At 70.8% G+C, this 461,373-nt stretch carries 378 protein-coding genes, 8 tRNA genes, 17 pseudogenes and 1 riboswitch (2 of these 404 cut by a window edge); of the genes and pseudogenes, 228 read left to right on the top strand and 175 right to left on the bottom strand.

Translation table 11 applies throughout. The features are described from left to right. Positions 1-2, bottom strand: a 2-nt sliver of a protein-coding gene (locus tag ACLLJJ_RS11995) for a hypothetical protein (protein ID WP_434589820.1). The gene continues 283 nt to the left of window position 1, outside the view; a 2-nt sliver of its 285-nt coding sequence is all that appears in the window; the start codon is cut by the window's left edge — 2 of its three bases fall inside, at positions 1-2; its stop codon lies beyond the left edge, outside the window. Between the two features lie 75 nt (positions 3-77). Beyond that, a pseudogene (locus tag ACLLJJ_RS11990) lies at positions 78-961 on the bottom strand (DUF4429 domain-containing protein). Between the two features lie 178 nt (positions 962-1,139). On the opposite strand from ACLLJJ_RS11990, the gene ACLLJJ_RS11985 reads away from it, so the two are divergent. Continuing rightward, complete coding sequence (locus tag ACLLJJ_RS11985) at positions 1,140-2,717, top strand: beta-N-acetylhexosaminidase (RefSeq protein ID WP_434589817.1); 1,578 nt, start codon at positions 1,140-1,142, stop codon at positions 2,715-2,717. Positions 2,718-2,776: 59 nt separating this feature from the next. Here the strand turns inward: ACLLJJ_RS11985 and ACLLJJ_RS11980 are convergent, their stop codons facing one another. The 7 genes and pseudogenes from ACLLJJ_RS11980 to ACLLJJ_RS11950 all read right to left on the bottom strand — a co-directional run bounded on the left by ACLLJJ_RS11980 (position 2,777) and on the right by ACLLJJ_RS11950 (position 10,255). Further along, complete coding sequence (locus tag ACLLJJ_RS11980; RefSeq protein ID WP_434589814.1) at positions 2,777-3,334, bottom strand: GNAT family N-acetyltransferase; 558 nt, start codon at positions 3,332-3,334, stop codon at positions 2,777-2,779. Further along, on the bottom strand, positions 3,331-5,088 hold the full coding sequence (locus ACLLJJ_RS11975; RefSeq protein WP_434589812.1) for an IucA/IucC family protein: 1,758 nt from the start codon (positions 5,086-5,088) through the stop codon (positions 3,331-3,333). The genes ACLLJJ_RS11980 and ACLLJJ_RS11975 overlap by 4 nt, the downstream gene beginning before the upstream one ends. A gap of 47 nt (positions 5,089-5,135) precedes the next feature. After that, positions 5,136-6,578: a lysine N(6)-hydroxylase/L-ornithine N(5)-oxygenase family protein gene (locus ACLLJJ_RS11970; protein ID WP_434589810.1), complete on the bottom strand. Its 1,443-nt coding sequence runs from the start codon at positions 6,576-6,578 to the stop codon at positions 5,136-5,138. Further along, positions 6,575-8,134: a pyridoxal phosphate-dependent decarboxylase family protein gene (locus ACLLJJ_RS11965; RefSeq protein WP_434589807.1), complete on the bottom strand. Its 1,560-nt coding sequence runs from the start codon at positions 8,132-8,134 to the stop codon at positions 6,575-6,577. Before ACLLJJ_RS11965 ends, ACLLJJ_RS11970 begins: the two co-directional genes overlap by 4 nt. Continuing rightward, positions 8,118-8,293: pseudogene (locus ACLLJJ_RS11960) on the bottom strand (pyridoxal-dependent decarboxylase); the annotation flags it as partial. The pseudogene ACLLJJ_RS11960 and the gene ACLLJJ_RS11965, both read right to left, overlap by 17 nt. A 20-nt stretch (positions 8,294-8,313) precedes the next feature. Beyond that, a complete protein-coding gene (locus tag ACLLJJ_RS11955; protein WP_434589804.1) occupies positions 8,314-9,168 on the bottom strand; it encodes a siderophore-interacting protein in 855 nt (284 codons plus the stop codon). A 43-nt stretch (positions 9,169-9,211) separates the two neighbouring features. After that, positions 9,212-10,255, bottom strand: coding sequence for an ABC transporter substrate-binding protein (locus tag ACLLJJ_RS11950; protein WP_434589801.1), 1,044 nt, complete (start codon positions 10,253-10,255; stop codon positions 9,212-9,214). Between the two features lie 573 nt (positions 10,256-10,828). Between ACLLJJ_RS11950 and ACLLJJ_RS11945 the strand changes: the two genes are divergently transcribed. From ACLLJJ_RS11945 to ACLLJJ_RS11935, 3 genes are read left to right on the top strand one after another with little or no spacing between them, the layout of a single operon-like run. Further along, on the top strand, positions 10,829-11,662 hold the full coding sequence (locus ACLLJJ_RS11945) for a transporter substrate-binding domain-containing protein (RefSeq protein WP_434589798.1): 834 nt from the start codon (positions 10,829-10,831) through the stop codon (positions 11,660-11,662). A gap of 38 nt (positions 11,663-11,700) precedes the next feature. Then, the gene (locus ACLLJJ_RS11940; RefSeq protein WP_434600384.1) at positions 11,701-12,489 is read left to right on the top strand and encodes an amino acid ABC transporter permease; all 789 of its coding nucleotides are present in this window, start codon (positions 11,701-11,703) and stop codon (positions 12,487-12,489) included. A gap of 7 nt (positions 12,490-12,496) precedes the next feature. Continuing rightward, complete coding sequence (locus tag ACLLJJ_RS11935) at positions 12,497-13,288, top strand: amino acid ABC transporter ATP-binding protein (protein ID WP_434589795.1); 792 nt, start codon at positions 12,497-12,499, stop codon at positions 13,286-13,288. A gap of 166 nt (positions 13,289-13,454) precedes the next feature. Here ACLLJJ_RS11935 and ACLLJJ_RS11930 read toward each other — a convergent pair whose 3' ends face one another. From ACLLJJ_RS11930 to ACLLJJ_RS11915, 4 genes are read right to left on the bottom strand one after another with little or no spacing between them, the layout of a single operon-like run. Then, positions 13,455-14,615, bottom strand: coding sequence for an acyl-CoA dehydrogenase family protein (locus ACLLJJ_RS11930; RefSeq protein ID WP_434589793.1), 1,161 nt, complete (start codon positions 14,613-14,615; stop codon positions 13,455-13,457). A 6-nt stretch (positions 14,616-14,621) separates the two neighbouring features. Beyond that, positions 14,622-15,551, bottom strand: a complete 930-nt coding sequence (locus ACLLJJ_RS11925) for a hydroxymethylglutaryl-CoA lyase (protein ID WP_434589791.1) — start codon at positions 15,549-15,551, stop codon at positions 14,622-14,624. Next, on the bottom strand, positions 15,548-17,581 hold the full coding sequence (locus ACLLJJ_RS11920) for an acetyl/propionyl/methylcrotonyl-CoA carboxylase subunit alpha (RefSeq protein WP_434600383.1): 2,034 nt from the start codon (positions 17,579-17,581) through the stop codon (positions 15,548-15,550). The genes ACLLJJ_RS11925 and ACLLJJ_RS11920 overlap by 4 nt, the downstream gene beginning before the upstream one ends. A 13-nt stretch (positions 17,582-17,594) precedes the next feature. Next, a complete protein-coding gene (locus ACLLJJ_RS11915; protein WP_434589788.1) occupies positions 17,595-19,211 on the bottom strand; it encodes a carboxyl transferase domain-containing protein in 1,617 nt (538 codons plus the stop codon). Positions 19,212-19,423: 212 nt separating this feature from the next. On the opposite strand from ACLLJJ_RS11915, the gene ACLLJJ_RS11910 reads away from it, so the two are divergent. Beyond that, a complete protein-coding gene (locus ACLLJJ_RS11910; protein ID WP_434589785.1) occupies positions 19,424-20,029 on the top strand; it encodes an SACE_7040 family transcriptional regulator in 606 nt (201 codons plus the stop codon). Positions 20,030-20,042: 13 nt separating this feature from the next. Here the strand turns inward: ACLLJJ_RS11910 and ACLLJJ_RS11905 are convergent. Beyond that, positions 20,043-20,840 (bottom strand): annotated as a pseudogene (locus tag ACLLJJ_RS11905) (hypothetical protein); the annotation flags it as partial. A 44-nt stretch (positions 20,841-20,884) separates the two neighbouring features. Here ACLLJJ_RS11905 and ACLLJJ_RS11900 point away from each other — a divergent pair. Further along, positions 20,885-22,045, top strand: a complete 1,161-nt coding sequence (locus tag ACLLJJ_RS11900) for an IS4 family transposase (RefSeq protein ID WP_185297178.1) — start codon at positions 20,885-20,887, stop codon at positions 22,043-22,045. 459 nt (positions 22,046-22,504) lie between these two features. Here the strand turns inward: ACLLJJ_RS11900 and ACLLJJ_RS11895 are convergent, their stop codons facing one another. After that, positions 22,505-23,158: a hypothetical protein gene (locus ACLLJJ_RS11895; RefSeq protein ID WP_434589783.1), complete on the bottom strand. Its 654-nt coding sequence runs from the start codon at positions 23,156-23,158 to the stop codon at positions 22,505-22,507. Between the two features lie 352 nt (positions 23,159-23,510). Between ACLLJJ_RS11895 and ACLLJJ_RS11890 the strand changes: the two genes are divergently transcribed. Together ACLLJJ_RS11890 and ACLLJJ_RS11885 are read left to right on the top strand one after the other, a co-directional pair. Continuing rightward, positions 23,511-28,181 carry a DUF6531 domain-containing protein gene (locus ACLLJJ_RS11890; protein ID WP_434589780.1) on the top strand — a complete coding sequence of 1,557 codons (4,671 nt, stop codon included), beginning with the start codon at positions 23,511-23,513 and terminating at the stop codon, positions 28,179-28,181. Positions 28,182-28,208: 27 nt separating this feature from the next. Further along, entirely contained in the window at positions 28,209-28,754 is a 546-nt protein-coding gene (locus tag ACLLJJ_RS11885) for an SMI1/KNR4 family protein (RefSeq protein WP_434589777.1), read from the top strand. Positions 28,755-28,954: 200 nt separating this feature from the next. On the opposite strand, the pseudogene ACLLJJ_RS11880 reads toward ACLLJJ_RS11885, so the two are convergent. Further along, a pseudogene (locus ACLLJJ_RS11880) lies at positions 28,955-29,373 on the bottom strand (Scr1 family TA system antitoxin-like transcriptional regulator). Between the two features lie 334 nt (positions 29,374-29,707). Here ACLLJJ_RS11880 and ACLLJJ_RS11875 point away from each other — a divergent pair. Then, positions 29,708-30,487: a phosphatase gene (locus tag ACLLJJ_RS11875; protein WP_434589774.1), complete on the top strand. Its 780-nt coding sequence runs from the start codon at positions 29,708-29,710 to the stop codon at positions 30,485-30,487. Here ACLLJJ_RS11875 and ACLLJJ_RS11870 read toward each other — a convergent pair. From ACLLJJ_RS11870 to ACLLJJ_RS11860, 3 genes are all read right to left on the bottom strand, one after another. Then, positions 30,457-31,434, bottom strand: a complete 978-nt coding sequence (locus ACLLJJ_RS11870) for a cation diffusion facilitator family transporter (RefSeq protein WP_434589772.1) — start codon at positions 31,432-31,434, stop codon at positions 30,457-30,459. The two genes, ACLLJJ_RS11875 and ACLLJJ_RS11870, sit on opposite strands and share 31 nt — an antisense overlap. A gap of 61 nt (positions 31,435-31,495) precedes the next feature. After that, entirely contained in the window at positions 31,496-32,377 is an 882-nt protein-coding gene (locus ACLLJJ_RS11865) for an acyl-CoA thioesterase (protein WP_434589770.1), read from the bottom strand. A gap of 46 nt (positions 32,378-32,423) precedes the next feature. Beyond that, positions 32,424-33,581, bottom strand: coding sequence for an acyl-CoA dehydrogenase family protein (locus tag ACLLJJ_RS11860; RefSeq protein WP_434589767.1), 1,158 nt, complete (start codon positions 33,579-33,581; stop codon positions 32,424-32,426). A gap of 179 nt (positions 33,582-33,760) precedes the next feature. On the opposite strand from ACLLJJ_RS11860, the gene ACLLJJ_RS11855 reads away from it, so the two are divergent. From ACLLJJ_RS11855 to ACLLJJ_RS11840, 4 genes are all read left to right on the top strand, one after another. Then, positions 33,761-35,059, top strand: coding sequence for an AAA family ATPase (locus tag ACLLJJ_RS11855; protein ID WP_434589765.1), 1,299 nt, complete (start codon positions 33,761-33,763; stop codon positions 35,057-35,059). A gap of 4 nt (positions 35,060-35,063) precedes the next feature. Further along, positions 35,064-35,726, top strand: a complete 663-nt coding sequence (locus ACLLJJ_RS11850; protein ID WP_434589762.1) for an RloB family protein — start codon at positions 35,064-35,066, stop codon at positions 35,724-35,726. Between the two features lie 91 nt (positions 35,727-35,817). Next, on the top strand, positions 35,818-38,421 hold the full coding sequence (locus ACLLJJ_RS11845; RefSeq protein WP_434589760.1) for an N-6 DNA methylase: 2,604 nt from the start codon (positions 35,818-35,820) through the stop codon (positions 38,419-38,421). Further along, a complete protein-coding gene (locus ACLLJJ_RS11840; RefSeq protein WP_434589758.1) occupies positions 38,411-39,607 on the top strand; it encodes a restriction endonuclease subunit S in 1,197 nt (398 codons plus the stop codon). The genes ACLLJJ_RS11845 and ACLLJJ_RS11840 overlap by 11 nt, the downstream gene beginning before the upstream one ends. 71 nt (positions 39,608-39,678) lie before the next feature. Here ACLLJJ_RS11840 and ACLLJJ_RS11835 read toward each other — a convergent pair whose 3' ends face one another. Both ACLLJJ_RS11835 and ACLLJJ_RS11830 read right to left on the bottom strand, forming a co-directional pair. Continuing rightward, positions 39,679-39,900, bottom strand: coding sequence for a DUF397 domain-containing protein (locus ACLLJJ_RS11835; RefSeq protein WP_434589755.1), 222 nt, complete (start codon positions 39,898-39,900; stop codon positions 39,679-39,681). Further along, positions 39,893-40,687 carry a helix-turn-helix domain-containing protein gene (locus ACLLJJ_RS11830; protein ID WP_434589752.1) on the bottom strand — a complete coding sequence of 265 codons (795 nt, stop codon included), beginning with the start codon at positions 40,685-40,687 and terminating at the stop codon, positions 39,893-39,895. Before ACLLJJ_RS11830 ends, ACLLJJ_RS11835 begins: the two co-directional genes overlap by 8 nt. 154 nt (positions 40,688-40,841) lie before the next feature. Here ACLLJJ_RS11830 and ACLLJJ_RS11825 point away from each other — a divergent pair, with 154 nt between their 5' ends. The 4 genes from ACLLJJ_RS11825 to ACLLJJ_RS11810 all read left to right on the top strand — a co-directional run bounded on the left by ACLLJJ_RS11825 (position 40,842) and on the right by ACLLJJ_RS11810 (position 46,040). Continuing rightward, complete coding sequence (locus ACLLJJ_RS11825) at positions 40,842-41,162, top strand: hypothetical protein (RefSeq protein ID WP_434589750.1); 321 nt, start codon at positions 40,842-40,844, stop codon at positions 41,160-41,162. Next, entirely contained in the window at positions 41,162-41,539 is a 378-nt protein-coding gene (locus ACLLJJ_RS11820; RefSeq protein ID WP_434600382.1) for a hypothetical protein, read from the top strand. The genes ACLLJJ_RS11825 and ACLLJJ_RS11820 overlap by 1 nt, the downstream gene beginning before the upstream one ends. 107 nt (positions 41,540-41,646) lie before the next feature. Beyond that, a complete protein-coding gene (locus ACLLJJ_RS11815) occupies positions 41,647-45,243 on the top strand; it encodes a type I restriction endonuclease subunit R (protein WP_434589747.1) in 3,597 nt (1,198 codons plus the stop codon). Between the two features lie 5 nt (positions 45,244-45,248). Then, positions 45,249-46,040: a M48 family metallopeptidase gene (locus tag ACLLJJ_RS11810; RefSeq protein ID WP_434589745.1), complete on the top strand. Its 792-nt coding sequence runs from the start codon at positions 45,249-45,251 to the stop codon at positions 46,038-46,040. Here ACLLJJ_RS11810 and ACLLJJ_RS11805 read toward each other — a convergent pair. Next, positions 46,037-47,692: a PucR family transcriptional regulator ligand-binding domain-containing protein gene (locus ACLLJJ_RS11805; RefSeq protein ID WP_434589742.1), complete on the bottom strand. Its 1,656-nt coding sequence runs from the start codon at positions 47,690-47,692 to the stop codon at positions 46,037-46,039. The two genes, ACLLJJ_RS11810 and ACLLJJ_RS11805, sit on opposite strands and share 4 nt — an antisense overlap. A 206-nt stretch (positions 47,693-47,898) precedes the next feature. Here ACLLJJ_RS11805 and ACLLJJ_RS11800 point away from each other — a divergent pair, with 206 nt between their 5' ends. The 7 genes from ACLLJJ_RS11800 to ACLLJJ_RS11770 all read left to right on the top strand — a co-directional run bounded on the left by ACLLJJ_RS11800 (position 47,899) and on the right by ACLLJJ_RS11770 (position 59,094). Next, positions 47,899-49,374, top strand: a complete 1,476-nt coding sequence (locus tag ACLLJJ_RS11800; RefSeq protein ID WP_434589739.1) for a sodium:solute symporter — start codon at positions 47,899-47,901, stop codon at positions 49,372-49,374. 42 nt (positions 49,375-49,416) lie between these two features. Next, a complete protein-coding gene (speB, locus tag ACLLJJ_RS11795) occupies positions 49,417-50,394 on the top strand; it encodes an agmatinase (RefSeq protein ID WP_434589737.1) in 978 nt (325 codons plus the stop codon). After that, positions 50,391-52,076 carry a thiamine pyrophosphate-binding protein gene (locus ACLLJJ_RS11790; protein ID WP_434589734.1) on the top strand — a complete coding sequence of 562 codons (1,686 nt, stop codon included), beginning with the start codon at positions 50,391-50,393 and terminating at the stop codon, positions 52,074-52,076. The genes speB and ACLLJJ_RS11790 overlap by 4 nt, the downstream gene beginning before the upstream one ends. Positions 52,077-52,239: 163 nt before the next feature. Beyond that, positions 52,240-53,157, top strand: a complete 918-nt coding sequence (locus ACLLJJ_RS11785) for a serine hydrolase (RefSeq protein WP_434589731.1) — start codon at positions 52,240-52,242, stop codon at positions 53,155-53,157. A 122-nt stretch (positions 53,158-53,279) separates the two neighbouring features. Next, positions 53,280-57,011 carry an ABC transporter ATP-binding protein gene (locus tag ACLLJJ_RS11780; RefSeq protein ID WP_434589728.1) on the top strand — a complete coding sequence of 1,244 codons (3,732 nt, stop codon included), beginning with the start codon at positions 53,280-53,282 and terminating at the stop codon, positions 57,009-57,011. Between the two features lie 143 nt (positions 57,012-57,154). After that, positions 57,155-57,532: a hypothetical protein gene (locus ACLLJJ_RS11775; RefSeq protein ID WP_434589726.1), complete on the top strand. Its 378-nt coding sequence runs from the start codon at positions 57,155-57,157 to the stop codon at positions 57,530-57,532. A 137-nt stretch (positions 57,533-57,669) separates the two neighbouring features. Then, positions 57,670-59,094: a S28 family serine protease gene (locus ACLLJJ_RS11770; protein ID WP_434589723.1), complete on the top strand. Its 1,425-nt coding sequence runs from the start codon at positions 57,670-57,672 to the stop codon at positions 59,092-59,094. Positions 59,095-59,137: 43 nt separating this feature from the next. On the opposite strand, the gene ACLLJJ_RS11765 is transcribed toward ACLLJJ_RS11770, so the two are convergent. From ACLLJJ_RS11765 to ACLLJJ_RS11755, 3 genes are all read right to left on the bottom strand, one after another. Continuing rightward, the gene (locus ACLLJJ_RS11765; protein ID WP_434589721.1) at positions 59,138-59,752 is read right to left on the bottom strand and encodes a hypothetical protein; all 615 of its coding nucleotides are present in this window, start codon (positions 59,750-59,752) and stop codon (positions 59,138-59,140) included. A 207-nt stretch (positions 59,753-59,959) separates the two neighbouring features. Continuing rightward, positions 59,960-61,780, bottom strand: coding sequence for a glycoside hydrolase family 3 protein (locus tag ACLLJJ_RS11760; RefSeq protein WP_434589718.1), 1,821 nt, complete (start codon positions 61,778-61,780; stop codon positions 59,960-59,962). A gap of 397 nt (positions 61,781-62,177) precedes the next feature. Beyond that, on the bottom strand, positions 62,178-63,134 hold the full coding sequence (locus ACLLJJ_RS11755) for a LysR family transcriptional regulator (protein ID WP_434589715.1): 957 nt from the start codon (positions 63,132-63,134) through the stop codon (positions 62,178-62,180). Positions 63,135-63,225: 91 nt separating this feature from the next. Between ACLLJJ_RS11755 and ACLLJJ_RS11750 the strand changes: the two genes are divergently transcribed. Beyond that, entirely contained in the window at positions 63,226-64,155 is a 930-nt protein-coding gene (locus tag ACLLJJ_RS11750; RefSeq protein ID WP_434589712.1) for an EamA family transporter, read from the top strand. Between the two features lie 17 nt (positions 64,156-64,172). On the opposite strand, the gene ACLLJJ_RS11745 is transcribed toward ACLLJJ_RS11750, so the two are convergent. Next, complete coding sequence (locus ACLLJJ_RS11745; RefSeq protein ID WP_434589709.1) at positions 64,173-64,985, bottom strand: sugar phosphate isomerase/epimerase family protein; 813 nt, start codon at positions 64,983-64,985, stop codon at positions 64,173-64,175. Next, positions 64,982-65,917 carry a bifunctional helix-turn-helix transcriptional regulator/GNAT family N-acetyltransferase gene (locus ACLLJJ_RS11740; protein ID WP_434589708.1) on the bottom strand — a complete coding sequence of 312 codons (936 nt, stop codon included), beginning with the start codon at positions 65,915-65,917 and terminating at the stop codon, positions 64,982-64,984. The genes ACLLJJ_RS11745 and ACLLJJ_RS11740 overlap by 4 nt, the downstream gene beginning before the upstream one ends. Positions 65,918-66,053: 136 nt before the next feature. Here ACLLJJ_RS11740 and ACLLJJ_RS11735 point away from each other — a divergent pair, with 136 nt between their 5' ends. Beyond that, positions 66,054-66,914: an ABC transporter substrate-binding protein gene (locus ACLLJJ_RS11735; protein ID WP_434589706.1), complete on the top strand. Its 861-nt coding sequence runs from the start codon at positions 66,054-66,056 to the stop codon at positions 66,912-66,914. 46 nt (positions 66,915-66,960) lie between these two features. Here ACLLJJ_RS11735 and ACLLJJ_RS11730 read toward each other — a convergent pair whose 3' ends face one another. Further along, positions 66,961-68,031 carry a LacI family DNA-binding transcriptional regulator gene (locus tag ACLLJJ_RS11730; RefSeq protein WP_434589703.1) on the bottom strand — a complete coding sequence of 357 codons (1,071 nt, stop codon included), beginning with the start codon at positions 68,029-68,031 and terminating at the stop codon, positions 66,961-66,963. A gap of 95 nt (positions 68,032-68,126) precedes the next feature. On the opposite strand from ACLLJJ_RS11730, the gene ACLLJJ_RS11725 reads away from it, so the two are divergent. The 3 genes from ACLLJJ_RS11725 to ACLLJJ_RS11715 are packed head-to-tail and all read left to right on the top strand — an operon-like array spanning position 68,127 to position 71,258. Continuing rightward, a complete protein-coding gene (locus tag ACLLJJ_RS11725; protein ID WP_434589700.1) occupies positions 68,127-69,278 on the top strand; it encodes a Gfo/Idh/MocA family protein in 1,152 nt (383 codons plus the stop codon). After that, entirely contained in the window at positions 69,275-70,438 is a 1,164-nt protein-coding gene (locus ACLLJJ_RS11720) for a dihydrodipicolinate synthase family protein (protein WP_434589697.1), read from the top strand. Before ACLLJJ_RS11725 ends, ACLLJJ_RS11720 begins: the two co-directional genes overlap by 4 nt. Further along, positions 70,431-71,258 carry a sugar phosphate isomerase/epimerase family protein gene (locus tag ACLLJJ_RS11715; protein WP_434589694.1) on the top strand — a complete coding sequence of 276 codons (828 nt, stop codon included), beginning with the start codon at positions 70,431-70,433 and terminating at the stop codon, positions 71,256-71,258. Before ACLLJJ_RS11720 ends, ACLLJJ_RS11715 begins: the two co-directional genes overlap by 8 nt. A gap of 281 nt (positions 71,259-71,539) precedes the next feature. Here the strand turns inward: ACLLJJ_RS11715 and ACLLJJ_RS11710 are convergent, their stop codons facing one another. The 3 genes from ACLLJJ_RS11710 to ACLLJJ_RS11700 form a co-directional block, all read right to left on the bottom strand. Next, complete coding sequence (locus ACLLJJ_RS11710; protein ID WP_434589692.1) at positions 71,540-72,061, bottom strand: DUF937 domain-containing protein; 522 nt, start codon at positions 72,059-72,061, stop codon at positions 71,540-71,542. A 364-nt stretch (positions 72,062-72,425) separates the two neighbouring features. Further along, positions 72,426-72,656 (bottom strand): DUF397 domain-containing protein, encoded by a 231-nt coding sequence (locus ACLLJJ_RS11705; protein WP_434589690.1) that lies wholly within the window; start codon positions 72,654-72,656, stop codon positions 72,426-72,428. Then, positions 72,643-73,467, bottom strand: coding sequence for a helix-turn-helix domain-containing protein (locus ACLLJJ_RS11700; RefSeq protein WP_434589687.1), 825 nt, complete (start codon positions 73,465-73,467; stop codon positions 72,643-72,645). Before ACLLJJ_RS11700 ends, ACLLJJ_RS11705 begins: the two co-directional genes overlap by 14 nt. A gap of 511 nt (positions 73,468-73,978) precedes the next feature. Here ACLLJJ_RS11700 and ACLLJJ_RS11695 point away from each other — a divergent pair. The 3 genes from ACLLJJ_RS11695 (at position 73,979) to ACLLJJ_RS11685 (ending at position 78,246) form a co-directional block, all read left to right on the top strand. Further along, positions 73,979-74,335, top strand: a complete 357-nt coding sequence (locus ACLLJJ_RS11695) for a hypothetical protein (protein WP_434589685.1) — start codon at positions 73,979-73,981, stop codon at positions 74,333-74,335. Between the two features lie 198 nt (positions 74,336-74,533). Beyond that, positions 74,534-76,774: an SF1B family DNA helicase RecD2 gene (gene recD2, locus ACLLJJ_RS11690; protein ID WP_434589682.1), complete on the top strand. Its 2,241-nt coding sequence runs from the start codon at positions 74,534-74,536 to the stop codon at positions 76,772-76,774. A gap of 182 nt (positions 76,775-76,956) precedes the next feature. Beyond that, a complete protein-coding gene (locus ACLLJJ_RS11685) occupies positions 76,957-78,246 on the top strand; it encodes a citrate synthase (protein WP_434589679.1) in 1,290 nt (429 codons plus the stop codon). A 435-nt stretch (positions 78,247-78,681) separates the two neighbouring features. Here the strand turns inward: ACLLJJ_RS11685 and ACLLJJ_RS11680 are convergent, their stop codons facing one another. After that, the gene (locus ACLLJJ_RS11680; protein ID WP_434600381.1) at positions 78,682-80,862 is read right to left on the bottom strand and encodes a heavy metal translocating P-type ATPase; all 2,181 of its coding nucleotides are present in this window, start codon (positions 80,860-80,862) and stop codon (positions 78,682-78,684) included. 127 nt (positions 80,863-80,989) lie between these two features. Beyond that, positions 80,990-81,307: a heavy-metal-associated domain-containing protein gene (locus ACLLJJ_RS11675; protein WP_434589676.1), complete on the bottom strand. Its 318-nt coding sequence runs from the start codon at positions 81,305-81,307 to the stop codon at positions 80,990-80,992. Positions 81,308-81,500: 193 nt separating this feature from the next. Between ACLLJJ_RS11675 and ACLLJJ_RS11670 the strand changes: the two genes are divergently transcribed. After that, positions 81,501-82,715 carry a cation:proton antiporter gene (locus ACLLJJ_RS11670; protein WP_434589674.1) on the top strand — a complete coding sequence of 405 codons (1,215 nt, stop codon included), beginning with the start codon at positions 81,501-81,503 and terminating at the stop codon, positions 82,713-82,715. A 58-nt stretch (positions 82,716-82,773) separates the two neighbouring features. Here the strand turns inward: ACLLJJ_RS11670 and ACLLJJ_RS11665 are convergent, their stop codons facing one another. Further along, complete coding sequence (locus ACLLJJ_RS11665; RefSeq protein ID WP_434589671.1) at positions 82,774-82,971, bottom strand: helix-turn-helix transcriptional regulator; 198 nt, start codon at positions 82,969-82,971, stop codon at positions 82,774-82,776. Positions 82,972-83,207: 236 nt separating this feature from the next. Next, complete coding sequence (locus ACLLJJ_RS11660) at positions 83,208-84,134, bottom strand: sugar phosphate isomerase/epimerase family protein (protein ID WP_434589669.1); 927 nt, start codon at positions 84,132-84,134, stop codon at positions 83,208-83,210. Between the two features lie 125 nt (positions 84,135-84,259). Here ACLLJJ_RS11660 and ACLLJJ_RS11655 point away from each other — a divergent pair, with 125 nt between their 5' ends. From ACLLJJ_RS11655 to ACLLJJ_RS11630, 6 genes are all read left to right on the top strand, one after another. Then, entirely contained in the window at positions 84,260-85,579 is a 1,320-nt protein-coding gene (locus ACLLJJ_RS11655) for a PfkB family carbohydrate kinase (RefSeq protein WP_434589667.1), read from the top strand. A gap of 14 nt (positions 85,580-85,593) precedes the next feature. Further along, positions 85,594-86,460, top strand: a complete 867-nt coding sequence (locus ACLLJJ_RS11650; protein ID WP_434600380.1) for a Cgl0159 family (beta/alpha)8-fold protein — start codon at positions 85,594-85,596, stop codon at positions 86,458-86,460. Between the two features lie 75 nt (positions 86,461-86,535). Continuing rightward, a complete protein-coding gene (iolB, locus tag ACLLJJ_RS11645) occupies positions 86,536-87,444 on the top strand; it encodes a 5-deoxy-glucuronate isomerase (RefSeq protein WP_434600379.1) in 909 nt (302 codons plus the stop codon). Then, entirely contained in the window at positions 87,441-89,363 is a 1,923-nt protein-coding gene (iolD, locus tag ACLLJJ_RS11640; protein WP_434589665.1) for a 3D-(3,5/4)-trihydroxycyclohexane-1,2-dione acylhydrolase (decyclizing), read from the top strand. The genes iolB and iolD overlap by 4 nt, the downstream gene beginning before the upstream one ends. A gap of 31 nt (positions 89,364-89,394) precedes the next feature. Next, positions 89,395-90,894: a CoA-acylating methylmalonate-semialdehyde dehydrogenase gene (locus ACLLJJ_RS11635; RefSeq protein WP_434589663.1), complete on the top strand. Its 1,500-nt coding sequence runs from the start codon at positions 89,395-89,397 to the stop codon at positions 90,892-90,894. A 239-nt stretch (positions 90,895-91,133) separates the two neighbouring features. Then, positions 91,134-92,618, top strand: a complete 1,485-nt coding sequence (locus ACLLJJ_RS11630; protein ID WP_434589660.1) for a NucA/NucB deoxyribonuclease domain-containing protein — start codon at positions 91,134-91,136, stop codon at positions 92,616-92,618. A gap of 66 nt (positions 92,619-92,684) precedes the next feature. Here ACLLJJ_RS11630 and ACLLJJ_RS11625 read toward each other — a convergent pair whose 3' ends face one another. Continuing rightward, positions 92,685-93,131, bottom strand: a complete 447-nt coding sequence (locus ACLLJJ_RS11625) for a hypothetical protein (protein WP_434589658.1) — start codon at positions 93,129-93,131, stop codon at positions 92,685-92,687. A 39-nt stretch (positions 93,132-93,170) separates the two neighbouring features. Continuing rightward, positions 93,171-93,494 (bottom strand): hypothetical protein, encoded by a 324-nt coding sequence (locus tag ACLLJJ_RS11620; protein ID WP_434589655.1) that lies wholly within the window; start codon positions 93,492-93,494, stop codon positions 93,171-93,173. Between the two features lie 57 nt (positions 93,495-93,551). Here ACLLJJ_RS11620 and ACLLJJ_RS11615 point away from each other — a divergent pair, with 57 nt between their 5' ends. From ACLLJJ_RS11615 to ACLLJJ_RS11605, 3 genes are read left to right on the top strand one after another with little or no spacing between them, the layout of a single operon-like run. Further along, the gene (locus tag ACLLJJ_RS11615; RefSeq protein ID WP_434589653.1) at positions 93,552-94,040 is read left to right on the top strand and encodes a GNAT family N-acetyltransferase; all 489 of its coding nucleotides are present in this window, start codon (positions 93,552-93,554) and stop codon (positions 94,038-94,040) included. Beyond that, positions 94,040-94,633 carry a DUF4291 domain-containing protein gene (locus tag ACLLJJ_RS11610; protein WP_434589650.1) on the top strand — a complete coding sequence of 198 codons (594 nt, stop codon included), beginning with the start codon at positions 94,040-94,042 and terminating at the stop codon, positions 94,631-94,633. Before ACLLJJ_RS11615 ends, ACLLJJ_RS11610 begins: the two co-directional genes overlap by 1 nt. Positions 94,634-94,650: 17 nt before the next feature. Then, positions 94,651-95,076, top strand: coding sequence for a RidA family protein (locus tag ACLLJJ_RS11605; RefSeq protein ID WP_434600378.1), 426 nt, complete (start codon positions 94,651-94,653; stop codon positions 95,074-95,076). A gap of 564 nt (positions 95,077-95,640) precedes the next feature. Here ACLLJJ_RS11605 and ACLLJJ_RS11600 read toward each other — a convergent pair. Both ACLLJJ_RS11600 and ACLLJJ_RS11595 read right to left on the bottom strand, forming a co-directional pair. After that, on the bottom strand, positions 95,641-96,012 hold the full coding sequence (locus tag ACLLJJ_RS11600; protein WP_434589648.1) for a hypothetical protein: 372 nt from the start codon (positions 96,010-96,012) through the stop codon (positions 95,641-95,643). A gap of 71 nt (positions 96,013-96,083) precedes the next feature. Next, positions 96,084-96,536 (bottom strand): GNAT family N-acetyltransferase, encoded by a 453-nt coding sequence (locus ACLLJJ_RS11595; protein WP_434589645.1) that lies wholly within the window; start codon positions 96,534-96,536, stop codon positions 96,084-96,086. Between the two features lie 140 nt (positions 96,537-96,676). Between ACLLJJ_RS11595 and ACLLJJ_RS11590 the strand changes: the two genes are divergently transcribed. The 5 genes from ACLLJJ_RS11590 (at position 96,677) to ACLLJJ_RS11570 (ending at position 104,254) form a co-directional block, all read left to right on the top strand. Further along, complete coding sequence (locus ACLLJJ_RS11590) at positions 96,677-99,325, top strand: alpha/beta fold hydrolase (RefSeq protein ID WP_434589642.1); 2,649 nt, start codon at positions 96,677-96,679, stop codon at positions 99,323-99,325. Further along, on the top strand, positions 99,322-100,206 hold the full coding sequence (locus tag ACLLJJ_RS11585; protein WP_434589639.1) for an ABC transporter permease: 885 nt from the start codon (positions 99,322-99,324) through the stop codon (positions 100,204-100,206). Before ACLLJJ_RS11590 ends, ACLLJJ_RS11585 begins: the two co-directional genes overlap by 4 nt. A gap of 134 nt (positions 100,207-100,340) precedes the next feature. Then, complete coding sequence (locus ACLLJJ_RS11580; protein WP_434589636.1) at positions 100,341-102,032, top strand: vWA domain-containing protein; 1,692 nt, start codon at positions 100,341-100,343, stop codon at positions 102,030-102,032. 129 nt (positions 102,033-102,161) lie between these two features. Beyond that, a complete protein-coding gene (locus tag ACLLJJ_RS11575) occupies positions 102,162-102,626 on the top strand; it encodes a DUF1772 domain-containing protein (protein WP_434589635.1) in 465 nt (154 codons plus the stop codon). A gap of 155 nt (positions 102,627-102,781) precedes the next feature. Next, a complete protein-coding gene (locus ACLLJJ_RS11570) occupies positions 102,782-104,254 on the top strand; it encodes an FG-GAP-like repeat-containing protein (protein ID WP_434589633.1) in 1,473 nt (490 codons plus the stop codon). A gap of 173 nt (positions 104,255-104,427) precedes the next feature. On the opposite strand, the pseudogene ACLLJJ_RS11565 reads toward ACLLJJ_RS11570, so the two are convergent. From ACLLJJ_RS11565 to ACLLJJ_RS11555, 3 genes and pseudogenes are all read right to left on the bottom strand, one after another. Next, a pseudogene (locus ACLLJJ_RS11565) lies at positions 104,428-105,012 on the bottom strand (class F sortase); the annotation flags it as partial. Between the two features lie 31 nt (positions 105,013-105,043). Then, positions 105,044-105,589, bottom strand: a complete 546-nt coding sequence (locus ACLLJJ_RS11560) for a hypothetical protein (protein ID WP_434589630.1) — start codon at positions 105,587-105,589, stop codon at positions 105,044-105,046. Positions 105,590-105,766: 177 nt separating this feature from the next. Continuing rightward, positions 105,767-105,842 (bottom strand) — tRNA-Arg (locus ACLLJJ_RS11555). 317 nt (positions 105,843-106,159) lie between these two features. Between ACLLJJ_RS11555 and ACLLJJ_RS11550 the strand changes: the two genes are divergently transcribed. The 7 genes from ACLLJJ_RS11550 to ACLLJJ_RS11520 all read left to right on the top strand — a co-directional run bounded on the left by ACLLJJ_RS11550 (position 106,160) and on the right by ACLLJJ_RS11520 (position 115,069). Further along, a complete protein-coding gene (locus ACLLJJ_RS11550) occupies positions 106,160-107,764 on the top strand; it encodes a dynamin family protein (protein WP_434589628.1) in 1,605 nt (534 codons plus the stop codon). 5 nt (positions 107,765-107,769) lie between these two features. Beyond that, positions 107,770-109,590, top strand: coding sequence for a GTP-binding protein (locus ACLLJJ_RS11545; RefSeq protein ID WP_434589625.1), 1,821 nt, complete (start codon positions 107,770-107,772; stop codon positions 109,588-109,590). Positions 109,591-109,787: 197 nt separating this feature from the next. Next, positions 109,788-110,189 (top strand): single-stranded DNA-binding protein, encoded by a 402-nt coding sequence (locus tag ACLLJJ_RS11540; protein WP_434589622.1) that lies wholly within the window; start codon positions 109,788-109,790, stop codon positions 110,187-110,189. A 423-nt stretch (positions 110,190-110,612) separates the two neighbouring features. Next, complete coding sequence (locus ACLLJJ_RS11535) at positions 110,613-112,028, top strand: Cys-Gln thioester bond-forming surface protein (RefSeq protein WP_434589620.1); 1,416 nt, start codon at positions 110,613-110,615, stop codon at positions 112,026-112,028. Positions 112,029-112,256: 228 nt separating this feature from the next. Continuing rightward, positions 112,257-113,921: an energy-dependent translational throttle protein EttA gene (gene ettA / locus ACLLJJ_RS11530; RefSeq protein WP_434589617.1), complete on the top strand. Its 1,665-nt coding sequence runs from the start codon at positions 112,257-112,259 to the stop codon at positions 113,919-113,921. Between the two features lie 6 nt (positions 113,922-113,927). Then, entirely contained in the window at positions 113,928-114,362 is a 435-nt protein-coding gene (locus tag ACLLJJ_RS11525) for an acyl-CoA thioesterase (protein WP_434589615.1), read from the top strand. Continuing rightward, on the top strand, positions 114,359-115,069 hold the full coding sequence (locus ACLLJJ_RS11520; protein WP_434589612.1) for a hypothetical protein: 711 nt from the start codon (positions 114,359-114,361) through the stop codon (positions 115,067-115,069). Before ACLLJJ_RS11525 ends, ACLLJJ_RS11520 begins: the two co-directional genes overlap by 4 nt. A 138-nt stretch (positions 115,070-115,207) precedes the next feature. On the opposite strand, the gene ACLLJJ_RS11515 is transcribed toward ACLLJJ_RS11520, so the two are convergent. Next, positions 115,208-115,612 carry a globin gene (locus ACLLJJ_RS11515; RefSeq protein ID WP_434589609.1) on the bottom strand — a complete coding sequence of 135 codons (405 nt, stop codon included), beginning with the start codon at positions 115,610-115,612 and terminating at the stop codon, positions 115,208-115,210. Between the two features lie 108 nt (positions 115,613-115,720). Between ACLLJJ_RS11515 and ACLLJJ_RS11510 the strand changes: the two genes are divergently transcribed. Beyond that, positions 115,721-116,683: a methyltransferase domain-containing protein gene (locus tag ACLLJJ_RS11510; RefSeq protein ID WP_434589606.1), complete on the top strand. Its 963-nt coding sequence runs from the start codon at positions 115,721-115,723 to the stop codon at positions 116,681-116,683. Between the two features lie 82 nt (positions 116,684-116,765). Here ACLLJJ_RS11510 and ACLLJJ_RS11505 read toward each other — a convergent pair whose 3' ends face one another. The 14 genes from ACLLJJ_RS11505 to ACLLJJ_RS11440 form a co-directional block, all read right to left on the bottom strand. Continuing rightward, the gene (locus ACLLJJ_RS11505) at positions 116,766-117,944 is read right to left on the bottom strand and encodes an FHA domain-containing protein (RefSeq protein ID WP_434589603.1); all 1,179 of its coding nucleotides are present in this window, start codon (positions 117,942-117,944) and stop codon (positions 116,766-116,768) included. Positions 117,945-118,026: 82 nt separating this feature from the next. Continuing rightward, positions 118,027-119,385, bottom strand: a complete 1,359-nt coding sequence (locus ACLLJJ_RS11500) for a vWA domain-containing protein (protein ID WP_434589601.1) — start codon at positions 119,383-119,385, stop codon at positions 118,027-118,029. A 93-nt stretch (positions 119,386-119,478) separates the two neighbouring features. Next, entirely contained in the window at positions 119,479-120,762 is a 1,284-nt protein-coding gene (locus ACLLJJ_RS11495; RefSeq protein WP_434589598.1) for a PP2C family protein-serine/threonine phosphatase, read from the bottom strand. 2 nt (positions 120,763-120,764) lie between these two features. Continuing rightward, positions 120,765-123,626, bottom strand: coding sequence for a tetratricopeptide repeat protein (locus ACLLJJ_RS11490; protein WP_434589595.1), 2,862 nt, complete (start codon positions 123,624-123,626; stop codon positions 120,765-120,767). Beyond that, positions 123,623-124,972: a hypothetical protein gene (locus ACLLJJ_RS11485; RefSeq protein ID WP_434589592.1), complete on the bottom strand. Its 1,350-nt coding sequence runs from the start codon at positions 124,970-124,972 to the stop codon at positions 123,623-123,625. Before ACLLJJ_RS11485 ends, ACLLJJ_RS11490 begins: the two co-directional genes overlap by 4 nt. A gap of 72 nt (positions 124,973-125,044) precedes the next feature. Next, the gene (locus ACLLJJ_RS11480) at positions 125,045-126,046 is read right to left on the bottom strand and encodes a glutamate ABC transporter substrate-binding protein (RefSeq protein ID WP_434589589.1); all 1,002 of its coding nucleotides are present in this window, start codon (positions 126,044-126,046) and stop codon (positions 125,045-125,047) included. Between the two features lie 20 nt (positions 126,047-126,066). Continuing rightward, entirely contained in the window at positions 126,067-127,440 is a 1,374-nt protein-coding gene (locus tag ACLLJJ_RS11475; RefSeq protein ID WP_434589587.1) for a hypothetical protein, read from the bottom strand. Between the two features lie 291 nt (positions 127,441-127,731). Then, positions 127,732-128,712, bottom strand: coding sequence for an N-acetylglucosamine kinase (locus ACLLJJ_RS11470; RefSeq protein WP_434589584.1), 981 nt, complete (start codon positions 128,710-128,712; stop codon positions 127,732-127,734). Further along, positions 128,703-129,968, bottom strand: coding sequence for a 6-phospho-beta-glucosidase (locus tag ACLLJJ_RS11465; protein ID WP_434589582.1), 1,266 nt, complete (start codon positions 129,966-129,968; stop codon positions 128,703-128,705). Before ACLLJJ_RS11465 ends, ACLLJJ_RS11470 begins: the two co-directional genes overlap by 10 nt. A gap of 8 nt (positions 129,969-129,976) precedes the next feature. After that, positions 129,977-130,888, bottom strand: coding sequence for a carbohydrate ABC transporter permease (locus ACLLJJ_RS11460; RefSeq protein ID WP_434589579.1), 912 nt, complete (start codon positions 130,886-130,888; stop codon positions 129,977-129,979). Between the two features lie 5 nt (positions 130,889-130,893). Further along, the gene (locus ACLLJJ_RS11455; protein ID WP_434589577.1) at positions 130,894-131,883 is read right to left on the bottom strand and encodes a carbohydrate ABC transporter permease; all 990 of its coding nucleotides are present in this window, start codon (positions 131,881-131,883) and stop codon (positions 130,894-130,896) included. Positions 131,884-131,891: 8 nt separating this feature from the next. Beyond that, positions 131,892-133,226, bottom strand: coding sequence for an ABC transporter substrate-binding protein (locus tag ACLLJJ_RS11450; protein ID WP_434589574.1), 1,335 nt, complete (start codon positions 133,224-133,226; stop codon positions 131,892-131,894). Between the two features lie 77 nt (positions 133,227-133,303). After that, positions 133,304-134,533 carry an ROK family protein gene (locus ACLLJJ_RS11445; protein WP_434589571.1) on the bottom strand — a complete coding sequence of 410 codons (1,230 nt, stop codon included), beginning with the start codon at positions 134,531-134,533 and terminating at the stop codon, positions 133,304-133,306. Positions 134,534-134,722: 189 nt separating this feature from the next. Further along, positions 134,723-135,781 carry a mechanosensitive ion channel family protein gene (locus ACLLJJ_RS11440; RefSeq protein WP_434589568.1) on the bottom strand — a complete coding sequence of 353 codons (1,059 nt, stop codon included), beginning with the start codon at positions 135,779-135,781 and terminating at the stop codon, positions 134,723-134,725. Between the two features lie 269 nt (positions 135,782-136,050). Here ACLLJJ_RS11440 and ACLLJJ_RS11435 point away from each other — a divergent pair, with 269 nt between their 5' ends. Beyond that, the gene (locus ACLLJJ_RS11435; RefSeq protein ID WP_434589566.1) at positions 136,051-136,587 is read left to right on the top strand and encodes an HNH endonuclease; all 537 of its coding nucleotides are present in this window, start codon (positions 136,051-136,053) and stop codon (positions 136,585-136,587) included. Between the two features lie 77 nt (positions 136,588-136,664). Here the strand turns inward: ACLLJJ_RS11435 and ACLLJJ_RS11430 are convergent, their stop codons facing one another. Next, the gene (locus tag ACLLJJ_RS11430) at positions 136,665-139,700 is read right to left on the bottom strand and encodes a beta-N-acetylglucosaminidase domain-containing protein (protein ID WP_434589563.1); all 3,036 of its coding nucleotides are present in this window, start codon (positions 139,698-139,700) and stop codon (positions 136,665-136,667) included. A 142-nt stretch (positions 139,701-139,842) separates the two neighbouring features. On the opposite strand from ACLLJJ_RS11430, the gene ACLLJJ_RS11425 reads away from it, so the two are divergent. The 3 genes from ACLLJJ_RS11425 to ACLLJJ_RS11415 all read left to right on the top strand — a co-directional run bounded on the left by ACLLJJ_RS11425 (position 139,843) and on the right by ACLLJJ_RS11415 (position 142,811). Further along, positions 139,843-140,118 (top strand): hypothetical protein, encoded by a 276-nt coding sequence (locus ACLLJJ_RS11425; protein WP_434600377.1) that lies wholly within the window; start codon positions 139,843-139,845, stop codon positions 140,116-140,118. Beyond that, positions 140,119-142,509: a 4-alpha-glucanotransferase gene (gene malQ, locus ACLLJJ_RS11420; RefSeq protein ID WP_434589560.1), complete on the top strand. Its 2,391-nt coding sequence runs from the start codon at positions 140,119-140,121 to the stop codon at positions 142,507-142,509. It begins immediately after the preceding gene. A gap of 71 nt (positions 142,510-142,580) precedes the next feature. Continuing rightward, positions 142,581-142,811 carry a hypothetical protein gene (locus ACLLJJ_RS11415; RefSeq protein WP_434589557.1) on the top strand — a complete coding sequence of 77 codons (231 nt, stop codon included), beginning with the start codon at positions 142,581-142,583 and terminating at the stop codon, positions 142,809-142,811. A gap of 64 nt (positions 142,812-142,875) precedes the next feature. Here ACLLJJ_RS11415 and ACLLJJ_RS11410 read toward each other — a convergent pair whose 3' ends face one another. Beyond that, entirely contained in the window at positions 142,876-143,373 is a 498-nt protein-coding gene (locus ACLLJJ_RS11410) for a MarR family winged helix-turn-helix transcriptional regulator (RefSeq protein WP_434589554.1), read from the bottom strand. 122 nt (positions 143,374-143,495) lie between these two features. Here ACLLJJ_RS11410 and ACLLJJ_RS11405 point away from each other — a divergent pair, with 122 nt between their 5' ends. The 5 genes from ACLLJJ_RS11405 to alc all read left to right on the top strand — a co-directional run bounded on the left by ACLLJJ_RS11405 (position 143,496) and on the right by alc (position 147,841). After that, the gene (locus ACLLJJ_RS11405; protein WP_434589551.1) at positions 143,496-144,419 is read left to right on the top strand and encodes an EamA family transporter; all 924 of its coding nucleotides are present in this window, start codon (positions 143,496-143,498) and stop codon (positions 144,417-144,419) included. Positions 144,420-144,534: 115 nt separating this feature from the next. Further along, on the top strand, positions 144,535-145,413 hold the full coding sequence (locus ACLLJJ_RS11400) for a DMT family transporter (RefSeq protein WP_434589549.1): 879 nt from the start codon (positions 144,535-144,537) through the stop codon (positions 145,411-145,413). Between the two features lie 106 nt (positions 145,414-145,519). Next, positions 145,520-145,684 carry a hypothetical protein gene (locus ACLLJJ_RS11395; RefSeq protein WP_434589546.1) on the top strand — a complete coding sequence of 55 codons (165 nt, stop codon included), beginning with the start codon at positions 145,520-145,522 and terminating at the stop codon, positions 145,682-145,684. A 35-nt stretch (positions 145,685-145,719) separates the two neighbouring features. After that, entirely contained in the window at positions 145,720-146,631 is a 912-nt protein-coding gene (locus ACLLJJ_RS11390; RefSeq protein ID WP_434589544.1) for a LysR family transcriptional regulator, read from the top strand. Positions 146,632-146,707: 76 nt separating this feature from the next. Continuing rightward, positions 146,708-147,841 carry an allantoicase gene (gene alc, locus ACLLJJ_RS11385; RefSeq protein ID WP_434589541.1) on the top strand — a complete coding sequence of 378 codons (1,134 nt, stop codon included), beginning with the start codon at positions 146,708-146,710 and terminating at the stop codon, positions 147,839-147,841. A 199-nt stretch (positions 147,842-148,040) separates the two neighbouring features. On the opposite strand, the gene pepN (ACLLJJ_RS11380) is transcribed toward alc, so the two are convergent. Beyond that, positions 148,041-150,611, bottom strand: a complete 2,571-nt coding sequence (pepN, locus tag ACLLJJ_RS11380) for an aminopeptidase N (protein ID WP_434589539.1) — start codon at positions 150,609-150,611, stop codon at positions 148,041-148,043. Positions 150,612-150,769: 158 nt separating this feature from the next. Here pepN (ACLLJJ_RS11380) and ACLLJJ_RS11375 point away from each other — a divergent pair, with 158 nt between their 5' ends. Continuing rightward, on the top strand, positions 150,770-151,267 hold the full coding sequence (locus ACLLJJ_RS11375; RefSeq protein WP_434589536.1) for a DUF1203 domain-containing protein: 498 nt from the start codon (positions 150,770-150,772) through the stop codon (positions 151,265-151,267). Between the two features lie 6 nt (positions 151,268-151,273). On the opposite strand, the gene ACLLJJ_RS11370 is transcribed toward ACLLJJ_RS11375, so the two are convergent. Further along, the gene (locus ACLLJJ_RS11370) at positions 151,274-152,146 is read right to left on the bottom strand and encodes a LysR family transcriptional regulator (RefSeq protein ID WP_434589533.1); all 873 of its coding nucleotides are present in this window, start codon (positions 152,144-152,146) and stop codon (positions 151,274-151,276) included. 91 nt (positions 152,147-152,237) lie between these two features. Here ACLLJJ_RS11370 and ACLLJJ_RS11365 point away from each other — a divergent pair, with 91 nt between their 5' ends. Further along, complete coding sequence (locus ACLLJJ_RS11365) at positions 152,238-153,452, top strand: MFS transporter (protein ID WP_434589531.1); 1,215 nt, start codon at positions 152,238-152,240, stop codon at positions 153,450-153,452. On the opposite strand, the gene ACLLJJ_RS11360 is transcribed toward ACLLJJ_RS11365, so the two are convergent. Continuing rightward, positions 153,442-154,470, bottom strand: a complete 1,029-nt coding sequence (locus ACLLJJ_RS11360; RefSeq protein WP_434589528.1) for an aspartate-semialdehyde dehydrogenase — start codon at positions 154,468-154,470, stop codon at positions 153,442-153,444. The genes ACLLJJ_RS11365 and ACLLJJ_RS11360 overlap by 11 nt on opposite strands. A 140-nt stretch (positions 154,471-154,610) precedes the next feature. On the opposite strand from ACLLJJ_RS11360, the gene ACLLJJ_RS11355 reads away from it, so the two are divergent. After that, positions 154,611-155,312 carry a nitroreductase family protein gene (locus ACLLJJ_RS11355; protein WP_434589526.1) on the top strand — a complete coding sequence of 234 codons (702 nt, stop codon included), beginning with the start codon at positions 154,611-154,613 and terminating at the stop codon, positions 155,310-155,312. Between the two features lie 84 nt (positions 155,313-155,396). Here the strand turns inward: ACLLJJ_RS11355 and ACLLJJ_RS11350 are convergent, their stop codons facing one another. Next, positions 155,397-158,705: a S8 family serine peptidase gene (locus ACLLJJ_RS11350; protein ID WP_434589523.1), complete on the bottom strand. Its 3,309-nt coding sequence runs from the start codon at positions 158,703-158,705 to the stop codon at positions 155,397-155,399. 196 nt (positions 158,706-158,901) lie between these two features. Between ACLLJJ_RS11350 and ACLLJJ_RS11345 the strand changes: the two genes are divergently transcribed. Both ACLLJJ_RS11345 and ACLLJJ_RS11340 read left to right on the top strand, forming a co-directional pair. Then, on the top strand, positions 158,902-159,354 hold the full coding sequence (locus tag ACLLJJ_RS11345; protein ID WP_434589520.1) for an NUDIX hydrolase: 453 nt from the start codon (positions 158,902-158,904) through the stop codon (positions 159,352-159,354). Positions 159,355-159,808: 454 nt separating this feature from the next. Beyond that, entirely contained in the window at positions 159,809-161,503 is a 1,695-nt protein-coding gene (locus ACLLJJ_RS11340; RefSeq protein WP_434589517.1) for a TIGR03767 family metallophosphoesterase, read from the top strand. 15 nt (positions 161,504-161,518) lie between these two features. On the opposite strand, the gene ACLLJJ_RS11335 is transcribed toward ACLLJJ_RS11340, so the two are convergent. Together ACLLJJ_RS11335 and pepN (ACLLJJ_RS11330) are read right to left on the bottom strand one after the other, a co-directional pair. Then, complete coding sequence (locus tag ACLLJJ_RS11335) at positions 161,519-162,568, bottom strand: hypothetical protein (protein ID WP_434589514.1); 1,050 nt, start codon at positions 162,566-162,568, stop codon at positions 161,519-161,521. Positions 162,569-162,775: 207 nt separating this feature from the next. Beyond that, the gene (gene pepN / locus ACLLJJ_RS11330) at positions 162,776-165,394 is read right to left on the bottom strand and encodes an aminopeptidase N (RefSeq protein WP_434589511.1); all 2,619 of its coding nucleotides are present in this window, start codon (positions 165,392-165,394) and stop codon (positions 162,776-162,778) included. A gap of 154 nt (positions 165,395-165,548) precedes the next feature. Between pepN (ACLLJJ_RS11330) and ACLLJJ_RS11325 the strand changes: the two genes are divergently transcribed. Continuing rightward, positions 165,549-166,202 (top strand): DsbA family oxidoreductase, encoded by a 654-nt coding sequence (locus tag ACLLJJ_RS11325; protein WP_434589508.1) that lies wholly within the window; start codon positions 165,549-165,551, stop codon positions 166,200-166,202. A gap of 132 nt (positions 166,203-166,334) precedes the next feature. Here the strand turns inward: ACLLJJ_RS11325 and ACLLJJ_RS11320 are convergent, their stop codons facing one another. The 10 genes from ACLLJJ_RS11320 to ACLLJJ_RS11275 form a co-directional block, all read right to left on the bottom strand. After that, positions 166,335-166,976, bottom strand: a complete 642-nt coding sequence (locus tag ACLLJJ_RS11320; protein ID WP_434589506.1) for a superoxide dismutase — start codon at positions 166,974-166,976, stop codon at positions 166,335-166,337. Positions 166,977-167,062: 86 nt separating this feature from the next. Next, positions 167,063-168,151, bottom strand: coding sequence for a glycerophosphodiester phosphodiesterase family protein (locus ACLLJJ_RS11315; RefSeq protein ID WP_434589504.1), 1,089 nt, complete (start codon positions 168,149-168,151; stop codon positions 167,063-167,065). 243 nt (positions 168,152-168,394) lie between these two features. Continuing rightward, a complete protein-coding gene (locus tag ACLLJJ_RS11310; RefSeq protein ID WP_434589501.1) occupies positions 168,395-169,831 on the bottom strand; it encodes an FGGY family carbohydrate kinase in 1,437 nt (478 codons plus the stop codon). 70 nt (positions 169,832-169,901) lie between these two features. Continuing rightward, positions 169,902-170,912 carry a 2-hydroxyacid dehydrogenase gene (locus ACLLJJ_RS11305; RefSeq protein WP_434589498.1) on the bottom strand — a complete coding sequence of 337 codons (1,011 nt, stop codon included), beginning with the start codon at positions 170,910-170,912 and terminating at the stop codon, positions 169,902-169,904. Then, positions 170,909-172,000 carry an ABC transporter ATP-binding protein gene (locus ACLLJJ_RS11300; protein WP_434589495.1) on the bottom strand — a complete coding sequence of 364 codons (1,092 nt, stop codon included), beginning with the start codon at positions 171,998-172,000 and terminating at the stop codon, positions 170,909-170,911. The genes ACLLJJ_RS11305 and ACLLJJ_RS11300 overlap by 4 nt, the downstream gene beginning before the upstream one ends. Beyond that, a complete protein-coding gene (locus ACLLJJ_RS11295) occupies positions 171,978-172,793 on the bottom strand; it encodes a DeoR/GlpR family DNA-binding transcription regulator (RefSeq protein WP_434589493.1) in 816 nt (271 codons plus the stop codon). The genes ACLLJJ_RS11300 and ACLLJJ_RS11295 overlap by 23 nt, the downstream gene beginning before the upstream one ends. Then, the gene (locus ACLLJJ_RS11290) at positions 172,790-173,908 is read right to left on the bottom strand and encodes an ABC transporter ATP-binding protein (protein WP_434589491.1); all 1,119 of its coding nucleotides are present in this window, start codon (positions 173,906-173,908) and stop codon (positions 172,790-172,792) included. Before ACLLJJ_RS11290 ends, ACLLJJ_RS11295 begins: the two co-directional genes overlap by 4 nt. Beyond that, on the bottom strand, positions 173,908-174,810 hold the full coding sequence (locus tag ACLLJJ_RS11285; protein WP_434589488.1) for a carbohydrate ABC transporter permease: 903 nt from the start codon (positions 174,808-174,810) through the stop codon (positions 173,908-173,910). Before ACLLJJ_RS11285 ends, ACLLJJ_RS11290 begins: the two co-directional genes overlap by 1 nt. An 85-nt stretch (positions 174,811-174,895) precedes the next feature. After that, positions 174,896-175,855 carry a carbohydrate ABC transporter permease gene (locus ACLLJJ_RS11280; RefSeq protein WP_434589486.1) on the bottom strand — a complete coding sequence of 320 codons (960 nt, stop codon included), beginning with the start codon at positions 175,853-175,855 and terminating at the stop codon, positions 174,896-174,898. A 6-nt stretch (positions 175,856-175,861) separates the two neighbouring features. After that, positions 175,862-177,283 carry an ABC transporter substrate-binding protein gene (locus ACLLJJ_RS11275; RefSeq protein ID WP_434589483.1) on the bottom strand — a complete coding sequence of 474 codons (1,422 nt, stop codon included), beginning with the start codon at positions 177,281-177,283 and terminating at the stop codon, positions 175,862-175,864. A gap of 176 nt (positions 177,284-177,459) precedes the next feature. Between ACLLJJ_RS11275 and ACLLJJ_RS11270 the strand changes: the two genes are divergently transcribed. Next, on the top strand, positions 177,460-178,902 hold the full coding sequence (locus ACLLJJ_RS11270; RefSeq protein WP_434589480.1) for an FGGY-family carbohydrate kinase: 1,443 nt from the start codon (positions 177,460-177,462) through the stop codon (positions 178,900-178,902). Between the two features lie 6 nt (positions 178,903-178,908). Here the strand turns inward: ACLLJJ_RS11270 and ACLLJJ_RS11265 are convergent, their stop codons facing one another. Further along, positions 178,909-180,351 (bottom strand): amino acid permease, encoded by a 1,443-nt coding sequence (locus ACLLJJ_RS11265; RefSeq protein ID WP_434589477.1) that lies wholly within the window; start codon positions 180,349-180,351, stop codon positions 178,909-178,911. Positions 180,352-180,468: 117 nt separating this feature from the next. Further along, a complete protein-coding gene (locus ACLLJJ_RS11260; RefSeq protein ID WP_434600376.1) occupies positions 180,469-181,875 on the bottom strand; it encodes an amino acid permease in 1,407 nt (468 codons plus the stop codon). A 285-nt stretch (positions 181,876-182,160) separates the two neighbouring features. Here ACLLJJ_RS11260 and ACLLJJ_RS11255 point away from each other — a divergent pair, with 285 nt between their 5' ends. After that, on the top strand, positions 182,161-182,763 hold the full coding sequence (locus tag ACLLJJ_RS11255) for a biotin transporter BioY (RefSeq protein ID WP_434589475.1): 603 nt from the start codon (positions 182,161-182,163) through the stop codon (positions 182,761-182,763). Positions 182,764-182,835: 72 nt separating this feature from the next. On the opposite strand, the gene ACLLJJ_RS11250 is transcribed toward ACLLJJ_RS11255, so the two are convergent. Next, entirely contained in the window at positions 182,836-183,549 is a 714-nt protein-coding gene (locus tag ACLLJJ_RS11250) for an LPXTG cell wall anchor domain-containing protein (protein WP_434589472.1), read from the bottom strand. Between the two features lie 593 nt (positions 183,550-184,142). On the opposite strand from ACLLJJ_RS11250, the gene ACLLJJ_RS11245 reads away from it, so the two are divergent. Further along, the gene (locus ACLLJJ_RS11245; RefSeq protein ID WP_434589470.1) at positions 184,143-184,733 is read left to right on the top strand and encodes a hypothetical protein; all 591 of its coding nucleotides are present in this window, start codon (positions 184,143-184,145) and stop codon (positions 184,731-184,733) included. Here the strand turns inward: ACLLJJ_RS11245 and ACLLJJ_RS11240 are convergent. Further along, positions 184,697-186,190, bottom strand: coding sequence for an amino acid permease (locus ACLLJJ_RS11240; RefSeq protein ID WP_434589469.1), 1,494 nt, complete (start codon positions 186,188-186,190; stop codon positions 184,697-184,699). The genes ACLLJJ_RS11245 and ACLLJJ_RS11240 overlap by 37 nt on opposite strands. A 158-nt stretch (positions 186,191-186,348) precedes the next feature. Here ACLLJJ_RS11240 and ACLLJJ_RS11235 point away from each other — a divergent pair, with 158 nt between their 5' ends. Continuing rightward, positions 186,349-186,837: a ribose-5-phosphate isomerase gene (locus tag ACLLJJ_RS11235; RefSeq protein ID WP_434589467.1), complete on the top strand. Its 489-nt coding sequence runs from the start codon at positions 186,349-186,351 to the stop codon at positions 186,835-186,837. A gap of 75 nt (positions 186,838-186,912) precedes the next feature. Continuing rightward, complete coding sequence (locus ACLLJJ_RS11230; RefSeq protein ID WP_434589465.1) at positions 186,913-187,722, top strand: Fpg/Nei family DNA glycosylase; 810 nt, start codon at positions 186,913-186,915, stop codon at positions 187,720-187,722. Positions 187,723-187,732: 10 nt separating this feature from the next. Here ACLLJJ_RS11230 and ACLLJJ_RS11225 read toward each other — a convergent pair whose 3' ends face one another. Further along, complete coding sequence (locus tag ACLLJJ_RS11225) at positions 187,733-188,965, bottom strand: GNAT family N-acetyltransferase (RefSeq protein ID WP_434589463.1); 1,233 nt, start codon at positions 188,963-188,965, stop codon at positions 187,733-187,735. 106 nt (positions 188,966-189,071) lie between these two features. Here ACLLJJ_RS11225 and ACLLJJ_RS11220 point away from each other — a divergent pair, with 106 nt between their 5' ends. Beyond that, a complete protein-coding gene (locus ACLLJJ_RS11220; RefSeq protein ID WP_434589461.1) occupies positions 189,072-190,217 on the top strand; it encodes a PP2C family protein-serine/threonine phosphatase in 1,146 nt (381 codons plus the stop codon). Between the two features lie 11 nt (positions 190,218-190,228). Here ACLLJJ_RS11220 and ACLLJJ_RS11215 read toward each other — a convergent pair whose 3' ends face one another. Further along, positions 190,229-191,359 (bottom strand): FAD-dependent monooxygenase, encoded by a 1,131-nt coding sequence (locus tag ACLLJJ_RS11215; RefSeq protein WP_434589460.1) that lies wholly within the window; start codon positions 191,357-191,359, stop codon positions 190,229-190,231. A 154-nt stretch (positions 191,360-191,513) separates the two neighbouring features. Here ACLLJJ_RS11215 and ACLLJJ_RS11210 point away from each other — a divergent pair, with 154 nt between their 5' ends. Next, positions 191,514-192,452, top strand: coding sequence for a TetR/AcrR family transcriptional regulator C-terminal domain-containing protein (locus ACLLJJ_RS11210; RefSeq protein ID WP_434589459.1), 939 nt, complete (start codon positions 191,514-191,516; stop codon positions 192,450-192,452). Between the two features lie 197 nt (positions 192,453-192,649). On the opposite strand, the gene ACLLJJ_RS11205 is transcribed toward ACLLJJ_RS11210, so the two are convergent. Beyond that, positions 192,650-192,931, bottom strand: coding sequence for a hypothetical protein (locus ACLLJJ_RS11205; protein ID WP_434589457.1), 282 nt, complete (start codon positions 192,929-192,931; stop codon positions 192,650-192,652). Between the two features lie 74 nt (positions 192,932-193,005). On the opposite strand from ACLLJJ_RS11205, the pseudogene ACLLJJ_RS11200 reads away from it, so the two are divergent. The 4 genes and pseudogenes from ACLLJJ_RS11200 to ACLLJJ_RS11185 form a co-directional block, all read left to right on the top strand. Then, positions 193,006-193,404: pseudogene (locus ACLLJJ_RS11200) on the top strand (ABC transporter permease); the annotation flags it as partial. Continuing rightward, entirely contained in the window at positions 193,401-193,793 is a 393-nt protein-coding gene (locus ACLLJJ_RS11195; RefSeq protein WP_434589456.1) for a hypothetical protein, read from the top strand. The pseudogene ACLLJJ_RS11200 and the gene ACLLJJ_RS11195, both read left to right, overlap by 4 nt. Further along, a complete protein-coding gene (locus tag ACLLJJ_RS11190; RefSeq protein WP_434589454.1) occupies positions 193,747-194,154 on the top strand; it encodes an ABC transporter permease in 408 nt (135 codons plus the stop codon). Before ACLLJJ_RS11195 ends, ACLLJJ_RS11190 begins: the two co-directional genes overlap by 47 nt. A gap of 10 nt (positions 194,155-194,164) precedes the next feature. Then, positions 194,165-194,638: an HD domain-containing protein gene (locus tag ACLLJJ_RS11185; protein WP_434589452.1), complete on the top strand. Its 474-nt coding sequence runs from the start codon at positions 194,165-194,167 to the stop codon at positions 194,636-194,638. Here ACLLJJ_RS11185 and ACLLJJ_RS11180 read toward each other — a convergent pair. Then, a complete protein-coding gene (locus tag ACLLJJ_RS11180) occupies positions 194,622-195,848 on the bottom strand; it encodes an acyltransferase family protein (RefSeq protein WP_434589450.1) in 1,227 nt (408 codons plus the stop codon). The two genes, ACLLJJ_RS11185 and ACLLJJ_RS11180, sit on opposite strands and share 17 nt — an antisense overlap. A gap of 517 nt (positions 195,849-196,365) precedes the next feature. Here ACLLJJ_RS11180 and ACLLJJ_RS11175 point away from each other — a divergent pair. Further along, entirely contained in the window at positions 196,366-196,560 is a 195-nt protein-coding gene (locus tag ACLLJJ_RS11175) for a hypothetical protein (protein ID WP_434589448.1), read from the top strand. A 129-nt stretch (positions 196,561-196,689) separates the two neighbouring features. On the opposite strand, the gene ACLLJJ_RS11170 is transcribed toward ACLLJJ_RS11175, so the two are convergent. After that, positions 196,690-196,763 (bottom strand) — tRNA-Gly (locus ACLLJJ_RS11170). Between the two features lie 162 nt (positions 196,764-196,925). On the opposite strand from ACLLJJ_RS11170, the gene ACLLJJ_RS11165 reads away from it, so the two are divergent. From ACLLJJ_RS11165 to clpX, 5 genes are all read left to right on the top strand, one after another. Next, positions 196,926-197,002: transfer RNA gene (locus ACLLJJ_RS11165), tRNA-Pro, on the top strand. 195 nt (positions 197,003-197,197) lie between these two features. Then, positions 197,198-198,613, top strand: a complete 1,416-nt coding sequence (gene tig, locus ACLLJJ_RS11160) for a trigger factor (protein WP_434589446.1) — start codon at positions 197,198-197,200, stop codon at positions 198,611-198,613. 241 nt (positions 198,614-198,854) lie between these two features. After that, complete coding sequence (locus ACLLJJ_RS11155; protein ID WP_434600375.1) at positions 198,855-199,460, top strand: ATP-dependent Clp protease proteolytic subunit; 606 nt, start codon at positions 198,855-198,857, stop codon at positions 199,458-199,460. Between the two features lie 43 nt (positions 199,461-199,503). After that, positions 199,504-200,178 (top strand): ATP-dependent Clp protease proteolytic subunit, encoded by a 675-nt coding sequence (locus ACLLJJ_RS11150; protein WP_347118253.1) that lies wholly within the window; start codon positions 199,504-199,506, stop codon positions 200,176-200,178. Positions 200,179-200,323: 145 nt separating this feature from the next. After that, positions 200,324-201,607 (top strand): ATP-dependent Clp protease ATP-binding subunit ClpX, encoded by a 1,284-nt coding sequence (clpX, locus tag ACLLJJ_RS11145; RefSeq protein ID WP_283519414.1) that lies wholly within the window; start codon positions 200,324-200,326, stop codon positions 201,605-201,607. An 82-nt stretch (positions 201,608-201,689) separates the two neighbouring features. Here the strand turns inward: clpX and ACLLJJ_RS11140 are convergent, their stop codons facing one another. Continuing rightward, on the bottom strand, positions 201,690-202,490 hold the full coding sequence (locus ACLLJJ_RS11140; RefSeq protein ID WP_434589444.1) for a hypothetical protein: 801 nt from the start codon (positions 202,488-202,490) through the stop codon (positions 201,690-201,692). Between the two features lie 136 nt (positions 202,491-202,626). On the opposite strand from ACLLJJ_RS11140, the gene ACLLJJ_RS11135 reads away from it, so the two are divergent. After that, positions 202,627-205,251: a valine--tRNA ligase gene (locus tag ACLLJJ_RS11135; protein ID WP_434589442.1), complete on the top strand. Its 2,625-nt coding sequence runs from the start codon at positions 202,627-202,629 to the stop codon at positions 205,249-205,251. Between the two features lie 138 nt (positions 205,252-205,389). After that, entirely contained in the window at positions 205,390-206,547 is a 1,158-nt protein-coding gene (locus tag ACLLJJ_RS11130; RefSeq protein WP_434589440.1) for a sensor histidine kinase, read from the top strand. A 245-nt stretch (positions 206,548-206,792) separates the two neighbouring features. Here the strand turns inward: ACLLJJ_RS11130 and ACLLJJ_RS11125 are convergent, their stop codons facing one another. Further along, the gene (locus ACLLJJ_RS11125) at positions 206,793-207,812 is read right to left on the bottom strand and encodes a rod shape-determining protein (protein WP_434589438.1); all 1,020 of its coding nucleotides are present in this window, start codon (positions 207,810-207,812) and stop codon (positions 206,793-206,795) included. A 131-nt stretch (positions 207,813-207,943) separates the two neighbouring features. Between ACLLJJ_RS11125 and folC the strand changes: the two genes are divergently transcribed. The 13 genes from folC to ACLLJJ_RS11060 all read left to right on the top strand — a co-directional run bounded on the left by folC (position 207,944) and on the right by ACLLJJ_RS11060 (position 227,006). After that, complete coding sequence (gene folC / locus ACLLJJ_RS11120; RefSeq protein WP_434589436.1) at positions 207,944-209,470, top strand: bifunctional tetrahydrofolate synthase/dihydrofolate synthase; 1,527 nt, start codon at positions 207,944-207,946, stop codon at positions 209,468-209,470. Between the two features lie 6 nt (positions 209,471-209,476). Beyond that, a complete protein-coding gene (locus ACLLJJ_RS11115; RefSeq protein WP_434589434.1) occupies positions 209,477-209,839 on the top strand; it encodes a DUF4233 domain-containing protein in 363 nt (120 codons plus the stop codon). 248 nt (positions 209,840-210,087) lie between these two features. Next, the gene (gene ndk / locus ACLLJJ_RS11110; protein WP_347118259.1) at positions 210,088-210,501 is read left to right on the top strand and encodes a nucleoside-diphosphate kinase; all 414 of its coding nucleotides are present in this window, start codon (positions 210,088-210,090) and stop codon (positions 210,499-210,501) included. A 288-nt stretch (positions 210,502-210,789) separates the two neighbouring features. Continuing rightward, positions 210,790-211,809, top strand: coding sequence for a rod shape-determining protein (locus tag ACLLJJ_RS11105; RefSeq protein WP_283519406.1), 1,020 nt, complete (start codon positions 210,790-210,792; stop codon positions 211,807-211,809). 100 nt (positions 211,810-211,909) lie between these two features. Continuing rightward, the gene (gene mreC / locus ACLLJJ_RS11100; protein WP_434589432.1) at positions 211,910-212,845 is read left to right on the top strand and encodes a rod shape-determining protein MreC; all 936 of its coding nucleotides are present in this window, start codon (positions 211,910-211,912) and stop codon (positions 212,843-212,845) included. Between the two features lie 12 nt (positions 212,846-212,857). Continuing rightward, complete coding sequence (gene mreD, locus ACLLJJ_RS11095; RefSeq protein WP_434589430.1) at positions 212,858-213,523, top strand: rod shape-determining protein MreD; 666 nt, start codon at positions 212,858-212,860, stop codon at positions 213,521-213,523. A gap of 115 nt (positions 213,524-213,638) precedes the next feature. Further along, the gene (gene mrdA, locus ACLLJJ_RS11090; RefSeq protein ID WP_434589428.1) at positions 213,639-215,801 is read left to right on the top strand and encodes a penicillin-binding protein 2; all 2,163 of its coding nucleotides are present in this window, start codon (positions 213,639-213,641) and stop codon (positions 215,799-215,801) included. Further along, positions 215,801-217,003 (top strand): rod shape-determining protein RodA, encoded by a 1,203-nt coding sequence (gene rodA / locus ACLLJJ_RS11085; protein ID WP_434589427.1) that lies wholly within the window; start codon positions 215,801-215,803, stop codon positions 217,001-217,003. The genes mrdA and rodA overlap by 1 nt, the downstream gene beginning before the upstream one ends. 51 nt (positions 217,004-217,054) lie before the next feature. Further along, a complete protein-coding gene (locus tag ACLLJJ_RS11080) occupies positions 217,055-218,638 on the top strand; it encodes a CHAD domain-containing protein (RefSeq protein ID WP_434589425.1) in 1,584 nt (527 codons plus the stop codon). 48 nt (positions 218,639-218,686) lie between these two features. Then, on the top strand, positions 218,687-220,609 hold the full coding sequence (locus ACLLJJ_RS11075) for a TIGR03960 family B12-binding radical SAM protein (RefSeq protein WP_434589423.1): 1,923 nt from the start codon (positions 218,687-218,689) through the stop codon (positions 220,607-220,609). A 131-nt stretch (positions 220,610-220,740) separates the two neighbouring features. Next, a complete protein-coding gene (locus ACLLJJ_RS11070) occupies positions 220,741-221,787 on the top strand; it encodes a hypothetical protein (RefSeq protein WP_434589421.1) in 1,047 nt (348 codons plus the stop codon). 126 nt (positions 221,788-221,913) lie between these two features. Beyond that, a complete protein-coding gene (locus tag ACLLJJ_RS11065) occupies positions 221,914-222,696 on the top strand; it encodes a TIGR03936 family radical SAM-associated protein (protein WP_434589419.1) in 783 nt (260 codons plus the stop codon). A gap of 233 nt (positions 222,697-222,929) precedes the next feature. Next, positions 222,930-227,006: an Rne/Rng family ribonuclease gene (locus ACLLJJ_RS11060; RefSeq protein WP_434589417.1), complete on the top strand. Its 4,077-nt coding sequence runs from the start codon at positions 222,930-222,932 to the stop codon at positions 227,004-227,006. Positions 227,007-227,367: 361 nt separating this feature from the next. On the opposite strand, the gene ACLLJJ_RS11055 is transcribed toward ACLLJJ_RS11060, so the two are convergent. Next, entirely contained in the window at positions 227,368-229,371 is a 2,004-nt protein-coding gene (locus tag ACLLJJ_RS11055; RefSeq protein ID WP_434589415.1) for a glycosyltransferase, read from the bottom strand. Positions 229,372-229,749: 378 nt separating this feature from the next. Here ACLLJJ_RS11055 and rplU point away from each other — a divergent pair, with 378 nt between their 5' ends. The 12 genes from rplU (at position 229,750) to ACLLJJ_RS10995 (ending at position 243,252) form a co-directional block, all read left to right on the top strand. Further along, the gene (gene rplU, locus ACLLJJ_RS11050; protein WP_347118272.1) at positions 229,750-230,070 is read left to right on the top strand and encodes a 50S ribosomal protein L21; all 321 of its coding nucleotides are present in this window, start codon (positions 229,750-229,752) and stop codon (positions 230,068-230,070) included. Between the two features lie 14 nt (positions 230,071-230,084). Next, on the top strand, positions 230,085-230,342 hold the full coding sequence (gene rpmA / locus ACLLJJ_RS11045) for a 50S ribosomal protein L27 (protein WP_283519395.1): 258 nt from the start codon (positions 230,085-230,087) through the stop codon (positions 230,340-230,342). Between the two features lie 134 nt (positions 230,343-230,476). Continuing rightward, on the top strand, positions 230,477-231,910 hold the full coding sequence (gene obgE / locus ACLLJJ_RS11040; protein ID WP_434589412.1) for a GTPase ObgE: 1,434 nt from the start codon (positions 230,477-230,479) through the stop codon (positions 231,908-231,910). 103 nt (positions 231,911-232,013) lie between these two features. Next, a complete protein-coding gene (locus ACLLJJ_RS11035; RefSeq protein ID WP_434589410.1) occupies positions 232,014-232,451 on the top strand; it encodes an integrin alpha in 438 nt (145 codons plus the stop codon). 291 nt (positions 232,452-232,742) lie between these two features. After that, entirely contained in the window at positions 232,743-234,242 is a 1,500-nt protein-coding gene (locus tag ACLLJJ_RS11030) for a bifunctional cytidylyltransferase/SDR family oxidoreductase (RefSeq protein ID WP_283522617.1), read from the top strand. Positions 234,243-234,377: 135 nt separating this feature from the next. Beyond that, on the top strand, positions 234,378-236,507 hold the full coding sequence (locus ACLLJJ_RS11025) for a hypothetical protein (RefSeq protein ID WP_434589408.1): 2,130 nt from the start codon (positions 234,378-234,380) through the stop codon (positions 236,505-236,507). A gap of 154 nt (positions 236,508-236,661) precedes the next feature. Further along, positions 236,662-237,924, top strand: a complete 1,263-nt coding sequence (locus tag ACLLJJ_RS11020) for a glycosyltransferase family 2 protein (protein WP_434589407.1) — start codon at positions 236,662-236,664, stop codon at positions 237,922-237,924. Positions 237,925-238,101: 177 nt separating this feature from the next. Next, the gene (proB, locus tag ACLLJJ_RS11015; RefSeq protein WP_434589405.1) at positions 238,102-239,229 is read left to right on the top strand and encodes a glutamate 5-kinase; all 1,128 of its coding nucleotides are present in this window, start codon (positions 238,102-238,104) and stop codon (positions 239,227-239,229) included. Positions 239,230-239,367: 138 nt separating this feature from the next. Then, on the top strand, positions 239,368-239,853 hold the full coding sequence (locus ACLLJJ_RS11010; RefSeq protein WP_434589403.1) for a hypothetical protein: 486 nt from the start codon (positions 239,368-239,370) through the stop codon (positions 239,851-239,853). A gap of 172 nt (positions 239,854-240,025) precedes the next feature. Further along, positions 240,026-241,318, top strand: a complete 1,293-nt coding sequence (locus tag ACLLJJ_RS11005) for a glutamate-5-semialdehyde dehydrogenase (protein ID WP_434589401.1) — start codon at positions 240,026-240,028, stop codon at positions 241,316-241,318. 106 nt (positions 241,319-241,424) lie between these two features. Continuing rightward, complete coding sequence (locus ACLLJJ_RS11000) at positions 241,425-242,021, top strand: hypothetical protein (protein WP_434589399.1); 597 nt, start codon at positions 241,425-241,427, stop codon at positions 242,019-242,021. Between the two features lie 115 nt (positions 242,022-242,136). Then, positions 242,137-243,252 carry a hypothetical protein gene (locus ACLLJJ_RS10995; RefSeq protein ID WP_434589397.1) on the top strand — a complete coding sequence of 372 codons (1,116 nt, stop codon included), beginning with the start codon at positions 242,137-242,139 and terminating at the stop codon, positions 243,250-243,252. Here the strand turns inward: ACLLJJ_RS10995 and ACLLJJ_RS10990 are convergent. Beyond that, a complete protein-coding gene (locus ACLLJJ_RS10990) occupies positions 243,249-244,334 on the bottom strand; it encodes a M48 family metallopeptidase (RefSeq protein WP_434589395.1) in 1,086 nt (361 codons plus the stop codon). The genes ACLLJJ_RS10995 and ACLLJJ_RS10990 overlap by 4 nt on opposite strands. 209 nt (positions 244,335-244,543) lie before the next feature. Here ACLLJJ_RS10990 and ACLLJJ_RS10985 point away from each other — a divergent pair, with 209 nt between their 5' ends. From ACLLJJ_RS10985 to ACLLJJ_RS10960, 6 genes are all read left to right on the top strand, one after another. After that, positions 244,544-244,711: a hypothetical protein gene (locus tag ACLLJJ_RS10985; RefSeq protein WP_434589393.1), complete on the top strand. Its 168-nt coding sequence runs from the start codon at positions 244,544-244,546 to the stop codon at positions 244,709-244,711. A 38-nt stretch (positions 244,712-244,749) separates the two neighbouring features. Further along, positions 244,750-245,364, top strand: a complete 615-nt coding sequence (gene nadD, locus ACLLJJ_RS10980) for a nicotinate-nucleotide adenylyltransferase (RefSeq protein WP_434589391.1) — start codon at positions 244,750-244,752, stop codon at positions 245,362-245,364. Between the two features lie 52 nt (positions 245,365-245,416). Next, entirely contained in the window at positions 245,417-247,093 is a 1,677-nt protein-coding gene (locus ACLLJJ_RS10975; RefSeq protein ID WP_434589389.1) for an LCP family protein, read from the top strand. A 100-nt stretch (positions 247,094-247,193) separates the two neighbouring features. Next, a complete protein-coding gene (gene rsfS, locus ACLLJJ_RS10970; RefSeq protein WP_283522629.1) occupies positions 247,194-247,637 on the top strand; it encodes a ribosome silencing factor in 444 nt (147 codons plus the stop codon). Positions 247,638-247,648: 11 nt separating this feature from the next. Next, entirely contained in the window at positions 247,649-248,296 is a 648-nt protein-coding gene (locus tag ACLLJJ_RS10965) for a histidine phosphatase family protein (RefSeq protein ID WP_434600374.1), read from the top strand. Positions 248,297-248,370: 74 nt separating this feature from the next. Further along, positions 248,371-248,443, top strand: a tRNA-Ala gene (locus ACLLJJ_RS10960). A 22-nt stretch (positions 248,444-248,465) separates the two neighbouring features. Here the strand turns inward: ACLLJJ_RS10960 and ACLLJJ_RS10955 are convergent. Further along, positions 248,466-248,825, bottom strand: a pseudogene (locus ACLLJJ_RS10955) (transcriptional regulator); the annotation flags it as partial. Here ACLLJJ_RS10955 and ACLLJJ_RS10950 point away from each other — a divergent pair. Next, positions 248,825-249,778: pseudogene (locus ACLLJJ_RS10950) on the top strand (MFS transporter); the annotation flags it as partial. The pseudogenes ACLLJJ_RS10955 and ACLLJJ_RS10950 sit on opposite strands and share 1 nt — an antisense overlap. Positions 249,779-250,026: 248 nt before the next feature. Beyond that, positions 250,027-250,260, top strand: coding sequence for a hypothetical protein (locus ACLLJJ_RS10945; RefSeq protein WP_214918286.1), 234 nt, complete (start codon positions 250,027-250,029; stop codon positions 250,258-250,260). Here ACLLJJ_RS10945 and ACLLJJ_RS10940 read toward each other — a convergent pair. Further along, entirely contained in the window at positions 250,229-251,431 is a 1,203-nt protein-coding gene (locus tag ACLLJJ_RS10940; protein ID WP_434600373.1) for a glycosyltransferase 87 family protein, read from the bottom strand. The two genes, ACLLJJ_RS10945 and ACLLJJ_RS10940, sit on opposite strands and share 32 nt — an antisense overlap. 157 nt (positions 251,432-251,588) lie before the next feature. Here ACLLJJ_RS10940 and ACLLJJ_RS10935 point away from each other — a divergent pair. Further along, positions 251,589-251,661, top strand: a tRNA-Ala gene (locus tag ACLLJJ_RS10935). A gap of 74 nt (positions 251,662-251,735) precedes the next feature. Here ACLLJJ_RS10935 and ACLLJJ_RS10930 read toward each other — a convergent pair. Both ACLLJJ_RS10930 and ACLLJJ_RS10925 read right to left on the bottom strand, forming a co-directional pair. Then, positions 251,736-253,322: an NADH-ubiquinone oxidoreductase-F iron-sulfur binding region domain-containing protein gene (locus ACLLJJ_RS10930; protein WP_434589387.1), complete on the bottom strand. Its 1,587-nt coding sequence runs from the start codon at positions 253,320-253,322 to the stop codon at positions 251,736-251,738. Beyond that, positions 253,319-254,605: a hypothetical protein gene (locus ACLLJJ_RS10925; RefSeq protein WP_434589385.1), complete on the bottom strand. Its 1,287-nt coding sequence runs from the start codon at positions 254,603-254,605 to the stop codon at positions 253,319-253,321. Before ACLLJJ_RS10925 ends, ACLLJJ_RS10930 begins: the two co-directional genes overlap by 4 nt. Positions 254,606-255,139: 534 nt before the next feature. On the opposite strand from ACLLJJ_RS10925, the gene leuS reads away from it, so the two are divergent. The 5 genes from leuS to ACLLJJ_RS10900 all read left to right on the top strand — a co-directional run bounded on the left by leuS (position 255,140) and on the right by ACLLJJ_RS10900 (position 264,233). After that, positions 255,140-258,016, top strand: coding sequence for a leucine--tRNA ligase (gene leuS / locus ACLLJJ_RS10920; protein ID WP_434589383.1), 2,877 nt, complete (start codon positions 255,140-255,142; stop codon positions 258,014-258,016). Between the two features lie 163 nt (positions 258,017-258,179). Further along, entirely contained in the window at positions 258,180-258,968 is a 789-nt protein-coding gene (locus ACLLJJ_RS10915) for a hypothetical protein (RefSeq protein WP_434589381.1), read from the top strand. A gap of 327 nt (positions 258,969-259,295) precedes the next feature. After that, positions 259,296-260,141, top strand: coding sequence for a DegV family protein (locus ACLLJJ_RS10910; RefSeq protein WP_434589379.1), 846 nt, complete (start codon positions 259,296-259,298; stop codon positions 260,139-260,141). Positions 260,142-261,024: 883 nt separating this feature from the next. After that, positions 261,025-261,720, top strand: coding sequence for a helix-hairpin-helix domain-containing protein (locus tag ACLLJJ_RS10905; RefSeq protein ID WP_434589377.1), 696 nt, complete (start codon positions 261,025-261,027; stop codon positions 261,718-261,720). After that, entirely contained in the window at positions 261,717-264,233 is a 2,517-nt protein-coding gene (locus tag ACLLJJ_RS10900; protein WP_434589375.1) for a ComEC/Rec2 family competence protein, read from the top strand. Before ACLLJJ_RS10905 ends, ACLLJJ_RS10900 begins: the two co-directional genes overlap by 4 nt. Before the next feature lie 147 nt (positions 264,234-264,380). Here ACLLJJ_RS10900 and ACLLJJ_RS10895 read toward each other — a convergent pair whose 3' ends face one another. Continuing rightward, positions 264,381-264,626, bottom strand: coding sequence for a hypothetical protein (locus ACLLJJ_RS10895; RefSeq protein ID WP_434589373.1), 246 nt, complete (start codon positions 264,624-264,626; stop codon positions 264,381-264,383). A gap of 122 nt (positions 264,627-264,748) precedes the next feature. On the opposite strand from ACLLJJ_RS10895, the gene holA reads away from it, so the two are divergent. Continuing rightward, positions 264,749-265,732, top strand: a complete 984-nt coding sequence (gene holA, locus ACLLJJ_RS10890; RefSeq protein ID WP_434589371.1) for a DNA polymerase III subunit delta — start codon at positions 264,749-264,751, stop codon at positions 265,730-265,732. A 389-nt stretch (positions 265,733-266,121) separates the two neighbouring features. Here the strand turns inward: holA and rpsT are convergent, their stop codons facing one another. Then, a complete protein-coding gene (gene rpsT, locus ACLLJJ_RS10885; RefSeq protein ID WP_283520375.1) occupies positions 266,122-266,388 on the bottom strand; it encodes a 30S ribosomal protein S20 in 267 nt (88 codons plus the stop codon). A gap of 215 nt (positions 266,389-266,603) precedes the next feature. On the opposite strand from rpsT, the gene lepA reads away from it, so the two are divergent. Together lepA and ACLLJJ_RS10875 are read left to right on the top strand one after the other, a co-directional pair. Further along, positions 266,604-268,478: a translation elongation factor 4 gene (gene lepA / locus ACLLJJ_RS10880; RefSeq protein ID WP_434589368.1), complete on the top strand. Its 1,875-nt coding sequence runs from the start codon at positions 266,604-266,606 to the stop codon at positions 268,476-268,478. Positions 268,479-268,784: 306 nt separating this feature from the next. Then, entirely contained in the window at positions 268,785-270,674 is a 1,890-nt protein-coding gene (locus ACLLJJ_RS10875) for an AMP-dependent synthetase/ligase (RefSeq protein ID WP_434589366.1), read from the top strand. Positions 270,675-270,843: 169 nt separating this feature from the next. On the opposite strand, the pseudogene ACLLJJ_RS10870 reads toward ACLLJJ_RS10875, so the two are convergent. Together ACLLJJ_RS10870 and ACLLJJ_RS10865 are read right to left on the bottom strand one after the other, a co-directional pair. Beyond that, a pseudogene (locus tag ACLLJJ_RS10870) lies at positions 270,844-271,272 on the bottom strand (response regulator); the annotation flags it as partial. Further along, positions 271,272-271,916: pseudogene (locus ACLLJJ_RS10865) on the bottom strand (HAMP domain-containing protein); the annotation flags it as partial. The pseudogenes ACLLJJ_RS10870 and ACLLJJ_RS10865, both read right to left, overlap by 1 nt. Before the next feature lie 145 nt (positions 271,917-272,061). On the opposite strand from ACLLJJ_RS10865, the gene ACLLJJ_RS10860 reads away from it, so the two are divergent. Further along, the gene (locus tag ACLLJJ_RS10860) at positions 272,062-274,005 is read left to right on the top strand and encodes a SpoIIE family protein phosphatase (protein ID WP_434589364.1); all 1,944 of its coding nucleotides are present in this window, start codon (positions 272,062-272,064) and stop codon (positions 274,003-274,005) included. A gap of 67 nt (positions 274,006-274,072) precedes the next feature. Beyond that, positions 274,073-275,305: a radical SAM family heme chaperone HemW gene (gene hemW, locus ACLLJJ_RS10855; protein ID WP_434589362.1), complete on the top strand. Its 1,233-nt coding sequence runs from the start codon at positions 274,073-274,075 to the stop codon at positions 275,303-275,305. A 250-nt stretch (positions 275,306-275,555) separates the two neighbouring features. Here hemW and ACLLJJ_RS10850 read toward each other — a convergent pair whose 3' ends face one another. Both ACLLJJ_RS10850 and ACLLJJ_RS10845 read right to left on the bottom strand, forming a co-directional pair. Continuing rightward, entirely contained in the window at positions 275,556-276,389 is an 834-nt protein-coding gene (locus tag ACLLJJ_RS10850; protein WP_434589360.1) for a DUF3097 domain-containing protein, read from the bottom strand. Positions 276,390-276,427: 38 nt separating this feature from the next. Continuing rightward, a complete protein-coding gene (locus ACLLJJ_RS10845; protein ID WP_434589358.1) occupies positions 276,428-277,150 on the bottom strand; it encodes an MBL fold metallo-hydrolase in 723 nt (240 codons plus the stop codon). A gap of 185 nt (positions 277,151-277,335) precedes the next feature. Here ACLLJJ_RS10845 and hrcA point away from each other — a divergent pair, with 185 nt between their 5' ends. From hrcA to ACLLJJ_RS10760, 17 genes are all read left to right on the top strand, one after another. Beyond that, positions 277,336-278,352, top strand: a complete 1,017-nt coding sequence (gene hrcA, locus ACLLJJ_RS10840) for a heat-inducible transcriptional repressor HrcA (protein WP_434589356.1) — start codon at positions 277,336-277,338, stop codon at positions 278,350-278,352. Beyond that, entirely contained in the window at positions 278,353-279,486 is a 1,134-nt protein-coding gene (dnaJ, locus tag ACLLJJ_RS10835) for a molecular chaperone DnaJ (protein WP_283520367.1), read from the top strand. It begins immediately after the preceding gene. A gap of 157 nt (positions 279,487-279,643) precedes the next feature. Then, on the top strand, positions 279,644-280,744 hold the full coding sequence (locus ACLLJJ_RS10830; RefSeq protein WP_434589354.1) for a nitronate monooxygenase: 1,101 nt from the start codon (positions 279,644-279,646) through the stop codon (positions 280,742-280,744). Further along, complete coding sequence (locus ACLLJJ_RS10825; RefSeq protein WP_434589352.1) at positions 280,741-281,490, top strand: 16S rRNA (uracil(1498)-N(3))-methyltransferase; 750 nt, start codon at positions 280,741-280,743, stop codon at positions 281,488-281,490. Before ACLLJJ_RS10830 ends, ACLLJJ_RS10825 begins: the two co-directional genes overlap by 4 nt. 58 nt (positions 281,491-281,548) lie before the next feature. Then, a complete protein-coding gene (locus tag ACLLJJ_RS10820; protein ID WP_434589351.1) occupies positions 281,549-281,941 on the top strand; it encodes a VOC family protein in 393 nt (130 codons plus the stop codon). 92 nt (positions 281,942-282,033) lie between these two features. Beyond that, a complete protein-coding gene (locus ACLLJJ_RS10815; RefSeq protein ID WP_434589349.1) occupies positions 282,034-282,624 on the top strand; it encodes a hypothetical protein in 591 nt (196 codons plus the stop codon). 156 nt (positions 282,625-282,780) lie between these two features. After that, entirely contained in the window at positions 282,781-285,102 is a 2,322-nt protein-coding gene (locus ACLLJJ_RS10810; protein ID WP_434589347.1) for an ATP-binding protein, read from the top strand. A gap of 79 nt (positions 285,103-285,181) precedes the next feature. Continuing rightward, complete coding sequence (locus ACLLJJ_RS10805; protein ID WP_434589345.1) at positions 285,182-286,135, top strand: ATP-binding protein; 954 nt, start codon at positions 285,182-285,184, stop codon at positions 286,133-286,135. A 117-nt stretch (positions 286,136-286,252) separates the two neighbouring features. Beyond that, positions 286,253-286,612: a histidine triad nucleotide-binding protein gene (locus ACLLJJ_RS10800; RefSeq protein WP_434589343.1), complete on the top strand. Its 360-nt coding sequence runs from the start codon at positions 286,253-286,255 to the stop codon at positions 286,610-286,612. Between the two features lie 10 nt (positions 286,613-286,622). Beyond that, on the top strand, positions 286,623-287,531 hold the full coding sequence (locus ACLLJJ_RS10795; protein WP_434589341.1) for a ribonuclease Z: 909 nt from the start codon (positions 286,623-286,625) through the stop codon (positions 287,529-287,531). A gap of 42 nt (positions 287,532-287,573) precedes the next feature. Beyond that, the gene (locus ACLLJJ_RS10790) at positions 287,574-288,563 is read left to right on the top strand and encodes an adenosine deaminase (protein WP_434589339.1); all 990 of its coding nucleotides are present in this window, start codon (positions 287,574-287,576) and stop codon (positions 288,561-288,563) included. A 120-nt stretch (positions 288,564-288,683) separates the two neighbouring features. After that, a complete protein-coding gene (locus tag ACLLJJ_RS10785) occupies positions 288,684-289,985 on the top strand; it encodes a glucarate dehydratase family protein (RefSeq protein WP_434589337.1) in 1,302 nt (433 codons plus the stop codon). A gap of 123 nt (positions 289,986-290,108) precedes the next feature. After that, complete coding sequence (locus ACLLJJ_RS10780) at positions 290,109-291,242, top strand: carbohydrate kinase family protein (protein ID WP_434589336.1); 1,134 nt, start codon at positions 290,109-290,111, stop codon at positions 291,240-291,242. 153 nt (positions 291,243-291,395) lie between these two features. Beyond that, positions 291,396-293,543 (top strand): PhoH family protein, encoded by a 2,148-nt coding sequence (locus ACLLJJ_RS10775; protein ID WP_434589334.1) that lies wholly within the window; start codon positions 291,396-291,398, stop codon positions 293,541-293,543. Positions 293,544-293,555: 12 nt separating this feature from the next. After that, on the top strand, positions 293,556-294,053 hold the full coding sequence (gene ybeY / locus ACLLJJ_RS10770) for an rRNA maturation RNase YbeY (RefSeq protein WP_434589332.1): 498 nt from the start codon (positions 293,556-293,558) through the stop codon (positions 294,051-294,053). Then, complete coding sequence (locus ACLLJJ_RS10765) at positions 294,050-295,336, top strand: hemolysin family protein (protein WP_434589330.1); 1,287 nt, start codon at positions 294,050-294,052, stop codon at positions 295,334-295,336. Before ybeY ends, ACLLJJ_RS10765 begins: the two co-directional genes overlap by 4 nt. Then, positions 295,333-295,686 carry an MmcQ/YjbR family DNA-binding protein gene (locus ACLLJJ_RS10760; protein WP_434589328.1) on the top strand — a complete coding sequence of 118 codons (354 nt, stop codon included), beginning with the start codon at positions 295,333-295,335 and terminating at the stop codon, positions 295,684-295,686. The genes ACLLJJ_RS10765 and ACLLJJ_RS10760 overlap by 4 nt, the downstream gene beginning before the upstream one ends. 10 nt (positions 295,687-295,696) lie before the next feature. Here the strand turns inward: ACLLJJ_RS10760 and ACLLJJ_RS10755 are convergent, their stop codons facing one another. Continuing rightward, entirely contained in the window at positions 295,697-297,115 is a 1,419-nt protein-coding gene (locus ACLLJJ_RS10755) for an MFS transporter (protein WP_434589326.1), read from the bottom strand. A 91-nt stretch (positions 297,116-297,206) separates the two neighbouring features. On the opposite strand from ACLLJJ_RS10755, the gene ACLLJJ_RS10750 reads away from it, so the two are divergent. The 4 genes from ACLLJJ_RS10750 (at position 297,207) to ACLLJJ_RS10735 (ending at position 300,377) form a co-directional block, all read left to right on the top strand. Continuing rightward, positions 297,207-298,121 carry a helix-turn-helix transcriptional regulator gene (locus ACLLJJ_RS10750; protein ID WP_434589324.1) on the top strand — a complete coding sequence of 305 codons (915 nt, stop codon included), beginning with the start codon at positions 297,207-297,209 and terminating at the stop codon, positions 298,119-298,121. Between the two features lie 26 nt (positions 298,122-298,147). Further along, entirely contained in the window at positions 298,148-298,504 is a 357-nt protein-coding gene (locus tag ACLLJJ_RS10745; RefSeq protein WP_434589322.1) for a cytidine deaminase, read from the top strand. A gap of 425 nt (positions 298,505-298,929) precedes the next feature. After that, positions 298,930-299,880: a GTPase Era gene (gene era / locus ACLLJJ_RS10740; RefSeq protein WP_434589320.1), complete on the top strand. Its 951-nt coding sequence runs from the start codon at positions 298,930-298,932 to the stop codon at positions 299,878-299,880. 47 nt (positions 299,881-299,927) lie between these two features. Continuing rightward, complete coding sequence (locus tag ACLLJJ_RS10735; RefSeq protein WP_434589318.1) at positions 299,928-300,377, top strand: DUF4279 domain-containing protein; 450 nt, start codon at positions 299,928-299,930, stop codon at positions 300,375-300,377. 46 nt (positions 300,378-300,423) lie between these two features. Here the strand turns inward: ACLLJJ_RS10735 and ACLLJJ_RS10730 are convergent, their stop codons facing one another. From ACLLJJ_RS10730 to ACLLJJ_RS10720, 3 genes are read right to left on the bottom strand one after another with little or no spacing between them, the layout of a single operon-like run. Then, on the bottom strand, positions 300,424-301,260 hold the full coding sequence (locus tag ACLLJJ_RS10730; RefSeq protein ID WP_434589316.1) for a GNAT family N-acetyltransferase: 837 nt from the start codon (positions 301,258-301,260) through the stop codon (positions 300,424-300,426). A gap of 29 nt (positions 301,261-301,289) precedes the next feature. Continuing rightward, positions 301,290-301,556 (bottom strand): protealysin inhibitor emfourin, encoded by a 267-nt coding sequence (locus ACLLJJ_RS10725; RefSeq protein WP_434589314.1) that lies wholly within the window; start codon positions 301,554-301,556, stop codon positions 301,290-301,292. A 25-nt stretch (positions 301,557-301,581) separates the two neighbouring features. Then, positions 301,582-302,643 carry a M4 family metallopeptidase gene (locus ACLLJJ_RS10720; protein ID WP_434589312.1) on the bottom strand — a complete coding sequence of 354 codons (1,062 nt, stop codon included), beginning with the start codon at positions 302,641-302,643 and terminating at the stop codon, positions 301,582-301,584. Between the two features lie 292 nt (positions 302,644-302,935). Here ACLLJJ_RS10720 and leuA point away from each other — a divergent pair, with 292 nt between their 5' ends. The 5 genes from leuA to ACLLJJ_RS10695 all read left to right on the top strand — a co-directional run bounded on the left by leuA (position 302,936) and on the right by ACLLJJ_RS10695 (position 309,732). Beyond that, a complete protein-coding gene (gene leuA / locus ACLLJJ_RS10715) occupies positions 302,936-304,702 on the top strand; it encodes a 2-isopropylmalate synthase (protein ID WP_434589310.1) in 1,767 nt (588 codons plus the stop codon). A gap of 237 nt (positions 304,703-304,939) precedes the next feature. After that, entirely contained in the window at positions 304,940-305,605 is a 666-nt protein-coding gene (locus ACLLJJ_RS10710) for a TerB family tellurite resistance protein (RefSeq protein WP_434600372.1), read from the top strand. 146 nt (positions 305,606-305,751) lie between these two features. Continuing rightward, positions 305,752-307,839: an MMPL family transporter gene (locus ACLLJJ_RS10705; RefSeq protein WP_434589308.1), complete on the top strand. Its 2,088-nt coding sequence runs from the start codon at positions 305,752-305,754 to the stop codon at positions 307,837-307,839. A gap of 4 nt (positions 307,840-307,843) precedes the next feature. Next, positions 307,844-309,064 (top strand): sensor histidine kinase, encoded by a 1,221-nt coding sequence (locus ACLLJJ_RS10700; RefSeq protein ID WP_434589306.1) that lies wholly within the window; start codon positions 307,844-307,846, stop codon positions 309,062-309,064. Between the two features lie 56 nt (positions 309,065-309,120). After that, complete coding sequence (locus ACLLJJ_RS10695) at positions 309,121-309,732, top strand: response regulator (RefSeq protein ID WP_434600371.1); 612 nt, start codon at positions 309,121-309,123, stop codon at positions 309,730-309,732. 9 nt (positions 309,733-309,741) lie between these two features. On the opposite strand, the gene ACLLJJ_RS10690 is transcribed toward ACLLJJ_RS10695, so the two are convergent. Next, positions 309,742-311,109, bottom strand: coding sequence for an FAD-dependent oxidoreductase (locus tag ACLLJJ_RS10690; protein ID WP_434589304.1), 1,368 nt, complete (start codon positions 311,107-311,109; stop codon positions 309,742-309,744). A gap of 245 nt (positions 311,110-311,354) precedes the next feature. Between ACLLJJ_RS10690 and recO the strand changes: the two genes are divergently transcribed. Both recO and ACLLJJ_RS10680 read left to right on the top strand, forming a co-directional pair. Then, positions 311,355-312,101, top strand: coding sequence for a DNA repair protein RecO (gene recO / locus ACLLJJ_RS10685; protein WP_434589302.1), 747 nt, complete (start codon positions 311,355-311,357; stop codon positions 312,099-312,101). A gap of 52 nt (positions 312,102-312,153) precedes the next feature. Beyond that, positions 312,154-313,005: an isoprenyl transferase gene (locus ACLLJJ_RS10680; protein WP_434589300.1), complete on the top strand. Its 852-nt coding sequence runs from the start codon at positions 312,154-312,156 to the stop codon at positions 313,003-313,005. Between the two features lie 76 nt (positions 313,006-313,081). Here the strand turns inward: ACLLJJ_RS10680 and ACLLJJ_RS10675 are convergent, their stop codons facing one another. From ACLLJJ_RS10675 to ACLLJJ_RS10660, 4 genes are read right to left on the bottom strand one after another with little or no spacing between them, the layout of a single operon-like run. Then, the gene (locus ACLLJJ_RS10675) at positions 313,082-313,552 is read right to left on the bottom strand and encodes a Fur family transcriptional regulator (protein WP_434589298.1); all 471 of its coding nucleotides are present in this window, start codon (positions 313,550-313,552) and stop codon (positions 313,082-313,084) included. Between the two features lie 26 nt (positions 313,553-313,578). Beyond that, the gene (locus ACLLJJ_RS10670) at positions 313,579-314,508 is read right to left on the bottom strand and encodes a metal ABC transporter permease (protein ID WP_434589296.1); all 930 of its coding nucleotides are present in this window, start codon (positions 314,506-314,508) and stop codon (positions 313,579-313,581) included. Between the two features lie 2 nt (positions 314,509-314,510). After that, positions 314,511-315,284: a metal ABC transporter ATP-binding protein gene (locus ACLLJJ_RS10665; RefSeq protein ID WP_434589294.1), complete on the bottom strand. Its 774-nt coding sequence runs from the start codon at positions 315,282-315,284 to the stop codon at positions 314,511-314,513. 50 nt (positions 315,285-315,334) lie between these two features. Then, a complete protein-coding gene (locus ACLLJJ_RS10660; protein WP_434589292.1) occupies positions 315,335-316,297 on the bottom strand; it encodes a metal ABC transporter substrate-binding protein in 963 nt (320 codons plus the stop codon). Positions 316,298-316,509: 212 nt separating this feature from the next. Here ACLLJJ_RS10660 and ACLLJJ_RS10655 point away from each other — a divergent pair, with 212 nt between their 5' ends. The 3 genes from ACLLJJ_RS10655 (at position 316,510) to ACLLJJ_RS10645 (ending at position 318,662) form a co-directional block, all read left to right on the top strand. After that, a complete protein-coding gene (locus ACLLJJ_RS10655; protein ID WP_283520338.1) occupies positions 316,510-317,895 on the top strand; it encodes a glycine--tRNA ligase in 1,386 nt (461 codons plus the stop codon). A 106-nt stretch (positions 317,896-318,001) separates the two neighbouring features. Then, the gene (locus ACLLJJ_RS10650; RefSeq protein ID WP_434589289.1) at positions 318,002-318,214 is read left to right on the top strand and encodes a hypothetical protein; all 213 of its coding nucleotides are present in this window, start codon (positions 318,002-318,004) and stop codon (positions 318,212-318,214) included. A 205-nt stretch (positions 318,215-318,419) separates the two neighbouring features. Then, positions 318,420-318,662 (top strand): DUF6243 family protein, encoded by a 243-nt coding sequence (locus tag ACLLJJ_RS10645; protein WP_434589288.1) that lies wholly within the window; start codon positions 318,420-318,422, stop codon positions 318,660-318,662. Between the two features lie 41 nt (positions 318,663-318,703). Here ACLLJJ_RS10645 and ACLLJJ_RS10640 read toward each other — a convergent pair whose 3' ends face one another. After that, the gene (locus ACLLJJ_RS10640) at positions 318,704-320,224 is read right to left on the bottom strand and encodes an MFS transporter (protein ID WP_434589286.1); all 1,521 of its coding nucleotides are present in this window, start codon (positions 320,222-320,224) and stop codon (positions 318,704-318,706) included. Positions 320,225-320,308: 84 nt separating this feature from the next. Here ACLLJJ_RS10640 and dusB point away from each other — a divergent pair, with 84 nt between their 5' ends. From dusB to ACLLJJ_RS10625, 3 genes are all read left to right on the top strand, one after another. Beyond that, on the top strand, positions 320,309-321,436 hold the full coding sequence (gene dusB / locus ACLLJJ_RS10635) for a tRNA dihydrouridine synthase DusB (protein WP_434589284.1): 1,128 nt from the start codon (positions 320,309-320,311) through the stop codon (positions 321,434-321,436). A 411-nt stretch (positions 321,437-321,847) separates the two neighbouring features. Continuing rightward, on the top strand, positions 321,848-324,565 hold the full coding sequence (ppdK, locus tag ACLLJJ_RS10630) for a pyruvate, phosphate dikinase (protein ID WP_434589282.1): 2,718 nt from the start codon (positions 321,848-321,850) through the stop codon (positions 324,563-324,565). A gap of 800 nt (positions 324,566-325,365) precedes the next feature. Next, the gene (locus ACLLJJ_RS10625) at positions 325,366-326,424 is read left to right on the top strand and encodes an ArsR/SmtB family transcription factor (RefSeq protein ID WP_434589280.1); all 1,059 of its coding nucleotides are present in this window, start codon (positions 325,366-325,368) and stop codon (positions 326,422-326,424) included. Here the strand turns inward: ACLLJJ_RS10625 and ACLLJJ_RS10620 are convergent. The 10 genes from ACLLJJ_RS10620 to ACLLJJ_RS10575 form a co-directional block, all read right to left on the bottom strand. After that, the gene (locus ACLLJJ_RS10620; protein ID WP_434589278.1) at positions 326,394-327,551 is read right to left on the bottom strand and encodes an alkaline phosphatase PhoX; all 1,158 of its coding nucleotides are present in this window, start codon (positions 327,549-327,551) and stop codon (positions 326,394-326,396) included. The genes ACLLJJ_RS10625 and ACLLJJ_RS10620 overlap by 31 nt on opposite strands. Before the next feature lie 116 nt (positions 327,552-327,667). Continuing rightward, the gene (locus ACLLJJ_RS10615; protein WP_434589276.1) at positions 327,668-328,504 is read right to left on the bottom strand and encodes a carbohydrate ABC transporter permease; all 837 of its coding nucleotides are present in this window, start codon (positions 328,502-328,504) and stop codon (positions 327,668-327,670) included. Between the two features lie 4 nt (positions 328,505-328,508). Continuing rightward, entirely contained in the window at positions 328,509-329,426 is a 918-nt protein-coding gene (locus ACLLJJ_RS10610; protein WP_434589274.1) for a carbohydrate ABC transporter permease, read from the bottom strand. Continuing rightward, positions 329,423-330,694 carry an ABC transporter substrate-binding protein gene (locus ACLLJJ_RS10605; protein WP_434589272.1) on the bottom strand — a complete coding sequence of 424 codons (1,272 nt, stop codon included), beginning with the start codon at positions 330,692-330,694 and terminating at the stop codon, positions 329,423-329,425. Before ACLLJJ_RS10605 ends, ACLLJJ_RS10610 begins: the two co-directional genes overlap by 4 nt. Before the next feature lie 132 nt (positions 330,695-330,826). Next, positions 330,827-332,002 carry a bifunctional 3-oxoadipate enol-lactonase/4-carboxymuconolactone decarboxylase PcaDC gene (gene pcaDC, locus ACLLJJ_RS10600; RefSeq protein ID WP_434589270.1) on the bottom strand — a complete coding sequence of 392 codons (1,176 nt, stop codon included), beginning with the start codon at positions 332,000-332,002 and terminating at the stop codon, positions 330,827-330,829. Beyond that, positions 331,995-333,458 (bottom strand): 3-carboxy-cis,cis-muconate cycloisomerase, encoded by a 1,464-nt coding sequence (gene pcaB / locus ACLLJJ_RS10595; RefSeq protein ID WP_434589268.1) that lies wholly within the window; start codon positions 333,456-333,458, stop codon positions 331,995-331,997. The genes pcaDC and pcaB overlap by 8 nt, the downstream gene beginning before the upstream one ends. Continuing rightward, the gene (gene pcaG, locus ACLLJJ_RS10590) at positions 333,445-333,975 is read right to left on the bottom strand and encodes a protocatechuate 3,4-dioxygenase subunit alpha (RefSeq protein ID WP_434589266.1); all 531 of its coding nucleotides are present in this window, start codon (positions 333,973-333,975) and stop codon (positions 333,445-333,447) included. The genes pcaB and pcaG overlap by 14 nt, the downstream gene beginning before the upstream one ends. After that, positions 333,972-334,679, bottom strand: coding sequence for a protocatechuate 3,4-dioxygenase subunit beta (pcaH, locus tag ACLLJJ_RS10585; protein WP_434600370.1), 708 nt, complete (start codon positions 334,677-334,679; stop codon positions 333,972-333,974). Before pcaH ends, pcaG begins: the two co-directional genes overlap by 4 nt. Before the next feature lie 125 nt (positions 334,680-334,804). Then, the gene (locus tag ACLLJJ_RS10580) at positions 334,805-335,584 is read right to left on the bottom strand and encodes a CoA-transferase subunit beta (RefSeq protein ID WP_434589264.1); all 780 of its coding nucleotides are present in this window, start codon (positions 335,582-335,584) and stop codon (positions 334,805-334,807) included. Next, positions 335,581-336,408, bottom strand: coding sequence for a CoA transferase subunit A (locus tag ACLLJJ_RS10575; RefSeq protein WP_434589262.1), 828 nt, complete (start codon positions 336,406-336,408; stop codon positions 335,581-335,583). The genes ACLLJJ_RS10580 and ACLLJJ_RS10575 overlap by 4 nt, the downstream gene beginning before the upstream one ends. A 123-nt stretch (positions 336,409-336,531) precedes the next feature. Between ACLLJJ_RS10575 and ACLLJJ_RS10570 the strand changes: the two genes are divergently transcribed. Beyond that, positions 336,532-336,969 carry a MarR family winged helix-turn-helix transcriptional regulator gene (locus tag ACLLJJ_RS10570; RefSeq protein WP_434589260.1) on the top strand — a complete coding sequence of 146 codons (438 nt, stop codon included), beginning with the start codon at positions 336,532-336,534 and terminating at the stop codon, positions 336,967-336,969. Between the two features lie 28 nt (positions 336,970-336,997). On the opposite strand, the gene ACLLJJ_RS10565 is transcribed toward ACLLJJ_RS10570, so the two are convergent. The 6 genes from ACLLJJ_RS10565 to ACLLJJ_RS10540 all read right to left on the bottom strand — a co-directional run bounded on the left by ACLLJJ_RS10565 (position 336,998) and on the right by ACLLJJ_RS10540 (position 343,827). Continuing rightward, a complete protein-coding gene (locus ACLLJJ_RS10565; protein WP_434589258.1) occupies positions 336,998-337,939 on the bottom strand; it encodes an oxidoreductase in 942 nt (313 codons plus the stop codon). 27 nt (positions 337,940-337,966) lie between these two features. After that, positions 337,967-338,737, bottom strand: a complete 771-nt coding sequence (locus ACLLJJ_RS10560; protein ID WP_434589256.1) for an SDR family NAD(P)-dependent oxidoreductase — start codon at positions 338,735-338,737, stop codon at positions 337,967-337,969. 152 nt (positions 338,738-338,889) lie between these two features. Next, entirely contained in the window at positions 338,890-339,483 is a 594-nt protein-coding gene (locus ACLLJJ_RS10555) for a TetR/AcrR family transcriptional regulator (protein ID WP_434589254.1), read from the bottom strand. A 33-nt stretch (positions 339,484-339,516) separates the two neighbouring features. Continuing rightward, positions 339,517-339,879, bottom strand: coding sequence for a nitrite reductase small subunit NirD (nirD, locus tag ACLLJJ_RS10550; RefSeq protein ID WP_434600369.1), 363 nt, complete (start codon positions 339,877-339,879; stop codon positions 339,517-339,519). A 71-nt stretch (positions 339,880-339,950) separates the two neighbouring features. Beyond that, entirely contained in the window at positions 339,951-342,506 is a 2,556-nt protein-coding gene (nirB, locus tag ACLLJJ_RS10545; RefSeq protein WP_434589252.1) for a nitrite reductase large subunit NirB, read from the bottom strand. Between the two features lies 1 nt (position 342,507). Continuing rightward, entirely contained in the window at positions 342,508-343,827 is a 1,320-nt protein-coding gene (locus ACLLJJ_RS10540) for an NAD(P)/FAD-dependent oxidoreductase (protein WP_434589250.1), read from the bottom strand. A 423-nt stretch (positions 343,828-344,250) separates the two neighbouring features. Between ACLLJJ_RS10540 and ACLLJJ_RS10535 the strand changes: the two genes are divergently transcribed. The 5 genes from ACLLJJ_RS10535 to ACLLJJ_RS10515 all read left to right on the top strand — a co-directional run bounded on the left by ACLLJJ_RS10535 (position 344,251) and on the right by ACLLJJ_RS10515 (position 348,566). Further along, the gene (locus ACLLJJ_RS10535; RefSeq protein WP_434589249.1) at positions 344,251-344,817 is read left to right on the top strand and encodes a hypothetical protein; all 567 of its coding nucleotides are present in this window, start codon (positions 344,251-344,253) and stop codon (positions 344,815-344,817) included. Between the two features lie 33 nt (positions 344,818-344,850). Continuing rightward, a complete protein-coding gene (locus ACLLJJ_RS10530; protein WP_434589247.1) occupies positions 344,851-345,183 on the top strand; it encodes a sensor domain-containing protein in 333 nt (110 codons plus the stop codon). Then, positions 345,156-346,106 carry a sensor histidine kinase gene (locus ACLLJJ_RS10525; RefSeq protein ID WP_434589245.1) on the top strand — a complete coding sequence of 317 codons (951 nt, stop codon included), beginning with the start codon at positions 345,156-345,158 and terminating at the stop codon, positions 346,104-346,106. The genes ACLLJJ_RS10530 and ACLLJJ_RS10525 overlap by 28 nt, the downstream gene beginning before the upstream one ends. A gap of 23 nt (positions 346,107-346,129) precedes the next feature. Continuing rightward, positions 346,130-346,780: a LuxR C-terminal-related transcriptional regulator gene (locus ACLLJJ_RS10520; protein ID WP_434600368.1), complete on the top strand. Its 651-nt coding sequence runs from the start codon at positions 346,130-346,132 to the stop codon at positions 346,778-346,780. Positions 346,781-346,913: 133 nt separating this feature from the next. Further along, on the top strand, positions 346,914-348,566 hold the full coding sequence (locus ACLLJJ_RS10515; protein ID WP_434589243.1) for a ferredoxin reductase family protein: 1,653 nt from the start codon (positions 346,914-346,916) through the stop codon (positions 348,564-348,566). 227 nt (positions 348,567-348,793) lie between these two features. Here ACLLJJ_RS10515 and ACLLJJ_RS10510 read toward each other — a convergent pair whose 3' ends face one another. Continuing rightward, positions 348,794-349,141 carry a DoxX family protein gene (locus ACLLJJ_RS10510; RefSeq protein ID WP_434589241.1) on the bottom strand — a complete coding sequence of 116 codons (348 nt, stop codon included), beginning with the start codon at positions 349,139-349,141 and terminating at the stop codon, positions 348,794-348,796. 89 nt (positions 349,142-349,230) lie between these two features. Between ACLLJJ_RS10510 and ACLLJJ_RS10505 the strand changes: the two genes are divergently transcribed. After that, positions 349,231-349,677, top strand: a complete 447-nt coding sequence (locus ACLLJJ_RS10505) for a MarR family winged helix-turn-helix transcriptional regulator (RefSeq protein ID WP_434589239.1) — start codon at positions 349,231-349,233, stop codon at positions 349,675-349,677. A 62-nt stretch (positions 349,678-349,739) separates the two neighbouring features. Next, complete coding sequence (locus ACLLJJ_RS10500; protein ID WP_434589237.1) at positions 349,740-350,525, top strand: sulfite exporter TauE/SafE family protein; 786 nt, start codon at positions 349,740-349,742, stop codon at positions 350,523-350,525. Positions 350,526-350,568: 43 nt separating this feature from the next. Here the strand turns inward: ACLLJJ_RS10500 and ACLLJJ_RS10495 are convergent, their stop codons facing one another. The 4 genes from ACLLJJ_RS10495 to ACLLJJ_RS10480 all read right to left on the bottom strand — a co-directional run bounded on the left by ACLLJJ_RS10495 (position 350,569) and on the right by ACLLJJ_RS10480 (position 353,336). After that, positions 350,569-351,198 (bottom strand): class F sortase, encoded by a 630-nt coding sequence (locus ACLLJJ_RS10495; protein WP_434589235.1) that lies wholly within the window; start codon positions 351,196-351,198, stop codon positions 350,569-350,571. Positions 351,199-351,326: 128 nt separating this feature from the next. Then, positions 351,327-351,860 carry a hypothetical protein gene (locus ACLLJJ_RS10490; RefSeq protein WP_434589233.1) on the bottom strand — a complete coding sequence of 178 codons (534 nt, stop codon included), beginning with the start codon at positions 351,858-351,860 and terminating at the stop codon, positions 351,327-351,329. 493 nt (positions 351,861-352,353) lie between these two features. Beyond that, the gene (locus ACLLJJ_RS10485) at positions 352,354-353,148 is read right to left on the bottom strand and encodes an aminotransferase class IV family protein (RefSeq protein ID WP_434589231.1); all 795 of its coding nucleotides are present in this window, start codon (positions 353,146-353,148) and stop codon (positions 352,354-352,356) included. A 20-nt stretch (positions 353,149-353,168) separates the two neighbouring features. After that, positions 353,169-353,336 carry a hypothetical protein gene (locus tag ACLLJJ_RS10480; protein ID WP_434589229.1) on the bottom strand — a complete coding sequence of 56 codons (168 nt, stop codon included), beginning with the start codon at positions 353,334-353,336 and terminating at the stop codon, positions 353,169-353,171. Positions 353,337-353,443: 107 nt separating this feature from the next. On the opposite strand from ACLLJJ_RS10480, the gene ACLLJJ_RS10475 reads away from it, so the two are divergent. Further along, positions 353,444-354,055 (top strand): NADPH-dependent FMN reductase, encoded by a 612-nt coding sequence (locus ACLLJJ_RS10475; RefSeq protein ID WP_434589227.1) that lies wholly within the window; start codon positions 353,444-353,446, stop codon positions 354,053-354,055. An 88-nt stretch (positions 354,056-354,143) separates the two neighbouring features. On the opposite strand, the gene ACLLJJ_RS10470 is transcribed toward ACLLJJ_RS10475, so the two are convergent. Further along, positions 354,144-355,526, bottom strand: coding sequence for an MFS transporter (locus ACLLJJ_RS10470; RefSeq protein WP_434589226.1), 1,383 nt, complete (start codon positions 355,524-355,526; stop codon positions 354,144-354,146). 37 nt (positions 355,527-355,563) lie between these two features. Continuing rightward, complete coding sequence (locus tag ACLLJJ_RS10465) at positions 355,564-356,148, bottom strand: isochorismatase family cysteine hydrolase (RefSeq protein ID WP_434589224.1); 585 nt, start codon at positions 356,146-356,148, stop codon at positions 355,564-355,566. A 314-nt stretch (positions 356,149-356,462) separates the two neighbouring features. Here ACLLJJ_RS10465 and ACLLJJ_RS10460 point away from each other — a divergent pair, with 314 nt between their 5' ends. Then, positions 356,463-358,409 (top strand): FAD/NAD(P)-binding protein, encoded by a 1,947-nt coding sequence (locus ACLLJJ_RS10460; RefSeq protein ID WP_434589222.1) that lies wholly within the window; start codon positions 356,463-356,465, stop codon positions 358,407-358,409. 101 nt (positions 358,410-358,510) lie between these two features. Here ACLLJJ_RS10460 and ACLLJJ_RS10455 read toward each other — a convergent pair. The 3 genes and pseudogenes from ACLLJJ_RS10455 to leuC form a co-directional block, all read right to left on the bottom strand. Beyond that, positions 358,511-359,359 (bottom strand): annotated as a pseudogene (locus ACLLJJ_RS10455) (LysR family transcriptional regulator); the annotation flags it as partial. Between the two features lie 60 nt (positions 359,360-359,419). Beyond that, on the bottom strand, positions 359,420-360,028 hold the full coding sequence (gene leuD, locus ACLLJJ_RS10450; RefSeq protein WP_434589220.1) for a 3-isopropylmalate dehydratase small subunit: 609 nt from the start codon (positions 360,026-360,028) through the stop codon (positions 359,420-359,422). 25 nt (positions 360,029-360,053) lie between these two features. After that, positions 360,054-361,454 (bottom strand): 3-isopropylmalate dehydratase large subunit, encoded by a 1,401-nt coding sequence (gene leuC / locus ACLLJJ_RS10445; protein WP_434589218.1) that lies wholly within the window; start codon positions 361,452-361,454, stop codon positions 360,054-360,056. A gap of 225 nt (positions 361,455-361,679) precedes the next feature. On the opposite strand from leuC, the gene ACLLJJ_RS10440 reads away from it, so the two are divergent. Then, positions 361,680-362,444 (top strand): LuxR C-terminal-related transcriptional regulator, encoded by a 765-nt coding sequence (locus tag ACLLJJ_RS10440; RefSeq protein WP_434589216.1) that lies wholly within the window; start codon positions 361,680-361,682, stop codon positions 362,442-362,444. A 100-nt stretch (positions 362,445-362,544) separates the two neighbouring features. Here ACLLJJ_RS10440 and ACLLJJ_RS10435 read toward each other — a convergent pair whose 3' ends face one another. Further along, positions 362,545-363,552 carry a TauD/TfdA family dioxygenase gene (locus tag ACLLJJ_RS10435; RefSeq protein ID WP_434589214.1) on the bottom strand — a complete coding sequence of 336 codons (1,008 nt, stop codon included), beginning with the start codon at positions 363,550-363,552 and terminating at the stop codon, positions 362,545-362,547. 427 nt (positions 363,553-363,979) lie between these two features. Here ACLLJJ_RS10435 and ACLLJJ_RS10430 point away from each other — a divergent pair, with 427 nt between their 5' ends. From ACLLJJ_RS10430 to ACLLJJ_RS10390, 9 genes are all read left to right on the top strand, one after another. Beyond that, positions 363,980-365,572, top strand: coding sequence for an FAD-binding oxidoreductase (locus ACLLJJ_RS10430; protein WP_434589212.1), 1,593 nt, complete (start codon positions 363,980-363,982; stop codon positions 365,570-365,572). 66 nt (positions 365,573-365,638) lie between these two features. After that, the gene (locus ACLLJJ_RS10425; RefSeq protein ID WP_434589210.1) at positions 365,639-366,298 is read left to right on the top strand and encodes an NAD(P)-dependent oxidoreductase; all 660 of its coding nucleotides are present in this window, start codon (positions 365,639-365,641) and stop codon (positions 366,296-366,298) included. 63 nt (positions 366,299-366,361) lie between these two features. Beyond that, positions 366,362-367,567: a pyridoxal phosphate-dependent aminotransferase gene (locus ACLLJJ_RS10420; RefSeq protein WP_434589208.1), complete on the top strand. Its 1,206-nt coding sequence runs from the start codon at positions 366,362-366,364 to the stop codon at positions 367,565-367,567. Positions 367,568-367,596: 29 nt separating this feature from the next. Continuing rightward, the gene (locus ACLLJJ_RS10415; RefSeq protein ID WP_434589206.1) at positions 367,597-368,778 is read left to right on the top strand and encodes a LeuA family protein; all 1,182 of its coding nucleotides are present in this window, start codon (positions 367,597-367,599) and stop codon (positions 368,776-368,778) included. Positions 368,779-368,882: 104 nt separating this feature from the next. Beyond that, on the top strand, positions 368,883-369,200 hold the full coding sequence (locus tag ACLLJJ_RS10410) for a chorismate mutase (protein ID WP_434589204.1): 318 nt from the start codon (positions 368,883-368,885) through the stop codon (positions 369,198-369,200). Between the two features lie 7 nt (positions 369,201-369,207). Beyond that, a complete protein-coding gene (pheA, locus tag ACLLJJ_RS10405) occupies positions 369,208-370,068 on the top strand; it encodes a prephenate dehydratase (RefSeq protein WP_434589202.1) in 861 nt (286 codons plus the stop codon). 237 nt (positions 370,069-370,305) lie between these two features. Continuing rightward, entirely contained in the window at positions 370,306-371,640 is a 1,335-nt protein-coding gene (locus tag ACLLJJ_RS10400; protein WP_434589200.1) for a class II 3-deoxy-7-phosphoheptulonate synthase, read from the top strand. Further along, the gene (locus ACLLJJ_RS10395) at positions 371,637-372,899 is read left to right on the top strand and encodes a hypothetical protein (protein WP_434589198.1); all 1,263 of its coding nucleotides are present in this window, start codon (positions 371,637-371,639) and stop codon (positions 372,897-372,899) included. The genes ACLLJJ_RS10400 and ACLLJJ_RS10395 overlap by 4 nt, the downstream gene beginning before the upstream one ends. Before the next feature lie 367 nt (positions 372,900-373,266). Next, on the top strand, positions 373,267-373,752 hold the full coding sequence (locus tag ACLLJJ_RS10390; protein WP_434589196.1) for a gamma-glutamylcyclotransferase family protein: 486 nt from the start codon (positions 373,267-373,269) through the stop codon (positions 373,750-373,752). Here ACLLJJ_RS10390 and ACLLJJ_RS10385 read toward each other — a convergent pair. Then, a complete protein-coding gene (locus tag ACLLJJ_RS10385) occupies positions 373,715-375,940 on the bottom strand; it encodes a molybdopterin oxidoreductase family protein (protein WP_434589194.1) in 2,226 nt (741 codons plus the stop codon). The genes ACLLJJ_RS10390 and ACLLJJ_RS10385 overlap by 38 nt on opposite strands. 128 nt (positions 375,941-376,068) lie before the next feature. Then, entirely contained in the window at positions 376,069-376,806 is a 738-nt protein-coding gene (locus ACLLJJ_RS10380; protein WP_434589192.1) for a SanA/YdcF family protein, read from the bottom strand. A gap of 34 nt (positions 376,807-376,840) precedes the next feature. On the opposite strand from ACLLJJ_RS10380, the gene ACLLJJ_RS10375 reads away from it, so the two are divergent. From ACLLJJ_RS10375 to ACLLJJ_RS10365, 3 genes are all read left to right on the top strand, one after another. Then, a complete protein-coding gene (locus ACLLJJ_RS10375; RefSeq protein ID WP_434589190.1) occupies positions 376,841-377,482 on the top strand; it encodes a GNAT family N-acetyltransferase in 642 nt (213 codons plus the stop codon). Positions 377,483-377,759: 277 nt separating this feature from the next. Further along, on the top strand, positions 377,760-378,629 hold the full coding sequence (locus ACLLJJ_RS10370; RefSeq protein ID WP_434589188.1) for a sirohydrochlorin chelatase: 870 nt from the start codon (positions 377,760-377,762) through the stop codon (positions 378,627-378,629). Between the two features lie 150 nt (positions 378,630-378,779). After that, entirely contained in the window at positions 378,780-380,084 is a 1,305-nt protein-coding gene (locus ACLLJJ_RS10365) for a deoxyguanosinetriphosphate triphosphohydrolase (RefSeq protein WP_434589186.1), read from the top strand. On the opposite strand, the gene ACLLJJ_RS10360 is transcribed toward ACLLJJ_RS10365, so the two are convergent. Then, complete coding sequence (locus ACLLJJ_RS10360) at positions 380,056-381,069, bottom strand: ArsR/SmtB family transcription factor (protein WP_434589184.1); 1,014 nt, start codon at positions 381,067-381,069, stop codon at positions 380,056-380,058. The two genes, ACLLJJ_RS10365 and ACLLJJ_RS10360, sit on opposite strands and share 29 nt — an antisense overlap. 434 nt (positions 381,070-381,503) lie before the next feature. Between ACLLJJ_RS10360 and ACLLJJ_RS10355 the strand changes: the two genes are divergently transcribed. From ACLLJJ_RS10355 to ACLLJJ_RS10345, 3 genes and pseudogenes are all read left to right on the top strand, one after another. Then, positions 381,504-382,766, top strand: coding sequence for an NAD(P)/FAD-dependent oxidoreductase (locus ACLLJJ_RS10355; RefSeq protein WP_434589182.1), 1,263 nt, complete (start codon positions 381,504-381,506; stop codon positions 382,764-382,766). A gap of 46 nt (positions 382,767-382,812) precedes the next feature. Beyond that, positions 382,813-384,723, top strand: a complete 1,911-nt coding sequence (gene dnaG / locus ACLLJJ_RS10350) for a DNA primase (protein ID WP_434589181.1) — start codon at positions 382,813-382,815, stop codon at positions 384,721-384,723. A gap of 126 nt (positions 384,724-384,849) precedes the next feature. Next, positions 384,850-386,126: pseudogene (locus tag ACLLJJ_RS10345) on the top strand (RNA polymerase sigma factor). Between the two features lie 90 nt (positions 386,127-386,216). On the opposite strand, the gene ACLLJJ_RS10340 reads toward ACLLJJ_RS10345, so the two are convergent. The 4 genes from ACLLJJ_RS10340 to ACLLJJ_RS10325 all read right to left on the bottom strand — a co-directional run bounded on the left by ACLLJJ_RS10340 (position 386,217) and on the right by ACLLJJ_RS10325 (position 391,908). After that, positions 386,217-388,139: an ABC transporter ATP-binding protein gene (locus tag ACLLJJ_RS10340; RefSeq protein ID WP_434589179.1), complete on the bottom strand. Its 1,923-nt coding sequence runs from the start codon at positions 388,137-388,139 to the stop codon at positions 386,217-386,219. Next, positions 388,136-389,869, bottom strand: a complete 1,734-nt coding sequence (locus ACLLJJ_RS10335; protein WP_434589177.1) for an ABC transporter ATP-binding protein — start codon at positions 389,867-389,869, stop codon at positions 388,136-388,138. Before ACLLJJ_RS10335 ends, ACLLJJ_RS10340 begins: the two co-directional genes overlap by 4 nt. A gap of 177 nt (positions 389,870-390,046) precedes the next feature. Beyond that, complete coding sequence (locus ACLLJJ_RS10330) at positions 390,047-391,483, bottom strand: FGGY family carbohydrate kinase (protein WP_434589175.1); 1,437 nt, start codon at positions 391,481-391,483, stop codon at positions 390,047-390,049. 122 nt (positions 391,484-391,605) lie between these two features. After that, positions 391,606-391,908 carry a YtxH domain-containing protein gene (locus tag ACLLJJ_RS10325; RefSeq protein ID WP_434589174.1) on the bottom strand — a complete coding sequence of 101 codons (303 nt, stop codon included), beginning with the start codon at positions 391,906-391,908 and terminating at the stop codon, positions 391,606-391,608. Between the two features lie 213 nt (positions 391,909-392,121). Between ACLLJJ_RS10325 and ACLLJJ_RS10320 the strand changes: the two genes are divergently transcribed. The 3 genes from ACLLJJ_RS10320 (at position 392,122) to ACLLJJ_RS10310 (ending at position 392,513) form a co-directional block, all read left to right on the top strand. Beyond that, positions 392,122-392,194: transfer RNA gene (locus ACLLJJ_RS10320), tRNA-Asn, on the top strand. 5 nt (positions 392,195-392,199) lie between these two features. After that, positions 392,200-392,272 (top strand) — tRNA-Asn (locus ACLLJJ_RS10315). 167 nt (positions 392,273-392,439) lie between these two features. After that, positions 392,440-392,513, top strand: a tRNA-Ile gene (locus tag ACLLJJ_RS10310). Positions 392,514-393,130: 617 nt separating this feature from the next. Here the strand turns inward: ACLLJJ_RS10310 and ACLLJJ_RS10305 are convergent. Continuing rightward, on the bottom strand, positions 393,131-394,018 hold the full coding sequence (locus ACLLJJ_RS10305; protein WP_434589172.1) for a recombinase family protein: 888 nt from the start codon (positions 394,016-394,018) through the stop codon (positions 393,131-393,133). A 244-nt stretch (positions 394,019-394,262) separates the two neighbouring features. Next, on the bottom strand, positions 394,263-394,829 hold the full coding sequence (locus ACLLJJ_RS10300; protein ID WP_434589170.1) for a rhodanese-like domain-containing protein: 567 nt from the start codon (positions 394,827-394,829) through the stop codon (positions 394,263-394,265). Positions 394,830-394,920: 91 nt separating this feature from the next. Here ACLLJJ_RS10300 and ACLLJJ_RS10295 point away from each other — a divergent pair, with 91 nt between their 5' ends. Then, the gene (locus ACLLJJ_RS10295; RefSeq protein WP_283518517.1) at positions 394,921-395,199 is read left to right on the top strand and encodes a metal-sensitive transcriptional regulator; all 279 of its coding nucleotides are present in this window, start codon (positions 394,921-394,923) and stop codon (positions 395,197-395,199) included. 26 nt (positions 395,200-395,225) lie between these two features. Here the strand turns inward: ACLLJJ_RS10295 and ACLLJJ_RS10290 are convergent, their stop codons facing one another. Genes ACLLJJ_RS10290 through ACLLJJ_RS10280 form a run of 3 tightly spaced genes read right to left on the bottom strand, consistent with a single transcriptional unit; the run spans position 395,226 to position 397,729 of the window. After that, entirely contained in the window at positions 395,226-395,969 is a 744-nt protein-coding gene (locus ACLLJJ_RS10290; RefSeq protein WP_434589168.1) for a sulfite exporter TauE/SafE family protein, read from the bottom strand. Next, positions 395,966-396,331: a rhodanese-like domain-containing protein gene (locus ACLLJJ_RS10285; RefSeq protein WP_434589166.1), complete on the bottom strand. Its 366-nt coding sequence runs from the start codon at positions 396,329-396,331 to the stop codon at positions 395,966-395,968. Before ACLLJJ_RS10285 ends, ACLLJJ_RS10290 begins: the two co-directional genes overlap by 4 nt. A gap of 33 nt (positions 396,332-396,364) precedes the next feature. Beyond that, positions 396,365-397,729: a rhodanese-like domain-containing protein gene (locus tag ACLLJJ_RS10280; protein WP_434589164.1), complete on the bottom strand. Its 1,365-nt coding sequence runs from the start codon at positions 397,727-397,729 to the stop codon at positions 396,365-396,367. Between the two features lie 161 nt (positions 397,730-397,890). Between ACLLJJ_RS10280 and ACLLJJ_RS10275 the strand changes: the two genes are divergently transcribed. Next, the gene (locus ACLLJJ_RS10275; protein WP_283518562.1) at positions 397,891-398,289 is read left to right on the top strand and encodes a DUF302 domain-containing protein; all 399 of its coding nucleotides are present in this window, start codon (positions 397,891-397,893) and stop codon (positions 398,287-398,289) included. 152 nt (positions 398,290-398,441) lie between these two features. Continuing rightward, positions 398,442-399,110, top strand: a complete 669-nt coding sequence (locus tag ACLLJJ_RS10270; RefSeq protein WP_434589162.1) for a class I SAM-dependent methyltransferase — start codon at positions 398,442-398,444, stop codon at positions 399,108-399,110. A gap of 152 nt (positions 399,111-399,262) precedes the next feature. Here ACLLJJ_RS10270 and ACLLJJ_RS10265 read toward each other — a convergent pair. Beyond that, a pseudogene (locus ACLLJJ_RS10265) lies at positions 399,263-399,616 on the bottom strand (DUF4158 domain-containing protein); the annotation flags it as partial. Positions 399,617-400,054: 438 nt separating this feature from the next. On the opposite strand from ACLLJJ_RS10265, the gene ACLLJJ_RS10260 reads away from it, so the two are divergent. Together ACLLJJ_RS10260 and ACLLJJ_RS10255 are read left to right on the top strand one after the other, a co-directional pair. Further along, positions 400,055-400,288, top strand: a complete 234-nt coding sequence (locus ACLLJJ_RS10260; RefSeq protein ID WP_434600367.1) for a type II toxin-antitoxin system VapB family antitoxin — start codon at positions 400,055-400,057, stop codon at positions 400,286-400,288. After that, positions 400,285-400,719 carry a PIN domain-containing protein gene (locus ACLLJJ_RS10255; protein ID WP_434589161.1) on the top strand — a complete coding sequence of 145 codons (435 nt, stop codon included), beginning with the start codon at positions 400,285-400,287 and terminating at the stop codon, positions 400,717-400,719. Before ACLLJJ_RS10260 ends, ACLLJJ_RS10255 begins: the two co-directional genes overlap by 4 nt. On the opposite strand, the gene ACLLJJ_RS10250 is transcribed toward ACLLJJ_RS10255, so the two are convergent. The 4 genes from ACLLJJ_RS10250 to ACLLJJ_RS10235 all read right to left on the bottom strand — a co-directional run bounded on the left by ACLLJJ_RS10250 (position 400,700) and on the right by ACLLJJ_RS10235 (position 405,689). Then, positions 400,700-401,968: an IS256 family transposase gene (locus ACLLJJ_RS10250; protein ID WP_434600248.1), complete on the bottom strand. Its 1,269-nt coding sequence runs from the start codon at positions 401,966-401,968 to the stop codon at positions 400,700-400,702. The two genes, ACLLJJ_RS10255 and ACLLJJ_RS10250, sit on opposite strands and share 20 nt — an antisense overlap. A 248-nt stretch (positions 401,969-402,216) precedes the next feature. After that, entirely contained in the window at positions 402,217-402,693 is a 477-nt protein-coding gene (locus tag ACLLJJ_RS10245) for a poly-gamma-glutamate hydrolase family protein (protein ID WP_434589159.1), read from the bottom strand. Between the two features lie 283 nt (positions 402,694-402,976). Continuing rightward, the gene (locus ACLLJJ_RS10240; protein ID WP_434589158.1) at positions 402,977-404,143 is read right to left on the bottom strand and encodes a hypothetical protein; all 1,167 of its coding nucleotides are present in this window, start codon (positions 404,141-404,143) and stop codon (positions 402,977-402,979) included. 184 nt (positions 404,144-404,327) lie between these two features. Further along, positions 404,328-405,689 carry a hypothetical protein gene (locus ACLLJJ_RS10235; protein WP_434589156.1) on the bottom strand — a complete coding sequence of 454 codons (1,362 nt, stop codon included), beginning with the start codon at positions 405,687-405,689 and terminating at the stop codon, positions 404,328-404,330. Between the two features lie 325 nt (positions 405,690-406,014). Here ACLLJJ_RS10235 and ACLLJJ_RS10230 point away from each other — a divergent pair, with 325 nt between their 5' ends. Genes ACLLJJ_RS10230 through ACLLJJ_RS10200 form a run of 7 tightly spaced genes read left to right on the top strand, consistent with a single transcriptional unit; the run spans position 406,015 to position 413,623 of the window. Beyond that, the gene (locus ACLLJJ_RS10230; RefSeq protein ID WP_434589154.1) at positions 406,015-406,887 is read left to right on the top strand and encodes an acyltransferase domain-containing protein; all 873 of its coding nucleotides are present in this window, start codon (positions 406,015-406,017) and stop codon (positions 406,885-406,887) included. Between the two features lie 54 nt (positions 406,888-406,941). Further along, on the top strand, positions 406,942-408,897 hold the full coding sequence (locus ACLLJJ_RS10225; RefSeq protein ID WP_434589152.1) for an acyl-CoA dehydrogenase family protein: 1,956 nt from the start codon (positions 406,942-406,944) through the stop codon (positions 408,895-408,897). After that, positions 408,894-410,132: a 3-oxoacyl-ACP synthase III family protein gene (locus ACLLJJ_RS10220; protein ID WP_434589150.1), complete on the top strand. Its 1,239-nt coding sequence runs from the start codon at positions 408,894-408,896 to the stop codon at positions 410,130-410,132. The genes ACLLJJ_RS10225 and ACLLJJ_RS10220 overlap by 4 nt, the downstream gene beginning before the upstream one ends. Further along, positions 410,129-410,980 carry an SDR family NAD(P)-dependent oxidoreductase gene (locus ACLLJJ_RS10215; RefSeq protein ID WP_434589148.1) on the top strand — a complete coding sequence of 284 codons (852 nt, stop codon included), beginning with the start codon at positions 410,129-410,131 and terminating at the stop codon, positions 410,978-410,980. The genes ACLLJJ_RS10220 and ACLLJJ_RS10215 overlap by 4 nt, the downstream gene beginning before the upstream one ends. Before the next feature lie 38 nt (positions 410,981-411,018). Further along, positions 411,019-412,143, top strand: coding sequence for a beta-ketoacyl-ACP synthase III (locus tag ACLLJJ_RS10210; RefSeq protein WP_434589146.1), 1,125 nt, complete (start codon positions 411,019-411,021; stop codon positions 412,141-412,143). Further along, complete coding sequence (locus ACLLJJ_RS10205) at positions 412,116-412,385, top strand: acyl carrier protein (RefSeq protein ID WP_434589144.1); 270 nt, start codon at positions 412,116-412,118, stop codon at positions 412,383-412,385. Before ACLLJJ_RS10210 ends, ACLLJJ_RS10205 begins: the two co-directional genes overlap by 28 nt. Next, on the top strand, positions 412,382-413,623 hold the full coding sequence (locus ACLLJJ_RS10200) for a beta-ketoacyl-[acyl-carrier-protein] synthase family protein (RefSeq protein WP_434589142.1): 1,242 nt from the start codon (positions 412,382-412,384) through the stop codon (positions 413,621-413,623). Before ACLLJJ_RS10205 ends, ACLLJJ_RS10200 begins: the two co-directional genes overlap by 4 nt. Positions 413,624-414,405: 782 nt before the next feature. On the opposite strand, the pseudogene ACLLJJ_RS10195 reads toward ACLLJJ_RS10200, so the two are convergent. Beyond that, positions 414,406-415,221: pseudogene (locus ACLLJJ_RS10195) on the bottom strand (chitinase C-terminal domain-containing protein); the annotation flags it as partial. Between the two features lie 668 nt (positions 415,222-415,889). Further along, a riboswitch (FMN riboswitch) is annotated at positions 415,890-416,009 on the top strand. Continuing rightward, a complete protein-coding gene (locus tag ACLLJJ_RS10190; RefSeq protein ID WP_434589141.1) occupies positions 415,981-416,112 on the bottom strand; it encodes a hypothetical protein in 132 nt (43 codons plus the stop codon). (Overlaps the previous riboswitch by 29 nt.) Before the next feature lie 130 nt (positions 416,113-416,242). Here ACLLJJ_RS10190 and ACLLJJ_RS10185 point away from each other — a divergent pair. After that, positions 416,243-416,473, top strand: a pseudogene (locus tag ACLLJJ_RS10185) (transposase); the annotation flags it as partial. A 907-nt stretch (positions 416,474-417,380) separates the two neighbouring features. Here the strand turns inward: ACLLJJ_RS10185 and ACLLJJ_RS10180 are convergent. Then, the gene (locus ACLLJJ_RS10180) at positions 417,381-418,082 is read right to left on the bottom strand and encodes a FadR/GntR family transcriptional regulator (RefSeq protein WP_434600366.1); all 702 of its coding nucleotides are present in this window, start codon (positions 418,080-418,082) and stop codon (positions 417,381-417,383) included. A 197-nt stretch (positions 418,083-418,279) separates the two neighbouring features. Between ACLLJJ_RS10180 and ACLLJJ_RS10175 the strand changes: the two genes are divergently transcribed. From ACLLJJ_RS10175 to ACLLJJ_RS10120, 12 genes are read left to right on the top strand one after another with little or no spacing between them, the layout of a single operon-like run. Further along, on the top strand, positions 418,280-419,344 hold the full coding sequence (locus ACLLJJ_RS10175) for a sugar ABC transporter substrate-binding protein (RefSeq protein ID WP_434589139.1): 1,065 nt from the start codon (positions 418,280-418,282) through the stop codon (positions 419,342-419,344). After that, entirely contained in the window at positions 419,341-420,879 is a 1,539-nt protein-coding gene (locus tag ACLLJJ_RS10170; protein WP_434589137.1) for a sugar ABC transporter ATP-binding protein, read from the top strand. Before ACLLJJ_RS10175 ends, ACLLJJ_RS10170 begins: the two co-directional genes overlap by 4 nt. Continuing rightward, on the top strand, positions 420,872-421,936 hold the full coding sequence (locus ACLLJJ_RS10165; protein WP_434589135.1) for an ABC transporter permease: 1,065 nt from the start codon (positions 420,872-420,874) through the stop codon (positions 421,934-421,936). Before ACLLJJ_RS10170 ends, ACLLJJ_RS10165 begins: the two co-directional genes overlap by 8 nt. A 27-nt stretch (positions 421,937-421,963) precedes the next feature. Further along, complete coding sequence (locus ACLLJJ_RS10160; protein ID WP_434589133.1) at positions 421,964-422,818, top strand: fumarylacetoacetate hydrolase family protein; 855 nt, start codon at positions 421,964-421,966, stop codon at positions 422,816-422,818. Positions 422,819-422,832: 14 nt separating this feature from the next. Next, entirely contained in the window at positions 422,833-424,248 is a 1,416-nt protein-coding gene (locus tag ACLLJJ_RS10155) for an enolase C-terminal domain-like protein (RefSeq protein WP_434589131.1), read from the top strand. Further along, the gene (locus tag ACLLJJ_RS10150; RefSeq protein ID WP_434589129.1) at positions 424,245-425,057 is read left to right on the top strand and encodes an SDR family NAD(P)-dependent oxidoreductase; all 813 of its coding nucleotides are present in this window, start codon (positions 424,245-424,247) and stop codon (positions 425,055-425,057) included. Before ACLLJJ_RS10155 ends, ACLLJJ_RS10150 begins: the two co-directional genes overlap by 4 nt. Continuing rightward, complete coding sequence (locus tag ACLLJJ_RS10145; protein WP_434589127.1) at positions 425,054-426,181, top strand: aldo/keto reductase; 1,128 nt, start codon at positions 425,054-425,056, stop codon at positions 426,179-426,181. The genes ACLLJJ_RS10150 and ACLLJJ_RS10145 overlap by 4 nt, the downstream gene beginning before the upstream one ends. Next, positions 426,178-426,921, top strand: a complete 744-nt coding sequence (locus ACLLJJ_RS10140) for a (Fe-S)-binding protein (protein ID WP_434589125.1) — start codon at positions 426,178-426,180, stop codon at positions 426,919-426,921. The genes ACLLJJ_RS10145 and ACLLJJ_RS10140 overlap by 4 nt, the downstream gene beginning before the upstream one ends. Beyond that, positions 426,921-428,390: a LutB/LldF family L-lactate oxidation iron-sulfur protein gene (locus ACLLJJ_RS10135; protein WP_434589123.1), complete on the top strand. Its 1,470-nt coding sequence runs from the start codon at positions 426,921-426,923 to the stop codon at positions 428,388-428,390. Before ACLLJJ_RS10140 ends, ACLLJJ_RS10135 begins: the two co-directional genes overlap by 1 nt. After that, positions 428,387-429,049 (top strand): LutC/YkgG family protein, encoded by a 663-nt coding sequence (locus ACLLJJ_RS10130; RefSeq protein WP_434589121.1) that lies wholly within the window; start codon positions 428,387-428,389, stop codon positions 429,047-429,049. The genes ACLLJJ_RS10135 and ACLLJJ_RS10130 overlap by 4 nt, the downstream gene beginning before the upstream one ends. Beyond that, positions 429,046-429,357 carry an L-rhamnose mutarotase gene (locus ACLLJJ_RS10125; protein ID WP_434589119.1) on the top strand — a complete coding sequence of 104 codons (312 nt, stop codon included), beginning with the start codon at positions 429,046-429,048 and terminating at the stop codon, positions 429,355-429,357. Before ACLLJJ_RS10130 ends, ACLLJJ_RS10125 begins: the two co-directional genes overlap by 4 nt. Positions 429,358-429,365: 8 nt before the next feature. After that, positions 429,366-430,235 carry an amidohydrolase family protein gene (locus ACLLJJ_RS10120; protein ID WP_434589117.1) on the top strand — a complete coding sequence of 290 codons (870 nt, stop codon included), beginning with the start codon at positions 429,366-429,368 and terminating at the stop codon, positions 430,233-430,235. 181 nt (positions 430,236-430,416) lie between these two features. Here the strand turns inward: ACLLJJ_RS10120 and ACLLJJ_RS10115 are convergent, their stop codons facing one another. The 6 genes from ACLLJJ_RS10115 to ACLLJJ_RS10090 all read right to left on the bottom strand — a co-directional run bounded on the left by ACLLJJ_RS10115 (position 430,417) and on the right by ACLLJJ_RS10090 (position 437,083). Further along, positions 430,417-431,808: a carboxyl transferase domain-containing protein gene (locus ACLLJJ_RS10115; protein ID WP_434589115.1), complete on the bottom strand. Its 1,392-nt coding sequence runs from the start codon at positions 431,806-431,808 to the stop codon at positions 430,417-430,419. Further along, complete coding sequence (locus ACLLJJ_RS10110; protein ID WP_434589114.1) at positions 431,801-433,255, bottom strand: acyl-CoA synthetase; 1,455 nt, start codon at positions 433,253-433,255, stop codon at positions 431,801-431,803. Before ACLLJJ_RS10110 ends, ACLLJJ_RS10115 begins: the two co-directional genes overlap by 8 nt. A gap of 51 nt (positions 433,256-433,306) precedes the next feature. Beyond that, positions 433,307-433,465, bottom strand: coding sequence for a hypothetical protein (locus tag ACLLJJ_RS10105; RefSeq protein ID WP_434589112.1), 159 nt, complete (start codon positions 433,463-433,465; stop codon positions 433,307-433,309). A 101-nt stretch (positions 433,466-433,566) separates the two neighbouring features. Next, positions 433,567-435,138 carry a sensor histidine kinase gene (locus tag ACLLJJ_RS10100; RefSeq protein ID WP_434589110.1) on the bottom strand — a complete coding sequence of 524 codons (1,572 nt, stop codon included), beginning with the start codon at positions 435,136-435,138 and terminating at the stop codon, positions 433,567-433,569. A gap of 38 nt (positions 435,139-435,176) precedes the next feature. Further along, positions 435,177-436,214 (bottom strand): rod shape-determining protein, encoded by a 1,038-nt coding sequence (locus tag ACLLJJ_RS10095; protein WP_434589108.1) that lies wholly within the window; start codon positions 436,212-436,214, stop codon positions 435,177-435,179. Between the two features lie 305 nt (positions 436,215-436,519). Beyond that, entirely contained in the window at positions 436,520-437,083 is a 564-nt protein-coding gene (locus ACLLJJ_RS10090; RefSeq protein ID WP_434589106.1) for a hypothetical protein, read from the bottom strand. A gap of 112 nt (positions 437,084-437,195) precedes the next feature. On the opposite strand from ACLLJJ_RS10090, the gene ACLLJJ_RS10085 reads away from it, so the two are divergent. Next, positions 437,196-437,936 carry an SCO2400 family protein gene (locus tag ACLLJJ_RS10085; RefSeq protein WP_434589104.1) on the top strand — a complete coding sequence of 247 codons (741 nt, stop codon included), beginning with the start codon at positions 437,196-437,198 and terminating at the stop codon, positions 437,934-437,936. Positions 437,937-437,985: 49 nt separating this feature from the next. Here the strand turns inward: ACLLJJ_RS10085 and ACLLJJ_RS10080 are convergent, their stop codons facing one another. Beyond that, positions 437,986-438,411 carry a MarR family winged helix-turn-helix transcriptional regulator gene (locus ACLLJJ_RS10080; protein WP_434589102.1) on the bottom strand — a complete coding sequence of 142 codons (426 nt, stop codon included), beginning with the start codon at positions 438,409-438,411 and terminating at the stop codon, positions 437,986-437,988. 92 nt (positions 438,412-438,503) lie between these two features. Here ACLLJJ_RS10080 and ACLLJJ_RS10075 point away from each other — a divergent pair, with 92 nt between their 5' ends. The 4 genes from ACLLJJ_RS10075 (at position 438,504) to ACLLJJ_RS10060 (ending at position 441,862) form a co-directional block, all read left to right on the top strand. Next, a complete protein-coding gene (locus tag ACLLJJ_RS10075) occupies positions 438,504-439,523 on the top strand; it encodes an NADP-dependent oxidoreductase (RefSeq protein WP_434589100.1) in 1,020 nt (339 codons plus the stop codon). 68 nt (positions 439,524-439,591) lie between these two features. Beyond that, the gene (locus ACLLJJ_RS10070) at positions 439,592-440,020 is read left to right on the top strand and encodes an organic hydroperoxide resistance protein (RefSeq protein ID WP_434589099.1); all 429 of its coding nucleotides are present in this window, start codon (positions 439,592-439,594) and stop codon (positions 440,018-440,020) included. A 220-nt stretch (positions 440,021-440,240) separates the two neighbouring features. Then, positions 440,241-441,011, top strand: a complete 771-nt coding sequence (locus tag ACLLJJ_RS10065; RefSeq protein WP_434589097.1) for an IclR family transcriptional regulator — start codon at positions 440,241-440,243, stop codon at positions 441,009-441,011. Then, positions 441,008-441,862 carry an SMP-30/gluconolactonase/LRE family protein gene (locus tag ACLLJJ_RS10060; RefSeq protein WP_434589095.1) on the top strand — a complete coding sequence of 285 codons (855 nt, stop codon included), beginning with the start codon at positions 441,008-441,010 and terminating at the stop codon, positions 441,860-441,862. The genes ACLLJJ_RS10065 and ACLLJJ_RS10060 overlap by 4 nt, the downstream gene beginning before the upstream one ends. Positions 441,863-441,932: 70 nt before the next feature. Here the strand turns inward: ACLLJJ_RS10060 and ACLLJJ_RS10055 are convergent, their stop codons facing one another. The 8 genes and pseudogenes from ACLLJJ_RS10055 to ACLLJJ_RS10020 form a co-directional block, all read right to left on the bottom strand. Further along, the gene (locus ACLLJJ_RS10055; protein ID WP_434589093.1) at positions 441,933-443,090 is read right to left on the bottom strand and encodes a serine hydrolase domain-containing protein; all 1,158 of its coding nucleotides are present in this window, start codon (positions 443,088-443,090) and stop codon (positions 441,933-441,935) included. 86 nt (positions 443,091-443,176) lie between these two features. After that, a complete protein-coding gene (locus tag ACLLJJ_RS10050) occupies positions 443,177-445,705 on the bottom strand; it encodes a M14 family zinc carboxypeptidase (RefSeq protein WP_434589091.1) in 2,529 nt (842 codons plus the stop codon). A 186-nt stretch (positions 445,706-445,891) separates the two neighbouring features. Further along, positions 445,892-447,127 carry a multiple monosaccharide ABC transporter permease gene (gene mmsB, locus ACLLJJ_RS10045; RefSeq protein WP_434589089.1) on the bottom strand — a complete coding sequence of 412 codons (1,236 nt, stop codon included), beginning with the start codon at positions 447,125-447,127 and terminating at the stop codon, positions 445,892-445,894. A 5-nt stretch (positions 447,128-447,132) separates the two neighbouring features. Continuing rightward, a complete protein-coding gene (gene mmsA / locus ACLLJJ_RS10040; RefSeq protein WP_434600365.1) occupies positions 447,133-448,653 on the bottom strand; it encodes a multiple monosaccharide ABC transporter ATP-binding protein in 1,521 nt (506 codons plus the stop codon). 38 nt (positions 448,654-448,691) lie between these two features. Further along, a complete protein-coding gene (gene chvE, locus ACLLJJ_RS10035) occupies positions 448,692-449,795 on the bottom strand; it encodes a multiple monosaccharide ABC transporter substrate-binding protein (protein ID WP_434589087.1) in 1,104 nt (367 codons plus the stop codon). Between the two features lie 5 nt (positions 449,796-449,800). Beyond that, the gene (locus ACLLJJ_RS10030; RefSeq protein WP_434589085.1) at positions 449,801-450,772 is read right to left on the bottom strand and encodes a hypothetical protein; all 972 of its coding nucleotides are present in this window, start codon (positions 450,770-450,772) and stop codon (positions 449,801-449,803) included. Positions 450,773-450,864: 92 nt separating this feature from the next. Further along, entirely contained in the window at positions 450,865-451,896 is a 1,032-nt protein-coding gene (locus ACLLJJ_RS10025; protein WP_434589083.1) for a zinc-dependent alcohol dehydrogenase, read from the bottom strand. Further along, positions 451,893-453,041: pseudogene (locus tag ACLLJJ_RS10020) on the bottom strand (mandelate racemase/muconate lactonizing enzyme family protein). The gene ACLLJJ_RS10025 and the pseudogene ACLLJJ_RS10020 overlap by 4 nt, the downstream one beginning before the upstream one ends. A gap of 304 nt (positions 453,042-453,345) precedes the next feature. Here ACLLJJ_RS10020 and ACLLJJ_RS10015 point away from each other — a divergent pair. Continuing rightward, a complete protein-coding gene (locus ACLLJJ_RS10015) occupies positions 453,346-454,131 on the top strand; it encodes an EI24 domain-containing protein (protein WP_434589081.1) in 786 nt (261 codons plus the stop codon). On the opposite strand, the gene ACLLJJ_RS10010 is transcribed toward ACLLJJ_RS10015, so the two are convergent. The 3 genes from ACLLJJ_RS10010 to ACLLJJ_RS10000 form a co-directional block, all read right to left on the bottom strand. Continuing rightward, the gene (locus ACLLJJ_RS10010; RefSeq protein WP_434589079.1) at positions 454,121-454,843 is read right to left on the bottom strand and encodes a carbon-nitrogen hydrolase family protein; all 723 of its coding nucleotides are present in this window, start codon (positions 454,841-454,843) and stop codon (positions 454,121-454,123) included. The genes ACLLJJ_RS10015 and ACLLJJ_RS10010 overlap by 11 nt on opposite strands. A gap of 175 nt (positions 454,844-455,018) precedes the next feature. Next, positions 455,019-456,296: a pyroglutamyl peptidase gene (locus tag ACLLJJ_RS10005; RefSeq protein ID WP_434589077.1), complete on the bottom strand. Its 1,278-nt coding sequence runs from the start codon at positions 456,294-456,296 to the stop codon at positions 455,019-455,021. 93 nt (positions 456,297-456,389) lie between these two features. Then, on the bottom strand, positions 456,390-456,986 hold the full coding sequence (locus tag ACLLJJ_RS10000) for a TetR/AcrR family transcriptional regulator (RefSeq protein WP_434589076.1): 597 nt from the start codon (positions 456,984-456,986) through the stop codon (positions 456,390-456,392). 157 nt (positions 456,987-457,143) lie between these two features. Here ACLLJJ_RS10000 and ACLLJJ_RS09995 point away from each other — a divergent pair, with 157 nt between their 5' ends. Further along, positions 457,144-459,663, top strand: coding sequence for a beta-glucosidase (locus tag ACLLJJ_RS09995; protein WP_434589075.1), 2,520 nt, complete (start codon positions 457,144-457,146; stop codon positions 459,661-459,663). Positions 459,664-459,737: 74 nt separating this feature from the next. Here the strand turns inward: ACLLJJ_RS09995 and ACLLJJ_RS09990 are convergent. Then, positions 459,738-460,423 (bottom strand): annotated as a pseudogene (locus ACLLJJ_RS09990) (aldose epimerase family protein). 68 nt (positions 460,424-460,491) lie between these two features. Beyond that, positions 460,492-461,373: the 3' portion of an SGNH/GDSL hydrolase family protein gene (locus ACLLJJ_RS09985; RefSeq protein ID WP_434589074.1), read on the bottom strand. Its footprint extends 36 nt past the window's final position; 882 of the gene's 918 nt are visible here — the last part of the coding sequence; its start codon lies beyond the right edge, outside the window; it ends in the stop codon at positions 460,492-460,494.

Genomic DNA, 461,373 nt, shown 5'->3' with positions numbered 1-461,373 from the left:
ACCCGTCGATACTGCTGTTTCGGCGAGGCTTTAGCAAGAATCCTGCCCGCAATCGGGCAGGATTGTGCCGTACTGGCTCAGAGGCGCTTCAGAACGGCCTGTTTCGCCGTGCTGAACTCATCGTCCGTGAGAAGCCCGGCCTGATACAGCTCCCCGAGCTGACGCAGCCTGCGCAGCAGCGCGTCATGGTCCTCGCCGGCGGCCTGTGGCGCGGGGTCGGCCTTCGTCAGGGCCGGCGGCGCCGCCTCGGGGATTTCGGCCGGCGGGTGCGGCTTGCGCACCAGCACCGCGGCGGCGACCAGCACCGCCGAGTACTCCTTCTTGGACAGCCCCCACAGATCCAGTGCGTACGGGTCGTACTTGGCCGGGGCGGTGGCCACGCCCTTGTGCGGGACGAAGATCAGATGGCCGTTCTCCAGACCGATGGCCGGAATCCAGCGCACCGCGGACACCTCCGACAGGGGGAGGGTGGTCGCCCCCGCCGCGGTCTTGGAGTCCTCGGCCTTCCAGTTCCAGGTGAGGCGGACACGGTCGCCGTCGATGGAGGCTGTGCCGTCCCCGCCACCGCCCGGCACCGGCACCGAGGGGCCGGGCAGCAGGAAGTGGTCGACCGGGTCGGCGGGCACCTGCTCGATCAGCAGCGCGTTGCGCACCTCGTCGACGAAGTACTCGGCCACACCCGTGCGGTCCTGCTCCACGGCGAGGCGGTAGGGGTCGGCGCTGTCCGGGAGCCGGCCGTCGGCCGCCAGCAGCAGCGGGCACGCGCCCTCGCGCAGCCGCAGCCTCGCCCGCCGCCCTTGCGGCCCGGTTCGAAGGCTATGCCCGCCAAGGCCGCGAGCGGGACGGCGAGTTCGCCCAGGGACTGGCGTACGGGATGCACCCGGCTGCCGCGGCCCGGCACGATCCGCACCGTGTCCCCGTCGAAGGACCATGTCCCGTCTTTCTGGATGATTTCCGCCATGGCGGGGATTCTCGCACCCGAGACCGGGGATCCTCCCTCCTGAGGGCGAGAAGTGGTCTACACCCTTGACCCGAAGTGGGGCGCACGGTACCCATGGTGACCGTTCGCCTGCATCGCGCCACAGTTGCGCAGCCCCTTGAAGGGACCGCTTGTGAGACACCGCAGATCGATTCCCCGCATGCTCGCTCCGCTGCTGCTCGTTGTCGCGGCCGGGGCCACGAGCATCGCGGCCGGCCCCGCCACCGCCCAACCAGCGGCGAAGCCCAGACCGTTGGGCCAAGTGGTCCCCGCGCCCGCCTCCGTTTCCGAGGGCGGGCCTTCGTATGCCCTCTCGGACAAGACCCGGATCCGGGTCGACGACGACTCGAACGAGGCGCACCGGATCGGCGCGTATCTGGCGGACGTCCTGCGTCCGTCCACCGGATACGCGCTGCCGGTCACCAACCGGGACGCCAAGGACGGCATCCGCCTCCGGCTCAGCTCCGACCGCTCGTTGGGCGCCGAGGGCTACCGGCTGCAGTCCGGGCGGTACGGGGTCACCATCACCGCGGCCAGGGCCGCCGGTCTCTTCCACGGCGTCCAGACGCTCCGTCAGCTGCTGCCCGCGGCGGTCGAGAAGGACACCAGGCAGCAGGGGCCCTGGAAGGTGGTCGGCGGCACCATCGAGGACGTACCGCGCTACGGCTACCGGGGTGCGATGCTCGACGTCTCGCGGCACTTCTTCACGGTGGATCAGGTCAAGCGCTATATCGACCAGATGGCCCTCTACAAGATCAATAAGTTGCATCTGCATCTGTCCGACGACCAGGGCTGGCGGATCGCCATCGAATCCTGGCCACGGCTCGCGACGTACGGCGGCTCGACCCAGGTGGGTGGCGGCCCCGGCGGCTACTACTCGAAGGCCGACTACAAGGAGATCGTGCGGCACGCGTCCTCGCGCTATCTGGAGGTCGTCCCCGAGATCGACCTGCCGGGCCACACCAACGCCGCACTGGCCTCGTACGCCGAGCTGAACTGCGACGGGATCGCGCCGCCGCTCTACACGGGCACGGAAGTGGGCTTCAGCTCGCTGTGTGTGCCCAAGGCCGTCACGTACAGGTTCCTGGACGACGTGGTGCGGGAGCTCGCCGCGCTGACCCCGGGCAAGTACCTCCACATCGGTGGCGACGAGGCGCACTCCACCAGCCATGAGGACTATGTGACCTTCATGGACAGGGCGCAGGCCATCGTCGGCAAGTACGGCAAGAAGGTCATGGGCTGGCACCAGCTGGCCGGCGCCAGGCCGGTCGAGGGCGCCGTCGCCCAGTACTGGGGCTACGACGCGACCTCGGCGGCGGAGAAGGCGAAGGTCGTCGACGCGGCGAAGGAGGGCACCAAGCTGGTGCTCTCGCCGGCCGACCGCGCCTACCTCGACATGAAGTACAACAAGGACACGCCGCTGGGCCTGAGTTGGGCGGGACTTGTCGAGGTGCAGCGGTCCTACGATTGGAACCCGCAGACGTATCTCCCCGGTGTGCCGGACGGATCCGTCCTCGGGGTCGAGGCGCCGCTGTGGTCGGAGACCCTTTCGACCAACGACCACATCGAGTTCATGGCGTTCCCGCGGCTGCCCGGCATCGCCGAGCTCGGCTGGTCGCCCACGGCGACGCACGACTGGGACGCGTACAAGGTGCGGCTGGGGGCGCAGGGTCCCCGGCTGGCCGCCCTCGGCATCGACTTCTACCGGTCGTCGCAGGTGCCCTGGGCCGCGCGGTGAGGTGAGCGGTGGCGGGTCGGGGACGCCCGGCGGGGCTGTTCCCCGGCCCGCCCCGCCCGTCACACGGTGCGCTCGCGGACCATCAGCGCGGCCCGCTTGTCGGCCAGGTCGATCTCCCGCACCTTGCGGAACCCCGCCCGCTCGAAGACACGCACCGAACGCACATTGCGCACGTCGGGCTCGGCGACCACCCGCCGCGCGTCCGGCAGGCTCGTCAGCTGCCAGCCGGAGACCGCCCGCAGCAGGTCGGCGCCGAGCCCACGGCCCCGGACGTCGGAGGGGCCGAGCAGCAGATGCACCCCCGCGTCGTGCGGGACCGCGTCGTAGCGGCCGCTCAGCAGTGGGTCGAGATCCGCGCGGTACAGCTCCCAGTAGCTCATCGGTGTGCCGTCGAGGCATCCGATGTACGGCGTGGAGTAGCTGCTGGCGAGCTGCCCGCGCAGATACTCCCCGATCTTCTCCGCCGGCTCGGCCGTCTCCCAGAAGCGGGCGACCTGCGGGTCGTTCATCCAGGCGTGCACCGTCGCCAGGTCGGCGTCCGGGTCGACGGCCCGCAGGGTGAACATCCCGTCCTCCAGGTCGGCCAGGGTCACCGGGAGGTCCTGAGTAGTGGTCACTGATGTACCTCCGCGAGGGGGTTGACGATGTCGACGTAGACCGACTGGGCCTCCAGCGGGCCCGTCAGCTCATCCATGCCCCGCACCCGCGTCAGCAGATTCGCCTTGCAACTCAGGGTGGGCGAGGTGCGCAGGACGCCGGCGAGCCGGAGCCGGTCGCCGTGCTCCGCGGCGAGCTTGCCGAGCGCCGCGTCGGCGCGCCGCAGCAGGGCCCACTCGTCGGCGAGACCCTCGGACCCCAGGGCGCCGACCAGGCCGAGCAGGTTGTTGATGCCGATGTAGTAGACGAGCCGCTCGTCGATGACCTCGTCGGCGACGTACGTCCCCAGGTCGCGGCCCACGCCGGGGACCCAGGGGTAGAGCGCGGCGGAGCGGGTGGGGGAGAAGTAGTAGCCCTGGTTGTCGCGGTAACGGCCGCCCGCCGGCATGCCCTCGTCGTCGAGCACGACCAGGGTGTTCTGGTGGTGCGCCTCCAGGCCCAGGCCGTACGTCGCGTACAGCCACAGCGCCGGGGTGACGACCGCCTCCAGGTAGCGCCCGAACCACTCCTCGGCCACCTCGGCGACCGGGCGCCCGGTGCGTCCCGCGACCGTGTGCACGAGGTCCGCGAGCCGGGAGCGGCCCGTCGGCAGGTCGGGGCGCACGGACACAAGTCCCGCCACGCAGACGGCGTTTGTGCTGTCGGCGCCGCCGGGGAACGGATTGTCGCGTACGACGACGTCCAGGCCGGTGGCCGAGCCGTCGGCGGCGTCCACCCCGATCCACGCGGGATCGCGCACGATCTCGAAGCCCGGGTGCGCGGCGCGCAGCGCCTCGCCGAGGCCCGCGGTGAGCAGCCGGTCGATCGCGGTGCCGCGCTCCAGCTCGATCCGCAGGTTCTCACGGCGGGAGTTGGTGATGTGCAGGCCGAGGGAGAACTTCAGCATGACCGGTGCGTCGGCACGGTACACGGTCCGCACCGAGGAGGTCGGCGACCAGTGGGGGCCCGCCGGGCCGAGGTCGTGCAGCAGCCCCGCGGCGAGCAGCGCCCGCACCCCGGGGCGGCTGACGACGTCCTTGGCCTGCCAGGGGTGGGCGGGCACCAGGACGGTGCCCGCCGGCGCGGTCAGGTCACCGGCGAGCTCGGCCATCAGGTCCTGCGCGCTGCGGCCGAGAGCCGAGTCGGCGCTGAGGACGGAGGGGTCGGCGGCGAACCAGTGCAGCGGGAAGGCGCCACGCAACTCGGGTGAGTAGGCGCGTAGTTCGGCGTCGGTGACGCCCTCGCGGCTCTTGGGCGTCGGGTGCAGCGGGTGGCCGCAGATCAGCGCCTGTTCGCCGGCCAGGAAGGGTGTGGTGCCCTCGGGGTCCTGCGGGGCGTCGGTGCGGGCCCGGACGAAGTCGGCGACGCGGCGCGTGGAGTCGCTGACACGGCCGGTCAGGTCGGCGACGGCGGCGGGGTCGGCGGCCGTCGTCTCGACGGCGATGAGCGCGGCGAGCGCGGGGGCTGCGAGCGGAGTGCCGACTCCGGCGACACGGGCCTGGCCGAAACGGTGCCAGCCGACGGCCGACCAGTACACGACCGGGACTTCGACGGCGGTGCCGGTCGCGGGCAGCTCCAGCTTCAGGACGCCGTCCACCGGCCGCGGCACGCCGGTCTCGCGCACCCAGCAGCGCAGCAGGCTCTCGGCGGCGGCTCCATCGGCGATGGAGTCCGCGGCCGGCCGGCCCGGGGGCAGCGGAACAGTCGGATGCCGGTGGTTCGGCGGCGGGCTCATGACGGATCCCTTTCTGATGGAAAGCCGGGAGTTGATGCTGACAAGGCCTACCTGGTGTGCAGGCCCTCGTTCCGGGACCCGCCGCCCGCCGGTGACGCCCTGCCCGCCGCGGGGCGGGACGTCGGCGCGGCGGGCGGGGCCGCGGCGCCGCCGAGGCCGAAGGTGGTGAAGGCGGTACGCGAAGGAAGCGCGTAGGCGCCGCCCCCGGTCAGGGCGTTGAGGACGACGGCCGAGCGCCAGGCGGCCAGGCCCAGGTCCGGGGCGCCGACCCCGTGGGTGTGCCGCTCCGCATTCTGCACGAACACCGACCCGCCCACCTTGTCGTCGAGCACGAGCCGGTGGTCCGCGTCGATCTCGGGCCGCCCCGCCTCATCGCGCGACAGGTGCGGCAGCAGCGGCTCGATCACCCCTTCCATCGGACGCTCGGCGTAACCGGTGGCCAGCACCACCGCGTCCGTCATCAGCCGCGCCCGGGTCTCCTGCTGGGCGTGGGTCACGCTCAGCTCGATCCGGCCGTCCGCGGCGCGCCGCGCGGAGCGCACGGCCACCCCGGGGGTGAGCGCGGCGTCGGGCCACCGGCTGCCCAGCGTGCGCCGGTACAGCTCGTCGTGGATCTCGCCGAGCGTGTCGCCACTGACCCCCTTGTACAGCTGCCACTGCTGCGGCAGCAGCCGGTCGCGCACCGGCTCCGACAGGCCGTGGAAGTAGCGCGTGTAATCGGGCGTGAACTGCTCCAGGCCCAGCTTGCTGTACTCCATCGGCGCGAACGCCGGGGTCCGCGTCAGCCAGGTCAGCCCCTCGCCGCCCTCGGGCCGGTGGCGCAGCAGATCGAGGAACACCTCGGCGCCCGACTGCCCGGACCCGATCACCGTGACATGGTCGGCGGCCAGCAACCGCGCGCGCCGGTCCAGGTATTCGGCGGAGTGCCAGACCGGGGCGGCCGGGTCGTGGGTGAGGGCCCGCAGCGGATCGGGGATCTTCGGCGCCGTACCGACACCGAGCACCAGGTTGCGCGCGAAGCGGCGGCCGACGCCCTCGGCGCCGCCGTCCGCGTCGAGAAGGGTGAAGTCCACCTCGAACGCCTCGCGTCCGGCGTCCCAGCGGACCGTGTCCACCTGGTGGCCGAAGCGGCAGGACGGCAGCTGCTCACTGGCCCAGCGGCAGTACGCGTCGTACTCCGCGCGGTCCATGTGGAAGCGCTCGGCGAAGTAGAAGGGGAAGAGCCGCTCCCGGATCCGGATGTAGTTCAGGAACGACCACGGGCTGGTCGGGTCCACCAGGCTCACCAGGTCGGCGAGGAAGGGGACTTGAAGTGTGGCGCCCTCGATGAGCAGCCCCGCGTGCCAGTGGAAGGCGGGGCGCTGTTCCAGGAACGCGGTGCTCAGCTCCGGTACGCCGTCGGCGAGCGCGGCCAGCGAGAGGTTGAAGGGCCCGATGCCCACACCGAGCAGGTCGAGGATCTTTTCGTCGTCGGCGGTGGGGGCGTTCATCCGGTGGCTCCAGGGAGGTGGGGGGAAGGGGCGCGGTTCGCCGCGCAGTCGGCGACCAGCTTGAGCAGCCCGGTGAGATCCGCGGGATGGAACACCGGGTGCAGCAGCGTGGCCTTCAGCCACAACTTCCGCTGCCCGTCCCCGTCGACGGCCACCGCGCGACCGAGGACCGCCCGTCCCTCTTCGAGCAGTCGGCGCCGGACGGCCGCGACGAGCCCGTCGCCCGCGGCGGTCGGCAGCCGGTCGGCGGCGACCGGGCGGAACAGCACGGTGCTGATGCCCAGTGCGCCGGGGCGCAACCGCAGCTCGGGCTGCGCGGTGACCGCCGAGGCGAACCCCTGCGCGGTGTCGACGCAGTGCTCGACCAGCGCGCCCAGGCCCTCGCGGCCCAGGGCCCGCAGGGTCACCGCGATCTTCAGGGCGTCGGGGCGCCGCGAGGTGCGGATGGAGCGGCCGAGGAGGTCGGGCAGCCCCGCCTCGGTGTCGTCGTCGGCGTTCAAGTAGTCGGCCTGGAAAGTGAGATGGTCCAGGGTGCGGGTGTCGTTGACGACGAGCAGCCCGGCCGCGACCGGCTGCCAGCCCAGCTTGTGCAGGTCGAAGGTGACGGAGACCGCCGACTCGATGCCCACCAGGCGCGGCGCGAGCCGGTCGCTGAACAGCAGCGGTCCGCCGTACGCGGCGTCCACGTGCAACTCGGCGCCGTGCGCGGCGGCGACCCTCGCGATCTCGGGCAGCGGGTCGATCAGGCCCTCGTCGGTGGTGCCCGCGGTGGCCACCACCAGCATCGGGGCCCCCGCGAACTCCGTCAGCACCAGGTCCAGCGCCTCGGGCACGATGCGCCCGCCCCGGCACTCGACGGTGGCTGGGGTCGGCAACCCCAGCGTCCAGGCGGCCCGTTGGACGCTGTGGTGCGCGTTGGTCCCGCAGACCACCTGCACCGTGCGCTCTCCGGCGTCCCGCGCCCGCTCCCTGGCCAGCAGCAGCGCCACCAGGTTGGACTCGGTGCCGCCGCTGGTGATCAGCGCGTCCGGTCGCGGCAGCCCGGGGTAGACGAGAGCGGCGAGCGCGCCGGTGACCTCGTCCTCGACGACCCCGGCGGCGGGCGCCTGGTCCCAGGAGTCCATGGACGGGTTGAGCGCGGACGCGGCCAGGTCGGCGGCGGCGGCGACCGCCAGCGGCGGGCAGTGCAGATGGGCCACGCAGTACGGGTCGGCGGGATCGGCGGCGCCCTTGGTCACCGCCTTGACGAGGGTACGGAGCGCCTCCTCGGCGCCGGTTCCCCGCATGGGCAGTGCGGGTGAGCAGACGGCCCGTACCTCGGCGGCCACGGTGTCGGGCCCACCGGCCGGCAGTGGCCCGCCCCGCTCCGCGGCGCCCTCGGCGAGCGCGTCGATCACGATGCCCGTCAACTCGCGTAGTACGTCGGGGCCTTGGGTGCCACCCGCGACGGCGGACGGCCCGAAGCCGGGCTTCGACTCCGTGAACGCGTCATCATTCTCGCCGTGTTGGCCGTGGCGGCCGGGTCCGTCGAGTGGCGCGTCAGCAGGTGTGGTCAAGAGAGTCTCCCGGGTACTGCTCGGCATGGCCGGCGATCAGGTCCAAGGCGGCCACGAGGTCCGTGGACGTCGGCTCGCAATCGGGCAGGGCGAACTTCACACGCTGAACTTCACATACTGACGCCCACCGGCCTTCGCCCCGGCCACCGCGGCCCCCCCGACGTGAACAGGCCTCCTGCTCAGGCTTCCTCGGCCCGTTCTCTCAACTGCTCCTCGCTGAGCCCCCGCCGCCAGTACCCGACGAACGTGACGCGCTTGCGGTCGAATGCGCGCTCCCGCACGAGATAACGGCGCAGCGCTCGCACCGAGGAGGCCTCCCCCGCGATCCAGGCGTACGGCGTCCCTGCGGGCAGTCCGGCCGCGGGCACCGCGCCGATGGCCTCCAGCGCGGAGGGCGCGGCCTCGTCCCATACCAGCCAGGTGATGTCCGCGTCGGCGTCGGTCGCCAGCTCCAGCCGGTCCTCGGTGTGCTGGACCTCGATCCAGACCTTGGCCTTCGCGCCGGCCGGCAGCCACTTCAGGGCCGCGGCGGCGGCGGGCAGCGCGGTCTCGTCGGCCCGGATCAGGACCCAGTCGGTGTCCCGGGGCGGACGGAAACGTACGCCGGTGTTGTCCTCGACGGCGGGGCCGAGCACCATGACCCGGTCACCGGGCTCGGTGTCGGTGGCCCACCGGCAGGCCGGGCCGCCGTCCTCGTGCAGCGCGAAGTCGATGTCGACCTCGGCCGTTCCCACCGCCGTACGACGCTGCTGGCGCGCCGTGTACGAGCGCATGACGGCCCGTACGCCTTCGGGCAGCGCCCGGTAGCTCGCGAACCAGTTCTCGTCGTCGAAGGACGGCAGCACCGGCTCGTCCTGGCCGGGGTGCGGCAAGAAGAGCGAGAGGCTCTGATCCCGGTCCCCGGATGCGAAGTCCTCCAGCTCGTCGCCCCCGAAGACCACCCTGACCAGTGAGGGGCTCGGCCGCCGCGTCCGCAGGACCGTCAGGCCGAAGAGGCGGAAGGGGGCGGTCGTTCCGGCGGCTGTCGCCGTCATGCGGGGCCTCCTGGCCGGGGGGTCGGCGGGTCGGTGCGCGGGGTCAGCCGGTCTTCTTGGCCGTTTCGACGGCCTTGGCGAGGTCCTCAAGGATCACGGCGCACTTGTCGTACGAGAAAATCGGCTCCGTGGTGCGCGGAATGACCTGGCCGGCCTTGACGGCGGGCAGCCCCGCCCAGGTCGGCTTGTCCTTGAGCGCGGCGGGCTGCAGGGCCGAGGTGCGGTTGTCCATCATGATGATGTCGGCCTTGTACTTGCCGAGGTTCTCCCAGCTGAGTCCCTCGAAGAAGCCGGCCGAGTCCACCTTCGGCTTGACGAACTTCACGCCCAGCTCCTCGAAGTAGAGCGTGTCGGCGGAGGTCTTCGCGAGGGAGACGTAGAAGAGGTCCTGGCTGGCCGAGCCGACCATCACAGTGATCTCGGGCCGGGACTTGGCGGCCTGCCGCAGCCGCGCGGCGGCCTTCTCGAAGCGGAGCTTGGAGTCGGTGACCTTCTTGGCCTTCAGGTCCGCGCCGAGGGACTCGGCGAGGTCCGCGTGGCGCTGGATCGCCTTGGGCATGTTCGTCTGCGAGACCCACAGGGCGACGCTCGGAGCGACCGCGTAGATCTTCTTCGTGGACTGCTCGGGGACGTACCAGAGGACGTTCTTCTCCCACATGGCGCTGACCAGCAGATCGGGGTTGAGCGCGGCGTACTTCTCGACGTTGAACTCGCCGAAGGTGTTGCCGATGATCTCGACCTTGGAGATGTCGAGGTCGCCGGCCTGCACATCGGCCTTGCCGTCCTTGGCCCGGGTGGGGCCGAACACGCCCTTGACCTCGACGCCGTAGTCGTGGAGGGCGGCGGCGGTGCCGGTGAAGGCGACGATGCTCTTCGGGGTGTTCTTGGCCTTGACCGTCTTGCCGCGGTCGTCCTCGAAGGACCAGGGGCCGGTCTTCTTGGCGCTCGTGCCCGCGCTCTCGCTCTCGCTCTTCGCCGAGGTCTCTCCGCAGGCGGTCAGCGCGGCGCCGATACCGAGGGCGCCGCCCGCAGCGATGAGGCCGCGACGGGAGAGGTGGGGGAGGTGGGAAGCTCGGGCTCGGGGCATGGCGCTGTCTGCTTTCGTAGGTGCGGCGAGGTCCACCACGGGGGCAAGTCCGAAGATAGGTTAGCCTAACCTCACGCGCCTCTGTGGTGCTGCCGCCCTCGCCGGGCAGCGCCACTTCGCACCCCTGCACCGTTGCCGGCAAGGAACGGGCGGGACTTCCCGCGCCCTCGGGCCCGGCCGCTTCGCGAGGGGCGATGGGGCGCCGGCCGTCGTGCGAGCCCGGAGCCGGTCCATCGGCTCGGAGGACCGACCGAACGCGCCCCCGCGACCGACGCCGCCGCGCCAGGCCCCCCGCCGGCCCCATTCCCAGGACCGGTGGAGAACCGCGCTGTCGGACCCGTCCCCACCCGTGGCGCGCTGCGGCGGGCCCCCGTTCGTACGGCTTCTGCCGATACGCGGTGGTGTCGTCGGCGCCGTGAGCCCGGCATGCGCAAACCCTGGTCATCGGCGAGTGTTTCAGGGACAGAAACAAGTGGTGGACTTTCTTCTGCCGCTCCGACAGGGTGTGGACACTTGATCGCGAATCAATGGTGATCCGCGGGTCCGACCGACCCTCCTGTGCAAGGGGAATTCATGAGCCCGTCCCGCCGTCCGCCCTTCCGTCGCACCGCGACGGTCTGTGTCGCCGCCTCGCTGGCCCTGTCGCTCGGTGCGTGCGGCAGCAGCGACGACGGCGCCACGGTAAAGGGTGCGAAACTGGTCAAGGCAGGCCAGATCACCACCTGTACCCACCTCCCGTACGCGCCCTTCCAGTCGGAGAAGGACGGCAAGGTCGTCGGCTTCGATGTCTCCATGATCGATCTGGTCGCCAAGGATCTCGGCGTCAAGCAGGAAATCGTCGACAAGTCCTTCGAGACGATCAAGACCGGCGCCGACCTCAACGCCAACGTCTGTGACGTCGCCGCGGCCGGCATGACGATCACCGATGAGCGCAAGCAGAACCTCGCCTTCTCCACGCCCTACTTCGAGGCCACCCAGGCCCTGTTGGCCCGTAAGGGCATCAAGGCGTCGACCGTCGAGGACATCACCGAGCAGAAGCTGAAGCTCGGTTCGCAGTCCTCCACCACCGGTGAGGACTTCGCGCACAAGCACGGCGCCGACCCGCAGTCCTTCGAGAGCTCCGACGCCGAGCTCAACGGGCTGCGCACCGGGCAGGTCGATGTCATCGTGCAGGACTACCCGGTCGTGCAGAACTGGCTGAAGGACCCCGCCACCGCCGCGAAGTACGAGATCGTCGGCAATCTCGACACCGGAGAGCAGTACGGCTTCGCGGTCCGCAAGGAGGGCAACGCCAAGCTCGTCGAACTGATCGACAAGGCCATCAAGAAGGCCAAGGCGGACGGCACGTACAAGAAGCTGTACGAGCAGTGGATCGGCCCGATGCCGAAGGGTGTCGACGGCCAGTGACCACCCTGACGCCCGAGAAGCCGGCGGTGCGCAAGCGGATGTCACCGCGCCGCCGCCGCCGGATCTCGCGCGGCGTGCAGTACGCGGTCTTCGCGGTCATCGTGGTGGTCGTGGGCGCGCTGGCCGACTGGACCGTGCTCCAGGAGCAGTTCCTGGACCCGTCCGTCGCCAAGGAGCTCTTCCCCGACATCATCACGGTCGCCCTGCTGAACACCGTGGTGTACACGCTGACCGGCTTCGGCGTGGGTCTCGTCCTGGGGCTCGTCGTCGCGTTGATGCGGCTCTCGTCCGTGGCGCCTTACCGCTGGATCGCCATGGCGTACATCGAGTTCTTCCGCGGCCTGCCAGCCCTGCTGATCTTCATCTTCGTCGGCGTGGGCGTCCCGCTCGCCTTCCCCGGCGTCTCTTTCCCCGGCGGCGCCTACGGGCAGGTCGCCGTCGCCCTCGGCCTGGTCGCCGCCGCCTACATGGCCGAGACGATCAGGGCCGGCATCCAGGCCGTCCCGCGCGGACAGCTGGAGGCGGCCCGCACCCTGGGCATGTCGCACGCCACCGCGATGCGTTCGATCGTGATCCCGCAGGCGTTCCGCGTCATCGTGCCGCCGCTCACCAACGAACTGGTCCTGCTCTTCAAGGACTCCTCGCTGGTGCTCTTTCTCGGGGTCACGCTCCAGCAGCGCGAACTCACCAAGTTCGGCCGGGACCTGGCCAGTACGACGGCGAACACCACCCCCATCTTCGTGGCGGGCCTGTGCTACCTGTTGATCACCATCCCGCTCGGCTATCTCGTACGGCGCCTAGAGGCCCGTCATGCAAAGGCGAGGTGATCGCGTCATGACCGAGGCGATCGAGATCCAGGGCCTGCACAAGTCGTTCGGCGACCTCGAAGTGCTGCGCGGCATCGACTTCACCGTGCGCAGCGGCGAGGTGGTCTGTGTCATCGGCCCCTCGGGGTCCGGCAAGTCGACGCTGCTGCGCTGCGTGAACCTGCTGGAGGAGCCCACCGCCGGCACGGTGACCGTCGGCGGCGTCGACCTCACCGACCCGGACGTCGACCTCGACGCGGTACGCCGCCGGATCGGCATGGTCTTCCAGCAGTTCAATCTCTTCCCGCACCTGAACGTCCTGCAGAACCTCACCATCGCCCAGCGCAGGGTGCTCGGACGCGACAAGGAGGAAGCGGGCCGCGTCGCGCGGGAGAACCTCGCCAAGGTCGGTCTCGCGGACCGCGAGGAGAGCTTCCCCGCGCAGCTCTCGGGTGGCCAGCAGCAGCGCGTCGCCATCGCGCGGGCGCTGTCGATGGGCCCCGAGCTGATGCTCTTCGACGAGCCGACCAGCGCACTCGACCCCGAGCTGGTGGGGGACGTACTGGGTGTCATGCGCAAGCTCGCCGACGAGGGCATGACGATGCTGGTGGTCACGCACGAGATGGGCTTCGCGCGTGATGTCGCGGACCGGGTGGTCTTCATGGACGAGGGCAGCGTCGTCGAGGAGGGCACACCGGAGGAGGTGCTGGGCCGGCCGAAGCACCTGCGCACCCAGGCCTTCCTGGCGCGGGTGCTCCACCCGGATGCGACCGCGGTGAGCGATGTGACCGCGGCGCCCGACGCGGCCGCGGGGGCCTGACACACCCCGGTGGGCGCGCCGTGCCCGACGCGGGTCCGGGGGCCCGGCGGGTCCGGGGGCCCGGCGGCGCCGGTGTGCCCGAGGGCCGGCCGGGGCCCGGCGGCGCCAACTGCCCCTGCTGCGGCCGGGACAGGGCCCAGGAGCCCTGTCCCGTACGACCGGGACGTCAGCCCGTCATGCCCAACTCGCGGGCGATCAGCATCCGCTGGACCTCGCTGGTGCCCTCGCCGATCTCCAGGATCTTGGAGTCCCGCCACATCCGGGCCACCGGGTACTCGTTCATGAAACCGTACCCGCCGTGGATCTGGGTGGCCTCACGCGCGTTGTCGACGGCGATCGTGGACGAGTAGAGCTTCGCGATGGCCGCCTCCTTCTTGAAGGGCTCACCGGCGACCAGGCGCGACGCCGCGTCGCGCCAGCCGATGCGGGCCATGTGGGCGCGCATCTCCATGTCGGCGATCTTGAACTGGATGGCCTGGTTCGAGCCGATGGGCCGGCCGAAGGTGTGGCGCTCCTTGGCGTACGACACCGACTCGTCCACGCAGCCCTGGGCGAGGCCCGTCGCGAGTGCCGAGATGGCGACTCGGCCCTCGTCGAGGATGCGCAGGAACTGGGCGTAACCGCGGCCCTCTTCACCGAGGAGGTTCGCGGCGGGGACCCGTACGTCGGAGAAGGACAGCTCGCGGGTGTCCGACGCGTTCCACCCGACCTTCGAGTACGGCGCGGCGACCGTGAACCCCGGGGTGCCGGACGGGACGATGATCGCCGAGATGAGCGGCTTGCCGTCGGGCTTGCGGCCGGTGACCGCGGTGACGGTGACCAGGCCGGTGATGTCGGTGCCCGAGTTGGTGATGAAGCACTTGGAGCCGTTGATCACCCACTCGTCGCCCTCGCGCACCGCGGTCGTCCTGGTGCCTCCCGCGTCCGAGCCACAGTCCGGCTCGGTCAGTCCGAAGGCGCCGAGCATCTCGCCGGAACACATCCGGGGGAGCCACTCGCGCTTCTGCTCCTCCGTGCCGAAGCGGAACACCGGCATCGCGCCGAGCGAGACGCCCGCTTCGAGAGTGATCGCCACCGACGAGTCGACGCGGGCCAGCTCTTCGAGAGCGATGCCCAGGGCGAGATAGTCGCCGCCCATGCCGCCGTACTCCTCGGGGAAGGGCAGCCCGAACAGGCCCATCCGGCCCATCTCCTGGACGATCTCGTACGGGAATTCATGGCGTTCGTAGAGGTCGCCGATCTTGGGGGCGACGACATCGTGCGCGAACGCCTCCACGGTGCGGCGGAGTTCCTCGTGTTCGGCGGAGAGCCGGTGGTCGAGCGGCATTGCTGCTTACTCCTTGTGGGAGAGGGCGCGGACAGTACGGGAGGGGCTGGGGCGGCCCAGCCGTTCGGCCATCCACACGCTGGTGGCGGTGAGCAGGCCGAGATCGACCCCGGTTTCGACACCGAGGCCCTGGAGCATCCATACGAGGTCTTCGGTGGCGAGATTCCCGGTGGCGCTCTTCGCGTACGGGCAGCCGCCCAGGCCGCCCGCCGACGCGTCCACGGTGGTGACGCCGTGCTGGAGGGCGGCGAGGGTGTTGGAGAGGGCCTGCCCGTACGTGTCGTGGAAGTGGACGCCGACGGCGGTGGTGGGCACGCCCGCCTCGTCGAGGGCGGTGAGCAGGGCCCGGACATGGCCGGGGGTGGCCACCCCGATGGTGTCGCCCAGGCTCAGCTCGTCGCAGCCGAGGTCCATGAGGGCCTTGGCGACCCTGACCACCTGGGGGACCGGGACCGGGCCCTCCCACGGGTCGCCGAAGCACATGGAGAGGTAGCCGCGGACCTGGACCCTGTCCGCGCGGGCCCGCGCGACGACCGGCTCGAACATGGTGAGTGACTCGTCCACGGTCCGGTTGAGGTTGCGGCTCGCGAAGGTCTCGGTCGCGCTGGCGAACACGGCGATGCGGCGCGCGCCCAGGGCGAGGGCGCGGTCCAGACCGCGTTCGTTCGGGACGAGCACGGGGAGCTCGACGTCGAGGTCCGCCAGCATCGGGAACAGCTGCTCGGCGTCGGCCAGTTGGGGCACCCACTTGGGGTGCACGAAGCTGGTCGCCTCGACGGTGGTGAGCCCGGCGGTTGCGAGCCGGTGGATGAACTCGGCCTTCACCTCGGTGGGCACGACCGTCTTCTCGTTCTGCAGCCCGTCGCGCGGGCCCACCTCGTGAATACGGACCCGGGGCGGCAGCCCGTCCACCGGGACGACCATGGGCAGCGTCATTTCTCCTCCTCGGCCGAAATGGTGGCGGTGGCGGTGGCGGGGGCGGGTGCTTCGGGCGACCCGGGTGCGGGGGCCGCCGGTTCTACCGGTTCTGCCGGGGCGACCACCGCCAGGACCTGGTCCATGGCGACCGTGGAGCCGGGCCGCACATCGAGCTCGGTGACCGTGCCGGCGTGCGGGGCCGAGATGACGTGCTCCATCTTCATCGCCTCGACGACGAGCAGGCTCTGCCCGGCCTCGACCTTGTCCCCGACGGCCACCTTGACCACCGTGACGGTGCCCGGCATCGGCGCGGCCAGCGTGTCCGCCCCGCCTCGGGCGGCGCCGCTGAGCGTGGCCTCCACCGGGTCGTGGTCCAGGACGTTCCAGCTGTCCCCGTCCCGGCCCAGCCAACTGCCCGCACGCCGGAAGGTGTGCACGACGCCGTCCACCGTGACGGACACCCGGCGCTCGGACACCTGGGCGTTGCTGCCGACCGCCGTCCGGTGCTCTACGGGGTCGAGTCCGGACACGCGCAGCCAGTGCCGGACGGGCGCCGGGGTGCCGCCGAGGCGCCAGCCGCTCGGTGCGTCGAAGGGGTCGGCCCAGCCGCCGCCGTCCTCCCGGGCGGGACGCCGGAGGCCGAAGTCCCGTACGGCCGAGGCCGCTTCGTACACCTCGGGCGGTACGCCGTCCGGGATCAGGCTGTCCACGTCGCGCTCGACCAGTCCCGTGTCCAGGTCGCCCGTGACGACGTCGGGGTGGGCCAGCAGGCGGCGCAGGAAGCCCGCGTTGGTCGGCACGCCGAGGGTGACGGTGTCCGCCAGCGCCGCCCGCAGCTTGCGCAGCGCGGTCGCGCGGTCGGGACCGTACGCGATGACCTTCGACAGCATCGGGTCGTAGAGGCTGCCGATCTCGGTGCCCTCGGCGAGGCCCGAGTCCGTCCGTACGCCGTCGCCCTGCGGCTCGTGCAGGGAAAGCACCGTGCCGCCGGAGGGGAGGAAGCCCCGGGACGGGTCCTCCGCGCAGATACGGGCCTCGATGGCGTGGCCGGTGAGCGTGATGTCCTTCTGCGTGAAGGGCAGTTCCTCGCCGGCCGCGACGCGCAGCTGCCACTCGACGAGGTCGATGCCGGTGATCAGCTCCGTCACCGGGTGCTCGACCTGGAGGCGGGTGTTCATCTCCATGAAGAAGTACGAGGACGGGTCGGTGCCCGGCACGATGAACTCCACGGTGCCCGCGCCCCGGTAGCCGCAGCTGCGCGCGGCCTGGACCGCCGCCTCTCCCATCGACGCGCGGGTGGCCTCGTCGAGGAAGACCGAGGGGGCCTCCTCCACCACTTTCTGGTGCCTGCGCTGCAGCGAGCACTCGCGCTCGCCGAGGTGGATCACATTGCCGTGGCCGTCGGCGAGCACCTGGATCTCGATGTGCCGGGGGCGGTCGATCCACCGCTCCACCAGTAGCGTGTCGTCGCCGAAGGACGCCTGTGCCTCTCGTCTCGCCGCCGCGATCTCGTCGGCCAGCGCGGACTCGACGCGGGTCAGACGCATGCCCTTGCCGCCGCCGCCCGCCGAGGGCTTCAGCAGGACGGGCATGCCGATCTCGCGTGCGGCGGCGGCCAGTTGGTCGTCGGTGAGGCCGCTGCCCGAGGACCCGGGCACCACCGGCACACCTGCGGCGCGCACGGTCTCCTTGGCGCGGATCTTGTCGCCCATGAGGGAGATGGCGGAGGGCGGCGGGCCGATGAAGGCGAGCCCGGCGTCCGCGCAGGCCTGTGCGAAGGCGGCGTTCTCGGCGAGGAAGCCGTAGCCCGGGTGGACGGCCTGGGCGCCGCTGCGGGCAGCAGCGGCCAGCAGCCGGTCCGCCGACAGATAGCTCTCGGACGCGGCCGCGGGACCGATCCGTACCGCTGTGTCCGCCTCCCGGACATGCCGGGCGTCCGCGTCCGCGTCGCTGAAGACGGCCACCGAACGCACACCGAGCTCGCGCAGCGTACGGATGACGCGGACCGCGATCTCGCCACGATTGGCGACCAGCACTGTGTCGAACATGGTCATCGGTCACTCACATCCGGAAGATGCCGAAAGCGGACTCGCTCAGCGGTGCGTTGGCGCACGCCGTCAGGGCCAGACCCAGCACCTGCCGGGTCTCCAGCGGGTCGATCACCCCGTCGTCCCACAGCCGCGCCGTCGCGTAATAAGCGTTCCCCTGGGTCTCGTACTGCTCGCGGACCGGGTCCTTGAAGGCCTCCTCGGCCGCCGCCGGCCATTCCTCGCCGCGCCCCTCGATCTGGTCGCGCTTGACGGTGGCCAGCACGGACGCGGCCTGCTCGCCGCCCATCACCGAGATCTTGGCGTTGGGCCACATCCACAGGAAGCGCGGTGAGTAGGCCCGGCCGCACATCGAGTAGTTCCCCGCGCCGTACGAACCGCCGACGACGACGGTCAGCTTCGGCACCCGGGTGCACGCCACCGCCGTCACCATCTTGGCGCCGTGCTTGGCGATGCCACCCGCCTCGTAGTCCCTGCCGACCATGAAGCCGGAGATGTTCTGCAGGAAGACGAGGGGGATGCCGCGCTGGTCGCACAGCTCGATGAAGTGCGCGCCCTTCTGGGCGGATTCGGAGAACAGGATGCCGTTGTTCCCGATGATGCCGACCGGATGGCCGTGGATACGCGCGAATCCGGTGACCAGGGTCTGGCCGTACTCCGCCTTGAACTCCTGGAACCGCGAGCCGTCCACCGTCCGCGCGATGACCTCCCGCACGTCGTACGGGGTGCGGGAGTCCACCGGCACCGCTCCGTACAGCCCGGCCGGGTCGACCTTGGGCTCCTCGACGGGCTCGACCGACCACGGCAGCGGACCGCGCTCCGGCAGCGTCGCGACGATGTTGCGCACGATGCGCAGGGCGTGCGCGTCGTCCTCCGCGAGGTGGTCGGTGACGCCGGAGGTCCGGGAGTGCACCTCGCCGCCGCCCAGCTCCTCCGCGGTGACGACCTCGCCGGTCGCCGCCTTCACCAGCGGGGGGCCGCCGAGGAAGATCGTGCCCTGGTTCCGCACGATCACGGCCTCGTCGCTCATCGCGGGGACGTACGCCCCCCCGGCCGTGCAGGACCCGAGCACGGCGGCGATCTGCGGGATGCCGGCGCCCGACATCCGGGCCTGGTTGTAGAAGATCCGCCCGAAGTGCTCACGGTCGGGGAAGACTTCGTCCTGCATGGGCAGGAAGGCGCCGCCGGAGTCCACCAGGTAGAGACACGGCAGCCGGTTCTCCAACGCCACTTCCTGGGCGCGCAGATGCTTCTTGACCGTCATCGGGTAGTACGTACCGCCCTTGACGGTGGCGTCGTTGGCCACGATGACGCACTCGCGTCCACTGACCCGCCCGATCCCGGCGATCACACCGGCGGCCGGGGCCGCGCCGCCGTACATCCCCTCGGCGGCCAGCGGGGCCAGCTCCAGGAAGGGCGATCCGGGGTCGAGCAGCGTGTCCACCCGGTCGCGGGGCAGCAGCTTGCCGCGGGCGGTGTGCCGGGCGCGTGCCTTCTCACCGCCGCCGAGCCAGGCCGCGGACAGCCGCCCACGCAGCTCGTCCACCAGCTTCCGATGGGCCGCCTCGTTGGCCTGCCATGCCTCGGTCGCCGGATCGGCGGTGCTGGAAAGCACCGGTGCCTGCCGCATCTCGTCGAGCCCCCTTGCCCGGTCGATGTGATGTTAGTGAGCGTTAACGCCCCTTCAGGTTAACGAGCGCTAACCACTCTGTCCAGGGTGAATTCTCGCGCGGATTCGACTGCGGGCCTCGCGACGACGGTGGGCGGCCGGCCTCAGGGCGCTGGGCACCCAGTGTTTCCCAGAGGTTAACGACCGCTAACCACTCGGTCTAGAATGACCCCATGAGTACCAATGCCGCCGCCCGCGTCGCGGCCCCGACCCGCCGCGAGCAGATCCTCAGGGAGGCCGCCCGCCTCTTCGCCGAGCGCGGCTTCCACGGGGTGGGCGTCGACGAGATAGGCGCCGCGGTCGGCATCAGCGGCCCCGGCCTCTACCGCCACTTCGCGGGCAAGGACGCGATGCTCGCCGAACTGCTCGTCGGCATCAGCGAGCGGCTGCTCGACGGCGGCAAACTGCGCGTCGCGGCGGCGGCCGAGGGCCCCGAAGCCGTCCTGGCCTCGCTCATCGACGGCCACATCGACTTCGCCCTTGACGACCGCCCGCTGATCACCCTGCACGACCGCGAGTTGGACCGCCTGCGCGAGAGCGACCGCAAGCGGGTACGGCAGCTGCAGCGCCAGTACGTCGAGCTGTGGGTCACCGTCGTACGGGAGCTGAACCCGGCCACACCGGAGACCGAGGCCCGCTCGGCGGTGCACGCGGTGTTCGGCCTGCTCAACTCGACCCCGCACCTGGGCTCGTACGGCAACGGCCTGCCGGGCCGCGCCACGATGGAAGCGCTGCTGCGCCGCCTGGCCCACGGGGCGTTCACAGCGGTGGGCGCGTAGCTTCGCGTGCGGCTCAGCGGTTGATGGCCTGGATCTCCTGGACGTTGATGTCCTGGGTGGTGCCGAAGGTGCCGTCGGGGAGAGTCTGCGGCTGGGTGACGCCGGTGCCGGTCCAGGTGACCTTCCAGGTGATGGTCGCCTGGAGCTTGTACGGGCCGTCGCCGGAGGCGCGCAGGTAGGTGACTCCGCAGGGCGGAGTCTCGTTCGCAGAGCCCTTGGCGTACGGGGCGCCGATGGAGTCGTCGTCGTTGAGCAGGCACTCGCCGGAGGCGGGGTGAAGCATTGCGTCCTTGGTGCCGGGCTCGATCCGCAGGGAATACGGGGTGGCCGTTGCAGTGGCCTGGAGATTCAGCGCCTCGACAGAGGCGGTGGCGGAGACGGGCTTGAACTCCGCCTTGTCCAGCCAGGCCCAGGTGGGCAGGTTGACCTTGGTGTTGGCTGCCGGCGCAAGTTCGATCTCGGTGCCGGGAACGCGGACTGCGGCATGGGCGAGGTGGGAGAGCACCTCCGTGGTGATGACCTCCGGAATGCCGGGAGGCGCCGGTTCGCCGATGTCTACCCAGAACGGTCGCTCGTTGCAGGCGAGCGCGCCGGGTTCACCAATGCGGTTCCTGTTGACGTACGAACTCCACCAGTAGCCCTTGCCGGTCTTTTCGGCGTTGAAGTCCTTATAGGGCTCGCCGTCCACATACTCCTTACGCTGGGTAGCCTCCCACTCGTAACCAGTGGATTCGGCGCCCCAAACCGACTCGCGTTCCTTCTTGAACTGCGCCGGTGTGTACTTGGGGGCGTACCAGCACGCGGGGGGCGTCCCAATGGTCCTGAGTTAGCTGCCCGGGGTGCGATGATCTTGGGGTGGAGCGGATTGAGGGTGTGGCCGCGGGGCGGCTGACGGATGACGTGTCGATCGGGTTGCTGGCGGCGGTGTTCCCGGAGGAGGCCGTGCGGGCGGCGATCGATGAGGCGGGGGCGCGTGAGGAGCGAACGCGGTCGTTGCCGGCGAAGTTGATGATGTATTTGTCGCTGGCGTTGTGGTTGGAGCCGGGCAAGGGGTACGTGCGCACCCTGCGGGGCCTGCTGGAGGGGCTGCGGTGGTCGCGGGGCGGCTGGGGCGAATACCGGGTGCCCAGTGACGGGGCGATCTCGCTGGCCCGTTACCGGTTGGGTGAGGCGCCGTTGCGGAACCTGTTCGACGAGGTCGCAGCCCCGGTGGCCGATGAGCGCACCCCGGAGGCGTTCTGGCGGGGGCTGCGGTTGATGGCGGTGGACGGCACGGTCTTCGATGTGCCCTCGGGGAAGCGGAACGAGGCGGCGTTCGCGGTTCCGGCCGGTGGAAGCCGGCCGCAGGTCCGCCTGGTGGCGCTGGCCGAGTGCGGCACGCTGGCCCTGACCGGGGCGGCCTTCGACTCCATCGCGGTCGGTGAACGCACCCTGTTCACCCGCCTGTTGGACCGGTTGGCGCCCGGCATGCTGCTGCTGGCCGACCGCGGCTTCCCCTCGTTCGGCCTGTACCGGGCTGCCGCCGCGACGGGCGCACAACTGCTGTGGCGCGTCTCGGCTTCCTTCACCCTGCCCGTCAAGAAACGGCTGGCCGACGGCACGTACCTGTCCGAACTGCGCGGCGAGCGGAAGTCGCAGCGGGTCACGGTACGAGTCATCGAGTACTCCGTCGCCGACGACGGCGGAATCAGCGAGGTCTTCTGCCTCATCACCACCCTGCTGGACCCTGAGCACGCGCCCGCTTTGGAGCTGGCCCGCAACTACGCCGAACGCTGGTCGGTGGAAGTGCTCTTCAAACTGCTCAAGGTCGACCTGCGGCAAAGTGGCGGCATCCTGCGCTCGGGCAAACCCGAGGGAGTACGACAAGAACTGTGGGCGCTACTCTGCGTCTACCAGGCCCTGCGCACCCTGATCGCCAGGGCCGCCGTGATCGCGGGCATCGACCCCGCCCGCATCAGCTTTCCGCCCGTCCTGGACGCCGTCAAAAGCTCCCTCAGGACGGCTTTTTCCCCCTGACCAGCTCGCGAAGGCCCTGCACTTCCTCATAGCCGACCTCCCCGGCATGCACATCCGAGACCGCCCCACCCGCACCACGCCCCGCACCACGAAACGCCCCCATCTCAGCTACCAAACCCGCAGCTCAACCGACCCCGGAACCCGCCGCGTCACCCGCACCATCGTGCTCCACACACTGACACCCGACCCGATCTAACTCATGGCCATTGGGGGGCGTCCAGTCGCCGGCTGCTATCAGCGGGGAGCCGCCGGCCTTCTTGCTGTTTGTGCCGGGATCCGGGTCGTAGGTGACGCCGTCGACGGAGGAGGAAACAGTGTCTCCACTGACGGCACCTGAGACATTCGGCTTGCTGGGTTTCTGGCTGCCCGCTCCGAAGTCTTCATCGGCCCAAGCGGTTGCGGTGCTGAGCAAAAGGCAACCGACAGCTGTAGTCGAAATTACCACCCCGCGAACGCGGCTCAAGGCTGGCACTTGGCGCTCCCCCTGTCTGAAATCATGTCCTCAGTAACCCAGATGCCCTGCTTGTTCTCGCGCAAGATCGTGTTGTAGAGCAGATAGCTGTTCTTGGTTACGGGGGTCTTGTCGATCTTCCCCGTCTTGATGAACTTGTTGTACGCCCTCCCTTGATCCTCGCAGTAGATGAGAGAAGCTGTGCCGTCCTTGTTCACCGTCACGGTCTCGTTGTAGAAACGGTAGGTGCCTGTAGTGCGCGCCTTGTTGTCGACGAACCGCTGGACGAACTTCGCGGTTGCCGCGGACATTTCCCCGCTGGAGTAGAAGGGGAACGCCTTGTGCGAAGGGTCTTGTTCTGCGATGGCCATGTCCGTGGCCTTGATGAACTGTTCACCGTCACTGAGGACGGCGTCCTTGTCCTTGTCTCCGGTCTTGGACCACTCGAAGACGTACCTGATGTCAGCGGGAAGTTCGATCTTGGGGCGGCCGGGGGTGTCCGACGGCGACGCGCTCGGCGACGCCGACTTCTTGTCGCCCTGTTCCGCGCCCGCGATCTTGTCGTCGGCTTTGGGCTTCTCGTCGCCGCTGCCACAGGCCGTCAGCAAGAGGGCTGCGGTTGCGGCGAACGCGGCAGCAACGGGCAAGGTACGGCGCTTCACGGGCGACTCCGGGTTGAGACAACGGATCAGTCAAGGGAAACGACGTTATCCATGGGGTCCGTGGTTTCGCCAGAGCGAACTGACTTGTCTCGCGGATCGATGCGGGTGAAACCGGACAGAGCGCGTGTGCCCCGGACACTTGGGTGCTCATGAGGGCATGGTGTGGAGATTTTGTGTCTGATCGCTCGCATTGGCTACCGGTTCGGATAGGCGGTTTCGTGCGTCGCCCTATCGACGCGGCGGCTTGATCTCCCGCTCTGCGCGGTTGGGCCCCTTCGCGCCGCGAACCCGGACCTAGTAACTTCGCTCGTACGTACGGTTACTGATGGTGCAGGCGTGACGGGGGCGTGTGATGGCGGCGAATCGGCCGGGCGATTGGCATGTGTTGGACCTGGAGAAGGATCCGACGCCGGGTGATCCGCAGCGGGTGAAGGCGTTGTCGCGTGAGTTGCAGGATTTTGCCGATGACGTCTCGGATGCTTTGCGGCTGGTCAAGGGGATGGCCAGTGAGGAGGCGGTCCTGAAGTGGGCGGGGAAGTCGGCCAAGGCCTTTCAGGATGAGTTTGAGGATGTTCCGAAGCATCTGAAGAAGTTGGAGAAGTCCTACGGGATGGCCGGGGACGCGTTGGCGACGTACTGGCCGAAGCTGGAGCGCGCCCAGGCGTTGGCGGACAAGGCTCTGGTCAACGGGCGTGAGGCTCAGGCGGACTTGAAGTCGGCGACGTCCCGGCTGACGGACGCCGACTCCTGGGTGGGGCGAGCCACCAAGGAGTCCGACGACTTTCAGAAGGACAAGGAGAAGAAGGACGCGCCGGCGCCGGATGAGGACAAGGTACGGGCGGCGACGCGTAACGCGCAGTCGGCGAAGTCCGCGCAGGGGTCGGCGAAGTCGGATGTGTCGTCGGCGAACAGTGCGCTGGACGCGGCGAAGAAGATGGCCGCCGACGCACGCAAGATGCGTGAGGACGCGGCCCGGGAGGCGAAGGGCAAGCTCGACGAGGCGTCGGATGCGGGGATTCAGAACCGGAAGTGGTGGGAGGAGGTCGGGGACTGGGTCACCGACAACTGGGACACCATCGTCGCGGTCTGCAAGGTCGTCGTCGCGGTCCTGGGCATCGTCGCGATGATCATCGGTGGGCCCATTGCGCTGATCGTGCTGGCCGCCGCGCTGATCGTCCTGGCGGACACCCTCAACAAGTACGCCAAGGGTGAGGCGTCGTTGTGGGATGTGGCGTTTGCCGCGCTGGACTGCATCCCGGGGATGAAGGGCCTGACCACCCTCGGCGGACTCGCCAAGGGTCTCAAGGGCGGCCTCGCGGTCGCCCGCGGCGGCATGAAAGCGATGGGCAAGTCCGTACTCGGGCTGGCCAAGTCTGCGCGCGGGGCCATCGCCGACGGGGCGAAGGGCACGTACAACCGCCTCAAGACCAAGATCAAGGGCTGCGGAGACCCCGTTGACGCGGCAACGGGACAGATGTTCCTCGCACAGACCGATGCCACTCTGCCCGGGACCCTCCCCCTGAGCTTCACCCGCCGGGCTTCCTCCGGCTACCGCACCGGTTTTTGGTTCGGCCCAAGTTGGTCATCGACCATCGACCAGCACCTGGAAATCGACGAACACGGCGTCATCTTCGTCACCGAAGACGGCATGCTGCTCGCGTATCCGCACCCCGAGTCGCCCGATGCCCGAGTCCTCCCCGAGTCCGGGCCCCGCTGGATACTGTCCCGCCTGGACCACGGTGGATACCTGATCGACGACCCCCTCACCGGACACAGCCGCCGGTTCGCTCCGCCCGCCAACGGACTGGCCCTCCTTGAGCGAATATCCGACCGCAACCACAACACCATCGACTTCGACTACGACTCCGAGGGCACCCCGCTAGGGATCCGCCACAGCGGTGGATACCACCTCAAGATCACCGTTGACGACGGCCGACTGACCCGGCTCGATCTCGCGGGGGGCTCTGGTAACGGCTCCGACGTCACCATCAAGCAGTACGGCTACACCGACGGTAACCTCACCGCGATCACCAACTCATCAGGCCTGCCACTGCAGTTGACCTATGATGAAGACCAGCACATCACGTCCTGGCTGGACACCAATCACAGTCGCTACGACTACAGCTATGACGACCAGGATCGCTGCATCGCCCAAGGCGGTGAGGCCGGGCATGTGGCCAACACCTTCACCTACGACAACACCCATCCGGCTTGGCCCGACTGCCATATCACCGAGGTCACCACCGCCGCAGGCGCTACTTCTCGTTACGTCGTCAACGATGTCTGTCTGGTCATTGCTGAGATCGACCCGGTGGGCGACACCGTCATCACGGAATACGACGCTCACCAGCACGTGGTGGCCTCAACGGACCAGCTCGGGCACACGACGAGGCTTGAGAACAGCGATCTGGGAATGCCGCTGAAGGTGGTGCGGCCGGATGGCGGCACCACCCGCTTCACCTACAACGACCTCAACCTCGCCACGACGGTGGAGCTACCCGACGGCACTTCGTGGCAGTACGCCTACGACGAGGTGGGCAACTGCACGGCCTTGACCGACCCCAACGGGGAAACGACGCGCTACACCATCGGCGCCCGTGGCGAGGTCCAGGCCGTCATCGACCCGCTCGGTGAGCGTGTGGAGGCCATCTGCGACGATGCCGGACTGCCTGTGGCCGTCACGGTCGCCTCGGGCGCGGTGAGCCACCACGAGTACGACGCCTTCGGGCGCGTGGTGGCGACCGCTCGGCCCGGGGGCGGGATGACCCGTCTGACATGGTCGGTCGAGGGCCAGCTCCTGTCGCAGACCGGCCCCGATGGTGCGACGGAAGCATGGGCATTCGACGGCGAGGGCAACTGCGTCCTCCATACCGATCCGCTCGGCGGGACGCTCCGCTCCGAGTACGGCCATTTTGATCTGCTGACGGCCCAGACAGGCCCGGACGGGACGCGCCACACCTTCGCCTACGACGCCGAACTACGGCTGACGGCGGTCACCAATCCACAGGGCCTGACGTGGGCCTACCGCTATGACCTCACCGGGCAACTCGTCGAGGAGACCGACTTCGACGGCCACAGCAAGACCTACGAGTACGACGCCAACGGTCGGGTCACCCGGAACATCAACTCCGCCGGGCAGATCATCACCTACCGCTATGACTCCATCGGTCAGATGGTCGAGAAGACCATCGACGGCCGGGTCGCCGCCTTCGAGAACGACCTGTGCGGCCGCTTGCTGAGAGCGACCAGCCCGGACTCCTCCCTGGAGTTCCAGTACGACGCCACCGGTCGTGTCATCGCCCAACTGGTCGACGGCCGCACACTCGCCACCTCCTGCGACGCCTCTGGCCGCCGCACCCGCCGGACCACGCCCGTCGGCGTCACGACGGCGTACTCGTACGACAGCGTTGGCAACTATGAAGCCCTCACCGTGGCGGGCCGCGTCTTCTCCCTCCGGCATGACGCGGCGGGCCGCGAGATCCAGCGGAGTCTGGGCGATCGCTTCACCCTCGCGTTCGCCTGGGACGGGCAGGGCCATGTCGCCGGCCAGACCCTCACGGTGGCCGGCCGTACCCGACCGCAGATCCACCGGACGTTCACGCACCGCGAGGACGGCCATCTGACCGCGATCAGCGACCAGGACACCGGCCGGCGCACGTTCACCCTCGACCGGGCCGGGCGCGTCACCACGGTCGATGCGGCGAACTGGACCGAGGCCTACGCGTACGACGACGCGGGCAACCAGACCCACGCGTCATGGCCGGACCGGAATCGGGATCGGCACCCGGGAGATCAGTCCCAAGGACCGCGCACCTACCGGGGCACCCGCCTGACGAGCGCCGGAAACACCCATTTCGAATACGACGCAGCAGGGCGCGCCGTCCTGCGGCGCAAGCGGCGCCTGTCGCGCAAGCCGGACATCTGGCGCTACACGTGGGATGCAGAGTACCGCCTCACCTCCGTCACCACCCCGGACGGCACCCAGTGGCGCTACGTGTACGACCCGCTCGGGCGCCGTATCGCCAAGCAGCGGCTCGGCACCGATGGAAGCGTCGCCGAGGAGACCCGTTTCGTCTGGGACGGCAGCACCCTCGCCGAACAGACAACGCAGGTCGCCGAATCGCCTGAACTGATCACCCTCACCTGGGACCACGACGGGCTCGCGCCGCTCTCCCAGACGGAGACGAAGTCCCTGGCCCAGGCGCCACAACAAGTCATCGACCAGCGGTTCTTCGCCATCGTCACCGACCAGATCGGCACCCCGACCGAACTAGTCGACGAAGACGGCACCATCGCCTGGCGCTCCCGAAGCACCCTCTGGGGCGCCACCGAGTGGAACGGTGACGCCACCGCCTATACCCCCCTGCGCTTTCCGGGCCAGTACTACGACCCGGAAACAGGCCTGCATCACAACTACTTCCGTCACTACGACCCGGAGACGGGCCGCTACCTCACGCTGGACCCGCTGGGAATCGACCCGGCGCCGAACCCCGCGACCTACGTCGACAACCCGCACACCCAGGCGGACCCGCTGGGGCTCTCTCCTTGCGACGAGGCCGACATCACCTGGGGCGGCCGCGTCCAGTACGGCGCTCCCGGCCCGGGCGGACGTGCCACCGGCATGACCGCCCGGATCGAATCCGACATGACGGGAGGGGTAACGAGCCCTCCCAAGATGATCCCCGGCTACCAGAAGTACAAGCAACTCAACAAAACCCACCTGCTGGGTGCCCAGATCGGCGGCTCCAACAAGTCCCTACGCAACTTCGTCACCATGCACCGAAACGCCAATAACCCGGTCATGAAGCATGTCGAAGACCAGATCAGAAAGGCGGTCGACAGGACTGGTGAGACCATCGACTACAAAGTCACGCCCATCTACCGGACCAACGACCCGAGCGATGTCGTCCCCGTCGCGCTCACGCTGGAGGCCAGAGGGGACAAGGGCTTCTCCTTCACTCCCTACGAAGGTGGCGAGAGCGTCAACAGCCTCACCATCCTGAACGTCCCAAAGCCCATCTAACACCCCAGAGAAAGGACGCCCGTCCAGATGCACCCCGACGTTGAACGCCTTACCGTGCTGATTCCTCCCAACGGTCCCCGCCGCTCACGGGACTGGGTCGCCGTGGAGCAGCAGCTCGGCACCGCCTTGCCGCAGGACTACAAGGAACTCGTCGAGACCTACGGGGGCGGGGTCTTTGACGAGACCGTCTGGCTCCTCGATCCCGAATGCCCCGAGCAGGGCTATAACCTCCTCGTCCAGGCCAGGGAATGCGCCGAAATCCTGGCCAAATTGTGGGATGTCGAGCCCAAGCCGCCGCAACTGCTGCAGGGTGACGGGGCTGAGGTGCTGCCCTGGGCCTACATCGAGGGCAGCGGTGCCATGCTGTACTGGCTGCGTCGACCGGGGCAGAAGCCGGAGGAGTGGACCACCCTGTTCAATGAGGGCCGGGGCCCTGAATGGGAGTACCACCCCTACCCCTGCACGCAATTCATCCTCTCCGTTCTCACCGGAGAGGCTGACACGGTTTACTTCGAAGATTTCCCCCCTGATGAGCATGGGTTCGACTCCAACGACGACATTCTCGCGTCGTGAACACCGCTACGACCAGTGCTACGACTGACGCAGGGTCCGGTCGTGCCTAGGTTTTGAGGGAGGGCCCTGGTGCGCCGGATCCAGTCAACGCCCGGTCCCGTTTGATCGCCGTGAGCAATGCGCCGAGTTGCTCGGGGGATGTGGACAGGACCGTCTCCGGTGTGTCGCTCTCTCCCGGAGTCGTATGGCTCCGCCGGGTGTTATGGCGACGTTGACGCAGTTGGCTCCCTCATTGCTGAAGGAGGACTTCTGTCAGGCGTGTTCGGGCACGAGGAGCCCGGTGTCCGCTGGGGGACCGGGCCCTGCGCGTAGCTGATGGGCTGGCCGGATGCCGGGAAGTCGGTTCGTTCGAAGGGGATTACCACCTTCACGTTGCCCTGCTCGTTCATTTCCAGCAGCTGCTGCATTTGGGCGCGGACGATGTCCGGTCCGCCGATCTGCATCCGTGGTGCGGCTTCATGGAGGATCGCTGTGTACGGAGTGGGGCGTCCCCGTCCGGTACTGCTTGTCGCTTGATGCGGAACGAGACCCGGTGCCCGGTCTCGTGGGGCCGCAGTGCCGGGATGTTCTGCTGGAATGAAGCGCGAGCCTGTTCAACCGTCTGTGCCAGTCCGGGCATGGTCATGAGTACGGCCACCCGTAAGGCGGTTGCGTAGTGCTCGAACTCGGCGACCTCCACCAGTGATGCCGGCAGCAGTTCCTCGTACTCGTCCCACCAGCTTCGGGTCCGGCCGCCTGTCATGGACGCCAGTGCCTCCACGAGAGCCCTGTCATCGCATGCGTAGGCGTTGGCCGGGGCGCGTACCCGGTCGGCGCCCGGAGTAGCGCCTGGCTCACCCTCCTCGCGGATGGCGGCGTACGCCTCGTGTGGGCCGTCTCCCAGTGACATTCCCCGCCCGTCCACCTTCCGGGACAGCAGGCACGCTCCGCGTACCGCGCGGCACAATGGGCTCATGCCGATACCCAGCCGAGTCGCCCTTGTCGACCATCTTGTCCGCACCCGTATCGCCGGGGACGTCGCCACTCCACGCGACAACAACCTCTCCCACTACCGCAAGCTCGCCAACGGCGACCGGCACTACTGGCTCGGGCTTGAGCTCGGTGACCGGTGGGTGGACGAGCAGGACGTTCTCGCCGTGATGGCCGAGCGCTGCGGGGTCAGTGACGATCCCGGGCACCGTGCCGGGCAGGACACCATTGATCCCGAGCTGACCGTCGACGGCCTGGAGCGGATGGCGGCGCGGTTGCGCAAGGCCGCGGCGGGCAAGGAGCGGGTGCTGTTCGCGACCGGGCATCCCGGTGGGCTGCTCGATGTGCACCGGCAGACCGCCGAGGCGCTGCGTGCCGCCGGCTGCGAGATCGTGCAGATCCCGGGTGGGCTCACCGCGGACGAGGGCATGGTGTTCCAGTTCGCCAATGTCGCGGTGCTGGAGCGCGGTGCGACGTTGTGGCACACCCATTCGCCGGAGCCGATGCGGGCCATTCTCGACGGGATGGAGCACGAGGGCCGGGCGCTGCCCGACCTCGTTGTCGCCGACCACGGGTGGGCGGGCTGCGCGGGGCAGCGTGGGCTGGATGCCATGGGGTACGCCGATTCCAACGACCCGGCGCTCTTCCTCGCCGAGTCGGAGGGGACACTGCAGGTCACCGTCCCGCTCGACGACCACGTCACCGACCCGCGCTACTACGACCCGATGACGGCCTACCTGCTGGACGCGGCCGGTCTGCTCTGACCGGCGCCCGGCGTCGGGTCCAGATAGACGCGGCGGATCGCGGGGAAGCGTTCGCGCAGCTGCTGCTCCGCCTCCTCGCAGGCCCACTCGATCTGCTCGGCGCTCGACACGTCGCGGAAGTCGATCTTCGCGGCGATCAGTACCTCGTGCGGGCCCTGTACCAGCGTTGTCAGCTCCAGTACGCCGATGATGTGCGGCACGGACAGGAGTTCCGACCGTACGGTCTCGCGCATCTCCCTCGGCAGCGCGCGGCCGATCAGCAACTGGGCGTTGCTGCGGCCCAGGACCCAGGCGACGTACACGAGCAGCAGGCCGATCAGGATCGATGCCAGGCCGTCCCACACGCCCGAACCGGTGAGCTGACCGCCGAGCAGCCCGCCCGCCGCGAGCAGCAGGCCCACCAGCGCCGCCGAGTCCTCCATCACGACGGCCTTGACCGCCGTGTCGGGGGTGAAGCGCAGGTAGCGGCCGACCGGGGCGTTGAAGCGGGCCGCCTCGCCGCGGACCTGCTTGACGCCGGTGCGCAGCGAGTAGCCCTCCAGGAGGAAGGCGACCGCGAGCACGATGTACGAGATGAGCGGGTCGCCCAGCTCCTCGCCGTGGATGAGGGTGTGGACGCCGTCGTAGATGGCGAAGACCGCGCCGCCCACGAAGGTGGCGACGGAGGCGAGCATCGCCCAGATGTAGCGCTCCGGCCCGTACCCGAGCGGATGGTCCTCGTCGGCGGGCTTCTCGCTGCGCTTGAGCGCGGTGAGCAGCATCAGCTCGGTAACGGTGTCGGCCACCGAGTGGGCCGCCTCGGAGAGCATGGCGCTGGAGCCGCTGATGACACCGGCGACCGCCTTCGCGACGGCGATGCCGAGGTTCGCGACCGCCGCGACGATCACGGTGGTGGTGCTTTCACGCTGGGGGTCGGGTGGTGGGCCCTGCTCCGCCGGTTCGGTCATGCCTTGGACCGTATGTCCGATCAGAACCGGACGCGAACGCCCTCCGGGGGCCCGGCGTGGATCAGCGCGGTACGCGGACCACGCCCTCCTGGATGACGGTGACCGCCAGCCGGCCGTCCCGCGTGTAGATCCGGGCCTGGCCCAGGCCCCGGCCGCCCGACGCCGAGGGCGACTCCTGGTCGTACAGCAGCCATTCGTCCGCCCGGAAGGGCCGGTGGAACCACATCGCGTGGTCCAGCGAGGCGCCGACGACGTCACCGGTCGCCCAGCCGCCCCGGCCGTGTGCGAGCAGGACCGAGTCGAGCAGCGTCATGTCGGAGACGTAGGTGGCGAGGCAGACGTGCAGGAGCGGCTCGTCGATGGCGCCGTCGAGCTTGCCGTTCGTACGGAACCACACCTGCGAGCGCGGTTCGCGCGGCTGCCCGACGCTGCCCCACGGCGGTGCGTCGACATAGCGGAGGTCCACGGCCGCGCGGGCCTCGATCAGGCGGTCCACGACCCCCGGGTCACGGAAGGCGTCCGCGTAGCGCGGGAGCATCTCGGCGGCGGTGGGCAGCGTCTCGGGGTCCGGTGCGGGCGGCATGTCCGCCTGGTGCTCCAGGCCCTCCTCGTACGTCTGGAAGGACGCGGAGAGGTGGAAGATCGGCTGCCCGTGCTGGACGGCGACGACGCGGCGCGTGGTGAAGGAGCGGCCGTCCCGGATGCGGTCGACCGTATAGACGATCGGCGCTCCCGGGTCGCCCGCGCGCAGGAAGTACGCGTGCAGGGAGTGCGCCGTGCGGTCCTGGGGGACGGTGCGGCCGGCCGCGACCAGGGCCTGGGCCGCGACCTGGCCGCCGAAGACCCGGGGCACGATGGCCGAGCGGCTCACGCCCCGGAAGATTTCCTCCTCGATCTGCTCCAGGTCGAGCAGATCGAGGAGGGAGTGAAGTGCCGGATTCATGGGGCCAGTTCTACAGGTCGGAAGAAGGTCCGCTGATCAAACAGGGCTACAGGCCCATGTCCTTGGCGATGATCATCTTCATGACCTCGCTGGTGCCGCCGTAGATGCGGTTGACCCGGTTGTCCGCGTACAGGCGGGCGATCGGGTACTCGTTCATGAAGCCGTAGCCGCCGTGCAGCTGGAGGCAGCGGTCGATGACGCGGTGCGCGACCTCGGTGCAGAAGAGCTTGGCGCTCGCGGCCTCGGCCGGGGTCAGCTCACCGGCGTCCAGTGCCTCCAGGGCGCGGTCGGCGACGGCCTCGGCGGCGTCCACCTCGGCCTGGCAGGCGGCCAGTTCGAACTTGGTGTTCTGGAACGTGGCGACCGGCTTGCCGAAGACGGTGCGGTCCCGTACGTACTCCTTGGCGAACCGGATGGCGGCCTTGGCCTGCGCGTACGCGCCGAACGCGATGCCCCAGCGCTCGGAGGCGAGGTTGTGGCCCAGGTAGCCGAAGCCCTTGTTCTCCTCGCCGAGCAGGTCGTTGACCGGGACCTTCACGTCGACGAACGCCAGCTCGGCGGTGTCGGAGGTCTTCAGGCCCAGCTTGTCGAGCTTGCGGCCGACGGAGTAGCCCTCGGACTTGGTGTCCACCGCGAAGAGGGAGATGCCGAAGCGGCGGTCGTCCTCACGAGGGGCGGCGGTGCGGGCGCAGACGACCACGCGGTCGGCGTGCACGCCGCCGGTGATGAAGGTCTTGGCGCCGTTGAGGACGTAGTGCGTGCCGTCCTCGGAGAGCTTCGCGGTGGTCTTCATGCCCGCGACGTCGGAGCCGGTGCCCGGCTCGGTCATGGCGAGCGCCCACATCTCCTCGCCACTGACGAACTTCGGCAGGTAACGCTGCTTCTGCTCGGCGGTGGCGAGCATCTGGATGTACGGGAGGCCCAGGAGGACGTGCACGCCGGAGCCGCCGAAGGCGATGCCCGCGCGGGCCGTCTCCTCGGACAGGACGGCCTCGAACTTGTGCGACTCGATGCCCGCGCCGCCGAACTCCTCCTCGACCCGGATGCCGAAGACGCCCAGCTCGGCGAGCTTGTAGTAGAAGTCGCGCGGCGCCTGCCCGGCGGCCAGCCACTCGTCGTAGACGGGGACGACCTCGGCCTCGATGAAGGCGCGGATGGTCTTCCGGAACGCCTCGTGGTCCTCGTTGAATACGGTGCGGCGCACGGGCGCGGCCTCCCTTGTCGACTGTCCAAAGCTCATCTAAGCGCTTGCTCAGCCTAAGTTACCCGGCGGTCACCAGGGATGTCCAGGGTGAGCTGCCCCACGCGCCGCCGCCACTTGATCCGCTCCAGGGTGAGCTGATGTCGGCCAGGACTATTACTCTGGCCGCGAGAGGGGGCAGCATGCTGCTGAGATTCCGCACCGCGAACGTGCGATCCCTGCGCAATGAGCAGGAGCTGTCCTTTGTCGTGCCGGAAGCGGAGCCGGGGGAGGCGGAGGTTCCGGGCGATACGGCGCGGACGCTGGAGCTCGCGGGCGGCCGCTCCGTCGCAGTCCTGCCGCTGATCGGCATCTTCGGCGCCAACGCCTCGGGCAAGTCGAGTGTGCTGGGTGCCATGACGGACATGCGCACCGCCGTCCTTGATTCCTACGCCCGTTGGGCGTCCCGCGGCAGCATCCCGCGTCGTCCTTTCGCCCTGGATCCCAAGGAGGAGGGCGAGCCCAGTTTCTTCGAGGTGGACCTCGTCATCGACGGAGTGCGCTGGACGTACGGGTTCGAGCTCGGAGCCACTCGGGTGGAATCCGAGTGGCTGCACAGCTACCCACGCGGACACCGTCAGGTCTGGCTCGACCGCGATGCCTCACGAGCCCCGGACGAGGTGTACGACTGGCCCGGAAACCGGGTCAAGGACCGCTCACAGCTGATGCGGCGCACCCGCCCCGACGCGCTGCTCCTCTCCATGGCCGGTACGGACAATCATCCTCAGCTCTCTCCTCTCTTTCACTGGTTCCGCCGCAATCTCTGGCTGATCAACCCGGAGGACGAGCGGACCGAGCGCGAGCGGTACACCGCCGACGTGCTGTCCGGCCCCCGAGCGGACCGGATCAGGGAGCTGCTCACCGTCGCGGACCTGGGCATCACAGGGGCCGAGGTCGAGCGTGAGGCGGGCGGCCGGCTGACTGTCCGTCTCACTCACCGCACGGCCCAGGGTGAGACCGCGCTCGACTGGCGGCAGGAGTCCCTTGGTACGCGCTCCTGGTTCGCCCTCCTCGGGCCTATGCTCCTGGCTCTCGACGAGGGCGCAGTCCTCCTCGTCGACGAGCTCGATGCCAGCCTGCATCCGCGGTTCGCCGCCGAGGTCGTCCGGCTCTTCCAGGACCCGCAGGCCAACCCCGAGGGCGCACAACTGGTTTTCACCTCGCACGATCCCTCGGTTCTCGCCACCCCGAGCGGTGAGCGGCTGCTCGACCCGGAGCAGGTGTGGCTGACCGAGAAGGACGTGGCCGGTGCGACGGAGATCTATCCGTTGACCGCCGCCGACCCGGGAGCGGACGAGGACCTGATGCGGTCCTATCTGGCCGGGGCCTTCGGCGGAGTCCCCTCGCTCCTGGAGGGACAGATCGCCAGGCGCCTTCTGGCCGCGAAGGAACGGGAGCAGGCGACGGGGCGGGACCGTGCGGAGCAGAAGGGGCGAGGCTGAGCAAGTGGCGCGTACGAGGGGCAAGGAGACGCTGGGGGCGTCACCACGCGGTGCGAAGCGAAAGAAAGTCGTCTATGTCTTCACGGAGGGCAAGGAGACCGAGCCCTCGTTCCTCGACATCATCTGGGAGCGGCACTGCGAGTCGGGCGTCGCGCGGAACGTGGACCTGCGGATCTCGAACAGGAAGGCCGCCGGCTCTCACCGCAAACCGCTCACACTCGTGGAAGACGCCACCCGGACGATGAGGGAGAAGACCCGCGAGGCGAAGAAGGCGAAGACACCCCTGCCCGACGTGTGGGTCCTCTTCGACCGCGACCAGCACGAGCACATCCAGAAGGCGATGAGCGAGGCCGAGGCGGCCGGGGTGCGGGTCGCCTTCTCCCACCCGTGCTTCGAGGTGTGGCGCCTGCTCCATCACAAGGACGTCTCCGGCACCTTCGGCGGAGTCTGCGGGATCGCCACACAGCGGCTGCCCTTCGCCCAGACCTCGCTGAACATCAAGCTGGTTCAGCCGGGCGAGATCCCGAAGGACAGTTATACGAAGGCCAGGGACCGCGCGCTGAAGATGAACGCCCAGCACCACGACCATGTGCCGCGCGAGCTCCGCGACCCGTACACCGATGTCCATGAATTCATCGAAACGGGGCTCGGGATCACCACGTACTGATCGGGTCGTATCCGACCGGCACTGCGGATTTCGGTCGGGCCCTGGTCGGCCATAGGGTTCCTACGTCATCACAGTCGTAGGGAGTCGGTACGTGGCCAAGCTCACGCTCGCGCAGTTGGAGCGGCACCTGTTCGCCGCCGCGGACATCCTCCGGGGCACGATGGACGCCTCCGAGTACAAGGACTACATCTTCGGGCTGCTCTTCCTGAAGCGGGCCAATGATGAGTTCGAGGCCGCCCGCGATCACATCAAGGCGCACGCTGCCGAGGAGTTGGGCCTCTCCGGGGAGATGCTGGAGGGCTACCTGGAGCAGGAGTCCGCGTACAGCGACCGCGACGTGCTGTTCGTCCCCAGGGACGCCCGGTGGGAACATGTCGCTTCCGCGACCCACAACATCACCGAGGACCGGCTTCGTCCCGCCCTCCAGAAGCTGGAAGGCCAGAACAGCAAGCTCAAGGGCCTCTTCGATCACCTGGACTTCAACCGGATCGGTGGCTCCGGCGCGGCATCCGGTGCGGCGAAGCTCGCAGACCAGCGGCTGAAGCTGCTCATCGCGCATTTCGGGCGGATCCGGCTGCGTACGGACGACTTCGAGTTCCCCGACCTGATCGGTGCCGCGTACGAGTACCTCATCAAGGAGTTCGCGGACTCTGCGGGCCGCAAGGGCGGCGAGTTCTACACCCCGCGCGCCGTGGTCCGCATGATGGTCGAACTCCTCGGGCCCCGGCAGGGCATGCGCATCTACGACCCGTGTGTCGGCTCGGGCGGCATGCTCATTCACGCCAAGGAGTACGTGGAGGAGCACGGCGGGGACACCTCGGACATGTTCTTCGCGGGCCAGGACGCCAACAGTGGTTCCTGGATCATGTCGACGATGAACATGGTGCTTCACGGGGTGCGCCGCTTCGACCTGAGCACCGGCGACACGCTTGCCGAGCCGGCGCACGTACCGAGGTCCGACGCGGACCGCTTCGACGGGGTGCTCAGCAACCCGCCGTTCTCCATGGACTACGTGTTCAGCGACCTCATGCACAGCGCTCAGCGCACGACCTACGGTGCGACGAGCGAGCGCGGCAAGGCCGACCTGATGTTCCTCCAGCACATGCTCTGGGAGACCAAACGGGAAGGGCGCGGCGGCATGGTCATCACGGTCATGCCGCACGGCGTCCTCTTCCGTGGCGGCGGCGAGCAGGAGATCCGTACGAAGCTCCTGGACGACGACGCGATCGAAGCGGTCATCGGCCTCGCCCCCAACCTCTTCTACGGCACCGGGATTCCCGCCTGCATCCTGCTGCTGCGCCCGCCGGGCAAGAAGGACCCGGCGCGCGCGGGCAAGGTGCTGTTCATCAACGCGGACCGCGCCTACCGCAAGGAGCAGGCGCAGAACGTTCTGCTGCCCGAGCACGCCGAGAAGATCACGACCACCTTCCACGGGTACGTGGAGGTACCTGGATTCTCGCGGGCGGTGAGCCGCGAGGAGCTCGCCGACAACAACGACAATCTCAACATCCGCCGTTACGTGGACAACACACCGCCGCCGGAGCCGCAGGACGTGCGGGCGCACCTGGTGGGCGGGGTGCCGCGCGCGGAGATCGAGGCGAAGAAGGAACTGCTCGACGCGTACGGGGTGGGGCTGCCCGACCTCTTCGCCGAGCGGGAGCCGGGGGACGCCGAGTACGTGGACTTCCTGCCCGAGGGACAGCGGCCGGACGCGGCCCGGCTCGGCGAACTGGCCCGCCCGCGCGAGGACGCGCTGCGGGCGGCGTTCGGGGAGTGGTGGGAGGCGGAGGCCCGGCACGTGGAGGCCGTGGCGGCGACTCCGGAGCGGCTGGCCGAGCTGACGGCCTCAGAGCGCAAGAAGGCGCTGATGGCGGTGCGGGGCTCGCTGATGGAGTCGTTCGTGGAGCGGCTGAGCAGGGTGGGCCTGCTGGACCGGTACGCGCTGGCGGGGGCGGTGGCGGGGTGGTGGTACGAGGCCAAGTACGACTTGCTCGCGCTGTCGGAGAACGGGTTCGCGGGGGTGCTGGATGGCTGGGTCGAGAACGTCGACACGCTGCTGGCGCCCGAACAGGACCCGAGGACAAGGAAGTTGCGGAAGCGGACGGCTGCGGAGCGTCGGCAGGCGTACGACCACAAGGTGGTTGCGGCGATCGTGCCGGACTTCCTGGGGGAGCTGGCGGACGCGGACGCGCGGAAGGTGGAGCTGGACGCGCGGTGGAAGGAACTGAACGCGGAGCCGGAGCCGGACTCTTCGGAGGGCGATGACGGCGAAGGTGACGAGGACGCTGTCACACGGGAGGCCGTGTCGTTGAGCGTCGAGCAGTTGGCGGAGCTGGCACAGGTGAGGAAGGACCGCGCGAAGGTGGGCGCGGAGATCAAGCGGCTTGAGGCGGACTTCTGGTTCGAGTGGAAGCCGGGGAAGCAGCTGGCACTGGGCGAGGAGAAGCCCCGGCTGTTCCGGGCGCGGGAGGCGCTTACGGGGGAGGACGAGCGGCGGGTGGTGCTGGATCTGCTGCGGGCGGATCTCGTGAGCAAGCTGGATGGCCATGTGGTCCGGCGGCGGCGGGAGTTGGCGGACGCGTACGGGGTTTGGGCGGGCAAGTACGCGGTGTCGTTGCGGGAGATCCGGTCGGGGCGGGAGAAGGCGGCGGCGACGTTGGACGGGTTCTTGAAGGAGCTTGGTTATGTGCGCTGACGCTGCGATTCGCTGGATCCCGGTGCATGAGGCCGGTGACGTTCGTATGGGTAAGCAGCTCTCGCCCGCGAGTCGGGAGGCGGCGGGGCAGTTTCCGTATCTACGGGTCGCGAATGTGCATTTGGGGCGCATCGACTACGCCGATGTGAACATGATGGGCTTCAGCAGCCGGGAGCGGGAGGCGTATGGACTCAAGCCTGGCGACATCCTGCTGAACGAGGGGCAGAGCCTGGAACTCGTCGGCCGTAGCGCTATTTACGAGGGCGCTGATGGAGAGTATTGCTTCCAGAACACGCTGGTTCGCTTTCGCCCGAGTGAGCAGGTGCTGTCGGCTTATGCGCAAGTGATCTTCGCGCGTTGGCTCGCGACGGGTGTGTTCGCGGCCATTGCCAAGCAGACGACGAGCATTGCTCACCTCGGAGGTGAGCGGTTCGCCGCAGTTGAGTTCCCTCTTCTCGCGCTCGCCGAGCAGCAGCGGATCGTCGAGGTGATCGACGCTGTGTCCGCGCAAGAGCGCGCGATCGAGTCATCTATTGCGAAGCTCCAGAGCGTGCGGCAGGGGATGTTGGAGGTGTCCTTCTCTGGAGGAGTGTGGCCCAGAGTCCCTCTTGAATCCGTTGCTCATGTGGGTGGAGGTCTTGCTCTAGGTGGCACGACCGCAGGTATGGGTGCTTTGGAAGTCCCCTACCTGAGAGTGGCTAACGTGCAGGATGGACATATCTCCACGCGCGACATGAAAACAGTATGGGTCACGCTTGCAGAATCCGAGAGATTCCTCCTCAAGCGAGGGGATGTCTTGCTTACGGAAGGGGGTGACCTCGACAAGCTCGGGCGAGGGGGTGTTTGGGACGGGCGCATTGACCCCTGTCTTCACCAGAATCATGTCTTCCGCGTGCGATGTGAGACAGGAAAGATCGAGCCAGATTTCCTGGCCCTGTATCTGACTTCTTTGGAGGGGCGTGGATACTTCATGCGGGTTGCGAAACAGACAACGAATCTCGCATCGATTAGCTCATCCCAAGTCAAGTCGATGCCAGTGCCCTGCCCGCTCCTCACGGAGCAGCGTTGGATCATCGAGGCACTTCAATCCTGCGATACGCAAATCGGGCAGGAGCGAGCCGAGTTGTCCAAGCTGCGCAAGCTCAAGCAGGGGGTTGTAGATGACCTCCTGGCAGAGAGGGTCTGAGTAGGCCAAGCAACGGAGGCGGCCCTGGTCACGCGCGAGGGCCGCTCGGCGTGTGGGTTATCGCCGGACGGTCAGGCGTGGAGCTCTCCCCCCTTGATTGCTGCGACGAACGATGACCAGCCAGCCCTCGGGAAGATCACGGCGGGACCGTGCAGGGCCTTGGAATCGCGGACGGGGACGCCTGACAGGTGGCCGTCCAGGACTTCTACGCAGCTGGCGCTGTCGTTGTTGCTATGGGACGACTTGCGCCACCCATTCAAGACGGACGCATCGGGGATGGTGCGCTCAGCCATGGTGTTGGTACTCCCTAACTGTTGCTCTCAAGAAAGTCAGCGACTCTTTCAGCGGCAAAGCGTCACTCAGCGCAAGATCGTAGCGACTCTGCAATACCTCCACCAGGGGAGGGGAGTCGAAGAGTCTCCCTGTAGCGGTTCCCTCGCTGTATGCCGCAGGCGGCTGATCCTCGAACCACATCAGCGTGAGCATGGCCCCCATCAGGTTGTGCACACCTAGTGCGTACGGGAGCACATGTACACGAATGCGCCCGTCTTCCACCAAGCTGATGAGATAGGCGATTTGCTCGGCCATGACTTCCGGCCCGCCTACAGGGCGACGGAGCACCGCTTCGTCAAGCAGCGCCCACACTACGGGGTTCTGTGAGCCGTTGAGGATCTTGCCGCGCTCCAGCCGTGTGACGACGTTCTTGTCACGTTCTGAGGGTGGCGGGGGAGGGAACGCCGCCCCTAGAACCGCACGCGCGTATCGCTCTGTCTGGAGGATGCCCGGTACGAATGTCTGGGCGTACTCCCGGATCATCGTGGCTTGCTGTTCGAGTTGACGGGCCGGTTCAAAGTGCTCGGCCACCGTACGGTCGTCATTCGGCAGGAAGCTACTCAGCACATTCCCCGTGCCCAGCGCCCTGTCCAGCCGTCTCGCGTCCTCCGTGGAGGGAATGCGGCGACCCGCCTCGATGTGCGAGATATGCGACCGCGTCATGATCGACGCGATGGCCAGCTCCTGTTGCGTCAGCCCAGCCGCTTCGCGCTGCGCCTTCAGCCAGTTCCCATAGGTGTTACTCATCGTCAACTCCTGTGCGACAGATGCCGTGTCACCTGCTCCCCCCTGGCGAGCCTAGCCCGCACGATCTCACTCTGTAAGTGGATCGCTACACAGCGATGTCAAGCGCCGGCCGCGCGCAAAGCACCCCCGCGACTGCTGTACACAGTCCGGGGGCATGGCCGCCAAACCCAACGGAGTTGACGACGTGCCGCACTGTATCTCCCGTCTCTTCGAGCCGCTGCTGCGGTTCCTGTGGCCCGCTCAAGGCCGTCACCGGCCAATGGAGGCACGCGCCGCCGCACCGCTCGCTCCCTCCCGGCCTCCCGAGTCGTTGCTCCGAGGCGAGGACAGCCCGCTCGTCCGCCCCTACCTGATCGCCCACGAGCGGCGCGAGGAGGCTCTGCGTCAGCGGGGTCGGCGTCGTGCGCTGTGGCTTGCCGTGCACGGCATCGACATCGGGCCACGCCTGATCCACGGTGTCGAGGTGAGCGCGTGATCAGCCAGCCGGACACTGGACGGCTGCTCCCGTGGGTCGGCCCGGAGGGCAAGCCCTGTTACCTCATTGGTGACGGGACCGGATACGTCTCCCGCGTCGCCGACAGCGTCGAAAGCGTGCAGCTCGGCATGGCCGCCGAATTGCTCGACCACGCCGCCGACATACTGGTCGACCAACGTGTGACAGCTCCGCAGCTCCGCTTCCTGGCGTCCCGCATGGCCGAGGCACTTCACGACGTCAGCCGCGTTGCGGAGAGTCGGGGCGCCCGCCTCGCCGGTTCGGTCGACGACGATGCAGATGACGGTGATGCAGATGACGACGCCGCCGATGCCGACGGCGGTCCGGATGAGGGCGACACCTTGCCGACAATGAGCTGATCCGGGCCGTCCGGCCGGTGGACGTACTGGGGTAAACCCCTCACGTTCACCGGTCAGCCATGCCCGGCTTCAGGGATCCCTCGCCCTTGCTCCACCCAAGGCGCAGAATGGTTCACCTGATCGGCGAGCGGCAGGCGGGGGCGCGGGACGTGGTGGTGCAGGTGGAGCGGGACGAGGTGGAGCGGCCCATCGTCGCGCAGCTCAAGGCGATGGGGTGGACGCACCTCCCCGGCAAGGAGATCGGCACACTCGACGCCGCGAAGCCGCTGCTGGCCGAGAAGCTGGACGCCGCCCTGCGTCGTATCAACGTCCGCGCCGCTGACCACAGACCGTGGATGGACGACACCGACGCGGCCCGGTCCATCGCAGAGCTCACCTCCGTCCCCCTCGGGCGGGGCGTCGCGCAGGCCAACTTCGACGCCACGGACCTGCTGCTCAACGGCCACATTCTCACCGGCCCGTCCGCCGAGCACGGCGGCGCCTCCGCAACGGTGCAGTACGTCGAATGGCGCCCGGAAGCGGACCGGCTCGCGCTCAATGAGTTCACCGTCGTCGACCAGCTCCGCGTCAAGAACCGGTCCGGCGAGGTGTCGATACTCGACCTGGTCCTGTTCGTGAACGGCATTCCGCTCGTCGCCGTCGAGTGCAAGAGCCCCGACCTCGCCGACCCCATCCGCAGCGCCGTACTCGACCTGCGGCACTACGCGGGCGATCCCATCGTGGAGGACGAGCGCGGCGGCAGCGACCTGCCCGTGCCCGCCGGCGTCCCGGAGCTGTTCCGGACCGTACAGCTGCTGGTCGCCGCGACCGCTGAGACCGCGTACCTCGGGACCGTCACCTCCGCGCCCGAACACTTCCACCCCTGGCGGAGCATCGAGCCGGAGAGCAAGGACACGATTGCGGCAGAACTGCCGGTCAGTGTCGAGAAGGTAAATGAGCGGCACAAGCTCGTCGGCGTCGTCCTGCGGCCCGCCGCGCTGCTCAACGTCGTACGCCACTACATCATCCCGCTCCCCGTCGAGAACGAGTCCGGCGGGACGCGGACCGTCAAGGCCATGGCCCGCCACCAGCAGTTCCGGGCGGCGGAAAAGGCCGTCCACAGGCTGCTCAACGGCCGGACGCGCGGGGCGCTCGTGCCCGACGACGAGCGTGGCGGGCTCATCTGGCACACCCAGGGCTCCGGCAAGAGTCTGACCATGACGTTCCTGGTGCGCCGGATCCATCTGCACCCCCGGCTCAGCGAGTTCATGGTCGTCGTGGTCACCGACCGGACACAGTTGCAGGACCAGCTGTCCGCGACCCTGAAGCTGAGCGAGTCCGACGTCGAGACGGCCGAGACCCGCACTCAGATGGAGGGGCTGCTGCGGGACGGCGGGCGGCGGGTCGTCTTCGCGATGATCCAGAAGTACGGCGGCGGCTTCACCTTCGCAGCCGAGGCCGGTGGCGACGGCGACGACCGGGACCTTCCGGGGGAGTACGAGGAGGCCGAGCGGGCCAGGAAGGAGGGGGAGACCGAAGTCCTCCCGCCCGTACCGAACTTCCCGGAGTGCAACACAGACTCGGACATTCTTGTCCTAGTCGACGAGGCCCACCGCTCGCACACCAACACGCTGCACGCGGCCCTGCGCAAAGCCATCCCCAACGCGGCGAAGATCGGCTTCACCGGCACGCCGATCATGACCGGTCAACTGGACGACACCCGCCGGATCTTCGGCGCCGGGCCGAACCGGACGTTCCTCGACGAGTACCGGATGGCGGAGGCGGAGCGCGACGGTGTCGTCGTGCGTATCCGCTACGAAGGCCGTACCGGCGAGGGCAAGGTCTTCGATAAGGACGGTCTCGACCGGAACTTCGCGGACCTGATCCACGGTCTCACGGACGACGAGAAGCAGAAGCTGCTGCGGAAGTCTCCCACCGCGCGCGATGTCGCCGAATCGCAGCCGATGATCCGGGCCAAGGCCGAGGACATGCTGGAGCACTGGGTGACCTGGGTGCTGCCGGGGGGCGGCTTCAAGGCCCAGGTGGCGGCGGTCAGCCGGAAGGCGGCCGTGGAATATCACCTTGCGCTGCGGCAGGCTCGCGATGCCCTCATGATCGAACTCGCTGGATTCCAGCCGGAGTCGGTGGTGGGGACACCGCTGGAGAAGCTGCCCCGGCGGTCGCGCTACCTGTACCAGGCGTACCAGTACCGCGCCCTGCTGCGTCGTATCGACTTCGTTCCGGTCATTTCCCCGGGCGCGGAGCGCAAGCGCCGGGAGTGGCTGCACTGGACCGACGCGGAGCGGCAGAAGGCGTACATCAAGCGCTTCCACCAGGCGTTCCCGCTGCTGCCGCCCGAGCCCGACTGGGTCACCACCACGCCCTTCAACACCCTGCCGCAGGACACCCCGGAAGATGGTGCGGCCCATCACCCCTGGTCCCAGAAGCCGGCCGGGCAGCCAGAAACCGCGACGGCGGCCGGGCCCGATCCCGTACACCCCGAAAGCCCGGTCGCCTTCCTCATCGTGAAGTCCATGCTGCTGACGGGCTTCGACGCCCCGCGCGAGCAGGTGCTCTACCTGGACCGGCCGATCCGCGATGCCGAATTGCTCCAGGCCGTCGCTCGGGTCAACCGGCCGATGGAGGGCAAGGACGTCGGGTATGTCGTCGACTACTACGGCGTCTTCGAACACCTGGCCGGAGCCCTGGCCGAGTACCGGGACGCCGATGTCGACGACACCATGCGCAGCCTCTCCGAGGAGATCGGCGGGCTGAAGCCGGCCGCCGAGGCGGTCCGCGATTACCTGCGTCGGCACGGCGTCACGGAAGCGGATCTCGCCGACCCCGCCAAGCTGGGTTCCGCCGCGCAGGCCTTCGAGGACGAGACGGCGCGCTTCGGGTACGACGACGTGCTGCACCAGTTCCTCGCCGTGCTGGAACGCGTACTGCCGCACGAGGACGGCCTGGACCATGTGGCCGACGCCCGGCGATGGGGGATGCTCCAGAAGCGCGTACGGCGGCTCTACCGGGACGCACCCGGCGGGACGTTCACCCTGCGCCAGTACGGGCGCAAGGTCCGGGCGATGATCGCCGAGCACCTGGAGGGGCCAGAGATCGAGCAGGTCATCCCGCCCGTCTCGCTCGCCTCCCCCGCCTTCGACGAGAAGGTGCGCGCCCTGCCGCCGCGCGAGGCCGCCGCCGAGATGGGGCATGCGCTGCGCTTCCACTTGGAGGAGCGGGTCAAGCGAGAGGACCCGGAGAAGTACGCGCGGATCTCGGAGCGGCTTGAGGAGATCCTGCGGGAGCTGCCCGGGCGCTTCGACGAACAGATCACGGAGTTCGGCACGCTGATCGAGAAGGCCAGGATGGAGGACGAGGAGGACCCGGCGCTCGCGGGGCTCAGCCCGCTGGAGCAGAGAGTGTACCGGCTGCTCGACCAGCTCCTGCAGGAGAACCCGGGGGTCGTACGCAAGCAGCAGGACGCTCGTCCGCTGGTCGTCGCGGTGTGCGACACGGCCTCGGAGACCATGGCCAAGGCCGCGTATCAGGGACAGCACCAAGACGTCAGCGCACTGGCGAACAGCATTCAGAACCAGCTGCTCAAGGGCGGTGTACAGCCCTCGACCAGCACGGACTGGCCGTTGCTCCAAGGCATCGCGCAGCGGCTCGCGGCCCATGCCGCGGACAACCGGCGGCAGTTTCGGAGCAGGGCCAGGGGAGAATAGGCCGGGTGACCGCACTCGCCGACGACCTTGTTTCCGAGCCCCGGAATTCCCTGGCAGAGGGGGACCGGCTCACCGTCGACGGCCTGGAACTGCGGGTGCGGGTCAGCGGCCGTCGCAAGCGGTTCGCGCTGACCGTGGAATCGGATGCCGGTCTCACCTTGCACATGCCCGAGGGACGCCCGGCGGCCGACGCGGAGGAGTTCGTGCGCGCGCACCGGTCCTGGCTGGTGACCAAGGTCGGTGTGCGCGAGCGGACCCGCCCGCTGAACCCGCCGAAGCGGCTGATCGAAGGCGAGATCTTCCGTTACCTGGGGCGTACGTACCGGCTGGCTGTCTCGGCGGACGCACCTGCCGACGGAAGGGTCCGGCTGGTTGCCGGACGTCTGGTGGTGAGCGAGGAGCAGGCCGGGGACCCGGGCCGGGGGCGGCCCGCGCTGGTCGACTGGTACTGCCGTGCCGGGCGCGCCTGGACAGCGGGACGGCTCCAGCCCTGGGCCGCTCGGATGGGGGTGGCCGAGCCTGAACTGGAGGTGCGTGACCTCGGGCAGCGCTGGGGGCTGTACCGCCCGGGGGAGGGCGAGCGGGGGCCTGGCCGGATGAGCCTGGGGTGGCCGCTCTTCCAGTTGCCGATGCATCTGGTGGACTACGTCGTCGCCCATGAGCTGGCGCACGTTCTGGTGCCTGGGCACCGTCCGGATTTCTGGCGGGTGCTGGGGCTCGCCCTGCCCGAGTACGAAGAACGCCGGGCCGAGCTCGACGAACTGGGGCGGCGCATGTGGATGGGCGAGATCGTTTAGAGCGTGACGCCCGGCTCCTCCAGCCAGCGCAGCGCGAACCAGAGGTCCATGCGTACGTCCGCGTCGTCCAGATCGGCGCCGAGGAGGGACGCGCAGCGGGCGATGCGCTGGCGGACCGTATTGCGGTGGACGTTCAGTGCGACGGCCGTACGGTCCCAGCTGCCGTGCAGCGAGAGCCAGGTGCGCAGGGTCCCGGTCAGCGCGGGGGAGGCGGAGATCGGGGCGAGCCGCACGCGCGCGTGGGCGCGGGCCTCGTCGGGCGCGACCAGTGCGGTGAGCCCGGTGCCCGCGTCGCCCCGGTCGCGCACCAGCGCGCGGCGGGTCGCCTCCGCCCGGTGGGAGGCCTGGGCCGCACGGGTGGCGGCGGCCGGCAGGTCGTGCGGGGGTACGGGCGGGCTGACGCCCAGGGTCCAGCCGGGCTGCGGGGCGATGTCGCGGTCCCCGGTCAGCAGGATCTGTACGGCGCCGTTCGCGTCCGGGGCCAGCAGCGCGCTGCCGAGGGCGGCGGCCAGCGCGGCGGCGGAGAGCGGATCGGGGTCGCCCACCGCGTCGGGGCGGGCGTGCACCACGGTCCAGTCACCGGCGCCGAGCAGCGGGGCCACGTCGGCCGGGTCCGCCCCGAGCAGCAGCCGCACCAGCGCGGTGGTGCGGCCGGCCTCGGCGGCGCCCTGGTGGGGCGTGGTCAGCAGCGAGAGCAGAACGGCGGCGACCCCGGCGATGGTGTGGTCCCCGCCTTCGCGCCGGTCGGCCGCCACACCGAGGACGAGATCCTGACCGCCGGCGAGGGCGTACGCGGCGAGGTGGGTGTCCCCGACGGCGTCGGTGGCAGAGGAGGGCGCGGGCCGCTGCGGCGGGGCGCTCTCGCCGCCTCCCGCGCCCCCGGATCGCGCGCCTCCCGCGCCCCCGCCCACCGCGCCACTCGCGCCCCCGGATCGCGAGCTGCGACCGCCCCCCGTGGCCCCGCCCCCCACCGCGTCCCGCAGCGAAGGGTTGACCACATGCGCCAGCCGGGTCAGCGCCGCCCGCGCCTCCGGGGCCGGGGCACCGCCCCCCGAGGCGATCTCCGTGCCGCCGGGGCCGAGCAGGACCGTCCAGCCGCTGCTGCCGCCGAGCCGGGTCGCCAGCTGACGCAGCACCGCCGGCACCGGGTCGGGGCGGGCCGCCGCCGTGGCCAGGCCCTGCTGGGCCTGCGACACCCGGCGCAGCTCGTGGTGGCGGGCCTGGGCCATCAGGCGCCACACCGCTCGGGCGACCGCCGTGAACGGCGTCTGCGGCGGGACCTCGACGAGTGGCAGCCCGTACCGCTCACACGCCTCGGCCAGCGCGTCGGGGACCGTGTCGTACACCGGCGCCACGCCGAAGCCGAGCGCCGCCGCGCCCGCCGCCACCACGCGGGACACGTAGTGGTCCGCGTCGCCGAGCAGGACGCCGGCCGTCAGCAGCAGCTCGCCGCCGAGCAGGTAGGGGTACGGATCGGCCATCTCGGAGGTGTGCACCCAGTGGATCGTCGTGTCCGCAAGGGTCACCGCGTCCGCTCCGGTGGCCGTGGTCGTCGGCCCCGCGACCAGGCGCAGCCCCAGCTCCTCGCGGGCGAGCAGCGCCGCGAGGGTGATGGGCGGCGTCGGTGGGGTCGGTGGGGTCTGATCCGGCATGGTGGACAGTCCATCCATAAGGCGCTTCGAGAGTGGATGAAACGTACACTTCAGCGTCGCTTCTCGGCCACCTAGGGTCAACCGCACGGAGAACAGGCCGTGGCCGCCCCTGCCCCCACATCCCCCGGCAGCCACCGCGCTCCGCGCTCTCCGTACTCCCCGCATTTCCCCCCGGTCCCCGAAGTGCACGAAGCGGAGGAAAGCTCATGGCTGTCGACTACGCGGTGATCGTCGTCTATCTCGCAGGCATGCTCGCGATGGGCTGGTGGGGCATGCGCCGCGCCAAGTCCAAGAGCGAGTTCCTGGTCGCGGGCCGCCGCCTCGGCCCCACCATGTACTCCGGGACGATGGCCGCCATCGTCCTCGGCGGCGCCTCCACCATCGGTGGCGTCGGCCTCGGCTACCAGCACGGCCTGTCCGGCGCCTGGATGGTCTTCGCCATCGGCCTCGGGCTGCTCGCGCTCTCCGTGTTCTTCTCGGCGCGCATCGCCCGCCTGAAGGTCTACACCGTCTCCGAGATGCTCGACCTGCGCTACGGCGGCGGGAAGGCGGGCATCATCTCGGGCGTCGTCATGTGGGCGTACACCCTGATGCTCGCGGTCACTTCGACCATCGCGTACGCCACGATCTTCGACGTCATCTTCGACCTGAACCGCACCTTGTCGATCATCCTCGGCGGCGCCATCGTCGTCGCGTACTCGACGCTCGGCGGCATGTGGTCGATCACCCTCACCGACATGGTGCAGTTCGTCGTCAAGACGATCGGCGTGCTGATCCTGCTGCTGCCGATCGCGGTGATCAAGGCCGGCGGCTTCAGCGAGATGAAGGCCACGCTGCCCACCGAGTACTTCGACCCGCTGGGCATCGGCGGCGAGACGATCTTCACGTATGTGCTGATCTATACGTTCGGCATGCTGATCGGCCAGGACATCTGGCAGCGCGTCTTCACGGCCCGCAGCGACAAGGTCGCGCGCTACGGCGGCACGGTCGCCGGTACGTACTGCCTGGTGTACGCGCTGGCCGGGGCCGTCATCGGCACCGCGGCCAAGGTCCTCTACCCGGATCTGCCCAATGCCGACGACGCCTTCGCGACCATCGTGCGCGACGAACTGCCCATGGGCGTAAGGGGCTTGGTGCTCGCCGCGGCGCTGGCCGCCGTGATGTCCACTTCGTCGGGCGCGCTCATCGCCTGCGCCACCGTCGCGAACAACGACATCTGGTCGCGGCTCCGCGGCGCCGTCACCCGCGACAGCGAGGGCGACGGCGATCGCGACGAGGTGCGGGGCAACCGCATCTTCATCCTCATCATGGGCGTCGCCGTCGTCTGCGTCGCGATCGTGCTGAACAATGTGGTGGAGGCGCTGACCGTCGCCTACAACCTGCTGGTCGGCGGCCTCCTGGTGCCGATCCTCGGCGGACTGCTGTGGAAGCGCGGCACGGTGCACGGGGCGCTGGCCGCGGTGACCGTCGGCGGTGTCGCGGTCGTCGGCCTGATGTCGGTCTACGGCATCCTCGCCAATGAGCCCATCTACTACGGGCTGCTGCTGTCGCTCGCGACGTACGTCGTCGTCAGTCTGGCCACTCCGCCGACCGACGCGGAGGTGCTCGCGGCCTGGCGGGAGCGGCTGGCGGGCCGGGGCGCGGAACCGGCGCCGGAGTCCGAGGCCGCCACCACCCTTTAGAGTCTCAAAACGCAACGAAGCGCAGAAAAGAAGGAATTTCACATGAGCAGCAACGAGCAGCAGCCGCGCGGCCCCGTCGACTCGTCCCGCATCCCGCGGTACGCAGGACCCGCGACGTTCGCCCGGCTGCCCCGCCTGGACGAGGTCGGCGGCCGGACCGATGTCGCCGTGGTCGGAGTGCCCTTCGACTCCGGGGTCTCCTACCGGCCCGGCGCCCGCTTCGGCGGCAACGCCATCCGCGAGGCCTCACGGCTCCTGCGCCCGTACAACCCGGCGCAGGACGCCTCGCCGTTCGCGCTCGCGCAGGTCGCCGACGCCGGTGACATCGCCGCGAACCCGTTCAACATCAACGAGGCCGTCGACACCATCGAGGCCGCCGCCGACGACCTGCTCGGCAACGGCGCCCGCATGATGACCCTCGGCGGCGACCACACCATCGCGCTGCCCCTGCTGCGCTCGGTCGCCAAGAAGCACGGCCCGGTCGCGCTGCTGCACTTCGACGCGCATCTGGACACCTGGGACACGTACTTCGGCGCCGAGTACACGCACGGCACGCCGTTCCGCCGGGCCGTCGAGGAGGGCATCCTCGACACCGAGGCGCTCAGTCACGTCGGCACGCGCGGCCCGCTGTACGGCAAGAAGGACCTGGACGACGACGCCAAGATGGGCTTCGGCATCGTCACGTCGGCCGACGTCATGCGACGCGGCGTCGACGAGGTCGCCGACCAGCTGCGCCAGCGCATCGGCGACCGCCCGCTCTACATCTCCATCGACATCGACGTCCTGGACCCGGCGCACGCCCCCGGCACCGGCACCCCGGAGGCCGGCGGCCTGACCTCGCGCGAGCTCCTGGAGATCATCCGTGGTCTGTCCGACTGCAATCTGGTCTCCGCGGACGTCGTCGAGGTCGCCCCGGCGTACGACCACGCCGAGATCACCTCCGTCGCCGCCTCCCACACGGCGTACGAGCTGACCACGATCATGTCCCGGCAGATCTCGGCGGCGAGGGCGGCGAAGTGACCCACGACCACGACCTGGTGCTGCGTCCCACCGAGGCGCAGACCACGGCGGCGCTCAACCCGCCCGCCGGCCGCAACGGCGGTGACCTCGTCGTCGAGACGCTGCAGGGACTCGGCGCGACCACCGTCTTCGGGCTGCCCGGCCAGCACGCGCTCGGCATGTTCGACGCGCTGCGACGCTCCTCGCTGACGTACATCGGGCTGCGCGTCGAGAACAACGCGGGCTTCGCCGCCGACGCCTATGGCCGTGTCACCGGTGAGGCCGCGCCGCTGCTCCTGTCCACCGGGCCGGGCGCGCTCACCTCGCTGGCCGCGCTCCAGGAGGCGGCGGCGGCCTCCGCCCCCGTCCTCGCGATCAGCAGCCAGATCCCCACCGCGGGACTCGGCGGCGGCCGGCACGGCTATCTGCACGAACTGCGCGACCAGAAGGCGTCGTTCCGCGACATCGTGAAGTCCGTGCACACCGTGCGCTCCGCCTCGCAGATCCCGTCCGCCATAGCGGAGGCCTGGGAGTCGGCGCTGACCGCTCCGCACGGCCCGGTGTGGATCGAGATCCCGCAGGACGTACTCCTCGCCGAGACGGTGCTGCCGGTCGTCACGGCCATGGACGCGACCCCGCACGAGCTGCCCCCGCGCCCCGAACTGACCGCGCTGGCAGCCCACTTGCTGTCCACCGCGGCCCGTCCGGCGGTCATCGCGGGCGGCGGAGTCGTACGCTCCGACGCGGCGGGCAAGCTGCTCGCGCTCGCCGAGCGGCTGAACATGCCCGTCGTCACGACCTTCGGCGGCAAGGGCGCGTTCCCCTGGGAGCACCCGCTGTCGCTCCAGTCCTGGATGGAGGACCGGCACACCACCGACCTCCTGGAGGACGCCGACGTCCTGCTCGTGGTCGGCTCGGGCCTCGGTGAACTGTCCTCGAACTACGGCACGTTCCGCCCGCGCGGCCGGGTCGTGCAGATCGAGGCGGACCTCGGCAAGCTGGAGTCGAACTACCCGGCGCTGGGCATCCACGCCGACGCCCGCCTGGCGCTCTCCGCGCTCCTGGAGACCGTTCCCGAGCGCGCGGACCCGACGGCGCCCGAGCGGGTACGTACCGTCCTCACCGCCGTGCGGGACCGGATCGACTCCCAGGACCTGGACCTGGAGCAGGGAATCCTCGCCTCGGTGCGCGAGGCCCTGCCCGTCGGTTCGCCCAGCTTCTGGGACATGACGATCCTGGCCTACTGGGCCTGGTCCGCGTGGCCCGGCGCGCTGCACTCCGCGCAGGGCGCGGGCGGTCTCGGCTACGGCTTCCCGGCGGCGCTCGGCGCCTCGGCGGCCGACCGCACGAAGCCGGTCCTCGCGGTCTCCGGCGACGGCGGCGCGATGTACTCGATCGCGGAGCTCGCCACGGCCCGCCAGTACGACCTGCCGGTCACCTGGCTGATCGTCGACGACGGGGGCTACGGCATCCTCCGCGAGTACATGACGGACGCCTTCGGCGACAGCACCGGCACGGAACTCTCCCGCCCGGACTTCGTGGCCCTGGCCGAGTCCTTCGGCGTTCCGGCGACCCGTACGAGCGCCGACACCCTGGGCGCGGACCTGGCGAAGGCCCTCTCGGAGCCGGGTCCCTCGGTCGTCGTGCTCCCGGCGCTGCTGCGGATGTTCGCGCCGACGCACCTGGGTAACGGCGACAGCTGACGTGGGGTGCGGGGGCGGTGGCCCCCGCACCGCGCCGGGCGTGCGCCCCTGTTGGAATGCCCTGTTACCAACCTGTATCGAACGGGCGTGCGCGACCCGTACAACCTTTCCGCCCCCTGCGGGTCATCTGAAGCAGTAGCCAACGGGGACGGGGAACCACACCATGACGCACCACCGAATAACGCGCGCCGCGATAGCCACAGCCCTCGCCGGGGCTGTCCTTGTGCCGCTGTCCGCCGCGGCGCCCGCCGCCGCCGCTCCCGCACCGACGGTGGCCTGCACCTCGGCCAAGGCCGGGCTCGCGGTCAAGCTCACCAAGGACATCACCGCGGCGCTCAGGGGGCGGAAGTCGCTGACGGCGATCTCGCTGCACGACCGCACCACCAAGACCATGTGCACCCTGCGCGCCACGCAGAAGTACGACTCCGCGAGTGTGGTCAAGACGACCGTCCTCGCCGCGCTGCTGTGGGACGCCAAGAAGACCAACCGCTACCTGACGGCGCGCGAGACCAAGCTCGCCACCGACATGATCACCAAGTCGGACAACAACGCCACCAGTGCCCTGTGGGCACAGCTCGGCCCGACGAGGATCAAGAAGTTCCTGCAGGCGGCCAAGATGACGGACACCGTGCCCGGCGCGGGCCGCTACTGGGGCCTGACGCAGATCACCGCGCGCGACGAGCAGAAGCTGCTCGACCTGCTCACCGCGAAGAACGCCGTACTGAGCGACAACTCGCGCACCTACATCCTCGGCCTGATGCGCAAGGTCATCTCCTCCCAGCGCTGGGGCACCCCCGCGGGCGCCCCCTCGTCCGCCACCATCCAGGTCAAGAACGGCTGGCTGCCCCGCTCCACGCACGGCTGGCGGGTGCACTCCATGGGCGCGTTCACGGGCGGCCGTCACAACTACGCGATGACGGTCCTCACCCATGACAACCCAGCCATGAAGGACGGCGTGAACACCATCCAGGCCGTGTCCAAGGCGATCCACAAGGCCCTCAACCCGGCGGCGTCCGCATCGACCCTGTACGCCCCGACGCGGACCCCGCACGAGGCGATCCCGGCGGTGCCGAAGGCCTGAGCCCGCACTCCGGCTCCCGGCCGGACGTCCGTGCTGCCGGCCGCGTTTTGTTGCGGCGGGATGAAATCCGCACCGCACCGCGTTGGTGACTTCCGGCAGCACAGGACGACCGGGAGGCAGCAGTGGCGGCGGCAGATCAAGGGTGGGCACGGCGGCTGACGGGCTATGCCTGGCGGTACCGGCGGAACGTGATGCTCGCGCTCGGCTCCTCGCTCGGTGGCATGGCGGTGATGGCCCTCGTGCCGCTGATCACCAAGATCGTCATCGATGACGTCATCGGTGAGCACTCCCGATCCCTCGGGGTGTGGACCGGGCTGCTGATCGTCGCGGCCCTGGTCGTGTACGTCATGACGTACATCCGACGCTATTACGGTGGGCGGCTCGCCCTCGACGTCCAGCACGACCTGCGCACCGAGATGTACGGGACCATCACCCGCCTCGACGGCAGGCGGCAGGACGAGCTGTCCACCGGCCAGGTCGTCGGGCGCGCCACCAGCGACCTCCAGCTGATCCAGAGCCTGCTCTTCATGCTCCCGATGACCATCGGGAACGTACTGCTCTTCATCATCTCCATCGTGATCATGGCCTGGCTCTCGCTGCCGCTCACCCTGGTCGCGCTCGCCGTCGCCCCCGCCCTGTGGTTCATCGCCAAGCGCAGCCGCGTCCGGCTCTTCCCCGCCACCTGGTACGCCCAGGGGCAGGCCGCCGCCGTCGCGGGCGTCGTCGACGGAGCCGTCTCCGGCGTGCGCGTCGTGAAGGGCTTCGGCCAGGAGGACCAGGAGACCGGCAAGCTGCGCGAGGTCGGCCGCCGCCTGTTCGCCGGACGGCTGCGGACCGTGAAGCTCAACTCCCGCTACACCCCGGCCCTGCAGGCCGTGCCCGCACTCGGGCAGGTCGCGATGCTCGCGCTCGGCGGCTGGCTGGCCACCCGCGGCGAGATCACCCTCGGTACGTTCGTCGCCTTCTCCACCTACCTCGCCCAGCTCGTCGGACCCGTCCGGATGCTCGCCATGGTCCTGACCGTCGGCCAGCAGGCACGGGCCGGCGTCGAGCGCGTCCTGGAGCTCATCGACACCGAGCCCTCCATCGCCGACGGCACCAAGGAACTGCCCGCCGACGCGCCCGCCACCGTCGAATTCGACGACGTGTCGTTCGGCTACGACACCGACCGTCCCGTCCTCGACGGCTTCTCGCTGAGCATCGCGCCCGGCGAGACCGTCGCCGTCGTCGGCTCGTCGGGCAGCGGCAAGTCGACCGTCTCGCTGCTGCTGCCCCGCTTCTACGACGTGTCGCACGGCGCGGTCCTGATCGGCGGCCACGACGTGCGCGAGCTGACGCTCGAATCGCTGCGGGCCGCCATCGGGCTCGTCCCCGAGGACAGCTTCCTGTTCTCCGACACCGTGCGCGCCAACATCGCCTACGGCTTCCCCGACGCCACCCAGGAGCAGATCGAGACCGCCGCCCGCGCCGCCCAGGCCGACCGGTTCGTCTCCGAGCTGCCCGACGGCTACGACACGGCGGTCGGCGAGCACGGGCTCAGCCTCTCCGGCGGCCAGCGCCAGCGGCTCGCACTCGCCCGCGCCATCCTCACCGACCCGCGCCTGCTCCTCCTCGACGACGCCACATCGGCCGTGGACGCGCGCGTGGAGCACGAGATCCACGAGGCGCTGAAGTCCGTCATGGCCGGGCGCACCACCCTGCTGATCGCGCACCGCCGCTCCACCCTCAACCTCGCCGACCGCATCGCCGTCCTCGACGGCGGCCGGCTCGCCGACATCGGCACGCACGAGGAGCTCCAGCGCCGCTCCGCGCTCTACCGGCGGTTGCTCACCGACCCCGACGAGCTCGGCGGCGTATCACCGGGGCACGTCCCGCCGGTGGCCGCCGCGGCGCCCGACGACCGCTGCGTACAGGCGGAGCTGGACGCGGAGTTCGACGCCGAGCGCGGCATCACGCCCGAGCTGTGGGTGCGCGACGAGACCGCGCCCGACACCGCGACCGACCACGCCCCCGGCATGACGGCCACCCCCGAGCTGCTGGCGCAGGTCGAGGCGCTGCCGCCCGCCGACGACGTACCGGACATCGACGAGGCGCGGGCCGTGCAGGCCGAGGAGTCCTACGGGCTGCGCAGGCTGCTCCGCGGCTTCCGGCTGCCGCTGCTGATCAGCCTGCTGCTCGTCACGATCGACGCGGGCATGGGCCTGCTCCTGCCGGTCATGATCAGGCACGGCATCGACGAGGGCGTCACGCAGCTCTCCCTCGGCGCTGTCTGGGCGGCCTCCGCCCTCGCGCTGCTGTCCGTCGTCATCCAGTGGACGGCGCAGACCGGCGAGATGCGCATGACCGGACGCACCGGCGAACGCGTCCTCTACTCGCTGCGCCTCAAGATCTTCGCGCAGCTCCAGCGGCTCGGCCTCGACTACTACGAGCGCGAACTGTCCGGCCGCATCATGACCCGCATGACCACCGACGTGGACGCCCTGTCGACGTTCCTGCAGACCGGCCTGGTCACCGCCTTCGTCTCCGTCGTCACCTTCTTCGGCATCATGGTCGCCCTCCTGGTCATCGATGTGGAGCTGGCCCTGGTCGTCTTCGCGACCCTGCCGGTCCTGGTCTTCGGCACGTACTTCTTCCGCAGGAAGAGCGTCCAGGCGTACGAGCTGGCCCGCGACCGCGTCGCCCTGGTCAACGCCGACCTCCAGGAGTCGGTGGCCGGGCTGCGCATCGTGCAGGCCTTCCGCCGCGAGCGCAGCGGCGCCGAGCGCTTCGCCGCCCGCAGTGACAGCTACCGCGAGGCGCGGGTGCGCGGCCAGTGGCTGATCTCCGTCTACTTCCCGTTCGTCCAGCTGCTGTCGTCGGTGGCCGCCGCCGCGGTGATGATCGTCGGCGCGGGGCGGATCGAGTCGGGCACCCTCACCGCCGGCGCGCTCGTCGCGTACCTGCTCTACATCGAGCTGTTCTTCGCACCCGTGCAGCAGCTGTCCCAGGTCTTCGACGGCTACCAGCAGGCCACCGTCTCGCTGGGGCGCATCCAGGAGCTCCTCCAGGAGCCCACGTCGACCGCCGCGGCCACCGAGCCGCTGGATGTTCTGTCGCTGCGCGGCGAGATCGCCTTCGAGGACGTGTCGTTCCAGTACGGCACGTCCGACGGGCCCGAGGAGGCCCTCACCGGGATCTCCCTGCGCATCCCGGCGGGCCAGAGCGTGGCGTTCGTCGGCGAGACCGGCGCGGGCAAGTCCACCCTGGTCAAGCTGGTCGCCCGGTTCTACGACCCGACGAGCGGCCGGGTCACCGCCGACGGCACCGACCTGCGCGACCTCGACATGACGGCGTACCGCCACCGCCTGGGCGTCGTCCCGCAGGAGGCGTACCTCTTCGCCGGTACGGTCCGCGACGCCATCGCGTACGGGCGGCCCGGCGCGAGTGACGCCGAGGTCGAGGCGGCGGCCCGCGCGGTCGGCGCCCACGACATGATCGCCACCCTCGAAGGCGGCTACCTCCACGAGGTCGCCGAGCGCGGCCGCAATCTGTCGGCCGGCCAGCGCCAGCTCATCGCGCTGGCCCGCGCCGAGCTGGTCGACCCGGACGTCCTGCTGCTCGACGAGGCGACCGCCGCCCTCGACCTGGCCACCGAGGCCCAGGTCAACCAGGCCACGGACCGCCTCACCGGCCGCCGCACCACACTGGTCGTCGCCCACCGGCTGACGACGGCGGCGCGCGCCGACCGGGTGGTGGTCATAGACCACGGGCGGGTCGTCGAGGACGGCACGCACGACGAGCTGCTCGCGCTGGACGGCAGTTACGCGCGGCTGTGGCGGTCGTTCATCGGCGAGGACGAGCCCGCGACGGTCTGACCCGCCCCCGGCCGGGCAGGGAGTGGTGCAACCACCCCGCACCTGTCGTGCGTCCGTACGCACGTACGCTCCTGTGAGCGAAGGTGGTGCGGATGTTCGGTGGGGTGGTCGGACCGGGTGGGGCGAATGGGACGAGTGGGGAAATGAGAAAGCAGCTGGCGTACGGACTTGCCGTGGTGGTCGCGGCTTCGGGCCTGGCCCTGGCGGGTCCGGGCGTCCAAGGCGCCGAGGCCGCCGCCAGCTGCTCCGGCCGCAAAGTCAGAACGGTCACCTTCGCCACCGGCGAGCTGCGGATCTACAAGAGCCGCCAGTACGTGTGCGCCATGGCCGTGGCCAAGCGGCCCGGCGTACGGCAGAAGATGTCGGTCACCCTCCAGGCGCGCGGCAGTCGCGCCGCCAAGGACAGCGGCACCTTCACCGTCCGGGCCGGCCCGGTGACGGTCTACGCCCTCAACCGCTGTGTCCGCTCGGTGGGTTCCGTCGGCAACAAGAAGGCATCCAGCGGCTGGATTCTCTGCTGATTCACGCCGATACCCGCTGATTCCGGCTGTTCCCGTTGTCCCCTGTATCCCATTCACCCTCCCCGCAACAAGGTCTGGTGGAGCGACAGTTGCGCCGCTAGGTTCGCGTGGTCGTCTGTGACTACAGGGGAGGACGAATGCGCAAAGCGCTCAGATGGCTGCTGTCGTTCGCGGTGCTCATAGGCACCGTCGGAATCAGCAGCGCACCGGCCGGAGCGGCCACCGCCGCCGAGCCGGACATCAAGGACAGGATCCTCGCGATACCGGGGATGAGCCTCATAGAGGAGAAGCCGTACACCGGCTACCGCTATTTCGTACTGAACTACACTCAGCCGGTCGATCACCGGCACCCGTCCAAGGGCACCTTCAAGCAGCGAATAACCCTGCTGCACAAGGACACCAACCGCCCGACGGTCTTCTTCACCAGTGGCTACAACGTCTCGACGAACCCCAGCCGCAGTGAGCCGACCCGGATCGTCGACGGCAACCAGGTGTCCATGGAATACCGCTTCTTCACCCCGTCCCGGCCCAGCCCGGCGGACTGGTCGAAGCTCGACATCAAGCAGGCCGCGAGCGACCAGCACCGCATCTTCACGGCGCTGAAGAAGATCTACTCCAAGAACTGGCTCTCCACGGGCGGCTCCAAGGGCGGCATGACCGCCACGTACTACGAGCGCCACTTCCCGCGTGACATGGACGGCGTCGTCGCGTACGTCGCGCCCAACGACGTGGTGAACAACGAGGACTCGGCGTACGACCGGTTCTTCCGCAACGTCGGCACCCGCGAGTGCCGCGACAAGCTGAACGCGGTGCAGCGCGAGGCACTGGAGCGCCGGGTTCCGCTGCGCGCCAAGTACCAGGAGTGGGCGACCGCGAACGACGCCACCTTCCAGACGATCGGCACCCTGGACAAGGCGTACGAGTCCACGGTCCTCGACTTCGTCTGGGCCTTCTGGCAGTACAGCCTGGTCGCCGACTGTGCGGCCGTGCCCGCGGCAGACGCTTCCGACCAGGAGATCTACGACTACGTGGACTCCATCTCGGGCTTCTCCGCGTACACGGACCAGGGCCTGAACACCTACACGCCGTACTACTACCAGGCGGGCACCCAGATGGGCGCCCCGATGGTCAAGTACCCGCACCTCAAGGGCTTGATGGAGTACGGGCCCGAGTACTTCACGCCGCGTGCGTACGTGCCGCGTGAGATCCCGATGAAGTTCGACCCGGATGCGATGCGTGACGTCGACAACTGGGTGCGGCACAACGCCGACCGGATGCTCTTCGTGTACGGGCAGAACGACCCGTGGGGTGCCGAGCCCTTCCGCCTGAGCAGGGGGGCGCGCGACTCCTACGTGTACACCGCGCCGGGCGCCAACCACGGCGCCAATGTCGCCGGCCTCGTGCCGGCCGAGCAGGCGAAGGCCACCGCCGAGATCCTCGAATGGGCAGGGGTCGCTCCGGCGGCCGTCCAGCAGGACACGGCGAAGGCGAAGCCGCTGGCGAAGTTCGACGCGAAGCTCGACAAGAGCGACATCGAGCGTGAGCCGATGCTGCGGCCGTAGCGCTTCGGTCGCGGACAGGGGCTGCGCCCGCCGTGGTGGATGTTCACACCCGGCGGGCGCAGCCCACTGCCTTGTCCCCGCCCAGCTGCACGAACAACCGCGTCGACGGCGGGCATTGGGCGCGCCGCGCCACCGTGTCCGTCACCTCGAACCGCGGGGGCATCTCGCCCGATCCGTCGCAGGCGGTCTCCTTCACCTGGCCCTCGCGCGCCGTGTAGAGGCAGTCGCCGACCACGGTGCGCGGCCCGCCGCCCCGGCCCGGGGCGCCCGGATGGGGCTCTTCGAGGTTGCGCATGCAGGCGTGGCCGCGCGGCACCGCGCCGTCGCCGTCCTCGTCGAAGGCCGGCCTGCTCTCCGAGATGTGCAGCACGAAGTCCGTCGTGGGAGGGCACGGCGTACCCACGGCCGGGCGGCCGTCGTGGCGTTCGAGCACCCGGGCCCAGGCCTTCTCGCTGCCGCAGGACACCTCGCGGAAGTCACGCCCGCGCGAGCTGCACTCGCCGACGCCGAGGAAGGTCGCGCCGTACCCGGAAGGGGTGACCGTGCCGATGGAGCCGCTCGCCGAGCCGTCCTGCCCGGCCGGTCTCTGGCACGAGGTCAGCGCCGCCGACGCGAACAGCAGGGCGCACATCACCGCCGTGAACCGGTCCATCCGCATACCGAACCCCCGATACCTCCCCCCCCAGCGTGGCCCGCACGGGCGGGCGCACGCCAGAGGCGCGGCGGGCTTTGCGCCACCCGGGGGTGGTGCGCGGGGGGCGCGGCGTACGGCGCGTACGCCTGGTGGGGCAGTGCGACCCCAGGACCTGTCCGGCGGGTCGGTGCCGGACAGGTCCTGGGTCGGCGCGGGCCCCAGCAGGAGCTCCTAGTACGTCAGGCCGTACCCGACCGGGTGGAGCACCTCGGTCGGATCGTCCGCCCGCTGCACCGGCACCGGCAGCCGTCCCTCCGGATCCGTCCGGCCCGCGATGACCCGTGCGGCGGCGCGCAGTTCGACATCGGTCCAGGAGTACGTCGCCAGACTGGCGGTGAACCCGCTGAGCTGCGCGATGTCGTACGGATTGCGGATCGCGACCGTGACGACGGGCACCCCGGTCGCCCCCAGCGCACCGACCAGCGTGCGTTGCGTACTGGTGGCCGAGACGTTGTACGTCCCCACGATCACGGCGTCCATCCCGTCGGCCGCCGTCACCGCCTCGCTGATCTTCGCCGGGGTCGGGGCGGTCCCGGTGGGCAGCTTGGTGACGGTGAAGCCCAGCTCGGTCAGCGCGTCGGCGAGGACGGTGGTGGGTGGGCCCGTCGTCCCGGACGGCGACGCGGGGTCGGCGCCGACGACCAGGATCTTCCGGTGCCGCCGACGGCTGAGGGGCAGCAGCCTCGACTTGTTCGACAGGAGGGTCGTGGTCTCCCCGGCGATCCGGTCCGCCGTCGCGAGGTGCGGACGGATCCCGACGGTCCTGTCGACCCCCCGGTGCGAGACGTACGGGTCGCGCAGCAGCCCCAGCTTCTCCTTGAGCCGCAGGATGCGCAGCAGGGACTCGTCGACCCTGGCCATGCTCACCTCGCCGTCCCTGACCGCCTTGAGCACGGCGTTCCAGGCGACGGGCAGGTTCGGCGGGTTCAGTAGCTGGTCGCAGCCCGCGAGGAGCGCGAGGACGGGCACCCGGTCGTCGCCGTACTTCTCGCGGACGCCCGCCATGTCCAGGGCGTCGGTGACGACGACCCCGTCGTAGCCGAGCCGCTCGCGCAGGACGCCGGTGAGGATCGGGCGCGACAGCGTGGCCGGGTCCTCGGCGGGGTCGAGTGCCGGGACCAGGATGTGCGCGGTCATGATCGAGTCGATGCCGGCGGCGATCGCGGCCCGGAACGGCGGGGCGTCCAACCGCTCCCACTGCTCGGCGGTGTGGTCGATGGTGGGCAGCCCGTAGTGGCTGTCGGTCTTGGTGTCGCCGTGCCCGGGGAAGTGCTTGGACGTCGCGGCCACCCCGGCGCCCTGGTACCCCTTGACCTGCGCGGCGACCAGCTCCGCCACGGCCTGCGGGTCGGACCCGAAGGACCGCACGCCGATGACCGGGTTCGCCGGATTGACGTTGACGTCGGCGACCGGCGCGTAGTTCTGCACGATGCCCATCGCGGCCAGCTCGGCGCCGGAGATCCGCGCCGCCTCGCGCGCGTCGGAGCGCGAGCCGCCGGCCCCGAGCGCCATCGCGCCGGGCATCAGCGTCGCGGGCCTGCCGACGCGGGCGACGGCGCCGTGCTCCTGGTCGGTGGAGATGAGCAGCGGCAGCGGAGTGGGCTGGGCGAGCCCGGCCTCCTGGATGCCGTTGGAGAGGTCGGCGATCTGGTGCGGGGAGCGGGTGTTGTGCGCCCAGACGAAGTAGATGATGCCGCCGACGTGGTACTTCGCGATGAGCTCGGCAGCGGTCCTGACCCCCATCTCCTTGAGGTTCAGATCGATGTCGACCTGGTCGGGCGCGGTGGCGGAGTGGCCGTACACCCGCATCACGAAGAGCTGGCCGACCTTCTCCTCCAGGCTCATCCGGGAGATGAGCCGCTTCAGGTGGCCCTGGGGCCGGTCATTGGCCGACGAGGTGTCCGCGACCGCCACGGGCGCGGTGGCGACTGCGGCGGCCACCGCGGCAGTCGCGGTGAGCAGGGTGCGTCTGGAGGTGCGGTGATGGTGCACGTGAGCTCCTTCCGGCCGTACTCGACAAGCTTGGCAAGGGAGTTGAAAGAAACTGCCAATGACTCACGGATATCCGGAAAATTACTGCCAGGTCAAGAGGCGCGGCAGGGGAAAGGCATTGCCGACCCCAGGAAGCGGCCGAACGGGGGACCCGCGCCGGGCAGGGAGCCGCCACCGGCGCATACGAAGGGGGGCGCACCGGTGGCGGCTGTGCTGCCGACCGCAGGCGGTTGGAGAGGGGAGTCAGCGATCGCAGCCAGCAGCGAGGGCCGACACCGCTCTGCGGAGACTCACCGGCAGCACGCATGTTGGACGGAAACGGTTCGCCAAGGGTTCCCGAGAATGCCGGAATTTCCGGAAATGGTGCGGATGGTGTTCCTGGTGTTGGCGCCGGGGGCTAGGGGCGACCCGCCGGTTCGCCGGCCCGGTGGTCCACGGATCCGGTGGTCTCCCCCTGGACGTGCGGCCAGTGCTCCCGGAGCGTGCGTACGGTCTCGGTGATCGCGGGCCGACGGGCCGCGCCCGTGCGCCACAGGGCGTAGAGGCGGCGGACCGGGACCGGATCCAGCGGGACGGCGTGCACACCGGGCGGGAGCGGGCCGCGGCCCAGGCGGGGGATCATCGCGACCCCCAGGCCCGCCGCGACCAGGGCGATCTGGGTGTGGTTCTCCTCCGCCCGGTGCACCAGGTCCGGTTCGCAGCCCGCGGCGCGCAGGGTGCGCACCAGCCAGTCGTGGCAGACGGTGCCGGGTGGCTGGCAGATCCACCGCTGGCCCGACAGATCCTGACGGTGTACCGACTTCCGCGCGGCCAGCGGGTGCCGCTCCGGCACGAGGAGGTCGCACAGGTCGTCACCGATGACCGCCTGCTCCACGTCTTCCGGGGCGGGCAGCGGGGCGATGTCCCAGTCGTGCGCGACGGCCAGGTCGAGCACGCCCCGGGCCACCAGGTCCACCGAGAGATGCGGGTCGACCTCGGTCATCCGGGCGTCCAACGCGGGGTGGCGGTGGGCCAGTTCGGCCAGTACGCCGGGGAGCAGGCCGCGGGCCGCCGAGGCGAAGGCGCCGATCGTGAGCCGGCCGCCCGGCCTGCCCCTGCGCTCCTCCAGGGTCGTCTCGGCGCGCTCCATGATGCTGAGCAACTCCTGTGCGGTGTCGGCCAGATGGCGGGCCTCCTCGGTGAGCGCCACGCCCCGGCCCTGCCGCTCCAGCAGGGTCGTACGGGTCTCGCGCTCCAGCTTGGCTATCTGCTGCGAGACGGCGGAGGGCGTATAGCCCAGCGCGACGGCCGCCGCGCCGACCGAGCCGTGGACCGAGACCGCGTGCAGTGCGCGCAGCCGGGACAGATCGAGCACCCCGAACCCCTCCATTCGTAAGTAACACTGAATTCAATCATGAAGAAATCCGTGCTGGTGCTACATGGTCCCAGGCGGCGATCCTCAAGGCATGCGTCCCGCACACATCGCTCTCGCCGCCTTCGTCGCCGCCCTCTGGGGGGTCAACTTCGTCGTCATCGAAGTCGGCCTCGACCACTTCCCGCCGCTGCTCTTCTCCGCCCTGCGCTTCCTCGTCGCGGCGCTGCCCGCGGTCTTCTTCGTGGGCCGTCCCAAGGTTGCCTGGAAGTGGGTGATCGGCGTCGGACTCGCCCTGGGCGTCGGGAAGTTCGGGCTGCTCTTCACCGGTATGGACGCAGGGATGCCCGCCGGGCTCTCCTCGCTGGTGCTACAGATCCAGGCGGTGTTCACGGTCCTGTTCGCCGCACTCGCCCTGGGCGAACGGCCGGGCGGGACAAGGGTCCTGGGCATGACCGTGGCGCTCGCCGGGATCGTCGTCGCCGCCGTGGACGAGGGCGCTTCGGGGCCCCTGTTCGGCTTCGCGCTGATCGTCGCCGCGGCGGCCTGCTGGGGCGTCTCCAACGTACTGACCCGCAAGGCCGCCGCGCCCGACGCTCTCAACTTCATGGTGTGGGTGAGTGTGGTCCCCGTACTGCCGCTGCTCGCCCTGTCGCTGCTCATCGAAGGCCCGGACGCGGATCTGGCTGCCCTGCGCGGGCTGGACGTGGGCGGCGCGGGCGCGATCCTGTACGTCGCCTGGGTCACCACCATCTTCGGCTTCGGCGCCTGGGGTTACCTGCTGCGCCGCTACCCCGCCTCGTCCGTCGCCCCGTTCTCGCTGCTGGTCCCGGTCTTCGGGATGTCATCGGCGGCGCTGCTCCTCGACGAGCCGACCGGCCCGCTGCGCTGGTGCGCGGCGGCGCTCCTGGTGGGCGGGGTGGCGCTGGCCTCCCTGCCGGGACGACGTCGGCGCCGGCCCCCGCTCACGCCGGTGACCGGGGCGGGGCGTGGGGCGGGCCTGCCCGAGGTGTCGCGCACCTGAGCGACCCGCCGCCACTCTCAGTGCCGGGCCCCCGCCACCAGCCCCTCCAGGTACTCTCGCCCCGCCGCCAGCATCGGCGGCAGCTCCGCCGCCTGCGGGTACCAGCGCTTCTCGTACTCCCAGCACAGCCAGGTGTCCGCGTGGCCCTCGTCCGCCGCGACCAGTTGTGCCACGCAGTCGGCCAGCGGCAGCACGCCCGCGCCCAGGGCCAGCGGGGTCTTGTCGTCCGCCGACGCGATGTCCTTGACCTGGGTGTAGCCGAGCTGGGGGGCCAGGACCGCGTGCGAGGCCGCCGGGGTCTCCTCGCCCAGCCAGGTGTGCATCACGTCCCACAGCGCGCCCGCGTTCTTGTGCCCGACCGGGCCGAGGACCCGGGCCGTGGCCGCACCCGTGCGGTGCGAGTCGTGGGTCTCCATGAGGATCCGTACGCCCATGTCGGCGGCGTGTTCGGCCGCCACGCCCAGGCGGCGGGCCGCCGTCGCGTCCGCCTCCTCCTGGCTCTGCTCGTCGCCGCCGCCGGGGAACACCCGGATGTAGGAGGCACCCAGGTCGCGGGCGAGGCGCAGCAGGCCGCCGATCTCCTCGTGCACGGGCAGGTCCTCGCCCGGCGCCGCCACGCGCGCGTACCCCGCCACGGTCAGGATCTCGATGCCTTCGCGGGCGAACTCCGCCACGGCGTCCGCGCGCTCGCTCGGGCTGCTGCCCGGGTGGAGCGGCTCCTCGGGGTGGGCGCGCAGTTCCACACCCTGGTAGCCGGTGGCGGACGCCAGGCGCGCCACGTCACGCATCGGCAGGCCCGGCACCCCAAGGGTGGAGAAGGCGTACTTCATTTCGCTGTTCCTTCCTGCAGGGGCAGTCGCCAGTCCTGGCCGACCAGATCCACGCCGTACGACCGGTGAGGTTTCTCGGCGACGAGCGTGAAGCCGGCGCGCTGGTAGATCTTGCGCGCGGCGACGAGCACATCATTGGTCCACAACACGACTTCCCGGTAGCCCACCTCGTATGCGAATTCCACCACCGCTTCGACCAGCCGGCCCCCCAGGCCGTGGCCGCGCGCGTCCGGGTCGACGAACAGCAGCCGCAGGCGCGCGGTGCCGGGTGCGTCGTCCCGTACGCACATCACCGAGCCGACCGGGCGCCCGTCCAGCTCCGCGACCCAGACCCGCTCCAGATACGGGTCGTGATCCTGTGCGAAGTCCGCGACGATGCGGGCCACCAGGCCCTCGAAGTCGGTGTTCCAGCCGAACTCGGCGGCGTACAGCGCGCCGTGCCGCTGCACGATCCAGCCCAACTCGCCGGGGACCGGGTCGCGCAGGACGGGAGCGTCGGCGGGCCGGGTCCGGTCCCGGCCGAGAATGTCGCGGACCGTGCGCATCGCCGTGGCGAGGCGCGGCCGGTCCTCGGGCGGCACGCCCGACAGCAGCGAGCCCACCGCTGCGCGCGACCGCTCGTCGAGCAGGGCTGCCGCCTCCCGCCCGCCCGGGGTCAGGGTGACCCGCTGGCGGCGGGCGTCGGTCGTGGACGGGCCCCGCTCCACCAGGCCGGCCCGCTCGAACCTGGTCAGCAGGCGGCTCAGATATCCCGCGTCCAGGGAGAGGCTCACGCGCAGGTCCACCGCGTCCGTGCGGGGGGAGTGGGCCAGCTCGTACAGGACCCGGGACTCGGTCAGCGTGTACGGCGCGCGCAGGTGCTTGCCGTAGTCCAGGGCGCCGATGAGGTTCGTGTAGAAGCGGTTGAACGCGCGGATTTCATGAATGTGCATGATCGGGTCCACCCCGTGATCCACCCCGGACGCGCCTCGTGGTCCACTCCGGGGCTTGCCGGTATCTTCTTTGACTGAGTCAACGGTACGGCGGCCCGGCGGCGTACGGAAGACCCCGGTGGGGCAGGACAGGACCATGACAGCACCCACACCCGCACCCGCAGGCACCTGGACCTTCACCGACGATCGCGGACAGCTGGCGTCGGCCCCCCGGCGTCCCACCCGGGTCATCGCGTACATACAGGCCGGAGCGACCCTCCTGGACCACGGCGTCACCCCCCTCGGCGTCTTCGGCTCGTACCACGACGGCGACACCCCCGACCGGGCCAAGTCCGGTCTCCTCGCGCTCGACGAGGTGGCCTACTTCGGGGCGGGCGCGACCCTGGACCCGGAGCGGCTGCTGGCCGCGGCCCCCGATCTCGTCGTGGCCGTCAGCTACGGCGGAAACCTCGCGTACGGCATCGCCCCCGAGGCCGCCAAGCACCTGGAGGAGCAGGTGCCGCTGGTAGTGCTCGACGTGGGTCAGGGGCGGTCGCTCGACGAGGTCAGGGAGCGGTTCGCCGCGCTCGCGGCCTCGCTCGGCGGCGCGGAGGACCCCGCCGCCGAGGCCGCCCTGGACGCGGCGCGCGAGCGGCTGCGCACCGCGGCGGCCCAACCGGACCCGCCCGGCGTACTCGCCCTCTCCGCGGCCGACGCCGACCAGGTCCACCTCGCCAGGCCGCACGCCTGGCCCGATCTCCGGGCCCTGGCCGACCTGGGCGTACGGCTGCTCGACCCGCCCCGGGGCGGCGGCGCGAACTGGTCGACGACCGGCTGGTCCGAAGCCGTCTCGCTGGCCCCGCGCATCGCCCTGGCGGACGCCCGCTCCAACGCGGCTCCGCTGGGCCCGGCCGGCGTCGGTGACGCCCGCGTCATCCCGTGGAACCCCGAACTCCCGGCCAGCCGCGCGGCGCACACCCGATTCTTCGACGCGGTGGCGCAGGCGCTCGCGCCGTAGGAGGGAGGGGAGCTTCGGGCGCGCGCCCACCGGGTGACAGGGGGCCTCAGCCCCGGGGCGCCCCTGTCGACCCCCGCACCATCAACTCCGCCGGTACCGACGCGATGCCGCCGGGCGGCGCCGTCTCACGGCCCATGGCCAGGCGGCCCGCCCGCGCGCCCGCCTCGTACAGCGGCAGCCGTACGGTCGTCAGCGCAGGCACCGCGTCCACCGAGAACGGCAGATCGTCAAAGCCCGCCACTGATATGTCGGCCGGGATGCGCAGGCCCCGGTCGCGCAGGGCCGCGCACGCGCCCAGCGCCACCGTGTCGTTCGCCGCGACGATCGCGGTCAAGTCGGGTGCGCGGCGCAGGAGTTCGATGGTGGCGTCGTAGCCCGAGCCGCGGTCGTACGGGCCGTGCAGGGTGAGCCGCTCCTGGTCCTCGTCGAGTCCCACCGCGGCCAGCGCGTCCCGGTGGCCCTCCAGGCGGTGCCGGGTGGTCGTGCGCTCCACGGGGCCGGCGACGTAACCGATCCGCCGGTGCCCGAGCGCGAGCAGGTGCTCGGTGAGCCGCTGCCCGCCGCCGCGGTTGTCGAAGGTGAGCGCGGCGGTGATCGAGGAACCGTCGTTGTCCCCGTCCAGCGGAGGCCGGCCGCACAGCACCACCCGGGTGCCCGCGTCCGTGAGCTTCGCCAGCTTCGACGCGACCGCGGCCAGATGCGCGGGGTCCTCGATCGCGCCGCCGGTCAGGATCACCGCGGCGGCGCGCTGGCGCTGCAACAGCGTGAGGTACGTCAGCTCCCGTTCGGGTGAGCCGCCCGTGTTGCAGACGATCGCGAGTTTCTCGCCGCCCGCCCGGCCCGTCCCCTCCTGGCCGCCGATCTGCGACTGCGCCGCCCCGGCCATGATCCCGAAGAAGGGGTCCGCGATGTCGTTGACGAGGATGCCGACGAGGTCGGAAGTGGCGGCGGCCAGCGCGCTGGCCGGTCCGTTGAGCACGTAGTCGAGGTCGTCGACCGCGCGCAGCACCCGTTCCTTGGTGGTGGCGGCGACCGGGTAGTTGCCGTTCAGCACGCGGGAGACGGTGGCCGGCGACACCTGGGCGCGGGCCGCCACGTCCGCCAAGGTCACTGTCATCTGGTCGTCCTCCGGGTCTTGTCCGAGTCGCTGTCCGCAGGCTAGCTTCATAGCGTATAGAAAGCGCTTGCTATGCCCGTACGGAGGGAACTTTCGTGACACGCAAGACAGTGCGCATCGCCATGAACGGCGTTACCGGGCGGATGGGGTACCGCCAGCACCTCGTCCGCTCCATCCTCGCCCTACGCGAGCAGGGCGGGCTCGACCTCGGCGACGGCACGGTCCTGTGGCCGGAGCCGGTCCTGGTGGGCCGGCGGGAACACGCACTGAAGGAGCTCGCGGAGCGGCACGGGCTGACCGAATGGTCCACCGACCTCGATGCCGTCCTCGCCGACGAAAGCGTCGACATCTACTTCGACGCGCAGGTCACCTCCGCCCGCGAGGAGGCCATCAGGAAGGCCGTCGCGGCCGGCAAACACATCTATACGGAGAAGCCGACGGCCACCGGGGTCGACGCGGCGCTCGGCCTGGCCCGGCTCGCGCGCGACGCCGGGATCAAGCACGGTGTTGTCCAGGACAAGATCTTCCTGCCGGGCCTGCTCAAGCTCAAGCGCCTGATCGACGGCGGTTTCTTCGGCGAGATCCTCTCGGTGCGCGGCGAGTTCGGATACTGGGTCTTCGAGGGCGACTGGCAGGACGCGCAGCGCCCGTCGTGGAACTACCGGGCGGAGGACGGCGGCGGCATCGTCGTCGACATGTTCCCGCACTGGGAGTACGTCCTGCACGAGCTGTTCGGCCGGGTCGAGGCGGTCCAGTCGCACGTCACGACGCACATCCCGCAGCGCTGGGACGAGCAGGGCAAGCCGTACGCCGCCACCGCGGACGACTCGGCGTACGGGATCTTCCAGCTGGAGGGCGGCGCCGTCGCCCAGATCAACTCCTCGTGGGCGGTGCGCGTGCACCGTGACGAGCTGGTGGAGTTCCAGGTCGACGGGACGCACGGCTCGGCGGTCGCGGGGCTGCGCAACTGCCGTGTCCAACACCGCAGTTCCACCCCCAAACCGGTCTGGAACCCGGACCTTCCCGTGACCGAGTCCTTCCGCGAGCAGTGGCAGGACGTCCCGGACAACGCCACCTACGACAATGGATTCAAGGCGCAGTGGGAGCTGTTCCTGCGCCATGTCGTGCTCGACGAGCCCTACACCTGGGACCTGCTGGCGGGCGCGCGCGGTGTGCAGCTGGCGGAGCTCGGACTCAAGTCATCGGCCGAGGGCCGCCGTTACGACGTACCGGAGCTCTCCCTGTGACGATCCTCCTGCCGTACGCCGACGGGCGCACCCGACCGTACGAACCCAGGGCCGTGCCGCTCGCGCTCGCATTCGGCGGCTCACGCCTCGCCTCCCGGACGGTGTACTCGGCGGCCCATGTGGTGGCCGACCCGTACGCCGACGTGTCACCCGACTCGCCCGCGGCGGTCGACTGGGACGCCACGCTCGCCTTCCGCCGCCACCTGTGGTCGCACGGTCTCGGCGTCGCCGAGGCGATGGACACCGCGCAGCGGGGGATGGGCCTGGACTGGGCGGGCGCGGCGGAGCTCATCCGCCGCTCGGCCGCGGAGGCGAAGGCGGTCGGCGGCACGATCGCGTGCGGCGTCGGCACCGACCAACTGGCCCCCGGCGCACACACCCTGGCCGAGGTCACGGCGGCGTACGAGGAACAGCTCGCCCTCGTCGAGTCGACCGGCGCCCGCGCGATCCTGATGGCGTCACGGGCGCTCGCCGCGGCGGCGCGCGGCCCCGAGGACTACCTCGCGACGTACGCGCATCTGCTGCGCCAGGCGAGCGAACCGGTGGTGCTGCACTGGCTGGGCCCGATGTTCGACCCGGCGCTGGACGGCTACTGGGGGAGCGCGGACCTGGACGCGGCGACCGAGACCTTCCTGGAGGTCGTGGCGTCCCACCCGGACAAGGTCGACGGCATCAAGATCTCGCTGCTCGACGCCGAACGCGAGATCGCGGTGCGGCGCCGGCTGCCGAAGGGCGTCCGGTGCTACACAGGCGACGACTTCAACTACCCCGAGCTGATCGCGGGCGACGACCACGGCTTCAGCCACGCCCTGCTCGGCATCTTCGACCCGCTGGGGCCACTCGCGGCGGAGGCGGTGCGGGTGCTGGACACGGGGAACAGCAAGGGCTTCCGCGAACTGCTCGACCCGACGGTCGAGCTGTCCCGGCACCTCTTCCAGCCGCCGACCCGCTTCTACAAGACGGGTGTGGTGCTGCTCGCCTGGCTGGCGGGCCACCAGAGCCACTTCACGATGGTCGGCGGCCTCCAGTCGGCGCGCTCGCTCCCGCATCTGGCTCGCGCGTACGAACTGGCGGACGGGCTCGGCCTGTTCCCGGACCCGGCGCTGGCGGAGTCCCGGATGCGCTCCCTTCTCACGGTCCATGGAGTCCCCAATGACTGACCCCTCTCCTTTGCTGTCCCGGCTCAGCCTCAACCAGGGGACGATCAAGCAGTGGTCGCTGCCGGAGCTGGCGGAGGGCTGCGCCAAGGCGGGTGTCACGGGCGTGGGCCTGTGGCGGGCGCCCGTCCAGGACTACGGCGTCGAGCGCGCCGCACGCCTGGTGCGGGACGCGGGTCTTGCCGTCACGAGCCTGTGCCGGGGCGGCTTCCTGACCGGCGACGACCGGGGCCCTGCCCTGGCCGACAACCGCCGGGCGATCGACGAGGCGGCGACGCTGGGCACGGCCACACTGGTCCTGGTGTCGGGCGGCCTGCCCCCGGGCAGCCGCGACCTGCACGGGGCGCGCGAACGCATCGCCGACTCCCTGGCCGAGCTGGCGCCGTACGCGGCGGAGCGCGGTGTGCGCCTCGCGATCGAGCCCCTGCACCCGATGTACGCGGCGGACCGCTGCGTGGTCTCGACGCTGGGGCAGGCGCTGGATCTGGCGGAGCGGTTCCCGGTGGAGCGGGTGGGGGTCGTCGTCGACACGTACCACCTGTGGTGGGACGAGCGGATCGAGGCGGAGATCGCGCGGGCGGGATCGCGCATCGCCGCCTTCCAACTGGCCGACTGGGTCACGCCGTTGCCTGCGGGCGTGTTGCTCGGCCGGGGGCAACTGGGTGACGGCTCGGTCGACTTCCGATGGTTCCGGGAGCGGGTCGACGCGGCGGGCTACGACGGCCCGATCGAGGTGGAGATCTTCAACGAGGCGCTGTGGGCGCGGGACGGGTCGGAGGTCCTGGCGGAGGTCGCGGAGCGGTACGTGGGGTGCGTGGGGTAGGGGACGGGGTGCGGGCGGGCGCCTGCGGCGGCCTGTTCCCCTACCCGCCCCTTTCCGAAGCCGGGGCTCCGCCCCAGGACCCCGGTCCTCAAGCGCCGGACGGGCTGGATGTTGCCGCAAGCGGCAACATCCAGCCCGTCGAGGGGGTCCCCCATGCCTTTAGGCAATGGGGGAGCTTGAGGACACGTCCGAAGGGCGTCCCGGGGGCCCGGGGGCTTGCCCCCAGTTACGGGAAGGGGCGGGCAGGGGAACAGCGCCGCAGGCGACCCGCACCCACCCGCCTACTTCTTCGCGCCACCACCACCGAGCAGCCCGCCCAGCAGATCCCCCAGCCCTCCGCCACCACCGGAGGCCGTCGGGCTCGTTCCCGTCGCCTTGCCCTTGGCCGCGCGTTTCGACAGGACCGCCACCACCACCGGCAGTACAACCTCGAACGCCTTGGTCACCGACGCCACCGGCAACCCCGTCCGCTTCGCGACCACCGTCGCGGCCGGTCTGGCGATCTTGGCGAGGACACCGCCCATCAGGCCGCCGGAGAGCATCCCGCCCAGGCCGCCACCGAGCGTGGCCACGCCCTGCAGGGGCGGCTCCTCGGCGTCCGCGATGGCCAGGCGGACCTCCTCGGCGTCTTCTGGGGTCGCGGCGACCGCTTTCTCCTCCAGGCCGCCGGAGAGCGCGCTGACGCTGCTCTGCACGACGTCCTGAGCCCCGGCGGTGTCCGTACCCAGCAGCCCGGCGATCTCGTGGAGCTTGTCGTCGCCGAGCTCGTTGAGCACATCCTTCTGCAGCGAGTCATCATTCATGACCGAAACGCTACGTCCATGACCATTTGTCGGCACCTTGTGTCCTCATCAAATAAATCCCACCTGCCGTGCAACCCTTCGCGCACTACGCGGGTCCTACTTGGCATCAGGGCTTCCGGGGGTGGATCCGGGGGGATTTAGGGAGGCCTGTGACGGAGGGGGATCTGGGGGGCCCGGTCGACGGACCGGGCCTCTGCGGTTTCCGGACAGAGTCGTCGGCGCGCGGCTTGAACCTTCCGTACAGCTGCTCGGCCCGCAGCGTGCACGAACAGCTTCGCGACCTGGCCCAGGCATCCCTGTCGCCCGGACTTGACGGTTGCCTCGTCAAGTCGGCGAGTGGTCGGAGCCTTGACGTTCCATTGTGTCAGCCGGGGAAGACGTCGCCCTTGATGCCGGAGACGAATGACGACCAGACCTCCGGGGGGAAAACCACTGCCGGGCCGGATTCGTTCTTGCTGTCTCGCACCGGCACGTTGTCATAGCCGCGCGCTGTCTCAAGGCATTCGCCTTGAGGTGAGTCGCCGCCGCTGTGAGTGGACTTGTACCAGCCGGTGAGGTTGGACGAGTCGAGGATGATGCGCCTACTGCTGATCATGTGCGTGCTCCTCTGCGGTCGCCCGGACCAGGGCCAAGGATTCCTGCCGGGGCATCGCGTCGCTCAGCGCCAGAGTGTATGCAGCCTGGCTGGCCCCCACCAGTGCGGGGTCATCCATCAAGTGTCCTGTGAGGAAGCCTTCTACATAGGCCACTGGAGCGGAGTCCTCAAAGCTCATGAGAGTGAGAAGGCTCTGCTGCAGCGCATGGGCCCCGACCCGGAAGGGCAGAACGTGCAGCCTCAGCCGACCGCTCTCCGCCATGTCCGCGATCCTGCTCAGCTGTTCGGCCATGACCTCTGGTCCTCCGACCTGACGACGGATTACGGCTTCATCCAGGAGGGTCCAGACGACTGGTCTCAGCGGACCTTCGAGGAGTTGCGAACGCTTTGTTCGGATGACGGCATCCCTGTCTAGTTCTTCCTTCGTGTGGTTCGTGCGATACGCGCGGAACAGGGCCTTCGCGTAGGACTCGGTCTGGAGCATGCCGGGAACAAGGGCGAGCGCGAACTGCTGGATGGTCCGCGCCTGTTGCTCCAGCTCCGCCACGGCCGCGAAGTGATCGGCGTACTTCGCCTCCAGGTCCTCCAGCCATCGGGCGAAGAACCCGTCCGTACCGAGCGCCCGGTCGATGCGCTGGGCGTCCTCCAGTCGGGGGAGTCTTCGGCCGGCCTCGAAATGGCTGATCAGCGTCGATGAGCACACGACCATCTCGCTCAGCGCCTCCTGCGTCAGCTTCGATGCCATGCGCCTCAGCCGCAGCTCTTCGCCGTACTTCTCCCGTGGATTGCGCGGACCGTGGGTTTCGTCCATGGCTTCTGACTCCCTGACCTGACAGGTGCGTTGTCAAGCGCTGACTCCTAGCAGCGTAGCGAGGGTCGACCCCAGTCTGTGATCTGTTCGCTACAGAACGCTAGGAAAGGCAGGCTGACATGAGGGTTATCTGCGCTCGGCTCTTGGAGGCGCTGTTGAAGTTCCTGATGCCAGGCGGGGGGCGGCACAGGCCCTACGTGGACGCGTATCCGTACTCGTGCGACTACGTCGGCGGCCCGACCGTGCGACGCCTCGGCGGGAGGCCGGCGCGGGGCGAGGACAGCCTGCTGGTCCGCCCGTACCTCGTGGCGCACGAGCGGCGACTGGCGGAGGAAGCGCGGGCCCGGGTGGCCGCCGAGGTCCGGCAGCGGCGGGTATTGTGGCTCGCGGTGGGCGGCCTGGACTTCGGAGGCCAAGCGGTGGAGGGGGCTCGCCTCGGGCCCCCTTCCGTGCGGCGCCCGGCCCTCAACTCCGGCCGGACCGGCGGAAACCCGCGCACGGAGGCGGCCGTATGAGCGGGGAGGGGTACGAGGGGCGGATGCTCCGGCTGTTGCCCTGGGCGGGGGCGGAGGGCAAGTCGTGTTACGTCCTGGGGGACGGCACCGGGTATGTGTCCCGCATGGCAAACGGCGTCGAGAGTATCCAGCTCGGCATGGCGGAGGAGCTGTTGGGTCATGCCGCCGACCTCTTGGCGAATCAGCGGGTCGGCCGGAAGGAACTGCACTTTCTCGCAAGCCGGTTGACCGAGTCGCTGCGGGACGTCGCGCGGGTCGCCGAGAGCCGGGGGGCCCGGCTGGAGGCGGTGCGAGTCGCTCCGGACGGTGGCCCAGGTCCATGCCGATCTGCGGAAACCGAGAAATGGCAATGACACGATCCGACTGACCGGTACCCGTACTGTCACCAATCCTGATCGAGCAATCGACCACATCGCCCTGGCCGTCGCGTGCGTGCTGGACGGCCGTACAGCCCCTGCGCGGGCCCAGGGAGTGATCAAGCAGGTCCAGCGGCCATGATCCCGCTGACGGCCCCGCCCCCGGCTGTCAGCGCCGCCCGGTAGCGTCGGATCATGCCCAGCCCAGCGCCCGCGCCCAACCGAGCCGTCCTCGAAGGCGTCCTTGAACGGATCACCTTCGCCAGTGAGGAGACCGGCTACACCGTCGCCCGCGTCGACACCGGCAGGGGCGGCGGCGATCTGCTCACCGTCGTCGGCTCGCTGCTCGGCGCCCAGCCCGGTGAATCACTGCGCATGGAGGGCAGTTGGGGGTCGCATCCGCAGTACGGCAAGCAGTTCACCGTCGAGAACTACACGACGATCCTCCCCGCCACCATCCAGGGCATCCGCCGTTACCTCGGCTCCGGGCTGATCAAGGGCATCGGGCCCGTCATGGCCGACCGCATCACCACGCACTTCGGCGTCGACACCCTCGACATCATCGAGCGCGAGCCGAAGCGCCTCGTGGAGGTCCCCGGCCTCGGCCCCAAGCGCACCAAGCTGATCGGCGCCGCCTGGGAGGAACAGAAGGCCATCAAGGAGGTCATGATCTTCCTCCAGGGGGTCGGGGTCTCCACCTCCATCGCGGTGCGGATCTACAAGAAGTACGCCGACGCCTCGATCTCCATAGTGAAGAACCAGCCCTATCGGCTCGCGTCCGACGTATGGGGCATCGGCTTCCTCACCGCCGACCGGATCGCCCAGGCCGTCGGCATCCCGCACGACAGCCCGGAGCGGGTCAAGGCCGGGCTCCAGTACGCGCTGTCCCAGTCCACCGACCAGGGTCACTGCTACCTCCCCGAGGAGCGGCTGATCAGCGACGCCGTGAAGCTGCTCCAGGTCGACACGGGCCTGGTCATCGACTGCCTCGCCGAACTCGCCGCCGAGGAGGGCGTCGTACGGGAAAAGGTCCCAGGGCCGGGCGGCGTCGAGCCCGTCACCGCCGTCTACCTGGTGCCTTTCCACCGCGCCGAGATCTCCCTCGCCGCCCAGGTGCTGCGGCTGCTGCGCGCCGACGAGGACCGGATGCCGGCCTTCCGGGACGTGGCCTGGGACAAGGCGCTGGCCTGGCTGGGGGAGCGTACGGGCGCCAGTCTCGCGCCCGAGCAGGAGGCGGCCGTCAGGCTGGCGCTCAGCGAGAAGGTCGCGGTGCTCACCGGCGGTCCCGGCTGCGGCAAGTCGTTCACGGTCCGCTCGGTGGTGGAGCTGGCCCGCGCCAAGAAGGCCAAGGTGGTCCTCGCGGCCCCCACCGGGCGCGCCGCCAAGCGCCTCGCCGAGCTGACGGGCACCGACGCGTCCACCGTGCACCGCCTGCTCGAACTCAAGCCGGGCGGTGACGCGGCGTACGACAAGGACCGGCCGCTCGACGCCGACCTGGTCGTCGTCGACGAGGCCTCGATGCTCGATCTCCTCCTCGCCAACAAGCTGGTGAAGGCGGTCGCGCCGGGCGCGCATCTGCTGCTCGTCGGGGACGTCGACCAACTGCCCTCCGTCGGCGCCGGGGAGGTGCTGCGCGATCTCCTCGCGGACGGCGGCCCGGTCCCGTCCGTCCGGCTCACCCGGATCTTCCGTCAGGCCCAGCAATCCGGTGTTGTCACCAACGCCCACCGCATCAACTCCGGCGCCCAGCCCATCACTCAGGGACTGCCGGACTTCTTCCTCTTCGCCGAGGAGGAGTCGGAGGAGGCCGGCAGGCTCGCGGTGGATGTGGCGGCCCGGCGCATTCCCGCCAAGTTCGGCCTCGATCCTCGGCGTGACATCCAGGTGCTCGCCCCGATGCACCGGGGTCCGGCGGGCGCCGGCACGCTCAACGCCCTGCTCCAGCAGGCCATTACGCCCGCCAGGCCCGACCTGCCGGAGAAGAGGTTCGGCGGCAGGGTCTTCCGGGTCGGAGACAAGGTCACCCAGATTCGCAACAACTACGAGAAGGGGCTCAACGGGGTCTTCAACGGCACCGTGGGCGTGGTCACCTCGCTCAACCTGGACGACCAGCGCCTGACCGTGCTGACCGACGAGGACGAGGAGGTCGCGTACGACTTCGACGAGCTGGACGAGCTGGCGCACGCGTACGCCATGACCATCCACCGTTCGCAGGGCAGCGAGTACCCCGCGGTGGTGATCCCCGTCACCACCGGAGCGTGGATGATGCTCCAGCGGAACCTGCTCTACACGGCGGTGACCAGGGCCAAGAAGCTGGTCGTCCTCGTCGGCTCCAGAAAAGCGATCGGCCAGGCCGTCCGCACGGTCTCCGCGGGCAGGCGGTGCACGGCGCTCGACCACCGCCTCTCAAAACGTCTCATAGGGGAGCATTGGTAGGAAACGCCATCCAGGACTTCCCGGAACTGGGGCGAAGGGGGCAGGATGACCAGGTTGACGGCACTGAGTGCCGCCAATAGGCCTGATGGTCGACCCCGAGTGCACTCTCCTGAGCCAAGTGGGGGATGGTAGAGACAGTCAGGGCACCTCGAAGAAGAGGCACTACGTCGGTGAGGGATGACGTGAGCGACAACTCTGTAGTACTGCGGTACGGCGATGACGAATACACCTACCCGGTGATCGACAGCACCGTCGGCGACAAGGGCTTCGACATCGGGAAGCTCCGGGCGCAGACCGGCCTGGTGACGTTGGACAGTGGGTACGGCAATACCGCCGCCTATAAATCCGCTGTCACCTATCTCGACGGTGAGCAGGGCATCCTGCGCTACCGGGGATACCCGATCGAGCAGCTCGCCGAAAGCTCCACCTTCGTCGAGGTGGCTTACCTGTTGATCAACGGTGAGCTCCCCAAGGTCGACGAGCTTGCGGCCTTCAAGAACGAGATCACCCAGCACACGCTGCTGCACGAGGACGTCAAGCGGTTCTTCGACGGCTTCCCGCGTGACGCGCACCCGATGGCGATGCTGTCCTCGGTGGTCAGCGCGTTGTCCACGTTCTACCAGGACAGCCACAACCCGTTCGACGAGCAGCAGCGTCACCTTTCGACGATCCGCCTGCTCGCGAAGCTTCCGACCATCGCGGCGTACGCGTACAAGAAGTCGATCGGGCACCCCTTCGTCTACCCGCGCAACGACCTCGGGTACGTCGAGAACTTCCTGCGCATGACCTTCTCGGTGCCGGCGCAGGAGTACGTGCCGGACCCGGTCGTCGTCGCCGCGCTGGAGAAGCTGCTGATCCTGCACGCGGACCACGAGCAGAACTGTTCGACGTCCACCGTGCGTCTGGTCGGCTCCTCGCAGGCGAACATGTTCGCCTCGATCTCCGCCGGCATCAGCGCGCTGTGGGGCCCGCTGCACGGTGGCGCCAACCAGTCGGTGCTGGAGATGCTGGAAGGCATCCAGGCCGACGGCGGCGACGTCGACAACTTCATCCGCAAGGTGAAGAACAAGGAAGACGGCGTGAAGCTCATGGGCTTCGGGCACCGCGTCTACAAGAACTTCGACCCCCGGGCGAAGATCATCAAGGCTGCGGCGCACGACGTTCTCTCCGCCCTGGGCAAGGACGACGAGCTGCTCGACATCGCGCTCAAGCTTGAAGAGCACGCGCTGGCCGACGACTACTTCGTGGAGCGCAAGCTCTACCCGAACGTCGACTTCTACACCGGCCTGATCTACCGCGCCATGGGCTTCCCGACCGAGATGTTCACGGTGCTCTTCGCGCTGGGCCGTCTCCCGGGCTGGATCGCCCAGTGGCACGAGATGATCAAGGAGCCGGGGTCGCGCATCGGCCGCCCGCGCCAGATCTACACCGGTGAGGTCCTTCGGGAGTTCACCCCGGTCGAAGGCCGCTGACACGACCGGCCGAGGGTCCGGGGGGCGTCCCCCGGGCCGGCGCGGCCACTTCGGGCGGGGGCCGCTGACGCCCCGCGCTCGACGACGCACCACCGCGTCTCCCGCTGAAAAGCGGAAAGCGCCCCGCTGCCGATCCCCCCACGGGTCGACAATACGGGGCGCTTCCCATTTCCCCGAGCGGATTCCCCCCACGGGATCCGGCCGGGCGTCTGTGGGTCGCGGGAGCTTTTCTGCGCGGTCTGCCGGGACCCGTACGAACGGGAGGGCCGCTCAAAGCTCCCCGGTTGCACGTGCCCCGGCCTACGCTTGCCCGAAATGTCCCCCAAGACATTTCGTGGACGTCCCCCAAGACATCCTTGGCATCGCCCACTTAGACTCGCGAGTGGCCCATATGGTTACCCTCAAATCACGGTGACCTGCGTCACTTTGTGTGCGTCATGTGAAGGTACGCAGCCGCAGGCTGTTTGTCACTACGAACACCGAGGAAAAGGCCATCGCGAATCCCGCGATCATGGGGTTGAGCAGCCCCGCGGCGGCCAGCGGCAGCGCCGCGACGTTGTAGCCGAAGGCCCAGAAGAGATTGCCCTTGATGGTGGCGAGGGTCCGGCGCGACAGCCGGATGGCGTCCGCCGCCACCGTGAGATCTCCACGTACGAGCGTGAGGTCGCCCGCCTCGATCGCGGCATCCGTTCCGGTCCCCATCGCGAGGCCCAGGTCGGCGGTGGCCAGCGCGGCGGCGTCGTTCACCCCGTCGCCGACCATCGCGACGCTGCGGCCCTCCGCCTGGAGCCGCCTCACCACGTCGGCCTTGTCCTGGGGGAGGACCTCGGCGTACACCTCGGTGATGCCGACTTCGCGCGCCACCGACTCGGCGACGGCCCGATTGTCGCCGGTCAGCAGGATGGGGGTGAGGCCCAGCGCGCGCAGCTGGGCGACGGCCTGCGCGCTGCTCGCCTTCACCGCGTCGGCGACGGTGAGGATGCCGCGCGCCTCCCCGTCCCAGGCCACGATCACCGCGGTGCGGCCCTCCGCCTCTGCGCCGGCCTTCGCGTCGGCCAGCTCGCCCGGCAGCTTGGGGCCCGCGTCGGCGAGCAGCTCACCGCGCCCGACGAGCACACGGCGCCCCTCGACCACACCGCGCACCCCGTGCCCCGCGACGTTCTCGAAGCTCTCCGGGACCGGCAGCGGACCGTGGGCGGCGGCGGCGGTCGCGATCGCGCGGGCGATCGGGTGCTCGGATGCGTGCTCCAGCGCGCCCGCCAGGCGCAGCAGTTCGGCCTCGTCGGTGCCGGGCGCGACGAAGACGCCCTGGAGCTCCATGTGCCCGGTGGTGACCGTGCCCGTCTTGTCCAGTACGGCGGTGTCCACCCGCCGGGTCGACTCCAGCACCTCGGGCCCCTTGATCAGGATGCCGAGCTGGGCCCCGCGGCCCGTGCCGACCATCAGCGCGGTCGGGGTTGCCAGGCCCAGTGCGCACGGGCAGGCGATGATCAGCACCGCGACGGCGGCGGTGAAGGACGCGGTCGGGTCGTCCGTCACCAGCAGCCAGGTGACGAGCGTGCCCAGGGCGATGAGCAGCACCACGGGTACGAAAACCGCCGAGATGCGGTCGGCGAGCCGCTGCGCCTGCGCCTTGCCGTTCTGGGCGTCCTCGACGAGGCGGGCCATCCGGGACAGCTGGGTGTCGGCGCCGACGCGGGTGGCCTCGACGACGATGCGGCCCGAGGTATTCACGGTGGCGCCGGTGACGGCGTCGCCCGGGGCGACCTCCACGGGGACGGACTCGCCGGTCAGCATGGAGGCGTCCACCGCCGACGCGCCCTCGGTGACCGTGCCGTCGGTGGCGATCTTCTCTCCGGGGCGCACGACGAAGCGGTCGCCGACGGAGAGGCCGGCGACCGGGACCCGTACCTCGCTGCCGCCTCTCAGCACCGTCACGTCCTTGGAGCCGAGGTCGAGCAGCGCGCGCAGGGCGGCGCCCGCCTTCCGCTTCGACTGTGCCTCCAGGAAGCGCCCCAGCAGGATGAAGGTGATGACTCCGGCGGCCACTTCGAGGTAGATCGTCGACGCGCTGTCGGTGCGCGAGGCGGTCAGCTCGAAGCCGTGCCGCATGCCCGTCATGCCGGCCCGGCCGAAGAACAGGGCCCACAGCGACCAGCCGTACGCGGCGAGCGTGCCGACCGACACGAGGGTGTCCATGGTGGCCGCGCCGTGCCTGAGGTTGGTCCAGGAGGCCCGGTGGAAGGGCAGCCCGCCCCAGACGACGACGGGCGACGCGAGCGTCAGCGAGAGCCACTGCCAGTTGTCGAACTGGAGCGAGGGGATCATCGCCATCGCGATGACGGGCAGGGAGAGGGTGAGGGAGACCAGCAGGCGCTGCCGCAGCGAGGCGAGCGAGGCGTCCCGGCCCGCGGGCTCCTGCGGCGCGGCGGCGGGCGGCGGTGGTTCCTCGGCCGTGTAGCCGGTCTTCTCGACGGTGGCGATCAGGTCGGGGACCAGCACCCCGTCGACGTAACTGATCTTCGCCTTCTCCGTCGCGTAGTTGACGGTGGCGAAAACGCCGTCCATGCGGTTGAGCTTCTTCTCGATGCGGGCCGCGCACGAGGCGCAGGTCATCCCGCCGATGGAGAGCTCTACCTGGGAGGTGTCCACTGTGTGTTGCTCCAGAACGCGGGCCGGGCCGTACGTGACCAGTATGTGCTGGTCCGGTACGGCCCGGCCTCACGGGGTGGCGCGGAGCGGGTCAGGCCTGACCGGCGAGCTCGTAGCCCGCCTCGTCGACGGCGGCGCGCACGGCCTCCTCGTCGAGCGGGGCCTTGGAGACCACGGTCACCAGGCCGGTGGCGGACACGGCCTGCACGGAGGCGACGCCGGGGATCTCGGAAACTTCGGCGGCGATGGCGCCCTCGCAGTGACCGCAGGTCATTCCGGTCACCCGGTAGACGGTGGTGACGGCGCCCGCTTCGGCCTCCGACGAGGAGCTGTCGTGGCAGGAGCCGGTCGGCGAGCAGCAGGAGCCGGTCGCGGTGGCCTCGGTCGTCGTCTCGGTCTCGGCGGTCATGTCGTTCTCCTCTTCGAAGGCGTGTGACCGCGCACGTGCATGTGTACGCGTTCACTGTCTGACGCACGTCACACTATACCCCTAGGGGGTATGAACGCGACCACTCCGGCGACCATTCCGCAGCAGAGATGCAGCCGGACCTGTGTGCACCGATAACAGCCGTTTCGCCCGAATCGTATGTTAGACAGCCTCTATGTCGCACACGGGGACCCTGATCCTGATCATGTCCATCGCGGTGCTCGCGCCGCTGCTGGCCTACGGGGTGGGGCGCCGACTGCCGGTCCCGCTGGTCATCTTCGAGATCCTGCTCGGCATCGTGATCGGCCCCGACATGCTCGGCTGGGCGCATCCGGACGCCGTCGTCGACGCGCTCTCCGAGCTGGGCCTGGCCATGCTGATCTTCTTGGCCGGGTACGAGATCGAGTTCGACAAGGTCCGCGGCGACACCCTGAAACGCTCGGTGTGGGCCTGGCTGATCGCGCTCGCGATGGGCCTGGCGATCGGCACGCTGCTCGCGCGGGGCGACTTCGGCAAGGGCGTCTACATCGGAACGGCCCTGACCAGCACGGCCCTCGGCACCGTCCTGCCCGTCCTGCGGGACTCCGGCGATCTGCACGGCCGGTTCGGCTCGGTGATGATGGCCGTCGGCGCGGTGGGCGAGTTCGGCCCGATCATCGCGATGGCGCTGCTGCTGAGCGGGCGCAACCCGGGCCAGTCGACGGCGCTGCTCGCCGCCTTCGGGGCGCTGACGGCCGGCGCGGTCCTGTGGGCGATGCGGCCCAAGGCGCTGTGGTTCTCCCGGGTCATCGCGAAGACCCTGCACAGCAGCGGCCAGTTCGCGGTGCGGCTCGTGGTGCTCATGCTCGCGCTGATGCTGGGCGCGTCGCAGGTGCTCGGTCTCGACATCCTGCTCGGCGCCTTCGCCGCCGGGCTGATCACCCGGATCGTGCTGCACGGTGCGGCGCCGGAGAGCAGCGACGAGGTGCTTTCGAAGATCGAGGCGATGGGCTTCGGCTTCCTGGTGCCGATCTTCTTTGTGGTCACCGGCATCGAATTCGACCTGAAATCCCTGCTGGACGGCGGTCGGGCCCTGCTGCTCCTGCCCATTTTCCTGCTGCTGTTCCTGCTCGTACGCGGACTGCCGGTCCTGCTGCTCGCCCCACGCGACATGGCCGGCCGCGACCGTACGGCACTGATGCTGTTCAGCTCGACCGCCCTCCCGCTGGTCGTCGCGATCACCACGATCGGCCTCGACGACGGCACCCTGGCCGCGGGCGAGGCGGCGGCGCTGGTGGGGGCCGGGATGGTGTCGGTACTGGTCTTCCCCCTGGTGGCGCTCAAGTGCCGGGCGGCGGCGGCGCGCAAAGCGCTGCCGAACGGGGCGGGGAGCGGGGCGGAGTCGTGGTGAGGGCATGGGCGGGGCCCCGTACCGGTCTGCCCGATCGGTACGGGGCCCCGCGCCGGGCTCACTCCTTGCGACCTCTGTTGCCGGGCCTGCGTGACACCCAGGTGCGGATGGTGTCCGCGTACCAGTAGGGCTTGCCCCCCTCGACGTGATCGGGTGGCGGAAGCAGCCCGTGCTTGCGGTACGAACGCACGGTGTCCGGCTGGACCCTGATGTGCGCGGCGATCTCCTTGTACGACCAGAGCCTGCGGTCAGTCATCGGTGGCACCTCCCTGCGTGCGCCTCAACCTTGGCCGGGGGGCCATCGGGGGAGCTGGGGCGCGAACGCTGGCGATCACTCAGCCTGTGCCCGATGAACGACGCAGAGTGACGGGAAGGGAGGGGCTGTTGAGGGCCTGTGACGTAAGACTCGCGTAATGGAGACATGTGTGACAGGAACGGCACGGACGTGACATTTGTGATGCATGGGGAGAGAGGGGGCAGGGCGACTCCCGTCTACGCGCCGCAGGAACGGAGGAACCGGCGGGTGCGCCGCGCGATCGGCAGCGGCTTGTCCGGCGGGCACGGGTACATGTCCTGCTCGACGATCGCGAACAGCTCCACGTCCAGCCGCTGCGCCGCCGCCAGTACGGGCTCCAGCGCGGGCACCCCGGCCGGCGGCTCGCACATCACGCCCCGCCCCACGGCCGGCCCGAACGGCACCCCCTCCGCGACGACATCGGCCAGGACCCGCGGGTCCACCTGCTTGAGGTGCAGATAGCCGATCCGCTCCCCGTACGTCTCGATGAGCTTCACGCTGTCCCCGCCGCAGTACGCGTAGTGGCCGGTATCCAGGCAGAGCGAGACCAGGGAGGGGTCGGTCGCGTCGAGGAAGCGATTGACGTTCTCCTCGCTGTCGATGTGGGTGTCCGCGTGCGGATGGACGACGATCTTCAGCCCGTACCGCTCACGCACCTCGTGGCCGAGCCGCTCGCTCTGGGTGGTGAGCGACCGCCACTGCTCGGAGGTGAGCGTGCGGTCCTCCAGGACCTCGCCGGTCTTGTCGTCGCGCCAGAAGGACGGGATGACGACCAGGTGCTCCGCGCCCATGGCCCGGGTCAGCTCGGCGATGTCCGAGACGTGCTTCCACGTCTCGTCCCAGACCCCGCTGCCGCGATGCAGTCCCGTGAAGACGGTGCCGGCGGACACCTTGAGGCCGCGGCGCGCGGTCTCTGCGGTGAGGCGGGCCGGATCGGACGGCAGATAGCCGTACGGGCCGAGCTCGATCCAGGAATATCCGGCCTCGGCGACCTCGTCGAGGAACCGTTCCCAGGGCACCTGCCGCGGATCGTCGGGGAACCACACACCCCAGGAATCGGGGGCGGAACCGATCCGGATGCGGGTCAGCGCCGGCACGGAGGCGGGGGCGGCGTAAGTGCTCATGAGAGCCAGCTTTCCGGCCATTCGAGAAGGGTGTCAAGAGTTCGTCCGAATGTAAGGACAAGATGTTGACAGGGCGCGGCCGGGCCGACTAGACCTGGTTCCGTCGCAGAACCGGAGGGACGCGCATGTCGCCCAATTCGTCTTCGTACGACTCACATTCGTGCGGCCCGCATGCGCACGGCCCGCATGCGTACGACCTGATCACGATGGGCCGGATCGGAGTGGACCTCTATCCGCTGCGGGCCGGGGTCGCGCTGGCGCAGGTCGACACCTTCGGCAAGTTCCTGGGGGGCTCCGCGACCAATGTCGCGGTCGCGGCGGCCAGGCTGGGCCGCCGTACGGCGGTGATCACCCGGACCGGGCAGGACCCGTTCGGCGACTACCTCCACCAGGAGCTGGGGCGGTTCGGGGTCGACGACCGGTGGGTCACGGGCGTCACGGACCTGCCGACCCCGGTGACCTTCTGCGAGATCTTCCCGCCCGACAACTTCCCCCTCTACTTCTACCGGCAGCCCAAGGCCCCGGACCTGGAGATCCACACCGCCGAGCTGGACCTCGACGCGATCAGGTCGGCGCGGATCTTCTGGATGACGGGTACGGGCCTGAGCGCCGAGCCGAGCCGCGGGGCGACGCTGGCGGCGCTGGCCGCGCGGAGCGGGTCCGCGGGTCCGCGGCCCGCCGGGGCCGGAGGTGAAGCTCAGGGCGGTGGCGCATCCGGCGGTGGCGCATCCGGCGGTGGCGCATCCGGTGGTGACGAACCCGGCGGTGGCGCCCCCGCCGGGTTCACCGTCTTCGATCTCGACTGGCGGCCGATGTTCTGGGCGGACCCGGGCACGGCCCGCCCCCACTACGCGGAGGCCCTGCGACACGCCACCGTCGCCGTCGGCAATCTCGACGAGTGCGAGATCGCCACGGGAGAGCGGGAGCCGCACGCCGCCGCCCGTGCCCTGCTCGCCGCCGGGGTCGAGCTCGCCGTCGTCAAGCAGGGCCCCAAGGGAGTCCTCGCCGTCCACCGGGACGGCACGACGGCCGAAGTGCCGCCCGTCCCCGTGGAGGTGCTCAACGGACTCGGTGCGGGCGACGCGTTCGGCGGGGCGCTGTGCCACGGACTGCTGGCCGGCTGGGACCTGGAGCGCACCATGCGGTATGCCAACGCGGCGGGCGCCATCGTCGCCTCCCGGCTGGCCTGCTCCTCCGCGATGCCGTACCCCGCCGAGGTCACCGAGGTCCTCGCGGGTGGCGAAGTCCCGACGCGGGACGGGCAGGAAGGGCAGGAGGAGCGGAGGGCCGGGGACGCGCAGGCTCCCCCCGGACGGCCGCAGTCGCCGGCGCGGCCCCGGAGGGCCGGACAGCCGTCGCAGGAGCTCGCGCGGGAGTCCGCGCCGCCCCACGCGCCCACACAGCCCCAGGAACCCCAGCGCCCCGCCCCCGGGGCCGCGTCGTGAGCGCCGGTATCCGCATCTCCGAGCTCGTACGGGTGCGCACCCGTCACCCCGAGGCCGTCGCCGAGGCAGCCGCGCGGCGGCGGCGCCGGCCCCTGGTCGGCGACAGTGGACGGCTCATGATCATCGCCGCGGACCACCCGGCCCGCGGCGCCCTCGGGGTCGGCGACCGCGAGTTCGCCATGGCCAATCGCGCCGACCTGCTGGAGCGGCTCTGCCTGGCCCTCTCCCGCCCCGGCGTCGACGGCGTGCTCGCCACCGCGGACATCCTCGACGACCTGCTCCTCCTCGGCGCCCTCGACGACAAGGTCGTGGTCGGCTCCATGAACCGCGGCGGGCTCGCGGGCGCCGCCTTCGAGCTCGACGACCGCTTCACGGGCCACCGCGCCAAGGACCTGGAGCGGCACGGCTTCGACGCGGGCAAGCTGCTCCTGCGCATCGACTACGAGGACGCCGGATCGCTCAACACCCTCCATTCCGCCGCCCGTACCGTCGACGCGATGGCGGAGCGGCGGCTCCCGGTCTTCGTCGAGCCGTTCATCTCCCGCCGTGTGGCGGGCAAGCTGCACACCGACCTGAGCCCCGAGGCCGTCACCCGCTCCATCGCCATCGCGTCCGGGCTCGGCGGCTCATCGGCGTACACCTGGCTGAAGGTCCCGGTCACCGCCGACCCCGACGACATGGCCCGGGTCATGGAGACCTCGACGCTGCCCGCGGTGCTGCTGGGCGGCGAGGTGGGCGGCGACCAGGACGGCGCGTACGAGAAGTGGCGCAAGGCGCTGCGGCTGCCGACCGTGCAGGGGCTGGTCGTCGGCCGCTCGCTGCTCTATCCGGCCGACGGAGACGTGACGGGGGCGGTCGACACCGCCGTCGGGCTGCTGTAGCGGACGGCGAAGGGCGGGTAGGGACACCTCATGACGACGGACGACAGGACCAGGGGCAACGCCGGTGACGACGACATGAGCGACGCGAACGACCTGCACGTACGGGCCGGGACAGCGGCCCGCGGGCCGTACGCCCTGGACATCGACCCCAAGAGGGCCGGCTGGAGCCGGTCCAGCCTGCGCGTGCTTGAACTGGCGGCCGGTGGCACCCAGTTGCTCACCGCCGGGGACAGCGAATGGATCGTGCTGCCGCTGGCCGGCGGCTGTACGGTCCTCGTCGATGGAGAGATCATCGAACTGCGGGGCAGAGACAGCGTGTTCAGCGGAGTCACCGACTTCGCGTACGTGCCGCGCGACGCCCACGCCCAGATCGCCTCCGGTGCGGGAGGCCGCTTCGCCCTGGCAGGAGCGAAGTGCGAGCGACAGCTCCCCGCCCGCTACGGCCCCGCGCCGGAGGTACCCGTCGAGCTCCGTGGCACCGGCAACTGCTCGCGCCAGGTCAACAACTTCGCCGCCGCCGACACCTTCGACTGCGACCGGCTCATCGCCGTCGAAGTCCTCACCCCCGGCGGCAACTGGTCCTCGTACCCCCCGCACAAGCACGACGAGCACCGCCCCGGTGAGGAGGCCGAGCTCGAAGAGATCTACTACTTCGAGCTCGAAGCCCGCGAAGGCGCGGGGTCCGCGGCGGGCGGCGGGGAAGGTCTCGGCTACCACCGGGTCTCCCCGTCCCGCCCCGGCGGTACGGACGTCCTGGCCGAGGTCCGTACCGGCGACGCCGTCCTGATCCCCGACGGCTGGCACGGCCCGTCCATCGCCCCGCCCGGCCACACCCTGTACTACCTCAACGTCATGGCGGGCCCGGGGGAGGAGCGGCAGTGGCTGATCCGCGACCACCCCGACCACGGGTGGATCCGCGACACCTGGCCCGCCCGGCCCGTCGACCCCCGCCTGCCGCTGTACGGACCGGAGGACCCCCGATGACCACCAGCCGACCCGAACCGGGCCGACCCCCGGCGGGCCGCTCCGGCACCCGCCGTCTGACCACCGCCCAGGCCCTGGTCGCCTTCCTGGCCCGCCAGTACACCGAGCGCGACGGCGTCCGCCACCGGCTGATCGCCGGCACCTGGGGCATCTTCGGCCACGGCAATGTGGCGGGCATCGGCCAGGCCCTCCTGGAGCCCGGCTCCGCCGACATGCCGTACTACCAGGGCCGCAACGAGCAGGCCATGGTGCACGCCGCCGTCGGATACGCCCGCCAGAGCGGCCGGCTCTCCGCGCACGCCGTGACCACCTCCATCGGCCCCGGCGCCACCAACCTCGTCACCGGCGCCGCCCTCGCGACCATCAACCACCTCCCGGTGCTGCTGCTGCCCGGCGACACCTTCGCGACCCGCCCCGCCGACCCCGTGCTCCAGCAGCTCGAAGTCCCATACGCCGGTGACATCTCGGTCAACGACTGTCTGCGCCCGGTGTCGCGGTTCTTCGACCGGGTCCATCGCCCCGAGGCGCTGATCCCCGCCGCGCTCGGCGCGATGCGCGTCCTGGCCGACCCCGCGCAGACCGGCGCGGTCACGCTCGCGCTGCCGCAGGACGTACAGGCCGAGGCGTACGACTGGCCGGAGGAGTTCTTCGCGGAGCGCGTCTGGCGGATCCGGGCCCAGGAGCCCGACCGGCATGAACTCGCCGACGCGGTACGGGCGTTCCGGGAGGCCCGGCGGCCCCTGCTGGTCGCGGGCGGCGGTGTCCACCACAGCGGCGCCGAGTCCGCCCTGGCCGACTTCGCCGAGGCCACGGGCGTCCCCGTCGCCTCCACCCAGGCGGGCAAGGGCTCGCTCCCGTACGACCACCCCTGCGACGTCGGCGGCATCGGCCACACCGGCACCGCCACCGCCGACGAACTCGCCCGCACCGCGGATCTGGTGATCGGCGTCGGCACCCGCTACTCCGACTTCACCACCGCGTCCTCGACCCTCTTCGAGGACCCGGACGTCCGCTTCCTCAACCTCAACATCACCGGCTTCGACGCGCACAAGATGGCCGCCCTGCCCCTGGTCGCGGATGCCCGCATCGGGCTCCAGGCCCTCCAGCAGGCCCTCAAGGACCACCGGGTCCCCGACGCCCACACGCGTGGGTACACCGAGGTCAAAGAGCGCTGGGAGGAGCGGGTCACCGCCGCCTACGCCGTGCCCGACGAGGACGCCCGCCCCACCCAGGTCCAGGTCCTCGGCGTACTCGACAGCCTCGTCACCCACGACGACATCGTCATCAACGCGGCCGGATCGCTCCCCGGCGACCTGCACAAACTGTGGCGGACCAGGTCCCGCGACCAGTACCACGTCGAGTACGGCTACTCCTGCATGGGCTACGAGATCCCGGCCGCGATCGGCGTGCAGCTCGCCGCCCCGCACCGGCCCGTCTGGGCCCTGGTCGGCGACGGTACGTATCTGATGAACCCCACCGAAATCGTCACCGCCGTCCAGGAGAGCCTCCCCGTCAAGATCGTGATCCTGCAGAACCACGGCTACGCCTCCATCGGCGGCCTCTCCGAGTCGGTGGGCGCCGAGCGCTTCGGCACGGCCTACCGCTTCCGGGCCCCCGACGGTTCGTACACCGGCGGGCCGCTCCCGGTGGACCTGGCCGCCAACGCCGCCTCGCTCGGCCTGCATGTCATTCGCGCCAAGACCGTGCGTGACCTGCGGGAAGCCCTCGCGGAGGCGCGTTCGTCGGAGCGCCCCACATGTGTCTACGTCGAGACCGAAACGGCAGACACAGTGTCGGGCCCGCCGCCGGCCCAGGCGTGGTGGGATGTTCCTGTGGCCGAGACCGCGACCCGACCGTCGACGATCAAGGCCCGGGAGGAGTACGACCGTCAAGCCGTCGCGCGACGCCGCCATCTCTGACCGCCCCGCCTGCGATACAAGGAGTTTTGAGATGAAGACGATCAACCACTTCATCGGCGGCAAGGCCGTCGAGGGCGCGTCGGGCAACTGGGGTCCGGTCACCGACCCGGCCACCGGCGCCGTGACCACCCAGGTGGCGCTCGCCTCCGTCGAAGAGGTGGACGCGGCCGTCGCGTCCGCCAAGGCCGCGTACGCGACCTGGGGCACCGCGTCCCTGTCCGCTCGTACCGCCGTCCTCTTCCGGTACCGCGCGTTGCTCGACGCGCACCGCGACGACATCGCCGCGCTGATCACCGCCGAGCACGGCAAGGTGCACTCCGACGCGCTCGGCGAGGTCGCCCGCGGCCTGGAGATCGTGGAGCTGGCCTGTGGCATCACCACCCAGCTCAAGGGCGAGCTGTCCACCCAGGTCTCCAACCGGGTCGACGTCTCGTCGATCCGCCAGTCGATCGGCGTCGTCGCGGGCATCACGCCCTTCAACTTCCCGGCCATGGTGCCGATGTGGATGTTCCCGCTGGCCATCGCCTGCGGCAACACGTTCGTGCTCAAGCCCAGCGAGAAGGACCCGTCCGCCTCGCTGAAGCTCGCCGAGCTGGCGTCCGAGGCCGGTCTGCCCGACGGCGTGCTCAATGTGCTGCACGGTGACAAGGTCGCGGTGGACGCGCTGCTCGCCCACCCGGACGTGGCAGCGATCTCCTTCGTCGGCTCGACCCCGATCGCCCGCCACATCCACGCGACGGCCTCCGCCAACGGCAAGCGCGTACAGGCGCTCGGCGGCGCCAAGAACCACATGCTGGTCCTCCCGGACGCGGACCTCGACGCCGCCGCCGACGCCGCGGTGTCCGCCGCCTACGGGTCGGCGGGCGAGCGCTGCATGGCGATCTCCGCGGTGGTGGCGGTCGGCGCGATCGGCGACGAGCTGGTCGAGAAGATCCGCTCCCGCGCCGAGAAGATCAAGATCGGCCCCGGCAACGACCCGGCGTCCGAGATGGGCCCGCTGATCACCGCGGCCCATCGCGACAAGGTCGCCTCGTACGTCACGGGCGCGGCGGCCCAGGGCTCCACGGTCGTCCTGGACGGCACGGGCCACACGGTCGACGGCTTCGAGGACGGCCACTGGATCGGGCTGTCCCTCCTGGACCACGTCCCGACGGACTCCGACGCGTACCGCGACGAGATCTTCGGCCCGGTGCTGTGCGTCCTGCGCGCCGACAGCTACGAGGACGGCCTCGCCCTCATCAACGCCTCGCCGTACGGCAACGGCACCGCGATCTTCACCCGCGACGGCGGCGCCGCCCGCCGCTTCCAGCTGGAGGTCGAGGCCGGCATGGTCGGCGTGAACGTGCCGATCCCGGTCCCCGTCGGCTACCACTCCTTCGGTGGCTGGAAGGACTCGCTCTTCGGCGACCACCACATCTACGGCAACGACGGCGTGCACTTCTACACCCGCGGCAAGGTCGTCACGACCCGCTGGCCGGACCCGGCGGACGGCCCCTCCGGCGTCGACCTGGGGTTCCCGCGCAACCACTGATCCACTGCCCACACCTCCGGCCTCCGGCCCGTACGGATCCCCCTCCGTACGGGCCGGAGGTTTTTTGCGGCCGAGGGGGGATTTTACGTTTCAGATGGTCGTGTGCATGACATCCCTATGCTTCGATTGGTCCCGCAAGTCCCACAGTAAGCGCTTCAACTGGCTTTGCAGGAGGACTAGTTGACCAGAACAGGCAGAGGGATCAGGGGCGCACGGCTCACTCGGCAGGGGGCCTCGTTATGAAGCTCATATCCCTCCGGAACGCACTGCTGGCCGGCCTGAGCGCCGGACTGCTCACACTGGGCGTGGCCCCAGCCGACGCGGCCACCGCCCCGGACCCGCAGGACAGGAAGACCTACTCCGCCAAGCCGTACGTGATCTCCGATCCGGACCTCGTCAAGAACCCGGAGAAGGTCGTGGCCGAGCTGAAGGCCAAGGGGAACCTGGACCGCTTCGGCGTCGAACCCGCCACCTCCGACGGACCGTCCGAGCTGACCGGCAAGCGCGCGCGGAGCGCGGCGCAGCTGGCGGACCCGTCCTTCGTCACGGACTCCTCGCGCTTCCCACGCGGCAGCAAGCCCGCGGACATCTACGACTACGCGACCCGCGCGCAGTGCATGGACCAGAACTACGATCTGGCCTCACGGGACATCGGGTGGATCAAGAACCGTTACTCGTACTGCCAGATCCACCTGGTCGCCATCCCGGCCGTCGAGTGCGGGATCTTCCCGCCCCGCTGCCGGACCACCGGTGTGTTCGTGTCCCGCAACGTCCTGATCGGCCAAGGGAAACTCGGCAGTTACGAGACCAACTCGGAGAGCCGCTGGGCGGAGTTCCAGCTGAACGTCGGCGTCATCAGCGCCACCGGGCCGTTCGCCAGGTCGGGCGCCGATCTGGAAGCGACGATCGAGTGCGACGGAAACTACCTCGACGAGGACTACCCGCAGAACGACGGCAACGCCTGCTTCGGGGGCCTCAAGGAGTCGACCGAAAAATCGATCAAGGAGTGGCAGAGCAACGGTGACGCCACACTCGACGTGATCTCCCAGGCGTCGACGCCCGACGTGTCGATGGGCGAGCAGATCGGGACCGGCGTCTTCCACATCGAGTACGACTTCGACCTGCCGTGGTACTGGCAGTTCATCGACACCGAGAGCCCCGAGGGCGGCATGCGTTTCGACTCCGCCTACTACCTCCCCGAGGAGAAGAAGGGCAGCATCTTCGACCGGGCGACACCGGGGCTCTCGTACGCCAAGTCCCAGCCGGAGGTCGCGGGCGTGGCCCAGCACCTCGAAGACGCCAGGTCCGCGCCGGACACCACGATGCCGACGCAGCCGGGCAAGGTCCTGCACGGCGGGAACGCCGAGGACCCCATCCACCGGCTCGCGCCGAGCAAGGGCACCGATGAGCAGTTCCGCTACGACGAGAACCGGCGCATCGTCACCAACTACTGCCGCACCAAGGAGATGCAGGACCTCAAGGCGACGCTCCCGGTCGACCAGGGTCCGTACGACTGCGACGAGTACGCGTTCGCGTCGACGTACGAGGGGGCGGGCCGGTTCCTGTTCCCGAACGACGGCGGTGGCCCGGCGTACGAGCGGCACTACTCGGTGCGGTGGGTCAACTCCGAGGTGAACCAGGAGGCGGGCCGCAGGCTGGGCCGCTGGTACATGAACGACCGCATTCTCGACCGGGAGAAGTTCTTCGTCCCGATTGTGTCGTAGGGCTCAAGTCGGCGTGACCCGGGGTGCGTTGACAGCGCCCCGGGCCGCGCTGCCCGACTGCGCCGGCTACTCGGCCACCGGCCAGAACTGCACCAGAGCCCACGCCTCCGGCTCCGTGCCCGTCCCGTCCAGGTCCAGGACGCCCGGGCGCCACGACACCCGGGCGTGCCACCGCCCCGGGGAAGGCACCCGGAAGACCTGTGACTTGCCGCCGGCGGCGATCTCGTCCACACCCAGCACGCCCGATGGCAGATCGAGCACGATGACATCGGTGCGCGGCCACTGCTCCCGCACGAACGGCGCGTCCCCGTCCCACGCCTCCAGCCTGAGCCGGGCGCCGAGAATGTCCTCGTCGCTCTCCAGATAGACCATCCCCGGCGTCGTACTCAGCCAGTGCCCAAGGGTGTGGGGGGAGGGCGGTCGCTCACCCGCGGCGCACGCCTCGTCGAGGAGCCCCACCAACCGGTGGTCGACCACGACATCCAGCTCGTGCGACACCAACAGCTCAGCCATGGAGACCTCCTGCGAATCTCTTCGTCGGGCGCGGCCAGGTTAGCGGGCATCGACCGAAACGTCAGTCCCGGCTGCGGACACCGCGACCACACCCGTGTCCCCCTCGATCCCGCTCGCGATCATCTTCCCCATCGGGGCGACCGCCAGCCGGCCCGAGACCACGATCGTGGCACTGATGGTCACCGCGGCCATCAGGCCACCGAGCCCCATCATGGTGTCGATGGGCACGGTGTACGCGCCCACCACCCGGACCACGCTCTCGCCCAGCAGCGTTTTCCGTGTTCTCGCTACGAAAAAGCCTGTCAGCCACACCTGTTGGCCGCGCAGAGTCGCGTGACCTGACCTGCGCGGGACATTTGTCATGGGAGGCGGGTGGAAAGGGTTGGCGGCCACCCGGCAGGGGAGGGCATGCTGGGCCCCATGTTGATCAGAGAAGCCACCCCTGAGGACTGGCCCGCCGTCTGGCCGTTCTTCCAGGAGATCGTCGCCGCGGGGGAGACACTCACATACCCGCTGGAGCTCGGCGAGGACGACGGCCGCGGCTGGTGGTACCTGCCCGCCCCGAACCGTACGGTCGTGGCCGTGGACGACGACGGCACGGTCCTGGGCACCGCCAAGATGAACCGCAACCACCAGGGCAACGGCTCGCACATCGCGAGCGCCACCTACCTGGTGGACCCGAAGCAGTCGGGCCGGGGTGTGGGCCGGGCGCTCGTCGAGCACAGCGTGGCGTGGGCGCGGGCGCAGGGGTACCGGGCGATGCAGTTCAACGCGGTGGTCGAGACGAACGTGTACGCAGTGAAGCTGTACGAGTCGATCGGCTTCAAGGTGATCGGCACGCTGCCCGAGGGCTTCAACCACCCCACGAAGGGCTACGTGGGCGTGCACATGATGCACCTGGCCCTCTGATGGAGCCGACCCACCGCATCCGAGCCCTGCACACGGAGACGACAGTCACCGTCTACCAGGCGTACGCCCCGTCCCTCGGCCTCCCGGCGGCCCGCGACGACCGCTTCCCGGCGGCCTGGAAGCGGGACCGCATGACGTGGATCAAACCGTCGTTCCTGTGGATGATGTACCGCTGCGGGTGGGGCGAGAAGGAGAGCCAGGAGACGGTCCTGGCGGTGGAGATCGCCCGTACCGGCTTCGAGTGGGCCCTGCGCAATGCTTGCATGTCGCACTACGTGCGTGGCCTGCACCCCGACGAGGCCACCTGGAAACGGGAGTTGAGGCGGGCGCCGGCCCGTGTCCAGTGGGACCCGGAGCGTGATCTGCACCTGAACGCACTGCCGCACCGCTCGCTCCAGCTCGGCCTGGCGGGCGAGGCGGCGGGCCGTTACGCGGACGAGTGGACGGTGTCCATCACCGACGTCACGCCCCTCGCCCGGCAGATCCACGCCCTGGTGCGCACCGGAGACCTGGACGCGGCGACGGCCCTGCTGCCGGAGGAAACGGCGTACCCGGCGGGGGACGAACTGCTGGGACACCTCACGGTGGGCTGAGGCGCCCCATTGTGACCCTGGGGCCGAGACCGGCGAGCGGCGAATGTCACGGGCGAAACGGGCTCACAGCTCGCCTCTCTCCGGACCAGCGGACCATCACTGTGGTCGAGACCGGTCGTACGGCCTACCTGGCGGGGCAGTGCCCGCTCGACCGACAGGGTTTCCTCGTCGGTCCGGACTCCCTGGACGAGCAGATCGATCAGGTCGCGGCGAACGCGCTGACCGCCCTGGCTGCGGTTGGGGCCCAGCCCCGGCATGTTGTGCGCTCGGTGATCTACGTGCGCAGCGACGACGCCCAGGTTCTGGGCGACGCGTGGCGGCGGCTCACCGGCTCGGTCGTCGGTCCGGCGTTCACCACCGCCAGCACCCTCCTGGGCGTCGCACAACTCGGCTTCGGTGGGCAGCTCGTTGAGGTGGATCTCACCGCATCACTGCCCGAGTGAGCATCGCGGTGTCGGACGGACACGCTTGGTCGGCCTCGGCTCAGGGACACGTCAGGGATATGTCAGGCGCGCGGGTGCCTGACCGGGACTGCCGACGGTGACTTCCGGCGTCAGTAGAGCGCGTCCAACTCGGATACGAGGGAGCGTAGTTCGCGGGCGGCCGGGCTTCGCAGGGCCAGCATTGCGCCCTCCAGGTTTTGGCGCGCGATACGCGGGTCCCCACAGCAGAGCCATTCCGTGCAGCCGGGGTAGTCGGGGTCCCAGCTCCTGCGACCTGGTTCGTGTACGAACCTGCGCCATCTCCGCAGCGATTGGCTGACGGCCCCGGCCCAGAGGTAGTTGCGGGTCTCCTCGATGCGGAGGATTTCGTACAGCGTCCGCCGTGAAACCCCGCTGATCGGACTCAGGTCATTTCTCCGGCACCGCCGCCGCACCGCGAGGTCGGCGCGGACCTGCTTGGGCCGCCTACGCGGCATGGCCTCCGTGTTGCGATGTCATGCGCGCGATGCTGCCATGCCAATCTCGGCACTGCCAGCACTTTTCCACCGGATGCGGCGTCTCGGATCAGACGCCGGCCAGGCCTGCCAGTACACCGAGCCCGAGCGGCAGCAGGAAGACGATGCACCCGTGCGCGGGCTGCCCCCTGTCCCATCGGCGCACGAAGGCGGCGAGTCCGGCCGTGACGATGCCGACGGTCGCCGCGTACAGCAAAGTGTCCTGCGACCACAGACCGCTCCACCCGTGGGTGAGCAGCGCTGTGAGCATCATCGTGCCGCCGAACAGCGCGGCCGCGGTCAGCGTGTCGCCGCCGGTGAACACCGGGGGGTGCGTGCTCCCGTGTCGCTGCCGGCGCCAGATCTGGGAGACCAGCACGCCGACCAGGACCATCTCGGCCGCCACGGCAAGCATGAACGACGCCTTGAACGCGATCTCCATGGGGCGATGCCCCCTCTCGTGCGTGCGGACGCCCAGGGTAGTGAGCAAGCGTCGGCCCGACGCGAGGCCCCTTACCCGAACGTCCAGGTCAGCATCGCGAACTCGCCGTCGTCCGCCGCCCGCGCCGAGCGGTACGTCGCCAGCGCCGCGTCGTTGTCCAGGTCCACCCCGACCCACATGTCGTAGCAGCCGAGCTCGCGCGCGTACGAGGCCAGGGCCTGGGTGAGGGCGCGGCCGACGCCCCGGCGGCGGTACGCCTCGGCGACCGACAGCTCGTACAGGCACATCTCGGTGCCCTTGTCCGGATGGTGCATCTCGATGCCCGAGACCATGCCGGCCGGCGCCCCGTCGACGTACGCGACGAGCATCAGATGGCCGGGCGCGGCCAGGAAGCGCTCGGCCCACTCGGGGCGGGCCGGGCCGTCGAAGAGGTGCTCGGCGGCGGTCAGCTCGGCCACCGTCGTCGCGCGCCGGATCCGGGTGGCCCGGGTGCTCTCCGGACGGGGGTCCGTACTGTTTCCCATGAGGCGCCTTCCTCCTGCCGGCCGGGGGCGTGACTACCACGGCCGCCGTATGCGGGCGGGGCTCTCTACTCCCTGAGGAGGTCGAAGAGTTCCCCCTGGCGGCAGCTTAGGGCGGGGTCGGGGCAGCTTAGGGTCCAGGTATGGATTTTCGAATTCCCCCCAGGCCCGGGCGGCGGGTGCTCCTCAGCACGGCCGCCGCCCTCGCCGTTCTCGTGGGTGCGGGCACCTGGACAGCCGTCGCATCCGACGGACAGCCCGCCGTGCACCACGAGCAGCGGACTATGAGTGTGGACGGGGCGAAAATCGACACCTCGTACTTCACGGCCGGCGGTGGTGACGGCGACGGCAAGCGCCCCGCGGTCCTCCTCGGCCATGGTTTCGGCGGCAGCAAGAACGATGTGAAGGCGCAGGCCAAGGGTCTGGCGCGGGAGGGTTACGCCGTCCTGACCTGGTCGGCGCGCGGCTTCGGCAGGTCGACCGGCGAGGTCGGGCTCAACGACCCGGACCGCGAGGTCAAGGACGTGTCGAAGATGATCGACTGGCTGGCCGGCCGCCCCGAGGTGCGGCTCGACGCCGCCGGTGACCCGCGCGTCGGCGTCAGCGGCTCCTCGTACGGCGGGGCCATCTCGCTGCTCGCCGCCGGTCACGACAAGCGCGTCGACGCGGTCGCCCCGCAGATCACCTACTGGAACCTCGCGGACGCGCTGTTCCCCGACGGGGTCTTCAAGAAGCTCTGGGCCGGGATCTTCATCAACACCGGCGGTGGCTGCGAGAAGTTCGAGAAGCGGCTGTGCGAGATGTACGAACGGGTCGCCGTGGCCGGGAAGCCGGACGCCGCGGCCCGCGACCTGCTGGAGGCCCGCAGCCCCTCGGCCGTCGGCGACCGCATCAAGGTGCCCGCGCTCATCGTGCAGGGCCAGAGCGACTCCCTCTTCCCGCTCGGCCAGGCCGACGCCATGGCCAAGGCCATCGGTGACAACGGCGCACCCGTCGCCGTCGACTGGATCTCCGGCGGCCACGACGGCGGCAACCGGGAGACGGCCCGGGTCGAGGGCCGGATCACCCGGTGGTTCGACCGCTACCTCAAGGAGGACAAGGGCGCCGACACCGGCCCCGCCTTCCGTGTCACCCGCACCGGGGGCGTCGACTCCACCAACGGCTCCGCCCAGCTGCGGGGCGCGTCCAGTGACAGCTACCCCGGCCTCGGAAGCGGTGGGAAGACCCTGAAGCTCGGCGGGAAGCGGGAGCAGACCTTCGCCAACCCGGCAGGCGCCGCGCCCCCGGCCATCTCCGCCGTCCCCGGCGTGGGCGCCCTGTCCCAGCTGTCCGGGCTCGGCGTCGGGCTCTCCCTCGACTTCCCCGGCCAGAACGCCCGCTTCGAGACCGCGCCGCTCACCTCCGACCTGCGCATCACGGGCAGCCCGACCGTCAAGGCCAGGGTCAAGTCGGACGGCGACGACGCGGTGCTCTTCGCCAAGGTGTACGACGTGAGCGCCGACGGCAGCCAGCAGGTGCTGCCCAGCCAGCTCGTCTCGCCCATCAGAGTCATCGGTTCCGGCGCCAAGGACGGCGCCACCGTCGACCTCACACTCCCGGCGATCGACCGCGAGGTCAGGGCCGGACACCGGCTGCGCGTAGTCCTCGCCACCACCGACCTCGGATACGCCTCCCCGGTCGAGCCGGCGAAGTACACCGTCTCCCTCGAAGGCGACCCGGCGCTGACCGTGCCCACCGCGCCCGGCGCGAAGACCCAGGCGACCCCGCTGCCCTGGTGGGTCTGGGGGCTGCCCGCAGCGGGCCTGGCCGTGGCCGTGCTGCTGCTGCTCACCGCCCGGCGACGCACCGTCGCGCCCGCGCCCGACCCGGCGCTCGCCGAGGTGCCGCTGCTGATCACGGACCTGGCCAAGCGGTACGCGAAGTCCGCCGACCGGTACGCCGTACGCGACCTCTCCTTCCGGGTCGAGAAGGGCCAGGTGCTCGGGCTCCTCGGGCCGAACGGCGCCGGCAAGACCACCACGCTGCGCATGCTGATGGGCCTCATCAGGCCCGACAGCGGCGAGATCCGCGTCTTCGGGCAGGCCATCAGGCCGGGCTCGCCCGTCCTGTCGCGCGTCGGCTCGTTCGTCGAGGGCGCCGGCTTCCTGCCGCACCTCACCGGCCGCGCCAACCTCGACCTGTACTGGCAGGCCACCGGCCGCCCCACCGAGGACTCCCACATCGAGGAGGCCCTGAAGATCGCGGGGCTCGGCGACGCGCTGGGGCGGGCCGTACGGACGTACTCACAGGGCATGCGGCAACGCCTCGCCATCGCCCAGGCCATGCTCGGCATGCCGGACCTGCTCATCCTCGACGAGCCGACCAATGGCCTCGACCCGCCGCAGATCCGTGAGATGCGCGACGTGATGATCAAGTACGCGGCTGGCGGGCGGACCGTCATCGTCTCCAGCCACCTCCTCGCGGAGGTCGAGCAGACCTGTACCCATCTGGTCGTCATGGACCGTGGACGGCTGATGCAGGCCGGCCCCGTCGCGGAGATCACCGGCGGCGGCGACACGCTGCTCGTGACGGTGGACGGCGATGTGACGGACGCGGTGGCCGGGAAGGTCGCCGCGCTGCCGGGCATCGTGTCCGCCGTACGGACCGAAGAAGGCCTGCTGGTACGGCTGGACGGCGCATCGCCGAGCGCGCTCATCGGCGAACTCGTCCGGCTGGACGTGCCGTTGACGGGTGTCGGGCCGAACCGTCGCCTGGAGGACGCGTTCCTCACCCTGATCGGAGGCTCCGCGTGAGCAGCAACAACAGCACTCTTGTAGAGCCCGTGGAGCCTGTGGTGTCCGCCCCCGGATACCGGGCCGGTCACACCCTCCCGCTGCGTGTGGAAGCCATGCGGCAGTGGCGCAGGCGGCGCACCATGGTCATGGCGCTGATCCTCGGCGCCCTGCCCCTCGTCCTGATCGTGGCCTTCGCGATCGGCGGCTCGCCCGAGGCGGAGGGCGGCCGGGTCACCCTGATGGACACCGCCACCGCGTCCGGCGCCAACTTCGCCGCGACGTGCCTGTTCGTCTCGGCGGGCTTCCTGCTGGTGGTGCCGGTGGCGCTGTTCTGCGGGGACACGGTCGCGTCCGAGGCCGGCTGGTCCTCGCTGCGCTATCTGCTGGCGGCGCCCGTGCCCCGCGCCCGGCTGCTGTGGAGCAAGCTCACCGTGGCGCTGGGCTTCAGCCTGGCGGCGATGGTGCTGCTGCCGGTCGTGGCGCTGTTGGCGGGATCGATCGCGTACGGCTGGGGCCCGCTGGAGCTGCCGACGGGCGGCTCGCTGCCCGCCGGGGACGCGCTGCCGCGCCTCGCGGTCGTCGTCGCCTTCATCTTCGTCTCCCAACTGGTCACCGCCGCGCTGGCGTTCTGGCTGTCGACGAAGACCGACGCCCCGCTGGGCGCGGTCGGCGGCGCGGTCGGGCTGACCATCGTCGGCAACGTCCTCGACCAGGTCACCGCGCTCGGTTCCTGGCGCGACTTCCTGCCCGCGCACTGGCAGTACGCCTGGGCGGACGCGCTCCAGCCGGAGCTGGAATGGGGCGGCATGCTCAAGGGCGGGGCCGTCTCGGTGACATACGCGCTGGTGCTCTTCGCCCTCGCCTTCCGGGGGTTCAGCCGGAAGGACATCGTTTCCTGACCCGGGCCGCCGCCGGCTCTCCCCCTTTCCCCGCGCCGTTGCCGCATCGAGATCCATCCGCAACTCCTTCGACTGCATTTTCGGGCCGCCCGATACGTCACATTGGCAAGTGCTGACGATCCAGGGGGTGCGGGATGAAGGTCTGCGCAAGGACTTACGCGAGGACTTGTGAGAGGACGCGCAGAGGGCTCGTGGCGGGGGTGCTCGCGGGCGGCCTGCTGCTCGCCGGCTGTACCGGCACCGGCGGCGAAGCGGCCAAGAGCGCACGCGGGGGCGGGAGCCAGGCCGATGGCAGGAGCGGCGGGAAGGGCGGCAGCGGCGGGGCCGGTGGGCAGTACGCGCCCGCCCCGGGGCAGCCGTCCGCCGCTCCGGGGCCGCAGGACGGCGCGGAGGGGGAGCGGAAGGCACCGGACGTCGTACCGCCGCCGGACTACCTGTCGACCTTCGCGCTGGATGTGGACACCGCGTCCTACGGCTACGCGCGACGCGCGCTGGCCGACGGGCAGTTGCCCGCGCCGGACACCGTACGGCCGGAGGAATTCGTCAACAGCTTCCGGCAGGACTACCCGCGGCCGGACGGCGACGGATTCTCCGTGACGGTGGACGGGGCGCGGATGCCGGGCGCGGACCGTGCCGGTGAGACCGATGAACACGCCGACGGGGAGACCCACCGAAACGGCGACGCGGCCTGGTCGCTCGTACGCGTCGGACTCGCCACCAGGGGCGAGCAGTCCGGGCGCGAACGCCCGCCGGCCGCCCTCACCTTCGTCGTCGACATCTCCGGCTCCATGGCCGAGACCGGCAGGCTGGACCTCGTCCGCACCTCGCTCGGCATCCTCACCGACGAGCTGCGCTCCGACGACTCGATCGCCCTGGTCACCTTCAGCGACCGGGCGGAGACCCGGCTGCCGATGACCCGGGTCGGCGACAACCGCGACCGGATCCACGACATCGTCGACAACCTGGAACCCACCGACTCCACCAACGTCGAGGCGGGCATCAAGGCCGGCTACGACGAGGCGGTCGAGGCCCGCAGGTCCGGCGCGACCAACCGCGTCGTGCTGCTGTCCGACGCCCTCGCCAACACCGGCGAGACCTCGGCCGACGCGATCCTGGACCGGATCGACAACGCCCGCCGCGAGCACGGCATCACGCTCTTCGGCGTCGGCGTCGGCAGCCAGTACGGGGACGCGCTGATGGAACGCCTCGCGGACAAGGGCGACGGGCACACGACGTACGTCTCGAACGAGGAGGAGGCCAGGAAGGTCTTCTGCGACCAACTGCCCGCGCACATCGAGCTGCGAGCACGGGACGCCAAGGCGCAGGTGGCGTTCGACCCACAGACGGTGAAGCAGTTCCTGCTGATCGGCTACGACAACCGGCAGGTCGCTGACGAGGACTTCCGCGACGACCGGGTGGACGGCGGCGAGGTGGGCCCCGGCCACACGGTGACCGCGCTGTACGCCGTACGGATGCGCCCCGGCGCTTCAGGACATGTGGCGACGGCGAGCGTGCGCTGGCTGGACCCCAAGTCGCGCTCCCCGCACGAGGAGTCGGGGGGCGTCGAGACGGACGCGATCGACGGCGCGCTGTGGGGCGGCGATGACAGCACCGGCGCCGACGGCGCCGAATCCACTTCCTCACGGCTCCAAGTGACTGCGGTCGCCGCGTACTTCGCGGACGAACTGCGCGGGGGCGCGCTGCCGGGAGCGCCCGGCCTGAGCGAACTGAACAAGCAGGCGAAGGCGTTGGCGCGCCGCACCGAGGACGGCGCGGTGCGGAAGCTGGCGGAAGCGGTCGGGCAGGCGAGCCGACTGAAGGGCTGACGGGCTGAAGAGCTGACGGGCTGAGGAACGCAGGGGAGCGGGGGCGGGGTCGGGGGCGAGTGGCAACGTACGTCCGAATTTTCGAAAAGGCGGCTGCGCCCTCGCTCCCACCGGATGATGATGTCCGGCATGGCGCCTCTTCTGCTCGGTCTCGCGATCGTCTCCACCGGCCTGTACGCCGGTTTCATGCTCGTTTTCCTGACCGGGATCATGCCCGCTCTGGGTCGGCTCACGGACGAGCAGTTCGTCGCGGCGATGCGTCGTATCAACGAGGACATTCCGCGTGCCGTGTTCGTGACGGTCATGCTCGCGTCGGTCGCCTTCCCGGTGGCCGCACTCGTCGTCCCGGTCGATGAACGGACGGGGACCGGGACGGCGTTGCTGATCGCCGGGCTGGTGTGCGTGTTCCTCAACCACCTGATCACCGCGGCCGGAAACATCCCCCTCAACAACGCGCTCGCGGCGTCCGAGGCCCTGGGCACCGCCGACCACGAGGTGCGCGAGGCGTTCGAAGCCCGCTGGAACCGCCTGCACCTGACGCGGACGCTGCTGGTGACGGCGGGCTTCGCCCTGGTGGTCGCCGCCGCGCTGTAGCCCTGGGTACTTAGGGCCCCGGGTCGCGCGGTCTCCGGCCCCACCACCTCGGAGGAAGCGCTTTCCGTACAACCTTCTGCCAGGCCCGGGTGTCTGGTGTGACGTGTGCGGGGGCACCGTCCGAAGCTGCCTCCTCTGTTATTCAAGGAGTCAGCGTGCCTTCCACAGCCTTCCGAACCGGTGTGACCGCCGTGGCCCTCGCCGCCGCCGTGGTGTCCGCCGTCGTCGCCGTACCGGCGGTCGCGTCGGCCGCACCCCCCGTCGCGCCCACCAGGGCGGACGACTTCAACGGCGACGGTTACGCGGACGTCGCGTTCGCCGCGCCGTCGGCCACCGTCAACGGCAAGGCGAAGGCGGGCTATGTCGCGGTGATGTACGGCTCGGCGACCGGCCTCAAGGCCGCGTCCAAGCAGGTCTTCCACCAGGACACCGCCGGGATCCCGGACACCGCGGAGGCCGGGGACACCTTCGGCGGGTCGGTCACCACCGCCGACCTCGACCGTGACGGCTACGCCGACCTGGTCGTCGGGGCCATCGGAGAGGACACCGGGACAGTTTCCAACACCGGTTCGCTGTCGGTCATTTGGGGCGGTGCGAAGGGCCTGTCCGGCGGTGCGACGCTGGTGACCGGCGAGGAGGAGTACGACGCGGTCGGCAGCCTGACCAGGGTCGGGGACTTCGACGGCGACGGCGCCACGGACGTCGTGACCATCGCGGGATCCCACCATCTCCGGGTCCTCTCGGGCCCGTTCGGCCGTGACGGCTCGGCGCGCGCCACCGCCGAGATCCGCGACCTCAACGACCTCCGCTTCCTCGACACCGCCGCGGCCGATGTGAACGGCGACGGTACGACCGACTTCGTGGCCGTGGTCAACGACGGCGACGAGTTCGACGCCCGGCGGATCCTCTACTGGCGCGGTACGTCGCAGGGCCTGGCCCCGGTCTCGACGGTCAACGGCGCCAACGGCCACTGGATCCAGGGCGGCGAGCACCTGGCCACCGGTGACGTCAACAAGGACGGCTTCGCGGACATCGTTGTCGGCCGCGCGATCGACGGCTACGACAGCGACCTGGACACCCCGCTCGCCAAGGGCGGCATGGTCACGTACGTCCCCGGAGGCGCCACGGGCCCGCGGGGCGCCAAGGCGAAGGCCTTCAACCAGGACACCGCGGGCGTCCCGGGCGCGGCCGAGAGCTCCGACGGCTTCGGCTCGTCGGTCTCCGTCAGCGACACGAACGGCGACGGTTACGGCGACATCGCGGTCGGCGTCCCCGGCGAGGCCCTGGGCACCCTCAAGGCCGCCGGTACGGTCACGATTCTGCGCGGCGCCGCCGGCGGACCGACCGGCACCAAGGCGCAGGGCTTCAACCAGGACACCCCGCTGATCGGTGGCGCGGCCGAGGCCGGTGACCGCTTCGGCGGCGCGGTCAAGCTGGTGGACACGAATGCCGACGGCCGCTCGGAGCTGGTCGTGGGCGCGCCGGGCGAGAACGCGGGTGCGGGCTCCGTATGGGTCCTGCCCGGCACCGCGGCGGGCATCACCGCCACGGGGTCCTTCACCTTCGGCGCCGGGACGCTGGGCACGGTCGCGCCGGGCGCGGCCCTGGGGGCGTCCTTCAACCGCTGAGGTCCGGACCGCCCGGGGGAACTCCGGCCGCTGAGGCCGTGGTTCGCCCGGGGGAGGCTTCAACCGCGGGGCGTGGACGGCGCTGCTCGGGCAAGGAACCCCGCCGCGACGGGGGATGCGCGGCGGGGCTCCCCCGTCGACTGCCCCGGTTTCGGCGGGGCATGCGCCGGCTGTCGAACTTCTGTCATCAGGGCGTAGAGCACGACGTTGCCCTCGTACCCGGCTTTCTTCGAGTAGCCGCCGCCGCAGGTGATGAGCCGCAGCTCGGGCAGGCCCGTGTTGCCGTAGACGCGCTTGGCGGGGAAGCCGTCCTTCGGGACGACCTCGATGCCGTAGATCTCGAAGACGGCGATACGGCCGTCCTCGCGGGCCACCTCGATGTGCTTGCCCTTCTTCAGGGCGCCGAGGCCGTAGAAGACGGCGGGACCCGCGTCACTGTCGACGTGCCCGACCAGTACGGACGTACCGCCTTCGCCGGGGGTGACGGCGCCGGTGTAGAGCCCCGCGAGGTTCTTGGCGTCCTTGGGCGGCGCGTCCAGCCAGCCGTCGGCGTCCAGGCCGACATCGGTGAGGGGCGCGTCGACCTGTATCTCCGGAATCCTGACCCGTTCGGGCCGTGAGCGGGGGAGGGGGTCGGCCGGCGGTGTGTCGGTACGGAGCACAGCGGCCCCCGCGTCGGGCTGCGGTGGCCCGTCGGTGGCCTCGGAGGTGCCGTTGCGTATGAGCAGGAACCCGGCGAGCACCGCCAGCACGACCATCGCCCACGAACCGCGCCGCCGTGACACCGGCTCAGGCGCTGTCACCGGCGCTGCCGCTCCGGCGGCGGCTGAGATACACCCCGAAGCCCAGGGCGCCGGCGAGTACGGCGGAGCCCACGGCGATCTGGACGGGGTCGGCATCGGAGAAACTGCCGCCCGCACCGGCCTTGACGCCCTTGTGCACGCGGTCCCCGGTCCCGGCACTGGTGTTCGGGTGCTGGTTGCCCCCGGCGATGGTGAGGGTCGTGGTCCCCTTCTCGCCCTTGCACTCGAACGTCACGTCGTACTGGGCACCGGGCTTGGCGTCCGGGTAGACCTGCGCGGTCCCCGGCTTTCCCTCGTTCAGCGTGACGTCGTCGAAGACCGGCGCCATCACCTTCACGGTCGGCACCTGGCATTCGGTGGCATTCAGGGTGACGGTGCCACCGGCCGCGATGGTCGAGGGGGCGACGGTGAAGCCGAAGGAGGTGATGTTGTTGTTCCCGTCCTCCGCGGCAGCAACCGGCACGGCGAAGGAGAGGGCGGCGATACCGAGCAGAGCGGTGGAAACGACACCTGGGGCACCTATGGAACGCACAGCGAATCCTCCAGATCTCAAGGGGGCAATAACCCCTTTGCTTCACAGAAGGCTAGGTTTGCGCACGGGAACCGACCACTCGGGTCGTCCGAACGGCTTACGCGGACCGGCCGCGCCTCGACCGGCCGGAAGCCGGTCGGACCTGCGAAAAAACCCTCCACGGGGGAGGGTCGGATGTGGTGCCCCCGGCAGGACTCGAACCTGCGGCCAAGCGCTTAGAAGGCGCCTGCTCTATCCACTGAGCTACGGGGGCCGGATCGTGGCCTCGGTGGCCTGGGGCCCCGACTGGGTGGGACCTTGACCTTGCCGGGGTCAAGGATAGGGCTCCGATCGCCTTGGCCCGGTTGCTTCGCCTGCGTGGCACGATGTGGAGGTTCGGTGAAGCGACCCCGATAATCGCAGGCGAGTGCGAATCCCGCAGCGCTTTTGGCCTCTCGCGCCCCGGGTGTTGTGCACTCGTTATGCCTGCGCCCCACTCGTCCCGTCTGTCCCTGTGTCCCAATCGGCGCGCAGAGGGCCCATAGGCTTCAAAAACCAACTAAAATTGGGCATTCTTCGCATGTGGTGACCTTGGACGCACGGCCTCAGTTGATCGACGCACTTTCCGCCCTGCGCGACCGTGTCGCCGCCGTGCGCCTTCCGCTCCCCCTTCCGGGGGCTCCGCGGGCACGGCAGACACAGGTCGAGTTGCTCGCACAGCTAGACGACTATCTGGTGCCCCGGCTGAGACAGCCTGAAGCGCCACTGCTCGTTGTCATCGGTGGATCCACCGGAGCGGGCAAGTCGACGCTCGTCAACTCCCTTGTGGGGAGGCGGGTCAGCGCGGCCGGGGTGCTGCGGCCCACCACGCGGACGCCCGTGCTGGTGTGCCACCCCGACGACCACCACTGGTTCGCGGGACTACGCGTACTGCCGCAGCTCACGCGCGTGTGGCAGCCGCAATCACAGTCGCAGCAGGAGGACGCGGCCATCGAGGGGGCGCAGGCCGAGGACGACGGGAACGCGCTCCGGGTCGAGACCGCGGAGACCCTGCCGCGCGGGCTCGCCCTGCTCGACGCGCCCGACATCGACTCCCTGGTCGCGGGCAATCGGGTACTGGCCGCCGAACTCATCTGCGCCGCCGATGTGTGGGTGATGGTGACGACCGCCTCGCGGTACGCCGACGCTGTGCCGTGGCATCTGCTGCGTACCGCCAAGGAGTACGACGCCACCCTCGTCACCGTTCTCGATCGGGTGCCCCACCAGGTCATCGCCGAGGTGTCACGCCAGTACGGCGCGCTGCTGGCCAAGGCGGGGCTCGGCGAGGTGCCGCGGTTCACCATCCCCGAGCTGCCCGAATCGGCGGGTGGCGGCACCGGGCTGCTGCCCTCCACCGCCGTCGCGCCACTACGGGCCTGGCTGACACACCGGGCGCAGGACCCGGCGGCCAGGCAGCAGGCCGTCAGCCGCACCGCGACCGGAGTCATCGACTCGCTGGACGCCCGGATGCCCGAACTCGCCGGAGCGGTCGCCGCGCAGTACGCGGCAGCCGTACGGCTCACCACGGCGGTCGAGAGCGCTTACCACAAGGAGGGCGCGCGGGTACGTCGACGGCTCCAGCGCGGCGCGGTGCTGTCCGGGGACGCGCTCACCCGTTGGCGCGGCCATCCGCTGGACAGCAGCGCGGGTGAACTGCTCGACTCGCTCGTCGAGAGCCTCACCGCGCTGCTGCAGTGCGCCGTGGCCGCCGCGGACGAGCACGTGGGCGAGGTGTGGCGGCGTGAGCCCGCCGCGGGCGCCGTGCCGCTCGATGTGCCGGACCGGGAGGCCGGTGAGCGCATCGGGATGGCCGCGCGGCGCTGGCGCCGGGTGCTGGAGGAACTCGCCGAGGAGGAGTCGCGGGACCTGGACCGGCCCGCCGCGCCGGACCCCGAGACCGTGGCGGCGCTGCTCTCGGCCGCGCTGCTGGGCGGGCGCCGGGCGCGCGGCGCGGGGGAGCGGCTGGCCGAGCGGATCGGAGTGATCGCCGCGCTGCGGCTGCGCGACAAGGGCGAGGAACTGCTCACCGCGTGCATCGACCGCGTACTCAACGCCGAGCGCGACCGGCGGCTCGCGCCGCTCGACGCCCTCGAAGTGACCCCGGAACCGCAGGCCGACCTGATCGCCGCGCTTTCCCTACTGCAGAAGGAGAAGTGATCCGCATGACCGAGGTGGTCAGTGATCAGACGGACCGAACGGATCGAGCGGAAGGTTCGGATCGTGCGGACCTTTCGGATCGGGTGGCGGGCCGCCCCGTGGGGCGCTGGGACGACGGGTTGATCGCCCGCCGGTCCGCCGGGCGCACGGCGGAAGCCGCCGGCGCGCAGGACGAAGCCGTGCGCCCTGCGGACGAACCGTACGACGACGACCTTCCGCGCGGCGGCACATACGGCCGTGAGCTGCGTGGACGACTCGACGCGCTGCGCGAACTCGTGGGCCTCTCCCGTACCCGGCTCGACGGCGGGACCCTTGCCGAGGCGGGGCGCGTACTCGACGAGGCGGCGGCCCGGCAGGGGCTGTCCGCCCAGCACACCGTCGTCGCCATCGCGGGCGCCACCGGCAGCGGCAAGTCGACGCTCTTCAACAACCTCGCAGGGGTGTCCATCTCCGAGACGGGGCTGCGCCGGCCGACGACCTCGGCGCCCATCGCGTGCAGTTGGACGGACGGCGCGGCCGGGCTGCTCGACCGGCTGGGCATCCCGGGGCGACTGCGCCGCAGGCCCCTGAAGCTGGGTGAGCCCGACGAGGCGATGCGCGGGCTGGTCCTCGTCGACCTGCCCGACCACGATTCGGCGATGACCACGCACCGGGACCAGGTCGACCGGGTGCTCAAGCTGGTCGACGCGGTCATCTGGGTCGTCGACCCGGAGAAGTACGCGGACGCGGTGCTGCACGAGCGCTATCTGCGGCCTCTGGCCGGCCACGCGGAGATCACCTTCGTGGTGCTCAACCAGGTGGACCGGCTGCCGGGCGACGCCGCCGACCAGGTGCTCGACGATCTGCGCAGGCTCCTCGACGAGGACGGCATGGCGCTCGGCGAACACGGCGAGCCCGGTGCCACGGTGCTGTCGCTGTCGGCCCTGACCGGCGAGGGCATTGGCGAACTGCGCGAAATGCTGGGCCAGTTCGTGCAGGAGCGCGGGGCCGCCGGGCGCCGCATGTCCGCCGATGTGGACGCCGCGGCGATCGGGCTGCGCCCCGTCTATGTGGCCGACGGGCAGCGCCCTGAGCTGGGGGAGGGGGCGCGCGAGGACTTCGCCGACCGGCTCGCGGAGGCGGTGGGCGCGGCGGCCGTCGGGGAGGCGGCGGAGCGCGAGTGGCGCAGGAACGCGGGGCGGGCGTGCGGGACGCCGTGGCTGCGGCTGTGGCGCTGGTACGAGGCCAGACGCGACCCGATGAGCAGTACGGAATCCGCGTCCGGCGAGGCCGCGGAGGAGGAAGAGGTCACCGCCAGGCAGCGCGTCGAGCAGGCCGTCCGCACGGTGGGCGACGAAGCGGCGGCCGGGCTGCCCGCGCCGTGGGCGCAGGCGGTACGGGAGTCCGCGGTGCGCGGCGCCGCGGGGCTGCCCGAGGAGCTGGACGCGCTGGCGGTGACGGCCGGCGTGCCGCACGGCAGGCCGCCCCGGCCGGGCTGGTGGCCCGCCGCGGTGCTGGCACAGGCGTCGATGACGCTGCTTCAGATCTACGGCGGACTGTGGCTGGTGGGCCAGATCGTCGGCGCCCTGGAGCCGGGCCTGCTGCCGCCCTTCCTGGTCATGCTGGCCGGGGTCGTCGGCGGGCCCGTCGTGGAGTGGTCGTGCGGGGTGGCGGCCAGGGGGCCGGCGCGCCGGTACGGGCAGGAGGCCGAGCGGCGGCTGCGGGACGCGGCGGCCGGGAGCGGACGGGCGCGAGTGCTCGACCCTGTCTCGGCGGAGCTGTTGCGCTACCGCGAGGTGCGCGAGCAGTACGTGGCGGTGACCGGGTTGTCCACAACCGGCCGGTAGTCCACAGGCTCCAGCAGGCTCGCCCCGTCCGGTCCAGCATGAGAACAGCACGACGGAAGAACAGCACGACAGCACGACCGGACGAAGGACCACTGAACAACGGCGAGCACTCCTCACGGATGCCGGACGACCGACGACCGACGATCGGCGACCGGTGATCGATGAGGGATCGCTGGTGACGGACGGGGGCGGTTGGTATGAGTGAGACCTGGGTGACGGTGGTGGGCAACGCCGCGACGAGCGTGGACTACCGGGATTCCACGGCGGGCGGCGTGGCCAGATTCCGGCTCGCGGTGACGCCGCGGTACTGGGACCGGCAGAAGGAGAGTTGGTCGGACGGGCACTCCAGCTTCTACACCGTGTGGGCGCGGCGCTCGCTGGCGATGAACCTGGCCGGTTCGGTCTCGGTCGGTGAACCGCTGCTGGTGTACGGCAGGTTGAGGGTGCGCGACGAGGAGCGGGACGGGCAGCGCAGGTTCTCCGCGGACATCGACGCGCTGTCGGTCGGGCACGACATCACACGGGGGACATCGGCGTTCAGACGTGTGGTGAAGGGGGACCCGCTGCTGACGGAGCGGCCGAAGACATCGGTGGCCTGACGCTCCGGACGCGGTGGCAGCTTCAGGCGCGCGGGGTCGGAACTTCAGGGGGTGCGGGGCGGGAATTTCAGGGTGTGCGGAGTCGGAACTTCAGGGCCGAACGGAGTGGGAAGTCAGGGGAGCGTGGGGTGGGTGGTGCGGGTGGTGCAGGGGGCCTCGCGAGGCCAATGCCCCCGGGCGGGGCAGGCGTGATGCCGCCACAACGTGGCTTATTCGAACAGTGATTTATCGACATCCCCAGCTCAGAGGGGGTGTGGCGATAACGATTCCGATTCGGAATGCCCATGTGACGGCATGACAGGGGGCTGTCGTTCTGCGCGTCCTTAAGATTCCCGGATACTCACGGGGCACTTGAGTCTGCCGGCGAGGCACTCCCCACACTCGCATCACCATGCGAAAGAGCCTCGCCCGAAGGGGAATTCTGTGTTTTCTGCGCTTTCTGTACGGAGGCGGAGCTCCGCCCGTCTGGCCGCCGCGCTCGTGGCCACGGGCCTCGTCGCAGCGGGGGCGATGGTCACCGCGGGACCCGCCGCCGCGGACGAGACTCCGCAGCACCAGGGCGGCGCGGTGGCCACCCTCGACGGTCTGAAGACCTACGACAAGGCCGTCATACGTACGGGTGGGCAGGATCAGCAGATACCGGCCGGCCTCTTCGAAATGACCGTCGACGGCGGCGGCAAGCTCAAGACGTACTGCGTCGACATCCATCGCGCGACCCAGGAGCAGGCGAAGTACCTGGAGAGTTCCTGGGACCAGACGTCGCTCGGCAGCAACCGCGACGCCGGCAAGATCCGCTGGATTCTGGACCACTCCTACCCGCAGGTGGACGACCTGAGCGCGCTGGCCGAGAAGGCCGGGGTCGCCTCGCTCACCGAGCAGACCGCCGCGGCCGGTACCCAGGTCGCGATCTGGCGCTACTCCGACCACGTCAAGGTCGACGCGCTCGACCCCAGGGCGGAGAAGCTCGCCGACTTCCTGGAGCGCGGCGCGCGCGGCGGCTCCGAGCCCAGGGCGTCGCTGACCCTGGAGCCGAACGCGGTCTCCGGCAAGCCCGGGGAGAAGGTCGGTCCCGTCACGGTCCGAACCGGCGCGGGCCGCGTCACCGTGACCCCGCCCGCCGACGCGGCCGGTGCCGGCGTCAAGGTCGTCGGCAAGAACGGCAAGCCCCTCACCACCGTCGTCAACGGCAGCGAGCTCTACTTCGACGTCCCCGCCGACGCGGCCGACGGCTCGATGTCGCTGACCGTGCAGGCCACCACCTCGGTTCCGGTCGGGCGGGCCTTCGCGGGGACCACCCAGAGCCAGACCCAGATCCTGGCCGGCTCCAGCGTGTCCACCGTCTCCGCCGCGGCCACCGCCACCTGGGCGAAGGCGGGCGCGATCCCCGCGCTGACGGCCCGGAAGAACTGCGCCAAGAGCGGCGTGGACATCACCGCGACCAACAAGGGCGACGAGCCGTACATCTTCGAGCTCAGGGGCTCCAAGCACACCGTCGGCGCCGGCCAGTCGCGGACGGTGACCATCCCGGTCCAGGAGGACCAGGCGTACGACTTCACCATCGAGGGCCCCGGCGGCTTCGAGAAGAACTTCAAGGGCGTCCTGGACTGCCGGACCTCGGGCGCCGTGGGCACCGGCACCATGGACCAGCCCGAGAACCGGCCCAGCCCCGCCACGGCCGGTGACGCGCCGCTCGGCAGCGACGACGGTCTCGACCTCGCCGAGACAGGCAGCTCCAACGCGACCCCGATGATCGCGGGGGTGGCGATCGGGTTCGTGGTGATCGGCGGGGCGGCGGTCTTCTTCCTCCGCAAGAAGCAGACGGACACCACCGGGGAGTGAGCGCTCCCCGCGCCGGGGGTGAGCGACGTCCGCCGAATGCCGGGCCGGTCGGGGTCGGGTGGGTGAATCCGGACGCGGTGCGTCACCGGGTGCTCACTACGGACCCGATATGCCTTGGTATATCGGGGCCGTTTCCGTCTGGGGGTGGCCGTGCGGCAAGATGGGTGTATCTGCCCTCACGCGGCGGAGCCGAACATAGGCCCTTCTCGATCTGCCGGACGGTTTCTCTTGGCTGAGTACATCTACACCATGCGCAAGACGCGCAAGGCGCACGGCGACAAGGTCATCCTTGACGATGTCACGTTGAGCTTCCTGCCCGGCGCGAAGATCGGTGTGGTTGGCCCCAACGGTGCCGGTAAGTCCACGGTGCTCAAGATCATGGCGGGGCTGGAGCAGCCCTCCAACGGTGACGCGTTCCTTTCGCCCGGATTCACCGTCGGCATCCTCATGCAGGAGCCGAAGCTCGACGAGTCCAAGTCGGTCCTGGAGAACGTCCAGGACGGCGCGGCCGAGATCATGGGCAAGCTCCACCGCTTCAACGAGGTCGCCGAGCTCATGGCGACCGACTACTCCGACGCGCTGCTCGACGAGATGGGCAAGCTTCAGGAGGAGCTCGACCACGCCAACGCCTGGGACCTCGACGCCCAGCTGGAGCAGGCCATGGACGCGCTGGGCTGCCCGCCCGGCGACTGGCCCGTGACCAACCTCTCCGGTGGCGAGAAGCGCCGCGTCGCGCTCTGCAAGCTGCTGATCGAGGGCCCGGACCTGCTCCTCCTCGACGAGCCCACCAACCACCTCGACGCCGAGTCGGTGAACTGGCTGGAGCAGCACCTCTCGAAGTACCAGGGCTGCGTCATCGCGGTCACTCACGACCGGTACTTCCTGAACAACGTCGCCGAGTGGATCCTTGAGCTCGACCGTGGTCGCGCCATCGCCTACGAGGGCAACTACTCCACGTACCTGGAGAAGAAGCAGACCCGTCTCAAGGTCGAGGGCCGCAAGGACGAGAAGCGCCAGAAGCGGCTCAAGGAAGAGCTGGAGTGGGTCCGCTCCAACGCCAAGGGCCGTCAGGTCAAGTCCAAGGCACGCCTCGCCCGTTACGAGGAGATGGCAGCCGAGGCCGACAAGATGCGGAAGCTGGACTTCGACGAGATCCAGATCCCGCCGGGCCCGCGCCTGGGCTCGATCGTCGTGGAGGTCCAGAACCTCTCCAAGGCGTTCGGCGACAAGGTCCTCATCGACGACCTGTCCTTCACCCTGCCGCGCAACGGCATCGTGGGCATCATCGGTCCGAACGGCGCGGGCAAGACCACGCTGTTCAAGATGATCCAGGGCCTGGAGACGCCGGACTCCGGCGCGATCAAGGTCGGCGACACGGTCAAGATCAGTTACGTCGACCAGAGCCGCGCCAACATCGACCCCAAGAAGACGCTCTGGGCGGTCGTGTCGGACGAGCTGGACTACATCAACGTCGGCCAGGTCGAGATGCCTTCGCGCGCGTACGTCAGCGCGTTCGGCTTCAAGGGCCCGGACCAGCAGAAGCCGGCCGGTGTCCTCTCCGGTGGTGAGCGCAACCGGCTGAACCTGGCGCTGACGCTCAAGGAGGGCGGCAACCTGCTGCTCCTCGACGAGCCGACCAACGACCTCGACGTCGAGACCCTCTCCTCTCTGGAGAACGCGCTGCTCGAATTCCCGGGCGCGGCCGTGGTCATCTCCCACGACCGTTGGTTCCTGGACCGGGTGGCGACGCACATCCTGGCCTACGAGGGCGAGTCCCGCTGGTACTGGTTCGAGGGCAACTTCGAGTCGTACGAGAAGAACAAGGTCGAGCGCCTCGGAGTGGACGCCACGCGCCCGCACCGTGCCACCTACAAGAAGCTGACCCGGGGCTGAGTCGACGTGACCCGTCACATCTACTCCTGCCCCCTGCGCTGGTCGGACATGGACGCCTTCGGGCACGTCAACAACGTGGTCTTCCTGCGGTACTTGGAAGAGGCGCGTATCGACTTCATGTTCCGGCTGGCGCCGGGGGAGGGCAGCACGTCCTTCACGGGCGGGTCCGTGGTGGCCCGGCACGAGATCGACTATGTGCGGCCGCTGGTCCACCGGCACGAGCCGGTGACCATCGAGTCGTGGGTGACGAAGATCGGTGCGGCGTCCTTGACCATCGCGTACGAGATCAAGGACGAGACGACGCTGTACGTACGGGCCTCCACGATCGTCGTGCCGTTCAACCTCGCCGAGTCGCGGCCCCGCCGCATCACGGCCGAGGAGAAGGTGTTCCTCCGGGAGTACCTGGACGACGACGCAGAGGAGGAGGCTGTCGCCGCATGACGGCACAGCGCTCCGACCACGTGACGCTCGCGCTCGCCGATGCCGGCGAGGCGGCGGATCTCGCGGCGTTCCTCGGTCGGCTGATCCACTACGACCGGGCCGCCGCGGTCCGTCTGCAGGCGGGCGGTGGGGCGTTGGCGGTCTTCGGCCGGCCGCCGTCCTTCGAGGTGCTCGCCATCCGTACGGCCCGGCTGTCGGTGCCGGCCGAGCTGGACGCCACCGTCTCCGCCGGGCAACTGCTCGAAGACATCGACGAGTCGGCGGGGACGGCGGTCGTCCCGGACGCCGTCACCGGTCCGCCCTGGGCCGGTGTGCTGCCGCCGCGCGGTGGGTGGCGGCAGGTGCCCGGACTGCCGGACTACGAGGCGGTGCGCGGCGTGGTGGCCGCGGCCGTCGCCGAATTCCGGGCGCGGGACGAGGCGTTGGGGCCGGACCGGCGGACCCGGGAGGAGCGCGACCGGATCGGTCGCGAGATCTGGTCCCGGACGCTGGGGAACACCGGGCTGCCGTTGCGTGCGGTGCATGCGGCTCAGTCGCTCGGGTTCCTGCGGCCGGTGCCCGTGCGCGCCTCGGCCTCGGGCGCGCCCGACGCGGGTGAGGCGCTGACGCTGCTCGCGGCCGGTTCCTGGCTTCGGCTTCGTACGGCGTACGGGTCAATTGCCCTGCGCGGGGCGGGCCTTGGCTCGCTCACGGTGGCGCCGGTCTGAGTGCCCGCCGGGTCCGCCCGGCGGGCTCGTCCTCGCCTGCGGGACGCGCGGGGAGCCGGACGGCCCGAACACGGGCCGGGCGGGCCCAACGCAGGCCGGGACCGAAGGCCGGGCGGGCGCCCACCGGGGCCGGGCCGGTCAGCCGGTGGTGTTGACCATCGACGCGGCCGCGTACGTCAGGTAGTTCCACAGCTGGAGTCGGTGCTCCTCGGAGAGGCCGAGTTCCTCGACCGCCACCCTCATGTGCTTCAGCCACGCGTCGTGTGCCGCCTTGTCGACGGTGAACGGGGCGTGCCGCATGCGCAGACGGGGGTGGCCGCGTTCGTCGCTGTAGGTGCGCGGGCCGCCCCAGTACTGCATCAGGAACAGGACCAGCCGCTCCTCGGCGGGGCCCAGATCCTCCTCCGGGTACATCGGCCGCAGCAGCGGATCGTCCGCGACCCCCTGGTAGAAGCGGTGGACCAGGCGCCGGAAGGTCTCCTCGCCGCCGACCTGCTCGTAGAAGGTCTGCTCCTGAAGCGTGCCGCGCGGAATCTCGTTCACCCGTCCATCGTCTCAGACTGCGAGCCCTGGGACTTCGGCCCCAGGACCACGGCCGCCGGAGCATGGCCGGCACTCGCCTCAGGCGCCCTGCCGCGCGACAGTGGGCGTATGGGCACACACGTGGACATGTATGCCGAGGCCCGCGCACGGCTGGTGCGATCGGTCGAGGCGACCGGAGCCTTGGCGGATCCCGCTTGGCGGGCGGCCTTCGCCGAGATCCCGCGGCACCTGTTCGTGCCGTACTACTTCGTCGGCCGGAGCGGCGGCTTCGAGCGGCTGTGGGGCGAGGACCCCGATCCGGCCCGGCGGACGCGCTGGCTGGAAGGGGTCTACGCGGACCGGCCGCTCGCCACCCGCATGCGCGACGGCGACCTGGTCTCCTCCAGCAGCCAGCCCTCGCTGATGGCCAGGATGCTGGCGGAGCTGGAGATTCGGGACGGGCACGCCGTACTGGAGATCGGTGCGGGCACCGGCTACAACGCCGCCCTGCTCGCACACCGGCTCGGTGACGACCTGGTGACCACCATCGACCTCGACCCGGAGATCACCGAGTCGGCGCGAAACCATCTGACAGCGGCCGGCCGACACCCCGCGGTGGTCACCGGGGACGGGGCGCGCGGCTGCCCGGCCCGCGCCCCGTTCGACCGGATCATCGCGACATGCGCCCTGCCGTCCGTACCGCGCGACTGGCCGGCCCAGTGCCGGCCGGGGGCCCGGATCCTGGCGCCGCTGTCGACCGGGCTGATCTCATTGGAGGTACGCGACGCCACACACGCGGAGGGGCGCTTCCTGCACACCTCGGCGTACTTCGTCCCGCTGCGCGGCGGCCCGGCGGCGCCCCTGCCGAGGAACACCGGCGGGCTGCCCCGCCAGGCGCTGGAGGACGAGCTCTTCCAGTTTCTGCTCGGCCTGACGGCGGGCGGCCTGGACCCGCACGACGCGCTCGCGCTCTGGCACCGCGAGAGGCGGCCGGAGCGTGATCGCTTCGGTGTCACGATCACCGCGGACAGTGAGTGGGCCTGGCTGGACGACCCACAGGGGCCGTATGCCTGGCCCCTGGCGGGCCGCTGACCGGCCAGGGACGCCCTCACCGGGCCCGTCGGCCTCGGGTGCGACTGTGCGGGCCGGGCCCTCGGGCCGGGCCCTCGGCCCCTCAGGCCCGGCGGACCGTGATCGTCGTCCAGGCGCCGACGTGGACCCGGTCGCCGTCCTGGAGCGGGATCGGGACGTAGGGCTGGACGGGATCCTCCCCGCCGTTGACCGTGGTGCCGTTGGTCGAGTTCTGGTCGACCACGGCCCAGCCGCCGTCGGGCTGCTGGACCAGGACCGCGTGCTGGTGCGAGACACCCGGGTCCTCCGGCGGTACGGACAGATCGATGTCCGGGGCCTCGCCCGTGCTGTGGCGGCGGCGCCCGATGGTGATCTGGTTGCCGGTGAGCGGGCGCTGCTGCTCGGGCGAGTAGGCGGGCAGGTTGAGCCCCGCCGCGTCCGGGCCGCTGCGCTGCATCATCGCCATGAAGTAGTCACGGTCGGGTCCCACCGTCGCGGTCCAGCTCGTGGGCGCGACGCTGGGGGGCTGGTACTGCTGCGGGGGTGCCTGCTGCGGCTGGTGCTGCTGCTGTGCCTGCTGCGCTTGCTGTTGCTGCGACGGCGGGGGCAGCATCCAGTCGTCCTCGGCGTTGCCCTGTCGCTGCGGCGCCTGCGGCTGCTGGAACGCCAGAGGCGGCGCGGGCGGGCCCGGCTGCTGGAACGCCTGGGGCGGAGGCGGCGGGCCGGGCTGTTGGAACGCCTGCGGCGGGGGCGGCGGGCCGGGCTGCTGCTGGAAGGGGTGCGGCGGTGCCTGCTGCCCCTGGTGCTCGGGCGCGATCGGCTCGGCCGACCTGTTCACCTGCGACGGACGCGAGCCCTGGTAGTCGTACGGGTCACGAGGAACCGGCGGCGGCCCCTGCTGCGGCGAATGGAACCCGGGCGGCGGATTGAGACCGGAATCGGGGGCGGGTGCCGGGCCGGGGCCCGCGTTGTGCGGGGCCACCGGGGTGTACGAGGTCGCCGTACTGGTGAGGAAGTTCCACCGGCACTCCTCGCAGTACGGAGTCATGCCCTCACGCGGGGTGCGGCACTGCGGGCAGAGCTCCGCCTGCTGGGTGGCGTCGGAGCCGCGTGCGAAGGGGTCGGCCCCCTGCGCGTAGGCGTCCTGGCCCTGCGGCGGGTATCCGTAACCGGGAGCGGGCGGCGGAGGGGGCGGCGGCGGCACGGCGCCGGCCATGCGATGGCCGCAGACCTCGCACCAGTCGTCGGAACCCGACTGGTGTCCGTTCGGGCAGGTCGGCATGTCGGCGCATCCCCCTCTCAGTCCGGCCCGGAGGCCGTAAATCTGTACTTACTTCTTGAATTACTTCTTGGGTCGCTCTGCGCTACTTCTTGACGCGAACTGTCTTCGTGGAGCGTGTTTCGAGGGTCATCTCGTCCGCATCCGCGACTTTCGCCTTCAGTCGCACAGTACCCGTCGCCTCGTCGACGACGTCCACCACCTTCGAAAGCAGTTTCGCAGTGTCCGCGTTCCCCGACGCCGCCGCGAGCTGTACCGCACGGCCGAGCTTCGCGGTCGCACCGTCGTAGTCGCCCGACTTGCGCGCATCGAGACCCTGCTGGATGACTTGTGCCAGTTCGGCCTGACCCGTGTAGTGCGCGACCTGGGGATTGATGGATGTGGAGGCCGCCATGTCGTCCGTCCACACGGCTCGTACGAGCCCCTGCGAAAGCGTCTGCGGCGCGCCGTCGCCCACTGTCGGCAGGACGAGCGAGACCCGGGCCGCCAGCATTTCCTGCCCGATGCCGGCCTCGGGCACCTGCACGCACACGTGGTAGTCGCGGGACTCGTCGCCCCAGGAGCCCGTCGGGTAGTCCCCGGCGCGCGGGCCCACCTCGGTCCGCCGCCCGGTCAGCTCCTCGACCGTGGGCGCGACCTGCTTGACGAACTTGATCTCCACGCCGACGGGCGTCCACAGCCGCAGTGCGACGTCCGCGACCTCCTTGCCCATCGCCTCCTCCATCATCCGCGTGAAGTCGGCCGACAGGCCGCCCGGATCGGCGACGATGTCGGCCGTGCCCAGGAGCGCCGAGGCGATGCCGGTGACCTCCTTGACCTCCCAGTCCGTGCCGACGCCGCGGGCGTCGCAGGTGAAGCGGCCGGCGCAGGAGTCGAGCGCGGCTCTCAGGTCCTCCGGGGACTCGTGCTCGTTACGCCCGTCCGTCAGTACGATGCCGTGCCTGATGGCGACTTCGGCCGAGCCGAGCAGCCGGTCCGCCAGTTGCAGCCAGGTGCCGATCGCCGTGCCGCCGCCCGCGCTGAGCTTGCGCAGGGACTCCTTGGCCTGGGCCCTGGTGCGGCCGTCCGCCACCGCGAGAGCGCCATTGCCGGGGTAGACCTCCTTGGCGATGTGCGTACCGCCGATCACCGCGAAGGCGACGCCGTCGCGCAGGGTGTCGATGGCGGCGGCCGTCGCGTCCCGCGCGTTGCGCATCTTCGTCGGCGGGTAGTCCATCGAACCGGAACAGTCGACCATGATCACAACGGCGGCGGCGGGCCCCTGCCCGGGTATGAACGCGGGGGAGAGCCCGGCCCCGGTCAGCCGCGAACTGCCGCTCGTACCACCGCCGGTGGAGGTCACCGTGACAATCGCGTTGACCTCACGACCGCCCTCCGGCAGGTATTCGTTCTGATAGACCTCGACGGAGAATTGCGGCACCCGGGACTTGGCGAAGTTGGCCATCGAATCGGCTCCTTGAGGCTCCACGTGACAAGTCTCCACGTGACAAGTGGTGAAGGCGATGAAGAAGTGAAGTAGCGGGAAGAAACAGTGGTCCTACGCCGTGCCGTAGGCCGATCCTGCCCCTTGGGACGGCACCCGGAACGGCAGCACGGCCACTGTTACGTTGTCGTGGCCCCCGCCGTCGAGGGCATGCCCCACCAGCACCTGGGCGCAGTGCAACGGCCGCTCGGCGGCGTCCGCCGGTGCGACCCGCGCCATTTCCTGCGCCGCCTCCGAGTAGTTCCACAGCCCGTCCGTGCACACCACCACCACACCGGGCCGGTCCGGCTTGAAGGAAGCCGTGTGCGGCTCCAGTTCGTAGGCGTCGGCGCCGAGCCAACCCGTGATGGCGTGGGCGCGGTCGTCGGCGTACGCCTCCGCCTCGTTCATCAGGCCAGCCGCCACCATCTGGGCCGCCCAGGAGTCGTCCTCGGTGAGCCGGGCGGGCGGCGCCGTACGGTCGTCGGGCACCCAGTAGACGCGGCTGTCGCCGACCCAGCCGACGACCAACAGGCCGCTCGCGACGATCGCGCCGACCAGGGTGCAGGCGGGCGAATTGCGGTGGGGATCGTGCTCCACGGCCCGACCGGGCTCATTGGCAAGGGAGTTGACGGACTCGGCCGCCGCGACGATCGCCTCGTGCATCGCCTGCTGCGGGTGCGTGCCGCGCGGCAGGGACTCCAGCAGGGCCTCGTTGGCGGTGCTCGCGGCGGCGGCCGAAGCCTCGTCGGGGCGGGTCGCCGACGACACGCCGTCGCAGACGATCGCGACGACCGCGGGCGAACCGTCGGGCAGGGCCGTCGTCGAGAGCGCGAAGGCGTCCTCGTTGCGGTGGTGGCGCAGACCGCGGTCGCTGACCGCCGCCACGGCGTCCAGTTCCTGCTCCATGTGGTCGCGCTCGCGGGGCTGGGCGTGGCCGCAGTTCTCGCAGTAGCCGTCCTCGTCGATCCTGCCCGCCCGGCAGGCCACGCAGGTCTTGCCGCCCAGGGGCGTACCGGCCGCCGGGGTCGCCTCGTGCTCCGGGGAGCGGGGGTCGGCGGGCGGCGCGGCGTCGGGAGAGGCGAGCGCGTAGTCGTCGCCCGGGGCCGCGGGCGCGGGCGGGTCGTCCAAGCGCACGGCCGCGGTCGCGTCCTGCGACGGATCGCCGCGCTCCTCACCCGAGTCGGAGCTGCCCGCCGATGCGGCGCACGGCGCCACCGCGATGGCCACCGTCGGGTGGTCGTCCGGCGGCTGCGGGACGGCCGACAGGTCGTACCCGCACGCCCCGCAGAACAAGTCAGCCGTATCCAGCGGCTCCTCGCAGCCGGGACAGGCGGACAGCTGGTGCATCTGCGACATCATCACACCCAGGTCCGGGGGCGGAAACGGTTGGCCCGTTCCACCAGGTCGATCCTTTCATCCCCGCGCTGCGCGAGCCGGGCGAGCACCCGGTACGAGCGCTCCAGCCCGAAGCGCAGGCCGCGCTCGTCCAGTGGGCTGCCGAGCAGCGCGGACCGCACGGGGCGTGCCCCGTGCCCACCGGAGAGTACCCAGTCGAGGGCGCTGCCGAGGACTTCGGTGGAAAGCTGCTCACGGCGTACGGCGTCGAGGCCGAAGCTCCGCAGCGCCTCCACCTGGGCGGCGGCGGCCATCAGGTCGTCGGTCAGCGGGTCACTCGCGGCGCGTCTGCGCAGTCGTGCCCGCACGGCGGCGACCCGCGCCGCCGTGTAGTGGATCGACGCCTCGGGCACGGACTCCAGCGAGCGCACGGCGCCCGGCCTGTCGCCCGCCGCGAGTTGGACGCGGGCGAGGCCGAAGGCCGCGCTGACGTAACTCGGGTCGGTCGTCCACACCAGGCGGTAGTACTCCGCCGCGTTGTCGAGCTGGCCGAGGACCTCGGCGCAGACGGCGAGGGCGAGCTTGGGCGCGGCCTCGCCGGGAAACGCGTCGTAGATCGCGTCGAAGGAGAGCGCCGCGAGCTCGTTCTCGCCGGTGGTGAGGGAGGCGATGCCGCGGTACCAGACGACCCGCCAGTCGTCCGGGTGCCGCGCTTCCAGGGTTGCCAGCGCCTCGGCGGCGGTGGCGGGCTCGTTCATCTCCAGCCGGGCGCGCAGCTCGCGCAGCCGGCGCTCGACGGAGTCGCCGGGGGCGGACTGGAGGGCGGCGATCAGCTCGGCGGGCGCGGAGGCCATCAGACCGGCCAGGAAGCCCGCGTTGGGGTCGTGCGGGTCGACGCGCGGCACGGGCAGCGCGAGCGCGGTGGCGCGCGGGTCGAGGGCCGCGAGGAACGGCACCCCGGCGCCGTTGGTCCGGGCGTGCGGCGTCCCGTGCGGCAGGAGTGCGCCGGTCGGCGTCGCGGCCCCGGCGACGGAAGGGGAGACGTGAGCGTGCGGAGCCACCGCGAGGGCGGGACCCGAGTGGCCGCCGAAGCCGAAGCCGAAGCCGGCGCCGCCGGACCCCGCAGGACCCGCACCGACCGGCTGCGCTCCGGGCAGCGCCGGGCCCGGCTGCCCGTCGGGCGTGGCCGCGCTGTTGCCCGCGCCGTACACCCCGGCGCCGACCGCTCCGTACCCCCCGACTCCGCCGGGCGCCCCCGCGCCCTGCGCCGGGAAGTTGACGGCGCCGGGAGCGCCCGAGGGGGCGGCGCCCTGCTGGGCCGGGATCACGACGCGGCCCCCGGCGCGGGCCGCGTCGCGGCGGGCGCGCCGGGAGAGCGGCACGGACCGGCCGCCGAGCTGTGACGCGTCACCCGTCAGCTCGGCGAACAGCCGCGCGTCCGTCACCCGCAGCTCCGGGCCGAACAGCGTCGAGAGCGCGGGCCGCGCCCGGCCCGACTGGACCGCCACGACCTCCCGCAGGACGCCCGTCAGCTGCTCCGCCATCTCCGTCGCCGAGGCGAACCGCCGCGCCGGATCCGGGTCGGTGGCCCGGACCAGCAGGCGGTAGAAGGACTCGTACGTACGGAAGACCTCGATGTTGTCCGGGTCGGGCAGGCTGTCCACGAAGACATTCGTGTAGCCCTGGAAGTCGAAGGTCAGCACGGCCAGTGTGCGCGCCACCGTGTACAGGTCGGAGGCGACGGACGGCCCGACCTCGGCGACCTCGGGGCCCTGGTAGCCCACGGTCCCGTAGATCGCGCTCTCGTCGTCGTCCATCCTGCGGACCGCGCCCATGTCGATGAGCTTCAGCTGGTCCTGCTGCTGGATCGCGTTGTCGACCTTGAAGTCGCAGTACAAAAGGTTCCTGCTGTGCAGGTGGCCGAGCGCCTCCAGCGCCTCGATGCCGTACGCGCAGGCCTGCTCCACCGGCAGCGGATCGCGCTTGCCCGCCGCGCTCCGCCGCTCGTTGGCGATCTCCTTGAGCGACTTGCCGCCGACGTACTCCATGACGATGTAACCGTCGAGGGAGCCGGTGCGCTGATCGAGGTGCTCGACGAAGTTGTAGATGCGGACGATGTTGGAGTGCTCGATCTCGGCGAGGAAACGCCGCTCCGAGATCGCCGCGGCCATCGCGTCCTGGTCGCCCGTGTCCAGCAGACCCTTGAGGACCACCCAACGGTCGGACACCGCGCGGTCGACCGCGAGATAGACCCAGCCGAGGCCGCCGTGCGCCAGGCAGCCCATGACCTCGTACTGACCGTGCACGATGTCACCGGTGGCGAGCTTGGGGATGAAGGAGTACGGGTTGCCGCATTTGGTGCAGAACCCCTCGGTGCGGCCCGGCCGTTCGCCACGGGACCGCCCCACCGGCGCCCCGCAGTCGCTGCGGCTGCAGAACCGCTTGCGCTCGGGAACCTCCGGGTTCTCCATCACCGCCGAGCGCGGGTCGGGCCGCGGCACGTCCGGTATGGAAACGAGCCCGGCACCGAGCCTGCTGCGGCCCGACGCGTTCGACGACGCACCGGAGCTGCGGACGGACACCGAGCGGGAGGTGGCCGAGCCCGACAGCGCGCGCGAGAGCCGCCCGGAGACGGAACGCCGCGAGGTCGAGGAGCGCGACGAGCGCTCGGACGCCCGCGAGGAGGCCCGCGAACTGCTACGGCCCGAGCCGTTGTTGCTGCTGGCCCTGCTGCTGCGCCCGCCGGCCGTGATGCCGGTCGGCGGCGACGACAGGGTGCCGGACGGCGAGACGACGGGCGCGAGACCGCAGGTGTCGCAGTACATCTCGCCGCCGCCCATGTCCTCGTACGACCCCTCGCACCCGGGGCGCTGGCACTTGCTCATGCTGAATCCCCTTTGTCGCTCCGCGAGGGCCCCGCGCGGTCGGCGGGGCCGGTCTGCCGCGGGATCAGGACCTCCGCCGTGGCCCGCTGGTAGCGCAGTACCGCCTGCTCGGCGGCGCGCAGATCGCAGGGCGCGCTCCACAGCATCCGGCGGGCCGCCTCGTACCGCTCCATCAGCAGCGGATCCTCCGCCATGCCGTGCCGGGCGACCTTCGCCTTGTACGCGTCGAGACGGCCGCGCAACTCGGCGCGCACCGCCAGTGGTTCGGTGACCCGGGACAACGACTCGCGGGCGCGCAGCAGTTCGTCCTCGGCCTCTCGCTCCAGCGACTCCAGGAGCGGCGAGAGGCGGTGCCACTGGGCGTGTCTGCGATACCCGGCGGCCAGCACCAACTGCTCCTGGAGCGCCGTGGAGGGGCCGCTGACCGCGGGGACCTCCGACGCGGCGATCTTCGCCAGGACCTCGCCGCGCGCCGACCGTGCCTCGGTGAGTGTGCGGTCCGCGCGCGAGAGGACGTCCTGGAGCCGCAGCAGTCGCTGCTCCGCGTCCTGCCGCACGCCGAGGACCGCCTCGATCTCGCGCCGGATCTCCTCCAGCGCACGCGCCGCCCGGTCGTACCTCTCGGTGTCGGGCCGGCCGCCGCCGGGCGCCGAACTGCCAAGTCCCGGACGCCAGAAGGCGAGCGGGTCCGTCACGACCTGGCTGCGCAGCGTCGTCAGCTCCTGGGTGATCTCCGCCAGGTCGTCGCCCGCCGGGTGCTCCCCGGGCCGTACGCCGACGGAGTGCGCCAGCGACCGGGTGCGCAGCAGCTCGGCGGCGAGCAGATCGATGCGGGCGGGCAGCGCGGACCACACCGCGTCGGCCGTGACGACCATGTCGAGCGACTGCGCGTAGAGCTGGTTCATCCGGGACACCAGCGCCTCCAGCGTGAACCGCTCGGAGAGCTTGGCGGGCCCGGTGATCGAAGGAATGTGGCCGCCCTGCGCACCGCCCGCGACGCCGCCCCCGGCGACCGTCACGCTCTCGCCGCGCAGTACGTCGGTCAGCTCGACCAGGTCCTCCCGGTTCGGCCAGCGCCGCCGGGCCCGCAGCTCACGGGCGCCGGCCAGGACGGCGGTGTACGCGTCGAAGTACGACCACAGCAGCGCGACGGCGTGCTCGGTGGTGGCCCAGCGGTCCTTGGTGACGCCCGTCAGCTCGGCGCCTTCGAGGAGCCGACGGCCCGAGTGGTCCTGGAGTGCGAGGAGTGAGGTCTCTATCGCTTCGTACTCCGCGCCGAGCCGCGCCAGCGCACGGTCCGCCTCGTCCCGGTCCATCACCGGCCCGGTGGCTCCCGCGACGCCCATCGATCACCTCTCCGCTCCAGCTGCGATCCGCTGTTCGTGCCGTTGATACTGCTGCGTTCATGCCCAACCGGCTTAATTGTCGCGGTACTTGGCCTCCGGCGGTTCCTTGATGCCGGGAAGGTCCGCCTTCAGCCAGTTGTCGTACGCCTTCATCCAGGGGCCGTCCGGGCCCCCGCTGCGGTAGTCGTCGAGCACCTGGTTCAGCCGCCGGACCAGGTCGTCGCTGCCGAGCTTCGCCGCGATGCCGTAGTACTCCTTGGTGAACGGTTTGCCCTTGAGCTCGACCGCGGGGTCCTGGGCCGCCTGGCCCGCCGCGAGGGCGTTGTCCGTGACGACCGCGTCGACCTCGCCGAGCTGGAGCCGCACCAGGCAGTCCAGTTGGTTGGAGACGGTGAACTTCTCGAAGTCCGCGCCGAAGGACTCCTTGGCGAGCGCGTCGTACGCCGTGGAGCCCTGCGCCGAGCAGACCTTCTTGCCCGCCAGCGACTCGTCGTACCCCTTGACGGTGGATGTCTTGGGGGCGAGCACCTGCTGGCCCGCCTGGAAGTAGGCGCTGGAGAAGGCGACGTCCTTCAGCCGGGTGCAGTTGATCGTCATCGTCCGCACGACGATGTCGACCCGGTCCTCCTGGAGGGCGAGGATGCGCTGATTGGTGGGGATCGCACGGTAGATGACCTTCTCGGGGTCGCCGAGGATGTCCTTGGCCATGGCCCGCACCAGGTCGATGTCGAAGCCTTCGAGTTCGCGGGTGGCCGGATTGCGGTAGCCCCAACGAAAGCTGTTCTGGTCGACGCCCGCGATCAGCTTGCCGCGCTTCTTGATCTTTTCGATGGCCGCGCCCTCGCCGCCCCCGGGCCGCAGGCTGCGCTCCGGCTCCTCGCAGGTGTCCGCCCGCGCGGCGGCGGCCTGCGTCACGCTCTGCCCGGCAGCCGCACTCCCGCTGTCGTCCCCGCCCCCATGGAAGAGCGGCAGCAGCGTCAGCGACGCCGTCAGCGCGCAGGCGGCGGCCATGGTCGCCACCCCGCCCCAGCCGCGCAGCCGGCCGGCCGGGGCCCCTGTGCTCGTCCTGGTCACCGCGCCTCCTCCCACCCGTATCACCTGTACTCCGAAAGCCTGCGTCCGACGCCGAGCACGGCGCCCGCCGCGCCGAGCACGGCCAGCACCGCGGCGCCCAACGGCAGTCCGGTCAGCGCGCCCCGCCCGTCATCGGCGGCCCGGGTGAACTCGGCCTGTTCATGGGCGAGGGCCTTGTCCAGCGCCGCGTCGACGGCGTCGAAGCACTCGTCCGTGCTGTTCTCGTCGCCGGTGATCTGCAGCCGCGCGCTCTCGTAGTCGCCGCCGTCGTCGGTGGCGCGGGCAGTGGCGTGCCGCTCGCGCCATTTCCCGACGCTGTCGGTGGCGACCTTGAGGGGGCCGCTGCCCGCGAGGTCGTCGGCGAGCCTGCCCGCGTCGCCCAGCCGCTCGCCGAGGATCTTCATGCTGTCCGCGTACTGGGATTCGTACAGGTCGCGCTTGCCGTCCTTGGCCAGTACGGCGCCGCGCGCGACCAGGGTGAGGTTCTCGTTGGCGCGGGCCTTGAGCGAGTTGATGCGGGCGTCGTTGAGGACTTCCAGCGACTCCTGGCCGTGCGCCCTGGCGTCGTTCAGCTCGGCCCTGGACACCGCGTGCCCGACGCCGAGCCACAGCAGGACCACGGCGGAGGCGACGCTCGCGGCGAGCAAGCCGTGGTTGAACACCCGGTTCGTACGCCGGTAGTTGCGCCGCTGGGCCCAGACCAGGCCGCCGAGGGCCACCACACCGAGGCCGAGCCCGGCGAACGGCCAGACCCTCGCCTCGTCGTAGTCGTCCCCGAGCCTGCGGGTCTCCGACTGGTACAGCCGCTCGGCGGCGGGCAGCAGGGTCTTGGCCATCCGGTCGTTGGCGTACCGCAGATAGGCGCCGCCGAGCGGCAGGCCCTGCCGGTTATTGGCACGGGCGCGCTCGATCAGGCCGGTGTAGCGGGGCAGTTCCTTGTTCAGCGTGGCTATCTCGTGCCCGGACGCGCTGGAGCTGTCCGTGGTGGCCGCGGCCTTCACCAGCAGCTCGGACGCCGTCGCGACGTCCTTGTTGTACCGCGCGAGAACGTCCGGCGGCTCCTGCGCCCCTTCGAGGAATCCGCTCGACGCCGCCGTGTCGGCGTCCGCCAGGGAGCGGTAGACGCTCGCCGCGTCCGCGCTCAGCGGCTGGCTGCGCGACACCACGTCGTCGGCGGCGGACGCGCGGCCCGAGATCTCCCAGGCCGTCACGGCTCCGAACGCCACGACGAGGACCGCCACCAGGGCGCCGATGATCCGCAGCCGGCCGGGCTCGGTCGTCGCACCGGCCCGCAACCGGTCCACGCCCTCGGACCAGGCGGTGCCGCGCACCGGCGGCTGCGCCTCGCGCACCTGCGGCGGCTGCGCCTCGCGCACATTCGGCGGGTGTGCCACGTGACCTCCCCCTCGGTCATGGACAGTCGGTCCGTTCTCCCCCCCGGGCGCTTCGTGGGGGCAGTACCCGGCAAGCAGTATGGCCGCAGGGACCGACATCCACACCGGGATTGACTGGATCTTGTCCGATCACAGCTACCCGATCTCCCCGCATCTCCCGCTTATGTATACGCAGGGGGGATCTGTTCGGTTCCCGTTCGTACCCGTTGCGCGGGTCATGCGTGCGGTACGCGCAACTCCGGCCGCCGTCAAGGACCTTCGGGACGGCGGCCGGAGCCGGGCGGTGCAGCGCTATGCGTCGTAGTGCGTCCGCAACCGCAGGTGGGACCCCGCGGGGGCCGAGACGTGGTCGAGACCCAGGAGCGCCGCGCCCAGCACCGGCGGGGCCGTGACGACGCCCGCCACCGCCTTCGGCGCACGGTCGGCGAGCAGCGCCGTGACGCGGTCGTTCAGCTCCGGATGACGGGCCGCCAGCACACTGCCGCCCAGCAGCACCGGCGCCTCCGCGTCCAGCAGGTCCAGCCGGCCGAGCGCCACCGTCGCCATCGCGACGACCTCGTCGGCCAGCCGGTGGATGAGCGCGAGGGCGACCGGGTCACCGGCCGCGCCGGTCGCGAAGAGTACCGGGGTCATCTCGTGCCGGCGCCTCTCCTCGATGCGCCCGAGGTGCACCGCCTCGATCAGGGCGTACATCGAGTCGAGACCGAAGTACGCGGGCAGGGCGCGGGCCAGTTCGGTCGGCTCGCCCCGCCCGTCCTCGGCCCGCGCCGCGAACCACATCGCCTCGTCGGCCATGCCGCCGCCACCGCCCCAGTCGCCGGAGATCCGGCCGATCGCGGGGAAGCGGGCGGTGCGGCCGTCGGGGCGCATGCCGACACAGTTGATGCCCGCGCCGCACACGACCGCGACCCCGAGGGCCTCGGCGCCACAGGGCAGCCCGGCCCGCAGTATCGCGAAGGTGTCGTTGCGGACCCCGGTCGTACGGCCCCAGCCGCGCGCGTGGACCGCCGCCTCCAACTCCCGCTCCTCGATGGGCAGGTCGGCGTTGGCCAGGCAGGCGGAGACATGCTCGACCTCCTGGACCCCGGCCTCCTCCAGCGCCCGGCCGACGGTCACGGCGAGCGCGTCGATCGCCACGCCGATCCCGACCACCGGCGGCTGGAAGCCACCGCCGCGGGCCGCGGCGAGAACCGATCCGTCGGTCCCGATCACGGCCACGTCCGTCTTGCTGTTCCCCGCGTCGATGGCGATGACAGCCGCGCTCACGCCCACGCGAAGTGCTCCCGGTTGTGCGCGATCAGCTTGTCGGTGAGCGCCTCGGCGTACTCGAACTGCCCGACCAGGGGGTGCGCGAGCAGCGCCTTGAAGACCCGGTCGCGACCGCCGCGCAGGGCGGCCTCCAGGGCCAGGTCCTCGTACGCGGTGACGTTGGCGATCAGCCCCGCGTACAGCGGGTCCAGCTCCGGCACGGCGAGCGGGGTCGCGCCGGTCCTGTCGACCCGGGCCTGGACCTCGATCACCGCGTCGTCCGCGAGGAACGGCAGGGTGCCGTTGTTGTACGTGTTGACGACCTGGACGGTGCTGCCCCCGTCGCCCAGCAGCGAGGCCGCCAGGTCGACGGCCGCCTCCGAGTAGAAGGCGCCGCCGCGCTTGGCGAGCAGCGCGGGCTTCTCGTCGAGCGCGGGGTCGCCGTACATCGCGAGGAGTTCCTTCTCCATCTCGGCGACCTCGGCGGCCCGCGACGGCTTGGTGGCGAGCTCCCGTACGACCTCGTCGTGCGCGTAGAAGTAGCGCAGGTAGTACGAGGGGACGACGCCGAGGCGATCGAGCACCGCGCGCGGCAGGTGCAGGTCGTCGGCCATCGCGTCGCCGTGCTGGGCGAGCAGTTGGGGCAGCAGGTTCTCGCCCGTGGGGCCGCCGAGCCGTACGCCCAGCTCCCAGCTGAGGTGGTTGAGTCCCACATGGTCCAGGTGCACCTCGGCCGGGGCCACGTCGAGCAGCTTCGCGAATTTGCGCTGGAAGCCGATCGCGACGTTGCACAGACCGACGGCCTTGTGGCCGGCCTGCAGCAGCGCCCGCGTCACAATGCCCACCGGGTTGGTGAAGTCGATGATCCAGGCGTTCGGGTTCGACCGGCGTACCCGCTCGGCGATGTCCAGGACGATCGGGACCGTACGCATCGCCTTGGCGAGGCCGCCGGCGCCCGTGGTCTCCTGTCCGACGCAGCCGCATTCCAGTGGCCAGGTCTCGTCCTGCCGGCGCGCGGCCTGTCCGCCGACGCGCAGCTGCAGCAGCACCGCGTCGGCGTTCGCCACGCCCGCGTCCAGATCCGACGTGGTGGTGATGGTGCCCGGGTGGCCCTGCTTGGCGAAGATCCGGCGGGCGAGTCCGCCGACCAGCTCCAGGCGGTCGGCCGCGGGGTCGACGAGGACCAGCTCCTCGATCGGCAGCGTGTCCCGCAGCCGGGCGAAGCCGTCGATCAACTCAGGTGTGTAGGTGGACCCGCCACCCACGACTGCGAGCTTCATTTCCTCAACTAGCCCTTCACTCCGGTCAGTGTGACGCCTTCGACGAATGCCTTCTGGGCGAAGAAGAAGACGACGATCACAGGGGCCATGACCAGTACGGTCGCGGCCATGGTCAGATTCCAGTCGGTGTGGTGTGCGCCTTTGAATGATTCGAGTCCGTACGACAACGTCCAGGCGGCCGGATTCTCGGAGGCGTAGATCTGTGGTCCGAAGTAGTCGTTCCACGCGGCGAAGAACTGGAACAGCGCGATGGCCGCGATGCCCGGCTTCGCCATCGGGATGACGATCCTGGTCAGCGTGCGGAACTCGCCGCAGCCGTCGACCTTGGCCGCGTCGATGTACTCGTTGGGAATGGTCAGCAGGAACTGGCGCAGCAGGAAGATCGAGAAGGCGTCACCGAACGCCATCGGGATGATCAGCGGCCAGAGTGTGCCGGACAGGTCGAACTGCTTCGCCCAGAACAGGTACATCGGGATGATGACGACCTGCGGCGGCAGCATCATCATCGAGATGACCAGCATCAGCGACAGATTGCGGCCCTTGAAGCGGAACTTGGCGAGTGCGTACGCCACGGGCACGGACGACAGCACGGTCAGTACGGTGCCCAGGCCCGCGTACAGCAGCGTGTTGCGCCACCAGGTCAGGAAGCCCGGGGTCTCGAAGACCTTGACGTAGTTCCCCCACTCCCAGGTGTTGGGGGTGAGGTCGCGGGTGAGCGCCTGCTGGTCGCTCATCAGCGAGGTGAGGAAGAGGAAGACGAACGGCAGCACGAAGAACAGTGCGGCCGCGATCCCCAGGGAGTGCACGGCGATCCAGTGCAGCAGCGCCTTGCGGCGCGCGGTGCGCAGGGCCGGTGAGAGCTCGGGCACGGGGCCGCTCCGCTTCGCCGCCTTGTCGGTTCTGTTGATGAGCTGGGTCATGACAGTCACTCACCTGCCTGGAGGAGGCCGCCGCGTCGCCGCATCAGCAGGGCCGTGAAACACATGGCCAGGGCGAACAGGACGAGTGCGACGACGCAGGCGGAGCCGTAGTCGAAGCGTTGGAAGCCGAGGTTGTAGACCAGTTGCGGCAGCGTCAGGGTCGACTTGTCGGGATAACCGGGCTCGAAGGACTGCCCGGAGTTGCCGATGATGCCGGAGGCGACCTTCCCCGCGACCAGTGGCTGTGTGTAGTACTGCATGGCCTGGATCACGCCGGTGACCACGGCGAACATCACGATGGGCGAGATGTTCGGCAGCGTCACGAAGCGGAAGCGCTGCCAGTTGGACGCGCCGTCCAGCTCCGCGGCCTCGTACTGCTCCCTCGGTACGTCGAGCAGCGCGGCCATGAAGATCACCATCAGGTCGCCCACCCCCCACACCGCGAGCATGGTGAGGGCCGGCTTCGACCACGCGGCGTCGTTGAACCAGCCCGGCGTGGGCAGCCCCAGGTCGCCGAGGATCGAGTCGACCGGCCCCGTCCCCGGGTTGAGCAGGAAGACGAAGCCCAGGGTCGCGGCGACCGGCGGGGCGAGGTACGGCAGATAGAAGAGGGTGCGGAAGACGCCCGTGCCCGTCTTGATCTTTGTGATCAGCATGCCGACGCCGAGGCCGAAGAGGACCCGGCAGGAGACCATGACGATCACGAGCCACAGGGTGTTGCGCAGGGACGGCCAGAACATGGGGTAGTCGTTGAAGACGTAACTCCAGTTGGCCAGCCCGTTCCACTGGGGCACTCCGAAGCCGTCGTACTTCATGAACGAGAAGTACACCGTGGAGACCAGCGGGTACGCGAAGAAGACCGTGAAGCCGATCAACCAGGGCGACATGAAGGCCGCCGTGCGGAGCGCGGCCTTCCGGCGCTTGGTGCGGAGCGTGTTGTTGCTGCTCTGTGCGCTCCGTGGGATCTGCGGGAGCTGTGTGCTGTGCGTGCTCATCGCGAGGACTACTTCGCCTTCGCGATGTCGGTGTCGATCTGCTTGGCGGTCTTTTCCAGGCCGGCCTTCAGGTCCTTCGCCAGGCCCTTCTCGTACTGGAAGCCGAAGTCCTGGATCGTGTTCTGGTACGTCGCGCCGTTGACGGCGCCGTCAGGGGTGTTGGACTTCGGGTGCTGCGCGATCTCCAGGAACGTCTTGAAGCGCGGGTCGAAGTCCAGGTCCGGCGACTTCAGGGCCTCCAGGGTAGAGGGCACATTGCGGATGCCGTTCGCGAACTCCACCACGGCCTTGGTATCGGTCGTCATGTACTTGACCAGCTCCCAAGCGGCGTTCTGCTTCTTGCTCGCCGGGGCGATGCCCATGATCGTGCCGGACAGGAAGCCCTTGCCGTAGCCCTCGGCCTCGTCGTCGGCGACGGGCATCGGCGCGACACCGATCTCGAAGGGCACCTTGGCGTCCTCGGCCATGCCCAGGCGCCACTCGCCGTCCAGCTGCATCGCGACCTGGCCGGTGTGGAAGGGGTGCTTCGCACCGAACTCGTCACCGAAGGTCGTGCGGAACTTCTCCAGCTTGGCGTAGCCGCCGAGGTCGCCGACGAGCTTCTTCTGGAACGTGAACGCCTTCGCGAACGCCGGGTCCTTGGCGATGTTCGACTTGCCGTTCTCGTCGAAGTACTTGTGGTCCCACGAGGACATGTAGTGGTCGACGACCGTCTCGTAGCCGTGGTAGTTCGGCATGAAGCCGAGCTGCTCGTACGAGTCGCCCTTGGTCTTCGTCAGTTTCTTCGCGGTCTCGGCCAGCTCGGACATGGTCTTCGGCGGGGCCTTGATGCCGGCCGCCTTGAACGCGTCCTTGTTGTAGTACAGGCCGTACGCGTCGCTGAGCAGCGGCATCGCGCAGCGCTTGCCCTCGAACTGGGTGTAGTCGAGGAGGACCTTCGAGAAGGTCTTCTCCATGTCCAGCTTGGACTTGTCGATGAAGGGCTGCAGGTCGGCGAAGGCGCCGGACGAGCAGAACTTGCCGACGTTGGACGTGGTGAACGACGACACGACGTCGGGGCTGTTGGAACCGCCCGCGCGCAGCGCCTGGTTGAGCTTGTCGTCGGTGATGTTGCCGACGACCTTGACCTTGATGTTCGAGTGCGCCTTCTCGAAGCGGTCGATGTTCTCCTTGATGGCCTGGACCTCGGCCGGGGCGCTCCAGCCGTGCCAGAAGGTGATCGTGGTCTTGGCGTTCGGGTCGTCGTTGGCGGCGTTCTCCGACTGCCCCGTACACGCGGAGGCGAGCACGGATATCGCGGCGACGGCGACAGCTGTGGTGGTCAGGCGGCGGTTTCTGCGCATGGCGGAGCTCCCAGGGGCAGGGACAGGGTGAGGTCGGACGCGGAGAACGGTGGAGCCGGGGGCTGTGACGGCGGGGGCTACTGACGCGAGGTGTCGAACACTTCGTCGCGGGAGGTCGCGAGTGCGCTTTCCAACGCGCCTCGCAGTACGGGGTGCTGAAGGACCTCGCCGATGACGAGGCGGGGCCTCGACGCGGCCAGTTCGGCCAGTTCGGCCTGGACCAGGGAGCGCAGTGGCTCCCCGCCGGCGGCGGTGAGCGCGCCGGAGAGGACGATCAGTTCGGGGTCGAGTACGGCGACGACCGAGGCGAGTCCGGTGGCGAGCCGCTGGGCGTACTGCCGCAGGAATTCCGCGAGCCGCTCGTCGCCGGGCTGTCCGTCGCCCGACGGCGCCCCCTCCGCCGCCGCGGCGCGCGCCAGCAGCGCGGCGCCGATCTCGGTGTACGGGTGCTGGGGCGTGTCGATCCCGAGCGACCTGGCGAGCCGGGGCACCGACTGCGAGCCCGCGAGTTCCTGGAAGCCGCCGCTGTTCGCCTTGGCCACCTGGCGCACCAGCGGGGTGCCGGGCACCGGCATGAAGCCGAGCTCGCCCGCGCCACCGGTCCAGCCGCGGTGCAGCCGTCCGCCTATGACCAGGGCCGCGCCGATGCCCTCCTCGCTCCACAGCAGGACGAAGTTCTCGTGGCCGCGGGCCGCGCCCAGGCGCTGCTCGGCGACGGCGGCGAGGTTCACGTCGTTCTCGTACCCGACGGGCATGGGCAGCACGGCCGCCAGCTCGTCGAGGAGCGCGGGGGAGTGCCAGCCGGGCAGGTGGCTGGCGTAGCGCAGCCGTCCGGTGCCGGGGTCGAAGGCGCCGGGGGTGCCGATGACGACGCGGTGCAGCTCGCCCCGGGTGAGACCGGCGGCCTTGACCGCTCCGTCGAGCGCGTCCGTCACCTGGCGTACGACGCTGTCCGCGCGGCGCCCCGGCGTCGGCAGTTCGAACTCGCCGACCATGTGGCCCGCGAGGTCGGCGACGGCGGCGCGGATGCGCCGGGGCGTCACGTCGAGCCCGGCGACATGGGCGGCGCGTGCGTTGACGGCGTACAGCTGGGCATTGGGGCCCGGCCGGCCCTCGGTCGTGCCGGTGGCGACGACGAGTCCCGCGGTCTCCAGCCGGACCAGCAGCTGGGACGCGGTGGGCTTGGAGAGCCCGGTCAGCTTGCCGATCTTCGTACGGGAGAGGGGGCCGTGCTCAAGGAGCAGGTCCAGCGCGGCACGGTCGTTCATCGCCCGCAGAACGCGCGGAGTTCCGGGAGTCCCGGCCATTGCACTGCACCTGCCCTTCGGCTCTTCCCGTCCAACATCATTGTTAGGAAAGTTTCCTATTGAGTGGAAGGAACGTAAGACGCCCGCAAGGTGGCCGTCAATAGCCGTCAACGTACAGCGCCCCCGCGGCAACCAAAGCGTTACCTGCGGGGGCGTCGCGGAGGGCCGCCCTGTGTCGTGGGGGCGCCGCTACTTGGAGAGGTTCGTGGACGGCGGTATCGGGGACGCCGCCAGGGACTGCGGTGAGGTGGGGCTGGCCAGGGCGGAGGGCGCCGCGGTGGGGTCGGCGGGCGCAGTGCTCGCCTGCTCGACGGCCACCGGGCCGCCGACGATGCGGATGCCCTCCCGGTCGAAGGCCTGCTTGATCCGCCAGCGCAGCTCGCGCTCCACCCCGAGTGCCTTGCCCGGCATCGTCTTCGCGGTGATCCGCACGGTCATCGATTCGAGCAGCACCGAGTCCAGCCCCAGCACGTCGACCGGGCCCCACAGCAGCTCGTTCCACGGATCGGCCTTCGCCAGCTCCTCCGCGACCTCGACGATCACCTTGCGGACGTGGTCCAGGTCCTCGGTCGGGCGCACCTGGACGTCGACGCCGGCCGTGGCCCAGCCCTGGCTCAGGTTGCCGATGCGCTTGATCTCACCGTTGCGTACGTACCAGATCTCACCGTTGTCGCCGCGCAGCTTGGTCACGCGCAGCCCCACCTCGATGACCTCGCCGGACGCGACTCCCGCGTCGATGCTGTCCCCGACGCCGTACTGGTCCTCCAGGATCATGAAGACGCCGGACAGGAAGTCGGTGACGAGGTTGCGCGCGCCGAAACCGAGGGCCACACCCGCGACACCCGCCGACGCGAGCAGCGGGCCCAGGTTGATGTTGAGCGCGCCCAGCACCATCAGGGCGGCCGTGCCCAGGATCAGGAACGAGGCGACGGACCGCAGCACGGACCCGATCGCCTCGGAGCGCTGGCGGCGCCGCTCGGCGTTGACCAGCAGACCGCCGAGCGCGGTGCCCTCGACCGCCTGCGCGCTGCGGTTCATGCGCGCTATCAGCTTGGTGAGGGAACGGCGGATGACCGTACGCAGCACGGTGGCGATCAGCATGATCAGCAGGATGCGCAGGCCGACACTCAGCCAGGTGGACCAGTTCTCCTCCACCCAGCCCGCGGCGTTGTTCGCCCGCTCCGCCGCCTCGTCGAGAGTGACGGGGTCGGACGTCGGACCGGCGGCCGACAGGGCGGACAGGAACACGGCAGGTACCTCCAGGCACGGCGACAGCAGACCAACCACACTAACGGGGCATCACCCTCGGTCCGGTGCGCCGCAGGGGGGGAGAGACAAGCCTCACCCGGGGAACCATTGGGCTCGGCCCGGGTACGCCCCCGTCGTGGTCCCCGTGTGGTCGAAAACACTCCGAGCCCGTTACCCGGACGTGGTGGCGCTACGACCAGCCATGAGGGGAGACTGGAGCAGATCGTCCCGGCGCGAGCCACGCGCCGCCGGCGTAACAGGAGGCATCCGTGCCGCATGTCCTTGTCCTCAACGCGTCGTACGAGCCGCTCGGCGTCGTACGGCTCCGCCGCGCGCTCATCCTTGTCCTTGAGAACAAGGCCGTCTGCCTGGAGGAGTCCGGCGCCTTCATGCACAGCGCGACCCTGGCCGTCCCGGCGCCCAGCGTCGTGCGGCTGAAGAGATTCGTGCGGGTCCCCTACCGCGGACCCGTGCCGCTGACCCGCCGTGCGCTCTTCGCCAGGGACGGCGGCCGTTGCATGTACTGCGGTGGTGTCGCGACCAGCGTCGACCACGTCATTCCGCGCAGCCGCGGCGGTCAGCACGCCTGGGAGAACGTGGTGGCGGCCTGCCGCCGCTGCAATCACGTCAAGGCGGACCGGCATCTGCTGGAACTGGGATGGCGGCTGCGCCACCAACCCGCGCCGCCGTCCGGTCTCGCCTGGCGCATCATCGGGACCGGGCACCGTGACCCGCGCTGGCTGCCCTACCTGCAGCCGTTCGGCGCGGACGATGTGATGGCTCGGATCGACGGCATTTCCGCCTGACGGTCCGCCGCCTCTGCCGTCCGCCGCCTCGGCCGTCCGGCGCCACTGTCCGGCCGCTGCCACTGGCCCGGCTGCCGCTACTTCACGGCGTACGCCTCCACGCCGAACAGCGAGTAGCCGAACGGCAGCGCCCGCTCGTCGCACCGCACGCGGACGAAGCGGATGTCCTTCGCGTCCATCCTGACCTCCTCGCGCCCGCCCCTGCCGTCGCGGACGGTGGCCGCGGTGCGCCAGTCGCGGCCGTCCGCCGACACCTGGACGCGGTACTTCTTCGCGTACGCCTCCTGCCAGTGCAGTACGACCTGGCCGAGCCGTACCGGCTGCGGCAGTTCGGCCTGCCACCACGCGGAGCGGCCTATGGGAGAAGTCCAACGGGTCTCCGGGTCGCCGTCACCCGCGGCGCCGGCCGGGAAGTCGGTCGTCTCGTCGCCGGAGGAGGAGATCCTCGCGCCCGCGCCGCGGACCAGGTCGGCGTCGGCGGTCTGCGGGGCCGCACGCACCGTCAGAGTGCTCTGCTCGCCGTCGAAGGCGACCGGCACCGTGTACTCGCCCGCCGGTACGGCCTTGTCGATGGTGATGTCGAGAGGGACCGTGGTGCGGGTGCCGCGCGGCACCGTCGTGGCTCGCGGGGTCCGCACCGTGATGCCCTTGGGCGCCCTGGTCGTCAGCTTGCCGCGCACATCGGCGGGGCGCTGTCCCGTCAGCGCCACCTCGACCCGCTTCGGATCGCCGCCGATCTCCGCGTCCGTCTCGGCGCGTTCGAGGCTGAGCTCGGCGCGGGGCTCGTCGGCGAACCACGGCACCAAGCGGTGCACGACGGGGGCGCCCCCGCCGCTGTTCGCGCTCCCCCTGCCGCCCTCACTCCCGCTGCCGGCTCCTGCTCCGGTCCAGGTCAGGCGCACGGCATCGACCCGCGCGCCCCCGGCGGCCGTCTGCGTCCAGCCGCTCGCGGAGAGCGTGCCCGCGCGCCGCCAGCCCTCGCCAGGGACGTGGGTCTCGACGGCCGCGCCCTCGCCCGTACCGGGCTCCGTCATGGCGGTGAGCGCCTCTATGGGGCGGGCGCGGCCCAGCCGCACGGTGTACGAACCCGGGCCCTCGGAGACCGTGCCGTCCTTGCGGTCCGCACCGGTCCAGGCGTCGGCCTCCTTGCCCGCCTTCGTCAGGAAGACGTCCAGGACGCCCTTGCCGACGGTCACCCGGTCCTCCGCCCTGAGCGAGCCGCGTATCGCGTCCAGGTCCAGCGAGGCGCGCCAGGCGGCGTCGCCGTCGCCGCGCGACTGGGCCTGGAGCAGGTCGACGGAGAGCTCGCCCGCGGCGCCGTAGCGCGCCAATTGCTCGATCCAGGGCTTCACTTCGTCGTCGAAGGCGCCGCCCGCCGCGTCCTGAAGGCGCAGCGGTGCCTCACGCATCACCGTGAACGCGGCGCGCAGCTTCTTGGCGGCGGCGGCCTTCCCGGCCGCGTCGACGGTGCCGCGCGTGCGCCAGAAGTCGTCGAGCAGGGGACGCAGGTAGGCGGACTCCTCGCCGCCCAGCACGGACGAGGCGTCGTTGCCGGCCAGCGCCCGCATCGCCTCGCGGGCCCGCGGGTCGGCGCCCGCGAGGTCGTCGATCGCCGCCTGCCACGACTCCTGGGGCTGGTAACCCCGCGGGTTCCAGGCGTAGTCGGCCGCCGTGAACAGCGGGATGCGCGAGGCGGCGGCCTGTTCCATGGCGTTGGCGAGGAGCACCGACGAACCGGTCGCCACGGCGGGCTCCCGGCCGGTGACGGGGCCGAGAAAAATGCGGTCCTGCGCGTAGTCGTTGACCGGGTAGTTGTCCATCGTGACCAGCGGATGCCTGAACGCGGAGCGCGCACCGGCCAGTTCGCGGCCCGTGATCGTCCTCGGCACGACCCCGATGCCCGTCCACGCCGCCTGCACGCCGCCGTCCAGCTGCGCGGCGAGAGCGCGCCGATAGTCCGTCGTGCCGTCCTGGTAGAACTCGGTCGGCATCACTGACAGCGGCTCCGAGCCCGGGTGGCGCTCCGCGAGATGATCCGCCACCGCGTTGGCCACGCGCGCGTGGGCCTTCGCCGCCGCCTCGGGTCCTGAGCCGAAGGTCTCGGAGTCCTGCCCGCAGTGCCACTCGCTGTAGCTGACGTCCTGGAACTGGAGCTGGAAGGTGCGCACCCCCAGCGCCCACATCGCGTCGAACTTGCGGTTCAGCGCCTTGACGTCGCTGTCCGACGACATGCACATCGACTGCCCGGGGGACACGGCCCAGCCGAGCGTCACATGGCTGCTGCGGGCCCGCTCGGCGAGGGCGCGGAAGTCGGCGCGCCTGTCCGCCGGGTAGGGGTCGCGCCAGCGGGCCTGGCGGTACGGGTCGTCGCCGGGCGCGTAGAGGTAGCGGTTCTGCTTGGTGCGCCCCATGAAGTCGAGCTGTGCGAGGCGCTGCTCGCGGGTCCAGGGCTCCCCGTAGAAGCCCTCGGTCATCCCGCGTACGGCCGTACCCGGCCAGTCGCGTACGACGGCTCCCGCGATCTCCCTGGACAGGGTCCCGCCGCCGCTCCGGTCCTCGCCGCGCACCAGCTGGCGCAGGGTCTGCACGGCGTGGAAGAGACCGTCGTCGCCGACACCTTCGAGGGCGACCGTGTCCCGCCCGGCGACCTGCCCGACAGCGATGCGGTAACCGCCGGGCGGCAGGTCGGCGCGCTCGGGTGCGCGCAGGGCGCGCAGCGCGTCCTGCGCGCCGGTGCCCTGCGCCTGCACGACGAGCCCCCCGGCGGGCAGCGGTCCGCCGGGCGCGGCGCTGGTGACGCTCCGCGCACCCGCTGCGCGCAGCAGCTCTTCGAGTGCCCGCAGGGCGTGCGGGTCGGCGTCCGGGTCCGCGACGAGCACCACGTCCCGGCCCACCGGTACCGCCTGTCCCGCCGCCCGTATCGTCTGCGGGCGCGGCCAGACGGAGGGCAGCGCGGCGTCGTTCTCGCGGTCCGGCGTGGTGACGGGCGGAGCTGCGGGCGGCGTGCCGGGATCGGGCTGTGGAGCGGCGAACGCCCCGTTCGCACCGCCGAGCAGTCCGCTCAGCACTGCCATGGCGACTGCGGTCGCGCCCCTCCTGCCCCCGAGCTGCACAACTGTCTCCTCAGTCCGCTTCGTGTGGGCACCGAGCCCACCACCCGGCCGCCAAGGTGTCAATTTCCGCGCGGGGAACGGAATGTGAGCCGGGACACGTTGTGGAAACGTATACGTCTGCGGCCGTGCCCATTGGGTAGGGCTGCCTTGTCCACGTAGCCCACCTAGGGAGGCCCCAGTGGCCGCAGCTCAGCTTCTCCTGTCCGCACTGTCCAAACCGGCGCTCGGCTCCGACGCGGTGCTCGACGCGGGATTCACCGATCCGCTGCTCTTCTGCGAACCGCCCCTGACCAGTGAGCCGCCGATGGCCGACGCCGCGCCGCTCACCAGCGAGCCGCCGATGGCCGACGCGGCACCTCTGACCAGCGAACCGACTGCCCACGGCACGGCATCGGGCCTGGAGCCCATGGGGGTCTAGATGGGCCTTGCCCGGCTCGCCGCCCTGCACGGGGTGGCCACGTCCTACGCGCCCTCCGCGGACCGCACGCTGCAGGTCCCGGACGACACGGTCGTCGCCGTGCTCGCGGCCCTGGGCGTCGACGCGCGCACGCCCGCCGCCGTGCGGGCGGCGCTCGACGCGCACGAGGCCGCGGCCGAGCGCCGGCTCCTGCCCGAAACGGTGGTGGCCTGGGCCCCGACCGAGTCGCAGGGCCTCGCCCCGGTCCCGCCCCCCGCCCTGGCGGACCTCCCCGCGGGCACTCTGCTCCGGGTCGAGACCGAGCAGGGCACGGCGACGGAGTGGCAGACGCCGCCCGCCCCCGGCCCGGGAGCCACCCGGCAGGCGCCGGGCCCCGCCCCGGCCGACGCGCAGCCGCCGCACGACGCCGAGAGCACCGCACCCGCCCCGGCCCCCGCCGACGAGGCACCGCGGGGCGCCGCTCCGGCCGACCAGGTGCCGCGGGGCGCCGCGGAAAGCTCCGCGCCGGCTGCCGAACCGCGCCCCGCCCCGGCCGCCGGACCGCACCCCGCCCCGGCCGCCGCGCACAGCCCTGCCCCGCGCCCCGCGCAGGAACCCGGGCCCCCCGCACCGCCCCTCACCCCGGGGGGCCGGCCCGTGGCCGGTGCGCCCGGGTGGGGGCAGCTGCCGCTCGGGGTGCACCGGCTGGCCGTGCGGACGCCGGACGGGCGGGAGGACACCGCCACGCTCATCGTGGCGCCCGACCGGGTGCCGCAGCCCCAGGGGCGCTCCTACGGGCTCCTGATCCAGCTCTACTCCCTGCTGTCCGAGCGCTCCTGGGGCATGGGCGACCTCGCCGACCTCGCCGAGCTCGGCTCCTGGTCCGGGCGCGCGCTCGGCGTCGGATTCGTCCAGATCAACCCGCTGCACGCGGCCGTGCCCGGCGCCCCCACCGACGCCTCCCCGTACCGCCCGTCCTCGCGCCGCTTCCCCGACCCCGTCCACCTGCGGGTCGAGGACGTCCCCGAGTACGCCCACGTCCTCGCGGCGGACCGCGCGCGTCTCGACGTCCTCCTGGGACGCGCCGCCGAGCTGCGCGATTCCGTGCTGCACAAGGGCGCGCTGATCGACCGCGACGCCGTCTGGGCGCTGAAGAAGGAAGCCCTGGAGCTCGTACGGAAGGTTCCGCTCGGCCCGGGCCGCCGCGCCGCCTACTGCGACTTCCTCGCCGAGCAGGGCACGGCCCTGGAGGACCACGCCACCTGGTGCGCGCTGGCCGAGACGCACGGCTCCGACTGGCACGCGTGGCCCCCCGGGCTGCGCGACGACCCGCACGCGGCGGAGGTCCACCGCGCCCGCACCGAGCTCTACGACCGGGTCGACCTGCACTGCTGGCTGGCCTGGCTCACCGACTCCCAGCTCGCCGCCGCCCAGCGGGCCGCCCGTGACGCGGGCATGCCGGTCGGCGTCGTGCACGACCTGGCCGTCGGTGTGCACCCGGGCGGCGCCGACGCCTGGGCGCAGCAGGAGGCCTTCGCGCACGGCATGTCGGTCGGCGCACCACCCGACGCGTTCAACGCGCTCGGCCAGGACTGGGGCCTGCCGCCGTGGCGCCCGGACGTCCTCGCCGCCCATGCCTACGCCCCGTTCCGGGGGCTGCTGCGCGGACTGCTGCGCAACGCGGGCGCGCTGCGCATCGACCACGTCATGGGCCTGTTCCGGCTCTGGTGGGTCCCGGAGGGCCTGCCGCCCACCCGGGGAACGTATGTCCGCTACGACGCCGACGCCATGCTCGCCGTCCTGGCCCTGGAGGCGCACCTCGCGGACACGACCGTCATAGGGGAGGACCTGGGCACCGTGGAGCCGGGCGTGCGCGCCGCCCTCGCCGAGCGCGGCGTGTTCGGCACCTCGGTGCTGTGGTTCGAGCGCGACTGGGCGGGCGGCGGCGAACCGCTGCCGCCGGAGACCTGGCGCGAGCGCTGCCTGGCCACCGTCACCACCCACGACCTGCCGTCCACCGCCGCCCGCCTCACCGGCGACCACGTCGCGCTGCGCCACCGCCTCGGCCTGCTCACCCGCCCGTTGGCCGAGGAGTCCGCCCAGGAGGCGGCCGACGTGACCGAGTGGGTGTCGTACCTCGCACGGCTCGGCCTGCTGCCCGAAGGGGCTGGCGACGAGGAGGGCGAGATCCGCGCGGTCTACCGCTTCCTGCTGCGCACCCCCGCCCGGATGGTCGGCGTCTGGCTGCCGGACGCGGTGGGCGACCGCAGACCGCAGAATCTGCCCGGCACCTGGGACCAGTACCCCAACTGGCGGTTGCCCGTCGCCGACGCGGAGGGCAGACCGGTGACCTTGGAGGAGCTGACGGCCGCACCCCGCCTGCGCCGCCTGATGGACGTCTTCAGGTCCTAGAAGGGTCTCCGGAGTCCTCTTACGGCACCCCCGGGCGCGCGCCCCCTTCGGGCGTTCGCTACGTTTGCTCCGTGGACAAGAAGAACGCCCTGCGCGCCGGCGCTGTCGCGGCCGGTACGACGCTGATGATGCTGCTCATGTCGTCCCCCGCGCTCGCGCGCACGCGCGACGACGGTGACGATCCCGGTCCCGGCTTGAGCGTGCTGGAGACGCTCGGCCTCTATGTCGTGGCGCCGATCGGTCTTTTCGTGGTCATCGCGGGCCTTGTCATGGTGCTGGACAAGTCCAAGAAGCAGGCCTGACCCGACCGTTTCAGCGAGGGCGCCCGTTTTCCGTGCGTACGGAAGGCGGGCGCCCTCGTCGTGTTCACTCCCGGACCGTACCGGCGAGCAGCTGCCGCAACAGCTCCTGGAGCTGCTCCAGCTGAGCCTCGTCGAACTCGCCGAGCGCCGCGCGCTGCAGCTCCAGGCCGGCCGAGACCGCTTCGTCGACGATGGCGAGACCGCGCTCCGAGAGGGTGACCCGCAGCCCGCGCCGGTCGTGCGGGTCGGGGCTGCGGGACAGCAGCCCGGCCCGCTCCAGCTTGTCCAGCCGGCCCGTCATCCCGCCGGTGGTGAGCATCAGCGTCGCGGAGAGCTCGCGCGGTGACAGCGTGTACGGCTCACCGGAACGGCGCAGTGTGGCGAGGACGTCGAACTCGCCGCGGGAGATCCCGAAGCGTACGTACGCCTTCTCGACGCGGTCGCCCATCGCACGCGCGATCCGGTAGACGCGGCCGAAGACGGCCATGGGGTCGGTTTCGAGGTCGGGACGCACCACGGCCCACTGGGCGGTGATGGCGTCCACGGGGTCCTTGGTGGTCATGTCCGCAGTATCCGCAGAGTTCCGGTCGGCCGCAAGAAAGTTGCTTGACGGAAAGTAGCTTAGGGGTAAGCTATTTTCGGTCGAGCAGCTTCGCGCGACATGAACCCCTTGAGGAGCACGCGATGAACCGTGCCGGAACGATCGCGCTGACCGCACTGGCCCCCGTCTCCTGGGGGTCGACGTACGCGGTGACCACCGAATTCCTGCCCCCCGACCGGCCGCTCTTCACCGGCCTGATGCGCGCACTGCCCGCCGGTCTGGTGCTGCTCGCGATCGGCCGGACCCTGCCGCGCGGCGCCTGGTGGGGCAAGGCGGCGGCCCTCGGGGCGCTGAACATCGGCGCGTTCTTCCCGCTGTTGTTCCTCTCCGCGTACCGGCTGCCCGGCGGGATGGCCGCGGTCTTCGGCTCGCTGGCGCCGCTGTTCGTGGCCGGACTCGCGGTCCTCCTGCTGAGCGAGAAGCCGACCGTGCGCACCCTGCTCACCGGCATCGCGGCGGCGCTCGGCGTGAGCCTGGTGGTGCTGCGTGCCACCGCCGCGCTGGACACGTGGGGCGTGCTGGCCGCCCTCGCCTCCGCCGCCTCGATGGCCACCGGCACCGTCCTCACCAAGCGCTGGGGACGCCCCGAAGGGGTGGGGCCGCTGGTGATGACCGGCTGGCAGCTCACCGCGGGCGGCCTGCTGATCGCGCCCGTCGCGCTGCTGGTGGAGGGTGCGCCGCCCGCGCTGGACTCGCGCGCCGTCGCCGGGTACCTCTACCTCGCGCTGGTCAACACGGCGGTCGCGTACTGGCTCTGGTTCCGCGGCATCGGCCGGCTGTCCGCCACCTCCGCCACCTTCCTGTCCCCGCTGTCCCCGCTGACCGCCGCCGTCATCGGCTGGGCGGCGCTGGGCGAGGCGCTGGCGCCGGTCCAGCTCCTGGGGATGGCGATCGCGTTCGGGGCGACGCTGTTCGGGCAGGTCGGACCTCGTAAAACGTTCAGTTCTGCTGAAAAGAATGATCGGAACATTTCGATGGACCTGATGAGTGAGCCGGTGCGACGGTAGTCCCGCGACCAAGATCCCCGGCAGGGGGAAGAGGCAAGGGGAAACTGTGAGCGTCCTGGACCGAGTCCGTATCGGCAGCGCCGGGCCAACGGCCGGAAGAGCGGGGCGACGGGGCTTGGCGCGACAGTCCGCCGGCCTCGGTCTGCTGCTCGCGGCCGTCGCGACGGTCGTCTGGTCGGGCAGCTTCGTCACCTCCCGCGCTCTCCACGACTCCGTCCCGCCCGTGCAGGCCGCCTTCTGGCGCTGGATCGTGGCGATCGTCGCCGTCGCGCCCTTCGCGATACACGAGAGCTGGCGCCAACGCCGGTTGATCCGGGATCACTTGGGCTATCTCACTCTCGCCTCGCTGCTCGGCGTCACCGTCTACAACACCCTGGTCAACCAGGCCGGAGTCACCACATCCGCCGGCAATATGGGCATGATCATGGCGGCCTCGCCGGTCCTGATGGCGGTGTACGCACGCCTCGGCGGCAAGCGCCTCGGCGCCCGGGGCGTCACCGGGATGCTCATCGCCTGCGCCGGAGTGCTGTTCCTGGTCAGCAAGGGCTCCCTGGCGCCGGACTTCGCGGCCGGAGACCTGTGGATGGTCGCCGCCGCCTTCAGCTTCGCCTCGTACAGCGCCCTGCTCAAGCGCCGTCCGGCCGAAATCGGCGGCCTGGCCTTCCTCTTCACCACCTTCGTGCTCGGCGCGCTGATGCTGCTTCCGGCGTACGGGATCAGCCTGGCGGCCCAGGGCGGCTTCGAGCCGACAGTCGGCACGGTCGGACCGCTCGTCTACGTCGGCGTGTTCTCCTCCGCCGTCGCCTTCTTCGCCTGGAACAAGGCGATCGCGCTCATCGGCGCGGCCCGCGCCGGAATTGTCTACTACCTTCAGCCGGTCTGCGTGGCGCTGCTCTCCTTCGCCCTGCTCGACGAGGAAACGGGGCCGATGCGGATTCTGTGCATGGCGCTGATCCTGGGCGGAGTGCTGATCGGGGCCGGCCGGAGCAAGTGACTCCAGTCGGCCGCGCCGGAATTCACTGCAAGGGATTCGCGCCACCCCGCTGCGACCCGGTCATTGTCGTCCCGGCGCCCTTGGTCGAATGGAGGTTCGGGGCCCGGTGTTCGCTTTCCACCGCCTGCGCAGTGGCCGCCGGGCCTCCGGAGCGGACGGAAGGAACGGGCACCACGACTGCGAGCAGTCCCCGCGGAGCGACCGGGCCCGCGTCATGATTCACGCACTGCACTCCCTGGGCGGCGACGAGGCCTTCGCCACGCTCGCCTGAAAGCCCGGCGCACCGGCCGGGATAGGTTGCGTCCCATGATCGAGTGGGACATCAAGAAGCTGCGGATCCTGCGGACCCTGCGCGAGCGGGGGACCGTGACCGCGACGGCCGAGGCGCTGCTGATGACGCCTTCGGCCGTCTCGCAGCAGCTGTCCAACCTGGCCAAGCAGCTCGGCGTCCCTCTCCTGGAGGCGCACGGGCGGCGGGTGCGGCTCACCGACGCGGCGCATCTCGTGCTGCGGCACGCGGAGGCCGTCTTCGTCCAACTGGAGCAGGCCGACGCCGAGTTGGCCGGGTATGTGAAGGGCGAGGCGGGGGAGGTGCGGGTCGGGGCGTTCTCGACGGCCGTGCCCGCGCTCGTCGTGCCGGCCGTGCAACTGCTGCGGGCGACGCACCCCGCGGTGGAGGTGCGGGTGCGGGAGGCGGAGGCCGCCGAGGCGTACGAGCTGCTGGCCGGCGGGGCCGTCGACCTCGCGCTGTCGCTGGCGGCGCACGCCCCGACGGCCCGGGACCCGCGGCTCGCGCGCGTCCCGCTGTTCGCCGACCCGCTGGACGTGGCGCTGCCCGCCGGGCACCCGCTGGCCGGCGCCCCCGGACTGCGGCTGGCCGACCTGTCCGGCGAGGCGTGGATCTTCGGCGGCAGCGGGCCGTGGTCGGAGATCACCCGCCACGCGTGCGAGGCGGCGGGCTTCGTGCCCGAGCAGGCGCACAGCGCGGCCGGCTGGACGGCGATCCTGGCCATGGTCGAGGCGGGGATGGGGGTCGCGCTGGTGCCTCGAATGGCGGCGGCGGAGCGGCGCACCGGCGTGGTCATGCGGGTGCTGAGCGCGGACCAGCCGCAGCGGCACGTGGTGGCCGCGGTACGGCGCGGTGCGGAGGCGGGTCCGGCGGTGGCGCGGGTGCTGGCGGCGCTGCGTGAGGTGGCGGCGGCGCGCACCGGCTCCTAATCGTTCAGTTCTGCTTCAAAGGCTGTCCAGAAACTTTCGATGGACCTGACTGGTCGCCTGCTGTGACAGTCGGGGTATGACGACGACCGAAGCGCAGCTCGAAGACCCGCACGCCAACGACGCCGCCCCCTACGGCGGGGGAGACCCGTACGCCGACTACCGGACCGGCGACTTCCCCTTCTCCGACCTCGTCGACCTCGCCGACCGTCGTCTGGGAGCGGGCGTCATCGCCGCCAACGACGAGTTCTTCGCCGAGCGCGAGAATCTCCTCATCCGTGAGCGGGCCGTCTTCGACCCCGAGCACTTCGGCCACAAGGGCAAGATCATGGACGGCTGGGAGACCCGCCGTCGTCGCGGCGTCGACGGTACGCGGCCCTTCCCGGCCCCCGACGACCACGACTGGGCCATCGTGCGGCTGGGCGCGCCCGGCGTCATCCGCGGCATCGTCGTCGACACCGCGCACTTCCGCGGCAACTCCCCGCAGCGCGTGTCCGTGCAGGCCGCGGCTGTCGAGGGCGCGCCGAGCCCCGAGCAGCTGCTGGCCGCCGACGTGAAGTGGGAGGAGATCCTCCCGGAGACCCCCGTACGCGGCCACGCCGCCAACGGCTTCGAGATCACCGCCGAGCGCCGCTACACCCACATCCGGCTGTGCCAGCACCCCGACGGCGGCGTCGCCCGGCTGCGCGTCCACGGGGACGTCGTCGCCGATCCCGAGTGGCTCGGCCTGTTCGGCACGATCGACCTGCTCTCGATCCTCAACGGCGGTACGTACGAGGACGCTTCGGACAAGTTCTACTCCTCGCCCGCACAGATCATCCTCCCTGGCACCTCGCGCAAGATGGACGACGGCTGGGAGAACCGCCGTCGCCGGGTCCGCGACACCAACGACTGGGTGCGGTTCCGGCTGGCGGCGCAGGGAGCGGTTCGCGCGATCGAGATCGACACGGCGTACCTCAAGGGGAACTCGGCGGGCTGGGTCGCGCTGAGCGGGCGCAACGGTGAGACCGGCGAGTGGTTCGAGATCCTGCCCCGCACCAAGCTCCAGCCCGACACGCTGCACCGCTTCAAACTGGCCGCGCACGCGGTGGCCACGCATGTGCGGCTCGACGCGTTCCCCGACGGCGGGGTGGCGCGGATGCGGCTGCACGGGGTGCTCACGGAGCAGGGCGCGGAGGCGCTGCGGGCGCGGCACGCGGAACTGACGGGCTGAGGCCGGACGGGCGGGCCGAGGTGGGGCGGGGCTTCGTGCCCCACCCCGCCCTTCCCTGAGTCCTCGGGCGCCGGGCGGGCTGAGGAATCAGCCGGCCCGGCGCCCGAGGAGCGGTGTCCGGGGCGGAACCCCGGTTCGGCGAGGGGCGGGTGGCGGGCGGTCCGCCGCAGGCGCCCCCGGCCCGCCCCTCGCCCCTGCGCTACGCCGAGGCCGCGTCCGCCGCCTGTGCCCGCAGCGCCCGCTCCACCCCCGCGCGGGACTCCGACATCAGCCGCCGCAGCGACGCGTTCGGCTCGGCCGAGGCCAGCCACGCGTCCGTCGCGTCCAGCGTCTCCTGGGAGACCTGGAGCGCCGGGTAGAGGCCGATCACGATCTGCTGGGCCATCTCGTGGGAACGCGAGTCCCACACACCCTTGACCGCCGCGAAGTACGCCTCGGTGTACGGCGCGAGCTGCTCACGCTGATCGGTCTGCACGAAGCCGCCGATCACCGCCTCCTGGAGGGAGTTCGGCAGCTTGTCGGACTCCACGACCGAGGCCCAGGCCTCGGACTTCGCCTCGGGCGTCGGCCGCGCCGCACGGGCCACCGCGGCGTGGCGCTCGCCCGCCGACGTCTTGTCCCGCTCGTACTCGGCGGCGATGTCGTCCTCGTCGTACTGCCCGGTCGCCGCGAGCCGCTGCACGAACGCCCAGCGCAGCTCGGTGTCCACGGCCAGGCCTTCGATCGTCTCCGTGCCCTGCAGGAGCGAGGCCAGCAGGTCCGCCTGCTGCGGCGTACGCGCGGTCGCGGCGAACGCGCGCGCCCACGCCAGCTGATGGTCGCTGCCGGGCGCGGAGCTGTGCAGATGCGCCAGCGTCGCCTCCGTCCACTGCGAAAGACCCGCCTCGCGCCACGCGGGCGTCGCGTACAGGTCCAGCGCCAGCTTCACCTGCCGGTGCAGCGACTGGACGACGCCGATGTCCGTCTCCTTGCCGATGCCGGACAGCACCAGCGCCAGATAGTCACGGGCCGCCAGCTCGCCGTCGCGCGTCATGTCCCAGGCCGAGGCCCAGCACAGCGCCCGCGGCATCGACTCGGTGAAGTCGCCCAGGTGCTCGGTGACGACGGCCAGCGAGTCGGCGTCGAGGCGGACCTTCGCGTACGACAGGTCGTCGTCGTTGAGCAGGACCACCGCGGGACGCGGCGTGTTCTCGGGGAACGGCACCTCGGTGCGCTCACCGTCGACGTCGAGCTCGATCCGGCTCGTGCGGACCAGCTTGCCCGCCTCGTCGAGGTCGTAGCAGCCGATCGCGATGCGGTGCGGGCGCAGCGTCGATGTGCCCTTGGCGCCGGCCGGCAGCGCCGGGGCTTCCTGCCTGACCGCGAACGACGTGACGTTGCCCGCCTCGTCCGTGGTGATCTCCGGGCGCAGGATGTTGATGCCCGCCGTCTCCAGCCACGCCTTCGACCAGGCCTTCAGGTCGCGGCCCGAGGTCTCCTCCAGCGCGCCCAGCAGGTCGGACAGCCGGGTGTTCCCGAAGGCGTGCGCCTTGAAGTACGCCTGCACACCCCGGAAGAACTCGTCCTGGCCGACGTACGCGACGAGCTGCTTGAGGACGCTGGCGCCCTTGGCGTACGTGATGCCGTCGAAGTTGACGAGGACGTCGTCGAGGTCGGCGATCTCGGCCATGATCGGGTGCGTGGACGGCAGTTGGTCCTGCCGGTACGCCCAGGTCTTCATCGAGTTCGCGAACGTGGTCCACGAGTGCGGCCACTTCGAGCCCGCCGCGTCCGCCTGGCAGGCGATCGACGTGTACGTGGCGAACGACTCGTTCAGCCACAGGTCGTTCCACCACTCCATGGTGACGAGGTCGCCGAACCACATGTGCGCCAGCTCGTGCAGGATCGTCTCGGCGCGCGTCTCGTACGCGGCGTCCGTCACCTTGGAGCGGAAGACGTACTGGTCGCGGATGGTCACCGCGCCCGCGTTCTCCATCGCGCCCGCGTTGAACTCCGGCACGAAGAGCTGGTCGTACTTGGCGAAGGGGTACGCGTAGTCGAACTTCTCCTGGAACCAGTCGAAGCCCTGCCGCGTGACGTCGAAGATCGCGTCCGAGTCGAGGAACTCGGCGAGCGAGGGGCGGCAGTAGATACCCAGCGGGACGCTCTGCCCGTCGCGCTCGTAGGAGCTGTGCACCGCGTGGTACGGGCCGACGATCAGCGCCGTGATGTACGTCGAGATGCGCGGCGTCGGCTCGAAGCCCCAGACGTTCTCCTTGGGCTCCGGCGTCGGGGAATTGGAGATCACGGTCCAGCCCGCGGGCGCCTTCACCGTGAACGCGAAGGTCGCCTTGAGGTCGGGCTGCTCGAACGACGCGAAGACGCGGCGGGCGTCCGGCACCTCGAACTGGGTGTACAGGTAGGCCTGCTGGTCGACCGGGTCGACGAAGCGGTGCAGGCCCTCACCGGTATTGGTGTACGCGCAGTCCGCGACGACCTTCAGCTCGTTCGGGCCGGCCTCCAGGTGCTTCAGCGCGATCCGCGAGTCCCGGAAGACGGCGGCCACGTCCAGGGACTTGCCGTTCAGTACGACCTGGTGCACGGCCGGAGCCACCAGGTCGATGAAGGTCTCCGCCCCGGCCTCGGCCGAGTCGAAGCGCACGGTGGTCGAGGACCGGTAGGTGCCGCCCTGCTGGGCGCCGCTCAGGTCGAGGTCGATCTCGTAGGCGTCCACAGTGAGCAGTCGCGCCCGCTGCTGCGCCTCTTCGCGGGTCAGATTCGTGCCAGGCACCGGTCATCTCCTCGGTATGTGACGTTTTTGCCATCCTTCCACGCTGCCCAGGGTCGGGGCTGCTCGGTACGCTCGCAGCTGAGTCCGCCGGGCGGCTGCCGCAGCGCCATGTCCGAAGCCCGCCGGTGCCGGGGCCGGCCCGCGCCGATGCTGGACGCATGACCACCTACCGGGCCCGCCCCATCGACCCCACCGCCCTCAAGCAGCTCCGCGACACGGACGACGCGGGCCGCCCCTGCGTGCCGTACACCGACGAGGAGGGCGGCGCGCCACTGCGCTGCTGTCTGCGGCCGGGCGCGGTGGGGGAGCGGATCGCGCTCGTCTCGTACGCGCCACTGCGGCGCTGGGCCGCGGAGCACTGGGCCAAGCCCGGGGCGTACGACGAGCAGGGACCCGTCTTCATCCACGCCGAGGAGTGCGAAGGGCCGGGCGACGGGGACGACTACCCCTTCGCGCGCTCCGGCGCCCTGCGCACCGTGCGCCGGTACAGCGCCGACGGGCACATCACCGGTGGCCGGCTCCTGGATCTCCCCGGGGAGACCGCGGCCGGCTTCGACGCCGCGTTCGCCGAGGCCTTCGCCGACCCCGAGGTGGCGCTGGTGCACGTCAGGGCCGTCGAGTACGGCTGCTTCCACTTCGAGGTGCGCAGGTCCTGAGGCCCCTCAGTCGGAGAGCGCCCGCGCGAAGGCCCGTACCCGCTCCGTCTCGCCATCCCGGTGCCACACCATGCCGAGGACCGAGTCCGGCACCCCTTCGACCGGTACGAAGACGACGTCCTCGCGGCCGTGGTAATCCGCCGTCGGCCGGCACAGCAGCATCGCGCCGCGGCCTGCGGCGACCAGGGTGAGGCCCTCCTGGAGCGTGCTCACCGACGGGCCGGGGACGGCCGAAGGGGCATGGGCCTCGCGCCAGTACACGGGGGCGGGGGCCGCTGCCTCGACCAGGGGCGTCGTGGCCACCTCCGCCGCGGTCAGGGAGTCGCGGGCCGCGAAGGGATGGCGCAGCGCGACCGCCACGGTCTGCTGCTCCTTGGAGAAGAGCGGGCCCAGCATCAGGTCGGGCTCCGACACCGGCAGCAGCACGATCGCCGCGTCCACCTCGCCCCGGCGCACCGCCCCGAACGGATCGCAGAACGGGATCTCCACGATCTCCGTCACGCACGCCGGGTGGCGCGTCTGGAACACGGTGATCGCCCGCATCAGACGGACGTCCGCCGTGCCCTGGAAGCCGATCCGCAGCCTCCCCTCCACCCCGCGCGCCTCGGCCCGCGCGGTGTCGACCGTCGTACGCAGCGCGTCGTACGCGGGACGCAGCTCGGCCAGGAAACGCTCACCGAGCGGGGTCAGCCGCACCCGGCGACTGGTGCGGTCGATCAGACGCGCGCCGAGCCGCCCCTCCAGTGCGCGCAGCAGCTGACTGATCCTGCTCTGCGACACATACAGCCGCTCGCCCGCGCGGCCGAAGTGCAGTTCCTCCGCGAGCACCAGGAAGCTCTCCAGCTCCCGGATCTCAAGGCCACCCGTGCCGCCACTCATTGCCCACACCCGTCGATCGATGAATTCGGCTCACAGAACGATGAGGATTTCGCCGTTGTTCCCCGCGACCGGGCGGCCAAGGCTGGTCCTCATGCAACAGAGCACCGAACTTACGCGCCCCGCACGTGCGTTGCCGCCCGCCGTGTTCGGCGTCGCCGCGGCTACCTTCGCCGTCGTCACCACCGAGATGCTGCCGGTCGGCCTCCTCACCTCGCTCGGCGACGGTCTGCGTACCTCGGACGGCACCGCGGGCCTGACCGTCACCCTCCCCGGCATCGTCGCGGCGCTCGCCGCACCCCTGCTGCCCGTCGCCGTTCGCCGCGCGGACCGGCGGCTCGTGCTGTGCGCGCTGTTGACGCTGCTGGCCGCCGCCAACGCGCTCTCCGCGCTCGCGCCCGGCTTCGGCGTGCTCCTCGCGGCACGCGCCCTCGTCGGCGTGTGCATCGGCGGGGTCTGGGCGATCGCCGCGGGGCTCGCGGTGCGGCTGGTGCGGGAGGGGACCGTGGGCCGGGCCACCGCGGTCATCTTCAGCGGGATCGCGGTGGCTTCCGTACTCGGCGTACCCACCGGCACGCTCATGGGTGAACTCGTCGGCTGGCGCTGGGCGTTCGCCGCCATGGGCGGCTTCTCCCTGGCGGTGGCCGCCCTGCTCGCCGTGCTGCTGCCGCCGCTGCCCGCCGACGGCGCGGTGCGTCTGCGCGAGGTCACGGGGCTCTTCCGGCTGCCCGCCGTCCGGGCCGGACTCCTGGTGGTGATGCTCCTGGTCGCCGGCCACTTCGCGGCGTACACCTACGTACGCCCGGCCCTGGAGCGGATCCCAGGCATCGGCGCGGGACTCATCAGCGGGCTGCTCCTGGTGTACGGGAGCGCCGGCATCGCGGGCAACTTCCTCGGCGGAGCCGCCGCCGCCCGTGACTCCCGGCGCACCCTCCTCGCGATCTCCGCCGTGCTCGGCGCCACCGCCCTGCTGATGGCCGGGGTCGGCGGCTCGCTCGCCGCCGCGGCGGCGCTGCTCCCGGTGTGGGGGCTGGCCTACGGCGGGGTGTCGGTCGGCGCGCAGAACTGGCTGATGGCGGCGGCCCCGCACAGCCGTGAGGCGGCCTCCGCGCTCTTCGCCGGGGTGTTCAACGCGGCGATCGCCCTGGGGGCGCTGCTCGGCGGCCGGGCCGCCGACCACTACGGCGTACCCGGCGCACTGTGGCTCGGCGGCGCGCTGGCGCTCCTCGCGACGGGCGCGGTCGTGACGGTGGGGCGGGGCTCCACCGAGCCCCGCCCCACCGTGTACAGGAGGAAGGTCAGCCCTTGAGCTCCGCCGCGACCAGCTCCGCGATCTGCACGGCGTTCAGCGCCGCGCCCTTGCGCAGGTTGTCGCCGGAGAGGAAGAGCGCGAGCCCGTTCTCCGCGGTCTCGTCCAGGCGGATACGGCCCACGTAACTGACGTCCTTGCCCGCGGCCTGCAGCGGCGTGGGGATGTCGGACAGCTCGACGCCGGGCGCCGCGCCGAGCAGCTCGTACGCGCGCGCCACGCTCAGCGGGCGCTCGAAGCGAGCGTTGACCTGGAGCGAGTGGCCGGAGAAGACCGGGACGCGCACACACGTACCGGAGACCTTGAGGTCGGGGAGCTCCAGGATCTTGCGGGACTCGTTGCGGAGCTTCTGCTCCTCGTCGGTCTCGAAGGAACCGTCGTCGACGATGGCACCGGCCAGCGGCAGCACGTTGTACGCGATGGGGCGCCGGTAGACGGCGGGCTCCGGGAAGTCCACCGCGTCGCCGCCGTGGGTGAGCTCGGCGGCGTGCTCGACGACCTTCTTGACCTGGCCGTCGAGCTCGGCGACACCGGCCAGCCCCGAGCCGGAGACGGCCTGGTAGGTGGTGGCGATCAGCGCGGTCAGACCGGCCTCGGCGTGCAGCGGCTTGAGCACCGGCATCGCGGCCATCGTGGTGCAGTTCGGGTTCGCGATGATGCCCTTGGGGCGGTTCGCGATGGCGTGCGGGTTGACCTCGGAGACGACCAGCGGCACCTGGGGGTCGCGGCGCCAGGCCGAGGAGTTGTCGATCACGACGGGCCCCTGCGCGGCGACCTTCTCGGCCAGCGCCTTGGACGTCGAACCGCCCGCGGAGAAGATCACGATGTCCAGGCCGGTGTAGTCGGCCGTGGACGCGTCCTCGACGGTGATGTCCGTGCCGTTCCACGTGATCGTGGAGCCTGCGGACCGCGCGGAGGCGAAGAGGCGCAGCTCGTCGACCGGGAACTTCCGCTCGACGAGGATCCTGCGCATGACTGTCCCGACCTGACCGGTCGCTCCGACGATTCCGACCCTCACGTTGACTCCTTTTGTACGTATGTCTCGGGCAAGCCGGCCCATGACAAGCTCGCCCATGATGTGTATGGCCCCACTCGGATTGTCCAATCGATTGTCCGAGGGACGGGACACAGAGCCCCTGCCCCCACCAGACTCGACCCATGTCTGTGACAAAGAACAAGTGGACACCGACCCACGGAGACCCCTACCGGCCGGTTCCCTACCGCCCCGACCGCATGCCGCACGCCGAAACCCTGGCGCGCGCGGCGGACCTGCGTACCCGCATGGACGGGCGCCGCACCGTGCGCCGGTTCTCGACCGACCCGGTGCCCGAGCAGGCGGTGCGGGACGCGATAGCGTGCGCCGCCACCGCACCGTCCGGCGCCCACCAGCAGCCCTGGACATTCGTCCTGGTCAAGGACGCCGAGGTGCGCCGCCGGATACGGCAGGCGGCCGAGGACGAGGAGCAGGTCAGCTACGACGGCAGGCTCGGCGAGGAGTGGCTGGCCGCGCTGCGCCCGCTGGGCACCGACGAGGTCAAGCCGCACCTGACCGACGCACCCGCGCTGATCGTGGTCTTCCAGCAGCGCCACTGGCTGGGCGAGGACGGCACCAAGCGCAAGCACTACTACGTCGACGAGTCGGTGGGCATCGCCGTCGGCATGCTGCTGTCCGCGCTGCACCTGTCGGGTCTCGCGGCGCTGATCCACACCCCGAGCCCCATGCGTTTCCTCTCCGAGGTCCTCGGCCGCCCCGCCAACGAGAAGGCGTTCGCCGTGGTCCCGGTCGGCTACCCGGCCGCCGACTGCATGGTGCCCGACCTGGTCCGCAAGACGCTGGACCAGGTGCTGGTCGAGGTCTGACCCCTTCCGACGACAACGCGAGAACGCGAAGGGGGCGGGCGCCGGATCCGGCGCCCGCCCCCTCCCTCGTACCCGGTCAAGCCGTTACGGCGTGACCTTCTCGATCTGGACACTGCCGGTGCCCGCGGCGGTGCCGCGCGCGTTCAGCAGCTGCACCTGGCCGAAGAACTGCCGGCCCTCGGGCGCCGCACCCGCCACCAGCACCTCGGCGGCGACCTGCGCCGACGCGCCGTTGGCGAGCTTGACGACCTTCGAGTCGTCGACCTTGATCGACCCGAGCGACGGTGCGAAGAACACGTCGCGGTAGTCGTACGCGGTGGTCCCGGCCGGGATCGCATAGCCGTCGACGACTACGCGGTACGTACCGGCGGCGGGCTTGACGAGGCTGACCGCCTCCTCCGAGTCGCCGTCCGCGGCCGATCCGACGAGCACATCGCCCCGGTAGACCGCGAGGTCCAGGTCGGCGGCGGCGTCGGAGACCTTGCCGATGGCGACGTCCAGACGCTCGACGCCCTCACCGATCACGACCGTGGATTCCTGCTGCTCGCCCTGCTTGATCGAAGGACGCGCGTCCTTCGACGAGCCGAGCGGGCCGCCCTTCAGCTTGCCGTCCAGCGCGGCGAAGTCATTGGTGACCTTCCACTCCACCGGCGCCGGAGTACCGACCTTCGCCTCCGGCAGCACCTGCACGGCCGGGTCGAAGGTGACACCCAGCAGGGAGACGTCCAGCTTGTACGGGTTGTCGAGGAGCGGCGACGTACGGCGCGACTCGACCTCGATCTCCCAGACACCCGGCGCCGGGTTCGGGTACGAGCGGACGTCGGGGCGGCAGGTGTTCGCCGGGTTCACGTAGTTCGGGTAGCAGTTGACCGTGGAGGTCGGGTCGGACGGAACGCCGTACGGGTGGATGGAGATGAAGCGCGTCTGGCTGCCGTCCTGGAGCCCGCCCAGGGCGGCCTCCAGGGTCTTGGCGCCCTGCGGGACCGTGATGAAGTACGACTTCGAGCTGTTGCGCTGCACCGAGTCCGACTCGGAGACGGCGTACGCGGGCTTCGCGAGGTCCTTGGCGGCGACGACCGTGCTGAGGATCTGCTTGTCGATGCCCTCGGTGCGGTTGTCGTCCACCTCCAGGATCGCGCTGTGGATGCCCGCCGAGCGGGGCTGCGCGGAGACCTTCACGGTGACCGGCGTGTTCAGCGGGAGGCCGACCACGTCGTTGCCGACGATCCGGAAGGTGCCGTCGTTGTTCTCGAAGTGCAGCTCGTGCCGCACCGCGCGGTCCGGGCCCGAGGTGCGGGTGACCGTGACGTCGTAGACCTTTTTCTGGCCGGGCTTCAGGCCGCCCTCGCGGTCGTACAGACCGGTGCCGAAGCCCGGGGTCTTGAGGTTGGTGTCGAGAGCGGTGTCGACCGGCGCCTTGACGGTGTAGGCGTGGGCGGTCGCGCCCTTCTTGATCGCCTTCCAGGCGTCACCGATGTTCATCAGGCCGGCGCCCTCTTCGTGCGCCTGCGTGCCGCTGATGTGATCGGCCTGGCTGGTCAGCGCGGTGCGCAGCTTCGCCGGGGTGAGCTCGACGCCGGCCTGCTTCGCCGCGGACAGCAGCAGCGCCGAGGCGCCCGCCGCCTGCGGGGACGCCATCGAGGTGCCCTGCAGCATGGAGTAGCCGGGCGGCAGCTGGTAGCCGGCCTCGGCGACCGGGCCGCCGGCGGCCCACGTCTGGGTGGTGTTGATGCCGGCGCCGGGCGCGGTGATGGTCGGCGCGAAGCCGCCGTCCTCGCGCGGGCCGCGGGAGGAGAACGGCATCATGGCGTACGGCTTGCTCACCTGCGAGCCGTAGTTGGCCGCCCACGTCTCCTTGGAGATGGACGCGCCGACCGAGATCACCTTGTCGGCGACCGAAGGGTCACCGATCGTGTTGGTGCCGGGGCCGCTGTTGCCGGCCGAGATGACCAGCTGCACGCCGTAGGTGTCGATGAGGCGCGTGTAGAGCTCGGCGCGGGCGTTGTTGCCGTCGTTGAGCGCCGGCAGACCGCCGATCGACATGTTGACGATGTCGACGCCGCGCTTGGTGACGAGGTCGATCATGCCCTCGGTGAGCGCGACGTTGGTGCAGCCGCCGCTCCAGGTGCAGGCGCGCGAGGAGACCAGCTTGGCGCCGGGGGCGGCGCCGTTCATCTTGCCGCCGAAGAGGCTGTTGGCGGCGGCGAGGCCCGCGACGTGCGTGCCGTGCGAGCCCTCGATGACACCGATGCTGACGTAGTCGGCCTTGGCGCCCGCGCCGTTGTAGACGACGTCCTTGCGGACCTCGGTGACGAACGGGATCTGCTCGACGATCTCCGTCGCCGGATTGTCCTTGCCGAAGTACCGGACCTGCTGAGCGTCCTTGTACGGCTTCATCGCCTCTTCGTCGCCGAAGTCGGCGTCGTTGTCGAGGTCGACGCGGACGGTGCCGGCCGCCGGGTCGTAGAGCACGCCCCACACGTCGGTGGTGTCGCCGTCGCGGTTCAGGTCGCCCGCCATGTCGCCACCCGTGGTGGCGGCCTCCGCGAACGTGCTGAACTTGTACGTGCCCGCGGGCGCGGACCAGGTCCGGCCGCCGGTCGTGAAGACCGGCCCGGCCACCTCGGTCGTCATCCGGCGCCAGGTGCCGTCGGCGTCGGCCACCGGGTCGGTGGCCGTCACCCAGTCGACGATCTTGCGCTCGCCGGTGGTGGTCTTCTGGAGGGCGGGGTGCCCGAGGTCGATCCCCGAGTCCAGGATGCCGATGGTGACGCCGCGGCCGTCCGCCTTCGGGTTCTTCTTCACGAAGTCCACGGCGCCGGTCTCGAAGGACGGGTTGTACGGGTTCTCCGCCGGGGTCTCCTTGTCCGGCGCCGCGTACGTGCCCTTGGCCGCCTCGCCGGCGCCCTTGGCGCGGTCGCCCTGCGGCGTCGGGTCGTCGAGCTCGATCTCCTGCTTGAGGTCGATGCCGTGGACGCTGGAGAGCTTCGCCGCCGCCTTGATGGCCGCGTCCGCCCGGTCCGTGGGGAGCGTCGCCCGTACGTAGCCGAGCTTGTCGTCACTACGTCCGACGACGGAGCCCTGCACGGCGTCGAGCTGACGCGCGACCTGCTCGGTGGCGCCGGGCGCGGTGGCGACCATCAGGGTGACGCTCTTCGCGCCGGTCGACTCCGCCTCGGCGAGCAGCTCCGCGTCGGCGCCGCCGAGCTTCTTGGCGGCGGTCTTGGCGGCGGGCGGCGCCGTCGCACCGGGCCCGGGGGTGTCCGCGGGGGCCGCGAACGCGGTCACCGGTGCCGCGGCGCACAGCGCGGCAACGAGCCCGGCGGCGACGGCTATTCGGGCCGTGCGTCTCGGCCCGGTGGTGGAGCCGGAGGATTCGAGGGTCATTGGCATCCCTGTATGTGGAAGAGAGGGTCCGGAATACGGTGCCGGATGACCGCTCAGCCTTTCTTAAGTGACAGTTCTTTGGGGAGAGTTGTCAGGATCTACATGTGCTCTTGGCGTACATCCGCCACCGCGCCGCATCCGCCATCGGGAGTGAACCGCCGCATACCGGGCGCTCAGGTGCGTCGCCCCGTAACCTCACCCAATGAACCAAGAGCTCAGGGTGGCGGCCTACGCCGTGTGCGTGCGGGACGGCCAGGTGCTCCTCGCCCGCTGGGTGGCCCCCGACGGCAGCAAGCGCTGGACGCTGCCGGGCGGCGGCATGGACCACGGCGAGGACCCGTACGACACGGTCGTCCGCGAGGCGCTGGAGGAGACCGGCTACGCGGTCGAGCCGGTCCGCCTCATGGGCGTGGACTCCATCACCCGCCGCTATCCGCGCCGCCTCGGCACGTTCGCGGACTTCCAGGGCCTGCGGATCGTGTACGAGGGCCGGGTCACCGGCGGTGAACTGCGCCACGAGACCGGCGGCTCCACGGATCTGGCCGCCTGGCACCTGCTGGACGCCGTCTCCGGCCTGGACCGCGTCGAGCTGGTGGACACGGGCATGGAGCTGTGGCGGACGAAGCCGGCCGTGGGCCGGGTCGTGGGACGGTAGCGGGAGGGGCGTGGCACCGGACCGGCCGCGGCGCCCGCCCGGCGGCGATTTGTGCCGCCTTCCCCGCCGGATGAACGGGGAGTGAGCGAGACCGTGCCGTCCGGGGGGCTTCGGATGGCACTTCACGCGCCCCCGGGCGTCCGAGTGATCCCTGTCCGGTGATCGGCGTCGCGCGTTGCGGAGCCGTTAACGCGCAGGTCATTCCGGATGTCAACGATCCAGGAGGGCGGGGGATCCCACTTCCGCCCGGGGCACGCCGTCCGGATCGTCCGGGCCCGCCCCGCCCGGCACGGCACCCCGCAGCGTCACCGGCCCCACGCACCCGGCAGCCACCCGCAGCCGGCCCCGCGCCCCCCGGTGCCCCGCGAGGCCCCGCACCGGACGGAGGCGGACCTCGCGGCCGAGGCGGCACGGCGCGCCCGGCCGATGCGTTCGCACCCGGGGAGACCGCGCCATGTCACGCCTACGCTCCGCAGCCGCCCTCGACCGCCGCTCCTTCCTCGCCGCCACCGGGGCGGTCGGCGCATCCGCCGGCCTCGGCGTCGCGCTCCGTCCCGACCAGGGCGCCCCGCCGCCGCGCGGCGGCGGGCCCGCCGCCGCGCCCCGGCCCGCGGCGCCCGTCGCCCCGGTCTCCGTCTCCCGGGCCACCTCGCTCGGCACGGTCGCCACGCCCCGCGCCGCCGCTCCCACCGGATACCGGCGGCTCGGCGACGGCCCCGGCTGGAAGCGCGTCGTACGCGGCGAACTGGCCGCCGCCAAGCCGGGCCGCGCCGACCGCCGCACCACCGTCGCCTCCTTCGTCCAGCTCACCGACCTGCACCTCACCGACGCCCAGCACCCGGTCCGTACGGAGTACCTGCGCGCCCAGGCCGTGTCCGCCTGGCGCCCCCAGGAGGCCCTCACCGTGCACGGCGCGGTGTCCCTCGTCGAGCGCGTCAACGCGCTGCGCGGCGGGCCCGCCACCGGGGCGCCGCTCGACTTCGTCATGACCACCGGCGACAACACCGACAACAACTCCAAGGCCGAGCTGGGCTGGTTCCTGCGCACGATGAGCGGCGGCCGTATCACCCCCAACACCGGGGACCCCGGCCGCTACGAAGGCGTCCAGGACTCCGGCCTGCCCCTGTACTGGCACCCGGACGGCGCCCTGCGCGACGCCGACAAGAAGCTCGGGTACCCGCGCATCGAGGGCTACCTGGCCGCCGCGATCCGCCCGGTCAACAGCCCCGGACTGCGGCTGCCCTGGTACTCCACCGTCGGCAACCACGACGACCTGCCCAGCGGCTGCTTCGCCAACGGCACCGAATACCTCGGCGACTTCGCCGTCGCCGACCGCAAGCTCATGACCCTCCCGCTCGCCGACGCCCGCGCGCTGGAGGCCGTACTCAAGGACGGCAAGGACCCCAGGGGCAACCACTTCACCGACCTGCTGCGCCGCGAGACCCGCCGGATGCGCCGTGTCACCCCCGACCCCGCCCGCGCCCCCTTCACCCCGCGCGAGTACATCCAGGCCCACCTCGACCCGGCGTACGCGGGGGCGTCGGCGGGCGCGCCCGGCCACGGCTACACCCGCGAGAACCTCGACACCGGGAACCTGCACTACTCCTTCCGCGTCGCCGACGGCGTCCTCGGCGTCAGCCTCGACACCACCGATCAGGGCGGTCACTTCGAGGGGCACATCGGACAGGCGCAACTGAACTGGCTCAAAAGGCTGCTGACGGCACATCAGGACGACCAGGTGCTGATCTTCAGCCACCACAACAGCTGGACGTTCGACGGCGACGACGGCGACCGGCTGCTCGCGCTCCTCAAGGGGCACCGCAACGTCGTCGCCTGGATCAACGGCCACAGCCACCGCAATGTGATCCTCCAGCACGGCACCTTCTGGGAGATCTCCACCGCCTCCCACGTCGAGTTCCCCCAACTCGCCCGCGTCATCGAGCTGGTGGACAACCACGACGGAACGCTCTCCCTCTTCACCACGCTCATCGAGTCCGCCGCGCCCCACCGCACCGACTACACCGACCTCTCCCAGACCGGTCTCGCCGCGCTCTACCGCGAACTGTCCTTCAACACTCCGGGCGCCAGGCGCAATCTCGCCGGCCCCGCCGACGCCCGCAACACGGAACTGCTCCTGAAGAAGCGGTAGCCCGCCGAGCAGGCACTAGCGGGGGAGGAGCACGACGTACGCCGCGGGCTCCCGGTCCGCCGCCGCGAGCAGAGCCGTGCGCACCACCGCGGCCTGCTGCTCCAGCGAATCCCGCAGCTTCCTGGGCGTGATGTGCACGACCGTGATGCCGAGCCGCTCCAAGTGCTCCCGCTTGCGGGCGTACTCGGTCCACAGTGCGTCCTCCTCCTGGCGCTCGCCCTGCCGGGGCGCCCGGGTGTCCAGCTCGATCGCCACCGCCTGGTCCGGCCAGTACGCGTCGACGCCACCCAGGTAGGGGCCGCCGGGCAGCCGCAGATCGACGTCCCACAGCGGGTCGGGCAGGCCCTGGGTGCGGACCAGCTCGTACAGCCGCTCCTCGGCGATGGCCCGGCCCTCGGCGAGCAACGAGTCCACCGCGTCGACCACGTGCGGCCGCGACAGCAACCGCGCCGTGCTCAGCTCCCGCACCACGGCGGCCGGTTCGCAGTGCCCGCCGCGCACCGCCTCGGTCATCAGTCTGCGCACGGCGTCGGCGTCGTCGAGCTGCGCCACGGCGTCCGCGAGCGCACGCGCCACGGGGGCCACCGGCACGCCGGTGAGCTGCTGTGCGGCGGGCGTGGAGTGGACGCGGATCAGCCGGGCGCAGCCCGTCGAACGCAGCCTGCGGGTGCGCGGCACCAGGACGTCGATGTGGTCGATGGAGAGCAGCGGGGGAGCGGCGGAGAAGCCGTGCAGAGCGAGCGCGGCCAGCCCGGTGATCATGACATCGCCGTACGGAGGGGCGTCCGCGCCGGCCCGGCACTGCGCGGGCACCGCGACCCGGGCCGGCGGCCGTCCCGCGTACAGCAGCACCCCGTGCAGCCGCTCCTCGTCGGTCGGCGGCCCGGGGTGCAGGACGACGATGCCGGGCAACAGTTGCTGCCAGGGTCCGCCGGGGCGGCACTGCGCGGCGGTGTCGGCGGGGGAGACGCCGTGCGCCCGCAACTGGGCCGCCGACAGCACGCGGCGCTGTACATCGGTGAGGTGGCTGAGGGGGCGGGGGAAGACGGGGGTGTCGTGGTTCATGTCTCGGGGTTTCCCGCGCTTTCCCCGCCCACTAACCACTGTTACAAGCCCGTCGACAATTCAGGACAAGCCCGCGCTAAAGTACGGGCGTTCGACTGCCGATCAGGCAACCCCGTGGGTACGCCACGGGGTTGCCCGCGCCAAGCACGCGCCGGACCCGTACCAGGCCCGCTCAAGGCCCGCCCAGGCCCCTGCGGCGCGTGGGCCTCAGACGGCCGCGGCCCTGTCGCACGCCTGTCCGCGCAGCCCGCGCGCCAGGTCGTCCCGCGCTTCGAGCACCAGCCGCCGCAACGCCGGCGCCGCGTCCGGGTGGCTCTCCAGCCACGCGTCCGTCGCGGCCAGCGTCGCCGGATCGTCCTGGAGCCCCGGGAACAGCCCCGACACCACGTCCATGCCGATCTGGATGGACCGCTCGGCCCACACCCGCTCGATCGCCGCGAAGTACCTCGGCGCGTACGGCGCGATCAGCTCCCGCTGACCCGGCTGCACGAAGCCGTCGATCGTCGCCTCGACCAGCGCGTTCGACAGCGCGTCCGACTCGACGACCGCTGCCCACGCCTGCGCCTTGACCGCCTCCGAGGGGCGCGAGGCCAGGCATCGCACCTGGTGCCGCTTGCCGGACGCCGTGTCGTCGCGCGCCAGCTCCGCCTCGACGGCCTTCTCGTCCGCGACCCCGTGCGAGGCGAGCGGCCCGAGGAACGCCCAGCGCAGCTCCTGGTCCACGTCCAGGCCGTCGATCTTCGCGGTGCCGTCCAGCAGGCCCTGCAGCAGCTGGAAATCGGCCGCGGTGTTCGCCGTCGAGGCCAGGAAACGCGCCCACGTCAGCTGATGCTGGCTGCCGGGCTCGGCGAGCCGCAGCTCCCGCAGCGCGCCCTCGGACAGCAGTCGGCCGCCCTCCTCGCGCCACTCGGGAGCGGCGTAGTGCGTCAGCGCGGAACGGGTCCACGCGTGCAGCATCTGCAGCACCCCGATCCCCGACTCGCGACCGGCGAACTTCAGCACCAGGGCGATGAAGTCCCGCGCCGGCATGAGCGCGTCCCGCGTCATGTTCCACAGCGCGGACCAGCACAGCGCGCGCGCCAGCGGGTCGGTGAGCTCACCGAGGTGCGCGCGCAGGGTGTCCAGCGAATCGGCGTCGAAGCGGATCTTGCAGTACGTCAGGTCGTCGTCGTTGACCAGGACCAGGTCGGGCCGCTCGTTGCCCGCCAGCTCGGCCACCACCGTCCGCGCCCCCGCCACGTCCGCCTCGGCCCGCGCGTAGCGCACCAGGTCACCGCCCATGCCGTCCCGCCGGTACAGACCCACCGCGACCCGGTGCGGACGCAGCTCCGACTGTGCTCGATCATGCGGCTCCGCCGCGTGGGACGCGGCGGCCTCCTGCACCACGGCCAGCTCCGTGATCCGCCCCGCCGCGTCATAAGTGACCTGCGGCGTCAGCGTGTTGACGCCCGCCGTCTCCAGCCACGCCCGGGACCAGGCGCCCAGATCGCGCCCCGAGGTCTCCTCAAGCACGGTCAACAGGTCGCCGAGGCGGGTATTTCCGTACGCGTGCCGCTTGAAGTAGCGCCGGGCACCCTCCATGAAGGCGTCCTTGCCGACGTACGCGACGAGCTGCTTGAGCACCGAGGCGCCCTTGGCGTACGTGATGCCGTCGAAGTTGAGCTTGGCGTCCTCCAGGTCACGGATGTCGGCCGTGATCGGGTGCGTCGACGGCAGCTGGTCGGCCCGGTACGCCCACGCCTTGCGGTTGTTGGCGAAGGTCACCCAGCCGTCGGTGAAGCGCGTCGCCTCCACCATCGAGTACGACCCCATGAAGTCCGCGAAGGACTCCTTCAGCCACAGGTCGTCCCACCACTGCATGGTGACCAGGTCGCCGAACCACATGTGCGCCATCTCGTGCAGGATGACGTTCGCCCGGCGCTCGTACGACGCCTGCGTCACCTTCCCGCGGAAGATGAACTCCTCACGGAAGGTCACACAGCCCGGGTTCTCCATCGCGCCGAGGTTGTACTCGGGCACGAAGGCCTGGTCGTACTTCCCGAAGGGATACGGGTAGTCGAAGGTGTCGTGGAAGAAGTCCAGACCCTGCTTGGTGACGAGGAAGACGTCGTCCGCGTCGAAATGCCGGGCCAGCCCCTTGCGGCACAGCGCGCCCAGCGGGATCTCCAGCTCGGTGCCGTCCGCGAAGCTGCGCCGGTAGGTGTCGGTCTCGTAGTGGTAGGGACCGGCGACGACCGTGGTGATGTACGTCGAGATGGGCCGGGTCGGGGCGAACCGCCACGTCCCGTCGACCGGCTCGCCCGCCTTCTCCGCCGCGCCGTTGCTCCACACCGTCCAGCCGTCGGGCGCGGTCACCTCGAAGCGGAACGGTGCCTTCAGGTCCGGCTGTTCGAAATTGGCGAAGACGCGGCGCGCGTCGGCCGGCTCGTACTGCGTATAGAGATAGACCTCGCCGTCCTCCGGGTCGACGAAGCGGTGCATGCCTTCGCCGGTGCGGCTGTACGCGCACTGCGCGTCCACGACCAGTACGTTCTCGGCGGCCAGCTGGTCCAGCGCGACCCGTGAGCCGTCGAAGACGACCGCCGGGTCCAGCTCTCTGCCGTTCAGCGTCACCGCTGTCACCGAGGGCGCGAGCAGATCGGCGAACGTGGCGGCGCCGGGCCGGGCGGCCCGGAAACGGACCGTGGTCACCGAGCGGAACGTGCGCGGTTCCTCCTCTGCCTCCCCGAGCGCCGATCGCAGGTCGAGAGCCACTTCGTAACCATCGACAGACAGCAGCTCGGCCCGCTCGCGGGCCTCGTCGCGGGAAAGATTCTCACCGGGCACGGGCACTCCTTCGTGTCTCGTTCGGACACTCCGATCCTCCCATGCGCCGCTGTCCCGGGGCGTCCGGGAATGACGCGGGCGGCCGGTGGCGTTGGCCCCGACGGGGTGCCGCCGCCCCACCGCGTCCTTATCGACGTTCCTATCGAGGAGAGACATGTCCACGAACGGCAACGCTCCGACCGGCAAGACCCCCGCCGATTTCTGGTTCGATCCGCTGTGCCCCTGGGCCTGGATGACCTCCCGTTGGATCCTTGAGGTCGAGAAGGTCCGGGACATCGAGATCCGCTGGCACGTGATGAGCCTGGCCGTCCTGAACGAGGACCGCATCGACGAGCTCCCCGAGGAATACCGAGAGATGCTGGCGACGAAGGCGTGGGGCCCGGTCCGCGTGGTGATCGCCGCCCAGCACAAGCACGGCGACGACGTCGTGGGCCCGCTCTACACGGCGATCGGTACCCGCGTGCACAACCAGGGCCAGGACATCGGCTCCGAAGTGATCATCGCGGCCCTGGAGGAGGTCGGCCTGCCCGCCTCGCTGGCGGAGTACGCCGACACCGACACGTACGACAAGGAGCTGCGCGCCTCTCACGAGGAGGGCATCACCAAGGTCGGCCAGGAGGTCGGCACCCCGGTCATCGCGGTCCCCGGCCCGGACGGCGACGAGGTCGCCTTCTTCGGCCCCGTGGTCACCCCGGCCCCGAAGGGCGAGGCCGCGGCCCGCCTGTGGGACGGCACGCTGCTGGTGGCGGGGACCCCGGGTTTCTACGAGCTCAAGCGCACCCGTACGCAGGGCCCGATCTTCGACTGACGCCACGACGTCGCGAAACAGCCGACCCCCGCGAGTCATTTCCTCGCGGGGGTCGGCCTTGTTCCACCCGCCCCGGTGAAGGTTGAGAAGACGATCACGAGGCAGGGCGTCTGTGGGCCCGTGGTGACGTGACTACGGGACGAGCAGCAGGTTGTTCGCGCTCTGCTTGGCGGCGACGTAACGCTTCGACACGTCCTGCCAGTTGACGACCTTCCACATCGCGTCGATGAAGTCGACCTTCTGGTTCTTGTACTGAAGGTAGAAGGCGTGCTCCCAGGCGTCGAAGACCAGGATCGGCACGGAGCCCTGGCCGATGTTGCCCTGGTGGTCGTAGACCTGCTCGACGATGAGACGGCCGCTGACCGGCTCGTACGCGAGGACACCCCAGCCGGAGCCCTGGGTGGTCGCGGAGGCCTTGGTCAGCTGGGCCTTGAACTTGTCGAACGACCCGAACGACTCGGCGAGCGCGTCGGCCAGCTCGCCGACACCGTCCTTCGCCAGCGGCTCGCCGCCGCCGTCGCCGGTCATGTTGTGCCAGTAGATGCTGTGCAGGATGTGACCGGAGAGGTGGAACGCCAGGTTCTTCTCCAGCCCGGTGATCGAGCCCCAGGACTCCTTGTCGCGAGCCTCTTCGAGCTGCTCAAGGGTGTCGTTCGCGCCCTTCACGTAGGCCGCGTGGTGCTTGTCGTGGTGCAGTTCGATGATCTGCGGGTTGATGACGGGGTCGAGCGCCGCGTAGTCGTACGGAAGTTCAGGAAGTGTGTAAATGGCCATGATCCGAGCCCTCCGACTGCTTATTGCGACTGGTATGCAGATGCAGGCTAGCAGCAGGAGGGTTCGATGTTGATCAGGCGTTGGTCCTAGGTCCTGAGGCCCATGGCATCCCTGGCGAGTACCGCGATGTCCGGGAAGTCCGTCACCACGGCGTCCACCCCGAGCCGGTAGTGCAGCGCGTACTCCGCGAACGCGTCACCGAAGTCGTTGGGCGCGGTGCCCCGGCGGAACGCGGCGGGCAGGAACTGGTTCTCGCAGCGGAAGGTGTACGCGCCGACCTTCAGCCCGGCCGCGTGCGCGTCCGCGAGCAGCGGGGACGGCGCGACCACCGAGCTCTTGTCCGGGCCGATCCAGTCGGCGTACTCCGCGATCCCCCGCAGGCCGGCCGGCGTCATCATCTCCTGGTACGTCGCCGGGTGGCCGAACGGCCCACCCGTCGTGCCCAGCGCCTGCCACAGCGGCACCCGCAGCCGTTCGGCGGCGATGCGCAGCAGGCTCGACGGCTCGAAGGACTGCACGACGCACTCACGGGCGCCGAGCCTGCTGCGCCGGATGATGCGGGCGAGCGGCTCCTCAAGGGGCAGGCCGATCGAGCGGAAGTAGCTGGGGTGCTTGGTCTCCGGGAAGACCGCGATCGTCCTGCCGTGCTGCTCGGACAGCTTCCGCGCCAGGTCGACGACCTCCTGGAAGGTCATGACGCCCTGCCGTCCGTCGAAGACCGTGTTGCGGTTCCTGACCAGCGGCAACCGCTCGACGGCGCGCAGGGTCCGCAGCTCGGCGAGCGTGAAGTCCTCGGTGAACCACCCGGTGACGGGCCGCCCGTCCACCGTCTTGGTGGTGCGGCGCGCGGCGAACTCCGGGTGGATGGCCACATCGGTGGTCCCGGAGATCTCGTTCTCGTGCCGTACGACGAGGACGTGGTCCTTGGTCGGTACGAGATCGGGCTCGATCCAGTCGGCGCCCGTCTGGACGCCGTACGTATAGGCCGCGGCGGTGTGCTCGGGCCGCCACCCGGCGGCGCCCCGGTGCCCGATGACGACGGGGCCACGGCGCGGGCGGGAGCCGGGGGCGGCGCCGGTGCCCGTCGCCGCGGCGGGGAGCGCGGCGCCGGCCGCGGCTGCGGTCGCCAGTCCGGCGGCGAGCAGGACGGAGCGGCGTCTTGGCTGTGCGGGCACGGGAATCTCCCTGTTCGTAGCGGGTGTTGAGGGGCGGCGACTGCACGATAGGCGGGGGCGGAGCCGTTCGGGGCGGTGGACGAACGCCCTTCACCGGGTGGTCCGCGACCCGCCGTGCGGGGTTCACCTCCGGGGGTGGGCGCGGCGGCGGATCGCCGCGCCGAGGGCGCCCGAGCGGGGTTTCCTGTCCCCGAAAGCCGCAGCCGTCGGGAGTGTCGCCGGACGGGCGGGGGCGCGGAAACGTCAGCCGCCCGCACGGGCCCGCGCCCTCGTGCGGGACTCCGCCAGGCGGGCCAGGTGCGCGGCGTAGCCCCGCGCGTAGAACCGCGCCCGTTCCGGATCCGGCTCGACGACCGCCGTCGGCGCGGTCCAGGCCGCCACATCCAGCTCCAACCCGTACCGCGCGGCAGCCGCGAGCACCGCTCCCCGCGCACCGACCTCCCCCTCGACGACCCGCAGGGGGCGCCCCAGCACATCGGCGAACAGCCGCATCCACGCGGGTGAGCGGGTACCGCCGCCGCACACCGCCAGGTCGCCGGTGAGGCCCGCCGCCTCCAGGCAGTGGCGGGCGGCGAAGCCGATGCCCTCGCAGGTGGCGCGGATCAGGTCGCCCTTGGTGGTCTCCAGGGACACACCGGTCAGCTCGGCCCGCAGATGCGGCTCGACGAACGGCGCCCGCTCGCCCGAGGGGGCGAAGTAGGGCAGCACCCGCACCCCGTGCGCGCCCGGTTCGGTCGCGTCGAGGAGCGCGTCGACGTCCCCGTGCCGGACGCCCGTGGTGTTCAGGATCCAGTCCAGCGCCGCCGTGCCGACCATCGCGGGCATCGCGCGCAGCCAGTGCCCGGGGGTATCGGTGGAGATGTGCAGGCCGGCGGGTTCCCCGGCCAGGTCGAGGGTGTCCGTGGCGACCAGCGAGGCCAGGCAGGTGCCGATGATGAGCAGCCCGTCGCCCGGCCGGGTCACGCCCGCGCCGAGCGCACAGGCCGGCAGGTCGTACGGCCCGTCCGCGATCCGGGTGCCGGGCGGCAGCCCGGGGCCGCGCGTCCCGGCGACCGCGAGGGGGTCGCTGACCGGGGCGAGGAGCCCCCGCCGGTGGCTCAGGCCGAGCAGGGCGAGCGTGTCGCCGTCGTACTGCCGGGTGCGCGGGTCCAGGAACGGCATGGACGCGTCCGAGACCTCCGTGGCCCGTACCCCGGTCAGCCGCTGGAAGACCATGTCCTTGCAGTACAGGGCGGCGGCGGCGCCGTCCAGCACCTTGGGTTCGTGCCGGTCGAGCCACGCGAGCAGCGGCCCCGGGCAGCCGGGGAACATCGCGCTGCCCGTCCGCCGGAACACCGAGGTGAAGACGCCCGACGCCATCCACTCGTCCAGGAGCGCGTGCGCGCGGCCGTCCATCCAGGAGATCGCCGCCCGCACGGGCCGGCCCTCCGCGTCCACCAGCCACACCCCGTCGCCCTGGCCCGTGAGCCCGGCCAGTTCGACGCGCCGCCCGGCGAGCCCGACCGTCAGCGCGGTCAGCACCTCGGTCACCGCCGCGTACACGGCGTCCATGTCCTGCTCGACGAAGCCGTCGCGGATGGCGAGCGCGACGGGCCGGGACTCGACGGCGAGCTCCCGGCCCCGCGCGTCGAACGCCGCCGCCTTCACCGTGGACGTGCCCACATCGATACCGACGTACATGTCCCGGACCTCCTCGGGTCAGACGTGCGGGCCGGGCCCCGGACCGGGGCCTTCGGCCGGGCGGGCCGGCTCAGGTCAGACAGTGCGCGAGCGGGACGCCCTTGGCGTACCGCGCGACCTCCGACGCGGCGATCCTGGCCGCCTTCTCGGCGACCTGACGGCTCGCCCCGCCGAGATGCGGGGTCAGCACCACTCCCGGCGCAGTCCGCAGCCGCGCCCCGGCGGGCAGCGGCTCCTGCTCGTACGTGTCGAGCCCGGCCGCCGTCAACTGCCCGCTCTCCAGCGCGTCGCACAGCGCCTCGGTGTCGACCAGCGGGCCGCGCGCCACATTGACCAGGACGGACCCGCGCGGCAACAGCGCCAGTTCACGGGCGCCGAGCAGGCCGCGGGTCTCGTCGGTGAGACGGGCATGCAGGGTCACCACCCGGGAGCGCGACAGCAGGGCGTCGAGCGAATGCACCCGTACCCCGTGGATGTCCCCGCGGATGTAGGGGTCGTACACCTCCACCTCCGCGCCGAACGCGCACAGCGCGCGGGCGACCCGGCTGCCCACCGCCCCGTAACCGATCAGCCCGACCCGGGTGTCCTCCAGCTCGGACCCGCACTGCTCGTACGTGTAGGACGAGCCGTCCCACCGGCCGCGCCGGGTCAGCGCGTCGTGGTTCTGGGGGATGCGGCGCATCGCGGCGAGCATCATCCCGACCGTGTACTCGGCGGTGGCCGCCGCGTTGCGGCCCGGTGCGAAGCACACCCGGACATCACGCGCGCGTGCCGCCTCGACATTGACGTTGACGGGTCCGCCGCGGCAGACGACGAGCAGGCGCAGCTCGGGGGAGGCGGCCAGGACCCGCTCGGTGAAGGGGCCCATCTGGGTCACGCACACCTCGACGCCCCGCAGGGCCTCGATGAGAGCGTCCTCCGAGTCACTGGCCTCGTCGACCTCGGCGACCTTGCCGAAGGGCTCCAGCGGCCAGGGGAGAGCGAGCTCGGTCAGGTCGAAGGGGGCGGGGACCGCGGCCCCCAGGGCCTCGGCGATCAGCGAGTTGAGGACGAAGTGGTCACCGGCGGCCAGGATTCTCATCGCAAAGCCTCTCCTGTATCGGCGTCGAAGACATGAGTGAGTCGCGGGTCCGCGGCCACCCGCACGGTCTGGTCCCGGTCGAGACGCACCTCGGGCCCGGTCTGTACGACGAGGGGTTCGGCCACCCCGTCCAGGGCGAGGGTGGCGATCCCGGTCTCCAGGAGCGGCTCGTGCACGACGACCCGGGCGGCTACGACCTCGTCGTCGCTCTCGTCGGGGTCCGCGAGCCGGAGATCCTCGGGGCGGATGCCCAGGACGACTTCGCGTCCGGCGGCCGGCCGTCCCGGCACGGCGAGCCGCACGGTGGCGGAGAGCCGTACTCGTCCGTCGTCGCCGACGACGCCTGCCAGCAGGTTGATCGCGGGCTCCCCGACGAAGTCGGCGACGAACAGATTCGCCGGACTGTCGTAGATCTCGTAGGGCGTACCGAGCTGTTGGATGACGCCGTCCTTCATCACGGCGATGCGGTCGGCGAGGGACAGCGCTTCCTCCTGGTCGTGCGTGACCAGAATCGTGGTGTGCCCCAAGTCCTTCTGGATGCGCTTGAGTTCGCGTCGGGTGGTGTCGCGCTGCGCCGCGTCGAGATGCGACAGCGGCTCGTCGAGCAGCAGGACGTCGGGCTCGCGGATCAGGGCGCGGGCCAGCGCGACGCGTTGCTTCTGGCCGCTGGAGAGGCTGCCGGGCCGGGCGTCGAGGAGCTCGGTCAGGCCGATTCGCGCGGCCATGCCCCGTACCAGCGAGGCGACTTCCTTGCGCGGGCGGCGCCGCGCGGCGAGCCCGAAGCCGAGGTTCTCGGCGACGGTCAGCGGCGGGTAGAGCGCGTAGTTCTCGAAGGCCACCCCGATGTTGCGCTGCTGGGCGGGCAGCGCCACCACCGATGAGCCGCCGACCAGGATGTCCCCGCCGGTGACCGACTCAAGGCCGGCGATCATGCGCAGCGTGGTGGACTTGCCGCAGCCGGAGGGCCCGAGGAGGCCGAGGAGTTCCCCGGAGCGCAGCTCCAGATCGATGCCGCGTACGGCGTGCACCTGGTCCCGCCCCCGCGATCCATAGGTCTTGCGCAGCTCACGCAGTGCCAGTTCGGTCATCGCCGGGGCCTCCGCTTCCGCACACCTCGTAGGGGACCTTGTGTTCGTCGAGATCGCGCAGCATGTCCACGGACGCCCCGTCGTCGACCAGCACCAAGTCGAAACGGGAGAGCGGGGCGAGGCGGTGCAGGGCGACGCGGCCGAGCTTGGAGTGGTCGAGCAGCAGCACGTTCTTGGCGGCGGAGTCGAGCATGGCCCGCTTCACGGAGACGATGTGCTGCTCCTGGTGGTAGGCGAAGCCGCCCGACGCGGCGGACGTCGAGGTGAAGCAGATGTCGACCTGGAGGAGCTGCACGGCCTCCACGCAGGAGACGCCGAGGAAGGAGGAGTGCAGGGGGTCGTAGTCGCCGCCCAGCGCCATCAGCTGGATGCCGCGCTCGGTGGACAGCAGGTTCATCGCTTCGAGGAAGTTGGTGACGACGGTGAGCGGGGTGATGGAGCCGAGCCTGCGGGCGATCTCCAGGGTGGAGGTGGAGTCGTCGAGCATCACGGCCATGCCGGGCTCGATGAGTTTCAGCGCGTGCTCGGCGACGGCGGCCTTCTGCGCCCGCATGGTCTTCAGCCGGTATACGACGTTGGACTCGAAGACCCCGGACGGCTGAGCGGTGACGCCGCCCCTGAACTTGCGGACGATGCCCTGCCGTTCGAGCTGGTCGAGGTCCCGGTGGATGGTCATCAGGCTGACGTCGAAGCGCTCCGCCAGCTCGGCGGCGCTCGCCGAGCCCGCCGCGAGCACCCGCTCGGCGATCGCCGCCTGCCGGGGCGCGGGCCCGCGCCGCTGGTCGGCGCTCACCGGAAGATCCTCCGCCCCGGCCGCTCGGGCCCGCCTTCGGGGCCGTCGGCCTCGAAGAACAGCAGGTTCTCGGGGCGTACGGACACCCGCACCGGCGCGTCGGGCCGCAGCCCCGCGGCGTCCGCGCGCGGTACGACGCACGACAGGTGCTGTTCGCCGAGCCGGACGGTGACCTCGGTGGCGCGGCCGAGCACCTCGGTGATGTAGACGCTGCCCGCCAGTTCGAGGCTGTCGGAGCCGAGGTGTCCGGAGCCGAGGGACAGGTCGCGCGGCCGTATCCCGAGCTGGACCGCGGCGCCGGGCGGTGCGGGGGCGGGGACCGCCAGCTCGAAGAAGCCGTCCACCGACCGGTAGTGCCCGTCGCGCGTGACGGTGCCCGGCAGCAGGTTGATGCGCGGCCTGCCGAAGGAGCGGGCGACGAAGGTGTCGTACGGCCGGTGCCAGATGTCCTCGCGGACACCGGTCTGCACGATGCGGCCCGCGCGGATGACGCCGATGCGGTCGCCGAGCGCCAGTGCCTCCACCGAGTCGTGGGTGACGTACAGGGTGGTGGTGCGCCGGACCGCGCCGATGGCCTTGAGCTCGGCGCGCATCGCCTGGCGCAGCTTGGCGTCGAGGTGCGACAGCGGTTCGTCGAGGAGGAAGGCGCGGGCCGGGCGCACCAGGACCCGGCCGAGCGCGACGCGCTGGCGCTGCCCGTTGGACAACTGGCCCACCTGGCGCTCCAGCAGGGCGCCGATGCCGAGCAGCTCGGCGATGGCGCCGATCCGCTCCCGGACCTCGGCGGCCGGCAGCCTGTACTTGGGGGAGCGCAGCGGTGACGCGAGGTTGTCGTACGCGCTGCGGTGCGGATAGAGGGCGTACGACTCGAAGCACATGGCGACGCCCCGGTCGTACGGCTCGACGCCGGTCATGTCGGCGCCGTCGAGCAGGACGGTCCCCGACTGGGGTTCCTCCAGGCCGGCGACGGTCTTGAGCGTGGTGGTCTTACCGGCGCCCGAGGGGCCAAGGAGGCAGAAGAACTCCCCTTCCTCGACGTCGAGTTCGAGCCCGTCGAGCGCCTTGTTCCGGCCGTAGGCCTGGTGTACTCCGCGCAGCGAGATGGCGGCGGTCATCAGGACTTCACCGCCCCGAAGGAGAGGCCGCGCACCAGATAGCGCTGGATGGTGAGGGCCAGGAGCAGCGGTGGGATCACCGAGACCAGGGCGGCGGCGGCGGTCAGGTTGTACTTGGGCCGGTCGCCGCCGAGGAAGGACAGTGCGCCGACGGTCACCGTCTGCGCCTCGGAGGAGGTGAGGATCAGCGGGAAGACGAAGTTGTTCCAGGCGAAGATGAAGGCGAGCAGCGACACGGCGGCGATGCCCGGCTTGACCAGCGGGAGCGCGACCTTGAAGAACGCCTGTTTGCGGGTGTAACCGTCGAGTAGCGCGGCCTGTTCGAGCTCGGGGGAGAGGTCGGAGAAGTAGGAGCGCATGATCCACACGATCAGCGGCAGCGTGACCAGCTGGAGCACCCAGATCATGCCGACGTACGTGTCGAAGAGCCCGAGCTTCTGGTAGAGCACGAACAGCGGGATGATCACGGTGAGTTCGGGTGCGAACCGGAAGGACAGCAGGGTGAACATCAGGTTCTCCGAGCCCCGGAAACGCCACCTGGCCGCCGCGTAGGCGGCCGGCAGGCCGATCACCAGGGAGAGGCCGACGGCCCCCAGCGACACCACCAGGCTGTTGACGAAGAACCGCAGGAACGGCACGCCCGCGTCGTCGCCCGCGCCCAGAACCGTCTTGTACGAGTCGAGGGTCGGCGCGAAGGAGAAGTACGTACTGAACAGCTCGTTCGCGGGCTTGAGCGACAGGATGATCATCCAGGCGATCGGGAAGAGCGCGAAGACGAAGTAGAGGATGAGGGCGCCGTCGGCGGCGATCGAAAGCAGCTTGCGTTTGAGACCGCCCGCCGCCCGGGGGGTGGCGCCCTGGCGGTTGGCCCGCACATCTGCCGCGTTGTCGTCGGTCACCATGGCTCCGCCATGCCTCTCTCCTCCGCCTTGCGGCTGCACGCACCGACCGCCGCTCCTCGACCCGCCCCCCGGGCGCCGGGCAGTCTCACTTCTGAGGCACCTCCGCCGCCCGGTTCTGGATCTTCCCGAGGTAGCGCACCAGCACCATCGTGACCAGGTAGACCACCGCCCACAGCACGATCATGTAGCTGATCCCGAACGAGTACCGCTGGAAGCGGATCGCCTCCAGGTACGCGCGGATCTGGAGCACCACGGTCGAGTCACCGGGGCCGCCCTCGGTGAGGGCGTAGATGATGTCGAAGACCTTCAGCGAGTCCATGAACCGGAAGATCACCGCGACCAGGACGTACGGCCAGAGCATCGGCAGGGTCAACTTGCGGAAGGTGAACCACCAGTTGGCCCCGTCCACCGCAGCCGCCTCGAAGGGGGAGGCGGGCAGGGAGCGCAGCCCGGCCAGCGCCAGGATCGCCACGAACGGCGTGTAGACCCACACGTCGACGGCGATCGAGGAGAGCAGCGCGCCGGTCGGGGTGTCCGTCCACTGGACGCCACCCAACCCGAAAGGTTTCAGCAGGTAGTTGATGACGCCGACGCTCGGCTGGAGCATCAGCTTCCACATGATCGCGGCGATCACCGGCGCGATCATCAGCGGCAGGATGAGGATCTTCTCCAGCACCCGCCCGATGGGCGTCGAGCGGTGCAGCAGCAGCGCCACCGCCACGCCCAGCACCGTCTCGACGGCCGCCGCCCCCACCGCGTACAGCACCGTCACCCACGCCGAGTCCCAGAACGACGACTGGGTGAAGATCCGCCGGTAGTTCTCCAGGCCGACGAAGTCGGGCTGCGGCTTGCTCGCCGCGAAGTCGAAGACCGTGTAGTACAGCCCGAGTCCGAAGGGATACAGGATGCCGCCGGTCAGCAGCAGGGCAGGAACGATCAGCAGATAGGGCCGCAGCGAACGCCGCCAACGCGGCACGGCCCGCGCCGGCGGCCCACCCCCCTCGCGTGAGACCGCCCCGTGGTCGGCCTCGGTGAGGGACGACACGCGGCGTCACCCGACCTTCGACGCCAGGTCGCTCGCCAGTCCGTTCAGCACGGACTTGGCGTTCTTGCCGCCGTAGATCTCCTGGAGCGACGCCGCCCAGCTCGTCGTCGCGTCGAAGAACTGCTCCTGCGGCGTGAACTGGATCTTCGTCTGGTCCACGACCGTCTCGAAGGTCTCGATGAAGCCGGGAATGTCCTTCATTTTGTCCTTGTACGCGCCGTCCTGGCTGACGGACTTGCGCACCGGGTCGATGTGATTGCCCTCGATCGCCGCCTTGCGCAGGTGCTCCTTGCCGGTCGCCCACTGGAGGAACAGCCACGCCGCGTGCTTGTTCTTGCTCTTGGCGTTCATGCCGAGCGACCAGATCCACATATTCGTGGCGAGCGACCCGTCCGGTCCCTTCGGACCTGGATGGAAGGCGATCTTCCCGGAGGCGGGCGAGGCGCCCGCGACGGCCTGGAAGTACGCCGCGGTGTCGGCGTCGAAGAGCATCCCGGCCTTCTTCGCGCCGAGGTCGCTGGAGCACTGGTACCAGGTGTACGAGGTCCAGGACGGCGGGCCGCCCTTCTTGATCATCTCGGCCCAGTCCTGGGTGAAGGCAATGGCCTCGGGGGAGTTCATGGCGGGTTTGACCTCGCCGCCGTCGACGGTGAAGTCCTTGAGCCCGTACCGCGAGTACATGGTCATGAAGCCCGGGTGGATCGTCGCCCAGCTGCGCGACCCGCGCACCGCGACCCCGTACATCCCGTCGAAGCCAGCGCCCGGCGCCCGGCGCTTGATGGCGCCGGAGATCTCCCGCAGCTCGTCGAAGGTCTCGGCGGGCTTGAGCCCGAGCTTCTTGAACACCTCGGTGTTGTACGCGACGACGTTGGTCTCCCAGCCCCACGGCAGCGCGTACTGCCCGCCCTGCCCCAGCGGGGCGCCCGCCTTCAGGGACCACTGGTCGGCCTGCAGGAGGTTGGGGAAGAAGTCGGCCTGGTCCCATTCGGCTCCGGTGGCCGAGGAGTTGCGCATCCACGGCCCGAGGTCCTCCAGCCAGCCGGGCGGCCCGTACTGCCAGACCATGTACGCGCCGAGCATGAAGATGTCGTAGGACGCCCGGCCGCTGGACAGGTCGACGGTGAGCTTGTCGAAGTAGTTGTCCTCGGGGAAGATGTCGTACTCGACCTTGATGCCCGTCTTCGCGGTGAACGCCTCCAGATCGGCGATCAGGGCATCGGTGTAGGGGTGCTTGTTGAGCAGCGCCTTGACCGTCCTGCCCTTTGCCTTCTTCCAGTCGAAGGACCCGGTGACGTCGTCGGCCGCCGACCCGTCGCCCTTCTTCTCGTCGCCGCCGAACCCCGCACCGCAGGCGGTGAGCAGCGGTGTGGCGGAAGCAGCCGCCGTCAGGGCGAGGAACCGCCGCCTGTCCTGTCCGCGCATGTCCATCCCGACCTCCGCAGCTGTGTCTGTCCGGACGGCCCCTCGGGCCCCCTAACAAGTGCAGTCGACTGGTTAACAGAGCTTGGAACAGCGGTAGTTGGGCGTCAATCCCTCGCGCAACGGAAAATCTCGGTGCACAGTGAGAAGTTCACACAGGGCGCCGATACGCGCGGGAGGATCGTGTGCGGTCCGACGACACGGCATGGCTGGGCATCGATCTCGGGACACAGGGCGTGCGCGCGGTCCTCGCCACCACCCGGGGGCACCTCATCGGCAGCGGCTCGGCCCCGCTGACCGGCCGGCGCGAGGGGGTGCGCCACGAGCAGGACCCGGCCGACTGGTGGGCGGCCGTCCGTGCGGCAACACGCGCCGCACTCGGCGGTGTTGCCGCCCGACGGGTCCGCGCGCTCGCCGTCTGCTCCACCTCGGGCACCGTGCTGCTCACCGACGGGAACGGCCGCCCGCTCACCCCCGGCCTGATGTACGACGACGGGCGGGCCGGGCCGGAGGCCGCCGAGGCGGGGCTGCCGCCGAGCTGGGGCCTGCCCAAGGCGCTGTGGCTGGCCAGGCGGCGCAACGGGCGGGCCGGGGCGGTGCGCCTCGCCCACCAGGCCGACACGGTAAACGCCCGGCTCACCGGCGGGCCGGTCGCCACCGACTCCAGCCATGCCCTGAAGAGCGGCTACGACCTGGAACACGACGCCTGGCCCGACGGGGCCCTGGACCGGATCGGCCTGCCCGCCAGCCTTTTCCCCGAGGTCGTACGCCCCGGAGCCACCCTCGGCAAGGTCGACGACGCGGCTGCGGCCGAGACCGGTGTCCCGGCCGGCACCCTGGTCGTCGCCGGCATGACCGACGGGTGCGCGGCGCAGATCGCGTCCGGCGCGCTGCGCATCGGCTCATGGAACTCGGTCCTCGGCACCACCCTGGTCCTCAAGGGCGTCACGGCCGCCCCCGTCCACGACAGCACCGGAATCGTCTACAACCACCGCTCCCCGGACGGCAATTGGCTGCCCGGCGGCGCGTCGAGCGTCGGGGCCGGCGCACTGAACGCGGCCTTCCCCGGCGCCGACCCGGCCCGCCTCGACCGGCTCGCCGCCCACCATGAGCCGGCCGTCGCCCTCGCCTACCCGCTCGCCTCGCACGGCGAGCGATTCCCGTTCAGCGCCCCGGACGCCACCGCGTTCGTACTCGGCGGCGGTACCTCGGAGGGCGACCACTGGGCGGCGCTGCTCCAGGGCATCGGCTACGCGGAGCGCCTGTGCCTGGACTACCTGCACTTCCTGGGCGCCCCGGTGGACGGCCCGCTGACCTTCACCGGCGGCGCGGCGCGCAGCGCGTACTTCAACGGCCTGCGCGCCGACATCCTGGGCCGCCCGGTCCGCGTACCCGAACAGACCGAGCCCGCCCTGGGCATGGCGGTACTCGCCGCGCACGGCGCGGGGGAGGCGGGGGGCCTGGTGGAGGCGGCGGAGGCGATGGTCCGCGTCCGGGAGGTGGTCCACCCGCACCCCGGACGCACGGCGGCCTTCGCGGAGCCGTACGCCCGGCTGGTGGGGGAGTTGGAGGCGCGGGGGTGGCTGCCGCCGGAGGTGGCGGCGCACGCGGTGACGCGGCTGGGCTGAAGCCGCTTACGGAATGTCCGTGCGCGTACCGGCCTTCTCGCGGGACTTCTGCATCCCGAAGCCGATCCCCGCCAGCACCAGTGTGAGCGCCCCCGTCGCGAGCAGCTGGTCACGGGTGCCGGGCTGGCGCAGCATCAGGACGAAGATGCCGACCATGCCGATCAGCGCGACCCAGGTCAGCACCGGGTACGCCCACATCTTCACGACCAGCGTCTCCGGAGCCTCCCGCTCCGTGCGCCGACGCAGCAGCAACTGCGAGGCGGCGATGAAGATCCAGACGACCAGGATGACCGCGCCGATCATGTTGAGCAGCCACGGGAAGACGTCGTCGGGGCGCCAGTAGCTGAGCAGCACGCACAGGAAACCGAAGACCGAGGAGGCCAGCACTGAGATCCGCGGGACGCCGCCGGAGATCCTGCCCAGCGCCTTGGGGCCCTGGCCGCGCGCGACCAGCGAGTAGCCCATGCGCGAGGCGCCGTAGATGTTGGCGTTCATCGCCGAGAGCAGCGCGATGAGCACCACGATCTGCATCACCGTGCCGGCGCCCGGGATGTCGAGGTGGTCGAGGGTGGTGACGTACGGGCCCTTGTCGGGGTTGGCGACGTCCGGGTTGTCCCACGGGACCAGGGTGACGATGACCGCCATCGAGCCGATGTAGAAGATCGCGATGCGCCACATCGCCGTCCGCACGGCCTTGGCGACGCCCTCGACGGGCTTCTCCGACTCGGCCGCGGCGATGGTGACCGTCTCCAGGCCGCCGTACGCGAAGACCGAGGCGAGCAGGCCGATCACCAGGCCCTCGGAGCCCTTGGGCATGAACCCGCCGTCACCGGTGAGATTGCTGGTGCCCGGGGCGTCCGTGCCGGGCAGCACCCCGAAGATCGCCAGCAGGCCGATGATCAGGAAGAGCGCGATCGCGCCGACCTTGAGCGCGGCGAACCAGAACTCGAACTCGCCGAAGTTCTTCACGGACGCCAGGTTCGTGCCGAGGAAGACCAGCATGAACAGCGCCACCCACGCCCACTCGGGCGTCCCCGGCAGCCAGCCGCTCATGATCTTCGCGGCGCCGATGCCCTCCAGGCCGACCGCCACGCACAACAGCACCCAGAACGCCCAGCCCGCGGTGAAGCCCGCCCACGGGCCGATGGCCCGTTCCGCGTGCACCGAGAAGGAGCCGGAGGCCGGGTTCGCCGCCGACATCTCGCCGAGCATGCGCATCACGAGCATGACGAGGAGGCCGGATATCGCGTACGCGACGACGATCGAGGGGCCCGCGGCGGCGATGCCGGCGCCGGATCCGACGAAGAGGCCCGCGCCGATGACACCGCCGAGGGCGATCATCGACAGATGGCGCTGCTTGAGTCCGTGCGTGAGCGGCGAATCCACCGTGGGGCCGGCGGTGGCGCCGGCCTTGGTGCCGGCCGGTGTTGGCGCGGAGGTCCGAGACATGGGCGAGGCCTGTTCAGTAGCTGAGACGGGGAAACTGAGCCCACAGTCTGGGCAGCGCCCCGCTCACAGGGAACAGTTGACCGCTATACGGACACCACGCTCACACTTCGTGAACACTCACGCACGTCGCGCCCGCAACTCCCTCACGGCCGCCACCAGCAGCACCCCGGCGGTCGCCGCCCCCGACCAGATCAGCTGCGGTCGCGCGGTGTCGTCGGTCAGCATCAGCAGCAGTACGGCGGCAAGTCCGGCCAGCGTGGCCCAGGTCAGCCAGGGGAAGAGCCACATCCGCAGCGTCAGCAGCTCGGGCGACTCGCGCTCGATGCGGCGGCGCAGCCGCAGCTGGGACGCGGCGATCAGACCCCAGACGAACAGCAGCACCGCGCCGACCGCGTTGAGCATGTAAAGGAAGACGGTGTCGGGCCACTGGAGATTGAGCAGTACGGAGACGAAGCCGAAGGCCACCGAGGCGAGGACGGCCCGGCGCGGGACGCCGCCGCCGGACACCTTGAGCAGGCCGCGCGGCGCCTCACCCCGCTCGGCCAGCGAGAAGATCATGCGGGACGAGCCGTAGAGGTTGGCGTTGAGCGCGGACAGCAGCGCCACGAACACCACGATGTTCATGATCGTCCCGGCGGACGGCACCCCGATCGAGTCGAGCACGGTGACATAAGGGCTGAGCCCGGCCCGCTGCGCGGTCCACGGCAGCACGGTCACGATGACCAGCATCGATCCGACGTAGAAGAAGAGGATGCGCCACAGCGCGCTGCGCACCGCACGGCCGACCGCGCGCGCCGGATCATCGGTCTCGGCGGCGGCGATCGTGACGACCTCCAGGCCGCCGAACGCGAAGACCACGGTCAGTACGCCGGAGACGACGCCCTCCCAGCCGTGCGGGAGGAACCCGCCCCGGCCGGTCAGATTGCTCATGCCGACCGGGTCCGTGTCGGGCAGCACGCCGAGGACCGCCAGCAGCCCGAGCCCCAGGAAGAGCACGATCGCGCCGACCTTGAGCGCGGCGAACCAGAACTCGAACTCGCCGAAGTTCTTCACGGCGGCGAGGTTGGCGCAGCTGAACACGACCATGAAGATCAGCACCCAGGCCCACTGCGGCACCGAGGAAACCCAGCCGTTCGCGATCTGCGCGGCGGCCGTCGCCTCCACCGCCAGCACCACGACCAGCAGGAACCAGTACAGCCAGCCCACGCTGAAGCCCGCCCAGCGCCCGAGGGCACGCTCCGCGTGCACCGAGAAGGACCCGGACGCGGGCATCGCCGCGGACATTTCGCCGAGCATCCGCATCACCATCATCGCGAGCGTGCCCGCGAGGAGATACGAGATCACAATGCCGGGGCCCGCGACCGCGATCCCGGCGCCCGAGCCGACGAACAGCCCGGCGCCGATCACCCCGCCGAGACCGAGCATGGTCAGATGGCGCTGTTTGAGTCCGTGCGAGAGGGGCTCGGCCTCGGTGGCCAATGGGGCGGCGGTGGAGGACGGGGAGCCGGGCGGGGCGTCGTGCATGGCGCTCGTCACTCTCATGATTCTCGGAATGTTCCGCGACGTTTATGGGGAACCTACAGTCTCGCCGAGCACGGCCCTTCTCCGCAAAAGGGCGACTGCGTACTTGTCGCTCCGTGACGCGCGTCACGCATGCGCGGAGATTGCCGACCGCTCTTTGTGTGAATCCCACCAAGACGCCAACCCCCGCTTTGTCGGCGGCTGATGGTGATCGTCCGTTAACCCCTGGGCTAACGTCACGGTGTCCCTTCCTGCCTTCCCTTTCCTGCCCTAGCCCGCGGAGCCCCGATGAGCACTGCTGCCGTCCCCACCCGCCCCGGAGCGGTCCTCGCCGACCTGCTGCCGTCCGCCACCACCGCGTCGCGCGCCTTCGCCCGCGACGCGGGCCTGGTGCTCGGCGGCGCCGCCCTCACCGGCATCGCGGCCCAGATATTCCTCCCGGTGCCCGGCTCGCCCGTCCCGGTCTCCGGCCAGACGTTCGCCGCGCTCCTGGTCGGCACGGCGCTCGGCGCCCGCCGCGGCTTCCTCTCCCTCGCGCTGTACGCGCTGGTCGGGATGGCGGGAGTGCCGTGGTTCGCGGAAGGCGCTTCGGGCATGGCGATGCCGACCTTCGGCTACATCCTCGGCATGCTGCTCGCGGCCACGGTCGTCGGCGCCCTCGCCCGCCGCGGCGGCGACCGCTCGGTGCTGCGCGCCGCGGGCACGATGGTGCTCGGCTCGGCGCTCGTCTACGCGATCGGCGTGCCGTACCTGGCCCTGTCCACCGGCATGTCACTGAGCGCCGCGATCGCCGCGGGCCTGGTGCCGTTCCTCATCGGTGACGCGCTCAAGGCGGCGCTGGCGATGGGCGCGCTGCCCGTGACCTGGAAGCTGATGGGGCGCCGCGACTGACTCCGCGCGTACCAAGTCGGTGAGGGCCCGCACCAGTTGGTGCGGGCCCTCACCCGTTGTTGTGCCGTTGCGTCACCGGGCCCGGCGGGCCGTCCACCGGACCCCGGCGCCACCCGCCGCGATCAGCAGCGCACCGGCCAGGCCGAGTGCCAGGGTGCGGTCCCCGACGCCCGTGGACGGCAGGTCCGCGGGCTTGCCGGGCTTCGCGCTCCCGCCGGGCTTCGACGGCTCGGCGGGCTTGCCGCCCTGCGCCGCCGGGGTGTTGTCCGTGCCGAGCAGCAGCGGGGTGTCGGGCGCGTTCGGCGTCGGCTTCGACGTACCGAAGGCGACCGGGCCCTGCTGCCACAGCAGCTTCTTGCCGGTGCCCTCCGTCACCGGCAGACAGATCCTGCCGGCCTTCTGGAGGTCGTACGTCGCGGTGACGGCGTACGAACGGCTCTTGCCCGCCGTCACGTTGTCGATGACACAGGCGAAGCCACTGTTGGACCCGTCGGGCAGTTGGCCCTTCGGGATCGGCACACAGCCCTTGGCGGCGTCGACGCGCATCCCGTCGAAGCCGACCACCGCCATCGTGATCGGGCCTGTCTTCCTGGTCCCGTTGTTGACGACCTTCGCCGTGAGCTCGGTGCCCTCCGTCTTGTTGTCGACGGTGATGCGCTCCGGCAGCTCAGTCGTGATCTTCACATCGGCAGCCGCTTCGGGCCCCGGCTTGCCCCCCTTGCTGCTCCCCGGCGCCGGTTCGTCGGCCGCCGAGGCGCTGAACGGCAGAAAGAGAGTGGCCGCCATTGCTGCCGCCGCCATTGATCCCGCGAATATTCGATTCGGTCCCTTGTGATTCCTTACGGTCTTTCCGATCATTTCCCGTCCCCCTTACCGCGCAACGTTCTGCGGTACTTGAAGAGGTGCCACAAGATTCCGCCCAACTATGCTGTGATGGCGGCAAGTTCCCCACAAGCCCCGGCCCCCCGCACACCGAAGGCCACCACCCCCCGTGCCACCACTGCCGAACCGGCCCCGAACGGGCCCGTGCCGTGCGGGTCCGCGCTGTTCAGGTCCGCCCCCGCCCGGCCCGCGCCGTCCGGGCCGGAAGCGCCGAGCGTGGCCCATGCGCCGACTCTACGATCGCCCCACCGGGCCTACGAGCCCCCGAGCACCGGCAACGCCGCCGGGCCACCGGAGCACACCCACCAGGACCCGGGCAAGGACCCGGATCACCCGCACCAGGAAGCCTCCGGCCGGGACCCGGACCATCCGCACCAGGACCCGTACCAGGAAGCCTCCGGCCGGGACCCCGACCGTGCCCCCGCCGCCCCCCCCGTACGCCCGCTCCGGCTGCTGCTCCCACGCCCGCCCGCCCCTGGGCCGCCCGCAGGAATCGGGTGCTCGTCGCCGTGGCCCTCGCGGCCACCGCCGCCGTGGCCGCCGTCATGATCGCCACCCTCGGCGGTCCGGGCGGCGACACCGGGGGCGGTCCCACGGCCGGTCCGACCGTCGCCGGTACCTCCCGCCCGCCGAGTGGCGCCGGCAGCAACGGGCCCAACGCCACCCCGCCGCCCGGCAGCCGCAACGAGACCGGGTTCGCCTGGACGCCGCCCAAGGGCTGGACGCGCAGCGCCAAGAGCCCGTCCAACGTCCACTACCACTCGCCCGACGGGCAACAAGAAATCGCCGCCTCGTACGCACTCGTACGCGGCGGCGATCTCCTCGCCCAGTGGCAACAGGCCGAGCAGGGATCCCAGGACGTTCCCGGTTACCGGAAGGAGCGCCTGGAGCGCACCACCTTCCAGGACAGGCCCGCCATCATCTGGGAGTACTTCTTCACGCAGGACGGCCGATCCTGGCGCGCCCGCCAGCTCGGCTTCAACGCCGGAGGCAAGTCGTACCAGGTCAACATCTGGTACGCGGCCGACACCAGGACCGAAGCCCTGCGCGCCTATGAGCGGGTGACGGACTCCTTCACACCGCTCTGATCAGGACCCGCCGGACCGGTCGGGTCGCCGTCCGCGTTCTTCCGCATCTTCTCGCGGACCAGCGCGATACCGACCACCAGCGCGGCTATCAGCAGCGACAGCAGCACCTGCTTACGCGGCTCACCGTCGTCGTAGATCATGTAGCCGATCACGAACACGATCATCGCAGCGGTCGCGTACGTCAGGTACGGGAAGAGCCACATTTTGACGACGAGCTTCTCCGGCGCCTCGCGCAGGATGATCCCGCGCATCTTGAGCTGCGTGAGGCAGATGACCAGCCACACGAACAGCGCCACCGCGCCCGAGGAGTTCAGCAGGAACGCGAAGACCGTGTCGGGCCACTGGTAGTTGAAGAAGACGGCGACGAAGCCGAACGCGACCGACGCGAGGATCGCCGTACGCGGAACGCCCCGGCCGACCGTCTTGGCGAAGGACTTCGGCGCGTCCCCGCGCTTGCCCAACGAGAACGCCATGCGCGAGGCCGTGTAGAGACCGGAGTTCAGGCAGGAGAGCACCGCGGTCAGCACGATGACGTTCATGATCTGCCCCGCGTGCGGGATGCCGATCGAGTTCAGCGCGGCGACGTACGACCCGTCCTTGAGGATCGACTTGTCGTTCCACGGCAGCAGCGTCAGCACGACGAAGATCGAGCCGAGGTAGAAGATGCCGATACGCCAGATCACGCTGTTGGTGGCCTTGGTGACGGCCCGCTGTGGGTCCTCCGACTCACCGGCCGCCAGCGTGACGATCTCACTGCCCATGAACGAGAAGACGACCATCAGTACACCGGTCAGGATCGCGCCGGGCCCCTTGGGGAAGAATCCGCCGCTGTCCGTGAGGTGGGCGAAGCCCGCCCCCGGGTTGTCCGACCCCGGCAGTACGCCGAAGACCGCGAGCAGACCGATGATCACGAAGCCGCCGATCGCGACGACCTTGATCCCCGCGAACCAGAACTCGAATTCGCCGTACGACGCCACCGAGGCCAGGTTCGTGGCGGTCAGCACGACCATCACGATCAGCGCCCAGCCCCACTGCGGGATGGCCGGTATCCAGCCTTCGAGGATCAGCGCGCCCGCGGTCGCCTCGACGGCGAGCACCACGACCCAGAAGAACCAGTAGAGCCAGCCGATGGAGAAGCCCGCCCAGCGCCCGAGAGCGCGGTCCGCGTACGCCGAGAACGACCCGGAGGTCGGATTCGCCGCGGCCATCTCGCCGAGCATCCGCATCACGAAGACGACCAGCGTGCCCACGAGTGCGTACGACAGGAGGATCGCCGGACCCGCTGCGGCGATGCCGCCGCTCGACCCGACGAAGAGGCCGGCGCCGATGACGCCGCCGATGGCGATCATGGACAGATGGCGATTCTTCAGTCCGGCCTGGAGACCATCGGTAGGCTGCGAATTCCCGGGTTCCTCCGGGTTTTCGCCTGCCTTCGTAAGGGTCGGCTGCGTGCTCATGCACAATCCTTAACTTCTCGGTTCGCTCGGGTGACGAGCCCCCGCATTGAAACCCGATGTTCATCCGGGACGGAAGAGCCGAATCCGGATCGTTGTACGGGGAGTGGGTCCCGACCCCGGCGACTGCTGCCCGGCTCCGCTCGTGCCACACTCGACCCATGCGCGTGTACCTCGGTTCCGACCATGCCGGATACGAACTCAAGAACCACCTCGTGGAGTGGCTCAAGGCCCACGGCCACGAGCCCGTGGACTGCGGTCCCCACGTCTACGACGCCCTGGACGACTACCCGCCGTTCTGCCTGCGCGCCGCCGAAAAGGCCGCCGCGGACCCCGACGGGCTCGGCATCGTGATCGGTGGCTCGGGCAACGGCGAGCAGATCGCCGCGAACAAGGTCAAGGGTGTGCGTGCCGTACTGGCCTGGAGCGAGCAGACCGCCGCCCTCGGCCGCGAGCACAACAACGCCAATGTGATCTCGGTCGGCGGCCGGATGCACACCCGGGAAGAGGCGACGAAGTTCGTCGAGATCTTCCTGGCCACGCCCTACACGGGTGAGGAGCGTCACCAGCGCCGCATCGACATGCTCGCCGCGTACGAGACGACCGGTGACCTTCCCCCGGTCCCGGCGCACCACCCGCCGCAGGACTGACAGACAGACCGTTCTCCCTGTGCCGCCGGGGCATCGCCCCCCGGCGGCACGGCCATGTCCCCGAGGAGCGACGCCGTGCCCGAAGGGCATACGATCCACCGCCTCGCCGATGACCACCGCGACCGTTTCGCGGGCCGGCCGGTCCGGGTCACCAGCCCGCAGGGCAAGTTCTCCGACAGTGCGGCGCTCCTGGACGGCCATGTCCTGGACGACACGGACGCCCACGGCAAGCACCTCTTCCTCGGCTTCGGCGGCCTCGGCTGGGTCCACATCCACCTCGGCCTCTTCGGCAAGCTCGGCTTCGGCACGGCCCCGGCCCCGCCCCCGGCCGACACGGTCAGGCTGCGGCTCATGAACTCCGAGGCGTACGCCGACCTGCGCGGCCCCACCACCTGCGCGCTGATCACGGACGCCGAGAAGCAGGCGATACACGAGCGGCTCGGCCCCGACCCGCTGCGCCCCGGCCAGGACGCGGAGAAGGCCTGGCGGCGAATCTCCCGCAGCCGGGTCACCGTCGCGGCCCTGCTCATGGACCAGAGGGTCGTCGCGGGCGTCGGCAACGTCTACCGCGCCGAGGTCCTCTTCCGGCACGGCATCGAGCCGTACCGCGCGGGCAAGGACCTCACCCGACGCGAGTGGGACGCGATCTGGGCCGACCTCGCCGACCTCATGCGTGAGGGCGTACGCCACAACCGCATCGACACCGTCCGCCCCGAGCACATGCCGGACGAGATGGGCCGCCCGCCGCGCGTCGACGACCACGGCGGCGAGGTCTACGTCTACCGCAGGGCGCACCTGCCCTGCCACATCTGCGGCACGGAGATCCGTGTCGCCCCGCTCGCCGCCCGCAACCTCTTCTGGTGCCCGGGCTGCCAGCAGAGCTGAGGAGGCGGGGCTAGAAGCCGTGCGGCAGCCACGGTGCGACGTCCGAGCCGAACGCCACCGAGGCCGCCGCCAGCGCCCCGTGGCGCCGCTCGGCCACCCGGCCCGCGCCCGCCAGCGAGGTCAGGCTCGTACCGCCGAGATACGCGGCGCCCAACTCCCGTACGGACAGCGCCAGATCGACGGGCTCGTCCGTCCGCTTGCAGGACGCGCCGCCCTTGGCGTCACCCGTCAGCCGCCAACGCCCCTCGTTCCACGGGCAGAACGCGTCGGTGACCTCGAACACCACGTCCACGGGCGCCTGGTAGGTCCGGGCCTCCAGGGCCGCGCCGACGTCCACCAGCCGCACATAGAGCGAGTCGCGCACCCGTACGTTGCACCGGCGGATGTCGGAAACGAGCTGCTGCCAGGAGTCGTCCACCGGCCTGTTGCGTGTCCGGAGCGTCGACGTCAGGTCGATGTCGAAGAGGAAGCGCCACAGCGCGGCGTACGCCGCCGGGTCGAGCGCCTCGCAGTCCCGCAGCAGGACGGCGCCTTCGGGCCCCGACCATTCCCAGTCCGGCTTCACCTGGTAGCGGGCGTACCCCACGACCTCACCGTCGCGCTCCGCCAGCACGCACTTGAGCGGTGAAGCGCCCTCGCGGTCACTCTCCGGGTCGATCAGCGGCAGGCCGTCCCAGCCGGGCGCGCGCGCCAGCATGCCGGGCCGTCCGGTCACGAGCTGCGCGTACACCGCCTCGCACGCGTCCCGCGCGTCGACGGGCTTCGCGAACCTCACCCGCACCTCGTCCGTCCCGGCCGGCACCGCCAGCCGCACCCGGGAGGTGTTGATCTCCGCGGCCAACTGCTGGGTGGCGCAGCCGTACCCGAACCGGCCGTAGATCGCGGGCTCGGACGCGGTCAGCACGGCGAGCGACTCACCGGCCGCCCGTACGTCGTCCAACTGGCGCCGCATCATCGACCTGAGGATCCCGCGCCGCCGGTGCGTCGCCGCCACGCTCACCATGGTCACGCCGGCCGACGGCACGAGCGCGCCGCCCGGCACCGACAGGCGGAAGCTGAACGCGCCGGCCGTGCCCACACACTCCTCGCCGTCCCAGACGCCGATCGACCGGTCCGGTTCCGTCAGCTCGCGCCAGAACTTCCGCTCTTCCGGGGCCTCCGCGACACCGCCGAAGGCGAGCTCCAACTTGCTGTACCAGTCGTCCCACTCGTCCGGCCGCAGGACCCGAAGTTCTGTAGTCATATGCCATGAGTACCAGCGCTCCGGCGTCCGAGCGACCCGATTTCGAACACAATGTCACGGGGGTCCCCCTGCGGAGGAGTGCCGGGGATGGATAGGGTCCACCGCAATGGCACGTGGAGTAGGAGCAGAATCGTTCTCGGCCCGTACGCGCAAGTCGGCGCACCGGGTCCGTATAGCGCTGCGCAAGTCCGGCGTCGACTATTTCCGGGGTGACGGCTCCGACTGGATCGCGCTGGCGGGTCTGCTGCTGACCGTCCCCGCCATCGCGCTGGGCACGATGGCCATGCCGATCTGGTGCGCGCCGTCCGCCCTGGTCCTGCCGATCGTGGCCGGCGGGCTGCTGCTGCGGCCCGCGAGTCTGCTCAGCCTGTACGCGGCGGCCGCCGCCGCGCTCATCGTCGAGTCGATCGTGCTGGGCCCGTACACCCAGGGGCCGGGCCGCGTCACGCCCGGCACCGTCCTGACCGTGGCCGCGTGCGGCTTCTTCGGGCTGGTCATCGCGCAGTTCAGGGCCAGGGTCGGGGTCCCGTGGCGGCGCGGCGGCACCATGCTCTTCGACCTGCGCGAGCGCATCCGGGTACAGAGCGCGCTGCCGCGCCTCCCGCAGAAGTGGCACCGCGAGATGGCCCTGCGACCGGCCGGCGGGCAGTCCTTCTCCGGCGACTTCGTGGTCGCGGCCCGCACGAACGGGGGGCGCACGCTCGAAGTCGTCCTCACCGACGTGTCCGGCAAGGGCATGGACGCGGGGTCCCGGGCGCTGCTGCTGTCGGGAGCGTTCGGCGGGCTCCTCGGGCAGCTGCCGCCGCACGGATTCCTCCCTGCCGCGAACGCCTATCTGCTCCGCCAGGACTGGGACGAGGGCTTCGCGACCTCCATCCATCTGGTACTCGATCTGGACTCCGGCGAATTCGAGCTGCTGTCCGCGGGCCACCTTCCGGCGCTCCAGCTGCACGCGGGCAGCGGGCGTTGGGAGGAGAAGACGGGCGTCGGGCCGTTGCTCGGGGTCTACGACGGCGCCCAGTTCGATCCGGTGAAGGGCTCGCTGTCCCCCGGCGATGTCCTGATGATGTTCACGGACGGTCTCGTCGAGGCGTCGGGTCGGGACATCGCGGAAGGCATCGACCGGCTCACCGGCGAGGCGGACCGCTACGTCGCCTCTGGTTTTGAGGGCGCGGCCTGGCATCTGATCGAAGCTGTCGCCAAGGACGTCAACGACGACCGGGCATTGCTTCTCATCTGCCACGAGGCGTGAATCGCCGTCCGTCACGCCGGGCGCCGACCGGCGTCCAGGTCGATAGCCGACTTCGCCCGGTCCACCGTTTCCTGCGCCGCGGGGCCGCCCGGATTCTCCAGGGCGATGGCCTGGTTCAGGGCGATGAACGGCCGCATGCGGTGCTCTGTGCGGGCGTACGCGATGGCGTGGCCGTCCGGGTTCCGGCCGAGCTCTTCGGCCAGTACGTACGCGCCCACCAGGGCCAGGCTCGTGCCCTGGCCGGACAGGGGTGAGGCGCAGTAACCGGCGTCGCCGAGCAGTGTGACGCGGCCCCTGGACCAGCTGTCCATGCGGATCTGCGCCATCGAGTCGAAGTAGAAGTCCGGGGCGCTGTGCATGGCCTTGAGCAGCCGGGGGGTCTCCCAGCCCAGGCCGTCGAGGGCGTCGGCGACGAGCGCCTTCTGCCGGTCGGTGTCGCGGTAGTCGTAGCCGCCGGCGAGTGGCGGTGCCTCGAAGCCCGCCGTGATCCTGAGCTCGGTGTTGTCGCGCGCCGGGTAGATGCCGTAGCCCGCGGAGCCCTCGCGCAGCCACATCTGCCAGTTGTCCAGGCCCAGGAAGTTCTCGGCGCTGAAGATCGCCAGGTGGGTGCCCAGGTGGTGGATGAAGCGGTCCTCCGGGCCGAAGGTCAGGGCGCGGGTGTGGGAGTGCAGGCCGTCCGCGCCGACGACCAGGTCGAAGGTTCTGGACGCGCCGCGCTCGAAGTCCGCCCGTACGCCGCCCGCGCTCTCGGTGAGCGCGGTGATGGAGTCGCCGAAGATGTACTCCGTGTCGGCGCGGGTGCGCTCGTACAGCAGGTGTGTGAGGTCCTCGCGCAGCAACTCCACGTCCTCGCTGTCGAGTTGTCCGCTGCTGAAGGTCGACTCCGTGGAGCGGTGGACCTCGTTGCCCGCGCCGTCGAGCATCGACATCCCGCGCATCCTGGTGCGGGCCGCGCGCAGTTGTGTCCCGATACCCATGCGGTCGACCACGTCCAGCGCCACGCCCCGCACGTCGATCGCCTGGCCGCCCGCGCGCGGGGCGGGGGCGCGCTCGACGATGGTCGGGGCGAATCCGTGGTGGTGCAGCCAGTGGGCGAGTGCGGGGCCCGCGATGCTCGCGCCGGAGATCAGTACGGTCTTCATGTTGCCTCCTCGGTACGGTGTACGAGGCTGAATGTACGCTGTACGCGCAGGGTCGGCAATGGCGCTGAAAGCGCCTCTGAGCTAGGACAGTTGAGGCGCCCTGGCGGGTTGGCGCTGGTAAGGTCTGTCCTAGTACAGGTTGGAGGAGGTGGCTGTGGCCGCGAAAATTGATCCGCCCTATCTCCGCATCGTCGCCGAGATTCGGCGGCGTATCGCGGAAGGCGAACTGGCGCCCGGTGACCGGGTGCCTTCGACCCGGCAGATCGCCAGGGAGTGGGAGGTCGCGCCGGCCACCGCCACCAAGGCGCTGGCGACCCTGCGGCAGGAGGGGCTGGTCGAGGCCGAGCCCCGGGTGGGCACCGTCGTGGCCGCCGCCCGCACGGCCCGGCGCCGGATGGCGCCCGAGCCCGACCACGAGCTGACCCGTGACCGCATCGTGCGCGCGGCCGTCGCCCTCGCCGATGCGGAGGGGTTGGCCGCACTGTCGATGCGCGGGGTCGCCGCCCGGCTCGGGGTCGCCGCGATGTCCCCGTACCGCTACGTGACCAGCAAGGACGACCTGGTGCTGCTCATGGCCGATGCCGTGTACGGGGAACCGGCCTACCCGCCGGCCGCCGACGCGCCCGAGGGCTGGCGGGCCCGGCTCGAACTGGGTGCGCACACCCTGTGGGCGCTGCACCGAAGGCACCCGTGGCTCGCGCACATCGGCTCGCTCGGCCGGCCGCTGATGCTGCCCAACCTGATGGTGCACGCAGAGTGGGCGCTGAGCGCGCTCGACGGTCACGGGCTCGGCGCGGAGACCCTGATGAACCTGCATGTGCTGGTGTACGCGCATGTCCAGGGCCTCGCGATCCATCTGGAGCGCGAGGCGCAGGCCGAGGCGGCGACCGGGCTTTCGGAGGACGACTGGATGGACCGGCAGACGCCCGCGCTGGAGGCGCTTGCCGCGTCAGGCGCCTTCCCGACCTTCGCGAAGGTCACCGGGGCCCTCCGGGACGGGTACGACCTGAAGTTGGACGCGCTGTTCGAGCTGGGGCTCACCGCGATGCTCGACGGTCTCGCCCGTGTGGTGGAGGACCCCGCCCGGGGCTGAGGGCGGGGCCCTCGCGGCCGGCCTACGCGGGTGCGGCACCTGATGTTCATCCCGAACGGCCTGGCCAGGGCCGCCGTCCGCTTCCGCCCCGCCGCCTTCGTGGGCACGTTCGTCGCGCTCGCCATGGCCGCACTGATCGTCTCCGCCTGCGGAATCCTGCTGGAGACGGGCCTGCGCGCATCCGTCCCGCCCGCCCGCTACGCCGGTGCCCCCGTGGTCGCCGCCGCCGACCAGCAGGTCCACCTCACATCCGGCAGCGGCGAGGAGCGCGAGACCGTCTCCGCCTCGCTGCCCGACACGGCCCGCCTCGACGCGGCCCTGGTCCGCAAGGCCGCCGCCCCCGGCGCGTCCGCCGCGATCGGCGACCTGACCTTCCCGGTCCGGGGGAAGGGCGCGGAATCCGGCCCGACCACCGCCGCCCTGACCGGACACGGCTGGGGCTCCACCGCCTTCACCGGTACGAAGCTCACCTCGGGCATGCCCCCCCCGTACGGACCGGGAAGCGGTCCTCGACACCACGGCGGCCGAGCGGCTCGGCGCGCGCGTCGGTGCCTCCGTGCGACTCGATACGGCCCTGGGCGCCCGGGACTTCACCGTCTCCGGCATCGCGGCGGACGGCCCCGGTACCGCCTGGTTCACCGACCACCGGGCCGGGCAGCTCTCCGGTCACCCCGGCAGGGTCGACGCCATCGCCGTGCTCGCCGACCCCGGCACCACCCCGGCAGCCCTCGCCGACCAGGTCTCCGCCGCCCTCGGCACACACGCCCAGGTCCACACCGGCGACGACCGCGGCGCCGTCGAGGACGCCTCCCTGGCCGACGCCAAGGGCCTGCCCTCCGACGCCGCCGCCCGCGCCGCCGGTGTCCCCGGCGTCACCTCGGCCGTCGGCATCAACAACACCGCGGTCCTGGTCGAGGTCGGCTCGCTCGGAGACAACTTATCCAGTCGATGACCACCCAGGGAATCACGGGCAGTGGCCGCGACCTGGCGGCCGTCCAGGACCTCGACGTCACCACGGGCTCGCTCGCCGGGCTCGGCAAGGACACCGTTGCCATCGACGACTCGCTCGCCGATTCGAAGAAGGTCAAGACCGGCGACCGTCTCGAACTGCGCCTTCCCGACGGCACGAAGGCGGCCCCGCGGGTGATCGCCACGTACAGCCGGGGCCTGGGCCTGTCCCAGGTCACCCTGGCCCAGAGCACGTTGGCGACCCACACCTCGTTGCCGTTCGCCACGGACCTCTTTCGTCCGGGGCGCCCCCGAGGCGGCGACCGGGCTCGGGCGGCTGGGCTCGGTGACCGACAAGGCCGGCTACACCACGGCGGTCGGCCTGGACCGTGAAATCAACGCCTGGGCCAACACCACCATGGCCGCGGTCCTCGGCGGCTTCGCCGCGATCGCCGCGGCCAACACCCTGGTGATGACGGACCTCGCCCGCCGCCGCGAGCTGGGCGTCCTCAGGCTGATCGGCTCCACCCGCCGCCAGGTGATGGGCATGGTGCGCTGGGAGGCACTGCTGGTCACGCTGGCGGGCATCGCGCTGGGCTCGGGCATCGCCCTGGCCACACTCATCCCGATAATGAACGCTCTGACGGGAGAGGCCCCGTACATCCCGCCGGTCGTCTACGGCTCGTTCGTGGCCGCGACACTGCTGCTGGGGTGGGCGTCCACCTCACTGCCGGCGCGCGCGGCCATGCGGTAAGTGTGGGGGCATGACCTATCTGACCCTGGCCGAGGTGGAGGCCGTCGCCCGCGACGCGCACGCCACACAGACCGACAAGGCGGGACGCCCGTACGTGGAGCACCTCCAGGCCGTCGCCGAAGGGGTACGCGCCGCGGGTGGCACCCAACAGCAGATCGCGGCGGCCTGGCTGCACGACGCGGTGGAGGACGACGCGCTGTCCCCCGAGTGGCTGGAGAACGCCGAACTGCCGCGCTCCGTCAAGGACATGGTGCTGGCCGTCACCAAGCGCCCGGGGGAGGACGGGGCGGCGTACACCGCCCGCATCCTGGCGACACCGGGCGCACTGCTGGTCAAGGAGGCGGACCTCGCACACAACGCGGACCCCGGTCGCCTCGCCGTACTCGACGAGGTGACCAGGGCCCGGCTCACGCTCAAATACACGGAGGTACGCCGCCTCCTCGGCCTCTCCCAGGCTGTTTCCGGACCTAGGAGGAGGAGCTGACGAGCTGCCGCTCCCGCTCGGGCTGTTGCTCGCTCTCCCGCTTGCGCGCGGCCTCGCCCGCGTCGCGGCGGAACGCCCAGTCCATTTTGGGCTCCAGCGCGAACCGGAAGAGCCGCCGCACCGGCGGCGTGCAGAACAGGGTGACCGCCACGGCGAACACCACCGTCACGAAGATCTCGCCGAGTGGCGTCGACAGCCAGGTGTACGTCTCGAACCAGCCCGCGTAACCGGCGCCCTTCACCAGGAAGCCGTGCAGCAGATAACCGCCGAGGGTGCCGGCGCCCAGCACCGTGAACCACATCGTGCGGCCGGGCACCCACGCCAGGAAGCAGGCGGTGAGGACGAGCGAGCAGCCGAAGAGCGCGAAGGCCATGACGACCCCGGCCCACCACGGAGCGCCGGTCTCCTGGGCGGAACTGCTGTGGTAGAACCACCCGAGCCGCAGGCGAGGGGCGACCCAGTACGCGAAGAGCAGCGCGCCCAGGACGACCGGCAGGGCCAGCAGCCTGACCTCGCGGCGCCGCACCATCTGCCAGTGCTCGGGCTTCAGCATCAGCCCCAGTACGAAGAACGGCAGGAACTGCAGTACGCGCTGGAGGTTGAGGGCGTCGCCGATGTTGGGGGTGACGGAGGCGAGGACGGCGAGGCCGAGAGCGACCGGCATCGGGTGGCGCAGCGCCTGCCACAGCGGGGTGGTCAGCCGCCAGATGAACAGTGCGATCAGGAACCAGGTCAGATACCAGGGGTCGAGCAGGCTGATCGGGTGACCGGGATCGTTGTCGGCCCACCGCTTGAAGAAGGCGTAGGCGGTCTCGAAGAGCACATACGGGACGGCGACGCCCGTGACGAGTCTCTGGAGTTTCTTGCGGCTCAGGTCGAAGCTGCGCGAGAAGTAGCCGGAAATGATGATGAAGGCCGGCATGTGGAAGCTGTAGACCACCATGTAGATCGCCCTGGTGGTGCGGCTGCCGTCCATCACCGGTTCCCACGCGTGCGCCACCGCGACGAACACGATGGCCAGGTACTTGGCGTTGTCGAAGAACGCGTCGCGGTGCTTCGCGGTGGGGGCGCCCTTGGGGGAGGGCGTGGGTACTGCTTCGGCCCCGGACCGCGAGGTGGCCGCGGCGGTCCGTGCAAGGGGGGCTTCGGGCTCCAACTCCCGGGCCGGGGGGAGCGGGGCCCGCTGATATCCGTGCGGAGCGTGAAACATCTGAGGCACCCTAGCCTTGGCGGATCGATTTCGTAAAACCCCGTTCTCACCCTTCTGCTATTTGTGCGTGTACCCCATTGGGGAAGAGGTCGACATGACCATGACGGACAATGGCGTAGGTCACATTTTCGCCCTATTATGACCCAACTCATCCCACTTAAATGGTGCATACCGCCGACGGGTGACTCGGGTGAAATGTCCGGCTCATTCCGCCTTTGTCGACCGTCCCCGAACCCGTGCGTCCGTTATTCGAATTTCCTGCGAACGTCATGTGTGGGTAATGAAACGATCAAGCTCCATTAACTTCCGCGCAGGACCGTTCAATTCGGCGTTGTGCGCGTACGGCGACCGCGCCGGGGTACAGGCGGGGCGCACCGGAGGCGCCGGCCGGTCTCCCACGTTCCGTCACCCGGCAGCCACCAGTGGTGAGTTGGTGGCACGATGGAGGCTTGCGGGTGTGTGCTGGGTCGCGCGCTCCCGGGCCGGCAAGGCGGACCGACCAAGGGTGTGATCAGTTGTGGCCATCTCACTGTCTGTGGTGCTTCTGTTGGCGATCGTGCTGGTGGTGCTGATCCGCGGGGGCTCGATCAAGGCGGGGCCCGCGGTGGTGGCCGTGCTCTTCGGCTTCTTCCTCGCGTCCACCGGCATGGCGCCGTCCATCAGTCGATTCCTCGACTCGATAGCGGACACCATCAACCAGATCAGCTTCTGAGCGCGGAGCTGGCAAGGCGCACGGACCAACTCCGTCCCGGACCCGGTGACTTGATCTCCGGGTCCCGGCCGGTAAAACGACAAAGGCCCAGGAAGCGGATTTACGCCGCTGACCTGGGCCTTCGTCATGTGGAGCGGGCGACGGGAATCGAACCCGCGTAGCTAGTTTGGAAGACTAGGGCTCTACCATTGAGCTACGCCCGCACATGTCGCGCCGCAGGTCGGTGACCGCGGCACGGAGAGCATCGTAGCGGGTTCCGGCCGTTCGGCGCACACCCGTATCGCGGTGGGCGGGGCGGCGGGCCTGCCCGCGAACAATGCGGCGGACGCGCCGCCCGCGGGCATGTACCCTACGTGTCGCACCGACGGGGTGTGGCGCAGCTTGGTAGCGCGTCCGCTTTGGGAGCGGAAGGTCGTCGGTTCGAATCCGGCCACCCCGACCATCATCACCTTTACCAGCAGAGTTGCCGGCCGGGTCCCCGTGCGATCACGTTCAAGATCGCATTGTGGGACTCCTCCCGCTTGCCGTTACTATGCAAGCTGCGTGCCCGTGTGTCTGATGTGCCGGGCCCGATCGGCGAAGCCGCCACCGTGCGGCCCAGCAGAAATCCAGAAGTCAGCCCCAAGGAGACCGAACCGTGAAGAGCGCCGTGGAGACCCTGAACCCGACCCGGGTTCGGCTCAGCATTGAGGTGCCCTTCGAGGAGCTCAAGGACAGCCTCGACGCGGCGTACAAGAAGATCAACCAGCAGGTCACGGTGAAGGGCTTCCGTAAGGGAAAGATCCCGAACCGAGTCATCGACCAGCGGTTCGGCCGTGGAGCTGTGCTGGAGGAGGCCGTCAACGACGCCCTCCCGAAGTTCTACACCGAGGCTGTCAACGAGGGTGAGCTGAACGTTCTCGGCCAGCCCGACGTCGACATCACCGAGCTGAAGGACGGCGAGCTGCTGTCCTTCACCGCCGAGGTCGACATCCGCCCGACGATCGAGATCCCGGACTACTCCGGCATCGCGGTCGAGGTGGACGCCATCGAGGTCAAGGACGAGGACGTCGACAAGGCCGTGGAGGAGCTGCGCGAGCGCTTCGCCTCCACCAACCCGGTCGAGCGCGCCGCCGCCGAAGGCGACGTCGTGACGCTCGACCTGGAGGCCAAGGTCGACGGCGAGGTCCTTGATGACGGCGTCGCCGAGGGTGTCTCGTACACCATCGGTTCCGGCGAACTTCTCGAAGGCATTGACGAGGCCGTGACGGGCCTGGAGGCCGGTGGCGAGGCCACCTTCACCTCCGAGCTCAAGGGTGGCACCGCCGAGGGCAAGGAGGCCGAGGTCGCCGTCAAGGTCACCGCGGTCGCCGCTCGCGAGCTGCCCGAGCTGGATGACGACTTTGCGCAGATGGCGAGCGAGTTCGACACACTGGACGAGCTCAAGGCCGACAGCCGCAAGCGCCTCGAGAGCACCAAGCAGTACGACCAGGCCACGCAGGCCCAGGAGCGCGTCCTCGACGAGCTGCTGAAGCTGGCGGAGGTCCCGATCCCCGAGAAGCTTCTCGCGGACGAGGTCAACACCCGTAAGCACAACCTGGAGAACCACCAGCTCGGCCAGATGGGCCTGAACCTTGAGAAGTACCTCGAGATTCAGGGCAAGACGGCCGAGGAGTTCGAGGCCGAGCTCTCCGAGCAGGCCGTCAAGGGCATCAAGACCCAGTTCATCCTTGACGAGCTCGTCAACAAGGAGAAGCTGAACGTCAACCAGGAGGAGCTCACCGAGCACCTCATGCGGCGTGCGGCCACCTCCGGCATGAGCCCCGACCAGTTCGCCCAGGCCGTCGTCGAAGGCGGCCAGGTTCCGATGCTCGTCGGCGAGGTCGCCCGCGGCAAGGCGCTGGCCGTGGTGGTCGAGGCCGCCAAGGTCACCGACACCAACGGTGAGCTCGTCGAGCTCGACGACGAGGACGAGGAGACCGCGGAAGCGGTCGAGGCGGCCTCCGACACCGACCAGGCCGACGCGTCGGCTGAGGCCGGCGACGCCGAGTCCAAGGACAAGACCGAGGCCTGAGCCTCTGCCTGATTCCTGCCGACGGGCCCGGACGCTTCACGCGTCCGGGCCCGTCGTCGTACACCGGTACGGGCCCGGACCTTGCGCTCCGAGCGAACAGTTCGGGAAGCGGGATGGCGTTGTCCCACCTGCGCGTTAGGGTCCATGAAGAGGAGCGTGGGGGAGTCCCCGCCTTCCGGTACGAAGACGCTGAGACGGCTGGAGCCGTCAGAGACGAGCAGGTGGATACGTGACGAATCTGATGCCCCAGGCCGCCGGTGAGCCGTCCTTCGGTGGTGGCCTCGGCGACCAGGTCTACAGCCGACTGCTCGGTGAGCGCATCATCTTCCTCGGACAGCAGGTCGACGATGACATCGCCAACAAGATCACGGCGCAGCTGCTCCTCCTTGCCGCGGAACCGGACAAGGACATCTACCTCTACATCAACAGCCCCGGTGGCTCGGTGACCGCAGGCATGGCCGTCTACGACACCATGCAGTACATCCCGAACGACGTGGTCACGATCGGTATGGGCATGGCGGCCTCGATGGGCCAGTTCCTGCTCACCGGTGGCGCCGCCGGTAAGCGTTTCGCGCTTCCCAACACCGACATCCTCATGCACCAGGGCTCCGCGGGCCTCGGCGGCACCGCCTCCGACATCAAGATCCAGGCCGAGCAGCTTCTCCGTACGAAGAAGCGCATGGCCGAGATCACCGCGCGGCACTCCGGCCAGAGCATCGAGACGATCATCCGCGACGGTGACCGCGACCGCTGGTTCTCTGCCGAAGAGGCCAAGGCGTACGGCATCATCGACGACATCATGGCCTCCGCCTCGGGTGTTCCGGGTGGTGGCGGCACCGGGGCCTGAGTCCCGGCAGCCGAACCTCCCCAGCCCACCGAACGCCACCAGGATGGTGAACACCCACATGAACGACTACTCCGCGAGCGGCCTCTACACGGGCCCCCAGGTAGACAACCGCTACATCGTCCCGCGCTTCGTCGAGCGCACCTCGCAGGGCACGCGTGAGTACGACCCGTACGCGAAGCTCTTCGAGGAGCGCGTGATCTTCCTCGGTGTGCAGATCGACGACGCCTCCGCCAACGACGTCATGGCGCAGCTGCTGTGCCTGGAGTCGATGGACCCGGACCGCGACATCTCGATCTACATCAACAGCCCCGGCGGCTCGTTCACGGCCCTCACGGCCATCTACGACACGATGCAGTTCGTGAAGCCGGACATCCAGACGGTCTGCATGGGCCAGGCGGCCTCCGCCGCGGCCGTGCTGCTCGCCGCCGGTACGCCCGGCAAGCGGATGGCTCTGCCGCACGCCCGCGTCCTCATCCACCAGCCGTCCTCGCAGACCGGCCGCGAGCAGCTCTCCGACCTGGAGATCGCGGCCAACGAGATCCTGCGGATGCGCGCTCAGCTGGAGGAGATGCTCGCGAGGCACTCCACCACCCCGCTGGAGAAGATCAGCGAGGACATCGAGCGCGACAAGATCCTTACGGCCGACGGCGCTCTCGCCTATGGTCTGATCGACCAGATCGTGTCCACCCGTAAGACGACGGCCCAAGCGGCCGCCTGATACGTACCCCACCTCTTGGCACCGTCCACGACAATGTGAACCGTGCCAAGGGGGGCCCGTACGGGGGTCCGGGCAAGGTACCGTCGGATATGAGGCACCAGGAGTCGCTGAACCAGGCGTCTCCCAGGCGAAGGGGAAGCACCTCGTGGCACGCATCGGTGATGGCGGCGACCTGCTCAAGTGCTCGTTCTGCGGCAAGAGCCAGAAGCAGGTGAAGAAGCTCATCGCAGGGCCCGGTGTGTACATCTGCGACGAGTGCATCGATCTCTGCAACGAAATTATCGAGGAGGAGCTCGCCGAGACCTCGGAAGTGCGCTGGGAAGAGCTTCCCAAGCCACGCGAGATCTACGAGTTCCTCGAGGGCTACGTCGTCGGGCAGGAGCCCGCGAAGAAGGCCCTCTCGGTGGCGGTGTACAACCACTACAAGCGCGTCCAGGCCGGCGAGAACGGCGGCGCGGCCGGGCGTGAGGACGCGATCGAGCTCGCCAAGTCCAACATCCTGCTGCTGGGCCCCACGGGCTCCGGCAAGACGCTGTTGGCGCAGACGCTGGCCCGGATGCTCAACGTCCCGTTCGCCATCGCGGACGCGACGGCGCTGACGGAGGCCGGCTATGTCGGCGAGGACGTCGAGAACATCCTGCTGAAGCTGATCCAGGCCGCCGACTACGACGTCAAGAAGGCCGAGACCGGGATCATTTACATCGACGAGATCGACAAGGTCGCCCGCAAGAGCGAGAACCCGTCGATCACGCGCGACGTCTCCGGCGAAGGCGTCCAGCAGGCGCTGCTCAAGATCCTGGAAGGCACGACGGCTTCGGTCCCCCCGCAGGGCGGACGCAAGCACCCGCACCAGGAGTTCATCCAGATCGACACGACGAACGTGCTCTTCATCGTGGGCGGCGCGTTCAGCGGCCTGGAGAAGATCATCGAGTCGCGGGCGGGTGCCAAGGGCATCGGCTTCGGTGCGACGATCCGCTCCAAGCGGGAGATCGAGGCGAGCGACCAGTTCCAGGCGGTCATGCCGGAGGACCTGGTGAAGTTCGGGATGATCCCCGAGTTCATCGGCCGCCTCCCGGTCCTCACCTCGGTCCACAACCTGGACCGCGAAGCGCTGCTCCAGATCCTCATCGAGCCGCGCAACGCACTGGTCAAGCAGTACGAGCGGCTCTTCGAACTCGACGGCGTGGAGCTGGAGTTCGAGCACGAGGCGTTGGAAGCGATCGCTGACCAGGCGATCCTCCGCCAGACGGGCGCACGCGGTCTGCGCGCCATCATGGAGGAAGTCCTGATGTCGGTGATGTACGAGGTCCCGTCCCGCAAGGACGTGGCCCGCGTGGTCATCACGGCCGAAGTGGTCCGCTCCAACGTGTACCCGACGCTGGTCCCGCGGATCGTGGGCAAGGGCGAGCGCCACGAGAAGTCCGCGTAGCGGTTACGCGCGGTATGAACGACGCAGGGGCGCCCGGCCGGTCGACTGGCCGGGCGCCCCTGCGTGTTGAGTCCGCGCGCGGCTACTGCTTGACGCGGATCTCCGTGCGGAGCTTGGCGGTGATGTTGGCCGCCTCCTCCGTGCTGGTGGGCTTCGCCGCACTGTTGGAAGCGACGACGCCCATCGTGCTGTAGTCCGACCAGGCGCAGAAGGAGCTGGTCTGCGCCTGTCCCGTGGTGGGGTTCTTGGACTCCATGGCCTGGCACTTCATGATGCCGCCGTCGAAGCCGTCCGGGGAGACCTCCTCGGGCTCGCCGACCAGCGTGACCTTGGTCTTCTCGGATTCCTTCTCGGCCTCGCGCTTCGTGTTGGCGAAGTACGCGTCGACGGCCTTCTCGGGGTCGCTGATCTTGCCCCAGGCGCCGAAGAGATTCAGGCTCTTCGAGTCCTTGGCGTCCTCCAGCGAGCTGGGGTTCTTGGGGTCGAACTTGGTGAGGTCCGTCGTCGAATAGATGCCGGTGGCGGGGTGGCCGTCCTCGACACCCATGTCGGTGAACTTCTGCTTGGTCTCCGCATTCGGCGTCTTGCCGACGGAGTCCCCGCTGAGGCGCTTGTACTCGCCGAGCACCGTCGCCGGAGTCGTCAGCTTGTGGGGGCCGTCGTCCTCAAGGCCACCCGAGCCGCCGGGACCGACCAGGAAGTAGGCACCCCCGCCGATTACCGCGAGCGCCACAACCACCACGCCCACGATCAGACCCGTCTTCTTCTTCGGCGCGGCCGGCGCGGGCGGCGGGAACTGGCCGCCACCGTACTGGGGCTGCTGGCCGTAGGGGCCCGGCTGCTGTGGCTGCCCGCCGTACGGGCCTGGCTGGTTGTAGCTCATTACCGGGTTCCCCTCCAGATGTTTACGCGTTCCGAACATCCTGACGGAACCTGCAACATCATGCGGCGGTGGGGCCCATGCCGGGTACCGGGAATCCGGTTTCGGTACGGGGTCGTGACGCCCGTAAACTGAGCCTGTGACCGAGAACTCATCGCAACAGCCCGCAGCCCCCGCCCCCGAACTGCCGACCCAGTACGCGCCGGCCGAGGTAGAGGGGAAGCTGTACGAGCGCTGGGTGGAGCGCGGTTACTTCGAAGCCGACGCGCAGAGCGACAAGCCGCCGTTCACCGTCGTCATCCCGCCGCCGAACGTCACCGGCTCGCTCCACCTGGGGCACGCCTTCGAGCACACGCTGATCGACGCCCTCACCCGCCGCAAGCGCATGCAGGGCTACGAGACCCTCTGGCAGCCCGGCATGGACCACGCCGGCATCGCCACCCAGAACGTCGTCGAGCGCGAGCTCGCCAAGGAGGGCAAGTCCCGCCACGACCTGGGTCGCGAGGCGTTCGTCGAGCGTGTCTGGAAGTGGAAGGAAGAGTCCGGCGGCCAGATCTCCGGGCAGATGAAGCGTCTCGGTGACGGCGTCGCCTGGTCGCGCGAGCGCTTCACCATGGACGAGGGTCTGTCCAAGGCCGTCCAGACCATCTTCAAGAAGCTGTACGACGACGAGCTGATCTACCGCGCCGAGCGCATCATCAACTGGTGCCCGCGCTGTCTGACGGCCATCTCCGACATCGAGGTCGAGTACCAGGAGGACGACGGCGAGCTCGTCTCCGTCCGGTACGGCTCCGGGGACGCCGAGATCGTCGTCGCGACGACCCGCGCCGAGACGATGCTCGGTGACACCGCTGTCGCCGTCCACCCCGACGACGAGCGGTACAAGCACCTCGTCGGTACCGAGATCGAGTTGCCGCTCACCGGCCGCCGTATCCCGGTCGTGGCCGACGAGCACGTCGACCCGGAGTTCGGCACCGGCGCCGTCAAGGTCACGCCCGCCCACGACCCGAACGACTTCGAGATCGGCCAGCGCCACGGTCTGCCCAATCTGGCCGTGATGGACGAGCGCGCCGTCATCACCGCGCACGGGCCCTTCCAGGGGCTCGACCGCCTTGAGGCACGGAGCGCCATCGTCGCCGCGCTGCGCGCCGAAGGCCGGATCGTCGCGGAGAAGCGTCCGTACGTCCACTCCGTCGGGCACTGCTCCCGCTGCAAGACGACCATCGAGCCGCGGCTGTCCCTGCAGTGGTGGGTCAAGGTCGCCCCGCTGGCGAAGGAGGCCGGCGACGCGGTCCGCGACGGGCGGGTCAAGATCCACCCGAAGGAGATGGAGCCCCGCTACTTCGGCTGGGTCGACAACCTGCACGACTGGTGCATCTCGCGTCAGCTCTGGTGGGGCCACCGGATCCCGGTCTGGTACGGGCCGGGCGGGGAGGTCGTCTGCGTCGGCCCCGACGACGAGGCGCCCACCGGCGAAGGATGGCACCAGGACACGGATGTCCTGGACACCTGGTTCTCCTCCGGGCTGTGGCCGTTCTCCACGCTGGGCTGGCCCGAACAGACCCCGAGCGTCGAGAAGTTCTACCCGAACTCGGTCCTGGTCACCGGCTACGACATCCTCTTCTTCTGGGTCGCCCGGATGATGATGTTCGGCCTGTACGCGATGGACGGCACCCCGCCGTTCCACACCATCGCCCTGCACGGCATGGTCCGCGACCAGTTCGGCAAGAAGATGTCGAAGTCCTTCGGCAACGCGGTCAACCCGCTGGACTGGATGGACAAGTACGGCTCCGACGCGGTCCGTTTCACCCTCGCCCGTGGCGCCAACCCGGGCGTCGACGTCCCGATCGGCGAGGACTGGGTCCAGGGATCCCGCAACTTCGCCAACAAGATCTGGAACGCCACGCGCTTCGCCCTGATGAACGGCGCGACCGTCGAGGGCGAACTGCCGCCGGTCGAGCGGCAGTCGGCGACCGACCGGTGGATTCTGTCGCGGCTCAACGCGACGGTGGCCGAGGTCGACGCGTACTACGAGGACTACCAGTTCGCGAAGCTCTCGGACTCGCTCTTCCACTTCGCTTGGGACGAGGTCTTCGACTGGTACGTCGAGCTGTCCAAGACGACGTTCTTCGCGGGCGGCGAGGAGGCCAAGGTCTCCGCGCGCGTCCTGGGCGAGGTCCTCGACGTCACGCTGCGCCTCCTGCACCCGGTCGTCCCGTTCGTCACCGAAACGCTGTGGACCACGCTCACCGGCAAGGAGTCGCTCGTCGTCGCCGACTGGCCCACGGACTCCGGCTTCCGCGACCACGCGGCCGAGCAGGAGATCGAGCTGGTCCAGCAGGTCGTCACCGAGGTCCGCCGCTTCCGCTCCGACCAGGGCCTGCAGCCCGGCCAGAAGGTCCCGGCCGAGCTCACCCTGACCGGCACGGCGCTGGCCCCGCACGAGGCGGCCATCCGCCAGCTGCTGCGCCTCCAGCCCGCCGGTGAGGACTTCCACGCCACCGCGTCGCTGCCGGTCGCCGGGGCAAGGGTCGCGCTCGACCTGTCCGGCACGATCGACGTCGAGGCCGAGCGCAATCGCCTGTCGAAGGACCTCGCGGCGGCCGAGAAGGAGAAGGCCCAGGCCCACGGGAAGCTCGGCAATGAGGCCTTCCTCGGCAAGGCCCCCGACCAGGTGGTCGACAAGATCCGCGGGCGGCTCGCCAAGGCCGAGGCGGACATCGTGCGCATCACCGAGCAGCTGGCGGCGCTGCCGGAGAAGTAGGGCCGTACGTACGCGACCGAGGGGTCCCCGCGCAGCTGCGCGGGGACCCCTCGGCGTTGCGCGGCCAGTGCGTCATATCACTCATTTCGTGCCCGAAGCCCTGCGGAAGGGGTCGGGCGACCTTGGATGATGGATGGCATGCACGCACCGCCCGCCACCTCGCCGGTACGCCGTGCGGTGGCCGTGGGCCGTCGCTGGCTGGAGCACCGCCCCGTCTCGCCGCGCACCTTCGACGTCCTCACCGTGCTGAGCTGTTTCGCGCTGATGGGCCTCGACATCCCGGGGCTCGCCAAGGCCGACAACTCGCTGTCCGGCGTGGACGCGGCCGTCGTCCTCGCGATCGGCGCGGCGACGCTGCTGGTACGGCGCCGGGCGCCCTGGGTGCCGTACCTCGCGGCGCTGCTGTTCCTGGGGTGGCTGCACGAGCTGACCCTGGTCCAGTTCGCGCTCTACTCCGTCGGCCGCTACCGGGGGCGTGCGGCCGGGATCCTGGCCACCGTCGGATATGTGCTCGTGTCGTACGCCCTGTTCAATCTGCCGGGCCGGCCCGAGTACCGGGGCGATTCGCTGAGCGACTTCCTCAGCCTGGTGGTGCCGATCGGGGTGCTGGCCTCGGGTGTCGGCATCGCCGCGTACCGGCAGGATCTCGTGCGGGAACTGGCCGCCCAGCGGGCCACCACGACCGCGCTGCAGGCCGTCCAGCAGGAGCGCACCTCGGTCGCGCGTGACGTGCACGACTTCGTGGGCCGTGAGCTGACGCTGCTGACCGTGCGGGCCGAGGTGCTCTCGGTGCGGGCCCGCGGCGAGGCGCACCATAAGGACTTCGACGAACTGTCCGAGACCGCCCGCAAGGCGCACCGCATCCTCAACGAGATCATCGTGCGCCGGGCCCGCGAGGGCGGCGCCACCCCGGGGCTCGACGGGCTCGCGGCCCTCGCCGCGGAGAGCGAGCAGGCGGGCAGCCCGGTGGAGCTGGAGATCGCCGAGACGGCGTACGGCCTGTCACCGCTGCGCCAGGCCGCGGTCCACCGGGTGGTCCAGGAGTGCCTGACGAACGCGGCCAAGCACGCACCCGGCGAAACCGTGCGGGTACGCATCACCCTCGACGACTGCCGGCTGCGCATCGAGGCCCGCAACCCGCTGCCGGACTCCGCGCCGGCCAGGGCGCCCGTCTCGGCGGGCACCGGGACGTTCTCGATGGAGGAGCGGGTGCGGGCGATGGGCGGCACGCTGGAGGCCGGTCACCGGGCCGGGACGTACGAGGTGGTGGCCGTCCTGCCGGCGGGGATCGCCTGAGCCGGACCCCGCCCCGCCCCGCCCGGACCGGCCGCGGCGCGCACCGGAACCCGACACCGCACGTGCCCGGTGCCTTCTGAGCACCCGCACGGCACGGGCGCGGGATCGCACCGAGCCACGGCGCCGGGGGTGCCCGGCGCCGTGCCGAGCCCGCTGATCCGCGGGTGCCCGGCGCCGTGCCGTGATCCGGCGCGGGTGCCCGGCGCCGTGCCGTGATCCGGCCGCCGCGCGTGCCGCTCCGCCGCTCAGGCCGCGAGCAGCTTCTGGAGGGAGTCGAAGTCCTCCACGCACTTGCCGGAGCCGAGCGCCACGCAGTCCAGCGGGTTGTCCGCCACGTACACCGCGATCCCGGTCGCCGAAGCGATCCGCAGATCGAGCCCCGGCAGCAGCGCGCCACCACCGGTCAGCACGATCCCGTGCTCCATGACATCGCCGGCCAGCTCGGGCGGGCACGCCTCCAGGGTGGCGCGCACGGCCGCGACGATCGCGTCCAGCGGCTCGTCGAGCGCCTCGCGGACCTCGGGAGCCGTCAGCTCCAGGAGCTGCGGCAGCCCGGTGACCTTCTCCCGGCCCCGCACGGTGAAGGTTTTCTCCTCCCGTGTCGTCCCGCCGGGCACCGGCCAGGCGGACCCGATGGAGATCTTGGTGTGCTCGGCCGTCCGCTCACCGATGTACAGGCCGTGCTTCTTGCGTACGTAGTCCGAGATCGCGGTGTCCAGACGGTCGCCGCCGACCCGCAGGGACTGGGCCGTGACGATTCCGCCGAGCGAGATCACGGCGACCTCCGTGGTGCCGCCGCCGATGTCGACGACCATGGAACCGCGCGGCTCGGACACCGGCAGCCCGGCCCCGATCGCCGCGGCCATCGGCTCCTCGATGAGGTGCACCGCGCGGGCACCCGCCCGATCGGCGGCGTGCACGATCGCACGGCGCTCGACGGGTGTGATGCCGCTCGGTACGCAGATGACCATGCGGGTACGGGGCCTGCGGCCGGGAACGGCCTTGCGCACGAAGTGCCGGATCATCTCCTCGGCGGCCTCGTAGTCGCTGATCACGCCGTCCTTCAGTGGACGTATCGCCGTGATCGAACCGGGCGTACGGCCGATGGTCTCCTTGGCCTCGGTGCCGACGGCCAGTGCGACGGCCGAGCCCGCCTTCATCGCCACCACGGACGGCTCATTGAGGACTATGCCCTTGCCGCGGGCGTACACGAGTGTGTTCGCCGTCCCCAGGTCGATGCCGATGTCCTTGGCCGTGTCGCCCACTTGAGACCCTCCCGATCGTGATCTCTCAGACTTACACCCACCTCTGCGGACACACCACGCCAAAGGTCCCGGAAGAGTGGGTCCAAGGTCCTGTCACCGGCGATGTCGGCGGGGCTCCGTAGACTGGCCCCGTGAGTCAGCTCCCCCCGCACGATGACAGCGATGCCCCCGACGACGCCCACGACGCCTTCGAGGCGATCGCGCAGGCTGAGACCAGCCGCGATCCCGACCTGGCGGTGATCGAGGCCGGCAGCCGCACCCTGCGCACGCAGGGCAGCGCGCCGCAGGGCGAGGACGTGCCAGGACGCCCCCAGGACCCGGAGGTGGACAAGGCGCTGCGAGCCATTGAGCAGGAGCTCCTCGGCCGCTGGCCGGAGACCAAGCTCGACCCGTCGCTGGTCCGGATGGCCGCACTGATGGACGTCCTGGGCGAGCCCCAGCGCGCCTATCCGTCGGTCCACATCACCGGCACCAACGGCAAGACCAGCACGGCCCGCATGATCGAGGCCCTGTTCAGCGCCTTCGAGCTGCGCACCGGGCGTTACACCAGCCCGCACGTGCAGTCGATCACCGAGCGCATCAGCCTGGACGGCGCCCCCATCGACGCCGAGCGCTTCATCGAGACGTACCAGGACATCGCTCCGTACATCGAGATGACCGACGGCTCGCAGGAGCACCGGCTGTCGTTCTTCGAGGCGCTGACGGGCATGGCGTACGCCGCCTTCGCCGACGCCCCGGTGGACGTGGCGGTCGTCGAGGTCGGCATGGGCGGCAGCTGGGACGCCACCAACGTGATCGACGCGTCCGTCGCCGTCGTCACGCCCATCGACCTGGACCACACGGACCGGCTGGGCTCCACGCCCGGCGAGATCGCCGTCGAGAAGTCCGGGATCATCAAGCAGGGCGCCACGGTCATCCTGGCGCAGCAGCCGGTGGACGCCGCGCAGGTCATGCTCAAGAAGGCCGTCGAGGTGGACGCCACGGTCGCCCGCGAGGGCATGGAGTTCGGCGTCGTCGCCCGCGAGGTCGCGGTCGGCGGCCAGCTGATCACCCTGCGCGGCCTCGGCGGCGAGTACGAAGAGGTCTTCCTGCCGCTGCACGGCGCGCACCAGGCGCACAACGCGGCGGTGGCGCTGGCCGCGGTCGAGGCGTTCTTCGGCATCGGCGCCGAGAAGGCCCGCACGCTCGACATCGAGACCATCCGCAAGGCCTTCGCCTCGGTGACGTCACCGGGCCGCCTTGAGGTCGTGCGGCGCGGCCCGACGGTCGTCCTGGACGCCGCGCACAATCCGGCGGGGGCCAGGGCCGCTGCCCAGGCGGTCGGTGAGGCGTTCAGCTTCAGCCGGCTGATCGGGGTGGTCGGCGCCACCGAGGGCAAGGACGTACGGGGCGTACTCGAGGCCTTCGAGCCGATCTTCGCGGAGATCGTCGTCACCCGGAACTCCGCGAACCGCGCGATGGACGTGGACGAGCTGGCGGCGCTGGCCGTGGAGGTATTCGGCGACGAGCGCGTGCAGGTGGAGCCGCGCCTCGACGACGCCTTGGAAGCCGCCTTCACTCTGGTGGAGGAAGACGGCGAGTTCGCCGGCGGCGGCGTCCTGGTGACCGGTTCGGTGATCACGGTCGGCGAAGCCCGGCTGCTCCTGGGGAAGGGCTGATTTCCTGTGCGTATGCTCTGCGCTTCCACTCTGATCAGCGAGTTCTTCGTGGTGGCCTTCGCGGGCCTGGTCGCGATGAAGTCGGACGACCTGTCGACGACCGCGGTCTGGACGGTGTGCGGCATCGCGATGCTGCTGTCCGTGCTGCTCTGCGGCATGATCTCGCGCCCCGGCGGGCTCCAGCTCGGCTGGGCGCTCCAGATCGGGCTGATCGTCAGCGGCTTCGTGGTCCCGACGATGTTCTTCCTGGGCGCGGTCTTCGCGGGCCTGTGGTGGGCGTCGATCCACTACGGCCGCCAGATCGACGAGGCGAAGGCCCGCTGGGCGGCGCGGGCCGAGCAGCCCGAGGGCCAGGCGCAGCCTCAGTAGCGGCGACCGGGCCGGGCCCGGCAGGCCGGGCGTGTGGCCCCAGCGGTGGGCGCCCGGCCCCGGCAGGCCAGGCTCGGCCTCAGTTGCCTCGCGGGTCCGGGCACAGCCTCAGCGGTGTCCGGGCCGGCCTCGCGCGTTCCGGGCGCAACCCCGGCGGTGGCCGTGCGGGCCGGTCCGGGTGCTGCCCCTCCGGCGTGTCCTTGTAGCCTCAGGGCATTGCATCCGCTATGCCCTGCAAGGAGCCGCACATGACCCAGCGCACCCTCGTCCTTCTCAAGCCGGACGCGGTTCGCCGCGGCCTGATCGGCGAGATTGTCGGCCGTATCGAGCGCAAGGCCGGCTGGTCGATCACCGCGCTGGAGATGCGCAGCCTCGACCAGGACACCCTGGAGTCGCACTACGGCGAGCACAAGGGCAAGGTTTTCTACGAGCCGCTCGTCGAGTTCATGGCCTCGGGGCCGATCGTGGCGCTCGTCGTCCAGGGTGAGCGCGTCATCGAGGGTGTGCGCCAGTTGGCGGGTCCCACCGACCCCATTCAGGCGCAGGGTGGCTCCATCCGTGGCGACTTCGGGACCATCGTTCGGGAGAACCTCATCCACGCCTCGGACTCCGAGGAGTCCGCGGAGCGGGAGCTGAAGCTTTTCTTCCCCGGCATTTCCTGACATAGCGTCAGCCATTCAGAGCTGTGGCCTGGGGCGACCGAAGTAATTCGGTCGCCCTTCGGTATATGCGGGAGGATGGAGGGAACGCATCCCCCCGACACGACGTCACCATTACTGGGGCGGGTACGTGTTCCGCTCACAATGGCGAAGGACCCTCGCGCTGCGTTCGTGCAGGCGGCACTACGATGGAAGCCTCCACGCCCACAGCACTTCTTTCGCCTACCAAATGCCATCATCGCTCCACTTGGGAAGGCCCGACGCATCCTCATGGGGAACAAGGGGAACTCAATGTCGTTCATCGGCCGTGACATGGCTATCGACCTCGGGACTGCCAACACGCTGGTGTACGTCAGGGGTCGCGGGATCGTGCTCAACGAACCCTCCGTCGTCGCCATCAACACCAACACCGGTGGCATCCTCGCGGTAGGTTCCGAGGCGAAGAAGATGATCGGCCGGACACCGGGCAACATCGTTGCCGTCCGGCCACTGAAGGACGGCGTGATCGCCGACTTCGAGATCACCGAGCGGATGCTCCGCTACTTCATCCTGAAGATCCACAAGCGCCGCTATCTGGCCCGCCCCCGGGTCGTCGTCTGTGTGCCCTCCGGCATCACAGGTGTCGAGCGGCGCGCCGTCATCGAGGCATCCACGCAGGCCGGTGCCCGTCAGGTGCACATCATCGAGGAGCCCATGGCCGCCGCCATCGGCTCCGGCCTGCCCGTCCACGAGGCCACCGGCAACATGGTCGTGGACATCGGTGGCGGCACCACCGAGGTCGCCGTCATCTCGCTCGGCGGAATCGTTACGGCCCAGTCCATCCGGGTCGCCGGCGACGAGCTGGACAGCTCGATCATCCAGCACATCAAGAAGGAGTACTCGCTTCTCCTCGGTGAGCGCACCGCCGAACAGATCAAGATCACCATCGGGTCCGCGTTCGACCTGGACAAGGACGAGCACACCGAGATCCGGGGCCGCGACCTCGTCTCCGGTCTGCCCAAGACCGTGGTCATCTCGGCCGCCGAGGTGCGCAAGGCCATCGAGGAGCCGGTCAACGCCATCGTCGACGCGGTCAAGACGACGCTCGACAAGTGCCCGCCGGAGCTGTCCGGCGATGTCATGGACCGCGGCATCGTCCTCACCGGCGGCGGCGCCCTGCTGCGCGGCCTCGACGAGCGGCTGCGCCGCGAGACCGGCATGCCGATTCACATCGCCGAGGACCCGCTCGACTCCGTCGCCCTCGGGGCCGGTAAGTGCGTCGAGGAGTTCGAGGCGCTCCAGCAAGTGCTGGACGCTCAGCCCCGTAGATGAATCGCTTAAAGAATCCGCCGCACGAGGCCTGCCGCCTCGTGCGGCGGATCGTTGATATACAGGCATGGGAATTCCGACGAGGAAGGCACGGCCGCCGCACGTGAGGGACACACGAGAGAGCCGGCTGCTCCTGGTGCTGCTGATCGCCATCGCATTCGCACTGATTACGGTGGATATCCGCGGTGGTGAACAGTCGCCGGTCGACGGTGCCAGACAGGCCGCGGCCACGGTCTTCGGGCCGGTGGAGAACGGGGTCGCCACAGCGGTCGACCCGATCGGCAATGCCATAGGAGCCGTTCGGGACTCCGGGGAACGGCACAACCGCATCAGCGCCCTGGAGCGCGAGAACGCGGCACTCAAGCAGAAACTCGGCAGCGACGACCGTAATCGCAGCCGCGTCCGGGAGCTGGACGGCATGCTCAAGAAAGCGGGCGCCGGGCAGTACGGCATCAAGGGCGCCGAGGTCATCGCGATAGGAGCGGCCCAGGGCTTCTCCTGGACCGTCACCATCGACGCGGGCAGCAACGACGGCCTCAAGCGGGACATGACCGTACTCAACGGCGACGGACTCGTCGGCCGCGTCACGACCGTCGGCCCGAGCACCGCGACCGTGCTCCTGGCCAACGACCCCGACTTCACCGTCGGCACCCGTATGGAGAAGAGCAACGAGATCGGCTTCGCCACCGGTCAGGGCGACCGCTCGCTCAGCGTCCAGCTGCTCAACGGCAAGGCCAAGGTCAAGAAGGGCGACCGGCTCGTCACCTTCGGCTCCCGCAAGGCCAAGCCCTTCGTGCCCGGCGTCCCGGTCGGCGAGGTCATCCGCGTCGACCCCTCCGGCGGCGACCTCACCCGCACCCTCTACGTCCGCCCGTACGTCGGCTTCACCAAGCTCGACATCGTCGGCGTCGTCGTCGAGGCCCCGCGGGAGAACCCGCGCGACACCGTGCTGCCGCCCAAGCCCGCAGGTCCCAAGCCCACCCCCACGGTCACCGTCACGGTCACCCCGGGGGCGCCCCCCGTCAACGGCACCCAGTAGGAGCTGAACCTCGTGCGCTTCAACCGGATGCTGCTCTCCACCACCCTGGTGATCGTCGCCCTGGTCGTCCAGGTCACCGTGCTCGCCAGGCTCCAACTCCCCGGCGCCGTACCCGACTTGATGCTTCTTGTCGTGCTCGGCCTGGCCTTCGTCTACGGGCACGTCAGCGGCGCCTTCATCGGATTCGGCGCGGGACTCCTCGCGGACCTGGCGCCGCCGGCCGACCACGCCGCGGGCCGCTACGCGCTCGTCCTGTGCCTCATCGGTTACCTCGCGGGCCTCGCCAAGCCGGAGAGCGGCCAGCTCAGGTCCGCCACCGGACCGATGGTCGTGGTCGTCGCCGCGGCCCTCGGCTCCACCATGCTGTACGCCGGGGTGGGAGCCCTCGTCGGTGACACCTCGGCCCGCCACGTGGGCATCGGCGGCCTGCTGTTCACCTCCGCGCTGTACGACTTGCTGCTCGCCCCGTTCGTCGTGCCGCTGATCATGGCCCTGGCGAGACGCGCGGAGAACGACCCGCTCGCCGACACCCAGAGCGGCGGCAGCGACGTCGCCTCCGGCTGGATGTCTTCGGGCACCGGGCTGAGCATCGGCAACCAGCGCGGGGGACTGCGGCTGAAGGCCGCGCGCTCCCGGGCCGCGAAGGCCGGGCGTATCAAGGGGGTCAAGCGACTGTGACGACGCGTCACCCCGGGGCAGGGCCCCGGATCAACCCGAGGGGGGACCGCATGAGGCCGAATCTCCCGGGAGAGCGCTCCGGGGTCCCCGCCCGGACGACCGGTGGGCGGACCGCATGAGCAATATCCCCGAGACCGGGCGCACCCCCAGGGTCCAGATCCGGCTCGTCATCATCCAGGTACTCGTCTTCTCGCTCCTGCTGACCCTCGGCGGACGCCTCTGGTACCTCCAGATCCGCAACGGCGACGAGTACACCGCCGAAGCCGCCAGCAACCATGTCCAGCAGGTCGTCCAGCCCGCCGTGCGCGGCTCGATCCTCGACTCGCGCGGCGTGCCCATCGCCGACAACCAGACCCGCCTCGTCGTCTCCGCCAGCCGCACCGAGCTGATGAAGATGAAGGACGACGGCAAGGCCGTGCTGACCCGTCTCGCCGAAGTCCTGGACATGGCGCCCAAGGACGTGCACGACAAGGTCAGGCTCTGCGACTCCAAGACCCCGCAGCCCTGCTGGAACGGCTCGCCCTATCAGCCGATCCCCGTCACCGACGAGGCCAACACCCAGCAGGCCCTGCAGATCCGCGAGCGCGCCGAGGACTTCCCCGGCATCACCGCCGAGCCCACCGCCGTACGCCGCTACGCCGCGCCCGGCAAGGCCGCCACCTCGCAGGTCCTCGGCTATCTCTCTCCCGTCACCGACGTGGAGATCGAGAAGGCCCAGGACAGCGACTCCCCGTACCTGCGCTCCGACCAGGTCGGCCGCTCCGGCCTTGAGCGCACTTACGACAAGGAGCTGCGCGGCAAGGCCGGCGTCACCCGCTACGAGGTGGACAACCTGGGCCGCGTCATCGGCGAGGCCGAGAGCGACGAGGCCCAGCCCGGCGCCAACGTCGTCACCTCGATCGACGCGCGTGTGCAGGGCGTCGCCGAGTACGAGCTCAACGAGGCGATGAAGGCGGCGCGCAAGGAGAACGACAGGAACACCAACGAGAACTACAAGGCGGACGCCGGCGCCGTCGTCGTCATGGAGTCCAAGACCGGCCGGGTCGTCTCGATGGCCTCCCAGCCGACGTACGACCCCAACGCCTGGGTCGGTGGCATCTCCGGCAAGGACTACGCGAAGCTCACCGGCAAGGGGTCCAACTACCCGCTGCTGAACCGCGCGATCCAGGGGCAGGCCGCACCCGGCTCGATCTTCAAGGTCATCTCGTCGGCCGCCGCGGTCAACGCCGGATACGACTTCCACGGCAACTACCCGTGCCCCGCCTCGTACTCCATCGGCAACCAGGTCTTCAAGAACTTCGAGTCCAAGGGCTACGGCAGCATCGACCTGGGCCGGGCCCTTGAAGTCTCGTGCGACACCGTCTTCTACGGCATCGCGCACAAGGAGTGGCAGAAGGACGGCGGCATCAAGCCGACGAAGAACACCGGCGACTGGTTCTACAAGACCGCCCGCCAGTTCGGCCTCGGCAAGGAGACCGGCGTCGACCTCCCCAACGAGGTCCCCGGCCGCGTCCCCGACCGCCAGTGGAAGCAGAGCTTCTGGGAGGCCAACAAGGACTCCTGGTGCAAGCAGGGCAAGAAGAACGGCGACTACGTCGAGCAGATCGCCTTCGAGAACTGCCTCGAAGGCAACAAGATGCGCGCCGGTGACTCCGTGAACTACTCGATCGGCCAGGGCGACACCCTCGTCACACCGATCCAGATGGCCAAGATCTACAGCGCCATCTCCAACGGCGGCACCATGTACGAGCCCAGCATCGGCAAGGCCGTCATCAGCGCCGACGGCAAGCGCACCGATGAGATCAAGCCCAAGGCGCAGGGCAGGCTCCCGATGAGCGCGAACACCCAGGCGTCGATAAACGATGCCCTCGCAGGCGTCGCCAGCCGCGGCTCGGCCGCCTGGCGCTTCCAGGGATGGCCGCAGAAGAAGATCCCGATGCACGCCAAGACGGGTACGGCCGAGGTCTACGGCAAGCAGACGACCTCATGGTTCGCCTCGTACACCGAGGACTACACCATCATCATGACGATCTCCCAGGGCGGCACCGGCTCCGGCGCATCGGGCCCGGCCGTGCGCAAGATCTACGAAGCGATGTACGGGCTGACGCCCGACGGCAAGCAGAACATCAAAAAGGCGCTGCTGCCCAAGCCGCAGCAGGCCCTCCCCAAGATCGAGACGGACGGCTCCATCGACGCCCCGAAGATCAAGCCGTACGTGCCCGAGAAGCCCGAGATCCCCATCGACGGCGAGCAGATCGCGATCGGCAGGCGCGACTGATGACCGGCTCCACCCAGCGCTTCTCGGTCCAGCGCTACGCCCCCGAACGCGGTCCCTGGTCCAAGCTCGCCGCCCGCGACTCCGTGCTGCGCAGGCTCGACTGGCCGCTGCTCCTCGCGGCCCTCGCGCTCTCCTTCGTGGGCTCCCTGCTGGTCTGGTCGGCGACCCGCGGCCGTGACGCGCTCACCCACGGCGACCCGTACTACTTCTTCTTCCGGCACGCCCTCAACACCGGTATCGGTCTCGCCCTGATGATCGGCACCATCTGGCTGGGACACCGCACCCTGCGCGGCGCGGTCCCCGTCCTCTACGGGCTGTCCGTTCTGCTCGTCCTCGCGGTGCTCACCCCGCTCGGGGCGACCGTCAACGGCGCGCACGCGTGGATCGTGCTCGGCGGCGGATTCTCGCTGCAGCCCTCCGAGTTCACCAAGATCACGATCATTCTCGGCATGGCGATGGTGCTCGCGGCCCGCGTCGACGCGGGCGACCAGTCGCACCCCGACCAGCGCACGGTCGTCAAGGCGCTGGGTCTCGCCGTCGTCCCGATCGCCATCATCATGATGATGCCGGACCTCGGCTCGGTCATGGTGATCGCGATGATCATCATCGGCGTCCTGCTGGCCTCCGGCGCGTCCAACCGCTGGGTCCTCGGCCTGCTCGGCACCGGCGCCCTCGGCGCCGTCCTGGTCTGGCAGATCGGCCTGCTCGACGAGTACCAGATCAACCGCTTCGCCGCCTTCGCCAACCCCGAGCTCGACCCGGCGGGCGTCGGCTACAACACCAACCAGGCGCGCATCGCGATCGGCTCCGGCGGCCTCCACGGCACCGGCCTCTTCAAGGGCAGCCAGACCACCGGCCAGTTCGTGCCCGAGCAGCAGACCGACTTCGTCTTCACCGTCGCGGGCGAGGAGCTCGGCTTCCTCGGCGCCGGACTGATCCTGGTCCTCCTCGGCGTGGTGCTGTGGCGCGCCTGCCGCATCGCCCGGGAGACGACCGAGCTGTACGGCACGATCGTCGCCGCCGGGATCATCGCCTGGTTCGCCTTCCAGTCCTTCGAGAACATCGGCATGACGCTCGGCATCATGCCCGTCGCCGGCTTGCCCCTGCCGTTCGTCTCCTACGGCGGATCCTCGATGTTCGCGGTGTGGGTCGCGATCGGACTGCTCCAGTCGATCCGTGTACAGCGGCCCATAACGGCATAGAGCGCCCCGGGCCATCTGTCTGGACAGCGCCTTCGCGTCTAGATTCGACTCATGGCGGACACAAAGCGCGAGATCGAGCGGAAGTACGAAGCCACCGACGAGACCCGGCTGCCGGACCTGACCAAGGTGGCCGGGGTGTCGTCCGTAGTCGACCGGGGCGTCGCGGAGCTCGACGCCGTCTACTACGACACCCCCGATCTGCGGCTGGCCGCGAACGCGATCACGCTGCGCCGCCGCACGGGCGGAAGCGACGAGGGCTGGCACCTCAAGCTGCCCGTCTCGCCGGACGTCCGCGACGAGATCCACGCGCCGCTCGGCCCCGATCTGCCGCACGCCCTGACCGGTCTCGTACGCTCCCGGATCCGCGACGCGCCACTGGTCCCGGCCGTCCGGCTGCTCTCCTCGCGCGAGCTGTGCCACCTCGTCGACGCGGCCGGGAAACCGCTGGCCGAGGTCAGCATCGACGCGGTCACCGCGCAACGCCTGGACGCCGGGGCGGCGACCGCCAACTGGACCGAGATCGAGGTCGAGCTCGCCGACGGCGTCGGCCCGGCCTTCCTCGACGTCGTGGAGAAGCGGCTGCGCAAGGCCGGGGTCAGGCCCGCGTCCTCGGCCTCGAAGCTGGCCAGGGCGCTGGAGGACACGGCCCCGCCGCAGGAGGCGCCGGAGGCAGGCCGGAAGCAGGCGCCGCACACCCCGAAGAAGCAGGGCAGGGGCAGGAGGGCGGCGAAGACTCCCGGTGCGGACACCGCGGGCGACCACGTGCTGGCGTATCTGCGCGCACAGGCCGAGGCGATCGTCGCGTACGACCCCGCGGTCCGCCGCGACCTGCCCGACTCCGTACACCAGCTGCGGGTCGCCACCCGCCGTCTGCGCAGCGCCTTCCGCAGCTACCGCAAGGTCGTCGACCCGGCCGTCACCGATCCGATCGCCGGGGAACTCAAGTGGCTCGCGGGGGAGCTGGGCGTCGACCGTGACCACGAGGTGCTCAACGACCGCCTCCAGGCCCGCATCACGGACCTCCCCAGGACTCTCCTCCTCGGCCCGGTGCGCGGCCGGCTGCGGATCTGGTCCGTCGCCCGCCGCACCGGATCGCGCCGCAAGACCATCGCCGTACTCGACAGCAGGCGCTACCTCGACCTGCTCAATGCCCTGGACGCCCTGCTGGCGGACCCGCCCCTGCTGCGGGCCGCGGCGCAGCCGGCCGCGACGGTCGTCCCCAAGGCCATCACCAAGGACTACGACCGCCTGTCCACCCGCATGGAGCACGCGCTCGCCCTCCCGCCGGGCACCGGGGAACGCGACGCCGCGATGCACGACGCCCGCAAGGCCGCCAAACGCGCCCGCTACGCCGCCGAGGCGGCCAGGCCCGTGCTGGGCAAGCCCGCGAAGCGCTTCGCCAAGCGCCTGAAGGCGGTCCAGAGCGTCCTCGGCGACCACCAGGACAGCGTGGTCGCCCGCGAGGCCCTGCGCACCCTGGCGATCCAGGCCCACGCGGCGGGCGAGACGGCGTTCACCTGGGGCCTGCTGCACGGCCAGGAGGAGGCACAGGCGGCGATCAGGGAACGGGAGTTGCCCGAGGTGTGGGCCCGGGCGTCCCGGCCGGAACTGCGGGCGGATCTCGGCGGCCGGTGACCGGGGTACGCTGAATGGTCACCCTGCCAGCTCACAAAGGTTCGCCTGATGTCTGCCGAGTCGGTCTTCCCGCAGCTCGAAGCTCTGCTCCCGCATGTGCAGAAGCCCATTCAGTACGTCGGCGGTGAGCTGAACTCCACTGTCAAGGACTGGGACAGCTGCGATGTCCGCTGGGCGCTGATGTACCCCGACGCCTACGAGGTCGGACTGCCCAACCAGGGCGTCATGATCCTCTACGAGGTGCTCAACGAACAGGCCGGCGTTCTCGCCGAGCGGACGTACAGCGTCTGGCCGGACCTCGAAGCGCTGATGCGAGAGCACAAGGTCCCCCAGTTCACGGTGGACGCGCACCGGCCCGTGAAGGCCTTCGACGTATTCGGCCTGAGCTTCTCCACCGAGCTCGGCTACACCAACATGCTCACCGCCCTGGACCTCGCGGGCATCCCGCTGGAGTCCAAGGACCGCACGCTCGACGACCCGATCGTCCTGTCCGGCGGCCACGCGGCGTTCAACCCCGAGCCGATCGCGGACTTCATCGACTGCGCGGTCCTCGGCGACGGCGAGCAGGCCGTCCTGGAGATCACCGAGATCGTCCGCGCCTGGAAGGCGGAGGGCCGCCCCGGCGGCCGCGAAGAGGTGCTGTTCCGGCTCAGTAGGACCGGTGGCGTCTACGTCCCGCGCTTCTACGACGTCGAGTACCTGCCCGACGGGCGGATCGGCCGCGTCGTACCGAACAAGTCCGGCGTCCCGTGGCGGGTGTCCAAGCACACGGTCATGGACCTCGACGAGTGGCCCTACCCCAAGCAGCCGCTGGTCCCGCTCGCCGAGACCGTCCACGAGCGGATGTCCGTCGAGATCTTCCGCGGCTGCACCCGCGGCTGCCGCTTCTGCCAAGCCGGCATGATCACGCGCCCCGTGCGGGAGCGAAGCATCACCGGCATCGGCGAGATGGTGGAAAAGGGCCTCAAGGCGACCGGCTTCGAGGAGGTCGGGCTGCTCTCGCTGTCCTCCGCCGACCACTCCGAGATCGCGGACATCGCGAAGGGGCTGGCCGACCGGTACACGGAGGACAAGGTCGGCCTGTCGCTGCCGTCGACCCGCGTCGACGCGTTCAACGTCGACCTGGCCAACGAACTGACCCGCAACGGCCGCCGGTCCGGCCTCACCTTCGCGCCCGAGGGCGGCTCCGAGCGGCTGCGCAAGGTCATCAACAAGATGGTCTCCGAAGAGGACCTGATCCGGACGGTCTCGACGGCGTACGGCAACGGCTGGCGCCAGGTGAAGCTGTACTTCATGTGCGGCCTGCCGACCGAGACCGACGAGGACGTCCTGCAGATCGGTGACATGGCCGTCAAGGTCATCGCCGAGGGTCGCAAGGTTTCCGGGCAGAACGACATCCGCTGCACCGTCTCCATCGGCGGCTTCGTCCCCAAGCCGCACACCCCGTTCCAATGGGCCCCGCAGCTGTCCGCGGCGGAGACGGACGCGCGGCTGGGGAAGCTGCGCGACAAGATCCGCGCCGACAAGAAGTACGGCCGGTCGATCGGTTTCCGCTACCACGACGGCAAGCCCGGCATCATCGAGGGCCTGCTCTCGCGCGGTGACCGCCGCATCGGGCACGTCATCCGCGCCGTGTACGAGGACGGTGGCCGCTTCGACGGCTGGCGTGAGTACTTCAGCTACGACCGCTGGATGGCCTGCGCGGAGAAGGCGCTGCCCCAATTCGGCGTGGACGTCGACTGGTACACGACCCGTGAGCGCACGTACGAGGAAGTCCTGCCCTGGGACCACCTGGATTCCGGCCTCGACAAGGACTGGCTCTGGGAGGACTGGCAGGACTCGCTCGACGAGACCGAGGTCGAGGACTGCCGCTGGACCCCGTGCTTCGACTGCGGTGTCTGCCCGCAGATGGACACGCAGATCCAGGTCGGCCCGACGGGCAAGACGCTACTGCCACTGACCGTCAAGTAGATCCCGCGCCACGGAGGCCCGGTCACTGGGAACGATCCAGTGACCGGGTCTTCGCGTGTGGCGGGAATCGGGATCCGCACGGGCCGCGTGCGCGTCCTTGGGAGTGCGTCGAAAACGGGGGAGAGCACGACATGGATTTCGAGAAGGAGAACCCACCCGCACGGCAGGAGCCCGCGCGCGGGTTCGTCCGGCTTGAGCCGGAGCGCGCGGACGGCTGTCTGACCGCCGTCATCAGGATCCCGGTGCGCGTCGTCGTGCTGGTCCTGTTCGTGCCGGTGCGGATGATCTGGGATCTGCTGACGATCTCCGCGAAGGCGAGCGGCCGCGCACTGGCCACGGTCGGCCGGGTGCTGCTCGTGGTACCGGCGGGGTGGCTTTACGAGCACGTCCTCGTGCCCGTCGCGAAGGCCCTCGGGTACGTCGCGTACGGCGTGCTGGTGCTGCCGTGGATCGCGCTGTGGAAGTACGTCGTCGTACCGGGGGTCAGGTACGGGATCGTGGTGCCGGTGGTGTGGGTGTACCGCCGGGTGCTGTCGCCGGTGGGGCATGGGCTGGCGTGGCTGGCGCGTGGCTTGGGCTTCGGGATCGCGGCTGTGGCGCGTGGTGTGGGTGCGGCGGTGGTGTGGTTGGTGGTGACGTTGTTGGTGGTGCCGGTGGTGTGGGTGGTCATGATGCTGCTGGTGAAGCCGGTGGTCTGGTTCTGGCGCGCGGGCCTCGCGCCCGTGGGGCGAGAGATCGCCGCAGCCGCCGGGCACGGGTGGCGTATCGCCGGATACATTTCCCGTGCCGTGGGGCGCGCGCTGAAGTGGCTCGGCTGGAATCTGCTCGGGCGGCCGGTGCGTTGGGCGTGGCTGAGTGTGTGCACCCCGGTCGGGCACTGGGTGCGGGACGCCGGCTGGGCCCCGGCGAAGCGGGCCGCTGTTGAGGCGGGCCGGGGCGCGCGGGCGGCCGTGCGGGCGGCGCGCGAGACCGTGCGCCAGGCCAGGCAGGACGCGTGGCGCGCACTGGTGGGCGGCGCCCGCCACGAGGTGCGGACCGCCCCTGAACCGGCCGTTGCCGACGCCCGGGAACCTCTGGTGAGTCCTGCGCGTACTCTGGGTGGTAAGACGATTGCCCCCAGCGCGGCGCCCGCGCCCGAGATCTCCTTGCTTGGCGAAAGCACAGCCAAGCAGGGGTGAGCCCGGTGCAGGAGCGCGCGGGGGCACCCCCCACGCCGAAGGGCGCGCTGACCACGCGTGGCCCCGCACCGAGGAGAAGAACCACTGGGCAAGCGACAGCCCGAAGGCCCGCCGCCCGCTCCGGCGGTGCAGCGCATCCGACTGCGCTACACCAAGCGTGGCCGCCTCCGGTTCACCAGTCATCGTGACTTCCAGCGCGCCTTCGAGCGGGCGCTGCGCCGTGCCGAGGTACCCATGGCGTACTCGGCCGGATTCACTCCGCACCCCAAGGTGTCGTACGCCAATGCCGCACCCACCGGCACGGGCAGCGAGGCCGAGTACCTGGAGATCGCGCTGACCGACCGGCGCGACCCCGACCAGCTGCGCGAGCTGCTGAACGAATCGCTGCCGGACGGCCTCGACATCACCGACGCCGTGGAGGCCCACACCTCCGGACTCGCCGACCGGCTGACCGGGTCCATCTGGGAGCTTCGGCTCGACGGTGTCACCCTCGAAGAGGCCGAGAAGGCCGTTTCCGCGTTCCTCGCGGCCGAGACCGTGGAGGTCGAGCGCCGTACGAAGAACGGCATGCGGACCTTCGACGCACGGGAGGCCGTGGCCGACCTGCGCGCCGCGCGTCCACCGGCGGATAGGTCCCAGGACGGCCCCTGTGCGATACTGCGGCTGGTTGTTCGGCACTTCACACCTGCCGTTCGACCCGACGACGTTCTGTCCGGTCTCCGAGCTGTGGCCGACCTGGCGCCGCCGGTCCCCGTAGCGGTGACCAGGCTGGCGCAGGGGCTCTTCGACGAGGAGACCGGCACGGTGACCGACCCGCTCGCGCCCGACCGCGAGGCAGTCACGGCCGCTCCATCCAAGGCCGCCGGACTGACCGCCGCGAAGACGCCGACCGGTGCAGGTTCCGCGTAGGGCGGTCGTCGTAGCGCAGCCCTGGTACTCGGGAGCCACCTGGGTCGGGCCGCGCACCACCTGACCTGAAGACTTTCGCCAGGCCGTACGTGCAACGCGTAGGGAACCGGCGAGCTAGACAACAGCTCCCGTGAGGCGCCCGCGCCCCGGACGGCGGTACCGCGTTCATCCGCGGACCGGACCGGACCGGAATCAGGCGTGGCGCCCGGGAGCGTGACGGGAGAACCGCCCGCATGCTTGAGCCGAACGATTCCATCGAGCCGTCGACAGGTACCTCGCGCAACGCCGCAGGCACCCCGGACGACAACAACAGCCCCAGCGACACGCTGCCGCCGCGCCGTAGGCGCCGTGCGGCCTCGCGCCCGGCCGGACCGCCGTCCGGGGACGCGAAGCCTGCCGTGACCGCCGACACCGTAGAGGCCGCGGCTCCGGCCATACCGGCCGGAGAGGGTGCCGTGAGCGACACCAACGACACCGCAGCCGCAGCCACCGAAGCGACCGACACGGCGCCGCCGGCCCGTACGCGTCGTCGCGCCACCCGTAAGGCCACCGCGCCCGCCGGTGCGCCGCAGCCGCAGGCCGAGGAGGCCCCCGCGCCCGCTGCGACTCCCGAGCCCGCCGACACCACCGGGGCCGACGAGGCACCGCGTGGCCGCCCGCGCCGTCGGGCGACCCGCAAGGCGACGGCGCCCTCCGGTGCGCCGCAGGCCACCGAGGTCACGGACGCACCGCAGCCCGTCGCCGCCAGCGAGGCCGCCGAGGCACCGCAGGCCGTCGAGGACCCGGTTGTCGAGGCCACGGCCGCGCCGGTCGACGCCGCGCCGCCGGCCCGTACGCGCCGCCGCGCCACCCGTAAGGCCACCGCGCCCGCCGGTGCGCCGCAGGGCGAGGCCGCCGACGTCGTGCGGCCCGAGGCCGCCGAGGCACCGCAGGCCGTCGAGGACCCGGTTGTCGAGGCCACGGCCGCGCCGGTCGACGCCGCGCCGCCGGCCCGTACGCGCCGCCGCGCCACCCGTAAGGCCACCGCGCCCGCCGGTGCGCCGCAGGGCGAGCAGAACGAAGCACCCGCCGTAGCCGAGGAGGCAGCCCCGGCCGAGCCGGTCGCCGCCGAGGTCCAGGAGGAGGCGCCGCGCGGTCGTGCGACGCGCCGCCGCGCCGGCCGCAAGGGAGCCGAAGAGGCCCCCGCCGTCGTTGCCCCCGAGGCGGCCGAGCCCGCGCAGGACGAGCCCGAGGCCGCCGCGCCCGTCGTCGAGGAGCCGCCGCGTTCGCGCCGCCGCGCCTCGCGCCCCGCCGTCGCCGTGTTCCAGGCCCCGGTCTTCACGGAGCCGATGTTCCAGACCCCCGAGTCGGCCGCGGCTGCCGCCGCGGGGAAGCCCGAGCCGGAGGCCGAGTACGTAGAGGAAGAGGTCGAGGAGGCCGAGGAGACGGCCGCCGAGGCCGTCCCCGAGCCGCAGTCCGGGTCGCGTCGCCGCCGTCGCCGTCGTGGTGAGACCGCCGAGCCCGAGCGCGCCGTGGACAGTGCGCCCGAGCCGGAGGAGGCCGAGGAGCCGGAAGCCTCCGACGAGCCCGCCGCGCAGGACGACGTCGACGAGGCGGAGGACCGCAGGGCCCGCCGCCGTCGCCGCGGTGGCCGTCGCCGCCGTCGTGGCGAGTCCGCCGACCCGGAGGAGAGCGAGGAGTCGGACAGCTCCGACGAGCCCGCCGCCGAGCGTCACGCGCCCAAGGCCGCGCAGTCGGACCAGTCCGACCAGTCGGCCGACGCCGATGACGACGAGGAGCAGGACGACGAGGACGCCGACGGCGCCTCGGGCTCCAGCTCCAGCCGTCGCCGTCGCCGCCGTCGCCGTCGCAGTGGTGACTCGGGCACCGACGCCGAGAACGGCGTGGACGACCCGGAGCGCACCGTCGTCAAGGTCCGTGAGCCGCGCAAGAAGGAAGAGCGCGAGCCCGGCACCGGCTTCGACGAGGTCCAGTCCATCAAGGGCTCGACCCGTATGGAGGCGAAGAAGCAGCGCCGCCGCGAAGGCCGTGAGCAGGGTCGTCGTCGCGTCCCGATCATCACTGAGGCCGAGTTCCTGGCGCGCCGCGAGGCCGTCGAGCGTGTGATGGTCGTCCGCCAGAGCGGCGAGCGCACCCAGATCGGTGTGCTGGAGGACGACGTCCTCGTCGAGCACTACGTCAACAAGGAGCAGGCCACCAGCTACGTCGGCAACGTCTACCTGGGCAAGGTGCAGAACGTACTGCCGTCCATGGAGGCCGCGTTCGTCGACATCGGCAAGGGCCGCAACGCCGTCCTGTACGCCGGTGAGGTCAACTTCGAGGCACTGGGCATGGGCCACGGCCCGCGTCGCATCGAGTCCGCCCTCAAGTCGGGCCAGTCGGTCCTCGTGCAGGTCACGAAGGACCCGATCGGCCACAAGGGCGCCCGCCTCACCAGCCAGGTCTCGCTGCCCGGCCGCTACCTGGTCTACGTGCCCGAGGGCTCGATGACCGGCATCAGCCGCAAGCTGCCCGACACCGAGCGCGCACGTCTGAAGACGATCCTCAAGAAGATCGTCCCCGAGGACGCGGGCGTCATCGTGCGCACCGCCGCCGAGGGCGCCAGCGAGGACGAGCTGCGCCGCGACGTCGAGCGTCTGCAGGGCCAGTGGGAAGAGATCGAGAAGAAGGCGAAGAACGGCAGCAGCTCGAACGCGCCGACCCTTCTCTACGGTGAGCCGGACATGACCGTCCGGGTCGTCCGCGACATCTTCAACGAGGACTTCTCGAAGGTCATCGTCAGCGGCGACGACGCGTGGGAGACCATCCACGGGTACGTCTCGCACGTCGCGCCCGACTTGACGGACCGGCTGTCGCGCTGGACCTCCGAGGTCGACGTCTTCGCGACGTACCGGATCGACGAGCAGCTGATGAAGGCGCTGGACCGCAAGGTCTACCTGCCGAGCGGCGGTTCGCTGGTCATCGACAAGACCGAGGCGATGATCGTCGTCGACGTCAACACCGGCAAGTTCACCGGTCAGGGCGGCAACCTCGAAGAGACCGTCACCAGGAACAACCTGGAGGCGGCCGAGGAGATCGTCCGCCAGCTGCGGCTGCGCGACCTGGGCGGCATCGTCGTCATCGACTTCATCGACATGGTCCTGGAGCAGAACAGGGACCTGGTGCTGCGGCGTCTCCTGGAGTGCCTGGGACGCGACCGTACGAAGCACCAGGTCGCCGAGGTCACCTCGCTGGGCCTGGTGCAGATGACCCGCAAGCGGGTGGGTCAGGGCCTGTTGGAGTCCTTCTCCGAGACCTGCGTCCACTGCAACGGGCGCGGCGTCATCGTGCACATGGAGCAGCCGACCGCCCCCGGCGGCGGTGGCAACGGCAAGCGCGCGAAGAAGCGCGGCCGGGGCGGCTCCACGGGTACGGAGCAGGGCCACGAGCACGAGCACGAGGACTCCGCCGAGGACGAGTCGGTGGAGGAGCTCGCGGCCGAGGCCGCCGCTCCGCTGGCGCTGCCCGAGCCGCAGTTCGTGCCCGACGAGGACCTGTACAGCAGCCCCGGCGAGGCCGAGCAGGCCGCGAGCCGCGGTGGGCGTTCGCGCCGCCGGGCCTCGCGCAAGGCATCGGCTCCGGCCGGTGCGCCCAGGGAGACGGCGCCGGAGCCCGTACGGGCCGCCGAGCCGCAGCCCGAGGTGGCACCGGAGCCCGAGCCGCAGCCCGAGCCCGAGCCGGTCGCCACCGAGGCGGTTGTCCCGGAGCCGGTGGCCGAGCCGCTGCAGGACGCGGCTCCGGCCCGTCCGCGTCGGCGTGCGACCCGTAAGGCATCGGCTCCGGCCGGTGCGCCCAAGGTCGCCGAGGTCACCGGGACGCCGGTCGTCGAGGAGACCCCGGTCCCCGCGCCGGCTCCGGTGGTCGAGGAGTCGACAGCCCCGGCCCCGGCCGACGAGCCGGTGGCAGAGGCGCCCGCAGCGGCGGCTCCGCCGCGTGTGCGGCGGCGTGCGACCCGTAAGGCGACCGCACCCGCGGGCTCGCCCAAGGGTGCGGACGAGCCGGCCGTCCTCGTGGTCGAGGCGCCTTCTGAGGCCCCGGCCCCGGCGACGGACACCGCGGCCGACGTCGACGCCGACGCGGCTCCGGCCAAGAAGGCGGTGCGCAAGGCCGCCAAGAAGGCCCCCGCGAAGAAGGCGGCGACCACCACGAAAAAGGCGGCCGTGAAGAAGACGGCCGCCAAGAAGGCTCCGGCCAAGAAGGCCCCGGCGAAGAAGACCGTGGCGGCCGAGCAGCCGTCGCAGCCGGCGGTGTCGTCCTCCACGGAGGACTGACCGGCCGGAGGCCGGAGATGTCGCACGAAGAGTGAGGGCCGCCCTAAGCATTCGGGGGCGGCCCTCACTCGTGCGGGTGGGGGTGCCCGCAGTGCCTTCGCGCCACCCGCGCCTTCCCACACCTGGGGCTCGGCCCCACGCTCCCGGTGCTCAAGCGCCGGACGGCTGAGAGGTCGCCGCCGGCGGCGACCGCGATCCCGTCCGGCGGCCCTGCGGACACGCCCGCAGGGCGGCCCCAGGACCCTGGGCCCGCCCCGCGTCGCGGGAAGGCGCGGGAAGGCGCGGGAAGGCGCGGGAAGGGGGACAGTGCCGTAGGCAATCCGCAGTGGCACCCGCGCCCGCACCCCGCCCCCGCCACTTCCTAGCGCTTGACCCGCTCCGCCAGCGCCCGTCCCACCCGCACCCGGTCCACCCGTACCGCGAACTGCTTCCCGTTCGCGGTCGGTCTCGCGTACCAGGGCATTCCGAGCCGCCGCCACCGCGCGGGCTGCATGCCGGGACGGGCCGGTACGGACGCGCGCCACGACAGGCCGCCCGCTCCCGCCAGCCGGAGGGTCGCCGTCCAGGTGCCCGTCCCCAGGCCGCCGACGGGTACGCGTGCCGTGAACCCCCGGGTGCCGTCGGCGGTCACCGGGAAGTCGACGAACGCACCCTCCTCGTTGCCCAGCCGCACGCTCAGCGCGCGGAGCGGCAGCGATGCCAGCTTCCACGAGCCGGTGATCTCCAGTACCCCCGTGTCCGCGCTCGACCAGGCCACGTCGTTGACGCGGAGCTTGTCCGTGACGTGGTGCTTGCTCTCGCCGATGTCGAGGGTGAGGTTGCTGAACGGGTGGGTGTAGTAGAGCGAGGCGACGAGGGTGTCCGCGCCCTCGCCCACGACATGCGTGGCGGGCCTGGCGTCGACCTCGGAAAGCCGCTTGTTGCCGAATCGGATCTCCCGGCCGACGCCGTCGGCGTCGAGCGCGACGAATACGTCCCACAGCCCGCGCGAGAGGCACTCGCCGTCGGCGAGCGTGCGGAGGTCGGCGGTCACGGAGAAGCCCGCGTGTCCGTAGCCGTGCACCCCGCCGTCCTCGTCCGCGCCGAGTCCGGGCGACGCCACCTGCTCGGCCGGTACGCGGTACTCGGCCTCGGACTCCCGCTCGCGCAGCACCAGTTCGGTGCTGATGCGCCCGGCGCCGACCCGGCGCAGGTAGGCGTGGCCGGTCATCTTCAGCAGAGAGCCGTCGAGGGCCACCGAGTCGAGCCGGTGGCGGGTCTGGAGCTCGCGGGAGATGTCGTAGCAGTCGTCGGGGATGCCACGCGCGGGGTCCCGGAAGAACGGCAGACGCGCGTACGCGTGAGCGTCCTCGACCAGGACCTCCGGGGCGGTGCCGGCCCTCCGGTGGGCGCCGTCGACGCGCTCCAGCTCGATGAGCTCGTCGAGCATGCCGCGCAGGATCAGCTCGGCGCGCAGCCGGGTCAGGGCGTTCAGGCGCTCCTTGAGCGAGTCGGGGTACGAGCGCGTCAGCATCTCGCGCAGATCGGCGAGGTTCTTCTCCTGGACCTCGCGGTCCTTCTCCGCGGCCAGGTGGATCAGGGCGTGGAACATGTCGATCGCCAGGTGCCTGTGCATCAGCGCGTCGCGGTCGGGTCCCGGCTCGACGTTCTCCTCGACGAGGTCGACCATCATCCGGAGCGTGCTGATGCGCTGGTCCGCGCCGCGCGTGGTGACCGTGATGTTCTGGCCGTCGTCCCGCTTGACGATGAACAGGCAGTCGTAGTCGGCGACGACCGAGATGCCGTCGGCGCGCAGGTAGGCGAGAGCGGTGAAGAACTGGTCCTCGCAGACCTTGTACCCGGTGGGGAAGCGCAGCGAGTGCCGCTCGATCAGATCCCGGCGGAACAGCTTGAGCGGGTTGAGCGCCCAGTAGACACGGGAGTTGAAGACGTCGGTGCGTGGCTGGTTGTGCACGAACATCGAGGCGGGAGCGCCGCGGCCGTTGACGCCGACCATCTTGCCGAGCACCACGTCGGTGTTGTTGGTCTCGGCGGCGGCCAGCATCCGCTCCAGGGTCTCCTCGCCGAGGTAGTCGTCGGCGTCGAGGAAGAAGACGTACCGGCCCCTGGCATGTTCGAGCCCGGCGTTGCGCGGGGCGGAGGGGCCGCCGGAGTTCTCCTGGTGGAAGACCTGGAAGAGCCCCGGGTAGTCGGCGGCGAATCGCTCCAGCTCTTTGCCCGTGGTGTCGGTGGAGCCGTCGTTGACCGTGATGATCTCGATCCGGTCGCGCCCGATCGACTGCTCGACGACCGAGGTGAGGGTCCGGGTCAGATACGGCATGGCGTTATAAGCACCGATGATCACCGAAATATCGGGTGTGGGCACAGGTCTCTTCCCTATCCGTGCAGGAGTGGATGCATCCCACTGCACGGGCAGGGGCGCTGGCGATACCCGATTCTTGCAAAATGGGATGCCAAGTGGAGCCGTTGTGCAGAAACCGTGATGTCTTCGCTGGCAGACCGATGGGAAGTTCGGCCATCGGAGGGCGTGGCGCGGGCCCGGGAGGCTGGTTTGACCCTCCCCGTGGGGCCCCGTAGTGTTGAGCGTCGGCGTGTTTCTATGCGCGCCTACTCCTGAGCAACTCCCTCTCGGCACTCTTTTCGGTGCGGTGAGAGGCCGCTCGTCCATTCGGATCGTCGCGGGCCCCGGCCCGTGCGTGCGGCTGGCTTCAGGAGTCCCGTTCCGAGCGAAAGAGAGATCAACGTGTACGCCATCGTGCGCGCGGGTGGTCGACAGCACAAGGTTGCTGTGGACGACATCGTTGAGGTTGACAAGATTCCCACGGCCAAGGTCGGCGACACGGTCGAGCTCTCGACTCTGCTCGTTGTGGACGGCGACTCCGTCACCAGCGACCCGTGGGTCCTGGCCGGCATCAAGGTCACTGCCGAAGTCGTGGACCACCACAAGGGCGTCAAGATCGACATCCTTCGCTACAAGAACAAGACCGGTTACCGCCGTCGCCAGGGTCACCGCCAGCAGTACACGGCGATCAAGGTCACCGGCATTCCCGCGGCTGCGAAGTAAGGGACTGAGAACACATGGCACATAAGAAGGGCGCATCGTCCACTCGGAACGGGCGCGACTCCAATTCTCAGCGGCTCGGCGTGAAGCGCTTCGGCGGTCAGACCGTCAACGCCGGTGAGATCCTGGTCCGCCAGCGCGGCACCCACTTCCACCCGGGCACGAGCGTCGGCCGTGGTGGCGACGACACGCTGTTCGCACTCGCCGCCGGTGCGGTCGAGTTCGGCACGCACCGTGGCCGCAAGGTTGTGAACATCGTTCCGATCGCCGAGTAATTCCGGCTTTCGTCGAGCGGTAACGCACAGCACTTTCCGAGGGCGGACGCTCTTTCCCGGACTACCGGGGAAGAGCGGCCGCCCTTGGTGTGTTACGTATGTAGACATTTCCGTATGTACTGGAGGACCCACCCATGACCACCTTCGTGGACCGCGTCGAACTGCATGTCGCCGCGGGTAACGGAGGCCACGGCTGCGCCTCCGTACACCGTGAGAAGTTCAAGCCGCTGGGCGGCCCGGACGGCGGAAACGGCGGGCGTGGCGGCGACGTCACCCTCGTCGTCGACCAGTCCGTGACCACGCTGCTCGACTACCACCACAGCCCCCACCGCAAGGCCACCAACGGCCAGCCCGGCGCCGGTGACAACCGCTCGGGCAAGGACGGCACGGACCTGGTCCTGCCCGTCCCCGACGGCACCGTCGTCCTCGACACCGATGGCAATGTGCTGGCCGACATGGTCGGCGAAGGCACCATGTACGTCGTCGGTGAGGGCGGCCGCGGCGGCCTCGGCAACGCCGCGCTGGCCTCCGCCCGCCGCAAGGCCCCCGGCTTCGCGCTGTACGGCGAGCCGGGCAAGGGCGGCGACATCGTCCTGGAGCTCAAGACCGTCGCCGATGTGGCGCTGGTGGGCTACCCGAGCGCGGGCAAGTCCTCGCTGATCTCCGTGCTGAGCGCCGCCAAGCCGAAGATCGCGGACTACCCGTTCACGACGCTCGTCCCGAACTTGGGCGTCGTCACCGCGGGCGCGACCGTCTACACGATCGCCGACGTCCCCGGCCTCATCCCGGGCGCCAGCCAGGGCCGTGGCCTCGGCCTGGAGTTCCTGCGCCACGTCGAGCGCTGCTCGGTGCTCGTGCACGTACTGGACACGGCGACCCTGGAGTCCGACCGCGACCCGATCTCCGACCTCGACACCATCGAGGAGGAGCTCAAGCTGTACGGCGGCCTTGAGGACCGGCCCCGTGTCGTCGTGCTCAACAAGATCGACATCCCCGACGGCCAGGACCTCGCGGACATGATCCGCCCGGACCTTGAGGCGCGCGGCTACCGCGTCTTCGAGGCCTCCGCGGTCGCCCGCACGGGCCTCAAGGAGCTCTCCTTCGGCCTCGCGGAGATCGTCTCCAAGGCGCGCGCCGCCAAGCCCAAGCAGGAGACCACCCGCGTCGTCATCCGTCCGAAGGCCGTCAATGACGCGGGCTTCACCATCACGAAGGAAGAAGACGTCTACCGCGTGCGCGGCGAGAAGCCGGAGCGCTGGGTGCGTCAGACCGACTTCCAGAACGACGAGGCCGTCGGCTACCTCGCGGACCGCCTCAGCCGCCTCGGCGTCGAGACCGCGCTCACGAAGGCCGGTGCCCATGCGGGTGACGCCGTCGCGATCGGCAACGACGAGGACTCGGTCGTCTTCGACTGGGAGCCCATGACGATGGCCGGCGCGGAAATGCTCGGCCGCCGTGGCGAGGACCACCGCCTGGAGGCCCCGCGCCCCGCCGAGCAGCGCCGCAGGGACCGCAGCGCCGAGCGCGACGACCCGGAGCGCGAGTACGACGAGTTCAAGCCCTTCTAGGGACCTGACGGCGTACAACCTTTCGCGGGCGCGCGCCGTCTTGAGGGGGCGTGGATCTTGATGATCCGCGCCCCCTCAACTGTTCGCCGAAGCAAGGGGTTTCGTGACCTCCCGGAGGATTCTTACGACGCTGGCGGTGGCCGCCGCTGTCGGCGTCGCGTTCACGACTCCCGCGGCCCAGGCCGCTCCGGCCGCGCCGTGGGCCCAGCAGAATCAGCCGGACCTCAACGGTGACGGCTACGACGACCTCGCTGTCGGCGTGCCCCTGGAGGACCACCACGGTCTGGTGAACGCGGGCGCCTTCGTGACCCTGAACGGCTCGGCCGACGGGCTTCGCGGCGCCGGTGCGAAGGCGTTCAGCCAGGACACCCCCGGCGTCCGGGGGCGGCGGAGCGGGGCGACCGCTTCGGCTCGACGATCAAGATCGTCAACAGCAAGGGCTCCGGCAAGGGCGTCCCGGCGGAGCTCCCCGTCGGCGCCCCGGACGAGAACGCCCAGGCCGGGGTGGTCTGAGCCTTCCGCACCAACGCCACCGGTGTGATCCCCGCCGGATCCTTCTCCTTCGGGGCGGAGACCTTCGGCGCGACGGTCGCCGGGGCCCGCTTCGGCCAGGCGTTCAGTCGCTGACGTCCGGCTGAACTGTGGCGTCGGTCACCCTCGGGGAGACGCGTCTCCCCGAGGGTCCGCCGTGCCCACAGGGCGTCCACCTGGAGCCCACAGCACGTACACCCGGTTTCGTACAGATGTCGTCGGCCGGACGTCCGCCTTGCGAGACGGTCACGGAGAGTGCGACCATCACGAGGTCCCCCAGCACTCGCAAGGTAGGTCGTCTGTGTCTGTGCAGCCCGTAGCCAAGCCCCGTACCACAGCAGTCGTGCTTGCCGGTGGTACCGGCCAGCGCGTGGGTCTGTCGATCCCCAAGCAGCTGCTGAAGATCGCAGGCAAGGCGGTCATCGAGCACACGCTGACGACCTTCGAGCAGGCCGAAGGTATCGACGACATCATCGTTCTGATGGCGCCGGGTTATGTGCCCGACGTCGAGAAGATCGTCGCCAAGGCCGGCCTGACCAAGGTCACGAAGGTCATCGAGGGCGGTACGACCCGCAACGAGACCACGGAGCGCGCGATTTCAGCGCTCGGCGAGGGTCTCGCCGCAGGTGAGGACCGCAATGTCCTCTTCCATGACGCCGTACGCCCGCTGCTGTCACAGCGCGTGATCCAGGACTGCGTCGACGCGCTCGACCGCTACCAGGCGGTCGACGTCGCCATCCCGTCCGCGGACACGATCATCGTGACGCGCACGCACGGCGGCGACGGCGAGTTCATCACGGAGGTCCCGGACCGGTCCCGGCTGCGCCGCGGCCAGACCCCGCAGGCCTTCAAGCTCTCCACCATCCGCAAGGCGTACGAGGTCGCGGCCGGTGACCCCAACTTCCAGGCCACCGACGACTGTTCGGTCGTCCTGAAGTACCTGCCCGACGTGCCGATCTACGTCGTCGCGGGCGACGAGTACAACATGAAGGTGACGCAGCCGGTCGACGTGTTCATCGCCGACAAGCTGTTCCAGCTCGCCTCCACCGCGGCCCCGCAGCAGGCCGACGAGGCCGCCTACCGCGCGGCGTTGTCCGGCAAGACGCTGGTCGTCTTCGGCGGCTCGTACGGCATCGGCTCGGACATCGCGAAGATCGCCGAGCAGTACGGCGCCAAGGTGTACGCGCTGGGCCGCTCCACCACCGGCACGCACGTGGAGAACCCGGAGCACGTCGACGACGCGCTGTCCAAGGCGTACTCGGAGACCGGGCGCATCGACTACGTGATCAACACGGCGGGTGTGCTGCGCATCGGCAAGCTCGCCGAGACGGACAACACGACCATCCAGGAAGCGTTGAACGTCAACTACCTGGCGCCGGTCCAGATCGCGCGCGCCTCGTACAAGTACCTCGCCGAGACCAAGGGCCAGTTGCTGCTCTACACATCCAGCAGCTACACCCGGGGCCGCGCCGAGTACAGCCTCTACTCCTCCACCAAGGCCGCCATGGTGAACCTCACCCAGGCGCTCGCCGACGAGTGGGCGAGTGAAGGCGTGCGCGTCAACTGCGTCAATCCGGAGCGCACGGCGACGCCGATGCGTACCAAGGCGTTCGGCGACGAGCCCGCGGGCTCGCTGCTCTCCTCCGAGGCCGTGGCCCGGACATCCCTGGACGTACTTCTCTCCGAGCTGACCGGCCATGTCATCGACGTACGGCAGGTCGACCCGACCCGCGGTGCCTCCGAGGCCTCCGGATTCGAGCAGGCCCTGGCGTCCGTTCTGGACCGTCAGGAAGATGTGTAATACTGCTCCAAATTATTCGAATCGGGCCTCTGTAGTCGCCAAGCAGCGAACTGCAGAGGCCCGAGTTCGTGAAGGTGCGCCTTCACATTTCTCTTTCAACGTAAACGACCGGCACCCCTCTGGAGCAGGTTCTTCGTGATTTCGACCGCCATCCGCCTGGCCCGTGTGGGCAGCGGGTCAGAGCTGGCCGCCGCCGCACTTCTCGGCCTGGGCTATCCCTGCATAATGCTCGCCGCGCTGATTCCGAATCTCTGGTTCTTCGCGGCCGGCGCCGCTGTGACCTACCTCGCGGACCAGCACCTCCACCAGCGTGGCAGTTACCTCATCAATCGCCTCGGCAAAGTCCGGGCCGGTCTGCCGATCCGCTTCCTGGTACGCCAGTTGCTGCTGATCCTGCTGCTCGCCCGCATGCAGCTGGCCGAGGAGACGATCTTCTACCTGACGATCGCCGGCCTGCTGCTGTTCTACGCCCTGCAGGCCCCGCACGGCGCGCTCGTCACGCTGGTCAGGCTGCGCCGCAGGATGCCGGTGGTGACCCGCAACATCGACCTCGGCATGCTGCGCATCCCCGGCGCGCCGCCGCGGCGGCTGCTGAACCGCTCCGGCGAGAAGATGCTGCACCTCGACATCTTCGCCATGGCGGGCATCCTGATCGCGATCCGGACCGGCGTGAACGCCTTCGGGTACGTGGGTCTCGGGATCACGCTGGTGCTGGCCATCGCCTATGTGACCGCCCTGCTGCCGTACCTGCGGGCCAACCGCCGGGTCCCCAAGGTGGACACCGTCCTGGCGGGAGTCGACAGCTGGCTCGGCGACTACCGTCCGACCACCGTCCTGTACTTCTCCGGCTCCAGGGAGTCGGCGTACCAGGTCAACATGTGGCTGGACACGATGAAGCAGGTCGAAGGCAAGCCGCTGATCGTGCTGCGCGAGCGTCACATCGTGCCGCAGCTCGCACCGACCTCGGTGCCGGTGATCTGCGTCCCGAGTGCCACGCACCTGATGAACATGGACCTCTCCACGGTCCGCGTCGCGCTCTACGCCGCCAACGTCGGCAAGAACATCCACATGCTGCGCATCCCCACGATGAAGCATGTCTTCATCGGGCACGGCGACAGCGACAAGGTCGCGAGCATCAACCCGTTCAGCAAGGTCTACGACGAGGTGTGGAGCGCCGGCCGGGCGGGCCGCGACCGCTACGCGCTCGCCGACGTCGGCGTCCGTGACGAGGACATCGCCGAGGTGGGCCGCCCGCAGCTCGCGCCGATCGAGCCGTGGAGCGGTGCGCCCGTGCGCCCGGTCCCGACCGTCCTGTACGCCCCCACCTGGGAGGGCTGGGACGACAACCCGGGCAACACCTCGATCCTGCTGGCCGGCGAGAACATCGTCAGGCGCCTCCTGGAGGCCGAGCAGCCCGTCAGGGTGGTCTACAAGCCGCACCCCTTCACCGGGACGCGCAGCCCCCAGGCAAAGGCCGTGCACGCCCGTATCACCGCCATGGTGGAGACGGCGGCGGCCGGGCGCCTCACCGACGCCCGCTGGGCGAAGGAGAGGGCCGCGCTGGAGCCGGAGCAGACCGCGGCGCGGGCCGAGCTGACCCGTATCGGGTCCCGCCTCGGCGAGCTCGCCGGAAACGGCGGCGGCAAGGGCAGCGGCGCGAGCCGCAAGGACGAGGCCGAGCTGTCGCGTGACGCCCTCGCCGACCCGGTGCGCGAGGCCGAGCTCGCCAAGCTCAAGAGTGAATGGAACGCCGCGTACTGGCGCTCGTTCGGGTGGTGGGAGCACCGGGTCGTCGCGGGTGCCGAGCCGCACCTGTACGACTGCTTCAACGAGGCGGACGGCATGGTTTCCGACATCTCCAGCGTGGTGTCGGACTTCATCGCGAGCGGCAAGCCGTACGCGGTCACCGACTCCGCCGAGCTGGGCGTCGAGGAGTTCAAGCAGCAGAACACCGCCGTACGGGCCGCGGTGATCCTCTCCAACAGCGCCGTGCAGCTGGACGAGTTGCTCGGTGCGGTCACCGGCGGCGCGAGCGCCGACCCGCTGGCCGACGCGCGGCTGGAGCTGAAGGCGTACCTGCTGGGTCCCGACGAACCGGCGTCCATCGTCCAGTTCAACGACGCCGTCCGGACCCTGGCGGCCAAGTCCGAGGCCCGCAACCAGGGTGTGGCCCAGCGCGTCGGCGTCGAGGTGGCCGTCACGGCGGCGGACCCGAGCGACTCGGCGCCCGAGTCCAGCGGTCTCGACTCGACCGTGGCGGGCTGATACCGCAGAGCAACCGCTTTCCCACCGCATCAAAACGACCCGGTAGAACGTCTTTCGAGGCGTTCTGCCGGGTCGTTGTGCGTGGCACTGTGGCGAGGATCACGTAGAAAAGTGACGATGACGAACAACCACACGCAAGTGCCAACTGTCTTGGATGTCGATGAACGAGAATGAGACGGGCCGGGCCGCTGCTGATATTCCCGATGTGACAGTGATCATCGGTGCCTATGAGGCAATGCCTTACCTGATCCCTTGCCTGGATTCGATCGAGGCGCAGACCCTGGGTGCGGATCGCATAGAGATCGTTGCCGTCAATGACGGCTCGACCGACGGGACCGGAGAGCACCTGGACGCGTTTGCTGCCAAGTCCAAGATCAATACAAGGGTGGTCCACCAGGAGAACTCCGGCGGGCCCGCCGGCCCGCGCAACGTCGGGCTGAACATGGCGCGTGGTCGCTATGTCTTCTTCCTGGACGCCGACGACTACCTCGGCGAGGAAGCGCTGGAGCGGATGGTCGCGATCGCCGACCGCAACAGCACGGATGTGGTGCTGGGCAAGATCGAGGGCATCCGGCGGGGTGCGCCGAAGTCCATGTTCGGCCGCACGGTGGAGCGTACGGATCTCTTCTCGTCGAACATCAAGTTCACGTTGAGCGCCGAGAAGTTGTTCCGCCGCGAACTGCTCGAAAGCAACAGCATGCGCTTCGACCAGAGCCTGTACACCGGCGAGGACGCGCGCTTCACCCTTGAGGCGTATGTACGAAGCTCGGGTGTCTCCATCGTCGCCGACTACACCTGCCTCTACATCGTGCGCCGGGACGACGGCAAGCATGTGACGCAGAGCGGCAGTTACGCGATGCGCTTCGACTCGGCGACGGCCCTGATGGACCTGATCGCCGAGTTCTACGCGGCCGGGGAGAAGCGGGACGACCTGATGGTCCGGCCGTTCGTGATCACGCTGCTGCCGCAGTTCGACCACCGCTGGCCGAAGCTGAAGGCCGAGGAGCGTCAGGACAAGCTGGAGCTGGCGAAGCCGCTCACCGACAAGTACTGGACGCCGGGCGTGGCACGTCGCCTGAAGGTCCCCGAGCGGCTGCGGATGTACTACGTCGCGCAGGGCCGGGCGGACCTCCTGCGGGCCCACCTCGACTTCCTCGGCACCAAGGCGGAGCCCGAGGTCGTCCGCAGGGGCGCCGAGGGCAAGCCGTACCTCGTGTACCCGCACTTCGGCGACAAGGAGGCGGGCGTCCCCGACGAGATGTTCGCCGTCACCGTGGCGGAGTGGGTCGGCGGGGTGCGCATCACCGCGCCCAAGGCAGGCAAGGCAGGCAAGCCCAAGCCGACCTTCGCGCGTCGCGTGGTGCGCAAGCTGCGCAAGCTGCGCAGGACCGCGCGGGGCATCTTCGCGAAGTCCTGACGGCATCGGGGCCCGACGGCGAGTACGGCCCGAAGTGAGGTGTGGGCAGGGGCTGTGCGTCACGCGCGCGTGACGCACAGCCCCTGCCCATGTCCACGGCGCGGAATGCGGAGGCGGCATCCGATCGGGCTCCCGTAGATTGCGGGGAGAATCGGGCGAGCAGGAGCGGGGTCGTACGTGTCAGGGGCAAGGCAGGGCGTCACAGAGGCACGCAGGATCGTCGTCAAGGTCGGCTCCTCCTCGCTGACCACCGCGGCGGGCGGCCTCGACGCCGACCGCGTGGACGCCCTCGTCGATGTGCTGGCCAAGGTCCGCAGCGGCGGCGAGCGGGAGGTCGTGCTGGTGTCGAGCGGCGCCATCGCCGCCGGACTCGCGCCCCTCGGACTGGCCCGCCGGCCCAAGGACCTGGCCAGGCAGCAGGCCGCCGCGAGCGTCGGCCAGGGGCTGCTGGTGGCCCGCTACACCGCGTCCTTCGCGCGCTACGGCGTACGCGTCGGCCAGGTACTGCTCACCACCGACGACACCAGCCGCCGCGCCCACTACCGCAATGCCTACCGGACCCTGGATCAGCTGCTCGCCATGGGCGCGGTCCCGGTCGTCAACGAGAACGACACCGTCGCCACGGACGAGATCCGCTTCGGCGACAACGACCGGCTGGCGGCGCTCGTCGCCCATCTCGTACGGGCCGACCTGCTGGTCCTCCTCTCCGACGTCGACGGTCTCTACGACGGCGACCCCAGCACCCCCGGCACCTCACGGCTGGCCGAGGTGCGCGGTCCCGCCGACATCGCGCACGTGTCCATCGGCAGCGCGGGCAAGGCGGGCCTGGGCACGGGCGGCATGGTCACCAAGGTCGAGGCGGCCCGGATCGCCGCCGCCGCGGGGATCCCCGTCGTCCTCACCTCCGCCAGCAGGGCCGCCGACGCCCTCGCGGGCCGCGACACGGGCACCCACTTCCACCGCACCGGCCGCCGCAGCGCCGACCGCCTGCTGTGGCTCGCGCACGCGTCGACGCCGCAGGGCGCGCTCATCCTCGACGACGGGGCGGTACGCGCGGTCGTCGAGCGGCGTACGTCGCTGCTGCCCGCCGGGATCGCCTCGGTCGAGGGCGAGTTCAGCGCCGGCGACCCGGTGGAGCTGCGTGACGCCACCGGCCGGGCCGTCGCCCGCGGACTCGTCAACTACGACGCCAAGGAGATCCCGCAGCTGCTCGGCCGCTCCACCCGGGACCTGGCGAAAGAACTCGGCCCGGCCTACGAGCGCGAAGTCGTACACAGAGACGATCTGGTTGTCCTGCACCCCTGAAACGGCTGAAAGTCCGGGCCCGGGGCACAGACCTTCCCCAAAACGGCCCCGCGCCCGGCCCAAGGCTGGTCAACTTTGTTGCGGGGACACAGCGCAACGCGGGGTCACGGCACAACAACGCAGTACAGGAGGCCGCCGGTGAGACGAGCGCGTCCGGGGGCGCCGCCCCGAGGGACGGCCGAGCGTGTCCTGACCAGTGTCGGGGCGGGGGCGGACTACGACGAGAGCAGGAATCCGGGGCAGGGCGTGGCTCCGGAAGCGGGGAGCGGCGTCACCGTCGAGACCTCCAGGCTGTGGCACGTCACGCTCTGCGTCTCGGGCGACGAGGCGCCGCTGACGGAGGTCAGGCGCGGCCTCGAACAGCTGGCGCACGACCATCCCTTCCTGCTGACCAGCAGATACGCCAACAACCACGCGGAGATCCGCTACTGGGAAGAGGCCCGTGACCTGCACGACGCCGCCGCGGTCGCCCTGCGGTTGTGGGGCGAGCACCGGTCGACGTCCAAGCTGCCGCCCTGGGAGATCGTCGGGCTGGAAGTCATCGACCGCGACACCTACCACCAGCGCATCGCCGAGGGATACGGCCCGCCCCCGGCGGCCCCGGTCGGCGTGCACCCGTACTGACGGGACGGTGGACCGGCAGCCCGGGGCGGCGGGCCGGGCGGGCGCCGACGGCGGGGGAAGGGCCGGGCGGACGCCGTCCCGCCCGGTCGCCTTGGCCCCGCGTCGTCCGGCCCCCGTCTCGCAGAGCGGTACGCCCGGCGGATGCCCGAAGGGTGCGCATTACGCTGCGGACATGACCTCGCACTCGCCCCTCGCCGACTCCACTCCGCAGTCCCCGGTCGTGGCGACCGCCCGCCGCGCCCGCGCCGCAGCCGCCGAGATCGCACCGCTGCCGCGGTCCGCCAAGGACGCCGCGCTGCTGGCGATCGCCGACGCGCTGGAGGCACGTACGGACGAGATCGTCGCGGCCAATGCCCAGGACGTCGACCGGGCCCGCGCCGCAGGCACGAGCGAGACCGTGATCGACCGGCTGACGCTGACCCCGGAGCGGGTCGCCGCCATCGCGTCCGACGTGCGTGACGTGGCCGCGCTGCCCGACCCGGTCGGCGAGGTCGTACGTGGCTCCACCCTGCCCAACGGGATCGACCTGCGGCAGGTGCGGGTGCCGCTGGGCGTCGTCGGCATCATCTACGAGGCCCGCCCGAACGTGACCGTGGACGCCGCCGCGCTCTGCCTGAAGTCGGGCAACGCCGTGCTGCTGCGCGGCTCGTCCTCGGCGTACGCCTCCAACACCGCGCTCGTCGGTGTGCTGCGCGACGCCGTGGAGCAGGCCCAACTGCCCGCCGACGCCGTACAGCTGGTGCCGGGGGAGTCCCGCGATTCGGTACGGGAACTGATGCGGGCCCGCGGCCTGGTCGACGTCCTGATCCCGCGCGGCGGCGCCTCACTGATCCGCACCGTCGTCGAGGAGTCCACGGTCCCCGTCATCGAGACGGGCACCGGCAACTGCCATGTGTACGTCGACGCGCAGACCGACCTGGCCATGGCCGTCGACATCCTGATCAACTCCAAGGCGCAGCGCCCCAGCGTCTGCAACGCCGCCGAGACGCTCCTCGTCCACCAGGACGTCGCGGCCGACTTCCTGCCGCTGGCCCTCGACGCGCTCGCCGAGGCGGGGGTGACGGTGCACGCCGACGAGCGGGTGGCGGCGTACGCGGCGGGCTCCAAGGCCACCGTCGTGCCGGCCACCGAGGAGGACTGGGAGACCGAGTACCTGTCGTACGACATCGCCGCCGCGGTCGTCGATTCGCTGGATGTGGCGGTGCGGCACATCCGGGAGTGGAGCTCGGGCCACACCGAGGTGATCGTGACGACCTCGCAGGCGGCGGCCCGCCGGTTCACGCAGCTGGTGGACTCCACGACGGTCACGGTGAACGCGTCCACGCGTTTCACCGACGGCGGTCAGTTCGGCTTCGGCGCCGAGATCGGCATCTCCACGCAGAAGCTGCACGCCCGCGGCCCGATGGGCCTGCCGGAGCTGACCTCCACGAAGTACATCGTGACGGGGGACGGTCACACGCGTTAGGGCTCACCTGGCCGGGAAGCCCGCGATCCGCGGCAGTCGTGCTCCCCGGCACTCCTGGTTCGCACGTTCTCTGCCCAAAACACCTCTCCAGGTCTACGCTGAACGGGTGGCGGACGACGCGGGGGGCAAGCCGTTCCAGGACGGCCGGGAGCCCGACGACGACCGCGGGGGCGCGGACGAGGACTTCGCCTCCGTGGTGTTCGACGAGGACTTCGTGCGGGCCGCCGAGATTCATGAACCCACCGCCGCCGAGCGGCTGCTGGCGGCCGCCCAGGCGCGCGCCGAGGCCGAGGCGAGCAGAGCCAGGGCCGGCAAGGGCCCCTCGGACGACGACCTCTACGACGACGGGTACGGTCCGGGGTTCGGGCCGGGCGGTGAGCGAGGCCACGACGGCGGGTACGGCTCCGGCGCGGACGAGGACTACCCCGACGACGAGAGCGGCCCGTACGGGCGGCACGGGGGCGTTCCGCGCCCCTACCGGGGGCACGCCCGCTGGCACCGGCCGGTGGCCTGGCTGCTCGCCCTGCTGATGGGCATCGGAATGGTCGCCCTCGCCTTCGCGGCCGTCTACCGGGGTGCGTCGAACAACCGGCACGACCGGATCCCGCCGCCGGCGACCAGTGACAACGTCAGGACCGGCGGCCCGTCGGCCTCCGCCGAGTACTCCGCGCCGGCCGTCTCGGCGGTGCCACGCACCCCCTGACCGCGGTCACCGCAGGCGCCGCGGGGGGCCTCGGGGTGCCAACTCGCACACAACTGACGGAAGTTGTCCCGTAACAGTGCGTTTACCTTCGCTGTCGCCGACCTACTCTGAAGGTATGGCAGGGCACGGAGAGCCACCTGAGGGGACGCCCGAAGGCCTCCCGGCGGGTGGAGAGGACGAATACCGGTCCGTCGTCTTCGACGAATCGTTCGTGCGGGCTGCCCGCCTGCAGGAGTACTCCGCGCAGGAGCGGATGGGCGACCATGCGCAGGCCGTGCGCGACCGCCCCGCGCGGGCCGCGTACGAGCGGGCCGGCAGCCGGGGCCGCAGTAGTACCAAGCAGGCGCTGCTGCTCGTCCTGCTGGTGGTGCTGGCCTTCGGCACCGCCATCTACCTGGGGGTACGTCACCCGTATCAGCCACCGCCCGCCACCCGCGCGCAGCCGCTGCGGATGACCGTCGTACCGCTGGCCCCCGACGGCCGGGTGCCGGGCGGCGAGCCGGACGGTCTCTTCGCCCGGAGCCCTGCCGCGCAGTTCCGGGCGGGCGCCGCGGGCATCGGCCTGCCGCCCGCCCGGCGCACCGCGCACTTCTCGGAGAGCCAGGTGATGGCTGCGCTGACGATCGTGAAGGACTACCTCGTCGAGTCGTCCCTGGACCCCGACGTGCTGACCGGCAGGTCGGTGCGCCCGGTGCGGATACTCCTCGACCCGGACCAGCTAGCGCAGTTCGACCGCAGCATGGACGGCTCCGCCCACGACGGTCGGCACGCGGCGACCGGCTGGCTGGTGCGCTTCGACCCGGCCGAGGTGGAGCTCGCCGGGTCGAAGACGCGGGTGCGGGGCGGCCTGCGTGTGGAGGAGGTGGGCGCCGACAGCCTCGAAGTGACCTCGGACCACACCTTCGTCTACGCGCTGCGGCCCACCGGCTCCGACGCGCGCCCGCAGGCGGACGGCGCCTCGCTGTTCACCGTCCGCCGCGAGCTGCACTTCCGGCTCGACCGCGACGACCTGCGGATGCGCAGGACGGAGCTGCTGGTCAGTTACGTGCAGGCCGGTCCCCAGGCGTGCTCCGCCGATGTGGCGGGCCACCTGCGCCCGGTCCTGGCCGGGCAGCAGGCCTCGACCGGGGGACCTGCGGGCACCGATCCGTACGCGACGGGACGCGCCACGGCCGCGCTGTGCGGGGCGCTGGCCCCCGCCACCGTGCCGCGCCCTCCGGACCGCCCCTAGGAGGCGTCCGTGCCCTTGCCGGACCCGCCGCCGCTGTTGCCGTTCCCGGCGTTCCCGGCGAACTTGTCGCGGAGCTTGCCGCCCAGGTCGCCCGCGCCGCCCGCGATGTCGCCCACGAGCTTCATCAGCGGATCCTTGCTGGTGCGCACCGTCTCGGAGTAGTGCGAGGCGGACTCGCGGAAGGAGTCGGTCACCGAGGTGTCCTTGTCCTCCTCGCGCCGCGGGTAGTGGCCGTCCATGACCCGCTGGAACTCGCGGCTCTCCGCCCACTTCTTCAGCTCGGCGGCGCGCACGGTGGTGAACGGGTGCGTACGCGGCAGGACGTTGAGGATCTTGAGTACGGAGTCGCGCAGGTCGCCCCCGGCCTCGTACTCCTCGGCCTGCGCCAGGAACGCGTCCACGTTCATCTCGTGCAGGTGGTTGCCACCGGCGATCTTCATCAGGCCGCGCATCGACGCCTGGAGGTCCTGGCCGACCAGCAGCCCGGCCCGGTCCGCGGACAGCTCCGACTTGCGGAACCACTCGCGCAGCGCCGTGACGATCGCCATGATCGCGATATTGCCCAGCGGGATCCAGGCGACCTTGAGCGCGAGGCCGGTGAGGAACAGCAGGATCGTGCGGTACACGGAGTGCCCCGACAGGGCATGGCCCACCTCGTGGCCGACGACCGCGCGCATCTCCTCCTCGTCGAGCAGCTCGACGAGGCCGGTGGTGACCACGATGATCGGCTCGTCGAGACCGATGCACATGGCGTTGGGCTTCGGGTCCTGCGTGACATACATCGGCGGGACCTTCTCCAGGTCCAGGATGTAACAGGCGTCCCGCAGCATGGTGTTCAGGTGGACGAACTGCGCGTCGCTCACCCGCACCGAGTCGGAGAGGAACAGCAGACGCAGGCTGCGCTCGGGAAGCAGCCCGCTGAGCGCCTTGAAGATCGTGTCGAAGCCGGTCAGCTTGCGCAGGGCCACCAGGGCCGAGCGGTCCGCCGGGTGTTCGTAGGCCCGGGACGAGATCCCCGGGAAGCGCGTGCGATTGCGGCTCGGCACGTTCTCGTGCTCTTGCTCTTGATTGCCGTCGGTCATGGGTGGCCCCCTGTCTGCGAGTTTTCCCGTCCCCCGGACAGTCCAGCGTAGATGCTGACGTCCGGCTCCCCCGGTCGGTTCCTGAAGCGGTTCCCGAAGCGGGACAATCCATGAACGCCTGAGTCGGCGTGAGCGTGCCCGGCCCGCCCGCATACGATGTTCGTGAAGTCTCCGCTCCGACTCCCGACTCCTGATAGGTCCTGCCGAAGATGAGTCTCCACAGCACCGCCGCCTCCCTCGTGACCCTCGCCTCCGGTGAGGGCGGCGAGCACGGCGGGAACCACGAATCCCTCAACCCCTACATCACCGGTGGCGGCGCGTTCTTCGTGCTCGTCCTCCTGCTGTGGATCACCACGCGCTTCAACCGCGACCGCTGAGGCAGGGTCGTGTCACCGGGCCAGTAGGCTCTGCACGCATGGGAGAGCAGAAAGTGCCTACCGGCCCCGGCAAGCGCCGACTCGGTGTGATGGGCGGGACGTTCGATCCGGTCCATCACGGACACCTGGTGGCCGCCAGTGAAGTGGCCGCCCAGTTCCACCTCGACGAGGTGATCTTCGTGCCGACCGGGCAGCCGTGGCAGAAGAGCCACAAGCAGGTGTCCCCGGCCGAGGACCGCTATCTGATGACGGTCATCGCCACGGCGTCCAACCCGCAGTTCTCGGTGAGCCGTATCGACATCGACCGCGGCGGCCCGACGTACACCATCGACACGCTGCGGGACCTGAGGTCCATCAACGGCGACTCGGACCTGTTCTTCATCACCGGCGCCGACGCGCTCTCCCAGATCCTCACCTGGCGGGACGCGGAGGAGCTCTTCTCGCTCTCCCACTTCATCGGTGTGACCCGACCCGGTCACGACCTGACGGACGACGGCCTGCCCAAGGGCGGCGTGTCCCTGGTGGAGGTACCGGCCCTGGCGATCTCGTCCACGGACTGCCGGGCACGCGTCGCGCAGGGCGACCCCGTCTGGTACCTGGTGCCGGACGGCGTGGTCCGCTATATCGACAAGCGGGAGCTGTACCGGCGCTGAGCCGGCGGCCCGGCCGTACGGGGAGCACACGAGAAGCAGGAGAGGGGCACCGGTGAACGACCAGTATCCGTACGACCCGTACGCGCAACAGCCGGAAATCATCGGCTACGACGCCTACGGACAACCGGTGTACCAGCAGCAGGACCAGCAGCAGTACGACCCGTACGCGCAACAGCAGCACCAGCAGCAGCCGCAGGATCAGCAGCAGGGATACGGCTACGACCCGTACGCCCAGCAGCCGTACGACCCCTATGCCCAGCAGCCGTCCCAGCAGCAGCCGCATCAGCCCCAGGGTCAGCCCCAGCCCGAGCAGTACGGCTACGGCTACGACCCGGGGCAGCAGCAGGCCGCGGTCGACACCACCGCGCAGTGGATCCCGCAGCAGGCCCCCGCGCCGGAACCTCCCCCGGCCGCCGAGCCCGCCGCGCCGGCGCCCGCCGCCGACGGGTCCGTCCCCGCGCAGCGCCGTCCCGCGCCGGACTACGCGACCGAGCAGTTCGCCTTTGCCGAGGATCCCGACGAGAACTCCGAAGACGTCATCGACTGGCTGAAGTTCACCGAAAGCCGCACCGAGCGCCGCGAGGAGGCCAGACGCAAGGGCCGCAGCCGGGTGGTCTCGCTGGTCGTCGTGCTGGCGCTGGTGGTCGCGGGCGGTGTCGGCTACCTCTGGTACGCCGGGAAGCTGCCCGGATTCGCCGGCTCGGACGACACGCCGAACACCGCGACGGGCCCGCAGAAGCGTGACGTGATAGCGGTCCACCTGCACAACACCAAGGGCGGAACGTCCACGGCGCTGCTCGTCGACAACGTCACCACGAAGCAGGGCACGACCGTGCTGCTGCCCAACGCGCTCTCCGTGGCGAACGACGACGGCACCACGACCACGCTCGGCAAGTCCGTCGACGAGGACGGATCCGCGGGCACCCGCGAGGCGATCGGCACCGTGCTCGGCACGAAGATTGGCGGCTCCTGGCGGCTCGACACCCCGTATCTGGAGAACCTCGTCGAGCTCGTGGGCAACATCGAGATCGACACCGACAGCGATGTGCCCGACACCAAGAAGGGCGCTTCGCCGCTGGTCAAGCAGGGCAAGGCGCAGACGCTGAGCGGCTCGATGGCTGTGGCGTACGCCACCCACCGGGCGCCCGGCGAGGCCGAGGCCAAGCAGCTCCAGCGGTTCGGCCAGGTTATGAACGGCGTGCTGAAGAAGATCTCGGACGACCCGCAGGCCGCGACCACCACGGTGCGGACGCTGGCGCAGATCCTCGACCCCTCACTGCCGGAGAAGGCGCTGGGAGCCTCGCTCGCCAAGCTCGCGGAGCACGCCAAGGGCGGCGACTACCGGACGGCGCAGCTGCCGGTGCAGCCCGACGGCAAGCTCAGCGAGGCCGCCGCGGACAGCGTGGTCAAGGACGTTCTGGGCGGTTCGGTCCGCAGCCCCGAGCAGGGCGCGGCCGTGCGGGTCGGTGTGAAGAACGCCGCCGCGAACCCGGACGCGGCGGAGACCGCCAGGATCGCCCTGGTCAACGGTGGCTATGCGTTCGTGGACGGCGGAAAGGCCGACGCGGTGACATCGTCGCAGGTCAGCTATGGTGACGCGGCACAGAAGCCGCGGGCCGAAGAGGTCGCGAAGACGCTGGGTCTGCCGACGAGCGCGGTGCGCAAGGGCGAGGCCGCCGCGAACGCCGATGTGACGGTCGTGCTGGGCCAGGATTTCAAGGCCCGCTGACCCCGTCACCGTCGAGCGCCCCCGCCGGGTAAACCCGTCGGGGGTGTCGGCGGTCCGTGAGACCCTTGGGGTACCTCTGACCACCGACGAAAGCCTGCTAGTGACCGCCACTGACCGTTCCATCGAGCTCATCCAGGCCGCCGCTCAGGCGGCTGCCGACCGGCTCGCGCACGACATCGTCGCTTATGACGTCAGCGATGTCCTGTCCATCACCGATGCCTTCCTGGTCGCTTCGGCGCCCAACGACCGCCAGGTCAAGTCGATCGTCGACGAGATCGAGGAGCGGCTGAACAAGGAGCTGGGCGCGAAGCCCGTGCGCCGCGAGGGCGACCGCGAGGCCCGCTGGGTGCTGCTCGACTACGTCGACATCGTCGTCCACGTCCAGCACAGCGAGGAGCGCGTCTTCTACGCCCTTGAGCGCCTCTGGAAGGACTGCCCCGAGATCGGGCTGCCCGACGACGCGATCAAGACCCGTGGCCTCGGCGCGGAGCACGCGAAGTTGCGCACGGCCGCCGAGGACGACCTGGACGGAGACCTGAACTGAACGGCAGCGACATCAGTAAGAAGAGCCGGGGCCGCCGGATCGTTCTGTGGCGGCACGGCCAGACCGCGTGGAATCTCGAACGCCGCTTCCAGGGCAGCACGGACATCGAGCTGACCGTGGACGGCCTCGCTCAGGCGCGTCGCTCCGCGCGGCTGCTCGCTTCCCTGAAGCCGGACGTGATGATCGCGTCCGACCTCAAGCGGGCGGCAGCCACGGCCGGTGAGCTTGCAGGTCTCACGGGCCTCGACGTCACGTACGACGCCGCGCTGCGGGAGACGTACGCGGGCGCCTGGCAGGGGCTGACGCACGACGAGATCATCAAGCAGTTCGGCGCGCAGTACGCATCGTGGAAGCGGGGCGAGCCGGTACGGCGCGGCGGCGGCGAGCTGGAGACCGAAGTGGCCGACCGGGCCGCTCCCGTCGTGCTCGCGCACGCCGAAAAGCTGCCCGACAACGGCACGCTCGTCGTGGTCAGCCACGGCGGCACCATCCGCACCACCATCGGTCGGCTGCTGGGCCTGGAGTCGTACCACTGGGAGGGCCTGGGCGGGCTCTCCAACTGCTGCTGGTCGGTGCTGGGCGAGGGCGCCCGGGGCTGGCGGCTGCTGGAGCACAACGCCGGGACCCTTCCGGAACCGGTGCTCGGAGACGACGACTGACGGATTTCACTTTCCGGCCGGTCGCAGGCTAAAGTTCTTCTTGTTCGCAGCGCACAACAAGCGCAGAGAACAGCGGGGCTATAGCTCAGTTGGTAGAGCGCCTGCATGGCATGCAGGAGGTCAGGAGTTCAATTCTCCTTAGCTCCACAATTCAGGAATCCCGTCCCCGTCAGGGGGCGGGATTTTCTGTTGTCCCGCTTCTCTTCCCTGCGGTCCTCCGCTCGCGCAGCGCCGCGACCCGGGCGCCGTTTTCCACGTCGTCCGGCGTGTACGCGACGATCCGGCACTCCGGCAGCCCATTGATGGACAGCGAGACCGAGGTCATCCGCATCTCGCCCACCGCGTCGTGCCGGAAGATCTTCACCCGCGAGCCCGGCGGGACGACGTCGCCGCTCTCCCACAGCTCGGCGAAGTAGGGGCTGTTCGCCGAGAGCCGGCGAATGAACGACTCCCATGCGGGCTCGCCCACGTGCCGCCCGTACGCCCCGCGCAGCGTCGCCACCATCACCGGTAGCTCCGCCTCGCGGAAGCGCCGACCTCTTCGGCGCGAGCTGGCGTCCGGTCTTCCTGGTGAACGTGCCGATCGGTCTCACGCTGCTGGTCCTCGGCGCGCGACTGCTGCCCCGGGAGGCCGGGACGGCGCGCGGCGGCGTCGCGGCCGGCTCCGACGGGCCGCCACGCGCGCGTGGCCTCGATCTGCCGGGGCTGGTGCTGCTCGCCGGCGCCGTGTCGCTGTTCACCGTGCCGCTGGTGCTCGGGCAGGAGCAGGGCTGGCCGTTGTGGTGCCGGCTCTCCCTCGGGGCCGCGGTGGCGCTGTTCGCGGCCTTCGCGGTGTACGAGTCCGAGCTGGCCCGGCGCGGGGGCGCGCCACTGATCGCGCCGCGGGTGCTGCGGATCCCGGGCATGGGGCCCGCCGTCCTGCGGATCACCCTGGTGATGGCGGTCAACGCGGGCTTCCTGTTCGTGCTGACCTTGCACGTCCAGGGCGGCCTCGGTTATTCGGCGCTCCGCGCGGGGCTCACCTTCACTCCCACGGCGGTGCTCTTCGGCGTGGTCGGACTCACCTGGCGGCGCTGGCCCGCGGCGGTGCAACGGGCGCTCGTTCCGGGCGGGTTCGTGCTGACGGCCGTGTCCTGTGTCGCCATCGGTCTGGCGCTGCGGGACGGCGGCGACGGGGGGCCCGCTCTGCATCTCGCTATCGCCGGCGCCGGCGCGGGCATGGCGCTCGGTTTCAGCCCCACGCTCACGGGTGCGCTCGCGGCCGTACGGCCGCAGGACGCGGCGGATGCGAGCGGGGTGCTGGTGACCGCGACTCGGCTCGGGCAGCTGATCGGCGTCGCCACCTTCGGCACTCTCTACCTGAACGGGTTGGATGCGCCGGGGGCGTATGCGTATGCCGATGCGCTGTGGGTATGTGCCCTCGCGCTGGCCGCCGCGTCGATCTTGGGGGCTGTGGCGGGTCTCCTGGGCTCGCGCCACTGACCCTATTGCAAACCCATGGCAGAATCGGACCGCCGGAGGGGGACGACGGCCCGAACGGGAGGGAAAGCGCGATGCCCGCGAGCATCCTCGACGAGGGCCGTGTTCTACCCGGCACGGTAGAGGGCCGCGCCCGATCTGCTCGACTCGACCGCCCGTACTGCGGCTCATCCCACGGTGCCCAGGTGCCCGGCGACAACGGAGGTAGCTCGTACGTGCGTACGGCCTGCGGCCACAGCCGGAGCTGACTGATGGGTGCACACAGGCGGAAATGCGACTGGTGTGGCAGCGGTACGCCCATTGTCCGGGACATGGAGCCGATCAATCCCGACTACCAGTACTGGTGCGAGGAATGCGCGCGGGCGCTGATCATAAAGGGCGACCCGATCGAGACGTACCGGGAGCTGGAGGGCGAGCCGATCTACGGCCGTCTGCTCGACGAGCACTGCACGCTCAAGCGGTTCTATTCGTTCGCCACAGCGTGATCAGCGCGGCGACGGCCGTGAGTGAGTAAAGCGCGGAGAGGGCCATCTGGCCGCCGTTCTGGATGAGTTCGAGCCGCCCCGCGCCGTGTGGCACCCACCACAGCGCGTACGAGCAGAACACCAGCACCGTCGCCGCGGCCCACCCCTTCTTCCCGCGCGCCGCCAGCACGATGGCGAGGGGCACGCACCATACCCAGTGGTGCGACCACGACACCGGGCTGATCAGGAGCGCCGTCACCGCGCAGGCGATCATCGCCCCGGCCCGCTCGCCGCGCAGCTCCGCGGTGACCGCCAGGGCGAGCCCCGCCGCGGCGGCCAGCGCGGCGGTCGCGACCCACCACAGCCCCGGATCACCGGTGTGCAGCAGCCGCGCCAGCACGCCGCGCAGGGACTGGTTGGCAGTGTCCTCCGCATGGCCGACCCGGCCCGTCTCGAAGATCATTGACGTCCAGTAGTTGCGCGAGTCGGCCGGCAGTGCGAACCCGGCCGCGGCCGTCGCTGTGAGGAAGACCACCGCCGCCGTGCCGGCCGTCTGGAGCCAGGTGTTCCAGGGGCGGCCGAACGTCCGGCCCAGTGTCCGGGCCCGGACAAGACCCGCGATCAGCAGAAAGACCGCGAAGAGCGCCGGCGTGAGCTTCACCGCGGCGGCCAGCCCGGTGCCGGTCCCCGCCCAGCGATGACCCTTGCGCCGCGTGAGGTCCCAGAGCACCGCCACCGCGAGCAGCAGATTGATCTGTCCGTACCGCAGCGTCGTCCACACCGGCTCGCTCCACACCGCGAGCGCGGCGACCCACAGGGCAACCGCCGGGTCCTCGCGGCCCGCCAGCCGGAGCGAGAGGTGGACGAGCGCGACGAGGAGGGCGAGGTTGCCCAGGGTGGCGAGGGTGCGCATCTCCGGGACGTCGAGCAGGGTCAGCGGAGTGAACAGCAGTGCTGCGAAAGGCGGATAGGTGGTCGGTAGGTTCGCCTCGGTCGCACGCATCGCGTAGAGGTCTTGACCTGCGCGTACGGTCTCGCCCTCGGCCCGGTAGACCATGAGGTCGATCATCGAGACCTCGGCGCCGCGCTGCGCCGCCCAGAACGCCACGAACGACAGCAGACAGACCGGGGCGGCGATGAGTATGGGCCGCCGGGTAAGGACGCGACGGGCGGCGACGGCCTGCACGATCATGGTCACGCGGCCAGACAGTACCGGTCGTACACGTACGGAACGGGGGTACGAATGGCGTGCTGCGGGTGTACGGACAAAGAATTTGGTGAAGGGCCGGGGGGACCGTGTAATGTTGGCGAAGTCGTCAGGGCGAGAGCCCGGCAGGACGGCAGCGCGAGGGGCTATAGCTCAGTTGGTAGAGCGCCTGCATGGCATGCAGGAGGTCAGGAGTTCAATTCTCCTTAGCTCCACAGGAACAATTCCACAGGAACGCGAGAAGCGGGCCACCCGGATCGGGTGGCCCGCTTCTCGTATGTCCGGGGGATCAGTCCCGGCCGGTGCCCAGAGCCTTTCTGTTGCTGCCGGGCAGCGCCGTCCGCGGGGGCTTGGCCGGACGCGGGGGCGCCTCCTGCTCGATCCGGAGCGCCAGCGCGGGGCAGCGGCGCACGGCACGCTGCGCGCGCCCTCGCAGATGGACCGGGACCGACGCGTCCGCGAGCGCCGGATAGCCGTCCGGGCCGAGCCTGATCAGCTCGGGAATGATGTCCGCGCACAGCCCGTGGCCCTGGCAGAGCGTCCAGTCCACGCCGAACTTCTCGCCGCTCGGGATGCCCTCTTCCTCGTAACCGGGGCCGGGCAGCGGCAGTACGCCGGTGGTCTCGCGCCCGCAGCCGTTGCCCAGGACGTGTGCCGCCAGGTCGTCGGTGAACGCGCTGAGGGTGGACATGAAGAAGCGCACCGAGCCGTCGGGGTGCTTGCACGCGCCGCGGCCCTTCACCGCCTGGGTCACCTGGCGCAGTGCCTCCAACGCGGCCTGGCCGCCGCCGTTCAGCACGTCGGACAGGCCGCCCGCCGCCGCCGGCAGGCCGAGGCGGCACGGGCCGCACTGGCCCGCGGTCTCCGCGGCCAGCCAGTTGGCCACGCGCAGGGACTCGCCGAGCGGGCAGGTCTCCGGGCCGATGGGGAGGATCGCGCCCGCGCCCAGCGCGCCACCGAACGAGGCCAGGGACTCACGGGAGATCACCGCGTCGTGTGCGGCGATCGCGTCGATCCAGTTGCCGTGATAGCCGCCGGTCAACACGCCCTGGGGCAGGGGCGGGGCGCCTGCCATCTGGAGGACGTAACGCAGCGGAACTCCGGTGGGCACCTCGACGACCATGGGCCGGGAGACCGCGCCGGAGATCGTGAGCATCACCGTGCCCGGCTCGGATTCGAGACCGGTGTGGCAGTAGCGGCGGGCGCCGATGCGGGCGGCGACGGCGAGTTGCGCGTAGGTCTCCGTGTTGGACAGCAGGGTCGGGGCGCCGCCGACCCCTGTCTCCGCGGCGCGCTCGCGACGGCCGGGGGGCAGGGCGGGGCCACCGTTCGCGGCGCGGATCAGTGCGGAGGCCTCGCCGGAGACCATGCGCTCGGGGGTGCGGACGATTCGCGCGCGCAATTGCTGTCCGCGCCGGTCGGACAGGCCGCGCTCCGCGAACGCGGCGCGGATGGAGGCCTCCGTCGAGTTGCGGGTGACGGCGACGACCAGGGTGCGGGCACCGAGCGCCTCGGCCGCGAGCAGCGCCCCGTCGAGCACCAGGTGCGGCGCCCGGTTCAGCATGACGGTGTCCTTGCGGCAGGCGGGCTCGCCCTCACTGCCGTTGACGACGACGACAGGTCGCACTCCGCGGCGGATGGACGCCTGGGCCACGGCACGCAGCTTCTTCCCGAAGGGGAACCCCGCGCCACCGCGACCGCGCAGGGATATCGCGTCGGTGAGCTCGGCCAGCCGCTCCCCGCTCATCGGTTCGAGCGGGCCGTGCACCTTGAGGTGCATGCCGAGGTCGAGGCGCTCGACGAGGTCGAAGCCGGTGGTCAGCTGGGGAAGGCCGACTACGCGGACTTCGGGAACATCGGGAAGAGGGGTGTTCAACGTCGATCTCCTGCGGGTGCGTGCCAGGGTTCCCCGGCCGAGGGCGGGAAGAGCGGACCCGGCGGCGGCTCGGTGTCGTCGAGGGGGGGAAGCAGCCCGGTGGGCGCCTCGGGGTCGTAGTCGGGGAGATCGGGGGCGGGGACGGAGCCGGGGCCGTACGCGGCGCGATCGGGGTCGTACGCCGGACGTACGGCGGGCGCGGGCGCCGGGGGCGAGGGAGTGGGCCAGCGGCCGGAGGAGGGCGCCGACTGGACCGGGATCTCCTCGGTCATCGGGATCTGCTCCGCCAGGGGAATCCGCTCGGCGTACGCGGAGGCGTAGGGAGCGGAGGGGAATCCCTCGGAGGAGGAGCCGGACGAGAAGGTGCCGGACGCAAAGGGGTCGGACGACGGAGCCGAGCCCGAAACCGCGCGGTACGCGGCCGATATGCCGGTGTCCGGCGCGGAGTTGAAGTCGGCGTTGCGGGACGGGCCGGCCTCGTACAGCGGTGGCGCGGGAGGCGCCAGCCGGTGCGGATCCTGCTGCGGACGGAACAGCTGCTGTTGCTGGGGCTGTTGCTGCTGACCAAGCTTCCCCTGCGAGGGCACCTGCCCGGCGCCGGGCAGCGGGGAGAGCGTGGCGTCGCGCGGCCCCGGGTCGGGCGCCTGGCGTACGGAGCCCGAGGTGACCAGGCCCACGACCCGGTCCGCGACGATCCGCTTGACCGGCGGCGGGAGCAGTCGCAGCGAGAGCGCACCGACGACCGCCAACAGGGACAGGGAGTACATCGTGACCACCCAGGTCGCGGCCGGGCGCCCCGCGTACAGGCTGTGCATCAGGGCCGAGGCCCAGGCCGGGTACGCCACCATGTGCACCGCCCGCCAGCGGCCCGCTGTTTTGCCCGGAGTCGCGAAGGCGCTGCGCAGCGCACCGGTCGAGGCGGCGACGATCATGAGGAAGCCGGCCAGTGAGCCGAGACCGATGAGCCCCGAAGTGCCGCTGATGCCAAGGCCGAAGGGGATCAGGGCACCGATGAGCTCGACGTGCCCGAGCGAGACCTTGACGGTCGCGTGCAGCAGCAGGAAGCCAAGCGAGGCGATCGCCGTGGCCCGGTGGATGCCCTGCGCGAGCAGCCGGTGGCGTGGCTGCAGCAGCAGCCGGTCCCTGGCCAGCAGGCCCCAGGCGACGGAGGCCGTCAGGGAGACCAGGGACAGAACACCGGTGGTGAAGTCGAGCGTGGCGCGCAGACTCTCGCTGCCGAGAACGGCGAGCAGGGGTATGAGAATCAACGCGAGGGCTGTCAAGCCTCCTTGTGCGGGCCGGCTCAGCGCGGGGAGCGAGCGGATCTTGCGGTGAGGATTCATGGGGGCGACTCCGAATGGTTCGGCAAAGTGGTCCCGTTGCCGCATGCTAAGTCGCTGCATACCAGCCAGTACGCGGTTTGAAGGTTTAGCGAGAGAAGCGTGGGAAAACTTGCTCGAATGTTGCCCCGGATAGGGCCGATACGCGGAGTAACCCCGGTGGGGGAGTGGTGGAAGCCACTCGGGCCAGTCGCCGCGGTGTCGTTTTCGCACCCCGTCCACCGGCTGGAACCTTGATGCGGCCCGTACGAGCCCTGGGGTACCCTGACGCCATGCGTGCCGTACGCCTTCTGCTTAGTGAGCCGCGCTGATCAGTCCCGACGGATGAAAGATCCGGTCGGAATCGGCGTGGCGTCCCCTCCTGTGCGAGGGGTTTTTTCATTCGCTGAATGACACAGCCTGTATGCCGCAGCTGTGTGCCGCAGCGCCGAATGTCGCAGCCGCTGTGCAGAGACGATCGATGGAGCTTTGAGGACCATGAGCGAGACGAATTCTGCTGCCGAGGTGGCAGCTCCGCACCGCTATACGGCTGCGATGGCCGCCGACATCGAGGCACGCTGGCAGGACTTCTGGGACGCCGAGGGCACCTACGAGGCACCCAACCCCAGTGGTGACCTGGCGGGTGACGCGGCTCTGGTCGCCAAGCCCAAGAAGTTCATCATGGACATGTTCCCGTACCCCTCGGGCTCGGGCCTGCACGTCGGACATCCGCTGGGCTACATCGCCACCGATGTGTACGCGCGTCACCAGCGCATGACCGGGCACAACGTGCTGCACACCCTGGGCTTCGACGCCTTCGGCCTGCCCGCGGAGCAGCACGCGGTCGCCACCGGAACGCACCCCCGGGTGTCGACCGAGGCGGCCATGGACAACATGAAGCAGCAGCTGCGCCGACTGGGCCTGGGGCACGACAAGCGCCGCTCGTTCGCGACGATCGACCCGGACTACCACAAGTGGACCCAGTGGATCTTCCTGCAGATCTTCAACTCCTGGTACGACAAGGAGGCGAACCGCGCCCGGCCGATCGAGGAGCTGGTGGCGCAGTTCGACAGCGGGCAGCGCACGACGCCGGACGCGCGCCCCTGGAGTGAGCTGAGCGCGGGAGAGCGTGCCGACGTCCTGGGCGAGTACCGACTGGCGTACGCGTCGGAGGCCCCCGTCAACTGGGCCCCCGGCCTGGGCACCGTCCTGGCCAACGAGGAAGTCACCGCCGACGGCCGCTCCGAGCGGGGCAACTTCCCGGTCTTCAAGGCCAAGCTGCGCCAGTGGAACATGCGCATCACCGCCTACTCGGACCGCCTGCTGGACGACCTGGACGGCCTGGACTGGCCCGAGGCCATCAAGCTGCAGCAGCGCAACTGGATCGGGCGCAGCGAGGGCGCGCGGGTCGACTTCCCGGTCGGCGCCGACGGCGACCGCATCACCGTTTTCACCACCCGACAGGACACCCTGTTCGGCGCTACCTACATGGTGCTGGCGCCCGAGCACGAGCTGGTCGCGAAGATCGTCCCGGCCGCCTGGCCCGAGGGCACGCACGAGGTGTGGACCGGTGGGCACGCCACGCCGGCCGAGGCCGTCGACGCGTACCGCGCGCAGGCAGCCGCGAAGTCCGACGTCGAGCGGCAGGCCGAGGCGAAGGACAAGACCGGCGTCTTCACCGGCGTGTACGCGACCAACCCGGTCAGTGGCGAGCAGGTCCCCGTCTTCATCGCCGACTACGTACTCATGGGGTACGGCACCGGCGCGATCATGGCCGTACCGGCGCACGACAGCCGTGACTTCGCCTTCGCGCGCGCCTTCGAGCTGCCGATGCGCTGCGTCGTCGAGCCGACGGACGGGCGCGGCACGGACGCGGCCGAGTGGGACGACGCCTTCGTCACGTACGACGCGAAGATCGTCAACTCGACCGGCGGGCAGATCGCGCTGGACGGGCTGGGCGTCGTCGACGCCAAGGCGAAGATCACCGAGTGGCTGTCCGCGCAGGGCATCGGCGAGGGCACGGTCAACTACCGGCTGCGCGACTGGCTGTTCAGCCGCCAGCGCTACTGGGGCGAGCCCTTCCCGATCGTCTACGACGAGAACGGCACCGCGCACGCGCTGCCCGCGTCGATGCTGCCGCTGGAGCTGCCCGAGGTCGAGGACTACTCGCCGCGCACCTTCGAGCCCAACGACGCGGACACCAAGCCGGAGACCCCGCTGTCACGCAATGAGGACTGGGTGAACGTCACCCTGGACCTGGGGCTGGGCGAAGGCCCCCAGCGGTACCGGCGCGAGACCAACACCATGCCCAACTGGGCCGGTTCCTGCTGGTACGAGCTGCGCTACCTGGACCCGCACAACAGCGAGAAGCTGGTCGACCCGGCCATCGAGCGGTACTGGATGGGCCCGCGCGAGGGCATGCCGCACGGCGGTGTCGACCTGTACGTCGGCGGCGCCGAGCACGCCGTACTGCACCTGCTGTACGCGCGGTTCTGGTCCAAGGTGCTGTTCGACCTGGGGCACGTCTCGTCGTCCGAGCCGTTCCACAAGCTGTACAACCAGGGCATGATCCAGGCCTTCGTGTACCGCGACAGCCGTGGCATCGCGGTGCCCGCGGCGGAGGTCGAGGAGCGCGAAGGCGCGTACTACTTCCAGGGCGAGAAGGCCAGTCGCGTCCTGGGCAAGATGGGCAAGTCCCTGAAGAACGCCGTCACTCCCGACGAGATCTCCGCCGAGTACGGCACGGACACCCTGCGCCTGTACGAGATGGCGATGGGCCCCCTGGACGTCTCGCGGCCGTGGGACACGCGCGCGGTGGTGGGTCAGTACCGGCTGCTGCAGCGGCTGTGGCGCAATGTCGTCGACGAGACGACGGGCGAGGTCACCGTCGTGGACTCCGAGCCGGCCGAGGACACGCTGCGCGCCCTGCACAAGGCGATCGACGGCGTCGGCCAGGACCTGGCCGGGCTGCGCTTCAACACCGCCATCGCCAAGATCACCGAGCTGAACAACCACCTGACCAAGGTGGGCGGCCCGGTGTCGCGGCCGGTCGCCGAGCGGCTGGTGCTGCTGATCGCGCCGCTGGCCCCGCACGTCGCCGAGGAGCTGTGGCGCAAGCTGGGGCACACCGATTCCGTGGTGCACCAGGACTTCCCGGTGGCCGACCCGGCGTACGTCGTGGACGAGACCGTGACCTGCGTCGTGCAGATCAAGGGCAAGGTCAAGGCGCGCCTGGAGATCTCCCCGTCGATCAGTGACGAGGAGTTGGAGAAGCTGGCCCTGGGCGACCCCGCGGTGGTCGCGGCGCTGGGCGGCGGCGGCATCCGCAAGGTGATCGTGCGGGCGCCCAAGCTGGTCAACATCGTTCCGGCCTAGGGACATCGCCGCCAGGACACGGCGGCGGTGTTCGCGGGCATGGGTGCTTTCCCCTACGGGCAGGTTGGGGGTTCCGATGGAACCCTCGGCCTGCCCGCTCCGTTTACGGTGGGAGAGACCACGCATACCGAGTGGACCGACTACCGAGGACGGAAGGGCGCTCATGGAGGCCGTGATCGTGATCCTGATGCTGCTCTTCGTGTCATTCGTGGTGCTGGGGGTGTACGTGGGGGTGAAGGCAGTCGGTGCGGCGAAGCGCGGCGTCGACCGCACCCTCACCCAGGCCCGGCGCACCGTCGAGGACACCACCCTGCGGGCGAAGAGCCTCGGGCAGCCCGGCGTCGCCGGGGAGCTGGCACAGCTGAGGCTCTCGTTGCGTACGTCGATGAGGGCCACCCAGGAAGCACTGCGCAGGGGCGTGACACAGGACGCCTCCCTCTCGGAGTCGATCGGGCTCTTCGACCGGCTCAGTGAGCACGGGCACGAGCTCGACGATGAGCTGAAGCGTCTGGAGCGCGAGCCGGACAAGGCGCGCGTCTCCACGCTGCTGCCGGACCTGCGGGAGCGCACGGAGCGGGTGACGCACGGGGCGGACTCGCTGCGGTGGGCGGCGCGGGACCGGGCACGCCAGTTCGCCGACGACGACCTGGCGGCGCTGGGCGCGCAGATCGATGTGGAGGCCGGTGCGCTGCGGCACTGGGAGAAGGAGCCCGGCGCGGACAGCTCCTGGCCCGCCCCGGAACCGGCTGCGGGGACCGCCCCGGCACAGACCTGGCCGGAGGTCAAGGGCGAGGCCGAGGGCAGGGCGGAAGCCGCCGAAGCGGCGGAGGCCGCGCGCTCCACGGAGGAATCGGGCCGGGCGGCCGGGCCGCAGGCCATCACCGCACGCGATCCGCATCGGCAGACCACCTACCCGTGGCAGAAGGCGGCCCGCCCGGAGGGAACGGTCTGATCCGGCGGGGGCCGCGCCCCCTGTCGGTGGAAGTGGTCGCCCCTGATCCGGAGGGCGGATGGCGGAGTGCGGGTGTGCCATCCGATCCGGGAGGGCGTAGCGCCATCCGATGCGATGGAGGATGTGCTCTGCGATCCGGTGGAACCGGTGGGGACTCGCCCCGCGATGCGGTGGGGGATTGCCCCCGCGATCCGTTGGAAGGGGCGCCGTTCGGTCCTTTGGGTCGGAGCCGGCGGGCCCGATGCGGTGCCTCCGAGCGCCGCTCGGCCGGATGGCTGCGAGGGGCCGGGCTGCCGCAGGGCGCCCCCGGCGGGTAATCTCCCGCTCATGTCCCGCCATGTCGCGATCGTCACCGATTCAACGGCCTACCTGCCTCCGCAGGCGATGGAGCGGCACAGCATCACCGCGGTGCCGCTGACCGTCGTCCTCGGCGATCAGGCCTACGAGGAGGGCACCGAGATCTCGGCCCGCTCGTTGGCCCTCGCGCTGCAGAAGCGGCGGTCCGTCACGACGTCCAGACCGAGCCCGGAGGTTTTCGCCGCTGCCTACCGCGCCGCCGCGGAGGCCGGTGCGACCGCGATCGTCTCGCTTCATCTGTCGGCCGAGTTCTCCGGCACCTACGACGCCGCCGTGCTCGCCGCGCAGGGCGCACCGGTGCCGGTACGGGTGGTGGACACCGGGATGGTCGCGATGGCCCTGGGATTCTGCGCCCTGTCGGCGGCCGAGGTCGCCGACACCGGTGGCTCGGTGGACGAGGCGGTGGCCGCCGCGGAGAAGCGCGCCGAGGAGACCTCCGCGTACTTCTACGTGGACACGCTGGACTACTTGCGCAGGGGTGGCCGCATCGGCGCGGCCCAGGCACTGCTGGGCTCGGCGCTCGCGGTGAAGCCGCTGCTGGAGCTGGACGGCGGGCGGATCGAGATGCTGGAGAAGGTACGTACGGCGTCCAAGGCCATTGCCCGGCTGGAGGAGATCGTGGTCGAGCGGGCGGGGGCGCGGCGCGTCGACATCGCGGTGCATCACCTGGCGGCTCCGGAGCGGGCCGACCGCCTGGCGGAACGGCTGCGCGAGCGGGTGCCTGGGCTGGCCGACCTGCACGTCAGCGAGGTGGGCGCGGTGATTGGGGCGCACACCGGGCCCGGGTTGCTGGGGGCTGTGGTCTCGCCGCGCTGACGGTTGGCGCGGGGGAGTCGGTCCGTGACAGTTGATGCGCGACAAGCGGTGCGTGAGCCGGTGTGCGACAGGCGGCGCGTGTCGGCCGGCGTGTGACAACCGGTGTGCGAAAGCCGACGTGTGACAACCGGTGCGTGAGGGAAGCTTAGTGGCTGGTGGCTGGTGGCTGGTGGCTGGTGGCTGGTGGCTGGTGGCTGGTGGTCGGTAATTGGTAATTGGCTTGCGGTGATTGGTAATTGGGGCGTGGCGATCGGTGATTGGTGGCCTGCCGTCGGCACCGTCGGTGGCCTGTGAGCGGCGGTTGTTGGCGGTCGCTCGGTCGGTCGTCGGTTCGGCTCTGTGAGAGTGGCCGAGTTATCCACAACCGGATGGTTTTCCACCGGAATTGACCTTGATCAGCGGCGTCGCCGGGATGTCTCTAGCGTCTCGTGACATGGCTCTTCGATCACATTTCGCAAGCAGTGGCCCGGGTCGTTCCCCGGCCTCGGACGGCCGTGCCCGGCACGGGCACGGCCGCCGTCGGCGGCTGCGCCGCCCGGACCTGGAGACTCCCGCCGCGATGGTGCTGCGCCGCCGCGCGGAGGCGCTCTTCGAAGCCGATCCGTCGCCTGCTCCACGGGCCTCGACGTTGGCCGGCGCGAGTCGTTCAGTGCTCCCCGCGCCAAGTCCTGAGTTCCGGGAGCCGGCTCTTCCCCATAGGCCCAATTGGGCGCGTCGGCCCGGGGCGGGGTCGCGGGCGGAGGGCGGCGACTCGGCTTCGCGGGACAAGGATGTCGCGTCGGTGTCGCCGGGTCCGGATGCGGCCGATGTGCCGGATGAGCGTCCTGACGCGGATCCGGGGCCGGGGACGGGCGAGGGGGTGGGGCGAGGTGCGCGGCTGCGCATGGCGTTGCGGGAGCGGGTGCCGCTGTGGGTGCAGTCCCGCTGCGGGCTCGAACCGAGGTCGCTGGCCGCGCTGGCCGTCGTGCTCGTTGTGGCGGCGATCTTCGCTGCTCAGCACTTCTGGGCGGGGCGGCCGGACCAGGTACGGCCCCCGGAAAGGGTGAGGGAGGGGCAGGCGGCGGTGAAGCCGGGGCCCGCGCCGGGTCCGCCGCCGCCCGCCCCCACCGGGCCGTCCGGACCGGCCGGGCCCGGCGCGCGCATCGTCGTTGATGTCAGTGGCAAGGTCAGGCAGCCGGGCGTCCGCCGATTGCCGGCAGGGTCGCGGGTCGCCGACGCGCTGCGGGCCTCGGGTGGCGTCAAGGACGGCGCGAACACCGCGGGACTCAATCGGGCACGCCTGCTCATCGACGGCGAACAGGTGGTGGTGGGTGCCCCCGCCCCGCCCAGCGCCCCTGCCGTACCCGGGACTGTCGGCGGACCGGCGGTCGGTGGCGCGATCGCGGCAGGTCCGATCACTCTCAGCACCGCCACCGTCGAGCAGCTTGAAACCCTCCCCGGGGTCGGTCCCGTGCTGGCCCAGCACATCGTCGACTACCGCACGCAGCACGGCGGTTTCCGTTCCATCGGCGAACTGCGCGAGGTCAATGGGATCGGCGACCGCCGGTTCGCGGACATCCAGCCGCTGGTACGACCATGACGCGACCGGTGCCGCATGCCCGCCCCGCCGTCCACACCGATTCCGGCCGCCGGCTCGGTGCCTCCGACCCCAGGCAGGAAGCCCCCGCCGACCTGCGGCTGGTGCCTGGCGCGCTGGCCGCGTGGGTCGCGGCGGCGGTCGCGGTGGGGGCCTCGGGCCGCTGGGCGGCAGGGTTCGCCCTGGCCTGCCTGGCCGTGGCGGGTGGACTGTTGGCGTTCGGGGCCGTCCGGACGGCTGCCCCGCAACGCAGGCTCAACGCCACTGCCATCGGCGCGGCGCTGCTGTGCGCGGCGGCAGCAGCCACCTCGGCCGGGCTGCACGCAGCCGACCTCCACCGGGGCCCGGTCCCGGAGTTGGCCCAGCAGTACGCCGTGGTGACGGCGGAGCTGACGGTGACGTCGGACCCGCGCCCGACGAAGCCGCGGGTGCGGGGTGATCACACCGCGGCGAGGCCGCTGATGTTCAATGCCGACCTCACCCGCGTCACCCGGGCAACCGGTGCGGACCGGACGGTCACCACAGTCCGTACGCCGGTCCTGGTGATCGCACCTGCGCGCGGCCCCACCGCCAAGTGGCAGCGGCTCCTGCCCTCCACGGCGCTCCGGCTGACCGCACCGCTCGCGGCTCCCTCGCCCGGTGGCGGCGGCGACCGGATCGCCGCCGTTGTGCGGGTGCGGGGCACCGCGCCGCCGGAGGTCATCGGCCCGCCGACTGAGTTGCAGCGCATGGCCGGAGACCTCCGGGCGGGGCTGCGTGAGGCGACCGACGGGCTCGATCCCGATGCGCGGGCGCTGCTGCCGGGACTGGTCGTCGGGGACACCTCGCGGGTGCCGCCGGAGTTGCACGAGGCCTTCGAAGCCACCGACCTCACACACCTGCTCGCCGTCTCCGGGAGCAACCTCACCATTGTGCTGATCCTCCTGATCGGTCCGCCCGGTACCGCCCTGCGGGCCGAGCGCGGTGGGCTCGCCCCTCGGCTCGGCATCCCCCTGCGCGCGACCGCGTTGCTCGGCGGAGGGCTCACGCTGGCCTTCGTGGTGGTCTGCCGACCGGAGCCCAGCGTGCTGCGGGCCGCCGCGTGCGGCCTCATCACCCTGCTCGCGATCGGTACGGGCCGGCGCAGGCAGCTGATTCCCGCCCTGGCCGCCGCCGTCCTGCTGCTCGTCCTGTACGACCCGTGGCTGGCGCGCAGCTACGGCTTCGTCCTCTCCGTCCTGGCCACGGGCGCCCTGCTCACGATCGGCCCGCGCTGGAGCGCCGCACTGCGACGCCGTGGCGTACCGCCGCGCCTCGCCGAGGTACTGGCCGCCGCGGCTGCCGCCCAGGCCGTGTGCGCACCCGTCGTGGCGATGATGGCGGCGCGGGTCAGCCTGGTGGCGATCCCGTGCAATCTGCTCGCCGAGTTCGCGGTGGCGCCCGCCACCGTGCTCGGCTTCGCGACGCTCGCGGCGGCACCGCTGGCGATGCCCGTGGCCGAGGTGCTCGCCGCATGCGCGGGCTGGCCGGCCGGGTGGATCGCCTCCGTCGCCCGCACCGGAGCGGCTCTGCCCGGGGCGGAGGCTGCCTGGCCGGACGGCTGGCGCGGTGGGTTGTTGCTCGCGGCCGTGACCGCCGTCGCGGTGCTCGCCGCACGCCGGGTGTTGAGCCGGCCCTGGCTGAGCGCCACCGTGGTGCTGATCCTGCTGCTCGTGGTTCTGCGGCCCGCGCCGCTCACCAGATTCGTCACCGGATGGCCGCCGCCGGGCTGGTCGTTCGCGATGTGCGACATCGGCCAGGGCGATGCCTCGGTACTCGCGGCCGGCGACGGCACGGCCGTGGTCGTGGACGCCGGCCCCGACCCACGCCGCGTCGACCACTGCCTGCGGGCACTCGGTGTCACCCGGATCCCGCTCATCGTCCTCACCCACTTCCACGCCGACCATGTGGCGGGGCTGCCCGGCGTGCTGCGGGGCCGGTCGGTGGGGGAGATCCGTACGACCACGCTTCAAGAACCGCTGGAGCAGAGCGCGTTCGTACGCAGAACGGCAGTCGCGGCCCGGGTGCCTGTCCTCACCACCCTGCCGAGCGAGCAGCGCCGCATCGGAGCGCTGTCCTGGCACGCGCTGTGGCCGCCTCCCGCACCCGCCCTGACGCCCGAAGGGGCGAACGACGCCAGCGTCACGCTTCTCGTCCGTTCCGCGGACCTCACGCTGCTGCTCCTCGGTGACCTCGAACCACCCGCTCAGCGTGCCCTGTTGAGGGACCATCCGGCACTCCCGCCGGTGGATGTGCTCAAGGTCGCCCACCACGGCTCGGCACACCAGGACCCGGCCCTGCTCGCCCGCGCGAGCCCCCGGCTGGCCCTGGTCTCCTGCGGGCGGGGCAACACCTATGGGCACCCCTCACCCCTCACTGTCGCCGCACTCCGGGCCGGGGGCGCCACCGTCCTGCGCACGGACACGGACGGGGCGATCGCGGTGACCGGCGCAGGGCCGACCCTGCGCGCCATGCCCGCGGGCCCGGACACGCCTTGAGGCGGGCCGGACGTGCCATCGGCGCCGTGTGCCGCTTCGACCGGGTCCCCGAGGTGCGCGCATCGGCCGATTGACGAACCCGCATTGGCGACCCCCATTGATGACCCCCGGCGCCTTGCGGGGCGAGCCGGTCGGCGGCGCGGCTGGTCAGGGGGCTTCCAGCCACCCGTCGTACTCCGCGGCGAATGCGTCCAGCGCCGCGGAGTCCAGTCGGCCTCCGGGGTCCTCCACCACGACCAGCCACTGAGCGTCCTCGGCATCGTCCTCGCCGGCGAGTGCGTCCCGTACGAGCTGGGGCTCCTCGCCGACGCCGAAGCGGTCGGCCAGCTCTCCGGCGACCTCGTCGGCGGTGTCGCGGTCGGGCAGGACCAGCACATGGCGCACATCGTTCACCCCCACATTCTCCGGCACAAATCTTCGGGGCGGACGGCAACGGGCGGCAGCGAACGGCAGGTGACCGTGCTGCCGAAGCAGCGTCACAGCGCTGTCAGTGGCTCGTGGGATGCTGGACCACGATGGCCACCAGGAAGAATTCGACCGACGATCCGCTCGCCCCCCTGACCCTCGCCGTGGGGCAGGAGGACCTGCTGCTCGACCGCGCCGTGCAGCAGGTGGTGGCGGCGGCCCGCGTCTCCGACGCCGACACCGACGTGCGCGACCTCACATCCGACCAGCTCCATCCCGGTACCCTGGCCGAGCTGACCAGCCCCTCGCTCTTCGCCGAGCGGAAGGTCGTCATCGTGCGCAACGCGCACGACCTCGCGGCCGACACGATCAAGGACGTGAAGTCCTACCTCGACGCGCCTGCCGAGGAGATCACCCTTGTCCTCCTGCACGCGGGAGGCGTCAAGGGCAAGGCGCTGCTGGACGCCGCCCGTAAGGCGGGCGCCCGCGAGGTGGCCTGCCCCAAGACGACCAAGCCCGCCGAGCGCCTGTCGTTCGTCCGCTCGGAGTTCCGCGCCCTGGGCCGCTCGGCGACCCCCGAGGCGGGCCAGGCCCTGGTCGACTCGATCGGGAGTGACCTGCGCGAGCTGGCCGCCGCCGTCTCACAGCTCGTCGCGGACGTCGAGGGCACGATCGATGAGTCCGTCGTCGCCCGGTACTACACGGGGCGCGCCGAGGCCTCCAGCTTTACGGTCGCCGACCGGGCGGTGGAGGGCAGGGCCGCCGAGGCGCTGGAGGCGCTGCGCTGGTCGTTGTCCACCGGCGTCGCCCCCGTCCTGATCACCAGCGCCCTCGCCCAGGGCGTCAGGGCCATCGGCAAGCTGTCGTCGGCCCGCGGTGGCCGCCCCGCCGACCTCGCGCGCGAGCTGGGCATGCCGCCGTGGAAGATCGACCGCGTCCGGCAGCAGATGCGCGGCTGGACGCCGGACGGCGTCGCCCTGGCGATCAGGGCCATCGCCGAGGCCGACGCGGGTGTGAAGGGCGGCGGCGACGACCCGGAGTACGCGCTGGAGAAGGCCGTGGTCGCGGTCGCCCGAGCCGCCCGCAACACGTAACGCCGAGGGCCCGGCAGACCCGCAGCCGCGAAGGCCCTCGCGGGCACCTAAGCAATATGACGGGCCCCAGGCACGTGAGCAATACGGGCCCCCAGGCCACGTAAGCGATGCGGAGCCTCCGATCACGTAACCCACACGGGCCTCCGCGACACGCGGCACCTGAACGAGATCAGATGAACGAGATCACCTGAACGAGATCGGAAAACGACAAAGGCCCCGACCACCGTCCTGTGAAGGACGGGAGGTCGGGGCCTTTGCCGGAAGCCTGTGAAAGCTTGGTGCGCCGCACGCGCGTGGCGAACGCGTCCGTGTGCGGCGCGGAGGTGCCGGATCAGGAGCGGAAGAGAGGGCCCGCTGAGTCCCTACCGGCGGTCATGCGAAGAAAGTGCTCAGCCCTGCAGGGTGGCAACCTTGGACGCCAGCGCCGACTTCTTGTTGGCGGCGGCGTTCTTGTGGATGACACCCTTGGAAACGGCCTTGTCGAGCTTCTGCGACGCTTCGCGGACGGCCACATTGGCCTTGTCCACGTCACCGGCTACGAGGGCCTCGCGGGCCTTGCGGACAGCGGTCTTGAGCGAAGACTTGACGGCCTTGTTACGCAGGCGCGCCTTCTCGTTCGTCTTGTTCCGCTTGATCTGGGACTTGATGTTCGCCACGAAAGAGCCTCTACAGGTTCGTTGGATCCTCGATGAGTACCTCGCCACCTGAGACGGTCACGAGGCACAGCTGCCCAGAGTACCAGTGGCCCACCAGGCGGCCCAAACCGAGCACCGGCCCCGGTCCGTGGGACCATGGGAGCTACGTATCGATCCCCATCTCGATCCACATCGACCGAGCGAGACGCCCGGCGTCTCAAGAATCAGGACCCTGCGTGCCCGCGACTCCTCTCCACGTGCCCGAGCCGAGCCGTACCGACCCGGCGCTGATCCGCAATTTCTGCATCATCGCGCACATCGACCACGGCAAGTCCACGCTCGCCGACCGGATGCTCCAGCTGACCGGCGTCGTCGATGTACGGCAGATGCGTGCTCAGTACCTCGACCGGATGGACATCGAGCGCGAGCGTGGCATCACGATCAAGTCCCAGGCCGTACGGCTGCCCTGGGCGACCACCGAGGGTGGGGACATGGGCAAGACCCACGTCCTCAACATGATCGACACCCCCGGCCACGTGGACTTCACGTACGAGGTCTCGCGTTCGCTCGCGGCCTGCGAGGGCACGGTCCTCCTGGTCGACGCCGCGCAGGGCATCGAGGCGCAGACCCTCGCCAACCTCTACCTGGCGATGGAGAACGACCTCACCATCGTCCCGGTGCTCAACAAGATCGACCTGCCGGCCGCCCAGCCCGAGAAGTTCTCCGAGGAGCTGGCGAACCTCATCGGCTGTCAGCCGGAGGACGTCCTGAAGGTCTCCGCCAAGACCGGTGTCGGCGTGGACGCGCTCCTGAACCGGGTGGTGCGTGACGTACCTGCCCCGATCGGTGACGCGGACGCCCCGGCCCGGGCGATGATCTTCGACTCGGTGTACGACGCCTACCGCGGCGTCGTCACCTATGTACGAGTCATCGACGGCCAGCTCAACAAGCGCGAGCGCATCCGGATGATGTCGACCAACGCCACCCACGAGCTGCTGGAGATCGGTGTCTCCTCCCCGGAGATGACCCCGTCCGACGGCATCGGGGTCGGCGAGGTGGGCTACATCATCACCGGCGTGAAGGACGTCCGGCAGTCCAAGGTCGGTGACACGATCACCTCCCTGCACAAGGGCGCGACCCAGGCGCTCGGCGGGTACAAGGAACCGAAGCCGATGGTCTTCTCGGGCCTGTACCCGATGGACGGCTCGGACTACCCGGAGCTGCGTGAGGCGCTCGACAAGCTCCAGCTCAACGACGCCGCCCTGGTGTACGAGCCGGAGACCTCCGCGGCGCTGGGCTTCGGCTTCCGCGTCGGTTTCCTGGGTCTGCTCCACCTCGATGTGGTCCGCGAGCGGCTTGAGCGCGAGTTCGGCCTGGAGCTCATCGCCACCGCCCCCAACGTGGTCTATCGGGTGGAGATGGAGGACGGCGTCGAGCACATCGTCACCAACCCGAGCGAGTTCCCCGAGGGCAAGATCGACAAGGTGCACGAGCCGGTCGTGCGGGCCACGGTCCTCGCCCCCAGCGAGTTCATCGGCGCGATCATGGAGCTCTGCCAGAACCGCCGCGGCACGCTGCTCGGCATGGACTACCTCTCCGAGGACCGCGTCGAGATCCGCTACACGCTGCCGCTCGCGGAGATCGTCTTTGACTTCTTCGACAACCTGAAGTCCAAGACCCGCGGCTACGCCTCGCTCGACTACGAGCCCACCGGCGAGCAGGCCGCGTCGCTCGTCAAGGTCGACATCCTGCTGCACGGCGACAAGGTCGACGCCTTCTCCGCCGTCACACACAAGGACAAGGCCTATGCGTATGGCGTACGGCTCGTCGCCAAGCTGCAGAAGCTCATCCCCCGGCAGAACTTCGAGGTGCCGATCCAGGCGGCCATCGGCTCGCGGGTCATCGCCCGTGAGACCGTGCGGGCCATCCGCAAGGACGTCCTCGCCAAGTGCTACGGCGGTGACATCTCCCGTAAGCGCAAGCTGCTGGAGAAGCAGAAGGAAGGCAAGAAGCGGATGAAGATGGTCGGCAACGTGGAGGTCCCGCAGGACGCCTTCATCATGGTGCTGTCGACCGACGACTCCGCGGGGGACGGCAAGGCCAAGAAGTAGCTCCCGCCGCCCAGCAGAAGCGCTCTCCGGATCCGGGGGGCGCTTCTCGCGTTCCCTGCCGAGGTGGGATTCGCGCTCGCGCCGAGGTGGGCGGCACGGCGAATGTCACGGTGTAAGTCACCGCGGTCGCTCGTGAGGAGTACCCCGTGGCGTCGAGGCGCGACGGGTCCGTTCTGTTATGAAAGCTACGACCCGCAGCCTCTTACGCCCCGAACGTGAGCGCCTTACTCTGATCACGACTCGTAGGTTACTCGCCAGTTAAACAAGCCAGCCGTCATGCAAGATGCCGCAGGCCCGGAGGACGTCGTGAGCGACACACAGACCTTGATCGAGAACCGGCCGCCGTCCGTGGCGACCCTCTTCGTTGAGCGGGTCGGCGCCACGCCCGACGCCGAGGCCTACCGGTATCCGGTACCTGCCGCTTCGGGGCAGGGGCCGGACAGCTGGAAGTCGCTCAGCTGGGGCCAGGCCGCCGAGCGGGTGTACGCGATCGCGGCCGGGCTGATCGAGCTGGGCGTCGGCCCGGAGGAGCGGGTCGCGCTCGCCTCGAACACCCGCGTCGAGTGGATCCTCGCCGACCTCGGCGTGATGTGCGCGGGGGCCGCCACGACGACGGTCTACCCGTCGACCAACGCCGAGGAGTCGGCGTACATCCTGGCCGACTCCGAGAGCCGGGTGCTGATCGCGGAGGACGCGACCCAGCTGGCCAAGGCACGCGAGAAGCGGGCCGACCTGCCGAACCTCGGCCATGTCGTGGTCATCGACGCCGAGGGCGCGGAGCCCGTCGAGGGCGACCCCGACGGCTGGGTGGTCTCGCTCGCGGACCTGGAGGCGCGCGGGGCGGCGTATCTGGAGAAGAACCCGCAGGCGGTCACGGACCGGGTGGCCGCGATCACCGCGGACCAGCTCGCGACGCTCATCTACACCTCGGGCACCACGGGCCGCCCCAAGGGCGTCCGGCTGCCGCACGACTGCTGGTCGTACATGGCCAAGGCCACGGTGGGAACGGGCCTGATCACCGCGACTGACGTGCAGTACCTCTGGCTGCCGCTCGCGCATGTCTTCGGCAAGGTGCTGACCTCCGGGCAGATCGAGGTCGGGCACGTCACCGCCGTGGACGGCCGGATCGACAAGATCATCGAGAATCTGCCGATCGTCCAGCCGACCTACATGGCCGCAGTGCCGAGGATCTTCGAGAAGGTCTACAACGGGGTCGCTGCCAAGGCGCGGGCCGGTGGCGGCGCCAAGTACAAGATCTTCCTGTGGGCGGCCGGGGTCGCCCGTGAGTACGCCAAGGTCACCCAGGACAACTTCCGGCGTACGGGCACGGCATCGGCGCCCTTCGCGCTGGCCGCCAAGCACAAGGTCGCCGACACGCTCGTCTTCGCCAAGATCCGCGAGGCCTTCGGCGGCAACCTGCGCGCCTGTGTCTCGGGCTCGGCCGCGCTCGCGCCCGACATCGGCTTCTTCTTCGCCGGCGCCGGCATCCACATCCTGGAGGGGTACGGGCTCACCGAGTCCAGCGCCGCCTCCTTCGTGAACCCCGGTGAGGCGTACCGCACCGGCACGGTCGGCAAGCCGTTGCCCGGTACGGAGGTGCGCATCGCGGACGACGGCGAGATCCTGCTGCGCGGCCCCGGCGTCATGCAGGGCTATCACGGCCTGCCCGAGAAGACCGCCGAAGTGCTTGAGCCCGACGGCTGGTTCCACACGGGCGACATCGGCGAGCTGTCCGTGGACGGGTATCTGAAGATCACGGACCGCAAGAAGGACCTGATCAAGACGTCGGCCGGCAAGTACATCGCGCCGGCCGAGGTCGAGGGCCAGTTCAAGGCGGTGTGCCCGTTCGTCTCCAACATCCTGGTGCACGGCGCCGACCGGAACTTCTGCACGGCGCTGATCTCCCTCGACGGGCCGACGATCCTCGGCTGGGCCGAGGAGCACGGCATGAAGGGCAGGTCCTACGCCGACGTGGTCGCCTCCAAGGAGGTCCTGGAGCTGGTCGACGGCTATGTGAAGCGGCTCAACGAGGGCCTGCAGCGCTGGCAGACGATCAAGAAGTTCCGGCTGCTGCCGCGCGACCTGGACATCGAGCACGGCGAACTGACGCCCAGCCTCAAGCTGAAGAGGCCGGTGGTCGAGCGTGAGTACAAGAACCTGATCGAGGACATGTACACGGGGTCGCGGGAGGCGTGACGGCCGGGGGTACGGGGGTCGTCCCCCGGGTGGTGGTTGCCGCGGGGTCGCGCGAGGCGTGACGGCCGGGGGTGCGGGGGCTTCCCCCCGGGGCGGGTCCGCCGGCGGCGTGACGGCCGGGGGCAAGTACGCGGGCGCGGTTGGGGTCAGTGGTTGCCCCGGCCGCGCCTCATCTCCTCCAGGCCAGTTCCTCCTCGATCGCCGCCAGTTGCTCGGCGAGCCGCGCGAACGACTCCTGCTCCTGGGTCAGCAGCCTCTCCAACTGCCGGTTTTTTCGGTGCAGTTCCAGGAACACGGTGACCTTGGCGCGCAGGACCCAGGGGTCGAACGGCTTGGTGAGGAAGTCCGCGGCGCCCGTGGCGTATCCCCGGAAGGCGTAGCCGGAGTCCGATTCCGTCCCGGTCAGGAAGATGATCGGGACGTCCTTCGTCTGGTCCAGCCGTTTGATGTTGGACGCGGTCTCGAAGCCGTCCATGCCGGGCATGCGGACGTCGAGCAGGATGACCGCGAACCTCTCCCGCAGCAGGGCCTTCATCGCTTCCTCACCCGAACGGGCCCGGACCAGCGGCTCGTTCAGGCCGCCGAGCACCGCTTCCAGCGTGCCACGGCCGTGGTCACCGCCGCGATGTCGCGCACCTGATCGGTGAGCCGGGCGGCCATCGTGTTGACCGCCTCCGTGACATCACGCCAACTGCCCGACAAGCGCTGCACCTTGGCGCGGCCACCGAGTCGCCCCTCGGTGCCGACCTCGCGGGCCACCCGGGTCACCTCGCCGGTGAACAGCGACAGCTGGTCGACCATTTTGTTGACGGCCCGGCCGAGTCTGCGCATGTCGCCGCGCAACCGCCGGTTTCCGTCGTGCAGATCGACCCGCTGGGTCAGATCGCCGCCCGCCACCGCGTCGAGCACCCGGGTGGCGTTCGCCGCGGGCACCGCCAGGGAGTCGAGCAGGGTGTTGGTGCTGGTGACGCTCGCGCTCCAGGAGCCCCGTCCCGGGCTGGCCGCCAGCCGCTCGTCCAGCCGGCCGTGCCGGACGACCTCGGTGTGTACGCGCGTCAGCTCGTCGCTGAAGTACTCGGTGCGGTCGGCGATCTGATTGAACGCGGTGGCCAGGTCCGCGGCCATCCCTTCGCGCGCCTCCGGCAGTCGGCCTCGGAAGTTGCCGTCGCGCAGCGCTGTCAGAGCGGCCAGCAGCGGGCGCAACTCGGAGAGGGGGACCCCTCCGTCACCGGAGGGTGGCATAGCACGGTCGTCGCTCATAGAGGCCCACTTCGGTGACTCGGTGCTTATGGGCGCGGTCAGTCTGTCACTCTGTCGGAGTCGGCGGCGGCGTAATGGGAGAACCGTGAGCGAACCGATCGGGGGCCGGGCCGTGGGGCCTTTTCCGATGCAGCGAGAGACGACGTACCGCTCGACGCACCTGCCCGTGACGCTGCCCGGCGCCCCTCCGGCCGCCTGTACCAGCCTGCCCGGAAATCCGCTCGCGCCCGGCGCGGCCCGCCGGTTCGTCCGCGCTGCGCTCGCCGAATGGACCGGGCTCGGGCTGCCGGCCGCCGCCGGTTTCACCGACTGGTTCGCGGACGACGCGGTGGTCCTCGTCAATGAGCTGGTGACCAACGCGGTCGTCCACGCCGGCACGACCGTCGAGCTCGTGTGCCACCTGGAGGAGGCCAGGGAGGGCGATCCGGCCGCCCTGGTGCTCGAAGTCTCCGACCACCACCCCACCCGCGTCGTACGCAATGAACCGGCGGCCCTGAAGTCGGACGGCCGCGGGCCCGAGTCCGGGCGCGGCCTGCACCTGATCGCCGCCCTCTCCGAGCGCTGGGGCGTCACCTACCGTGCCGGCCTCAAGACCGTCTGGGCCCGCATCCCCATCGAGGGCGCGTCCGGCCCCGCGACGTCGGCGGCGCCGTCCGACAGCGCCGACCAGGCGCTGCAGCGCGGGCCGCGCAGTGTCGAGATCCTCGCCCCGGTGCCCCGGCGGATCACCCGCGAGCACGACGCGGACTGGATCAACCGCGGCGCGCTGTCCTTCCTCGCCGAAGCCTCCGACCTGTTCACCGGCCAGTTCGACGAGGACATGGTGGCCGCGCTCGCCGGACAGCTGCTGGTGCCCAGGCTCGCCGACTGGTGCGCGGTGTGGCTGGAGGGCGAGGGGGGCGTGGCACGGCTCTCCCGGGTCTGGCACCAGCGCGAGAGCAGCATCGAGGAGCTGCGGGCCCGGGTGGAGAAGGAGCCGCCCAGACTGCCGGACTCGGCCCGCGGCGGGCCCGTCCCGGTGCCGTGGCCGGGCGAGGGCGACGTGGACGGCTGTGACGGTGCGGCGGTCGCCTACCGGCTGATCGCGGGCGGCCGCGGCGTCGGCACGATGATGCTAGGGCGGGCGGGGCTGCCGCGGATGCCCGACGAAGTGACCGCCCTGATCGAGGACTTCGTGCGGCGCGTCGCCGTCGCGGTCGCCGCGGCCCGCCAGTACACCCAGCAGGTCACCATCAGCCGGGTCCTCCAGCGGGCCCTGCTGCCGGGCCGAATGGCCGACATTCCCGGGATCGAGAAGGCCCTGGTGTACCAGCCGCGCGGGCAGGGGCTCGCGGGCGGCGACTTCTACGACGTCATCGCGGGCCCCGAGGGCACCTGGTGCTTCACCCTCGGCGACGTCCAGGGCAACGGGCCGGAGGCGGCGGTCGTCACCGGCCTGGTCCGGCCGTGGCTGCGGCTGCTCGCCCGGGAGGGCCGCGGGGTCGGCGAGCTCCTCGACCGGCTGAACCGGCTGCTCCTCGACGACGCGTTGGAAGCGGTGGAAGCCGCGGCCCGGCTGGCCGCGGCGACCGCGGCTGCCTCCGACGCAGGCATCCCCGGGGGTCTCCCGGGGGCTGTGGTGGGCGGGACAGTGCCGGAAGGGCCCCAGTCGCGGTTCCTGTCCTTGCTGTACGGGGAGCTGGTGCCGCTGCCCGCCGAGACCGGCGGCGGAGCCCGCTGCACCCTGGCCTGCGCGGGTCACCCACTGCCGCTCATCCTGCGGCCCGACGGCAGCGTGCGGCCCGCGGTCGCGTCGCAGGTGCTTCTCGGGGTGGTCGAGGACGTCGCGTTCGAGAGCGAGACCTTCGTTCTGGAGACCGGCGACACCCTCCTGTGCGTCACGGACGGGGTGACCGAGCGGCGCTCGGGGCGGCGGATGTTCGACGACGGGGACGGCCTCGCGGCGGCGCTGGGGCGGTGCGCGGGGCTCAGCGCGCAGGGCATCGTCGAGCGGATCATGCGCGAGGTGTACGACTTCTCGCCGGTGCCGCTCGACGACGACGTGGCGCTGCTGGTGCTGCAGGCGCAGTGACGGGCCCTCGGTTGCGCCCCTGGTCCGGGCGGCGCGGGGACCCGCGGCGGCCTGGGACACTGGGGGAATGCCTTCCGTACTGCCCGATGGTGAGCCCGTGCCCGACGACGGGGCGCTGCCTCTCCATGCCCTGGACGGTGCGCGCGAGCGACCGCTCGGCTTCTACCTGCATGTTCCGTACTGTGCGACGCGCTGCGGATACTGCGACTTCAACACCTACACGGCCACCGAGCTGCGCGGCTCCGGCGGTGCGCTGGCCTCCCGGGACAACTACGCCGACACCCTGATCGACGAGATCCGCCTCGCCCGGAAGGTGCTGGGCGACGACCCCCGGCCGGTACGGACGCTGTTCGTGGGCGGGGGTACGCCGACGCTGTTGGCGGCGGGTGATCTCGTACGGATGCTGGGGGCGGTCCGGGACGAGTTCGGGCTGGCCGAGGACGCCGAGATCACGACCGAGGCGAACCCGGATTCGGTGGACCCGGCGTATCTGGCGGCTCTGCGGGACGGTGGCTTCAACCGGGTCTCGTTCGGGATGCAGAGCGCGAAGCAGCACGTGCTGAAGGTGCTGGACCGCACGCACACCCCCGGGCGTCCCGAGGCGTGTGTCGCGGAGGCCAGGGCGGCGGGCTTCGAGCATGTGAACCTGGACCTGATCTACGGCACACCGGGAGAGTCCGACGCGGACTGGCAGGCGTCGCTGGACGCGGCGATCGGGGCCGGGCCCGACCACGTCAGCGCCTACGCGCTGATCGTGGAGGAAGGGACCCAGCTGGCGCGGCGGATCCGGCGGGGCGAGGTCCCCATGACGGACGACGACGTGCACGCCGACCGGTATCTGATGACGGAGTCGGCGCTGTCCGCGGCCGGCTTCGAGTGGTACGAGGTGTCGAACTGGGCCACTTCGGAGGCCGCGCGCTGCCTGCACAACGAGCTGTACTGGCGCGGCGCGGACTGGTGGGGCGCGGGTCCCGGCGCGCACAGCCACGTGGGCGGTGTGCGGTGGTGGAACGTCAAGCACCCCGGCGCGTACGCGCAGGCGCTGGGGGAGGGGCGGTCGCCCGGGGCGGGGCGCGAGGTGCTTCCGGCGGAGGACCGGCGTATCGAGCGGATCCTGCTGGAGCTGCGACTGGTCGACGGCTGCCCGGTCTCGCTGCTCGCTCCCGCCGGGCTGGCCGCTGCGGAGCGGGCGGTAAGGGACGGGCTCCTGGAGGCCGCCCCTTACGCGGCCGGGCGGGCCGTGCTGACGCTGCGGGGGCGGTTGCTGGCGGACGCGGTGGTTCGGGATTTGGTGGACTGACCCCGTCGGGGTCTGGCGGTGCGGAGGCCGCGGGAGCGGTGCGCGGGGCGGGGGCGCGACGCGGGTCGCCCGCGGCGCTGATCTTCCACCCGCCCCTTCCCTGATCTGTGGGCCCGCCCCCGGACCCCGTGCCTCAACCGCCGGAGTGGCTGGATTTCGGGGTCGGGAGACAGGGACGGGATCGGGCGCGCCCGGGCCTGTTGGACCAACCCCCAGCTGCCCGCCCCGCCTGCCCTCGCGGGCTTCGCCCCTACGGCGTGGGCGCCGTGACGAAGTCGATCAGTTCTTCCACTCTGCCCAGCAGTTCCGGCTCCAGGTCCCGGTAGGAATGGACCGACGCCAGGATGCGCTGCCACGCCGCCCCGGTGTTCTCCGGCCAGCCCAGCGCCCGGCACACGCCCGTCTTCCAGTCCTGGCCGCGCGGCACCCTCGGCCAGGCGGGGATCGCGACCGCGGAGGGCTTCACCGCCTCCCACACATCGATGTACGGGTGGCCCACGACCAGCACGCTCGCGTCCGAGACCTGCGCGGCGATGCGTGACTCCTTCGAACCCGGGACCAAGTGGTCGACCAGGATGCCCAGCCGGGCGTCGGGGGCCGGGGCGAAGGCCTCGACGATCGCCGGGAGGTCGTCGATTCCCTCCAGGTACTCCACGACCACGCCCTCGATGCGCAGGTCGTCGCCCCAGACCCGCTCGACGAGTTCCGCGTCGTGGCGGCCCTCCACGTAAATGCGCCCGGCGCGCGCGACCCTGGCACGCGCCCCCGGCACCGCGACCGAGCCCGACGCCGTGCGCGTGCGGCGCAGGGGGGCGGGGGCCGCCGCGCCGGGGCGTACCAGCGTGACCGGGCGGCCCTCCAGGAGGAAGCCGCGCGGTTCCATCGGGAACACCCGGTGCTTGCCGTGGCGGTCCTCCAGGGTGACCGTCGGGCCCTGGGCCGTCTTCTCGCAGCGGACCACCGCACCGCAGAAGCCCGTGGTGACCTCCTCCACGACAAGATCGTGCTCGGCGGCCACTTCTGGAGCGGGGGCGGTCTTCTTCCACGGCGGGGTCAGATCGGGCCCGTACTGTCGACTGCGCATCGGCCGACGATATCCCCGAGTCCCCTGCCGGGGTGACGTCAGGACACGCTGTAGCGGGCCGCCAGCGCGTCCCGCTGGGCGCGTACGAAGGCCGCGTCGACGACCGCCCCGTGCCCCGGCACGTACACGGCGTCCTCGCCGCCCAGGGCGAGCAGCCGATCCAGCGCGGCCGGCCACCGGGACGGGTGCGCGTCCGCGCCGGCCTGCGGCTCGCCCGACTCCTCGACCAGGTCGCCGCAGAAGACGACCTGGGGGCTGCCGGGCACCAGGACCGCCAGGTCGTGACCGCTGTGCCCCGGACCCACGTTCACCAGGAGCACCTGACGGCCGCCGCCCAGGTCCAGCGTCCACTCACCGCAGACGGTGTGCTGCGGTGCGACCAGCAGGTCGGCCGCCTCCGCGGCCTCGGCCGCCGCGACACCGTGGCGGATCGCACTGTCGCGCACCGCGTCCCGGCTCCGCCCGAGGAACGCGTCCAGGCCCGCCGCCCCGTACACCTCGGCGCCCGAGAACACCGCCGTGCCCAGCACATGATCGAAGTGGGAATGACTCAGCGCGACATGCGTCACCCGGTGCCCGAGCAGGGCCTGCGCCTGGGTGCGCAGCTCGGCACCCTCCTTGAGGGTCGAGCCGGTGTCGATCACCAGAGCCCGGCCGGTGCCCGCGACCAGCCCGGTCGTCGCGTCCCACCCGGGCAGGCGCCGCCGCCCCACCCCCGGTGCGAGCCGCTCCCACCCTGCCTCTTCCCAACTGACGTCCATACCGCGACGCTAGACCCATCCAGGCACACTCCGCCCGCTGAACAGCGCCGTCGTGCGACATCGTGAGCGGCCGCCCTTGCTAGGGGCGCACCTCCCCGCCGTACACTGGCCAGGGAGATTTGCTGGCACTCACCCGCAGCGAGTGCCAAGCAGAAGCCGACGACCGACAGCTGGAGGTGTGCGCCATGCTCAGCGAACGCAGACTCGAGGTGCTGCGCGCCATCGTCCAGGACTACGTGGGCACCGAGGAGCCGGTGGGCTCCAAGGCGCTCACCCAGCGGCATAAGCTCGGTGTCTCCCCGGCCACGGTCCGCAATGACATGGCCGCCCTGGAGGATGAAGGTTTCATCGCCCAGCCGCACACCAGCGCAGGGCGGATTCCGACGGACAAGGGCTACCGCCTGTTCGTGGACCGGCTCGCGGGGGTCAAGCCCCTGTCGACGCCCGAGCGCCGCGCGATCCACAGCTTCCTGGACGAAGCACTGGACCTCGACGACGTGGTGGCCCGCACGGTCCGGCTGCTCGCGCAGCTGACCCGGCAGGTCGCCGTCGTGCAGTACCCGTCGCTCACGCGCTCGACGGTGCGCCACGTGGAATTGCTCTCACTGGCGCCCGCCCGTCTGATGCTCGTGCTGATCACGGACACCGGACGGGTCGAGCAGCGCATGATCGACTGTCCCGCGCCGTTCGGTGAGGCCTCGCTGGCGGACCTGCGCGCCCGGCTCAACAGCCGGGTCGTGGGGCGTCGTTTCGCGGACGTACCGCAGCTGGTGCAGGATCTCCCGGAATCCTTCGACACGGACGACAGAGGAACCGTTTCGACGGTGCTGTCCTCTCTCCTGGAGACTCTGGTCGAGGAGACCGAGGAGCGGCTGATGATTGGCGGCACCGCCAATCTCACCCGCTTCGGACATGATTTTCCCCTCACCATCCGGCCGGTGCTGGAAGCGCTGGAGGAGCAGGTCGTGCTCCTCAAGCTGCTGGGTGAGGCAACAGATTCGACCATGACCGTACGAATCGGTCATGAGAACGCCCATGAGGGGCTGAGTTCCACGTCCGTCGTCGCAGTCGGCTACGGTTCGGGCGACGAGGCAGTCGCCAAACTCGGCGTGGTCGGACCGACCCGCATGGACTACCCCGGAACGATGGGAGCGGTACGCGCAGTGGCACGTTACGTCGGACAGATCCTGGCGGAGTCGTAAGTGGCCACGGACTACTACGCCGTACTCGGCGTGCGCCGCGACGCTTCCCAGGACGAGATCAAGAAGGCATTCCGTCGGCTCGCCCGCGAGCTGCACCCGGATGTCAATCCTGACCCCAAGACACAAGAACGCTTCAAGGAGATCAACGCCGCCTACGAGGTGTTGTCGGACCCGCAGAAGAAGCAGGTCTACGACCTCGGTGGTGACCCGCTCTCGCAGGCGGGCGGCGGAGCCGGCGGCTTCGGCCAGGGCGGCTTCGGGAACTTCTCGGACATCATGGACGCCTTCTTCGGAACGGCGTCCCAGCGTGGGCCGAGGTCGCGGACGCGGCGTGGCCAGGACGCGATGATCCGGCTGGAGATCGACCTCAACGAGGCGGCCTTCGGTACGACCAAGGAAATCCAGGTCGACACGGCCATCGTGTGCACGACCTGCAGCGGTGAGGGCGCCGCGCCGGGCACCTCCGCGCAGACCTGTGACATGTGCCGCGGTCGTGGTGAGGTGTCGCAGGTCACCCGGTCCTTCCTGGGTCAGGTCATGACCTCGCGGCCGTGCCCCCAGTGCCAGGGCTTCGGCACGGTCGTGCCGACGCCGTGCCCGGAGTGCGCGGGCGACGGCCGGGTCCGGTCCCGTCGCACGCTCACGGTCAAGATCCCGGCCGGTGTCGACAACGGCACCAGGATCCAGCTGGCAGGCGAGGGCGAAGTCGGCCCCGGCGGCGGTCCGGCGGGCGATCTGTACGTCGAGATCCACGAGTTGCCGCACGCGGTGTTCCAGCGGCGCGGTGACGATCTCCACTGCACGGTCACCATCCCGATGACGGCGGCGGCGCTCGGCACGAAGGTGCCGCTGGAGTCGCTGGACGGCATCGAGGAGATCGACATCCGGCCCGGTTCGCAGTCGGGCCAGTCGATCCCGTTGCACGGGCGTGGCATCACGCATCTGCGGGGTGGCGGCCGGGGCGACCTGATCGTGCACGTCGAGGTGCTGACCCCGCAGAAGCTGGACCCGCAGCAGGAGGACCTGCTGCGCCAGTTCGCGAAGCTGCGTGGCGAGGAACGCCCCATCGGGCAGTTCCAACCCGGGCAGCAGGGGTTGTTCTCCCGGCTGAAGGACGCGTTCAACGGGCGCTGACGCGGCTCGTGGCCGGGTCGGCCGGGGATTGCCCCGGGGGCCCCGGCCGGTCCGGCCGTCGGCTCTGCCGCAGGTGGGCTCCGCCGCCGGCGTCGCGCGCCTCGCGGGGCGCACGGCCCGATTCGGCGCAGTGCGGAGGACGTGAAACGATGTGTTCATGTCCTCCGCACTGACCGATCTCTGTCGCTCTCCGATCGTGCAGGCCCCCATGGCGGGCGGCGCATCGTGTCCTCAGCTGGTCGCGGCGGTCTCCGAGGCCGGTGGTCTCGGTTTCCTGGCCGCCGGTTACAAGACCGCCGACGGCATGTACGAGGAGATCAAGCAGCTGCGGGGGCTGACGCCCCGGCCGTTCGGCGTCAACCTCTTCATGCCGCAGCCCAACTCCGCCGACCCGGCCTCCATCGAGGTGTACCGCCATCAGCTCGCGGGCGAGGCCGGCTGGTACGAGACCCCTCTCGGCGAGACCGACGGCGGCTCCGACGACGGCTACGAGGCGAAGCTAGCCATCCTCCTCGACGATCCCGTCCCCATCGTCTCCTTCACCTTCGGCTGCCCCGCCCGCCCCGTACTCGACTCGTTCGCCAAGGTCGGCACCTTCACCGTCGTGACGGTCACCACGCCCGAGGAGGCGCAGGCCGCGCAGTGGTCCGGCGCCGACGCCGTGTGCGTGCAGGGCATCGAGGCCGGCGGCCACCAGGGCACACACCGCGACGACCCGCAGACCGACGGCACCGGGATCGGCCTGCTGTCCTTGATCACGCAGGTCCGCGAGACCATACAGCTGCCGATCATCGCGGCCGGCGGCCTGATGCGCGGCGCGCAGATCGCGGCGGTTCTCGCGCTGGGCGCGGAGGCCGCGCAGCTCGGTACGGCGTTCCTGGTCTGTCCCGAGTCCGGGGCCAACGCCCTGCATAAGCAGGCCATGACGAACCCGCTGTTCGTACGCACGGAGCTCACCCGCGCCTTCTCCGGCCGCCCCGCCCGCGGCCTCGTCAACCGCTTCATGCGCGAGCACGGCCCGTACGCCCCGGCCGCCTACCCCCAGGTGCACCACATCACCTCCGGCCTGCGCAAGGCCGCGGCCAAGGCGGGCGACGCCCAGGGCATGGCCCTGTGGGCGGGCCAGGGGCACCGGATGGCGCGCGAGCTGCCCGCCGGACAGCTCGTCGAGGTGCTGGCGGCGGAGACCGACGCCGCGCGGGCCGAACTGGCCCTGCGGGACGTCTCGGCGCCGGTGAAGCGCGGCGAGGTGTCATGACGGCTCCGGTCTTCGTCGTCGACGAACTGGCTTCCGGGCCCGGGGGCAGGTTTGTGCTGGACGGGCCCGAGGGGCGGCACGCCGTCACCGTAAAGCGGCTGCACGCCGGTGAGGACGTCGTCCTGACGGACGGCCGCGGCAGCTGGGCGGAGTGCGTCGTACTGGCGACCGAGGACAAGGACCGGCTGGTGGTCCAGCTGGACTCGGTCTCCGAGGAGCCAACACCCGCGCCCCACCTGACCGTTGTCCAGGCTCTCCCCAAGGGCGACCGCGGCGAAGTGGCCGTCGAGACCATGACGGAGACCGGGGTCGACGCGATCGTGCCGTGGCACGCGTCCCGCTGCATCACGCAGTGGCGGGGGGAGCGCGGCCTCAAGGCCCTGGCCAAGTGGCGTGCGACGGCCCGCGAGGCGGGCAAGCAGTCGCGCCGGGTGCGCTTCCCCGAGGTCGCCGACGTCATGAGCACCAAGCAGGTGGGCGCACTTCTGGCCACCGCCGACTTCGCGGCCGTCCTGCACGAGGACCCTTCGGTGGGCAGCGAGGCCCTGGCCACCGCCCAACTCCCCGACGTGGGGACGATCGTGCTGGTCGTCGGTCCCGAAGGGGGCGTCTCCCCGGACGAGTTGGCGCTTTTCGCGCAGGCCGGGGCCGAGCCGTACCGGCTGGGTCCGAGTGTGCTGCGTACCTCCACCGCCGGAACCGCCGCCGCCGCGCTGCTCCTCGGACGCACCGGCCGCTGGTCCTGACCCGGTCCGTCCCCAGGGTCCTTCCCTCCAGGATCCGCCTCCCAGGAAGGGCATTGTGATGGAACTCGCCCAGGTCCGGCTGCTCGTCTCGGACTTCCCCGCCTGCTACCGCTTCTATGGCGAAGTGCTCGGCCTGACACCGCAGTCGGGCTTCGCGCACGGCCCGTACGAGAAGTTCTCGCCACTCGGGGGCTCCGCCGGGATCGCCCTCCAGGACCGCGCCGTGATGGCCGAGGTCCTCGGGGAGCTGGCCGACGTGCCGGACGGCCACCGTTCGCTCGTGGTGCTGCGCGTCGACGACCTCGACCGCTACTGCCAGGAGATCGCCGGCCGCGGCGCCGACCTGGTGCACGGGCCCGCCCCGCTGACCGACCGGATGCGCGTGGCACACCTGAAGGACCCCGAGGGCAACCTCGTGGAGCTTCAGGAGTGGCTGCTGATGCAGGGCTGACCACCCTGGGCCCGGCCTGACCGCCAAGGCCCGCCAGGACGTGGCCGCAACCTGTCTTTTCCATCCGGCCGCCGGGTGGGAGGCTGCCGCCCATGGGGGCTTTGAGGCGCATACGACACCGGCGCACTCTGGCGGCGATCGGCCTCGCCGGTGCGGCGGTCGTGGCGGTCGCGGCCTGCGAGCCGGGAGCGGGCGGACTGAGCTCGGTGGCCGTGGCCATGACCACCGACCAGACCGGCACCCGCGCACTGGAGCGCGCCGGCGTCGATGTGCGGTGGATGAGCTGTACGGCGACGGTCGGCGAGGGCCGCAGGGTGGCTACGAGCACCACCGCGCCGACCCGCTCCGCCCGCGGCGTCGCGTCCGTCAAGTGCGAGGGCGAGACCAAGGACGGGCAGGAGATCCGTATCGGGGGCAAGGTGACCGAGGAGCGCGACGGGCGCTGCGTACGCGGCGACCTGACGGCCCGGGTCGACAGCAGGACCGTTTTCCAGGCCGATGTCCTCGGCAACTGCCAGGCCGCGCCGACCACCAGGAACCCGACGCCGCCCATCAGCCACGAGCCGACGCGGACCCCGGACCCGCGTCCGCCGGGCGACGACCCGCCTCGGCCCACCGTGACCGTCACGGCCACCGTCACCGCGGACCCGGAACCCACCTGCGCGTGCCCGCCGTCGAAGTGACAGGCGACGCGGCGAGGGGCGCCGGGGGAACGGCAGAGGGAATGCGAGGGGCATCGAAGCGACCGCTAAGTGAGTGCGAGACCGCGACCACCCTGACAGCCGGTGACCTCGCTCCTAGTATGGGGAGTTGGCCGGTGTCGAGCGGATGGGGCAGGCATGTCGGAATCGGGCTGGCGCTGGCAGCGGGGTGACCTCCCGAGCGAGATGACGAGCTTTGTCGGCCGGGAGACCGAAATCGAATCGGTACGCGCGCTGTTCGGCAGCGCCCGCATGGTCACGCTCCTGGGGCCGGGGGGCGTCGGCAAGACCCGGATCGCGGTGCGGGCCGCGGCCTCGCTCGCGGACCAGTTCCGCGGCGGCGTAAGGATGGTGGAGCTCGCCGGGGTGCACGACGGCGAGCTCATCCCGTACACCGTGGGCGCAGCCTTCGGCCTGCCCGAGGGCAACGGACGCAGCCCGCTCGACATGGTGGTGGAGTTCCTCCGCGACGAGCAGACGCTGCTGGTCCTCGACACCTGTGAGCATCTCGTCGACGCCTGCGCGATGTTCGCCGAGATCCTGCTCAGCAGCTGCCGCGATCTGCGGCTGCTCCTCACCAGCAGGCAGGCGCTCGACGTACCGGCCGAGCACGCCGTGCCGGTCGCCCCGCTGCGGGTCCCGGCCGCCACGGTCGCCGGCGACATAGAGCGTTACGACGCGGTGAAGCTGTTCGTGGAGCGGGCCGCCGCCGCCAGCCCCGGCTTCGCGGTCACCCCGGACAACCGCGAGCAGGTGATGGCCGTCTGCCGGCGCCTCGACGGCATCCCGCTCGCCCTCGAACTCGCCGCCGTACGGCTGCGCGCCCTGCCCCTGGACCAGGTGCTGCGCCGCCTGGAGAACCGCTTCCGCGGCCTCGGCGGCGGCCGGGCCGCGCAACTGCGCCATCACACCCTGCGGACCACCATCGACTGGAGCCACGACCTGTGCACGCCCGAGGAGCAGACCCTGTGGGCCAGGCTCTCGGTCTTCGCGGGCGGCTTCGACCTGGAGGCCGCGGAGCAGGTCTGCGTGGACGCGGACCGCGACGCGTACGACATCGTCGACCATCTGATCGGTCTGGTCGACAAGTCGGTGGTGGTACGCCAGGAGGACGCGTCGGGGGACCGCTACCGGATGCTCGACACCATCCGTGAGTACGGCGCCGAACGGCTCGCGGAGTCCGGCGAGGCCCGGCAGTTCGTGGCCTGCCACCGCGACTACTACCTGCGGCTGGCCCGAGAGTCCTACACGGCCTGGGCGGGCGCGGACCAGATCGCCTGGACCCACCGGCTCGACCGGGAGATCGACAACTTCCGCGCGGTGTTCGAGTCGAGCTTCGTGCCCGGCGAGGAGGCGGCTGCGGTGGCCCTGGCCGGGGCGCTGCAAGGGCTGTGGATCGGGCGCAGCAGGCTGGCCGAGGGGCGCCGCTGGTGCGACCGGGCGATCGAGACGGGCTGCGGCGACGATGCCGAGCGCTCCCGGGTGCTCTGGCAGAGCGCCTACTGCACCGGTATCCAGGGCGACATGGCCGCGGCGGTGCCCGTCGTCCAGCTGGCCATCGAGGCCGCGGACCGCGCCGGGGACCGGCGCAGCCGCACGCTCGGTCTGGTGGCCCTCGCCGGGGCGTACATCTACCTGGACCGCAAGGACGAGGCGCGGCGGCTCAGCGAGGAGGCCATCGCCCTGGCCGAGGAGCTCCGCGAGCCCCTGCTGCTCGCCTGGGCCTACCGCGACCTGGGCATGCACTACATCTGGACCGGTGACCTCACCCGGGCCGAGCGCGAGCTGCGGCACGCCGTCGAGGTGCTGCCGGAGGGCGAGTGCTGGCAGTCGGGCACCGCCAGGCTCCTGCTGGCGTTCACCCGGCTGCTGCGCGGCGACCATGTCGCCGCGCAGCAGTACGGCCGCCGCGGCCTGCGCGACCTGGCCGCGCTGCCCGAGCGGTTCGGTACGGGCAACTGCCTCGCGTTGCTGAGCTGGTGCGCCGCCGAGGACGGGCGGTTCGCGGACGCCGCCGTGCTGCTGGGCGGGGCGCAGGCCGTGGCGCGCGGTGTCTGTTCGCTCTTCCAGGGCGACGCCACGCTGCTGGCGCTGCTCGCCGAGAGCCAGACGCGGATCGGGCAGGCCCTGGGGGCGGCCGAGGGGAAGCGGCTGGTGGCCGAGGGTGAGGTGTTCGGTCTGGCCAGGGTGGTGTCCTTCGCCCTGGGCGAGCCGGTGGACCCGCTGCCGGACGCCGACACGCCCCCCGGGCCCTCGCTCGCGGCCCTCACCCGCCGCGAACGCGAGGTCGCCGCGCTCGTGCACCGGGGCATGTCCAACCGGGAGATCTCCGAGCAGCTGGTCATCTCCAAGCGCACCGCCGACGCCCATGTCGAGCACATCCTCGCCAAGCTCGGCTTCGCCTCCCGCGGGGAGATCGCCGCCCTGGTGGGCGCGGACAAGACGGGCCTACCTAGGTAGGGGCCCGGCGGGAAATAGGTGTACGGATCTCCGGTCCAGGTCCACGCGCGGGCGCGGGGCCCCGCGCCACAGTGCTCGCATGTCCGCAACGACCGACCCCGACCATGCCCTCGTCGCCGACCTCACCGCACGCCTCGCCACCACCCGCCTGGTCACCCTGACCGGGCCCGCTGGTGTCGGCAAGACCCATCTCGCGGCCCGGGTCGCCCAGGCCGTGGAGCTGCCCGTCCACCACGCCGACCTCGCCGCCTGCGGCGACGCCGCGCTGGTCCCGCACGCCGTCGCTGCCTCCCTGCACGCCGCGGCGACACCGGGGCCCGACCCCACGGACGTTGTGCTGCGGCTGCTCGCGGGCCGGCGCGGTCTGCTCGTACTGGACACCTGTGAGCACGTGCGGTCCGGCTGCGCCTACCTCGTGGGCCGGCTGCACGACAGCTGCCCGCGCCTGCAGATCCTCACCACGAGCCGCTCCCCGCTCGGAGTGCCGGGTGAACAGACCGTCGCGGTGCGCCCGTTGCCGAGCGAACGGACGGTGGAACTGCTGCGGGAGAAGGCCGAGGTGCATGGCGTCGCGCTGTCCAGCTTCTGGAGCCGGATGCTGGCGGAGCGGCTCGACGGCGACCCGCTGAGCGTGCTACTGGCCGCGCGCAGCCTGCGTGCCACCGAACCAGAGCGGTTGTACGGGAGCCTGTGCACCCCGGGCGAGCGGTTCGACGTGCTGATACACGGTCCGAAGGAACCCGCCAGGCACCGCACTCTGCTGAACGCGATCGAGTGGAGCCACGATCTGTGCGGCCGGGCCGAGCGGCTGCTGTGGGCCAGGCTCTCCTCGTTCACCGGCAGCTTCACCGGCGACCAGGTCAGGACGGTCTTCACCGGCGGCGCCGAACTGGCCTCGCTCGTCGACGCGTCGGTGGTGCTGCGCGAGGCCGGCGGGGCGTACCGGCTGCCGCTGGCGCACCGGGAGTACGGGCAGGTCCGGCTGGCCGGACTCGGCGGCCCGCAGGCCCGGACAGCGGGGAGCGGCTGCTGAGCGGGCGGGCCCGTCGGCGGCCGGTGGGAGGCGACGGCTCCGGGGTACCGGATCAGACATACTTGATCGGTACATCCTGAGCGGCACGTCCTGACCGAACCGAGGAGGCCACGGACCATGGCGGGAGAACCACAGGCGGACTGCCTGTTCTGCAAGATCGTCGCGGGTGAGGTGCCCGCGACCGTCGTCCGCGAGACGGAAACCACCGTCGCGTTCCGCGACATCAACCCCCAGGCCCCGACCCACGTCCTGGTCATCCCCAAGGTGCACCACCCCGACGGCGCCTCGCTCGCCGCCGCCGAGCCGCAGATCGCGGCGGACGTGCTGCGCGAGGCGGGCGTCGTCGCGGCCGAGGAGAAGATCGTGGCCACCGGCTACCGGGTCATCTTCAACACCGGCAGGGGCGCGGGCCAGACCGTCTTCCACGCGCACGCCCACGTGCTCGGCGGACGCGGTCTCAACTGGCCCCCCGGATAAGGCAGAACCAGTGTCCGTACGAGAGCTGGTGGTCCTCGGCACCGCCAGTCAGGTCCCCACCCGGCACCGCAACCACAACGGCTATCTGCTGCGCTGGGACGGCGAGGGCATCCTCTTCGATCCCGGCGAGGGCACCCAGCGCCAGATGCTGCGCGCCGGAGTCGCCGCGCACGACCTGAACCGGATCTGCGTCACGCACTTCCACGGCGACCACTCGCTGGGCCTGGCCGGCGTGATCCAGCGCATCAACCTCGACCGGGTCCCGCACCCCGTCACCGCGCACTACCCGGCGAGCGGGCAGCACTTCTTCGACCGGCTGCGGTACGCCACCGCCTACCGCGAGACGGTGAAGCTGACCGAGGCGCCGGTCGCCGCCGACGGGGTACTGGCCACCGCACCGGCCTACGTCCTCGACGCCCGCAGGCTCTCGCACCCCGTCGAGTCGTACGGCTACCGCCTCACCGAGCCGGACGGGCGCCGCATGCTGCCCGCGCTGCTCGCCGAGCACGGCGTCGGAGGGCCGGACGTCGGCCTGCTGCAGCGCGACGGGCAGCTGCGCGGTGTCACGCTCGACCAGGTCAGCGAGGCGCGGCCCGGACAGCGCTTCGCGTTCGTCATGGACACCCGGCTGTGCGACGGCGTGTACGCGCTCGCCGAGGGTTGCGACATGCTCGTCATCGAGTCGACGTTCCTCGACGAGGACGAGAAGCTGGCCGTCGACCACGGCCACCTGACCGCGGGCCAGGCGGCGCGGGTGGCACACGAGGCGGGCGTACGCCACCTCGTCCTGACCCATTTCTCGCAGCGCTACAGCGACCCGGATGCCTTCGAACGCCAGGCCCGCGAGGCCGGGTTCGACGGCGAACTGACTGTCGCCGCCGACCTGTTGAGAGTGCCGCTGCCCAAGCGCAGCCCCTGAACCACCACGCCGCCCCGATCGACCCCGACGAGAAGAACCTTCATGCACCTCCCCAAGGCCGAACTGCACCTCCACATCGAAGGAACCCTCGAACCAGAGCTGGCCTTCGCGCTCGCCGAGCGGAACGGGGTGAAGCTGCCCCACGCCGACACCGAGGAGCTGCGCCGCGCCTACCTCTTCGACGACCTCCAGTCCTTCCTCGACCTGTACTACGCGCTGATGGCCGTGCTGCGCACGGAGGAGGACTTCGAGGAGCTCGCCGACGCCTATCTGGCGCGCGCCGCGCAGCAAGGGGTGCGGCACGCGGAGATCTTCTTCGACCCGCAGGCGCACACCGCGCGCGGTGTGCCGATCGCCACCGTGATCGAGGGGCTGGCCCGCGCCCTGGACCGCGGCGAGGAACGGCACGGCATCTCCACCCGGCTGATCATGTGCTTCCTGCGCGACGAGACCGCCGAATCGGCGCTGGCGACGCTGGCGGACGCCAAGCCGCACCTGCACCGGATCGCCGCCGTCGGCCTGGACTCGGCGGAGGTCGGGCACCCGCCGTCGAAGTTCCGTGAGGTGTACGAGGAGGCCGCCGCCCTCGGGCTGCGCAGGGTCGCGCACGCCGGCGAGGAGGGCCCGCCGGCGTACATCTGGGAGGCCCTGGACATCCTGGGGGTCGAGCGCGTCGACCACGGGCTGCGGTCCATGGAGGATCCGGAGCTGGTGGAGCGGCTGGTGCGGGACCGGGTGCCACTGACCCTGTGCCCGCTGTCGAACGTACGGCTGCGGACCATCGACATCCTGGAGCAGCACCCGCTGCGGGAGATGATGGCGGCCGGGCTGCTCGTGACGGTGAACTCCGACGACCCGGCCTACTTCGGCGGTTACGTCGGGGACACCTTCCACGCCGTCCACGAGGCGCTCGGGCTCGACCAGGAGCAGCTGCGCGAGCTGGCGCGCAATTCCTTCCTGGCCGCCTTCCTCGACGACGACGAGGAGCGCCGCGCCCGGTATCTCGCCGAGGTCGACGCACACGTCTTCTGACGGCCCCGGCACAACGGTCGTGCCCCGACCGTTGTGCCCCCACCGTTGACGCACTTCGGTGCGCCTCCCTACGCTGCATCTTCATACGTGGACATCGTTTACATACGGAGATGACTAGCTGTGACGGACCTGACCATCACCGAAGTCCGGCTGACCCCCGTTCTCATCTCTGACCCGCCCTTGCTCAATGTCCAAGGGGTGCACCAGCCGTACACCCCCCGCCTGGTCGTCGAGGTGGTCACGGCGGGCGGGATCACCGGACTCGGCGAGACGTACGGCGACACCAAGTACCTGGAGCTGGCCCGGCCGTACGCCGAGCTGCTGACCGGCCACGACGCGGCCGACCTCAACGGCCTGTTCACGCTCGCCCAGCGGGTCGGCGTCGACCGGGCGCGCGAGGACCACGCCATCGACGTCGGCGGGCTGCGCGGCGTCCAGACCGCCGACAAGCTGCGGCTGTCCGTCGTCTCCGCCTTCGAGGTGGCCTGCCTGGACGTCCTGGGCAAGGCGTACGGGCAGCCCGTGCACACGCTTCTCGGCGGCAAGGTCCGCGACCACGTCGAGTACAGCGCGTACCTCTTCTACCGCTGGGCCGAGCACCCCGGCGGCGCCGGCGAGAGCGACGACTGGGGCGCGGCGCTCGACCCGGCGGGCATCGTGGAGCAGGCCCGGCGCTTCGTGCGCGACCACGGCTTCGGCTCCTTCAAGCTCAAGGGCGGCGTCTTCGAGCCCGAGCAGGAGATCGCCGCCGTGCGGGCACTCGCCGAGGCCTTCCCCGGCCACCCGCTGCGGTTGGACCCCAACGGCGCCTGGACGACCGAGACCTCCCTGAAGGTCGCCAAGGAGCTCGCCGGGGTCCTCGAATACCTGGAGGACCCGGCGCCGGGCACCCCGGCGATGGCCGAGGTGTCCGCGGGGACCGACGTGCCGCTCGCCACCAACATGTGCGTGACGACCTTCCCCGAGATCCGCGAGGCGTTTCGCACCGACGCCGTCCAGGTGATCCTCTCCGACCACCACTACTGGGGCGGACTGCGCAACACCCGTGAACTGGCCGCGATCTGCCGGACCTTCGGCGTCGGCCTGTCCATGCACTCCAACACGCACATGGGCATCAGCCTCGCCGCGATGACCCATGTCGCCGCCACCGTCCCCAACCTGGACCACTCCTGCGACAGCCACTACCCGTGGCAGACCGAGGACGTCATCACCCGGCGCCACACCTTCGACGAGGGCCGCCTGACCGTGTCCGACGCCCCCGGCCTCGGCGTCGAGCTCGACCGGGACGCCTTGGAGCGCCTGCACCGCCGCTGGCTCGACGAGACGGCGTACGGCGCGATGCGCGACCGCGACGACGCCGCCGCGATGCGCGCGGCCGACGGTCACGAGCAGTGGACGGCGCCACAGCTGCCGCGCTGGTGACGCCCGGCGTGCGCGGACGGGATCGTTCACATCCCTGACGTATTGCCGCCGACCCCGCTGGACGCGTATCGGGCACACTGGCCTGAATCCGCACCACCAGGTATCACCCCAGGGGAGCGCACGGTGAGAACGCACGCAGCCAGCAGTGACCATGCCGCACAGTCCGGCGGATCGAGCCACCTCGATCCGCTGGACGGGCTGCGCTCGCCGGACGGGCCGTGCTGCGACGTCTTCCTCACCGGCACGGTCTTCCTCGACATCATCTTCACCGGCCTGGACAGCGCCCCGGTGCGCGGTACCGAGTCCTGGGCGCGCGGCATGGGCTCCAGCCCCGGCGGCGTCGCCAACATGGCCACCGCCCTGGCCAGGCTCGGTCTGCGCACCTCGCTCGCCGCGGCGTTCGGCGACGACCACTACGGCGAGTACTGCTGGGACGCCCTCGCGCAGGGCGAAGGCATCGACCTGGGCATGTCACGGACGGTGCCCGGCTGGCACTCGCCGGTGACCGTCTCCATGGCGTACGAGGGCGAACGGACCATGGTGTCCCACGGCCACGAGGCCCCGCCGCCCGCGGGCCCCGGCCCGTTCCCGCAGTGCCCGCCACGCGCGCGTGGCGCCATCGCCGCGCTGGCCCCCGGCCGCAGCGAGGAGTGGATCGCCGCCGCCGCGCGCGGCGGCGCCAAGGTGTTCGCCGACGTCGGCTGGGACGACACGGGCCGCTGGGACCTGGGCGGCCTCACCGACCTGGAGCACTGCGAGGCGTTCCTGCCCAACGCCGAGGAGGCGATGCGCTACACCCGCACCGACTGCCCGCGCGCCGCGGCCCGCGCGCTGGCCGAGAAGGTGCCGGTCGCCGTCGTGACGCTGGGCGCGGAGGGCGCGTACGCCGTGGACGGCTCGACGGGGGAGACCGCGGAGGTCCCCGCCATCGCCGTCGAGGCGCTCGACCCGACCGGCGCGGGGGACGTCTTCGTCGCCGGCTTCGTCACCGGCACGCTCGCGGGGTGGCCGCTGGCCGACCGGCTGGCGTTCGCCGGGCTGACCGCGGCCCTTTCGGTGCAGGAGTTCGGCGGCTCGCTGTCGGCGCCCGGCTGGTCGGAGATCGCGGCCTGGTGGCGGCAGGTGCGGGCGTGCGACGCGCAGGACCCGCAGGCGCTGCGGCGGTACGCGTTCCTGGAGGAGCTGCTGCCCGCGGCGGGCCGTCCGTGGCCGCTGCGCAGGGCGGTGCCGACGATCGGTTTCCGTACGCCTGCCTAGCCCACCGGCGGGTACCCGCGCACGGGGACACGCGGGGTGCGCCCGAAAAGCCCTCCGCCTTGTCAGTGGGGCGACGTAGGCTTGGTATTCCAGAGGTTGTCGAGCAGCGAGAACCCTGCAACGGGAGGTATGCGCAGGCCTTTGTGCCGGCCCATGACTCAGACACCCCCAGCGCGGACGCCCGAAGAGGCGCGGACGCCCGCAGACGCCCAGACAGCTGCCGCCCCCGCGCCGGGGCAGGCACGAGCCCACTTCTCGGTCCCCGCGATGCACCCGATGGTGACGGTCCTGGGCTCCGGTGACGCTCTGCTGCGCGTGATCGAGAAGTCTTTCCCCGCCGTTGACATCCATGTCCGGGGCAATCAGGTGAGCGTGCTCGGTCAGGAGGCGGAAGTCGCTCTGATCCAGCGCCTGTTCGACGAGATGATGCTGGTGCTCCGCACCGGGCAGCCGATGACGGAGGATGCTGTGGAACGTTCGATCGCCATGCTCAAGGCCGACGGGAGCGGCGACGGCACGGCGACCTCCGAGACCCCGGCCGAGGTGCTCACGCAGAACATCCTCTCCAGCCGCGGCCGCACCATCCGCCCCAAGACGCTCAACCAGAAGCGGTACGTCGACGCCATCGACAAGCACACCATCGTCTTCGGCATCGGCCCCGCGGGCACCGGCAAGACCTATCTCGCCATGGCCAAGGCGGTCCAGGCCCTGCAGTCCCACCAGGTCAACCGGATCATCCTGACCAGGCCCGCCGTCGAGGCGGGCGAGCGGCTCGGCTTTCTGCCCGGCACGCTCTACGAGAAGATCGACCCGTATCTGCGCCCCCTCTACGACGCGCTGCACGACATGCTCGACCCCGAGACGATCCCGCGACTGATGGCGGCGGGGACGATCGAGGTGGCGCCGTTGGCATACATGAGGGGCCGTGCCCAGCCTGTCTTCACCAAGGTGCTGACGCCGGCCGGCTTCCGCCCGATCGGCGAGCTGGAGGTGGGCGATCTGGTCATGGGATCCAACGGGGAGCCGACTCCCGTGCTGGGTGTGTACCCACAGGGAGAGAAGGACATCTACCGGGTCACCGCTCAGGACGGGTCCTCGACCCTCTGCTGCGGCGATCACCTGTGGACGGTCAGGACGGGGTCCGACCGTCGTCGCGACAAGCCGTGGCGGGTCCTTGAGACCAAGGAAATGATCGGCAACCCGCGCGCCGCGCACGCCCGCCGGTACGAGCTGCCGCTGCTGACCGCGCCGGTGTGCTTCCCGCAGCGCGAAGTACCCATGGACCCGTACGCCCTGGGCCTGCTGCTCGGTGACGGGCGCCTGACCGGTTCCACCACGCCTGGTTTCTCCACCAACGACCCCGAACCGGCCGTTGGACTGGAGGCGGCGCTGCCCGGCGTCAAAGTGCGCCACAAAGACCGCGTCGACTACGTCCTGAACCGCGTACGCACGCCGGGTGAGGTCATCACGCTGGAGAATCCGGTAACAGGAGCGCTCCGTACCCTCGACCTGCTCGGCGCCAGGTCACAGTCGACGTTTGTGCCGGACGACTATCTCCTCAACTCCGCTGACGTCCGGCTGGCCCTGCTCCAGGGGCTGCTCGACTCCGATGGTGGGCCGGTGACCCAGGCCGACCGCACGTGCCGCATTCACTACACGACGACATCGATCCTGCTGCGCGACGACGTCATCTCGCTGGTCCAGTCCCTCGGAGGTGTCGCTTACAGCCGTCGAAGGGCTGCGGAGGGCCGGAAACCCGGGAAAGCCGGCGGGCGAGACGTCCACTGTCGCTCTGACGCGCATGTCGTCGATATCAGGCTCCCGGACGGCATCGAGCCCTTCCGGCTCCCCCGCAAGCGCGAGAAGTACCAGGCCGAGGGCGGCGGCGGCCGGCCGATGCGCTTCATCGACAGCATCGACCCCGCAGGCCATGAGGAGGCCGTGTGCATCCAGGTCGCGGCCGCCGACTCGCTGTACGTCACCGAGGACTACCTGCTGACCCACAACACCCTCAATGACGCGTTCATCATCCTCGACGAGGCGCAGAACACCAGCGCCGAGCAGATGAAGATGTTCCTGACCCGGCTGGGCTTCGACTCCCAGATCGTCATCACGGGCGACGTCACCCAGGTCGACCTGCCGAGCGGGACGCAGAGCGGTCTGCGTCAGGTCCAGGACATCCTGGAGGGCCTCGACGACGTCCACTTCTCCCGGCTCACCTCCGAGGATGTCGTCCGGCACAAGCTCGTCGGCCGTATCGTCGACGCGTACGAGCAGTACGACAGCCGCAACGGGAAGTAGTAACCCAGCACCATGTCGATCGATGTCAACAACGAGTCCGGAACCGAGGTCGACGAGCGGGCGATCCTCGACATCGCCCGCTACGCGCTCACCCGGATGCGTATCCACCCGCTCTCCGAGCTCTCGGTGATCGTCGTGGACACCGCCGCCATGGAGCAGTTGCACATCCAGTGGATGGACCTGCCGGGCCCGACCGACGTCATGTCCTTCCCGATGGACGAGCTGCGTCCGCCGGTCAAGGACGACGAGGAGCCCCCGCAGGGCCTGCTCGGTGACATCGTTCTCTGCCCGGAGGTCGCCAAGTCCCAGGGTGAGGAAGCCGAGACGCAGCACTCCATGGACGAGGAGCTTCAGCTCCTGACGGTCCATGGAGTGCTGCACCTCCTCGGCTACGACCACGAGGAGCCGGACGAGAAGGCCGAGATGTTCGGCCTCCAGGCCGCGATCGTCGACGGCTGGCGCTCGGACCAGGGCATGGCCGGCCCGTCGCCCGCGCCGACCGTTTCATGACCGCTCAACTGATCACCGGCGCGGTCCTGCTGGTCGTTGTCGCGTGGCTCGCCGCCTGCGCGGAGGCGGGCATCGCCCGCGTCTCCACGTTCCGGGCCGACGAGGCCGCCCGGACGGGCCGGCGCGGCAGCGCCAAGCTGGCCCAGGTCGCCGCCGACCCGGTCCGCTATCTCAACGTCGCGCTGCTGGTGCGGGTCGCCTGCGAAATGGCCGCCGGCGTCCTCGTCACGTATGTCTGCCTGCGTGAGTTCGACGAGACGTGGGAGGCACTGACCATCGCCATCGCGGTGATGGTCCTCGTCAGCTACGTCGCCGTCGGGGTGTCACCGCGCACCATCGGCCGCCAGCACCCGCTGAACACGGCGACCGCCTCGGCGTACGTCCTGCTGCCGCTCGCCCGGATCATGGGCCCGATCCCGCAACTGCTGATCCTCATCGGCAACGCGCTGACGCCCGGCAAGGGCTTCCGCAAGGGCCCCTTCGCCAGCGAGGCCGAGCTGCGCGCGATGGTCGACCTGGCCGAGCAGGAGTCCCTGATCGAGGACGACGAGCGCCGCATGGTGCATTCGGTCTTCGAGCTCGGCGACACACTCGTACGCGAGGTCATGGTCCCCAGGACCGACCTGATCTCCATCGAGCGCTACAAGACGATCCGCCAGACCCTCACCCTCGCCCTGCGCTCCGGCTTCTCCCGCATCCCGGTGACCGGTGAGAACGAGGACGACATCGTCGGCATCGTCTATCTCAAGGACCTGGTCAGGAAGACGCACATCAACCGCGACTCCGAGTCCGACCTGGTCTCCACCGCGATGCGCTCCGCCGTCTTCGTCCCCGACACGAAGAACGCCGGGGACCTGCTGCGCGAGATGCAGCAGGAGCGCAATCACGTCGCCGTCGTCATCGACGAGTACGGCGGCACGGCCGGCATCGTCACCATCGAGGACATCCTGGAAGAGATCGTCGGCGAGATCACCGACGAGTACGACCGTGAGCTGCCGCCCGTCGACGACCTGGGCGACGGCTGCTACCGCGTCACCGCCCGCCTCGACATCGGTGACCTCGGCGAGCTCTACGGCCTCGACGAACTCGACGACGAGGACGTGGAGACCGTCGGCGGACTCCTGGCGAAGTCCCTCGGCCGCGTCCCCATCGCGGGCGCGACCGCCGTCGTGGACCTGCCGGACGGCCGCGCGCTGCGGCTCACCGCCGAGTCCCCGGCGGGCCGCCGCAACAAGATCGTCACGGTGCTCGTCGAGCCGACCGAAGAGAAAGCGACGAAATGACTCCGCAGGAGCTGAGGGCGTTCTGCCTGGAATTCAACGCGGCAGTGGAGGAGTTCCCGTTCGGCCCCGAGACCTCGGTTTTCAAGGTCCTCGGCAAGCTCTTCGCCCTCAGCTCCCTGGACGGCGAGCCCCTGAAGGTCAACCTCAAGTGCGAGCCGGAGATCGCGGCCCGGCTGCGCGAGGAGCACCCGGCGATCGCCCCCGGCTGGCACATGAACAAGCGCCACTGGAACACGGTCACCGTCGGCGGCCTCCCGGACCGGACGGTCCGGGAACTGATCGAGGACTCGTACGACCTGGTGGTGGCCGGTCTGCCCAAGGCGGAGCGCCTCAGGCTCGACCGGCCCTGAACCACCTGTCTCAGCGCCGCGGCCCCGACTTCCCGGTGCGCCGGGTGATCAGCCCTGCCGCGACCAGAGCCGCCGCGGCCAGCAGGATCGCGGCGTCCACGGCCAGGACCGTCCGTACGCCGTCGAAGAGTTCACCCTGCGTCGTGGCGAGCACGCCCAGCAGCGGAATGCCGATGGTCAGGCCGACCTGCTGAGTGGTGGTGACCAGGCCGGTGGCCAGGCCCTGCTCCTCGTTCGGTACACCGGAGGTGACGGTCACGCCGTACGAGATGATCGCGCCCAGGTGGCACATGCTCGCGAGCGACACCCCCACGGTCGCCAGCAATACGCCCGAGGTCTCGCCGAGCGCGAGCAGCGTGGCGATGAACAGGCCCTGGCCGAGCAGGGAAGCGGCCAGCGTGCGCGGAGCGCCGAGGCGGCCGATCACCTTGGGCGCGTACATGCCGGCGATCACCGACATCACGCCCTGCACACCGAAGACCAGGCCGGTCTCGAAGGCGGTGAGGCCCAGCACCTCCTGGAGGTAGAGGGTCAGTACGAAGACGACGGTGCTCATCATCGAGAAGGTGACGAGCCCGCCCAGGTTGCCCCAGGCCACCGTCCGCCTGCGCAGCATCGGCAGGGACACGAGAGGGGCGCCGGCGCGCGACTCCACGATGACGAAGACCACCAGGAGTACGACGCCGGCGGCCAGGGTGACCAGCACATCGGCGCCGCCGAAGCCGCGCTCGGCGGCCGTCGACAGGGCGTAGATCAGGGCGAGCAGGCCTCCGGTGACGGTCGCCGCGCCCGGTATGTCCAGGCGGGGCCGGTCCGTTGTGCGGGACTCGGCGATCAGCCCCGGCGCCAGGACGAGCACGATCAGCGCGAAGACGGTCAGCAGTCCCATGGTGGAACGCCAGCCCAGGGTGTCGGTCATCACCCCGCCCAGTACCATGCCGATGGTGAAGCCCAGCGAGATCAGCGTGCCGCTGATGCCCAGCGCCCGGTCGCGCTGCGGACCTTCGGGGAATGTCGTGGTCAGCAGGGACATGCCCGTCGGCACCACGGCGGCGGCGCCGAGCCCCTGGAGCGCGCGGCCGGCCAGGAACGAGGCGGGGCTCCAGGCGAAGGTCGCGAGGACCGAGGCGGCGCCGAAGACGGCCAGGCCGGTCAGGAAGAGCCTGCGCCGCCCGTACAGGTCGGCGATCCGGCCGAAGAGCAGCAGGAAGCCGCCGGAGGGCAGGGCGAACGCGGTGACCGCCCACTGGAGGTCGGTCCGGCTCATGCCCAGGTCCTTGCCGAGGGCGGGCAGCGCCACATTGAGCACGGAGAAGTCCAGAGCCACCATGAACTGGGCGGCGCACAGCACGAACAGGACAAGCCTGGCCCGGCCGGTCAGCCGTGCGGGGGTCGTATCGAGAGAGGGGACGGAGGTGTCGATTGCCATGGTCCACACCATCGGCCCGCCGGAATAGCCGTGGGGAGCGGGAACTTATCCTGTTGGCCGCACCACCAGGCAGGCCGAACAGGGGGAGCACATGGCCAGTCCGACAGAGAAGAGCACACCGAACACCACCATCGCATCGGGTGACTTCAAGGCGCACCGGCTCAGTGAGCTACGTGAATTCCTGATGAGCCGCCGCGCCCGGGTCACCCCCACCGAGGCGGGCCTGCCCGACGGCGGAGCCCGCCGCCGCACGCCGGGACTGCGCCGCGAGGAGGTCGCGGTCCTCGCCGGGGTCGGCGTCTCCTGGTACCAGTGGCTGGAGCAGGGCCGGGACATCACGGTCTCCCCGCAGGTCCTGGACTCGGTGGCGCGCGTGCTCAAACTGAGCAGCATCGAGCGCCGTCATCTGTACGTACTCGCCGGGCTCAACCCGCCCGCGCCCGAGACCGACCCGGTGAACGCCGACATGTGCGTCGGGTTGCAGCGGCTGATCGACACCTGGATGCCGTTCCCGGCGCACATCATGGATGTGTACTGGAACACGATCATGTACAACGGCGCGGCGGCGTTGGTGCTCGGGATGCGCCCCGACAGCGTCCAGAACTGCCTGATCGCCTTCTTCACCGACCCCGTCTACCGCTCCCGTGCCCAGAGTTGGGGCCAGAACGCCGCCGTTGTCGTCGCTCAGTACCGGGCGGCGTGCTCGGACAACCCCGGCGACGAGGGGTTCCGTGAGGTGGTCGCGGAGCTGAGGGCGGAGAGCACGGAATTCGCCGAGCTGTGGGAGCGCCGTGACATCCAGCCGGGCGGCCAGGTGCGCAAGGAGTTCGCGCACCCCCTCGTCGGCACCCTGTGCGTGGAGTCCACCCAGCTGCGCATCCCGGCCCGCCCGGACCTGACGATCGTCCTGCACACCCCGCTCCCGGAGGCGGACACGGCGGCCAAACTGGAGTGGCTGTCGTCGCCGGAGGGGCGGCGCGGCTCGATGTACCCGGTCGCGGGCTGAGCGCCCGCGCTCCTTATGCTCGGGTCATGACGACGCAGAACACGGAGCTCGGCCCCGAGGACCGCAAGATCATCACGCTGGCGCGCAGTGCCCGCACCCGCAACGGGGTGGCGGAGGGCGCGGCCGTGCGTGACGAGACCGGGCGGACGTACGTCGCCGGGACAGTGGAGCTGGACTCGCTGAAGCTCAGTGCGCTGCGGACCGCCGTAGCGATGGCCGTCGCCAGTGGCGCGAAGTCGCTGGAGGCCGCAGCCGTGGTCACCGAGGCGCAGAGCGCGTCCGACGAGGACCGCGCGGCGGTACGCGACCTGGGCGGGCCAGCGGCGCCGGTGCTGGTGGCCGGTCCGGACGGGGCGCTGCGGGCAACGGTTACCGCGGGCTGAACGGGCCCGCTGCGGGCAATGGTCGCCGCGGGCTGAACGGCCCCCGCGACTTGGACGGCGTCACCCCAATTCAACTCGTCCGAAAACCGACCTCGTCCACCTCGGTGCCGAGATCCTCTGCGGCCCGCGAGCTGCCTTCCGGCGGGCTGCGGAAGATCCCCGCCGCGCCGCCGCCCGCCCGGCGGGTGCGCCGGGAGCCCCTGGAGGGGTGCGCCCCGGCGCGCATGGGGCGAGGTCAGGCTCCCGACGGGCGCCAGAACCGACGGGAGGCGTGAGTTCGCCGCCGTGTCCTTCGCCGCCCCGCTCAGGCCGCTCGCCGTCGTCCCGGCGCCGGGACGCGACGGGAGGCGCCGGGGGCTCGCGGGTCGCCGTGCGCGCCGTGCTTCTCGGGCCTCTGGTCAGCGCGGCGCGGGCGATCGGGGAGAATGGGCCGCATGAGCGCTAGCACCCACGCATCCGAAGCCCCCCACAGAGCCGGCTTCGCCTGCTTCGTCGGTCGCCCCAACGCGGGCAAGTCCACCCTGACGAACGCTCTGGTCGGCCAGAAGGTGGCCATCACCTCCAGCCGTCCGCAGACCACCCGCCACACCGTGCGCGGCATCGTGCACCGGCCCGAGGCGCAGCTGATCCTGGTCGACACCCCCGGGCTGCACAAGCCGCGCACCCTGCTGGGCGAGCGGCTCAACGACGTCGTACGCACCACCTGGGCCCAGGTCGACGTGATCGGCTTCTGCCTGCCCGCCGACCAGAAGCTTGGCCCCGGCGACAAGTTCATCGTCAAGGAACTCGCCGGGATCAAGAAGACCCCGAAGATCGCGATCGTCACCAAGACGGACCTGGTCGACTCCCGACAGCTCGCGGAGCAGCTCATCGCCCTCGACCAGCTCTCCAAGGAGCTCGGCTTCGAGTGGCAGGAGATCGTTCCGGTCTCGGCCGTCGGCGACGAGCAGGTCGGCCTGCTCGCCGATCTGCTGATCCCGCTGCTGCCCGAGAGCCCGCCGCTGTACCCGGAGGGCGACCTCACGGACGAGCCCGAGATGGTCATGATCGCGGAGCTGATCCGTGAGGCGGCGCTGGAAGGTGTGCGCGACGAGCTGCCGCACTCCATCGCGGTGGTCGTCGAGGAGATGCTGCCCCGCGAGGGGCGGCCCGCGGACCGGCCGCTGCTGGACATCCACGCGAATGTGTTCATCGAGCGCCCGAGCCAGAAGGGCATCATCATCGGCCCGAAGGGCCAGCGCCTGAAGGACGTCGGGACGAAGTCCCGCAAGCACATCGAGGCGCTGCTGGGTACGCCGGTCTTCCTCGACCTGCACGTCAAGGTCGCGAAGGACTGGCAGCGCGACCCCAAGCAGCTGCGGAAGCTCGGCTTCTAGGCCTCAGCGGTCGAGGGCGTGACCGTGCCAACGGGTACGGTCACGCGATGTACCTCGATCAGTACGTCTACTTCGCTCTGTACAGCAAGGAGACGACCGCGGACGCGATGACCGCCCGGCTCGGCCTCACCCCCGACGGGACCTCGGTCCGCGGCAGCAAGTTCCCGGAACACGATGTGCCCAGGCACCACAGGTGGGTCGTCGAGTGCCGGGACCCCGACCTCCCTGTCGACGAGCAGATGGAGCGGGTCCTCGGCAGGCTGCTGATCTACCGGGACGAGATCGCCGCCCTCGCCGCCCAACTCGCCAAGGAAGAGGGCGAGGACGGCGGAGCGGTCCTTCAAGTCGTGCGCGAGTACCGCAACTCGGCCACCGAGGTCGCGACGCACGGCTGGCTGGTCTCCACCGAGATGCTGCGTTTCCTCGTCGACACCGGGGCCGACCTGGCCGTGGACGAGTACGACTTCACCGGACCCGAGGGCGAGGCAGGGGTCTGAAGCCCGTCCGGGGCCGTCTGCCGGCTACCGCGACCGCCCGCGGGCCCTACGCGACCGCCGCCTCCATCGCCGTCCCGATGTGCCGGAAGCCGGCCCGCGAGTAGATCCGCGCCACCGCTTCGTCCGTCGCCGTCAGGAAGATCGTGTCGATGCCGCGCGATCGCGCGTCGGAGGTCAGCGCGGCCGTGACCGAGACGGCCAGCCCCCGGCGCCGGGCGGTGGGCAGCGTCCCGATGCCGACGATCTCGGTGACCGTACCGACCGGGATGTACTGGCCCGAGCACAGCACCACACCACCGTCGACGGCCGCGGCCACCACGGACTGCCCGGCCCTGATCCGGCCGGCGACCCGCTCCACCGAACCGTCGCCCCGTTGGGAAGCGATCATCGCGGACAGCTCGTCGGCGCCCGCGGCCCCCACCGCCGTGCCGAGGTCGGCGAACGCCAGGTGCGGGACGGCGAGCGCGCCGGGCAGGGCCGGGTCGTCGGCCCGCAGCAGGCGCACCAGCGGATGCGGCGCCCGGGCCGCGCCCCGGTCGTCCAGGAGCATCAGCGGGCGCTCCTGCACCGCGAGCCCGCTCTCCTCCAGGGCCGGGCGCAGCGCCGGTGCCGTCTCCGGCATCCACTCGAACGTCTCGGGCACCCCGAGCTCCCGCTGCCGCGCCCTGACCCGGTCCACCGCCCCGGCGGTCACCGGGGCGCCGGTCCAGCCCGGCGTGGGCCGGGCGTAGTAGGGAAAGCCCGCGCCGTCCGGGTCGCGCACGAACAGGGTCAGCGGACCGAAGTCCTCGGCGCGGGCGGCGGAGCGCGGTACGGCGTCGTAATAGCGTTCGAACTCGGCGAGCGCGGCAGCATCGGAAGCGTCGGTCGTCACAAGGGTCATGACGCGCATCAGATCACTGCGAAGCCCGGCTACGCGCCTTCTTTTAGGACCCACGAGATGAGCCGGCGCTGCGCCTCGCTCAGCTGTGGATCCGCGCAGTGCACGGTCTTCCCGTCGATGGTGATCCGATAGCTGAATCCGTCCGGCACCCCGATGGGCGGCGTGCTCCGGCCGGAGGCCACCGCCTCGTCGGCCAGGGCGTGCCACTCGGCGGCGTTGGGCCGTCCCGAGGTGTCCACCTCGGCATGGCGCTCGATGCCGGCGAATCCTCCCGTGCGCCTCACTTGAATACGCATGGGTCCTGTCTAGTACGGATACGGCTCAGCCGGTAGGCACCCCGACCTGGGACCACGCCTTCAGCAGCGCCCCGTGCTCCTCGCCGTCGCCGAAACGCGCGTGCGCGGCGGCCACGGAGACCCGGGCGAAGTCGGCGAAGCTCGCGTCGACCTGGAGCTCCCCGCCGGTGATCGTGTCGTACCAGATCCGCCCCGCCCGTTCCCACGCCTTGCCGCCGAGGGCCATGGCGAGCAGGTAGAAGGCATGGTTGGGGATGCCGGAGTTGATGTGGACGCCGCCGTTGTCCCGGCCGGTACGGACGTACTCCTCCATCGTCGCCGGCTGCGGGTCCGTGCCGAGCACGTCGTCGTCGTACGCCGTGCCGGGGGCCTTCATGGAGCGCAGGGCCACTCCGGTGACGCGTTCGGCCAGCAGGCCCGCGCCGATCAGCCAGTCGGCCTGGTCAGCGGTCTGGTCGTTGACGTACTGCTTGACCAGGGAGCCGAAGACGTCCGAGACGGACTCGTTGAGTGCGCCCGGCTGACCGAAGTACGTGAAGTTCGCCGTGTACTGGGTCAAGCCGTGGGCCAGCTCGTGGGCGATGACGTCAACTGGGAGGGTGAAATCGAGGAAGATCTCGCCGTCGCCGTCGCCGAAGACCATCTGGGTGCCGTCCCAGAAGGCGTTCCCGTACTTCTCGTCGAAGTGGACGGTCCCGATGAGCGGCAGCCCGCTGCCGTCGATCGAATCGCGCGCGAAGGCCTTGTTCAGCAGCTCGTAGGTGGCACCGAAGCCCGCGTACGCGCGGTTGACGGTCGCGTCCCTGCCGGGCTTGTCGCCCTCGCCGCGCACCTTGCGGCCGGGCAGGTCCCGCTTGTTCTTGGCGTCGTGGATGGTCCGCTGGGGCTTGCCCTCGGTGGCGCCCCGGGGCGCCACGACCGGCGGTGCGCCGATGACGGTGGTCAGCCGGCGGTGGGTGCGCTGGGCGGCGTCCGCTTCGAGGGTGCGACGGGCGGGGCCTGCGAGCGCGGGGTCCTCGGCCTGGGCCAGCTTGTCGAGGACGTGAGGCGGCACGATGGTGCAGAAGGTGGGATGAAAGACGTTCATGGCGGCAATGTGGCACCAGGTCATGGCGCTGTCACTAGTTGCCACCATGATTGGTGAAATCGAGTGAAGCGTCACTGTTCTACCCATACGGATGCTTGATATCGCATACTGATACGCACCCGCGCCTTCGGCGCCCCTGAGCTAGGCTGCGAGACATCATGCGTTACGGGCTGCTCCTCCTTAGCTGCCGCGGCGAGGGTCTGTAGTACAGGCCGACCCCCTCCCCGCGGAGTCTGGTGCTGCAGCGACACAGTCGGCCGTCCCACCGCTGGACACCGAGGAGCCCTACGCCATGAACAGCCCCGTCGGCCGCCCCACGCCGGTCACCAACGCCACGCACACCCAGCAGCCGTCCGGCATGCCCATCGGCAAGTACGGCCCGTACGAGGCCGTGGACATCGCCGACCGCAGCTGGCCCAACGCCCGCATCACCAAGGCGCCGCGCTGGCTCTCCACGGACCTGCGCGACGGCAACCAGGCACTGATCGACCCCATGTCGCCGGCCCGCAAGCGCGAGATGTTCGACCTGCTGGTGCGCATGGGCTACAAGGAGATCGAGGTCGGCTTCCCGTCCTCCGGCGAGACCGACTTCAACTTCGTACGCTCCATCATCGAAGAGGGCGCGATCCCCGACGACGTGACGATCTCCGTCCTCACCCAGGCCCGCGAAGAGCTGATCGAGCGCACCGTCGAGTCGCTGCGCGGCGCCCACCGGGCCACCGTCCACCTGTACAACGCGACCGCCCCGACCTTCCGCCGGGTCGTCTTCCGCGGCTCGAAGGAGCAGGTCAAGCAGATCGCCGTGGACGGCACCCGGCTGGTCGTGGAGTACGCCGAGAAGCTGCTGGGTCCGGAGACCGTGTTCGGCTACCAGTACAGCCCGGAGATCTTCACCGACACCGAGCTGGACTTCGCGCTGGAGGTCTGCGAGGGCGTCATGGACGTCTGGCAGCCGGAGGCCGGCCGGGAGATCATCCTGAACCTGCCCGCCACCGTGGAGCGCTCCACGCCGTCCACCCACGCCGACCGCTTCGAGTGGATGTCGCGCCGGCTGTCGCGCCGCGAGTTCATCGCGCTGTCGGTCCACCCGCACAACGACCGCGGCACCGCCGTCGCCGCCGCCGAGCTGGCGATCATGGCGGGCGCGGACCGCATCGAGGGCTGTCTGTTCGGGCAGGGCGAGCGCACCGGCAACGTCGACCTGGTCACCCTGGGCATGAACCTCTTCAGCCAGGGCGTCGACCCGCAGATCGACTTCTCACAGATCGACGACATCCGCCGCACCTCCGAGTACTGCAATCAGATGGAGGTCCACCCCCGTCACCCCTACGCGGGCGACCTGGTCTACACCGCCTTCTCCGGCTCCCACCAGGACGCCATCAAGAAGGGCTTCGACGCCATGGAGGCCGACGCGGCCGCCCAGCGCAAAACGGTGGACGAGATCGAGTGGGCGGTGCCGTACCTGCCCATCGACCCCAAGGACGTGGGCCGCTCCTACGAGGCGGTCATCCGGGTCAACTCGCAGTCCGGCAAGGGCGGCATCGCGTACGTCCTGAAGAACGACCACAAGCTGGACCTGCCGCGCCGCATGCAGATCGACTTCTCCCGGATCATCCAGGCGAAGACGGACGCGGAGGGCGGCGAGGTCACACCCAAGGCGATCTGGTCGGCCTTCCAGGACGAGTACCTGCCCAGCCCGGCGGACGCGGCGACCCGCTGGGGACGCATCCAGCTGCGCTCGGGCCAGACCACCACCGACACCGACGGCGTCGACACCCTGACGGTCGAGGCGGTCGTCGACGGCACGGACACCGTGCTGACCGGCACCGGCAATGGTCCGATCTCGGCCTTCTTCGACGCGCTGGCCGCAGTCGGTGTGGACGCCAGGCTGCTCGACTACCAGGAGCACACGATGAGCGAGGGAGCGAGCGCCCAGGCCGCCTCGTACATCGAGTGCGCGATCGACGGCCAGGTGCTGTGGGGCATCGGCATCGACGCCAACACCACGCGCGCGTCGCTGAAGGCGGTCGTCTCCGCGGTGAACAGGGCGGCCCGCTGAGGGATTTGTCGCTGGGCGAATTCATCTTGTGTTCGAGTCGCGACCGACTCGGCCGACGCCCTCTGACCTGAGGCTTTTCCGGCCCCGCGCACCCACGACGGTGTGCGGGGCCCGCTCGTGCGGTGACAGGGTGCTGACGCCGCATCACTGGTGTGGCTAACATCACGTCAATGCGGCAGTGTTGCCGGAGCGTTACGGAGGTGCGACGTGCTGCCAGCCCATGGCCGAAAACTGAGTATGTGGGGCGTTCGCACCGCTTGGACCACTGTCGGGGACGGTGAGTTCTTCTGTCCGGATTGCGGTGGTGACCGCAACTTCCGCCGCCGCACCGGCCGCCGCCGCTTCGCCGTGCTCGGCATCCCGCTGCTGCCGCGCGGCTACGTCGGCCCGGTCGTCGAATGCGCCGCCTGCCAGAACCACTTCGGCACCGACACCCTCGACCACCCCACCACCGTGCGCTTCTCCGCGATGCTCCGCGACGCCGTCCACACGGTCGCGCTCGCCGTCCTGGCGGCGGGCGGCACCGAGTCCCGTACGGTCCGCAGAACGGCCGTCACGGCCGTTCGCGCCGCCGGATACGAGGACTGCACCGAGGACCAGCTCACCACCCTCATCGAGGCCCTGGCCGCCGACACCGGGAGGCTCCCCGGCGCGTACGAGGGGGCGTCCGAGCCCTGCGGCGCCGCGCTCGCCATCGAGCTGCACGAAGCACTCGAACCGCTCGCCCCGCACCTCGCCCCGGCCGGCCGCGAGGCCATCCTGCTGCAGGGCGCGAGAATCGCCCTGGCCGACGGCCCCTACAGCCCGTCCGAACGCGAGGTGCTGACGATCGTCGGCGGCGCGCTGCTGATCTGTCCGGACGACACGGCCCGACTGCTCGCGGCGGCGCGCACGCCGTCCTGACGCGCCGGTTACTCCCTGGGGAGTAGCGAAGCTCCCCGGCCGCCTCCGGCCGTACCGCCCAACTCGCCCGTACGCGCGACGCGTCGCGCCCCTTCCGACGGGACTCTGGTGAAAGCCAGGAGTCCGACCAGGAGGGGAGGCCCGTGATGGGGCCTGCAACATCAGCGGTGCGACACCGACGAGCCGTGCCGTGGGCCGTGATCGCGCTGTGGGCCATCGTGCTCGCCGTCGCGCTGTCCTTCGCCGCCAGGCTCGGCGACGTACAGCGTGACGGAGTCGTCGACTACCTTCCGGCGAGCTCCGATTCGACCCAGGCGGAGCGGCTCAGGCAGGCCCTGCCCGGTGGCGGGACCACCGACCTGGTGCTCGTCTACCGGCGGGACGGCGGACTGATCGCCGCCGACCGCACGGCCGCCGACCGGCAGGTCGGCGAGATTGCGGCGCGCCACTGGCTCACCGCCCGGCCGGAGGCGCTCCCGTCGAAGGACGGCAGCACGCTGATGTACCCGCTCTCCACCTCGGAGCCCGGTCAGGACGAGGAGGCACAGCGTGCCTTCGTCGAGGACGTACGGGAAAAGACGGGCGACATCGGCGCGATGAGGGTGCAGGTCGGCGGGCCCGGGGCGCTCGGCGCCGACATGGGGGCCGTCTTCGAGTCCATCGACGCGACCCTGATGATCGCGACCGTCCTCGTCGTCGCCCTCCTGCTGATCATCACCTACCGCAGCCCGTTCCTGTGGCTGGTGCCGCTGCTGGTCGTCGGCGTCGCCGCCATCGCCACCAGGGCCGCGGTCTACGGCCTGGTCGAGGGCTTCGGCCTCACCGTCACCAGCCAGAGCGCGGGGATCATGACGGTCCTCGTCTTCGGCGCGGGCACCGACTACGCCCTGCTGATCGTCGCCCGCTACCGCGAGGAACTGCGCCGCGTCCCGCATCCCTACGACGCGATGCGTGCCGCCCTGCGCGGCTGCGGGCCCGCCGTGCTCGCCTCGTCGGGAACCGTCGCCGCCGGTCTCCTGTGCCTGCTCGCCGCCGACCTCAACAGCAGCCGGGGCCTGGGGCCGGTCGGTGCAATCGGGGTGGTGTGCGCGCTCGCGGCCATGATCACGCTGCTGCCCGCCGTCCTGGTCCTCCTGGGCCGCCGGATGTTTTGGCCGCTGATCCCCGCGTACGGCAGCGAACCGAAGCGGCGCCTCAACCTCTTCGCCGCCATGGGGAGTTCGGCCGGGCGCCGGCCCCTCGCCGTCCTCGCGACCGGCACGGTGCTGCTCGGAGCCCTCGCGCTGGGCGCCCTGAACCTGCCCGGCGCGCTCAAGGAGGAGGACAGCTTCACCAGGCCACCGGAGTCCGTCGCCGCCATGGCCACCCTCGCCGAGGCCTACCCCGACCGGAGCAGCCGGCCCATCAGCCTCCTGGCGCCGACCGGAGAGGCCGCACGGACACTCGCCGGGGCCCGTGCGACCGAGGGCGTCGCGGGCGCCGAGCGGGGCCGCGACGGCGGCGGCTGGACCGAGCTCTCCGTCTTCGCCGACGACGCCCCCGAGTCGCCGGGCGAGAGCGCCACCATCGGGCGGCTGCGGGCCGGACTCGACGGCGCCCACATCGGCGGGGCGAGCGCCCAGCGCATCGACCTGGCCGACACCACCGTCCGGGACAGGCTGCTGGTCGTCCCGCTCGTCCTGGCCGCCGTCCTGCTCATCCTGACCGTCCTGCTGCGCAGCCTCGTCGCCCCCCTGCTGCTCGTCGCCGCCGTGGTGGTCGTCTGGGGCGCCTCGATGGGCATCGGCGGCCTGGTCTTCGGTCCATTCCTCGGCTTCGACGGCCTCGACCCGGGGCTGCCGCTGCTGTCCTTCGTCTTCCTGGTGGCACTCGGCGTCGACTACGGGATCTTCCTGATGCACCGCATGCGCGAGGAGGCCGTGCGCGGAGCGGAGCCCGCCGAAGCCGCGCTCACGGCGCTGCGCACCACCGGCGGAGTCATCGCGTCGGCGGGCATCGTGCTCGCCGCGACCTTCGCGGTTCTCGCCTCGCTGCCGCTGGTGATGATGGTCGAGATGGGTGTGCTCGTCGCGGTCGGCGTCCTCCTTGACACCTTCCTCGTCCGGACCTATCTGGTGACCAGCGCGAGCGTGCTGCTCGGCCGCCGGGTGTGGTGGCCCGGCGGACTCGCGCGCCCCGCCCCCGAGGTGGCCGCCCCGGCGATGGCCGAAGAGCCGGTGCGTACCGGAGGATGAGCGCGTGCCTCTGAAGTCCGAACGGGTCCTCGCCGCCTTGCGGCAGGACCCGGTACGAACCCCGTACCGGCAGCGCACCGACATGGCCCTGGCCGCCGTGACCGGTGCGCTCGCCGCCGCGCTCGCGCTCCTCGTGGACGACGGCCGCGGCCCCGACGCGCTCGGCTGGGCGCTGCTCACCGTCGCCACGGCCGCGCTCGCGTGGCGGCGGCGCGCCCCGCTGGCCGTCCTGCTGCTCGTGCTGGCGGCCGTCGGCCCGTACCACGCACTCGACTACAACCACGCGGCCCCGGTGCCCGGTTCGCTCATCGCCGTCTACACCGTGGCGAACACCGGTCGCCCACTGCGCACCGTGCTGATCGGGACCGGAGTGGTCACCCTCGCCGTCTCGGTGATGCTCACGGTCAACACCCACCGGGGCCTGGAGCTGTTGCGCACCTCCGGCTGGATCCTTGCCGTGATCGTCCTCGGCGCGGCCGTACGCACCCACCGGCGCTATATCGCCGCCATGGTGGAGCGCGCCGAACGCGCCGAACGCACCCGTGAGGAGGAGGCCGCCCGCCGAGTCGCCGAGGAGCGGTTGCGCATCGCTCGGGACCTGCACGACCTGCTCGCGCACTCCATCACCCTCATCGGCGTCCAGACGTCGGTCGCCGCCCATGTGCTGGTCGTCGACCCGGACCGGCTCGACCGGGCGGCCGTCGTCAAGGCGCTCGACGGCATCGCCGACACCTGCCGGGAGGTACGGGCGGAGCTGCGCACCACCCTGGAAGTGCTGCGGGCCGACGGGGACGGCCCCGCGGGCCCACTGCCGGACCTGGCGGCGCTGCCCGACCTCGTTCGGGCGGCGCGCGGCGCGGGCACCAGGACGGAACTCGCGGTGCGTACGCCGGAGGGCCGGGTGCCGCCCGCCACGGCCGCGGCGGCGTACCGCATCGTCCAGGAGTCCCTGACGAACGCCGTGCGGCACGCGGGACTTGGCGCCCGCGTCCTGGTCCGGGTCGAGCCGCTGGCCGGCCATACGCTGCGCATCACGGTCACCGACGACGGCCGGGCCCCCGCGCCCACCGGCGAACCGGGCTTCGGCATCGTGGGCATGCGCGAACGCGCCCGCAGCGTCGGCGGCACCCTGGTCGCCGCACCCCGCCCCGGCGGCGGCTTCGAGGTGTCGGCATCGCTGCCCCTCGGGCCCCGGCCCATACCGCACCAGGAGGCCACCGCGTGAGCCCGATCCGGGTCCTGCTCGCCGACGACCAGACGCTCGTACGGGCGTCGTTCGCGATGCTCGTCGAGTCCGCGCCCGACATGGAGGTCGTCGCCCAGGCGGGCACCGGCCGCGAGGCCGTCGAGCTGGCCCGCAGCGCCCGCGCCGACCTCGTCGTGATGGACATCCGGATGCCGGACCTCGACGGCATCGGGGCGACCCGGCTGATCGCCGCCGACGACGACCTGGCCGGCGTACGCGTCCTGATCCTCACCACGTACGACACCGACGAGCACATCATCGACGCGCTGCGGGCGGGGGCGTCCGGCTTCCTGGTGAAGGACGTCAGACCGGCCGAACTGCTCGACGGCATGCGCACGGTGGCGGCGGGCGAGTCCCTGCTGTCGCCGGGCCCGACGGCCCGGCTGATCGCCCGCGCACTGAGCGCCCCCGAACCCCCGGCGCTCGGCGGCGCCGGACCAGGCTGTCTCTCCGACCGCGAGCGTCAGGTACTGGCCCTCGTCGCCCGCGGCCTCAACAACACGGAGATCGCCGAGACGCTCGGTCTCTCCCCGCTGACGGCCAAGACCCATGTGAGCCGCATCATGGGCAAGCTCGGCGCCCGGGACCGTGCCCAACTGGTGATCGTCGCGTACGAGTCGGGTCTGGTGACCCCGGGCGGTGCCTAGTCGCCGTTGTCAGTCCTGCTTCCCGCTCGCCCGGACCATCGCCTCGCGCTCGACGATCTTCACGCGCTCGCGGCCCTCGGCCTCGCCCAGGGCCTTCTCCGCGCCGTCCAGGCGGCCCCAGCCCTCCCAGGTCGTGTACGGGACGCCCTTGGCCTCCAGGAAGCCCACCACGGCGTCGGTGTCCGGCGTGGCGGGGGTGCGCAGCCGACTGCCGCCGTGGTCTTCGAGCAGGTTGGCCACCGTTTCGTTGGCGTCGCCCTTGGTGTGGCCGATGAGGCCGACCGGGCCGCGCTTGATCCAGCCGGTGACGTACGTCGACTTCAGGTGCTCGCCGTTCTCGACGACCCGGCCGCCCTCGTGCGGGACGGTGCCGGTGAGGAAGTCGAACGGCAGCTTGGGCAGCTCGTCGGAGAGGTAGCCGACCGCGCGGTACACGGACTGCACGTCCCAGGTGCGCGTCTCGCCGGTGCCCTTGACGTTGCCCGTGCCGTCGAGCTGGGTGCGCTCGGTGCGCAGCCCCACGACCCGGCCGTCCTCGCCGACGATCTCGGTGGGGGACTCGAAGAAGTGCAGGAACAGCTTGTGCCGGCGCTCGCCCACATCGCGGATCGCCCAGTTCTCCAGCGTGGAGGCGACCATGTTGGCCTGCTTGTTGGCCCGGCGGGTGGCGATGGAGCCGTCGTCGTAGTCGATGTCCTCGGGGTTCACGATGACTTCGATGTTCGGGGAGTGGTCCAGCTCGCGCAGTTCCAGCGGGCTGAACTTGGCCTGCGCGGGGCCGCGCCGTCCGAAGACGTGGACCTCAAGGGCCTTGTTGGCGGCCAGGCCCGCGTGGACGTTCGGCGGGATCTCGGTGGGCAGCAGTTCCTCGGCGGTCTTCGCGAGGATGCGGGCCACGTCCAGGGCGACGTTGCCGACACCGAGCACCGCGACCTTCTCGGCCTCCAGCGGCCAGTCGCGCGGCACGTCCGGGTGGCCGTCGTACCAGGACACGAAGTCCGCGGCCCCGTAGGAGCCCTCAAGGTCGATGCCGGGGATGTCCAGCGTCCGGTCCGCGTCGGCGCCGGTGGAGAAGATCACCGCGTCGTAGAACTCGTGCAGGTCGTCGAGGCTGATGTCGGACGGGTAGTCGACATTTCCGAAGAGACGTATCTGCGGCTTGCTGAGGACCTGGTGGAGGGCGGTGACGATGCCCTTGATGCGGGGGTGGTCGGGCGCGACGCCGTACCGGATCAGCCCGAACGGGGCGGGCATCCGCTCGAAGAGGTCGATGGAGACACCGGGCTCGGAGGCGGCATCGGACTTCAGCAGTGCGTCGGCGGCGTAGATCCCGGCGGGGCCGGCACCGACGATCGCGACCCGCAGGGGGCGGGGCATGGGCGGTTCCCTTCGAACGAGCGGGTCCCACCGGGGGCAGGTGCCGGCGGGCGAGGCACGGTGATCGGGCGCCTCGGGAGCAACAGGTACGGCGACAGCGCTGTCTCATCCGCAACTTTGGCAAGGCTACCCTCAGCCCGCTACCCGTCTTGCGGCTATGCCCCCATAAAGATGATCTATGGGTCCGAAGGCCCGCTTCCCCCTGCGCGCACGGCGGCCCACGCGCGTACGGGACAATGAACTCCATGAGCCTGTACCGCGACGACGGCATCGTGCTGCGGACTCAGAAGCTGGGTGAGGCGGACCGCATCATCACGCTCCTGACCCGCGGCCACGGGCGGGTGCGCGCCGTCGCCCGCGGGGTACGGCGCACGAAGTCCAAATTCGGTGCCCGCCTCGAACCCTTCTCCCACGTCGACGTGCAGTTCTTCTCGCGCGGCAGCGAGCTCGTCGGACGCGGACTGCCGCTGTGCACCCAGGGCGAGATCATCGCCCCCTACGGCAGCGGAATCGTCACGGACTACAGCCGCTACACCGCGGGCACCGCGATGCTGGAGACCGCGGAGCGGTTCACCGACCACGAGGGCGAGCCGGCCGTGCAGCAGTACCTGCTGCTCGTCGGCGCCCTGCGCACCCTCTCCCGCGGCGAGCACGCGCCCAACCTCATCCTGGACGCCTTCCTGCTGCGCTCGCTCGCCGTCAACGGCTACGCGCCCAGCTTCGTCGACTGCGCGCGGTGCGGCCTCGACGGGCCGAACCGCTTCTTCTCGATCGCGGCGGGCGGCGTCATATGCGGCGACTGCCGGGTGCCCGGAAGCGTCGTACCCTCGGCGGAGGCCGTCGGCCTGCTCAGCGCGCTGCTCACCGGGGACTGGGTGACAGCGGACAGCTGCGAGCCGCGGCATGTCCGGGAGGGCAGCGGGCTGGTGTCGGCCTATCTGCACTGGCACTTGGAGCGCGGACTGCGCTCGCTGCGGTACGTGGAGAAGTAGGACCGTCGGCCCAAGAGAACCGGTCGGTCCGAGAAAGAGGAGACGAAAGCTCATGGCACGACGCGGGATCCTGGGCCGAAACCGGCGCGACTACAAGACACCGGAGCCGCACCCGTCCGGCGCGCGCCCTCCCCGGATCCAGAGTGAGCTGGTCCCCGAGCACGTGGCGATCGTCATGGACGGCAACGGCCGCTGGGCCAAGGAGCGCGGGTTGCCGCGCACCGAGGGCCACAAGGTCGGCGAGGGCGTCGTCATGGACGTGCTCAAGGGCTGCATCGAGATGGGCGTCAAGAACCTCTCGCTGTACGCCTTTTCCACCGAGAACTGGAAGCGTTCGCCCGACGAGGTCCGCTTCCTGATGAACTTCAACCGCGATGTCATCCGCCGCCGCCGCGACGAGATGGACGAGCTGGGCATCCGCATCCGCTGGACGGGCCGCATGCCCAAGCTGTGGAAGTCCGTGGTCGAGGAGCTCCAGGTCGCCCAGGAGCAGACCAAGGACAACGACGCGATGACGCTGTACTTCTGCGTCAACTACGGCGGGCGCGCGGAGATCGCGGACGCGGCGGCCGCCATGGCGGTCGATGTGAAGGCGGGGAAGCTCGACCCGTCGAAGGTCAATGAGAAGACCCTCGCGAAGTACCTCTACTACCCGGACATGCCGGACGTCGACCTGTTCGTCCGCCCGAGCGGTGAGCAGCGCACGTCCAACTACCTGATCTGGCAGAGCGCGTACGCCGAAATGGTCTTCCAGGACGTCCTGTGGCCCGACTTCGACCGCCGCAACCTCTGGGACGCCTGCCACGAATTCGCTTCCCGCGACCGCAGGTTCGGCGGCGCACTGCCCAACGACGAAGCCACGAACGGCAACGGCAACGCGGGCAACGGCGAAGCCTCCGCCTGACGGGCGGAGGCCTGTGGTGAGGGGCCGGGGGAGACCCCGCCCCTCACCGGGTGCGTGAGGAGGTCGCCCGGGGCCCTCAGGTGGTGGCGGAGGGGGCCGCCGCGCACTCCGCGCAGGTCCCGAAGATCTCCACCGTGTGCGCGACGTTCACATAGCCGTGCTGGGCGGCGATCTGCTCCGCCCAGGACTCGACGGCAGGCCCCTCGACCTCGACCGCCTTGCCGCACATCCGGCACACCAGGTGGTGATGGTGGTCGCCGGTCGAGCAGCGCCGGTACACCGCCTCGCCCTCGCTGGTGCGCAGCACATCCACCTCGCCCGCGTCGGCGAGGGACTGCAGGGTGCGGTAGACCGTCGTCAGCCCCACCGAGTCACCCCGGTGCTTGAGCATGTCGTGAAGATCCTGCGCGCTGCGAAACTCGTCCACCTCGTCGAGCGCCGCCGCTACGGCGGCCCGCTGCCGGGTGGACCGGCCACGCACCGGGGATGGGGTTCCCGCAGTCGTCACAGGTGCCTCCTCTGGTCGCCCGTACGTATGTCGGGCCATTCTGTCAGGTCGCCCCGGGCTCCCGGTCAGACCAGTGTGCCGTCCGCTGGCCGACGCGCGGCGGGCAGACCCGCCGACTGCGCGTCCGCCGCCCCGGTACCGCACTCGGCCGCGTCCTGCGGGCCCGCCTCGCGCCCGGTCCGGGCCCGTCGTCTCGCGAGTGGCGTGGCCAGCGCGGTCAGTGCGCCGAAGACCCCGATGGCCAGCAGCACGATCGTCGCGCCGGGCGGCACGTCGTACTCGTACGAGGTCACCGTGCCCGCCAGTGTCACGGCCGTACCGATGGCCACCGCCAGCACGAACGTCACCAGGAAACTCCGCGAGATCTGCTGCGCCGCGGCCACCGGCACCACCATCAGCGCGCTGACCAGCAGCAGCCCGACGACGCGCATCGCGACGGTGACGGTGACCGCCGCCGTGACGGCGATCAGCAGATTCAGCACCCGCACCGGCAGCCCGGTGACCCGGGCGAACTCCTCGTCCTGGCTGACGGCGAAGAGATGGCGCCGCAGCCCCAGGGTGACCAGCATCACAAAGGCGGCCAGTGCGCAGATCGCGATCACGTCCGCGTCCGAGACCGTCGCGAGCGAGCCGAAGAGGTACGAGGAAAGATTGGCGTTGGAGCCGGTCGGCGCCAGATTGATCAGCAGCACACCGCCCGCCATGCCGCCGTAGAAGAGCATGGCCAGTGCCATGTCGCCGCGCATGCGCCCGTACCAGCGGATCAGTTCCATCGCGACGGCGCCGACGATCGAGACGAGGGTGGCCATCCATACCGGGTTGCTGTTCAGCAGGAAGCCCAGGCCGACGCCGGTCATCGCGACATGGCCGATGCCGTCGCCCATCAGTGCCTGGCGACGCTGCACCAGGTAGATGCCGACGGCGGGTGCCGTGATGCCGACCAGGACGGCGGCGAGCAGCGCCCGCTGCATGAAGGCTGTTTCGAAGATCTCCATAATCAGGTCAGCAGTCCCGTCCGGACGGGCTCGGAAGCCGCATGGGGGTGTACGTGGTCGTGGCCCGGCAGCGCGTGCTGGCCCAGGGCCTCGGGGGGCGGTCCGTCGTGGGTGACGCAGCCGTCGCGCAGCACCACCGCGCGGTCGATCAGTGGCTCCAGCGGGCCCAGTTCGTGCAGGACGAGCAGCACGGTCGTGCCGGCGGCGACCTGGCTCCGCAGCGTTTCGGCGAGGATCTCCTGGCTGGCCAGGTCCACGCCCGCCATTGGTTCGTCCATGATCAGCAGGTCCGGCTCGGATGCCAGCGCCCGCGCGATGAGGACGCGCTGGTGCTGGCCCCCGGAGAGGGCGTTCACGGAGTCCTTGGCCCGGTCCGCGAGCCCGACGAGCCCGATGGCGCGGTGCACGGCGGCGCGGTCGGCCTTCGACGGGCGGCGCAGCTTCGAGCGGGAGAGACGGCCCGAGGAGACGATCTCGTAGACCGTCGCGGGCACCCCGCTCGCGGCGGTGGTGCGCTGCGGTACGTAACCGATGCGCGCCCACTCGCGGAAGCGGCGCAGCGGCGTGCCGAACAGGTCGATGCTGCCGCCGGTGAGCGGCACCTGGCCGATCGCCGCGCGTACGGCCGTCGACTTGCCCGAGCCGTTGGCGCCGAGCAGCGCGACGACCTCACCGCGGTGCACGGTGAGGTCGATCCCGCGCAGCACGGGGCGCGAGCCGAGCGTGGCCGCAGCCGCGCGCAGGGAAATGACGGGCTCGGGCTTGATGGCCTTCATGGCGCGCGCCTCCGATGCTGACGGGTCCGATGCTGCGGGGATTGCGGGGGTCACTTCGCGCCGAGGGCCTTCTGCAGCGCGGTGAGGTTGGACTCCATGACCGCGAGGTAGTCAGCGCCCTTCGACCGGTCGGTAATTCCCTCCAGCGGGTCCAGGACGTCGGTCTTCAGGCCGGTGTCGCCGGCCAGGGTCCTGGCGGTCTTGTCGCTGACGAGGGTCTCGAAGAAGACCGTGGAGACCTTCTTCTGCTTGGCGATCTTCTGGAGCTCGTTCATGCGGGCCGGGCTGGGCTCGGAGTCGGGGTCGAGGCCGTTGATGCCCTCCTGCTCCAGGCCGTAGCGCTCGGCGAGGTAGCCGAAGGCGGAGTGCGTGGTGATGAACGTCCTGGTCGTGGTGTCCTTCAAGCCGTTCTCGAACTTCGTGTTCAAGCCGTCGAGCTTGCCGACCAGGGCCGCGGTGTTCTTCTTGTACGCCGCCGCGTTGTCCGGGTCGGCCTTCTCCAGGGCCTTGCCGACACCCTTGGCGACCTCGGCGTACTTCACCGGGTCCAGCCAGACGTGCGGGTCGCCCCCGGCCTCGCTGTGACCGTGCCCCTCCTCCTCGGCGTGCTCCTCGTGGCCGGCCTCGTCGCTGTGCTCTTCGAGGTGGGTGAGGGCGGCGGCGTCGGCGGTGTTCTTCACGCCGGACTGCTCGACGGCCTCGTCGACGGCGGGCTGCAGGCCCTTGAGGTAGACGATGAAGTCGGCCTCGCCGAGCTGCGCGGCCTGCTTCGGGCTGAGCTCCAGGTCGTGCGGCTCCACGCCCGGCTTCGTCAGGGTCGATACGGCGACGTGCTCGCCGCCTATCCGCTGGGCGAGGAACTGCATGGGGTAGAACGACGCCACCACGTCGAGCTTGCCGTTGTTGTTCTTGTCGGCGGCGTTGGAGGAGGAGCAGGCGCTGAGGGTCATCAGACCGAGCGCGAGCGCCCCGGCGGCGGCGGTGGTGGGTATCAGGCGTCGTCTTACGTTCATGACACTCATTTTCAACAAAAGTGGAAACGATTGTCAACAATGCGGGATGTGATCCCGCTCCCGATGCCGCCCGTGACCCTCTGCCGCGCTCCGGCCGGGCTCCTGCCCGCCCGCTGCCGAGTCTCTGTCAGGTACCGATTTGATCCGGGGGGTACGGCCGCCGGTAATCTGAAGCATTCGCCGTTCGTCGTCGTCGTAATGAAGAGAGCACCGTGGCCGCCGACAAGATCGACACCATCGTCAGCCTGAGCAAGCGCCGTGGCTTCGTCTACCCGTGCAGTGAGATCTACGGCGGCTCCAAGGCCGCCTGGGACTACGGACCGCTGGGTGTCGAACTGAAGGAAAACATCAAGCGTCAGTGGTGGCGCTCCATGGTCATCGCACGCGAGGACGTGGTCGGTCTCGACTCCTCCGTGATCCTGGCACCCGAGGTCTGGGAGGCGTCCGGTCACCTCGCGACGTTCTCCGACCCGCTGACCGAGTGCACCGCGTGTCACAAGCGGCACCGTGCGGACCACTTGACCGAGGCGTACGAGGCCAAGCACAACGGCCGCGCCCCGGAGAACGGCCTTGCCGACGTCAACTGCCCCAACTGCGGTACCAAGGGCCAGTTCACCGAGCCCAAGCAGTTCTCCGGCATGCTGGAGACGCACCTCGGCCCGACCCAGGACACCGGCTCGCGGGCCTTCCTGCGGCCCGAGACCGCGCAGGGTATTTTCACCAACTTCGCCCAGGTGCAGCAGACTTCGCGCAAAAAGCCGCCGTTCGGCATCGCGCAGATGGGTAAGTCCTTCCGGAACGAGATCACTCCGGGCAACTTCATCTTCCGCACCCGCGAGTTCGAGCAGATGGAGATGGAGTTCTTCGTCAAGCCGGGCGAGGACGAGCAGTGGCAGGAATACTGGATGGAGCAGCGCTGGAGCTGGTACCGCGAGCTCGGTCTCCGCGAGGAGAACATGCGGTGGTTCGAGCACCCTGCGGAGAAGCTGTCCCACTACTCGAAGCGCACCGCCGACATCGAGTACCGCTTCAACTTCGGTGGCAATGAGTTCTCCGAGCTCGAAGGTGTGGCCAACCGCACCGACTTCGACCTCAAGGCGCACTCCAAGGCCTCCGGCCAGGACCTGTCGTTCTTCGACCAGGAGGCCGGCGAGCGCTGGACTCCGTACGTCATCGAGCCGGCGGCCGGCGTGAACCGCGCCATGCTCGCCTTCATGCTCGACGCGTACATCGAGGACGAGGCGCCCAACGCCAAGGGCGTCATGGAGAAGCGCACCGTGATGCGCCTCGACCCGCGCCTGGCGCCGGTCAAGGTCGCGGTGCTGCCGCTGTCGCGCAACCCGGACCTGTCGCCGAAGGCCAAGGGCCTGGCGACCGACCTGCGCAAGAACTGGAACATCGAGTTCGACGACGCCGGCGCCATCGGCCGCCGCTACCGTCGTCAGGACGAGATCGGTACGCCGTTCTGCGTCACCGTCGACTTCGACACCCTCGACGACAACGCGGTGACGGTGCGCGACCGCGACACCATGAAGCAGGAGCGCGTCTCGCTGGACCAGATCCAGTCCTACCTCGGCGGCCGTCTCCTCGGCTGCTGATGTCGTAGGCGCCCATGCGTCGACTGGGCCCCCGGTTCCGATTTTCGGACCGGGGGCTTCGTGCACACTGGGCGGACGCGTTCCGGAGGCGCTCCAGGGAGGCACGATGCCGTCGACGACCGCCAGCAAAGTGAGCAGATGGGACCAGCACGGCCGCGAGCACGTGGTCCGTGTCCAGCGGGCCGGAATGCAGCGGATGCTCACCTGCGACACGTGCGGCTGGCGCAAGGGCGCGCAGTTCCTGCCCTGGCTCAAGGCCGAGGAACACCTCACCGAGGTCCACCAGGCGACGGTCGACCCGGGCGGCGCCGGCACCTGAGCCGACGGCCGCCGGGACCCGGCCCGGCGTGCGGCGGGACCTCGGTGCGCCGGGGCCGGAGGGAAAATGGATGCCGGGCGCCGTACGGCCCGGTAAACTCGCGTGCATGTTCTTCCAGATCTACGAGTGAGAGCGCGGCGGACTCCACCTCCGCCCCCCACCAGACAATTCCGCAGATCACTTCTCAACATTTCCGGGAGAACCCGTGGCAAAGAGCCGCAACAACCTGCTCGGCGTAGGCGGACAGCGCAAGAGGATGTCCCGATCCGAAGTCGCGGACAACGGCCCCACGCGCAACGCCGACCGCAGGGGCGCCGCAGAGCAGAAGGACGAGCTGGTGCGCAAGATGCGCGAGCGCGCCGCCGCCGCCCAGGAGGAGAACAGCGAGGCGACGGCGCAGGACGAGCCGGCGCAGGGCAAGAAGGCCGACAAGCCGAAGAAGGCCTGACGCTCCCGCCCCGCATCACATCAGGACCCGGTGGGCCCGGATCACCGCAGGTGGTCCGGGCCCACACCCTTGTCCGGACGCGCCGGTTCGTCCGCGGGCACCGGGGTTCGGTCCCGGGCCGGCTCCCGGAGCCGGTCCGCCGTGCGCAGGGCCGACTCCCTGGCCCACCGGCCGCTGGTCAGTGCCCCCACCACGAGTACACAGAACCCGCATCCGGCGATGATCCACCAGGCGGGCCTGCTCGCGGCCACGAAGCCGTCCTCGTACGAGGAGCCGTGCACCCCCGCCGCGAGGACCGCGCCGATCACGGCGACCCCCAGCGTCTGGCCGATCTGCCGGCTGGTGGAGGCGACGGCCGCCGCGACGCCCGCCTGGGCCCGGGGCATCCCGGAGACGGCGGTATTGGTGATCGGCGCGTTCACCATGCCGAAGCCCAGGCCGAAGAGCACGTACCCGGTGAACAGCAACGGCGTGGACGTCTCCGCCTCGAACGCCGCGAACAGCACGCCGCTGGCCGCCATCGCGACGCCCGCCACCAGCAACGGGAGCCGCGGCCCGCGACTGCCCACCAGCCGCCCCGAGAGCGGCGCGCAGACGAAGGTCAGCGCCGCCATCGGGAGCATGAACAGACCGGCGCGCAGTGCGGAGAGCCCCCGTACGTCCTGGAGGTAGAGGGTGTTCAGGAACAGGAAGCCGCCGAGCGCCGCGAACGCGCACACCGCGATCACCGTCGCCCCGCTGAACGGTGCGCTGTGGAAGAACCGCAGGTCGATCAGCGGCTCGGCCCGCCGGGGCTCGTACACGAGCAGCCCGACGAGCGAGGCCGCGGCCAGGGCCGCGAAGGACAGGATCAGCGGCGACGTCCAGCCGGCCGCGGGCGCCTCGATGATCGCGTACGTCAGCGAGCCGAGCAGCGTGATGATCAGCAGCTGGCCGACCGGGTCGGGCCGGCGCGGCTTCGGGGCGCGCGACTCGGGCACGTACCGAAGGGTCAGCAGCAGCGCGGCGATGCCCACCGGCAGATTGACCCAGAAGATCGACCGCCAGCCAACGGTGTCCACGAGCAGGCCGCCGACCAGCGGCCCCGCGGCCATCGATATCCCGACGACCCCGCCCCACACCCCGATGGCGCGGGCGCGCTCACGCGGGTCGGTGAAGGTGTTGGTGATGATCGACATCGCGACGGGGTTGAGCATGGAGCCGCCGACGGCCTGCACCATCCGGAAGGCGACGAGCGCTTCGAGGTTCGGCGCGAGCGAGCACAGCAGCGATCCCAGCGTGAAGACGACCAGGCCGGCCACGAAGACCTTGCGGCGCCCGATCCGGTCGGCGGTGGAGCCCGCGAGCATCAGCAGGGAGGCGAGGACGAGGGTGTACGCGTCGATCGTCCACTGCATCCCGGCGACGCTCGCGTCCAGCTCCTCGCGCATGGAGGGCAGGGCGACGTTGAGGACCGTGTTGTCCAGGCTGACGATCAGCAGACTCATGCAGCAGATCGCCAGCACGAGCTGCCGCCGCCGGTGGTCGGGGGGCGTCGTCTGGATCATGCCGGGCTCGCGCATGACCCGACGCTACCCCCGGTGCGGGACAATGGTCGCTCCACCCTGTCCCGCACGCCTGACCTTCATGTACGAGGTATCTCCCTGATGACGCAGTTGCAGATCGGTCCGCACCTGGTGCAGCCGCCCGTGGTGCTCGCTCCCATGGCGGGCATCACCAATGCGCCGTTCCGGACCCTGTGCAGGGAGTTCTCGGGCGGCAAGGGGCTGTTCGTCAGCGAGATGATCACGACGCGGGCGCTGGTCGAGCGCAACGAGAAGACGATGCAGCTCATCCGCTTCGACGACACCGAGCGCCCGCGCTCGATGCAGCTGTACGGCGTGGATCCGGTCACCGTCGGCAAGGCCGTCCGCATGATCGTGGACGAGGACCTCGCCGACCACATCGACCTGAACTTCGGCTGCCCGGTGCCCAAGGTGACCCGCAAGGGCGGCGGCTCCGCGCTCCCCTTCAAGCGGCCACTGCTGCGGGCGATCCTCAACGAGGCCGTGGCCAACGCGGGCGCGCTGCCCGTGACGATGAAGATGCGCAAGGGCATCAACGACGAGCACCTCACCTACCTCGACGCCGGGCGCATCGCGGTCGAGGAGGGCGTCACGGCCATCGCGCTGCACGGCAGGACCGCGGCCCAGCACTACGGCGGCACGGCCGACTGGGACGCCATCGCACGGCTCAAGGAGCATGTGCCCGAGATCCCGGTCCTCGGCAACGGCGACATCTGGTCGGCCGACGACGCCCTGCGGATGATGCGTGAGACGGGCTGTGACGGCGTCGTCGTGGGCCGCGGGTGCCTGGGGCGGCCGTGGCTGTTCGGGGACCTGGTGGCCGGGTTCGAGGGCACGGACGCGTACGCCGCCCCGCCGCTGCGCGAGGTCGCCAAGGTCATGCGGCGGCACGCGGAGCTGCTGGGGGAGTGGATCGGGGACGAGACGCGCGGGGTCATTGACTTCCGTAAGCACGTCGCCTGGTACCTCAAGGGCTTCTCGGTCGGCTCGGAGATGCGCAGGAAGCTCGCGATCTCCTCATCCTTGGCCGAAATGGACGCTCACCTGAGCGAGCTGGATCTTGACCAGGCATGGCCCGAGGGGGCGGACGGGCCGCGCGGGCGCACTTCGGGCAATGGCCGGGTGGTCCTGCCGGACGGCTGGCTGAAGGATCCGTACGACTGCTCGGGCGTGAGCGCGGACGCGGAGCTGGACACTTCCGGAGGCTGACGGCCCGGAGGGGACTAATCGTCCACGCGGGGGTCTGGATCGTGAGATCCGGGCCCGGATCGGGACGTGATTCTCGCCACGCCTGATAGGGGTGTCGCTCAGATGAGCGATTAGTGCAGGGGTCCATCTCTCAAAAGGTGGCACTGGGTGCCACCCTGTTTTTCTTCGTTTCTCGTACGCAACGGTGACTCCAGGTTGATCGGAGCGGCCGATTCGGCCAGTTTTGGTCATGTTGCCTACAACTCTTGAACGCATGCTGAGGGTGGGCTCCAGAGTGCGATCACTTTCGATCTGCTGGCGGACGAGTGGTTAAGGCCGCATGACGGTCAAGTGGACGTACCCAGACACCTTCGATCTGGGTATGTTCCTCGCCGTCAGGGCAGCCACCGCGTCCTCGAGGAGTCGAGACCCGTGTCGGAAAAAAAAGATCTCCCGAAGTTCGTCTACGACTTCACCGAGGGCAACAAAAACCTCAAAGACCTGCTCGGCGGCAAGGGTGCGAACCTGGCCGAGATGACCAACCTCGGGCTGCCCGTCCCTCCGGGCTTCACCATCACCACCGAGGCGTGCAAGGTCTACCTCGCCAGCGGCGAGGCGCCGGAGGCACTGCGGGCCGAGGTCAGCGCGTACCTCGAAGCCCTTGAGCAGAAGATGGGCAAGAAGCTCGGCCAGGCCGACGACCCGCTGCTCGTCTCCGTCCGCTCGGGCGCCAAGTTCTCCATGCCCGGCATGATGGACACCGTCCTGAACATCGGGCTCTCCGACAAGTCCGTCACCGGGCTCGCCAAGCAGGTCGGCGGCGACGAGCGCTTCGCGTGGGACTCCTACCGCCGCCTCATCCAGATGTTCGGCAAGACCGTGCTCGGCGTCGAGGGCGACCTCTTCGAGGAAGCGCTGGAGGAGGCCAAGCACGCCAAGAAGGTCGTGATCGACACCGACCTCGAAGCCGCGGACCTCAAGAAGCTCGTCAAGCGCTTCAAGAAGATCGTCTCCGACCAGGCCGGACGCGACTTCCCGCAGGACCCGCGCGAGCAGATGGACCTCGCCATAAACGCGGTCTTCGACTCGTGGAACACCGACCGCGCCAAGCTCTACCGCCGCCAGGAGCGCATCCCCGGCGACCTCGGCACGGCCGTCAACGTCTGCTCGATGGTCTTCGGCAACCTCGGCCCCGACTCCGGCACCGGCGTCGCTTTCACCCGTGACCCGGCCAGCGGCCACCAGGGCGTCTACGGCGACTACCTGCAGAACGCGCAGGGCGAGGACGTCGTCGCCGGCATCCGCAACACGGTGCCGCTCGCCGACCTCGAGAACATCGACAAGGCGTCGTACGACCAGCTCATGCAGATCATGGAGACGCTGGAGACCCACTACAAGGATCTCTGCGACATCGAATTCACCATCGAGCGCGGCCAGTTGTGGATGCTCCAGACCCGCGTCGGCAAGCGCACCGCGGGCGCCGCGTTCCGCATCGCCACGCAGCTCGTGGACCAGGGCCTGATCGACGAGGCCGAGGCGCTCCAGCGCGTCAACGGCGCGCAGCTCGCGCAGCTGATGTTCCCGCGCTTCGACGACGAGGCCAAGACCGAGAAGCTTGGCCGCGGCATCGCCGCGTCGCCGGGCGCGGCCGTGGGCAAGGCCGTCTTCGACTCGTACACCGCGGTCAAGTGGTCGCGCTCCGGCGAGAAGGTCATCCTCATCCGCCGTGAGACCAACCCCGACGACCTCAACGGCATGATCGCCGCCGAGGGCATCCTGACCTCCCGCGGCGGCAAGACCTCGCACGCCGCCGTCGTGGCGCGCGGCATGGGCAAGACCTGTGTCTGCGGCGCCGAGGAGCTCGAAGTCGACACCAAGCGCCGCCGGATGACGGCGCCCGGCGGCATCGTCATCGAAGAGGGCGACGTCGTATCGATCGACGGTTCCACCGGCAAGGTGTACCTCGGTGAGGTACCCGTCGTACCGTCCCCGGTCGTCGAGTACTTCGAGGGCCGCATGCACGCGGGTGCGGACGACGCCAACGAGCTGGTCGCCGCCGTGCACCGGATCATGGCGTACGCCGACCGGGTGCGCCGGCTGCGGGTGCGCGCCAACGCCGACAACGCCGAGGACGCCCTGCGGGCACGCCGCTTCGGGGCGCAGGGCATCGGCCTGTGCCGCACCGAGCACATGTTCCTCGGCGAGCGCCGCGAGATGGTCGAGAAGCTGATCCTCGCGGACACCGACGACGAGCGCGAGACCGCGCTCGCCACGCTGCTGCCGCTCCAGAAGGCCGACTTCATCGAGCTGTTCGAGGCGATGGACGGGCTGCCCGTCACCGTGCGGCTGCTGGATCCGCCGCTGCACGAGTTCCTGCCGGACATCACCGAGCTGTCGGTGCGCGTCGCCCTCGCGGAGTCCCGCAAGGACGCCAACGAGAACGACCTGCGTCTCCTGCAGGCCGTGCACAAGCTGCACGAGCAGAACCCGATGCTCGGCCTGCGCGGTGTGCGTCTGGGCCTGGTCATTCCCGGACTGTTCGCGATGCAGGTCCGTGCCATCGCGGAGGCCGTCGCGCAGCGCAAGAACGCCAAGGGCGACCCGCGCGCCGAGATCATGATTCCGCTCGTCGGCACCGTCCAGGAGCTGGAGATCGTCCGCGACGAGGCCGACCTGGTCATCGCCGAGGTCGAGGCCGCCACCGGCACCAAGCTGAAGCTGACCATCGGCACGATGATCGAGCTGCCGCGCGCCGCGCTCACGGCCGGTCAGATCGCCGAGGCCGCCGAGTTCTTCTCCTTCGGTACGAACGACCTCACCCAGACCGTCTGGGGCTTCTCCCGCGACGACGTCGAGGCGAGCTTCTTCACGGCGTACCTGGAGAAGGGCATCTTCGGGGTCTCGCCGTTCGAGACCATCGACCGTGACGGTGTGGGCGCGCTCGTCCGCTCCGCCTGCGAGGCGGGCCGGGCCACGCGCCCCGACCTCAAGCTCGGCGTGTGCGGCGAGCACGGTGGCGACCCGGAGTCGGTGCACTTCTTCCACGAGGTGGGCCTGGACTACGTGTCCTGCTCGCCGTTCCGGATTCCGGTGGCCCGCCTGGAGGCAGGCCGCGCGGCGGCGCAGGCCTCGGCCAGCGACTCGCGCTGACCGCGACGCCGGCCGGGTCCACCGGCCGGCGCGGGCCGGTGGACCCGGCACGTACCACCGGAGCCGCCATCGGCTCACTCCGACCCTCATGAACCGTCGGCGGGCTCCGGCGCAGTGAAAAGAGCGGCGGCACCTTGTGCGGAGGTGCCGCCGCGCCGCTCTGCTGTGCTCTCCAGGCGCATGTGCGACTCTCCGGGCGCAGGTGCAGCGGAGCCGCGGCGGGCGTCCCGTACGGGAGTTCACCGCGCACCGGCGGCGCTTCGGCCTCGGACCCGGGCCCGGTGGCGGCGCGGTTCGCGCGGATGCCGGGCCTCGCAGGGCGGACCCGGTACGGGGATTCGCTGGGGCGTTTCGCGGTACGCGGTTGAACCGTGTACCGCCCGGCCATCGAATCTGTTCGGCCGGGCGAACGCCGGTGTAACGGTGTGAACCACCGAAATGGAACCCGGGCCAACAAAAGGAAACAGGGGCAGTATAATTCCGCCATTTTCCCGTCGTCCGCCGGTGAACGGGGCAGGATGCGGTCGGCGGACACCCATCCGCCGACCACATCCTGATACCCCTGCCGGCCACGGAGCCGCACCTTCGCCGACCGCCGCCAAGCCCAGCAAAGCCCCCCACGGCCTTCACTGTGCTTTTCCGGTCGCTCCGGTTACGTGCCCGGCTCGGTACAGCATTTCGTTCGGCACAGGGGTGCCGCGATACGTTTCAACTGTGGCTGAAAGACCGTGGTGACGGCCTGTGATGGCATGCATACTCAGTTGCGGGGGGCGATTGCGGATGCAACAGGTGGGGGTTCGGTGCTACGTGTCCATTTCTCCGACGGGGACTTGTCGAGGGTGCGGCTGGCCGCTCGGCCCGACGCGTTATGGGAAACGATTCTCAGCTTTCACCGAATAAGGGACCGGCGCGGCGTGCAGGTCTTCGGAGAATGGCGCGAGGAATCCCGAACACGGTTGAAAGGTGAAACACGACTGCTCGCCGCCGTGGTGCCCACCCGGGGCTATTTCCCGGATTTCCTGACCCCCCGTGAAGGCCTGAACGGCATGGAGACGGGCCTCGAAGCGATACGGGCCACCGCACCCGAGCGGCTGCGTGGCGAACTGGCCCTGCTCGCCAAGGACCGCACGGCCCCGCCCGACCGGCTCGCGCCGCTCGCCGAGGGGCGCAGCAGCGCCGTGGGCCGCCTCAACGGCGCCCTGCGCGGCTACCACCGGGCCGCCGTCGAGCCGTACTGGCCGCACATCCAGGCCCACGTCGAGGCGGACCGGGCGGCCCGCGGCAGGGCCCTGCTGGACGGCGGCGCCGATGAACTCCTCGCCTCGCTCCCGCCGATGCTGCGCTGGCGCCCACCGGTCCTGGAGGCCGACTACCCGGTCGACCGGGACCTGCATCTGGACGGCCGTGGCCTGCTGCTCCAGCCGTCGTTCTTCTGCCGGGGCACGCCCGTGGTCTACCGCGACCCGCGGCTGTCGCCCGTCCTGGTCTACCCGGTGACCCACACCGGGTCCCCCGGCGCGGACACGGACCCGGGCCCGTCCCTCGCCCGGCTGGTCGGCGCCACCCGCTCGGCGGTCCTGGGCGCCATCGGAAGCGGCTGCACCACCAGCGAACTGGCCTGCCGGGCCGGGGTGTCCCTGGCCTCGGCGAGCCAGCACGCCTGCGTGCTGCGCGAGGCGGGCCTCCTTGTCACCCTGCGGCACGGCAACGCCGTGCTGCACTCACTGACCCCGCTGGGCGCCGCCCTGCTGCGGGGCGGCGCCACGGCGGAGGCGGGTTGGGCGAAACCTCGTGAGCGGGCCCGTACGACGCCCCGCGCGGCCGGCCGCTACGCCCGGAACGGGCCCGTCACCTCGTAGGTGATGCCCCCGGACGAACTGCCGCTCGTACCGCGCTGGCTGGAGAAGTACAGGCGCCGCCCGTCCGGGGAGAAGGCCGGCCCGGTGATCTCCGAGCCGGACTGGCCCTCGATCCGCAGGAAGGGCGCCACCACGTCGTCCGGGGTGATCACGCAGATCTCCATGTTGCCGCCGTCCTCCGACACGAACAGGTCGCCGGAGGACGTGCCGGTGACGTTGTCGACGCCGGTGAGCGGGGCGGTGCCGGAGACCAGGGAGTCGTCGTAGGCCAGCTCGATGGTCTGGGCCGCCGCGTTGTACTGCCAGACGCGGTTGTCGCCCTTGGTGGTGAACCAGCACGTGTTGTCGGCGTAGTGGCAGCCCTCGCCGCCCGTGAAGCGCTTGGCGCCCGAGACCTGGTCGCGGGTGGCGGTCGAGGCGCCGCTCGGGTCGGGGACGGTGGCCCAGGTGATGGGCCCGGACGTGCCCGAGCCCATCTTCAGCACCTCAAGACGGCCCGCGGAGAGGTCTCCCCAGCTGGTGGGCGTGAAGCGGTAGAAGCAGCCGTCGGTCGTGTCCTCGGTGAGGTAGATCGTTCTGCGGACGGGGTCGGCCGCGGCGGCCTCGTGCTTGAAGCGGCCCATCGCGTCCCGGCGTACGGCCGCCTTCACGCCCCACGGGTCGGTCTCATAGACGTATCCGCGGTCGACCTCCTCGCAGGACAGCCAGGTGTTCCACGGGGTTTTGCCGCCCGCGCAGTTCTGCCGGGTGGAGGACAGGATGCGGTACGCGCCGGTGATCTCGCCCGTCGAGGCGAAGCGGACCGCGCCCGCACCCCCGGAGGGGTTGATCTCCGAGTTGGAGACGTAGATCCAGCCGGCGCCGTCCGCGTAACAGGCGCCGCCGTCCGGCGCGTTGTGCCAGGTGTACGCGGACGGGCCGACCTTCTGGCCGGAGCGGGCTATCACGCGGCTGCTGAAACCGGCGGGCAGCCGGACGTGGTTGGCATCGGCCGTGAGCAGCGCGCCGTACGGGCCGGCGCCCGGCTGGGCGGGCGCGGCGTAGGCGGCGCCGCGCCAGAGGGTGCCGCCGAAGGCCGCCACCGAGGTGCCGATGACCGCGCCGCGCAGGAAGTTACGACGTTCCATGTCTCACTCCAGGGATGGGGACGGTGAACCCCCGGAATGTAGGAGTCCCGAATTGACGGGACCTCAACAGGGGGTGCCCGGAAGATGTTCAGTCGGGGGCGCGGTCCGCCAGGTGGTCAGTCGTCGATGCCGGACCTCTCCACCCCGGCCACGATCCACCGCTGGAACAGCAGGAAGACCAGCAGCAGCGGAAGGATCGACACCACCGCCGCGAGGAACAGCTCATGCAGGTTGATCACTTGCGCGGTGGTCAGGGTGGACAGCGCCACCTGTACGGTCCAGGCGTCCCGGTCCTGCCCGATCACCAGCGGCCACAGGAAGGAGTTCCAGGCGCCGATGAACACGATCGTCCCGACGGCGGCGAAGACGGGCCGCGAGTTGGGTACGACGATGCGCCAGTACGTACGCCAGTAGCCGAGCCCGTCCACCCGTGCCGCGTCCTCCAACTCCTTGGGGAAGCCCAGGAAATACTGGCGGAAAATGAACGCCGCGAACGCCGAGAACAGCGTCGGGACGATCAGCCCGCGCAGGGTCGAGACCCAGCCGAGCGACGACACCAGTACGAAGCTCGGCACGAACGTGACGGCCGCAGGGACCATCAGCGTGCCGAGGATCGCGTAGAAGACCTGGTCGGCGTACCGGTACGGGATGCGGGCCAGACCGTATCCGGCGAGCGAGGCGAGCAGCAGCGTCCCGAGGGTCGTCGCGACGGCGATCAGCGCGGAGTTGAGGAGCGAGCGCGCCATCGGGACGGCCGGGTCGTCGAAGAGCTCACCGATGTTCGACCACTGGAGCTCGGCCGGGAAGAACGTCCACTGCGGCGAGGTGATGTCCTGCTCGGTGGCCAGACCGTTGCGCAGGAGCAGATAGAACGGGATCAGGAAGAGCGCCGCGAGCACGAGCAGGAGCACGACCCGCAGGGCCCGGCCGGCCCGTAGCAGTGCCTGGTCCATGGGCTCAGTCCCCCTTCCGGCCGAGGCCCAGCCAGCGGGCCTGGAAGAGCGTCACCACGGCGATGATCAGCGCCAGGATCACCGCGCCCGCACTGCCGAGGCCGAGATTCTGCCCCTGTCCGAGCGCCGTGTAGTAGAGGTAGACGAGCGGTGGTCTGGCGTACGGCGGGTAGCCCCGCGCGTCCGACAGCAGGTTGTAGAACTCGTCGAAGGCCTGGAAGGCGTTGATGACGAGCAGCAGCACCACGGCCACCGACGTGGAGCGCAGCAGCGGAACGGTGATGTACCGCAGCACCTGCCAGCCGGGCCGCGCCCCGTCGACAGCCGCCGCCTCGTACAGCTGGGGCGAGATGCGCTGGAGCCCGGCCAGGAAGAGGATCATATAGAAGCCGGCCTGGAGCCACAGCCGTACGGTCACGATGACCAGCCAGTACCAGGGTGGTTGGGTCGTCGAGAGCCAGGCGACCTGCTCCAGGCCGAAGAAGTCCAGGACCGTGTTCGCCAGCCCGAACCGCACCCCGTTGAAGATCGACAACTTCCAGACCAGCGCCGCCACGACGTAGGAACAGGCCGCCGGGAGGAAGAACACGGACCGGAAGAACGCCTGGGCGAAGCGCAGCCGGTTGACCATCAACGCGAGCGCCAGCGACAGGGCGTACGTCGTGGGCACGATGAACGCCGAGAACAGCGCGAAGGTGCCCAGGCTGCTGGTGAAGGCCTCGTCGCCGAGCATCGCCGTGTAGTTGTCGAAGCCGACGAACTCGGTCGGCGAGACGGTGTTGTGCGCGTCGAAGAAGCTCAAGTAGACGCTCCACAGCAGCGGAACGTACGTGAAAAGGGCCAGCCCGAGAGCGAAGGGCCCGACGAAGACCCAGAACCAGAGCGTCCGGTTCTGGGTCCCGAGGGCCTTCGTCTTCGTCACGACTTCTTCTTCCGCACGCGCTGGAGCTCGTCATTCGTCCTGCGTACGACCGACCTGAGCTCGGTGTCGGGGTTCGCGCCGTCCTTGATGATCCGGCTCAGCGCGTCCTGGTACGCCGTCTGGGAGGCGGGCGTCCACAGCAGCGGCTGCGCGTAGCCGCTGTCGGTGGCGAACCGCACGGCGTCGGCCGCCGGGCCGCTCCTGAGCTTCTGTGCCTTCTTCGCGAGGGAGACGCGCGCCGGGATGTGGAAGCCGTACGACAGCGCGAAGTCCTCCTGGAAGTCGCTCTTCTCGATCCAGAGCCACTTCACGAAGGCCTTGGCCGCGTCCCGGTGCTCGCTGCGGGCACTGACGGCCGCGCCGTACGCGCCGACCGGCACCGTGTCCTTGCCCGAACCGCCGTCCTTGGGGAAGGGCAGTACGCCGAAGTCGTCGCCGAGTGCCTTCTGGACTGCGGGCAGGGCCCACAGGCCCGACCACTGCATGGCTGTCAGGCCCTGGATGAAGGCCGACGGGTCCGACCAGTCGGTGGGCGCGCCGAGCAGGAGCGACTTGTCGGCGTACAGCTGGCGGAGCTTTCCGAGGGTGCGGCCGGCGGCCGGGTCGTCGAAACCGACCTTGCCGTCGTTGGTGACGAGGCCGAGCCCGGCGGCGTACAGGGGCGTACCGCCGAGCACGCCCGCGCCGCCGTCGTTGCCGAGGAAGAGTCCCTTGACCTTGTCGCTGGTCAACTCCTTGGCCGCGTCGATCAGTTCGTCGAGGGTGCGGGGCGGCCGGACCTTGGCGTCCGCCAGCATGCTCTTGCGGTAGTAGAGCAGCTGCGTGTCGATGGCCTGCGGGACCGACCACAGCTTCCCGTCGTACGTCTTGGGGGCGAGGACGGCCGGATTGAAGTCGTCGCGCGCCCCGTCGAAGAGCTCGGTGAGGTCGACGACCTGCTTGCCCTGAATCTGGTCCAGGGACGGGCCGTTGACCTCGAAGACGTCCGGTCCCGACGCGGTGAGGAGTGCGGCGGCCGTCTGCTGGTCGTAATTGCCGGGCCGCCACTGGACATCGACCTCGGCCTTGCCGTACGCGGCTGCGTACCGGCGTACGGCCTGCTCGGCGCCGGGCTCGCCGTACTGGTGGTACCACTGCGCCAGAGCGGGCCTCCCGCCCTCAAAACCGCCCTCGTCCCGGCCGGTGTTGGACCCGCACGCGGTGGCCAGTGCCCCGGTGACGGCGAGGCCGGTACCGGCTCCGATGAGCCTTCTGCGGCTGATGGTCATGTGATGCCCCCTGTCGTCGTTCCCCCTGGGCGTTCGAGCGCCGTTGTGCTCCACGGCCCAACGATCAACCATGCGCGGGGATTACGACAGATGGGTTGCGAGTGTGTGTCGCGCCTTTCGGCCGGACAGCCCTCAGGGGGTGTCCAGGTCGTCGAAGACCTGCTGGGCCACGGAGAACGCCGAGTTCGCCGCGGGGACCCCGCAGTAGACGGCCGTCTGGAGCAGGACCTCGCCGATCTCCTCGCGGGTCAGGCCGTTGGTCAGCGCGGCCCGCACATGCAGGGCCAGCTCCGCCTCGTGCCCCTGGGCCACGAGCGCGGTGAGCGTGACGCAGCTGCGGGTACGGCGGTCCAGGGTCCCCTCCGTCCAGATCTCGCCCCACGCGTAGCGGGTGATGAAGTCCTGGAAGCGGGCCGTGAACGGCGTGGTGCGGCTGATCGCGCGCTCCACGTGGGCGCCGCCGAGCACTTGCCTGCGGGTGGCCAGGCCCGCCGCGTGCCGGGTCGCGTCGTCGCGGACCGGGGGCGGCGCGAAGTGCGCGACCAGCGCGGCCGTCACGGGCTGCGGCTTCTCCACGTTGGCCAGATGGGCCGCGCCCGCGACCTCCAGGAGGCCGGCGCCCGGCACGCCGTCGGCGATCTCGCGGGCCAGCGCGGGTGGGGTCGCCGGGTCGTCGCGGCCCGCGACGACCAGGGTCGGCGCGGTGATCGCGGGCAGCGCGCCCCGCAGGTCGTATGCCGCCAGCGCGTCGCAGCAGGCCGCGTAGCCCGCGCGCTCGGTGGCGCGCAGGTCGGCGATGAGGGCCCGCGCCGCCCCCGATGTGGCGAAGGCGGGCGCGAACCAGGTGCCTGGGCGGCTCGCGACCATGGCCCCGGTGCCCTCGGCCCGCACCAGGTCGGCCTTCTCCCGCCACGCCGCCGGGTCGCCGAAGCGGGCTGCGGAGCAGACCACCGCGAGCGCGGAGATCCGCTCCGGGTGGTGCGCGGCCAGGTGCAGCCCCACCGCGCCGCCGAGCGAGATACCGGCGTACGCGAAGGACTCCCAGCCCTGGGCGTCGGCGGCCCGCAGGACGAGCGCCGCCAGGTCGGCGACGGTGGCGGTGCCGTCGTGCGGGAGCAGGGCGGGGTCGGCGGGGGCGCCGCCGTGGCCCGGGAGGTCCCAGCGCAGCACCCGGTGGGTGCGGGTCAGGGGCGCAAGCTGGGGCTCCCAGACGGCCAGCGAGGTGCCGAGGGAGGGGCCCAGGACGAGTGGGGCGCCATCGGTGGGGCCGTCCAGGCGCAGGTGGGGGAGGCGGGCGGCGTCAGGCACGGGGGGCCTCCGGGGTGCGTTCCAGGGCTCGGTCGACCAGGGCCGCCGCGGAGCCGGTGTAGCGGGTGGGGTCGGTGAGTTCGGCGAGTTCGGTCGGTCCGGCGAGTTCGGTCAGTTCGTTCGCCGGGAGCGTGCCGGCGAGCGCCTCGGCCAGCGGGATGCCCTCGGCCGCCGCGCGGCGGGAGGCCGCGGTCAGGAGCTGCTTGGCGCGGGCCCTGCCGAGCCGGGGAGCCAGGGCCGCGGCGATGCGCTCACTGACGATCAGGCCGTGGGTGAGCGCCAGGTTCTCGCGCATCCGGCCCGGGTGGACACGAAGGCCCTCGGCCAGGTCCGCCGCGTGGGCCGCCGCGCCGCCCGCGAGCCGCAGCAGCTCGCGCAGGGGCTGCCACTCGGCGTGCCAGGCGCCCGCAGGGCGTTCGTCCTCGGCGGCGGCCAGCGAGCCGAGGAGCGTGGCGGCCAGGGCGGGGGCCTGCTGGGCGGCGGAGGTGATCAGGGTGGCGTGCACGGGGTTGGACTTGTGGGGCATGGCGGACGACCCGCCGGTGGCTGAGGTGCCCGCGGCGTCCTGGGTGGCTTCGCCGACCTCGGCGATTTCCGTCCGGGCGAGGGTGCGGATGTCCGTGGCGAACTTGCCGAGGGCGACGCAGGTGAAGGCGAGCGCGGTGCCCAGGTCGGTCACCGGGGTGCGGAGTGTGTGCCACGGGAGGGCGGGGGCGGGGAGGGCGAGTTCCTTGGCGTAGGCGGTGACGAGGGCCAAGGGGGAGGTGGCCGGGGCGCCCCCCGCGACGGGCTGTTCCGGGCCCCGCTCGCGCGGGCCGGTGGGTGCGGCGAATCCGGCCAGGGTGCCTGCCGCGCCGCCGAGTTGGGCCGGCAGGCGCAGGGCCCGCAGGCGGTCCCGGGCGTCCAGGGCCAGGCTCCGCCAGCCCGCCGCCTTGAGGCCGAAGGTGGTCGGGACCGCGTGCTGGGTCAGGGTGCGGCCCGGCATCGGGGTGTCCCGGTGCTCCACCGCCAGGAGGGCCAGTGCCTGCGCGGTGCGGGCCAGGTCCGCCGAGATGAGGGGGAGCGTGCGCGTCGCCACCAGCATCATCGCCGTGTCGATGATGTCCTGGCTGGTCGCGCCCCGGTGCACGTACTCGCCCGCCTCCTCGCCCGCCGCCGCCGTCAGGTCGGCCACCAGGGGGATCACCGGGTTGCCGCCCTGCCTGGCCCGCAGCGCCAGGTCGCGTACGTCGAAGCGGTCGGCCCTCGCCACCGTCGCCACCGCGTCGGCGGCCCACTCCGGGCCCTGCGCCCGGGTCAGGGCGGCCTCCGCGTCGAGCATCGCCTGGAGCAGAGCGCGGTCGCAGGTCGCGGCTTCCGCCGCCGTTCCCGCCCGTACGGGCGAGAGGAGGCCCTGGTCGAGGTGGCCGGCGTCGGGCGCGGTCGTGCCGAGCGAAGCCGGATCAGGCGAAGTCAAGGAAGACCGTCTCTCCCTCGCCCTGGAGGCGGATGTCGAAGCGGTGGGTGCGGTGCGGTTCGGGCTGTGCGATCAGTGTCGCCCGGCGCTCGGGCTCCAGCGAGGCGAGCAGGGCGTCGGGGGCCGTGGAGAGATACGCGCGGGTGAAGAGGTGGTGGGTCAGGCCGCGCGCGAACACGCACAGGCTGATGTACGGGATCGCGGGTGCTCCCGGGGGAAGGGTGCGCAGCGTGTAGTGGCCGTCCGGGTCGGTCGCAACCCGGCCGAAGCCGGTGAAGCCGACGCCGTTGCGGCGCATCGACCCGGGCTCCCCGGCCGACGAACCGTCCGGGGCCGCCTGCCAGAACTCCACGATCGCGTCCGGCACCGGCGCCCCCTCGCCGTCGTACACGTACCCGTGCAGGGTGAACGCGTCCGGGTGGCCGGGCGGGGCGACGTCCCCGCCGCCGGGGAACGGCAGCGCGTGGCCGTAGAAGGGGCCGATCGTGTGAGAGGGGGTGGGGGACAGCGGCTTCATGAGCGGCCTTCCTCGATCCAGGTCGCGGACGGCCCGTCCAGGACGATGTCCCAGCGGTAACCGAGCGACCATTCGGGGCGGGAGAGCGTCGGGTCGTACGCCGCGACCAGCCGGGCGCGCGCCGCGTCGTCCGTCACCGACCGGAGGATCGGGTCGTAGGCGCAGAGCGGGTCGCCGGGGAAGTACATCTGGGTGACCAGGCGCTGGGTGAAGGCCTCGCCGAAGAGCGAGAAGTGGATGTGGGCGGGCCGCCACGCGTTCGCGTGATTGCGCCACGGGTAGGCGCCCGGCTTGATGGTGGTGAAGGCGTACGAGCCGTCCTGGCCCGTCAGCGCCCGCCCGACGCCGGTGAAGTGGGGGTCGAGCGGCGCGGGGTGCTGGTCGCGGGGGTGCGCGTAGCGGCCGGACGCGTTGGCCTGCCAGACCTCGACGAGCTGGCCGCGTACCGGCCGGCCCGCGGTGTCCAGCAGCCTGCCCGAGACGGTGATGCGCTCGCCGAGCGGCTCGCCCGGGTGCCCGCGGGTCAGGTCGCTGTCGAGCTCCGCGACGTCGGTGTGGCCGAAGACGGGCCCGGAGAGCTCGACCGACTCCGGGTCCCCGGTGACGGCGACCAGCGGCTGCTTCGGGTGGCGCAGCACGCTGCTGCGGTACGGCGGGAAGTCACGCGGTGGATGGTGCCCGCCGGGCGCGCCCCCGGCGGGCATCCGCGCCTGTATCAGGGCGAGCTCGTCGTCGATGTCGGACTGAGTGGGCTGGGTGGGCTGGGTGCTCTGAGTGGTTTGGGTGCTCTGGGCGGACGACATCAGGTTCTCCCCTTCATGTTCTTCCCTCAACGCTCTTCCTTTCCAGCCGACTTGAGGGCACGCAGCGCGGTGAGTTCCTCGACGGTCGGGGGCTGGGTAACGCCCACGTTCCGCGCACTCCGCAGCTCCCAGCCGGTGGCGGCCCGTACCTGCTCGACGGTGACACCGGGATGCAGCTCGGTGAGAACCAGTTCGGCGGTGGCCGGGTCGGGGCGCAGGATGCCGAGATCGGTGATGACGGCGACCGGGCCCGCGCCGGGCATGCCCAGCTTCTCGCGGTCGCCGGGGCCCGAGCCGTGGCCGATGGTGGTCACGAAGTCCAGCTTCGGTACGAAGCCGCGGGTGGAGTGCCGCAGCACCATCAGCACCTTGCCGCAGTTGGACGCGATCTCGGGCGCGCCACCCGCACCCGGCAGACGACCCTCCGGCTTCCCCGGGCCGCGGTCCACCACCGTCGTATTGATGTTGGCGAAGCGGTCGACCTGCGCGGCGCCGAGGAAGCCGACGTCGATCCGGCCGCCCTGCAGCCAGTAGTTGAACATCTCGGGGACGGGAATGACGGCGTCCGCGGTCTCGGCCAGCTCGCCGTCACCGATGGACAGCGGCAGCCGGGTCGGTTTGGACCCGATCGTGCCGGACTCGTAGATCAGCACGAGGTCCCGATTGACCGTGGCGCGGGCGAGGTTGGCCGCGGTGGATGGCAGACCGATGCCGACGAAGCAGGTCCGCGCCCCGGCGAGGGCGCGGGCCGCGTTGACCTCCATCAACTCGTCCCGGCTGAAGGGTGAATGGGGAGTACCGCTCATCGGACCGCCGTGCCTTCCGCAGGGGCGTGTACGTGTGTCTCGATCCAGCGGGTGAAGGTGTCGCGGTCCCGGGCGATCGAATCCCACTGCTGGTAGAAGCCGTTGTCACGCACCGAGTACCCGGAGGCGTACGAGGGATGGGCGCCGCCGGGCACCGGCGCGACCGCGTCCAGGACCCAAGTCGGCAGGACGACGCAGCCGGGCCGCGGCGTCAGCTCGTCGACGATCTCCTCGACCGTGACCAGCACCCGGTCGGCGGCCAGCGCGGCCTCCTTCTGGACGCCGGTCAGGCCCCACAGCTGGACATTGCCCCGGCGGTCGGCCTGTTGGGCGTGGATGACCGTGACGTCCGGGTTGAGCGCGGCGACGGCGGCCAGCTCCTCGCCGGTGAAGGGGCAGGAGACGGTGGAGACCGTGTCCGTGTGGGTGGCGATCCCGGAGCCGCGGTAGCCGCGCAGCACGGCGAAGGGCAGCCGCGAGGCCCCCGCGACGTAACGGTTGGCCATGCCGGCGTGGCTGTGCTCGTCCAGCTCCAGGGGGCGGGGCCAGCCGTTCTCGACGGCGTCGCGGAAGCGGTGCAGTGAGCCGACGCCGGGGTTGCCGCCCCAGGAGAAGATCAGCTTCTTGACCAGACCGGCGCCGATCAGCTGGTCGTAGATGACGTCGGGCGTCATCCGGGCGAGAGTCAGATCGGTGATGCCCTGACGGAGCACCTCGTGCGCCGCGGCGTACGGAATCAGATGGGTAAAGCCCTCCATCGCGACGGTGTCCCCGTCGTGGACGAGGTCCGCCACGGCTTCGTGCAGGCTGCGTATCTCGGCCATCATCACTCCGCTAATTGCTCAGTGTGCTGACTAATACTCGGTCGAGGCCGTACGCTTCCATCCAGTTGGGTTGAGGTCAATAGCTCAGTATACAGAGCATCTACCGCAGGAGGCTGATCCCGCATGGCCGCGGTCGATCTGAGCACCCACCCCGGGCACCTGGCCCGCCGGTTGCAGCAGGCGCACACGCTGCTGTGGACCACGATGGTCTCGGAGGAGACCACGTCGCCGCAGTTCGCGGTGCTCAACGCGCTGATCGGGAAGCCGGACATCGACCAGCGCACTCTTGGCGAGCACGTTCACCTGGACCGTTCGACGATCGCCGATGTGGTGGCCCGGCTAGCCGGGCGGGGCCTGCTGGAGCGGGTGCGTGATCCGCTCGACGGCAGGCGCAATGTCCTGAAGCTGACGGACGCGGGCACCCGGGCGCACCGCAAGCTGGTCACCAGGACGGCCCGGATGAACCAGGTGTTTCTCGCCCCCCTGGCCGAGGACGAGCGGGAGACGCTGCTGCGGCTGATCGGGCGGGTCACGGACGCGGCGGAGGAGCTGCGGGGGTGAGGGCCGGCGACGGAGGCCGGTGAGGGGCTCAGGAGGTGAGGCCCGCAAACGTCACGCCGGTGGCCTGCTCGGACGCGGACCACAGCCGCTCGCCCGCCACGTCGTTGAGCGTCCACGGCGCCCGCCACGACCTGGTGGGCGCGCCCCGCCAGCCCTGGAGCCTCGGCCCGGTGAACGAGTCGGGACGTACGCCGGGGGCGGTCGCCGCGTACAGGCTGGGCAGGGCGCCCCCTTCGGCGGACTGCGCCACGATCCGGTTGCCGAACTCAATGATCCGCTCGGCCGCCCTGCGGCCCTCCATCCGTACGCCCGCGGTCTGCAGATTGGTACGGGCGTAGCCGGGCTGCGCCGCCGCCGCGACGATGTCGGAGCCGATCGCGTCGAGCCGGCGCGCCAACTCGTGGATGAAGAGCAGATTCGCCGACTTGGAGCGGCCGTACGCCACCCAGCGGCGGTATTTGCGCTCGCTGTTGAGGTCGCCCATGTCGATGTTGGCGAGCGCGTGCAGACCGCTGGAGACCGTCACGACGCGGGCGCCGGGCGTCCGGAGCAGGTGCGGGAGCAGCAGCCCGGTGAGGGCGAAGTGCCCGAGGTGGTTGACACCGAACTGCGTCTCGAAGCCGTCGGCCGTGCGTCCGTAGGGCAGGGCCATGACACCCGCGTTGTTGACGAGCAGGTCGAGACCGTCGTCCGGGTGGGCGCCTGCGAAGTCCCGCGCGAAGTCCCGTACGGAGGACAGGTCCGCCAGATCCAGCGGCATGAACGTGAGCTGTGCGTCGGGTACGTCGGCCAGGATGTCCGCCGCGGCCTTCTCGCCGCGGGCCTCGCTGCGGCACGCGAGAATCACGCGCGCGCCGCGGCGGGCCAGCTCCCGTGCCGTGACCAGTCCGATGCCGCTGTTGGAGCCGGTCACCACGGCCGTACGGCCGCTCTGGTCGGGGATGTCGCTCGCGTTCCAGCCGGAGATCATGGGTCCAGCCTACGACCGCACCGCCCGTCAGGCGGAAGTCCCGCCGTCGATCACCAGATCGGTACCGACGACGGACGCGGCGTCCGACGAGGCCAGGTAGAGCACCGCCGCGGCGACCTCCTCGGCCGTGGACACCCGGCCGAGCGGCGACTCCTCCTTCATCCGGACGGCGCGCTCGGCGTCGCTCTCGCCGGGCCGCAGCGACATGGTGGTGGCCGAGGCGCCGGGGCTCACGGCGTTGATCCGGACGCCGTCGTGGATGTGGTCGAGGGCGGCTGCGCGGGTGAGGGCGGAGACGGCGGCCTTGGACGCCGCATAGCCCGCGACGCCCGGAATGCGCAGGTGGGCGCCGAGGTTGGAAGAGATGTTGACGATCGTGCCGCCGCCGTCCTGGACACGCATCCGGTCGATCTCTGCCTGCATGGAGAGCAGTACGCCCGTCACATTGACGTCGAGGAGGACGCGCCAGTCGGCCTCGGACAGCTCGGCGACGGGGCTGCCACCGCGGAAGACGCCGGCGTTGTTGACGGCGACATCGAGGCCGCCGAAGTGCTCGACGGTCCGGTTGACGAGGGCCCGTACGTCCTCCGGGCGGGTGACGTCCGCGGTGATCGCGATCGCGGCGCCGCCCGCCTCGGTGGCCAGTGCGACGGTTTCGTCCAGGGGCGCGGCGCCGCGCCCGGAGGCGATCACCTGGGCGCCCTCGGCGGCGAAGGCGAGCGCGATGGCTCGGCCGAGGCCGGAGCCCGCGCCGGTGACGAGGACGGTCTTGCCGATGAAACGAGCGGTCGTGGTCATGGCAGTGACTCCTTGGCAAGATGCTCAATAATTCTGGAATGATCGGTCTGTTATGAAGGTGTGAATAAGGCGCCCGAAGGCGCCAGTGGCTCGGGTGGCTCAGGGGGAGGTGGGTGTGGAACGGGTGGTCGTGGAGCGCGCGCGGCGGCGGCTCAGGCCGGTAGGTCCAGCAGGGTCAGTGCCTGCTCGGTCGCGTCCCGCACCCTCGCCGGGTCGCTGGACGCTTTGCCCACGATCCGCAGGCCCTGCATCAGGACGAGCAGCATCCGCGCGAGTGCCTGCGGATCGCGGCCCGGAGGCAGCTCGCCCTGAGCCCGGGCCCGCACCAGCGCCGAGTGCAGCAGGGTCTCCAGGTGCTCCCAGTTCACCTCGACCCGGCGGGCGGCGTCGCTGTCGTGCGGGCCCAGCTCGGCCGCCGTGTTGGTGATGAAGCAGCCGTTCAGCCGCTGGTGTTCGGACGTCGACTCGGCGGCGAAGCGGCGCAGCACGGTCCGCACGGCCGGCAGTGCGGGGCCCGGCTGGGACAGCTCGTCGAGCAGATCCGGGTTACGGACCTCGGCGTACCGGTCGAGAGCCTTGAGGTAGAGCTCGTGCTTATTGCCGAAGGTGGCGTAGATGCTGGCCCGGCCGATGCCGAGGTGCTCGACGAGGTCCGCCATCGATGTCGCCTCGTAACCGCGCCGCCAGAACAGCTCCAGGGCTGCCTGCAGCGCGGCGTCGGGGTCGAATTCCTTGGTCCTGGCCACATGAGTGACCGTAGTTGATTACGGAACGAACGGTCAAGTAAGGGCTGGGGTCCGCTCGGTCAGTCGGACCCGGAACGTCCCGACGGACACCGAGTCGTCGTCCAGGCAGCGTCCCGTCGTCAGATCGAAGCGCTGTTTGAGGAGGGGGGAGGCGACGAACGGGCTGCCGTCGCTGGTGCCGAGGAGCCCGCGGGAGAGGACGTACGCGCCGGAGAAGGGGTCGCGGTTGTCGATCGCGTACGGGGTGCCCGCGCGGTCCAGGAAGACCGCGACCTGGCGGCCGTCGGGCAGCAGCGCCGCGACCCCGCGGCCGGGAGTCAGACCGGACAGCGCGCAGAGCGTCAACCAGCCCTCGGTGGTGGCGATTTCGAGGTCCAGGTCCAGGTCCGGGTCCATGTCGAGTGCGAGCTCCACGTCCAGGGCGAGTCCGATTTCGAGGTCGGGTCCGAGGTCCGGTTCGGTGTTCGTCACGCGGGTGTCCCTTCGAGGGTACGGATGGCTAGCACCGGGCCCGCCAGGAGAGGTGCCGGGTCCGGCTTGACCTGGTCGCGCTCCGGAATGAACGCCACGGAAGGATCGGGCGACTCGGGGGCGTTGACGAAGGAGACGAAGCGGCGCAGGCGCTCCGGGTCGTTGAGGGTCTCGGCCCACTCGTCGCGATAGCCGGTCACATGCGCGGCCATCAGCGATTCGAGCTCCGCGCACAGCCCCAGCGAGTCGTGCACGACGACGTCCCGCACGTGCTCCAGGCCGCCCTCGATCCGCTCCAGCCACGCCGAGGTCCGCTCCAGGCGGTCGGCGGTGCGGATGTAGAACATCAGGAACCGGTCGATCAGGCGCACCAGTTCGGCGTCGGACAGGTCCTGGGCGAGCAGGTCGGCGTGGCGCGGGTCGGCGCCGCCGTTGCCGCCGACGTACAGATTCCAGCCGTTCGCGGTGGCGATGATGCCGAAGTCCTTGCCGCGCGCCTCCGCGCACTCGCGCGCGCAGCCCGAGACGGCCGACTTGAGCTTGTGCGGCGAGCGCAGGCCCCGGTAGCGCAGCTCCAGGTCGATGGCCATCTTCACGGAGTCCTGCACGCCGTAGCGGCACCAGCTCTGTCCCACGCACGACTTGACCGTGCGCAGCGACTTTCCGTAGGCGTGCCCCGACTCGAAGCCCGCGTCGACCAGCCGCGCCCAGATCGCCGGGAGCTGGTCCACCCGGGCGCCGAACAGGTCGATGCGCTGCCCGCCGGTGATCTTCGTATAGAGGCCGAAGTCCCGTCCCACCTCGCCGATCACGATGAGCTTCTCCGGGGTGATCTCGCCGCCGGGGATGCGCGGCACGATCGAGTACGAACCGTTGCGCTGGATGTTCGCCAGGAAGTGGTCGTTGGTGTCCTGGAGGGCGGCCTGCTCGCCGTCGAGGATGTATCCGTCCACGTTGATGGTCGGGGCCAGGCTGGCCAGGATCGACGCGACGGTGGGCTTGCAGACCTCACAGCCGTCGCCGCCCTGTGCCTCCACGCGCGCGTGGCTGTCGAGGAGCTGTGCGTAGGAGGTGATGCGCAGCGTGCGGACGATCTCGTACAGCTCGCTGCGCGTGTGGGCGAAGCAGCCGCAGAGCCCCTTGCTGCCCTCGGTCTCGGGCAGCAGCTGTCCGATGAGCTTGACGCAACTGCCGCAGCCCGTACCCGCCTTCGTGCACTTCTTCACTTCCGGAACGGTGGTGCATCCGGAGGCGTGGATGGCGCCCTTGGTGACGTTGTGGCAGCTGCAGATGACGGCCTCGTCGGGCAGCGCGGACGGGCCGAGGGCGGCGGGCGCGCCGGCGCCCGCCGGCAGGACCAGCGACTCGGGTGCGACGGGCGGCACTGTGCCGGTGAGGGGGCGCAGCATGGCGTAGGTGTCGGCGTCGCCGACCAGGACGCCGCCGAGCAGGACGCCGTCGGGGCTGACGACGAGCTTCTTGTAGACACCGGAGCGCGAGTCCGAGTACACGACGTCCAGGCAGCCTTCGGCGGCGCCGTGCGCGTCGCCGAAGGACGCGACGTCCACGCCGAGGAGCTTGAGCTTGGTGGACAGGTCGGCGCCGGTGAAGGCCCGTTCGCGGCCCGCTATGGTCTCGGCCGCCGTCTCGGCCATCTCGTAGCCGGGCGCCACCAGGCCGTACACCCGGCCGTCCGCCGCCAGCGCGCATTCGCCGATCGCGAAGACGGTTGGGTCGGAGGTGCGGCACTGCTCGTCGACGGTGATGCCGCCGCGCTCGCCCACGGTGAGACCGCAGTCGCGGGCGAGCTGGTCCCGTGGGCGTACACCCGCGGAGAAGACCACCAGGTCGGTGGCGAGCGCGGAGCCGTCGGAGAGCTTCATGCCGGTCACCGCGCCGCGTTCGTCGCAGGTCACCTCCTGGGTGCCCACGCCCGCGTGGACGCTCAGACCCATGCCCTCGATGGTGCGCAGCAGGGCTGCGCCGCCGCCCTCGTCGATCTGGACGGGCATCAGGCGGGGCGCGAACTCCACGATGTGGGTGGTCAGTCCGAGCCCCTTGAGCGCACCCGCCGCTTCGAGCCCGAGTAGCCCGCCGCCGACCACCGCTCCGGTCTTCGAGGTCTTCGCGTACTCCTCGATCGCCAGCAGGTCCTCGATGGTGCGGTAGACGAAGCAGCCCTCCGCGTCCTTGCCGGGGACGGGCGGCACGAAGGGGTACGAGCCGGTGGCGAGGACCAGCGTGTCGTACGTGAACGTGCGCCCGGCGCGCGAGGTGACCGTGCGCGCCGCCCGGTCGATGGTGTGCGCCGGGTCGTCCAGGTGCAGCTCGATCCCGTGGGCGTCCATGAAATCGGGCGCGGCCAGAGTGAGGTCGTCGGGGGTTTTGCCGTCGAAGTACGAGGTCAGCCGGACGCGGTCGTACGCGGGGCGCGGCTCCTCGCACAGCACGACGATCCGCGCGCGCCCGGTGACTCCCCGCTCGGCGAGGGCCTCCAGGAATCGCTGGCCGACCATCCCGTGGCCGACGACCACGATCGTGGGTGTGGGCATCTCAGGAGCCTCCAAGCAGGTGGAACAGGGGAGAGGAGGGGAGCGGCTCGTCGCCCTCCCAGGTACGGGCGAGCTCGCCGACGGCGCCGAGATCGCCGAGCAGGATTCCGCCGATCAGCCTGTCCCCGCGGACGACGACCTTGCGGTACGCGCCTCGGGTGGCATCGGTGAGGCGGACGACGTCGTCGCCGGGGAGCGGGGTCGTCACGCCGAAGGTGGCGAGGTCGAGGGGGCCGTGACCGTTCAGGGTGAGGCGGGTCAGGGCGCGGGTGCCGGTGTAGCGGGGGCCGCTGTCGGTGCCCGTGTCGGTGCCGCCCGACGCCTGCGGGTGCCGGGCGGGTGGGCCGGGCCGCCCGGCCGCTCCGGCTCCTGTGCCGGGAGCCTCGCTGGGGGCGCGGGTGGCCGGTGCGCCGGTGGCCGGTGCGCCGGCCATGGGTGCGTCCTTCAGCAGTGCGGCCAGGACGTCCGCCTGGTCCAGCGCCGGGCCCGCGAGGCCGTACACCGTGCCGTTGTGCTCGGCGCAGTCGCCGACCGCGCGGATGTGCGGATCCGAAGTGCGCAGTTGATCGTCCACGACGATGCCACGCCGTACGTCGAGACCGGCGGCCTGCGCGAGACCGACCCTGGGGCGTACCCCGCAGGCGAGGACGACGAGTTCGGCCGCGAGCTCGTAGCCGTCGGCGAGCTCCACCGCCCGTACCGCCCCGCCGTCGGAGTGCAGACCGCGAACCCGGCACTCCGTGTGGACCTCCACGCCCAGCGCCTCGATGTGGTCGCGCAGCAGGGCGGAGGCCGCAGGGTCCAGCTGGCGTTCCATCAGGCGCTCGCCCTGCTGGGCCAGCACCACCCGGGCGCCGCGTGCCGCGAGGGCGCGGGCTGCCGAGACGCCGAGGAGGCCGCCGCCGATGACCACGGCGCGGGTGCCTTCGCGGACGGCGGCACCGAGCGCCAGGCAGTCGTCCATGGTGCGGAAAGGGTGCACGCCGGCCGGGAGTTCGCGCGGGGGGAGACCGCGCAGGGGCGGCAGTACGGGGTTCGAGCCGGTGGCCAGGACCAGGGTCGAGTACGGCACGACACTGCCGTCGTCGCACTGCACGACGCGGTCTGCGCGGTCGATGCGCACAACCCGTACCCCGCGCCGCACCTCCGAGGACGGCAGCGCGGCGACCTCCGGCCCGTACCGGCCGGCAAGGACCTCGGCGAGCAGCACTCGGTTGTACGGGGCGTGCGTCTCCTCGCCGATGACCGTCGCGCCCGGCAGCTGCCGGGCGAGCCGGGCGCCCGCCATGCCGCCGCCTATCACCACGATGTCCGAACTCATGACCTCAGAGTGCGGACCGGGTGTTACCCGGCCGCATCCCGCCCGTTTCCCCCGCGGAACGCTGTCCTCAGCGTAGAGGGCCGCAGTCTGTGAGGTGCGGGACACGGGACCTGACCCTTTGCGGTACGGGAAACCGGACCTCATCGGGTGCGGTGCGGGAAACCGGACCTCATCGGGTGGGGTGTGGGAAACCGAACCTCAGGGATCCGTGCGGGCACGATCGATCCGCGCCTGTGTGCCCGGGAGTCTGGACGCATGGAAATCACGCAGAAGCCAGTCACGGCCGCAGGTGCGCGCAAGGGTGCCAGTGCCGGTGCCGGTGCCGGTGCCGGTGCCGGTGGGGGGTCGGGTCCAGGCACGGGCACCGCCGCGGTCATGCCTCGCCGCGCCGGCCGGACGGCTCGGACAGCGTCGACAGCCCGGATGGCCGATCGTACGAAGGCGATCCTCCGGGAGCCGTTCCGCGCCGAGACCTGGCGCCGTACGGCGTACGTCGTGCTCGCCCTCCCCATCGGCCTCCTGTGCATACCGCTCGCCCTGTTCGGCGGCCCCGCCGCCCGTATCCAGCGCGGACTCGCCCGCCGCCTGCTCGGCCTGGAGACCGTGGCGCCGGCCCGGACGGGTCCGCTCGCCCTGGCGCACGCGCTGGTCAGCGCCCCGCTCAACGTGGTGGCCGCCACCATCACGCTCTTCTTCTGGATGGTCGTGGTGATCAACATCGGCTATCCGCTGCGGCCCGACAACAACTACGCACAGTCCTGGGGAGGGCCCACACTGGCCGGAGCCTGGGCCGTGCACGCCATCGGCGGCGGGCTGGGCTTCCTGCTCCTCACGCCGTGGGTCGTCAAGGGTTTCAACAAGCTCCAGGCACGGCTGATATCCGGCTTCCTCGGCGCGGGCCGCACCGGTCTCCTGCGGAGCACCGGCTTCGCGCTCGCCGTGGCCGCCATCTGCGTTCCGCTCTCCGTCCCCGTCATCCACCAGCTCTGAGCCAGTTCTCAGTCGGTGTCTAAGTTGGTGTCCATGAGCCGCTTCCGTGCCTGCGCAGCCGCGTTCCTCTACGCGGTCCTCGCCCTGCCCCTCGCCCTGACGGGCGCGGTCCTGGTGGTCATCGGCCTGCTGGCCGGAGTGGTGCTCTCCGTGACGGCGATCGGGCCGTGGCTGCTGGCCCTGACCGTGCGCGGCGCCCTCGCGCTCGGGACGCTCCAGCGCGGCCTCGCCCAAGTTCTGCTGGGGCTGCGCATCGGGCCGCCGGTGCGGCGCGACACTACTGGTGCGTTCGGCTGGCGGCGGGTCGTCCTCGGCGACCGGGCGCCGGGTGGCGGGCCGTGGGCGGGGCGCTCGTCGCACCGCTGACCGCCGTACCGCCGCTGCTCGCGGCGTTCGTCGGGTATCTGGAGGGGCTCCGGCTGGCCCTCAACCCGCTCATCAAGCAGTGGAACTACCTGACCGTCCACGAGGCCGACGGCACCGTGCGGCACGTGGGAATTCAGATCGGGGGCATCGAATTCGACTCCTGGCCGCGCATGCTGGTGCCCACCGTGGCCGGCCTGCTGCTGCTCGCCGTCGCCCCCTGGCTCGTACGGCGCGCGCTCGTCCCGCATCGCATTCTGCTGCGGACCCTCAATGGTCCCAACGCCGCCGACCGGCGCATCCGCACCCTGGAGGAGACCCGTGCGCAGGCCGTCGACGACGCCGCGGCGACGTTGCGCCGCATCGAGCGCGACCTGCACGACGGCACCCAGGCCCGCCTCGTCGGGCTCGGTATGCACCTCACGATCATCCGTGAACTGATCACCACCGAAGCGGACCGTGACCGTCTCCTCGCCGTCGTGGAAACGGCCCAGGGCAATGCGAAGGCGGCCGTCGGCGAGCTGCGCCACCTGGTCAAGGGCATCCACCCGCCGATACTCGACAACGGCCTGGACACGGCCCTCGCCACCCTCGCCGCCGACAGCCCGCTGTCCGTTCCGCTCACCACCGACATCGCGGAGCGACCCGCGCCCGCCATAGAATCCATCGCCTACTTCTGCGCCGCCGAGCTCCTCGCCAACGCGGTCAAGCACAGCGGCGCGACCCGCGCGGCCCTGGGCGTCACCGTCAGGGACGGCGCGCTGAGGCTCGCGGTGCGGGACAACGGGCGCGGGGGAGCGGTCGTCGGAGCGGGCAGCGGACTGACCGGCCTGCTCGCCCGGGTGCGTACCGTCGACGGGACGCTCACCTGCAGCAGCCCGCCGGGAGGGCCTACGGTTGTCGCTGTTGTACTCCCCTACCGATAGAGGACGTTGAGGTCGTGCCGCCGCTGCGTGTTGTCATCGCCGAGGACTCCGCGCTGCTGCGCGACGGGCTCGTTCAGCTCCTCACCCTGCGCGGTGTGGAGGTCGTGGCGGCCGTGTGTGACGCCGTCGCGCTGCTGGCCGCCGTCGCGGAGCACGGCCCGGACGCCGCCGTGATCGACATCCGGCTGCCGCCCACCCAGACCGACGAGGGCCTGCGCGCCGCGGTGGAGCTGCGGCGTACCAGGCCCGGCGTGGGCGTGCTGATCCTCTCCCAGTACGTCGAAACGAAGTACGCCGCGCAGCTGCTGGGGGAGAGCGGGGCCGGCGTCGGCTACCTGCTCAAGGAACGGGTCGTGGACATCGGCGAGTTCGTCGACGCGCTGGAGCGGGTCGCGGCGGGCGGCACGGCGCTCGACCCGGAAGTGGTGGCCCAGCTGTTCGGCGCGAGCAGGCGGGTATCGGCGCTTGACGCGCTCACGCCCCGCGAGCGGGAGGTGTTGGGGCTGATGGCCCAGGGGCGTACGAACCAATCCATCGCGGAGTCGTTCGTCGTCTCGGAGCGGGCGGTCGAGAAGCACATCGCGAACATCTTCACCAAGCTCGACCTGCCGCCGTCGGACGGCGGCAACCGGCGGGTGCTCGCGGTCCTGCGCCACCTGGAGACAGAGGCCTGAGGCGGCCGGCCCGCAGGGATTTGCCCGCTGAGACTTAATGACCGGTCAGCCGATCCTCAAGGCGGCCTTAAGGATCAAACGAGCCGCGCTGACCAGCGTTTTCGGGACCGCGGCTGCGCCTACTTTGGCGCTCGTGACAATCGAGGCCACCGACCCGCAGACCTACCGGCAGAGTCAGCCGCCGCCCCCGCGGCCCGACGCGTACCCGGCGCTGTCGGCATACCTGTCGCGGCCGAAGGCCACTTCCCGCGCAGCCGCAGTTCCCCCCGCCCCCGCAGTTCCCCCCGCACCTATAGCCCCACCGGTACCGGTACCCACGGCCCACGCCGCAGCCCACGCTCCGGCCCGACCTCAGGATCCCGAGCCCCGACGCGAGTCCGACCGGGACGCGACCCAGGCCCCCGACCGGGACGCGACCCGGGGCGCCGGTCCCGCCGCGCCACGTCCCGCGCCCTTCGCCGTTGCACGGAGCGTCCCGCCGCTGTGTGTCTCGCCCGGAGCACTGCGGGCCGGGGTTGTCGGCGGGGCCGGGCTGGTGGCGGGCATGTGGGGTGTGCAGGCCGAGCCGTCGGCGCGCCTCGACGTGCTGTTCGCGAGCGGGGCCCACCTCACCGGGCTACTCGCCGGGTACGGCGTACTGGTCATGCTGCTGCTCATGGCCCGTGTCCCGGCCGTGGAGCACGGCGTCGGCGCGGACCAACTCGCCCGCTGGCACGCGCTCGGCGGACGCCACGTTCTCTCCCTCTGCCTGGGCCACGGTGTCCTCGCCCTGTGCGGGCACGCCGCGCACACCGGCACCGATCTGCTGGCCGCCGCCCATGACCTGCTCGGATACGGCGGGATCGCCGCCGCCACTGCCGGTACGGGCCTGCTCATCGCCGTCGGCGTGACCTCCGCCCGCGCAGTGCGCCGACGCGTGCGCCACGAGACCTGGCGGGCCGTCCACCTGCTCACCTACCTCGGTGCCGGGCTCGGCTTCGCGCATCAACTTGTCGGGCCCGATGTCGCGGGCAGTGTGCTCACGCTGTGGCTGTGGGCGATGCTGCACGCCACGGTCGCGGTCCTGTTGCTCTGGTACCGGGGCATCGTGCCCGTACGCCAGGCCCTGCGGCACAGCCTGCGTGTGCTCGAAGTGCGGACCGAAGGGCCCGGTGTGGTCTCGGTCGTCATGCAGGGCATCGGGCTCGACGGGCTGCGGGCCGAGCCGGGGCAGTTCTTCCGGTGGCGTTTCATGCAGCGCAGGATCTGGCACACCGCGCTGCCGTTCTCGCTGTCCGCACCGGTGCGGGGTGACACCCTGCGGATCACCGTCAAAGCGGCCGGTGACCACACCCGCCGCATCCGCCGACTCAGGCCGGGCACCCGCGTCCTGGCAACCGGGCCGTTCGGGTCGATGACCGCCCACCGGCGCACCCGGCGCAAGGTGCTGCTCCTCGCGGGCGGCGTCGGGATCACCCCGATGCGGGCGCTCTTCGAGACGCTGCCGGGCGGGCCCGGCGACATCACGCTCCTCTACCGGGCCAACAACGCGGGGCAGTTGGTGCTCAAGGAAGAACTGGAGGAGATCGCCGCGCGGCGGCAGGCCGGGCTGCACTATCTCCTCGGCCAGTCCGACGCCGCCTTCGACCCGCTCGCCCCGCAGGCACTGCGCGATCTCGTCCCCGACATCGCCGACCACGACGTCTACCTGTGCGGCCCGCCCGGTATGTCGGAGGTCAGCAGGGCCGCCCTGAGCAGGGCCGGCGTACCCAACGAACGCATCCACTCCGAACACTTCAGCTTCTGAGCCGAGAGCCAACAGCTCGGCATCCGCATCACGAAATCAAGGACCAGTGCCCTGTAAATGGCTCGACACCGCAGACCTCATCGCGCGGCCCCCGTCCCCACGGGCCGCGCCCGTATCCAGCTGGCAGGGAGCCTGTTCGGCGCGAGTGCGCTCGCCGCGACGCTCCTCGCGGGCGCCGTCGAACCGGCCGCGCCGCCGGCCCCCGACCGGCCCGCGTCCACAGGTACTCAGGCCGAGGCGAGGCGCAGCACCAGCGCGGCGCCGGCCAGCACCATGATGACGATCACCGGTGCCACCTCGAAGTCGCGCGCCCGGAGGTGAGTGATGAGGGCGCCGACGAAGTAGAGGACGACACCGATCGCGGCGGCCACCCCGATCGGCACCACGAAGAGTCCGATCAGGAGGCCTATGGCGCCGGCGGCCTTGAGGGTGGCGAGGCGTGGGAGCCAGGAATCCGGCACCCCGAGTTTCATCATGTTGCTGACGATCGGCTCCTTTCGGCTGAACGTGAAGGTGGCGGAGGCGGTGAGGGCGGCGGCGAGCAGACCGGCGACGACGGCGTAGGCGATGAACATGATTCCTCCAGCGATGGATGCGTGTAAATCGTTGAACACCAACAATGATTTGCCCATGCCCATAATGGGCGCTCTGTTACCGTGTTGTTATGACAAGCAAGGGCGCCGGGACGCCGCTGGACCGCCTCGGGTTTCTCCTCGCGCGGCACGGCGCGATCACCGATACGCGGATCAGGCACGCGCTCGGTGTCGCCGGACAGACCCCCCGGCACGCGATGACGCTCATGTACCTCGACGCGGGCCCGATGAGCCAGCAGACGCTCATCGAGCGGCTGGAGGTCGACCCGAGCCAGCTGGTGGGCATCCTCAACGACCTGGAGCGCGACGAGCTGGCCCAGCGCCGCCGCGACCCCGCCGACCGGCGCCGCCACATCGTGGAGATGACCCCCGCCGGGGCCGCGGCGCTGCGGTTGATGAACAAGGCGCTGGACGAGGTCGAGCGGGCGCTGTTCGCGGACCTGTCGGAGTGCGACCGGAAATCCCTGCGCGATCTGCTGGGCCGGATCAGGACGCCCGCCGACCACTACGAGTGCTGAGGGCCGTTGTAGGGGTGGGGTAGGGGCTGGATCACGATCCGTCGGCCCATAGAGTCGCGATCATGCCCGAGATATCGCTGACCGTTCTCATCCTTCTGTGCCTCGCCGCAGCCGCGGCCGGCTGGATCGACGCGGTGGTCGGCGGCGGCGGGCTACTGCTCCTGCCGGCGCTGTTGCTGAGCCTGCCCCACGTGCCCGCCGCGCACATCCTGGGCACCAACAAGGCAGTGGCCATCGTCGGCACATCGGGCGCCGCGGTGACCTACGTCCGCAAGGCGCCGGTCCAGGTGGGGACGGCGGTACGGATCGGCCTCACGGCCCTCGCGGGCTCCATGTGCGGCGCGTTCTTCGCCGCCGGGATCAGCAGCGCCGTACTGCGCCCGGTGATCATGGTGGCGCTGCTCGCCGTCGGGGCGTTCGTGATGCTGCGACCGGCCTTCGGGCGCAATGAGGCCGAGGATACGGCCCCGGTCACCCGGGCCCGTATCGTCACCGCGATCGTGCTCGTCGGCGGCGGCATCGGCTTCTACGACGGGCTCTTCGGCCCCGGCACCGGCACCTTCCTGGTGCTCGCGCTGACCGCCGTACTCCACCTCGACCTGGTCACCGCCTCCGCGACCGCCAAGATCGTCAACGTCTGCACCAACGCGGGCGCCCTCGCGATGTTCGCGTACCAGGGGACGGTGCTGTGGCAGCTGGGCGCGCTGCTGGCCGTGTTCAACCTGGCGGGCGCGATGGCCGGGGCGCGGATGGCGCTGAGGAAGGGCAGCGAGTTCGTGCGCGGGGTGCTGCTGGTGGTCGTCTTCTCGCTGGTCGCGAAGCTCGCCTTCGACCAGTGGTCCGTCTGAGGTCACTCGGCGGTCGACCGGTCACCGTGGCCCGCTCGCCCGGTCAGCGCACCGCGGTGAGATTGGCGTACGCCACGACGTTGCCCTGGTAGCCGTCCTGCCGTGAGAAGCCGCCGCCACAGGTGATCACTCGCAGTTCGGCCCGCTCGGAGCTGCCGTACACCCGCTGGTCGGGGAAGGCCTTGTTGTCGTAGACCTCGATGGCGTAGACGGTGAACACGGCGGTGCGTCCGTCCCGGCGCGTCACCTCGACGGTGTGGCCCTTCTTCAGCGTGCCCAGGTGGTAGAAGACGGCCGGGCCCTGCGAGCTGTCCACGTGCCCCGCGACGATCGCGGTGCCCCGGGCGCCGGGCGGGGTGCCGTCCTGGTACCAGCCCGCGATATTGCGGTCGTCGGCCGGCGGTACGTCGAGACTGCCGTCGGGGCTCAGGCCCAGTCGCATCAACGGGGCGTCCGCCTTGACGGCGGGTATGCGAATCCGTACGGGCTCGGACGGCGACATCGGCGCCGCGGCCGGCTTCGCACGGACCTCCTTGGGCGCCGCGCCTGCGATGAACGCCTCGGCGGTGGACGGCTGGGGCGGGGGCCGCTCCTCGGCGCCGTGCTGGACCAGCCAGAGCCCGGTGAAGGCGGCGATGGCGACGAGGCCGCCTTTCGTGCGCTGAGCCGTCATGGGAGGTTCCCCTCGGATCCGCGGGGTGTCGGGTCGGTTCGCGGGCGGTACCCCACGTGCCCCCGCTGACGCTGGGTCGGGCGGGGGCACGGGGAAACCGGCGGTACTGGGGCGGTGGAGGCCTGCCCTCAGCTGTCCTGCGGGCCGCTCGCCCGGCGTCGCAGGAACCAGGTACCGCCTACGGCGGTCGCGGCCAGTACGGCCACACCCGCCGCGATCTGGGTGGTGTCGGGGCCCACACTGCCGCCGACTCCGGTCTTGACGTGGCCCGTGGGATGCGTGGGCTGGACGGGGGGCGTCGGTGTGGGAGCGGCGTCGGTCACGGTGAGGTCACCCTTGGCGGTCTTGCCGTTGTCGCAGGCCACGGCGATGCCGTAGGTCCCCGGCACGGTGCCCGCGGGCACCGTGAACTCGCCGATCACGACTTCCTTGTGCGTGCCCGGGTACAGGTCGAAATCACCCGCTCCCAGGGACTTCGCGTCCCCCGTGCCGCCACCGTCGACACCGCAGGCGGTGGTGTTCACGGTGACGTTCGCGCCCGGCGCGACGCTCGCCGGGTACACCTCCAGCGAACCGGTCTCACCCGCGTACGACGGCCCTGCGTACAAGAGCGTCACGGCGGCTGTCAGCGCGGTGCCGGTCAGCAGCTGGGCAGGTCGCATGGGGATCCTCCGGGAAACGTGGAACGTGCCTCTGCCTTCGAGATAACGGGCCGCGGGCGCGCTTCGCCTGCTGATGGAAGGTCAGATTCGCCGACCCGTTCCTGCGCGGCGCGCTGGACGATCGACCTTCCTGCAGGTCAGGCGGGTGGTGATGGGGGGTCACCAAGGCTGCCTCGCGGAACGCGCTGAATGGGTGACGGCGGGTGCGGGGAAGAGGACACGAGCGGGCGGCCGTGCGCGCAGAGGTGAGGGGCTGCCCGCGGTGCTGTTCCCGAACCGGGTCCCTTCCCGAACCGGGTCCCTTCCCGAACCGGGTCCCTTCCCGAACCGGGTCCCTTCCTGGATCGGGTCCCTTCCCGAACCGGGTCCCTTCCTGGATCGGGCCTCTTCGTGATCCGGGTCTCCGCCACGGACATCGGACCTCGCCCCTCGTTCCCCATTCCCCGTCTGGGCGTCTGGGCGTCCGTGCGTCCGGGCGGAGGTTGAGCCGGTCCTAGATACGATCCCACGGCGTCGCGTCGTACGCCGATGCCACGGTCTTCATCAGCTCCGGGTCCACCGTGAACTCCGTGTCGTCGATCCGTCGCACCGGCGCGATCCCCTGCGAGTTCGTGACGAACGCGGCGCGGTACGAGGGCAGGGCGTCCAGCGTCACCGGGCCCCGCGCCGAGGGCAGCCCCGCGTCCGGGAGGCGGGGCTCCACCAGGGCCATCGTGATGCCCAGCAGCGCGGGGGCGTCCGGCCAGGTCACCGAAGTGCCGTCGTAGAAGCCGATGTTGGTGACCGCGCCCTCCACCACCACACCGCCGGGACCGGTCAGCAGCGCGTCGTCGAAGCCCGCGCGGCGCGCGAGCGCACCGTAGTGGGTCTGGGCGAAGCCGCCCAGGTGCTTGATGTGCGCGAAGGGCCGCTCGTACGGGACGGACATCAGGGCCTGCGGGGCCTCGGACATCGTCACGGGAGCGCGGACGGTGACCATCAGGGTGGCGGTGTCCGCGCCGGGTGCCCACTGCACGTACACCCGCACCGACGCGTCCCGCATCTCCGCGCCGTCGAGCGCGTGCCGCACCCGGGCCCGTACGAGGTCACCGTCCAGGCCGCTGCCGAACACCTCGGTGGTGTTGGCGTCGAGCCTGGCCAGATGCAGGGCGAGCCCACGCACCCGCCCGTCCCTGACCTGCATCGCGGTGAAGTGTCCATAGCCGCCGTACAGGGCGGGGACCACAAGATCCTCGGTGCTGGGAAGGTGGCCGTCGATCTCGATGTGGGGCACGGGAGGAGTCGTCATGCGCCCACCGTAGAGGCCGCTCAGCCCTCGATCGGGGGCCGGGGGCCGAGGTAGTGGGGCAGCTGGTGACCGGAGTTGGTGACCGGACCCGCACGCTGCCGGAAGCGCGGTGCGGAGGGGGCGGCACCGCTGCGATCCGACGGCGCGTCGCCGGTGGCTTCGTTCGCGTTCCAGGCGAGCCGAGCCATGCCCGCCAGTCATGTCCGCCGGTCATGCCTGCCAGCCATGCTTGCCAATCGTGTCCGCCAGGATGATGGCTTGACCTCAACCATGGTTGAAGTACGACTCTTTCTGCATGGACCTCAACACGAATGAATCCGCCCAGGTCAGCGCCCCCATCCGGCTCGCTGTCATCATCGCGAGCAACCGCGAGGGCCGCTTCGCGCCCATCGTCGCCGACTGGTTCGTCTCGCGGGCCACTGAGCACGGCGCCGTCGAGATCGAGGTGATCGACCTGGCCGACATCGACCTGCCGACCGCCCTGTCCTTCAACCCGTCCGACGAGGTGACGGCCGTTCTGCGAACCGTCTCACCACGCCTGGAGGCCGCCGACGCCTTTGTTGTTGTCACGCCCGAGTACAACCACTCCTTCCCCGCCTCCCTGAAAAACCTCATCGACTGGCACGGCACGCAGTGGCACGCGAAACCGGTCGGCTTCGTCTCCTACGGCGGCATGTCGGGCGGCCTGCGCGCCGTCGAGCAACTGCGCCAGGTCTTCGCCGAGATGCACACCGTGACCGTCCGCGACACTGTCAGCTTCCACAACGTGTGGGGTCACTTCGACGAGGACGGCGACCACAAGGACCCCTCCGCCTGCGACGCCGCGGCGAAGTCGATGATCGACCAGATCTCCTGGTGGGCCCGCGCCCTGCGCACTGCCAAGACCGTAGCCCCCTACACCGGCTGAGGGTGAGCAGCCGCGTTGATCCGGCGTGCGGCGCACCCGGCCGCACGCCACGAGGCTCACGGCGGTCTGTGCCTGAGGGACCGCCCGTTCATCCCCTCCGGCGGGCGTGTCTGGGGCCCGTCGGGCGGGGGCGGGCGTGGCGACGCCTGGCCGCGCACGCCTGGGCCTGCACCCGGGCCAGCCCCGCGAGCGCGGCCAAGCAGACCGCGGCCGTGACGGCGATGAACGCCAGGGCCGTCCGGTGCAGGCCCCAGGCTCCGGCGAGCGTCCCGGCCGCGACGGCGGGGACCGTCATCGACAGATACACCACGGCATAGACCGCGGCCAGTAGTCCGCTGCGGCGGGCCGGATCCGCCAGAGCGGCCAGTGCACGGAACGCGCCGAGGAAGGCCGTGCCCCAGCCGAAGCCGAGCGCCGCGGTGCCGATGAAGAACAGCATGGCCCCGCCCGACGTCAGGGCGGCGTGCAGCAGCCCCAGACCGGCCAGCGTCGCGGTCACACCGATCGTGGCCGTACGCAGGGGCGGGAGCTTGCCGAGCGCGAGCTGGCCGGCGGTGGCCACGCCGGCGAACAGGGCGACCGTCAGCCCGCCGACCAGGAGATCGTCCGTGTGCAGGAGGTGCACGGCCAGCGACGGGCCGAGCGAGAGGTAGAGCCCGCAGACCGACCACACCGCGACCAGAGGCAGCGACAACAGGGCGAAGGTACGGCGGGCGGGGGCGGGTACCGATATCCGCGAGGGGCGGATCCGCAGGCCGGCGGTCCGCCCCGGCGCAGTTTCCGGCATCACCAGGACACCGAAGAAAGCCAGGACGAAGGCGGCCAGCAGCAGCGCGTACGTCAGCACGGTCGGCGCCGGCGCGAACTGGACGAGCAGGCCCGCGAAGAGGGCGCCGGCAGCGATGCCGCCGACCGGGCCCGCGCTGTTGAGGAGGGTGCCGCGGGACGGCGCCGTTGGCGGCGCCAGTTCTATCAGGGCCGCGCCGGTGGCGCCGGTGGCCAGCCCGACGGCGGCGCCCTGCACCGCCCGCGCGGCGAGCAGCCACAGCACGTCCCGGGCGCCGATGAACAGCGCCATGCTCGCCACTTCGCCCACCAGCGCGACGAGCAGCACACGACGCCTCCCCAGGGTGTCCGAGAGCGAGCCGAAGAGCAGCAGTGCGACGAGCACCGCGACGGCGTAGATGCCGAAGACGACGGTGAGCACGGTGGCCGAGAAGTGCCAACGCTGCTGGTACAGCACGTACATGGGCGAGGGCGCCGACGAGGAGAGCAGCAGCAGGACCAGGGTCGCGCCGACCAGCCAGAACGCCCGGGCGCGCGAAAGCCTGCGGCCGGTGCGTCCCTCCCGGCCCGGTCCGGGCCGTTCGCCCGGCCGTCGGTCCTCCGGTCCCGGCGGTGGGTGGGTCGGTGGTGGTGGGAGGTACACGGGCAGGCGCAGCTCGATGGTCCCGGTCCGGTCGACGCTCATCTCACCCCGTCCGTCTCTCCGTTTCTCCATCACCCGGTCAGGCGGGTAGTGCCTGCTCGACCGTGGAGACCTTCGCGGTGCGAGCGATCACTTTCAGGGCTGCTTCGTGTGTCTCCTGGCTGTCGGTCGCCGTGGCGTCCTCCAACACCTCGACGCGGTAGTCCCGGTCGTGGCCGTCGCGGGCCGTCGACAGGACGACCAACTCGGTGGTGACGCCGGTCAGCAACAGCGTGTTGACGCGGAGATTGCGCAGCAGCCCGTCGAGGTGCGTACCGAAGAACGGGCTGATGCGGCGCTTCTCCACCACCGGCTCGTCACCGGCCGGCTTGAGGGCGTCATGCACCCGGGTGCCCCAGGTGCCGAGCACCACCCGGTCACCGTCGCGCGCGGAGGCGAACAGCTCCGAGGAAGCGGGCCAGTCGGCGTACCCGGGAGAGAACCCGACCACCACATAGATCACCGGGACCCCGGCGGTCCTGGCCCGCGCTATCGCGGTGCCGGCCCGTTCCAGGACTCCGCGCCGGGCGACCTGCTCGCAGTATCCGTCCGCCGCGTATTTCCCGTCCGGATGGACGAGTTCATTTATCAGGTCGAGTACAAGAAGTGCCGGACGGCGTTCCATCGGAGTCCCCCCTGGACCGTCAAATCTGGACCGTCAACACGCCATTGATTCAGCGCTGTTGGGCAGCGTATCCCCGCCGGTGCGACCCCGTAAACACCATGAAGTAAAGGTGGGTCGACACATGAACGGAATTGATGCAATGCATGCATGGATCACCGTTGAACACCGGTGGGGCTGCACCTAGGCTCAGAGATCGGGGAATTGCATTTCATCTCCGCGTGGGATTTCGTGGCGCGGGATTTCGTGCGGGGATTTCAAAACGGGGGGACAGAGTGGGGAACAGTGTTGCGAGGGGGCTCCTGGACGCCGTCGGCGTGCACCGCATTGCGGTCGTCGGCAGCGGTCCGCGTGGTCTGAGTGTGGTCGAGCGCCTCGCCGCCAGGCTGGCGAAGGCCGCGGCCGACCGGCCGGTGGAGATTTACCTCATCGACCCGGTCGAGGTCGGCTGCGGCCGTATCTGGCGCAGCGACCAGCCCGAGTGGTTCATGATGAATACCGTCGCCGACGAGATCTCCGCCTTTTCCGGCGTCCCGGACGGCGGACCGCACCGGGCCGGCGCGGGCCCCTCCTTCGGGGAGTGGTGGCGGGCCACGGACCCCGACCACCCGGGACCCAACAGTTACGCGCCGCGCGCCCTCTACGGCCGCTACATGCGGTACGTCCTTCGCGCCGCGCGGGCCGCACTGCCAGACCATGTTCGGCTGCACGAGGTGCGGCTCTCCGTCGAGGACCTGACGCGCGCGGGCGACGGCTACCGGCTGCGACTCTCGGACGGATCACGGCTGTCGGTTGACAAGGTGGTGCTCACCACCGGCCACGCCAGGCCCGAACCGTCGGGGGAACAGCGGGAATTGGCCGAGTTCGCCGCCACCCGCCCCCAACTGCGCTACGTACGCGGAGACTCGGCCGCCGACATGCCGCTGTCTGACATCCCGGCCGGATCCAAGGTCGGTGTGCTCGGCCTCGGCCTGGCCTTCTACGACGTCATGGCCGCGCTTACCATCGGCCGCGGCGGCAGCTTCAAGGAGGACGACGACGGTCGGCTGACCTATGTGCCCAGCGGCGACGAGCCGGTACTGGTGGCGGGCTCGCGCAGCGGAATGCCGCTGCCGGCCCGGGGGCGCAACCAGAAGTCGGCCACCAACCCCTACCGTCCCGTGCTCTTCACGGTGGAGCGGATACGGCACGGCCGCGCGGGCGGCCCCGTCGACTTCCGGGCCGACGTCATGCCGTGGCTCCGGGCCGAGATGAGCCTGGTCTACTACGCCACGGAAATCCGGCACCGCTCCGGCGCGCCCGCGGCCGGGGCGTTCATCGCCGAACTGGCCGTCGCGGTGGGCGAAGCGCTGCCCGATGTGGCGGGCCTCGCCGTCCGGTACGGCGTGGACGATCTGCCACCCCTGGACCTCGACCGGCTGGCCCGGCCCTTCGCTGGCCGCGACTACCCCGACCACCAGGCCTTCCAGCGGGAGTTGGTCGCCCTGCTGCGAGGCGACCTCGACGAGGCCGCGCGGGGCAACGTCGACTCGCCGCTCAAGGCCGCGCTGGACGTCCTGCGCGACACCCGCTGGGTGATCCGCGCGTTCGCGGACTACTCCGGCCTGAACCCACGCTCGCACCGTGAGGACTTCCTCGGCTGGTACGTCCCCAGGAGCGCGTTCCTGGCGGCCGGGCCGCCCGCGGTCCGGCTGGAGCAGACCGTCGCGCTGATCGCGGCCGGAGTGCTGCGCATGGTCGGCCCCGACGCCAGATTCGCACCGGACCCGGCCACCGGCCGGTTTGTCACCCACTCACCGCAGGTCGCCGGAGCGCGGGTGGCCGTGGACACCGTCCTCGATGCCCGTATCCCCACGCCCGATGTGCGTCAGGATCCCTCGGCGCTGACCCGAAGCCTGCGTGAGCAGGGCATCTGGACCAGTTACGTCAACGGCGCCGGCGGGGAGTCGTTCGACACCGGCGGGGTGGCCGTCACCGGGGCGCCGTACCACCCGCTCGGCGACGACGGCCGGGCCGACAACGGGCTGTACGTGCTGGGCATCCCGACCGAGCACACCCGCTGGTTCATGCAGGCGGGCAGCAGCCGGCCGGGGATCTGGAGCGACTTCGTCTACGACGCCGACGCCATAGCCGAGCACGCGTCGACCCGGGATACCGCGCCCGCCGCCGGGTCGGTATCGGCGCCGGGCGAGCCGGCGACCCCGCCGCAAACGCGCGCCATGGCGGCGGCATCGCCCGGATCACCCTGCGTGCGCGGTATGTGAGGGGCCCACGGACTCTCGGACCCTGCGGGTGGCCCCGCGGCGGTACCCGGAGCCCGGTCGAAGGACCGGCTCCAGGTGTCGTCGCGGGCCAGTTCCTGAGCCATGGAAACCAGGGCCTCGACGGCCGGGGAGCGGCGCGCCCCCGTCCTGATGCCGATGCCGAGATGGCGCGACAGCGACGGCGCGAAGGGGACGACGCGGAGCTGCGGGTGAGGCAGCACGGAAGGCAGCGCGAGAGCCGGTACCACCGTGATGCCGTGGCCCTCGGCGACCATCGAGAGCAGCCCGTTGACGTCGTGGGCCCGGAAGCCGATCCGCGGCTCACGGCCGACGACCCCGAAGACCGTACGCAGCATCGGCTCCATGCCACCCACGGGCAGAATGAACACCTCGTCCACCAGCTCCGTCACCCGTACGTCGCGCTGCCCCGCCAGGGCATGGTCCGGGGGCAGAACGGCGTACAACTCGTCCTGGAGCAGCGGGACCGTGTTGAGGTTCCGCTTGGGCAGGGACACGATGCCGACATCGACCGCGTAGCCACCGAGCCACTCGGCGATCTGCTGGTCGGTGCCCTCGCGGAGCACGATCCTGACGCCGGGGAGCGCGGCGCGCACACCGGTCAGCAGCCGGGGGAGCAGCCGGGCGGCGAAGCTCTGGCTGGTGCCGATCCGTACGGTTCCCGCCCGGTCGGCGCGCGCGGCTGCGGCCTCCTGGCGAATCTGCTCCGTGCCGAGCACGATCGCGCGGGCATGAAGGAGAATGCGCTGCCCGGTCGCGGTGAATTCCACGCCGCTGCGGCTGCGTTTCATCAGAGCGACTCCCAAGGTCTTTTCGAGACTTGAGATCGCGTGACTCACCGCGGACTGGCTCAGCGAAAGAGCCCGTGCCGCCCGGGTGAAACTGCCGGTGTCGGCAATGGCGACAAGGGCGACGCACTGGGAGAGGTTCATTGGCCGTACGTTCCGTCCGTTCGTGCCTTCGATTCCTTGGGTCGGTTGGTGCTCTTGGGGTTATTGGTTCACGAGAGTTCCGTGGGTGGTCGGGAGAGTGGCGCGGCGGCCCCGCTCGTAGGCGGTGATGTCATCCGCGCAGTCGTCCAGCGTCGTGGCGATCGGGTCGCGTCCGGTGAGCAGCCGCTGCCGGGCGTCCTCGTCGAGGGCGAAGGGCTGCACGAGATCCCCGCAGCGCAGCTCAAGTGCTTCGAGGTCGACGGTGATCTCGGTGAAGGGGTCCTGCTCGGTCAGCGCCCACAAACACTCGACCACCGCCGCCGGCACGGTGACCGTGAGCAGGCCGCGCATCAGGGCGTTGCCTTGGAAGATGTCACCGAAGCGGGGTGCGACGACGGCCCGGAAGCCGAAGCGCTGCAGGGCCCAGACCGCGGACTCGCGTGAGGAGCCGGTGGCGAAGTCGCTTCCGGCGAGCAGCACGGTCGAGCCCTGGTACTGCGGCAGGTTCAGCGGGAAGTCCGGGTCGTCCCGCCAGTCGGCGAACAGTGCGTTGGCGTGGCCCCGCCAGCTGAAATAGGGCACGTAGCGAGCCGGGATGATCTGGTCGGTGTCGACGTTGCTGCGCCGCAGCGGCAGCGCGGTACCGGTGTGGACGGTGAAGTGGTCCATGGCTGTTCCTCAACCCTCCTGGGGACTACAGATCGGCCGGGGCGGCGAGTCGGCCGACGACGGCCGTGGCGGCGGCGACGGCGGGCGACACGATGTGGGTGCGGGAGCCCTTGCCCTGCCGGCCCTCGAAGTTGCGGTTGCTGGTGGAGGCGGCGCGCTGGCCGGGAAGGAGCCGGTCCTCATTGAGCGCGGCGCACATCGAGCACCCTGCGGCAGGCCGGAAGTCGGCGCCCGCCTCGGCGAACACCCGGTCGAGCCCCTCGTCGACGGCCTGCCGACGCACCGGCGCCGAGCCGGGCACGATCATCAGGTGCAGGCCATCGGCGACGCTGCGGCCCTTGAGCACCTCGGCCGCGGCGCGCAGGTCCTCGATCCGGCCGTTGGTGCAGGAGCCGACGAACACGGCGTCGATGGACACATCACGCATCGCGGTGCCCGGCGTCAGATCCATATAGGCCAGTGCCCGCTCCGCCGCGGCCAGCTCCTGCGGGTCGGCGAAGTCGGTGGGCGAGGGGACCACACCGTTCAGCGGGATGCTCTGGCCCGGGTTGTTGCCCCAGGAGACATAGGGGGTGAGCACCGAGGCGTCGACGAGGACCTCCCTGTCGTACGCCGCGTCCTCGTCGCTGCGCAGCGAGGCCCAGTAGGCGACCTCCCGGTCCCACTCGGCGCCCCGCGGCATTCCCGGGCGGGCCCTGAGGTACGCGAAAGTGGTCTCGTCAGGTGCGGTCAGCCCGGCGCGCGAGCCCGCTTCGACCGACATGTTGCACAGGGTCATCCTGCCCTCCATCGACAGGGCGGTGACGGCCTCGCCGCGGTACTCGATGATGTGGCCCACCCCGCCGCCCGTGCCGATCCCGGCGATGATCGCGAGGACCAGGTCCTTCGCCGTGACACCGGACGGCAGCGCACCGGTGATGGTGACGGCCATGTCCTTGGGCCGCTTCATCGGCAGGGTCTGGGTGGCCAGCACGTGCTCGACCTGCTTGGTACCGATCCCGAAGGCGACAGCCCCGAAGGCACCGAGGGTGGTGGTGTGCGAATCGCAGCACACCAGGGTCATCCCCGGCCGCACCAGCCCGAGCTCGGGGCCGATCACATGCACGATGCCCTGGCCCGCGGAGCCGAGCCGATGCAGCGGAATATCGAACTCGGCGCAGTTGGAACGCATCAGAGTGGTCTGCCGGCGGCCCGCCGGGTCCTGGATCACCTTGTCCACGGCGACCGTCGGGGTGTTGTGGTCCTCGGTGCCCACCGTGAGGTCGGGCCTGCGGACGGTGCGCCCGGCGGCCCGCAGGTCGTCGAACGCCTGTGGGGTGTTCACCTCGTGCAGGAGATGCATGTCCACATAGAGCAGATCATCGCCGGTGTCACCCTGACGTACGACATGGGCATCCCACGTCTTCCGCGCCAATGTCGAACCCATGGAACGTACAACTCCCTACCGTAATTGTGGTCGCTTCTATTAATCGCATGACAGTGGCCCGATTAGATTCCTGGGGCTCCTGTTATCCACAAGCCGGTGGCCGCCGCGCGGCCCGCTCCCTTACTGTGGATGCGTTGCGACATCGGCCGCCCGGTCCCGCTTCGCGCTCCGGGGAGAGCTGAGGGGGAGGCACTCAGCCTCCTGGACACAACGGGGGAGAGCATTGTGGAAACTCGTATTTTCGACGACGACTGGTTCGCCAATGGGAGCGTGGCCGAGCCGGAGGCCCGCATTCTGCTTGCCGACCAAGATCCGATTTCCCGGCATGTGCTCGGCGGAGTGGTGCATCGTGCCGATCAACTCCGGCTCGTAGCCAGCGTGGACGTCCGCCAGCCGCTTCGGGAGTGGCGGCTCGAACAGGTCGACGTGGCGGTCCTGGGGGTGGGCCACAACTGCGATCCGGTCGACACGATCCGCGCGCTCGTCGCCGCCAAGATCCAGGTTCTGCTCATCGGGGTGGGCTGGACCAGGACCAAGCTCGACGCCGTATTCCAGGCCGGTGCGAACGGCGTCCTGACGAAAGACGCCCGGATAGGAGGTCTCGCGGCGGCCGCGCGTGCGGTGGCCTCCGGCCACACCGTGCTCTCCCCCGACCTGCATGAGCTCTACCGCTCCCCTTCCGAGCGCCGTCTCCCGCCGCCGTCGGCGAAGGCGCAGATTGTGCCGGTCGGCCGTGAAACGGCCACTCAGCGGCTGCTGAGCGCGCTCACCGACCGGGAGCGCGAGGTGCTCGCACTGCTCACCGACGGGCTGTCCACCGCCGAGGCGGCGGCCCGTCTCCATGTCTCGGCGGCGACGATCAAGAGTCATATCTCGCACACCCTCACCAAGCTGGGTGTGCGCAACCGGCTGGAGGCCGTCCTCCTGATGCAGGGGGTGCGGGGCATGCAGAGCGAAACGGCGACCCTGCCGGTGGCCCAGCCCTCCTGACCTCAGCCCTTCGGATCCCGGTCCCGAGTCCCGGTCCGCGGAAGGGTCCGCACGCTCCCCGTCGAGCGTGCGGACCTCATCCGTGGCCGGCTCCCGACTGCTAGTCGCCCACCCGGCCACGGACACCATCGATCCACCGGTCGGCGTGCTGCTCCGCGTTCGCCTCGTTGCGAAAGGCGTACGTCTTCAGCAGCCAGCGCGAGCGGGCCCGCTCCGGATCGTTGACCTCGACCTTGTCCCTGCTGTGCAGACCGTCCTGGTTGGCGAAGGAGAACAGGTCGCCCGTGACGATCCGGTGGCGCTTCTTGTCGGCCCTCACCAGCGCGTTCTTCAGTGCTATCAGGGCGTCCTTGGCCTCCGGCGGGCTGTCGGGCGCCACCTTGGTGTGGGTGTCCAGGTAGCGGATGCTGTGCTCGCGCTCCAGGATCGGGTGCGCCTCGGAGACCGTCAGGCTCTGGTTGTTGTCCCGCGAGAAGACGTCGAACGGCGTGATGAAGTACGGCTTGCGCAGGAGCTCCTGCTCCTCGGCCGTCAGATGGTTCAGCAGGCTGCGGCCCTCGACGAACCCGGTGTAGATGAAGTCGCCCTCGGGGCAGCGCATCCCCACCAGGGTGATGAAGTCCGCGCGCACCGGGTGCGCGGTCCGGTCGTTGTGGAAGACGAGCTCGCCGTCGCTGAACCCGGTCTGCTTGCCGCTGTAGCGGTTGATGGCGACGACATCGGTGAAGAAGTCCCCGTTGAACCGGGTGTCGTACGCGAGCAGTGGTGTACCGGCGAGCTGCCCGAACAGCTCCAGCAGCGCCTCTCCCACGAACGTCTTCTTCTTCGCGTACTTGTCCGCCAGCGGGTCGTCGTGGTTGAGCACCGGCACGACCGGGTCGATGGGGCAGTTGCGCAGAACATGGGCGTCCGACTGGCCGGCCTCGCGCTCCGCGCGGATCCGGGCGACGGCCTCGGTGAAGGAGACCGGGATGGCGCCGCGGTCCACCAGGTCGGTCACCGAACGGGAGAAGGACGGGTAGTCCTCGTACGGGCTCTTGGTCACCGAGGAAAGAGCCGAGGCCAGCTCGTCGCGCTCGGTGTCGGTGAGCTCATGAAAAGGCTGCATGACTCGCTTTCTCCCAAATCACTGGACGTCAGTTCGCGATTAATTCTGCTGCCCCACCACCGGGTCGTGTCATCGGCCGAAAGATGAATTGAACGACGCTGTCTCCACCTTCGGTGGAGCGAAGCGGTCCCAAAGGTGGAGGCTCATCTCCGCCTTGTTCAGGAGGTGTAGACCACCCTGCTGACTTTTAAAACAATTCTTGACTCGGGGGCCGGGGCATTGCTTTCATCGATGAGTGCGAGGCGGTGAGGGGACCGCCCACGGGGGAGTTCCGGTGAAGTGATCGAGGGGGTCGCTTCACCGGGCGGGCAATGAAGCCGGCGGAAGAACTCTCCGCTGTTCGGTGATACGCACGTATTCCGGACGGATGTGGAAAGAAATTCAGGCTGATGCAGCCGGAGAGGTTTCAGGTACAACCGTGGGAACGATGAATACGCGGAGCGATGTTGCCGGCCCGGTGGCGGAGAGCATCGGGGGCAAAGCCATTACCACCGTCCTGCCGGGGGACGACCGCTACCAGGAATTGACCGTCGGACACAACACGCGCTGGGTCGGTACGCCCGACTCCGTCAAAGTGGTCCACACCGCCGGCCAGGTGGTGCAGGCGGTCCAGGAAGCGGTCAACGCGAACAAGCGCATCGCGGTACGGGGCGGCGGGCACTGCTACGCCGACTTCGTCTTCAACCCCGCGGTGCAGACGGTCATCGACATGACACAGCTGGACGAGGTCTCCTACGACCCGTTCACCAAATCCTTCGTCGTGGAGGCGGGTTCGACCCTGCTCCACACCTATCAGGCGCTCTACAAGGGCTGGGGCGTCGCGTTGCCCGCCGGCCTGTGCTACTCGGTCGGCATCGGCGGCCACATCTCCGGCGGCGGCTTCGGCCTGCTGTCCCGCCAGTACGGTGTCACCGTCGACCACCTGTACGCGGTCGAGGTCGTCACCGTTGACCGGCATGGCCGGGCCAGGTGCGTCATGGCCACCCGGGAGAAGCGCGACCCCAACCGCGAGCTCTGGTGGGCGCACACCGGCGGTGGCGGCGGCAACTTCGGTGTCGTCACGCGCTATTTCTTCCGCTCGCCCGACGCCACCGGCTCAGCCCCGGCCGACCAGCTGATGACCCCGCCCAAGGACGTGTATCTGAGCGCGGTCGCGCTGCCCTGGGCCGACTTCGACCAGGAGAAGTTCACCGCGCTGGTGAGCCATTACGGAGACTGGCACGAACGCAACAGCACGGTCGAATCCCGCAGCCACGGCCTGACCAGCCTGCTGGTGATGAACACCAGGGCCGACGGCGTCATCGGCATCATCACCCAGCTGGACGCCTCGGTGCCCGGCGCCCAGCAGCTGATCGAGAGCTATCTCGGGGAGATCACCTCCGCGGCCGGAGTCACCGCCCGGCCGCTGACCCAGTCGGTCGGTGAGCAGGGACCGCTGCCGGCGTTCTTCACCCCGCGCAAGCTGCCCTGGCTGACCTCCGTCCGGATGCTCGGTACGAACAACCCGGAGCTGACCAACCCGACCCTGCGCTCGGCCAACAAGTCGGCGTACCACCGCGAGGGCTTCACGGCCGCACAGGCAGGGGCCCTCTACAAGCACCTGACCCGCCCCGACTTCACCAACACCGTCGCCAACATCATGCTCTTCGGCTACGGCTCGAAGGTGAACACCGTGCCCGAGGAAGCCACGGCGTGCGCGCAGCGCACCTCCATCTTCAAGGCGCTGTACGCCACCCAGTGGTCGACGCCCGCGGACGACGCCAGGAACACCGCCTGGCTGCGCGAGGTGTACGGCGAGGTGTATTCCGCCACCGGCGGCTATCCGGTGCCCAATGCGAGCACCGACGGCTGCTACGTGAACTACCCGGACCTCGACATCACCGATCCCGCGCAGAACACGTCCGGGGCGCGGTGGTCGACGCTCTATTACAAGAACCACTACCCGCGCCTTCAGCAGATCAAGAAGGCGTACGACCCGAGGAACGTCTTCCGGCACTCGCAGTCCGTCGAACTGCCGTAGCGGGTGTCCGGCGGATCTCCGCCGGGCACCCCCGGCCTGCCCACCACAGACAGGAACGGAACTCCCATGTCCAAGAAGATCGCCTTCTTCGGCGCCAGCGGCACGTTCGGCTCCCGCATCCTCACCGAGGCGCTGAACCGCGGCCACCAGGTGACCGCGGTGGTGGTGGACGTCGCCGACCTGAGCGTCATCCACCCCAACCTGACTATCACCAGCGGTGACGTGCTGGACGCCCACTCGGTGGCGAAGGCCGCCGAGGGCAAGGACGCCGTCGCCTCGGCGGTCGGTGGTGGTTACACCGACGGCAAGGCGCACGCCGCCTTCGTCCGCAGAGCTGCCGAAGCCCTGGTGGAGGGGGTGCGACTGCTCGGCGACGACGCACCGCGCCTCATATCCATTGGCGGCGCCGGCTCCCTCAACACCCCTGACGGCAAGAAGGTCTGGGACACCGAGGGGCTGCCGGAGCTCGTCGTGCAGGTCATGCGCGGTCAGGGGGACGCGCTCGACTACCTGCGCACCGTCACCGACGTGAAGTGGACCCACTTCTCGCCGGCCGCCCAGATCGAACCGGGCGAGCGTACGGGCACCTACCGACTCGGCCTCGACGACCTGGTCATCGGCCCGGACGGCAACAGCCGCATCAGCGCCGAGGACTACGCGGTCGCGTTCGTCGACGAGATCGACGAGCCGAAGCACATCGGGAAGCGCTTCACCGTCGGCTACTGAGCCACACCGGTCGGGCCGCAGGGCCCCACCAGCCACAGCAGAGCGCCAAGGGGGGATGTTCCAGTGAAGAGCCGCATCGCGTCCCGGCTGGCCGGCCTGGAGAGGTCGGCCACGGTCGCCCTGCTCGACCAGATCCACGCTCTGCGGGCGCAGGGCGTCAAGGTGCTCGACCTCAATGGCGGGGAGCCGGACTTCGCCACCGCGGACCACATCGCGGCCGAGGCCATCGGGGCGCTGCGCGAGGGCTTCACCCACTACACGCCGAGCCGAGGTCTGCTCGCCCTGCGCGAGGCCATCAGCCAGAAGCTGGCGAAGGATAACGGTCTCGAAGCGGACCCCGCGACCGACATCGTCGTCACTCCGTCGGCGAAGCACGCCCTGTTCATCTCACTGATGGCGATCCTCGACCCGGGGGACGAGCTCATCGTCCCCACACCGAGCTGGGTCAGCTACGGCTCCATGGCCCGGCTCAGTGGTGCCCGGCCGGTCGCGGCCGAGCTGAGCGCGGACGACGGATTCCGGATCACCCGGGAGCTTCTGGAGAGCCGGGTGTCGAAGCGCAGCAAAGCCGTCCTGATCAATACACCGAACAACCCGACCGGCCGCGTACTGACCCGTGAAGAGGCGCGGGACGTGGCGGAGTTCGCCGTCGCGCACGATCTCTTCATCGTCGCCGACGAGATCTATGAGCAGATCCGGTACGACAACGCCGAGCATCTCAGCCTGGCCGCGTTCCCCGGCTGCGCCGAACGCACTCTCACGGTCAATGGATTCTCGAAGGGGTATGCCATGACCGGCTGGCGGCTCGGCTATGTCGCGGGTCCCACGGACGTCGTCGGCCAGCTGCTCAAGGTCCAGGAGCACACGGTCGGCTGCGCCGGGTCGTTCGTCCAGCGCGGGGGGCTGGCGGCACTGACCGGCAGCCAGGACGTCGTACGGGACATGCTCGACGCGTACGCGGCCCGCCGTGAGCTGATAGTCGCCGGGCTCAACTCACTCTCGGAGGTGGAGTGTTCGAGCCCGCAGGGAGCCTTCTACGCCTTCGCGGACATCCGGGGCACCGGCCTCGGATCCAGCGCGGAGTTCGCCGCGTGGGCGCTGCACGAGGCGGGCGTGGCATTGACACCCGGATCGGCCTTCGGCCCCGGGGGAGACGGTCACGTCAGGCTCTCCTTCGCCACCTCGCGGACCACGGTCGAAGAAGCGGTCGACCGCCTTTCGTCGGCCCTGCTGGAACAGCGCGACCGCAAGAAACGCCACTTGGCGTAAGTCATGAAGTAACCATGGGGGAAACAGAAATGCCCGAACAGCGTGCCACTCGACGTATCTCCGTATTCGACACCACTCTTCGCGACGGTGAGCAGGCTCCCGCGAACGCGATGAACCCGCAGCAGAAACTGGATCTCGCCCTGCGGATCGAGGCGCTCGGGGTGGACTCCGTCGAGGCGGGGTTCCCCGCCTCCTCGCCCAGCGACTTCGAAGCCACCCAGCTCATCTCGAAAGAGCTGTCGAAGGCACGCTTCGCCACGTTCTCGCGGACCGTACGACGGGACGTGGAGACGGCGGTGGCGGCCGGCGGCACGGTCAACCACGAGGTGCAGATGGTCGCCACCGGCAGCGATCTGCACCTGGAGTACAAGCGCGGCATCACTCGCGAGCAGTCCGTCGCCGAGGTCGTCGACACGGTGGGCTTCGCCCGCTCGCTCGGCATCGAGCACATCTCGGTCGGCATCGAGGACGCCACCCGCAGTGAGGACAACTTCCTGCAGGCACTCACCGAGAGCGCGGTGGAGGCGGGCGCGAACTGCATCATCATCGCCGACACCTCGGGCTGCACGACCCCGGACCAGTTCGGCACGCTGATGGGCAAGATCCGCCGCTGGGCGCCGGCGCCCATCCGGCTGTCCACGCACTGCCACGACGACTTCGGTCTCTCCCTGGCGAACGCCCTCGCGGGCATCGAGGCCGGAGCCGACGAGGTCCAGGCGACGCTCGGCGGCATCGGTGAACGGGCGGGCAACACCGCACTGGAGGAGCTGGCCGGCGTCCTCGCGTACAAGCAGGACCACCTCGGGGTGCACACGGACATCGACATCGCCGCCATGTACGACGCGTACACGGCGCTGCGTGAGGTCATCAAGCTGGAACAGCCGCGCAACAAGGCGATCTTCGGGACCTACGCGTTCGGCACCACCGCGGGCATCCACCAGCAGGGCATCCTCGCGAACCCGGAGACGTACGAGTACGTGGAGCCCTCTCGGTTCGGTCGCGAGCGGTCCCTGCTGATCGGGCGGCACTCAGGCCGGGCCGTACTGCGCCACGTGCTGGGGCAGTTGGGCGTCGAGGTCGACGACACGCACCTCAACGAGCTCTACCGCGTGCACATCGCCGAGCGGATCGGCGGCGACTGCGAGGACCTCGGTGTCGTCAGGGAGCGCCTGGCCCACGAGCTCGGCCTGGTGCCTGCACTGGCCTCCTGAGCCTGCCGCCGCCCCACTCCAGGCCCGACGCCCGTGCCGGAGAGCGCACCGGGCCGGTGGGTCCCACGTATCGATCTCCAAGCATCAGTTCCGAGGAGAATTCTGTGTCCAGCATCATCGCCGGACCCCATACCGGCGTGCCCGAAGCCGCCCCGGGAGCGGACGACGCCGTCGCCACTGTGGTCCGGCTCCGTCACCGTATCGACGAGACCGACGCGCAGCTGATCGAGCTCATCGAGCAGCGCATCGCCCTGTCCGCGCAGGTCCAGACGGTCCGCAAGGCGACCGGCGGACCCCATCTTGCGCTCGCCCGCGAGGCCCAGATCATTAGCCGCTACCGCACCTCGCTCGGCAGGCTCGGCACCGAGGTCGCGATGCTCGTGCTGCGGCTGTCCCGCGGCAGCACCACAAGCGACCGGTGAGGGCCCGATGACCTACGCCTATCTGGGCCCCCGGGGCACCTTCGCGGAGGCCGCCCTGGGGATGCTGCCGGAGGCCGGAGGCCGGCGGTGGGAGCCGTACGCCACCGTCGGCGCGGCACTGGCCGCGGTGCGCGACGGCACGGTCTCCACCGCCGTGGTGCCGCTGGAGAACTCGGTCAGGGGCGTCGTGCCAGCCACCCTGGACGAGCTGGCGGCCGGGAGGTGTGAGCTGCACATCGCAGCCGAGATCGAGCTGCCCGTCTCGTTCGCGCTGATGGCCGACCCGGGCACCGAGCTGTCCGGCATCGAGCGCGTCCGGAGTCACCCGCACGCCCATGCGCAGTGCCGTCAGTGGCTGTCGAGCAGGCTGCCGGACGCCCAGGTGCTGCTGTCCACCTCGACGGCCGGAGCCGCCAGGGAGGTCGCCGAGTCCGGTTCGCCGGGCGACGCGGCCATCGCCGCGGCGGTCGCAGCCGAACGCTACGGCCTGGAGATCCTGGCGACGGGCATCGGTGAGCGGGACGACGCGGTCACCCGGTTCGTCGCCCTGCGCAGGGCGGGCCCCACGTCGGTGCCCACCGGCCATGACCGCAGCTCCTTCCTGCTCCCGGCCGACGAGATCGGGGGGCTGCCGGTGGCGGAGGTGCTCGCGGAGTTCCCGCACCGGGGCATCGATGTGACCTGGGTGCAGTCCTGGCCCGCCGGCACCAGCCTCGGCAGGTACCACCTCTTCCTCGACGTGGACGCGCACATCAAGGACCGGGGTGTGGGCCGGGTGCTCATGGCCCTGCAGCAGAAGGGGATCAACCTCTGCTTTCTCGGCAGCTACCCGCACGCGCTGCGGACAGGTGATGCCTTTGCGGCATGACGGGCCTGCCAGGTCCTTACGGCGCACGGCGCGCATCGTCGGCGCACGGCACCGATGGCAACCGCACTCGTGGTAACGCCACACGGAGCAAAGCCCCGTGGAGCCAGCCACGCGGAGCCACGCCACACCGAGCAACGCCACACCGAGCAACACCACGAAGCGAGACGTCACGAAGCGAAACGCCACACACAGAGATGAGGATGGGCGGCGGCCGGACCGGCCGCCGCCCGGTCGGAAATGAGTCTGTCCCAGATCAATTCGTACCGGTCCTTGCCCGCCGCGCAGCAGCCCAGCTGGCCGGATCCCGAGGCGCTGCACGGCGTGCTCACCGAACTGCGTTCCTACCCGCCGCTCGTCTTCGCAGGCGAGTGCGATCTGCTGCGCGAGCGGCTCGCCTCTGTCGCCAAGGGTGAGGCATTCCTGCTCCAGGGCGGTGACTGCGCCGAGACCTTCGACGGGGTCTCCGCCGAGCAGATCCAGAACAAGGTGAAGACCCTGCTCCAAATGGCAGTCGTCCTGACCTACGCCGCCGCCGTACCGGTGGTCAAGGTCGGCCGGATCGCGGGCCAGTACTCCAAGCCCCGCTCCAGTCCCACCGAGACACGCGACGGTGTCGAACTGCCCGCGTACCGAGGGGACTCCGTCAACGGGATCGAGTTCACCCCGGAGTCCCGGACCCCGGACCCGGAGCGGCTCAAGCGGATGTACCACGCGTCCGTGGCGACGCTGAACCTCGTCCGGGCCTTCACCACCGGCGGCTACGCCGACCTGCGCGAAGTCCACGCCTGGAACCAGGACTTCGTCGGCCTCTCGCCGTCCGGCGAGCGCTACGAGCAATTGGCCAGGGAGATCGACAACGCGCTGTCCTTCATCCGGGCCTGCGGACCCGACCCGGAGGAGTTCAGGACGGTCGAATTCTTCGCCAGCCATGAAGCGCTGTTGCTGGACTACGAGTCGGCGCTGACCCGGCTGGACTCCCGCAGCGGCGCGCTGTACGACGTCTCGGGCCACTTGGTGTGGATCGGTGAGCGCACCCGTCAACTCGACGGCGCACACATCGAGTTCGCCTCCAGGATCCGAAACCCGATAGGCGTCAAGCTCGGGCCGTCCAGCACACCCGACGACGCGCTGGCTCTGATCGACAAGCTGGACCCGCGCCGGGAGCCCGGCAGGCTGACGTTCATCACCAGGATGGGCGCCGCGCGGGTCCGTGACCGGTTGCCTTCGCTGGTGGAGAAGGTCACCGCCTCCGGGGCCAGGGTGGTGTGGCAGTGCGACCCGATGCACGGCAACACCTTCTCGTCGGCCAGCGGATACAAGACCCGCAAATTCGACGACGTACTCGACGAGGTCAAGGGCTTCTTCGAGGTGCACCACGGCCTCGGCACCCACCCGGGCGGCATCCACGTGGAGTTGACCGGTGACCACGTCACCGAGTGCGTCGGCGGCGGCGACGAGATTCTGGACGCCGATCTCAAGCAACGCTACGAGACGGCCTGCGACCCGCGGCTCAACCGAAGGCAGTCGCTCGACCTGGCGTTCCTGGTCGCCGAGATGTACCGCGACCGTTGAGGGGGCAGGGCGGTGGGGTCGGTGCCGGTCGGCACTGCCTCACCGCCCTGGCCGGGTCTGCGCCGGAAAGGACATCGACCGCGGGGACGTCATGGACCTGCTCGCGGGGCTGGCCCACAAGTCGATCGTGGTGGTGGACAGCAGCGGCGACCGGGCGCTACCGCCTGCTGGAGACGATCCGCCAGTACGGGCAGCAGCGGCTGCACGAACAGGGCGGCGCCACCGAGCTGTTCGTCCAGCACAGCGATCACTACCGGGCGCTGGCCGGACAGGCCGCCGCCCAGTGGTGCGGCCCGCGCGAAGTCGAATGGCTCAGCCGGCAGCGTACGGAACTGCCCAACCTGCGCGCCGCACTGGACTTCTGCGCCACCCGGCCCGACCGGGCCGGCATCGGCCTGGAGATCGCGGTGAACGTCACCCGCACCCGGTGCTGGTTCTTCCGCAGCACCCTGGGCGAGGGCCGCCACTGGCTGGAGCGTTTCCTCGCCCTGGCGCCGGAGGCCCCGCCGGCCCTGATGGCGGGCGCCGTTGCCATGAAGGCGTGGATCGCGCTGTGCCAGGGTGACAGGCCCGTGGCCGAGGTGTTCCTGGCCGAATGCCGTTCGATGGCCAGGCTGTTCGGCGACGGTGGGCCGCCCCCGCCGGTCGTGTTCATCGAAGGCGCCCACGCCATGCTGGTACGCGGCGACCCCGTGGCCGTGCCCCTGCTGGCCGAGGCGCGGAGCCGGTTCCGCGAGGCGGGGCACCACGGCGACGCCCATATGGCCACGATGTTGTGGGCCATGGCCGCGGCCTTCCTCGGGGACGGGCCGACCGCGTGCGCCGCCCGGGACGTGTACGTCGCCGAGGCCGAGGCGAGCGGCGGGGAGTGGGCCCGCACGTGGGCGCAGTGGTGCCGGGGGCTGACCGAGCTGCGGCACGGCGACCCGGCGCTGGCCCGCCCGCCGCTGCGCGAGTCCCTGGAGCGCCAGCACGCCATCGGGGACCGGTGGGGCCCGGCCTGGGGTCTGGAGGCCCTGGCCTGGGCGGCGGCGGGCACCGGCCGGCACGGGCAGGCGGCCGGGCTGCTGGGCGCGGCGCACCGCCTGCGCCAGGACAGCGGGATCGCGCTCATCGGCCTGCACCCGTTCCACGACGCGCACGCCGAGGCGGAGTGCCGGGTGCGCGCCGTGCTGGGGCCGCACGTCTACGCGGCGGCGTGGGCGCGGGGCGCGGCGGCGCAGGACAGCGTGCGGCTCGCGCTCGACCTTTCGTCATGACCCGCTGCCGACGGGGTGGCGCCTCAGGCCGGCCCGTCGGCCGTGGGCAGGACCACCCGCGCCACCGCGCCCCCGTTCTGGAACGGAAGGTGATGAGTGGGGTGGGGGTGGGGGCGGGGTCGGGAATGAGGGGGGAAGCCGCCACAATCGACGGTGGGTAAGGTCCGCCACGGACGTCACGAGGTTGTGCGACAGCCTCACGTCGACAGCCTCATGTACGGACCGGCGCACCGCCCGGACCAGGGCTTTCGGTCCTGCCGACGACGACCTCGCCCCCGCTCTGCGTGAATTGTCCAACCAGTCCAACCAGTCCAACCCGTCTGCCCCGTCCGATCAGCCCGCCCCGTTCAAGCCGATGGAGACGCCCATGACCGCGGCGACCGGACCGCTGCCCTTCTTCGTGTACGGGACTCTGCGCCCCGGCGAGTCCAACCATGCCCACTTCCTGCACGGCCGCACCGCCGCCGAGGAGCCCGGCAGGCTGCTCGGCGCGGCGCTCTACGAAGGACCTGGCTACCCGTACGCCGTCCCGGGGGAGGGCGAGGTCGTCGGCGAGCTGGTCACCGCCACGCCCGAGGCGTACGGCGAACTCCTATCCGCACTCGACCTGTTGGAGGAGTGCCGGAGCCCAGGGCATCCGCGCAATCTGTACGAGCGCGAGGTGCGCGAGGTGCTGCGCGGCGACGGCCGCCCGGTGCGCGCCTGGGTGTACGTCGCCGCGCCCCGAGTCGCACGGGGACTGCGGGCGTCCGGGACGCCGATCCACGGCGGCGACTGGCTCGACCGGACCGGCGGGACGGGCAGCGCGGGCGCGCTCAGTCCGCGGGACCGATCCGTACCGCGCACACCTTGAACTCCGGCATCCGTGACGTCGGGTCCAGCGCCGGATTGGTGAGGTTGTTGGCCCGGCCCTCGCCCGGCCAGTGGAACGGCATGAAGACCGTGTCGTCCCGGATCGCGTCGGTGATCCGGGCGGGCGCGACGGCCCGGCCGCGCCGGGACACGACGGCGACGGGGTCGCCGTCGGCCACCCCGACCCGGTCGGCGAGGCGAGGATGCAGCTCGACGAAGGGGCCGGGCGCCGCCGCGTTCAGCTCCGCCACGCGGCGGGTCTGGGCCCCCGACTGGTACTGGGCGACGACCCGCCCCGTCGTCAGCAGGACGGGGTAGTCGGCGTCGGGCTCCTCGGCGGCGGGCCGGTGCGCGACGGGCACGAAGCGGGCGCGCCCGTCGGCGGTGGCGAACCTGTCGAGGAAGAGCCGGGGCGTACCGGGGTGGACGGCGTTCGGTGCGGCGCCCGTGGCCGGGTCCGGCGGGGTATCCGGCGCGGCTTCCTCCGCCGTCACCGGTGCGGCTCCCGCCACCGCTCCAGGAGCGCCGCTCTCCGCCGCCCCCGCCCCCGTGTCCGGGCACGGCCAGAACACGCCGTCCTCGTCGGTGATCCGCCGGTAGGAGATCCCCGAGTAGTCCGCCGGGCCGCCCGCCGACGCGCGGCGCAGCTCCCCGAAGACCTCCTCGGCGTCGGTGGGGAAGCCCTTCTCGTGACCGAGCAGACCGGCGATGCCGTGCAGGACCTCCAGGTCCGTCCGGACACCGGGCGGCGGGTCGATCGCCTTGCGGCGCAGCAGCACCCGGCCCTCCAGGTTCGTCGTCGTGCCGGTCTCCTCGGCCCACTGGGTCACCGGCAGCACCACGTCCGCGAGCGCCGCCGTCTCGGACAGGACGACATCGGCGACGGCGAGGAAGTCCAGGGAGCGCAGGCGCTGTTCGATGTGGGCGGCGCGGGGCGCGGAGACGACCGGGTTCGAGCCCATCAGCAGCAGCGACTTGATGTCGCCGCCGAGGGCGTCGAGGAGTTCGTACGCGCTGCGGCCGGGGCCCGGCAGGCTGTCCGGGTCCACGCCCCAGACGCCCGCCACATGGGCGCGCGCGGCGGGGTCGGTGAGCTTGCGGTAGCCGGGCAACTGGTCTGCCTTCTGGCCGTGTTCGCGACCGCCCTGCCCGTTGCCCTGGCCGGTGAGGCATCCGTAGCCGGACAGTGGCCGGCCCGCGTGCCCGGTGGCCAGGCACAGGTTGATCCAGGCGCCGACGGTGTCCGTGCCCTTGGAGTGTTGCTCGGGTCCGCGCGCGGTGAGCACCATGCCGGTGGCCGCGTCGCTGAACATCCGTGCTGCTGTGCGGAGTTGGGGGACCGGGACGCCGGTGATGCGTTCCACCATCTCGGGCCAGTGCGCCATCGCGCCCGACCGTGCCTCCGGCCAGCCGCTCGTACGCTCCCGGATGAACTCCTCGTCCGTGCTGCCCTCGGCCACCACCAGGTGCAGCAGCCCGAGCGCGAGCGCGAGGTCCGTTCCCGGGCGCGGCGCGAGATGCAGGTCGGCCTGTTCGGCGGTCCGGGTGCGGCGCGGGTCGACGACGATCAGGGTGCCGCCGTTCTCCTTGAGCTCCGTGAGGTACCTCAGGGCGGGTGGCATGGTTTCGGCCAGATTCGACCCGACGAGGATCACGCAGCCGGTGCGGGGGATGTCCTCCAGGGGGAAGGGCAGACCGCGGTCGAGCCCGAAGGCCTTCTGGTGCGCGGCTGCCGCCGACGACATGCAGAAGCGCCCGTTGTAGTCGATCTGCGAGGTGCCGAGCACGACCCGGGCGAACTTCCCCAGCGCGTACGCCTTCTCATTGGTGAGGCCGCCGCCGCCGAAGACGCCGACCGCGTCGGGGCCGTGCGCCTCCCGGGTGTCCCCGAGGCCCTCCGCGATCCTCGCCAGGGCCTCGTCCCAGGTGGCCGGTTCGAGTGCACCGGTGGCCGGGCGGCGGATCAGCGGTTCGGTCAGCCGTACCCGGGAGGAGAGCACGGCGGGCGCCGTACGGCCCTTGCCGCACAGCGCGCCCCGGTTCACCGGGAAGTCCGTACGCTCCACCACCTCCACGGCGTCGCCCGCGGGCCGCAGGTTCATGCCGCACTGGAGTGCGCAGTACGGGCAGTGGGTCGCGACGGTGGGTGCGGGCTGTCCGGGCGGCGGTGCGGGGGAGGTGCGGGGCATGCCGTCAGCGTGCGTCGGCCGTGTTACGGCGGCGGGCGCACCGGGTTACGCCCCCGGTACACGGCCCTCCGCCCCGCCCCGGCCACCCCGTGAGGTCGGCTGGAGGATCAAGCACCCCACCCGGATCCCTACCGGCCCGCCAGGGCCAGCGCGTCGTCCACCCCGGGCTCCTGGCGCCCCAGGAACTGCGGATCGGGCTCGATCGTGGCGTCGAGCGCCGCCTTGCCGGCCGCGAGGATCTCCCGTACGCCGCCGTAGTACCAGGTCGCGTCACGCTTGGCGTCGACTCCGACGCCGTACGACTCGATGCCCGCGGCCCGGCACAGCGCGACGGCCCGCCGGATGTGGAAGCCCTGGCTCACCAGCACCGCCCGGTCCACCCCGAAGATCTTCTTGGCGCGTACGCAGGAGTCCCAGGTGTCGAAGCCCGCGTAGTCGCTGACGACGCGCTCGTCCGGCACGCCGTGCCGCACCAGATAGGTGCGCATCGCGTCAGGCTCGTCGTACTCCACCCGGCTGTTGTCCCCGGTGACCAGCACGACCTTCACCTTGCCCGTCCGGTACAGCTCGGCCGCCGCGTCCAGTCGGTGCGCGAGATACAGCGAGGGGCCGCCCCGCGTCAGCCCGGCCCCGAAGACGACGGCGACGTCCCGCGCGGGGGCGGCGGCGGTGGTGCGGATGCGGCTGTCGGCGACCGCGTGCATCCAGGTCGCGGGAGCCAGCGCGAACACGCAGGCGAGCATGACCGCTTGCGTCGCGCGGCGCCGCCCACGACGGGTCCGCGGTATCGCGCGCAGCCGTTTCCGCCAGTGGGCCGCTCTCCTGGCAACCGTGCCCGCCGTGCGCCTCGTGCGTGAAAACCGCATGTCAGTGCCCGCCTCCCCCTGCGATGATCCCGGCATGTCCCCTCAATTCTGGCCCCTGTACGGCCTACGGATCATGACGCCACATCTTGAGCTGCGGGTTCCGCACGGGGACGTATTGGATGAACTCGCCGCCGTCGCCGCGGCCGGTGTGCACGACGCGGCGTCCATGCCGTTCTCCGTGCCGTGGACCGAAGGGACCCCGGAGGACCGGGGTCTGGCCACCTTCCAGCACGTGCTGGGCACCGTCGCCGGGTGGAGCCCCGGGGCCTGGACGCTGAGCCTCGCCGTGCGGCACGGGGGCAGGACGGTCGGCCGGCAGGACCTGACGGCGTCCGACTTCGCGGTGACCAGGGAGGGCGGGACCGGATCCTGGCTCGGCCGGGAACACCAGGGCGCCGGCATCGGTACCGAGATGCGGGCGGCCGTGCTCCACCTGGCGTTCGAGGGCCTGGGCGCGCGGTGTGTCACCTCCGGCGCGATGACGGACAACCCGGCCTCGCTGCGGGTTTCGCAGAAGCTCGGCTACCGGGAGGACGGCCGGACGGTGCTTTCCGTGCAGGGCCGGGCGAGGACCGTGCGGCGGCTGCGGCTGAGCCGGTCGGACTGGGAGACGCACCGGACGGTGCCGGTCGAGGTGACGGGGCTGGAACCGTGCAGGGAGCTGTTCGGCATCTGAGGGCTGTTCCGTAGCCCCTGGCGCACGACGTAAGCCACGGCACCAGCCGCGTCGTCGGGACGCCCGGATACGCCCGGTACGAGGACGCTCCTGCGCCTTGTGACGTACCGCGTGACGCCGCGCGCTGATCCGCCGAGGGCTACGGGACAGCCCTCGGCGGACGGTGCCCGCCCGCCACCGCTGCCTGACAGTGCGGCGACCCGGGCGGTGCGGGCCCGGAAAACACCCGTCATTCCGACGCAACGACGCGGCAATGTCGGCCCGGCAGTATCGGTCCATGACGGAGTCGGCAGCACACCGCGAGTCACCGCTCCTCGACCGTACGGCGCAACTGCTCACCCGCATCACAGCTGAGCCCGGCACCCGGCTCAGCCCTGTCTCTCCGAACGGAAGCCGCAGGCACATGACCCCGCCCACCCTCGTCGCCGTCGCCCACGGCAGCCGCGACCCAGGAGCCCTGCGCACCGTCACCACGCTCCTGGAGCGGGTCCGCGAGCTGCGCCCGGGGCTCGAAGTCAGGCTCGGGCACATCGAGCTCAACGCACCGCTGCTGCCCGACACCCTGGCCGGCGTCGACCGGGGCGACGTGGTGCTCGTACCGCTGCTGCTCGGCCGCGGCCACCACGTCAAGCACGACCTGCCGCAGGCCGCGGCCACCGCCCCGCACCTGCGCACCCGGGTCGCCGCGCCGCTCGGCCCGCACCCGCTGCTCGTGGAGACGCTGTACGCCCGCCTCACCGAGGCGGGCTGGCGCGACGCCGACGCCGCCGACCGGGGCAGCGGCGTCGTGCTGGCCGCCGCGGGCTCCCGGGACCCCGAATCGGCCGCCGACACCCGCCGCACCGCGGCACTGCTCAGCGAACGCCTCGGCGGCGTCCCCGTCCTCCCCGCCTACGCGTCCGCCGCCTCGCCCACCGTCCCGCAGGCGCTGCGCGCCCTCGCCGCCCGGGGCCGCCACCGGGCCGCCGTGGCCTCCTACTTCACCGCGCCGGGCCGCTTCGCCACCCAGAGCGCCGCCGCGGCGCCCTGGCTGGCGACCGCGCCGCTCGGCGCCCACGCCGCCATGGCCCGGCTGGTGCTGCTCCGCTACGACCAGGCCCTCGCCACCCGGCCGGCGATCCCCCTGCGCGAACTCGCGACGGCCTGAGGGGGCCACCGCCTCCGCACCGACTCGCGACCCCCGGAGCCGCGCCCGGCGACGGCCCCGCGCGCCCCGCCGACGCCCCGTCCGCTCGCCTGGACGCGTCTCGTCCCGCCTGCGCGTCCGCCTGTCGGTGACGCCGTTTACTGTCGGGGCATGGAAGGCACTGCACACGACACCCTGTACGACGCCGCCGACACCGATCGCTGGGCCACCGAGCCCGACAAACGGCCCGGCAGGACCGCCTTCCAGCGCGACCGCGCCCGGGTGCTGCACTCCGCCGCGCTGCGTCGTCTCTCGGGCAAGACCCAGGTGGTGACCCCCGGCTCCCGCAGCCAGGTGTGGGACGCCAGTCCGCGCACCCGCCTCACCCACTCCCTGGAATGCGCCCAGGTCGGCCGCGAGCTCGGCGCCGCCCTCGGCTGCGACCCCGACCTCGTCGAGGCGGCCTGCCTGTCGCACGACATGGGCCACCCGCCCTTCGGGCACAACGGCGAGCAGGCACTCAACGACTTCGCCAAGGACTGCGGCGGCTTCGAGGGCAACGCCCAGTCGCTTCGGCTGCTCACCCGCCTGGAGCCCAAGCGGTTCGTGCCCTCGTCGACGACCGGTGACATGGTCAGCGTCGGGCTCAACCTCACCCGGGCCGCCCTCGACGCCGCCACCAAGTACCCCTGGGCGCGCGGCGGTCACCCCACCGACCCGGCCTCGGTGAAATTCGGCGTGTACGAGGACGACCTGCCGGTCTTCGACTGGGTGCGGCAGGTCGCCCCGCCGCACCGCAAGTGCTTCGAGGCCCAGGTCATGGACTGGTCCGACGACGTGGCCTACTCCGTGCACGACTTCGAGGACGGCCTGCACGCCGGTCACCTCGACCCGAACTACCTGCTCGCCGATCCCGAGCGCCACGAGATCTTCGCCGTGGCCATCGGGCGGTACGTACCGGAGGACACCGCACCCGAGGAGCTGTCGGCCGCCCTGGACCGTCTCCTGGATCAGGAGTGGTGGCCCCACGGGTACGACGGGTCCGCCGTCGCCCAGGCCCGTCTGAAGGACGCCACCAGCCAGCTCATCGGCCGGTTCTGCCTGTCCGCGGAGGGCGCCACCCGCCAGGCGTACGGCACCGGCCGCCTCACCCGGTACGCCGCGGAGCTGGTCGTCCCGCGCGAGACACGGCACGAGTGCGCCGTGCTCAAGGCCGTCGCCGACCGCTACGTCATGCAGCGCGACGAGCAGGAGCGGCTCCGCGCCGACCAGCGCATCGTCATCGCCGAGCTGGCCGAGGAGCTCACGGCCCGCGCGCCCGAGGGCCTCGACCCGCAGTTCCGCGCCCTGTGGGACGCCGCGCCCGACGACCGGGCCCGCAAGCGGGTGCTCGTCGACCAGATCTCGTCCTTCACCGACGCGGCGGCCCGCTCGCTGCACGCCCGCCTCACGACGCGAACGCCACGCCGTTCATGAGCGCGTCCCCCAGCGTGGTCCGGCGGTGCAGGACATGGCTGCCGCGCCGCTCCGACGCGATCAGCCCCGCCTCCCGCAGCACCGTCGCGTGCCGGCTCGCCGTCGACAGCGTCAGCCGCAGGGTGTCGCCGAGCTGAGTCGTGGTCATCGGCCGGTCCAGTACGTCGAGCACCGCGGCCCGGGTATGGCCGATGAGATGGGCGACGGGTTGCCCGGCCGCGCCCTCGCCCGCCGCACCGGCGTGGAAGCGGGCGAGCCAGCCGGGCTCGGGCGTCATCGGATGGACGAGTACCGGCGGCAGCGCCGGATCGGCCAGCGTGATCGGGCGCCGGATGCAGAAGAACGAGCACAGCATGGTCAACGACTGCCCGCGCAGCTCCAGTTCGCGCTCCACCGGGTAGGAGGCCTCCAGCGTCCCGTCGTCCCGCCGGGTCAGCACGGGCCGGTAGCTCGCCAGCAGCCCCTCCGGGCCGTACTCCAGCGCCGCCTCGGCGCGGGCCTGCCGGTCCGCGGCCGCCGCCCAGGCGATCGCCTCCTGATACGGCTCCACCGCCACCGCGTAGTAGCGGCGCAGCGCGTCGCCGAGCCGCAACAGCGCCTGCGGGTCCCCTTGCGCCAGCAACCGGGCGACCGGTGGCACCGGGCCGCCCTCGTAGAGCCGGCCGAGCTCGTCGGCGAGCCGGGACACCGGCGTGGACAGCATCCGGTCCACCCCCGTCTCCAGATCCGCGATGCCCTGGCCGGGGGTGAGGAAGTCCGGGAAGTACGCGGCGGAGGGGCACAGCCGGATCAGCGCGGCCACCGTCCTGGTCAGGCCCGCCCGTGCGAGCGCCGCCCGCACCTCGCGGCGCCACGGGTCGAAGACCAGCGCCTCCTGCCGGTTCTGCAGCAGGTGCAGGCTGTGCACGATCTCCCACAGCGGGTCCGGCTGCGCGGCGACCCGCAGCCGGTTCAGATCCTCAGTGGTGAAGTGGATGCGCAACATCGCGCCCGCACGCCCCGCTCTCTCCCCGCGCCCTGCCCCCTGGTGCAACTTCGGTGCGTCAGACACTAGTCACCTCCAGGCGGAACCGTGCGGTCCATTTGCGTTGTGCACGAAAGCCCCGCATGCCGTCCATATGAGCGTGACCCTGGAGGAGTGGTGGCTGCGGGCTGTCAACGGGGGAGACGTCCGCGGCCACCGTTCTCATGCGCCCGAGCCGCCTTCCGGCCCATCCGCGGCCGGCGCCCGAGGCCAGGGGCCCCGGGCGGAGCCCCGATGCGGCGGCGCCCGCGACGTGTCACAGCGCGAAGAGGCGGGGTCGGGAACAAGCCCTCCGCACGCGCACCGCGGCGCGCCCCCTCTTCCCCCATCACCCTCTGTGCGGGACGCTCGAACCCGGCGGCGTAGCGTATGGGCAGGCACAGAGGAGGCACCAAGTGGTCGACGCAGATCAGACGTTCGTCATCGTCGGTGGGGGACTGGCGGGGGCGAAGGCCGCGGAGACTCTCCGTGCCGAGGGATTCACCGGCCGGGTGATCCTCATCGGCGACGAACGTGAGCATCCGTACGAACGTCCGCCCCTGTCCAAGGGCTTCCTGGCCGGTACCGAGGAACGCGACAGCGTCTTCGTCCACGAGCCCGGCTGGTACGCCCAGGCCGACATCGAGCTGCACCTCGGCCAGACCGTCGTCCACCTCGACCGCGCCACCAGGACGGTCCTGCTCGGCGACGGCGCCACCGTCCGCTACGACAAGCTGCTGCTGGCCACCGGCTCCGAGCCGCGCCGCCTCGACATCCCGGGCACCGGCCTGGCCGGCGTCCACCACCTGCGCCGCCTCGCCCACGCCGAGCGGCTGCGCGGGGTGCTGGCCACCCTCGGCCGCGACAACGGCCACCTCGTCATCGCCGGGGCCGGCTGGATCGGCCTGGAAATCGCCGCCGCCGCCCGCGGTTACGGCGCCGAGGTCACCGTCGTCGAACCCGAGCCGACCCCGCTGCATCAGGTCATCGGCCCCGAGCTCGGCCAGCTCTTCACCGACCTGCACAGCGAGCACGGTGTGCGCTTCCACTTCGGCGCCCGCCTCACCGAGATCGTCGGCCAGGACGGCATGGTGCTCGCGGCCCGCACCGACGACGGCGAGGAGCACCCCGCCCACGACGTCCTCGCCGCGATCGGCGCCGCCCCACGCACCGCGCTCGCGGAATCCGCCGGTCTCGACCTCTTCGACCCCGCGCAGGGCGGCGGCATCATCGTCGACGCCGCCCTGCGCACCTCGGACCCCGACATCCACGCGGCCGGTGATGTCGCCGCCGCGCACCACCCCCTGTTCGGCACCCGGCTGCGTGTCGAGCACTGGGCCAACGCCCTCAACAGCGGCCCGGCCGCGGCCCGCGCCATGCTGGGCCGGCAGGTCGCGTACGACCGGGTCCCGTACTTCTTCTCCGACCAGTTCGACCTCGGCCTGGAGTACTCGGGCTGGGCGCCCCCCGGCTCGTACGACCAGGTCCTCATCCGTGGCGACGCGGGAAAACGGGAGTTCATCGCCTTCTGGCTGAAGGACCACCGGGTCCTCGCGGGCATGAACGTGAATGTGTGGGAAGTCACCGAACCCATCCAGCGGCTGATCCGCAGCGGGGTCAGGGTCGACGCCGACGCCCTCTCCGACCCCACCGTCGACCTGGCTTCACTGCTCGCCTGAGCGTCGCACCGACAGGAGTGTCCGAGCGCCGCCGTACACTTCACGCGTGGCCGGCAGGATCAACGATGACGACGTGAAGGCGGTTCGGGACGCGGTCCCGATCGACGCCGTTGTGTCCGAGTACCTCCAACTGCGCAGCGCCGGTGGTGGCAACTTCAAGGGGCTGTGCCCCTTTCATGACGAAAAGTCCCCGTCCTTCCAGGTCAGCCCGAGCAAGGGTCTCTTCCACTGCTTCGGCTGCCAGGAGGGCGGCGACACGATCGCCTTCGTGATGAAGATCGATCATCTCTCCTTCTCCGAGACGGTCGAGCGCCTCGCCGCCCTGGCGGGCATCACCCTGCGATACGAAGAGGGCGGGTACAACCCCACCCACCAGCGCGGCGAGCGTGTCCGCCTGGTCGAGGCCCACAAGGCCGCGGCGGAGTTCTACGTCGAGCAGCTGGACTCCGCGGAGGCCGAGATCGGCCGCAAGTTCCTGGCCGAGCGCGGTTTCGAGCAGAGCGCGGCCCAGCACTTCGGCGTCGGTTACAGCCCGGCGGGCTGGGACCACCTCACCCGCTATCTGCGCGGCAAGGGCTTCACCGACAAGGAGCTGACGCTCTCCGGTATCTCCCAGGAGGGCCGCCGGGGCCCCATCGACCGGTTCCGCGGCCGGCTGATGTGGCCGATCCGCGACATCACCGGCGAGGTCGTCGGCTTCGGCGCGCGCAAGCTCCGCGACGACGACAACGGGCCCAAGTACCTCAACACCCCCGAGACCCCGATCTACAAGAAGTCCCAGGTCCTGTACGGCATCGACCTGGCCAAGAAGGAAATCGCCAAGACCAGCAAGGCCGTCGTCGTCGAGGGGTACACCGACGTCATGGCCTGCCACCTGGCCGGCGTCACCACCGCCATCGCCACCTGCGGCACGGCCTTCGGCGGCGACCACATCAAGATCCTCCGCCGGCTGCTCATGGACAACGCCTCGGCCGAGGTCGTCTTCACCTTCGACGGCGACGCGGCGGGGCAGAAGGCCGCGCTGCGCGCCTTCGAGGACGACCAGAAGTTCGCCGCCGAGACCTCCATCGCGATCACCCCGGGCGGCATGGACCCCTGCGACCTGCGCCTCGCGCAGGGCGACGCGGCCGTGGCGTCCCTGGTCGAAACACGCACACCGCTCTTCGAGTTCGCGATCCGGCACGTGGTGTCCCGGCACAACCTGGAGACCCCCGCGGGGCGGGCCGCCGCCCTCGACGAGGCCGCGCCGATCGTCGCCAACATCAAGAACATCGCGATCCAGCACGAATCCGCCGTCCAGCTCGCCGGGATCCTCGGCATCATGGACATCCAGTTCGTGATCAAGCGCGTCGCACAGCTGGCCCGTTGGGCCCGCGACCGCGGCGGCCGGGGCCCCGCCGCACCCCAGGGCCGGCGTCCCGTCCCCGCGCAGGACCTGGGCGGCGGCGGCAGCGCGGGCCCCTCGGGCCCTGCCCTGAATCTGCGCAGCCCCGCCCACCGCACCGAGCGCGAGCTGCTCAAGCTCGCCCTCCAGCGCCCCGATCTGGTCTCCCCGGCCTTCGACGCCTACGGGGTCGACGAGTTCACCGCCCCGCCGTACGCCGCGGTGCGCCAGACCATCGAGGACGCCGGCGGCGCCGAGCAGGGTGTCGTGGACCCCTCCGACTACCTGACGCGGGTGCGGGACACCGCGCCCAACGACACGCTGCGCGCCCTCGTCACCGAGCTCGCCGTCGAGGCGATCATGCGCAAGTCCGTCGACGACATCTACGCGGGCATGCAATTGGTCCATGTCAGGCTGCGCGCGGTCGACCGCCGCATCCTCGACGTCCAGGGCACCTTCGCCCGCCTCGGGCCGAATGTGGACCCCGAGCACCTGGCCGCCGTACAGAGCGAGCTGTGGGTCCTCCAGCAGTACGGCGAGGCCCTGCGCAACAACGGCGCCGCCGCGCTCTGAGGGCAGTGCCCCGCGGCCCCACGCGTCCCCCGGGCCCCTCGCGTGACCGGCCGGTCACGGACCGGACTCAAAAAGTCACCGCACGCCCCTCGTGGCGGTGATGTGTCGTACCCCACACTGATTGCGGTGCCTGAGTCCTCGGAGCGCGGCCGGCCCACGCCGAGTGGGCCACACACCCGCGGATCCGCTCATTGTGTACGGGACGGACGGCGGCCCGGTCGCCGCCACCGTTCCGTTGCCGTACGCCCCCGAACCGGCAGCGATCACCCTGGAGGTCGCCCCCCGTGCAGACCCAGACGCAGACCTTGAAGGACGCCGATACGGACGCCGATGTCGCCGTCATCGCCAAGGTCCCTCCGCAGAGCCGGGGCGTACACCACCCCGAGGCCGAGCCCGCAGAAACCGAGGCCGAAATCCTCGTGGACGACCCGGCCGACACCCCGGAGAAGCCCGAAGTGACCGAGCGGCGCAACAGCCGCACCGACACCGGCGGGCCCTCCTCCGACCTCTTCCGGCAGTATCTGCGCGAAATCGGGCGCATCGCGCTGCTCACCGCGGTCGAGGAGGTGGACCTGGCCCGCCGGGTCGAAGCGGGCCTCTTCGCCGAGGAGAAGCTCCGTACCGTCCCCGATCCGGACTCCCGGCTCGCGGTGGACCTCGACAAGCTGGTGGTCATGGGCCGGATGGCCAAGCGCCGTCTGATCGAGTCGAATCTGCGTCTCGTCGTGTCCGTCGCCAAGCGTTATGTCGGCCGCGGTCTGACCATGCTGGACCTGGTCCAGGAGGGCAACCTCGGCCTCATCCGCGCCGTCGAGAAGTTCGACTACGCCCGCGGCTACAAGTTCTCGACGTACGCGACGTGGTGGATCAGGCAGGCGATGTCCCGTGCGCTGGCCGACCAGGCCCGCACGATCCGGGTCCCGGTCCATGTCGTCGAGCTGATCAACCGCGTGGTGCGCGTTCAGCGCCGGATGCTCCAGGAGCGGGGCTACGAGCCGACGCCCCAGGAGGTCGCCACCCATCTGGAGCTGACCCCCGAGCGAGTCAGCGAAGTGCTGCGCCTCGCCCAGGAACCGGTGTCGCTGCACGCGCCGGTGGGCGAGGAGGACGATGTCGCCCTCGGGGACCTCATCGAGGACGGCGACGCGGCGTCACCCGTCGAGTCGGCGGCGTTCCTGCTGCTGCGGGAGCACCTGGAAGCGGTGCTCTCCACGCTGGGCGAGCGCGAGCGCAAGGTGGTGCAGCTCCGCTACGGGCTGATGGACGGGCGGCCCCGGACGCTGGAGGAGATCGGGCGGATCTTCGGCGTGACGCGCGAGCGGATCCGGCAGATCGAATCCAAGACCCTGAACAAGCTCAGGGACCACGCCTTCGCGGACCAGCTGCGGGGCTATCTGGACTGAGGCGGGGCCGGGGAGGGGTGCGGGTCGCCTGCGAGGCTGTTCGCCGCCCCGCCCACGCACCGCACCCCGGCCCGCCCCGCACACCCGCCCCTAATCCACCTCGGCCACCGCCTGCGCGAACTGCGCCGCATGCAGCCGGGCGTACGCCCCGCCCGCCGCCAGCAGCCCGTCGTGGGTGCCCTGTTCGACGATCGAGCCGTTCTCCATCACCAGGATCACGTCCGCGTCCCGGATCGTGGACAGCCGGTGCGCGATCACGAAACTGGTACGGCCATGGGCCAGCCGCGCCATCGCCTTCTGGATCAGGACCTCGGTCCTGGTGTCCACCGAGCTCGTCGCCTCGTCGAGGACAAGGATCACCGGGTCGGACAGGAACGCCCGCGCGATCGTGATCAGTTGCTTCTCGCCCGCGCTCACCCCCGACCCCTCCTCGTCGATCATCGTGTCGTAGCCGTCGGGCAGCGTCCGCACGAACCGATCGGCGTGGGCGGCCCGCGCCGCCTCCTCGATCTCCTCGCGCGTCACTTCGCGCGACGCCCCGTACGCTATGTTCTCGGCGATCGTCCCGCCGAACAGCCAGGTGTCCTGAAGGACCATGCCGATCCCCGACCGCAGCCCCTCGCGCGACATCTTCGAGATGTCCGTGCCGTCGATGGTGATCCGGCCGCCCGTCACCTCGTAGAACCGCATCAGCAGATTCACCAGCGTCGTCTTGCCCGCGCCCGTGGGCCCGACGATGGCGACGGTCTGGCCCGGCTCGACCTTCACGGACAGGCTTTCGATGAGCGGCCTGTCGGGCTCGTAGCGGAAGGACACCTTCTCCAGCGAGACCTGCCCCAGCGACTCCACCGGGAACGGCGCGTCCGCGGAGTCCGGCTCCTGCTCCTCCGCGTCGAGCAGTTCGAAGATCCGCTCGGCCGAGGCGACCCCGGACTGCAGCAGGTTCGCCATCGAGGCGACCTGCGTCAGCGGCATCGAGAACTGCCGCGAGTACTGGATGAACGCCTGCACATCACCGATCGACAGCGTGCCCGACGCGACCCGAAGACCGCCCACGACCGCCACCAGCACGTAGTTGAGGTTCGAGAGGAACATCATCAGCGGCTGCATGATCCCGCTGTTGAACTGCGCCTTGAACCCGGCCTCGTACAGCGCGTCGTTCTGCTCGCGAAACGCCTCGGCCGACTCGTCCGCGCGCCCGAAGACCTTCACCAGCGCGTGCCCGGTGTACATCTCCTCGATGTGCGCGTTGAGCTTGCCGGTCGTCTTCCACTGCTGCACGAACTGCGGCTGCGACCGCTTGCCGACCTTCGCGGCCACCAGCACCGACAGCGGCACGGTCACCAGCGCGACCAGCGCCAGCAGCGGCGAGATCCAGAACATGATCCCCAGCACGCCCACGATGGTCAGCACGGAGTTGATGAGCTGGCCCATCGTCTGCTGCATGGTCTGCGAGATGTTGTCGACGTCGTTCGTGGCCCGGCTGAGCAGCTCGCCGCGCTTCTGCTGGTCGAAGTACCTCAGCGGCAGCCGCGACAGCTTCGCCTGGATGTCCTCGCGCATCCGGTACACGGTCCGGTTGATGACGAGGATGGAGAGCCGCGACGACACCAGCATCAACAGCCCCGCGGCCACGTACACCACGAGCACGAACAGCAGGACTTCCCCGACGCCGTCGAAGTCGATGCCCTGTCCTGGGGTGAAGTCCACCCCGGACAGCATGTCGGCGAGCCCGTCGTCCCCCTTGGCCCGCAGGCCGTCGATGGCCTGCTGCTTGGTCCCGCCCTCCCGCATCTGCCGGCCGACCACGCCCGAGAAGATCAGGTCGGTCGCCCTGCCGAGGATCTTCGGCCCGATCACCGAGAGCGCGACGCTCAGCACACCCGCCGCCAACATCCAGCTCAGTGTGATCTTCTCCGGGGCGAACTGCCTGAGCAGTCGCCGCGCGGAGCCCTTGAAGTCCATGGACCGTTCGACGGGTCCGCCCATCATGCGTCCAGCAGGTCCGCTCATGCCGCCTCAGCCTCCGTCAGCTGGGAGAGCACGATCTCCCGGTACGTCTCGTTGCCCGCCATCAGCTCGTGATGGCGTCCGGTCCCGACGACCCGGCCCTCGTCGAGGACCACGATCCGGTCGGCGTCCCGGATGGTCGACACCCGCTGGGCGACGATGACCACGGTCGCATCGGCCGTCTCCCGTCCCAGCGCGGCCCGCAGCGCCGCGTCCGTCGCGTAGTCCAGCGCCGAGAACGAGTCGTCGAACAGATAGATCTCCGGCCGCTGTACCAACGTCCGGGCGATCGCGAGCCGTTGGCGCTGACCGCCGGAGACGTTCGTACCGCCCTGGGCGACGGGCGCGTTCAGCCCGCCCTCCAGTTCCTCCACGAACTCCCTTGCCTGCGCCACGTCCAGGGCGTGCCACAGCTCCTCGTCCGTGGCGTCCGGCTTCCCGTACCGCAGGTTCGTCGAGACAGTCCCGGAGAACAGATACGGCTTCTGCGGCACGAGCGACACCGTCTTCGCCATCAGGACGGGCTCCAGCCTGCGTACGTCCACGCCGTCGACCAGCACCTCGCCGTCCGTCACGTCGAACAGTCGCGGTACGAGCCCCAGCAGCGTCGACTTCCCGCTGCCGGTCGACCCGATGATCGCGGTCGTCTCGCCCGGCCTGGCGACCAGGGAGATGTCGCGCAGGACGGGCTCCTCGGCCCCCGGATAGCAGAAACCCGCGCCGCGCAGCTCCAGTTGCCCGTGCCTGCCCAGTTCCCGTACGGGATCGGCGGGCGGAACCACGCTCGACGCGGTGTCGAGTACCTCCTCGACGCGCTCGGCGCACACCTCGGCGCGGGGCACCATCATGAACATGAAGGTGGCCATCATCACGGCCATCACGATCTGCATCAGGTACGCGAGGAACGCGGTCAGCGCCCCGATCCGCATCCCGCCGCTGTCGATCCGCTGCGCGCCGAACCAGACCACCGCGACGCTGGCGACGTTCACCACCGTCATCACGATGGGGAACATCAGCGTCATCAGCCGCCCCGCGGCCAACGACACGTCCGTCAGCTCGGTGTTGGCCTTGCGGAAGCGGCCCTTCTCGTAGTCGTCCTTCACGAAGGCCCTGATCACCCGGTTGCCGCTGATCTGCTCGCGCAGCACCTGGTTGACGGTGTCGAGCCGCGTCTGCATGGTGCGGAACAGCGGTCGCATCCGCCGCACGATCAGGCTCACGGAGATCCCGAGGACCGGGACGACCGCGACGAGCACACCCGAGAGCGGCACGTCCTGGCCGAGCGCCATGATGATGCCGCCCACGCACATGATCGGCGCCGACACCATCATCGTGAAGCCCATCAGCACCAGCATCTGGACCTGCTGGACGTCATTGGTGGTCCGGGTGATGAGCGACGGGGCGCCGAACTGGCCGACCTCCCGCGCGGAGAAGCTCTGCACCCGCTCGAAGACGGCCGCCCGCACGTCGCGCCCGAGCGCCGACGCGGTCCGTGCGGCGTAGAAGACCGCACCGATGTTGCAGGCCACCTGGACCAGGCTGATGGCGATCATGAGACCGCCGAACTCCAGGATGTAGCCCGTGTCCCCGGTCACGACACCGTTGTCAATGATGTCCGCGTTGAGGGTGGGCAGATAGAGAGTGGCGCAGGTCTGCAGCAGCTGCAGCAGCACCAGCAGGGCGATGGGTTTCTTGTACGGGCCGAGGTGGGCCCGTAGGAGTCTTATGAGCACGCGCAGTCTCTCGGTGGTCGGCGGATCCGGCGGTCGGCAAGATCGGGGCCGCCCCATCTTCCGCCACCGGACCCCGGGAATTCCAAGGGATTACGTCAACCCGGGGTCAATACTTGCGCCGGTCTCCACAAATCCCCCGGATCCGATCGAGCCCGCTCGCAGAGCGCCGCGCCCCGGTCAGGAATCGAAGGCGCCGGGGTGGATCTGATCCCGCGTCGCTCCGTACTGCTGTCGCACGGCCTGCCCCATCGGCAGCTCCTCGCCCGGTTCGAGCACCTGCGCCGCCGCGCCCTGCCAGGCCGGCGGGGTGTGGGGGGAGAGGGTGCCCTGCGAGACGCCGAGGGCCCAGGCGGCCTGCCTGGCCGCGCCCAGCGCCGCGTACTCCGCGGGCTGCGGCACGACCACCTGCGTACCGAAGATCGCGGGCGCCGCAGCCTGCACGGCGGGCAGCTCGGCGGCGGCCCCGAGCAGGAACACCCGCCCGACCTCGACACCGCGGCCCCGCAGCACGTCCAGCGCGTCGGCGAGCGAGCAGAGCATGCCCTCGAAGGCCGCGCGCGCCAGGTGCTCGGGCTTCATCGACTCGCGCCGCAGCCCACTGAGCGTCCCGGCGGTGTGCGGCAGCTGCGGCGTCCGCTCACCCTCCAGATACGGCAGGAGTACGAGCCCGTACGCTCCCGGCGACGACTTCAGGGCCAGCTCCGAGAGCCCGTCCAGGTCCGTCCCGAGCAGTTCCGCGGTGCCCCGCAGCGCCCGTACGGCGTTGAGGGTGTGGACGACCGGCAGATGCATCCCGGTCGCGTCCGCGAACGAGGTGATCAGCCCGCTGGAATCCACCAGCGCCTCGTGGTGCACCGCCATCACCGAACCCGAGGCCCCCAGCGACACGACCGCGTCGCCGACCCCGACGCCGAGGCCGAAGGCCGCGGCCATCGTCTCGCCCGTACCGGCGGAGATCAGCAGCCCCTCGGGGGTGGTCCCGGCGGCGTCGGACGGGCCGAGCACCTCGGGCAGCGCGGCCTGGTGGCCCAGCGCGATCTCCACCAGATCGGGCCGGTAGGCGCCGGTGGCCGCCGACCAGTAGCCGGTGCCGGACGCCGCGCCCCGGTCGGTGGTCCTGCGCGCGGGCCGCCCGAGCAACTGCCACACCAGCCAGTCGTGCGGCTGCATCACCATGGCGGTGCGCTGCGCCGCTTCCGGCTCGTTGCGCGCCAGCCAGCGCAGCTTCGCCACCGGCTGCGGTGCCTGCGGCACCGACCCGACGGCCTCCGCCCACGGCTGGCGTCCGCCGAGGGCGTCGATGAGATCGGCGGCGGCGACCTGGGCGCGCTTGTCATTGCCGAGCAGGGCCGGCCGCACCGGGGACCCCTGCCCGTCGAGCGGGATCATGCCGTGCTGCTGTGCGCATACGCCGATGGCCTGGACACCTTCCAGCAGCCCGCCGCCCGCGGCTTCGCCCAGCGAGAGGAGCCACACCTGTGGATCCGCCTCGGTGGCTTTCGCCTCCACGGGATGCGGGGCGTACCCCTGCCGCAGCACGGCACCCGTGTCGGTGTCGCACACCACGATGCGCGTAAATGCAGACGAACTGTCCAAGCCGGCGACTATCCCCATGCTCAAGATTCTGCCGCATGTGCCGGGCATGGTGCGCCGCGCCCGGACATCGCTGGCCGGGCGCGGCGGATGGAGCGGGTATGCCGGGGCGGGGGCGGACCCGCCACGGGCCGGGCGCGGGGCTAGGTGTTGGTCGTCCCCCAGTCGTCCTCGCCGCTCTGCCCGCTGCGCTCACGCAGCGAGCGCACCCGCTCGGCCACCGAGTCGGGCATCCGGTCCCCGACCTTGTCGCTGACCGTGTGGAACGCCTTGCCCGCGATGTCCCGGCCGTTGTGGGCGGCGGACTCCGCGGCGTTGCGCACGGCCGGGTTCTGGGAGATCTGGCGCGCGGACTTCTTCAGCTGCTCGTAGCGCTCGCGTCCGGCCCTGGTGCCGATCACGTACCCGAGGGCCAGTCCGGCGATGAACGTGAGTCGGTAGCGCATGGCTGCCACCCTTCTTTACGTCGGCGGTCCCCTGCTGCCGGGGCATTTCGGACCGCGGGGGCTGTGCAGGCCGCCTACCCGGAGGCACCCGTGATCACCCAGGGGGCATACCGATTGGCGGAGCACCCCCCTGCTTGCGCTAATGTATGTGTCGCAGCGAGCACACGCTTCCCGGGACGCCATCCGGTGGGTACGTTCGGTGCAACGCAGCAATCCCCTGTAGCTCAATTGGCAGAGCAGCCGGCTGTTAACCGGCAGGTTACTGGTTCGAGTCCAGTCGGGGGAGCGCAGTCCCCTGTAGCTCAATTGGCAGAGCATTCGGCTGTTAACCGGAGGGTTACTGGTTCGAGTCCAGTCGGGGGAGCAGCAAGGAAAAGGACCCCTCTGGGGTCCTTTTTCGTGTGTCCGGGAACCGGTCGGGCGGCAACGAAGTCCTGATGGGCATGCGTTGCCGACCATCCGAGGCAGGAGATCGTATGACCGGCTATGCTGCGGCAGACGGCGCGCACATATGTGCGCGACGCGCCGTTAGGGGCGGTAGCTCAGCCGGTTAGAGCAGCGGACTCATAATCCGTCGGCCGTGGGTTCGAGTCCCACCCGCCCCACTTGCGCAAGCCTCTGACCTGCGGAAACGTCTCTTCTGGGGCGTCCGAACATGAACTTGGGCTCAACGGACTCAATCCGCTGCTCAGTTGCATGGAGCATTGCGTAGTTCCCTTCCGTCCTGGGTGCACGCCAGCGTGTTGACCTGCCGTTTTACGGCTGATCAAGCTGGTCACCAGCTGGGGTGCGGCTGTCCCTGAGGGTCGCAGCACAGGTTGTGGGGACGTGGTGGGGACGCGGGGATCAGGTCGGGGCGGGTAGCAGCGTTGGCTGGGTGCGCCGCGTCGGTTCCAGATAACGGCCCGTACTGGAAACGGCCCAACCGGAACACCAGGTGCGACCTTGGAGGTTCCGTCGGCCGGGGGAGTACGCAAGCTGCTTGGCAGCGCCAGGCCCATCCGATGCTCGGATGGCGCGGTCCCGGGCGTCATTGGTGGACGGAAGCGGGGGACGCGCAGAAGACCCGGCTTGGGGTACCGCCGCGCAGCACAGACCAGGGAGCGGTCGCGTGACGACCTGTGCCTGGTTGCCACTGATCCGGGCGTGAGTATCCGCGGTACAGCGGTTGGCGCTGAGAACGATCATGGTGCTGTGCGGGTGGCGGAGCCGGCCTTGGGGGTTACGTGACCGATTCGGTTTCCTCGGCCTCAGAGAACGCCCGGTACAGCGAGGCGACCGAGGGCGAGGTGCCTGCGTTCTTGCCGGTCTTGATGGTGAGCTTGCCCGCGATCTCGGGGACGGGGACGCCCTTGTCCTTCAGCGCGAGCGCGAAGGTGAGCATGTCGTCGTCGATGACCTTGGGCCGTCCGCCGTGGTTGCCTTTCTTCGCGGCGCTGACCTGGCCCTCCAGGGTCTTCTCGCGGATGTAGTTGCGCTCGATCTGCCCGGCGACGGCGAGCACGGCGAAGAACATCGCCCCCATGCCGTTGGGGTCGTAGATCCCGGCGAGCGGGCCGGTAAGGAGTTCGAGCTGGATGTCGTCGGCCTGGAGCTCGGCGGAGAGCGTCATCAGCTCGGCCGCGTTGCGCGCCAGGCGCTTGAGCTCGTGGACGGTGAAGACGACCGGCGTATCGGGGGCGGCCTCCTTGAACTGGCGGGCCAGCGCGAGCGCCTTCTCTAGCTCGGGCCGCACCTTGATGCGGGTGCTGATCTGCTCCTGGTAGATCTTGTGGCAGTCCGCCTCGCGGAGGGCGTCAAGCTGGCTCGCCAGCTCTTGCCGGGCCGTCGATGTACGGGCGTACCCGATTCGGATCTGCTTCGCGTCGCGCTGCGCGGGCAGCGCGACGGGCGCCGGTCCCTGCTTCCACGGACGCCCTGGACCCCGGTCGGCGGGGATGAGGATGTCGAGGTGCTCGCGCAGCGCGGGTACGAGGACGAAGCGCGGGGTGTGGTACTTCGCCGCGGTCTTCCCACCGCGCGTTCGGCACGGACTCCCGGCGGGTACCTCGCATTTGGGGCAGTCGTTGCGTTCTACCGCGATTGCGGCTTGATCGGGCGTCAGATCCACGCGATCAGTCTCGCAGATTGCCTCTCGCGCAACCTGCCACTTCTGAGAGGACTTCTGCGAATGGCGACCTGCGGAAACGTGATCGCTTTCGGGGCTCTCGCAGAACTCGCACAGATGGTCATTTGTGCGAGTGGCCCGGCACCCTCACGCGTCCGCCTTCTCGCCAACGGTGGCCGTCGCGTCCGGGGACCGAGCAGTAGCCCTTGTCTTGACAGTGGTTGTCCCGGTCTTGTCGGTCGGTGTGTCAGTCCTGCAGTGCTTGCAGGGTGGCGTCGAGGTCGGTGGTGCGGGGCTGGTTGTGGGGGAGTTTGGCGAGGGCGGCGGCCATGCCGCAGGTGTTGGTGGCGGCGGAGAAGACCAGGCCGGTGCCGATGGCGGCGGACAGCCAGCGGGCGGGGCGCCAGCGGGTGCCGGCGGCGAGGCCGAGGACGACGAGGGATCCGGCGGCGAGTCGCACCTGGCGTTCCATGGGCCAGACGGCCCGGCCGTTCTCGGGGCGGTGGAGGGTGCGGCCCTCGCCGGCCCATGCGGTGGTACCGCCGGTGAGGGTGGCGGCGGGGATGTCGGCGGCGGCCAGTTCTGCGCAGGCGGTGGTGGAGCGGTTGCCGGAGGCGCAGACCACGAGGAGGTCGCCGCGGGCGGCTGCGGCCTTGAGGGCGGGCAATGCGGTGTGGAGGTGGTCGAGGGGGATGTTGTGGGCGCCGGGGACGTGGCCTGCGGCGTATTCGCCCGGGGTGCGTACGTCGATGACGGTGTACTCGTGCAGGCGGGCGGCGGCCTGGGCGGGGATGAGGGCCGTGGGGGTGGTCATGTGCGGGGTGGTCCCTTCGAAATTAGTCCGGGGGCGGGTGTCCGTACCCGGTACGATACCCCTAGGGGTATTTTCTTCGTGGAGGTGGACAGTGGAGCTTGAGATGGCGGCCGATGAGCTGAAATCGGTGCTGAACCGGCTGCGGCGGGCTCAGGGGCAGATCGCGGGGATCATCAAGATGATCGAGGAGGGCCGGGACTGCGAGGACGTGATCACGCAGCTCGCGGCGGTCTCCCGCGCGTTGGACCGGGCCGGATTCGCGATCATCGCGACCGGGCTGCAGCACTGCATGGCCGAGGGCGGACAGACGGCCGGTGACCGCGATGAGATGCGGGCCCGGCTGGAGAAGCTGTTCCTGTCACTGGCCTGAGAACCGGTGGGCGCCGTGTTCATGGTTCATGCGATCACGTCGATGAGCATGAACGCGGCCACCGCCAGGAGTACGCCGGCGAACACTCTCTGCAGAGTGGGTCCGGAGATCTTGGCGGCGAGGCGTTTGCCGTCCCAGGCGCCGAGGATCGCGGCCCCGGTGAACGGTCCGATGACCTCCCACTGGATGCCGCCGCCGGTTCCGGTGCGGGCGGTCAGGGCAGCGAGTGAGTTGACGGTGATGACGAGCAGGCTTGTGCCTACCGCCCTGCGCATCGTCAGCCCGAGCACGCTCACCAGGGCCGGGACGGCGAGGAATCCGCCTCCTACGCCGAGGAATCCGGTCACCGCACCGAGCCCGGCGCCCGCCCCGGCCGCCTTGCCGGGCCGTATCCGGCCCGTCGGCTCGGAGGTGGAGGGGCGGAGCATGCGCAGGGCCGCCAGCGCGGCGATCACCGCGAACGCCATGGTCAGGCCCGCCGCGGGTATGTGACTGGAGGCTGCTCCGGCGAGGTAGGCGGGGATGATGCCCGCGGCTGCGAAGAGTGATCCGGCTTTCCAGGCGACGTGGCCGTCGCGTGCGTGGGCGTACAGGGCGGTGGCGGAGGTGGCGGCCACGATGATCAGGCTGGCGGTGGTGGCCGCTGCCGGGGTGAAGCCGAGCAGGTAGATCAGAGCGGGCACGGCCAGGACGCTGCCGCCGCCCCCCAGGGCTCCGAGGGCGAGGCCAATGACGGCCCCGGCGATGACGGCGAGAACGAGGGCCATCACGCTATCTGGCCGCTGTTCCCGCGTTCGTCGCTGACCGGGTATCCGGAGGCGGCCCACGCGTTCATGCCGCCCATGACGTCGACCGCTTGTTCTCCGCGCTGGGTGAGGAGTTTGGCCGCCTGCTGGGAACGGTGCCCGCTGCGGCAGATCACCACCAGCGGCCTGCCCGACGCCCCGGGCGGCAGGGCGCCGCCGGCGACGAGCTTCGACAGCGGGGCGTGCAGGGCGCCAGGGGCGTGGCCGGCGTTCCACTCCGGCTTCTCGCGGACATCGAGCAGGACCGCGTCCGGGGCCTGGCCGCCGGTACGGCTGCGAGCCTGGTCCACGCTGAGACGGGGCTGGGTGCGGCGGAAGAGGAACATGACGTTCCCCCTTTCTCGTGCTGGGGGCGGGGATCAGCCGGTGGTCAGGGGCAGGCCGGCGTCGGCGGCGGCGTCGAAGCCGTCGTCGACGGCGACGACATCCCGGCCTGCCGCGTCCAGCAGGGACGCGGCGATCGCGGCGCGCATGCCGCCGGCGCAGTGCACCCACACCGTCCCCTGCGGTACCTCGGCAAGGCGGCCGGGAAGCTCGTGGATGGGGATGTGCACCGATCCTTCGATCCAGCCGTTCGTCCGCTCGGAGTCGCGGCGCACGTCCAGGACCACCGCGTTCTCGGCTCCGTGGGCGGCGAGGCCGGCGAACGTGGAGCGCGGGAAAGAGGCGGGTGTCTGCTCGGTGGGCAGCCAGGCGGCTGGGCCGCCGGTCGCGGCGGCGGCCGGCCGGTCGATGCCCACCCGTACCAGTTCGCGCTGGGCTTCGGCGAGCTGCTGGGCCGATTCGGCGAGCAGGGTGACCGGCTTGCCCCAGGGGATCATCCAGGCGAGGTAGGTGGCGATCTTGCCGTCGGCCTCGAAGTTGAACGACCCGGCCACGTGCCCTTCGGCGAAGGCCACGCGGTTGCGCAGGTCGACCACCCACTCACCGGCCGCGAGGCGCAAAGCGATCTCACCGGGATCCGCGAGCGCGGGCGGCGTCAGATCGACCGGGGCGGGGCCCGTGGCGTTGGCCGGGCCCATGTGCGCGTAGTAGGCGGGCACGTCCTCCAGCCCGGCCAGCAGGTCGGCGACGAAGGTGTCCACATCGACGGTGAGCGCCGTATTGGCGCTCTTCTCCTTGCCGATGGTGCTCTCCTCCCCATCGGACTGGGCCGAGGAGCAGAAGCTGCCGAACCCGTGCGTCGGCAGCACGGCCGTCTCGTCGGGCAGGCCGGAGGCCAGACGGTGGGCGGAGGCGTGCTGGGCGCGGGCGAGCTGTTTGGTCAGCCGCGGCTCGACCAGGTCCGGCCGGCCAACTGTTCCGATCAGCAGGGAGCCGCCGGTGAATACGACCACGGGCCGCCCCGCCTCGCGCAGCGCGTAGGAGGTGTGGTGCGGGGTGTGGCCGGGGGTCGCGATCGCGGCCAGTGTCACCCGGCTGCCGGCGTCGATGTCCACGGTGTCGCCGTCTGCGACGGGCACCCGCGCGAACGAGACCTTCGCGTCGGCCGGCACGAGGTACTGGGCGCCAGTGATCCGGGCGAGTTCGAGACCGCCGGTGACGTAGTCGTTGTGGATGTGGGTCTCCACCACATGCGAGATCCGCACACCGCGCCTGGCGGCTGCCGCCAGGACCTGGTCGATGTCGCGCGGCGGGTCCACCGCCACCGCCATGTGCTCACCGCCGGCCAGGTAGCTGCGGTTGCCGAGACCTTCCAGCTCGATGGTGTCAACGAAGAACACGCGGATACTCCTTTCGCATGAAAATTACCCCGGGGGGTATCTGTTTCCACCGTAACACCTGTACCCCTGGGGGTATATTCCGTGGGGAGCCGCCATACCCGGCGGGTACCCGGCGGCCTCCGCAAGAAGCGGGGCCAGCAGACGAGGAAGAGGTGATGACGATGACCTACAGCCGCACCGTGCACGTGACCGGTGACTTCGAGGAGACCGTGAAAGCCGTGCGCGAGGCCCTGGCCGAGCAGGGTTTCGGCATCCTGACCGAGATCGACGTGCAGGCCACGCTGAAGGAGAAGCTCGGCCACGACATGGAGAACTACCTGATCCTCGGCGCCTGCAACCCGCCGCTCGCCCACCAGGCCATCGAGGCGGACCGTTCCATCGGCCTGCTTCTGCCCTGCAACGTCGTCGTCCGCACTGACGGCGAGCGCATCGCCGTCCAGGCCCTCGACCCCGCCACAATGGTCACCCTGACCGGCCAGGACGCCCTCAAGCCCGTCGCCGAGGACGCCACCCGCCGCCTCGACGCCGCCCTGTCCACCCTCACCCGGCAGCGGACATGACCTCGGGCCGTCCGGACTCCGGGCAGCCCTGCCGGGCGGCCCGCGAGCCGTGTCCCTGTGACCGCCCGGTCCCGCCATCGGGAGTCCGCCGAGGGGCCTACGCTTACCTGCGGCCCGCACGGGAGTGATGCTGGCGGAACGAGGGAGCCCACGTGGCGCACGAGCGGGACGAGAAGCTCGCAGAGACCCAGCGCGAGCACTGGCAGAGCACGTACACCGCCCACCCGGGCATGTACGGCGAACAACCCTCCGACCCAGCCGTACACGCCGCCGCCGTCCTCCGGACGGCCGGAGCGCGCGACGTCCTCGAACTGGGCGCCGGACACGGCCGCGACGCGCTGTACTTCGCCCGCGAAGGCTTCACCGTCCACGCCACCGACTTTTCCGCCACCGGCCTGCGCCAACTTACCGACGCCGCCCAGGCCCAGGACGTCGCCGGGCGGGTCAGCACTGCGGTGCACGACGCGCGCGAGCCGCTGCCGCTGGCGGACGACTCGGTCGACGCCGCGTTCGCGCACATGCTGCTGTGCATGGCTCTGACCACGAAGGAGATCCACGCCGCGGTCGCAGAGATCCGCCGTGTCCTGCGGCCCGGCGGAGTGTTCGTCTACACGGTCCGCCACACCGGCGACACCCACTACGGCAGCGGCACCGCGCACGGCGACGACATGTACGAGCACGGCGGCTTCGCGGTGCACTTCTTCGACCGCGACCTGGTCGAGGCCCTCGCCGACGGCTGGACGCTGAATGAGGTCCACGCCTTCGAGGAGGGCGACCTGCCCCGCCGGCTGTGGCGCGTCACTCAGACCCTGCCACGGTGACCGGAACTCGACCCGACGTCGTCCCGGCTCTCATGATGCCGAAATCTTCCCGTGCCGGTTCATGTATCACCGTCGGCCCGGCCGCTCGTGACTGTGCCCGGGACGCTGATTCCGTCCCGGGCGCCGTCATGTGCGGGCGGAGATCAGTCCTCTTCTTCGTCCTCCCAGGCCGCCCGGATCTCCCACGAGTGGTCATAAGCCGTCTTGGGCCGATCGGTGTACCGCTTCACCTGAGAGGCGTCCTGGATGCCCAACTGCCCGGCGAGGTAGTCGACCACCTCCCACGGCACTGCCAGCGGGTCATCAGTGAGGAACCGCCCCACGTGGCGCACCGTGCACAGCTGCACGGCTATCCCGAGACGGTGACTGTCCGCGCGCCGCAGCGCGATCAGATCCCGGTCATCGTCGTCGAGGAAGAAGAAGCGTTCCAGCTCAGGGCGCGTCGGGACCTCTTGAAAGGCCCCATAGGGCGCGGCTTGTTCGTCAGTTAAGAACTCTACGGGCATGAAGCGTGACCGTACGCGATCAAGGAAGGTCTGATCAGGTGTTTCATCGAACCCCGATCAAGAAAACCGACCATGATCATTCTCAGCGCCAATCGCTGTACCTCGGATACTCACCCCCGTGATCGCGTGAGGCCAGCTGATCACCCTTGTAATGGTTTGGGCAAGTTTCATCCACCCATGCGACGGAGTGGCTGTTCAGGATGGCGAGGCGCGGCGGAGAGCACACACGATCGACTGCGTACATAAGTCCATGTGACCCATTAGGGCCTCACTCCCCCCGGGCTGACACCGCCGTCGAACGTCCCGTCGGCCGATGGCCGCGCCATTAATCACTGGGCCCCCATCGCCATCGACGACGCGGAACGTGCAGTTCTCTGGAGCCGTCAATGTTGGCGATGTATCGTAGATGCATACATCAACATCAGGGAGATGGTGGTTGTGTCGGTCACCCAGATTGATCTCGACGACGAGGCGCTGGCAGAAGCCATGCGGTTGATGGGCGTCACGACGAAGAAGGAGACGGTCAACGCAGCCCTGCGCGACTACGTGGACCGGGTCAAGCGACTGGAGGCCGCCGAGAAGCTGGCCGCGCGGGGTGAGCGGGGCGAGTTCGAGGCTGCGGCTGTCGCGCATGCGGCTGTCAAGCGTGCCCGGCGGGCAGCCTTCGAGTGATCACGTACCTCCTCGACACGTCCGCCCTATGGCACCTCTTCCGTACGCCGGGGGCATTGCGGCCCTGGGAAGGACACATCGCCGCCGGCGTGTTCCATATCTGCGAGCCCACGAAGGCGGAGTTCCTCTACTCGGCCACAAGCCCGGCCCATCGCGACGAGTTGGCCGAAGAGTTGGACGATCTCTGCCATCTCTCGCCGGTTCCCAAGAACGCGTGGCGCTGGGTCGAAACAGCGCAGTACAAACTCACCCAGCGAGCGCAGCACCGCGCCGCCGGAGCCATCGACCTTCTGGTGTGTGCGACAGCGGTCCATCACGGCCACACGGTGCTCCACGTGGACAACGGGGTCTATCAGGATTCAGGTGTGGTTCGTCTGTTTGGCCTACAGGTTTTTCGGTGGGCTGTTCGGTCTACACCCGTCCGGCGGTGAGGCGGCCGTCGAAGAGGACGTCGAACTCGTTCAACGCCGACTTCCAGCGGTTGTTCCAGCGCTGGCGGCCGCGGCCGGTGGGGTCCAGGGCGAGGGTGGCGAGGTAGAGGCGCTTGAGGGCGGCGGTCTCGTTGGGGAAGTGTCCGCAGGCCTGGGCCGCGCGCCGGTAGCGGGCGTTGAGGGACTCGATCGCGTTGGTGGTGTAGACGACCTGCCGGATGGCGTCGGGAAGGCCGAGGAAGGGCACGAACTCGCTCCAGGCCCGCTCCCAGGTCCCGGCGATCGAGGGGTAGCGCTTGCCCCACTTGTCGTCGAAGTCCGTCAGCCGTGTCCGGGCCTCGTCCTCGTTGACGGCGGTGTAGACGGGCTTGAGGTCGCGGGCGACTTCGGCCCAGTCGCGGCGCGAGGCATAACGCAGGCTGGCACGCAGGAGGTGCACCACGCAGGTCTGGACCACGGTCTGGGGCCAGACTGCGTTCACTGCGTCAGGCAGGGCGCTGAGCCCGTCGCAGACCAGCATCAGCACGTCACGGACGCCTCTGTTCTTGATCTCGGTCAGCACCGTCTGCCAGTATTTGGCGCCCTCGCCGCCGTCCCCGGCCCACAGCCCGAGGATCTCGCGATAGCCGTCGGCGGTGACCGCGACGGCCACGTAGATGGGCCGGTTGGCGACAGAGCCGTCCCGGATCTTCACGTGCACGGCGTCGATGAAGATGACCGGGTAGACCGAGTCCAGCGGCCTCGTGCGCCACTCTGCCATCGATTCCAGGGCCTTGTCGGTGATCGTGGAGATGGTCTCCTTTGTCGTCGTCATCCCGTACGTCTGGGCGAGATGGGAGACGATTTCACCGGAGGTCAGTCCCTTCGCGGTCAGCGAGAGCACCAGGTCGTCCAACGCGCCGGTGCGGCGGGCGTACTTGGGCAGCATCCGGGGCTGGAAGGTACCCAGCCGGTCTCTGGGGACCTGCACCGTGACAGCACCGACCTCCGTCATCACCTTCTTGGCCCGGTACCCGTTACGGGTGTTGCCACCCGAGCGCGACCCGCGTCCACCGACCCGGCCGGCCTCCACGGCCAGATGCTCGTCCATCTCGGCTTCCAGAGCGGACTGCATCAGGTGCTGGGCCAGCTCCGGCAACAGGCCGCCCTCGCCCATCAGCCGCAGTCCCCCGCCGCGGACCTTCTCGGCCGCGAGCGCGGCCAGCTCCTCCAGCAGCTCGCTGGACAGACCGTTGTGCGATACCGGCATCGACTTCACGTCGGCACCCTGAGCGCCATCGCCGACCTCGGCAAGTGACACGCCGTCGACGCCCTCGATCAGGTGATCAGTCGTCGTACTCATCAGGCTCACTCCTTCGGGGAGACCCACACCTGATTCATGACACTCCCGGACAACGACTTCGCCACGGTGGCGGCGGTTCTCAAGGAAGTGCAGCAACGGGACGTACGCGCCTGACTGCTGTCCGGTAGTGACGGATGTGGCCGCAAGGTGCAGCTTTAAATGAACCGCCCAGGGGTGCGCGAGTGCCTACGGCAGGAGGTGCCCGGTAGCTCCAGCTGGTTGCCTCCCTCGCCGGTCAGGGTGCGGTTGCAGATGTTCTCCGGCAGGTCGCCGTTGAGGTCCTCGGGGTTGCCCGCGATGATCCGGAAGCCCGCTCCGTGAAGGTTCGCCGAAATGAGTGTGCGCAGCCGGGCGTTGAGCCCGCCGACGACGACGGCCTCGGGCCGGGCGGCGGGTGTGCCCGCCGGGGTGGCCGTGCAGCCGTGGAAGCTGAGGACGTTGGCACTGGCGGCGGCCATGGAGCGTGCGACGGAGTCGTCGCAGTGTGACGAGGTGACGTGCAGTTCAGCGTTGTTCGAGGTGCGCAGCCCTTCGAGCATCCAGTAGTCGACCAGCGGGGTTCCTGGGGTGAGCGGTGCGAGAGTGTCGGGGCGGCAGCGCGGTCTCCCTGGTGGACGGCGGCCGGTGGACAACCCTAGAAGGTGTGGCGGAGGTTTGCGTGGACGCCGTTCTTCGTTACGGAGAGCGATATGGGTGCATGCCAGCACCCGACCCTGATCGGGTGGTCATCCGGATCTCTATTGAAAGGGCGATCGGACCGACTCTCGCTCCGCGTTCACGGGCGGCTTCAAGCGCTGCGGCGTGGAGCGCTCACGTGGGGGCCAGCTCCCGTTCGGTGATCGATGCCTTCAGCATGCTGACCCCTGGGCGGGGCAGTGTGGATGTCTCGTCGTCGCCACCCCTGCTCTGCTGCCTTCACGTTGCCGTCTGGTTCCGGCCCGCGGGCCCGTGGTCCCCGAGCTGTTCGGGGAGGCTGGCTTCCCGCCCGCTCCCGTGCGTGCCGTCGGGGGAGTGCCGTGAACCGACGACGCGGTGGACGGTGTCACACGGCCCCAGTCCTCCCAGGAGTTCGACGAGCGGCTCTTGCAGCGAGCTTTGCGCTCCCGCGTCCAGGAGGGTGAGGGTCCAGGCATTCACGTGCTCGGGGCGCAGCGCCTCCAGGGAGGCGAGCGTATGAACCTGCGTGCCGGCGAGTGCGGCTGTCGTCCGGGCGGCAATGGCGCCGGGGCTGGGCCTGGGGCCACTGCCCAGGAGGAGGGTCCGGTCGCTCTCCCGTACGGCCGTTTCCGCGGCGAGCCACCAGTCGGTCATGGTGTAACACCACTGGGACGGGTGCTGGCCGCGCAGGCCCGGTACCCGTTCGCGGAGCACCGCGAGGACTGCGGCTAGCTGCTCCGTCGCGGCGCCCGGGGCCACGACGAATGCCAGGCGGGCCGGGTCCCCGACGGAGAACGCCGCCGCCTCTTCGCAGTCCGTGACGGTAAGGAGAGATGCTCGTTCGCTCTCGGTGAGCGGCAGGCAGTCCGTGGGGGAAGGCAGAGGCAGGCCCACCAGCAGGACCTGGTCGCCGCGTTTCTGGAACGCGCGCACTGTCGCGGTGGCGTCCGCGGCGGCCGGGCAGCCGGCCGTGGCGGGGCACCCGCACAGCGACCAGCGTGAGGCGTGCTGGGCCGGAACCGGGCCGGGGGTAGCATCCGCCCGGCCGTGCCGGGAAACATCGGGCAGCAGGACCCGCCGGGTGCGCAGGACGGAGCGCCACAGCAGGATCTGCTCCCGGGCGAAGGCGAGCAGCGCGCTGTCGTCGGCCCGTACCGCCATCGCTAACCCCGTGGCGCCGCCGCGGGGATCCTCGTACGAGACCGTGACCAGGAGGGCTCCGGCCGGCCCCGCCCTCAGGTCGCGACCGGTGAAGGCACGTTCCTGCACCGCAATGTGCTCGCGGTGGGCGGCCGACGTGAGCACCGGGTGGGCGGGACTGCGTACCGTACCCCGGCGCGGGTGCGCCCAGGACGTGGCGACGGTCAGCGACGCCTGCGAGGGAAGGGCACAGGGAAACTCTTCCAGCAGGACGCTGCGGTTCATGGTTCTCCTTGGATGTCATGGAGGACGAAAGGCTGCAAGGGGCCCACCGCGTGGTACGCAAACGTGCTGGGGGCATAAGGCAAGCAGCGCTCGATTCAGCATCCTTCATGCCAATGGGGTGCAGAACCCGTTCCTCACCCTCAAGGATGACCGCCGGTTCCGGCCAAATCCCGTGACCCTACCGTTATCGGGCGGCCCGGCGGCCGGAAAGAGCCCGAGCCTGCTCCAGAAGGGGCGGAACCGCGGAATGCGCCGCGTACGGGCGCAGGCGGGAGAGCAGCACCCGCAGCCGGTCGTGGGCGCGGGCGCTGCTGACGCCCGGATAGAGGTCCAGGAACGCGCCCCAGGACTGACAGGCGAGATCGAGGTGTCCCTCGTTCAGCTGGGCCTCGGCGAGCGTGGCCAGGCTGAGGGACCGGGCCCGGTTCTCCCCCTGGGGCCGTCCCTGCAGTGAGGCCACGAGGTGACGGGCCTCAACCGCGTGGTCCTGCTGGGCGCGGGCGACCGCCGCGTGCTGGAGCGACAGCGATCCGAAATGGAAGGCGCCCACCGGTGTCGGGACGCTGTCCGAGAGCTCCAGCCGCTTCTCGGCGTCGATCAGGTGGCGGGCGGCGGCCCGGCGCTCTCCCAGGTGCGCCTGGGTGACAGCCAAATGGCCCAGCAGGAACGCCTGCTGGTGCGCGGGGGCATGGGGCAGGCCGACACGCACGGCGAGTTCGGCGAGACGGTCGGCTTCCCGCGCGTGCCCCAGGGACAGCGCCTGGATGCTGAGCCCCCGGGCTCCCAGGGCGAATCCGACCCGGTCGCCCGCCTCGCGCGCCAGGCTGATGCCGGTGAGGTAGTACCGCTGGGCCTGTTCTTGAAGGTTGCCGTCGAAGTGAGCGAAGGCGCAGAGGTATGCCAACTGCCCTGCCACGGTGCACAGTTCACCGCGCAATCCGGGCGGTGTGCTCTGCTCCAGCCAGACCGAGACCGTGGTGGCCAGGTAGGCGCGCAGAGGATCGCGCACCCGGCCCGCCCCGAAGGCCGTGTCGTGCTGGGAGAAGAGTCTGAGCAGCAGGCCGGCGGCGGCCACGTCGGGCGGCGCGGTCCGCCCGGTGGAGCTTCGCCGGGCCGGGGCGGGCACCGGGGGGCCCGTCGGTGCGTCCCAGCCGGGAAGCATCAGGGCGGTCAGGGAGAAAACGCCGGTGCGTGCGGCGCTGCGGCGGCCGGTGACGGCTCCGAGACGTTGCAGTTCGGCTATGGCGTCCTCACCTCCTCGTGGGGGGTGCGTGCCGTGCGCGCGGTGCGCAACGGCCAGACCGGCGTCCGCCACCGCGACCTTTCTGCCCAGATACCGGGACAGCGCCTCCGCCACCAGGTCACCCGCCGGCGGGTGCGGCCTCGTGCCGGTCAGCCAGTGGCTGACCGCGGTGCGGTCGTATCGGAGCGTCAGACCTTGTTCGGCGGCGAGCGCGTTGACCTCGCGAGCCAGCCGAGCGCCGCTCCACCGGGCTTCGACCAGCAGAGTCCGCAGGGCCAGGTTGGGCGGGCGCGGTGAGCTCACGGGGACTCCTTCCGGGTCGCTCCGTCGGCGAGCGGGCCGCACATGAGTGAAGTTTCAACAGCTGCCTTCTTTCAACACCTTGCGTCGTGTGGAGGCGGCTGGATCGTACGGAACGGAGCACTCGTGAGATTGGGACCGACGGCCCCACGCACCTGTGGCGCGGATGTGTCACCGCCTGGGTGCCGCAGTCAGCAGTGACTATTCGTATGAGGAGGACAGCATGCCCGGTCTGGTCCATCTATTCCCAGGGCAGGGGGATTTCAACCTCAGTGCTCTACTGCGCGGGACCTGGGCGAGGCAGTCTCTGCGCCACGAGGCGGAGGCCGTGTTCGAGGAAATTGACGGGACGGCTGCAGACCGGGGACTGCGCCCGCTGCGGCCCTGGCTGTTCGGCGGCTGCCCGCCGAGCGGCAGGGACCTCGCCCAGGCGGCGCCCGGCACCCTGCAACTCGCCCTGTTCGGTGCGAGTGTGAGCGTCCACCGGGCGCTGAGCGCCCGCCACGGGGCGCCGGAAGCAGTCCTGGGCGTCAGCTTCGGCGAGATCGCCGCCCTGACCGCCGCCGGGGTCTACTCCGTGGCCGACGGCGCGGGCATCGCCCACGACCTCGCCCTCGTGCTGGGCACCTGCCCCGGCGGTCTGACGCTGCTGCCCTGCGGGGAGAGCCGCGCCGCGCACCTGATCGACCGCGCCGGAACCCCGGACGTGGTGGTGGCCTGCGTGAACGACGACCGCGAGACGCTGGTCGGCGGCCCGCTCACGCAGCTCGACCAGGTGGAAGAGCATGCGCTCCGCGCCGGGGTCGAGGCGATACGCCTGCGGCTGCCCTTCGGGTCGCACCATCCTTCGCTCAGCGGCCAAGCGCACCGCTTCGCCCGGGCCGTCCGGCGCTACCCTGCCGCCGAGGCCCGTACCAGCGTCTTCTCCGCGGTGGCGGGCAGGCGGTACCGGAGTGACGAGGACCTCGCCCTGAGGCTCGCGGACTGCCTGACACGGCCTGTCCGGCTGCCCGGCGTCCTGGGGCGGATGGGAGAACTCCGCAGCGCGCACTTCTACGAGGCCGGCACCGGCGGGTCCCTCGCACACAGCGTCGGCCGGGTGCTGGCCGCCGCCGGGCCCCTCGTCAGCGCGCCACTCGCCGACACGGCTTTCGACTGGGGCCCGGCTGCCGCCGGCCCTCCGTCGGCCCGCGCCTCCTGACCCCTCGACCCGTTCCTTTCCGTTTCCGCTCGCCGAACCCTCCGGAGGCGTTCCGTGTCCGCTGGACTTCCCGCCGAACCCGTAACCCCGCTCGTCGCGCATCTGCGGCGGCTCATACACGGCAGCTGCGAGCCGCAGTTGCTGTCGAGTCTGCACCAGGCGCTGGCCCGCGACCCCCTTCCGCCGGGAATGCCCTCGCCGCCGCACGAACAGCAGGTGGACGAACGGCTGCGGGCCCTGTGCGACGCCGTGCCGCCTGCCCGCAGGCTGCTCGCCGATCCCGATCAGCTCGCCGCGGTGCTCTCCTGGGCGGCGGTCAGCGACCCCTCCCTGTGCATGGCCCTGGTCACCCACCACCTGTTGTGCCTGGGGTCGATGGCACGGCTGGCACCGCAGCACGAAGAACTGGCGCCCGAGTTCGAGGCGCTGGAGTCGGGGCGGGCCAGGGGCGGTTACCTCATCACCGAGGCGGGCCAGGCCAACAGCCACCTCGCCACCCGTACGGAAGCCGCCTTCGACCCGGCGACCCGCGAGTTCCTGCTGCGCTCCCCCGACGACGGGGCGGCCAAGTTCTGCGGAACGGCGGCCCACGGCGCTCCGCGCACCGTGGTCGTCCTGGCCCGGCTGCTGGTACGGGGAGAGGACTGCGGGGTCTTCCCCTTCGTAGTGAAGCTCACCGGTGCGGACGGCCCGCTGCCCGGCATCGAGATCTCCTCGCGGCTGGAACTGGGGGCCCTGCCCCTGGACTACGCCCTCGTACGTTTCGGCGGAGTCCGGCTCCCGTACGGGAATTGGCTGCGCGACGACGCGTCGATCACCGCCGACGGCACGTTCCGCGACCCATTGCCCGATACGGACGCCCGTCTGGGGCGCACGCTGTGCGTCGGCCAGGGGCTCTGGGGGACGCTGCCGTCGGTGGCCGCGGCGGTGTCCCGGCAGTCCGCGGTGCTGGCTCTGCAGTACGCACGACAGCGCCGTACCCAGGGGCGGCTCGCACCGGGCATCCCACTGCTGTCGTACCGCAGCCACCAGTACGCGCTGCTCGGAGCGTTCGCCGAGTCTTTCGCTCTGACCTGCGCCGCCTCCCACGCCCGGACCCTGCTGCGGCAGTCCCTCGACGCGAGCGGTACGCGCACGGGCGGTGGCCGGGACGATGCGGCCGCCGCAGCCGGCACGGTCCCCAGCGGGGACGCCCAGGACCCGATGACGTTCGCTCCCTGGGCGGCCGTGAGCCGCCCCCTGTCGGCCTACAAGGCGCACTGCGTACGCGCCGCCGCCCGGATCACCGCCGCCTGCCAGCGGCTGTGCGGCTACTCGGGTCACCTCGACGCCAACCGGCTGGCCGGATACCACGGCTTCCACCACGCCTTCGATCCGGCCGGCGGGGACAGCCAGCTGATCTACTACGACCTCGGTCAGTCCCTGACCGCCGAGGCGGATCCGGCCGTATCGCCGCAGGAGCACCCGCCGGTCCCCACCGGTGCCTCCGCCGCCTTGGACCCGGCCTGGTGGTCCGCCGTCATCGAGGCCCACGAGCAACGCCTCACCCAGCGGTTGAGTCACGCCCACGACCAGGAGGCCGCCCGCGGCGCGAAGGGTTTCGCGCTGTGGAACCCCCTGCTGCTGCGGGCCGGAGAGCTGGGGGAGGCGTATGCCTCCCGGCTCGCGGCTCAGGACGTGACGCACGCGCTCACCCGGGTCACGGACCCCGGGGCGCACAGCACGCTGGCGGCGCTCGCCGCACTGGGCGGCGTCACGGCCGCCCGCCAGTGGGCCGGGTCCCTGCTGACGGCGGGAACACTGCGGCCGGAGGACCTGGACGTGCTGGAGGGCGCCGCCGCCGACCTCTGCGACCGGCTCATCCCACAACTCCCGCTGCTGGAAGCGGCATTCGGCCACCCTTCGGACCTCGTACGCGCCCCCCTGGCCGACGAGGACTACACCTCGGCACTGATCGCGACCCTTTCCTGGCACTCCTCACACTCCTCGAAGCAAGGGGCACAGACATGACCGACCGGACTCCCAAGAACGGCCGAACACCGCTGGCCGAACCGGCAGTTGCGTCGGAGGCGCCGTCGCGACGGCCGATCGGCATCCTCGGCATGGGCAGCTACCTGCCCCGGCAGATCCGTACCAACGAGGAGGTCGCCCGGACAGCCGGAGTGACGGCGGACTGGATCTCCGAACGAACGGGGGTGCGGTCCCGGCACACCGCGGCACCGGACGAGGCCGCCTCCGACCTGTCCGCGGCCGCCCTGCGCGCCGCCGTCGCCGCCGCCGGCATCGACATCGACCAGTTGGACCTGCTGATCGTCGCCACCTCCACCCCCGACGAACTCGGCCCCTCCACCGCCTGCCGGGTGCAGGCGCTCACCGGGGCGCGGAACGCCGTGGCCCTCGACGTCGGCGCGGCCTGTTCTGGATGGTTGTTCGCCACCCAGGTGGCGCACAACTGGCTCACCGCGAACCCCTCGGCCCGGTACGCGGGCGTCGTCGGCGTCGAGGTGTACTCCAAGTTCGTCGACCCCGCGGACCGGGGCACCGCCGTGCTCTTCGCCGACGGCGCGGCGGCCTCGGTCCTGGGCCCGGTACCCGTCGGCGGCGGGTTCGAGGACTTCCGCCTCGGTTCCGACGGGACGGGGGCGCACCACGTTCTTATCCCGGCGGGAGGGAGCCGGGCGCCCGCGAGCACGGACACCCTCGGCACTCTCCGCCACCGGATCCACATGGACGGGCGGGCGGTGCGCGACTTCATCTCCGAGATCTTCCCCCTCATCGTGAGCGAGACGCTGGTCCGTAACCGGATCAAGCTCGACGACATCGACGCCTTCATCGTCCACCAGCCCAATCCGGTACTGCTGCGCACCCTCGGCGACCGGATCGGCATCCCCCGCGACCGGATGCTCATCGTCGGCAACGAGGTGGGCAACATCGGTGCCGCGAGCGCCCCGTACGCCCTGGCCAGTGCGGCCGCCCAAGGGCTCCTGCCGGTGGGCGGCCGGGTCCTGGTCGCCGTCTTCGGGGCCGGGCTGACCTGGGGCGGCGCACTTCTGACGTGGACGGGAGCCTCCTCCATCCGGCTGGCCCCCACCGCCGCCGCGCAGAGCGCCGCCCGTCCGCCCCCGCTCCCCTCCCCCAACGGCAGGGGCAGCGCATCCGGCTCACTGCTCCCCCACGCGTCCGCAGCCCATGCGGCCGCATCCGCCGGACAGACCTCCCAGCCCCCGAAGAGGAGTTCCTCATGAACACCGTGCACACCACTCCCGACCCGTTCCGCCTGGACGGCGCCCGCGTCCTGGTCACCGGCGCCTCCCGCGGCATCGGCCGCTCGGTGGCGGTCACCCTGGCCCGGGCCGGCGGCCGTCTCGCCCTCTCCGCCCGTACCCCGGAGGCGCTCGCGCGGACCGCGGAGCTGGTCGCGAAGGAGGGTCACGACGCCGTGCTCGTACCGGGCGACCTCGCCGCGCCGGAAGAGGCGGGCGCCGTGGTGGACGGGGCAGCCGCCGCGCTCGGCGGCCTCGACATCCTCGTCCACAACGCGGGCATCCTTCCCTCGCACCCCGACGGCAGCGCCGCCATGGTTCCGCTCCAGGACTCCGTACAGGAGAGCTGGGACCACGTCGTCTCCGTCAACCTCAATGCCACCGCCGCCCTGTGCCGCCACGCGCACCGCCATCTCAGCGCCTCGCCACGGGCCAGCGTGGTGCTGATGTCCTCCCTCGCCGGTGTCGTCGGCGCCCCCCTGATGGAGGCCTACGCCGCGACCAAGGCGGCCCAGATCTCCCTCGCACGCTCCCTCGCCGTCGGCTGGGCCCGTACGGGCATCCGCGTCAATGCCCTGTGCCCCGGCTGGACCCGTACCGACATGACGGCCTCGGTGCACACGGCGGAGCCGCTCTCCGACTGGCTGATGGCTCACGTCCCGATGGGCCGGTGGGCCGAACCGCAGGAAGTCGCCCACGCCACGCTCTTCCTCGTCTCTCCCGCCGCTTCCTTCCTCACCGGCCACGCCCTGCTGCTCGACGGCGGCGCCTCGGTACCCGACTGCGGGCTCGCGGGCATCGCGAAGCCGCCCTCTCCGTTCGTGACATGACCGCCCGCCCGGAGAACCGAGAGTTCAGGACAGCACAGATGACATCCCAAGAACCCACCGCCGTAATCACATCCCAAGGACCCACCGCCGTAATCAACGGCATCGGCAGCTGCCTGCCGCCCTGGATCCTCTCCAACGAGGACGTCGCACGCCGCGGCGGCCTGGAGACCACCGACGAGTGGATCCGCACCCGCACCGGCATCGCCCGCCGCCGCCAGGTCCACGCCGGCACCAGCACCGGGGACCTGGCAGTGGCGGCGGGGCGCGCCGCCCTCGCCTCGGCCGGTGCGTCGGCGGACCTCGTCATTGTGGCCACCACCACTCCGGACCGGCGCTGCCCCGCCACCGCGCCGGAGGTCGCACACCGACTGGGCCTGGGCACCGTGCCCGCCTTCGATCTCGCGGCTGTCTGCTCGGGCTTCTTGTACGGCCTCACAGTCGCCACCGCGCTGATCCGAAGCGGCGATTGCACACGACCGCTGGTGATCGGCGCCGAGACGTACTCGACCATCGTCGACCCATTGGACCGGGACACCGCGGTGATCTTCGGCGACGGCGCCGGAGCGGTACTTCTACGTGCCGGAGAGCGAGGCGAACCGGGGGCGCTCGAAGCCGTTCACCTGGGCGCGGACGGCTCGGGCAGCGATCTGATCGCGATCGCCGCGGGCGGCTCCCGGCGCCCCGACTCTGCCCGGACGAGCCGCGACGCCCGCTACTTCCGCATGAGCGGCCGGGAGGTGTATGCACAGGCGGTGCAGCGGATGACGGAGTCCTCACGCAGCGTGCTGGAGAGCGCCGCCTGGCAGCCGGCCGGCCTGGGGGCCTTCATCGGACACCAGGCCAACCAGCGCATCCTCGACTCCGTCGCCGAGCGGCTCGCCGTCCCCGCCCACTGCCGCTTCGGCAATATCCGCGAGGTCGGCAACACCGCGGCGGCCTCGATCCCCCTCGCCCTCGCGCACACCGCCGCGCGCCGCGTGGTGCGGCCGGGGGCGCGCAGTCTGCTGACCGCCTTCGGCGGCGGCCTGACCTGGGGGTCGGTGGCACTGAGGTGGCCCTCAGCCGCACCGTGCACCGCCGACCCCGAGACCCGTTCCGTCCTTTCCACAAGCCACCGCGCACCCAGGAGGAAGTCATGCAGTCCGTCTACGACCATCTCGTGACCGTGTTGACCGACAAGTTCGAGGCGGACGCCGCGCTCATCGGCCCCGACGTCTCCCTCGACGCCCTGGAGCTGGACTCGCTCGCCGTGGTGGAGCTGTTCGTGACCCTCCAGGACCACTGGGGCGTCCCCCTGGAGGGGGGCGAGGCCGCCGCCGACCTGACGGTCCGCCGGATCACCGAGTACATCGAGTCACAGCTGGCCGCCGGCCACCCCACGGCCGGCGCGGCGGACCGGACATGACGGCGAGTACGGCCGGTGCGGACCTCGCCGTCACCGGCATCGGGCTCGTCACCCCCGCGGGAGGGGAAGTGAAGGAGACCTGGGCGCGGATTTGCGCGGGCGCGCCGACCGCGGCCGACGATCCGTCGCTCACCGGGCTCCCCGTCTCCCTCTCCTGCCGGGTGCCCGGCTTCGACCCCCGCACCCGGGTGCGGGGCTCACAGCCCTGGCGGTTCGACCGCTTCACCCAGTTCGCCCTGGCCGCGGCGGACGAAGCGGTACGGGGCGCCGGGCTGTCCCCCGCCGACTGGGACGGCGCACGAGTCGCGGTCGTCCTCGGGTCGGCTGCCGGCGGCGTGGCGACGTATGAGGAGCAGCACCGCAAGTTCATCGGCTCCGGTGCACGGGCGGTGTCACCCATGACCCTGCCGTCCTTCCTGCCCAACATGGCCGCCGGGCAGCTGGCCATCGCACTGGGCGCGCGCGGTCCGGCGCTGCACACCGCCACAGCGTGCGCGTCCGGTGCCACCGCGCTCATCACAGCGGCCCTGCTTCTGCGCAGCGGCGCGTGCGACATCGCCGTGGCCGGCGGGAGCGACGCCATGATCACCCCGCTGTGTGCCGCCGCCTTCGCCAAGATGGGGGCCCTCTCCAGACGCCACGAGAACCCGGCGGCGGCATCGCGCCCCTTCGACCGCGGGCGGGACGGGTTCGTGCTGGCGGAGGGGGCCGGCGTCCTGGTCATGGAGCGCGGCCCCGATGCCCGCGCCCGGTCCGCGCCGGTCCGGGCATGGCTGGCCGGATACGGCGCATCCGCCGACGCACACCATCCCGTCGCGCCCGATCCGGCGGGCAACGGGATCCACCGTGCCACCCAGGAGGCCCTGCGCTCCGCGGGGGCCACCGCGCGCGAGGTGGACCACGTCAACGCGCACGGCACCAGCACACCACTCAACGACCGTGCCGAGGCCGCGGCCCTCCACCGCCTGTTCGGCGACGGCGGGCCCTCGGTCACCTCCGTCAAGGGGGTCATCGGGCACACCATGGGCGCCGCGGGGGCCATCGAGGCCGCCCTCACCGTCCTGTCCATCGAGCACCAGCTCGTTCCGCCCACCGCCAACTTCGAGGAGACCGAGACAGGCAGTCCACCGCTGAACCTGGTAGCCGGCCCACCCCGGGAACAGCAGATCGGTCTCGCCCTGAGCAACTCCTTCGGCTTCGGCGGGCACAACACCGTGCTGGCCTTCCGCCCCGCATAGGCCTGCGGCCCCGTACGCCCCCGGTCGTGCACGCCGGTGAAAGCCATACACGGCTGACTGCGCGGTTGTCTCATCACCGCGCAGGGCGCGGAGGAATCCGCGCCACGAGTCGATCAGAGGCGGAAGTTGATTGAGCAGCCCTTTTGTCAGGTAGATCCCAACGGCAGCCACCCCGGAGCAGGCGAACGCCTGCTCCACCACGGTCACGTCCAACGGTTCGGTGTCCTTCCAGAAGAGGGCCGAACCGTGTGCGCGGATGCACTCGGTTCGACCACATGCGTGATCGAACCGAGCTCCATCCGACGCTGAAACTCGACGCTGCGCGATGGCAGCAATGTTGCGTCCGTGTGTTCCTTCGTTTGGGTAGGAGCCCGCCTTTGCTCAGGGCGGGTGTAGACCTCTGCTCCCCCTGGGCAAGCGTCGGAATGGCCAAGTAGGGCAGAGGTCCGCGCGCCTCCGGCGTGTTCCGTTGGGCGCTGTCTCCGCGTTCGACGTAGCAGCGCGCACCTCAACGGAGCTTGATTCAGGCGGCGTTGCTGCGACAGGGCTGCCTGCCGACGGCCCGACGGAAACCTCTCCGTGAAGTGCGATCATGGAATGGGCGCGGGGGCGCACCCGAGCTGTGAAGGACCCCCGCCGTGGGCCGCCCCGACAAAGCCGCGCGTGCGGCCATCGCGCGCCGCCGCTCGGACGCCATTGACCTACGACTCGCCGGCGTGGACTGGCTCACGATCGCCCGCAAACTCGCCGCCGACCCAACCGCCAAGCGGGCAGACCGGGGGTCAGCACGCGCCCTGGTCCTTCCAGACGCCCCAGTCACCGGTGGTGCCGGGCTCCTCGTTCTGCGTCCACCAACCGGCCTTCCAGTTGTGGCCCTTGTGCGAGACCGCGTTGCCGCTGTTGTAGACCTGACCCGCGACGTACGCCGGGTTGGTGCAGGTGCCGCCCGGAGGCGGCGTGGTCGGAGGGGAGGTGGGGGGAGTTGTCGGCGGAGTGGTGGGCGGAGTGGTGGGCGGGGTCGTGGTGCCAGGCTCCACCACCGTGGTGCCGCGCGCCAGGTCGCCGGCGAGGGCGTAGGTCGTGCCGGAGATGTTCACCGTCCAGTTGGAGGGCGTGGACACCGGCAGGTAGTAGTTGAACGCCAGGTCGACCGAGGCGCCCGGTGCCAGCGCCTGCCACGCCGGGAGCTTGAGGGAGACCCGGTGGAAGTCGCCCTTCAGACCACCGACGTTGCTGCCGGTGTGGTCGCTGCTGATCACCTTCGTGCCGAATCCGGACTGATCCGAGGCGTTGTTCGGAGCCGAGATCGCGTAGTCGAACTGGAACTCGGGGCCGCCCGGCAGTGTGGTCCGGGTGTTGTTGGTGATCTTGATCTTCGGCGTGATCGGGTAGTTGGAGTCGCCGAGCTTGAACTCGGTGAACTCCGTAGTCACGTCCACGGCCTTCTTCGGCAGCGCCGTGTTGGACTTGCTCGCGCCGTACGGAGAGGCCGCCTTGAACTTGTCGTACATCAGCGAGGTGAGTGTGTCGCCCATCTCGTACTGGCCCTTCGCGGCGTTCCAGGCGTAGTCGCCCGCCATCTCCCAGACCATCGTGCCCACGGAGATCTTGTTGTCCCCGCCGACATGGGCGAAGGCGTAGTTCAGGTGAGTGACCTTGGACCACGGGATGTTGTTGGCGAGGTAGGCGGGGGTGTCGTCCTTGCCGGTGCGCCATCCGGTGAAGTAGCCGATGACGCGGCGCTGGTGGTCCGCGCCCATCTTCTCGCGGCCCTCGGAGTCGTAGACCGAGCAGTACGGGACGTCGACGCCGGCCGTCTTGTACAGCCCGTCGGGGCGACACGACTCGTTGTCGGCGGCGTGCGAGACGCCGGCCGAGAGGCCGCCGACCAGCAGTCCGGCGATTGCGGCGCCGGATGCGAGAAGGATCGCTCTCGTACGTATGGGGGACGGCGTGGTGCCTCCTGGGGAGGGGAGGATGTCAGGACACAACGTGGATCAACATGCGCAAAGGTGACGCTGGTTGGCCCGCGACGTGCGCACATCCGACGGGCTGGCTCCCTGAAAAGATGAAGGGAACGTTAAGAGGACTAGACCAACCTCAATAGGTCTGGACCAACGCTCGGTCGGAAGTGCGCGTCCCGCGCCGGCCGAGCCCAGCCGACGCGACAGTGGCGCTCAAGGATGGCTGGTGTGTCATCCAGGCCACACGCGCTCACCCGCATGGCCGCCGATCGCCCGTGGCACACTGGCCCGAGTAGCAGTAGTAGCGCACTCCGGGGTCGGTGCAATTCCGGACCGGCGGTTGTCGTCCGCGGCCAGCGGGCGGTTGGGCAGGTGAAATTCCTGGACCGACGGTCACAGTCCGGAGGGGAGGCAGTGCGCGGCGAGCCGGTCACCGGTACGCCGCCGTCGGCGGTCCATCGGCGTACCCAGCGGATACGTCTCGAAGAGGCCGTTCGTCCGGCCTCGGCGTCCCCGCGTGCGCACCCGCTTCTCTGTCGTATCCCGACAGGCCCCGGCGGCCGTGCCCGTTTGAGGCAGGAGGACCTGGCGGCGCCGCACGCGAGATCGGTGTGGTGGCCCCGTGGTTGGGCGTTGTGTCGGCAGGATTTGGTGGGTGTCTGCTGATCTTGTGCCTGATGCCCTGTGGGAACGCATAGCCCCGCTGCTGCCGCTTCGACCGCCCCGGCGGCACCGGTATCCGGGGCGGTTGCCGACCGATGACCGGGCTGCTCTGCGGGGCGTCGTGTACGTGTTACGCAAGGGTGTGAGCTGGCGGGATGTTCCCGCAGAGCTGGTGGGCTGCAGCGGGGTGACGGCCTGGCGGCGTCTGCGGGACTGGACCGAAAACGCGATGAATTGCGCCTAATGCAACACTCGATGACCTAACGCGCCTGCCGTTACTGCTGGTTGACGTCCTGCGGAAGTCGCTGACCGAGCGTCCACTCAAAGCGGCGACCTGGGATCTGAATGACTGCCGCAACAATGTTGCGTTGGCTACAACAGCCTTGTGGTGACGGAGGCTCCAGGGTCAGCCCGGCTTGTATTGGCCCCGAACGTCGTGCACCTCGACCCCGCCGGGGCGGTCTTCGAGGCGATGAAGGAAGGGTGGGCGCGTCAGCAGGCCGCGCGCTTCTTGAAGGCGACGAGGATCGAACCCCCTGGCGGGGGATTCATCCTCCACACAGCGCGCCGGAAGCCGCAGCCGCCCAACTCCATACAGCTCACCCTGGAGTAGAGAGGATCTGCCGGGTAGAGTGGCGGGATGTCTGGCCTGTATGAATGGCCGCAGAGGCTCCGCCCCAGTTCAGGGGCGGAGCCTCTGCGCGTTGGAAGGCAAATCCGCTGCGGGGAGGTTCGGCTACCCGCTCCGAGCTGTCGCGATCGTCCCCGGACCACTCCGCCCGTCCCCAAGGGGACTCGTTGGGGACACATTGGGGACGCAAGGACAGGAACAGACTGACAAAGGCTCCAGAGCACCAGCGCACGGCACGCACTCTGAACTGGGAAAACGTCCAAAATCAGAGCAGAGGAGCAAGGGCCGCCAAGATTCCCAAAGGACTCATAATCCGTCGGCCGTGGGTTCGAGTCCCACCCGCCCCACCGCGCGGCTTGCATGCAGGAACGTTTCAAGCTGCGGAACCATCGAGGCCCCCACTGGAGTGGGGGCCTTTTGTCAGGTCCGGGGCGCGCATTCGGCCGGGATTCGGTTCCGGCGGGGTTCGGCTCGTGGTCGGCCGGGCCGGGCCGGCCCCTCAGTCGAGCTGCTCCCGCAGCCACTCCTCCACCGCTCCCACATGTGCCGCCGCCGCCACCCGCGCCGCCTCCGGGTCGCGGGCCGCCAGGGCGCGGAAGATTCTGCGGTGCTCCTCGCGGGTCCGGCCGAAGGCTCCCACCTCCTGGTGGCCTCGGCGTACCCGTGCGCGGAACGTGCGTGAGGAGAGCCCGTCGATGATCGCCGCCAGCGCGTCGTTGCCGGCCGCGCGGGCGATCGCGCGGTGGAAGGCCATGTCGGCGGCGAGGAACTCCTCGGCCTCCTCGGTGGCGTTCATGGCGGCCAGTTGCTTCTCGACCTCGGCCAGGTCCGCGTCGGTGATCCGGGCCGCGGCGAGCGCGGTCGCGCTGGACTCCAGGATCCGGCGGACCTCCAGGAGCTCCGCGAGCCGGGGCTTGGGGGAGATCTCGGCGACGATCCCGAAGGTCTCCAGCAGGTCCACGGCCTCCAGCTGGGTGACGTAGATGCCCGAGCCGTGCCGGGCCTCCAGCACCCCGAGCGTGGTCAGCGCGCGGACGGCCTCGCGCATCGAGCCGCGGGATATGCCCAGCTTCGCCGCGAAGTCCCGCTCGGTGGGCAGGCGTTGGCCCGGTACGAGAAGGCCCCCGCCGATCATCGTCTTGATCTGTTCGATGGCACGCTGCGTCACCGATCCCTTTTCGGGCGTTACGTCCTCCGCGATGCTCACTTCTGCCCCTCCCGGCGTTCGACGTCGCGGCAGTCTAACCGTGCAAGTCATCGGACCAATAGACCGTTTTTCTCGTGAAAATGGGCTCTGAGGGGTGTCGGAGGGGGTGAAAGGTCTGATAAATATTCGGCGCGGCCCGATTCGGGACCCGGTCGCGCACCCAATGCTTTCCTTCGGTGAGGAGCCGTCTGATGACTGGCAGGACAGTGGGGAACAGGACAAGAGCGGCACGCACGGTGGCCCTGGCGGCCTGTGCCTCCCTCGCGCTCGCCGCGTGCGGCAGCACCAAGGACATGCGGGCGGACACCGCCAAGGGCGACGGCAGCGGCAAGGTGGGCGTGATCCTGCCCCTGCTGACTTCGCCGTTCTGGCAGTCGTACAACGACTACGTGCCCAAGATGGCCAAGTCCGAGGACGTCGACGCGCTCAAGACCGTCAACTCCAACAGCGACCCCGCCCAGCAGATCACCGACATCAACAACCAGCTCAACCAGGGTGTGAAGGGACTGGTCGTCGCTCCGCTCGACAGCGCCGCGATATCCGCCGGGCTCGACCAGGCCGAGCGCAAGGGCGTCCCTGTCGTCGCCGTCGACGTGGCCCCCGAGAAGGGCAAGGTCGCGATGATCGTGCGGGCCAACAACGTCTCGTACGGCGAAAAGGCCTGCGAATTCCTTGGCAGGACCGTCAAGGGCGGCAAGGTCGTCCAGATCATGGGGGACCTGGCCTCGGTCAACGGCCGGGAGCGTTCCGAGGCGTTCCGGGAGTGCGTCAAGAAGAACCACCCGAAGCTGAAGGTCCTGGAGATCCCGGCCAAGTGGGAGTCCGACACGGCGGCGTCCAAGCTCGACACCCTGCTGAACGCGAACCCGGACATCAAGGGCATCTATCTGCAGGCCGGCGGGGTGTACCTGGCGCCGACCCTCCAGACGCTCAAGAGCAAGAACCTGCTCAAGAAGGCCGGCGCGCCGGGCCATATCGCGATCGTCTCCAACGACGGCATCCCGCAGGAGTTCGACGCGATCCGCGAGGGCGAGATCGACGCGACGATCTCGCAGCCCGCCGACACCTACGCGAAGTACGGCATGCACTACATCAGGGCGGCGATGGAGGGGAAGACCTTCAAGCCGGGCCCGACCGACCACGACTCCGTGATCGTCAAGCACCCCAACGGGATGCTTGAGGACCAGTTGCCCGCGCCACTGGTCACCAAGGAGAACGTGGACGACCCCAAGCTGTGGGGCAACACGGTCAAGTGAGTACCGAAACCAGCCCCCGTACCGGACCTGGCGCCGAACCCCGGGTCCCGCTCGTCGAGGCCTCCGGCATCACCAAGCGCTACGGCCCGACCACCGCCCTCCAGGACGGCCGGCTGACCGTCATGCCGGGCGAGTCCCACGCGCTGGTCGGCCGCAACGGCGCCGGCAAGTCCACCCTCGTCACCATCCTCACCGGACTCCAGGCGCCGGACGCCGGCACCGTGCTCTTCGACGGCGGGACGGCGCCCGCGCTCTCCGACCGCGACGCATGGCGCGCCAAGGTCGCCTGCGTCTACCAGAAGCCCACCGTCGTACCCGAGCTGACGGTCGCCGAGAACCTCTTCATCAACCGCCAGCCCACCGGCCGCGGTGGTCTGATCAGCTGGCGGAAGCTGCGCGCCGAGGCCGCGCGGGTGCTGGAGACCTGGGACGTACGAGTCGACCCTGGGGCCCGTACCGCCGACCTCAAGGTCGAGGACCGGCAGATGGTCGAGATCGCCCGCGCCCTGTCCTTCGGCGCGCGCTTCATCGTCCTCGACGAGCCCACCGCCCAACTCGACAACAAGGAGATCGAGCGGCTCTTCGCACGGATGCGGGCCCTCCAGGAGTCCGGGGTGACGTTCCTGTTCATCTCGCACCACCTCCAGGAGGTGTACGAGGTGTGCCAGACCGTCACCGTGCTGCGCGACGCCCACTGGATCGTCACCGCGCCCGTCACCGAACTGCCGCGCGCCGCGCTGGTCGAGGCGATGGCGGGCGAGGCGGTGACAGCGGAGGAGAGCGCCGTGCGCGCCCATGTCCCCGACGACGCCCCGGTACGGCTGCAGGTCACCGGGCTCGGCTCCGCGGCGTACCAGGACATCGGCCTGACCGTCCGAGAGGGCGAGGTCGTCGGACTCGCCGGCAGCAGCGGCAGCGGCAAGGTCGAGCTGGCCGAGACCCTCGCCGGGCTGTACGCACCGGATGCGGGCAGCGCCGAACTCGACGGGAGGAAGCTGCCGTTCGGCGACGTACCCGCGGCGCTGAAGGCCGGTGTTGGCTGTGTGCCCCGCGACCGGCACGACCAGGGCCTGGTCTCCGGCATGAGCATCGGCGACAACGCCACGATGAGCGTCCTGGGGCGGCTCGGCCGGTACGGCTTCGTCGCCACCGAACGCAAGCGCGCCGAGGCCGCGCAGCTCATCACCCGGCTCGACATCCACGCCGAGGGACCCGAACAGCCCGTGTCCGACCTGTCGGGCGGCAACGCCCAGAAGGTCGTCATGGCGCGGGCGCTCGCCTCCGAACCCCGGCTGCTCGTCCTCATCAACCCCACCGCGGGCGTCGACGTGCGGTCCAAGGAATCCCTGCTCGCGCGCATGGACAGCGCGCGCCAGGACGGCACGGCGGTCCTCGTCGTGTCCGACGAGATCGACGACCTGCGCCGCTGCGACCGGGTCCTGGTCCTCTTCCACGGCCGTGTCGTCGCCGATCACCCGGCTGGCTGGCACGACCACGAGCTGATCGCATCCATCGAAGGAGTAGACCGTGGCTGACACGACGGCCCCGTCGGCCTCGAAGACCACCGCCCCCGCCCCGGACAGCACGGGCAAGACCGGCGGCCGGGCAGCCAAACCGTCCGGCGCGCGTGACGTGCTGCTGAAGCGGGCCCGGGAACTGGCGCTCGTACCGGCCCTGTTGGTACTGGTCCTTTTCGGTTCGCTGGTCAACGACACCTTCCTCACCCAGCGCAACATCATCTCGATCCTCGGCGCGTCCGCCGCGCTCGCGATGGTCGTGCTCGCCGAGGCGCTGGTGCTCATCACGGGGAAGTTCGACCTGTCGCTGGAATCGGTCGTCGGCATCGCTCCGGCCGTCGGCGCGCTGCTCGTCCTGCCCGCCGCTCAGGCCGGGTTCGGCGTCGAACTCCCCGTCTTCGTCTGCATCCTGGCGATCGTCGTCATCGGCGCGCTCATCGGTGTCTTCAACGGCCTGCTGGTGGTCAAGCTCAAACTCAACGCGTTCATCGTGACGCTCGCCATGCTGATCGTGCTGCGCGGACTGCTCGTCGGCGCCACCGAGGGCAAGACTCTCTTCGGCATGCCGGACGCCTTCTACACGCTCGCCACCACCACCTTCCTCGCCGTGCCGCTGTCGGTGTGGCTCGCCGCGGTCTCCTTCGGCGTCGCCGGCTTCGTGCTCAAGTACCACCGGGTCGGCCGGGCGCTGTTCGCGATCGGCGGCAACCCGGCCGCCGCACGGGCCGCCGGTATCCGCGTCGAGCGGGTGATGCTCGGCGTGTTCGTCGTCGCGGGCGCCCTCGCCGCCGTCGGCGGCCTGATGCAGACCGGCTACGTCGGCGCGATCAACGCCAACCAGGGCCAGAACATGATCTTCACGGTGTTCGCCGCCGCCGTCATCGGCGGGATCAGCCTGGACGGCGGCAAGGGCACCATGTTCGGCGCGCTCACCGGCGTCCTGCTGCTCGGCGTCGTACAGAACCTGCTGACCCTCGCGCAGGTGCCGTCCTTCTGGATCCAGGCGATCTACGGCGGGATCATCCTCGTCGCCCTGATGATCGCGCGCGTCACCACCGGCCGGGCCCAGGACTGACCGCCCCACCACCTGAGGAAAAGTGCCATGAAATTTCAGCGACTCGGAGACGCCGGGCAGGAGCGCCCCGCGCTCCTCTCCGACGGCGGCCTGACGTACGACCTGTCCGCCCTCACCCCGGACATCGACGGCGCGTTCCTCGCCGGCGACGCCGTGCAGCGGGTCCGCGAGGCGCTCGCCGCCGGCGAAGTGCCCCTGCTCGAAGGCGCGCGGGACCTTCGCGTCGGCGCGCCCGTCGCCCGCCCCGGCAAGGTCGTCTGTATCGGCCTCAACTACCGCGACCACGCCGAGGAGACCGGCGCGGCCATACCGCCGCGCCCCGTCGTCTTCATGAAGGACCCCGGCACGGTCGTCGGCCCGTACGACGACGTGCTCATCCCGCGCGACTCCAGCCGCACCGACTGGGAGGTGGAGCTCGGCGTCGTCATCGGCCGCCGAGCCCGCTACCTGGAAGGACCCGTCGACGCCCTGGGGTGCGTCGCGGGATACGCCGTGAGCCACGACGTGTCCGAGCGCGAGTTCCAGCTCGACTTCTCCTCGCAGTGGGACATCGGCAAGTCCTGCGAGACGTTCAACCCGCTCGGCCCCTGGCTCGTCACCGCCGACGAGATCCCCGACCCGCAGAACCTGGCGCTCCACCTCGCCGTCAACGGCGAGAAGCGGCAGGACGGACACACCCGCGACATGATCTTCCAAGTGGCGCGCATCATCGCGTACTTGAGCCGCTACATGGTGCTCGAACCGGGCGACGTCATCAACACCGGCACCCCCGCCGGAGTCGCGCTCGGCCTGCCCGGCACTCCCTATCTGCGCCCCGGCGACACCGTCGAGCTGTCCATCGACGGCCTCGGCAGCCAGCGCCAGACCTTCGACCGAGCGTGAGAGGCAGCCCTTACGTGACCGCAACAGGCCCCCGCATCACCGCCGTCGACACGTACGACATCAGATTCCCCACCTCGCGGCAGCTCGACGGCTCCGACGCGATGAACCCCGACCCCGACTACTCCGCCGCCTATGTGGTGCTGCGCACCGATGCGCCGGACGGGCGCCAGGGCCACGGTTTCACCTTCACCATCGGGCGTGGCAACGATGTCCAGGTCGCGGCGATCGAGGCACTGCGCCCGCATCTGATCGGCCGCTCCGCCGACGAGCTGTGCGCCGACCCCGGCACGCTCGGCCGCGACCTGACCGGGGACAGCCAACTGCGCTGGCTCGGGCCCGAGAAGGGCGTGATGCACATGGCGATCGGGGCGGTGGTCAACGCCGCCTGGGACCTGGCCGCCAAACGGGCCGGCCTGCCCCTGTGGAAGTTCCTCGCCGACGCCGAACCCGAATGGCTCGTCTCACAGATCGACTTCCGCTACATCGCCGACGTACTGAGCCCCGAGGACGCACTGGCCCTGCTGCGGAAGGGCCGGGCCGGATCGGGCGAACGCGAGACCCTGCTGCGCACCGACGGCTACCCCGGCTACACCACGTCGCCCGGCTGGCTCGGCTACTCCGACGAGAAGCTGACCCGGCTCGCCAAGGAGGCCGTCGCCGACGGCTTCACCCAGATCAAGCTCAAGGTCGGCGCGGACCTCGCGGACGACACCCGGCGCATGCGGGCCGCGCGCGCCGCCGTCGGCCCCGGCATCCGTATCGCGATCGACGCGAACCAGCGGTGGAACGTCGGCGAGGCCATCGACTGGACGCGGGCGCTCACCGAGTTCGACCCGTACTGGATCGAGGAGCCGACCAGCCCCGACGACGTCCTGGGACACGCGGAGATACGCCGGGCCATCACCCCCGTGAAGGTCGCGACCGGCGAGCACGTACAGAACCGCATCATCTTTAAGCAGCTCCTCCAGGCCGGATCCATCGACGTGCTGCAGATCGACGCGGCGCGCGTCGGCGGAGTCAACGAGAACCTGGCGATCCTGCTGCTCGCCGCGAAGTTCGGCGTGCCCGTCTGCCCGCACGCGGGCGGCGTCGGGCTGTGCGAACTCGTCCAGCACCTGTCGATGTTCGACTACGTCGCCCTGTCCGGGACCACCGAGAACCGCGTCATCGAGTACGTCGACCATCTCCACGAGCACTTCACCGAACCGGTGGTGATGCGCGCCGGGCACTACACGGCGCCCAACGCGCCGGGGTTCTCGGCGACCATGCATCCGGAGTCGATCGCCGAATTCACCTACCCGGGCGGCACGTTCTGGGCCGCCGACCTGGCGGCGGACGCCCTCACCGCCACCGGAGCTGCTGCCGTCAGCGCCGTCAGCGCCGTCAGCGCCGTCAGCGCCGTCACCGCTGCCGAGGAGGCCGCCGTATGACCGAGCAGAACCGGTCCGGGCCGACCGGTGCCGACACGCCGACCGCCACCGACCCCAACCGCCTCGACGGGCTCAAGGCCCTGGTGACCGGTGGCGCTTCCGGTATCGGCCTCGCCACCGCGCAGCTGCTCGCCGCGCGCGGCGCCGAGGTCGCCGTGCTCGACCTCGACCCGTCGGGCGCCGGCGCGCCGCTGCTCGGCATCAAGGCCGATGTGTCCGACGACGTATCCGTACGGGACGGGGTCGCCGCCGCGGTCGGGCGGCTCGGCGGGCTCGACATCCTCGTCAACAACGCGGGCATCGGCGCCGCCGGGACGGTCGAGGACAACGACGACGACCAGTGGCACCGCGTCCTGGACGTCAACGTCCTCGGCATGGTCCGCAGCAGCCGCGCCGCCCTGCCGCACCTGCGGCGCTCCGCACACGCGGCGATCGTCAACACCTGCTCGATCGCCGCGACCGCCGGTCTGCCGCAGCGCGCGCTCTACAGCGCGAGCAAGGGCGCCGTACTGTCGCTGACCCTCGCCATGGCCGCCGACCACGTACGGGAGGGGATCCGCGTCAACTGCGTGAACCCCGGCACCGCCGACACCCCCTGGGTCGGCCGACTGCTCGACGCCGCCGACGACCCGCAGGCCGAACGGGACGCGCTCAACGCCCGCCAGCCCATCGGCAGGCTGGTCAGCGCGGCCGAGGTCGCCGCCGCCATCGCCTACCTGGCGAGCCCGGCCGCCGCGTCCGTCACCGGCACCGCGCTGGCGGTGGACGGCGGTATGCAGGGGCTGCGCCTGCGCCCGGCGGAGAAGTGAGCGGCCAGTGGCCGGTGGCCACCCTCGGGCGCAGCGGTGTCCCCGTCACCGCGCTGTCCTTCGGGGCCGCCGCCCTGGGCAACCTCTTCTCCGCCGTCACCGACGAGACCGCGGCCGCTTCGGTCGACGCGGCCTGGGACGCGGGCATGCGGTACTTCGACACCGCGCCGCACTACGGCCTGGGACTCTCGGAGCGGCGCCTCGGGGCGGCCCTGCGCGGGCGGGACCGGGACGCGTACACCCTGTCCACCAAGGTGGGACGGCTCCTCGAACCCGACCCGGGCGGCCCGGGAGGGCGCCAGGACGAGGGCTTCGCCGTGCCCGCCACGCACCGCCGCGTCTGGGACTTCAGCGCCGACGGCATACGGCGCTCCGTGGAGGACAGCCTGGAGCGGCTCGGTCTGGACCGCATCGACGTCGTGTACCTGCACGACCCCGACGACCACGCCGAGCAGGCGTTCCGCGAGGGGTACCCGGCGCTGGAGCGGCTGCGGGCCGAGGGCACCGTGCGGGCCATCGGCGCCGGCATGAACCAGACGGCGATGCTCACCCGGTTCCTCCGGGACACCGACGTCGACGCGGTGCTGTGCGCCGGCCGATACTCCCTGCTCGACCAGGACGCCGCCCGGGAGCTGCTGCCCGAGGCCGCCGCGCGCGGCAGGAGCGTCGTCGTCGGCGGGGTCTTCAACTCCGGGCTGCTGGCCGACCCGCGCCCCGGTGCGACGTACGACTACGCGGCGGCGCCCATGGACCTGCTGGGCCGGGCCCTGCGCATCAAGGCCGTCGCCGGGCGGCACGGCGTCCCGCTGCGCGCCGCCGCCCTGAGCTTCCCCTTCGGCCAGAGCGCCGTGGTGAGTGTCCTGGCCGGGGCGCGTTCCGTCAGGGAGGTCGCCGACGCGGCGGCTATGCTCGCCACGCCCGTGCCCGCCGCGCTGTGGGCAGAGCTGCGCGCGGAGGGGCTGCTGGCGGCGGACGTGCCGGTACCGGTGGCAGGCGTACGGGGCGGGGCGGCTGGTGCTACGGGCGCGGCGGACCGGCCGTCGGACGTACCGTCCCGGTCGGCACACGTACCGGACCCGCCGGAGGCCGGACGACAACGCATGCGGAGGTCGGACAACGCATGAGAATCGCCCTGTTCATCACCTGCTTCAACGACACCATGTTCCCGGACACCGGCAAGGCTGTGGTTTCCCTCCTTGAACGGCTCGGCCACACGGTCGAGTTCCCGCCGGCCCAGACCTGCTGCGGCCAGATGCACTTCAACACCGGCTACCGCCCCGAGACCCTCCCGATGGTCCGCCGCTTCGCGGGCGTCTTCGAACAGGGCGAGTACGACGCGGTAGTGGCACCGTCGGGCTCGTGCGTCGGCATGGTGCGCGACTACCACCGCGTCGTCGCCGAGCAGTACGGCGACGACGCGCTGGTACGGCGCGTCGACCGGATCACCCCCAAGGTGTACGAGCTCTCCGAGCTGCTCGTCGACGTCCTCGGCGTCACCGACGTCGGAGCGTACTTCCCGCACCGGGTCACCTACCACCCCACCTGCCACAGCCTGCGCATGCTCCGCGTCGGCGACCGCCCCCTGCGGCTGCTGCGCGCGGTCAAGGGCATCGACCTGGTCGAGCTGCCCGCCGCCGACAGCTGTTGCGGCTTCGGCGGCACCTTCGCGCTCAAGAACCCCGACACGTCGAACGCCATGCTCGCCGACAAGATGCGCGCCGTGCTCGACACCCGCGCCGACGTCCTCACCGCGGGCGACAACTCCTGCCTGATGCACATCGGCGGCGGCCTCGACCGGCTGCGCACCGGCGTCGGCACCCGCCACCTCGCCGAGATCCTCGCCTCGACGCAAGGAGCAGCCTGATGCCCGACAACGTGACCTGGCTGGGCGCGCCGTCGTTCCCGGACGCCGCCCGCACGGCCGTCGCCGACACCCAGCTCCGTACGAACCTGCGCAAGGCCACCGGCACCATCCGCGACAAGCGCCTCGCCGTCACCGCCGAACTCGACGACTGGGAGCAGCTGCGCGACGCGGGCGAGGCCATCAAGCGCAGGACCCTGCGCCACCTCGACGAGCACCTGGTGCGCCTGGAGGAGTCCGTCACCAGGGCGGGCGGTCACGTCCACTGGGCGGCCGACGCCGCCGAGGCCAACCGCATCGTCACCGACCTGGTCAAGGCGACCGGCGAGCGGGAAGTCGTCAAGGTCAAGTCGATGGCGACCCAGGAGATCGCGCTCAACGAGTTCCTCGCGGCCGAAGGCATCACGGCGTACGAGACCGACCTCGCCGAGCTGATCGTGCAGCTGGGCGACGACCGGCCCTCGCACATCCTGGTCCCCGCCATCCACCGCAACCGCGCCGAGATCCGCGAGATCTTCCGGCGCGAGATGGGCCGGTGGGGCCGCCCCGCGCCCGAAGGCCTCACCGACCGGCCCAGCGACCTGGCCGACGCGGCGCGCCTGCATCTGCGGGAGAAGTTCCTGCGCGCCAAGGTCGCGGTGTCCGGGGCGAACTTCGCCGCCGCGGACACCGGCACGGTCGGTGTCGTGGAGTCCGAGGGCAACGGCCGGATGTGCCTCACCCTGCCCGAGACCCTGATCACCGTGATGGGCATCGAGAAGGTCCTGCCGTCCTTCGAGGACCTGGAGGTCTTCCTCCAACTGCTGCCGCGCTCCTCGACGGGCGAGCGGATGAACCCGTACACGAGCATGTGGACGGGCACCACGGAAGGCGACGGCCCGAGCGACTTCCACCTCGTCCTTCTCGACAACGGCCGCACGGCGACGCTCAAGGACACCGTCGGCCGCCAGGCGCTGGCCTGCATCCGCTGCTCGGCCTGTCTCAATGTCTGTCCGGTGTACGAGCGCACGGGCGGCCACGCCTACGGGTCGGTCTATCCGGGCCCGATCGGGGCGGTCCTCACCCCGCAGCTCGTCGGCGTCGGTAGGGACGACTCGCACGCCGACTCGCTGCCGTTCGCCTCCACGCTCTGCGGGGCCTGCTACGACGCCTGCCCCGTGAAGATCAACATCCCGGAGGTGCTGGTCCACCTGCGGGCCAAGGTCGTCGAGTCCAAGCGCGCCAAGAGCCGAATGCCGACCCCCGAGGCCCTGGTCATGAAGGCGGCGGCGGCCGTCCTCAACTCGCCAGGCCGGCTGTCCGCGGCCCAGCGCCTGGCGAATCCCGCCGCCCGGCTCGTCTCCCGGCGCGGCACCATCGGCAACCTGCCGGGACCGCTGAGCCGCTGGACCGGGACCCGCGACACGGCCGTACCGCCCAAGGAATCGCTGCGGGCGTGGTGGCGGCGGACACGAGAGGAGGACGCGAAGTGAGCACCCGGGACACTGTGCTGGGCCGGATCAGGGAGGCCCTGACCGACGTACCCGCGACGGAGGGCCCCGACGACGTGCCCGTGCCGCGCGACTACCGGCACTCGCACGCGGGCCCCGATGTCGTCGGGCTCTTCGCGGAGCGCGTCGCCGACTACCGGGCGACAGTGACCCGTACACCGGACGACAGGATCCGCGAGGCCGTCGCCGCGCGCCTCACCGCGCGTGGCGTACGCACCCTCGTCGTCCCGGACGGCTTCCCGGACGCGCTCCTCCCGGACGGGGACTGGATCGTCCTGCGCGACACCGGACCGCTTACCACCGCCGAACTCGACGCGGCGGAAGCAGTGTTGACCACCGCCGCCCTCGGCATCGCCGTCACCGGCACGATCGTGCTCGACGCGGGACCCGGCCAGGGACGCAGGGCGCTGACGCTGCTCCCCGACTACCACCTGTGCGTCGTACGGCAGGACCAGATCGTGGGCGATGTGCCCGAGGCGCTCGGCCGCCTCGATCCGACCGCGCCGCTGACCTGGATCTCCGGCCCCTCCGCCACCAGCGACATCGAGCTCGACCGGGTGGAGGGTGTGCACGGCCCGCGCACCCTGGAGATCGTGGTAGTCGAACCCACTGTGCACGCACCGGACTTGGAGTCGTCATGAGAGTCGCCCTGCACACCCGGATCAGAGCCGACCGGATCGAGGAGTACGAGCAGGCGCACCGGGAGGTCCCGGCCGAACTGACCGCGGCCATCCGCGCCTCCGGGGTCGACTCCTGGACGATCTGGCGCAGCGGCGCCGACCTCTTCCACCTCATCGACTGCGCCGACTATGCCGACCTCCTCGCGCGGCTGGAGAAGCTGCCGGTCAACATCGCCTGGCAGGCACGCATGTGCGAGCTCCTCGATCTGGCCCACGACTACTCGGCCGAGGGCGCCGCCGCGGGCCTCCCCGTCGTCTGGGAGCTCTGACACCCGCCATGTCCCGTCTCGTCGACGCGCACCACCACCTCTGGGACCTGTCCGTCCGCGACCAGGACTGGATCACCGGACCCGAACTGGCCCCGATCCGCCGGGACTTCCTCATCGAGGACCTCGCGGCGGAAGCGGCGTCCGCCGGAGTCGACGCGACGGTGCTCGTCCAGACGGTCACCGTGGCCGAGGAGACCCCGGAGTTCCTCTCCCTCGCCCGTACGAGCCCACTGATCGCGGGCGTCGTCGGCTGGACCGACCTGACCGCGCCCGGAGTCGCCGATGCGCTCGCCGAGCTGCGCGAGGGCGCCGGTGGCGAGCACCTGGTGGGCATCCGGCACCAGGTGCAGGGCGAGGCGGACCCGGGGTGGCTGCTGCGTCCCGACGTGCGGCGGGGCCTCGAAGCGGTCGCCGCGGCAGGGCTCGCCTACGACCTGATCGTGCTCCCCGGCCAGCTCCAGGCCGCGACCGAGGCGGCTGCGGCGCACCCCGGGCTCACCTTTGTCCTGGACCACTTGGGCAAGCCGCCGGCTGCGGCGGGCGCGGTGCAGCCCTGGGCGTCGGACGTGCGGGCGCTCGCCGCGCTGCCCAACACGGCCTGCAAGCTGTCGGGCCTGGTCACCGAGGCGCGCTGGGCGAACTGGCGGCTGCCGGACCTGCGGCCGTACGCGGACACGGTGCTCGACGCCTTCGGCGCGGACCGGGTGATGTTCGGCTCCGACTGGCCGGTGTGCGTGCTGGCGGCGACGTACGGGGAAGTGCTCGGCGCCGCGCGGGAGTTGGTGGCGGGTCTGGGGGAGGAGGAGCGGGCCCAGGTCTTCGGGGGGACGGCGGATCGGGTGTACGGGCTGGCGGGGACGGGTGGCGAAGCGGGGTAGGGCGCTGCGCGCGGCCTGTTCCCCGCCCCGCCCCTTCCGCAAGTCCGCAAGTCCGCACACGCTGGACGGGCTGACGTCGCCCGGCGTTCTCGGCCCGTCCGGGGGCTGGGGGCTTGCTCCCGTTTCCGGAACTGGCCCCCGGTAACGGGAGTGGTCTCCGCCGCAGGCGACCCGCGCCTGCCTATCCCGGCCCCACAACCCCCCGAGCCACCCCCAGCTCCACCAAGTCCTTCGGACGCAGCCGCAATTGGTCCGCCGTGTCGCGCACCGCGCCCGTCGGCCGCTTGAGGATCGCCGCCGCGGCTTCCGGGGCGATGACGGAGAAGTAGCTGTCCGGGGTGACCCACGTGTGGTCGGGCGCGGCCAGCGCCAGCGCTCCGCCCGAGCCGCCCTCCCCGATCACCAGTGTGGTCACCGGCACACTCGCGGTGGCCACCGCGGCGAACGCGTCGGCGATGGCCGCGCCCGCCCCGGCGCGCTCCGCCCGGTGGTCGTTCGCCGCGCCCGGCGTGTCCACCAGGGTGAGGACGGGGATGCCGAGCCGGTCCGCGAGCCGGATCAGCCGGGCGGCGGTCCGGTAGCCGGCCGGCAGTGTCGCGGTGCCGCACTGGGCGGCGTACGCGACGGTCCGCCCCTCTCGCAGGCCGAAGCCGCACAGCATCCCCGCGTCCACGCCGCCGCAACGGTCGCCACTCACCGATTCCCGCAGCTCGAAGTACGCGTCGAGGTACGCCCCGGCCCGGGGCCGGGCATCGGCACGGGCCCGCCGCACCGCGTCCCACCCGCTCTCCGGCGGCTGCGCGGCGCCGAACGCGGCGGGTGGCGGCGCGGCGGCCGGTGGGCTCCCCGGCCGCCCGGCCAGCAGCGTCAGCCAGCGCCCCAGCGAGGCACGCAGGTCCTGCGGCGCGACGACCTGGTCGATGTGTCCGGCCGCCAGCTGGCCCTCCGCCGTGTACGCGCCCGGGTCGGCGTCCGGCGGCCGTACCCGTGATCCGGCGAAGCCGACCTGTGCGCCGGGCAGGGCCAGGATCACATCGGCGCCCGCGCCGAGCGTGGCCCAGCCGCCGCCCGTCGTGGGGTCGCGCAGCACCGCGATCTGTGGCAGCCCGGCGGCCCGGTTGAGCGCCGACTGGCGTGCCACACGCTGGAGTTGGGTCAGGGCGCGCATGCCCTCCTGCATCCGGCTGCCGCCCGTCGCGACGAGCGAGACCAGCGGCAGCCGTTCCTCGCGGGCCGCGGTGTACGCGGCCTCGATGCGGTCGCCGGTCCGCTCGCCCAGCGACCCGCCCAGGAAGCCGAACTCGAACGCCAGCAGCACGGCCCGCCGCCCGCCGAAGGTGCCGACGCCGCAGACCACGGACTCGCGCTCGCCGGTGCGCTCCCGGGCGCGGGCGTGCGCGACGTCGTAACCCTCCCAGCCGATCGGCCCGTCCTGGGTGGACACCCGCTCGGACACGACGAGTTCGACGAAGGCGGAGCCGTCGACGACGGCGGCGATCGCCTCCCGGGCCGTCAAACGCCCGTCCCTCGTGCGCCTGTCTGTCGGGTGCCTGTCTGTCGGGTGCTCAGCCATGCTTCAGTTCCCGCTTCATGATCTTGCCCATGTCGTTGCGCGGCAGAGCGGCGAGGTGGTGGACGACGCGCGGACGCTTGTGCGGCGCGAGCAGCCCGGCCACATGGTCCGCCAACTCGCCGAGTGCGGGTGGTTGTTCGGGATCGGATGGCACCACCCAGGCGACGATCCGCTCGCCCAGGTCCTCGTCCGGTTCACCCGTGACGGCGGCCTCGCGCACAGCGGGGTGTTCGAGCAGCGCGTTCTCGATCTCGCCCGCGCCGATCTTGTAGCCGCCGCTCTTGATGAGGTCGGTGGCCTTGCGGCCGACGATGCGGACATGGCCGTCGGCGTCCCTGGTCGCCATGTCGCCCGTGCGGAACCAGCTTCCGTCGAAGGCGGCGGCGGTCGCGTCCGGCCGGTTCAGGTACTCGGTGAAGAGGTTCGGCCCCTGTACCTGGATCTCGCCCACGCTCTCGCCGTCGTGCGCCGTGATCTCGCCGCCCGCCTCGTCGACGAGCCGCAGCTCCACGCCGGGCAGCGGCACTCCGACGGTGCCGGGGCGCGGCTCGCCGCCGGGCCGGGCGTCCGCCGGACTCGAAGAGCACAGCATCAGCGTCTCCGTCATCCCGTACCGCTCGACGACGCCCCGGCCGGTCGCTTCGGTGATCCGCCGGTGGTCGTGGACGGGCAGCGCGGCCGACCCGGAGACCAGCAGCCGGGCCCCCGCCAGGGCCTTCACCAGCGACGGGTCGCTGCCGAGCGACTCGGCGAGCCGGTGGTACATCGTCGGGACGCCGAAGAGCATCGTGGCGCCCGCGCCGAGCTCACGCGTGACGCCCGCCGCATCGAACCTGCCCAGGTGGCGCACCTCACCGCCGCGCCGCAGCGGGCCGAGGATGCCGAGGATCAGCCCGTGGACGTGGAACAACGGCAGGGCGTGCACCAGCACGTCGTCGGCCGTCCACCCCCACGCGCTCTCCAGCGCGTCGAGCGTCGCGGCGATCGCCCGGCGCGGCAGGACGGCGCCCTTCGGCGGCCCCGTCGTGCCCGAGGTGTAGACGACCAGGGCGGGGGAGTCGGGCGGAACCTCGGCCGGTGGCCGTCCGCCCGCACCGGTCGACCGGACGTCGATACGTACCAACTGATCCAGCGTCGGGGGGAGTTCGGTGCCGGGCGCGGCCAGCACCATCGAGGGCGAGCTGTCCGCGACGATGTGCGCCAGCTCCCGCTCGCCGGTCCTGGGGTTGATCGGCACCGAGGGCACGCCGGCCCGTAGCGCGGCGACCACGCCCACCACGGTCTCCAGCGACGGGGTCGCCCAGACGGCGACCCGCCCCGCCCCGCCGATCCGGGCGGCGACCGCGTCGGCGGCGGCGGCCAGCTCCGCGTAGGTCAGGGAGCGCTCGCCGAACCGCACGGCGGTCCGGTCGGGCGCCGCGTCCAGGGCGGGCAGGAGAGGGAACACGGGGCGTACTCCTCGCTGTCGACAGGGCTGCATCGACTCTATGGCAGCGATCTACGGCAGGGGCAGGGCGGCCTTCATGGCGTCCGCCACCACCGGCCCGAAGCCGATCCGGACCGTCCGGGCGCGGACCCGCGCCGAGATCCGGGCGCCGACGAACCGCTCATCGCGACGAGCAGTCGCCGCCAGGCAGCGCGGCGAGCACTTTTCCACCCCCGCCCCGCCCCCGGAGCCCGCCCCCGGCGCCTGGTCCCGGCTCCGCCCCTGCGGCCACCACCGGCGTCCGCCCGCGCCCCCGGCTCCCCGCCCCGGCGTCAGAGCGCCGACTGCCAGCTGACCGTCGTCCCGCGCACCCCGTCGTCCCCGGTGCCGTCGTCGCGGACCGTCAGCCGTACCCCGTCCCGCCCCTCCGGCAGCCGCACCTTCGCGTTGATGTCCACCCGCACCGACGTCACCCCCGCCCGCCGGTGCGCTGTGGCCAGTGCGCCGCGCAGCGCCGTCAGCAGTTGCTTGTCCACCGGCTCCGACACCAGCGCGTCCACCGCGCCGGTGAAGTGCACCGACGGGGGGAAGCCCAGCAGTGCGGCGGCGCCCGCCGTCTCGCGCAGCACCCGGCCGCGGAAGGTGGCGGGCGCGTCCGCCGGGGGCTGTTGCAGGGCGAAGATCGTGGTCCGTACCTCCTGAATGGTGGAGTCGAGCTCGTCCACGGCCCTGCCGAGCAGCTCGTCCAGGTCCGCCGCCGAGGCCCGCCGCCGGGTGGACTCCAGCATCATCTCGGTGGCGAACAGCCGTTGTACGACCAGGTCGTGCAGGTCCCGCGCGATCCGGTCGCGGTCCTCGAAGACCGCGAGCCGCTCCCGGTCGTGCCGGCTGTCCGCCAGGACGAGCGCCAGCGCCGCCTGCGAGGCGAACTGCGAGGCGAGCAGCCGGTCGACCGCCGTGTACGGGGTGCCGCCGGGCTTCCGGGGGAGCGCGAGCGTGCCGATCAGCTTCCCGCCGCTCTGCAGCGGCAGCATCATGCTCGGGCCGAAGTACGCGCGTACGGTTGTGGTCATCCGGGGGTCCGTCGCCGAGTCGTCGATGAACACCGGCTCTCCGCCCAGCAGTTGCACCAGTACGGGGCTGCCGGGTTCGATGACGGCGCCGATCAGGGCGGCCGGGTCATCGAGGGTGGAGGCGGCGACGATCTCCATGCCGCCCTCGGGGGTGGGCTGCAGAATCACGCCCGCCGATGCGTCGGCGAGGATACGGGCCCGCTCGGCCACCGTCATGAGCGCGTCGGCGGCGCTCTCCCCGGTGAGCAGGGCCGTGGTCACGGCCCCGGCGCCCTCGATCCAGTGCTCCCGGCACCGGGCCGTCTCGTACAGTCGGGCGTTGCCGATCGCGATGCCCGCCTGCGAGGCGAGCACTCGTAGGAGCGCCAGGTCGTCGGCGGAGAACACGGCGCCCGCCGGGCCGCGCTTCTCGGTCAGATAGAGGTTGCCGAAGACCTCCGTGTGCACCCGGATCGGCACGCCGACGAAGGACCGCATGGGGGGATGGCCGGGCGGCAGGCCCGCCGAGCGGACGTCGTCCGCGATGTCCGGGACGAGCAGTGGCCTGGGTTCGCGCACGAGATGGCCGATGAGGCCCGTGTGCCCGTCCGGCAGCCGCCCGATGCGCTCCCTGGTCTCCTCGTCGACGCCCGTCGTGAACAGCTCGGTGAGGACGCCGCGCTCGGGGTCGAGGACCCCGAGCGCGCCGTACCGCGCCTCGGCCAGCTCGGTGGCGGTGTCCACGATGCGCTGGAGGGTGCTGCGCAGCTCAAGCTCCGTGCCCACGTTCAGCACGGCGTCCAGCAGTACCGGCAGCCGGGGGGTGACGCTGCCCGCACCGTCCTGGTTCATGTCCGGTCCACCGCCCACGCACCCTCCAACAGCACCGCTCAGCCGTTGAGCGGGTCGAGAACCATCGGCTGGATCTTGCCTTCCAGCATCGCTCCGAGCCCCAGTACGGCGCAGGTGTCGGGGCGCTCCGCGATGCGCACCGGCATGCCGGTCGCGTCGCGCAGCCGCTGGTCCAGGCCGGGCAGCAGCGCGCTGCCGCCGACCATCATGATCCCGCACTCCGCGAGGTCGGCGACCAGGTCGGGCGGGCAGTCGCGGAGCACGCGCCCGATGCCGTCGAGCACGGCCGTGAGCGGGGTGTGGATGGCTTCGCGCACGGCGGCGGTGTCGACCTGCACGGAGCGGGCCAGGCCGGTGGCCACGTCCCGGCCGTGGATCTCGGTGGACGTCGGGCCCTGCACGGTGAGCCCGTTGCCGCTGAGCGCCAGCTGGAGCGGGCGCACCGACTGGCTCGGCAGCATCAACTCGTGCTGGTGGCGCAGGTGCTGGATCACCGCGTGGTCGATGGCGTCGCCACCGACCGGGATGCGCTGTGCGGTGACGATGGAGCCGAGCGAGAGGACCGCGACCTGTGTGGTCGCCGCCCCGCACACCATGATCATGGAGGCCGAGGGCTGCTCCACGGGCAGTCCGCAGCCGACGGCGGCGGCGATGAGGGTGTCGACGAGCTCCACCCGGCGCGCGCCGAGCCCGACCAGGGTCTCGACCGCGGCGCGCTGCGCGAGCGGGTCGCTGTCGTGCGGGGTGGAGGCGGCGGCGCGCAGCCGGGGCTTGCGGCGCAACTGGCGGCGGAGCTTCTCGCCGAGCAGGTGGCGCAGCATGCGCTGGGCCATCTCGATGTCGACGACGGTGCCGCCGGAGACGGGGCGCACCACGCGGATGTAGTCGGGCGTGCGGCCCGTCATCTGTTCGGCGAAAGTACCCACGGCGATGAGTGCCCCGGTGCGGGTGTTCACGGCGGCCACACTGGGTTCGTCGACGACGAGCCCGACCCCCTTCACATACACGCGGGTCCTCGCGGCCCCGAGATCGACGGCGATATGGCAACGGCGCAACTGCTCAAGACTGACGGTCACGGCGAGTTCTCCCGAGAGCGCTGGCGCGGACGGTCCGGCGGGCTGCCGGGTCCGAGGGGGTCTGCCCCTGTTCGCATCGTGCGGTGGGTGCGGGGCGTGCGCGCGCTGGGATGAGCCGGTCGGGGGTACGGGCTGACGTCGTGCAGGAGACAACCTTCACGGCGTTACGTCACGGGCCGTCAGAGTCACGGGCCGTCAAAGTCACGAGGTGTCAGCAGTCCGGGCCCCGCGCAACGCCGGGAGGCGGCAGGGAACCGCGCCTCCCGCGACGCCATGAGGCGTGGGAGAACTACGCCCCCGCGACGTCACGAGGTGACAGCAGGCCGCACCCCCTGCAACAGCCCCCAGGTGAACTCCGCGACGCACTGCCCTCCGTCGGGCAGCGTGATCCCGAGCCGCCACCGGGTGGGCGCCGTGCCCTCCATCGGGCGGGCCGGCGGGAAGGCGCGGGCCACCTCGTCCACCGTGCACGACCAGGGGCGCAGATCGCCGGCGGTCCGCAGCCCGGGGGTGCTCGCGCCGGGGGCGCGGACCAGCCATTCGTTCCAGACGGCGCCGCCGGGCGCGGTCAGCACCTCGAAGCGCAGGTCGGGCCAGAGCGGCACCGGCCAGGCCAGCGCGTCGCACTCCAGGTCGCCGATCCTGCGTCGCGCGGACGTCTCGGGCGGCCCCAGCACCGACCGGTAGCGGGCCACGCTGCCCCGCCCCCGTGGTGAGCGCACCATGGCCTGCCAGCGCCGATTCGCCTCGCGCATCTCCGCGAGCGAGACGCCGAGCTCACGGCGGGCGTCCTCTACGAGGTCCGGCTGGTGGTCGGCCATCCGGCGCAGCAGCACCAATTGGAAGTCGAGCGGCCCGAAAATCTCCATGCCCCCATCCTGCCCGGGCCCACTGACACGCCGCGGAAGGATCACTTCCACACAAGATCCTCACAGCCGGGCCTCCCTGTGACGCACCGCCGCCGCATAATCTGCGGGCGCCATGGACTACTGCCACCCCTGCCGCAGGCACCTCAACGGCGCCCTGGCCTGTGCCGGGTGCGGAGCCCCCGCCGAGGCGCTCGGCCCCATCGACCCCGCACGGGCCCCGGCCGCCGATGCCGCCGCGCCCGCCGGCCCCGACGAAGCCACGCCCTCGGGTGCGCCGGAGCCCGTCGGTCACCGCCGCGGCGGCGCGGGTGGCCGGGGTGGCGGAGGCGGGGGGCGCGCCAGGAGCCGGGCCAGGGCGCACCGGCGCCGGGGCCGCAAGGTGCTCCTCGTCTGCCTGGGCCTGGTGCTGGCCGGGGGCGCGCTGAGCCTCGCCGAGCTGGCCACGGAGTCCGTGGGCGAGGACCGGACGTCGGCGCCCACGTCGGACGAGAGGGATGCGCTGCCCAGCCGCTCGGGCAGCGCGGAACCCTCGGAGGGCGGCGTTACGCCGGCTCCGGAGCGGACCGCGGATCCGGACGAGTCGGCACGTACCGCGTCCGCGTCCGCGAGCGGGCCGGCGTCACCCGGAGCTTCGGACACCTCGTCCGCGCGGGGCTCCGCGTCGGCGACGGTCCCCGCCGGGACGTCCCCCACCGCGCCACGGGCGCCCACGAGCGGGACGAGCCGGCCGCCGGATCCCGCCCCGTCCTCGTCGACGAACCCGGACCCGGACCCGGACGACCCCGTGCCCACACCGCCCCCGGAGCCCACCCCCTCCGAGAGCTGCACCCGCTTCCTGTGGTGGTGCGACTGACCCGGCCGCAGGGCCGCTCGGAGTCACTCGGCCATCGTTCAGCCACTGCTCAGCCGGTGCCCAGCATCCGCTTGAGCAGGTCGCGCAGCATCGTCCGCTCCTCCACCGACAGCTCGCCGAGCGGCTCGCGCGCGAAGTCCAGCGTGTCGCGGAGCCTGGCCGCGGTCCTGCCGCCGTCCTCGGTGACCGCGGCGAGCTTGACCCGCCGGTCGCTGGGGTCGGGCCTGCGCTCCACCAGGCCGCGCGACTCAAGACGGTCGACTATCCCGGTGACGTTCGACGGCTCGCACTTCAGTTTCTGGGCTATCCGACGCATGGGCATCGGATCGAGGGAGAGCAGACCCAGTACGCGCGCCTGGGCGCCGGTGAGTCCGTGCTTGTACGCGGCCTCGTCGTACTCCTCGTAGTAGCGGGCGACGACGGAGCCGATGAGCTCGACCACTTCGACGGTGAGCGGGTCTGTGCGAGGCGTCATGCCCTCCATCGTACCCACTTACTTGACAACATGAAATATCCAGGAGCATTGTTAGTTCAGAACATGAAGCTTTTTCGAGGAGGCCGTACCCCATGACCGCTCTGCCCACGACCGGCCGTTCCTGGCACCTTGTCGCCCGACCGCACGGCTGGCCCAAGGCTGAGGACTTCGCGCTGCGCGAGGTCCCCGTGACCGAGCCGGCCGAGGGCCGGATCCTCGTCCGCAACCTGCACTTCTCGGTCGACCCGTACATGCGCGGCCGGATGAACGACGTGAAGTCGTACACCCCGCCCTACAAGCTCGACCAGCCGATGGACGGTGGCGCGGTCGGCGAGGTCATCGCCTCCCACGACGAGCGCTTCGCTGTCGGTGACCATGTGCTGCACGGCCTGGGCTGGCGCGAGTACGCCGACGTGCCCGCCCAGTACGCCACCAAGGTCGACGCCTCGCTGGCCCCGCTCTCCGCCTACCTCGGCGTCCTGGGCATGACCGGGCTCACCGCCTACGCGGGCCTCTTCGAGGTCGCCTCCTTCAAGGAGGGCGACGCCGTGTTCGTCTCCGGCGCGGCCGGTGCGGTCGGCAGCCAGGTCGGCCAGATGGCCAAGCTCAAGGGCGCCTCGCGCGTCATCGGCTCGGCCGGCTCCGCCGAGAAGGTCAAGCACCTCACCGAGAAGTACGGCTTCGACGCGGCCTTCAACTACAAGGACGGACCGGTCGCCCCGCAGCTTCGCGAGGCCGCCCCCGACGGCATCGACGTCTACTTCGACAACGTCGGCGGCGAGCACCTCGAAGCGGCCATGAGCTCGTTCAACGTGCATGGCCGCGCCACCATCTGCGGCATGATCGCGCAGTACAACAACACCGAGGCCACACCGGGTCCGCGCAACATGGCGCTGATCATCGGCAAGCGGCTGCGGCTCCAGGGTGTGCTGGTCGGAGACCATGTCGCGCTCCAGCCGCAGTTCGTCGAAGAGGTGTCCGGCTGGATCCGCTCCGGCGAGCTGAAGTACGACGAGACCGTCGTCGAGGGCATCGAGAACGGCTACGACGCGTTCGTCGGCCTGCTCCGCGGCGAGAACACCGGCAAGATGATCGTTTCTCTCAACCGGTAGGGTCACCCCCCAGGCCGCCGCGGTCCGTGGGCGCGAGTCGCGGCGTACAAGCAGGAGGTTTTCTCAGCATGACCATCCAGAACATCGACGTGAAGTACACCGCTGTCGCCACCGCGGAGAACGGCCGTGACGGCCGGGTCGCGTCGGACGACGGCAAGCTCGACGTAGTGGTGAACCCGCCGAAGGAGATGGGCGGCAGCGGCGCCGGTACCAACCCCGAGCAGCTCTTCGCCGCCGGTTACAGCGCCTGCTTCCAGGGCGCTCTCGGCGTCGTCGCCCGCAAGGAGAAGGCCGACATATCAGGCTCCACCGTGACCGCGGAGGTCGGCATCGGCTCGACCGAGGCCGGCGGCTTCGGCCTTGAGGTCAAGCTTTCCGCCCACATCCCGAACGTGGACGCGGCCACCGCGAAGGACCTGCTCGAGAAGGCGCACCAGGTGTGCCCGTACTCGAACGCCACCCGCGGCAACATCAAGGTCGAGCTGTCCGTCGTCTGACGCACCGCGCCGGCCGGTGCGACCTGACCGGCTGACATGACATGAAGGGCCGCACACCCCTCCGACCGAGGGAGGTGCGGCCCTTTGTCGTCCCCGGGAACACTTCGGGCTCCTTTCGGAGCCGCCCGGCCATTGCCCGCCGAAGTGGGCCGCGGATAGCCTGTGTTCGCTATTCCGACCAACGGTCGGAGTGTCGAACAGAAGGGGTGGGTGCCCACCCATGGGACGACTGGTCCCCGCAGTGACCCGGTCGCTGGACATACTCGAACTCTTCCTCCAGGGCGACGGGACCCTCACCGCGCCGGAAGTCACCCGCAAGCTACAACTGCCGCGCACCACCGTCCATGAGCTGCTCACCACGCTCGCGGCCCGCAACTACCTGGTGGCCCTCCCCGACCAGCCGGCCCGCTACCGGCTCGGTGTACGGACGTACCAGCTCGGCAGCCGGTACGCCGAGCAGCTCGACCTGGCCGCCGAAGGCCGGCAGGTCGCCCGGGAGGTCGCGGAGACCTGCGAGGAGACCGTCCATGTCGCGATCCTGGAGGACGCGGACGTCATCTACATCGCCAAGGTCGATTCCACCCACGCGGTCCGCATGGTCTCGGCCGCCGGGCGCCGGCTGCCCGCGCACTGCACCTCCGTCGGGAAGATGCTGCTCGCCTCGCTGCCCGACGCCCGGCTCGATGCCACGATCGAGGGGCGCGAGCTGGCCGCGATGACCCCCAACAGCATCACCGACCCGGCCGAGCTGCGCGCCGCCCTCGCGGTGATCCGCGAGCGCGGTATCGCCGTGGAGCACCGGGAGTCCAACCCGGACGTGAGCTGTGTGGCCGCGCCGGTGCGCGACAGCGTGGGCCGGGTGGTCGCCGCGCTCTCCATCTCGGTGCCGATGATCAGGTGGAGCGACGAGCGGCAGGCCGACCTGGAGCAGCTCGCGGCCAAGGGCGCCGGCGAGCTCTCCACCCGCCTCGGCCACCGGGGCCAGGCGTGAGTGCCGAGAACGCCGGGCTCGCCGTGCGGGAGCGCGCCGCGCTCGGCGAGGGGCCGACCTGGGACGCGGCGGCGGGCCGGCTGATCTGGGTCGACATCCTGTCCGCGCGCATCCACACCTACGACCCGGTGAGCGGCAACCGCACGGTCATGGCCACCGAGCAGCACGTGGGCGCGGCCAAGCCGCGCGCGGGCGGCGGCCTGGTGGTCAATCTCCAAGGCGGCATCGGGCTGTACGACGCGGACCTGGCCTTCTCCTGGCTGGTGCGCGACCCGGCGGCGGGCCGCCGGGGCAATGACGCGGCCGTCGCCCCCGACGGGGCGCTCTGGGCAGGCACCATGCGCTACGACGAGGCGCCGGGCGGCGGAAACCTCCGCCGGGTCGCGCCGGACGGCGTCGTCACCGAGGTGCTGGGCGAGGTGTCCGTCAGCAATGGCACGGGCTGGAGCCCGGACGGGCGGCTGATGTACTACGTCGACACGCCCACCCGCCGTATCGATGTGTTCGACGTCGAAGGTGAACGGGCCCTGAACAGGCGCCCGTTGGTACGGATCGAGGACGGTGCGGGCTTTCCCGACGGCCTGACCGTCGACGCCGGGGGCGGCATCTGGGTCGCGCTCTGGGACGGCGCGGCACTCCGCCGCTATACAAGCGAGGGCGTGCTCGACCGGGTCGTCGAGCTGCCCGTGCGCCGCCCCACGGCCTGCGCGTTCGGCGGCGCCGGCCTGCGCGACCTGTACATCACCACAGCCCGGGTCGGCCTCGGCTCCTCCCCGCCCCCGCTGTCGGGCTCGCTCCTGGTGCTGCGGGACGCGGGGCAGGGCCTGCCGGGGACGCCCTTCGCAGGCTGAGGGCGCGGAGCCCCGGTTCGGGAAGGGGCGGGTGGGGGAGAAGCCCGCCGCAGCCGCGCCCCCGGACCCCCTACCGCGCCTCCGCCGCCCGAAGCACCGCCGCGGCCAGCCGCTCGTTCTCCGGCGCCGGTCCGCCCGGGAACGCGAACCGGCGCCGGGTGTACCCGTACGCCACCCCGCTCCGCGGATCCGCGAACGCCTGCGATCCGGCGGCCCCCGCGTGCCCGAACGCCCCCGCACCCAGGAAGGGGTAGGTGTCGGACACCACCTCGAAGCCGAGCCCGTAGCTGTGCCGACCGCGGATCACCTGGTCGTAGCCGTCCGAGTGGATCTGGCCGAACTCCGCCGCCGTGTCGGGCTTCAGCAGCGGCGCCCGCCCGTCCACCTCCCCGATGGCCGCCGCGTACATCTTCGCGAGCCCGGTCGCGGTGGCCACTCCGCCCACCGATGCGGGGCTCTTCGCGCGCGCCGTCCGGGTGTTGACGAACGCCACCAGATCCGTGGGGTGCTCACCGTTCTGGTTGAAGGCGATCCCGCCGATGCTCCGCGGCGATGCCGCCCCCGCAGCGAGCTCCGCCTGCTGGTCGGGCGTCGGGTCCATCGGCAGGATGTCCAGGACCCGCGACTCCAGCTCCGCGGGCAGACCAAGGTGGAAGTCCAGGTCGTACGGCGCCCGAACGCGCTCCTCGAAGACCTCCTGCAAGGACTGTCCCGTGGCCCGCCGCACGACCTCACCAATCAGCGCGCCGATCACGAGCGCGTGGTAGCCGAAGGCCGTACCCGCCCGCCAGTACGGCCGCTGCGAAGCCAGCCGCTCGGCCATGACACGGTCGTCGGCCAGCTCCGCGTCGGTGAAACCCGCGTCCGCGCCGACGACCCCGGCCCGGTGCGCGAGCAGCTCCCGCAGCGTCAGCAACTCCTTGCCCGCGACCGCGAACTCCGGCCAGTAGTGCCCCACGCGCCGGTCCAGGTCCAGCACGCCCTCCTGCACGAGCAGCGCGACGGTGAGGTACGCGGCCCCCTTCGTGGAGGAGAAGACGCTGGTCAGCGTGGTCCCGGTGATCTCGTCGCCGCCCCACAGGTCAACGACCTGCCGGCCGCCGGCGAAAGCGGCCAACTGGGCGTCCGCGTGTCCCGGCCGCTCCTCGGCCAGGACGGCGGCGAACTCCTCCCGTACTTCCTCGAAACCCTCGGCGACCGTGCCCTGCACAGTGACGTTGTCCGACATCGCGTGTTCCCCCGCAACTCCGTGTGCGTATTTCTGTTCAAGTGACAGGGGGATCAAGCGCCGGCCGCCGCGAGGTTATTCCGAGGTCAGTGCGCCGAGTTCAGCAACGCCCGGCCCACCTGCGCGTACGCGCCCTTGGGGTGCGCACGGAACAGCGGCTCGGTGCCGAAGAGCACCGCGTCCGCGCCGCCCGCCGTCGTACCGCTGACGACCGCCGCCCGTCCGGCCGCGTCCGCCGGGCCGCCGCTGCCGTCCGCCGCCGCCCGCCAGTGACCGGAGACCAGCGGGTTGCCCGCGCCGTACGACTGCTCGACGCGGACGCCGGGCCCGAGGTCGGTGAACCACATGGGGGCGTAGACGAAGGTGTGGCCGGGTGCGCCACCGGTGACCGGACCGGCCACGTTGACGACCTTCACCACACCGTTCGCGTCCTCGTTTCCCCGCACCGGCTTCGCGGCCAGCAGTTTGGCGTCGGCGTTGAGTGCCGCTCCCACCGCGCCGCGGCCGACCACACCACCGCCGCCGGCGAGGAACGCCTCAAGTGCGCCCCGGGCGGCCGGGTTCAGCTTCCCGTACTCCAGCCCGGCGGAGACGAAGAGCACATCGGCCTTCCCCCAGTCGAAACCCGCGTTGAGCACGGCGGTCGACACCGGCAGCACCTCGAAGCCCATCTCGCGCAGCGCGAACAGCTCACCGGGGCTCACCGCTGCGGCGACCCGCGTGCGGTGCAGCGGCGCCACAGCCTTGGCCTTCGTCGCGTGGAAGGCCACGCCGAGGCGGTTCGCCAGCACGGCGGCCCGCTTGCGCGCGGAGCCGGGCACGAGCGCACTGCCATCCGCCGCCCGGCCCACCTTGACGCCGTCCCCGAGGAGGGAGTTGAGCGCCTCGATCTCCTTGGGGTCGTCCAGCCGCAGCCGGAGGCCGCCACGGGGTGCGACCTGGCCGGTCGGGGACGCGGCATGGACTGTACGCCGCGAGAAGTTCAGCCCGCCCGGTGCCTTCCGTACCTTCTCCACGCTCGCGCCCCACAGCAGCCCGAGGCTCCAGCCCGAGATGTCGTACATCGTGGAGACGTCCGCGCTGATGTCCCGCCCCTCGGCGAGGATCACATTGGCCAGTCCACGCTTGGGCTGACGCATGTCGACGACGTACGACCCGGCCAGGTAACTCCGCCCCGCGATGCGGAAGTTGGTACGCGCGCGCTCGACGCGCACATCGTTGGCCACCAGGTGGTCGACGAGACGGGCCGCGGCGGCCGCGGAACGCTGCCCGCGCCCGGCCGCCGGAATGACGTACGCCCGCGGGAAGTTGGTCGTGTACACGTCCTCGGGACCGATGCCGGGGACGCCGGGCACGGTCTCCTCCGACACCTCCACCTGCGCCGCGCCCACCGCGCCGCGCCGGAAGGTCTCGATCTGGTCGGCGAGCACCGAGGTGCGGTGGGCCGCCGTGTAGGCGAGGGTCGCGCGCATCGCCGCGCCCGCGATGTCCGTGTTGATGGCGGCCCTGCGGCGCAGCTCGGTGACCGGGAGGGTCTCGTACGCCTGGTTGTTGACCTGCATCGGGAACTCGATGGTGTGGGCCGCGACCGCCCCCTGGAACGGCATGTACTGCGGGGTGAAGATCGGCGGCCAGTCGTCCCAGCCCTCCTGCTGGTCACGGAAGGGGATGACGGCCGGGTCGACACCGTCCTTGGCGGGTGTATAGCCGAGCCCGTTGACGGCCTTCTCCATGCCCAGCGCGTTCGCGTAGGAATTCTTGAGGAACAGGTCGTACTCGTAGTTCTCGCCGTGCGGCGGGGTCGTCGGCTCGATGAGGGTGCCGTTGACGTACCCGTGCAGGTCGATCATCACGGCGGGCTGCTTGGCGATGGCGATCTGCCGGAGCGCCCGTGCCTCGGGCTGGGTCGCGGTGATGAAGTCCCGGTTGAGGTCGAAGCCGTTGGCGTTGGCGCGGGTGCCGGCGATCCGCCCGTCGGGATTGGCCGTCACATTCAGATAGATACGGGTCTTCGCCAGCAGCTCGGCGGTCTTGCGGTCCTTCGCCTTCGCCAGTTCCTCGATGAGGCCGAGGGAGGCGTCCGTGCCCTCCCATTCGTTGCCGTGAATGTTGTTGTTGATCAGCACCGGTGCCTTGTAGGCCGCCTTGACGCGCCGGTCCTTCGCGGCGCGGGCCGGTGCGTTCTCGATCAGCTCCCGCATGCGCTCCTGCTCGCGCGTCTCGCGGGAGCTCTCCGGCGCGGTGACGGTCACCAGGTACAGCTGATGCCCACCGGCCGACTTGCCCGCGACCTCGACACTCACCCGATTGCCCAGCTTCTGCAGGGCGTTGAGCCTGGGGGCGATGGAGTGGTACGGCGTGAGGCCGAGCTTGATGGACTTGTCGGCCGGGTTCGGCGCGGGCGCGGTGAGCTCGGTGCGCCGCGGATACCCGCCTTCGCGGCCGAGGCCCGGCGTCCGGGCGTCGAGCGCGTTCGCGGCGGCGCCGGCCGGGGTGCGGGCGGCCTGCCCCTGAGCGGCCCGCTCGCGATGTGCGCCGTCCCCGTCACCGGCGCCGGGCGGGGGGCCGGGCTGCGCGGTGGCGGGGACGGGGGCGAGCAGAAGGGCGCTCGCCATGACGGCGGTCGTGATCAGAAGGGGTCTCGGGATGCCTTGGCCCATGCGTGCGTACCTCCGGGGACGTGCGTCGTCGATCAGTACGTCGATCAGTACGCAGGGTCTACCGGTTCGATCCGGTCACGGCAAGGGGGTGCTGTGACGTCTGGGGCATACGGGGGGGCCAGGGGGAGCGCGGGAGCCGTGTCAGGAGCCGACCTTCCGCTTGTTGTAGACGTCGAAGCCGACCGCCGCCAGGAGCACGAGCCCCTTGATCACCTGCTGGTAGTCGGTGCCGATGCCCACCAGCGACATGCCGTTGTTGAGCACGCCCAGGACCAGTCCGCCGATGACCGCGCCGAAGACCGTGCCGACGCCGCCGCTCATCGAGGCGCCGCCGATGAACGCCGCCGCGATGGCCTCCAGTTCGAAGTTCATGCCGGCCTGCGGGACGCCCGCGTTGAGCCGGGCCGCGTAGACGATCCCGGCGAGCGCGGCGAGCACGCCCATGTTCACGAAGACCAGGAAGGTGACGCGCTTGTCCTTGACGCCCGACAGCTTCGCCGCCGCCTGGTTGCCGCCCAGCGCGTACACATGGCGGCCCACGATCGCGTTGCGCATGACGAAGCCGAAGCCGATGAGCAGCGCGGCGAGCAGCAGCAGCACGACGGGCACCCCGCGGTAGCTGGCCAGGGTGAAGGTGAAGGCGAGGACCGCCGCCGCCAGTGCCACGCACTTGGCGAGGAACAGGTTGCGCGGCAGGACGTCGAGGTCGTAACTCTTCTGCCGGCGGCGGTCGCGGACCTCCTGGAGCAGCGCGAAGGCGAGCAGCGCGAGTCCCAACAGGAGTGTCAGGTTGTGGTAGTTGGAGGCCGGACCGATCTCCGGGAGGTAGCCGGTGGAGATCTTCTGGAAGCCTTCGGGGAAGGGGCCGAGCGAGCGGCTGCCGAGGAGGATCTGCGTACCGCCGCGGAAGAGCAGCATGCCGGCCAGCGTCACGATGAACGACGGGATGCCGACGTACGCGATCCAGAAGCCCTGCCAGGCTCCCGCGATCGCGCCGATGACCAGGGCGAGGACCAGGGCCAGTACCCAGGGCACATCGTGCTGGACCATCATCACGGCGCAGGCGGCGGAGACGAAGGCGGCGAGCGAGCCGACCGACAGGTCGATGTGGCCCGCGATGATGACGATCATCATCCCGATGCCGAGGACCAGGATGTAACTGTTCTGCAGGACGAGGTTGGTGACGTTGTTCGGCATCAGCAGGACGCCGTTGGTCCAGATCTCGAACAGGACGACGATCAGCGCGAGCGCGATGAGCATGCCGTACTGGCGCATGTTGCGGCGGGCGGATTCCAGCAGGACCGCGCCGGCCGTGGGCGCGCTCCTGGCGCCGGGCGGGCTGCTCTTGGGCGATTCGGTGGTGGTGACCGGGGGCATCTGCGTTACCTCTTGTCGCTGGTCATGTGGCGCATCAGCACCTCTTGGGTGGCGTCCGCGCGGGCGATCTCGCCGGTCAGCCGGCCGGCGGACATCGTGTAGATGCGGTCGCACATGCCGAGCAGCTCGGGCAGCTCGGAGGAGATGAAGACGACCGCCTTGCCCTCGGCGGCGAGCTTGTCGATGACGGTGTAGATCTCGTACTTCGCGCCGACGTCGATCCCGCGCGTCGGCTCGTCGAGGATCAGCACATCGGGACCCGCGAAGATCCACTTGCTGAGGACGACCTTCTGCTGGTTGCCGCCGGAGAGCCTGCCGACCTGCTCGAACACGGTCGGTGCCTTGATGTTCATGCTCCTGCGGAACGACTCGGCGACCCGGGTCTCCTCGTGCTCGTCGACGACCCCGCGCCGCGCCACCTTGGGCAGGGCGCTCAGTGAGATGTTGCGGCCGATGGTGTCGATGAGGTTGAGGCCGTACTGCTTGCGGTCCTCGGTGACGTACGCGATGCCGTGTCCCACTGCCTCCGGGACGCTGCGGGTGCGGATCTCCTTGCCGCCCTTGTGGACCCGGCCGCTGATGTTCCGCCCGTACGAGCGCCCGAAGACGCTCATCGCCAGCTCGGTGCGGCCCGCGCCCATCAGTCCGGCCAGGCCGACGATCTCGCCGCGCCGCACCTCGATCGACACGTTGTCGACGACCTTGCGCTGCTGGTCGATGGGGTGGTGCACGGTCCAGTCGCGGACTTCGAGTGCGGGGTGCGCGCCCGGCTCGCCCTCGTAGGGGGTGCGCTCGGGGAAGCGGTGGTCGAGGTCGCGGCCGACCATGCCTCGGATGATGCGGTCCTCGGTGGTCGAGCCGTCCGCCACGTCGAGGGTCTCGATGGTGCGGCCGTCCCGGATGATCGTGACCGAGTCGACCGCCTCGGCGATCTCGCCCAGCTTGTGCGAGATGATGATCGAGGTCATCCCCTGGTTCTTCAACTCGCTCATCAGCCGGAGTAGTTGAGCCGAGTCCTCGTCGTTGAGCGCTGCCGTCGGCTCGTCCAGGATGAGCAGGCTCACCTCCTTGGAGAGCGCCTTCGCGATCTCGACGAGCTGCTGCTTTCCCACCCCGATGTCGGCGACCCGGGTCTGCGGGTGCTCGTTCAGGCCGACCCGCTTGAGCAGCGCCGAGGCGTGCCGCAGCGTCTCGTTCCAGCTGATGATTCCGTGACGGGCGTGCTCATTTCCGAGGAAGATGTTCTCGGCGATGGACAAGTACGGCACCAGCGCGAGTTCCTGATGGATGATCACGATGCCCCGGGCCTCGCTGGCCCGGATGTCCTTGAACGCGCACGGCTCGCCGCGGAAGAAGATGTCCCCCTCGTAACTGCCGTGCGGATGTACGCCGCTGAGGACCTTCATCAGGGTCGACTTGCCCGCGCCGTTCTCCCCGCAGATCGCGTGGACCTCGCCCTCTGCGACGGTCAGGGACACGTCGGAGAGCGCCTTGACGCCGGGGAAGGTCTTGACGATCGACCGCATCTCAAGGACGGGTCCCCGGCCGGCCGGTGACTGGTCACTCACAGGTCGCTCGCCTTGATGTAGCCCGAGTCGACCAGCAGTGAGCGGTAGTTGGACTTGTCGACGCTGACCGGGTCGAGCAGAAAGGACGGCACGACCTTCTTCTCGTTGTGGTACGTCTTGACGTCGTTGACCTCGGGCTTCTTGTCGTTCAGTACGGCGTCGGCCATCTGTACGGCCTGCTTGGCCAGCGCCCGGGTGTCCTTGTAGACGGTCTGGGTCTGCTGCCCCGCGATGATCGACTTCACGGACGCGACCTCCGCGTCCTGCCCGGTCACCACGGGATACGGCTTCGCCTCCGTGCCGTAGCCGTCCGACTTGAGCGCGGACAGCACACCGATCGAGATGCCGTCGTACGGCGACAGCACCGCGTCCACCTGCTGCGAGGAGTACGCGCTGGTCAGCAGGTCGTCCATGCGCTTCTGCGCGGTGCCGCCGTCCCAGCGCAGCGTGGTGACCTGGTCCAGCTTCGTCTGCTTGCTGCGGACGACGATCTGCTTCTTGTCGATGTACGGCTTGAGGGTCTTCCACGCGCCCTCGAAGAAGTACCCGGTGTTGTTGTCGTCCGGCGACCCGGCGAACAGCTCGACGTTGAACGGGCCCTTCTCCTTGCCGTCCTTCAGGCCCAACTTGTCGACGATGTAACCGGCCTGGAGCTCACCGACCTTCTCGTTGTCGAAGGAGGCGTAGTAGTCGACGTTCGGGCTGCCGAGGATCAGCCGGTCGTACGCGATGACCTTGACGCCCTGCTCGTCGGCCTGGCGCAGTACGTCGCTCAGCGCGCGGCCGTCGATGGACGCGACGACCAGCACGTCCACCCCCTTGGTGATCATGTTCGCGATCTGGGAGACCTGCTGGTCGACGTCGTCCTCGCCGTACTGGAGGTCCGTCTTGTAGCCCAGCTTCTTGAACTGGGCCACCATGTTGTTGCCGTCGGCTATCCAGCGCTCCGAGGACTTGGTGGGCATCGCGATGCCCACGGTGGAGCCCTTGCCCCCCTTCTTCTCCTCCTTGCTGCCACCCTCGCCGCTCTGCCCGCAGGCGGAGAGGGTCAGGGCGAGGACGGTGGTGACGGCGAGGGCGACAGTGCGGGTGCTGCGCATGGCGATCAGTCCTTCTCGGTGGGGAAGCGGGTGAGCGGCCCCGGCAGCCGGGAGCCGAGCGGCGACATTCCGCCGTCCGCGCCGTGCCTGGCCAGGAGGTCGAGGGCGAGCCGTCCGCGCCGGACGCGCTCGCGGGCGGTGTCGAGCGTGAGGTCGCGCAGATGGGCGCCGTACGGGTAGATGCCGGGCGCCCTGGACAGCCCGAACTTGAGGTAGATCGGGGCACCCCGGCGGATCAGCTCGGCCGTCTCGTACATCCGCACATAGCCGCCGAGGTCGTCCGGCGCCTCGATGTACAGGTCCATGGGGGCCCGGGAGACCCGCCGGATCTCGGTGAAGTGGGCGAGGGCGAGGTCGGACGGGATGTTCACGGAGTCGGCGCCGAGCCGCTCATGGACGGCGTACGCCGCCGGATTGACCGGCCCGATCAGTGCGGACACCTTGAAGGTGGTGTCGGCGGGCAGCACCCCGAGCGAGCGCAGCCGGTGCAGCGACCACAGCACCCCCTCGTCGGCGACGAGCAGGCATTTCACCCCCAGCTCCGTCGCGCGTACGGCGTCCTCGACGCAGCCCGCCAGCGCGTCGTGCCCCCGGGCGCGCAGCCCCGCACCGCCCGACGCGGTGCGGGTGGAGCCGCCGGTGTCCCAGGTGCCGCGCGGCCCGGTGAACAGGCACAGCTCGATGTCTTGGGCCTCGCAGGCGTCGGCCATCTCGGTGATCTCGTCGTCGGAGAGCATCCAGATGCCGCTGCCCTGGCTGATGCGGTGGACGGGTACGTCGAGGCGCGAGCTCTCCTTGAGCACGACGGCCAGCGCCTCCGGGCCCTCGCAGGACGGGACTTCGGTGCGCCAGGTGCCGCCGTCGGGGAAGGTGTGCGGGGATGTGTCGGCGGGGTCGACGGCGGGCGCGGCGAGGCCGAGCGCCGTGAGGGCCTGCTCGCCGGGGCGGCGGGGGCGGGGGTCCGGGGTCTGCGTCACGTGGGCGTCCCTCGTCTTCGGCAAGTTCACTTCGTTCGATATTTCGGACGGAGTTCGGCTCTGTGGGTAAGGCTCGGTGGGGTGGGTACGACTCACGGCCGCAGCAGCACCTTCCCGGTCTCCGGGCCGCCGCCGCCCACCAGCGCCAGCGCGTCGGCGAACCGCTCCAGCGGGAACTCATGGGTGATCAACGGCGCCGGATCGAGCAGCCCGGCCGCGAAGGCCCGTACGGCGAAGGACCAGGCGGCCGACGGCGCCCCGAAGACGCTGCTCACCGTCAGCTGGCTCAGCGACAGATGCACCGGGTCGATGCCGATGGCCCCGGGCGTGAACATCCCGGTCAGCACCACCCGGCCACCGCGCCGCGCCAGCAGACAGGAGTCGGCGGCGGTGGACGGCGCGCCCGCGGTCTCCACGACCAGGTCGTAACGGCCGCGCAGCGCCTTCGCCTCCTCGGGGTCGCACACCACGCTCGCGCCGAAGTCCAGGGCCTGTCGGGCGCGTCCGGCCCTCGGGTCCACCACCGTCAGCTCCGCGGGCGACCCCGCGGCCAGCAGCTGGACGGCCAGCAGCCCCAACGTGCCGGCGCCCACCACCGCGACCCGCTCGCCCGGCTCGGCCCGGCCGGTGCGGACCGCGGCGGCCACCACCGCGGCCGGCTCCAGCAGGGCGGCGGCCCGCAGATCGGCGCCGTCGGGCAACGGGTGCAGCAGCCGGGCCGGGACCAGCAGATGATCCGCGAATGCGCCGGGCCGGGTGAAGCCCGTCTCGTCGTACCCGGTGGTGCACAGCGAGGTCTCCCCGCACCGGCACCGCTCGCAGGTCCCGCACGCCCGGAAACCCTCGGCGACCGCCTTGCGCCCGAGCAGCGCCGCGTCGACGCCCTGGCCCACCGCGTCGACGGTCCCGGACCACTCGTGGCCGGGGACGACCGGGTAACGGACGTATGCCGGGTCGCGGTGGCCGTCGTAGACCTCGCGGTCGCTCATGCAGATCCCGGCGGCGGCGACCCGCACCCGCACCTCGCCGGGCGCGGGCACCGGAGGCTCACCGGCGACCAGGCGGTGCGCGCCGGGCCGGTCGACGACGATCGCCCGGCTCACCGGGTCCGGGGTGGCGTTCACTTGGGCTTCCTCTGCTCCCAGCCGTCGGCCCACAGGTCGAACCTGGCTTGCTGCTGCGGGAATTCGGCCGCCGCGTCCACATCCAGTTCGACACCGAGTCCAGGGGCGTGCGACAGCTCGAAGTAGCCGTCCACGACCTGTGGTGCGCCCTTGACCACCTTCTTGATCTCGGCGTCCGCGAAGTCGTTGAAGTGCTCCAGGATCTTGAAGTTTGGTGTTCAGCCCGCGAGTTGGAGCGAGGCGGCGGTCAGCACCGGGCCGCCGACATTGTGCGGGGCGATCATCATGTAGTGGGTCTCGGCGGTCGCCGCGAGCTTGCGGGCCTCCAGGATTCCGCCGATATGGCCCAGGTCCGGCTGGATGATGTCCGCGGCCTGCGACTCGAACAGCTCACGGAACTCGATCCGGTCGTGGATGCGTTCACCGGTGGCGATCGGCAGGTCGACCTTCTCCGCGACCTTCGCCAGCGCCTTGAGATTCTCCGGCGGTACGGGCTCCTCCAGCCACGCGGGCTTGAACGGCGCCATCTCGCGGGCGAGGCGCACCGCCGTCGACGGGCTGAAGCGGCCGTGCATCTCCAGCATCAGCTCGGTCTCCGGGCCGATCGCGTCGCGCACCGCCTCGATCAGCGACACCGCGTACAGCGAATCGGCGTGATCCAGCTCCAGGTGCCCGGTGCCGAAGGGGTCGATCTTCAGGGCCCGGTAGCCGCGCTCGACCACCGCCTGGGCGGCCTTGTGATAGGCCTCCGGCGTCCGCTCGGTGGTGTACCAGCCGTTCGCGTACGCCTTGACCCGGTCGGTGACCTTCCCGCCGAGCAGCTGCCAGACCGGCACCCCGAGAGCCTTGCCCAAGATGTCCCAGCAGGCCATCTCGACCACCGCGATGCCGGACATGACGATCTCGCCCGCACGGCCGAAGTCGCCGTACTTCATGCGGCGTACGAGATCCTCGACGGCGAACGGGTCCGACCCCGCGATGTGGTTGGCCTCCGCCTCGCGGAGGTACCCGAGCAGCGCGTCGGTGTGCCCGAGCATGCGGGTCTCACCCACCCCGGTCAGGCCGGAGTCCGTATGAACCTGCACGTAGGTGAGGTTGCGCCAAGGCGTCCCGACGACGTGCGTGCTGATTCCCGTAATGCGCACGGCAGTTGCCTCCCGGCCTGTTCGATATTTCGTCATACGTTCGAAATGCTGGCGTGACGTTAATAACGAGCCGGGGGGAGTGTCAATGGTTGGCGCAGAGCCGCTGTCCGGACCCGCCTCGGTGACCGGCGCGGCGGGGCGGTGGACCCGGTGCCCCGAAGCGCGCGGGCGCCCACCGGCCGCGGGCTCGACAGGTCGTACGAACGGGCCTTCGCGCCACTCCGGCCGCACCCGGCCGCGGGGGCCCAGGGGGGGCGGCCGGGCCGGGCCGTGGGCCCGTGCGCCGCCCGACTAGGCTGCTCCCATGAGCGATCTTGGGGCGGGCTTCGGCTACTTGGTGAAGGGCCAGCGGTGGGTCGGCCGGCACGGCAGGGCGTACGGATTCGGGCTGCTGCCCGGTCTCGTCACCTTCGTGCTGTACATCGGCGCGCTGATCGGCCTCGGCTATGGCGCCGACAACCTCACGGCCTGGGCGACGCCCTTCGCCGACGACTGGGACTCACCCTGGCTCGGTGTCTTCCGCGGTGGGCTCACCGCGCTGGTCTTCGCCCTCGCGCTCTTCCTCGCGGTGATCACCTTCACCGCCGTGACGCTGCTGGTGGGCCAGCCCTTCTACGAGAACCTGTCCGAGCGCGTCGACCGCTCCGAGTCCCCGGACGGCACCGCGCCGGAGTCCGGACTGCCGCTGCTGCGGGAGCTGTGGATCTCCGCGCGCGACAGCGTGCGCGTCCTGGTACGCGTCCTGCTGTACGCCGTCCTGCTCTTCGCCTGCGGTTTCATCCCCGTCATCGGCCAGACCGTCGTCCCGGCGATCGGCTTCTGCGTATCCGGCTTCTTCCTTGCCGAGGAGCTGGCGGCGGTGGCGCTCCAGCGCCGGGGCGTCGAGCTGAAGCAGCGCCTCGCCCTGCTGCGCGGCCGACGCCTGCTCACGCTCGGCTTCGGCGTCCCGCTGACGCTCGCCTTCCTGGTCCCGCTGGTCGCCGTCTTCCTGATGCCGGGCGCGGTGGCGGGCGCGACACTGATGGCCCGGGACCTCCTGGACGAGCCGTCGGCCGACGACGACGACGCGACGCCGCTGCCTACCGGGTGACCGGGACCGCCACTTCGCCGAGCACGAGACCGGCGGTGTCGGGCGCCGCCGTCGCGAGCACCGCGCCGTCCGGGCCCCACAGCCCGCTCAGCCCGCAGGCGGCGTAAGGGCCGGACTGCCCGACATGGTTGGCGAACACGACATACAGCCCATGGTCCTTCGCCCGCGCCGGGTAGACCTCAAGACGGTCGAGGGCGTCGTGCAGCGAACTCGCCAAGTACACCCGGCAGTCGGCGGCGACGGCGCGCTCGGCCAGCTCCGGGAAACTGTTGTCGAAGCACGTCGCGAGCGCGAACCGCACCCCGTCGAGCTCGAACCTCCCGTCGGCCGTGCCCGCCGTGAAGAGCTTGTTCTCAACCCCGTGCAGGTGCTGCTTGTCGTAGCGCGTGAGCAGTTCACCGCCGGGCCCGAAGACGAAGGTCGTGATGGCGGGGAGGTCGCCCGCGGCGCGCGCGGCGCAGTTGACCACCGCCGCGGTGGCCGTCTCGCGGCAGGCCGCGACGATCGGCTCCAGACGGGGATCGTCCGGTGTCATCAGCAGGGTGGGGTCCTCAGTCAGCAGCTCCAACTCGTATCCGCTGACGGTCAGTTCACCGAAGACCGTGATCCGCGCTCCACGCCCGGCGGCCTCCCGGACGAAGTCCGCCATCCGATGCGTGTTGGCCTCGACGGAGCCGGGCTCGGGCGTGAACTGTGCCGCTGCGATGATCATGCGGCCCATCATCCCCGTCCCGCCGTGCGGGAGGAAGACCGGACCCCGTTGATCTCCCAAAGGCCACGCTCTTCGTGGTCTCGGCGTTCACCCGAGTGGTCCGCCCCGACACGGTGAGGTGGCGCAGGCGGGCCACGGCGTTTTTCATACCGGCCCGGCCCGGCCCACCGCACGCCTACCGCACCGCCACCCGCACAATCGCCCGCACCTGCGCCACGATGTCCAGCCGGTTTCGCACGAACGCGGGGTCGGTGATCTCCGTCGTGTTGCCCGCCCCGAACTCCAGCACCGGCGTGTGCACATGCCCGCCGGGCAGCCCGTCGAGCCCCAGCCGGTCCCGCAGCAACGTGGCCCGGTAGGCGATCTCGTTGGACAGGTAGTCCCCGCCGCCACCGGCCCGCGCGGCGGATCCCGCCGTCGGCCCGTCCGGCCGCACCACCGGTGAAATGCCACCCGCCGGGATTTCGGTGACCGAGGTGTTGTCGTACACGGGGAAGCGACCGGTGTCGGCGGCCACGATCTCCCGGTAGGGAAGCGTCGTTGTCGTCCACTGCGGCTGCGACGCGGGGTCCTCCACCGGCGCGAGCCCGGTGCGCGAGACGTTCTCGTTGTCCCCGAAGCCGCCGCGCCAGGCGCCGTTGTTGCGCTCCACGTCGATGCGCCCCACCCGGCCCTGGCTGACCGTCGTGAACAGATCGACCCGCGGCAGGTGCGGGCGCAGTGCCCGCTCGACCATGCCGTCCGCGAAGTCCTGCCAGCGCACGGGGAAAACGGCCGTCTCGATGCGGGCGGGCCCCGAAGCCGTACGGACCACCGTGCCGTCCAGCGCGAGCGCCGCCGCCCCCGACGGATTGCTGATCCGGATGTCCCGGTCCAGCGTGAACGGGTCGAAGCCGGTGATGAGCACCCGCTTCATCCCGCCCTTGCCGCCCTTCGCGGGGAAGTGGATCGAGTCCTGCCCCCGAGAGGAGCGTTCGAGGCGGTCGAGCAGCCGCCCCCGCGCCTCGTCCGGCAGCCCGAACGAGGCCTGCCACTCCCGCAGTTCGCTGGTCATCCCCAGTCGCGCCCAGTACAGCGGCCGGTCGTCGTCCCTGCTGAGGTCCCCGCCCGCCGGGCCCCGCCCCTGTGCCCGGTCCACCGCGCGCTCCCACAGCAGCGACCCGTGCCGTACGACGGCCCGGTCGGCCGCGCCGTACGACTTGGCTCCGCGCAGCGCCCGTGCGAACTCCCGTGCCACGGAGTCGAATCCGCCGCGCCGCAGGATCTCCTGCGGAACGGCCTTCTCCAGCCGCCGTTCCTCGACGGTCGGCGGGGCGGCCGGTGGAACTGTCGCCGGGGCATTCGCCGCGGGCGCCGGCTCACCGGCCGTCGCGGGCGGTGTCCCGAGGCCGAGGGTGGCGGAGGCGAGCAGTATGACGCCCAGTGCGTCCAGCCGGGCACGAATCCGGGACACGGGAATCCTTCCGTCGGGGGTGGCGGAAGTATCGCGTTCCGGCAGGGGCCGGCGCTACAGGGCGGGCCCCTGGGAGCCGAGTGACGTGCGGTATCAGAGGTTTTCGGCCGCTTCGGCGGGCGCCGGGCCGCGCCGCAGCAGCCCGAGGAAGTCGCGGAAGGCGGCCGGCATGTCCACCGACCGGGGATCGAGCAGCCACTGGTACTGGAGCCCGTCCATCACCGCGACCAGCAGCGGTGCCGCCTGCTCCGGGGTGAGCCCGCCCGGCAGCCGCTCGCCGTACTCGGTGCGCAGCGCGCCCGCCATGCCCGCGCGGACCTGCGCGTACCGCTGAGTGAAGAAGTCCCGCGCCGGATGCTCCTCGGTCACGCTCTCGCCGAGCAGCGCGGAGAAGGTCTGCACGATGCCGGGACGCATCGCGTTGTACTCCATGAGCGAGTCGAGCAGGTCGATCCGCCAGACGCCGGTGCTCCGCCCGGAGGCGCCGGTGTCCCACTGGTCGCGCTCTTCGAGCACGGCGACGAGCAGTGTCTCCTTGGTGGGGAAGTAGTGCAGTAGCCCCTGCTGGGTGAGGCCGACACGCTCGGCGACCGCGCTGAGCGATGCTCCCCGGTAGCCGCGTTCGGCGATCACTTCGAGGGCCGCACGGAGGATCTCCGCCCGGCGTTCCTCGCTTCTGGCCCTGGCCATCGTGCTGGTCCTTCCCCTGATATCTGCTGGCAGGACGGTACGCCATCACCTGAAGCGCCACCCCTTGAAATAACGAATGCATTACGAACCCTACCGTTCTACAGGTAGACGGGTGACGATGGGGAAGCCAGCTGGACGTCAACGAGGAGGTACCGCCGTGGCAGGCGCATCCACCACCCCCGACAGCCCCGAGACCCACGCAGCGACAGCCGAAGTGCGGCAGACCCCGGACGACCGGGTCCGTAACGAGGTGGTCGAGGCCGCACTGGGCAAGCTCGACCTCGACACCAAGGCTCGGCTGCTCGCCGGCCAGGACATGTGGTCCCTGCCCGCGCTCCCCGGGATCGGCCTGCAGTCCCTGGTCATGTCCGACGGCCCGATCGGCGTCCGGGGTGTGCGCTGGACCGCCGACGACCCGTCCGTCGCGCTGCCCTCACCGACCGCGCTCGCCGCGACCTGGGACCAGGACCTGGCCCGCCGCGCCGGCCGCCTCCTCGCCCAGGAGGCCCGCCGCAAGAGCGTGCACGTCCTCCTCGCGCCGACCGTGAACCTGCACCGGTCGCCGCTCGGTGGCCGCCACTTCGAGTGCTACTCCGAGGACCCCTACCTCACCGGAGAGATCGGCACCGGATACGTGCAGGGCGTCCAGGACGGCGGGGTGGGCACCACGGTCAAGCACTTCGTCGCCAACGACGCCGAGACCGACCGCTTCACCGTCGACAACATCATCACCTCGCGCCCGCTGCGCGAGCTGTATCTCGCCCCCTTCGAAGCCATCGTCAAGAACGCCCACCCCTGGGGCATCATGACGGCGTACAACCAGGTCAACGGCGTCACCATGACCGAGCACAGCCACCTCCACAACGAGGTCCTGCGCGCCGAGTGGGGCTTCGACGGCTACGTCGTCTCCGACTGGATGGCCGCCCGCTCCACCACCGGCGACATCCTCGGCGGTGTCGACGTCGCCATGCCGGGACCGCAGACCGTCTACGGCGACGCCCTCGCCGGCGCCGTCCGGGCGGGCGAGGTCGACGAGTCCGTCGTCGACGACGCCGTGCGCAATGTGCTGCGGCTCGCCGCCCGCGTCGGCATCCTCGACGGCGCCCCGCCCGTGGTCGCCGCCCCGCCAGCGACCGTCGACGGCCAGGCCCTGGCCCGCGAGGTCGCCCACCGCGCCTTCGTCCTCGTACGCAACGAGCCCCGCGACGGCGCCCCGGTCCTGCCGATCGATGCCTCCCGGGTCCGCAAGGTCGCCCTCATCGGCGGCCCGGCACGCGACGCCCGCATCCTCGGCGGCGGCTCAGCCACCGTCTTCCCCGAGCGCGTCGTCGCCCCGCTCGACGGTCTCGTCGCCGCCCTGCCCGACGGCGTTCTCGCGTACACCGTCGGGGCCGACCCGAGCGACGAACTGGCCCCCGCCGACAAGGGCTTCGAGCTGCACGCCGTCTGCCGCGACGCGAGCGGCACAGTCATCGGCGCCCGCAGCCTGCCCAGCGGACAGGTCCAGTGGATCGGCGACGACCTGCCCGACGGCGTCACCCACTCGACGCTGCACAGCGTCGAGGTCAAGGGCGCCTTCACCCCCCGCGACAGCGGCGAGCACTCCTTCGGCACCCGCGGTCTCGGCGCCTTCACGCTGACCGTCGGCGACGAGGTCCTCTACGAGGGCGTCCAGCCGATGGGCGACGAGGCCGACCCCTTCGAGGCGTTCTTCGGCTCCCCGGCCGAGCGCGGACGCGTCCGTCTCACCGCGGGCGAAGCGGTCGAGGTCTCCCTCACGCACACCGTCAACCCGGACGCCGCCGGGCCGCTCTCCGCCCTCATGTTCTCCTTCGTCCACGGCGCGCCCAGGCGCGACGCCGACGAACTGATCGCCGAGGCCGTCGAAGCCGCCCGCGACGCCGACACCGCCGTCGTCGTGGTCGCCACCACCGAGCGCGTCGAATCCGAGGGCTTCGACCGTACGGACCTGAGCCTCCCGGGCCGCCAGGACGACCTGGTGCGCGCGGTTGCCGCCGTCAACCCCAACACCGTGGTGGTCGTCAACTCCGGCTCCCCGGTGGAGATGCCGTGGCGTGAGGACGTCGCCGCGGTGCTGCTCGGCTGGTTCCCCGGCCAGGAGGGCGGCGCGGCGCTCGCCGATGTCCTCCTGGGCGTCGAGGAGCCCGGCGGCCGACTGCCCACCACCTGGCCGGCCTCCCTCGCGGACGCGCCGGTCACCGAAGTCGCCCCCACCAACGGCGAACTGCACTACGCCGAGGGCGTGTTCATCGGCTACCGCGCATGGGACCGGGCAGGTGTCGCCCCGGCGTACCCCTTCGGTCACGGGCTCGGCTACACCACTTGGGAGTACGAGTCCCTGGAGGCCACACCGGCCGCGGTTCGGGTCCGGGTCCGCAACACCGGTTCGCGCGCGGGCCGCGAGGTCGTCCAGGTGTACCTGGCCGCGACCGCCGATCCCGTGGAGCGGCCCGCCCGCTGGCTCGCCGGGTTCGCGAGCGTCGAGGCCGGACCCGGCGAAGCCGTCGAGGTCGAAATCCCGCTGGCGGTCCGCGCCTTCGAGATCTGGGACGAGCAGGCGGACAGCTGGTCCTTCGTCCCCGGTACGTACGAGGTCAGGGCCTGCCACTCACTCACCGACCGCCGCCTGACCGCGACGCTCGACATCCAGGCCTGACCGGCCCCACCCCGATACAGCGGCCCGGAGCGGACCTGACGCCGCCCCGGGCCGCCCGCATCCACCGGGTACCTCTACCAGGCGTCCCGCACCCCGAACCCGTACACGGTCGTCGAGGTGAACACCTCGCCCGGCCGCAGCACCGTGCTCGGGAACTCCGGGCGGTTCGGCGCGTCGGGGAAGTGCTGGGTCTCCAACGCCACCCCGTCGAAGGCCTCCGGCGTGTAGACCTGCATTCCCGGCTCCGTCGTCGCCACCGTCAGCAGCCGCCCGGAAGCGGCGTCGTACAGCTCGGCCACCGGCTCCGGTGTGTCCGTAACACCCTTGTCCAGCACGAAGTTGTGGTCGTAGCCGTTGCCGGACCCGACATCCCGGGGCGCCCGCAGATCGAAGCGGGTGCCGTCCACCGGCGCGAGCTCGCCGGTGGGAATCCCCGCGAGAGGCACACACCGTCGGGCACCGCCCGCGCGTCCCACACCCGCTTGTCGAAGCCCTGGTCACCACCGTGCAGGGCGTTGCCCCCCTGATTGCGCGCCAGCGCGTACCGGCGCCCGTCCAGGGTGAAGGCCCCGCCCGCGATCCGGTTCGCGTACCGGCCGACGAGCGCCCCGAGGTAGGGCCCCGGAGAGCGCGGATACTCCGCGAGCGAATCGAAGCCGACCGCCACCGGGGCGGACCGCCCGCCCCGGTCCGGGGTTTCCACCGACTGGACGATCCCGCCGTACGTCAGCACCCGCACGACCGTCCCGCCCCGCTCCAGGGTTCAGCGGTGAACGGCCGTACCGTCGTCGAGCGTGCCGAAGAGTTCCGCGGTCATGATCGGAAAGCCTATGCGGGCGGCTCTTTCGCCGTGATGTTGCGGTAGGCGATCTCGGCCAGCCGCTGCTGACCGTTCCTGCTGGGATGGAACCAGTCCCACTGGCTCAGCTGGTCGCCCGTGAAGCGGAAGTCGAAGACCGCCCCGCCGTCGTACCGGCAGTGCCGGTCCTTCGCGCACACATCCTTGAGGACCTTGTTGTACGCGACGACCCGGTCCTGCACGGTGTCGCGGCGCTGCGTCGCGGCCGCGTCCATGACGTCGGGGTCGCCGAGCATCGACTGGCAGATCCCCAGCTTCCAGATCTGCTTGCCCAGCGGATTGGTCCGCCCCTCGGACCACAGGCGCTTGAGGTCCGGCACGCTCGACACATACACCTGTGTCCTGGGCAGACCTTCGCGCAGTTTCTTCATCGAGGTCTCGAAGGATGACCGGAAGTCAGCCACCGATGTCATGTGCGAGACGGTGTCGCGACAGGCGTCGTTCGCGCCCACCATGACCGTCACCAGCTCCGGCTTCTCGGCCACCGCCCGCGTCATCTGCGCGGGCAGCTCGGCTATGCGGGCGCCGGACTTCGCGTGGTTCCAGCTGCGCGTGGTGCCGCTCTTCGCGCCGAGCAGCCGTGAGGCGAGACTGCGCACCTTGGCGTCGCTGCCGGTCGCCCAGGACACCTCGGGGCAGTCCGCGAGCACCGTACAGGCGTCGAAGCCGCGGGTGATGGAGTCGCCGAGCGCGGCGATGGAGGCCGGGCTGGTGTCCCAGGTGGGCGTGGGGCTGGGGGAGGGGCGGCGCTCGGCGGACGACGCGCCGGTGCCCGGTTCGTCGGCGGAATCGCAGCCGGCGAGGGCGCCGAGGGGGACGAGGACCGCGACCGCCAGGGCAGCGGCGGTGAC

It is taken from the genome of Streptomyces sp. A5-4 (genome assembly GCF_051131715.1).
In the GTDB taxonomy this organism is placed as follows: domain Bacteria; phylum Actinomycetota; class Actinomycetes; order Streptomycetales; family Streptomycetaceae; genus Streptomyces.
The sequence above is the reverse complement of the archived record's forward strand: the minus strand, read 5'-3'. Positions and strand labels throughout refer to the sequence as shown.

Bases quoted from the DNA above. Each gene is read 5' to 3' on its own strand.
- ACLLJJ_RS11495 (WP_434589598.1), bottom strand. From the start codon at position 120,762: ATGTCGCAGATGCACCAGCTGTCCGCCTGTCCCGGCTGCGAGGAGCCG.
- ACLLJJ_RS11150 (WP_347118253.1), top strand. From the start codon at position 199,504: ATGGTGAACACCCACATGAACGACTACTCCGCGAGCGGCCTCTACACG.
- ACLLJJ_RS11630 (WP_434589660.1), top strand. From the start codon at position 91,134: ATGAAGCTCATATCCCTCCGGAACGCACTGCTGGCCGGCCTGAGCGCC.
- ACLLJJ_RS10830 (WP_434589354.1), top strand. From the start codon at position 279,644: ATGTCCTCCGCACTGACCGATCTCTGTCGCTCTCCGATCGTGCAGGCC.
- ACLLJJ_RS10300 (WP_434589170.1), bottom strand. From the start codon at position 394,829: ATGACCACCCCCACGGCCCTCATCCCCGCCCAGGCCGCCGCCCGCCTG.
- leuS (WP_434589383.1), top strand. From the start codon at position 255,140: ATGAGCGAGACGAATTCTGCTGCCGAGGTGGCAGCTCCGCACCGCTAT.
- ACLLJJ_RS11375 (WP_434589536.1), top strand. From the start codon at position 150,770: ATGACCACCTACCGGGCCCGCCCCATCGACCCCACCGCCCTCAAGCAG.
- ACLLJJ_RS10775 (WP_434589334.1), top strand. From the start codon at position 291,396: ATGACTCAGACACCCCCAGCGCGGACGCCCGAAGAGGCGCGGACGCCC.
- ACLLJJ_RS10510 (WP_434589241.1), bottom strand. From the start codon at position 349,141: ATGTTCATCGCCTACGCCGTCGTCGCCGGTCTGCTCGCCGCCGCCCTC.
- ACLLJJ_RS10330 (WP_434589175.1), bottom strand. From the start codon at position 391,483: ATGGGGATAGTCGCCGGCTTGGACAGTTCGTCTGCATTTACGCGCATC.
- ACLLJJ_RS10400 (WP_434589200.1), top strand. From the start codon at position 370,306: ATGAGTCTGTCCCAGATCAATTCGTACCGGTCCTTGCCCGCCGCGCAG.
- ACLLJJ_RS11870 (WP_434589772.1), bottom strand. From the start codon at position 31,434: ATGACCGAACCGGCGGAGCAGGGCCCACCACCCGACCCCCAGCGTGAA.
- ACLLJJ_RS11615 (WP_434589653.1), top strand. From the start codon at position 93,552: ATGTTGATCAGAGAAGCCACCCCTGAGGACTGGCCCGCCGTCTGGCCG.
- ACLLJJ_RS11865 (WP_434589770.1), bottom strand. From the start codon at position 32,377: ATGAATCCGGCACTTCACTCCCTCCTCGATCTGCTCGACCTGGAGCAG.
- ACLLJJ_RS10910 (WP_434589379.1), top strand. From the start codon at position 259,296: ATGTCCCGCCATGTCGCGATCGTCACCGATTCAACGGCCTACCTGCCT.
- ACLLJJ_RS11005 (WP_434589401.1), top strand. From the start codon at position 240,026: ATGACCTCGCACTCGCCCCTCGCCGACTCCACTCCGCAGTCCCCGGTC.
- ACLLJJ_RS10820 (WP_434589351.1), top strand. From the start codon at position 281,549: ATGGAACTCGCCCAGGTCCGGCTGCTCGTCTCGGACTTCCCCGCCTGC.
- ACLLJJ_RS11825 (WP_434589750.1), top strand. From the start codon at position 40,842: ATGGCCGCCAAACCCAACGGAGTTGACGACGTGCCGCACTGTATCTCC.
- ACLLJJ_RS11655 (WP_434589667.1), top strand. From the start codon at position 84,260: ATGTCGCCCAATTCGTCTTCGTACGACTCACATTCGTGCGGCCCGCAT.
- ACLLJJ_RS10385 (WP_434589194.1), bottom strand. From the start codon at position 375,940: ATGCCCCGCACCTCCCCCGCACCGCCGCCCGGACAGCCCGCACCCACC.
- leuC (WP_434589218.1), bottom strand. From the start codon at position 361,454: ATGGGTTCGACATTGGCGCGGAAGACGTGGGATGCCCATGTCGTACGT.
- ACLLJJ_RS10850 (WP_434589360.1), bottom strand. From the start codon at position 276,389: ATGCGCAGTCGACAGTACGGGCCCGATCTGACCCCGCCGTGGAAGAAG.
- hrcA (WP_434589356.1), top strand. From the start codon at position 277,336: ATGCTCAGCGAACGCAGACTCGAGGTGCTGCGCGCCATCGTCCAGGAC.
- ACLLJJ_RS11500 (WP_434589601.1), bottom strand. From the start codon at position 119,385: ATGGCCAACTTCGCCAAGTCCCGGGTGCCGCAATTCTCCGTCGAGGTC.
- ACLLJJ_RS11745 (WP_434589709.1), bottom strand. From the start codon at position 64,985: ATGAAGTACGCCTTCTCCACCCTTGGGGTGCCGGGCCTGCCGATGCGT.
- ACLLJJ_RS11155 (WP_434600375.1), top strand. From the start codon at position 198,855: ATGCCCCAGGCCGCCGGTGAGCCGTCCTTCGGTGGTGGCCTCGGCGAC.
- mmsB (WP_434589089.1), bottom strand. From the start codon at position 447,127: ATGCCCCCGGTCACCACCACCGAATCGCCCAAGAGCAGCCCGCCCGGC.
- ACLLJJ_RS11970 (WP_434589810.1), bottom strand. From the start codon at position 6,578: ATGAACGCCCCCACCGCCGACGACGAAAAGATCCTCGACCTGCTCGGT.
- iolD (WP_434589665.1), top strand. From the start codon at position 87,441: ATGACCACCAGCCGACCCGAACCGGGCCGACCCCCGGCGGGCCGCTCC.
- mmsA (WP_434600365.1), bottom strand. From the start codon at position 448,653: ATGCGGTCGATCGTCAAGACCTTCCCCGGCGTCAAGGCGCTCTCCGAC.
- ACLLJJ_RS11365 (WP_434589531.1), top strand. From the start codon at position 152,238: ATGCAACAGAGCACCGAACTTACGCGCCCCGCACGTGCGTTGCCGCCC.
- ACLLJJ_RS11510 (WP_434589606.1), top strand. From the start codon at position 115,721: ATGGGCACACACGTGGACATGTATGCCGAGGCCCGCGCACGGCTGGTG.
- ACLLJJ_RS11075 (WP_434589423.1), top strand. From the start codon at position 218,687: ATGTCTGCCGAGTCGGTCTTCCCGCAGCTCGAAGCTCTGCTCCCGCAT.
- ACLLJJ_RS10755 (WP_434589326.1), bottom strand. From the start codon at position 297,115: ATGGCAATCGACACCTCCGTCCCCTCTCTCGATACGACCCCCGCACGG.
- ACLLJJ_RS11890 (WP_434589780.1), top strand. From the start codon at position 23,511: ATGGCGGCGAATCGGCCGGGCGATTGGCATGTGTTGGACCTGGAGAAG.
- ACLLJJ_RS11520 (WP_434589612.1), top strand. From the start codon at position 114,359: ATGACGGCACAGCGCTCCGACCACGTGACGCTCGCGCTCGCCGATGCC.
- ACLLJJ_RS11945 (WP_434589798.1), top strand. From the start codon at position 10,829: ATGAGCCCGTCCCGCCGTCCGCCCTTCCGTCGCACCGCGACGGTCTGT.
- ACLLJJ_RS11930 (WP_434589793.1), bottom strand. From the start codon at position 14,615: ATGCCGCTCGACCACCGGCTCTCCGCCGAACACGAGGAACTCCGCCGC.
- nirB (WP_434589252.1), bottom strand. From the start codon at position 342,506: ATGCCCACACCCACGATCGTGGTCGTCGGCCACGGGATGGTCGGCCAG.
- ACLLJJ_RS10490 (WP_434589233.1), bottom strand. From the start codon at position 351,860: ATGCGACCTGCCCAGCTGCTGACCGGCACCGCGCTGACAGCCGCCGTG.
- ACLLJJ_RS11875 (WP_434589774.1), top strand. From the start codon at position 29,708: ATGCCGATACCCAGCCGAGTCGCCCTTGTCGACCATCTTGTCCGCACC.
- ACLLJJ_RS11710 (WP_434589692.1), bottom strand. From the start codon at position 72,061: ATGAATGATGACTCGCTGCAGAAGGATGTGCTCAACGAGCTCGGCGAC.
- ACLLJJ_RS11130 (WP_434589440.1), top strand. From the start codon at position 205,390: ATGCACGCACCGCCCGCCACCTCGCCGGTACGCCGTGCGGTGGCCGTG.
- ACLLJJ_RS10690 (WP_434589304.1), bottom strand. From the start codon at position 311,109: ATGCCCCGCCCCCTGCGGGTCGCGATCGTCGGTGCCGGCCCCGCCGGG.
- ACLLJJ_RS11345 (WP_434589520.1), top strand. From the start codon at position 158,902: ATGAACCAAGAGCTCAGGGTGGCGGCCTACGCCGTGTGCGTGCGGGAC.
- ACLLJJ_RS10580 (WP_434589264.1), bottom strand. From the start codon at position 335,584: ATGAGCGGTACTCCCCATTCACCCTTCAGCCGGGACGAGTTGATGGAG.
- recO (WP_434589302.1), top strand. From the start codon at position 311,355: ATGAGCCTGTACCGCGACGACGGCATCGTGCTGCGGACTCAGAAGCTG.
- ACLLJJ_RS11575 (WP_434589635.1), top strand. From the start codon at position 102,162: ATGGCGCCTCTTCTGCTCGGTCTCGCGATCGTCTCCACCGGCCTGTAC.
- leuD (WP_434589220.1), bottom strand. From the start codon at position 360,028: ATGGACCACTTCACCGTCCACACCGGTACCGCGCTGCCGCTGCGGCGC.
- ACLLJJ_RS10765 (WP_434589330.1), top strand. From the start codon at position 294,050: ATGACCGCTCAACTGATCACCGGCGCGGTCCTGCTGGTCGTTGTCGCG.
- mrdA (WP_434589428.1), top strand. From the start codon at position 213,639: ATGAGCAATATCCCCGAGACCGGGCGCACCCCCAGGGTCCAGATCCGG.
- ACLLJJ_RS10575 (WP_434589262.1), bottom strand. From the start codon at position 336,408: ATGGCCGAGATACGCAGCCTGCACGAAGCCGTGGCGGACCTCGTCCAC.
- ACLLJJ_RS11625 (WP_434589658.1), bottom strand. From the start codon at position 93,131: ATGGCTGAGCTGTTGGTGTCGCACGAGCTGGATGTCGTGGTCGACCAC.
- ACLLJJ_RS10985 (WP_434589393.1), top strand. From the start codon at position 244,544: ATGAGTCTCCACAGCACCGCCGCCTCCCTCGTGACCCTCGCCTCCGGT.
- ACLLJJ_RS10710 (WP_434600372.1), top strand. From the start codon at position 304,940: ATGTGGGGCGTTCGCACCGCTTGGACCACTGTCGGGGACGGTGAGTTC.
- nirD (WP_434600369.1), bottom strand. From the start codon at position 339,879: ATGGACCCGGACCTGGACCTGGACCTCGAAATCGCCACCACCGAGGGC.
- ACLLJJ_RS11855 (WP_434589765.1), top strand. From the start codon at position 33,761: ATGCTGCTGAGATTCCGCACCGCGAACGTGCGATCCCTGCGCAATGAG.
- ACLLJJ_RS10570 (WP_434589260.1), top strand. From the start codon at position 336,532: ATGGCCGCGGTCGATCTGAGCACCCACCCCGGGCACCTGGCCCGCCGG.
- dusB (WP_434589284.1), top strand. From the start codon at position 320,309: ATGACGCAGTTGCAGATCGGTCCGCACCTGGTGCAGCCGCCCGTGGTG.
- ACLLJJ_RS11215 (WP_434589460.1), bottom strand. From the start codon at position 191,359: ATGAAGACCGTACTGATCTCCGGCGCGAGCATCGCGGGCCCCGCACTC.
- ACLLJJ_RS10660 (WP_434589292.1), bottom strand. From the start codon at position 316,297: ATGAACGTAAGACGACGCCTGATACCCACCACCGCCGCCGCCGGGGCG.
- ybeY (WP_434589332.1), top strand. From the start codon at position 293,556: ATGTCGATCGATGTCAACAACGAGTCCGGAACCGAGGTCGACGAGCGG.
- ACLLJJ_RS11235 (WP_434589467.1), top strand. From the start codon at position 186,349: ATGCGCGTGTACCTCGGTTCCGACCATGCCGGATACGAACTCAAGAAC.
- ACLLJJ_RS11610 (WP_434589650.1), top strand. From the start codon at position 94,040: ATGGAGCCGACCCACCGCATCCGAGCCCTGCACACGGAGACGACAGTC.
- ACLLJJ_RS10415 (WP_434589206.1), top strand. From the start codon at position 367,597: ATGCCCGAACAGCGTGCCACTCGACGTATCTCCGTATTCGACACCACT.
- ACLLJJ_RS11325 (WP_434589508.1), top strand. From the start codon at position 165,549: ATGTCCACGAACGGCAACGCTCCGACCGGCAAGACCCCCGCCGATTTC.
- ACLLJJ_RS10250 (WP_434600248.1), bottom strand. From the start codon at position 401,968: ATGCCGGTATCGCACAACGGTCTGTCCAGCGAGCTGCTGGAGGAGCTG.
- ACLLJJ_RS11355 (WP_434589526.1), top strand. From the start codon at position 154,611: ATGTCTGTGACAAAGAACAAGTGGACACCGACCCACGGAGACCCCTAC.
- ACLLJJ_RS11910 (WP_434589785.1), top strand. From the start codon at position 19,424: ATGAGTACCAATGCCGCCGCCCGCGTCGCGGCCCCGACCCGCCGCGAG.
- ACLLJJ_RS10000 (WP_434589076.1), bottom strand. From the start codon at position 456,986: ATGGCCAGGGCCAGAAGCGAGGAACGCCGGGCGGAGATCCTCCGTGCG.
- ACLLJJ_RS10100 (WP_434589110.1), bottom strand. From the start codon at position 435,138: ATGAACCAGGACGGTGCGGGCAGCGTCACCCCCCGGCTGCCGGTACTG.
- ACLLJJ_RS11255 (WP_434589475.1), top strand. From the start codon at position 182,161: ATGAGCACTGCTGCCGTCCCCACCCGCCCCGGAGCGGTCCTCGCCGAC.
- ACLLJJ_RS10720 (WP_434589312.1), bottom strand. From the start codon at position 302,643: ATGAACGTCTTTCATCCCACCTTCTGCACCATCGTGCCGCCTCACGTC.
- ACLLJJ_RS10805 (WP_434589345.1), top strand. From the start codon at position 285,182: ATGTCCGCAACGACCGACCCCGACCATGCCCTCGTCGCCGACCTCACC.
- ACLLJJ_RS11695 (WP_434589685.1), top strand. From the start codon at position 73,979: ATGAGCGGGGAGGGGTACGAGGGGCGGATGCTCCGGCTGTTGCCCTGG.
- ACLLJJ_RS10150 (WP_434589129.1), top strand. From the start codon at position 424,245: ATGACCGAGCAGAACCGGTCCGGGCCGACCGGTGCCGACACGCCGACC.
- ACLLJJ_RS10745 (WP_434589322.1), top strand. From the start codon at position 298,148: ATGACGACGCAGAACACGGAGCTCGGCCCCGAGGACCGCAAGATCATC.
- ACLLJJ_RS11195 (WP_434589456.1), top strand. From the start codon at position 193,401: ATGACCACCCAGGGAATCACGGGCAGTGGCCGCGACCTGGCGGCCGTC.
- ACLLJJ_RS10340 (WP_434589179.1), bottom strand. From the start codon at position 388,139: ATGAGCGGACCTGCTGGACGCATGATGGGCGGACCCGTCGAACGGTCC.
- ACLLJJ_RS10650 (WP_434589289.1), top strand. From the start codon at position 318,002: ATGCCGTCGACGACCGCCAGCAAAGTGAGCAGATGGGACCAGCACGGC.
- ACLLJJ_RS10465 (WP_434589224.1), bottom strand. From the start codon at position 356,148: ATGGAACGCCGTCCGGCACTTCTTGTACTCGACCTGATAAATGAACTC.
- ACLLJJ_RS11410 (WP_434589554.1), bottom strand. From the start codon at position 143,373: ATGACCACCAAGGACCCCGTGGACGCCATCACCGCCCAGTGGGCCGTG.
- ACLLJJ_RS10535 (WP_434589249.1), top strand. From the start codon at position 344,251: ATGGCCGATCGTACGAAGGCGATCCTCCGGGAGCCGTTCCGCGCCGAG.
- ACLLJJ_RS10160 (WP_434589133.1), top strand. From the start codon at position 421,964: ATGAAATTTCAGCGACTCGGAGACGCCGGGCAGGAGCGCCCCGCGCTC.
- ACLLJJ_RS10675 (WP_434589298.1), bottom strand. From the start codon at position 313,552: ATGGCCCGACATACGTACGGGCGACCAGAGGAGGCACCTGTGACGACT.
- ACLLJJ_RS10560 (WP_434589256.1), bottom strand. From the start codon at position 338,737: ATGACCACGACCGCTCGTTTCATCGGCAAGACCGTCCTCGTCACCGGC.
- ACLLJJ_RS11770 (WP_434589723.1), top strand. From the start codon at position 57,670: ATGCGCAAAGCGCTCAGATGGCTGCTGTCGTTCGCGGTGCTCATAGGC.
- ACLLJJ_RS11705 (WP_434589690.1), bottom strand. From the start codon at position 72,656: ATGATCAGCAGTAGGCGCATCATCCTCGACTCGTCCAACCTCACCGGC.
- ACLLJJ_RS11545 (WP_434589625.1), top strand. From the start codon at position 107,770: ATGACCGAGGTGGTCAGTGATCAGACGGACCGAACGGATCGAGCGGAA.
- ACLLJJ_RS11225 (WP_434589463.1), bottom strand. From the start codon at position 188,965: ATGACTACAGAACTTCGGGTCCTGCGGCCGGACGAGTGGGACGACTGG.
- ACLLJJ_RS10430 (WP_434589212.1), top strand. From the start codon at position 363,980: ATGAATACGCGGAGCGATGTTGCCGGCCCGGTGGCGGAGAGCATCGGG.
- ACLLJJ_RS10205 (WP_434589144.1), top strand. From the start codon at position 412,116: ATGCAGTCCGTCTACGACCATCTCGTGACCGTGTTGACCGACAAGTTC.
- ACLLJJ_RS10500 (WP_434589237.1), top strand. From the start codon at position 349,740: ATGCCCGAGATATCGCTGACCGTTCTCATCCTTCTGTGCCTCGCCGCA.
- ACLLJJ_RS11540 (WP_434589622.1), top strand. From the start codon at position 109,788: ATGAGTGAGACCTGGGTGACGGTGGTGGGCAACGCCGCGACGAGCGTG.
- ACLLJJ_RS11465 (WP_434589582.1), bottom strand. From the start codon at position 129,968: ATGAAGCTCGCAGTCGTGGGTGGCGGGTCCACCTACACACCTGAGTTG.
- pcaG (WP_434589266.1), bottom strand. From the start codon at position 333,975: ATGAAGCCGCTGTCCCCCACCCCCTCTCACACGATCGGCCCCTTCTAC.
- ACLLJJ_RS11485 (WP_434589592.1), bottom strand. From the start codon at position 124,972: ATGGGCGTCGCGGGAGCCACCGGGCCGGTGATGGACCGGGACGAGGCG.
- ACLLJJ_RS10210 (WP_434589146.1), top strand. From the start codon at position 411,019: ATGACATCCCAAGAACCCACCGCCGTAATCACATCCCAAGGACCCACC.
- ACLLJJ_RS10725 (WP_434589314.1), bottom strand. From the start codon at position 301,556: ATGCGTATTCAAGTGAGGCGCACGGGAGGATTCGCCGGCATCGAGCGC.
- ACLLJJ_RS10750 (WP_434589324.1), top strand. From the start codon at position 297,207: ATGGCCAGTCCGACAGAGAAGAGCACACCGAACACCACCATCGCATCG.
- ACLLJJ_RS10050 (WP_434589091.1), bottom strand. From the start codon at position 445,705: ATGGCGAGCGCCCTTCTGCTCGCCCCCGTCCCCGCCACCGCGCAGCCC.
- ACLLJJ_RS10285 (WP_434589166.1), bottom strand. From the start codon at position 396,331: ATGTTCCTCTTCCGCCGCACCCAGCCCCGTCTCAGCGTGGACCAGGCT.
- ACLLJJ_RS10530 (WP_434589247.1), top strand. From the start codon at position 344,851: ATGAGCCGCTTCCGTGCCTGCGCAGCCGCGTTCCTCTACGCGGTCCTC.
- ACLLJJ_RS10620 (WP_434589278.1), bottom strand. From the start codon at position 327,551: ATGGAACGTCGTAACTTCCTGCGCGGCGCGGTCATCGGCACCTCGGTG.
- ACLLJJ_RS10760 (WP_434589328.1), top strand. From the start codon at position 295,333: ATGACTCCGCAGGAGCTGAGGGCGTTCTGCCTGGAATTCAACGCGGCA.
- ACLLJJ_RS11735 (WP_434589706.1), top strand. From the start codon at position 66,054: ATGACAGCACCCACACCCGCACCCGCAGGCACCTGGACCTTCACCGAC.
- speB (WP_434589737.1), top strand. From the start codon at position 49,417: ATGAGCAGCAACGAGCAGCAGCCGCGCGGCCCCGTCGACTCGTCCCGC.
- ACLLJJ_RS10730 (WP_434589316.1), bottom strand. From the start codon at position 301,260: ATGACCCTTGTGACGACCGACGCTTCCGATGCTGCCGCGCTCGCCGAG.
- ACLLJJ_RS11915 (WP_434589788.1), bottom strand. From the start codon at position 19,211: ATGCGGCAGGCACCGGTGCTTTCCAGCACCGCCGATCCGGCGACCGAG.
- nadD (WP_434589391.1), top strand. From the start codon at position 244,750: ATGGGAGAGCAGAAAGTGCCTACCGGCCCCGGCAAGCGCCGACTCGGT.
- ACLLJJ_RS11985 (WP_434589817.1), top strand. From the start codon at position 1,140: ATGCTCGCTCCGCTGCTGCTCGTTGTCGCGGCCGGGGCCACGAGCATC.
- ACLLJJ_RS10080 (WP_434589102.1), bottom strand. From the start codon at position 438,411: ATGACGCCTCGCACAGACCCGCTCACCGTCGAAGTGGTCGAGCTCATC.
- ACLLJJ_RS11405 (WP_434589551.1), top strand. From the start codon at position 143,496: ATGAACCGTGCCGGAACGATCGCGCTGACCGCACTGGCCCCCGTCTCC.
- ACLLJJ_RS10495 (WP_434589235.1), bottom strand. From the start codon at position 351,198: ATGACGGCTCAGCGCACGAAAGGCGGCCTCGTCGCCATCGCCGCCTTC.
- alc (WP_434589541.1), top strand. From the start codon at position 146,708: ATGACGACGACCGAAGCGCAGCTCGAAGACCCGCACGCCAACGACGCC.
- ACLLJJ_RS11275 (WP_434589483.1), bottom strand. From the start codon at position 177,283: ATGGACATGCGCGGACAGGACAGGCGGCGGTTCCTCGCCCTGACGGCG.
- ACLLJJ_RS11265 (WP_434589477.1), bottom strand. From the start codon at position 180,351: ATGTCTCGGACCTCCGCGCCAACACCGGCCGGCACCAAGGCCGGCGCC.
- ACLLJJ_RS10075 (WP_434589100.1), top strand. From the start codon at position 438,504: ATGACCGCTCTGCCCACGACCGGCCGTTCCTGGCACCTTGTCGCCCGA.
- ACLLJJ_RS10800 (WP_434589343.1), top strand. From the start codon at position 286,253: ATGGCGGGAGAACCACAGGCGGACTGCCTGTTCTGCAAGATCGTCGCG.
- ACLLJJ_RS11140 (WP_434589444.1), bottom strand. From the start codon at position 202,490: ATGAGCTACAACCAGCCAGGCCCGTACGGCGGGCAGCCACAGCAGCCG.
- ACLLJJ_RS10175 (WP_434589139.1), top strand. From the start codon at position 418,280: ATGACTGGCAGGACAGTGGGGAACAGGACAAGAGCGGCACGCACGGTG.
- leuA (WP_434589310.1), top strand. From the start codon at position 302,936: ATGAACAGCCCCGTCGGCCGCCCCACGCCGGTCACCAACGCCACGCAC.
- ACLLJJ_RS11620 (WP_434589655.1), bottom strand. From the start codon at position 93,494: ATGACAAATGTCCCGCGCAGGTCAGGTCACGCGACTCTGCGCGGCCAA.
- ACLLJJ_RS10900 (WP_434589375.1), top strand. From the start codon at position 261,717: ATGACGCGACCGGTGCCGCATGCCCGCCCCGCCGTCCACACCGATTCC.
- ACLLJJ_RS11600 (WP_434589648.1), bottom strand. From the start codon at position 96,012: ATGGAGATCGCGTTCAAGGCGTCGTTCATGCTTGCCGTGGCGGCCGAG.
- ACLLJJ_RS10990 (WP_434589395.1), bottom strand. From the start codon at position 244,334: ATGACCGACGGCAATCAAGAGCAAGAGCACGAGAACGTGCCGAGCCGC.
- ACLLJJ_RS10055 (WP_434589093.1), bottom strand. From the start codon at position 443,090: ATGTCGGACAACGTCACTGTGCAGGGCACGGTCGCCGAGGGTTTCGAG.
- era (WP_434589320.1), top strand. From the start codon at position 298,930: ATGGGCCGCATGAGCGCTAGCACCCACGCATCCGAAGCCCCCCACAGA.
- ACLLJJ_RS11765 (WP_434589721.1), bottom strand. From the start codon at position 59,752: ATGCGGATGGACCGGTTCACGGCGGTGATGTGCGCCCTGCTGTTCGCG.
- ACLLJJ_RS11370 (WP_434589533.1), bottom strand. From the start codon at position 152,146: ATGAGTGGCGGCACGGGTGGCCTTGAGATCCGGGAGCTGGAGAGCTTC.
- ACLLJJ_RS10435 (WP_434589214.1), bottom strand. From the start codon at position 363,552: ATGCAGCCTTTTCATGAGCTCACCGACACCGAGCGCGACGAGCTGGCC.
- ACLLJJ_RS11730 (WP_434589703.1), bottom strand. From the start codon at position 68,031: ATGACAGTGACCTTGGCGGACGTGGCGGCCCGCGCCCAGGTGTCGCCG.
- ACLLJJ_RS11180 (WP_434589450.1), bottom strand. From the start codon at position 195,848: ATGTTTCACGCTCCGCACGGATATCAGCGGGCCCCGCTCCCCCCGGCC.
- ACLLJJ_RS11885 (WP_434589777.1), top strand. From the start codon at position 28,209: ATGCACCCCGACGTTGAACGCCTTACCGTGCTGATTCCTCCCAACGGT.
- pheA (WP_434589202.1), top strand. From the start codon at position 369,208: ATGACCTACGCCTATCTGGGCCCCCGGGGCACCTTCGCGGAGGCCGCC.
- ACLLJJ_RS11670 (WP_434589674.1), top strand. From the start codon at position 81,501: ATGTCGCACACGGGGACCCTGATCCTGATCATGTCCATCGCGGTGCTC.
- ACLLJJ_RS11925 (WP_434589791.1), bottom strand. From the start codon at position 15,551: ATGACGCTGCCCATGGTCGTCCCGGTGGACGGGCTGCCGCCCCGGGTC.
- ACLLJJ_RS11785 (WP_434589731.1), top strand. From the start codon at position 52,240: ATGACGCACCACCGAATAACGCGCGCCGCGATAGCCACAGCCCTCGCC.
- ACLLJJ_RS10325 (WP_434589174.1), bottom strand. From the start codon at position 391,908: ATGCGCTACCGACTCACGTTCATCGCCGGACTGGCCCTCGGGTACGTG.
- ACLLJJ_RS10015 (WP_434589081.1), top strand. From the start codon at position 453,346: ATGAGCGATCTTGGGGCGGGCTTCGGCTACTTGGTGAAGGGCCAGCGG.
- ACLLJJ_RS11815 (WP_434589747.1), top strand. From the start codon at position 41,647: ATGGTTCACCTGATCGGCGAGCGGCAGGCGGGGGCGCGGGACGTGGTG.
- ACLLJJ_RS10665 (WP_434589294.1), bottom strand. From the start codon at position 315,284: ATGAAGGCCATCAAGCCCGAGCCCGTCATTTCCCTGCGCGCGGCTGCG.
- ACLLJJ_RS10505 (WP_434589239.1), top strand. From the start codon at position 349,231: ATGACAAGCAAGGGCGCCGGGACGCCGCTGGACCGCCTCGGGTTTCTC.
- ACLLJJ_RS11460 (WP_434589579.1), bottom strand. From the start codon at position 130,888: ATGACCCAGCTCATCAACAGAACCGACAAGGCGGCGAAGCGGAGCGGC.
- ACLLJJ_RS11950 (WP_434589801.1), bottom strand. From the start codon at position 10,255: ATGCCCCGAGCCCGAGCTTCCCACCTCCCCCACCTCTCCCGTCGCGGC.
- ACLLJJ_RS10670 (WP_434589296.1), bottom strand. From the start codon at position 314,508: ATGGAGATCTTCGAAACAGCCTTCATGCAGCGGGCGCTGCTCGCCGCC.
- ACLLJJ_RS10915 (WP_434589381.1), top strand. From the start codon at position 258,180: ATGGAGGCCGTGATCGTGATCCTGATGCTGCTCTTCGTGTCATTCGTG.
- ACLLJJ_RS10940 (WP_434600373.1), bottom strand. From the start codon at position 251,431: ATGATCGTGCAGGCCGTCGCCGCCCGTCGCGTCCTTACCCGGCGGCCC.
- ACLLJJ_RS10640 (WP_434589286.1), bottom strand. From the start codon at position 320,224: ATGCGCGAGCCCGGCATGATCCAGACGACGCCCCCCGACCACCGGCGG.
- ACLLJJ_RS11060 (WP_434589417.1), top strand. From the start codon at position 222,930: ATGCTTGAGCCGAACGATTCCATCGAGCCGTCGACAGGTACCTCGCGC.
- ACLLJJ_RS11310 (WP_434589501.1), bottom strand. From the start codon at position 169,831: ATGTACGTCGGTATCGATGTGGGCACGTCCACGGTGAAGGCGGCGGCG.
- ACLLJJ_RS10090 (WP_434589106.1), bottom strand. From the start codon at position 437,083: ATGGAGATTTTCGGGCCGCTCGACTTCCAATTGGTGCTGCTGCGCCGG.
- ACLLJJ_RS10065 (WP_434589097.1), top strand. From the start codon at position 440,241: ATGGGACGACTGGTCCCCGCAGTGACCCGGTCGCTGGACATACTCGAA.
- ACLLJJ_RS11450 (WP_434589574.1), bottom strand. From the start codon at position 133,226: ATGCGCAGAAACCGCCGCCTGACCACCACAGCTGTCGCCGTCGCCGCG.
- ndk (WP_347118259.1), top strand. From the start codon at position 210,088: ATGACCCAGCGCACCCTCGTCCTTCTCAAGCCGGACGCGGTTCGCCGC.
- rodA (WP_434589427.1), top strand. From the start codon at position 215,801: ATGACCGGCTCCACCCAGCGCTTCTCGGTCCAGCGCTACGCCCCCGAA.
- ACLLJJ_RS10905 (WP_434589377.1), top strand. From the start codon at position 261,025: ATGGCGTTGCGGGAGCGGGTGCCGCTGTGGGTGCAGTCCCGCTGCGGG.
- ACLLJJ_RS10860 (WP_434589364.1), top strand. From the start codon at position 272,062: ATGCAGCGAGAGACGACGTACCGCTCGACGCACCTGCCCGTGACGCTG.
- ACLLJJ_RS10375 (WP_434589190.1), top strand. From the start codon at position 376,841: ATGTCCCCTCAATTCTGGCCCCTGTACGGCCTACGGATCATGACGCCA.
- ACLLJJ_RS11350 (WP_434589523.1), bottom strand. From the start codon at position 158,705: ATGCCAATGACCCTCGAATCCTCCGGCTCCACCACCGGGCCGAGACGC.
- ACLLJJ_RS11335 (WP_434589514.1), bottom strand. From the start codon at position 162,568: ATGAACCACGACACCCCCGTCTTCCCCCGCCCCCTCAGCCACCTCACC.
- ACLLJJ_RS11800 (WP_434589739.1), top strand. From the start codon at position 47,899: ATGGCTGTCGACTACGCGGTGATCGTCGTCTATCTCGCAGGCATGCTC.
- ACLLJJ_RS11390 (WP_434589544.1), top strand. From the start codon at position 145,720: ATGATCGAGTGGGACATCAAGAAGCTGCGGATCCTGCGGACCCTGCGC.
- ACLLJJ_RS10790 (WP_434589339.1), top strand. From the start codon at position 287,574: ATGCACCTCCCCAAGGCCGAACTGCACCTCCACATCGAAGGAACCCTC.
- ACLLJJ_RS11340 (WP_434589517.1), top strand. From the start codon at position 159,809: ATGTCACGCCTACGCTCCGCAGCCGCCCTCGACCGCCGCTCCTTCCTC.
- ACLLJJ_RS11290 (WP_434589491.1), bottom strand. From the start codon at position 173,908: ATGACCGCCGCCATCTCGCTGCGCGGAGTACACCAGGCCTACGGCCGG.
- ACLLJJ_RS11285 (WP_434589488.1), bottom strand. From the start codon at position 174,810: ATGGTGACCGACGACAACGCGGCAGATGTGCGGGCCAACCGCCAGGGC.
- ACLLJJ_RS11660 (WP_434589669.1), bottom strand. From the start codon at position 84,134: ATGAGCACTTACGCCGCCCCCGCCTCCGTGCCGGCGCTGACCCGCATC.
- ACLLJJ_RS10220 (WP_434589150.1), top strand. From the start codon at position 408,894: ATGACCGACCGGACTCCCAAGAACGGCCGAACACCGCTGGCCGAACCG.
- malQ (WP_434589560.1), top strand. From the start codon at position 140,119: ATGGGCCTTGCCCGGCTCGCCGCCCTGCACGGGGTGGCCACGTCCTAC.
- ACLLJJ_RS10680 (WP_434589300.1), top strand. From the start codon at position 312,154: ATGGCACGACGCGGGATCCTGGGCCGAAACCGGCGCGACTACAAGACA.
- holA (WP_434589371.1), top strand. From the start codon at position 264,749: ATGGCCACCAGGAAGAATTCGACCGACGATCCGCTCGCCCCCCTGACC.
- ACLLJJ_RS10475 (WP_434589227.1), top strand. From the start codon at position 353,444: ATGGACCTCAACACGAATGAATCCGCCCAGGTCAGCGCCCCCATCCGG.
- ACLLJJ_RS10140 (WP_434589125.1), top strand. From the start codon at position 426,178: ATGAGAATCGCCCTGTTCATCACCTGCTTCAACGACACCATGTTCCCG.
- ACLLJJ_RS11580 (WP_434589636.1), top strand. From the start codon at position 100,341: ATGAAGGTCTGCGCAAGGACTTACGCGAGGACTTGTGAGAGGACGCGC.
- ACLLJJ_RS11700 (WP_434589687.1), bottom strand. From the start codon at position 73,467: ATGGACGAAACCCACGGTCCGCGCAATCCACGGGAGAAGTACGGCGAA.
- ACLLJJ_RS10705 (WP_434589308.1), top strand. From the start codon at position 305,752: ATGGGGCCTGCAACATCAGCGGTGCGACACCGACGAGCCGTGCCGTGG.
- ACLLJJ_RS10945 (WP_214918286.1), top strand. From the start codon at position 250,027: ATGGGTGCACACAGGCGGAAATGCGACTGGTGTGGCAGCGGTACGCCC.
- ACLLJJ_RS10275 (WP_283518562.1), top strand. From the start codon at position 397,891: ATGACCTACAGCCGCACCGTGCACGTGACCGGTGACTTCGAGGAGACC.
- ACLLJJ_RS11260 (WP_434600376.1), bottom strand. From the start codon at position 181,875: ATGCACGACGCCCCGCCCGGCTCCCCGTCCTCCACCGCCGCCCCATTG.
- ACLLJJ_RS10605 (WP_434589272.1), bottom strand. From the start codon at position 330,694: ATGACCATCAGCCGCAGAAGGCTCATCGGAGCCGGTACCGGCCTCGCC.
- ACLLJJ_RS11940 (WP_434600384.1), top strand. From the start codon at position 11,701: ATGTCACCGCGCCGCCGCCGCCGGATCTCGCGCGGCGTGCAGTACGCG.
- ACLLJJ_RS11955 (WP_434589804.1), bottom strand. From the start codon at position 9,168: ATGACGGCGACAGCCGCCGGAACGACCGCCCCCTTCCGCCTCTTCGGC.
- ACLLJJ_RS10365 (WP_434589186.1), top strand. From the start codon at position 378,780: ATGGAAGGCACTGCACACGACACCCTGTACGACGCCGCCGACACCGAT.
- ACLLJJ_RS11320 (WP_434589506.1), bottom strand. From the start codon at position 166,976: ATGGCCATTTACACACTTCCTGAACTTCCGTACGACTACGCGGCGCTC.
- ACLLJJ_RS10115 (WP_434589115.1), bottom strand. From the start codon at position 431,808: ATGGCTGAGCACCCGACAGACAGGCACCCGACAGACAGGCGCACGAGG.
- ACLLJJ_RS10565 (WP_434589258.1), bottom strand. From the start codon at position 337,939: ATGATCTCCGGCTGGAACGCGAGCGACATCCCCGACCAGAGCGGCCGT.
- ACLLJJ_RS11300 (WP_434589495.1), bottom strand. From the start codon at position 172,000: ATGACCGAACTGGCACTGCGTGAGCTGCGCAAGACCTATGGATCGCGG.
- ACLLJJ_RS11240 (WP_434589469.1), bottom strand. From the start codon at position 186,190: ATGAGCACGCAGCCGACCCTTACGAAGGCAGGCGAAAACCCGGAGGAA.
- ACLLJJ_RS11220 (WP_434589461.1), top strand. From the start codon at position 189,072: ATGGCACGTGGAGTAGGAGCAGAATCGTTCTCGGCCCGTACGCGCAAG.
- ACLLJJ_RS11250 (WP_434589472.1), bottom strand. From the start codon at position 183,549: ATGGCGGCCACTCTCTTTCTGCCGTTCAGCGCCTCGGCGGCCGACGAA.
- ACLLJJ_RS10995 (WP_434589397.1), top strand. From the start codon at position 242,137: ATGGCAGGGCACGGAGAGCCACCTGAGGGGACGCCCGAAGGCCTCCCG.
- hemW (WP_434589362.1), top strand. From the start codon at position 274,073: ATGCCTTCCGTACTGCCCGATGGTGAGCCCGTGCCCGACGACGGGGCG.
- ACLLJJ_RS10360 (WP_434589184.1), bottom strand. From the start codon at position 381,069: ATGTTGCGCATCCACTTCACCACTGAGGATCTGAACCGGCTGCGGGTC.
- recD2 (WP_434589682.1), top strand. From the start codon at position 74,534: ATGCCCAGCCCAGCGCCCGCGCCCAACCGAGCCGTCCTCGAAGGCGTC.
- ACLLJJ_RS10615 (WP_434589276.1), bottom strand. From the start codon at position 328,504: ATGGACCAGGCACTGCTACGGGCCGGCCGGGCCCTGCGGGTCGTGCTC.
- ACLLJJ_RS11635 (WP_434589663.1), top strand. From the start codon at position 89,395: ATGAAGACGATCAACCACTTCATCGGCGGCAAGGCCGTCGAGGGCGCG.
- ACLLJJ_RS10470 (WP_434589226.1), bottom strand. From the start codon at position 355,526: ATGAGCGTCGACCGGACCGGGACCATCGAGCTGCGCCTGCCCGTGTAC.
- ACLLJJ_RS11935 (WP_434589795.1), top strand. From the start codon at position 12,497: ATGACCGAGGCGATCGAGATCCAGGGCCTGCACAAGTCGTTCGGCGAC.
- ACLLJJ_RS11305 (WP_434589498.1), bottom strand. From the start codon at position 170,912: ATGAGAATCCTGGCCGCCGGTGACCACTTCGTCCTCAACTCGCTGATC.
- ACLLJJ_RS10810 (WP_434589347.1), top strand. From the start codon at position 282,781: ATGTCGGAATCGGGCTGGCGCTGGCAGCGGGGTGACCTCCCGAGCGAG.
- ACLLJJ_RS11105 (WP_283519406.1), top strand. From the start codon at position 210,790: ATGTCGTTCATCGGCCGTGACATGGCTATCGACCTCGGGACTGCCAAC.
- ACLLJJ_RS10480 (WP_434589229.1), bottom strand. From the start codon at position 353,336: ATGGCTCGGCTCGCCTGGAACGCGAACGAAGCCACCGGCGACGCGCCG.
- ACLLJJ_RS10815 (WP_434589349.1), top strand. From the start codon at position 282,034: ATGGGGGCTTTGAGGCGCATACGACACCGGCGCACTCTGGCGGCGATC.
- ACLLJJ_RS11840 (WP_434589758.1), top strand. From the start codon at position 38,411: ATGTGCGCTGACGCTGCGATTCGCTGGATCCCGGTGCATGAGGCCGGT.
- ACLLJJ_RS11830 (WP_434589752.1), bottom strand. From the start codon at position 40,687: ATGAGTAACACCTATGGGAACTGGCTGAAGGCGCAGCGCGAAGCGGCT.
- ACLLJJ_RS11490 (WP_434589595.1), bottom strand. From the start codon at position 123,626: ATGAGCAAGTGCCAGCGCCCCGGGTGCGAGGGGTCGTACGAGGACATG.
- ACLLJJ_RS11595 (WP_434589645.1), bottom strand. From the start codon at position 96,536: ATGGGAAACAGTACGGACCCCCGTCCGGAGAGCACCCGGGCCACCCGG.
- ACLLJJ_RS10540 (WP_434589250.1), bottom strand. From the start codon at position 343,827: ATGAGTTCGGACATCGTGGTGATAGGCGGCGGCATGGCGGGCGCCCGG.
- iolB (WP_434600379.1), top strand. From the start codon at position 86,536: ATGAGCGACGCGAACGACCTGCACGTACGGGCCGGGACAGCGGCCCGC.
- ACLLJJ_RS10010 (WP_434589079.1), bottom strand. From the start codon at position 454,843: ATGATCATCGCAGCGGCACAGTTCACGCCCGAGCCCGGCTCCGTCGAG.
- ACLLJJ_RS11740 (WP_434589708.1), bottom strand. From the start codon at position 65,917: ATGCACATTCATGAAATCCGCGCGTTCAACCGCTTCTACACGAACCTC.
- ACLLJJ_RS11920 (WP_434600383.1), bottom strand. From the start codon at position 17,581: ATGTTCGACACAGTGCTGGTCGCCAATCGTGGCGAGATCGCGGTCCGC.
- ACLLJJ_RS11020 (WP_434589407.1), top strand. From the start codon at position 236,662: ATGTCGATGAACGAGAATGAGACGGGCCGGGCCGCTGCTGATATTCCC.
- rpmA (WP_283519395.1), top strand. From the start codon at position 230,085: ATGGCACATAAGAAGGGCGCATCGTCCACTCGGAACGGGCGCGACTCC.
- ACLLJJ_RS10825 (WP_434589352.1), top strand. From the start codon at position 280,741: ATGACGGCTCCGGTCTTCGTCGTCGACGAACTGGCTTCCGGGCCCGGG.
- ACLLJJ_RS10215 (WP_434589148.1), top strand. From the start codon at position 410,129: ATGAACACCGTGCACACCACTCCCGACCCGTTCCGCCTGGACGGCGCC.
- ACLLJJ_RS10845 (WP_434589358.1), bottom strand. From the start codon at position 277,150: ATGGACGTCAGTTGGGAAGAGGCAGGGTGGGAGCGGCTCGCACCGGGG.
- ACLLJJ_RS10085 (WP_434589104.1), top strand. From the start codon at position 437,196: ATGGACTACTGCCACCCCTGCCGCAGGCACCTCAACGGCGCCCTGGCC.
- ACLLJJ_RS11205 (WP_434589457.1), bottom strand. From the start codon at position 192,931: ATGCCCGAGGTGAGCTTCGTACCGGTGAAGGCGGTGGAGCCCCAGCCG.
- ACLLJJ_RS11975 (WP_434589812.1), bottom strand. From the start codon at position 5,088: ATGAGCCCGCCGCCGAACCACCGGCATCCGACTGTTCCGCTGCCCCCG.
- ACLLJJ_RS11680 (WP_434600381.1), bottom strand. From the start codon at position 80,862: ATGACCTGCGCCTCGTGCGCGGCCCGCATCGAGAAGAAGCTCAACCGC.
- ACLLJJ_RS11070 (WP_434589421.1), top strand. From the start codon at position 220,741: ATGGATTTCGAGAAGGAGAACCCACCCGCACGGCAGGAGCCCGCGCGC.
- ACLLJJ_RS11665 (WP_434589671.1), bottom strand. From the start codon at position 82,971: ATGACTGACCGCAGGCTCTGGTCGTACAAGGAGATCGCCGCGCACATC.
- ACLLJJ_RS11675 (WP_434589676.1), bottom strand. From the start codon at position 81,307: ATGACCGCCGAGACCGAGACGACGACCGAGGCCACCGCGACCGGCTCC.
- ACLLJJ_RS10695 (WP_434600371.1), top strand. From the start codon at position 309,121: ATGCTCGTCGAGTCCGCGCCCGACATGGAGGTCGTCGCCCAGGCGGGC.
- ACLLJJ_RS11445 (WP_434589571.1), bottom strand. From the start codon at position 134,533: ATGGCCGGGACTCCCGGAACTCCGCGCGTTCTGCGGGCGATGAACGAC.
- ACLLJJ_RS10390 (WP_434589196.1), top strand. From the start codon at position 373,267: ATGACCGCGGCGACCGGACCGCTGCCCTTCTTCGTGTACGGGACTCTG.
- ACLLJJ_RS11715 (WP_434589694.1), top strand. From the start codon at position 70,431: ATGACTGACCCCTCTCCTTTGCTGTCCCGGCTCAGCCTCAACCAGGGG.
- ACLLJJ_RS11835 (WP_434589755.1), bottom strand. From the start codon at position 39,900: ATGGCTGAGCGCACCATCCCCGATGCGTCCGTCTTGAATGGGTGGCGC.
- ACLLJJ_RS10735 (WP_434589318.1), top strand. From the start codon at position 299,928: ATGTACCTCGATCAGTACGTCTACTTCGCTCTGTACAGCAAGGAGACG.
- ACLLJJ_RS10125 (WP_434589119.1), top strand. From the start codon at position 429,046: ATGAGAGTCGCCCTGCACACCCGGATCAGAGCCGACCGGATCGAGGAG.
- ACLLJJ_RS11185 (WP_434589452.1), top strand. From the start codon at position 194,165: ATGACCTATCTGACCCTGGCCGAGGTGGAGGCCGTCGCCCGCGACGCG.
- ACLLJJ_RS11080 (WP_434589425.1), top strand. From the start codon at position 217,055: ATGGCGGACACAAAGCGCGAGATCGAGCGGAAGTACGAAGCCACCGAC.
- obgE (WP_434589412.1), top strand. From the start codon at position 230,477: ATGACCACCTTCGTGGACCGCGTCGAACTGCATGTCGCCGCGGGTAAC.
- ACLLJJ_RS11505 (WP_434589603.1), bottom strand. From the start codon at position 117,944: ATGCCGACCTGCCCGAACGGACACCAGTCGGGTTCCGACGACTGGTGC.
- ACLLJJ_RS10370 (WP_434589188.1), top strand. From the start codon at position 377,760: ATGACGGAGTCGGCAGCACACCGCGAGTCACCGCTCCTCGACCGTACG.
- ACLLJJ_RS11775 (WP_434589726.1), top strand. From the start codon at position 57,155: ATGAGAAAGCAGCTGGCGTACGGACTTGCCGTGGTGGTCGCGGCTTCG.
- ACLLJJ_RS10485 (WP_434589231.1), bottom strand. From the start codon at position 353,148: ATGACGACTCCTCCCGTGCCCCACATCGAGATCGACGGCCACCTTCCC.
- ACLLJJ_RS10240 (WP_434589158.1), bottom strand. From the start codon at position 404,143: ATGAACCGCAGCGTCCTGCTGGAAGAGTTTCCCTGTGCCCTTCCCTCG.
- ACLLJJ_RS11455 (WP_434589577.1), bottom strand. From the start codon at position 131,883: ATGAGCACGCACAGCACACAGCTCCCGCAGATCCCACGGAGCGCACAG.
- pcaH (WP_434600370.1), bottom strand. From the start codon at position 334,679: ATGCCCGCCGGGGGCGCGCCCGGCGGGCACCATCCACCGCGTGACTTC.
- ACLLJJ_RS10200 (WP_434589142.1), top strand. From the start codon at position 412,382: ATGACGGCGAGTACGGCCGGTGCGGACCTCGCCGTCACCGGCATCGGG.
- ACLLJJ_RS10425 (WP_434589210.1), top strand. From the start codon at position 365,639: ATGTCCAAGAAGATCGCCTTCTTCGGCGCCAGCGGCACGTTCGGCTCC.
- ACLLJJ_RS10120 (WP_434589117.1), top strand. From the start codon at position 429,366: ATGTCCCGTCTCGTCGACGCGCACCACCACCTCTGGGACCTGTCCGTC.
- ACLLJJ_RS11590 (WP_434589642.1), top strand. From the start codon at position 96,677: ATGGATTTTCGAATTCCCCCCAGGCCCGGGCGGCGGGTGCTCCTCAGC.
- ACLLJJ_RS11750 (WP_434589712.1), top strand. From the start codon at position 63,226: ATGCGTCCCGCACACATCGCTCTCGCCGCCTTCGTCGCCGCCCTCTGG.
- ACLLJJ_RS10380 (WP_434589192.1), bottom strand. From the start codon at position 376,806: ATGCGGTTTTCACGCACGAGGCGCACGGCGGGCACGGTTGCCAGGAGA.
- ACLLJJ_RS11805 (WP_434589742.1), bottom strand. From the start codon at position 47,692: ATGCCGGATCAGACCCCACCGACCCCACCGACGCCGCCCATCACCCTC.
- ACLLJJ_RS10070 (WP_434589099.1), top strand. From the start codon at position 439,592: ATGACCATCCAGAACATCGACGTGAAGTACACCGCTGTCGCCACCGCG.
- ACLLJJ_RS10135 (WP_434589123.1), top strand. From the start codon at position 426,921: ATGCCCGACAACGTGACCTGGCTGGGCGCGCCGTCGTTCCCGGACGCC.
- chvE (WP_434589087.1), bottom strand. From the start codon at position 449,795: ATGCGCAGCACCCGCACTGTCGCCCTCGCCGTCACCACCGTCCTCGCC.